348 protein-coding genes, 5 tRNA genes and 4 pseudogenes (2 of these 357 running past the window's edge) are annotated in these 461373 nt (G+C 70.2%); 208 read left to right on the forward strand and 149 right to left on the reverse strand.

Annotation, left to right across the window (positions count from 1 at the left end; translation table 11 throughout):
* The 8 genes from OV427_RS39750 to OV427_RS39785 all read right to left on the reverse strand — a co-directional run.
* On the reverse strand, positions 1–1547 hold the 5' portion of the coding sequence (locus OV427_RS39750) for a hypothetical protein (protein WP_267861443.1). 448 nt of this gene lie to the left of the window's left edge; only the first 1547 of its 1995 coding nucleotides appear in the window; its start codon is at positions 1545–1547; the stop codon falls past the left edge of the window.
* A 3-nt stretch (positions 1548–1550) separates the two neighbouring features.
* On the reverse strand, positions 1551–3167 hold the full coding sequence (locus OV427_RS39755) for a hypothetical protein (RefSeq protein WP_267861444.1): 1617 nt from the start codon (positions 3165–3167) through the stop codon (positions 1551–1553).
* A 30-nt stretch (positions 3168–3197) separates the two neighbouring features.
* Positions 3198–3758 carry a DUF4123 domain-containing protein gene (locus OV427_RS39760; protein WP_267861445.1) on the reverse strand — a complete coding sequence of 187 codons (561 nt, stop codon included), beginning with the start codon at positions 3756–3758 and terminating at the stop codon, positions 3198–3200.
* Complete coding sequence (locus OV427_RS39765) at positions 3755–4231, reverse strand: hypothetical protein (RefSeq protein WP_267861446.1); 477 nt, start codon at positions 4229–4231, stop codon at positions 3755–3757. The genes OV427_RS39760 and OV427_RS39765 overlap by 4 nt, the downstream gene beginning before the upstream one ends.
* A 296-nt stretch (positions 4232–4527) precedes the next feature.
* Positions 4528–7293: an SNF2-related protein gene (locus OV427_RS39770; protein WP_267861447.1), complete on the reverse strand. Its 2766-nt coding sequence runs from the start codon at positions 7291–7293 to the stop codon at positions 4528–4530.
* Positions 7294–7494: 201 nt separating this feature from the next.
* A complete protein-coding gene (locus OV427_RS39775; protein WP_267861448.1) occupies positions 7495–8841 on the reverse strand; it encodes a DUF58 domain-containing protein in 1347 nt (448 codons plus the stop codon).
* Positions 8838–9773 carry an AAA family ATPase gene (locus OV427_RS39780; RefSeq protein ID WP_267861449.1) on the reverse strand — a complete coding sequence of 312 codons (936 nt, stop codon included), beginning with the start codon at positions 9771–9773 and terminating at the stop codon, positions 8838–8840. Before OV427_RS39780 ends, OV427_RS39775 begins: the two co-directional genes overlap by 4 nt.
* A 67-nt stretch (positions 9774–9840) precedes the next feature.
* Positions 9841–10779 carry a hypothetical protein gene (locus OV427_RS39785; protein WP_267861450.1) on the reverse strand — a complete coding sequence of 313 codons (939 nt, stop codon included), beginning with the start codon at positions 10777–10779 and terminating at the stop codon, positions 9841–9843.
* Positions 10780–10835: 56 nt separating this feature from the next.
* Between OV427_RS39785 and OV427_RS39790 the strand changes: the two genes are divergently transcribed.
* On the forward strand, positions 10836–12986 hold the full coding sequence (locus tag OV427_RS39790) for a peptidylprolyl isomerase (RefSeq protein ID WP_267861451.1): 2151 nt from the start codon (positions 10836–10838) through the stop codon (positions 12984–12986).
* Between the two features lie 10 nt (positions 12987–12996).
* Here OV427_RS39790 and OV427_RS39795 read toward each other — a convergent pair whose 3' ends face one another.
* Positions 12997–14109 (reverse strand): HD domain-containing phosphohydrolase, encoded by a 1113-nt coding sequence (locus OV427_RS39795; protein ID WP_267861452.1) that lies wholly within the window; start codon positions 14107–14109, stop codon positions 12997–12999.
* A gap of 237 nt (positions 14110–14346) precedes the next feature.
* On the opposite strand from OV427_RS39795, the gene OV427_RS39800 reads away from it, so the two are divergent.
* The 4 genes from OV427_RS39800 to OV427_RS39815 all read left to right on the forward strand — a co-directional run bounded on the left by OV427_RS39800 (position 14347) and on the right by OV427_RS39815 (position 18491).
* The gene (locus OV427_RS39800; protein ID WP_163998344.1) at positions 14347–15348 is read left to right on the forward strand and encodes a dihydrodipicolinate reductase; all 1002 of its coding nucleotides are present in this window, start codon (positions 14347–14349) and stop codon (positions 15346–15348) included.
* A gap of 15 nt (positions 15349–15363) precedes the next feature.
* Positions 15364–15813: a MaoC family dehydratase N-terminal domain-containing protein gene (locus OV427_RS39805; RefSeq protein WP_163998343.1), complete on the forward strand. Its 450-nt coding sequence runs from the start codon at positions 15364–15366 to the stop codon at positions 15811–15813.
* Positions 15813–16478 (forward strand): MaoC family dehydratase, encoded by a 666-nt coding sequence (locus OV427_RS39810; protein ID WP_267861453.1) that lies wholly within the window; start codon positions 15813–15815, stop codon positions 16476–16478. The genes OV427_RS39805 and OV427_RS39810 overlap by 1 nt, the downstream gene beginning before the upstream one ends.
* A gap of 168 nt (positions 16479–16646) precedes the next feature.
* Complete coding sequence (locus OV427_RS39815; protein WP_267861454.1) at positions 16647–18491, forward strand: acyl-CoA dehydrogenase; 1845 nt, start codon at positions 16647–16649, stop codon at positions 18489–18491.
* 105 nt (positions 18492–18596) lie between these two features.
* Here the strand turns inward: OV427_RS39815 and OV427_RS39820 are convergent, their stop codons facing one another.
* Entirely contained in the window at positions 18597–19046 is a 450-nt protein-coding gene (locus tag OV427_RS39820; protein WP_267861455.1) for an ExbD/TolR family protein, read from the reverse strand.
* Positions 19047–19064: 18 nt separating this feature from the next.
* Entirely contained in the window at positions 19065–19793 is a 729-nt protein-coding gene (locus OV427_RS39825; protein ID WP_267861456.1) for a MotA/TolQ/ExbB proton channel family protein, read from the reverse strand.
* A gap of 43 nt (positions 19794–19836) precedes the next feature.
* Here OV427_RS39825 and OV427_RS39830 point away from each other — a divergent pair, with 43 nt between their 5' ends.
* The 27 genes from OV427_RS39830 to OV427_RS39960 all read left to right on the forward strand — a co-directional run bounded on the left by OV427_RS39830 (position 19837) and on the right by OV427_RS39960 (position 46955).
* On the forward strand, positions 19837–20685 hold the full coding sequence (locus OV427_RS39830; protein WP_267861457.1) for a DUF4292 domain-containing protein: 849 nt from the start codon (positions 19837–19839) through the stop codon (positions 20683–20685).
* Positions 20686–20746: 61 nt separating this feature from the next.
* On the forward strand, positions 20747–21523 hold the full coding sequence (locus tag OV427_RS39835; protein ID WP_267861458.1) for a general secretion pathway protein GspE: 777 nt from the start codon (positions 20747–20749) through the stop codon (positions 21521–21523).
* Positions 21524–21532: 9 nt separating this feature from the next.
* Positions 21533–22549 carry a general secretion pathway protein GspE gene (locus tag OV427_RS39840; RefSeq protein ID WP_267861459.1) on the forward strand — a complete coding sequence of 339 codons (1017 nt, stop codon included), beginning with the start codon at positions 21533–21535 and terminating at the stop codon, positions 22547–22549.
* Positions 22546–23574: an ABC transporter ATP-binding protein gene (locus OV427_RS39845; RefSeq protein ID WP_267861460.1), complete on the forward strand. Its 1029-nt coding sequence runs from the start codon at positions 22546–22548 to the stop codon at positions 23572–23574. Before OV427_RS39840 ends, OV427_RS39845 begins: the two co-directional genes overlap by 4 nt.
* Positions 23571–24623, forward strand: coding sequence for an ABC transporter ATP-binding protein (locus OV427_RS39850; protein WP_267861461.1), 1053 nt, complete (start codon positions 23571–23573; stop codon positions 24621–24623). The genes OV427_RS39845 and OV427_RS39850 overlap by 4 nt, the downstream gene beginning before the upstream one ends.
* Positions 24592–24999, forward strand: a complete 408-nt coding sequence (locus tag OV427_RS39855) for a DUF2085 domain-containing protein (RefSeq protein ID WP_267863546.1) — start codon at positions 24592–24594, stop codon at positions 24997–24999. The genes OV427_RS39850 and OV427_RS39855 overlap by 32 nt, the downstream gene beginning before the upstream one ends.
* Positions 25000–25080: 81 nt before the next feature.
* Positions 25081–25713 carry an RNA polymerase sigma factor gene (locus tag OV427_RS39860; RefSeq protein WP_163998332.1) on the forward strand — a complete coding sequence of 211 codons (633 nt, stop codon included), beginning with the start codon at positions 25081–25083 and terminating at the stop codon, positions 25711–25713.
* Entirely contained in the window at positions 25710–27167 is a 1458-nt protein-coding gene (locus OV427_RS39865; RefSeq protein ID WP_267861462.1) for an anti-sigma factor family protein, read from the forward strand. The genes OV427_RS39860 and OV427_RS39865 overlap by 4 nt, the downstream gene beginning before the upstream one ends.
* Before the next feature lie 104 nt (positions 27168–27271).
* Positions 27272–28264 carry a TadE/TadG family type IV pilus assembly protein gene (locus tag OV427_RS39870; protein WP_267861463.1) on the forward strand — a complete coding sequence of 331 codons (993 nt, stop codon included), beginning with the start codon at positions 27272–27274 and terminating at the stop codon, positions 28262–28264.
* Between the two features lie 14 nt (positions 28265–28278).
* Entirely contained in the window at positions 28279–30363 is a 2085-nt protein-coding gene (locus OV427_RS39875; protein WP_267861464.1) for a TadE/TadG family type IV pilus assembly protein, read from the forward strand.
* A gap of 15 nt (positions 30364–30378) precedes the next feature.
* On the forward strand, positions 30379–31545 hold the full coding sequence (locus tag OV427_RS39880) for a TadE/TadG family type IV pilus assembly protein (protein WP_267861465.1): 1167 nt from the start codon (positions 30379–30381) through the stop codon (positions 31543–31545).
* Complete coding sequence (locus tag OV427_RS39885) at positions 31538–32317, forward strand: hypothetical protein (protein WP_267861466.1); 780 nt, start codon at positions 31538–31540, stop codon at positions 32315–32317. The genes OV427_RS39880 and OV427_RS39885 overlap by 8 nt, the downstream gene beginning before the upstream one ends.
* A complete protein-coding gene (locus OV427_RS39890) occupies positions 32314–33123 on the forward strand; it encodes a hypothetical protein (protein ID WP_267861467.1) in 810 nt (269 codons plus the stop codon). Before OV427_RS39885 ends, OV427_RS39890 begins: the two co-directional genes overlap by 4 nt.
* On the forward strand, positions 33120–33350 hold the full coding sequence (locus tag OV427_RS39895; RefSeq protein WP_267861468.1) for a hypothetical protein: 231 nt from the start codon (positions 33120–33122) through the stop codon (positions 33348–33350). Before OV427_RS39890 ends, OV427_RS39895 begins: the two co-directional genes overlap by 4 nt.
* Positions 33347–34090, forward strand: a complete 744-nt coding sequence (locus OV427_RS39900; protein ID WP_267861469.1) for a hypothetical protein — start codon at positions 33347–33349, stop codon at positions 34088–34090. Before OV427_RS39895 ends, OV427_RS39900 begins: the two co-directional genes overlap by 4 nt.
* Positions 34091–34205: 115 nt before the next feature.
* Positions 34206–34904 carry a hypothetical protein gene (locus OV427_RS39905; RefSeq protein ID WP_267861470.1) on the forward strand — a complete coding sequence of 233 codons (699 nt, stop codon included), beginning with the start codon at positions 34206–34208 and terminating at the stop codon, positions 34902–34904.
* Positions 34905–35166: 262 nt separating this feature from the next.
* Positions 35167–35982, forward strand: coding sequence for a Flp pilus assembly protein CpaB (cpaB, locus tag OV427_RS39910; RefSeq protein WP_163998321.1), 816 nt, complete (start codon positions 35167–35169; stop codon positions 35980–35982).
* Positions 35983–36018: 36 nt separating this feature from the next.
* Entirely contained in the window at positions 36019–36864 is an 846-nt protein-coding gene (locus tag OV427_RS39915) for a type II secretion system F family protein (RefSeq protein WP_267861471.1), read from the forward strand.
* A gap of 10 nt (positions 36865–36874) precedes the next feature.
* Positions 36875–37759, forward strand: a complete 885-nt coding sequence (locus OV427_RS39920; protein ID WP_267861472.1) for a type II secretion system F family protein — start codon at positions 36875–36877, stop codon at positions 37757–37759.
* A complete protein-coding gene (locus tag OV427_RS39925; RefSeq protein ID WP_267861473.1) occupies positions 37746–39215 on the forward strand; it encodes an FHA domain-containing protein in 1470 nt (489 codons plus the stop codon). The genes OV427_RS39920 and OV427_RS39925 overlap by 14 nt, the downstream gene beginning before the upstream one ends.
* Positions 39216–39252: 37 nt before the next feature.
* Entirely contained in the window at positions 39253–41019 is a 1767-nt protein-coding gene (locus tag OV427_RS39930) for an FHA domain-containing protein (protein ID WP_267861474.1), read from the forward strand.
* Complete coding sequence (gene xseA / locus OV427_RS39935; RefSeq protein WP_267861475.1) at positions 41016–42761, forward strand: exodeoxyribonuclease VII large subunit; 1746 nt, start codon at positions 41016–41018, stop codon at positions 42759–42761. Before OV427_RS39930 ends, xseA begins: the two co-directional genes overlap by 4 nt.
* Positions 42762–42809: 48 nt before the next feature.
* Entirely contained in the window at positions 42810–43154 is a 345-nt protein-coding gene (xseB, locus tag OV427_RS39940) for an exodeoxyribonuclease VII small subunit (protein WP_267861476.1), read from the forward strand.
* Positions 43155–43178: 24 nt separating this feature from the next.
* Positions 43179–43559: a response regulator gene (locus tag OV427_RS39945; RefSeq protein ID WP_267861477.1), complete on the forward strand. Its 381-nt coding sequence runs from the start codon at positions 43179–43181 to the stop codon at positions 43557–43559.
* A gap of 14 nt (positions 43560–43573) precedes the next feature.
* Positions 43574–44467: a polyprenyl synthetase family protein gene (locus tag OV427_RS39950; protein ID WP_267861478.1), complete on the forward strand. Its 894-nt coding sequence runs from the start codon at positions 43574–43576 to the stop codon at positions 44465–44467.
* Positions 44467–46218, forward strand: coding sequence for a 1-deoxy-D-xylulose-5-phosphate synthase (locus tag OV427_RS39955; RefSeq protein ID WP_267861479.1), 1752 nt, complete (start codon positions 44467–44469; stop codon positions 46216–46218). The genes OV427_RS39950 and OV427_RS39955 overlap by 1 nt, the downstream gene beginning before the upstream one ends.
* Entirely contained in the window at positions 46215–46955 is a 741-nt protein-coding gene (locus OV427_RS39960; RefSeq protein ID WP_267861480.1) for a TlyA family RNA methyltransferase, read from the forward strand. The genes OV427_RS39955 and OV427_RS39960 overlap by 4 nt, the downstream gene beginning before the upstream one ends.
* A gap of 16 nt (positions 46956–46971) precedes the next feature.
* Here OV427_RS39960 and OV427_RS39965 read toward each other — a convergent pair whose 3' ends face one another.
* Complete coding sequence (locus OV427_RS39965; RefSeq protein ID WP_267861481.1) at positions 46972–48570, reverse strand: hypothetical protein; 1599 nt, start codon at positions 48568–48570, stop codon at positions 46972–46974.
* A 503-nt stretch (positions 48571–49073) separates the two neighbouring features.
* Between OV427_RS39965 and OV427_RS39970 the strand changes: the two genes are divergently transcribed.
* The 9 genes from OV427_RS39970 (at position 49074) to OV427_RS40010 (ending at position 58188) form a co-directional block, all read left to right on the forward strand.
* Positions 49074–51581, forward strand: a complete 2508-nt coding sequence (locus OV427_RS39970) for an ATP-binding protein (RefSeq protein ID WP_267863547.1) — start codon at positions 49074–49076, stop codon at positions 51579–51581.
* A 46-nt stretch (positions 51582–51627) separates the two neighbouring features.
* Entirely contained in the window at positions 51628–53502 is a 1875-nt protein-coding gene (locus OV427_RS39975; protein ID WP_267861482.1) for a tetratricopeptide repeat protein, read from the forward strand.
* 12 nt (positions 53503–53514) lie between these two features.
* Positions 53515–54354 (forward strand): alpha/beta hydrolase, encoded by an 840-nt coding sequence (locus tag OV427_RS39980; protein WP_267861483.1) that lies wholly within the window; start codon positions 53515–53517, stop codon positions 54352–54354.
* Positions 54355–54409: 55 nt separating this feature from the next.
* Positions 54410–54751, forward strand: coding sequence for a bactofilin BacN (gene bacN, locus OV427_RS39985; protein WP_163998308.1), 342 nt, complete (start codon positions 54410–54412; stop codon positions 54749–54751).
* A 56-nt stretch (positions 54752–54807) separates the two neighbouring features.
* Positions 54808–55131, forward strand: coding sequence for a bactofilin family protein (locus tag OV427_RS39990; protein WP_002636698.1), 324 nt, complete (start codon positions 54808–54810; stop codon positions 55129–55131).
* A gap of 3 nt (positions 55132–55134) precedes the next feature.
* Positions 55135–55836: a bactofilin BacP gene (bacP, locus tag OV427_RS39995; RefSeq protein WP_267861484.1), complete on the forward strand. Its 702-nt coding sequence runs from the start codon at positions 55135–55137 to the stop codon at positions 55834–55836.
* Between the two features lie 61 nt (positions 55837–55897).
* The gene (locus OV427_RS40000; RefSeq protein ID WP_267861485.1) at positions 55898–56992 is read left to right on the forward strand and encodes a ParB/RepB/Spo0J family partition protein; all 1095 of its coding nucleotides are present in this window, start codon (positions 55898–55900) and stop codon (positions 56990–56992) included.
* Between the two features lie 3 nt (positions 56993–56995).
* Positions 56996–57562 carry an orotate phosphoribosyltransferase gene (gene pyrE, locus OV427_RS40005; protein ID WP_267861486.1) on the forward strand — a complete coding sequence of 189 codons (567 nt, stop codon included), beginning with the start codon at positions 56996–56998 and terminating at the stop codon, positions 57560–57562.
* Positions 57559–58188 (forward strand): hypothetical protein, encoded by a 630-nt coding sequence (locus tag OV427_RS40010; RefSeq protein WP_267861487.1) that lies wholly within the window; start codon positions 57559–57561, stop codon positions 58186–58188. The genes pyrE and OV427_RS40010 overlap by 4 nt, the downstream gene beginning before the upstream one ends.
* A gap of 21 nt (positions 58189–58209) precedes the next feature.
* Here OV427_RS40010 and OV427_RS40015 read toward each other — a convergent pair whose 3' ends face one another.
* The 3 genes from OV427_RS40015 to nadB are packed head-to-tail and all read right to left on the reverse strand — an operon-like array spanning position 58210 to position 61162.
* On the reverse strand, positions 58210–58803 hold the full coding sequence (locus OV427_RS40015) for a TIGR00730 family Rossman fold protein (RefSeq protein ID WP_267861488.1): 594 nt from the start codon (positions 58801–58803) through the stop codon (positions 58210–58212).
* Between the two features lies 1 nt (position 58804).
* Positions 58805–59566 (reverse strand): rhomboid family intramembrane serine protease, encoded by a 762-nt coding sequence (locus OV427_RS40020; protein WP_267861489.1) that lies wholly within the window; start codon positions 59564–59566, stop codon positions 58805–58807.
* A 6-nt stretch (positions 59567–59572) separates the two neighbouring features.
* Positions 59573–61162, reverse strand: coding sequence for an L-aspartate oxidase (gene nadB, locus OV427_RS40025; protein ID WP_267861490.1), 1590 nt, complete (start codon positions 61160–61162; stop codon positions 59573–59575).
* An 89-nt stretch (positions 61163–61251) separates the two neighbouring features.
* On the opposite strand from nadB, the gene OV427_RS40030 reads away from it, so the two are divergent.
* From OV427_RS40030 to OV427_RS40080, 11 genes are all read left to right on the forward strand, one after another.
* Complete coding sequence (locus OV427_RS40030; protein ID WP_267861491.1) at positions 61252–61941, forward strand: lytic transglycosylase domain-containing protein; 690 nt, start codon at positions 61252–61254, stop codon at positions 61939–61941.
* Entirely contained in the window at positions 61898–63745 is a 1848-nt protein-coding gene (locus tag OV427_RS40035) for a tetratricopeptide repeat protein (RefSeq protein WP_267861492.1), read from the forward strand. Before OV427_RS40030 ends, OV427_RS40035 begins: the two co-directional genes overlap by 44 nt.
* 12 nt (positions 63746–63757) lie before the next feature.
* On the forward strand, positions 63758–64447 hold the full coding sequence (pgsA, locus tag OV427_RS40040; protein WP_163998298.1) for a CDP-diacylglycerol--glycerol-3-phosphate 3-phosphatidyltransferase: 690 nt from the start codon (positions 63758–63760) through the stop codon (positions 64445–64447).
* An 88-nt stretch (positions 64448–64535) separates the two neighbouring features.
* Positions 64536–64610: transfer RNA gene (locus OV427_RS40045), tRNA-Gly, on the forward strand.
* A gap of 15 nt (positions 64611–64625) precedes the next feature.
* Positions 64626–64700 (forward strand) — tRNA-Gly (locus OV427_RS40050).
* Between the two features lie 194 nt (positions 64701–64894).
* Positions 64895–65674 (forward strand): ABC transporter permease, encoded by a 780-nt coding sequence (locus tag OV427_RS40055; protein WP_267861493.1) that lies wholly within the window; start codon positions 64895–64897, stop codon positions 65672–65674.
* Positions 65671–66990, forward strand: coding sequence for an ABC transporter ATP-binding protein (locus OV427_RS40060; protein WP_267861494.1), 1320 nt, complete (start codon positions 65671–65673; stop codon positions 66988–66990). Before OV427_RS40055 ends, OV427_RS40060 begins: the two co-directional genes overlap by 4 nt.
* Before the next feature lie 26 nt (positions 66991–67016).
* Positions 67017–67826 carry a glycosyltransferase family 2 protein gene (locus OV427_RS40065; protein ID WP_267861495.1) on the forward strand — a complete coding sequence of 270 codons (810 nt, stop codon included), beginning with the start codon at positions 67017–67019 and terminating at the stop codon, positions 67824–67826.
* Positions 67823–69316: a glycosyltransferase family 2 protein gene (locus OV427_RS40070; RefSeq protein WP_267861496.1), complete on the forward strand. Its 1494-nt coding sequence runs from the start codon at positions 67823–67825 to the stop codon at positions 69314–69316. Before OV427_RS40065 ends, OV427_RS40070 begins: the two co-directional genes overlap by 4 nt.
* Positions 69313–71490, forward strand: a complete 2178-nt coding sequence (locus OV427_RS40075) for a glycosyltransferase family 2 protein (RefSeq protein WP_267861497.1) — start codon at positions 69313–69315, stop codon at positions 71488–71490. Before OV427_RS40070 ends, OV427_RS40075 begins: the two co-directional genes overlap by 4 nt.
* Before the next feature lie 175 nt (positions 71491–71665).
* Positions 71666–73156, forward strand: coding sequence for a class I SAM-dependent methyltransferase (locus OV427_RS40080; protein WP_267861498.1), 1491 nt, complete (start codon positions 71666–71668; stop codon positions 73154–73156).
* Positions 73157–73226: 70 nt separating this feature from the next.
* On the opposite strand, the gene OV427_RS40085 is transcribed toward OV427_RS40080, so the two are convergent.
* Positions 73227–75107: a glycosyltransferase family protein gene (locus tag OV427_RS40085; RefSeq protein WP_267861499.1), complete on the reverse strand. Its 1881-nt coding sequence runs from the start codon at positions 75105–75107 to the stop codon at positions 73227–73229.
* A gap of 460 nt (positions 75108–75567) precedes the next feature.
* On the opposite strand from OV427_RS40085, the gene OV427_RS40090 reads away from it, so the two are divergent.
* From OV427_RS40090 to OV427_RS40110, 5 genes are all read left to right on the forward strand, one after another.
* Entirely contained in the window at positions 75568–75915 is a 348-nt protein-coding gene (locus OV427_RS40090) for a hypothetical protein (RefSeq protein ID WP_267861500.1), read from the forward strand.
* Positions 75905–77989, forward strand: coding sequence for a glycosyltransferase (locus OV427_RS40095; RefSeq protein ID WP_267861501.1), 2085 nt, complete (start codon positions 75905–75907; stop codon positions 77987–77989). Before OV427_RS40090 ends, OV427_RS40095 begins: the two co-directional genes overlap by 11 nt.
* 118 nt (positions 77990–78107) lie before the next feature.
* Positions 78108–78821 carry a glycosyltransferase family 2 protein gene (locus OV427_RS40100; protein ID WP_267861502.1) on the forward strand — a complete coding sequence of 238 codons (714 nt, stop codon included), beginning with the start codon at positions 78108–78110 and terminating at the stop codon, positions 78819–78821.
* A gap of 34 nt (positions 78822–78855) precedes the next feature.
* Complete coding sequence (gene wecB, locus OV427_RS40105; protein ID WP_267861503.1) at positions 78856–79965, forward strand: non-hydrolyzing UDP-N-acetylglucosamine 2-epimerase; 1110 nt, start codon at positions 78856–78858, stop codon at positions 79963–79965.
* 45 nt (positions 79966–80010) lie between these two features.
* Positions 80011–81402, forward strand: a complete 1392-nt coding sequence (locus tag OV427_RS40110; RefSeq protein ID WP_267861504.1) for a hypothetical protein — start codon at positions 80011–80013, stop codon at positions 81400–81402.
* Between the two features lie 5 nt (positions 81403–81407).
* Here the strand turns inward: OV427_RS40110 and OV427_RS40115 are convergent, their stop codons facing one another.
* From OV427_RS40115 to OV427_RS40135, 5 genes are all read right to left on the reverse strand, one after another.
* Positions 81408–82757 carry an MYXO-CTERM sorting domain-containing protein gene (locus tag OV427_RS40115; protein ID WP_267861505.1) on the reverse strand — a complete coding sequence of 450 codons (1350 nt, stop codon included), beginning with the start codon at positions 82755–82757 and terminating at the stop codon, positions 81408–81410.
* A 210-nt stretch (positions 82758–82967) separates the two neighbouring features.
* The gene (locus tag OV427_RS40120) at positions 82968–83357 is read right to left on the reverse strand and encodes a DUF2304 domain-containing protein (RefSeq protein ID WP_267861506.1); all 390 of its coding nucleotides are present in this window, start codon (positions 83355–83357) and stop codon (positions 82968–82970) included.
* Between the two features lie 5 nt (positions 83358–83362).
* A complete protein-coding gene (locus OV427_RS40125) occupies positions 83363–84061 on the reverse strand; it encodes a glycosyltransferase family 2 protein (protein WP_267861507.1) in 699 nt (232 codons plus the stop codon).
* Positions 84062–84158: 97 nt separating this feature from the next.
* Positions 84159–84683, reverse strand: coding sequence for a hypothetical protein (locus OV427_RS40130; protein WP_267861508.1), 525 nt, complete (start codon positions 84681–84683; stop codon positions 84159–84161).
* The gene (locus OV427_RS40135) at positions 84673–86307 is read right to left on the reverse strand and encodes a glycosyltransferase family 4 protein (RefSeq protein ID WP_267861509.1); all 1635 of its coding nucleotides are present in this window, start codon (positions 86305–86307) and stop codon (positions 84673–84675) included. The genes OV427_RS40130 and OV427_RS40135 overlap by 11 nt, the downstream gene beginning before the upstream one ends.
* A gap of 138 nt (positions 86308–86445) precedes the next feature.
* On the opposite strand from OV427_RS40135, the gene rfbB reads away from it, so the two are divergent.
* From rfbB to rfbC, 4 genes are all read left to right on the forward strand, one after another.
* Positions 86446–87474, forward strand: coding sequence for a dTDP-glucose 4,6-dehydratase (gene rfbB, locus OV427_RS40140; RefSeq protein ID WP_267861510.1), 1029 nt, complete (start codon positions 86446–86448; stop codon positions 87472–87474).
* A 7-nt stretch (positions 87475–87481) separates the two neighbouring features.
* Positions 87482–88381, forward strand: a complete 900-nt coding sequence (locus tag OV427_RS40145) for an SDR family oxidoreductase (protein WP_267861511.1) — start codon at positions 87482–87484, stop codon at positions 88379–88381.
* 95 nt (positions 88382–88476) lie between these two features.
* Positions 88477–89358: a glucose-1-phosphate thymidylyltransferase RfbA gene (gene rfbA, locus OV427_RS40150; protein WP_267861512.1), complete on the forward strand. Its 882-nt coding sequence runs from the start codon at positions 88477–88479 to the stop codon at positions 89356–89358.
* Complete coding sequence (gene rfbC, locus OV427_RS40155) at positions 89355–89906, forward strand: dTDP-4-dehydrorhamnose 3,5-epimerase (protein ID WP_267861513.1); 552 nt, start codon at positions 89355–89357, stop codon at positions 89904–89906. The genes rfbA and rfbC overlap by 4 nt, the downstream gene beginning before the upstream one ends.
* A gap of 24 nt (positions 89907–89930) precedes the next feature.
* On the opposite strand, the gene OV427_RS40160 is transcribed toward rfbC, so the two are convergent.
* From OV427_RS40160 to OV427_RS40180, 5 genes are all read right to left on the reverse strand, one after another.
* Positions 89931–90269, reverse strand: a complete 339-nt coding sequence (locus OV427_RS40160; protein WP_267861514.1) for a hypothetical protein — start codon at positions 90267–90269, stop codon at positions 89931–89933.
* Positions 90270–90358: 89 nt separating this feature from the next.
* Complete coding sequence (locus tag OV427_RS40165; protein WP_267861515.1) at positions 90359–90949, reverse strand: DUF4291 domain-containing protein; 591 nt, start codon at positions 90947–90949, stop codon at positions 90359–90361.
* 25 nt (positions 90950–90974) lie between these two features.
* Positions 90975–92777: a serine/threonine protein kinase gene (locus OV427_RS40170; RefSeq protein ID WP_267861516.1), complete on the reverse strand. Its 1803-nt coding sequence runs from the start codon at positions 92775–92777 to the stop codon at positions 90975–90977.
* A 4-nt stretch (positions 92778–92781) separates the two neighbouring features.
* Positions 92782–93774 (reverse strand): tetratricopeptide repeat protein, encoded by a 993-nt coding sequence (locus OV427_RS40175; protein WP_267861517.1) that lies wholly within the window; start codon positions 93772–93774, stop codon positions 92782–92784.
* The gene (locus tag OV427_RS40180) at positions 93764–95380 is read right to left on the reverse strand and encodes a PEGA domain-containing protein (RefSeq protein ID WP_267861518.1); all 1617 of its coding nucleotides are present in this window, start codon (positions 95378–95380) and stop codon (positions 93764–93766) included. Before OV427_RS40180 ends, OV427_RS40175 begins: the two co-directional genes overlap by 11 nt.
* Positions 95381–95578: 198 nt before the next feature.
* On the opposite strand from OV427_RS40180, the gene OV427_RS40185 reads away from it, so the two are divergent.
* Together OV427_RS40185 and OV427_RS40190 are read left to right on the forward strand one after the other, a co-directional pair.
* Positions 95579–96643: a YihY/virulence factor BrkB family protein gene (locus OV427_RS40185; protein WP_267861519.1), complete on the forward strand. Its 1065-nt coding sequence runs from the start codon at positions 95579–95581 to the stop codon at positions 96641–96643.
* A gap of 315 nt (positions 96644–96958) precedes the next feature.
* Entirely contained in the window at positions 96959–101794 is a 4836-nt protein-coding gene (locus tag OV427_RS40190; RefSeq protein WP_267861520.1) for a chitobiase/beta-hexosaminidase C-terminal domain-containing protein, read from the forward strand.
* A gap of 129 nt (positions 101795–101923) precedes the next feature.
* Here OV427_RS40190 and OV427_RS40195 read toward each other — a convergent pair whose 3' ends face one another.
* A complete protein-coding gene (locus tag OV427_RS40195; RefSeq protein ID WP_267861521.1) occupies positions 101924–103522 on the reverse strand; it encodes an ABC-F family ATP-binding cassette domain-containing protein in 1599 nt (532 codons plus the stop codon).
* Positions 103523–103801: 279 nt separating this feature from the next.
* Here OV427_RS40195 and tgt point away from each other — a divergent pair, with 279 nt between their 5' ends.
* The 4 genes from tgt (at position 103802) to OV427_RS40215 (ending at position 107153) form a co-directional block, all read left to right on the forward strand.
* Entirely contained in the window at positions 103802–104971 is a 1170-nt protein-coding gene (tgt, locus tag OV427_RS40200; protein WP_163998274.1) for a tRNA guanosine(34) transglycosylase Tgt, read from the forward strand.
* On the forward strand, positions 104968–105822 hold the full coding sequence (locus OV427_RS40205) for a tRNA (5-methylaminomethyl-2-thiouridine)(34)-methyltransferase MnmD (RefSeq protein WP_267861522.1): 855 nt from the start codon (positions 104968–104970) through the stop codon (positions 105820–105822). The genes tgt and OV427_RS40205 overlap by 4 nt, the downstream gene beginning before the upstream one ends.
* Before the next feature lie 63 nt (positions 105823–105885).
* Positions 105886–106203, forward strand: a complete 318-nt coding sequence (locus OV427_RS40210; RefSeq protein WP_267861523.1) for a hypothetical protein — start codon at positions 105886–105888, stop codon at positions 106201–106203.
* A gap of 101 nt (positions 106204–106304) precedes the next feature.
* Entirely contained in the window at positions 106305–107153 is an 849-nt protein-coding gene (locus OV427_RS40215; protein ID WP_267861524.1) for an alpha/beta fold hydrolase, read from the forward strand.
* A gap of 120 nt (positions 107154–107273) precedes the next feature.
* Here OV427_RS40215 and OV427_RS40220 read toward each other — a convergent pair whose 3' ends face one another.
* Together OV427_RS40220 and OV427_RS40225 are read right to left on the reverse strand one after the other, a co-directional pair.
* Entirely contained in the window at positions 107274–107888 is a 615-nt protein-coding gene (locus OV427_RS40220; RefSeq protein ID WP_267861525.1) for a DUF2378 family protein, read from the reverse strand.
* An 81-nt stretch (positions 107889–107969) separates the two neighbouring features.
* The gene (locus OV427_RS40225) at positions 107970–108995 is read right to left on the reverse strand and encodes a LysR family transcriptional regulator (protein WP_267861526.1); all 1026 of its coding nucleotides are present in this window, start codon (positions 108993–108995) and stop codon (positions 107970–107972) included.
* A gap of 82 nt (positions 108996–109077) precedes the next feature.
* Here OV427_RS40225 and OV427_RS40230 point away from each other — a divergent pair, with 82 nt between their 5' ends.
* Positions 109078–109977 (forward strand): NmrA family NAD(P)-binding protein, encoded by a 900-nt coding sequence (locus OV427_RS40230; protein WP_267861527.1) that lies wholly within the window; start codon positions 109078–109080, stop codon positions 109975–109977.
* Between the two features lie 124 nt (positions 109978–110101).
* Positions 110102–110821, forward strand: a complete 720-nt coding sequence (locus OV427_RS40235; protein ID WP_267861528.1) for a siderophore-interacting protein — start codon at positions 110102–110104, stop codon at positions 110819–110821.
* 23 nt (positions 110822–110844) lie between these two features.
* Here OV427_RS40235 and OV427_RS40240 read toward each other — a convergent pair whose 3' ends face one another.
* Positions 110845–111882 carry a hypothetical protein gene (locus OV427_RS40240; protein ID WP_267861529.1) on the reverse strand — a complete coding sequence of 346 codons (1038 nt, stop codon included), beginning with the start codon at positions 111880–111882 and terminating at the stop codon, positions 110845–110847.
* Between the two features lie 131 nt (positions 111883–112013).
* On the opposite strand from OV427_RS40240, the gene OV427_RS40245 reads away from it, so the two are divergent.
* Both OV427_RS40245 and OV427_RS50905 read left to right on the forward strand, forming a co-directional pair.
* The gene (locus OV427_RS40245) at positions 112014–112787 is read left to right on the forward strand and encodes a serine aminopeptidase domain-containing protein (RefSeq protein WP_267861530.1); all 774 of its coding nucleotides are present in this window, start codon (positions 112014–112016) and stop codon (positions 112785–112787) included.
* Between the two features lie 586 nt (positions 112788–113373).
* Positions 113374–113445: pseudogene (locus OV427_RS50905) on the forward strand (hypothetical protein); the annotation flags it as partial.
* 32 nt (positions 113446–113477) lie between these two features.
* Here the strand turns inward: OV427_RS50905 and OV427_RS40250 are convergent.
* Entirely contained in the window at positions 113478–113729 is a 252-nt protein-coding gene (locus OV427_RS40250; RefSeq protein ID WP_267859278.1) for a hypothetical protein, read from the reverse strand.
* 548 nt (positions 113730–114277) lie between these two features.
* Between OV427_RS40250 and OV427_RS40255 the strand changes: the two genes are divergently transcribed.
* Positions 114278–117007 carry a bifunctional acetate--CoA ligase family protein/GNAT family N-acetyltransferase gene (locus OV427_RS40255; protein WP_267861531.1) on the forward strand — a complete coding sequence of 910 codons (2730 nt, stop codon included), beginning with the start codon at positions 114278–114280 and terminating at the stop codon, positions 117005–117007.
* A 362-nt stretch (positions 117008–117369) separates the two neighbouring features.
* Entirely contained in the window at positions 117370–119922 is a 2553-nt protein-coding gene (locus tag OV427_RS40260) for a DEAD/DEAH box helicase (protein WP_267861532.1), read from the forward strand.
* 4 nt (positions 119923–119926) lie between these two features.
* Here OV427_RS40260 and OV427_RS40265 read toward each other — a convergent pair whose 3' ends face one another.
* On the reverse strand, positions 119927–120424 hold the full coding sequence (locus tag OV427_RS40265; RefSeq protein ID WP_267861533.1) for a hypothetical protein: 498 nt from the start codon (positions 120422–120424) through the stop codon (positions 119927–119929).
* A 269-nt stretch (positions 120425–120693) separates the two neighbouring features.
* On the opposite strand from OV427_RS40265, the gene OV427_RS40270 reads away from it, so the two are divergent.
* Together OV427_RS40270 and OV427_RS40275 are read left to right on the forward strand one after the other, a co-directional pair.
* The gene (locus OV427_RS40270) at positions 120694–123363 is read left to right on the forward strand and encodes a phosphoenolpyruvate carboxylase (RefSeq protein ID WP_267861534.1); all 2670 of its coding nucleotides are present in this window, start codon (positions 120694–120696) and stop codon (positions 123361–123363) included.
* Positions 123364–123380: 17 nt separating this feature from the next.
* Complete coding sequence (locus OV427_RS40275; protein ID WP_267861535.1) at positions 123381–124094, forward strand: hypothetical protein; 714 nt, start codon at positions 123381–123383, stop codon at positions 124092–124094.
* A gap of 25 nt (positions 124095–124119) precedes the next feature.
* On the opposite strand, the gene OV427_RS40280 is transcribed toward OV427_RS40275, so the two are convergent.
* The 3 genes from OV427_RS40280 to OV427_RS40290 form a co-directional block, all read right to left on the reverse strand.
* The gene (locus OV427_RS40280; protein WP_267861536.1) at positions 124120–125400 is read right to left on the reverse strand and encodes an SGNH/GDSL hydrolase family protein; all 1281 of its coding nucleotides are present in this window, start codon (positions 125398–125400) and stop codon (positions 124120–124122) included.
* A gap of 176 nt (positions 125401–125576) precedes the next feature.
* The gene (locus OV427_RS40285; protein WP_267861537.1) at positions 125577–127880 is read right to left on the reverse strand and encodes a hypothetical protein; all 2304 of its coding nucleotides are present in this window, start codon (positions 127878–127880) and stop codon (positions 125577–125579) included.
* 96 nt (positions 127881–127976) lie between these two features.
* Complete coding sequence (locus OV427_RS40290) at positions 127977–128855, reverse strand: hypothetical protein (RefSeq protein WP_267861538.1); 879 nt, start codon at positions 128853–128855, stop codon at positions 127977–127979.
* Between the two features lie 202 nt (positions 128856–129057).
* Here OV427_RS40290 and OV427_RS40295 point away from each other — a divergent pair, with 202 nt between their 5' ends.
* Positions 129058–129423, forward strand: coding sequence for a TIGR02266 family protein (locus OV427_RS40295; protein WP_267861539.1), 366 nt, complete (start codon positions 129058–129060; stop codon positions 129421–129423).
* 57 nt (positions 129424–129480) lie between these two features.
* On the opposite strand, the gene OV427_RS40300 is transcribed toward OV427_RS40295, so the two are convergent.
* The 4 genes from OV427_RS40300 to OV427_RS40315 form a co-directional block, all read right to left on the reverse strand.
* A complete protein-coding gene (locus tag OV427_RS40300; RefSeq protein WP_163998248.1) occupies positions 129481–129978 on the reverse strand; it encodes a GNAT family N-acetyltransferase in 498 nt (165 codons plus the stop codon).
* A gap of 92 nt (positions 129979–130070) precedes the next feature.
* A complete protein-coding gene (locus OV427_RS40305; RefSeq protein ID WP_267861540.1) occupies positions 130071–131126 on the reverse strand; it encodes an alpha-ketoacid dehydrogenase subunit beta in 1056 nt (351 codons plus the stop codon).
* Positions 131127–131129: 3 nt separating this feature from the next.
* Positions 131130–132137, reverse strand: coding sequence for a thiamine pyrophosphate-dependent dehydrogenase E1 component subunit alpha (locus OV427_RS40310; RefSeq protein ID WP_267861541.1), 1008 nt, complete (start codon positions 132135–132137; stop codon positions 131130–131132).
* Between the two features lie 144 nt (positions 132138–132281).
* Positions 132282–133415 (reverse strand): M50 family metallopeptidase, encoded by a 1134-nt coding sequence (locus OV427_RS40315; protein ID WP_267861542.1) that lies wholly within the window; start codon positions 133413–133415, stop codon positions 132282–132284.
* Between the two features lie 245 nt (positions 133416–133660).
* On the opposite strand from OV427_RS40315, the gene OV427_RS40320 reads away from it, so the two are divergent.
* From OV427_RS40320 to OV427_RS40380, 13 genes are all read left to right on the forward strand, one after another.
* Positions 133661–135451, forward strand: a complete 1791-nt coding sequence (locus OV427_RS40320; RefSeq protein ID WP_267861543.1) for a PP2C family protein-serine/threonine phosphatase — start codon at positions 133661–133663, stop codon at positions 135449–135451.
* A 21-nt stretch (positions 135452–135472) separates the two neighbouring features.
* Positions 135473–137992, forward strand: coding sequence for a tetratricopeptide repeat protein (locus OV427_RS40325; protein WP_267861544.1), 2520 nt, complete (start codon positions 135473–135475; stop codon positions 137990–137992).
* On the forward strand, positions 137989–138909 hold the full coding sequence (locus tag OV427_RS40330) for a PhnD/SsuA/transferrin family substrate-binding protein (RefSeq protein ID WP_267861545.1): 921 nt from the start codon (positions 137989–137991) through the stop codon (positions 138907–138909). The genes OV427_RS40325 and OV427_RS40330 overlap by 4 nt, the downstream gene beginning before the upstream one ends.
* 227 nt (positions 138910–139136) lie before the next feature.
* Complete coding sequence (locus tag OV427_RS40335; protein WP_420718322.1) at positions 139137–141743, forward strand: TonB-dependent receptor domain-containing protein; 2607 nt, start codon at positions 139137–139139, stop codon at positions 141741–141743.
* A gap of 3 nt (positions 141744–141746) precedes the next feature.
* On the forward strand, positions 141747–142595 hold the full coding sequence (locus OV427_RS40340; RefSeq protein WP_267861547.1) for a hypothetical protein: 849 nt from the start codon (positions 141747–141749) through the stop codon (positions 142593–142595).
* Positions 142596–142606: 11 nt separating this feature from the next.
* A complete protein-coding gene (locus OV427_RS40345; RefSeq protein WP_267861548.1) occupies positions 142607–145861 on the forward strand; it encodes a serine/threonine-protein kinase in 3255 nt (1084 codons plus the stop codon).
* A 76-nt stretch (positions 145862–145937) separates the two neighbouring features.
* Positions 145938–148268 (forward strand): lantibiotic dehydratase, encoded by a 2331-nt coding sequence (locus OV427_RS40350; RefSeq protein ID WP_267861549.1) that lies wholly within the window; start codon positions 145938–145940, stop codon positions 148266–148268.
* Positions 148265–149932, forward strand: coding sequence for a hypothetical protein (locus OV427_RS40355; RefSeq protein ID WP_267861550.1), 1668 nt, complete (start codon positions 148265–148267; stop codon positions 149930–149932). The genes OV427_RS40350 and OV427_RS40355 overlap by 4 nt, the downstream gene beginning before the upstream one ends.
* Positions 149929–152226 carry a lantibiotic dehydratase gene (locus OV427_RS40360; protein ID WP_267861551.1) on the forward strand — a complete coding sequence of 766 codons (2298 nt, stop codon included), beginning with the start codon at positions 149929–149931 and terminating at the stop codon, positions 152224–152226. Before OV427_RS40355 ends, OV427_RS40360 begins: the two co-directional genes overlap by 4 nt.
* Before the next feature lie 133 nt (positions 152227–152359).
* On the forward strand, positions 152360–152818 hold the full coding sequence (locus tag OV427_RS40365) for a hypothetical protein (RefSeq protein WP_267861552.1): 459 nt from the start codon (positions 152360–152362) through the stop codon (positions 152816–152818).
* Positions 152819–153013: 195 nt separating this feature from the next.
* Complete coding sequence (locus OV427_RS40370; RefSeq protein ID WP_267861553.1) at positions 153014–153421, forward strand: hypothetical protein; 408 nt, start codon at positions 153014–153016, stop codon at positions 153419–153421.
* Positions 153422–153424: 3 nt separating this feature from the next.
* Positions 153425–153826 carry a hypothetical protein gene (locus OV427_RS40375; protein ID WP_267861554.1) on the forward strand — a complete coding sequence of 134 codons (402 nt, stop codon included), beginning with the start codon at positions 153425–153427 and terminating at the stop codon, positions 153824–153826.
* The gene (locus OV427_RS40380) at positions 153823–154932 is read left to right on the forward strand and encodes an NAD(P)/FAD-dependent oxidoreductase (RefSeq protein ID WP_267861555.1); all 1110 of its coding nucleotides are present in this window, start codon (positions 153823–153825) and stop codon (positions 154930–154932) included. The genes OV427_RS40375 and OV427_RS40380 overlap by 4 nt, the downstream gene beginning before the upstream one ends.
* 18 nt (positions 154933–154950) lie before the next feature.
* On the opposite strand, the gene OV427_RS40385 is transcribed toward OV427_RS40380, so the two are convergent.
* From OV427_RS40385 to OV427_RS40505, 25 genes are all read right to left on the reverse strand, one after another.
* The gene (locus OV427_RS40385) at positions 154951–156774 is read right to left on the reverse strand and encodes a tetratricopeptide repeat protein (protein ID WP_267861556.1); all 1824 of its coding nucleotides are present in this window, start codon (positions 156772–156774) and stop codon (positions 154951–154953) included.
* A gap of 189 nt (positions 156775–156963) precedes the next feature.
* Positions 156964–157728 (reverse strand): hypothetical protein, encoded by a 765-nt coding sequence (locus tag OV427_RS40390; RefSeq protein ID WP_267861557.1) that lies wholly within the window; start codon positions 157726–157728, stop codon positions 156964–156966.
* Positions 157729–157736: 8 nt separating this feature from the next.
* Entirely contained in the window at positions 157737–160319 is a 2583-nt protein-coding gene (locus OV427_RS40395; protein WP_267861558.1) for a glycosyltransferase, read from the reverse strand.
* 20 nt (positions 160320–160339) lie between these two features.
* The gene (locus OV427_RS40400) at positions 160340–160909 is read right to left on the reverse strand and encodes a hypothetical protein (RefSeq protein ID WP_267861559.1); all 570 of its coding nucleotides are present in this window, start codon (positions 160907–160909) and stop codon (positions 160340–160342) included.
* A 60-nt stretch (positions 160910–160969) separates the two neighbouring features.
* Positions 160970–164185 (reverse strand): phage tail protein, encoded by a 3216-nt coding sequence (locus tag OV427_RS40405; RefSeq protein ID WP_267861560.1) that lies wholly within the window; start codon positions 164183–164185, stop codon positions 160970–160972.
* Positions 164186–164197: 12 nt separating this feature from the next.
* Complete coding sequence (locus tag OV427_RS40410) at positions 164198–166252, reverse strand: ATP-binding protein (protein ID WP_267861561.1); 2055 nt, start codon at positions 166250–166252, stop codon at positions 164198–164200.
* Between the two features lie 14 nt (positions 166253–166266).
* Complete coding sequence (locus OV427_RS40415; protein ID WP_267861562.1) at positions 166267–168384, reverse strand: hypothetical protein; 2118 nt, start codon at positions 168382–168384, stop codon at positions 166267–166269.
* 22 nt (positions 168385–168406) lie between these two features.
* On the reverse strand, positions 168407–170929 hold the full coding sequence (locus OV427_RS40420; protein ID WP_267861563.1) for a vWA domain-containing protein: 2523 nt from the start codon (positions 170927–170929) through the stop codon (positions 168407–168409).
* A 5-nt stretch (positions 170930–170934) separates the two neighbouring features.
* Positions 170935–171906, reverse strand: a complete 972-nt coding sequence (locus OV427_RS40425; protein WP_267861564.1) for a PASTA domain-containing protein — start codon at positions 171904–171906, stop codon at positions 170935–170937.
* A 46-nt stretch (positions 171907–171952) separates the two neighbouring features.
* Positions 171953–173248, reverse strand: coding sequence for a hypothetical protein (locus OV427_RS40430; RefSeq protein WP_267861565.1), 1296 nt, complete (start codon positions 173246–173248; stop codon positions 171953–171955).
* 6 nt (positions 173249–173254) lie between these two features.
* On the reverse strand, positions 173255–174970 hold the full coding sequence (locus OV427_RS40435) for a hypothetical protein (protein WP_267861566.1): 1716 nt from the start codon (positions 174968–174970) through the stop codon (positions 173255–173257).
* Positions 174967–177738 (reverse strand): phage tail protein, encoded by a 2772-nt coding sequence (locus OV427_RS40440; protein ID WP_267861567.1) that lies wholly within the window; start codon positions 177736–177738, stop codon positions 174967–174969. The genes OV427_RS40435 and OV427_RS40440 overlap by 4 nt, the downstream gene beginning before the upstream one ends.
* Complete coding sequence (locus OV427_RS40445; protein WP_267861568.1) at positions 177739–180048, reverse strand: hypothetical protein; 2310 nt, start codon at positions 180046–180048, stop codon at positions 177739–177741.
* Between the two features lie 7 nt (positions 180049–180055).
* Positions 180056–180382: a GPW/gp25 family protein gene (locus OV427_RS40450; RefSeq protein ID WP_267861569.1), complete on the reverse strand. Its 327-nt coding sequence runs from the start codon at positions 180380–180382 to the stop codon at positions 180056–180058.
* Positions 180383–180452: 70 nt separating this feature from the next.
* Entirely contained in the window at positions 180453–182006 is a 1554-nt protein-coding gene (locus tag OV427_RS40455; protein ID WP_267861570.1) for a hypothetical protein, read from the reverse strand.
* A complete protein-coding gene (locus tag OV427_RS40460) occupies positions 182006–182725 on the reverse strand; it encodes a phage baseplate assembly protein V (protein ID WP_267861571.1) in 720 nt (239 codons plus the stop codon). The genes OV427_RS40455 and OV427_RS40460 overlap by 1 nt, the downstream gene beginning before the upstream one ends.
* Positions 182722–183807 carry a phage late control D family protein gene (locus OV427_RS40465; protein ID WP_267861572.1) on the reverse strand — a complete coding sequence of 362 codons (1086 nt, stop codon included), beginning with the start codon at positions 183805–183807 and terminating at the stop codon, positions 182722–182724. The genes OV427_RS40460 and OV427_RS40465 overlap by 4 nt, the downstream gene beginning before the upstream one ends.
* A gap of 13 nt (positions 183808–183820) precedes the next feature.
* Positions 183821–183994: a hypothetical protein gene (locus tag OV427_RS40470; RefSeq protein WP_163998216.1), complete on the reverse strand. Its 174-nt coding sequence runs from the start codon at positions 183992–183994 to the stop codon at positions 183821–183823.
* A 13-nt stretch (positions 183995–184007) separates the two neighbouring features.
* Positions 184008–184760, reverse strand: a complete 753-nt coding sequence (locus OV427_RS40475; protein ID WP_267861573.1) for a hypothetical protein — start codon at positions 184758–184760, stop codon at positions 184008–184010.
* A 2-nt stretch (positions 184761–184762) separates the two neighbouring features.
* Positions 184763–185251, reverse strand: coding sequence for a phage tail protein (locus OV427_RS40480; protein WP_267861574.1), 489 nt, complete (start codon positions 185249–185251; stop codon positions 184763–184765).
* Positions 185252–185254: 3 nt separating this feature from the next.
* Entirely contained in the window at positions 185255–188047 is a 2793-nt protein-coding gene (locus OV427_RS40485) for a phage tail sheath subtilisin-like domain-containing protein (protein ID WP_267861575.1), read from the reverse strand.
* Position 188048: 1 nt separating this feature from the next.
* Entirely contained in the window at positions 188049–188501 is a 453-nt protein-coding gene (locus tag OV427_RS40490) for a phage tail protein (protein ID WP_267861576.1), read from the reverse strand.
* A gap of 18 nt (positions 188502–188519) precedes the next feature.
* On the reverse strand, positions 188520–190490 hold the full coding sequence (locus OV427_RS40495) for a phage tail sheath family protein (RefSeq protein WP_267861577.1): 1971 nt from the start codon (positions 190488–190490) through the stop codon (positions 188520–188522).
* 9 nt (positions 190491–190499) lie between these two features.
* A complete protein-coding gene (locus OV427_RS40500; protein ID WP_267861578.1) occupies positions 190500–191408 on the reverse strand; it encodes a hypothetical protein in 909 nt (302 codons plus the stop codon).
* Positions 191405–191998: a Pvc16 family protein gene (locus OV427_RS40505; protein WP_267861579.1), complete on the reverse strand. Its 594-nt coding sequence runs from the start codon at positions 191996–191998 to the stop codon at positions 191405–191407. Before OV427_RS40505 ends, OV427_RS40500 begins: the two co-directional genes overlap by 4 nt.
* Before the next feature lie 560 nt (positions 191999–192558).
* Here OV427_RS40505 and OV427_RS40510 point away from each other — a divergent pair.
* On the forward strand, positions 192559–198276 hold the full coding sequence (locus OV427_RS40510; protein WP_267861580.1) for an ATP-binding sensor histidine kinase: 5718 nt from the start codon (positions 192559–192561) through the stop codon (positions 198274–198276).
* 157 nt (positions 198277–198433) lie between these two features.
* Here the strand turns inward: OV427_RS40510 and OV427_RS40515 are convergent, their stop codons facing one another.
* A complete protein-coding gene (locus OV427_RS40515) occupies positions 198434–200026 on the reverse strand; it encodes a DNA cytosine methyltransferase (RefSeq protein ID WP_267861581.1) in 1593 nt (530 codons plus the stop codon).
* Positions 200023–200571, reverse strand: a complete 549-nt coding sequence (locus OV427_RS40520; RefSeq protein ID WP_267861582.1) for a very short patch repair endonuclease — start codon at positions 200569–200571, stop codon at positions 200023–200025. Before OV427_RS40520 ends, OV427_RS40515 begins: the two co-directional genes overlap by 4 nt.
* 420 nt (positions 200572–200991) lie before the next feature.
* Between OV427_RS40520 and OV427_RS40525 the strand changes: the two genes are divergently transcribed.
* The 4 genes from OV427_RS40525 to OV427_RS40540 are packed head-to-tail and all read left to right on the forward strand — an operon-like array spanning position 200992 to position 208577.
* Positions 200992–202524 carry an ATP-binding protein gene (locus tag OV427_RS40525; protein ID WP_267861583.1) on the forward strand — a complete coding sequence of 511 codons (1533 nt, stop codon included), beginning with the start codon at positions 200992–200994 and terminating at the stop codon, positions 202522–202524.
* Between the two features lie 39 nt (positions 202525–202563).
* Positions 202564–205422 carry a Z1 domain-containing protein gene (locus tag OV427_RS40530; protein WP_267861584.1) on the forward strand — a complete coding sequence of 953 codons (2859 nt, stop codon included), beginning with the start codon at positions 202564–202566 and terminating at the stop codon, positions 205420–205422.
* Complete coding sequence (locus tag OV427_RS40535; RefSeq protein ID WP_267861585.1) at positions 205419–206423, forward strand: PD-(D/E)XK motif protein; 1005 nt, start codon at positions 205419–205421, stop codon at positions 206421–206423. The genes OV427_RS40530 and OV427_RS40535 overlap by 4 nt, the downstream gene beginning before the upstream one ends.
* 3 nt (positions 206424–206426) lie before the next feature.
* A complete protein-coding gene (locus OV427_RS40540) occupies positions 206427–208577 on the forward strand; it encodes an AIPR family protein (protein WP_267861586.1) in 2151 nt (716 codons plus the stop codon).
* Between the two features lie 299 nt (positions 208578–208876).
* Here OV427_RS40540 and OV427_RS40545 read toward each other — a convergent pair whose 3' ends face one another.
* Together OV427_RS40545 and OV427_RS40550 are read right to left on the reverse strand one after the other, a co-directional pair.
* Positions 208877–209848 carry a sigma 54-interacting transcriptional regulator gene (locus OV427_RS40545; RefSeq protein ID WP_267861587.1) on the reverse strand — a complete coding sequence of 324 codons (972 nt, stop codon included), beginning with the start codon at positions 209846–209848 and terminating at the stop codon, positions 208877–208879.
* Positions 209849–210048: 200 nt separating this feature from the next.
* The gene (locus OV427_RS40550) at positions 210049–210258 is read right to left on the reverse strand and encodes a hypothetical protein (RefSeq protein ID WP_267861588.1); all 210 of its coding nucleotides are present in this window, start codon (positions 210256–210258) and stop codon (positions 210049–210051) included.
* Between the two features lie 254 nt (positions 210259–210512).
* Here OV427_RS40550 and OV427_RS40555 point away from each other — a divergent pair, with 254 nt between their 5' ends.
* The 3 genes from OV427_RS40555 (at position 210513) to OV427_RS40565 (ending at position 215820) form a co-directional block, all read left to right on the forward strand.
* Positions 210513–211064, forward strand: a complete 552-nt coding sequence (locus tag OV427_RS40555) for a molybdenum cofactor carrier protein (protein ID WP_267861589.1) — start codon at positions 210513–210515, stop codon at positions 211062–211064.
* Between the two features lie 90 nt (positions 211065–211154).
* Entirely contained in the window at positions 211155–211556 is a 402-nt protein-coding gene (locus OV427_RS40560) for a hypothetical protein (protein ID WP_267861590.1), read from the forward strand.
* 10 nt (positions 211557–211566) lie between these two features.
* On the forward strand, positions 211567–215820 hold the full coding sequence (locus OV427_RS40565; protein WP_267861591.1) for an AAA family ATPase: 4254 nt from the start codon (positions 211567–211569) through the stop codon (positions 215818–215820).
* Positions 215821–215826: 6 nt separating this feature from the next.
* On the opposite strand, the gene OV427_RS40570 is transcribed toward OV427_RS40565, so the two are convergent.
* Complete coding sequence (locus OV427_RS40570; RefSeq protein ID WP_267861592.1) at positions 215827–217242, reverse strand: B12-binding domain-containing radical SAM protein; 1416 nt, start codon at positions 217240–217242, stop codon at positions 215827–215829.
* Positions 217243–217395: 153 nt separating this feature from the next.
* Between OV427_RS40570 and OV427_RS40575 the strand changes: the two genes are divergently transcribed.
* From OV427_RS40575 to OV427_RS40590, 4 genes are all read left to right on the forward strand, one after another.
* The gene (locus tag OV427_RS40575; protein WP_267861593.1) at positions 217396–217899 is read left to right on the forward strand and encodes a GNAT family N-acetyltransferase; all 504 of its coding nucleotides are present in this window, start codon (positions 217396–217398) and stop codon (positions 217897–217899) included.
* A 241-nt stretch (positions 217900–218140) separates the two neighbouring features.
* On the forward strand, positions 218141–218812 hold the full coding sequence (locus OV427_RS40580) for a methyltransferase family protein (RefSeq protein WP_267861594.1): 672 nt from the start codon (positions 218141–218143) through the stop codon (positions 218810–218812).
* 93 nt (positions 218813–218905) lie between these two features.
* The gene (locus tag OV427_RS40585) at positions 218906–219574 is read left to right on the forward strand and encodes a TetR/AcrR family transcriptional regulator (protein WP_267861595.1); all 669 of its coding nucleotides are present in this window, start codon (positions 218906–218908) and stop codon (positions 219572–219574) included.
* Positions 219571–220335 carry an SDR family NAD(P)-dependent oxidoreductase gene (locus OV427_RS40590; RefSeq protein WP_267861596.1) on the forward strand — a complete coding sequence of 255 codons (765 nt, stop codon included), beginning with the start codon at positions 219571–219573 and terminating at the stop codon, positions 220333–220335. The genes OV427_RS40585 and OV427_RS40590 overlap by 4 nt, the downstream gene beginning before the upstream one ends.
* Positions 220336–220353: 18 nt before the next feature.
* On the opposite strand, the gene OV427_RS40595 is transcribed toward OV427_RS40590, so the two are convergent.
* On the reverse strand, positions 220354–221178 hold the full coding sequence (locus tag OV427_RS40595; protein ID WP_267861597.1) for an ATP-grasp domain-containing protein: 825 nt from the start codon (positions 221176–221178) through the stop codon (positions 220354–220356).
* A gap of 415 nt (positions 221179–221593) precedes the next feature.
* Here OV427_RS40595 and OV427_RS40600 point away from each other — a divergent pair, with 415 nt between their 5' ends.
* Positions 221594–224659 carry an ATP-binding protein gene (locus OV427_RS40600; protein WP_267861598.1) on the forward strand — a complete coding sequence of 1022 codons (3066 nt, stop codon included), beginning with the start codon at positions 221594–221596 and terminating at the stop codon, positions 224657–224659.
* 153 nt (positions 224660–224812) lie between these two features.
* On the forward strand, positions 224813–225352 hold the full coding sequence (locus OV427_RS40605) for a YceI family protein (protein WP_267861599.1): 540 nt from the start codon (positions 224813–224815) through the stop codon (positions 225350–225352).
* A 19-nt stretch (positions 225353–225371) separates the two neighbouring features.
* Here OV427_RS40605 and OV427_RS40610 read toward each other — a convergent pair whose 3' ends face one another.
* On the reverse strand, positions 225372–226364 hold the full coding sequence (locus OV427_RS40610; protein WP_267861600.1) for an endonuclease/exonuclease/phosphatase family protein: 993 nt from the start codon (positions 226362–226364) through the stop codon (positions 225372–225374).
* A gap of 259 nt (positions 226365–226623) precedes the next feature.
* Here OV427_RS40610 and OV427_RS40615 point away from each other — a divergent pair, with 259 nt between their 5' ends.
* Both OV427_RS40615 and OV427_RS40620 read left to right on the forward strand, forming a co-directional pair.
* A complete protein-coding gene (locus OV427_RS40615; RefSeq protein WP_267861601.1) occupies positions 226624–226776 on the forward strand; it encodes a hypothetical protein in 153 nt (50 codons plus the stop codon).
* Between the two features lie 209 nt (positions 226777–226985).
* Positions 226986–228638, forward strand: coding sequence for a cyclic peptide export ABC transporter (locus OV427_RS40620; protein WP_267861602.1), 1653 nt, complete (start codon positions 226986–226988; stop codon positions 228636–228638).
* On the opposite strand, the gene OV427_RS40625 is transcribed toward OV427_RS40620, so the two are convergent.
* From OV427_RS40625 to OV427_RS40655, 7 genes are all read right to left on the reverse strand, one after another.
* Positions 228616–228999 (reverse strand): VOC family protein, encoded by a 384-nt coding sequence (locus OV427_RS40625; RefSeq protein ID WP_267861603.1) that lies wholly within the window; start codon positions 228997–228999, stop codon positions 228616–228618. The two genes, OV427_RS40620 and OV427_RS40625, sit on opposite strands and share 23 nt — an antisense overlap.
* A gap of 104 nt (positions 229000–229103) precedes the next feature.
* Positions 229104–231218 carry an ATP-binding protein gene (locus OV427_RS40630; RefSeq protein WP_420718323.1) on the reverse strand — a complete coding sequence of 705 codons (2115 nt, stop codon included), beginning with the start codon at positions 231216–231218 and terminating at the stop codon, positions 229104–229106.
* 16 nt (positions 231219–231234) lie between these two features.
* Positions 231235–232419: a hypothetical protein gene (locus OV427_RS40635; protein ID WP_267861604.1), complete on the reverse strand. Its 1185-nt coding sequence runs from the start codon at positions 232417–232419 to the stop codon at positions 231235–231237.
* A 2-nt stretch (positions 232420–232421) separates the two neighbouring features.
* Positions 232422–233150, reverse strand: coding sequence for an ImmA/IrrE family metallo-endopeptidase (locus tag OV427_RS40640; RefSeq protein WP_267861605.1), 729 nt, complete (start codon positions 233148–233150; stop codon positions 232422–232424).
* Complete coding sequence (locus OV427_RS40645) at positions 233147–233524, reverse strand: hypothetical protein (RefSeq protein WP_267861606.1); 378 nt, start codon at positions 233522–233524, stop codon at positions 233147–233149. The genes OV427_RS40640 and OV427_RS40645 overlap by 4 nt, the downstream gene beginning before the upstream one ends.
* Positions 233511–234116: an RNA polymerase sigma factor gene (locus OV427_RS40650; RefSeq protein WP_267861607.1), complete on the reverse strand. Its 606-nt coding sequence runs from the start codon at positions 234114–234116 to the stop codon at positions 233511–233513. Before OV427_RS40650 ends, OV427_RS40645 begins: the two co-directional genes overlap by 14 nt.
* 275 nt (positions 234117–234391) lie before the next feature.
* On the reverse strand, positions 234392–234757 hold the full coding sequence (locus OV427_RS40655; protein ID WP_267861608.1) for a hypothetical protein: 366 nt from the start codon (positions 234755–234757) through the stop codon (positions 234392–234394).
* A gap of 193 nt (positions 234758–234950) precedes the next feature.
* On the opposite strand from OV427_RS40655, the gene OV427_RS40660 reads away from it, so the two are divergent.
* From OV427_RS40660 to OV427_RS40670, 3 genes are all read left to right on the forward strand, one after another.
* On the forward strand, positions 234951–235757 hold the full coding sequence (locus OV427_RS40660) for a GNAT family N-acyltransferase (protein WP_267861609.1): 807 nt from the start codon (positions 234951–234953) through the stop codon (positions 235755–235757).
* 350 nt (positions 235758–236107) lie between these two features.
* Positions 236108–236830, forward strand: a complete 723-nt coding sequence (locus tag OV427_RS40665; RefSeq protein WP_267861610.1) for a DUF6602 domain-containing protein — start codon at positions 236108–236110, stop codon at positions 236828–236830.
* Between the two features lie 42 nt (positions 236831–236872).
* Positions 236873–237814: an SMODS domain-containing nucleotidyltransferase gene (locus tag OV427_RS40670; RefSeq protein ID WP_267861611.1), complete on the forward strand. Its 942-nt coding sequence runs from the start codon at positions 236873–236875 to the stop codon at positions 237812–237814.
* Here the strand turns inward: OV427_RS40670 and OV427_RS40675 are convergent.
* Positions 237804–238154, reverse strand: coding sequence for a hypothetical protein (locus OV427_RS40675; protein WP_267861612.1), 351 nt, complete (start codon positions 238152–238154; stop codon positions 237804–237806). The genes OV427_RS40670 and OV427_RS40675 overlap by 11 nt on opposite strands.
* An 8-nt stretch (positions 238155–238162) precedes the next feature.
* On the opposite strand from OV427_RS40675, the gene OV427_RS40680 reads away from it, so the two are divergent.
* The 3 genes from OV427_RS40680 to OV427_RS40690 all read left to right on the forward strand — a co-directional run bounded on the left by OV427_RS40680 (position 238163) and on the right by OV427_RS40690 (position 240125).
* Positions 238163–238555 carry a VOC family protein gene (locus OV427_RS40680; protein ID WP_267861613.1) on the forward strand — a complete coding sequence of 131 codons (393 nt, stop codon included), beginning with the start codon at positions 238163–238165 and terminating at the stop codon, positions 238553–238555.
* A 68-nt stretch (positions 238556–238623) separates the two neighbouring features.
* Positions 238624–239037 (forward strand): MAPEG family protein, encoded by a 414-nt coding sequence (locus OV427_RS40685; protein ID WP_267861614.1) that lies wholly within the window; start codon positions 238624–238626, stop codon positions 239035–239037.
* 365 nt (positions 239038–239402) lie between these two features.
* The gene (locus tag OV427_RS40690) at positions 239403–240125 is read left to right on the forward strand and encodes a peptidoglycan-binding domain-containing protein (RefSeq protein ID WP_267861615.1); all 723 of its coding nucleotides are present in this window, start codon (positions 239403–239405) and stop codon (positions 240123–240125) included.
* A gap of 6 nt (positions 240126–240131) precedes the next feature.
* On the opposite strand, the gene OV427_RS40695 is transcribed toward OV427_RS40690, so the two are convergent.
* Both OV427_RS40695 and OV427_RS40700 read right to left on the reverse strand, forming a co-directional pair.
* Positions 240132–240230, reverse strand: a tRNA-Sec gene (locus OV427_RS40695).
* Positions 240231–240283: 53 nt separating this feature from the next.
* Positions 240284–240922 (reverse strand): TetR/AcrR family transcriptional regulator, encoded by a 639-nt coding sequence (locus OV427_RS40700; protein ID WP_267861616.1) that lies wholly within the window; start codon positions 240920–240922, stop codon positions 240284–240286.
* 106 nt (positions 240923–241028) lie between these two features.
* On the opposite strand from OV427_RS40700, the gene OV427_RS40705 reads away from it, so the two are divergent.
* A complete protein-coding gene (locus OV427_RS40705; RefSeq protein ID WP_267861617.1) occupies positions 241029–242021 on the forward strand; it encodes an NAD-dependent epimerase/dehydratase family protein in 993 nt (330 codons plus the stop codon).
* Here the strand turns inward: OV427_RS40705 and OV427_RS40710 are convergent.
* Positions 241975–243048 (reverse strand): metallopeptidase family protein, encoded by a 1074-nt coding sequence (locus OV427_RS40710; RefSeq protein ID WP_267861618.1) that lies wholly within the window; start codon positions 243046–243048, stop codon positions 241975–241977. The genes OV427_RS40705 and OV427_RS40710 overlap by 47 nt on opposite strands.
* Before the next feature lie 91 nt (positions 243049–243139).
* Here OV427_RS40710 and OV427_RS40715 point away from each other — a divergent pair, with 91 nt between their 5' ends.
* Together OV427_RS40715 and groL are read left to right on the forward strand one after the other, a co-directional pair.
* Positions 243140–243496: a response regulator gene (locus OV427_RS40715; RefSeq protein WP_164000776.1), complete on the forward strand. Its 357-nt coding sequence runs from the start codon at positions 243140–243142 to the stop codon at positions 243494–243496.
* A gap of 179 nt (positions 243497–243675) precedes the next feature.
* A complete protein-coding gene (groL, locus tag OV427_RS40720) occupies positions 243676–245325 on the forward strand; it encodes a chaperonin GroEL (protein ID WP_267861619.1) in 1650 nt (549 codons plus the stop codon).
* Between the two features lie 145 nt (positions 245326–245470).
* Here the strand turns inward: groL and sinM are convergent, their stop codons facing one another.
* On the reverse strand, positions 245471–246685 hold the full coding sequence (gene sinM / locus OV427_RS40725) for a signal integration modulator SinM (RefSeq protein ID WP_267861620.1): 1215 nt from the start codon (positions 246683–246685) through the stop codon (positions 245471–245473).
* A complete protein-coding gene (gene sinK / locus OV427_RS40730; protein ID WP_267861621.1) occupies positions 246682–248199 on the reverse strand; it encodes a hybrid histidine protein kinase/response regulator SinK in 1518 nt (505 codons plus the stop codon). Before sinK ends, sinM begins: the two co-directional genes overlap by 4 nt.
* Before the next feature lie 122 nt (positions 248200–248321).
* Between sinK and OV427_RS40735 the strand changes: the two genes are divergently transcribed.
* Complete coding sequence (locus OV427_RS40735; RefSeq protein ID WP_267861622.1) at positions 248322–248717, forward strand: demethoxyubiquinone hydroxylase family protein; 396 nt, start codon at positions 248322–248324, stop codon at positions 248715–248717.
* On the opposite strand, the gene OV427_RS40740 is transcribed toward OV427_RS40735, so the two are convergent.
* On the reverse strand, positions 248714–250087 hold the full coding sequence (locus OV427_RS40740) for a sensor domain-containing diguanylate cyclase (protein ID WP_267861623.1): 1374 nt from the start codon (positions 250085–250087) through the stop codon (positions 248714–248716). The two genes, OV427_RS40735 and OV427_RS40740, sit on opposite strands and share 4 nt — an antisense overlap.
* A 48-nt stretch (positions 250088–250135) precedes the next feature.
* On the opposite strand from OV427_RS40740, the gene OV427_RS40745 reads away from it, so the two are divergent.
* The 4 genes from OV427_RS40745 to nadC all read left to right on the forward strand — a co-directional run bounded on the left by OV427_RS40745 (position 250136) and on the right by nadC (position 256983).
* A complete protein-coding gene (locus tag OV427_RS40745) occupies positions 250136–250951 on the forward strand; it encodes a chemotaxis protein CheW (protein WP_267861624.1) in 816 nt (271 codons plus the stop codon).
* A 119-nt stretch (positions 250952–251070) separates the two neighbouring features.
* A complete protein-coding gene (locus tag OV427_RS40750) occupies positions 251071–252384 on the forward strand; it encodes a response regulator (protein WP_267861625.1) in 1314 nt (437 codons plus the stop codon).
* Positions 252385–252448: 64 nt separating this feature from the next.
* The gene (locus OV427_RS40755) at positions 252449–256099 is read left to right on the forward strand and encodes a valine--tRNA ligase (protein ID WP_267861626.1); all 3651 of its coding nucleotides are present in this window, start codon (positions 252449–252451) and stop codon (positions 256097–256099) included.
* Positions 256100–256110: 11 nt separating this feature from the next.
* Positions 256111–256983 carry a carboxylating nicotinate-nucleotide diphosphorylase gene (gene nadC / locus OV427_RS40760; protein WP_267861627.1) on the forward strand — a complete coding sequence of 291 codons (873 nt, stop codon included), beginning with the start codon at positions 256111–256113 and terminating at the stop codon, positions 256981–256983.
* A 91-nt stretch (positions 256984–257074) separates the two neighbouring features.
* Here the strand turns inward: nadC and OV427_RS40765 are convergent, their stop codons facing one another.
* Together OV427_RS40765 and OV427_RS40770 are read right to left on the reverse strand one after the other, a co-directional pair.
* Positions 257075–259993 carry an SBBP repeat-containing protein gene (locus tag OV427_RS40765; protein WP_267861628.1) on the reverse strand — a complete coding sequence of 973 codons (2919 nt, stop codon included), beginning with the start codon at positions 259991–259993 and terminating at the stop codon, positions 257075–257077.
* 198 nt (positions 259994–260191) lie between these two features.
* The gene (locus OV427_RS40770; RefSeq protein WP_267861629.1) at positions 260192–261808 is read right to left on the reverse strand and encodes an alkaline phosphatase family protein; all 1617 of its coding nucleotides are present in this window, start codon (positions 261806–261808) and stop codon (positions 260192–260194) included.
* Between the two features lie 97 nt (positions 261809–261905).
* On the opposite strand from OV427_RS40770, the gene OV427_RS40775 reads away from it, so the two are divergent.
* The 4 genes from OV427_RS40775 (at position 261906) to OV427_RS40790 (ending at position 264348) form a co-directional block, all read left to right on the forward strand.
* Positions 261906–262334 (forward strand): acyl-CoA thioesterase, encoded by a 429-nt coding sequence (locus OV427_RS40775; protein WP_267861630.1) that lies wholly within the window; start codon positions 261906–261908, stop codon positions 262332–262334.
* 29 nt (positions 262335–262363) lie between these two features.
* Positions 262364–263329 (forward strand): class II fructose-bisphosphatase, encoded by a 966-nt coding sequence (glpX, locus tag OV427_RS40780; RefSeq protein WP_267861631.1) that lies wholly within the window; start codon positions 262364–262366, stop codon positions 263327–263329.
* A 39-nt stretch (positions 263330–263368) separates the two neighbouring features.
* The gene (locus tag OV427_RS40785; RefSeq protein ID WP_164000806.1) at positions 263369–263794 is read left to right on the forward strand and encodes a type II toxin-antitoxin system RatA family toxin; all 426 of its coding nucleotides are present in this window, start codon (positions 263369–263371) and stop codon (positions 263792–263794) included.
* A gap of 377 nt (positions 263795–264171) precedes the next feature.
* Positions 264172–264348 (forward strand): hypothetical protein, encoded by a 177-nt coding sequence (locus OV427_RS40790; RefSeq protein ID WP_205520329.1) that lies wholly within the window; start codon positions 264172–264174, stop codon positions 264346–264348.
* A 137-nt stretch (positions 264349–264485) separates the two neighbouring features.
* Here OV427_RS40790 and OV427_RS40795 read toward each other — a convergent pair whose 3' ends face one another.
* Positions 264486–265547 (reverse strand): ADP-ribosylglycohydrolase family protein, encoded by a 1062-nt coding sequence (locus OV427_RS40795; protein ID WP_267863549.1) that lies wholly within the window; start codon positions 265545–265547, stop codon positions 264486–264488.
* 79 nt (positions 265548–265626) lie between these two features.
* On the opposite strand from OV427_RS40795, the gene eno reads away from it, so the two are divergent.
* The 8 genes from eno (at position 265627) to OV427_RS40835 (ending at position 273256) form a co-directional block, all read left to right on the forward strand.
* Positions 265627–266925 (forward strand): phosphopyruvate hydratase, encoded by a 1299-nt coding sequence (gene eno, locus OV427_RS40800; RefSeq protein WP_267861632.1) that lies wholly within the window; start codon positions 265627–265629, stop codon positions 266923–266925.
* A gap of 4 nt (positions 266926–266929) precedes the next feature.
* On the forward strand, positions 266930–267718 hold the full coding sequence (surE, locus tag OV427_RS40805) for a 5'/3'-nucleotidase SurE (protein ID WP_267861633.1): 789 nt from the start codon (positions 266930–266932) through the stop codon (positions 267716–267718).
* 2 nt (positions 267719–267720) lie between these two features.
* Positions 267721–268674 (forward strand): M23 family metallopeptidase, encoded by a 954-nt coding sequence (locus OV427_RS40810; RefSeq protein WP_267861634.1) that lies wholly within the window; start codon positions 267721–267723, stop codon positions 268672–268674.
* 65 nt (positions 268675–268739) lie between these two features.
* A complete protein-coding gene (locus OV427_RS40815; protein WP_267861635.1) occupies positions 268740–269198 on the forward strand; it encodes a hypothetical protein in 459 nt (152 codons plus the stop codon).
* Positions 269199–269209: 11 nt separating this feature from the next.
* Positions 269210–269587, forward strand: coding sequence for a hypothetical protein (locus OV427_RS40820; protein ID WP_267861636.1), 378 nt, complete (start codon positions 269210–269212; stop codon positions 269585–269587).
* Positions 269588–269719: 132 nt separating this feature from the next.
* Positions 269720–270856, forward strand: coding sequence for a hypothetical protein (locus OV427_RS40825; RefSeq protein ID WP_267861637.1), 1137 nt, complete (start codon positions 269720–269722; stop codon positions 270854–270856).
* A gap of 14 nt (positions 270857–270870) precedes the next feature.
* Entirely contained in the window at positions 270871–272004 is a 1134-nt protein-coding gene (locus OV427_RS40830; RefSeq protein WP_267861638.1) for a tetratricopeptide repeat protein, read from the forward strand.
* Positions 272005–272086: 82 nt separating this feature from the next.
* Positions 272087–273256, forward strand: a complete 1170-nt coding sequence (locus OV427_RS40835) for an MBL fold metallo-hydrolase (protein WP_420718324.1) — start codon at positions 272087–272089, stop codon at positions 273254–273256.
* A 3-nt stretch (positions 273257–273259) separates the two neighbouring features.
* On the opposite strand, the gene lexA is transcribed toward OV427_RS40835, so the two are convergent.
* Positions 273260–273925: a transcriptional repressor LexA gene (lexA, locus tag OV427_RS40840; protein ID WP_267861639.1), complete on the reverse strand. Its 666-nt coding sequence runs from the start codon at positions 273923–273925 to the stop codon at positions 273260–273262.
* Between the two features lie 197 nt (positions 273926–274122).
* Between lexA and OV427_RS40845 the strand changes: the two genes are divergently transcribed.
* From OV427_RS40845 to OV427_RS40875, 7 genes are all read left to right on the forward strand, one after another.
* Positions 274123–277452 carry a response regulator gene (locus OV427_RS40845; RefSeq protein WP_267863551.1) on the forward strand — a complete coding sequence of 1110 codons (3330 nt, stop codon included), beginning with the start codon at positions 274123–274125 and terminating at the stop codon, positions 277450–277452.
* Complete coding sequence (locus OV427_RS40850; RefSeq protein WP_267861640.1) at positions 277449–279296, forward strand: sensor histidine kinase; 1848 nt, start codon at positions 277449–277451, stop codon at positions 279294–279296. The genes OV427_RS40845 and OV427_RS40850 overlap by 4 nt, the downstream gene beginning before the upstream one ends.
* Positions 279297–279333: 37 nt before the next feature.
* Positions 279334–280323, forward strand: a complete 990-nt coding sequence (locus tag OV427_RS40855; protein ID WP_267861641.1) for a FecR domain-containing protein — start codon at positions 279334–279336, stop codon at positions 280321–280323.
* A 239-nt stretch (positions 280324–280562) separates the two neighbouring features.
* Positions 280563–282266: a hypothetical protein gene (locus tag OV427_RS40860; protein ID WP_267861642.1), complete on the forward strand. Its 1704-nt coding sequence runs from the start codon at positions 280563–280565 to the stop codon at positions 282264–282266.
* Between the two features lie 36 nt (positions 282267–282302).
* Positions 282303–284207 carry a hypothetical protein gene (locus OV427_RS40865; protein ID WP_267863552.1) on the forward strand — a complete coding sequence of 635 codons (1905 nt, stop codon included), beginning with the start codon at positions 282303–282305 and terminating at the stop codon, positions 284205–284207.
* An 11-nt stretch (positions 284208–284218) separates the two neighbouring features.
* A complete protein-coding gene (locus OV427_RS40870) occupies positions 284219–287812 on the forward strand; it encodes a flagellar motor protein (protein ID WP_267861643.1) in 3594 nt (1197 codons plus the stop codon).
* A gap of 10 nt (positions 287813–287822) precedes the next feature.
* Entirely contained in the window at positions 287823–290927 is a 3105-nt protein-coding gene (locus tag OV427_RS40875) for an MYXO-CTERM sorting domain-containing protein (RefSeq protein WP_267861644.1), read from the forward strand.
* Here OV427_RS40875 and OV427_RS40880 read toward each other — a convergent pair.
* Positions 290924–292306, reverse strand: coding sequence for a response regulator (locus tag OV427_RS40880; protein ID WP_267863553.1), 1383 nt, complete (start codon positions 292304–292306; stop codon positions 290924–290926). The two genes, OV427_RS40875 and OV427_RS40880, sit on opposite strands and share 4 nt — an antisense overlap.
* Positions 292307–292318: 12 nt before the next feature.
* Between OV427_RS40880 and OV427_RS40885 the strand changes: the two genes are divergently transcribed.
* From OV427_RS40885 to OV427_RS40895, 3 genes and pseudogenes are all read left to right on the forward strand, one after another.
* Positions 292319–292705, forward strand: a complete 387-nt coding sequence (locus tag OV427_RS40885; RefSeq protein ID WP_164000834.1) for a VOC family protein — start codon at positions 292319–292321, stop codon at positions 292703–292705.
* 66 nt (positions 292706–292771) lie between these two features.
* Positions 292772–294106, forward strand: a complete 1335-nt coding sequence (locus tag OV427_RS40890) for a general secretion pathway protein GspE (protein ID WP_267861645.1) — start codon at positions 292772–292774, stop codon at positions 294104–294106.
* A 241-nt stretch (positions 294107–294347) separates the two neighbouring features.
* Positions 294348–295964, forward strand: a pseudogene (locus OV427_RS40895) (ATP-binding protein); the annotation flags it as partial.
* 42 nt (positions 295965–296006) lie between these two features.
* Here the strand turns inward: OV427_RS40895 and OV427_RS40900 are convergent.
* Together OV427_RS40900 and OV427_RS40905 are read right to left on the reverse strand one after the other, a co-directional pair.
* Entirely contained in the window at positions 296007–298193 is a 2187-nt protein-coding gene (locus tag OV427_RS40900; RefSeq protein WP_267861647.1) for a protein kinase domain-containing protein, read from the reverse strand.
* 69 nt (positions 298194–298262) lie between these two features.
* Positions 298263–299609 (reverse strand): trypsin-like peptidase domain-containing protein, encoded by a 1347-nt coding sequence (locus tag OV427_RS40905; protein WP_267861648.1) that lies wholly within the window; start codon positions 299607–299609, stop codon positions 298263–298265.
* A gap of 249 nt (positions 299610–299858) precedes the next feature.
* Between OV427_RS40905 and OV427_RS40910 the strand changes: the two genes are divergently transcribed.
* Positions 299859–300872 (forward strand): ATP-binding protein, encoded by a 1014-nt coding sequence (locus tag OV427_RS40910; RefSeq protein ID WP_267861649.1) that lies wholly within the window; start codon positions 299859–299861, stop codon positions 300870–300872.
* A 9-nt stretch (positions 300873–300881) separates the two neighbouring features.
* Here OV427_RS40910 and OV427_RS40915 read toward each other — a convergent pair whose 3' ends face one another.
* The 4 genes from OV427_RS40915 to OV427_RS40930 all read right to left on the reverse strand — a co-directional run bounded on the left by OV427_RS40915 (position 300882) and on the right by OV427_RS40930 (position 307072).
* The gene (locus tag OV427_RS40915; protein ID WP_267861650.1) at positions 300882–301919 is read right to left on the reverse strand and encodes an agmatinase family protein; all 1038 of its coding nucleotides are present in this window, start codon (positions 301917–301919) and stop codon (positions 300882–300884) included.
* Between the two features lie 47 nt (positions 301920–301966).
* Complete coding sequence (locus tag OV427_RS40920; protein ID WP_267861651.1) at positions 301967–303205, reverse strand: DUF4215 domain-containing protein; 1239 nt, start codon at positions 303203–303205, stop codon at positions 301967–301969.
* An 11-nt stretch (positions 303206–303216) separates the two neighbouring features.
* Positions 303217–304140 carry a hypothetical protein gene (locus tag OV427_RS40925; protein WP_267861652.1) on the reverse strand — a complete coding sequence of 308 codons (924 nt, stop codon included), beginning with the start codon at positions 304138–304140 and terminating at the stop codon, positions 303217–303219.
* A 100-nt stretch (positions 304141–304240) separates the two neighbouring features.
* Positions 304241–307072, reverse strand: a complete 2832-nt coding sequence (locus OV427_RS40930) for a serine/threonine-protein kinase (protein WP_267861653.1) — start codon at positions 307070–307072, stop codon at positions 304241–304243.
* Between the two features lie 334 nt (positions 307073–307406).
* On the opposite strand from OV427_RS40930, the gene OV427_RS40935 reads away from it, so the two are divergent.
* Positions 307407–307625 (forward strand): hypothetical protein, encoded by a 219-nt coding sequence (locus OV427_RS40935; RefSeq protein ID WP_267861654.1) that lies wholly within the window; start codon positions 307407–307409, stop codon positions 307623–307625.
* A gap of 6 nt (positions 307626–307631) precedes the next feature.
* On the opposite strand, the gene OV427_RS40940 is transcribed toward OV427_RS40935, so the two are convergent.
* Positions 307632–308621: an NAD(P)H-quinone oxidoreductase gene (locus OV427_RS40940; protein ID WP_267861655.1), complete on the reverse strand. Its 990-nt coding sequence runs from the start codon at positions 308619–308621 to the stop codon at positions 307632–307634.
* An 88-nt stretch (positions 308622–308709) separates the two neighbouring features.
* Between OV427_RS40940 and OV427_RS40945 the strand changes: the two genes are divergently transcribed.
* The 3 genes from OV427_RS40945 to OV427_RS40955 are packed head-to-tail and all read left to right on the forward strand — an operon-like array spanning position 308710 to position 310729.
* A complete protein-coding gene (locus OV427_RS40945) occupies positions 308710–308919 on the forward strand; it encodes a DNA gyrase inhibitor YacG (protein WP_267861656.1) in 210 nt (69 codons plus the stop codon).
* Positions 308916–309647, forward strand: a complete 732-nt coding sequence (locus OV427_RS40950; protein ID WP_267861657.1) for a tyrosine-protein phosphatase — start codon at positions 308916–308918, stop codon at positions 309645–309647. The genes OV427_RS40945 and OV427_RS40950 overlap by 4 nt, the downstream gene beginning before the upstream one ends.
* Positions 309648–309664: 17 nt before the next feature.
* Positions 309665–310729 (forward strand): lysylphosphatidylglycerol synthase transmembrane domain-containing protein, encoded by a 1065-nt coding sequence (locus tag OV427_RS40955; RefSeq protein ID WP_267861658.1) that lies wholly within the window; start codon positions 309665–309667, stop codon positions 310727–310729.
* A 75-nt stretch (positions 310730–310804) separates the two neighbouring features.
* On the opposite strand, the gene OV427_RS40960 is transcribed toward OV427_RS40955, so the two are convergent.
* From OV427_RS40960 to OV427_RS40970, 3 genes are all read right to left on the reverse strand, one after another.
* A complete protein-coding gene (locus OV427_RS40960; protein ID WP_267861659.1) occupies positions 310805–311272 on the reverse strand; it encodes a hypothetical protein in 468 nt (155 codons plus the stop codon).
* Between the two features lie 85 nt (positions 311273–311357).
* Entirely contained in the window at positions 311358–311528 is a 171-nt protein-coding gene (locus OV427_RS40965; protein WP_267861660.1) for a hypothetical protein, read from the reverse strand.
* Positions 311525–311782, reverse strand: a complete 258-nt coding sequence (locus OV427_RS40970; protein ID WP_267861661.1) for a ribbon-helix-helix domain-containing protein — start codon at positions 311780–311782, stop codon at positions 311525–311527. Before OV427_RS40970 ends, OV427_RS40965 begins: the two co-directional genes overlap by 4 nt.
* Before the next feature lie 180 nt (positions 311783–311962).
* On the opposite strand from OV427_RS40970, the gene OV427_RS40975 reads away from it, so the two are divergent.
* Positions 311963–314212 carry a TonB-dependent receptor plug domain-containing protein gene (locus OV427_RS40975; protein ID WP_267861662.1) on the forward strand — a complete coding sequence of 750 codons (2250 nt, stop codon included), beginning with the start codon at positions 311963–311965 and terminating at the stop codon, positions 314210–314212.
* Positions 314212–314592 (forward strand): hypothetical protein, encoded by a 381-nt coding sequence (locus OV427_RS40980; protein ID WP_267861663.1) that lies wholly within the window; start codon positions 314212–314214, stop codon positions 314590–314592. Before OV427_RS40975 ends, OV427_RS40980 begins: the two co-directional genes overlap by 1 nt.
* 96 nt (positions 314593–314688) lie before the next feature.
* Here the strand turns inward: OV427_RS40980 and OV427_RS40985 are convergent, their stop codons facing one another.
* On the reverse strand, positions 314689–317574 hold the full coding sequence (locus tag OV427_RS40985; protein ID WP_267861664.1) for a YncE family protein: 2886 nt from the start codon (positions 317572–317574) through the stop codon (positions 314689–314691).
* Positions 317575–317873: 299 nt separating this feature from the next.
* Between OV427_RS40985 and OV427_RS40990 the strand changes: the two genes are divergently transcribed.
* Complete coding sequence (locus OV427_RS40990) at positions 317874–320651, forward strand: LuxR C-terminal-related transcriptional regulator (RefSeq protein ID WP_267861665.1); 2778 nt, start codon at positions 317874–317876, stop codon at positions 320649–320651.
* A 56-nt stretch (positions 320652–320707) separates the two neighbouring features.
* Here the strand turns inward: OV427_RS40990 and OV427_RS40995 are convergent.
* Positions 320708–320781: transfer RNA gene (locus OV427_RS40995), tRNA-Ile, on the reverse strand.
* A 550-nt stretch (positions 320782–321331) separates the two neighbouring features.
* Here OV427_RS40995 and OV427_RS41000 point away from each other — a divergent pair.
* From OV427_RS41000 to OV427_RS41040, 9 genes are all read left to right on the forward strand, one after another.
* Entirely contained in the window at positions 321332–321724 is a 393-nt protein-coding gene (locus OV427_RS41000; protein ID WP_267861666.1) for a hypothetical protein, read from the forward strand.
* 122 nt (positions 321725–321846) lie between these two features.
* Entirely contained in the window at positions 321847–323217 is a 1371-nt protein-coding gene (locus tag OV427_RS41005) for a TolC family protein (RefSeq protein ID WP_267861667.1), read from the forward strand.
* Entirely contained in the window at positions 323214–324989 is a 1776-nt protein-coding gene (locus tag OV427_RS41010; protein ID WP_267861668.1) for an efflux RND transporter periplasmic adaptor subunit, read from the forward strand. The genes OV427_RS41005 and OV427_RS41010 overlap by 4 nt, the downstream gene beginning before the upstream one ends.
* Entirely contained in the window at positions 324976–328182 is a 3207-nt protein-coding gene (locus OV427_RS41015) for an efflux RND transporter permease subunit (protein WP_267861669.1), read from the forward strand. Before OV427_RS41010 ends, OV427_RS41015 begins: the two co-directional genes overlap by 14 nt.
* Positions 328160–328693, forward strand: a complete 534-nt coding sequence (locus OV427_RS41020; RefSeq protein ID WP_267861670.1) for a TlpA family protein disulfide reductase — start codon at positions 328160–328162, stop codon at positions 328691–328693. The genes OV427_RS41015 and OV427_RS41020 overlap by 23 nt, the downstream gene beginning before the upstream one ends.
* A 34-nt stretch (positions 328694–328727) precedes the next feature.
* Positions 328728–329030, forward strand: coding sequence for a hypothetical protein (locus OV427_RS41025; protein WP_267861671.1), 303 nt, complete (start codon positions 328728–328730; stop codon positions 329028–329030).
* Positions 329031–329190: 160 nt separating this feature from the next.
* A complete protein-coding gene (locus OV427_RS41030) occupies positions 329191–329469 on the forward strand; it encodes a hypothetical protein (RefSeq protein WP_267861672.1) in 279 nt (92 codons plus the stop codon).
* Positions 329470–331029, forward strand: coding sequence for an efflux RND transporter periplasmic adaptor subunit (locus tag OV427_RS41035; protein ID WP_267861673.1), 1560 nt, complete (start codon positions 329470–329472; stop codon positions 331027–331029). It abuts the gene before it with no gap.
* A gap of 4 nt (positions 331030–331033) precedes the next feature.
* Positions 331034–334201: an efflux RND transporter permease subunit gene (locus OV427_RS41040; RefSeq protein ID WP_267861674.1), complete on the forward strand. Its 3168-nt coding sequence runs from the start codon at positions 331034–331036 to the stop codon at positions 334199–334201.
* Between the two features lie 17 nt (positions 334202–334218).
* On the opposite strand, the gene OV427_RS41045 is transcribed toward OV427_RS41040, so the two are convergent.
* Together OV427_RS41045 and OV427_RS41050 are read right to left on the reverse strand one after the other, a co-directional pair.
* Positions 334219–334863: a DUF4349 domain-containing protein gene (locus OV427_RS41045; RefSeq protein ID WP_267861675.1), complete on the reverse strand. Its 645-nt coding sequence runs from the start codon at positions 334861–334863 to the stop codon at positions 334219–334221.
* A gap of 131 nt (positions 334864–334994) precedes the next feature.
* Complete coding sequence (locus OV427_RS41050; RefSeq protein ID WP_267861676.1) at positions 334995–335198, reverse strand: hypothetical protein; 204 nt, start codon at positions 335196–335198, stop codon at positions 334995–334997.
* A 141-nt stretch (positions 335199–335339) separates the two neighbouring features.
* Between OV427_RS41050 and OV427_RS41055 the strand changes: the two genes are divergently transcribed.
* From OV427_RS41055 to coaBC, 5 genes are all read left to right on the forward strand, one after another.
* Positions 335340–335942, forward strand: coding sequence for a hypothetical protein (locus OV427_RS41055; protein ID WP_267861677.1), 603 nt, complete (start codon positions 335340–335342; stop codon positions 335940–335942).
* Between the two features lie 42 nt (positions 335943–335984).
* The gene (locus tag OV427_RS41060; protein WP_267861678.1) at positions 335985–336497 is read left to right on the forward strand and encodes an FHA domain-containing protein; all 513 of its coding nucleotides are present in this window, start codon (positions 335985–335987) and stop codon (positions 336495–336497) included.
* A 61-nt stretch (positions 336498–336558) separates the two neighbouring features.
* Positions 336559–337842: a Stp1/IreP family PP2C-type Ser/Thr phosphatase gene (locus OV427_RS41065; protein WP_164000951.1), complete on the forward strand. Its 1284-nt coding sequence runs from the start codon at positions 336559–336561 to the stop codon at positions 337840–337842.
* 132 nt (positions 337843–337974) lie between these two features.
* Positions 337975–340950: a carboxypeptidase regulatory-like domain-containing protein gene (locus OV427_RS41070; RefSeq protein ID WP_267861679.1), complete on the forward strand. Its 2976-nt coding sequence runs from the start codon at positions 337975–337977 to the stop codon at positions 340948–340950.
* A 62-nt stretch (positions 340951–341012) separates the two neighbouring features.
* The gene (gene coaBC / locus OV427_RS41075; RefSeq protein ID WP_267861680.1) at positions 341013–342233 is read left to right on the forward strand and encodes a bifunctional phosphopantothenoylcysteine decarboxylase/phosphopantothenate--cysteine ligase CoaBC; all 1221 of its coding nucleotides are present in this window, start codon (positions 341013–341015) and stop codon (positions 342231–342233) included.
* Positions 342234–342241: 8 nt separating this feature from the next.
* On the opposite strand, the gene OV427_RS41080 is transcribed toward coaBC, so the two are convergent.
* On the reverse strand, positions 342242–342673 hold the full coding sequence (locus OV427_RS41080) for a PaaI family thioesterase (RefSeq protein WP_267861681.1): 432 nt from the start codon (positions 342671–342673) through the stop codon (positions 342242–342244).
* Positions 342674–342942: 269 nt separating this feature from the next.
* On the opposite strand from OV427_RS41080, the gene OV427_RS41085 reads away from it, so the two are divergent.
* Both OV427_RS41085 and OV427_RS41090 read left to right on the forward strand, forming a co-directional pair.
* Entirely contained in the window at positions 342943–344037 is a 1095-nt protein-coding gene (locus tag OV427_RS41085; protein WP_267861682.1) for a uracil-DNA glycosylase, read from the forward strand.
* A gap of 26 nt (positions 344038–344063) precedes the next feature.
* Complete coding sequence (locus tag OV427_RS41090; RefSeq protein ID WP_267861683.1) at positions 344064–345071, forward strand: alpha/beta hydrolase; 1008 nt, start codon at positions 344064–344066, stop codon at positions 345069–345071.
* A 30-nt stretch (positions 345072–345101) separates the two neighbouring features.
* Here OV427_RS41090 and OV427_RS41095 read toward each other — a convergent pair whose 3' ends face one another.
* The gene (locus OV427_RS41095; protein ID WP_267861684.1) at positions 345102–345845 is read right to left on the reverse strand and encodes a hypothetical protein; all 744 of its coding nucleotides are present in this window, start codon (positions 345843–345845) and stop codon (positions 345102–345104) included.
* A 261-nt stretch (positions 345846–346106) separates the two neighbouring features.
* On the opposite strand from OV427_RS41095, the gene OV427_RS41100 reads away from it, so the two are divergent.
* Positions 346107–347138: an L-erythro-3,5-diaminohexanoate dehydrogenase gene (locus tag OV427_RS41100; protein WP_267861685.1), complete on the forward strand. Its 1032-nt coding sequence runs from the start codon at positions 346107–346109 to the stop codon at positions 347136–347138.
* Positions 347139–347163: 25 nt separating this feature from the next.
* On the opposite strand, the gene OV427_RS41105 is transcribed toward OV427_RS41100, so the two are convergent.
* Both OV427_RS41105 and OV427_RS41110 read right to left on the reverse strand, forming a co-directional pair.
* Positions 347164–347775, reverse strand: coding sequence for an ankyrin repeat domain-containing protein (locus OV427_RS41105; protein WP_267861686.1), 612 nt, complete (start codon positions 347773–347775; stop codon positions 347164–347166).
* A 175-nt stretch (positions 347776–347950) separates the two neighbouring features.
* Positions 347951–349486: a catalase gene (locus tag OV427_RS41110; RefSeq protein ID WP_324290025.1), complete on the reverse strand. Its 1536-nt coding sequence runs from the start codon at positions 349484–349486 to the stop codon at positions 347951–347953.
* A 260-nt stretch (positions 349487–349746) separates the two neighbouring features.
* Here OV427_RS41110 and OV427_RS41115 point away from each other — a divergent pair, with 260 nt between their 5' ends.
* From OV427_RS41115 to OV427_RS41150, 8 genes are all read left to right on the forward strand, one after another.
* Positions 349747–351297 (forward strand): lysine 5,6-aminomutase subunit alpha, encoded by a 1551-nt coding sequence (locus tag OV427_RS41115; protein WP_267861687.1) that lies wholly within the window; start codon positions 349747–349749, stop codon positions 351295–351297.
* Positions 351294–351770: a hypothetical protein gene (locus OV427_RS41120; RefSeq protein ID WP_267861688.1), complete on the forward strand. Its 477-nt coding sequence runs from the start codon at positions 351294–351296 to the stop codon at positions 351768–351770. Before OV427_RS41115 ends, OV427_RS41120 begins: the two co-directional genes overlap by 4 nt.
* 4 nt (positions 351771–351774) lie before the next feature.
* Entirely contained in the window at positions 351775–352560 is a 786-nt protein-coding gene (locus OV427_RS41125; RefSeq protein ID WP_267861689.1) for an OAM dimerization domain-containing protein, read from the forward strand.
* A gap of 32 nt (positions 352561–352592) precedes the next feature.
* Positions 352593–352955: a hotdog fold domain-containing protein gene (locus OV427_RS41130; RefSeq protein WP_164000955.1), complete on the forward strand. Its 363-nt coding sequence runs from the start codon at positions 352593–352595 to the stop codon at positions 352953–352955.
* Entirely contained in the window at positions 352952–353779 is an 828-nt protein-coding gene (locus OV427_RS41135) for a 3-keto-5-aminohexanoate cleavage protein (RefSeq protein WP_267861690.1), read from the forward strand. Before OV427_RS41130 ends, OV427_RS41135 begins: the two co-directional genes overlap by 4 nt.
* A gap of 146 nt (positions 353780–353925) precedes the next feature.
* The gene (locus tag OV427_RS41140; protein ID WP_267861691.1) at positions 353926–354702 is read left to right on the forward strand and encodes an SDR family NAD(P)-dependent oxidoreductase; all 777 of its coding nucleotides are present in this window, start codon (positions 353926–353928) and stop codon (positions 354700–354702) included.
* Positions 354692–355477: a class I SAM-dependent methyltransferase gene (locus tag OV427_RS41145; protein WP_267861692.1), complete on the forward strand. Its 786-nt coding sequence runs from the start codon at positions 354692–354694 to the stop codon at positions 355475–355477. Before OV427_RS41140 ends, OV427_RS41145 begins: the two co-directional genes overlap by 11 nt.
* Positions 355478–355641: 164 nt before the next feature.
* Entirely contained in the window at positions 355642–356046 is a 405-nt protein-coding gene (locus OV427_RS41150; RefSeq protein WP_267861693.1) for a hypothetical protein, read from the forward strand.
* A 30-nt stretch (positions 356047–356076) separates the two neighbouring features.
* On the opposite strand, the gene OV427_RS41155 is transcribed toward OV427_RS41150, so the two are convergent.
* The 4 genes from OV427_RS41155 to OV427_RS41170 all read right to left on the reverse strand — a co-directional run bounded on the left by OV427_RS41155 (position 356077) and on the right by OV427_RS41170 (position 358908).
* The gene (locus OV427_RS41155; RefSeq protein ID WP_267861694.1) at positions 356077–356685 is read right to left on the reverse strand and encodes a DUF6940 family protein; all 609 of its coding nucleotides are present in this window, start codon (positions 356683–356685) and stop codon (positions 356077–356079) included.
* A 22-nt stretch (positions 356686–356707) separates the two neighbouring features.
* On the reverse strand, positions 356708–358264 hold the full coding sequence (locus tag OV427_RS41160; RefSeq protein WP_267861695.1) for a ChaN family lipoprotein: 1557 nt from the start codon (positions 358262–358264) through the stop codon (positions 356708–356710).
* Between the two features lie 151 nt (positions 358265–358415).
* Complete coding sequence (locus tag OV427_RS41165; protein WP_267861696.1) at positions 358416–358697, reverse strand: TIGR04563 family protein; 282 nt, start codon at positions 358695–358697, stop codon at positions 358416–358418.
* 7 nt (positions 358698–358704) lie between these two features.
* Positions 358705–358908 (reverse strand): TIGR04563 family protein, encoded by a 204-nt coding sequence (locus OV427_RS41170; protein ID WP_002638649.1) that lies wholly within the window; start codon positions 358906–358908, stop codon positions 358705–358707.
* 453 nt (positions 358909–359361) lie between these two features.
* Here OV427_RS41170 and tilS point away from each other — a divergent pair, with 453 nt between their 5' ends.
* Both tilS and ftsH (OV427_RS41180) read left to right on the forward strand, forming a co-directional pair.
* Entirely contained in the window at positions 359362–360717 is a 1356-nt protein-coding gene (tilS, locus tag OV427_RS41175) for a tRNA lysidine(34) synthetase TilS (RefSeq protein ID WP_267861697.1), read from the forward strand.
* Positions 360718–360898: 181 nt separating this feature from the next.
* Positions 360899–362815 carry an ATP-dependent zinc metalloprotease FtsH gene (gene ftsH, locus OV427_RS41180; RefSeq protein ID WP_267861698.1) on the forward strand — a complete coding sequence of 639 codons (1917 nt, stop codon included), beginning with the start codon at positions 360899–360901 and terminating at the stop codon, positions 362813–362815.
* A 93-nt stretch (positions 362816–362908) separates the two neighbouring features.
* Here ftsH (OV427_RS41180) and OV427_RS41185 read toward each other — a convergent pair whose 3' ends face one another.
* Both OV427_RS41185 and OV427_RS41190 read right to left on the reverse strand, forming a co-directional pair.
* Entirely contained in the window at positions 362909–363604 is a 696-nt protein-coding gene (locus tag OV427_RS41185; protein ID WP_267861699.1) for a pirin family protein, read from the reverse strand.
* A 141-nt stretch (positions 363605–363745) separates the two neighbouring features.
* Positions 363746–364633: a LysR family transcriptional regulator gene (locus tag OV427_RS41190; protein WP_267861700.1), complete on the reverse strand. Its 888-nt coding sequence runs from the start codon at positions 364631–364633 to the stop codon at positions 363746–363748.
* 107 nt (positions 364634–364740) lie between these two features.
* Between OV427_RS41190 and folP the strand changes: the two genes are divergently transcribed.
* The 6 genes from folP (at position 364741) to tsaE (ending at position 370923) form a co-directional block, all read left to right on the forward strand.
* Entirely contained in the window at positions 364741–365964 is a 1224-nt protein-coding gene (gene folP, locus OV427_RS41195) for a dihydropteroate synthase (protein WP_267861701.1), read from the forward strand.
* 297 nt (positions 365965–366261) lie between these two features.
* Positions 366262–367656, forward strand: coding sequence for a phosphoglucosamine mutase (glmM, locus tag OV427_RS41200; RefSeq protein ID WP_267861702.1), 1395 nt, complete (start codon positions 366262–366264; stop codon positions 367654–367656).
* Between the two features lie 139 nt (positions 367657–367795).
* Positions 367796–368521: a pyridoxine 5'-phosphate synthase gene (locus OV427_RS41205; RefSeq protein ID WP_267861703.1), complete on the forward strand. Its 726-nt coding sequence runs from the start codon at positions 367796–367798 to the stop codon at positions 368519–368521.
* A gap of 6 nt (positions 368522–368527) precedes the next feature.
* Positions 368528–368908 (forward strand): holo-ACP synthase, encoded by a 381-nt coding sequence (locus OV427_RS41210; RefSeq protein ID WP_267861704.1) that lies wholly within the window; start codon positions 368528–368530, stop codon positions 368906–368908.
* Between the two features lie 3 nt (positions 368909–368911).
* Entirely contained in the window at positions 368912–370447 is a 1536-nt protein-coding gene (locus tag OV427_RS41215) for an NAD(P)H-hydrate dehydratase (RefSeq protein ID WP_267861705.1), read from the forward strand.
* On the forward strand, positions 370444–370923 hold the full coding sequence (gene tsaE, locus OV427_RS41220) for a tRNA (adenosine(37)-N6)-threonylcarbamoyltransferase complex ATPase subunit type 1 TsaE (RefSeq protein ID WP_267861706.1): 480 nt from the start codon (positions 370444–370446) through the stop codon (positions 370921–370923). Before OV427_RS41215 ends, tsaE begins: the two co-directional genes overlap by 4 nt.
* Before the next feature lie 4 nt (positions 370924–370927).
* Here the strand turns inward: tsaE and OV427_RS41225 are convergent, their stop codons facing one another.
* Together OV427_RS41225 and OV427_RS41230 are read right to left on the reverse strand one after the other, a co-directional pair.
* Positions 370928–371524 (reverse strand): AraC family transcriptional regulator, encoded by a 597-nt coding sequence (locus OV427_RS41225; RefSeq protein ID WP_267861707.1) that lies wholly within the window; start codon positions 371522–371524, stop codon positions 370928–370930.
* Positions 371521–371850: a cupin domain-containing protein gene (locus OV427_RS41230; RefSeq protein WP_267861708.1), complete on the reverse strand. Its 330-nt coding sequence runs from the start codon at positions 371848–371850 to the stop codon at positions 371521–371523. Before OV427_RS41230 ends, OV427_RS41225 begins: the two co-directional genes overlap by 4 nt.
* A 111-nt stretch (positions 371851–371961) precedes the next feature.
* Between OV427_RS41230 and OV427_RS41235 the strand changes: the two genes are divergently transcribed.
* Complete coding sequence (locus OV427_RS41235) at positions 371962–372366, forward strand: DoxX family protein (protein WP_267863555.1); 405 nt, start codon at positions 371962–371964, stop codon at positions 372364–372366.
* On the opposite strand, the gene OV427_RS41240 is transcribed toward OV427_RS41235, so the two are convergent.
* The 6 genes from OV427_RS41240 to OV427_RS41265 form a co-directional block, all read right to left on the reverse strand.
* Positions 372342–373496: a pentapeptide repeat-containing protein gene (locus OV427_RS41240; protein WP_267861709.1), complete on the reverse strand. Its 1155-nt coding sequence runs from the start codon at positions 373494–373496 to the stop codon at positions 372342–372344. The two genes, OV427_RS41235 and OV427_RS41240, sit on opposite strands and share 25 nt — an antisense overlap.
* Positions 373497–373507: 11 nt before the next feature.
* Positions 373508–374374 (reverse strand): class II glutamine amidotransferase, encoded by an 867-nt coding sequence (locus tag OV427_RS41245; RefSeq protein WP_267861710.1) that lies wholly within the window; start codon positions 374372–374374, stop codon positions 373508–373510.
* An 88-nt stretch (positions 374375–374462) separates the two neighbouring features.
* The gene (gene hutI, locus OV427_RS41250) at positions 374463–375728 is read right to left on the reverse strand and encodes an imidazolonepropionase (protein WP_267861711.1); all 1266 of its coding nucleotides are present in this window, start codon (positions 375726–375728) and stop codon (positions 374463–374465) included.
* Between the two features lie 3 nt (positions 375729–375731).
* The gene (locus tag OV427_RS41255) at positions 375732–376460 is read right to left on the reverse strand and encodes a hypothetical protein (protein ID WP_324290026.1); all 729 of its coding nucleotides are present in this window, start codon (positions 376458–376460) and stop codon (positions 375732–375734) included.
* Positions 376461–376483: 23 nt separating this feature from the next.
* Positions 376484–378139, reverse strand: coding sequence for a urocanate hydratase (hutU, locus tag OV427_RS41260; protein ID WP_267861713.1), 1656 nt, complete (start codon positions 378137–378139; stop codon positions 376484–376486).
* Positions 378140–378284: 145 nt separating this feature from the next.
* Complete coding sequence (locus OV427_RS41265; RefSeq protein WP_267861714.1) at positions 378285–379520, reverse strand: BON domain-containing protein; 1236 nt, start codon at positions 379518–379520, stop codon at positions 378285–378287.
* A gap of 340 nt (positions 379521–379860) precedes the next feature.
* Between OV427_RS41265 and OV427_RS41270 the strand changes: the two genes are divergently transcribed.
* Positions 379861–382224, forward strand: a complete 2364-nt coding sequence (locus tag OV427_RS41270) for an FdhF/YdeP family oxidoreductase (RefSeq protein WP_267861715.1) — start codon at positions 379861–379863, stop codon at positions 382222–382224.
* Positions 382225–382230: 6 nt separating this feature from the next.
* On the forward strand, positions 382231–384561 hold the full coding sequence (locus tag OV427_RS41275) for a hypothetical protein (protein WP_420718326.1): 2331 nt from the start codon (positions 382231–382233) through the stop codon (positions 384559–384561).
* 39 nt (positions 384562–384600) lie between these two features.
* Here the strand turns inward: OV427_RS41275 and OV427_RS41280 are convergent, their stop codons facing one another.
* Positions 384601–385530, reverse strand: a complete 930-nt coding sequence (locus OV427_RS41280) for a LysR family transcriptional regulator (protein ID WP_267861716.1) — start codon at positions 385528–385530, stop codon at positions 384601–384603.
* A 236-nt stretch (positions 385531–385766) separates the two neighbouring features.
* Between OV427_RS41280 and OV427_RS41285 the strand changes: the two genes are divergently transcribed.
* The 4 genes from OV427_RS41285 to OV427_RS41300 all read left to right on the forward strand — a co-directional run bounded on the left by OV427_RS41285 (position 385767) and on the right by OV427_RS41300 (position 389876).
* Positions 385767–386657: an aldo/keto reductase gene (locus OV427_RS41285; protein WP_267861717.1), complete on the forward strand. Its 891-nt coding sequence runs from the start codon at positions 385767–385769 to the stop codon at positions 386655–386657.
* Between the two features lie 62 nt (positions 386658–386719).
* The gene (locus OV427_RS41290; RefSeq protein WP_267861718.1) at positions 386720–387880 is read left to right on the forward strand and encodes an aldo/keto reductase; all 1161 of its coding nucleotides are present in this window, start codon (positions 386720–386722) and stop codon (positions 387878–387880) included.
* Between the two features lie 117 nt (positions 387881–387997).
* The gene (locus tag OV427_RS41295) at positions 387998–388786 is read left to right on the forward strand and encodes a cupin domain-containing carboxymuconolactone decarboxylase family protein (protein ID WP_267861719.1); all 789 of its coding nucleotides are present in this window, start codon (positions 387998–388000) and stop codon (positions 388784–388786) included.
* A gap of 4 nt (positions 388787–388790) precedes the next feature.
* Positions 388791–389876 (forward strand): alpha/beta hydrolase, encoded by a 1086-nt coding sequence (locus tag OV427_RS41300; protein WP_267861720.1) that lies wholly within the window; start codon positions 388791–388793, stop codon positions 389874–389876.
* Positions 389877–389956: 80 nt separating this feature from the next.
* On the opposite strand, the gene OV427_RS41305 is transcribed toward OV427_RS41300, so the two are convergent.
* Together OV427_RS41305 and OV427_RS50650 are read right to left on the reverse strand one after the other, a co-directional pair.
* Entirely contained in the window at positions 389957–391648 is a 1692-nt protein-coding gene (locus OV427_RS41305; protein ID WP_267861721.1) for an SH3 domain-containing protein, read from the reverse strand.
* 125 nt (positions 391649–391773) lie between these two features.
* Positions 391774–392688: a peptidoglycan-binding protein gene (locus tag OV427_RS50650; RefSeq protein WP_324290027.1), complete on the reverse strand. Its 915-nt coding sequence runs from the start codon at positions 392686–392688 to the stop codon at positions 391774–391776.
* A 210-nt stretch (positions 392689–392898) separates the two neighbouring features.
* Between OV427_RS50650 and OV427_RS41325 the strand changes: the two genes are divergently transcribed.
* Both OV427_RS41325 and OV427_RS41330 read left to right on the forward strand, forming a co-directional pair.
* The gene (locus tag OV427_RS41325; RefSeq protein ID WP_267861722.1) at positions 392899–393627 is read left to right on the forward strand and encodes a BON domain-containing protein; all 729 of its coding nucleotides are present in this window, start codon (positions 392899–392901) and stop codon (positions 393625–393627) included.
* Between the two features lie 105 nt (positions 393628–393732).
* Complete coding sequence (locus tag OV427_RS41330; protein WP_267861723.1) at positions 393733–394887, forward strand: serine hydrolase domain-containing protein; 1155 nt, start codon at positions 393733–393735, stop codon at positions 394885–394887.
* 58 nt (positions 394888–394945) lie between these two features.
* On the opposite strand, the gene ileS is transcribed toward OV427_RS41330, so the two are convergent.
* Both ileS and OV427_RS41340 read right to left on the reverse strand, forming a co-directional pair.
* Positions 394946–398680, reverse strand: a complete 3735-nt coding sequence (ileS, locus tag OV427_RS41335; RefSeq protein WP_267861724.1) for an isoleucine--tRNA ligase — start codon at positions 398678–398680, stop codon at positions 394946–394948.
* 34 nt (positions 398681–398714) lie between these two features.
* Positions 398715–400106 (reverse strand): MBL fold metallo-hydrolase RNA specificity domain-containing protein, encoded by a 1392-nt coding sequence (locus OV427_RS41340; RefSeq protein ID WP_267861725.1) that lies wholly within the window; start codon positions 400104–400106, stop codon positions 398715–398717.
* Between the two features lie 33 nt (positions 400107–400139).
* Between OV427_RS41340 and OV427_RS41345 the strand changes: the two genes are divergently transcribed.
* Positions 400140–401519 (forward strand): sigma 54-interacting transcriptional regulator, encoded by a 1380-nt coding sequence (locus tag OV427_RS41345; RefSeq protein WP_267861726.1) that lies wholly within the window; start codon positions 400140–400142, stop codon positions 401517–401519.
* A gap of 18 nt (positions 401520–401537) precedes the next feature.
* Here the strand turns inward: OV427_RS41345 and OV427_RS41350 are convergent, their stop codons facing one another.
* Positions 401538–402551, reverse strand: coding sequence for a zinc-binding alcohol dehydrogenase family protein (locus OV427_RS41350; protein WP_267861727.1), 1014 nt, complete (start codon positions 402549–402551; stop codon positions 401538–401540).
* 116 nt (positions 402552–402667) lie between these two features.
* On the opposite strand from OV427_RS41350, the gene OV427_RS41355 reads away from it, so the two are divergent.
* Positions 402668–403552 carry a LysR substrate-binding domain-containing protein gene (locus OV427_RS41355; RefSeq protein ID WP_267861728.1) on the forward strand — a complete coding sequence of 295 codons (885 nt, stop codon included), beginning with the start codon at positions 402668–402670 and terminating at the stop codon, positions 403550–403552.
* 49 nt (positions 403553–403601) lie between these two features.
* On the opposite strand, the gene OV427_RS41360 is transcribed toward OV427_RS41355, so the two are convergent.
* The 4 genes from OV427_RS41360 to OV427_RS41375 form a co-directional block, all read right to left on the reverse strand.
* Positions 403602–404618 carry an alcohol dehydrogenase gene (locus tag OV427_RS41360; RefSeq protein ID WP_267861729.1) on the reverse strand — a complete coding sequence of 339 codons (1017 nt, stop codon included), beginning with the start codon at positions 404616–404618 and terminating at the stop codon, positions 403602–403604.
* 147 nt (positions 404619–404765) lie between these two features.
* Complete coding sequence (locus tag OV427_RS41365; protein ID WP_267861730.1) at positions 404766–406112, reverse strand: serine/threonine-protein kinase; 1347 nt, start codon at positions 406110–406112, stop codon at positions 404766–404768.
* 50 nt (positions 406113–406162) lie between these two features.
* Positions 406163–410008, reverse strand: coding sequence for a serine/threonine-protein kinase PknK (locus OV427_RS41370; RefSeq protein WP_267861731.1), 3846 nt, complete (start codon positions 410006–410008; stop codon positions 406163–406165).
* Between the two features lie 138 nt (positions 410009–410146).
* The gene (locus OV427_RS41375) at positions 410147–410419 is read right to left on the reverse strand and encodes a helix-turn-helix domain-containing protein (RefSeq protein WP_267861732.1); all 273 of its coding nucleotides are present in this window, start codon (positions 410417–410419) and stop codon (positions 410147–410149) included.
* A gap of 236 nt (positions 410420–410655) precedes the next feature.
* Between OV427_RS41375 and OV427_RS41380 the strand changes: the two genes are divergently transcribed.
* From OV427_RS41380 to OV427_RS41405, 6 genes are all read left to right on the forward strand, one after another.
* Complete coding sequence (locus OV427_RS41380; RefSeq protein WP_164000398.1) at positions 410656–411063, forward strand: (deoxy)nucleoside triphosphate pyrophosphohydrolase; 408 nt, start codon at positions 410656–410658, stop codon at positions 411061–411063.
* A 1-nt stretch (position 411064) separates the two neighbouring features.
* Complete coding sequence (locus tag OV427_RS41385) at positions 411065–412000, forward strand: hypothetical protein (RefSeq protein WP_267861733.1); 936 nt, start codon at positions 411065–411067, stop codon at positions 411998–412000.
* Positions 412001–412146: 146 nt separating this feature from the next.
* Positions 412147–414204, forward strand: coding sequence for an ATP-dependent zinc metalloprotease FtsH (gene ftsH / locus OV427_RS41390; protein WP_420718382.1), 2058 nt, complete (start codon positions 412147–412149; stop codon positions 414202–414204).
* A 109-nt stretch (positions 414205–414313) separates the two neighbouring features.
* Positions 414314–414559, forward strand: coding sequence for an RNA polymerase sigma factor region1.1 domain-containing protein (locus tag OV427_RS41395; protein WP_267861734.1), 246 nt, complete (start codon positions 414314–414316; stop codon positions 414557–414559).
* A gap of 99 nt (positions 414560–414658) precedes the next feature.
* A complete protein-coding gene (locus OV427_RS41400) occupies positions 414659–415279 on the forward strand; it encodes a nucleotide exchange factor GrpE (RefSeq protein WP_267861735.1) in 621 nt (206 codons plus the stop codon).
* A 61-nt stretch (positions 415280–415340) separates the two neighbouring features.
* Positions 415341–416792 carry a trypsin-like peptidase domain-containing protein gene (locus tag OV427_RS41405; protein WP_267861736.1) on the forward strand — a complete coding sequence of 484 codons (1452 nt, stop codon included), beginning with the start codon at positions 415341–415343 and terminating at the stop codon, positions 416790–416792.
* Between the two features lie 69 nt (positions 416793–416861).
* On the opposite strand, the pseudogene OV427_RS41410 reads toward OV427_RS41405, so the two are convergent.
* Positions 416862–417499, reverse strand: a pseudogene (locus tag OV427_RS41410) (DUF6066 family protein).
* A gap of 185 nt (positions 417500–417684) precedes the next feature.
* On the opposite strand from OV427_RS41410, the gene OV427_RS41415 reads away from it, so the two are divergent.
* The gene (locus tag OV427_RS41415; protein WP_164000386.1) at positions 417685–418044 is read left to right on the forward strand and encodes a PilZ domain-containing protein; all 360 of its coding nucleotides are present in this window, start codon (positions 417685–417687) and stop codon (positions 418042–418044) included.
* Positions 418045–418196: 152 nt separating this feature from the next.
* Here the strand turns inward: OV427_RS41415 and OV427_RS41420 are convergent, their stop codons facing one another.
* Positions 418197–419747, reverse strand: coding sequence for a Glu/Leu/Phe/Val family dehydrogenase (locus tag OV427_RS41420; protein WP_267861737.1), 1551 nt, complete (start codon positions 419745–419747; stop codon positions 418197–418199).
* 320 nt (positions 419748–420067) lie between these two features.
* Here OV427_RS41420 and OV427_RS41425 point away from each other — a divergent pair.
* Positions 420068–420142 (forward strand) — tRNA-Thr (locus OV427_RS41425).
* Positions 420143–420258: 116 nt separating this feature from the next.
* Here OV427_RS41425 and OV427_RS41430 read toward each other — a convergent pair.
* On the reverse strand, positions 420259–421464 hold the full coding sequence (locus tag OV427_RS41430) for a hypothetical protein (protein WP_267861738.1): 1206 nt from the start codon (positions 421462–421464) through the stop codon (positions 420259–420261).
* A 175-nt stretch (positions 421465–421639) separates the two neighbouring features.
* On the opposite strand from OV427_RS41430, the gene OV427_RS41435 reads away from it, so the two are divergent.
* Positions 421640–422224 (forward strand): superoxide dismutase, encoded by a 585-nt coding sequence (locus tag OV427_RS41435; protein WP_267861739.1) that lies wholly within the window; start codon positions 421640–421642, stop codon positions 422222–422224.
* A 62-nt stretch (positions 422225–422286) separates the two neighbouring features.
* Here the strand turns inward: OV427_RS41435 and OV427_RS41440 are convergent, their stop codons facing one another.
* From OV427_RS41440 to OV427_RS41465, 6 genes are read right to left on the reverse strand one after another with little or no spacing between them, the layout of a single operon-like run.
* The gene (locus OV427_RS41440) at positions 422287–424899 is read right to left on the reverse strand and encodes a MupA/Atu3671 family FMN-dependent luciferase-like monooxygenase (RefSeq protein ID WP_267861740.1); all 2613 of its coding nucleotides are present in this window, start codon (positions 424897–424899) and stop codon (positions 422287–422289) included.
* 7 nt (positions 424900–424906) lie between these two features.
* On the reverse strand, positions 424907–428896 hold the full coding sequence (locus tag OV427_RS41445; protein WP_267861741.1) for a non-ribosomal peptide synthetase: 3990 nt from the start codon (positions 428894–428896) through the stop codon (positions 424907–424909).
* 25 nt (positions 428897–428921) lie between these two features.
* A complete protein-coding gene (locus OV427_RS41450; RefSeq protein WP_267861742.1) occupies positions 428922–435716 on the reverse strand; it encodes a type I polyketide synthase in 6795 nt (2264 codons plus the stop codon).
* The gene (locus OV427_RS41455) at positions 435713–438910 is read right to left on the reverse strand and encodes a non-ribosomal peptide synthetase (RefSeq protein WP_267861743.1); all 3198 of its coding nucleotides are present in this window, start codon (positions 438908–438910) and stop codon (positions 435713–435715) included. The genes OV427_RS41450 and OV427_RS41455 overlap by 4 nt, the downstream gene beginning before the upstream one ends.
* A gap of 26 nt (positions 438911–438936) precedes the next feature.
* Positions 438937–439989 carry a TauD/TfdA family dioxygenase gene (locus OV427_RS41460; protein WP_267861744.1) on the reverse strand — a complete coding sequence of 351 codons (1053 nt, stop codon included), beginning with the start codon at positions 439987–439989 and terminating at the stop codon, positions 438937–438939.
* Between the two features lie 7 nt (positions 439990–439996).
* The gene (locus OV427_RS41465; protein ID WP_267861745.1) at positions 439997–443518 is read right to left on the reverse strand and encodes a condensation domain-containing protein; all 3522 of its coding nucleotides are present in this window, start codon (positions 443516–443518) and stop codon (positions 439997–439999) included.
* Between the two features lie 32 nt (positions 443519–443550).
* Between OV427_RS41465 and OV427_RS41470 the strand changes: the two genes are divergently transcribed.
* Both OV427_RS41470 and OV427_RS41475 read left to right on the forward strand, forming a co-directional pair.
* Positions 443551–444822: a glycosyltransferase gene (locus OV427_RS41470; RefSeq protein ID WP_267861746.1), complete on the forward strand. Its 1272-nt coding sequence runs from the start codon at positions 443551–443553 to the stop codon at positions 444820–444822.
* Positions 444819–446183: a cytochrome P450 gene (locus OV427_RS41475; protein WP_267861747.1), complete on the forward strand. Its 1365-nt coding sequence runs from the start codon at positions 444819–444821 to the stop codon at positions 446181–446183. The genes OV427_RS41470 and OV427_RS41475 overlap by 4 nt, the downstream gene beginning before the upstream one ends.
* A gap of 7 nt (positions 446184–446190) precedes the next feature.
* On the opposite strand, the gene OV427_RS41480 is transcribed toward OV427_RS41475, so the two are convergent.
* Positions 446191–447492 (reverse strand): phthiocerol/phthiodiolone dimycocerosyl transferase family protein, encoded by a 1302-nt coding sequence (locus tag OV427_RS41480; protein WP_267861748.1) that lies wholly within the window; start codon positions 447490–447492, stop codon positions 446191–446193.
* A gap of 220 nt (positions 447493–447712) precedes the next feature.
* Between OV427_RS41480 and OV427_RS41485 the strand changes: the two genes are divergently transcribed.
* Complete coding sequence (locus tag OV427_RS41485) at positions 447713–448768, forward strand: MBL fold metallo-hydrolase (protein ID WP_267861749.1); 1056 nt, start codon at positions 447713–447715, stop codon at positions 448766–448768.
* Here the strand turns inward: OV427_RS41485 and OV427_RS41490 are convergent.
* Positions 448760–449686, reverse strand: a complete 927-nt coding sequence (locus OV427_RS41490; RefSeq protein ID WP_267861750.1) for a LysR family transcriptional regulator — start codon at positions 449684–449686, stop codon at positions 448760–448762. The two genes, OV427_RS41485 and OV427_RS41490, sit on opposite strands and share 9 nt — an antisense overlap.
* A gap of 143 nt (positions 449687–449829) precedes the next feature.
* Between OV427_RS41490 and OV427_RS41495 the strand changes: the two genes are divergently transcribed.
* Complete coding sequence (locus OV427_RS41495; protein WP_267861752.1) at positions 449830–450666, forward strand: SDR family NAD(P)-dependent oxidoreductase; 837 nt, start codon at positions 449830–449832, stop codon at positions 450664–450666.
* 18 nt (positions 450667–450684) lie between these two features.
* Positions 450685–450795 (forward strand): annotated as a pseudogene (locus tag OV427_RS50910) (twin-arginine translocation signal domain-containing protein); the annotation flags it as partial.
* 341 nt (positions 450796–451136) lie between these two features.
* Here OV427_RS50910 and mnhG read toward each other — a convergent pair.
* Genes mnhG through OV427_RS41525 form a run of 6 tightly spaced genes read right to left on the reverse strand, consistent with a single transcriptional unit; the run spans position 451137 to position 457092 of the window.
* The gene (gene mnhG, locus OV427_RS41500; protein ID WP_267861753.1) at positions 451137–451493 is read right to left on the reverse strand and encodes a monovalent cation/H(+) antiporter subunit G; all 357 of its coding nucleotides are present in this window, start codon (positions 451491–451493) and stop codon (positions 451137–451139) included.
* Positions 451490–451768, reverse strand: a complete 279-nt coding sequence (locus OV427_RS41505; RefSeq protein WP_267861754.1) for a K+/H+ antiporter subunit F — start codon at positions 451766–451768, stop codon at positions 451490–451492. The genes mnhG and OV427_RS41505 overlap by 4 nt, the downstream gene beginning before the upstream one ends.
* Complete coding sequence (locus OV427_RS41510; protein ID WP_267861755.1) at positions 451765–452253, reverse strand: Na+/H+ antiporter subunit E; 489 nt, start codon at positions 452251–452253, stop codon at positions 451765–451767. The genes OV427_RS41505 and OV427_RS41510 overlap by 4 nt, the downstream gene beginning before the upstream one ends.
* On the reverse strand, positions 452250–453890 hold the full coding sequence (locus OV427_RS41515) for a monovalent cation/H+ antiporter subunit D (RefSeq protein WP_267861756.1): 1641 nt from the start codon (positions 453888–453890) through the stop codon (positions 452250–452252). The genes OV427_RS41510 and OV427_RS41515 overlap by 4 nt, the downstream gene beginning before the upstream one ends.
* Positions 453887–454225: a Na+/H+ antiporter subunit C gene (locus tag OV427_RS41520; RefSeq protein WP_267861757.1), complete on the reverse strand. Its 339-nt coding sequence runs from the start codon at positions 454223–454225 to the stop codon at positions 453887–453889. The genes OV427_RS41515 and OV427_RS41520 overlap by 4 nt, the downstream gene beginning before the upstream one ends.
* The gene (locus tag OV427_RS41525; protein ID WP_267861758.1) at positions 454225–457092 is read right to left on the reverse strand and encodes a monovalent cation/H+ antiporter subunit A; all 2868 of its coding nucleotides are present in this window, start codon (positions 457090–457092) and stop codon (positions 454225–454227) included. Before OV427_RS41525 ends, OV427_RS41520 begins: the two co-directional genes overlap by 1 nt.
* A gap of 183 nt (positions 457093–457275) precedes the next feature.
* Between OV427_RS41525 and OV427_RS41530 the strand changes: the two genes are divergently transcribed.
* Positions 457276–461373: the 5' portion of a non-ribosomal peptide synthetase gene (locus OV427_RS41530; RefSeq protein ID WP_267861759.1), read on the forward strand. 3234 nt of this gene lie beyond the right edge of the window; only the first 4098 of its 7332 coding nucleotides appear in the window; the start codon lies at positions 457276–457278; its stop codon lies beyond the right edge, outside the window.

Here is a 461373-nt window from a genome sequence, read left to right on the forward strand (position 1 = left end):
GTGGTGATTTCACGGATGGTCGCCAGCCGCGCCGTCCCATTCTGTGCATCGAGGTTGTTGGCGGAGCCCTTGCCGGACTGGGCCGCCTGCTTCACCGTCTGGTAGTTGGGCGCGGGGGAGTGGGCCGCGAGCAGCAGGAAGGTGTTGTTGGGGCCCGCCACCGTCACATCCCGGAAGCGCGCCAGGTAGGGCCGGCGCTGATAGGCCTGGGGAAAATGTATCTGCGCGCCCATGGCCGTCTGGAAGTTGCACTGGCCCACCCAGGCGCTGCCCGGATGGACGGCGAGGTGCCCGGGCGTTCCCGCCGCCACCACATTCACCGGGGCGCCGCCCTGCACGCGGCTGCGCACCCGGTTGCCGTTCGTGTCCACCCACCAGAGGGTGCTGCGGGCCGGGTCCATGGTGAGGTCCACCGGCACGTCACCGGCGACGACGGAGGCGGCGTTGTTGCCGTCCATGTCCGCCTGCCAGATGTTGTTGGTGGCCGCGTCGACGAAGTACATCGTCTTGCGCGCCATGTGCAGCGTGAGCTGCCGCGGCTGCACGCCGACCTGGGTGAAGCGGTTGCGGATGTTGGCGCCCTGGAGGTCCGACGACTGGATGGTGTTGGTACCGGTGTCCACCCAGTAGAGCTGCGCCCGGGCGAGGTCGACGGTGAGGCAGTCGGGGCGGTTGAGCCCCGCGGGCGGGAAGTCCGCGTTGCCGTTGCCGTCCAGGTCGCACCACTGCAGCCGGTTGGCACCGGCGGCGTTGGACCAGTAGAGGACGTTGAAGTCCATGTCCAACGCCAGGTCCACGGGCTGCCGCGCGGTACCCATGGGCAGGGCGGGGGTTATCACCGTGTGGTTCGCGCCGTTGTAGTCGACGCGGCGGATCTGGTTGCTGTTGGTGTCCACCCAGTAGACGCGCTGGTTGACGGTGTCCAGGCGCAGGCGTGAGGCGTAGACGTTGGCCGGGCCCAGGTTGGCCGCGCCGCCGCCCAGCAGGTTGGAGCTCCAGAGCTGGTGGGCCGCGCTGTCCACCCAGAAGATTCTGCTCGCCGCCGCGTCCAGGGTGACGGCCGTCGCGTTGGCGCCCGTGCCCTGCGTCGCCACGGCGGCGCCCGCCAGCCCGGCGCGGCGCAGGGTGGTGCCGTTGCCGTCGTACCAGTAGACCTGCCCGTCATCCGCGGCGGCGGAGTTCCAGGGCTGGGTGAGTCCCACGCGCCGCTCCGGCCCCTCGAAGGAGACGGTGGCCGAGTTGTAGTAGATGGCGAGCGTCTCCGCCTTGGCGCCGTTGCAGAGCGCGAGCGGCGGCGCCACCCGCCAGCCCGGGTGGCGGTGCTGGAGCTTGGAGAGCAGCTTGAAGACGCCCAGCACCCCGTCGCCCGCGGCGAGGTCTCCCGGGTTGAGGCTCTGGACGCAGCCGGGCTCGATGACGATGAGGATGTCGTAGTTGGGGCCCGCGGCGGGGTTGACCACCTTGAGGATGCGGTTCACCGCCGCGGCCCTCCGCACGAGGTTCGCGCGGAAGTTGTACATGTTCCAGGAGAGGATGCGGACGGCCATGGCTCACCTCAAGGTCCAGTTGGCTTCCACGAGCGTGTCGTCTTCCAGCACCGCGGTGGAGCGCAGCCGCAGCTGGTTCGTCCGCCAGCTGTAGTACAGGTGCAGCTCGTCGTACGCCTCGAGCGGGATGCCCGGGTTGTTGTCCAGCAGCACCAGGCGCTCACGGGCGGCCTCGGCCACGTTCAGCATGGGGACCATGGGCGGCCGCGTGGGGTGGCCCTCGGGCGGGTGGCCCTCGGCGTTCGCCTCCATCGCCTGGTCCAGGGAGATGTCCTGACCGGCGAGGCTGGCGAACACGGTGAGGTCCGGCGGGAGCAGATGCGCGTTGAACGTCAGGCCGCAGAACTCGAGCCGCGCGCGAATCTGGAACTGGCCCTCGCCGGACTGGTGGCTCCACTCCCACTCCAGCCGGACGTCCCGGAACCGAAGGGCTCCGTCGAGGAAGTTGAAGTCCGGGACGGAGAAGATGGCATGGGCATCCGTGCGCGCCCCGTCGAGGAGGTCCACGCCCAGCCCGGCCTCGAGCAGCCAGGTCCGCCCACCCACCGCGCCGAGCAGCGTCTGCAGGTGCTGCACGCGGGTGCGCCAGGCGCCGCCACCCATGAGCGGATCCAGCGCCGCCAGCGGCAGCTCCATGGGCTCGCGGAGCATGCTCTTCCAGCAGAGCACTCCTTCGTCCTCGGGCAGGTCCGTCCACACCGGCAGCAACAGGTTGCCCACCTTCAGCAGGCCGCGCAGGTCCGCGAAGTAGTCCATGCCGTTCGCGGGCCGGGGCCGGCTGTAGATTCGCAGCGAGGCGTTCACCACGTGCGAGTCCGCCATCGCCAGGGTGAAGGGGTAGGACGCCAGCTGGACGTCGGGGTGCCCGTCGTCGCGCGGGAGGAACTGCCCCACCAGCACCAGGGGGAACTGAGGCACCACGCCAGCCCACAGGCGGGGTCCGAAGCGCACGCCGATGGCGAAGTTGGTGCCGGCGCGATAGCCCACGTCCCCCTGGGAGGCGTACTCGTCATGTGAGCAGAGCAAGTAGCGGGGGGTGGAGAACGTGAGGTCCATGTTCTCCTCCCAGGCCATCGACTGGAGCTGCGGGAGCAGGATGTCCTGAGGCACCTCGATGGTGATGCGGTACTGCAGCTCCTCGCCTCTCAACAGGAAGCGCGACTTCACCCTCCAGCCGCGCGTGCGCTCCCTGCCGTCGAGGGTGACGGACTTCAGCGGGTCATGCAGCGACGTGCGGAACTGGCTGAGGCCCTTGCGGCTCTTGGAGACGAGCTTGACCTGGACCTCGAGCGGCGGGAGGGCGCGCGCGCCGTCATCCGGCTCGCGGTACATCCGCCGCAGGCGCAACGGCGTGCGCCCCTTCGTCTTCAGCTGCACCAGGTGCTGCTTCCCGATGCGTGAATCGAACTTCTTGGAGAGGTCGCGCCTGCGCAGCAGGGGGGCCACTTCCGGCGCGTGGAGCGTGGGTTCGACGAGGTCGAGGCGGCCCAGGTTCAGCAGCCGCAGCACGTCATCATGGGCATTGCCCACGTGGCTGCCGAGGGGGACCTGCTTCCTCTCGACCTCGCTCTTCAACGAATCCAGCAGGGCGCGAAGCTCGCGCCGGCGGTGCTTCGACATGGGCGGCCTCCTCGCGGTGACGGCGGGTGCTCAGCTCACGGCCAGGGGCTTTTCTTCCAGGCCCTCCTGCCCCACCGCGTACTCCACCAGGGCGCTGCCGTCGGGGCTCTCGGCGAGGTAGCGCTCCACGGGGCCGAAGAGCGTGTGCAGCTCCCGGCGGGTGCACGTGGGCAGGTATGCGCGGAGCACGCGCGGGTCGTAGTAGCGGAAGTAGAGGCGGCGGCCCTGCTCGTCCTCCACCTGGAGGAACTTGCGGAAGTGGCGGCGCAAGTCGCCGAGGCTCGCGGGCGTGGCGACGAAGATGCCCCAGGACTGGCCCCATGCCTTGGTGAGCAGCTCGCGGGTGGACTCCGCGTCGCGGCGCAGGAGGACCAGGTACGGCGCCACCGCCAGCAATTCACGCGGCACCGGCCCCTCGTAGAGGCACACGCAGCCGCGCGCCCACTGCATCAGCGTGCGGGTGACGGCGGGGGAGCGGGCGCCGTCGAGGACGGCGTAGACCTCGCAGGGCGGCTCTCCGAATTCGGGAGGACGCCAGAGCAAATCCAGGACGCGGTCCACGTCCAGCGCGGTGGCGGGGGCCGCCGTCATGCCGCCTTCTTCTTCTGGGCCGCCGCGGCCTTGGCGCACTCCTCACAGAAGGGAATGCCGTCCTTCGCGGCCTGCACGAGTGCGTGGACCTGCGCCGCCGTGTCGATGGGGGCGGGCGCGGGCTGGGGAGGCGGCGCCTCCGCCATGGGCGGCTCCGGCTCCACCTCCGCGACGGGCTCCGGGAAGGACAGGGGCGCATGGCGCGGGCGCTCGTAGGAGAGCACCACCAACTCGCCCAGGCGGAGGGCGCGCTCCAGCCGCCAGCGCAGCCGCTGCGCCTCCGCCGAGCGCCCCAGCCGAGAGAGTCCCATCGGCTCCACGCCGCCGAGGGCCTCGAACAGCGTCCACGCGCTGCCGGGGGCATTGGCCAGCCACCACTCGAGGTGCCAGAGGGCCACCGACTCCGGCACCCGCGCGGCGCCGTCTTCAGGGGCGACGTCGGTGCCCCGGACGAGGAGGTACTCCGCGCTCAACCCACGCAGGAGCCAGGACTTCCGAGGAGCATGACCAGAGGGGGCGGGCGTGGGGCTCATACGTAATAGGGTGATAGCAACCCCTGAGCCAGGAGCCCATACCCTGGTAAGTCCAGAGAATCACGCCCGTCTGGCCACCTCCCGCGTGCCCCGGGGACGCCGGGCGCGTTCCGGGGGGACGCAGGGCCCGTTCCAGGGAGACGCGTGGCCCGTTCCAAGAGGACGTGGATGCGTTCCACCCGGACGGACCAGGGGGACGCGGATGCGTTCCACCCGGACTGCCGCGGGCCTCAGGCTCAGGACAGCCAGAAGTAGGCGGAGGCGATGAGGGAGCGCTTCTCCGTCACCTTCGCCTTCTGCGCCAGGTCCGCGAGCTGCCGGTCCTTGGCGGCGTAGCGCTTCTCCTCCTCGTTGCGGAGGGAGGACAGCTTGCGCCGGTACTCGCGCTCCATCCGGTCCGAGTGGGCCCGCGCCTTCGCCTTGTCCGCCACGTCCTCGGCGGTCGTCACGGCCTTGCGCGCGTCGATCCAGGCCTGCCGTGCGGCCTCCACGGCCTCGCGCGACTCCATGAGGCAGTCCTCGACGTACCGGTCCGCGCGCTCCTTGGCCTTGTCCAGCTCCAGGGCGTTGCGGCGCTCGGCGGCCCGGACGATTTCCTCCTTGGCCGCCACCAGCGACTGCTCCTGCATGAGCTGCACGGACACCGGGGCGGGCTGGCGCCGCTTCTCCTCCTTGGCCGCCAGCTTCACGAAGTGCGCGCCGTCCTGCAGCGGCAGCGCCCGGAAGGCGCCGTCCCGCTCGCGCACGAGCACCAGATGGACCAGCTTCTCCTCCGGCTTGATGCCCGTCGTCTCGAACTTGTAGGCGAACCACCAGCCCTCGCAGCCGGCGAGCCGGGCCAGCCGCGACGGCAGTCCGGACGCGTCCAACTGCAGGTAGGCCACCGCGTCCTGCGTGCGCCCCTTCACCGCGTACGCGGCCTTGGCAATCTCCAGCCGCCCCGAGGTGCGGCTGCCCAGCACGGAGCTGGTGAGCGCGCGCGCCTCCTGCTGCCGCTTGGCGAGGGCTTCCTTCGTCTGGTCCTGCTGCCCGCGCAGCCGCCGCCGCACGTCGCCGTCGAAGCGCTCCAGCACCACCGAGCGCATCTCCGTCATGCGCTTGCTGATGCGGCCCTCCATCTCCTCGCGCAGCTTGTCGAAGGCGACGTTGATCTCCTCCGGCTTCCGGCAGGACTGGTAGATGTCGAGGATGCGCCGCTCGAAGTCGACGCCGCTCTCCAGCGCGCCGAGGATTTCGTCCGACGCGCCGAAGACACCGTCGAAGAGGTTGAGCTTCTTCTCCAGGAGCTCGAACAGGCGCGCGTCCGCCGCGTTCATCCGGTTGAGGAAGTTGATGACCAGCACGTCCCGCTGCTGGCCATACCGGTGGCACCGGCCGATGCGCTGCTCCACGCGCTGCGGGTTCCACGGCAAATCGTAGTTGACCACCAGGTTGCAGAACTGGAGGTTGAGTCCCTCGGCGCCGGCCTCGGTGCAGATGAGGATCTGCGACTTGTTGCGGAAGTCGTCCACCAGCGCGCGGCGCTCTTCCGGCGTGCTGGCCAGGTCACCCGCCAGAAGGGAGATCTTGCCCTTGTAACCGCTCTCCGAGAGGAGGTTGAAGAGGTACTGCTGCGTGCGCTTGGACTCGGTGAAGATGAGCGCCTTCTCCGGCCAGCTGTGCGCGCGCATCACCCCGAAGGTGCGGTCCAGGCCGCGCACGAGCGCCGCGCCCTTGGCGTTGACCTTGATGGAGTCCGCCAGGTCCGCGTACTGCCGCAGCTCCCAGACCTCCTGCTCCAGGACGCGCACGTTGGGCGCCTTGGCCGGGTCGTCGGACCACTCCTCGCCCTCCTCGACGAACTGCTTGGCCTCCTCGGGCTCGAACATCGCCAGCGCCTGCTGGCCCAGCTTCGCCGCCTGGAGGCGCTTCTCGAGGTTCTCCGACAGCCGGCGCAGGGTGGGGGCAATCGCGTACGTCGAGGACGCCAGCAGCTTGCGGTAGCAGAGCGTCAGCAGCGTCTTCTTGCCGGGCTCGATGGCCGCGGCCTCCGAGCGCTGGAGGTATTCGCTGACCTTCTCGTAGAGGTCGTGCTCCTCGGGGGAGGGAGTGAAGTCCTCCACGATGGAGCGGCGGTTGGTGTAGCGGACGTACTCGCGCACCTGCCGGCGCAGGGTGCGTTGCACCACGGGGGCCAGCCGCTCCTTCAATTCGGCGACGGCGGACTCGGACATGCCGCCGCCCTCGTCCACGCGGTAGCGGCTGCGGAAGGCGTGCTCGGGGCCGAGGATCTGCTCGTCCAGCAGGGACATCAGGCCGAACAGCTCCATGATGTCGTTCTGGAGCGGGGTGGCGGTGAGCAGCAGCTTGGGGCGCCCGGCCAGCGCGGCCTTGAGCGCCTGGCCCATCTTGTTGTTGGCGCGGTGCGCGTTGCGCAGCCGGTGGGCCTCGTCGATGACGACCACGTCCCACGGAATCTCCGCCACCAGGGCGCCCTTGTTGGCCGCGAAGGGGTGGGAGCAGATGACGGGGAAGGGCTGGTCGAAGCAGTTGCCGGTGGCCCGCACGGTGCGGCCGTCCACCAGCACGCTGTCCAGGTCGAACTTCTCCCGCAGCTCGCTGTTCCACTGCGCGCGCAGCGTGGCGGGGGAGAGGATGAGGATGCGGTTCTTCCCCTCCGCCATCAGCTGGGCGATGACGAGGCCCGCCTCAATCGTCTTCCCCAGCCCCACCTCGTCGCCCAGCATGCAGCCGCCGCGCGACAGCGAGTCGAGCGCGAACATGGCGCCCTCGACCTGGTGCGGGTTGAGGTCCACCTTCGCTTCCGCGAGCGCGCCGGCCAGCCGCTGCTGCGTGTCCCCACTCTTCGCCAGCAGCTCTTCCGCCAGCAGCCGTTCGTGGAACGGGGTCAACGTCCGTGTGGGCTCGGACTCCACCCGTGACGCCATCGCCGCCGCCGCCGCCGCGTCGACCTCCACCTCCACCCTCAAGCCCCTCGCGCCCTCCGCCAAGACCGTCTCCATCCGTGATGTTCGAGGTCGCCCGCCACAGAGGCGGGCGAGAGAGACGCGCCATTTTGTTGACGGAGACGTGTCTGTAAAGGGGGTCGTCTCCGGAGCCTAGAATTCGGCCTCGGCGCGATTGGCATGCTTCCGCGCGAGCGACGCGTGCACGCGGCTCATGCGCGCTTCATGCAATCTTTCCGCTGGACTTGACGGAAGGACTCAGAGCAGTCCACGCGACTTCACGTCCAGGTACGCGTTGAGTGCGGCCGCGCCGAAGCCGCGCGCGGGGGCCCGGACCACGAGCGCACCGGCGTCTCGCAGGGTGGTGGCGGTGCGCCGGTACTCGGCCTCCAGCCGCGCCGCGGCCTGCCGCGCGTAGGCGTCCTGAGCATCCCGGGGCACACCTGTCGCCGCGGCCTCCACATCCTCGTCCAGCAGCGAGGCGACGACGGGCAGGTGCCGGGGGCGCAGCGCGAGGGTGCGGGTGAGGAGGCTGGCGGAGGCGTCCGGGTCCACCAGGTCCGTGAAGAGCACCACCAGCGCGCGGCGCGTCTGCCGGGCGAAGGCGAAGTCGAAGGCGCGGCCGTAGTCGCTCTCCTCCAGCGCGGCCTCGGTGCGGTAGAGCGACTCGGTGATGAGGCGCAGGTGCTCGCGCCCCTTGCGAGGCGGGAGGAAGGCGCGCACGTCGCTGGCGAAGGCGAGCACCCCCACCAGGTCCCCGGCGTCCAGGCCGACGCGCGCCAGGCGCAGCGCCGCGTCCACCGCGTGGTCCAGCTTGCGGCGCCCCTGCACCTGGCCCGCCATGTGGCGCCCGCAGTCCAGGAGCAGCAGCACCGGTTGGTGCTTCTCCGGCTGCCACGTGCGCACCAGCGTGTCCCCGTGCCGCGCGGACGCCTTCCAGTCGATGTGGCGGTAGTCGTCCCCGGGGCGGTACTCGCGCAGCGACTCGAACTCGCGCCCCTCCGCCGCGCGGCGCCGCTGGGTGCGCGCGGAAGGGGACTCCGAGGCTCGCGCCAGCGCCAGCGCCTCGCGCGAGAGCGCCGTCAGGTCCGGGTACACCTTCACGGCCTGCGCGGCCGGCACGCGGACCTGGCGCGCGCACAGCCCCAGCGGCCCCAAAAGGCGCAGGTGGACATCCCCGAAGCGCGCGTCGCCTCGCGCCGGTGGGGTGACGAAGTAGGTGAGCCGAGGCGGCGGACCCGGAGGCGGCGCGCCACCGGGAAGGGTGAGGGTCTGCCGGTGGCCGGTGCTGGCCACGTCCTCCGGGGGCTCGTCACGTGCTTCCAGGCGCAGGGGGTGGGCGCCGCCGTCGGTCCGCTCGAACTCCAGGTGGACGGGGTTGCGCGTGCCGGAGGAGAGGATGGGCTCCACCTGCCGCCGCACCGTCACCGCGTCCGCGCGGGGGGCGCGCAGGAAGTCCACGGCGCAGAGCACCAGCACCGCGACGTTGACCGCCAGCGCCAGCCAGCCGAAGGCCGGGCCCGCCACCGCGAGCGCGGCCGGGACGAGCCCCGCCGCCAGCAGCGCCACGGCGAGGCCCGTGGGGACGGGACGGCCGGCACTCACCGGGGCACTCGCACCCGTTCGAGCGTCTGCCGGAGGACGTCGTCCACGGTGACGCCCTCCACCTCGGCCTCGGCCTTGAGGAGGAGGCGGTGGTTGAGGACGCTGAAGGCCACGCCCTTCACGTCGTCCGGGGTGACGAAGTCCGTGCCCTGCAGCGCCGCGCGCGCCTTGGCGGCGGCCAGCAACGCCTGCGCCGAGCGGGGGCTGGCTCCCAGGCGCACCCTCGGGTGGGCGCGCGTGTCGCGCACCACATTCACGACGTACTGGATGATGGAGTCGTCACACGACACGCGGGCGGCGCGCGCCTGCAACTCCAGCAGGGTGGGCGCATCCAGGACGCGCTCGGTGGAGGTCGGCCGGCCCTCGCGCTGGTGGAAGGCGCGCAGCATGGTGACCTCCGAGTCCCCGTCCGGATAGCCCACGCGCACGCGCATGAGGAAGCGGTCCAACTGCGCCTCGGGCAGCGGGTAGGTGCCCTCCAGCTCCAGCGGGTTCTGCGTGGCCACCACGAAGAAGTGTGGCGGCAGCGCGTGCGAGACGCCGTCGATGGTGACCTGCCGCTCCTCCATGGCCTCCAGCAGCGCGGCCTGCGTCTTGGGCGGGGTGCGGTTGATTTCGTCCGCGACGACGACTTCCGTGAAGATGGGGCCCTTCACCAGGCGGAAGGCGTTGTCCTGCGGCTGGAAGACGTTGGTGCCGAGGATGTCCGCCGGCATCAGGTCCGGGGTGAACTGGACGCGGGTGAAGAGCAGTCCCAGCGCGCCGGCCATGCTGCGCGCGGTGAGCGTCTTGGCCACGCCGGGCACGCCCTCCAGGAGCACATGTCCGCGCGCGAGGAAGGCCGTCACCAGGTCGGCCAGCACGCGCTGCTGCCCGAAGACGGCCGCGCCGAGCGCGGAGGTGAGGCGGGTGAGGGGAGTGGCGTCGGACATGGTGGCGGAAGACGCTAGCCCGCTGCCGCATGGCGCGGCAGCGGTTTCGTGAAGGGCCTCCCGCGCCTCAGGCGGGCTTGCTCTTCAGGCCCATCAGCGTCCCGCCCAGCGCCGCGAGCGAGCCCAGCACCGCGAGGAAGACGCCGAAGCTGGGCGACGAGTTCATCATCTCCGCGTTGCCGATGGGCGTGGGCACGCGCGTGGTGTCGGCCGACACCTTGATGAAGATGATGCACCAGACGAGGCACAGGAAGCAGAACAGCAGCTGGGCCATCCACGGCACCACCGGGCCCAGCTTCGCGAACGCGCCCTTCACGCGCATGCCCACGGCGATCATCGTGAGGATGGACAGCACGAAGACGCCGACGCCCGTGCTCATCAGCCCCAGCACGTCGCCGTCCGCCGCCGTCTCCTTCCACGGCAGGAAGCACGAGAACAGCACCACCGCCGCGCTCCAGAAGGCAATCTTGTCCCCGCCGGCGAGCAGGCCGAACAGCTCCTTCGCGTCGCGGATGAGCTCCTCCGGGTCCGCGACGGCGTTGTCCCCGCCCCCTCCCCGGGACGGGCGCTCCCATGGGTCTGGCCCCGCGTCGACGGGCTCTTGCGCGGGCGGAGGCGGCGCGCGGCGGGGCGCGGTGGCTGCGCGCGCGGGCCGGGCGGCGCGAGGGGGCGCGGCCCGGGCGATTTCATCCATGCTGCGGATGTTGGTGGACTCCGAGTCCAGGTCCGGCGGCGGCGCCGCGGGCCGGCTCCCCGACTTGCCCTTGGGACGCGCGGGCGCGGCGGGCTTCGCCGGCCGAGGGTCCTCCGCGGCGCCGGTGGACTCGTCGTCGTCGTCTGCGGGCGGCTCGGCGGACAGGAAGGAGCCGTCGATGATGTAGTCGCAGACGGAACAGATGGACGTGTTGGCGGCTACCTTCGAGCCGCAGCCAGGGCAGTTCAGGACCAGCGCTCCCGAGGAGAGAAACGAAGATGCATCTTCGGAGCCCCGGCCCGCGCATGTCAAACCCGCTGCGTCCTAACCCCTGGATTTTCGCGGAGAATTGACCTAGGCCCCAGCGAATGAGCCGCCTGCGCACCGCCCGTGCATTGACTGCCTGCCTCGCCGTCCTCGCGCTGTCCTCCGGTTGTGTCCGCGCCGTGCCCTCGCCGGAGACGGAGCCGGTGGACGCGGCGACCCTGGCCCGCATCCAGGACTGGGAGGACCGCCGCTCGCTGGGAGACGGGGCGCTCCTGGCGCTGGCCACGGACGCGCAGGACGCACGGGTGCGAGCGAGGGCGCAGCGAGCGCTGGCCCGCATCCAGGACCCGGCCACGCTGGACACGGTGGTGGCGGGACTGAAGGACACGGAGCCCGGCGTGCGCGACGAGGCCGCCTTCGCCGCCGGAGAGTTGGCCCTGTCGTGGGAGCCGCTGACGGAGGCGGAGCGCACGCGGCTGGCGGACGCGCTGCTGGAGGCGGAGGGCGCGGAGCGCGAGGCGCGGGTGCGCACGACGCTGCTGGACGCGCTGGGCCGCGCGGGCACGCCGGCGGCGGTGGCGCGGCTGGTGGAGCGGCTCCAGGGCGAGGACGTGGCGGTGGCGGGGCGGGCCGCGCTGTCGCTGGGCGTGGCCGCGCGGCGGGGTGGGGCGGCGGTGGTGGCGGGCGTGCCGCTGCCGCCCGCGGTGGCACTGCTGGCCGCGGAGCGGCCGGTGGAGGCGCGCTACGGGGGCGCGTATCTGCTGATGACGGCGAAGCGGGCGGAGGCGCTGCCCGCGCTGCGCGGCTGCCTCGGGGATGCGGACGCGGACGTGCGCGGCCTGTGCGCGAAGGCCTTCGGCGACCTGGGCGGGCCCGAAGATGCGCTGGTGCTGGGGCGACTGCTGGAGGACGCGGTGCCGCGCGTGGCGGCCGAGGCGGCGCGCTCGCTGGCGAAGCTGGCCGCGAAGTGCAGCGGCCCATGCACGGCGGTGGATGCGTTGGAGGCGCTGGTGCCCCGGGCGAAGCGCGTGGCGCGGGGGCTGGAGGCGCCGGCAGTCGACGGCGCGGATGCGAAGGTGGAGACCCTGGCCCGCTCCTCGGAGGGACACGCGATTCTGGCGCTCACGCAGCAGGGGCTGCCCGACTTCGCCGCGCCCCTCCTGGTCTCACTGCGGCTGGCGCTGGCGGACGCGGAGCGGGGCGCGGCCTCGGACCTGGCGCGCACGGACCTCGGGTGGCTGGACTGTCGGCTGGCGGCGGCGCTGGACCGGCAGCGCGGCGTGCCCGGGGACTCGGGCGCCTGCGGCTTCGGCCGGGTGCAGGACGAGCGGCGACTGGCCCTGGGCATCCGCGAGACGGCGCAGACGCAGGGAAAGGGCTCCGCGGACTTCGCGGTGGGCTACCTGAACCACCGGGATGCGCGCGTGCGCCTCGCGGCGCTGGAGGCCCTGGGCGCCCGGCCCGTGCTCCGGACGGCCACGGCGGTGCAGCCCCTCGCCAAGGGCGATGACCTGGTGGTGGCCGGTGCGGCCGCCGCCACGCTCGGGAAGATCGACGCCAGGGGATTCGTACCCGTGGTGGAGAGCCTCGCCGACCGCGTGCCGAAGGAGCCGGGAGACCTGGCCGAGCCGGTGGCCGGCGCGCTCGTCGCCCTCCAGGGAAGCGCCGCGGAGCCGCGCTTCCGCGAGTGGCTGAAGCACCCCAACGCCAACGTGCGCCGCGTGGCCGCCGAGGCCCTCACGCAGCTCACGGGCCAGCCCGTGCGCTCCGAGCGCGTGGAGCTCCCGGCCGACACCTTCCGTCCCGAGCCCGCGCCCGCCCGGGCCGGCCTCGTCTTCCGCACCGCCAAGGGCGACATCACCGTGCGCCTGGACGCGGAGGAGGCGCCGCTCACCTCCGGCAACCTGTACGCGCTGGCGAGCAAGGGCTACTTCAACGGCACCACCTTCCACCGCGTCGTCCCGAACTTCGTCGCGCAGGGCGGAGACCCGCGCGGGGACGGGGAGGGCGGCCCTGGCTACTCCATCCGCTGCGAGATGACGCGCCGGCCGTACCTCCGGGGAACCCTGGGCATGGCGCTCGCGGGCAAGGACACCGGCGGAAGCCAGTTCTTCTTCACGCACGCGCCGCAGCCCCACCTGGACGGCCGCTACACGGCCTTCGGCGAGGTGGTGTCCGGAATGGACGTGGTGGACGCGCTCCTCGAGGGGGACATCATCCGCGAGGTGCGCGCGGTGCAGCTGTCGCCGTAGGCCCCGACGCTCAGGCGCCGCTGGCCTTGGCCATCGACGGAGGGCCGAGCGGATGGCCATGCCACCGCCGGTTCTCCGCTTCCTCCATCCCCTCCACCTCCTGGCGGATGCGCTGCCACTCCGTCTCCGGGATGCGCAGGAAGGCCTCCGCCAGCGCCGGGTCGAACTGGGTGCCCGCGCAGCGGCGGATTTCATCCCGCGCCACGCTCATGGGCCGCCCCTTGCGGTAGGGCCGGTCCGACGTAATCGCGTCCACCGTGTCCGCGATGCAGAAGATGCGCGCCCCGAGGACGATGTCCTCACCCGCCAGGTTCTGCGGGTAGCCCTTGCCGTCCCAGCGCTCCTGGTGCTGCAGCACGATGAGCGCCGCCTCGTGCAGGTAGGGCATCTTCGCCAGCATCCGGTAGCCGAACTCCGGGTGCTTGCGCATCTCCACCCATTCATCCGGCGTCAGCGGGCCGGGCTTGAGCAGGATGGAGTCGCGCACGCCAATCTTGCCGATGTCGTGCAAGAGCGCGCCCTGCTCCACCACGTCCAGCGCCGCCCCCGTCATCCCCACTTCCTGGGCCAGCCGCCGCGAGTAGAGCGACACGCGCCGCGAGTGCCACTGCGTCTCCGTGTCGCGGTAGTCCAGCGCGCTGATGAGCCCGTCCAGCAGGCCCGCGGTGCGCTCCACCACCCGGCGCTCCAGGTCGCGGTTGATGGCCACCAATTCCGCGTTCTTCTCCGCCACCTCGCGCGTCAGCCGCTCGTTGGCGTCCACCAGGCGGTAGTGCTCGAAGGCCTGGCGCACGCTGCTGGTCAGCTCGCTCAGGGACCACGGCTTGCCCAGCAGGCGGAAGACCTCGCCGCGGTTGACGGCCTCGGACGCGGTGCGGAAGTCCGCCGCCGCCGTCAGCATCAGCCGCACCGCCTTCGGGTTTCGCTCCCGCAGTGCGCCCAGCAACTCGATGCCGTTGAGGTACGGCATCATGAAGTCCGTCAGCACGACGTGGAAGCCCACCTCGCGCGCCGCCAGCGCCGGGTCGCTGTGCGTGAGGACCTCGTAACCTTCCGCCTGCAGAATCCGGGAGAGCGCGGCGAGGATGAGCACGTCGTCATCCACCACGAGGATTCGGTCCATGTCTGCGGATTCTCCGGGGCGGCGAGCTTGCTCCCTTTATACACGCGTCCCTCGCCAGCAAAACAGGGGCCCCCCGGCGCTTGTGTGCTCGCAAGTCCCGGAAATCCTTGGATGTTCTCCCAGTCCGGAAGAGTCGCACATCCAAGTGACGCTTGCCTGCCCGCCAAGGTGTGTTTTATGGTGCCCACGCAGTCCGCGCCGTGTCGCTAACCCCTTGGAATCCTGGAGCAATCTCCGATGGCTAGAGCCCCTGAAGGGCCAGTGCCGGTGGTGGTGATGGGGCTGGGGTTCATCGGGCAGGAGATTGCCAGGGCCGCGATGTCGTCTCCCGAGGTGGAGCTCATCGGCGCCGTGGACACGCAGCCTTCGCTGGTGGGGAGTGCCCTGGGAGACGTGCTGGGCGGGCCCGCGCCTCGCGTGAAGGTGGTGGACTCGCTGGAGAAGGCGGTGGCGAAGCGCAAGGGCGTGGTGCTGTTGCACGCCACCGGCTCCAGGCTGCCGCAGGTGATGGAGCAGATTCTGGCGGCGCTGAAGCTGGGCCTGCCGGTGGCCAGCACCTGCGAGGAGCTGGCCTTCCCGTACCTCAAGTACCCGGAGCTGGCGGACAAGCTGGAGCAGGCCGCGCAGAAGGCGGGCGTGGCGGTGGTGGGCACCGGCGTCAATCCCGGCTTCGTGCTGGACAGGCTGGTGGCCATCGCCGGCCAGGTGTGCGGGCCGGTGCGCCGCGCCACCGCGACGCGCGTGGTGGACGCACGCCTGCGGCGCGAGGCCCTGCAGCGCAAGGTGGGCGCGGGCCTGACGGAGGACGAGTTCTTCGAGCTGGTGGACAGCGAGCAGCTCGGCCACGTCGGCCTGGTGGAGTCCGCGGCGCTGGCGGCCCTGGGACTCGGGCTGGATTGCGACGACTACGAAGAAGAAGTAGCCCCCGTGTTCGCCGAGGAGGACATCACCGGCGGCGCATTCCCGGTGAAGAAGGGGCGGGTGGCGGGCATGTTCCAGTCCGTGGTGGGTTTGGAGGAGGGGCAGGAGCGGGTACGGCTGGAGCTGACCATTGCCGTCGGGGCAGATGACCCGAAGGACCGCATCGAAATCGACGCGGACCCGAAGCTGGTGTTGGAAATCCCGGGGGGAGTGGCGGGCGACCGGGCCACCGCGAATGCGCTGGTGAATGCCGCGCCACGCTTGACGGCCGCCGAAGCAGGGCTCCTCACGGTGCTCGAGCTTCCGGCCGGACGTTAGAGTCAGGAGAGGGAAATGCTGGACAAGAACGCGATTGGCCGCGCCTCGCCGCCGACGCTCAACGAAGTCGAGAAGGGTGCCATCCGCCGCTTCGCGGAGGCCATCGGCGACTACAACCCCATCTACTACGACGAGGAGTACGCGCGGGCGTCCGGCTACCCCACCATCATCGCGCCCCCCACGTTCCCCGCGTCCTTCCACTCCGCGGCGGACCTGCGGGAGCTGCTGGGCGTGGGCATCAAGAGCCTGCTGCACGCCGAGCAGGGCTTCGACTACGAGCGGCCCATCTTCGCGGGTGACCGCATCTACGTCTCCACCCGCGTGTCGGATGTGTTCGAGCGCCCCGGCATCTCCGGGCGCATGGACATCGCCGTCATCGAGGACGAGGGCCGTGACGAGGAGGGCAATCTCGTGTTCCGCGCCCGCCGGACGCTGGTGGTCCGCGCCACCAAGGAGACCCCGTGATGCCCGCGCGCAAGCTGTACTTCGAGTCCATCCGCGTAGGCGACGAGCTGCCGGCCCTGGCCAAGGCCCCCGTCGACCGCGTGCAGCTGTCCCGCTATGCCGGCGCCTCCGGTGACTACAACCCCGTCCACGTGGACGAGGTCTACGCCAAGAGCGTGGGCATGCCGAGCGTCTACGCTCCCGGCATGCTCGTGATGGGCATGCTCGGCCAGCTCATCAGCGACTGGGCCCGCGGCGGCCAGATGCGGCGCTACAACGTGCGCTTCATCAAGATGGTGTGGCCGGGCGACACCGTCGTCTGCAAGGGCCGCGTCAGCGACAGGCACGGCACCGGCGGCCGCTACTTCGTCGAAATCGACCTCTGGGCGGAGAACCAGCGCGGCGAGCTGGTGATGAAGGGCACCTCGCAGATCCAGCTCTTCTTCTCCCTCGAGGACGAGAACCGGCAGCGCTCCGGCCAGGCCCCCATCGTCGTGGAAGTCCCCCGGGAGAGCCTGAGCACCGCCGCTCCGGCCGCCACCGCCGCCAGCGGCGAGGGCGCCCCCGAGGAGGGCGAGGAAGGGGACGAGCGCCGCACCGGCGCCTCCTCCAAGAAGACCGCCCCCCGGGAGAAGCCCGCCGCCAAGACGGCGTCCCTTCCCGCCGCCAAGAAGGCGAAGAAGTAGGCACTTTCCCGCGCGCTTGACGGGCGGTTCTGACCGCCCCTCAACGCGCAGTGTCATTCAGGGTTGACTCAAAAATCAGTCGCCGCCACACTTCCTGCGTCTTACCTGGGCCACTGACCCCTTTGCCCTCCTGGAGGGCAGGCAGTGAGCCGTCACGCAGGAGTGGCCATGTCCGCCGGCATCAACACCTACAAGACCGACCTCAGAGAAATCTTCTTCACGCTGTTCGAGCAGTTCGGCTTCGGCCAGGTGTCCGGCCAGGCCCCGTACGAGGCCTGGGGCCCGGACGAGGCCAAGGCGGTGCTCACGGAGACGTACCGCTTCGCGCGCGAGGTGCTCGGGCCCCTCAACTCGGTGGGCGACCGCGAGGGCTGCCGGGTGGAGAACGGCTCCGTCTTTACCCCCACCGGCTTCAAGGACGCGTGGAAGAAGCTCTATGAGCAGGGCTTCAAAACCGTCGCCGTGGACCCCGAGCACGGTGGCCAGGGCGCGCCGATGATGCTCCAGGTGACGGTGGAGGAGCTGCTGTCGGGCTCCAACACCGCGTTCAACATGTACCCCGGCCTGGCCTTCGGCGCCGCCGAGGTCATCGCCGAGTGCGGGACGCCCGCCCAGCAGAAGATGTACGTGGAGCGCATGCTCAACGGGACGTGGGGCGGCACCATGTGCCTCACCGAGCCGCACGCCGGCTCCGACGTGGGCGCGGCCAAGTCCACCGCCCGCCGCAACGCCGACGGCACCTACAACATCCGCGGCACCAAGATCTTCATCTCGGGCGGCGACCACGACATGGCGGACAACATCATCCACCTCGTGCTCGCGCGCATCGACGGTGCCTCGCCGGGCACCAAGGGCCTGTCGCTGTTCATCGTCCCCAAGCTGCGCATCAACGCGGACGGCAGCGCCGGCAAGGCGAACGACGTGGGCGTGGGCTCCATCGAGCACAAGATGGGCATCAACGGCTCCGCCACCTGTGTCATCAACTTCGGTGAGAGCGACGCGTGTATCGGTGAGCTCGTCGGTACCGTCGAGCACGTCGGCATGAGCCAGATGTTCAAGATGATGAACGGCGCGCGCATCGCCGTGGGCATCCAGGGCCTCGGGCTCGCGTCGGCCGCGTACTACAACGCGCTCGACTACGCGAAGGACCGCAAGCAGGGCTCGCACTTCACCAAGTGGAAGGACCCGACCGCGCCCCGCGCCGCCATCATCGAGCACCCGGACGTCCGGCGCATGCTGCTGGACATCAAGGCGCACGTGGAGGGCATCCGCTCGCTCATCATCAAGCTGGCCATGCACCTGGACAAGGCGCGCCAGCTGGCCGGCAAGGACGACGACGCGGCCACCTACCACAAGGGCCAGGTGGAGCTGCTAACCCCGCTGGTGAAGGCCTACGGCTCCGACCAGGCCTTCCGCCTGTGCGCCCAGGCCATCCAGGTCTACGGCGGCGCCGGCTACATCCAGGACTATCCGGTGGAGCAGTACACGCGCGACTCGAAGATCTTCTCCATCTACGAGGGCACCAACCACATCCAGGCCATGGACCTGGTGGGCCGCAAGCTGGGTCAGGCCGGCGGCACGCACTTCCAGCAGTTCATGGGTGACGTGGGCGCCTTCATCGAGGCCAACCGCGAGCACGCCGTGTACGGCGAGGCCGTGAAGACGCTGGCGTCCGCGCAGGAGGCCGTCATGTCCAGTGCGATGACGGTGTTCAGCTGGTCCCAGGACGGCGCGAAGTTCCCGCTGATTCCGCTCTCCGCCAACCGCTTCCTGCAGATGATGTCCGAGCTGGCGGTGGGCTGGCTGCTGCTGGACGCCGCCCTCATCGCCGACAAGGCCCAGGCCTCCGTGTCCGCGGAACACCCGGACCGCGCCTTCTACGAGGGCAAGAAGTTCAGCGCCCTCTACTACGCGCGCAACGTGCTGCCCGGCGTGGAGCAGGCCGCGCGGATGATTGCCACCGAGGACACCTCGCCGATGGACATCTCGGACGCGGCCTTCGGCTCCGTCTGAGTCACCGCCCCTTCACGAGGGGCGCCTGAAACACCTGAGGCCACCCGGGCTCCTTCGCCTGGGTGGCCTCTGTGTTTTCCAGGCGGGCCCGAGGGCTTCCGGGCGCTAGTCGCCCTCGCGCACGCCGATGGCGAGCTGGCCGAGGCCGGCCTTCTTCGCCAGCTCCATCACCTGCACCACGGTGCCGTGGGAGACGCCCTCGTCCGCCTGGACGATGACGACGGTGTCCGGGTCCTTGAGCTTCGCGTCGTCGAACGTCTTGCGCAGCTCCTCCTCGGAGACGACGTTGCCGGCGAGCACGTAGCGCCCGTCGGCGAGCACCGCCACGGACAAATCGGTGCTGCGCGCGGTGACGTCCGCGGCGCCGCCCTTGGGCAGGTTCACCTTCAGGCCGGCCTTGGCGCCGCCGCCGGGCCCCTGCTGGACGATGACGGAGCTGGTCACCATGAAGATGATGAGCAGCACCAGGAAGATGTCGGTGAGGGGGGTGATGTTGATTTCGGCGAAGACGCCCTCTTCGCCCTCGTTGTCCCCCGGAGTCTTTCCCATGGCCATGGTGGGTGTCCTCCGGGCCTACGCGAGCTTCGGGTCCGGGCGCGGCACGGCGGGCGGCTGGGACTCACGATTGGGGGCCGGCTCGGGGGGCAGGGGGGCGCCCGAGGCGCGCTCCTTGAGCAGCTCCACGAACTCGTCGCCCAGCAGGCGCAGCTCCACCAGCACGCGCGACAGGCGGGCCTGGAAGTAGTTGTAGAAGAACATGGCCTGCACCGCGACGAGGATGCCCACCGCGGTGGCGACGAGCGCCTCGGAGATGCCCGTCATCACGGCCGCGCTGCCGCCGGTGCCGCCGGCCTCCACGTCCAGGCCCAGGTCCTTGAAGGAACGCATGATGCCCGCCACGGTGCCGAACAGGCCGACGAAGGGGGTGATCGAGCCGATGGTGGCCAGCATCCACAGGTTGCGGCGCAGCTTCAGTCCCACCTGGGCGCGCTCGCGCTCCACGGCCGCCTCCACGCCGGCGCCCCCAGTGGTGCGGGAGCGCTCCATGCGGTCGAAGCCGGCGAGGAAGATGTCGGCGGCCACCGAGTCCGAGCGCTCGGCGGCGGTGCGGGCCGCGACCACGTCGCCGCGCAGCAGGTGCTTGTTCACCGCCTCGCCCAGGGTGCGGGAGCGCTCGCTCACCCCCCATAGGGCGATGAGCCGCTCCACGGCGACGACCAGCGCGATGACGGAGGCCAGCAGCAACAGGGCGAGGGTGACGCCGCCCAGGCGAAGGTAATGGAGGATGTCGTTCAGGCTCATTGGTGGGTGACCGGGCAGGGCGGCATGGCCCAGACTAGGAGATATGAACCGCGCAGCCGCCGCAATCTTCCTGGCAGTCCTCTGTTCCGCGTGCCCCAAGCGAATCGAGTTCGGTCCCGAGGGTGAACTCACCGACGCGAAGGTCGTCTACCAGCGCGTCCGCGAGAATCAGGACAACATCCTGTCCCTGGAGGGCGACTCCAAGATGCGCGTCGAGTCCCCGCAGGGCAGCGGCACCCTGAGCATGTTCGTCTCCGTCACCCGGCCGGCCATGCTGCACCTGGAGACGTTCGACTTCTTCAACCGCCCGCTCGCCTCCCTGGTGTCGGACGGGAATGGCTTTGGCCTGTATCAGACGGAGACCAACACCTACTTCCAGGGGCCCGCGAGCCCGGAGAACGTGTCGCGCTTCCTGCCGGTGGTGCTGCCCAACCAGGAACTGGTGGCCATCATGCTCGGCCAGGTGCCCCTCATCCCCCCGGAGCGGATGACGTTGGCGCTGGACCGCAAGGAAGGTGTCTACGTGTTGACGCTCCACAGCGGGCCCGCCACCCAGGTACTCCACGTGCACACCAAATACCTGCGCGTGATGAAGAGCCAGGTGCGGGGCGTCCCCGGGTACGACCTGGGCTTCGACGACTTCCAGGAGAAGGGCGCCCTCATCTTCCCCGGCAAGGTGGAGCTGGTGGCCGAGCAGGCGAAGACGCAGCTGCAGTTGCGCTACCAGCAGATCTCCCTCAACGGGCGGCCGGACCTCACGCTCTACGAGCTGCTCCCCCCGGAGGGGGCCAAGGTGGTGGAGGTGGACGAGCGCGGCCGGGAGCTGCCGGCCGGGGCACCCTCGCAGCCCCCCAGCTCGACCGAGCCCGCACCGGCGGTGCCGGGTTCCTGACCGGGCAGGCGCGGAAGAAGGGGCGCTGACCGCCGAGTCGATCTAGAGTGCTCCCCACGACATGGCACAGATCAAGCTCGGAGAACTGCTGATCAAGGCGAATGTGCTCCAGGAGAGCCAGCTCAAGGCCGCGCTCGCCGAACAGGCGAAGTGGGGCGGAAAGCTGGGCGAAATCCTGGTCAGGATGAGCCTCGTCTCCGAGGACATCCTGGTGCGCGCGCTGTCCAAGCAGCTCGGCATGCCGGCGGTGAACCTGGACGCGGTGCAGATGGTGCCGCCGCACGTCAAGGCGAAGATTTCCTCGCAGACGGCGCGCGACTTCTCGGTGCTGCCGCTCCAGCTTCGCGACGACGGCAAGACGCTGGTGGTGGCGATGTCCGACCCGCTCAACGTGCGGATGCTGGACGAGCTGCGCGCCGTCACCAAGTGCCGCATCGTCCCCAACGTGGCGGGCCGCAGCTCCATCGCCCGGGCCTTCCAGCGCATCTACGAGGAGAACGCGGAGCTGGAGGACGCGGACACCAACTTCAAGGTGGTGGACGCCCAGGGCCGCACGGTGGTGAAGAACCTGAAGGACCTGGACCCGGCAGCGGCCGCCGTGGCCGCTGCTCCCGCGGCCCGTCCGCCGCCTCCTCCACCCGCGCCCGCCGCCACGCGCCCGAGCACGGAGACGCCCGCGGTGCGCCCGGCCGCTCCCAGCGGCAGCCCCGCGGAGCTGCTGCGCAGCGTGGAGGACGTGCAGCGCAAGGAGGTCGCCGCCCTCAAGGCGATGGTGGAGTTGCTCATCGAGAAGGGCGTCTTCTCGCGCGAGGAGTACCTCGCCAAGGTCAAGCGGTAGCCCCTGCCCATGCGCAAGAAGATTGGTGAGCTGCTCATCGAGGCGGGTGTGGTGACGGAGGAGCAGGTCCGGGTTGCGCTCGGCCGCCGTGGTGCCCCGGGGCATCAGCGGCTGGGCGAGGTGCTCGTGGCCCAGGGGCTGTGCACGCCCGCGGACATCGCCCGTGCCCTGGCCGCACAGACCGGCCTGCCGTTCGTGGAGCTGCCGGAGGACATCCCCCAGGCCGTCACCGGGCTGGTGTCCGTGGACTTCCAGGCCGAGCACCGCGTGGTGCCCTTCCGCGTGGAGGTGGAGGGGCGCAGCGAGCGCATCCACATCGCCGTGGAGGACCCGGGTGACCTGACGCTGGTGGACGAGCTGCGCTTCCAGCTCCGCAAGCAGGTGCGCGTCTTCGTCGTCTCCTCGGACGACCTGGACACCGCGCTGGCCCGCGCCCGCGGCGAGCCGCTGGACATCGTGGAGGCCGAGCCGCTGGACGAGGAGCCGGGCACGCCTCCGCCTCCGCCGGTGGGTACGGGTGCCTCCCTGGAGTGGGACTTCCCGGAGCCCCCGAAGCCCCCGAAGCCCGCCCCCCCGCCCGCGCCGAAGCCGGCGGCGGCCGCCCCCGCCCGGCCCACGTTGCGCGGCTCGCCGCCGCCTCCACCCGTGGCGACGCCGCCGCCCCCGCCAGGCGCGGACATGCTGGATGACCTGCTGGGCGTGGAGCCCGCCGCCCCGGCGAAGCCTCCGCCGCCTCCGCCCGCTGACGAGGCCGGGGCCGGGGGCAAGCCCCGAGTGCCGGTGGTGCTGTTCGGCGGCGCGGCGCAGGGCGCGAAACCCTCCATGGCCCTCACGCCGACGCCGCAGTTCTCGGACGAGGACCTGGCCGTCCTCGACGACATCGAGCGCATCTCCCGGGGTGAGGAGGCTTCGCTGGACACGGAGAAGGTGAAGCCCGCCCGCATGGTGGCGAGCCTCATCCGCCTGCTCATCCGCAAGGGCCTCATCCAGGAAGGGGAGTTCCTGGAGGAGCTGGCGAGGAAGTGACGGCCGCCGCCCAGCGCCCCGACGCGGAGCGGCCCCTCCTGGACGTCCGCGGCCTCACCGCCGAGCTGTCCCTGGAGGAAGGCCCGGTGCGCGCGGTGGACGGCGTGTCCTTCTCCGTGCCCCCGGGCGGCACGCTCGGGGTGGTGGGGGAGAGTGGCTGCGGCAAGAGCCTCACCGCCCTGTCCGTGCTGGGGCTGGCGCCGAACCCGCCGGTGCGCGTGGTGGGGGGCGAGGTCCTCTTCCAGGGACGCGACTTGCTCAAGCTGCCCGAGGCCGAATTGCGCCGGGTGCGCGGCCACCACGCGGCCATGGTCTTCCAGGAGCCGATGACGTCGCTCAACCCCGTCTTTACCGTGGGGGAGCAGATTGCCGAGGGCGTCCGGCTGCACCTGGGCGCCTCGCGCGCGAAGGCGCGTGAGCGGGCGGTGGAGATGCTGCGGCAGGTGGGCATCCCCGCGCCGGAGGAGCGCGTGGACGCGTACCCGCACCAGCTCTCCGGCGGCATGCGGCAGCGGGTGATGATTGCGATGGCGCTGGCGTGCGACCCCGCGCTGCTCATCGCCGACGAGCCCACCACCGCGCTGGACGTCACCATCCAGGCCCAGATTCTGGACCTGCTCAAGCGCCTCCAGGCCGAGCGCGGCATGGCGGTGATGTTGATTACGCACGACCTGGGCGTGGTGGCGGAGAGCTGCGACACCGTCGTGGTGATGTACGCGGGCCGCGTGGTGGAGCGCGCCCCGGTGCGCGAGCTGTTCTCCCGGCCGGCGCACCCGTACACCGCGGGCCTGTTGCGCTCCATTCCCTCGCTCCAGGTGGCGACGGGGGAGGGGGGCGCCGCCTCGCAGCGGAGGCTGCGGGCCATTCCCGGCATGGTGCCTTCGTTGCGGAAGCTGCCCTCCGGCTGCGCGTTTCGCGACAGGTGCGAGCGCGCGCTCGAAGTCTGCGCGCGCGTGGTGCCGCCGCTGGAGCCCAAGCGCGACGGGCAGCTCGCCGCCTGCCACAACCCGGTGCCCGCGCCATGAGCTCCGGGCCGCTGCTCCAGGTGCGTGACTTGAAGGTCCACTTCCCCGTGCGAGGGGGCCTCCTGGGGCGCGTGCGCGGCGCGGTGAAGGCCGTGGACGGAGTGGGCTTCGACGTGGTGCGCGGGGAGACGCTCGGGCTGGTGGGGGAGAGCGGCTGCGGCAAGAGCACGCTGGGGCGCGCGCTGCTGCGGCTGGTGGAGCCCACCGCCGGCTCCATCCGCTTCGACGGGCAGGAGCTGACGGGCCAGTCCCAGCGGCGGCTGCGCCCGCTGCGCCGGCGCATGCAGCTCGTCTTCCAGGACCCGTACGCCTCGCTCAACCCGCGGATGACGGTGCGCGAGATTCTGGGCGAGCCCTTCGCCATCCACGGCCTCGCGCGCGAGCGCGGCGAGCGGGAGCGCGAGGTATCCGCCCTGGTGGACGCCATGGGCCTGCCGCGCGAGGCGCTGGAGCGCTACCCCCACGAGTTCTCCGGCGGTCAGCGTCAGCGCATCGGCATTGCACGTGCCATCGCATTGCGTCCGGACCTGGTGGTGGCCGACGAGCCCATCAGCGCGCTCGACGTGTCCATCCAGGCGCAGATCGTGAACCTCCTGGTGGACCTGCAGCGCGAGCGCGGCCTCACCTACGTCTTCATCGCGCACGACCTGAAAATCGTCGAGTACGTCTCCACCCGCGTCGCCGTCATGTACCTGGGCCGAATCGTGGAACTGGCGCCCGCCGCGGAGCTGTACCGCCGCCCGCGCCACCCGTACACGCAGGCGCTCCTGTCCTCCGTGCCGGTGCCGGACCCGGGCCACGCGCGCACCCGCCTGCTGGTGCCGGGCGAGCCGCCGTCGCCGCTCAACCCGCCGTCTGGCTGCGCCTTCCACCCGCGCTGCCCCCACGTCATGGAGCGCTGCCGGCGCGAGTCGCCGCCGCTGTACCCGCTCGGCGGAGGACACACGGCCGCTTGTTTTCTCGTGGAGGGCGACTCCCGCGAAGTCACTCCCGCCCCCGCCTCCGGAGGTGATGCCGGTGTTCTGGCTCAGCCACCATCACCCGGATGAGTACAACCGGACCTACGTGCTGGGCGGCGTGCGCGTCTGCGCGCGCTGTCTGGGCACGTACCCGGTGCTGCTGGTGACGCTCGTGGGCCTCTTCGCCCTGCGCGCGCCGCGCGAGTGGCGCTGGGACATACCCGCGGTGCTGGCCCTCACGCTGCCCGCGCTGGTGGACTGGGCGGTGGGGCGCTTCCGCCCGGCGTCCGGCTCCAACGCGGTGCGTACGTTGACCGGGGTGCTGCTCGGACTGGCGCTCGGACGCTCGCTCCAGGTGCATGTCCAGCGGCCCCTGCCGGCGGTGCTGCTGGCCCAGGCCGCCCTCGTGACAGCGGTGGCGCTCCCTGTCATTCTCGCCACTTACCGGAGACCACGCCCGGAGTAGACCTTCGTGGCCCGTCGCCCGTTATGAGGGCACGGGTTGAGGAGGGGTCGGGGTGTCGGGTGCTCCAGGAGAGATGGGGGAGTGTTGGGACCGGAGACCTCAGACGAGCGGCTGATGCTCGCCTTTCAGGCGGGGGACGCGCGCGCGTTCGAGGCGCTGGTGCGCAAGCACCGGACGCCGGTGTTCAACTTCGTCCTTCGATTCGTCGGGCACCGGGCACGGGCGGAGGACGTGCTGCAGGAGACGTGGCTGAAAGTGGTACGGAGCGCCGGCGAGTACACGCCCAAGGCGAAGTTCACGACCTGGCTCTACACGATTGCGAGGAACCTCTGCGTGGACAGCGCGCGCAAAGAGAGCTACCGCCAGGCGTCGTCCCTGGAAGCCCCCGCCGCGGGTGCGGATGGGGAAGAGGGACGTCCGCTGGGCGAGGGGCTGCCGGACACGGGGGCCAGCCCCGAGCGCGGCGCGTACAACGCCCGCCTGCGGCCCCTGCTGGAGCGCGCCCTGGCGGCACTCCCGGAGGAGCAGCGAGAAGTGTTCATCCTGCGTGAGTACAGCGGCATTCCCTTCAAGGACATCGCCGAGGTGACGGGCGTGTCCGAGAACACCGTGAAGAGCCGGATGCGATACGCGCTCGACGGGTTGCGACGACGCCTGTCGGACATGGGCGTGGACGGCGACCTCGCCGAGGACGGAAGGACGGTGACGGGATGAATCCGCAGAATGCCCACGCGCACGAGGACCGGCTCCTCGACTTCGCCTACGGCGAGCTGCCCACCCCCGAGGCCCGGGCCATGGAGGCGCACCTGTCGGGCTGCGCCCGCTGCACCCAGGCCCTGGACGACATCCGCGGCGTGCGCGCCACCATGTCCCAGCTCTCCACGGAGCCCGCGCCGGACGCCGGGCTCGAATCGCTCATGGCCTACGCGCAGCAGGCCGCGCGCCGCGCCGCCGCTGGCCCCGCGCCCAAGCCCTCGCGCTGGCGCCGCTGGCTGCTGCCGGTGCTGGGCGTGGCCTCGGTGAGCACCTTCGGCATCCTCATCCTCGAGGCGAATGAGCACGCCCCCGCGAGCCCCTCTCCGGCCCAGGTGGCGGCGAAGGTCGAGATGGCGAGAGCGAAGGACGCCGCGCCCGCGCGCGGTGTGGCCGAGCCCGTGGTCGCGAGCGCGGAGGCCCCCGCCCCACCGCCTCCGCCCACCGCGCAGGCCGCGCCCTCCCCGAAGGCGCTCCTGGACGAGGGCGCCGCGAAGGAAGTGGCGCGTGCCGAGGACTGGCGCAACGCGGGCAGTGGCGGCGGGCTCGACGCCCGCATCGTCCGCGAGGAGGAGATGAAGGCGAAGCCCGGGTACGGCAAGGGCGCCTCGGAGCGCGCGCGGGCCTCGACGAACCGGCAGCCGCTGGCGAAGACCGCCCCCTCGAAGGCCTCGAAGTTCGCCTTCGGCGAGAAGGACGCCCCGGACGAGGAGTCCCTGGCAGAGTCCGCGCCGCGCGATGACTCCGCCTCGCGGAAGCAGGAGGGGTTGAAGCTGGGCGGTGCGTCCGCGGCCCAGGCCCAGGCCGCCGACGAAGACGACGGCGCTTTCGACAAGGTCTTCGCGGGCGGGGATGCGCCCCAGGCCGTGGGCTCCGTGTCCGTCCCAGCGGGGCCTCCCGCGCCCGCGACGGCGGCGCCCGCGTCCCCGTCCCCGTCCCCGTCCGGCGGCCGCGCGGATGTGGCCACCGGTGCTCTCGCGCAGACGGAGTCCCTGGCCGAGCGCCGTGCGCCCGCCCCGGCCCAGGCGCCCACGAAGAAGGCGAAGCGAAGCGAATCCCCGAGCCCCGCCGCGGAGATGCCGGCGTCCCGCGCCCAGGCGGAGCCGGGGCCGTCCGTGGCGGAGCTGTCGAGCCAGGCCCGGGACGCGTACCTCGCCGGGGACCGGGCCCTGGAGGCGGGGCTGCTGCGCTCGGCGCTGGCCGCCGGGCCCTCCGGCTCGGAGCGCCTCGGACTCCTCAACCGCCTCTGCGACGCGGAGCTCGCCCTGGGCCGTCAGGCCGCGGGCGCCGCCGCCTGCAAGCAGGTCATCGCCGATGCGCCGGGCTCCAGCGCCGCCCAGGCCGCTCGCCGCAGGCTGTCCCGCGAGCCCGCCATCCTCGAGGCCGCCCCGAAATCCGCTGATCCCCAGAAATGATGGTCTGCGGTTTCTGAGCAAATAGAAAAATGGACGGAAACGTGGGTGTAGGTCTGTCCATTTGACCGATGCGAGTCCGGCGCGCCTCACCGGATAATGGCGTCATGGGACAGGAAGCACAGGATGGGCGGCGGGAGCGGGGGGCGTCTCGCGCGCAGTCGGGTCAGGCCGCCGTCGAAGCGGCGATGATCATGCCGCTGACCGTCTTCATGACGCTGGGCATCATCCAGCTCACGATGATGCAGCACGCGAAGCTGATGACCGAGTACGCCGCATACCAGGCGGCGCGGGCCGGCATCGTGTGGAACGGCAACAACGAGCGCATGCACGACGCGGCCATCGTCGCGCTGCTGCCCACGATGGGCGCCACCAACGACATCGCGAAGCTGGGGACGACGCTCGCGCTGCACCAGCTCTACGACACGGGCATGAGCGCGTTGAACTTCGGCGGCGGCGTGGTGCCCCGCACCGTCAACGGCTCCAACCTGCTGGGCATCGTCCGGGTGGACACCATCAACCCGGCGTATTTCACGCCCATCGACAGCATCTGGAAGCTGCGCAACGGCTTCAACTGGCAGGAGCTGGACTTCGACGGAGCGGACAGCTTCCCCGAGGTGCCCTCGCTGGAGAACCACATCCGCAAGTTCTTCAACCTGCCGGAGCCGGACGATTCGGAGCTCGTCTACCGCAAGGCCACGCGGCTCACCATCCGCCTGCGCTACTGGTACCAGCTGCGCGTGCCCTTCGCGAACTGGATCATCTTCACCTCGTGGTTCGCCTCCAACGCGGGCCTGGCGCTCCATGGCGCCATCGACCGGGCGACCGTCACTCCGGGCGCCAACATCATGGCCGACGGCAACATCGACGCCCTGGCCGCCGCGTCCATCAAGGGCATCCAGCACGAGAAGGGCTATGACTCCGTGTATCCGCTGGAGATGGCGGTGCTCTGGGGCCTGGCCACCGGCAGCATCCCCCTGGTCTCCAACTTCGCGGGCCGGCGCTACTTCATCCCGCTGACGGCCACGTACACCATGCGCATGCAGTCCAACTTCCACCGGAAGTGGATCATGCACCTCAACCCCGACTGGGGCCTGTAAGAGGACCGCCGACCATGTTCACCCGGACCCTCCGACAGAGCTTCCGCCGCCAGGAAGGCCAGGCGCTGGTGCTCGCCGCGCTGATGGTGCTCGTCATGTCCATCGCCGTGTTGACCACCGTCAACATCGGCCACACGGTGCACGAGCGCATCCGCCTGCAGAACACCGCGGACTCCGCCGCCTACTCCATGGCCGCCATGGAGGCGCGCGCCTTCAACTTCTACGCGTACGCCAACCGCACGCAGGCGTCGCACTACGTCTCGGCGATGCTGTGGCAGTCGCTGCTGTCACTCATCTACTTCGCCGAGGCGTTCCTCGCGGACACCTACGGGTTCATGAAGACCTTGAACCCCTGTGCGGGAAAAGCAAGCGGCCTCTTCTGGAAGATAGCCTGTCCCATATTGAAGGCGATTCCGGTGGTGGGGCAGGTGCTCAAGGTCATCGAAACGGCGATGAATGCCTGGAGGATGGTCGTGAGGGCCTTCCATCAACTGTTGGTCGCCACCAACCCGGACAAGCTCATCGGCAAGCTGGTCATCCCCACGCACTGGGTGCTCAACAGCGTGCTGTTCTTCGCGTCCCAGGCGGTGATGATGTCCGCGTCCACGCACGTGTTGCAGACCACGGACACCGTCATCGCGGACAACGACAAGAACATCGACTCGCTCATCAGTCAGGGGCTCACCGGCGTCATCAGCCAATGCCTCTTCGACCAGACGCACTTCGCGGAGGCAGGAGGCCGCCCGCTGGGCACACCCGCCAACCCGTTCAAGGCCATCGACCCGAAGGAGACAGCCCTGGCGTCGAAGGAGGCTCGCGCCAAGCGCTCCATGGGCGGCATCTCCAATGCCACGCGCTACCCGTGTGACTCGAAGGGCGGGCTGGGCGCCGGCGGGGTGGACATCCTCTCCTGCCAGCAGAAGTTCATCACCTCGCGCCGGCTGGGAGACCTCCTCCCCCTGCCGCCCTGGCTGGGCATCATCGGCGACTGGCTCAGCAACGACATCAACATCCCCGGGGTGATCAGCTTCGGCAAGCTGGGGCAGACCCGCATGCTGACCCACATCCGCGACTACCGGAACGTCCTCACCCAGACGCGCAAGACGCGCAACTACATCCGCGACTGGAACGACGGCATCGCCCCGACGCTCGGCATGATGGCCCAGGGCGACAACCTCGGCTCGGACGACCTGTACTGGCTCAAGTTCGGCCCCGACTTCCCCGGCGTGACGAACCCGCTGTCCTGCAAGACGGACGAGAAGAACATCGGGCGCTGCTGGGGGGATCCGCGCAAGGGGCTCGAGGACACGTCCCGCAAGAAGCTGCCCTACCAGTGGATGGCCAAGACGAGCATCTGGGCCCTGAACGACCAGGAGGGCTCGTACCGCGACGGCGGCGTGCACTGGCGGGTCCACCCCCAGCGCCTGCCCACGGGCGACAGCGGCTGGCGCAACCGCCAGCGCGCCAATGGCCCCGAGGGCGAGGTGGGCGTCACCAAGAACGAGGTGTGTGTCCTTCCCATTTGCTTGTTCGGCAAGGGAAAGATGGATGTCTACACGGCCAACGTGCACCCCGCGGAGGACGGCAACCATCCGTGGAAGGGCATCGTCCCGTTCATGCACTTCGAGCCCGGCCAGTTCCAGGGCGTGTGCGGCCGCACGGCCACCAACGACGCGGCCCCGCGCTACAAGTTCGACTTCAACCAGCCGTCCACGTGGGTCGCGCTCAACAAGTCGCCGGACGAAATCACCAACCGGGACCTCAAGGACAAGGAGGCGGGCACCAACGCGCCCGCGCTGCTGAACGCGGACGGGAAGATCCGCTTCAACTTCACCGCCGACACGGACGCGCTGGAGATGGAGAACAACCGGAAGAAGTTCCTCAGCTTCTCCGAGGGGCTCAACGTCATCACCCGCGGCCAGAGCTACTACCACCGGCCCGGCAACTGGACGGAGCAGCCCAACTTCTTCAATCCGTACTGGCGCCCGCGCCTGGCCTCCGTCTACCAGGGCCGCCACAACCTGCCCCTGGCTGGCAGCCTGAATGACGCCCTGCCAGGCCCGCTGAAGAGCATTGCCCCCAAGATCATCACCCACTAAGCCGGGACTTCGCTGATGAGACTCCCAAGACAGCGCAGGGCCCAGCACCGGGGCGCGGCCACCGTCGAGTTCGCGCTCTCCGTCCCGGTGTTGGTGATGATCCTCATGTTCAGCATGTACCTCACCGAATTGGTGAGGGCGAAGCTGAAGCTCCTGGAGCTGGCGCGCTACGCCACGTGGGAGATGACCAGCTACACCCTGTCCGACTTCGGCAACGCGGACCACGACGCCGCCTTCGCGGACGCGAAGCGGGAGGCGATGGAGGAGGTGGCGGAGCGCTACAAGGACATGGACTCGGTGGAGACCAATGCTCCGCCCGGCTCGTTCATCGCGCGCTACACCAACATCCAGGCGGACGTGGTCAACAAGGACGTGCCCTTCATCGAGGCGGGCCTGGTGCTGGGCAACAGCGGCGACGGCATGGCCAACTCCGTCCTCGGCGCCATCAATGGCGGCGCCAACGGCCTGCTGGGCTTCTGGAAGTTCAACACCAAGGGCTGGGTGGAGTCCCAGGTGTCGATGCAGTTCGACAACGTCATCCTTCCCCAGCGCTACCTGGAGCAGAGCACGGGTGACTTCTTCAAGGTGGACACCTTCGGCGGCCGGAACATCGGCAGCCTGCGGCTCAGCACCCGCCACTCCATGTACGCCACCGGGTGGAACCTGCCGGACGGCAGCGATGCCGTCATCAACGGCCGGCGCGCGGGCGGCCACACCGAGGGCAACGAGGTGCATGGCCTCTACGCCCAGGTCAACCGGATGACCTTCCTGGGCGTCAAGGAGCGCCTCGAGAGCTCACCGCTCGGCGGCGTGCTGTCGACCTTCTCGTCCTTCGCTCCGGCCTTCCTCGGCACCTTCGTCATCTCCAAGAACTACGGGTTGGCGGGCGGGGATGCGTCCCAGTGCGACGGCGTCAACAGCTACCCCGCGGCCGCGGCGCACGGCCTGCAGGATCAGATGTCGAACGACCTCGAGCTGCTCGACAGCGACCGGCCGCAGTGCTTCGACACGGCCCCGTTCCGCGACAACACGTACGAGGACTCGCAGTACAAGAAGATCTTCGAGGCCCGTGGCGAGCACTTCATGGGCTGCAAGAATCCGCAGGCCGAAGACCCCTCCGCCCCCACCAGCGCCGACTCGACCAAGGGCGACAAGAACGAGGACATCGTCAACTGTGAGTAGCTCCCTGGCACGGCTCTGCGCGCTGCTGCTGACGGTGGGGGCCCTGGCCGCCCACGCCCAGCAGGAGTTGCCCGTCTATCCGGGCACGGTGCATACGCGCATCGGCAATGACCTGGTCATCGCCGGTGAGTACTACCGCATGGCGTACTTCACCACGGACGACCCGCTGGAGAAGGTGGCGGACTACTTCACCCGCCACTGGCGCTCGCAGGGCTACCCCACCGCGGTGGACGGCGACCTGGAGAACGAGGCGGTGGTGTCCGCCCTGTACACGCGCGAGGGCCTGCAGCGCGGCGTCGTCCTCCGCCGGCACCTCGGCAAGACGGTGGGCTTCACCGTGCTGCGCGACTTGTGGGTGAGCGCGCCGCGCAACTCCGCCCCCGGCCTGGTGAAGGTGGAGGGGATGCTCTTCACCCAGGACCTCGCCACGCGAGACGCGCCGGGCGGCTCGCAGAACCGCTCCTCGCTCGTGGAGGGCAACCTGGAGGACGTGCGCCAGCGCGTCACCCAGGAGCTCGAGAAGCAGGGCTACCAGCCGGTGCGCCAGGGCGCGATGAAGCTAGGTGGGGAGACGCAGCTCACGATGGAGCATGCGCGCAAGGCCGAGCAGGTGGTGACCACCCTCCGCCCCGTGGAGGACGGGCTCACCGCCATGGTACAGATGTGGGTAGGCTCCGACCGGCCCGACGCCATGCCCAACGACGCCGCCGTGAAAGAGAGCCGTGAGGCCCATGAGCGCGGCAAGCGCGCGGCGAAGGAAGGCAAGAAGTGAAGGCCCTGGCGCTCCGCTTCGCACTGGCCGTGCTGCTCGTGGCCATGCCCGCGCAGGCCGCAGCGCCCGCGATGAAGGCCCTGATGGACCACATGTCCCGGGGGGCGCGGGCCTCGCGCGTGGGCGACTGGGTCACCTACCGGATGGATGGCGGCGGCGCTCGCGTGCACTACTGGCGCATGGCCGTCGTGGGCCAGGAGAAGGACCGGTACGGGCGGGACGCGGTGTGGATGGAGGTGGAGTTCGGCACGCACCCCGCGATGCGCGCGCCCCTGGGGCAGATGAAGATGCTGGTCGCCCTGGGTGAGTCGAACGACCCGCGCCGGCACGCCATCACCCGCCTCATCGCCTCCGCGGGCTACGGCAAGCCGCAGGAGTACTCGCAGGAGGCGCTGGAGGCCGAGCTGAAGAAGAATGAGCAGGCCCCGGCTCCGGACGAAGCCGCGCGCGCGAAGGCCGCTCCGGAGCCGGCGCTCACCGCCGCGTACCGTCCCGTGGTCCGCTCCGGCAAGGAGGCGCGCCTGATGACCCACGCGGGCACCGTCACCGCCGTCCCGGTGGAAGTGGTCATGCGCTCCACCGTCATCAAGCGCATGTGGATGAGCCGGGAGATTCCCGTCATCAACCTGGCGAAGATAGAGATTCCCGGCATCGGCCAGAGCATGGAGGTGGCGGAGTATGGTGTGGATGCGAAGTCCCGCATCCGCATGCCGCAGCCGAACGAGCCGCAGATCCACCTCGAGTACGCCGAAGAGAAGTTCGCCAACCTCCCCTGGTTGCAGGAAGACGAAGAGGAGAGCCCATGAGCTCCACGACGAAGACGCCGCGCTCCAGCCGCCGTGCGCGCCGAGGGCAGGCGATGTTGGAGTACTCCCTGCTCAACTGGGTCCTCGTGGTGGCGCTCGTCGTCGGAGCGTCCGTGAAGGTCAAGTGGACCGATGACCGGCAGTCCAACGTCATCGACCTCTTCCTCGAGGCCTACCAGGTCTATTACGACTCGTACTACTTCGTGCTCAACCTGCCGTTCCCATGACGGCGGTGGCCCGGAGGGGGGAAGGGGGCTCGTCACCCTGGGGCCTGCGGCTGGTGCACGCGGGCGTCTTCCTGGCCCTGGCGGCGGTGCCGCTGGGTGCGTCCCGTTCCGAGTGGCGGCACCTCGTGGATGCGCTCTCTCAGCCCTTCAATGTGGGGGCCCCTCCGCGGGTGCTGATGCTGGTGGGCTCGGTGGTGGCGGCCGTGGGCCTGGTGCGCCTGCTGGTGGCCCTGGCGAGGGGCCGCTCCGCTCCGCTGTGGGCCTCCCTGGCGGTGCTCGCCGGCGTCGCGGGGACGCTCGTCTACGGCCGGGAGCCGGTGGACGCGCGCTCGGAGCCGCGGGCCAACCTGGCCTTCCTCGCCTCCGCCCGGCGCGTCCATCTGGAGATGGTGGGCCAGCTCCAGTCCAAGGCGGAGGTGCCCGTCGAGACGGCGCCGTGGCAGGCCCTCCTCGAGCAGGCCTTCCGCGCCGACGCCCGCGTCCGGGACAGGTCCTTCCGGAGCGTGCCGGCGCGGGTGCTGCGCGTGGAGACGCCGGGAGCGGCCGCCGAGCGCACCGTCCCCGGGGATGTCTGGCTCTTCGTCTCCCCCGACGGCGTCACCTTCTCCCTGCGCGTCGTCGGCCTGGAGCAGGGGAGGCCGGCGCTGCTGCGGGACGACACCGGCGAGCCCGTGGTGCTCACCGGCCTCTTCAACCCTGACCTGCCTGCCGCGGAACCCCCCGCACCATTGCTTCCTTGACGGGGGGCTGCTTGCGGGGTTGCCTCGAAAAGCAGGTTCGGTGAGGCTCCGGGTAGACGTTGACCCGGCGGTCCCTCCAGATGGGGGGCCGCTGGTACTTCAGGGAGAGGCGCACATGGCAAAGGCGCGGTGGACGTGGTTGCTGGTGGCGGCCCTGGTGGGGCTTGGGGCATGCAAGGACCACGGGACGGACGAGGAGGGGACGGACGGGGGTGACGTGGATGCGGAGGCGCAGGCCGGCTTCGGCAAGGACCGGCGCCAGCCGAAGGGCACGCCGCTGTCGCTGCCCGCGGGCGTGCAGGTGTCGGGCACCATCGTCGGCGCGGATGATGACGGCAACTGCGGGCAGCCGCAGACGGCGGACGTGGGCAGCGGCCTCTATGTGCGCGCCTGCCTCAAGCTCACCAACATCAGCGGTGGCCCGGTCCAGGTGACCTTCCCTCCGGGCCTCGTCATCGTCTCCGCCTCGGAGGGCTACCAGAACGGCCTGCTGGTGGAGCGCGTCGTCATCACCGTGCCCCCCACGTCGGGCGGCCCGGGCGGGCTCGACGGCGGCAGCAACCCGGAGACGGTGAACGTGCCGCTGCACTTCTATTGCATCAACAAGGCGAGCGACCCCTCCGACCCGGCCGCGCGCTACGAGCTGGGGCCCATCACCGACCACCCGCAGATGCGGGAGCTCTACACGCTCCTGCAGGGCAAGGACGTCTACGAAGACGGCCTCAAGGTGGAGGTCGTCCAGGAGGCCGTCTACAGCATCTCCGACGGCTCGGGGCTGACGGCCGATGACCGCGCGGCCCTCCGGAATCTGTAGTCCGGCGGGGTACGGCACGCCCTCTCCCGCCTTACCCGGGGCAGGGGACTGGCGGCGGGGGGCGCGCCGACCTGTAGCACCCTGGTTTTTTGTTCCTGAATCGCGCGGGATGCCGAGTTATCGCGAGAGGTGGTTTTGACACCCGGCGTATCGCACGGCTAACATCCCGCGCCATTCGCGCTTGTTGCGCCTGATTGTACTCGCACACCCCCTCTGGACTTCGCCGCCGAACGGCACCCCCCGTTTTGGAGGTTCCTGAACCATGCTGAAGGGCAAGACTCCTCTTGTCGTCGCGCTCGTGCTGGGCCTGCTGGCCGGCGTCATCGCCTACTCCGCCATCAAGAAGAAGGAGGCGGACGTCCGCCGTGGCTGGAACCTGGTGCCCGTCGTCGTGGCGGCGCAGGACATCCCGGAGGGCACGGTCATCACCTTCGAGATGATCTCCCAGCGCTCGGTGCCGGAGCAGTTCGTCACCTCGTCGGTGGTGCGTCCGGACTCGGCGTCCTACGTGGTGAACCAGAAGGTGCTCGTGGCGCTGCAGTCGGGTGATCCGCTGCTGTGGAGCCAGTTCGAGACCACGAAGGCGGCCGAGCGCCTGTCCACGAAGGTGCAGCGCAAGGCCCGCGCCATCACCATCGAGGCGAAGAACACCACGTCCGTCGGTGGGTGGATCCGCCCCAACGACAAGGTGGACGTCATCGGCACCTTCCGGGACCCCCAGACGGACGAGAGCGTCGCGGTGACGCTGCTCCAGAACGTCATCGTGGTGGCTACGGGCAAGATTACGGGCACCACGAACGTGAACCTGATTCCGGAGAACCAGCGCGAGTACAGCAACATCTCGCTGATGGTGCTGCCGGAAGAGGCGGAAATCCTGGTGCTGGCGACGGAGCTGGGCGCGCTGACGCTCACCCTGCGCAACGAGGACGACGTGGACCTCATCGAGGAGCGTGGCCGCGCCACCATCAGCACGCTGCTGTCAGGCGAGCGCACCCGCGTGCTGGAGCAGAAGCGCCGGGAGATCATCCAGATCATCAAGGGCGGCGCGGAGAAGGCCGCGGGCGCGGCCGCGCCGTAACGGCGCTGCACGCGAGTCCTCCAGGGAACCACGCCCATGCTCGCCGGAATCGTCCTCCTCCTCGTCACCGGGTCTGTCTTCTTCTTCAGCCTGGTGATCTTCAGCGTCCTGTCGAAGGCGTACGAGCAGTACCAGGAGCGCTACGTCGCCAAGTCGATGAACGACTTGAGCGACATGTTCCTCTTCATCGACCCGCGCCAGATGTTGATCCTCAACATCGCGAGCATGTGCTTGTTGGGGATCCTCTCGTACATCATCTTCAACCCCATCCTCGCGGTGATAGCCACGGTGTTCGGCTTCTTCGTGCCGATGCTGCTGGTGAAGCACTACCGCAAGCGGCGCATCAAGAAGTTCAACGTCCAGCTGGTGGACGCGCTGCAGGCCATGGCCAACGCCTTCAAGGCGGGCCTCACCTTCCCGCAAGCGATTGAGCACGTGGCGCGCGAGGCGATGCCGCCGCTGTCCCAGGAGTTCGGCCTGTTCGTGAAGGAAGTGAAGCTGGGCGTGCCCCTGGAAGAGGCGCTCATCAACATGGGGCGCCGGGTGGGCAGCGACGACCTGGAGCTGGTGGTGGTGTCCACGAACATCGCCCGGCAGCTCGGCGGCAACATGGCGGAGATGTTCGAGACCATCTCCACGGTGATCCGCGAGCGCTTCCGCCTGGAAGGCAAGATCGACGCGCTCACCTCGCAGGGCAAGCTGCAGGGGTGGATTGTCGCGGCCATGCCCGGGGTGCTGGGCATGGTGCTCAACTACATGCGGCCGGACCTGATGGAGCCCATGATGAACCACCTCTTCGGGTGGATCCTGGTGGTCATCATCGCCATCATGGAAATCATGGGCATCTTCATCATCCGGCGCATCGTCAACATCGATATCTGAGGGGTGCACCGTGGATGTCCTGACGCAAGTGCTGGTCGGCAGCTCGGCGCTGCTCTTCGCGGGGGCCATCGGGTTCCTCGGCCTGGGCCTGTACCAGACGCTCCTCGAGCGCTTCCTCTCCGAGGTGCGCGACGAGTCAGCCGGTGGCGTGAAGGGCGCGGGTGGCGTGGCCATCCGCCGCCTGGGCTCCATGAACCGCCGCATCATGTGGCCGAGCTACGAGGCCAAGGCGCGCCGCAACCTCATCAAGGCCGGTGAGCCGCAGGGCTACAAGCCCGAGGACATCATGGCGCTGCAGGAGGTGAGCTCCGTGGTGGGCCTGCTGATGGGCCTGTTCATCCTCAACGGCACGGGGCAGAACCTGGGCTGGTCGCTCCTCTTCATGCTCTTCGGCGCGTACTACCCGCTGATGTGGCTGAACGACCAGGTGAAGAAGCGCCACCTGCAGATCAGCCGCGCGCTGCCCTACAACCTGGACCTGCTGACGCTGTCGGTGGAAGCGGGCCTGGACTTCACCGCGGCGCTGGCGAAGGTGGTGGAGAAGGGCAAGCAGGGCCCGCTGCGCGAGGAGCTGCAGCTGGTGCTCAAGCAGCTGAAGATGGGCAAGACGCGTGAAGAGGCGATGAAGAGCATGATCGTCCGCGTGGACCTGCCGTCGCTGACGACGTTCGTCACCGCGCTCATCCAGGCGGACAAGATGGGCACCAGCCTGGGCAAGGTGCTGCGCATCCAGTCCACGCAGATGCGCATCGACCGCACCCAGCGCGCGGAGAAGCTGGCCGGCGAGGCCCCGGTGAAGATGCTCTTCCCGCTCATCGCCTGCATCTTCCCGACGGTGTTCATGGTGCTGTTCGGGCCCATCGTGTTCCAGTTCTTCTTCGGTGAGCTGGCCTGAGGGTTGTGCCCTGCCTATCCGTCTGACCATCACCAAGGGGCTCCAGGAGGGACGGGAGCTCGTCTTCGAGCAGGCCGAGGTGAAGATCGGCCGCACCTCGGAGAACGACCTGGTGCTGCACGACCACGGCGTCTCCCGTCGGCACGCGCGCATCATCGAGCGCGCGGGGCTGTACTTCGCCGCGGACGTGGGCAGCTCCAACGGTACCTCCCTCAACGGCACGCTGCTCCCGGGTGAGCAGCAGCTGAGGGACGGGGACCGCATCACCGTGGGCCCCGTGGAGTTCACCTTCGTCTGGGTACCCCCCGACGGGGACGAGGACGCCACCCGCCCCATCCGCCGCACCGCGGCGCTGGGGGGCCCGCTGGACGGCCCGGCCGACGTCCTGCCCACGGCGAAGCTCCCCGCCGTCTCCGCGCAGCGTCCCGCGGACCCGCCGCCCCCGGTGGCCCTGGAGAAGGCGCAAGCCAGCTCCGTGCCCGCGCGCCCGGCGCCCGGCGCCGAGGGGATGACGGCCGCCGAGCGCGCCCGCCGCCGCCGCGAGCTGGCTGGCAGCGGCGGTGGGCAGCTGGCGGTGTGGTGGGGCGAGCTGTCGCGCGGGGCCCGGGGGGTGGTGGGCCTGGCCATGGCGCTGGTGCTGGCGAGCGGCCTGGGCGCACTGGGCTGGGTGTTCCTGCCCCACGGCGGAAAGGCCGGCAGGGGTGGGCCGGAGCCGGTGTTGCTCGGGGTGGACGTGGTGCCGGACTCGTTCGGCCTGGGGGAGGGCGTGCAGTGGGAGCGCCCGGACCAGAAGTCGTTCGACTTCCAGTTCGTCACGCCCACGCGGGCGGTGGCGCTGCTGCACTACCAGGCCAGCGGCATCTCCAAGGAGGAGGTGGCGCTGGTGCTCAACGGGGCCAACCTCGGGTGGGTGCCCCCGGACACGGCCAGCGCCATGGAGCGGGAGCTGGAGTTCATCCTCCCCATCATTTCGCTGAAGCGGAATGACCAGAACACCGTCGTCTTCGACAACGTGCGCAACCCGCCCGGCAACGAGTCGTGGCGGGTGTGGAACCTGCGCCTGGAAATCATCCCCGTGCCGGAGCTGTCCCCCGACGAGCTGGTGGCGAAGGCGCGCCAGTACGCGGTGGCCGGCTCCCGGTTCTACGAGACGAAGGCCATCGGCTCGGAGAACCTCTTCAAGGCCTGGCAGCAGTACCGCTTCGCGTGGCTCACCCTGGAGGCCCTGGACGAGAAGCCGGACCTGTACCAGGACGTACGCTTCCAGCTCGGTCAGGTGTCAGCCGAGCTCGACCACAAGTGCAGCCAGCTGATGCTCGATTTCCAACGCAGCGTACAGTTCCGGAACGCGAAGAAGGCCCGGGCGGCCCTGCAAGAAGTCGGCAGGCGCTTCCCTACAGCCGAGCATCGCTGCCACAATCGGGCGCTGGAGTTGGCTTACGAGCACGAGCTGTAACTCCCGTGCCCCCCTCGTAGGAAGTCGGTGAATTCCCATGTCGAACGGTTCCCCTCCGGCGCGTCGCAGGCCCACTTCCGGAACGCCTTCCGGCGGCGGGTCGCCCTCGGGAGGCACCGGGTCCCGCCCGGCCGCGCGCAGGCCGTCCACTGGCGCGGCCCGGCCCGCTCCCGCGTCCGCCAGCCCCCGGCTCGTGTGTGTCGCCGGCCCCAAGGCGGGTGAGGAGTTCCCCCTGGAGGACGGCGAGTACGTCATCGGCCGCGCCACCGACAACCCCATCTGCATCCCCGACACGTCCGTGTCCCGCAAGCACGTCATGGTGCGCAAGGTGGGCACGGGCTGGGCGGTGAGTGATCTGGGCTCCGGCAACGGAACGATGGTCAACGGCGACGTCATCGGCGACGAGACGCCCCTGGCCAACAGCGACGTCATCACCCTGGGGGACACGGAGCTGCGCTTCGAGGACGTGGCCAACTCCACGATGAACATTTCCGCGCCTCCCAGCGGCTCGCGGCCCCGGCCCTCCAGTTCCGGCTCCGGAGGCCGGCCCGGGGTGCCGCCCCGCCCGCCGCCGCGCACCGAGGGTGGGCGCGTGCGCAGCTCGCGAGCCACGGCCGCCACGCCGGCCAGTCCCGAAGAGCAGAAGAAGAAGATGCGCATCAAGCTGGCCGCGGCCGGCGTGGTGGTGGTGCTGTTCGCCGGCCTGGGGCTGGTGCGGATGAACGTCAACCGCCAGCAGGCCGTGGAGCTGGCGAAGGCCATGGAGGGCAAGGCCCGGCGGGATGCGCTCAGCGCGCTGTTCCAGGACGCGAAGAACCTGGTGCGCGAGGGCAAGTGGATTGAAGCGCAGGCGAAGCTGGAGGAGCTCCAGGCGCAGGCGCCGGACTACCCGGGCGTGACGGACTACCTCGGGCACGCGGAGCGGGAGATTCCCATCCAGCGCAGCCTGGAAGAGGCGCGGGCGGCGCTCGCGAAGAACGAGCTGGGCAAGGCCTCGGCCGCGCTGGCGAAGACGGGCAAGACGCAGTTCCTCGACGAGCCGGTGCGCCAGCTGAAGCGGGACCTGTCGGCCGCGGCCGGCAAGCGCACGGTGGCGGCGCGAGCGGCGCTGGACAGCAGCCAGTATGACGAGGCCAAGGCCATCACCGACGACGTGCTGGTGGCCGTGCCCGACTACCGCGACGCGAATCTCATCAACGAGGCGGCGGCGCAGGCCATCGCCCAGCGCGACGCGCCGCGGCCCGTCATCCAGGGCCCCGCGCCCAAGCCGTGGGAGCCGGCCGTGGACCGGTTCCGCGACGGTGACACGTCCGGCGCGGTGGCCATCCTCAACGCGTGCCTGGCCCGCACGCCCCAGTGCAAGAAGCTGCTCGGGCAGATCAACGAGTTCAGCAACCTCTACAAGAAGCTGGAGGACCTGGATGCCAAGTCGCTGACGAAGCTGCTGGCGCTGGACAAGGACATCACCGACGGCCGGCCCAGCAAGATGGCGCGCAACGCGGGCACGCGCGCGGCCACCATCTTCTACAAGGGCGCCAGCGCGGCGAAGGCGGCGGGCCAGTGGGGCCGCGCCATGGAGTACGCGCGCCGCGCGCTGCAGGCCGACCCGGGCCATGCCGGTGCCACCAACATCATCAGCGAGATGAAGACCAAGGCGAAGGACCTGTACCTCTCCGCCTACTCCATCAAGGACGCCTCCCCCGAGGAGGCGCTGCCCAAGTTCAAGGACGTGGTGGCCATGACGCCGCCCGACGACGAGTACCACCAGAAGGCGCAGACCTGGGTCGAGAAGCTCTCGCGATGAAGAAGTCCAGGGGCGGCCCGCCGCCGACAGTCGTTCCTCCCGGCCTGCAGGGGGATTTGTTCGGCGCGTCCGTCACGCCTCCGGCCCCCCCGGCGCCCTCCGAGGAGGCCCGGCCCCAGGCGCGCGTGGTGGCCATGCCCCGCAGGCCTCCGCCCCCGCCTCCGCCCGTGGACGCGGACGGCACGGCGCTGCTGGGGCCGCTGGAGGGTGCGCCTCCGCCGCCGCCGAAGCCGGAGCGCTCGGTGCTGACGGTGGGCGAGCTGACGCGGCAGTTGAAGCAGACGCTGGAGTCGCGCTTCGCGCGCGTCATCGTGCGCGGCGAGGTGACGGGCTTTCGTGGGCCCAACGCGCGCGGGCACTGGTACTTCTCGCTGAAGGACCCGTCCGCCGCCATCGACGCGAAGGTGTGGGCGTCCCTGGCGGGCCGGCTGCGCTTCATGCTCCGCGACGGCATGGAGGTGGTGGCCGAGGGCAGCGTCGACCTCTACGAGCCGCAGGGGCGCTACAGCCTCATCGTCCAGCGGATGGAGCCGGTGGGGGAGGGCGCGCTGGCGCTCGCCTTCGAGCAGCTCAAGGAGCGGCTCGCGGCGGAAGGGCTCATCGGCGACCGGCGCGTGCGCGCGCCGCGCCCGCTGCCCTTCTTGCCCCGGCGCATCGGCATCGTCACCAGCCGCACCGGCGCGGCGCTCCAGGACTTCCTGCGCGTGCTGCACTCGCGCAACCCGCGGCAGAGCGTGCTGCTGGCGGACGCGCGCGTGCAGGGCGAGGGCTCCGCGGTGGAGGTGGCCCGGGCCATTGAGCGGCTGTCGCGCACGGACGTGGACGTCATCGTGGTGACGCGCGGCGGAGGCTCCGTGGAGGACCTCTGGACGTTCAACGAGGAGCTGGTGGCGCGCGCCATCTTCGCCTCGCCGGTGCCGGTGGTGTCGGCCATCGGTCACGAAATCGACTTCACCATCTCCGACTTCGTGGCGGACTGGCGGGCGCCCACGCCCAGCGCGGCGGCGGAGCGGCTGGCGCCGGTGCTGGCGGACCTGGAGCTGACGCTGGCCACGCAGGCCGGGCGGCTGCGGCGCGCCATGGAGCGACGGGTGCTGGAGCTGCGCGAGGAGCTGGGCCAGCTCTCCGCGCAACTGGAAGACCCGCGGCGCGCCATCAACCACCAGCGGCTGCACCTGTCCGAGCAGGTGGAGGCGATGATGCGCGTGCTGCGGCCCGCGGTGCGTGAGCACCGGGACGGCCTGCGCGCGCTGTCCGAGCGCCTGCAGCGGGCGCGGCCCCAGGCGCGGCTGGGCGAGCAGCGGGCCCACCTCCTGAAGCTGGCGATGCGGCTGTCGGAGGCGGCGCGCTCGGGTGTGGCGTCCCGGCAGGCGGCGCTGGCGGCGGCACACCTGGGGCTGGAGCGGGCCTCACCGGCGGCGCGGGTGGCGAGGGAGCGTGCCCGGCTGGCCGCGCACCGGGCGCGGTTGCTGGCGCTCCAGCAGGCAGCCCTGGCGGATGCGCAGAGGCGTTTCCAGCGTCTGGAGGGACGGTTGGACGCGCTGAGTCCGCTGAAGGTCATGTCGCGCGGGTACTCGGTGGTCTTCCGCCAGCGGGACGGCGCGGTGGTGCGCACCAGCACCGACGTACAGGTGGGAGAGCGGCTGGGCATCAAACTCGCGGTGAACGGGGCGAAGACGCTGGGCGGGTGTGAGGAAGTCGAAGCCACCGTCACGGGCGTGAAAGGGCCGGTGGACTGCTAACGGGCCACCCTCTAGAGTCCCGCGCCCCACACGGGGAGGTGGAAGGCTGTGGCGAAGTCCAAGGCGGACAAGGTGGCGGCGGAGGCCGAGGTTCCCGAGCAGTACGGGGACGTGGTGACGCGACTCGAGGAGACGGTGGGCCGGCTGGAGAGCGGCAACCTGTCCCTGGAGGACTCGCTCAAGGCCTTCGAAGAGGGCATCAAGCTCGTGCGCCGCGGCGAGAAGCTCCTCACCGAGGCGGAGCAGCGAATCGAGCAGCTGCTCCTGGACGAGGACGGCAAGGACGTGGTGGCACCCCTGTCGGTGTCGGCGCGTCCGGCCGCACCCGCGGCCACCCGGGCGCCTGCTGCGCCTGCTCCCCGGCCTCCCCCGGAGGATGACGTCCCGTTCTAGGCGGTGCGGGCGCCCACTTCCGGCATGGCGAAGCCGAAGATCACCATCGTCGATGACGACCGCGACACGCGGGAGCTGCTGGCGGCGGCCCTGGAGGACGAGGGCTTCGACGTCACCATGGCCGCCAACGGTCTGCGGCTCATCGCCTCGCTCCAACTGCACCGGCCGCACGCCATCCTCCTGGACGTGAATATGTCCTGGATTGATGGTTTCGAGCTGTGCCGGGCGGTGAAGAAGAACGAACACTTCCGGGAAATCCCCGTCGTCTTCATCAGCGGACGCGGGGACCCCGAGGACAAGCGGCACGGCATGGAGGTCGGCGCCGCGGACTACTTCGTCAAGCCGCTGGACATGGACAAGCTCGTCAAGCGCATCCGCGAGCTCGTGGCCACGCAGGCCCCCTAGAGGAGCACGGACTCTTGCCATCTTTCGACTTGGACTCCTTCCTGGGCGCCCAGCAGGCGCGGGTGGAGGCACTGCTGCGCGAGCGCGCGGACCGCCTCGTGTCGTCCGGTGCCCCGCCGAAGCTGGCGGAGGCCATGCGCTACTCGCTGCTGGCCGGCGGCAAGCGCCTGCGCCCGGTGCTGTGCCTGGCCTTCGCGGACACGGTGGCCCGCGCCAGCAACGCCTCCGCCGTGTCGGGCGACGCGGCGTGCGCGCTGGAGTACGTGCACACGTACTCGCTGGTGCATGACGACCTGCCGGCCATGGACGACGACGACTATCGCCGGGGCCGGCTCACCAACCACAAGGTGTACGGCGAGGCGATGGCCATCCTCGCGGGTGACGCGCTGCTGACGGAGGCCTTCACGTTGGTGGCCTCGGGGCCGGAGCCGGTGCGCGCCGCGCTCTGCCGCGAGCTGGCGGTGGCGGCGGGCGCGGCGGGCATGGTGGGCGGGCAGGTGCTGGACATCGCCGAGGACCGGCCGTCCGCGCTGGACTACCTCGTCCGGTTGCACCGCCTGAAGACGGGCGCGCTCATCCGCGCCGCGTGCCGCATGGGCGTGCTGGCCGGAGGCGGGGACGCGGACGCGCTGGCCCGCGCGGACAGCTATGGCGACGCGGTGGGGCTGGCCTTCCAGATTGCCGACGACGTGCTGGACGTGACGGCCACGCCGGAGCAATTGGGCAAGCCGGCGGGCGCGGACGCGGCGGCGGGGCGCTTCACCTTCCCGGCGGTGGTGGGGCTGGAGGCGTCGAAGCGCATGGCGGAGGAGAAGGTGGCTCAGGCCATGGCGGCGGTGCGTCCCCTCGAAGGGGCGGACGGGCCGCTCGCGGCGCTGGCGCGGTACTCCGTGGAGCGGAAGTCCTGATGGCGGGGGTGCTGGCACGCATCGCCTCGCCCTCGGACGTGCGGGCGCTTCCGGAGGCGGAGCTGCCGGCGCTGTGCGAGGAGCTGCGTGAGGACATCATCTCCCTCTGCGGCCGCGTGGGTGGCCACCTGGGCGCGTCCCTGGGCGCGGTGGAGCTCATCGTCGCGTTGCACCGGGTGTTCCACTCGCCGACGGACGCGCTCCTCTTCGACGTGGGTCACCAGGCGTACGCGCACAAGCTGCTCACCGGGCGGCGCGAGCGCATGCACACGCTGCGGCAGGCCGGGGGGCTCGCGCCATTCCTGGACCCGCGTGAGAGTCCCCACGACGCGCTGCTGGCCGGCCACTCGTGCACGGCGGTGTCCGCGGCCCTGGGGATGCTGGAGGGGCGCCGTGTGCTGGGCAGGCGCGGGCACGTGGTGGCGGTGCTGGGCGACGGCGGGCTCACCGGCGGGCTCACCTTCGAGGGGCTCAACAACGCGGGGGGCAGCCACCTGCCGCTGGTGGTGGTGCTCAACGACAACCAGATGTCCATCAGCGCCAACGTGGGCGCGATTCCGGCGCTGCTGCGCACCCGCGGCGCGCGCGCCTTCTTCGAGGGGCTGGGCTTCACCTACGTGGGGCCGGTGGACGGGCATGAGCTGGGCGCGCTGGTGCACGCGCTGCGCGAGGCGAAGGCGTCCTCGCGCCCCGTCGTCGTGCACGCGCTGACGCTCAAGGGAAAGGGCTTCCCGCCGGCGGAGGCGGACGCGCAGACGCGCGGTCATGCCATGGGCCCGTACGAGTGGCGCGACGGCAAGCTGGTGCGCTCGCGCAAGGGACAGCAGACCTTCAGCGAGGCCTTCGCGGCGGTGCTGGAGGACGCCATGGCGAAGGACTCGCGCGTGGTGGCGGTGACGCCGGCGATGCTGGAGGGCTCGGCGCTCAACGAATTGAAGGCGCGCTTCCCGGACCGGGTGCACGACGTGGGCATCGCCGAGCAGCACGCCGTCACCTTCAGCGCGGGGCTGGCCGCCGCGGGCGCGCGTCCCGTGTGCGCCATCTATTCGACGTTCCTCCAGCGTGCGTACGACCAGATCATCCACGACGTGTGCCTGCCGGGCCTGCCCGTCGTCTTCGCGGTGGACCGCGCGGGGCTGGTGGGCGCGGACGGCGCCACGCACCAGGGCACCTACGACGTGGCGTCGCTGCGCCCGCTGCCCGGCCTGCAGCTGTGGTCGCCCATGGTGGGCGAGGACCTGGCGCCCATGCTGGACACCGCGCTGGCGGCGCCGCACCCCTCCGTCCTCCGCTTCCCGCGCGGCACGTTGCCGCCGCTGCCTTCGGACGTGCACCCCGGCGAGGCTCCGCTGGCGGGCGCGCGGTGGCTGCGCCGCGCCGCGCGCCCCCGGCTGACGCTGGTGACGCTGGGGCCGCTGGGAATCGCGGCGCTGGAGGCCGCGAGGAGCGAGCCGGGCTGGAGCGTGCTGGACGCGCGCTGCGCCTCGCCCCTGGACGAGGCCGCGCTGCTGGAGGCCGCCGCGTGCGGCCACGTGGTGGTGGTGGAGGAGGGCACCACGCGCGGTGGGCTGGGCGGCGCGGTGCTGGAGCTCTACGCGGCGCGCGGAGTCACGGCGAGGGTGCGCCTGGTGGGCCTGCCGGACGCCTTCGTTCCGCACGGCGACGCGCGCGTGCAGCGCACGGAGCTGGGCCTGGACGCGGCGGGCCTGCTCAGGGCGGGCCGTGAGCTGCTGGAAGGAGGCGGGCGGTGAAGCCTCGCAAGGAGCGGGTGGACGTGCTGGTGGTGGAGCGCGGGCTGGCGGAGTCGCGCACCAAGGCGCAGGCGCTCATCCTGGCCGGGCAGGTGGTGGTGGATGACCAGCGCGTGGACAAGCCCGGCTCGCTGGTGCCGGTGGAGGCGGAGCTGCGCCTCAAGGGCGAGGTGCTGCCGTACGTCTCGCGCGGCGGGCTGAAGCTGAAGGCGGCCATGGACCGCTTCGGGCTCGACGTGAGCGGCCGGGTGTGCGCGGACATCGGCGCCAGCACCGGCGGCTTCACGGACTGCCTGCTCCAGCACGGCGCCACGCGCGTGCACGCCATCGACGTGGGCTATGGCCAGCTCCACGAGAAGCTGCGCAAGGACCCGCGCGTGCGCTCGCGCGAGCGCGTCAACGCGCGCTACCTCACCGACGAGGACCTGCCGGAGAAGGTGGGCACCATCGTCATCGACGTGAGCTTCATCTCGCTCACCCAGGTGCTGCCCTCGGTGCTCACCTTCCTGGAGCCGGGCGGCCTGCTGGTGGCGCTGGTGAAGCCCCAGTTCGAGGTGGGCCCCGAGCGCGTGGGCAAGGGCGGCGTGGTGCGAGACGCCGCCGCCCGCCAGGACGCCATCGACACGGTGACGGCCTTCGTGCGCGAGCAGGGCCTCACCGTGCGTGGGGTGATGGACTCGCCGGTGCCCGGGCCCGCCGGCAACGTGGAGGCACTCCTCGTCGCCGACAGGCCCTGAGCGCTGGCCCGGCTGCCTACGGACGGAGGCGGCGGTACTCGCCCGTGCTCAACATCTGGACGAGGTCGGCGCTGTCTCGCATCCACACCCGGCCGTCGGAGTCCACCCCGGCGCCCAGGCTGCCCACCACCTGGTAGCGGAAGAGCTCCCGGGCATCGCCGCTGGGGGACTGGTCCACGCCGACGATTTCCGCGGGCAGCGTGCCCAGGCTGCCGGTCGGCTGGGGCGCGTTGAGCAGGAAGAGCTCCGAGGTCCGGCCCTTCAGGATGCGCTGCACGATCAACGCGCCGTTCGCGTCCAGGGAGCGCTTCTCCTTGGTGCGAAGCACGCCGCTGTTGACGTCGAGGAACCACACGCGCTGCGAGCCGATGGCCAGCACCCGCGAGGACTCCGGGTGGAAGTACACGCTGGCGAGCGAGGCGGGCAGGGCGTCGCTCGTCCAGGGGTTGTTGCCGCCCTCGCACGCCTCCACGCCCGACGGGTTCGCGACGCAGGCCACGACGTGCGACTGGTTGTTCGCCAGCTGGATGCCCAGGTACAGCATGGTGCCGTCGGAGTTGAGCACGCCCAGCGGAAGGGGCTCGCTCCGGGAGAACGTGCGCAGCGTGTACGTGCGCTTGGCGAAGATCTGGTTCTCCACGTTGGGCGTGTCGCTGGCGTTCAGGTCCGTCACGATGACGCTGGTCAGGAGCGCGGTGGGGCCCGGTCCCATGGCGGCAATCTTCACGACGCCGTCTTCACGGGCCAGCGGCGGGGTGAGCAGCCCCTCCACGGACTTGTAGAGCCACTTCACCGTGGCCGCGGTCTGCGTCGTGGCGGTGGGCATGTGCGACAGGCGCCGCACTTCGTGGATGCGGTTGACGACGAGGGCATCCCCGTCCGGCATCACCGACAGCATGGTGGGCTTGAGCTCGGACGGCGTATAGCCGGAGATGTTCAGGTTGGAGTCCACGGCCAGCGCGCCCACGCCCGGCGTCCACAGCCAGCGCTTGCCGCTGTTGCCGTTGCTGGCGGTGATGAGCGTCTCCGCGGTGCAGGCGAAGGGCATCCCCTGCGTCTTCACCTCCTTGCCGGTGGCATCCACCTTGTAGAGGGTGGAAATGCCCGTGCCCGTGACGCCGCAGCCGACGAAGGTGGCGCTGGTGCCGCTGCCGTCGACGACGAAGGCGTCGGTGACGACCTGCTCACCGTTGGGCGGGGCCAGGACGACGCGCGAGACGGGAAGGAAGGTGGCCGGCTGGGGCTGGGACTTGTTCTTCCGGCCGTCCTTGCACGTCGCTTCGGCGTTCAGCGACAGGTAGGCGGACATGCCCGCCGTCGGGTACGGGATGTCCGCGGGCAGCAATTCCAGGGTGACGTCCCCCGTGGTGTAGGAGAACGACTTGAGGGGCGTGTCCCGGTCGTTCAGGCTCAGGTTCGTCACGCTGTCGCAGCCGGACACGTTGACGATGACCTTGAGGCTGGTCCCCGCGACCACGGCCTTGGGCACCGTGAGGGCGACCTGGGGCGGATCCGGGGTGGAAGGGGGCTTGGGGTCGCCACAGGCGGCGGCCAGGCTGGCGGCGACGACAAGGGCGGCGCGCCACGCGTGCCGCGTCAGGGGTAGATGGGACATGGCGGAGCACTCTACCGCGTACCCACCGTCCGGGCATCACCGTGGCTGGTGGGGAAGGCCCCCCGGGCCGTAGCCCCTGGAGCCGTGACTCGGCCTGGCGGGGGCTCCGGGCAGGCGTTGGGGAGGGGTAAACGCCAGGTGATTGCAATTGCAGCCGTGCTAGCGCCCGATCGACGGCGGGAGGGGCTGCCGACCGGGCATCGCCCCCAAGGAGGCGCGAAGCACTCCTGTACTGACGCGGACCGTGATAGCCAGCCGGGGTGCATGAGGGAGGGGCCATTGGCGGGGACGGGGGCGCGAGCCGCACGGACGGTGCGGCCGGGGCGCGCAGCTTCCCTCACATGCCCACCCTCTCACCGATGTCCGCCGCTCTGGCCCAAGGGCGTGTTCAGCGGCATGATCCGGATCCGAACCATGTACCCTTTCGCACGCAGTGAGTTGACGCAGCCTCTCCACCCGTCCTTCCTGGGCCGGCGGGTCCGAGGTTCACCGTGAGAGTCGAGATGCAGCCGGATCAGCGGGGACGCGTGCTGGTGGTGGCCGCCAAGGAGGCGGGCGACGCGCTCATGGAGCGGCTCACGGCGAGCGGCTACCAGTGCGCGGCGGCGGAGAAGGAGAGCGGCCTGGCCCAGGTGGCCGAGGCCCTCCAACCCGAGGTGGTGCTGCTGGCGGTGACGGCGAAGCGGGCGGCGGAGATGCTGGACTCGCTGCGCAAGCTGGAGCGGCTGCAGCGACTGCCGGTGCTGGTGGACCTGGGGCGCACCCGCTCCGCGGAGGCCTTCAAACGTCTGGCAGTGGACGATTGGATTCGCAGCGCGGACGAGGTGGTGCCCAGGCTGGAGGCGGCGCTGCGCGCGGGCCGGCTGCGAGACAGGGAAGAGCGCATCCGGATGCGCATGGGGATGCTGCTGGAAATCACCCAGGCGGCCACCAGCTCGCTGGAGCTGGAGGAAATCCTCCGCATCGCCGTGGACAAGGTGGGCCGCGTCACCGGGACGGACCGCTGCTCGGTGGTGCTGGTGGAGGGCAGCCATGCCCGCACCGCCCGCGTGGTGGCCACGCAGGAGGACCCGAGCCTCGTCGAGCTGGACATCGAGGTGGCCCGTTACCCGGAGCTGCGCCGCGCGCTGGAGACGCGGCAGCCGGTGCTGATTGAAGAGGCCCAGAGAGACCCGCTGATGGCGGAGGTTCGCACCTCCATCGTCCCCCTGGGCGTGAAGTCCATCCTGGTGCAGCCGCTCATCTGCCAGGACGACCTGCTGGGCGCGCTGTTCCTGCGCGTGTCGCGGGTGGACGCATCCTTCGGCCGGGACGAGCAGGAGTTCGCCCAGGCGGTGGCGGGCGTGCTCGCCAACTCCATCCGCAACGCGCGCCTGCACACCGCGGTGAAGAAGAAGCGCGAGGACCTGGAGCTGGCGTACGTGCAGCGCTACCAGGAACTGAACGACGCCAACCGCCGCCTCAAGGAGCTCAACCGCCTCAAGGACGAGATCATCGCCGTCTGCAGCCACGACCTGCGCGCACCGCTCCAGGTGCTGCTGGGGCACGGCCGGCTGCTCCAGGAGGGCCCGCTGGAGCCCCAGCAGAAGCAGTCCTCCGAGGCGATGATCCGCCAGGGCAAGAAGATCCTCGGGCTCGTCGAGTCGCTGCTGGAGAAGGGCAAGGGCGAGGCGGCGCGGCTGTCGATCGAGCCTCGCGTGCTGGACGTGGCGCAGCTGTGCCGCGACGCCGTCAACGAGCTGGAAATCCTCGCGGCCGACCGCGGCGTTTCGCTGCGCGCCGAGTGCCCGGACAGCCTGATGCTCATCGGCGACGAGGTGAAGCTGCACGAGGTGCTGCAGAACCTCATCACCAACGCCATCCACCATGCCGCGCAGGACGGCGAGGTGGTGGTGAGCACGCAGCGGCTGGCGCGGCCGGACGGCGACGCGGCCAAGGTGTGCGTGCAGGACGACGGCGTGGGCATCCCCCCGGACGAGCTGCACCTGGTCTTCGACCGCTACCGCCACGGCGGCAAGGGCACGGGCCTGGGCCTCGCCATCTGCAAGGAATTCGTGGAGCTGCACGGCGGCGAAATCTGGGCGGAGAGCCCGAAGGACAAGGGCTGCATCTTCGTCTTCACGCTGCCCCTGGCGCAGGAGGCACCGCGCAACCCGAGGCCGCAGCAGCCCGTCGCCACCTCCCCGCACGAGCAGCCTCGCGTGCTCGTGGTGGAGGACGAGCCGGAAATCGCCGCGGTGCTGTCGGAGGTGCTGCGCTCGAAGTACCGGGTGGAGGTGGCGCGCGACGGCGCGGAGGGCCTGGCCAAGGCGCGCGCGCAGCGGCCGGACCTGGTGGTGATGGACGTGTTCCTGCCCAAGCTGGACGGGCTGGACGCGGCCATGGCGCTCAAGTCCTCGTCGGACACGGCCCACATCCCCGTCATCCTCTTGTCCGCCCACCAGGGCGTGGCGGAGAAGGTCCGCGCGCTCAACCTGGGCGCGGTGGACTACATGAGCAAGCCGTTCAACGCGGTGGAGCTGCTCAACCGCACCGATCGCGCCCTCAAGCTGCGCCAGGGCGAGCGCGAGCAGCAGGAGAAGGAGCGTGCCAGCTCCCTGCAGCGGCGCACCGGCAGCGACCCGGCCACGGGCCTGCATGACCGGCGCGGACTGCTGCTGCGGCTGGAGCAGGAGGTGGCGCGCAGCCGTCGCTTCCACCGCTCGCTCAGCCTCGCGGTGCTGCGGCCGGACCGCCCCGTGGAGACGCTCCCCGCCAGCATCGCGGACATCATGCGCAAGCGGGTGCGCCACCCGGATGCCATCTCCCACCTGGGCGGGGGCGTCTTCGCCGTCATCCTCCCCGAGTGCCAGGCGGAGCCCGCGCGCAACGTCATCAGCCGCATGCTGCCGGACGTGGAGAAGGCCACCGACACCGAGTACCGCTCGGCGGTGGCCGACGTGAGCCAGGACAGCGACCCGGTGGAGAAGCTGCTGGAGAAGCTGGGCGCGCCGCCGCCTGAGGAGACCTGACGGTACGCCTGCAAGCCGGACGGGGCCGCGCTAGACTTCCTCTCGCGTGAGCCCCTCCCGCCTCCTCGTCTCCGTCCTGCTGGGCGCCCTCATGGCGCGGGGGGCCCTCGCGGCCCCTCCGCCCAAGCGCCCGCATGTGGACCGCGAGGCCATGCGCGAGGCGATGGACGCGGCGGCCTCGGAGGAGGAGTCCTTCTCGTCCTCCGCCAGCTACGCGAACTACCTCCAGGCGCGGTTGCTGCACCATGCCGGGGACCACCGGGGCGCGGTGGATGCGCTGCGCCTGGCCCTGGCCACGGATGACGGGCACCCGCTGCTGCTCACCCGGCTGGCCGAGGAGTACGCGCGGCTGGGGGATTTGGACAAGGCCGAGCGCGAGCTGCGCCGGGCGGTGGAGCGCGCCCCGGCGTACTACCCGGCCCACGTGCTGCTGGGGCGCGTGCTGCTGGAGTCCGGCCGCTTCACCCGGGCGCGCATGCACCTGCGGCGCGCGGTGGCCCTCAAGTCGCGCGAGCCCGAGGCCTACCTGGTGCTGGCCCAGTTGAACCTGGAGGCGGGCGCGCCCGACGAGGCGGTGAAGGTGGTGGATGCCCTGGCCATGGCACTGCCCGGCGAGGCCTCCGGCTACCGGCGCCTGGGCCTGGCCCTGGCCGAGCGCGGCGATGCCCTCCGCGCCGAGCGTCTGCTGGGAGAGGCCAGCAAGAGAGACCCCGGCGACGTGGAGGTGCTGGCCGCGCTGGCGAAGCTGTACGAGGAGTCCGGCCGTCCCGCCGAGGCCGAGGATGCCCTTGCGCGCGCCCTGCGAAGAGACCCGGACAGCCAGGAGGTGCTGCTGTCCGCGGGCCGCGCCGCGCTCAAGGCGGGCTCCGTCGTGCGCGCCCGGGCGTATTTCGACCGGCTGCTGTCGCTGTCCACCGAGCCGGAGACGGTGGTGCGGGTGGCCTTCAGCTACCTCGCCGCGCGCGAGCCGGCCGCCGCCGCCGAGGTGCTGGAGACGGCCCGGAAGGCGGGCGCGGACGAGCCCCGGCTGGCCTACTACGCGGGCCTGGTGCAGGAGCGGATGCGCCGCTTCCCCGAGGCGGCGGAGGCCTTCGCCTCGGTGCCCGCTACTTCCGACGTCTTCGCCGAGGCCCGCCTGCGCCGCGCCCGCTGCCTCTCGCTGGCCGGTGCGCACCCTCGCGCCCTGGGATTGCTCAAGGCCGCCCTCCAGGACGCGCCGGAGGACGTGGAGGTGCGGACCCAATACGCCCGCGCGCTGGAGCGGGGCGGGGCGCCCGCGAAGGCGGAGGCCGTGCTGAAGGAAGGGCTGGCCGCGGCGCCTTCCGCCGCGCTGTACGACGCACTGGCCTCCACGCTCCAGCGGCAGGGGCGGGGGACGGAGGCGCTGTCCCTGCTCGGCGCCGTGGTGGCGAAGAGCCCCCGGGACGAGGAGTTGCTCTACGCGCTGGGCGCGGCCCACGAGCGGCAGGGGGACGTGGACGGCGCGCTGGCGCGGATGCGGGCGGTGCTGGAGGTGGACCCGGACCACGCCGCGGCGCTGAACTTCCTGGGCTACCTGCTGGCCCAGTCGGGGACGAACCTGGACGAGGCCGAGCGGCGGGTGCTGCGCGCGCTGGAGCTGCACCCGGACACCGGTGCCTTCCTGGACTCGCTGGGGTGGGTGTACTTCCGGCGCGGCGAGTACCAGCGCGCGGTGGAGGCGCTGGAGCGGGCCTCCCTCCTGTCCCCGGACGAGCCCGTCATCCTCGAGCACCTGGGGGACGCCTACCAGCGGGCCTCCCGGAGCGAGGAGGCCGCGGGTGCCTGGCGGCGGGCCCTGGACGTGCTGGCGTTGGACCCCGAGTCCGCGGAGCCCCCCGGACAGCGCGCGTTGCTGGAGCGCAAGCTCAAGGCGCTACCCACGCGTTCGTCGGGCCGCTAAGTTGGTGCGCCTATGGCGCGTCACGACGAGGGCTTCTTCAACGGCAGGGATGGCACCCGGCTCTTCTGGAAGTCGAGCCTCCCGGACGGCGAGCCGCGCGCCCATGTGGCGGTGGTCCACGGCTACGGAGACCACTTCGGCCGCTACGGGTATGTCGCGGACGCGCTGCTCGCGGACGGCTTCGCGGTGCACGGCTTCGACTACCGGGGCCACGGCCGCGCGGACGGGCGCCGGGGCTACAGCGAGGCCTGGCCGCGCTTCGTGGACGACCTGGAGACCTTCTGGGAGCGGGTGCGCAAGGACGCGGGCGGGAAGAAGGTCTTCATGCTCGCCCACAGCCACGGCGGGCTGATGGCCGTGAAGTGGCTGGGCGAGCGCAAGGTGGAGGGGCTGTCCGGGGTGGTGCTGTCGGCCCCCTACCTCAAGCTGGCGATTACGCCCCCGGCCATGAAGCTCCTGGCCGCGCGCGCGGTGGGGAGGCTGGTGCCGTGGCTGCCCCTGAAGACGGAGCTGACGGTGGAGGCCCTGACCAGGGACCCCGAGGTGCAGCGCGCCACCCGCGAGGACCCGCTCTACCTCACCGTCGTCACGCCCCGCTGGTTCCTGGAGTCCACCAAGGCCCAGGCCGAGGCGATGCTCCTGGCGCCGAAGATTCAAGCTCCGCTGTTCGTCCTGTGCGGCGCGGAGGACGGCGTGGCCGCTCCGGCGGCGGCGCGGGTCTTCTTCGAGGCGGCGGGGGCGGCGGACAAGAAGTTCAAGGAGTACCCCGGCATGCGCCACGAACCGCTCAACGAGGTGGGGCGTGCCGAGGTGTTCCGGGATATCTCCGGCTGGATCTCCGCGCATCTCTGACATAATCAGGTCGCCCGACTCCTACGGAGGAGTCGGCGCTGGGTGAGGTCACCGCATGGCAACGGGTGAGACGGGCATCATCGGCAAGGGCATTGTCATCAAGGGCAACCTCACGGGAGGTGGGGACCTCGTCATCGAGGGCCGGGTGGAGGGGCAGATTGCCCTGAAGAACCACCTCACCATCGAGAGCACCGGGAAGGTGCAGGCGGACATCCGGGCCGAGGAGTTGACCATCAACGGCGAGGCGAGCGGCAACATCGACGCCTCGACTCGCGTGGCCATCAACGCTTCGGCCAAGGTGGCTGGCGACATCAAGGCGCCGCGCGTCGTCATCGAAGATGGGGCCGTGTTCAACGGTTCCATCGAGATGGACGTGAAGCTGCCGGACGACATCTGACGACTCACGCCGCGCACCGCACGGCACACACCTTTCGAGAGGGGCGGACAACACTCATGGCGAATACGGTCATTGGCTCGAGCATCGTCATCGACGGGGAAATCTCCGGAGACGAGGACCTGGTCATCCAGGGCACCGTGAAGGGGAAGATCTCCCTCAAGGAAAGCCTCTACGTGGAGGGCAGCGGCGTCGTCGAGGCGGACATCGAGACGCAGAACGTGGAGATTGCCGGCCGGGTGACGGGCAACATCGTCGCCAGCGACAAGGTCGAGCTGAAGACGGACTGCCGCGTGGTGGGCGACATCAAGGCGCCGCGCATCCTCATCGCCGATGGTGCCTCCTTCAAGGGCAACGTCGACATGGACATGAAGGAGCGCTGATTCGTGGCCACCCCGAAGGAGCTCTCAGGCAGCAACAACGTCAACAACACCGTGGTGGGGCCATCCATCCTCATCAGCGGCCGGTTGACGGGCGACGAGGACCTCACCGTCCGTGGACGGGTCGAGGGTGAGCTGACGCTCAGCCGGACGCTCATCGTTGAGCCCTCCGGCGTGGTGAAGGCGAACGTGGCGGTGAGGAACGCCATCGTCAGCGGCGTGGTGGTGGGCAACATCAACGCCACGGAGAGTGTGGAGCTCACCCGCGAGGGCCGCATGGTGGGCGACATCCACGCCCCGCGCGTCATCATCGTGGACGGCGCCAGCTTCCGCGGCCGCGTGGACATGGGCGACGTGGAACCGGGCCGGCTGCCGGCGGAGCGCCCCACGGTGGCGCGTCCGACGACGACGGCGCGTCCCACCCTCGCCCCGGCGCGTCCGGCCCCTCCGGCCGCGCGTCCGACGCCGCCCCCTCCGCCCGCGCGCACGGCTCCGGCTCCCGCTCCGGCCGCCACGCGTCCGAGCGCGGCGCCGCCGGCGCCGGCCGCCCGTCCGGGGGCCAAGCCGATGCCCCCGCCTCCGCCGCCCACGCGCGTGGAAGCCCGTCCGGCGCCCGCGCCGGTTGAGCAGGCAACCAGTGCCGAGCCGCCGTCCGTGTTGGGTGCTGGTGCTAAGAAGAAGGTCGTGGTGAAGAAGAAGGCCCGCTAGAGCGCATCATCCGCGCCACCGACTCCGGTGGCGCGGGGGTGGGCAGACCAGGGGTGCCGCCATGGACGCCGAGCACAGGGTTGACGGACAGGAAGGGATGCCGGGGACTTCGCCCGCCGAGGGCCAGTCGCGCTCGGAGGAGGGCGGACACGCCGAAGGCGCGCCCGGTGAGCACCGCGCCGAAGGCATGCCGCACGGTGAGCACCGCGCCGAGGGGGGCCCGCCAGGTGAGCCTCCCCACGGAGAGCACCGTGCCGAGGCTGGCTCGTCAGGTGAGTCTCCCCCCGGTGAGCAGCGTGCCGAGGGCGACCAGCCCCAGGGTGGCGAGCAGCACGGAGGAGGGTCCTCCTCCGGTGAGCAGCGTGCCGAGGGAGGCGAGCCCTCCCAGGATGCTTCGCGCGAGGCCTCGCCGGGCGGCGAGCCCGGAGCCGAGGCGCAGGGTGGTTCCGAGCAGCGTGAGGAGTCCCAGGTGGCGATGGAGGACGAGTCCGAGCAGGAGACCGACGAGGGCGGGCTGCCGGAAGGGCTGGCCGCGCCGGAGGAGCGCCTGGCGGGGCGGGTGACGCTGGTGTTGATGCCCCTGGAGAAGCTCCAGGACGACAACATGTTCCGCCTGCGTCCGGAGGGTGACGTGTCCGGGCTGGCCACGGACATCGCGCGGCTGGGGCAGCTGTTCCCGGTGGACGTGCGTCCGTCCGGCGAGGATGGCTACCAGCTGGTCTGCGGCTTCCGGCGCGTGGCCGCGCTGCGCTTCCTCAAGCGGGACGCGGTGCAGGCGCGCGTGCACATGGGCCTGTCGGACGAGGACGCGCTCCTCATGTCCCTGGCGGACGCCATCCACGCCACGCCGGTGGAGCCGGAGGTGCTGGAGGCCAAGCGCGAGCAGCTGGAGTCGCAGGGCCGGCTGAGCGCGGCGGTGCGCGACATGCTGGAGAAGGCGCTCGCCACCGAGGACTCGCTGGCGCCCGAGGGCGTGGAAGAGGAAATCGACGCCGACGAGCTGGCGTCGGATGTCTCCGAGCGACTGGGGGCCATCAACCAGGACCTCTCGCTATTGGCGGACGTGTTCGCCGCGCTGGACGACTCGCGCAAGGCGGAGCTCCTGATGCAGCTGCGGTACTCGTCGCAGCTGGTGGCTTACCTGGAGGGTTTGTAGACCATGGCGGAACCGCTCGCGCGCGACCGTGCCCGGCTGCTGGAGCTGCTCACGGAGCGCTCCTTCGAGCGGCGGCGCGTGGTGCTCTCGTCCGGCAAGGAGTCGGACTTCTACATCGACTGCAAGCGCACGGCGCTGCTCGCCGAGGGGCACTTCCTCATCGGCCGGCTGCTGCTGGAGGCCATCCGCCGCGACGCGCCCCAGGCGATGGGCGTGGGCGGGCTGACGCTGGGCGCGGACCCGCTGGCGTCGGCGGTGAGCCTCACCGGCTACCTGTCCGGCCACCCGCTCCCCGCCTTCATCGTCCGCAAGGAGCCCAAGGGCCACGGCACCGGCCAGTGGATCGAGGGCCTCAGCGGCATGCCCGCGGGCGCGTCGGTGGCCATCGTCGAGGACGTCGTCACCACGGGCGCCTCCACGCTGAAGGCCATCGAGCGGGCCCAGGTGGAGGGGCTCAAGGTGCTTGGCGCCTTCGCGCTGGTGGACCGACTGGAGGGTGGACGCGAGGCCGTGGAAGCCGGCGGCCACCGGCTGTTCACCCTGTTCACCCGCAAGGACTTCATCCCGTGAAGAAGCCGTTCGTGATTGTGACACTGCTGGCCCTGCTGGCCGGCTGTGTCACCACTCCGCCCACCGTCGGGCCGGCGGCGCCGGCGCTCGAGGACGAGCAGGCCGAGGAGGCCTACCAGACGATTCTGGCGAAGTACTCGGGCCGGCAAGAAATCTACAACGGTTTCGAAACGCGCGTCTTCGTGGGAGCCACCCTGCAGACGCTGGCCTTCCGCGAGGCGCGGGTGCGCCGCCGGGCGGCCTTCCAGGTGCTGCCGGCCAACAAGGTGGAGCAGCTCCTCGCGGAGGAGCGCGCCCAGGCCGAGCAGGTCCACGAGTTCTTCCTCGGCGTGCACCTCAATGACTACCGCTACGGCGGCTTCGACCTGAAGACCTCCATCTGGCGCCTCGCGCTGGTGACGCCCGCGGGCGAGGTGACACCCACGAGCATCATCCGCGTGGGCCGGACGAACCTCGACACGCGCGCCTACTACCCGTACACGGACGTGTTCTGGGTGGGCTGGAAGCTGCAGTTCCCCACCACGCTGTCCAACGGCCAGCCCGTCATCCCTCCGGGGACGAAGCAGGTGACGCTGCGCATGGCCTCAGCGCTCGGGAAGGCCGAGATGACGGTGTCCGCGCAGTAGCGGCCGGGGCCCCGCGGGGCCTCACGTCTGGGTGTTGCGCCGCAGCCACTTCTCCACGGGTGGCAGGGTGGGGCCGGCGAGCAGCCGGTCCACCACCACCTCGGGCAAGGCGCTCACCGCGAAGGGCAGGGCCTGCGCTTCCGGGACGAAGCCCTCCTGCGCCATGTGCCGGGCCATGGCCACCAGCGGCTGGAAGTAGCCGCGCGTGTCCAGGAGTCCCATGGGCTTGCGGTGCAGGCCGAGCTGCGCCCAGGTGACGATTTCGAAGAGCTCGTCCAGCGTGCCGAAGCCGCCGGGCAGGGCGACGAAGGCGTCCGAGCGCTCCGCCATCAGCGCCTTGCGCTCGTGCATGGAGCCCACCATGTGCAGCTCCGTGAGGCCCGGGTGTGCCAGCTCCTTCGGGCCCATGAAGCCGGGCAGCACGCCCACCACCTTGCCACCGGCGGACATCGCGCCGTCGGCCACCGCGCCCATGAGGCCCACGCTGGCCCCGCCATAGACGAGCGTCAGGCCGCGCCGGGCGAGCTCGGCGCCCATCCGGGTGGCGGACTCGACGTACTCGGGGCGCGTGCCGGGGCGCGAGCCGCAGAACACACAGACGCTCTTCACTTCCATGTCACAGGCCCCCGCGCCGCTCGGGGTGCGCGGCGAAGAACGCCACCACGAGGCTGAGGAAGAGGAGGATGGGCAGGGCGCGCGCGTACACCCGGTGCCCCATCCGCAGGGCCAGTCCGCACGGCAGCCCGAAGAGGAAGCCGCCCAGGTGCCCGGCCCAGCTCACGAAGGGCAGCAGGCTCAAGACGGCCACCTGCGCCAGCCAGATGAACAGCTCCCGCCGGCCCTGTTGCGTGGAGATGGGGAGCATGGCGCCCGCCCACCCCAGAATCATCCCCGACGCGCCCACCGTGGGGGTGTTGAAGTTGAACAGGAGCGAGAAGGTGGACGCGCCCAGCGCGCTGACGAGGGAGAGCCCCAGGAAGCGCAGGCTGCCGATGGCGCGCTCCAGCGTGAAGCCGAGCGTCACCACCACGGACATGTTGAAGACCAGGTGCAGCAGGCCGCCGTGCTCGAACACCGCTCCCAGCAGCCGCCAGTACTCACCGGCCTGGACCGCGGGCCCGTACAACCCCAGCGGAGGGAGCACGCCCACCCGCGCCCCGTTCACCACGATGTACCGGGACAGGGGGAGGAACTGCTCCGCCCCGAACAGCGCCACCGCGCACACGAGGAGCACCTGGCTCACCCACGGCCGGGGCAGGGGACCGGTGGGAGGAGGGGGCGCGCCCGGGGGCCCACCCTCGGGAGGTGGAGCCCCATCCCCACCGCCAGGGCCAGGGGGGAGCGAGTCGAGCATGCTGCCGCGCTGGGGGGACGCCATGACGGCTCACAGCTCCCGGGAGAGCACGGTGTCGCGCAGCCAGTGGTGGTCGTCGGTGTGCGGGTAGTCGAGCGTGAAGTGCAGGCCGCGGCTCTCCTTGCGGCGGCTGGCGCAGTCGACGATGAGGTAGGCCACCTCGGCGATGTTGCGCAGCTCGATGACGTCGCGAGTCACCTTGAAGTGCCAGTAGTAGTCGCGAATCTCCTCGCGCAGCAATTCCAGCCGGCGCCGCGCGCGCATCAGCCGCTTGTCCGTGCGGACGATGCCCACGTAGTTCCACATCAGCCGGCGAATCTCGTCCCAGTTGTGGGTGACGACGACGCTCTCGTCCGACTCCACCGCGCTGCCTGCGTCCCAGGCCGGCGGGTCCTCGGTGCGGGCGGGCAGGTCGGCCATTTCCTCGAAGGCCACCCTCACCGCGCGGTGGCCGAACACCAGCCCCTCCAGCAGCGAGTTGGACGCGAGCCGGTTGGCGCCGTGCAGGCCGGTGCAGGCCACCTCGCCGATGGCGTAGAGCCCCGGCACGCTGGTGCGCCCGTCCAGATCCGTCACCACGCCGCCGCACTGGTAGTGGGCCGCGGGCACCACGGGGATGGGCTGCACGGCCATGTCGATGTTGAAGGCCTTGCAGGTGGCGTAGATGTTGGGGAAGCGCTCGGTGAGGAAGGCGCGGCCCAGGTGCGTCATGTCCAGGTAGACGCACTCGTCGCCGGTGCGCTTCATCTCCGCGTCGATGGCGCGCGCCACCACGTCGCGCGGGGCGAGCGCGCCCATGGTGTGGTAGCGCTCCATGAAGGTGGCGCCGCCCTTGAGGCGCAGCTTGCCGCCCTCGCCGCGCAGCGCCTCGCTGATGAGGAAGCTCTTGGCCTCAGGGTGGTACAGGCAGGTGGGGTGGAACTGGTAGAACTCCATGTTCGCCACCCGGGCGCCCGCCCGGTACGCCATGGCCACGCCGTCGCCCGTGGCCACGTCCGGGTTGGACGTGTACAGGTACACCTTGCCCGCGCCGCCGGTGGCCAGCACCGTCACCTTCGCCAGGAAGCGCTCGATGCTGCCGTTCTCCAGGAGCGCATACGCGCCCAGACACCGGTGGGCGCTGGGGTTGGGCATGCGCCGGTCCAGGATGAGGTCGATGGCGGCCGTGTGCGGGAAGAAGGCGATGTTGGGCGCCTCGTCACACGCGGCGAGCAGCGCGCGCTGCACCTCGCGGCCGGTGATGTCCCCCGAGTGGATGATGCGGCGGGCGGAGTGGCCACCCTCGCGCGTGAGGTCGAACTCGCCGGAGACGTGCTTGTTGAAGTCCGCGCCCAGCTGCACCAGCTCGCGCACGCGCTCGGGGCCTTCCTTCACCGTGACTTCCACCGCGTCCCGGTGGCACAGGCCCGCGCCGGCCACGAGGGTGTCCTCGATGTGGGCGTCGAAGCTGTCGGTGGGGGCCAGCACGCTGGCGATGCCCCCCTGGGCGTAGGCGGTGTTGCTCTCGCCGCGCTCCCGCTTCGTGATGACGGCCACCGTGCCATGCCGGGCCGCCTGGAGGGCGAACGAGAGGCCCGCCACGCCGCTCCCGAGGACGAGAAAGTCGAACCGATGGGGCATGGTGGACAGCCTTAACGACTGTAAGTGCTGGAAACAAGGCGTTTTCTTGAGGACTTTCCTGCGCTTGTCTAAGGTTGAGGGCTGCCGATATGCGTGCCCTTTCCGCGCTCCTCGCCACCGCCCTGCTTGCCCTGCCGCTGACGGCGGGGGCGTCCGAGTCCATCTACCGCTACGTCGAGAAGGACGGGACCATCGTCTATACGAATGTCCCGCCCGCTGGCGCCAAGAAGGCGAAGCAGCTCAAGGGCTCCTTCACGCCCGCGCCGACGAAGAGCGCGCCGGTGGTGGGGCGCAGGAAGACGCCGCCGGAGTTGGATCCGCACATCGTGGCGGCGGCGCTGCGCTACCGCATCCCCACGGCGCTGGTGCGCGCCATCATGCACACCGAGAGCAACTTCAATCCGAACGCGCTGAGCAACAAGGGCGCCAGCGGACTGATGCAGCTGATGCCGGCCACCGCGTCGGACATGTACGTGAAGGACATCTTCAACGAGCGCGACAACATCGAGGGCGGGGTGCGCTACCTGCGCGTGCTCGCCAACCAGTTCGACGGCGACATGGTGAAGATGATTGCGGCGTACAACGCCGGCCCCGAGGCGGTGAAGCGCTACGGTGGCAAGGTGCCTCCCTACGAAGAGACGCAGGGGTACGTGCGCAAGGTGCTCCAGCTCTACTTCCACTACAAGGAGCGCGAGCGGACCGACGAGAGCGGCCCCCGCGAGCCCACATCCCAGAATGACGACGCGCGCGAAGGGGCGGGGGGAGACGAGCCCCGCTGACGACGAGTTCCTCCAACAGCTCTACCGCGGTGGCGAGCTGCTGGCCGCCGGGAAGGTCATCGAGGCGAAGGAGTTCCTGGAGCGCGCCCACCAGCTCCAACCCCGCCAGGAGAAGGCGCAGAACCTGTTGGGCCTCTGCTACTTCAAGCTCGGCATGTTCGACCGGGCGGCGGAGCTGTACGAGATGCTCGTGCGCGACAACCCGGTGGACCCGACACTGCGGGTCAACCTGGGCCTCGTGTACCTGAAGACGAGCGCGCTCCAGCGCGCCGCGCGCGAGTTCGAGACAGCCACCGACCTGGCCCCCGAGCACCAGAAGGCGCAGAACTACCTGGGCCTGACGCTCGCGCAGATGGGCGAGTACGGCCGCGCGCGCGAGCACTTCCTCCTGGCGGGCAGCGACGCCATGGCGGAGAAGATGAGCCGCGCGATTGCCGGCGAGGGCTACTCCCGGCCCTCGCCCGCGCCCGTGCAGCCCGCGAGGGCCCGCGGCATCGCCGAGCTGGAAGGCGGCGAGCCGGTGGCCGCGCCCGCTCCGGCCCCCGCGGAGCCTCCCCGCGCGCAGCCCCGCTCCGGCGGGCTGACGGAAGGGGACTGGGGCTCGCAGCTCGACGCGGGCGCGAAGCCCGTGTCCAGCGCCGCCGCGCTGGCCGCCGCGGCAAGGCAGGAGCCGGAAGAGGAGGAGATCCGCCTCGCGGAGGATGAAGGGCCCAGCGCCCTGTCGCCGTCGGGTGGGGAGGAGCTGCCGGTCCTCACCGCCACGCCCGAGGACGCGGAGGAGCTGGCCATGGAGGCGCAGCACCAGCCTCCGCCCACGCAGTCCCCGGAATCGGAGTTCGAGGAGACCTCCGCCGCGCTCGCCGCCAGCGTGCCGCTCACCCCGGTGCCGCTGACGAAGCTGCAGCTCGCGCGCGCCGTGGCGAAGCCCGGCGGCATGGTTCCCAGGACGGCGGGCCCGGGCCCGGCCGCCCCCTCGGGCCGCACGGATGCGGCCCCAGACGCCGTGACTCCCACTGCGGCCACGCAGCGCGGCGGTGCCACTCCGGCCGCGCCGGCCACTGCCACCCCGAGCTTCGACGCCGCCACCTCTGCGCAGGCTGGCGCCCCCTCCACCGGAGCGCCCTCCACGCCGCACGGGGCCGAGGCGCTCTCAGGCGCCGCCGTGCCCCCGCTGGCCGAGCTGGCGCCCGCCGTGGCGCTGGCGGGCGCGGACGCGGCGCACCCGTTCATGCTGGGCGAGGGGAGCTTCTCGGTGGCGGTGGATGGGGAGCTGCTCACGCGGCTGGACGGGCTGGTGGCCTTCAGCGGTCAGCTCGCCTTCCAGCCGGAGATGAAGCGCTTCCGGGGCCGCGCCACGGACAAGTCCTTCGGCGAGGGCCCGGCGCGGATGGTGCGCGCCCGGGGCAAGGGCGTGCTCTACGTGGAGCCCTCCGAGAAGCGCACCTTCCTCGCGGTGGACCTGGGCGACGAGTCCGCCTACTTCCGCGACGAGTGCATCTTCGCCTTCGAGGAGCCGGTGATGTTCGAGAACGGACGTGTGCCGTCGGACATCGCCCCGGACCTGGACCTGGTGCACCTGCGCGGGCAGGGCCGGGTGCTCTTGAGCCTGCCCGGGCCGCTGCGCTCGGTGCCGGTGGCGCTGGACGGCGCGGTGACGGTGCCGCTGACGCACCTGGTGGGCTGGCAGGGCAACCTCACGCCCCGCGTCGTGCCCCTGCTCAAGTCCCCCACGGGTGAGGTGCTCCGGACAGCGGTGGAGTTGGGCGGTGAAGGTTTTGCCCTCATCGCCCTCGGTGTCCGCTAGAAGGTGCGTGCCATGGCCTCGGACCGAGCGACCCGGAAGAAGCTGAAGCGCGAGGAGCGGGCGCGCCGCCGCGCGGAGCGCCAGCCCAGCGTGCTGGTGCAGGAGTTCTGGAACCTCCCCAACATGCTCACGCTGGGGCGCATCCTCCTCATCCCGCTCTTCGTCTGGCTCACCTACGACGCGGACCCCCTCAACTCGCTGTGGGCGGGGCTCGTCTTCGCCGTGGCCTCCATCACCGACGTGATTGACGGCTACCTGGCGCGCAAGTGGAACCTCATCACCGTCGTCGGCAAGTTCATGGACCCGCTCGCCGACAAGCTCATCGCCATGGCCGCCCTGGTGATGATGGTGCGGCTGGGCCGCATCGCCGCGTGGGTCGTCATCGTCCTGCTCGCGCGCGAGCTCATCGTCAGTGGCCTGCGCACCATCGCCGCCAGCGAGGGCATGGTCATCGCCGCCGGCCAGGAGGGGAAGTGGAAGACGTCCCTCCAGCTCGTGGGCATCATTTCACTCTGCGTTCACTACGTTCACCCGCTGCGGATTGGCGCCACCGACGTCCCCGTGGACTACAACCTCGTGGGCAAGGTGCTCGTCTACCTCTCGGGTGCCTTCTCGGTGTGGAGCGCCGTCGTCTACTTCCGTGCGTTCCTCGCCATGCTCGCGAAGCGTGGAGGCGAGCCCACGGGTGCGAAAAGTGTTTGACGGGGCAGACCCGGCTTTGTATACCCCCCTTCGCTTTTGGCCTGCCGCACCCACCGGCCAGAAGTCAGCAGGAAGCAAGTTCAAAAACGCGGGAATAGCTCAGCGGTAGAGCATCGCCTTGCCAAGGCGAGGGTCGAGGGTTCAAATCCCTTTTCCCGCTCCAATTGAACTTCCTGATGCGGGAATAGCTCAGCGGTAGAGCATCGCCTTGCCAAGGCGAGGGTCGAGGGTTCAAATCCCTTTTCCCGCTCCAAAACGAAAAGGCCCTCTGGGAAACCAGGGGGCCTTTTTGTTTTCAGGCCCCAGCACTCCACCCTGGCGGGCCATGTTCCGACGTCCTTGCGCCTGCAACGGTGACAGCGTGCAGCCAGCCAGGCCAGCGGTGGGACGCGCCACCGGCCCGTATCCTCGCTTCATGCGGCCGGCTTGCTGTATGGATACGCCCGCATGCTTCGCAACCTGCGTGAGCTCTACCAGTATCGGGGGCTCCTGCTCAGCCTGACTCAGCGGGAGCTGAAGGCCCGGTACCGCAACTCGGTGCTCGGCTTCCTGTGGACGTTCCTCAACCCGACGCTGCAGATGGGGGTCTACTCGCTCCTCTTCTCCGTCTACATGCGGCAGAAGATCGAGAGCTACACGTACTTCGTCTTCGTCGGGCTCCTGCCGTGGCTGTGGTTCTCCACGTCGCTGGGCGGCGGCGCCAGCGCCATCAGTGACCGGAGGGATTTGCTCACCAAGGTGCGCTTCCCGGCCCAGGTGTTGCCGGCGACGGTGGTGGCCACCAACCTGGTCAACTACGTGCTGTCCCTGCCGCTGATGCTCGCCCTGGGCCTCATCCAGGGGCACTACCCCAGCTGGCACGTCGTCGTGTTCCCGCTGGTGATGCTGACGCAGCTGTGCGTGACGATGGCGCTCGTCTACCTCGTCTCCGCGCTCAACGTGACGTTCCGCGACCTGCAGCAGATCATCGCGAACCTCCTGACGATGTGGTTCTTCGTCACGCCGGTGTTCTACCGGGTGGACAGCCTGCCCGATTCAGTTCAGCACCTGCTGGTGGTGCTCAACCCCATGGCCGTCATGGTGACGTCGTACCAGGCCATCTTCTACGAGCACCGGCTGCCCGACCCCGGGCCGCTGGCGGCGTGGATGACCATCTCCCTGGCGCTGCTCTGGGTCGCCTCTGGCATCTTCGAGCGGAGGCGCGAGGAGTTCGCGGAGTTCGTATGAGCAGCGACCTCGCGTCGAAGGACGCCATCGTCATCCGCAATGTGGTGAAGCGCTTCAAGAAGAGCACCATCCGGCGCGAGTACACCACGCTGAAGTCCGAGCTGATCCGCCTGCTGCGGGGCAAGCGCGAGGTGGACAGCAAGTCCATGATCGAAGCGCTGCGCGGCGTGGACCTGGTGGTGCCCCGGGGCAAGACGGTGGGCATCATCGGCCGGAACGGCTCGGGCAAGAGCACGCTGCTCAAGCTCATCACCGGCATCTACGCGCCGACCACGGGCACCATCGACATCCACGGGCGCATCAGCGCGCTGCTGGACCTGGGCGCGGGGTTCCACCCGGACTTCTCCGGCCGGGAGAACATCTTCATCAACGGCATCATCCTGGGGATGACGCGCGCGGAGCTGCGCGACCGGATGGATGAAATCATCGCCTTCAGCGAGCTGGGCGACTTCATCGACGAGCCGGTGCGCACGTACTCCAGCGGCATGTACATGCGGCTGGCCTTCTCCGTGGCCACGCACGTGGACCCGGACATCCTCATCATCGACGAGATTCTCGCCGTGGGCGACGAGCACTTCGGCAAGAAGAGCCTCGCGAAGATGACGGAGTTCAAGCGGGCCGGGAAGACCATCGTCATCGTCACGCACGACCTGGGCACGCTGGAGCGCTGGTGCGACCTGGGCGCGTGGATCGACGCCGGGCGCATCCGCGAGTTCGGCCCGCCCGCGGATGTCATCCGTCACTACCGGCAGGCCCTCGAGCTGGCGGAGAGCCAGGGCCTGGCGATGCACTCGCCCGCGCTGTCTCCTGGCGGGGGCGCGCTGCCCGGGCTGGAGCCCGTGAAGGGCACCGAGTCCTCCAAGGTCTCACTGAAGGCGGTGCGGCTGACGAGCACCGCGGGCGCGCCTGTCGAGCAGGTGGACACCGAGAGCGGCGTCGTGCTCGAGATGGACTACGAGACCTCCGAGTGGGTGGAGGACGCGGTCTTCGCCGTGGAGCTCCAGCAGTCGGACGGAACGCTGATGTACGTCACCAGCACCGAGGTGGAGAAGGTCCAGTTGCCCTCACCGCTGCCGCCGACGGGCTCGCTCCGCTTCGTGGTGGAGCGGCTGGGGTTGATCTCCGGCGACTACTTCTTCAACGTCATCGTGCGCTCGGGAGACGGGCAGGTGCATGACACGCGGCGCGAGGTCTGCCGCTTCAGCGTGCGCACCGCCCTCAAGGACGGCGGCCGCATCCGTCCGGCCCACCATTGGTGGGTGAGCCCCGCCACGGCCCCCGCCTCCGAGGCGCCTCCGAGGCGCGTGGGTTTGTGAGCCGGGGACGACAGGAGGGCAGCACCGTGCTCTGGGTGGGTGTCGTCCTGTACGAGAATGCCCCGCGGGAGCTGGAGCGGTTGTGCGCCTCCTTTGCGCTCAACCGTGAGACGGCGGACTTCCATGTCGTGTGGCGGGACAACTCCCCCACCGACGCGCTGCGCACCGAGGTGGAGCGCCTGTGGCCCGGCGCGGACTACCGCTTCTCCGGTGCCAACCTGGGCTTCGGCGCCGCGCACAACCGGGGGATGGCGGAGGCCTTCGCCGCGCCGGCCCCCTGCGCGTACGTATGCGTGAATCCGGACGGGGTGCTGCATCCCCGCTGCTTGACGGAGCTGCTCGCGCAGGTGGCCGCGGTCGGCGCACGCGCGGGACTGGTGGAGGCGCGGCTCTTCCCGGATGAGCACCCGAAGCCCTATGCGCCGCGCACCCACGAGACGCCGTGGTGCTCGGGCTGTGTGCTGCTCGTGACGCGCGGGCTGTACGCGGCGGTGGGCGGCTTCGACGAGAACTTCTTCATGTACTGCGAGGACGTGGACCTGTCCTGGCGCGCACGGGCCGCGGGCTTCGGCGTGCACGTGGCGCCTCGCGCGCTCGTGCACCACTACACCGTGGACCGCGCCATCACCCCGCGACGCGAGCGCATGGTGCGCCGCAGCGCGGCCTACCTGGGCCACAAGTACGGCAACGCGGCCTTCGCGCGGGAGCGGCTGCGCGAGTACCACGCGCTTGGGGGCGAGCCCTTCGAGCTGCCCCAGGTGCAGCGTCCCTCTTCGGCCCTGCGCGACGCGTCCGACTTCGAGCACCTGCTCCAGTTCGCGGAGCCCCGGTGGTGAGGCGCCCCGAGGACATCGAGGGCGAAAGCGAGTCGCTGGCGGCACGCCTGCGTGCCTTCGTGCTTGCCCGAGTCACGGCGACGCGGGGCTGCCGCGTGGCGCTGGTGGGCTCGGATGCGTCGCTCTCGCGCGCGCTGAACGACGCGGGTTGTGAGGTGGTGGAGGGCGCGGAGGCTGGCCCGACGCACGTCGTCCTCATGGATGAGCCTTCCGCCTCCGCCCTGGAGTCGGTCCTCGGCGCGTGGGCCACGGCGGCCCCCGGTGCGGAGCTGCTCTTCGGGTTCCGCAATGCGGGGGCGGGCGCTTCGCTGCTGGCGACCTTCCTGGAGGGGGTGCCCGCGAGGCCGGGGCCCTCGGAGTCCGCGGTTCGCCACCGGTTCGCCGCGTGTGGTCTGCGGGTGCTGACGAGGGAAGCGTACCCAGCACCGAAAGGACGCGGCCCGCTACCCGCCGAGGCGGAGCGCTCCCTGCGCGACGTGTTCGCGCAGCTGCGCCCGGACGCCGAGGACGACGTCGTGCTCTACGCCCTCGCGCGCGAGGCGAATGCGGACGTGAGCACTGCGACCGCCTCTGGGGGCAGGTCGGCCACGTCGTCCGCGTCTGGAGGCACGTTGCCCCCGGCGTCGACGGGCCTGGTGCCGGACCTGCTCAGCGTCATCGTCTGGGCGGGTCCGGAGCATCGGGAGTCCCTCGACGAGGCGGTGTTCTCGCTCGCGTGTCAGGACCAACGCCCGCTCGAAGTGGTCGTGGTGGAGCACTCCGGGGCCGCGTCACCCCCAGGTTCCGGTTCCGCGGAGGCGTGCCTGGAGACGTACCGCCGCATCGAGGACTTCTCGTCCCAGGTGGTGCGCGTCGCGCCGGGCGAGGGATTCAGTGCGGCGTTGCGCGTCGCGCGCGGCCAGTACCTGGCCTTCCTCGATGCGTCGGGGCTCGTCTACCCGCGCCACTTCGTCAACCTCATCGCCGCGCTGAAGTCGGGTGACGCCGCGTGGGCGGTGTCGCGCGCGTACCGGGACGCGCTTCGCACGAGCGACGGGGAGGCCTACGTCGAGACGAAGGTTCCCTTTCCGCTCGGCGATGTCCTGGAATTGGAGCACCTGCGCCGGCACCCGTGGTTGATGAATGCGGTGGTCATCGACCGGGCGCGCCTGGCGGGCATTCCCCTCCACCTCGAGGACCCGGCGACGGAGAGTCCCGCGTCGCTCCTCCTGCGACTGGCGTCCGTCTTCGAGCCCCTGTTCATCAACGGCCTTCCGACGTGTGAGCAGCGGGGCCCGGAGCCCATCGCGCCCGGGCCCGCGCTGGCGGAGGTGCGCGTGCTTCGGCCGCTCGGGGCCTGGGAGGCCACGGTGGGTCGGGCCCGGGACGCGGGCCAGTCCGCGAAGGACCTGCGGCATCGTGTCCTCGACACCCTCAACTCGCGGCTGAAGCAGTGGGTGCCCGGCCTCCACGGGAACGTTCGCGCCTGGGTGTCGAAGTGGAGCCGGTGAAGACGCGGCCCTCCGAGCCCGCGTGGTGTGAAGTCCCTCGGCGGCTCGCGGACACGCGCGGCCTGGAGATTCCCGGCTCGCACCGCTCGGGTTGGAAGGGGCTTGCCGTCACTCGCGCGAAGCGACTCGTGCTGCGCGGGATGGAGCCGATGCAGCGGGCACTGCTGGAGACGCAGTGCCAGCTCAACGCCCTGCTGGTGGATGGGCTCGCGCAGCTGCCCCGGCGCTCCGAGTCCGGGCTTCACACCGTGTTGGCGTCCCTGCGTCAGGCCGTGGCCGGGCAGTGGGACGTCCCGCCCGGCGTGCCCGGCCGCACGTGGGTCGAGCGGCAGCGGGCCTGGAACCGGCTCGCGGTCTCCACGCTGGCGGAGGCCGCCGAGGTGTGGCCCCTGTGGACCCCCTCGCTGGTGGAACGGTGCGCCGAGCTCGCCGCTCGCGCGGATGTATCCGAGGGAGAAGCGAAGGGCAGGGCGGAGCAGTTGTTGCGACCGTCCTGGCGCGAGCTGTGGCGCCGGCAGGTGGCCTTCCACCACGCCTTCGCGGAGGCGCTGCGTTGGGCGGTGGGGATTGCCCGGCCCCGCATGCACTTCCCCGAGCCGGAGGTGTACGAGGCCTGGCGGCGCGCGAGCGAGCCCGTGGAGGTGAGTGCCGCCGCCGAAGCGCTCACGCAACTGAGAGACCGCCCACTCATCAGCCTGGTGGTGCCGGCATGGCGCACGCCCGAGCCGCTGCTGCGCGCGTGTCTCGACTCCGTGCTCGCGCAGGTGTACCCCGACTGGGAGCTGTGCCTCGTGGATGACGGGTCGCCTGATGACGGTGTGGCCCGGGTGGTGGGCGACTATTCGCGCCGCGACGCGCGCATCCACTTCGAGCGGCTGCCTCGCAACGGGGGCATCGCCCGCGCGACGAACGCCGCGATTGCCCGATGCAGTGGGGCGCTCATCGCCTTCCTCGACCACGATGACACCCTGGCCCCGCATGCCCTCGCCGAAGTGGCCCTCCACGCCCAGGCGTACCCGGACGCGGACGTCTTCTACTCGGACGAGGACAAGCTGGACGGGGAGGGCCGCAGGTACGCGCCCTCCCTGAAGCCGGCGCTGTCACCGGACCTGCTGCGCGCGCTCAACTACGTCTGCCACTTCGTGGCCGTGCGGGCTCCGCTGCTGCGTGAAGTGGGGGGCCTGCGCGAGGGCTTCGATGGTGCGCAGGACCACGAGCTGCTCCTCCGCCTCAGCGAGCGCACGTCCCGCTTCGTCCACATCCCCCGCGTGCTGTACCACTGGCGCTCGCATCCGGGCTCCACGTCGATGGACTCGGGGGCGAAGCCCGCCGCGAGCGAAGCGGGCCGCCGTGCCGTGGTGGAGCACCTCGCGCGACTGGGCACCGCCGCGGAGGTCTCCGTCATGCTCCCCGGCGTGTACCGCGTGCGCTATCCACTGGCCGGGCAGCCGAGCGTTTCCATCATCCTGCACGGCTCCGCTCCGGAGGCGTCCGAGGACCTCGCCGAGCGGGCACTCCTCGCCTCGCTGAAGGACACGGCCCTGGACGTGGAGGTGCTCGCTTCCCTGGACGCTTCCTCCAGCCAGGGCGCACAGTTGAACTCCGCCGCCCACGATGCGCGGGGGACGCTGCTGCTCTTCCTCGAGCGTGGCCAGCTGCCGGCGGAACCGGAATGGCTCCAGGAGCTGGTCTCCCAGGCGCTGCGGCCGGAGCTGGGTGCCGTGGGCGGACTGCTCCTGGGCCCGGATGGGACGGTGGATGCGGCCGGACTCATGCTGGGAGGAGCGGCGGGAATCGCACCGGCCCTGTCTGGCATTCCGGACCCATCGCTCACGGCCCTGGGCGGCTCACGGTGGCCACACAATCGCTCCGCGGTCTCCGCCACGTGCCTGATGGTCCGGCGGGAGCTGTTCGACAGGCTGGGCGGATTCGACGAAAGCCTTTCAGACGGAGCCGCGGCCGTGGACCTGTGCCTGCGGCTGGTCTCCGAGGGATTCCGAATCCTCGTCACACCCCACGCCCGCCTCGTTCGGCTCTCTCTCGGGTCCGCTGGCCGGTCCGCCCCGGAGGCCGTGTTCGAATTGCAGGAGCGGATTGGACAGGCACTCGGAGGGGTGGACCCATACACCCATCCCAGCTCCGCATTGACTGACATGGACGAGTCATTGCGGTGACCTGTCGAGCGTCGCGCAGTCAGACTCTACCCCGTGTGCGTCAGGTCGGCATGTGAGCTAGAGAGTGGCGGACACGCGTTCTCGAGAGGTCCGCATGCAGGCAGACGGCAATTGGGATGTGCTCTTGAGGGAAGCTCGTCGCCGGGCCGAGTCTCTGGGGCGGATGTTCCCGCGCGTGGATCGCGCGGTCAGGCCCGCGGTGCGCCTCGCCAGCCGGGCCCTGTCTGTTGCCGCCTCCAGGTCCCCGCAGGCGGTGACGAACACCGTGAGCGTGGATTCGGCGCGCGTGGCTCCCTTTCCCTCGGACTGGCCCCGCGTCCCGTGGGCGCGGTGCTGCATCGACCACATCAACGCGGTGGCGGTGAACGTCCCGTCCCTGCGTGCGCAGGTCTCCGCGCACCCGGACGGTCTGCTCGGCCTGCAGGGCTGGGCCTTCGACCCGGACGCCGAGGTGCAGGACGGCGAATTGAAGATCCTCGTGGATGGGGTGCCGTACCGCGCCTATCTCGGCGACGAGCGCCAGGACCTGGTGCGCGTCTTCAATGCCCCCTCCGCGGGCTATTGCGGCTTCCGCGCCGACGTCCCGGTGAGTGACTTGCGCGCGGGAGAGCACCACCTCGCCTTCGAGTGGGTCACCCCCGGGCGCCAGCAGGTGCTGCGCTGCGAGGGCCGGTTCGAGCTGACCCTGGACCCGAAGGGAGCCACCCGCGACGAGGAGCACTACAACCTCTGGGGACGCACCATCGTCGTGAAGCGCAGCGCGCTGGCCGGGGGCTCCAGCGGTGCGGACCGCCTGAGCCAGCAGTCGCTGCGACATACCTTCCGTGAGCTCAACTCGCTCTTCCTGCTGATGTCGAAGAGCCCATACCTGCACTCGTCGCCGCGCCATGTGGCCGACGATGAGGCGTACGCGCTCATCTACAAGGCCTTCCTCGCCTCCAACGTTCGCGTGGAGGAATACTCGTGCGACCCGGCGGGCTTCGATGCGTACCTCGCGCACGCCCGGCCGCTGTACGACGCCAGGAACTACGTGGCGCACTATGGCGGGGAGCGGGGCTACTACCTGGAGAAGGCCTTCGAGCACTACCTCTCCTGGGAGTACCTGCGGTGGAAGGAGACGGACCGGGTGATGGACCTGGCCTGTTGGATCTCCCCGGCCGCCCAGGTGCTGTCCTCCTGGCGTCGCGCGGACTTCTACGCGCATGACATCACGCTGAAGACGGACCTCGAGAAGCGCACGGTGTCTGGTTACGCCAACGCCATCGAGGCGCCGAATGACTACTTCGACGCGGTGATGGCCCACTGCTCCATCGACAACTTCGAGGGCCGTGCGGACATCGACGTGTTCCACGAGATGGCCCGCATCCTCAAGCCCGGAGGCCGCGCGCTCTTCGTCCCCCTGCACATGGCGGCGCGCGCGGAGAACCTCATCGCGCTGGGCTCGCCGGACATCGAGCTGGATGAAGGCGCACACCTCGTGATGGGTCCGCCGGGCGGGATGCGCTTCGCCCGGCACTACAGCGTGCAGTCCCTCCAGGACCGCATCCTGCGCAACGTGCCGGAGCTCGACTTCCACGTGGTGCACGTGCGCAACCCGCCCCGTGAGGCGTACCCGCCCACGACCACCGCGCGCTTCATGCTGGTGGCCACGAAGCGGGCGCGCTGAGCAGGGGACGTGTCACAACGCCGCGAGGGCGGCCCCGAACAGCGGGAGGCCGCCCCCGCGCGCCCGGGCCTCACGCCGCGACGGACGGGGCCACGGGGGTGAGCAGGGCGAGTGTGACCAGCTCGAACTCACCCGGCCGGTCGATGGGGTCGAACCGCAGGGCCGAGGGCTGCCTGGGCGGCCAGCGCCCGCGGGTCTGCTCCCCCAGGTCCACCGCGTAGTAGCGCAGCTTCCCATCCGCGAGGACGTCGAAGCACAGGCTGTTCTCCTCGGTGATGGGCTCCCAGAAGAGCTGCGCGCGCACGCTGCCGGCGTGGCTGCTCTGGGCCCTCAGCCCCACGACGAGGTGCCGCGCCCCGGTCATCAGCTCGGGCGAGGGCCGCAGCACGAACCACGGGTCTCCCTGGGGCGCCCGGAAGCGTCCGGGCTGCTCCTTGCCGTCTTCCGTCACGGGCACCAGGTCGCCACAGGCGGGAGAGCGCTCCGCGGGCCGGGAAGGCCCGACGAGCACTTCGCCCGAGAACGAGCTGCCCGGGTGGCCCGCCTCCAGCGACTCCAGCGCGTCGAGGCGCGCATCGCCCGGCAACACCTCCTCGGCCTCCACCGGCCAGGAGCGCTTCGTCTGCGTCTGCACCCAGGCGGGCTCCAGGTTGCCCAGCTCCATCGTGCTGGCGAACCGCAGGCTCTGCCGCGCGACGCGGCGCACGTGCCCGAGCCGCTTCCTCAACGTGGGCCAGGGAGCTTCCAGTGGCCGCGGGGCCGCGGCCGGCTTCGAGGAACGCCCCGCACGCTCCAGCAGCCGCCAGGCGAGGACATTCTCCCAGGCCTGGGGCGAGTACTCGTCCAGCGCCAGCCGCCGGGCCGCCCGGCCCATCCGGAGTGCCTCCAGGGGCGTGGTCATCCGCAGCAGGGCGTCCACCCATTCCCCGTGGGTCCGGGCCACCTGTCCGGTGACGCCCGGGATGATGGCCTGTTCGTACTCCGCCATGGGACTGGCGATGGCGGGCACGCCGAAGACCCCGGCCTCGAAGACCTTGAGCGCGCTCTTGGCGTGGGTGAAGTCGTTGAGCGTCTCGAGGGGCGCCACCTGCACGCGGCACCGGGCCAGCAGCCAGGGATAGACGAGGTGGTGCTGGTACGAGACGCGGTCGATGCGCGAGGCGAAGGGCCGCAGCGACTCCGGCACGTCCAGGTGTCCACACAGCAGCAGTCGCAACTCCTGCCGCCGCGCCAGCACGTCCGCGAGCGCGACGGAGATGGACGCGAGGTCCCCGTCATGCGTCTTCGAGCCGCTCATGTAGCCCACATACGGCGTGTGCTGGAGCAGCGGCCGCAGCGGGTAGATGGCGCGCGCCAGGCGCAGGAAGTCGTGGGACAGCAGGTTCGGATGCACGAGCCCGGGCACCCCCAGCTTCGTGGCATGCCGGGCAATCCTGGGCGTGGTGCCAAGGCAGAAGTCGGTGGCCCGGAGCGTCCGGTGGAGCGCCGCCATGTGCTTCCGGAAGGCCGTCTGCTCGGGGCGCGGGGCCTCCGTGAGGAAGGGAAGCAGGGGAGCGAGGCCCTCGTCGAAGATGAGGTCGTCGATGTCGAACCCCACCGTGGCCCCCGCCTCGCGGGCCCGCTGCACGACCTGCCCCACGCGCTCGTTCCACTCCAGCCGGAAGAGGATGACCAGTGAGTAGCGGGGGAGCTCGTCGAGCAGGTCCGCGCCGTCCACATGGGCGATGTTGGCGACCACGCCAGCGGCCCGGAGCTGCTCGCAGGCATGCACACATCGGTAGCGGAACGGGGCATCGTCCCGGGACGTCACATAGAGCACCCGCAGCCTGTCGCGTTCGGCCGCCGGGAGGGGGCCCGCCAACGCCGCCTGTTGCCGGGCCTGCTGCACGTCGCGCCGCAGGGAGTCGACCTCGGGGTCGGACCTCCGCGCGCTGTCATCCTGCTTCACCATATCCTCCTCGAGTTCCTTCATCCGGCCCCGCCCATGCTTCGTGTGTCCGCGCTTCCCTGCTTTCCAAGCAGGCGGATCACGGGAGCCCCGACGCACGAAGCCCTTGATTCCTTTACCAAAAAATATGGTGGACCGCGCCAAGGCCGCGCTTTGACACAGGTCGTCGGCGGCTTGACTTGCACCCGCGAACTCTCTATTCCAGCCCTCGCCAGCCCTGGTCGCGGACGGACGGGAACGGGAAGGAAGTTCGTGAGAGGGGGCCACGCTCCGTCCTCTCCCACCAAGGCATCCGCTCGGTGCTGCCAAGGCGCAGGAGCGGGGGAGTACTCGCGTGACGAAGCAACTGAGAGGCACGTCAGAGCAGGTTGGCACGGACACGGCCGAGGGAATGGCAACACAGGCCGACCTTCAGAGCTCGCTGACAGCCGTCGAAGGCGCGGGTCGACGCGGAAAGCCGGTGGTGAAGCTGGCGTCCCAGCTCCAGGCCGCCGCCGCGGCGGATGACTCCCGAGAGGCGCCGTGCGAGCGCTGCCGCGAGCTGGACCAGCAGGTGCGTGACCTGCGCGAGCTGAGAGACCGCACGCTGGAGGAGCTGGCCCGGGCCCGTGAGCAGCTGAACACGCTGCGCCTGAACCGCGAGTCCTTCGTGCAGCCTTCCGAGCCGCCTCCGCCCGCGCCTCCGCCCCTGCGTTACGTCATCGCCGACCGCATCAACGCCCAGCTCAAGCGCTACCTGGGGCCCGTGCACGTGAACACCCGGCGGGTGCTCGATTTCGCGGCGAAGCGCGGGGGACGGCGTGAAGGCTGACGTCGTGAAGGTGCGGCGGGCAGACGTCGTCATCCCCATCTATGCGGACGTCGAGGTCACCCGCGCCTGCATCGATTCGGTGCTGCGTCACTCCGGTGAGTCGCTGCGGTCGCTGATCCTCGTCAACGATTGTTCTCCCGACCCGGACATGTACCCCATGCTCCGGACGCTGCGCGCGACGGACCCGCGCGTGGTGCTGCTGGAGAACGACGTCAACCTGGGCTTCGTGGGGACGTGCAACCGGGGCCTCGCGATTCGCGGGGGCGACGTGGTGTTGCTCAACAGCGACACCCGCGTCACCGAGGGCTGGCTGGAGGAGCTGCTCGGTGTGGCGTACCTGAACGACCGCATCTGCGCCGTGGTGCCGCTCTCCAACAACGCCACCATCTGCTCGGTGCCGGCCTTCTGCAAGGAGACGAAGGCGCAGGAGCTGGAGGGCAGGCCGCTGGAGCTGGAGACCTTCTCTCCGCGCTACACCGAGGTGCCCACCGGCGTGGGCTTCTGCCTGCTGCTGCGCCACGTGGCGCTCAACATGCTGGGCGGTCTCGACCCGGCGTATGGCCGGGGCTACAACGAGGAGAACGACTGGTGCCTGCGCGCGCAGCGTCTCGGCCTCCAGATCGTGCGTGCCAACCGCGCCCTCGTCTACCACCTGGGCTCCATCTCCTTCGGTGAGGAGCGCAACGAGCTGGAGCGGCTGAACGCGCGGCGCCTGCATGCCCGCTACCCGCACTACCCGGAGCACGTCGGCAGCTTCGTGAGGACCACCGACGCCCATGTCGCCGCGCACTACGTGCGCAGGCGCCTGGGTGAGGTGGCCGCCTGCCTCGACGGCCGCCACATCGTGGGCCTGAAGGAGAACGGGACGGGCGTCCACGCGGCGGAGCTCGCCAAGGCGCTCGTCAAGCACACCGACGTGAAGCTGTCCGTGTGGGTGAGCAGCCCGGAGCAGCGCAAGTTCTTCGAGCGGCAGGGTGTGCGCACTGTCGAGGCGCTGGACACGCCGCCGCCGCAGGTATTGCACCGGTCGGCACAGGTGCTGCGTCCCGAGGAGCTGCGCAGCCTGCTGGATGCTCCCAGCCACGCCGTCATCTCGTACCAGGACCTCATCGCCTACCGGGCGCCGACCACCCATCCGAACTACGGGCTGTTCCGCCGCTACCGCGCGCTGTCCTTCGCCTCGCTGCACGCCGCGCAGGCCGTCATCGCCATCTCCGAGCACAACCGCCAGGAGATCATCTCCGAGTTCCAGGTCCCGCCCGAGCGCGTGCACACCGTCCACCTCGGCGTGGACGTGGACTCCTTCGCGGACCGCGACGAGACGGCCAACCAGAAGGTGCTGGAGAAGCACTCCCTGGTGGGGCCCTTCCTGCTGAGCGCGGGCAGCGACTTCGCGCACAAGAACCTGCGGCTGCTGGTGGAGGGCTACCAGTTGTTCCGCGCGGGCTGGAAGCACCGCTCGCCGGTGCCCAAGCTGATCTTCATCGGGCCGCGCACCAAGGGCCGCGGGGCGCTGTACGACGACGGCCAGTGGCCCGAGGGCGTGCGGTACCTGGGCACGGTGGCGCCGGACGAGGTCCGCGCGCTGTTCCAGGAGTCGTCCGCCTACTTCTTCCCCACCGCCTACGAGGGCTTCGGCCTGCCGGTGCTGGAGGCGATGGCCGCGGGCACGCCGGTGGTGTGCTCCAGCCTGACCTCGGTGCCCGAAGTCGCCGGAGACGCCGCGCTCTACCTGGAGTCGTTCTCTCCGGAGGAGATCGCCGCGCGCATGCTGTCCGTCACGACGGACGCGGGGCTGCGCAAGCACCTGGTGGCCGCGGGGCACGAACAGGTGAAGCGTTTCACCTGGAAGGAGACCGCCCGGCGCACGGAGGCGGTCTACCAGTCCGTCATCGACAGCCCTGCCCAGGTGACGCTGCACCAGAAGCGCGCGCTGGCGCTCATCTTCGAGCAGTGGGCCTCCGCCGAGGAGCGGGCCCACATCGCCGAGCACCACCTCCACCACGCGTCTCAGCCGGTGGCCTCCGGGCCGGGAATCCTGCGCACCCTCCGGGGGCGTTTCAGCCGGCGCTGACCCGGGTCAGCGCCGTTCCAGGCTCTTGCTTACACCTTGACGCCGGCCGGGCGCGTCATGGATGGTGCGCCCAACTTCGTGTCCGAAAGGACACGTCAACGGATTTTTTGTGACTGCCATGCTTTCCATCATCTTCCCCGCCTACAACGAGGCCGAGAGCCTCAAGCGCCTGCCCGGTGAGGCGCTGCCCGTCTTCGAGTCGCTGGGGCGGCCCTACGAGGTCGTCATCGTGGATGACGGCAGCAAGGACGACACGGCGGCGGTGGCCGAGTCGCTGGGCGGGAAGGTTCGGCTGGTGAAGCATGAGCGCAACAAGGGGCTGGGCGCCGCGCTGCGCACGGGCTTCGAGGCGGCGCGCGGCGAGTTCGTCATCACCATGGACTCGGACCTCACCTTCGCTCCCTCGCTGGTGCCGGCCCTGCTGGAGCGCTTCGAGCGCGGGGACTGCGACGCGGTGAGCGGCTCGCCGAAGCTGGCGGGCTTCGCGGCGGACATCCCCCAGTACCGCATCTTCATCAGCAAGGCCGCTTCGATGGTGTACTCGCAGCTGCTGGGCCAGTCGGTGACGTCGGTGAGCCCCATCTTCCGGCTCTACCGCCGCAAGGACCTCATGGCGCTGCCGCTGCAGGCCACCGGCTTCGACATCAACGCCGAAATCCTTTTCTTCCTCATCCAGCAGGGCAAGCACGTGGTGGAGATTCCCGCGCCGCTGACCCAGCGCCTGCATGGGGAGAGCAAGCTGGACTACAAGAAGGAGATGCGCCACCACCTGCGCCTCATGAAGCGCATGGCCCTGTGGCGTCTGGGCTCGCTGCGCAAGGCCATGGCGTGAGCCCCTCCTTCCTCCTGCTCGAGTCAGAACGCCCATGATTGCTGTCGTCCTGGGAACGCGTCCGGAGCTGATCAAGACGGCTCCCATCATCCACGAGCTCGCGCGGCGCGGGTCTCCGTTCGCCCTCATCCACACCGGGCAGCACTACACCCCGGCGCTCGACGAGATCTTCTTCCGCGACCTGGAGCTGCCGCCGCCAGCCGTCAACCTGCACGTGGGCTCGCTGCCCGCGGCGCATCAGGTGGCCCGCATCCTGACGGGTGTCTCCGACGCGCTCGAGCAGCTCAAGCCGCGCATCGTCCTCGTGCAGGGGGACACCAACAGCGTGCTGGGTGGGGCGCTGGCGGCCCACAAGCTGAGCATCCCCCTGGCGCACCTGGAGGCCGGGCTCCGCAGCGACGACTGGACGATGCCGGAGGAGGGCAACCGCGTGCTGGCCGGCCGCGTGGCCGCGCTGCACTTCTGCCCCACCGAGCTGCAGGCCGCGCGCCTGGCGGGCGAGGGCATCCTTCACGGCGTGCACGTGGTGGGCAACACCATCGTGGACGCCTCGCTGCGCTTCGCGGCGCGCTCGCTCGAGATTTCCACCATCTTCGAGCGGCTGGAGCTGGGCGGCAGGCCCTATGCCCTGGTGACGATGCACCGGCCCTCCAACGTGGATGACCCGCAGCGGCTGGCGGCCCTGCTGGACGCGCTGGCCACCATGGCGCGCGAGCGGGGACTGGAGCTCGTCTTCCCGGTGCATCCGCGCACCCGGGAAAAGATTCGCGCCTTCGGGCTGGAGTCGAAGCTGGCCGCACCCTTCCGGCCCATCGAGCCGCTGGGCTACATCGACCTGCTGCGGCTCTTGCGCGGCACGGAGGTGGCGCTGACCGACTCGGGCGGTGTGCAGGAGGAGGCGTGCACCCTGCACGTCCCCTGCGTGACGCTGCGGCCCAACACGGAGCGCCCGGAGACGGTGGGCGTGGGCGCCAACGCCCTGTGCGACGAGGCGGACGCGGGGCGGATTGGCGCCTTCGTGGACGACATGCGGGAAGCGCCGCGCGACTGGAAGAACCCGTTCGGTGACGGCCACACCAGCGAGCGCGTGGTCGACATCCTGCTGAACCCGCGCACCCGTCTGGCGCCCTCCGGGGCGCCGTGAGGCGAGGCCGGAACCCGGCCCGCCCCCTCTTCCCGAGGTAGAACCATGCGTTCGAGTTGGCTCTTCCGCCTGGCGGTCTGCGGGGTGGTTGGACTGGGTCTGGCCGCCTCCGGCCTGGCCGTCCACCGCGACCTCGACTTCATCCTGTGGGCGTCCCACTTCGTGGCCGATGGACACCTCAATGTCTATCAGGCCGTCTACGAGGGCCCGCATCAGGCCGCGCTCCAGGGGCTGACGTACCCGCCGCTGACCTATCTGTATTTCGGCACGCTCATCTGGGTGGGCAAGCTCCTGGGCCTCTTCGCGTATGCGGAGTGGAACACCCCCATGGTGCTCAAGGGCCGCGACTACTTCTTCATCCGGGTGAGCTACGTGCCGTACTGGCTGCTCATCGCCTGGACGTGCCGCCGGTTCGCGGAGCGCTTCATCTTCCCCGACTCGCCGGAGCGGGAGTCCATGGGGCGGCTGGTGTTCCTGGTGGGGCTCACCTCGCCCGTCCTGCTGTTCGTGGCCTTCGTGTTCGGACAGTTCGACCTGCTGCCCTCGAGCATGCTGTTCCTGGGCGTCTATCTCATTTCGACGCGCCGGCTCTTCCTGGGCGTGCTGGCGGTGTTCGTCGGCGTGTGGCTGAAGAACTTCCCCATCCTGTTCCTGGGCGTCGCCGCGCCGGTGCTGGTGGTGGAGTACGGCTGGAAGCGGACGGCGGCGGCGCTGGCCATGGGCGTGGGGCTGACGTCGCTCTGGATGCGGGCCTTCCGGAGCCCCGGCTTCTCCAACAGCTACCTCAAGTTCCAGCACCAGCAGTACGACGTGCTCGTGTGGGTGGGCCAGGACGGGCTTCGCGCCACGATGGGCGTCTACCTCCTGTTGGCAGTGGTGTTCCTCGCCGTGGGCCTGGTGCTGTTCCGCAACCGGCTGGTGACGTGGGAGCGGCTGGTGCTGCTCTACAGCTGGGCCTTCATCGTCCTGCTGGCGCCCCGGTTCTGGATGCCGCAGTACATGTCCTGGGTGGCGCCTGCCTTCGTGCTCTTCCTCGTGCTGTGGCTGCGGCTGGAGTCACCGGTGGTACCGGGCTTCTACCTGGCGCTGAATGGCCTGTACCTGCTCAGCACCGCGGTCATCTTCCCGCACAACGTGGACGTCAACATGTTCCACAAGCTCCACCGCGCGGGGATGCCAGGGCTGGCCGAGTTCCTCCGCCTCGATGGACTGCGGAACGAGGTGTGGACCTCCATGAGCATGTTGCTCTACCTCGTGGTCGCCCTCATCGCCGTGCGGATGTTCTTCTGGGAGCGGGTGAAGAAGGCCCTCGAGCCGACGGTGGTGTGGAGCCCGCTGCGGCAGCTCCAGTGGACGTCGGCCCTGTCCGTGGTGGCCTTCATGGCCTTCATCGGCCTGCACCTCGTGAATATCTGGGTGGCGCGCGGGAGGCTCTGACCCGGCTACCGCTGGCGCCTGCGCGCCAGGGCCAGCACCGCCAGCGCCCCGAGGACGAAGCTGCCGCCGCCGCCCGTCGCCGTGCAGCCGTCCTCATGAGGCTGGGGCTGGGGTTCCTCGGGAACGACTTCCGGCTCGCAGCTCTCGTCGCCTTGCAGGTCGTTCTCCAACACCCGCGCGTGGACGCGCGCCACGACCTCCTCGCCGGAGCCTGAGGGCTCATCCCCGATGAACACCATGAGTGAGTGTCGGGTGCCGTCCGAGGCCAGCCGGGGTTGCGTCTCCCGGGCACCGCTCATGGCCAGCTCGAGGATGTCGCATCCCGCCGGAGTTCCGTCGGGCTCGAGCAGCACACCCCGGATGTCTCCCGCGGCGCCTTCAGCCCAGGCGACGAGGAAATAGTTGCCATCGAAGGTGGCCGCGGTCGACTTCCACGGGGATTGCTCGGCTTCCGCCGCGAACCCCTCCTCACGGACCGTTCCGTCCGCCTTCAGAAGGGCTGTCTGGAGGTTCGCGCCCTGTCGATGCACCACCAGGAAGTCCTCACCGTGGGAGGCGACGCTCGCATTCTGGCTGGACGACCAGAAGTGATTGAGGAACTCATGCGTGCCATCCGGCTCGAGACGGGCCGCCTCCGTATAGTCACGCCCGTCGTTCCGCGAGCCCACGTAATTGGAATACACGACAAGGAATTCCGTCCCGTTGAAGGCCAGCTGCGGAAAGCGCTCGCTGTTGAAGCTGCTTTTGGAGAGGTACAGGTCCTTGGCGTCCACGACCTGGCCCTCGGGAGTCAGTCTCACCGCGAAGATGTCTCCCAACGGATCTGCGGCTGCATAGGTCACGACCCAGTAGCCGCCACCCGCGGCGACATCCAGGTCGTGCTGCTCGAGGTTGAGCACGAGCCCGTTGGTCAGGACCTCCCTTGCGTCCGATACCAGGAAGCCTTGCGGGTCCAGCACCGTCCCATCCGGGTCCACCCGGGCTCCATACACATCGTCGCAGCAGACGCGTGCGTCCTCCCAGACGACGAAGAACCGGGTGCCGTCAAAGGCAACCGCGGGATTCTTCTGCGCGTTGACGGCGGTCGTGAGGGCAATACCTCCCGGGTCCAGGACCGTGCCGTCCGGCGTCACCCGCGCCGCATAGATGTCTGTGTTTCCGTTGCGGTCGTCATCCCAGACGACCAGATACACTCCGCCGCCCCAGGCCACATCGGCTCCACCCTGCCGGACCAGCGGTGCTCCCGCGTCTGACGGACTGATGCGGATGACGTCCGACAGCCTGGCGGCACCTGCCTGCGATACCGCTCCCAGCGAGACGGCGAGCAGGATCCCCCTCCAGCTTCCAAGCCTCACGTTTGAATCTTTCTCCGGCCCCACCGAGCCCACGAGGGCTCATTACAGACATTCTACCCGCGGTGGCTGACGGAGGATGCACCCTGGCCCGCGAGGAAGTTCTCGACACAACCCTGGTCTGGAACCGAAGGCTCGGGTGCCTCGAAGGCGCGCGGCGTCAGGGCCCAACCCCGGCTCCCCGCGGCGCGGGGGACGCGGGGTGCATGGCCTTCACCGGGGCGGAGCAGGCATGTCGTGGCCCGGAACGGGCGCGGGGGCTTCCGCCCGGGGTGCTGGCGTCGCGGACAGCAGCGCCACCTCCTGCGCGAGGCGCTTGAGCTGCTGGCGCTGGTCCGCCACCTGGAGGCTCAGCCGGTACACCAGCCACATCAGCGCCGTGCACGCGATGACGAACAGCGCGGAGGGCGCGTAGTAGATGCCCATCGCTTCGGCGAGCGCGTCGATGCCGTGGCGCCAGAGCGACAGCGCGGCGATGAACGCGGCGACGAGGAGCCAGGCGAACGTGTGACGCTCGTGGGTGCGCCGCCGACGGGCGGCCAGTAGCACGGTGAGCGCGAAGGCGGCCGCGAAGGCCAGGCCGATGAGACTCGAGCGGGACATGAAAATCAGACCGGGCGCACCCGCTCCATGAGCAGGGCGAAGGAGACCTTCGCCATGTAGAAGGCGGACTTCCACGCGGTGAGCGAGCTGGTGCCCGTGAGGCGCGGCCGCATGCGCACGGGCAGCTCGGTAATCTTGAAGCCCTGCCGGGCGGCCATCAGCACGCTCTCGGGCTCCGGATAGTCGTGCGGGTGGGTGCGCGCGAAGAAGCGGATGGCCCGCGGGCCGAAGCCGCGGAAGCCGGAGGTCGGGTCGGTGATGCGCTGCTTGCACAGCGACGACAGCAGCCACGCCAGGAAGCGGTTGCCGAAGCGGCGCAGGAGCGTGGAGCGGAAGCTGGTGATGCCCGCGAAGCGGCTGCCGATGGCGAGCTCCGCCCCCGCGTCCAGCGCCTCCAGCAGCGAGGCCACGGAGCTCGGGTCATGCTGGCCATCGCCGTCCATCCGGATGACGCGCTCGTAGCCGAAGCGCGCCGCGTAGAGCAGCCCGCTGACCTCTCCCGCGGCGACTCCCAGGTTGAAGGGGTGGGAGAGCACCTGCGCGCCCGCGGAACGGGCCTGCGCCGCCGTCTGGTCCGCCGAGCCGTCATCCACGACGAGCACGTCCATCGCGGGCAGGACCTTGCGCAGCTCCGCCACCGTGGAGGCGATGCACTCCTCTTCGTTGTAGGCGAGCAGCACGATGAGGCCGCGCGGGATATCCATGCCTCCCCCTTCGAGGGTCAGGCGTTCTTCTATCCGGTTCTGGCGCCGGGGGAAAAGGTGGCCTCCGGCGGGCCGCCTCGTGCCTGCGCCCACTCCATCAGCCGCGCTTGTGGCCCCGGCCTGGAGCCCGGGCTCGGGGGGCCGTCTTCGCGGGCCCCTCGGCGCGAGTCGGAGGGGGCGGCTCCGAGGGGGACTGGGCGAGCTTCGCCAGACGCTCCTCCACCTCCTGCCGCCAGCGGGCCTGGGTGTGTGCCTGCACGCGCTGGTGCTCATGGATGAGTGCGAGTGCGTCCAGGATGGCTTCGTTGAACTCCACCTGCCGGCGCAGCGCCTCGTTGATGAAGGGCTGGAAGGCGAGCCGGAAGGCGCGCTTGGCCAGCACCAGCACGGGCCCCACCACCGGCCGGTGCGACGAGGGCGCGTCCGCGTAGCGCGTGTCCCGCTTGAGGCGCGCCGTCTGGAGGATGGCGGGCCACTCCACGCCGGGGGTGGGCGCCTGCACGGTGTCGAGCTTCTTGCGCAGCGCCTCCACGGCCTCGGGGGCCGGTGTGGGCAACCTGCGCAGGGCGTCCGCCACCGCCTCGGCGGTGGGGTGGGTGGTGATGAGGTCCTCAGCGCGCATGCGTTGCTCCTCCCGACTCCAGGGCCCTGACCAGCTCGCCTGCCAGCGGCGCCACGTCTGCCTCCGCACCCAACTCCCGCAGCCGGGGGCCCAGCAGTTGCCGCACCGCCGCGTCCGGCGCGCGGGGGGCCTCCCACACGCCCCAGGCCCGGCCCTGGACGTGCGGCACCGCCTCCCGCGCCACCGCCTCGGCGGCGCCCGCGAAGAGCACCGGCCCGCGCGTGCGGCGCACCCCCATCTCCAGCGAGGAGGAGGGTGGGGCGCCGGCGTCACCGCCGAAGGAGGGCTCGTCCGCGGTGAAGCGCCACAGCGTCGTGCCGCCGAGCCGCTCCTCGCGCGGCGCCGCCTGCACCGGCATGACGTCGCGCCGCACCGTCCACAGGCTCGCGCCGGGCAGCCGCTCGGCCACGGCTCGCGCGAGCCGGGACATGGGCGCGTCCGGGGAGGTGTCGAAGCCGGGGCACACCACGGTGGCGCTGTCCCCCAGCGGGGCGGACGCGCGGGGCGGCGCGCGGCCCTCCAGGAAGGGCGTGAGGGCCTCGCGCACCCGCGTGGCGACGGCCTCCTGCCCCAGGTCCGCGAGTCGCTCTCGCTGCGAGGCGACCACCTGGGCGCGCAGGGACTCGTCGCGCTCGAGCACCGCGAGCAGTCCGGCCACCTCGACGGGGTCATCCCTCAGCGTGGCGAGGCCGGCGCCGCCCATCGTCTCCGGCACCGCCGCCGCGCCGTAGGCCACCACCGGCACGCCCCGGTACATGGCCTCCAGCAGGGGCACGCCGAAGCCCTCGTGCCGGCTCATGGAGAGGTACGCCGTCGCCGAGCCGAAGCAGGCGGACAGCTGCGGCGCGCCCACCCGGCCGAGGAAGAGGACGCGCTCGGCGCCCAGCAGCTCGCGCAGCGCCATCACCGTGGCGCCATAGGTCGTGTCCCGGTTGAGGTAGCCCGCCACCAGCAGGCGGCTGCGCGGCTGGTACAGCCGCTGGTAGGCGGCGAAGACCTTCAGCACGTCCTCCACGCGCTTGCTGGGCACGGCCCGGCCCACGAAGAGGATGTTGGCGCAGCCGTCGTCCAGCTCGGCGCGCAGCGACGGGTCCGGGGGGACGTCGAAGCCGCGCCAGTCCACCGCGAAGGGCAGCACCGCCACGCCCGGGAAGCCCGCCGCGGACAGCTCCTCCGCGCTGAAGTGCGAGTACGCCCAGGCGTGCTCCACGAGGGGCCGCAGGGCCAGCAGCTCGTCACGCGCCGCGGCGCACGCGGCCGCCACCTTGCGGTCCAGCCCCGCGAAGAGCCTCGCCGGAGTGACGTTGTGGTACACGAGCGCCTTGCGCCCGGGTGAGCGGGCCACCAGCGGGACGAGCCGCGACTCGAAGCTGTGGTGGACGAGCAGCGCGCTGTCCGCGTCCGCCTCGTGGGGATAGTCGTCCGCGGGGCGCACGTCGTCGCGGCACTCGTCGTCCCACTGCGGCGCGTAGATTTCAGAGGCGTACCCCCACGCGCGCAGCAGCGAGCGCAGGTAGCGCACCTGGTTGCCCACGGCGTCGCCCCACGCCAGCCGTGACACGAGCTGGTGGACCGCTCGGGCGGGCGATGCCGTGGCCCCTCGCTTGCTCTTCCGGAAGTTCACGCTGGCGGTAGCCTCTAGACCCGGGCGGACCGGCACACAAGTGGGAGTGTCGCCAGACGACTGTTGCCTTACCTTGACGCCCCCTCCCAGGCTCCGATACGGAGGGCACTTCTCCTGATTCCCGTGGTGAGTACGTCAATGAATGTCCTGGTGACAGGTGGCTGCGGCTTCATCGGTTCCAACCTCGTGAAGTACCTGCGCCGCGAGCGACCGGACTGGAAGATCGTCAACCTCGACAAGCTCACGTACGCGGGCAACCTCGAGAACCTCTCCGACCTGGAGGGCGACCCGAAGCACGTCTTCGTGCGCGGCGACATCGGCAACCGCGAGCTCATCGAGCACCTGATGGTGCAGCACTCCATCGACGCGGTGATGCACCTGGCCGCCGAGAGCCACGTGGACCGCTCCATCCTCGGGCCCGAGGTCTTCGTCACCACCAACGTGCTGGGCACCCAGCAGCTCCTGGAGGCCTCCCGCGCCCGCGGCATCAAGCGCTTCCTGATGGTCTCCACCGACGAGGTGTACGGCTCGCTCGGCCCCACCGGCGCCTTCACGGAAGCCTCGCCGCTGCAGCCCTCCAGCCCGTACTCGGCCTCCAAGACGAGCTCCGACCTGGTCGCGCTGGCCTACCACCACACCTTCAAGCTGGACGTGGTGGTGACGCGCTGCTCGAACAACTACGGGCGCTACCAGTTCCCGGAGAAGCTCATCCCCCTGATGGTGGTCAACGCGCTGCACGACAAGCCGCTGCCCGTCTACGGCGACGGCGGCAACGTGCGCGACTGGCTCCACGTGGAGGACCACTGCCAGGGCCTGCTGCTCGCGCTGGAGAAGGGCAGGGCCGGCGAGGTCTACAACATCGGCGGTGGCGCGGAGCGGCGGAACATCGAAATCGTGAAGGGCATCCTCGGCCTGCTGGGCAAGCCGGACTCGCTCATCAAGTACGTGGCGGACCGGCCGGGGCATGACCGGCGCTACGCCATCGACCCGACGAAGATTCGCGCGGAGCTGGGCTGGAAGGCCGCCCACACCTTCGAGCAGGGCCTGGCGGAGACGGTGAAGTGGTACGTCGAGCACCCCTCGTGGTGGGAGCGGGTGATGAGCGGCGCCTACCGCCAGTACTTCGACACCCAGTACAAGACCCGCCTGCACGGCCGGGCGGCGTAGGCCGGCCATGCGCTTCCTCGTCACCGGTTCGAATGGGCTCGTCGGCAGCCGCGTCTGCGCGCTGCTGGAGCGGCAGGGGCACGAGGTGGTGGGCCTGGGCCGCGGCCCGCGCCGCACCGGCGGGACGTACCGCTACGTGGAGGTGGACCTGACGCGCGAGCCGGACGTGGCCGCCGCGCTGGCATCCGCCGCCCCCGAGGTGGTCATCCACCCCGCCTCCATGACGGAGGTGGACGCGTGCGAGAAGGACCCCGAGGCCGCCTTCGCCGCCAACGTCACCGCCACCGCGGCGGTGGCCAAGGGCGCGCGCAAGGCCGGGGCGCACCTTGTGCACGTGTCCACCGACTACGTCTTCGACGGCGACGCGGGCCCGTATGACGAGGATGCGCTGCCCAACCCGCGCGGCGTCTACGCCCTCACCAAGCACATGGGCGAGCAGGCCGCGCGCACCTTCGTCCCCGGTTGCGCCATTGCCCGCACGGCGGTGGTGTACGGCTTTCCCGCGGCGGGGCGGCCCAACTTCGGCATGTGGCTGGTGGGCTCGCTGGAGAAGGGCCAGCCGGTGAAGCTCTTCGAGGACCAGATTGTGTCCCCCAGCTTCGCGGACAGCGTGGCCGCCATGCTGGTGGAACTGGGCGAGCGCAAGCTGGGCGGCGTGTGGAACACCTGCGGCGGCACCGTCATCGACCGCGTGGGCTTCGGCCGGGCGCTGTGCGAGGTGTTCGGTTTCGACGCGAAGCTCATCACCCCCACGCGCATGGCCGACCTGAAGCTGGCCAGCCCCCGGCCGCTGCGCAGCGGCCTGAAGACGGACAAGGTGCGCACGCAACTGGCCGCGAAGCCGCTGGAGCTGGCCGAGTCCCTGGCGCGCTTCCACGCGGCCTGGAAGGCCGGGCAGGGCGGCTGACAACTTTCGCGCGGCCCACGGGCCGCGCATCCCCCGCTCGACTGACAGGGACCACGGCCGGGAGCCCGTCGGAACGCGGGACATGAGGTGAACGTATGAAGGGAATCGTCCTCGCCGGTGGCTCGGGCACGCGCCTGTACCCACTGACGCGCGTGGTCAGCAAGCAGCTGCTGCCCGTCTATGACAAGCCGATGATCTACTACCCGGTGACGACGCTGATGCTGGCGGGCATCCGGGAGCTGCTCATCATCTCCACGCCGCAGGATCTGCCGCGCTTCCGCGAGCTGCTGGGCACGGGCGAGCAGTGGGGTGTGCGCTTCCAGTACGCCGAGCAGCCCCGGCCGGAAGGGCTGGCGCAGGCGTTCGTCATCGGCCGCGAGTTCGTGGGCCAGGACGCGGTGTCGCTCATCCTCGGCGACAACATCTTCTACGGCCACGGCATGAGCGAGCTGGCCCAGCGGGCCGCCCGCCGCGAGCAGGGCGCCACCGTCTTCGGCTACTACGTGAAGGACCCGGAGCGCTATGGCGTGGTGGAGCTGGACGCCAACAAGCGCGCCATCTCCATCGAGGAGAAGCCGGCGAAGCCCAAGTCCCACTACGCCGTCACCGGGCTGTACTTCTACGACAACCAGGTGGTGGACATCGCCGCCAACCTCAAGCCCGGCCGGCGCGGTGAGTACGAAATCACCGACGTGAATGCGGAGTACCTGCGCCGCGGGCAGCTCAACGTGGAGCTGATGGGCCGCGGCTACGCGTGGCTGGACACCGGCACGCACGAGTCGCTGATGCAGGCGTCCAACTACATCGAGATCATCGAGCGCCGTCAGGGCCTCAAGGTGGCGTGCCCGGAGGAGATTGCGTTCCGCATGGGCTACATCGACGAGAAGCAACTCGCGACGCTCGCGGAGCCGATGCGCAAGAACGAGTACGGCCAGTACCTCCTGGACCTCATCGAGCACCGCGGGGCGGTGTCATGAAGGTGATTCCCACGGAGCTGCCGGGCGTCCTCATCGTGGAGCCGAAGGTGTTCGGCGACGACCGCGGCTTCTTCATGGAGACGTTCCATGAGAAGCGCTACGCGGACGCGGGCATCCCCGGGCCCTTCGTGCAGGACAACTACTCGCGCTCGGCGAAGGGAATCCTTCGGGGGCTGCACTTCCAGGAGCCCCACGCGCAGGGCAAGCTGGTGCAGGTGCTGGCCGGCGCCGTGTACGACGTGGCGGTGGACATCCGGAAGGGCTCGCCCACGTTCGGCAGGTGGGTGGCGGTGGAGCTGTCCACGGACAACCGGCGCCAGCTGTGGATTCCGCCCGGCTTCGCCCATGGCTTCTGCGTGCTGAGCGAGTCCGCCGACTTCCACTACAAGTGCACCACGCTGTACTCGCCGGACACCGAGCGCGGCGTGCTGTGGAATGACCCCGACCTGGGCATTCCGTGGCCCGTGTCCACGCCGCTGCTGTCCGGCAAGGACGCGAAGGCACCGCGGCTCAAGGACGCCCCGGTGCTTCCGGTGTACGCGGGCTGAAGGTGGTCCGCGGTTCGGCGGGGCTCAGGCCCCGGAATGTTGCGGGGCGGTGGCCAGCATCGACGACACCACTGCCTCCGTCACGTCCTTGCCGCCGCCCAGGTTGGTGACGAGGCACATCGGCGTGTAGATGAAGCCCCACGGAATGCCCCACCAGCCGAGGAAGAGCGACAGCAGCGTGTAGCCGATGCTCTTGCTCGTCGTGCTCTCGCCGGCGCGGATGAAATACACGTCCGACGAGCGCCTGAACGTCATCACCAGGATGGAGATGCAGTACTCGAACACGACGAACCGGCCGCCCCGGCCCAGCTCCTCCTGGAGCTGCGCCACCGTCATGTTCTCCACGCCTTGAATCTCTGCCATCGGGAATCCCCCCTCCAGCCACCGCCACGTGCGGTGCGGAGGGCGAAGAATAGCAGCGGCGCCGGAGCCCCCGAAAGCCGTGCCGTGCGCTACATCCCCAGCCGGTGCGCGAGGTCCGCGGGCACGGGATACACACGCTCCGGTGGGCACAGGCGGGTGGCCTGTTCCGCGCGCCCTTCGTCGAGCAGGCGGCGGATCTTCTGCACGCGCGGCGTGAGGTCCTCGATGGCCACGGTCCACGCCTCCACGTAGCGGGAAATCACCGTGCGCCCCAGGCCCACCTGGATGCTGTCATGCGGGAGGCCCGCGCCGCGCAGCGTGCGCTCCGGGTCCCACTGCACGTGAACGGGCGCGGACTCGAAGTCCCGGCGCCAGGCTTCGGGGGTGCCGTGGACCCGGGGCTCGAAGGCGGTGAGGACCGCGAGGCTCAGCGCCTCGTGCCAGCCTTCACGCCGGATTCGCACCGCGAGCGTCCGCTCCTGCCCGCTCTTGCGGCCCCAGTTGGAGCGGTGCATCAGCCACAGGAAGCTGGGTTTTATCCACGTCATCCGGCCTACGGAGAAGGGCGGGCCGAACTTCTGTTGCTTCACGGCCACGTCCGCGATGGCGTCCGGATAGGCCTGGTACATCACGATGGACGCGCGGTCGTGGTCGGCTCGAATCTCTCGGGGGCCGGGCATGGACGCGCGCGGGTGGGGCCTGGGACTACCGCATGGTCTCGTCTGGTAGATCGGCCTCGCAGCGAGAGATGCCCCGGGCGGCCTGTGGGAGTCGTGGGTAGTCCTTCTTCAGCTTTTTGTAGAGATCGATGGCCTTCTCGCAGTCGCCCTTTTTCTCTAGGGCTTGCGCGCTGGCCAGCCGCTTCGAGGCATCCTGGAGCTTGTCACCCAGTGCCGCCAGCTCGGGGTCCAGGTCGGCCAGCCCCCTTTCCCGTGCGACTTCGAACTTCTGGAGGGCCTTGTTCAGCGCTCCTTCCGCGAAGTCGTCGTTGATCTCGATGAACCTGTCCTTCGCACGCTCTATGTCCTCGCGCGTCGCCGCGGAGTCCGCGACGGCGGGCGGCGGCGGGGCGGTTTCGGCGGGCGGAGCGGGCGCCACCTCCGGAGGCTTCGGAGCCTCCGCGCGCGGAGGCGGGGGCGCGGGCGGCGTGTTCGCGGACGCGGCGGGAACCACCTGCACATCCCCACCGCCTGAACCCCGGATGGCCACCACGCCCACGCCGCCTGCCACCAGCACCGCGGCAACACCGAGGCCCATCATCAGGCCCGTGCGCGAGCGCTTCGGCGCCGCGTAGGGCGAAGTCGTGTGCGCCGTCTTGTCGAACCCGTCCGACACGGCGACGCCCGCGCGCGGGGCCTGCGTCGGCGCGGGCTGCGTCAGCTGAATCGGCGCCACGCGGCCGGTGTTGTACCGGCCCGAGTCCACCGGTGGGGTGACGGCGGCCCCGCGAACCAGCGTGGCCTCGGAGCCGTCGCCGAAGAGGAGGGTGTTCGACTTGTCCTCCTTGTCGGCGGCGCCCTTCACCGCGGGGTTGACGCCGCTGATGGGCGAGCGGCCCGTGAGCGTAGGCAGCGCGTTGCTCAGGTCCGAGGCGAACGCCTCCATGGTGGCGTAGCGCTCCACGCGCTTCTTCGCCGTCGCCTTCTGGATGACCGCGTCGATGGCCGGCAATTGCAGGTCCGCCACCACGTCCGTCAGGTGCGGCATGGGCTGGTGCACCTGCTTCTGCATGATTTCCGCGACGCTCGTCCCGTCGAAGGGCTGCTGGCCGGTGAGCAGCTCGAAGAGCACCACGCCCACCGCGTAGATGTCCGCGCGCGAGTCCACGTCCTGGCCCATGGCCTGCTCGGGCGACATGTACCGGGGCGTGCCGGCCACCGCACCCTGCATCGTGAGGCGCGGGGCGCCGTCGCTGATGCGGGCGATACCGAAGTCCAGCACCTTCACGTGCCAGCCCCGCATGCCCTGCCGGACCATCACGTTCTCCGGCTTGAGGTCGCGGTGCACCACCTGCCGCGCGTGCGCGTAGGCCAGCACGTCCGCCACCTGGAGGATGATGTCCGCGGCCTCGTGCACCGGGAGCCGCCCCGTGTTGGAGAGCAGGCGCTTGAGGTCATCGCCCTCCACGTACTCCATGCAGATGTAGAGCGTGCCCTCCTCGTCCTGCCCGAAGTCGTGCAGGTTCACCGCGTTGGGGTGCGCCACGCGCGCGTAGCTCTTGGCCTCGTTGAGGAAGCGCCTCGCCACGTCCGGGTCCATCGACAACCCGGTGTTGAGGAACTTCATCGCGACCTGCTGGCCGATGCCCACCTGCTCCGCCAGGTACACCGAGCCCATGCCGCCCTGACCCAGCCGGCGCAGGATGCTGTACTTGCCGGCGATGGTGCGGCCCAACATCTTGTCCACCTGCGGCGCCAGCTTCAGCAGCTCGGTGCCGCCACAAGCGGGGCACGCGCCGCCCCAGGTCTCGTACTGCGCCTCGCACCGCTGGCAGATGAACAGGGACATGGGGTCAGCGCGCCGCCGTGGGGTAGCGCTGGAAGAGGATGCGCTCCAGCTCGCGCGCCCCGTCCCTGGGCGACTTCTTCCGAGCCACCTCCGCGCGCAGCACGTCCGTGCGCACGTCGTCCGGTAGGTCCGCCTCCATCACCGCCAGCGCGCCATTCAGGTCTCCCGCGCGCTGCAGCGACGCCGCGCGCCAGACGCGGTACTCGGTGCGGCCCGGATCCGCCGCGGCCGCCTGCGCGAACAGGGGCTGCGCCTTGGCGAAATTCCCCTCCTGGAACACCGCCAGCCCCTCCAGGAACGGCGCCTGCGCCGCCGCGTTGGGGGAGGCCTCTCCCGTGTTCGCCGCCAGCTCGAAGAGCTTGCGCGACTCGCGCAGTTGCTCGGGCGGGAGCGTCTCACCGGCCAGGGCGCGGCGGTGCAGCTCCTCGGCGGCGTTGCGGCTGGCGGCGCTCAGCTTCGCGCCCATCTGCCCCAGGTCCGTGCCCAGGTAGCCCTCCGACACCAGCGTGGTCAGCATCTCCGCCGCCGAGTCGGGGCCCACGAGCTTGCCGTCCCCGAGCGCGGCGAAGAAGCCCGCCTTCAGCTCCACGTGGCGCGCCGTCAGGTCCGCGGGCGCCAAGCCCTTCTGCTTCTTGCGCGCGGCCTTGAGCTGGCGCTCGCACAGGTCCAGCTCGCGCTGCGCCTTGGCGCGGTCCTGGATGTCCGGCGCGCTGTGCACGTAGGCGCGGTACGCCGTGCACGCACCGGGAATCTCCTTGGCGCTCAGGCGCGACCGGGCCAGACCCAGGTACGCCGGCAGCAGCGTGGGGTTGGCGCGGGTGGCCTTGAGGAACAGGTCGGACGCGTCCGCGAAGCGCTTCTTGTTGTAGAGCCGGGTGCCCTCGGCCACCAGCGCCTCGGCGTTGCCCACCGCGGGGCCCACCAGCGGCTCAGCCGCGGCCAGCCCGCTCACCAGCAGCGCGCACATCACCACCCAGCGACGCGGTTCAGAACGCATAGCCCACCCCTCCGCGCAGGTTGCTCGTCCCCGCGATGTTCTTCAGCAGCGAGATTCCATACTGGTACGCCACGGAGGCGTAGAGCCCCTCGTAGACGAAGACGCGCGCGGTGGCCTGCGCGGAGCCGTGCAGGTCCACCGCGAAGAGCCCGTCCTCGAAGGGGGCGCTCTCCGGGCGGTCCTTCTCCTTGAGGAGCAGCCCGCGCACGTCCACGCCCGCCTGGATGGCGAAGGAGAAGGGGCCCACCACGTAGCGCAGCTGCGGCTGGAGCGCGCGCAGCGACATCATCTGCACCTGCGTGTCCAGCGCGCTGTCGTTGCCCCGCACCCGGTCCACCCAGTCGCCCGTCGCGCCGTCGGGGATGCTGACGCCCATCGTCCACGTGTCCGCGGTGCGGTAGTACGTGGCGCCCACCAGCATGACGCCGAAGTACTGGCCATAGCGGCCGTACTCCACGCCCAGGCCCATCATCTTCCTCGAGCCCGGCGCGCGGACGTCGTTGGTGTGGAAGTCCCCCAGGCCCGGGTTCGTGCCCACCGGGTTCGTCGCCACGGAGGTGCCGGTGAGGCTCAGCATCTCGTAGGAGCCCTCCAGGTAGCTCTGCCGCGCCATGGTGGCGGCCTGGCGGCGGCGCATGGCCAGCTTGAAGGCCTGCATGGACGTGGGCTTCAGCTCGCGCTCCAGCGTGTACGTCGCGCCGGGGGCAATCTCCGCCTTCACCTCCTGCGGCTCGTAGCCGTCCAGCACCAGCGACAGGGTGCGCGAGCCGGGCTGGATGCCCTGGTCCACCGCGTCCGTCCCCACCTGCTTGCCATCCACCAGGATGCGCGCGCCCTCCGGCAGCACCTTCGCCACCAGCCGCGCGGGCACCTTCTCCAGCGCCGCGCGCAGCTTCACCGCTTCGCGCGAGGCCACCACCCGCGTCTCCTCCTTCGGCAGGTGCGAGGCCAGCTCGAAGCGGAAGGTGTGCTCACCCGGCAGCACCTCCGTGGCGTAGGGCGTGGTGCCCACCTTCACCCCGTCCACGTAGACGGTGGCGCCCGCGGGCTCCGTCACCGCCTCCACCGTCGCGTTGAGCGTGAGGAACTTCACCAGCACGCCGGCCAGCGCCTTCTCGAAGGCGGGGTTGGCCGTCTCCGCCTGTGCGCGCGCGCCGCTGTCCGGACGCACGCTGACGGCGCGGAAGCGGTAGCCCGCGTCGTCCTGGCCCGCCTGCACCAGCACCACCCGCTCCAGCCCCAGCGAGGCGAGGTACGACTCCAGCGGCTCGCGGCAGCGCGTGGCGCCCGTCACGCAGCCCACGTCGCCCTCGCGACCCTGGAGGTAGCCCTCCAGCGCCTCGCGGCCGATGACCTGCTGCGCCTTCAAGTCTTGAGGCAGCAACGCGACGATGCCGTCCTCGGTGCGCTTCACCAGCGCGTCCTGTCCCGGATACATCGGCTGGACGAGCCACAACGTTTGCGTGGGCGCCCCGGCCTGGGTTCCAGGCGGCATTCCAGGAGCGGCGCTGGCGGTCAGGGCCAGGCTGACGGTCAGCAGACAGGTGACGAACATGAAGTCCTCGGGGATGGACCACCCGCACCCCATGCGAGTCGCCCGACACATGGTGTACGCCAATGAACGCGGCCCTGCCTAGGGGGGGCAGGGTGGCCCCATGGGGGTTTTCCGCGAATTGGGTCTTTTTCGAGGTTCTGAACCCGCCTGCCCTGGAGGCGCCCGGGCGTCGGCTCGGCGAGGGGAGGCGTCGCGAGGTATGGGGAATGCGCATCGTTCCCCAGGTCACAACACCCCTGAGGAGGCGGAATGGTACTCCCTGGCAAGGGAATGGGCTGGATGGAGTTCTTCAAGGCCCTGAAGTCGGAATGGAAGCGCGACGACGTGGGCGACGTCGCGGGGGCGCTGACGTTCCGGGCCATCCTGGCGCTCTTCCCGTTCCTGCTGTTCCTGGTGTCGCTGGCGGGCGTCATCATCGACCCCGCGCAGGCGCAGACGCTCATCGCGGAGCTGGCGAAGGTAGCGCCCCAGGAGGTGGTGAAGATCCTCGGCGACCGCATCAACGCGCTGGCGGAGAGCAACCCGGTGGGGCTGCTGACGGTGGGCGGCGTGGGCGCCGTCTGGGCGGCGTCCAGCGGCATCGTCGCGCTGATGGACGCGCTGAACGCCATGTACGGGGTGAAGGAGTCGCGGCCCTTCTGGAAGCTGCGCGCCATTGCCCTGGGCGTGACGCTCGGGGGCGCGGTGGTGGCCATCGCCGCGGCGATGGCCATCCTCGTCACGCCGGTCATCGCGGACAAGCTCGGGCCCGCGGGCATCGTGCTCACGTGGATTCGCCTGCCCGTCGCGGGCCTGGTGGTGATGTTCCTGTGGGCGGTGCTGTACTACGTGCTGCCGGACGTGAAGCAGACGTTCCGGTTCATCACCCCGGGCTCCGTGGTGGGCGTCATCATCTGGGTGGTGGCCTCGTGGGGCTTCTCCAAGTACGTGGCCAACTTCGGCAAGTACGACGTGAACTACGGCGCCATCGGCGGCGTCATCGTCATGCTGCTGTGGATGTGGATCTCGGCGCAGACCATCCTGCTGGGCGCGGAAATCAACGCCATCCTCGAGCACCGCTCCCCGGACGGGAAGGCGCCCGGTGACAGGGTCCCCGAGCAGGGCAAGGTGGTGACGGCCACCAAGACGGAGCTGGAGGAGGGCGGGGCGCAGCTCCCCGGCTCCCACGAGTTCCGGCCCGTGGTGGACCCGCGCACGGGCCAGCCGACCGCGCCCCCGCCGAAGCTGAGGCAGACGCCGCTGGCGGCCGCCGCCCGCTGGGCCGCGGGACTCGGCCTGGGCCTGTTCCTCGTGCGCCGGAACACCGCCCGGTAGCCGCGCGGGCACCACCTCCTGAAGGGCCCCGGGGCCCCGGCCTCCTCGCGAGAGGGGCCGGGGCCTCGTCGCGTTCGGCGCGCAGGCCAGGGCAGGGGAGCGCCGGGTAGGAACAGACCCAGCAGGAGGCGGGAGACCTGTGCGAGCGACTTCGCCTGGAGTGCATCCGCTTGCGGAGGCCCCGCCCCCGGTGCCACCCTGCGCGGTCTGTCAGACGGGCAACATTCAATCCGTTGCCCGGCTACCCCCCCGCGACATGCCTTCCCGACACGCAATCCCTGGCAAGGGGTGGGTGCCTTGCATCCTGGAGCTACGATGTCCCTGAAGACTTCCTGGCCGCTCCGCTTCGCCGTGGCGCTGCTTACCGCGCAGCTGGTGAGCGCCTGTGGCGGCGGTGGTAGCAACCCGAATCCCAACCCGACGCCGGACACGACGGCGCCCGCGACGCGCGCCACGCCGGCCGGCGGCAGCTTCACCAGTCTGGTGGCCGTGGCACTGGCGTGTGACGACGGCGCCGGCAGCGGCTGCGCGGCCACGTACTACACGCTGGACGGCTCCACGCCGGGCACCGGCTCCACGCAGTACCGCGAGCCCTTCACGCTCTCCGCCACCGCGACGCTGCGCTTCTTCTCCGTGGACAAGGAGGGCAACACGGAGGCCGCGAAGAGCGAGCAGTACACCTTCACCAACACGTCCGGGGACACGCAGGCGCCCACGACGACGGCCACCCCGGCGGGCGGTGCGTACAACAGCCCGCGCAGCGTGGCGCTGACCTGCAATGACGGCACGGGCTCGGGCTGCGCGGCCACGTACTACACGGTGGACGGGAGCCTGCCCACGGAGTCGTCGTCGCGCTACGCGACGCCGGTGGCCATCTCCGCCAGCACGACGCTGCGCTTCTTCTCCGTCGACAAGGCGGGCAACAGCGAGGGCACGCGCACGGAGCGCTACGTGCTCGACACGGACGCGCCGGGGGTGTCCGCCTCGCCGCGCACCGGCACGTACGGCAGCGCCGTCGACGTCGCGCTGGCGTGCGATGACGGCAATGGCTCCGGCTGCGCTTCCATCCACTACACGCTGGACGGCTCCATCCCCTCGGAGGGCTCGCCCGCGTACACCGCGCCCATCCACCTGACGGCCACCACGCGGGTGCGCTTCCTCGCGGTGGACCGGGCGGGCAACGCGTCCAACGGGGGCTCGGAGCTGTACACGCTCGACACCTCCGGCCCCGTCTCCACCGCGACGCCCCGGGGCGGCACCTTCCGCACCGCCTTCACCGTGTCCCTGACCTGCGACGACGGCGCGGGAAGCGGCTGCGCGGCCACGTATTACACCACCAGCGGGGCCGCGCCGACGCGCGCGTCCGAGCGCTTCACGGGCCCCATCGCCATCACCGGCAACACCACGCTGCGCTTCTTCTCCGTGGACACCGCGGGCAATGACGGGCCGGTGGTGACCGAGTCGTACGTGGTGGACCAGGCCGTGCCCGTCACCCGGGCCAACCCGCCGGGCCGCTCGTATGGCGGCGAGCAGTTCGTGGCGCTGGAGTGCGAGGACACCGCCGGCAGCGGCTGCGCGGCCACGTACTACACGGTGGACGGCTCCGCCCCCACCACCGCGTCCCCGCTGTACGTGATGCCGGTGCGCGTCGCCTCCAGCCTCACGCTGCGCTTCTTCTCCGTGGACAAGGCGGGCAACACCGAGGCCACGAAGACGGAGCCGTACCTCATCGACCGGGTGCCGCCCACGGCGTCCGCGAGCCTGGCCTCCGGCACGTACAACACCGCGAAGCAGGTGACGCTCTCCTGTGACGACGGCACCGGCAGCGGCTGCGCCGCCATCCACTTCACCCTGGACGGCTCGCTGCCGACGACGGGCTCGGCCGTCTACACGGCGCCGTTGCAGTTGTCCGCCAATGCCACGCTGCGCTTCTTCGCGGTGGATGCGGTGGGCAACCGCGGCGACGAGCAGTCGCGCACGTACACCATCGACACCTCCGCGCCGCTCACCACGGCCACTCCGTCCGGCGGCGTCTTCGGGACGGACACGCAGGTGACGCTCACCTGTGCCGACGAGCAGGGCGGCGCCGGCTGCGCGGTGACGCGCTACACGCTCGACGGCACGGTGCCCAATGATGCGTCGCCGCGGTACGACGCGCCGCTCACCGTGACGTCCTCCGTCACGCTGCGCTTCTTCTCCGTGGACTCCGCGGGCAACCGCGAGTCGGTGCGGGTGGTGAGCTTCACCATCGACAAGGTGGCCCCCACCACCACCGTGAGCCTCCACGGTGGAAACTTCCCCGGCGCGCAGTCGGTGTCGCTGTCGTGCCAGGACACGGGGGGCAGCACCGGCCCCTGCGTGACGTACTACACGCTGGACGGCACCCTGCCCACGCAGTCCTCGCAGCGGTACACGACGGCCTTCCGCTTCGAGTCCACCACCACGCTGCGCTTCTTCTCCGTGGACTCGCTGGGCAACGCCGAGTCGGTGAAGACGGAGACGTACGTCATCGACACCACGCCGCCCACCACCACGGCCTCGCCCCCGGGCGGCGCCTATCGCGATGCGCGCAGCGTGACGCTCACGTGCAATGACGCGGGCGGCGTGGGCTGCGCGGGCGCCATCCGCTACACCACCGACCCGGCCGCGCCGACGGGCAGCTTCCTGACCTACAGCGGGCCCATCAGCATCGGCGCGAGCGCCACGCTGCGCTTCTACTCGCAGGACGGCGTGGGCAACACCGAGCCCGTGAAGACGGCGTCGTACGTCATCGACCCGCTGGCGCCCACCGTCTCCGCCAGCCCGCGCGGCGGGGCGTACTTCACGCCGCAGACGGTGACGTTGACGTGCTCCGACACGGGCGGCAGCGGGTGCGCCGCCATCCACTACACGACGAGCGGCGGCATCCCCGACACCAACTCCCCCCGCTACACGGGCGCGCTGCTGCTCTCCAGCAACACGTCCCTGCGTTTCTTCGCCGTGGACGCGGCGGGCAACAGCAGCGGCGTGGTGCTGGAGACGTACACCTTCTCCTCGGACACCACGGCACCGCTGACCGCGGCCAGCCCGCCGGGCGGCGTCTTCGCCAGCGCCATCGACGTGACGCTGGCGTGCTCGGACACGGGCGGCGTCGGCTGCGCCGGGACGTTCTACACGCTGGATGGCAGCGAGCCGTCCACCAGCAGCACCCGCTACACCGCGCCCCTCCACCTCTCCGCCAGCGCGCAGGTGCGCTTCCTCTCGGTGGACGCGGTGGGCAATATCGAGGCGCCCCGGCGCGAGCTCTACACCATCGATACCCGGCCGCCCGTGACGCAGGCGCAGCCCGGCGGCGGGAGCTTCTCGGACCCCGTCCTGGTGCAGCTGTCCTGCACGGACACGGAGTCGTCCTGCACGGAGACGCGCTACACGCTGGACGGCTCCGCGCCCAACGGTGCCTCGCCGCTGTTCACGTCTCCCTTCACCCTCAGCCGGACCACCACCGTGCGGTTCTACTCGACGGACGCGGCGGGCAACCGGGAGGCCACGAAGTCGGAGACGTATGACATCGAGATCAGCCCCAGCACGGCCTCGGCGCAGATTGCCGAGGTGCGCGCCGCAGCGAATGGCCCGGTGAACCTGTCCATCGACGGCGCCCTCATCACCTACGTCAAGCCGCACATCGGCAGCGCCGTCAACGACCCGGCGGGCTTCTTCCTCCAGGCGGAGCGCAACGGGCCCGCCATCTTCGTGGAGGTGGAGCCGAGCACGCTCTTCCCCGTGCCCGTGAGCGGCGAGCGTGTGAGTGTCATCGTCTCCGAGCGCCTCACGGTGAACGGACAGGCCCGGGCGAGGATCTCCGGCTACGGCGCGCTGAGCTTTGGCAACCCGCTGGATGGGCTCGTGCAGGACGTCAGCAACCTGGACCTGCCCACCAACGTGGACGCCTACGAGTCCGAGTACATCTCCATCTCCGGCACCATTGGCTCCACCGGCTTCGTGCCTGGCGGCTCCGGCCACGTGCAGGCGCCCCTGGCGACGGCCGGCGTGCCCGAGGGCTCGGCCAGCGCCGCCAACCTGCGGCTGCGCGTGGAGGAGACGTTGAAGGACACACTCGATCTGGCGGGGCAGTGCACGGTGACTGTCGTCTCGCCCCTGTGGCGCTTCACGACGGTGACCACGAACTCCACCCAGCCCTCGCTGTGGTCGGCGTCGCAGCTCACCTCCGTCGTGTGCCCCGCCCCCAGGGTGATGAGCGCGCAGGCGGGCGACGCGAGAAGCGTCGTCGTCCGTTTCGACCGGCGCATCGACCCGGCGTCCGTCCTGGGCAACGGCAGCCAGTTCTCCATCCCCGGCCTGACGGTGACGGGCGCCAGCGTGAGCGACCGCAACGTCTGGCTGACCACCGTGAACCAGACGCCCCGGCAGACGTACACGGTGACGGTGGCGACCACGGTGAAGGACACGCAGGGGCGGCGGCTGGACTCGGCGGCGACCACCGCCACCTTCACGGGCTTCGTGCAGCCCGCCCGGCTGCGCATCTCGGAGGTTGCCCCCAGCGTCCCGCTCGGTAGGGACCTGGTGGAGCTCTACGTCGTCACGGGCGGCAGCGTGGCCGGCGCCACGCTGGTGGACGGAAACAGCCCCAACAGCCCGCTGGCCACGCTCCCCGACGTGCAGGTGGCCACGGGTGACACCATCGTCGTGCACCTCAACCCGGACCGTGCGTCCGGCGCGGATGCCCCCTCCTCCGAGACGCTCAGCAAGAGCGAGTTCCCGCAATTCAATTACGTCAACAACTACGATACGGCCTGGGACTTCCAGGGTGGGACCACCGGCATCGGCTCGGGCAACCGCACGCTGCGCATCCGGGATGGCTTCGGCGTGGCGCAGGATGCGATTGCCCTGGTCAGCCCCGGCAACAACTTCGCGGGCTACCCGGCGCAGCTCCAGGCGCTCCAGGCCGAGGGACAGTGGCTGCCCGTCGACTGCAACGGCGCGCTCTGCACGTACACCACCTTCCCGACCGCCTGGGACGTCTCCGTGGACTGGTCCAGCGCGTTCGTCACCTCCGGGAAGTCGCCCACCTTGAGCCGCGTCCTCTTCGGGGACTCCAACAGCAGGGACGACTGGTTCGTGGTGTCGGGAACGCTCGGCTTTCCAAACCCGTAGCGCTCCGTGAGTTGGGGCCCACGCCTCCGCGCGTGGGCGACTGTAAACGCGAATCGCCGCCTCGTGCCGGGAGTGCATCCCCGGTGACGGGCGGCGATTCGTGCTTCAGCGCCTGGGCGCTTCGTGCGGCTAGCGGCGCTGCGTCGCGGCGGCGGCGTGCTTCTCCACGAACTCCGAGTAGGGGCCGTTGAAGTCCAGCACCTCCTGGCCCTGCTGGAGCGACCAGATGCGGGTGGCCACCTCGGAGATGAGCTCCTGGTCGTGCGTGACGACGATGACCGTGCCCTCGTACTTCTGGAGGCCTTCGGCGAGCGCGGCGATGGACTCGAGGTCCAGGTGGTTCGTCGGCTCGTCCAGCACCAGCACGTTGTCCTGCATGATCATCAGCTTGGACAGGAGCAGACGCACCGTCTCGCCACCGGAGAGGGTGTCGGTGTTCTTCATCCGCTCGTCGCCGGAGAAGAGCATCCGGCCCAGCACGCCGGAGATCTCCTCGTTGGTGAGCTTGTCGTGCAAATCACGCAGCCAGCCGAAGCAGGTGGTGCCCTTGCGGACGACGCCGTGGTGGTCCTGCGGCAGGTAGCCCACCGAGGCCTGGTGGCCCCAGCCAATCTTCCCGCCGTCCGGCTCGAGCTGGCCGGCAATCATCCTCACCAGCGTGGACTTGCCCACGCCGTTGCGGCCGATGACACAGACCTTCTCGCCCTTGCACACCAGGGCGTTGAACGGCTTGATGACCTTCTGGCCGTCGAAGGACTTGTGGATGCCTTCAATCATCAGCGTCTGCCTGCCGCTGGCGACCTTCTGGTCGAAGCGGATGAACGGGCGCGCGATGTTGGAGCGCTTGAGGTCTTCCGACTTCAGCTTGTCGATCTGCTTGATGCGGCTCTGCACCTGCGAGGCGCGCGTGCCGGCGCTGAAGCGGGCGACGAAGTCCTGGAGCTGGGCAATCTTCTTCTTCTTCTCCGCCGTCTCCGACTCCACGCGGCTGCGCAGCTGCGCCTTCTGGCGCACCATGTCGTCGTAGCCACCCGTGTACTGGATGATGGCCTCGTAATCGATGTCCGCGATGTGCGTGCAGATGGAGTTGAGGAAGTGCCGGTCGTGGCTGATGGTGATGAGCACGCCCTCGAACGCGTGGAGGAAGGTCTCCAGCCAGCGGATGGAGTCGATGTCGAGGTTGTTCGTGGGCTCGTCGAGCAGCAACCCGTCCGGCTTGCCGAACAGCGCCTGCGCGAGCAGCACGCGCAGCTTGAGGCCGCCGGTGAGCTGGCGCATCGGGCCCTCGTGGAAGGCCTCCTCGATGCCGAGGCCCGCGAGCAGCGTGGCCGCGTCACTCTCCGCGGAGTAGCCGTCCTCCTCGGCGATGACGCCCTCCAGCTCGCCCAGCCGGTTGCCGTCCTCGTCGGTGATGTCCGACTTGGCCAGCAGCGCGTTCTTCTCCGACATGGCGGCCCACAGGGCCTTGTTGCCCATGACGACCACGTCGAGGACGCGGTCTTCCTCGTAGCGGAAGTGGTCCTGGCGGAGGATGCCCAGCTTGCGCGGGCGGATGATCTCGCCCATGTCCGCTTCCTCGTCCCCGGCGAGGATCTTCATGAACGTGGACTTCCCGGCCCCGTTGGGCCCGGTCAGGCCGTAGCGGCGGCCCGGCGAGAAGGTGACATTGACCTCCTCGAACAGCTTCTTGGGCCCGTAGGCCTTGGAGACGTTGATGACGTTGAACATGGCGGCGGCGTTGTAGCGGAAATGGCGCGGTGGGCCAAAGAAGCAAGGTGATTCCAGTCCCGGCCCGTTCGCGGTGACCCAATGTAACCGCTGGGAGGGTCCGGAAAATGCCGCCGTCCGGGCGGGCGGGGTGCCGGGGCTCTCCCACATGAGTCGCCCCTGGTCGCCTGCCCTGGGGGCGGGGAGGGGGCCACTGGGGACCAGGGTCTGGGGGTGGGGGAGCGGGCCGGGCAGATGGATGCGGTGCCGGCCGGGAGTGGCGGGTATAAGGGCCGTTCAATGGCCGTCCGCTTCGAGCTCGTCACCACCGACCCCACCGGCGCCCGTGCGGGCATCCTGCACACCCGCCGGGGTTCCTTCCTCACTCCGATGTTCATGCCGGTGGCCACCCATGCCGCCTTCCGGCACCTGGGCAGCGAGGAGGTGAAGGAGACGGGGGCCAGCATCCTGCTGGCGAACACCTACCACCTGATGCTCCGGCCGGGCCCGGAGGTGTTCAAGCGCTTCGGGGGCATCCACCCGTTCATGCAGTGGGATGGTGGCATCCTCACCGACTCGGGTGGGTTTCAAATCTTCTCCCTGCCGGAGGACCGGCTGATTACGGAGAAGGGCGCCCACTTCCGCAGCTTCCACGACAACAGCCGGCAGCTGTTGAGCCCCGAGTCCAGCATCGCCATGCAGCAGGCGATCAACTCGGACATCATGATGGTGCTGGACGTGTGCATCGACTCGCGCACGGACGAGGCGGGCACTCGCGAGGCCATGGAGCGCACCCACCGCTGGGCGGTGCGCAGCCTTGCGGCGAAGGCGAAGCACGACACGGGGCAGGCGCTGTTCGGCATCGTCCAGGGCGGCGTGTACCCGAACCTGCGCGACGAGAGCTCGGACTTCCTGACGAAGCTGCCCTTCGACGGCTTCGCCATCGGCGGGCTGGCGGTGGGCGAGACGAAGGCGGAGCGCGAGACGATGACGGCGCGCGCCACCGCGTCGCTGCCCGCGGACAAGCCGCGCTACCTCATGGGCGTGGGGACTCCCACCGACTTGATTGAAGCGGTGCTGCGCGGCGTGGACATGTTCGACTGCATCATCCCCACGAAGATGGCGCAGCAGGGCTATGCGTACACGTTCCAGGGGCTGGTGAGGATTACGCGCACCGCGTTCCGGCTGGACGACGCGCCGCTGGATGCCGAGTGCGACTGCTACGTGTGCAAGCGCTACACGCGCGGGTACCTCCAGCACCTGATGCGCGGCAAGCACCACCTGGGCTCGCGGATGCTGTCGGTGCACAACGTGCGGCACTACCAGAAGCTCATGGGGCGCATCCGCGCGGGCATCCTCGGTGGCACCTACGACCAGGTGGCCCGGGAGCTGAAGGCCGCCATCGCCACGCCGAAGGACTTGAAGGAAGAGGCGGGGGCGCGTGAGGTGACGCTGAAGGAGGTCGGGTGAGCGGCGAGGCGACGGTCGCCAATCCGCGCGACGGGGACTTCGAGGTCGTCACCCTGCGCAACGGAGCGCGCGCCGTGCGGCACCTGGGCCATGGCGAGGTGATGCACCCCTCGGTGGGCCCGTGGCAGGAGGCGCTGCGGCTCTACGTGGAGCAGCCGCGCCTGGCCGAGCGCCTGCGCCAGCCGGGCCCGCCGCTGGTCATCCACGACGTGGGCCTGGGGGCCGCCACCAACGCGGTGGCCGCGCTCACCTGCGCGCGCTCGCTGGGCGCGGAGCAGCGGCGCACGCTGGAGGTGGTGAGCTTCGAGGTGGACCTGGCGCCGCTGCGGCTGGCGCTGGCGGACGCGGCGGGCTTTCCGTTCCTCCAGCCCTTCCGCGAGGCGGCCGAGGCGCTGATGCGCGACGGCGTGTGGGAAGGGGAGGGCGTGCGCTGGCGGCTGCTGCTCGGGGACGCGGTGCCGCACCTGGACGGCGCGCTGCCGGTGGCGGACCTCGTGTACTTCGACCCGTTCTCCCCGGCGTCCAACCCGGACATGTGGACCGAAGGCGTGCTGGCGCGAGTGCGCAGGCATTGCCGCGAGGATGGCGAGGGGACGCTGCTGTTGACGTACAGCGCGGCCACGCCGACGCGGGTGACGTTGCTGCTGGCTGGCTTCTTCGTGGGGGCCGGTGTGTCTACGGGCACCAAGGGTGAAACGACGGTGGGCGCTACCCGGCGTGAGTCATTGGAGTTGCTTTTGGGCGAGCGGTGGCTGGAGCGGTGGAAGCGCTCGTCGTCGAGGGCGCCCCACGGCGCGGCGCTTACGCCCGAGGTCGAGACGCGCGTGCTGTCACATCCGCAGTGGCGGTGAGTGCGGCTCCGCTGGATGTCTGGGGGCTGCATTCCAGGCGGTCAATGCAGTACAAGGCCGCCCATGAATTCCTGCCTTCGTACCCTCATCCTCGTTCCCCTCCTCGCGGTTGCTTCCGGCTGCGTGACTGTCAGCAAGCAGCAGTATGCGAACCTCTCCGCGGGAGCCATTGGCTGCCCTGCTGAAGAGTTGCAGATCTCCGGAGAGAAGGACTCGTTTGGCATTGGCGAGCAGGTGACACCCTGGACTGCTGAATGCCGTGGGCACCGCTTCATCTGCAGCGCCGCGGGACAGATCGTGAGCTGCAAGGAGGAACTGAAGGCGGCCGAGGCGCCGGCGGCGGCACCGGCGGATGCGCAGGCCACGGACGCGGTGAAGTAGCACCGCTCCTCGCTGTGCGACTTCCCCCCGTGTCCGGGCTGGATGCGCTCCCTGCCTACCTGCTGAAGACACCGGGGACCGTCCGGAGTATGCGGAAGGGGATGCGCGACGCTCTGGAACTGGATGAGTGGGGCGGCACCGGCCCGGTGCTGCACCTGGCCCACGCCAACGGCTTCCCACCGGGCACCTACCGCAAGCTCATCGAGTCGCTGAAGACGCGCTACCGCGTCTTCACGCTGCGCAGCCGCTGCCTCGTACCGGGCGAGGACCCGCTGACGCTAGGGAGCTGGACGGACCTGGCGGACGAATTGGCCCACACACTGCGGGCGCGCGGTCTGGAGAACGTGGTGGGCGTGGGGCACAGCGTGGGCGGTGTGGCCACGCTGCTCGCCTCGGTGAAGTCGCCGGGCCTGTTCCGGGCCGTGGTGGCGCTGGACCCGGTGCTCGTCACCGGCAAGCGCCTGTGGATGCTCCGTGCGGCGGCACTGCTGGGCATGCGGAAGCGGATTCCCCTGGCCAGTGGCGCGCGGCGCCGCCGTGAGGCGTGGGGCTCTCGTGAGGAGGTGGCCGCCAGCTACGGCAAGAAGTCCCTCTTCCAGCGCTTCGACCCCGAGTCCTTCCAGGACTACCTCGCCCACGGCCTCGTCGACGCTCCCGGTGGCGGCGTCCGGCTGACCATCCCCGCGGCATGGGAGGCACGCATCTTCGAGACGATTCCCGTCAACGTGTGGTCCTCCCTGCGCAAGGTGACGGTGCCCACGCTGGTGATGCGGGGCGGTGACACGGACACGCTCACCCCGGAGGCCCTGGAGCGCGTGCGGCGCACCGTGCCCGGCGTCTGTACCGAGGAGCTTCCGGGCACCACGCACCTGTTCCCCCTGGAGCAGCCGGAGGCCTGCGGTCAGCGCATCCTCGCGTTCCTCGACGCGGTGGACGCGCGGCCTCGGTGATTCCGGGTAACGCGGGGCGGGCCGACTCGACGGAGGCCTTCCGGAGTCATGAGCCCGTCCCGGGGCCCGGTGGCTGGAGCGCTGTCCGCGCCCGCCCTGCCGGGCCCCGAAGGGGGACTGCTACGCCCGGGGCCGCGACACGCCGCCGTCACCGGTGGCGCTGAGGGCGGCCTCGACGGGCACTTCCGACCAGCGGATGTGGAACGTGGCCGACGTGCCGTCGAACTCCTCGGGCACCGCCACCACGCGCCACCCGCCGCACAATTCCACCGCCCGGGCCAGCAGCCCCGAGGCGAAGGTGGGCAGGTCCGCCAGCACGTCATTCATCCGGAATTCCAGGGACGTGGGGCTTCGCTCGACGATGTCCACGTCGCTGAAGTTGTTGCCCGCACGGAAGCCCATGGCCGCGCGCAACAGCATGCGCCGGGGGCCCGCCAGCCGGACGACGCCCAGCAGGGCCCGGCCAAAGAAGGTCCCGAAGTAGGCGTCCATGAAGCGCTCGCCCAGCGAGTAATACGCCGCCTCGGCGGGGACGCCTCCGTAGACGTGGCCCGCGGCGATGCGGAGGAACTCCTTCCACTGCTCCAAGGTGTAGGTCCGCTCCAGCTTCTGCTCCAGGTCCAGCCCCGCCCGACGCAGGTGCTCGCGGCACGCCGGCGTCAGTCGATTCTCCAGAGCGCGCACGAAGAGCGCTTCGACCGTTTGAGTGAAAACCAGCTTCTCGGAAGAAGTCATAGAGGACCACGTATACAACGGCAGGGCCGTGGGATGCTCGCCCACCCTTGAATCTGCGTTCAGTGTCCCTGTCCGGGAGTGTCAGGAAGGTTGCGTCCTGCGCACCCGCCGTGAAGACCTGGAGGGTAGGTCGCCAGTGACTCCGGCGGCGCGTGAGACTGCACTTCGCAGCCAGCGGTGGGCCGGGTCTGTGTCGAACCGCTCGTGCCAGATTTGAAGGACGTCAAAGGACCTGAGCGCGAGGGGCGGGGGGAGGACTCGGAGGGGCCAGGCGCCGTTGCCGGTGAAGGTCTCCACCAGACGACGCGGTGCGGTAAGCACATGGTCCGAGTGGACCACCGCCAGGGGCGCGGTGAGGAAGTAGGGCAGGCGCAGGGCGATGCGCCGCGAGCGCCCCATCGCCGCCAGCGCGGTGTCCACCGCCCCGGCCCCCTCGCCCCGGGGGCTGATGAGGACGTGGGGCAGGCGCAGGTACGTCTCCAAATCCAGCCCCTTGCGGACGGCGGGGTGGCCCTCGCGCACCACGCAGACGAAGTCCTCCGTGTAGAGCTTCTGCTGCCGCAGGGAGAGCGAGGAGTCGGGGAAGGCGGCCACACACAGGTCCACATCGCCGCTCTCCATGAGGGAGATGGCCTGGTCCGGGATGAGGTGGCGGACGACGAGGTCCACGTGCGGGGCCTCGGTGTTGAGCACCACGAGCAACTCCGGCAGCAGCGTGGCGGCGAAGTAGTCCCCCGTGGCCAGGATGAAGCGGCGCCTGGCGGTGCGGGGCTCGAAGACGGGCTCGTTGCGAAGGGCCCGCTGCAATTCCAGCAGCCCGCGGTGGAGGGGCGCGGCGAGCTGCTCCGCGCGCGGCGTGCGCACCATGCCGCCCCGTCCGCGGATGAGCAGCGCGTCTCCCAGGAGCTCGCGGAGCTGCCGCAGTGAGTGGCTCATTGCGGACTGGGTGACGCCCACCCGCGCGGCGGCCTTGGTGACGTTGGCCTCCGTCAGCAGCGCGTCCAGCGCCACCACGAGGTTGAGGTTGATGCCGGACAGGTCCGTGGAGGCCGGCGTGGGCTCGGGCGTCGCGGAGGCCGGAGGACGGCGAACATGAGGGGCGCTCATGTCCACATGAGTAACATGCAGTGGCCTCATGCCGGGAGCGCGAGCACTTTACGCCCATCTCGACGTTCCCCGGAGACACCCCATGAGCATCGTCATCAATACCCCCAACGGAAACATCGGCCGTCCCCTGGCGCTGAGCCTGCTGGCGGCGGGCCGCTCGCTCACCGTCATCAGCCGGAGCGCGGACAAGGTGGCGGACCTGGTGAAGCGCGGCGCGAAGCTGGTGGAGGGCTCCACCGACGACGCCGCGGTACTGGACCGCGCGCTGGCCGGGGCGGAGGCGCTGTTCTGGCTGACGCCGCCGGCCATCCGACCGGATTTCGTTTCCTGGGCGGGGGACGCGGCGCGCACCGCGGCGCAGGCGGTGAAGAAGCACGGCGTGAAGCGCGTGGTGGTGCTGTCCAGTGTGGGTGCGCAGAACGGCCCGGGTACGGGCCCCGTGGGCGCGCTGCTGGCCGTGGAGGAGGCGTTCAAGGCCGTCTGCCCGGACGTCACCATCCTCCGGCCGGGCTTCTTCATGGAGAACTTCCTGCGCGACCTGCCGACGCTGGCGAAGACGAGCTCGCTGTTCATGCCCATGCCCCGCACGAAGGCCGTGCCCATGGTGGCGGTGGCGGACATCGCCGTGAAGTCGGCCGAGGTGCTGCTCGACGCCGGCTGGAAGGGGCACCGCTACGTGGGCATCCACGGCCCGGCGCACGTCACCTACGCGGAGCTGGAGCCCATCTTCTCGGAGGCGCTCGGCCGGCCCGTGCGCTACGTCCAGGTGGCGCTGGACGACGCGCGCAAGGGAATGGCCGGCGCGGGCATGCCGGCGTGGATGGTGGACCTCTACGCGGAGCTGTACGGCGCCATCATCGACGGCCGCATGGACCCCGCCGAGACGCGTTCCCCTCAGACCACCACGCCCACCACCCTGGCGAAGTGGGCGCGCGAGGTGCTCAAGCCCGCGGTGGACCAGGCGGCCACGGCCGCGGCCTGAGACTCCACCGAGGGACTTCACGCTTCTTCATGCTTCCGTCACACGGGTTCATTCCCGCGCCGGTGCGCCGGTGCGAGGATGGCCCGCGTGAATGGGGGCAGCTCGGCCCCCGGGAGTGACACGGATGGCGTCAGGGAAGGCGATTCTCGGAGGCATGCTGGGGCGGTTCCTGTTCCGCGACGCGACGGTGGAGCAGGTGCGAGACCTCACTCCTCACTTCCGCTGGCTGGAGCTGGCGGGAGCAGGGCTGCGCGACATCTCGTGGAGCGCGGGCGACAAGGTGCAGGTGTACTTCCCGCGCGTGGGGATGCGGACGTACACGCCCCTGGCGTGGGACGCGGTGCGAGGAACGACGCAGTTGCTGGTGTATCTCCATGGCGACAGCCCCGGCGCGGAGTGGGGCCGCAACGTGCGCGTGGGGGACCGCTGCCAGTTCATGGGGCCGCGCGGCTCGCTGTCGCTCACGGCGCTCCAGGGACCCGTGGTGCTCTTCGGCGACGAGACGTCCTTCGCCGTGGCCCACGCGCTGCGCAACCTGCGGGCCGGTGTGGGAGGCGTCGAGCAGGTGTTCGAGGTCTCCTCCCGCGAGGAGTCCGAGGCGGTGCTGCGCGAGTTCCACCTGTCGGGCAGCGCCGTGATTGAGCGGACACCCGATGAGGCGCACCTGCCCGCGGTGGCGGAGCGCCTGCGCACGGCGCTGGAGCAGCGGCCGGGCGCGAGTCTCGTCATGACGGGCCGGGCGCAGGCCATCCAGGCGCTGCGCTCGCGGCTTCGGGCGGACGGGGTGGGCGCGGCGCAGAAGGTGAAGGCGTACTGGTCCGAGGGGAAGCGCGGACTCGACTGACGCGGCCTCCCCGGGGCCGGCTCTCAGCGCACCGGATGCGTCGTCCAGGCCATGCCGTCGACGCTCGACGCGAGCACGTGGCTGCCCGCCAGCCAGAGGCGTCCGCCTCCCGTGGACAACCTGCCCACGGTGGGGATCCGTCCGACGGAGTCCATCAGGGGAATGGCGCAACGCTCGAAGCCGGACGTGCCCAGGCGGTAGACCCGCTCCGAGTCCGCGACATAGAAACAGTCACCCCACCGCTCGGCGGAATGGATGGGGCCCACTCGTGCGATGACGCGGCAGTCCGCTCCATTCCCAGCGATGACGTCGCCTCGCGTCGTGCCAGCGACGACGTCGCCCGAGGGGAAGCAGCGGAGGTAGGCCACTTCGCCGTTCAGGTAGGAATGCACCTCGCTCCAGCGGCCCTCCGTGTGCATCCAGAGTCCCTTGCCGCCGGCATAGAGGATTCTCGTCCCGTCTGCGCCAGGACAACTGTCCAGCGCGAGCACCCGCCCCGGGACTTGCCCCAGTGAGTGCGTCCACGTCATGCCCCCGTCGCCGCGCACGAGCAGGCCCACCTCGGACGGAGCGTCGAGCGCGTACGACAGACTCCCGGCAAGCACGATGTCGGCACCGCTGAAGCACGCGCGCGTCTCGACGAGCCCCGCCGGCAGGCCCTTGTACTCGAGGACCTCCCAGCCGCCTCCTTCGCGTTCGCGAATGGCGGCATGGAAGGCCGAACCGCCGTACGAGAGCAGCGCGCCCAGGCTGTTGGCGCCCTGGCGGCACAGCGCTTCGATGGTTCCAGCGCCCGGGAGTTCCTCCAGCGTCCAGCGGCCCTCCGTGCACACCGCCACGTTCCGGAACCCGTCCACTTCGAAGCAGACGTCGTCGGGGTCGAAGTCGGAGTCGATGAGACTCTGGAACGCTTCCGGGTCATAGGGCTCGTTCCAGTCCTTGACGGGGCCCGGCCCGCCTCCGTGGTCATTGTCGGGATGCGGGTGGCTGACGACCAGCGCCAGGTTGCGCTCGTCGATGAAGCAGCCACTGTGCACGACGCCGCGGAATGCATTCTTCAAGTCGTGGGTCCTCACCGTCATTCGAAGCCGCTGAAGGCCATGCCGTTCGTCTCGTGAGCGTATATCCGAAGGGTGGCGTGGCCTCGATGGAGACATGGGGATGCCCAGCGGAATCATGAGACACTCGCTCGATGCGAGTCCCTCTTGCACTTGCGCTGGGCGTGCTCGAGCTGGCTGCCGGCTGCGCTCCAGCCAGCCGCAGCGTCACGGCCCAGGTTGCGACATCGCCCGAAGCGGACCTTCGAACCGAGCAGCTCGCACTGTTCGACCCGGCCCGGAGCCGCTCTGTTCCCCTTGTCCTGTACTTCCGGGACACGGCGGGGCCGCGCCCCAGGCTCAAGCTCGCGCTGCTCAGCCACGGCCACGGCGGCCAGTACACCGACTACTCCTTCATCGCCCGCAACCTGGTGGCCCATGGCTACTTCGTGGCCAGCATCCAGTACGAGCTGCCCGGCGACCCGCCCCTGGCCACCAGCGGCAAGCTTCGTGAAGCCCGCCGCCCGAACTGGGAGCAGGGCGTGCAGGACCTGCTCTTCGTGCGTCGGGCGCTGGCGCGGATGCACCCGGAGCTGGATGTGGAGCACCTGCTGCTGGTGGGCCATAGCAACGGTGGCGACATCGCCATGCTGTTCGCTCACGAGCATGCGGCGCGGGTCGAGAAGGTCATCTCGCTCGACAACCGGCGCATGCCGCTGCCGCGCGCGCGGTCGCCACGAGTCCTCTCCATCCGCTCCAGCGACCAGGTGGCGGACGAGGGCGTGCTGCCTGACGTGGAAGAGCAACGCGCCTTGGGCATGAAGGTCATCCCGCTTTCCGGCACCCGCCACGACGACATGTGGGACGGGGCGACCGAAGCGCAGAAGCGGGAGATCAACGGAATCATCTCCGCCTTCCTGGAGGGCTGATTCAAGTCGCGGGTAGCTGCTGCGATTGTCGGGGACGCGCCTGCGCAGGGGCCGTGGACCGGGCCTTCCTCGCCACGCTCGGCGACAGACGCTCCCTCTGACGCCGCCGCCGGCTCGATTGCTGGCGGCACGTTCGTGGTCTCAGCCTCGGGGCGGCTCCGCCAGGTACTGCGCGGGCCGAGAAGTCCCTGCAATCGCGCGCACTCCTGGGAACCAGGGATGTAATGGCCGCTTCATGCGCGGACTGCATCGGGTTTGACTTCGCCGCCGCCCGTCGCGAGGGAATCGAGAACCCGCGACCCCGAGCGGCCTCGCGACGCCAGTGAGACGCAGGTGTCTCGTGGCAACACCAGAGAGTTGCGTGCTCCACGCGTCAGGCAACCTCGCCGGAGCGGCGAAGCGGCGAGGACGGGCTCGGCCATGAGGGCCTACCCGCCGGGGATGGCAGGCGCTCCCTACCAGCCATGTCAGCCCTCTCCGGTAGAAGGGAATGGTGGAAGGAACATTACTTCCACGGGACGGCCGCCCCGGAAGGGGGCAGGAGGGGTAGGGGATGGGGTTCGCGGAGCATTACCTCTCGGGGATGATGCAGAGCTCGGCGGAGGTGCTGGGCCGGCATGGCTACGAGCACGTGAAGGCCGAGGAGCTGGCCCGGTCCGTGGGGATGTCGGTGGGCAGCTTGTACCGGCGCTACGGCAGCAAGCAGCACTTCGCCCAGACGGTGCGGAGCTTCCACGAGGACACCTTCTGCCGGGAGGTGGACTGGGCCTTCTTCTGCAAGCACGGGGCGGACGGCGTCAGCTTCCGCGAGGCCTTCTTCACCTTCTGGAATGCGCTGACGCACTGGGCGCTGGGGCTGCCCGGCCCTTTCGCCTTCGCCTTCCTGCACCGGCACCCGGAAGTCGAAGGGCAGCCGGCGCCCGGCAGTGCGGCGCGGGCCATGGTGCGAGAGGTGCTCCTGAAGGGAGAGCAGGAGGGGGCGCTGGTGCCCGGCTGCGCCCGGGTGGGCGAAGCGCTGGTGTGGGGCACGCTGGCGGAGTGGGTGCGCGTGCTGACGGAGAGAAACAAGGAGGTGTACCGGGAGGACGTCCTCGAATCGGCGGCGGCCCTCTGGCGCGCGCTGGCGAAGGCGGACGACTCTAGCGGCTCGCGTCGAGGCGGCACTCCTCCTGGTGCCGCTCAGCCCGAGTCACAGAGGGTTGTGGAAGACTCCGGCGGTTCCCGCGAGAGCGGCACGCCTCATGTTGCCGCTCAGTCCGAGCCAAAGACGGCGGTGGGCGGCTCTCGCGGCTCCCATGGGGGCGGCACTCCTCCTGGTTCCGCTCAGCCCGAGTCACAGACGGCAGTGGACGACCCAAGAGGGCCTCGTGAGGGTGGCCTTCTTCCTGGCGTTTCCTTGCGCGTCCTGCATGGAGCCATTGACGGCTGCCACACGGACGGCACGACGAAGCCATTGCGCGCGCGGGGGCGCCGCTTCAAAGACGGTGTCCATGGACCCGCGCCCTTCGAAGACGGACCCGTCCCACAACGTGCTCCACCAGCAGCACACGCGGCTGCCTCTGGACGTCATCTTCTCGCCGCGCAGTGTGGCGGTGGTAGGGGCCAGCGAGCGTCCGGGGAGCGTGGGGCGCACCGTCCTCTGGAACCTCATCAGCAATCCGTTCGGCGGCACCGTCTATCCCATCAACCCGCAGCGGCCCAACGTGCTGGGCATCAAGGCGTGGCCGTCGCTGCGCTCGCTGCCGGAGCCGGTGGACCTGGCTGTCATCGTCACGCCCGCTGCGGTGGTGCCCGGCATCATCCGCGAGTGCGCGGAGCTGGGCGTTCGTGGCGCCATCATCATCTCCGCGGGCTTCAAGGAGACGGGCGCGGAGGGAGCGCGGCTGGAACGCGAAATCCTCGAGGTGGCGCAGGCGGCGCGCATTCGCATCATCGGTCCCAACTGCCTGGGCGTGATACGGCCAACGAGCGGCTTCAACGCGACGTTCGCCGGAGCCATGGCCCGGCCGGGCAACGTGGCCTTCATCAGCCAGAGCGGCGCGCTGCTCACCGCCATCCTCGACTGGAGCCTGCGCGAGGCGGTGGGCTTCAGCGCCTTCGTCTCGGTGGGTTCCATGCTGGACGTGGGCTGGGGAGACCTCATCGACTATCTGGCTGATGACCCGATGACTCGCTCCATCCTCCTCTACATGGAGTCCATCGGTGACGCGCGAGCGTTCCTCTCCGCAGCGCGCGAGGTGGCGCTCACCAAGCCCATCATCGTCATCAAGGCGGGGCGCACCGCGCAGGCCGCGCAGGCCGCCGCGTCACATACGGGCACGTTGACGGGCAGCGACGAGGTGCTCAGCGCCGCCTTCCGTCGCACCGGCGTGCTGCGCGTGGACTCGATTGCCGACCTCTTCTACATGGCGGAGACGCTGGCCCGGCAGCCCCGTCCCGCCGGACGCCGGCTCACCATCCTCACCAACGCGGGGGGCCCTGGCGTGCTCGCGACTGACGCGCTGGTGGCCGGGGGCGGCGAGGTGGCGGCGCTGACGGAGGACACGCGCAGGGCGCTCGACGGATTCCTGCCGCCGCAGTGGAGCCATGGCAACCCGGTGGACATCCTGGGTGACGCGGACCCGGAGCGCTACGCGAAGGCGCTGGAGGTGACGGGGAAGGACGCGAACAGCGACGGCCTGCTGGTCATCCTCACGCCGCAGGACATGACCGAGCCCACGCAGACGGCGGATCGGCTCAAACCCTACGCGAAGCTGCACGGCAAACCGGTGCTGGCGAGCTGGATGGGGGGCTCGGAGGTGGCGGCGGGGGAGCGCATCCTCAACGACGCGGGCATCCCCACCTTCGGCTATCCGGACACGGCGGCGCGCATCTTCAATTACATGTGGCGGTATACGTACAACCTGGCCGGCCTGTACGAAACGCCCACCCTGGCGGAGGAGCACGCGGAGGCCCGTGACGAAGCGCGCCGGCAGATTGACGAGGTCCGCGCGGCCGGACGCTCGCTGCTGACGGAGTACGAGTCGAAGAAGCTGTTGGCCGCTTACGGCATCCCCACGGTGGAGACGCGCCTGGCCCACACGGAGGACGAGGCGGTGACGGAGGCCGCGTCCCTGGGCTACCCGGTGGTGGTGAAGCTGCACTCGCGCACGGTGACGCACAAGACGGACGTGGGGGGCGTGCGGCTGAATCTTCCGGACGCGGACGCGGTGCGCGCGGCGTTCCGGGGCATCCGCGAGCGGCTGGCGGAGTTGGGGCAGGCGGAGGCGTTCGAGGGCGTGACGGTGCAGCCGATGGTGAAGCTGGACGGGTACGAGCTCATCGTCGGCAGCGGGCTGGACGCGCAATTCGGCCCGGTGCTGCTGTTCGGCGCGGGCGGCATCCTGGTGGAGGTGTTCAAGGACCGGGCGCTGGGGCTGCCGCCGCTCAACACGACGCTGGCGCGGCGGATGATGGAGCAGACGCGCATCCATCAGGCGCTGCGTGGAGTGCGCGGGCGGCCACCGGTGGACCTGGCGGCGCTGGAGCGGTTGATGGTGCGCTTCAGCCGGTTGGTGGTGGAGCAGCGCTTCGTGAAGGAGATCGACATCAACCCGCTGCTGGCTTCTCCGGAGCGGCTGCTCGCGCTGGATGCGCGTGTGGTGCTGCACCCGCCGACGGTGGCGGAGGCGGACCTGCCGAGGCTGGCGATTGAGCCGTATCCGCAGCAGTACGTGGCGCCCTACCGGATGACGAGCGGCGAGGAGGTGCTGCTGCGGCCCATCCGCCCGGAGGATGAGCCGCGGATGGGGGAGTTCCACCGGACGCTGTCCGAGCACACGGTGTTCCTGCGTTACGCGGGACTGCTGCACGTCAACACGCGGGTGGCGCACGAGCGGCTGGCTCGCATCTGCTTCAACGACTACGCGCGGGAGCTGGCGCTGGTGGCGGAGCGGAAGGACGGGTCGCTGCTCGGCGTGGGGCGGCTGACGCGGCTGCGGGGGACGCAGGATGCGGAGTTCGCCATCCTCATCAGCGACATCGCGCAGAAGCAGGGACTGGGCACGGAGCTGCTGCGCCGGCTGGTGGACGTGGGGCGGGACTGGGGGATGCAGCGAATCGTCGCGGACATCCTCGCGGGGAACCGGGCCATGCAGACCATCAGCCGGAAGCTGGGCTTCTCCATCCTCCCGCACGAGGAGCTGGCTCCGGACATGGTGAAGGCGGTGAAGGTGCTCTGAAGCTGGCGGAAGTGGCTCCTCGCGACGGGCGCCCCGAATCAAAAGGCCGGCCGCGCGGCTGCTCGCCGAGGAAGCGGGGGCCACTGAAAAAAAGGCCGGGAAGGGTGAGGGAAAGGGGAGCACCCATCCCGGCCAGGGGACACTTCACCGGCTCCGGCACGTGGCGACATGCGCTTCCGCGTCGGGGCTGAGACCAAGACTGGGCCTTCTTCCAGCAAGTGCCCACTGGCCGCGGGTGCAACGGCCACGGGGCCATGGGTGGCCCCCTGTCGGGCAGGACACCGTTCTCCTTCACGCACCGTGCGCCAGCAGGCGATTTTTCACGGTGAGGGGGGCGCCCGCCGCCTAGAGTCCAGGGGGTGATGGCTACCTCAGAAGAGACGCAAGCCCCGCTCGCCGCCCTGCTGCCCAAGCCGGGAGAGCCACCCCTGGACGCGGATGAAATCCTCAACCGCTTCGTCGGCTACGTGTCGACGAACGGGCTGAGCCTCTACCCGGCCCAGGAAGAGGCCATCCTCGAGCTGCTGGCGGGCAAGCACCTGTTCCTCAAGACGCCCACCGGCTCCGGCAAGTCGCTGGTCGCCACCGCGCTCCACTTCAAGGCCATGGCCGAGGGCAAGGTCTCCTTCTACACCTGCCCCATCAAGGCCCTGGTCAACGAGAAGTTCTTCGCCCTCTGCGACGCCTTCGGCGCCGAGAACGTGGGCATGCTCACCGGCGACGCGAGCATCAACCGCAACGCGAAGATTCTCTGCTGCACCGCCGAAATCCTCGCCAACCTCGCCCTGCGCGACGCGGGCGCCCGCGTGGACTACGTCGTCATGGACGAGTTCCACTACTACTCCGACAAGGAGCGCGGCGTGGCGTGGCAGTTGCCCCTCATCGCCCTGCCGGACACCACCTTCCTCCTCATGTCCGCCACGCTGGGTCCCACCCACGTCATCGAGGAGAGCATCCAGAAGCTCACCGGCCGCGAGGTGGCCACCGTGCGCAGCGACCAGCGCCCGGTGCCGCTGGACTTCGACTACCGCGAATCCGCCCTGCACGAGACGATTGAGGACCTCATCGCGCGCGGCAAGTACCCCATCTACCTGGTCAACTTCACCCAGCGCGCCGCCGCCGAGCAGGCGCAGAACCTCATGAGCGTGGACTTCTCCACCAAGGAGGAGAAGGAGGCCATCCGACAGGCGCTGATGGACGCCCCCTTCGACACGCCCTACGGCAAGGAGTTCCAGCGCTTCCTCCGTCACGGCATCGGCATGCACCACGCGGGCCTGCTGCCCAAGTACCGGCTGCTGGTGGAGAAACTGGCCCAGGGCGGCCACCTCAAGGTCATCAGCGGCACGGACACGCTGGGCGTGGGCGTCAACATCCCCATCCGCACCGTGCTCTTCACGCAGCTCTTCAAGTTCAACGGCGAGAAGCTGGCCACGCTGAGCGTGCGCGACTTCAAGCAGATTGCCGGCCGCGCGGGCCGCAAGGGCTTCGACACCCAGGGCAGCGTGGTGGCGCAGGCCCCCGAGTACGTCGTCGAGAACGTCAAGCAGGCCGCGAAGGAAGCCGCCGGCAAGAAGAAGGCCCCCAAGGCCAAGCCTCCGCAGAAGAACTTCGTCCAGTACGACCGCAACACCTTCGAGCGGCTCCAGAGCGGCATGCCCGAGCCGCTGGAGTCGCGCTTCTCCGTGTCGCACGGGATGATCCTCAACCTCCTGCAGAGCGACCACGAGACGGAGGGGCGCGGCGGCTACCGGCGGCTGGTGACGCTCATCCAGCGCTGCCATGACTCGGAGTACCTGAAGCGACGGCATCTGAAGGAATCCGCCCGGGACTTCCGCACGCTGCGCGCCGCCGGCATCGTCGAGGTGGAGCGAGGGCAGAACGGCTCTGGCGCCCGGGTGAAGGTGGCGGGCGAGCTGCAGCACGACTTCAGCCTCAACCACACCCTGTCGCTGTACCTGCTGGAGACGCTGGAGCTCCTGGACCCCACCACGGAGACCTACGCGCTGGACGTGGTGTCGCTGGTGGAGTCCATCCTGGAGAATCCGGACGTGGTGCTCTACGCGCAGCTCAACCAGCTCAAGGGCGAGAAGGTCAACGAGCTGAAGGCGCAGGGCGTGGAGTACGACGACCGGATGGAGGAGCTGGACAAGCTGGAGTGGCCCAAGCCCAACCGCGAGTTCATCTACGGCACCTTCAACAAGTTCGCGGCGAAGCACCCGTGGGTGGGCGAGGAGAACATCCGCCCCAAGTCGGTGGTGCGGGACATGTTCGAGCGCTTCATGTCCTTCCACGACTACGTGCGCGAGTACGGCCTGCAGCGCAGCGAGGGTGTGCTGCTGCGCTACGTGAATGACGTCTACAAGACGCTGGTGCAGACGGTGCCCGAGCGCTTCCGCAACGAGGAGGTGGAGGACTTCGCCGACCACCTGCGCGCCACGCTGCGGCAGGTGGACTCCAGCCTCCTGGACGAGTGGGAGCGGATGAAGAACCCGGAGGCCGCCATCGCCGCGAAGCCGGTGGTGGAGCTCAAGCCGAAGGAGCTCACCGACGACCCGAAGGCCTTCGCCGCCCGCGTGCGCGAGGAGCTGCACCGGCTGCTCAGGGCGCTGGGGCAGAAGCGCTACATGGACGCGCTGGCCCTGCTGGACAACCCGCTGGGCGAGTGGACCGCGCCCAAGCTGGAGCAGGCCATGGTGCCGTACTTCGAGGAGCACAAGATGGTGGTGCTCACGCCCCAGGCCCGCAGGCCGGCCAACAGCTTCATCAAGGAGTCCGGCACGCGGCTGTGGGAGGCCCAGCAGCGCATCATGGACCCCGAGGGACATGGGGACTGGATGCTCGACTGTGAGATTGACCTGAGGGACCGCCGTATCGACGACGGCCCCATCCTCATGCTGCGGCGCATCGGCCCGTAGGCGCTCAGGTCTCCGAGCCCGGGGCCCTGGGCGCATCCGTCGTCATCCCCGCGGCGGGAGCGGTGTCCGGCCCGGCCGGCGCCGCGTCCGCCACGTCCAGCTTCCCCGTGGCGTCGGGCGAGAGGACGAGCTGCCAGTCATGCGTGGCGAGGACGACGCGGTCCGTCTCGCAGCGGACCTCCATCTCCGCGTCCTCGACAGTCCAATCACCAATCCAGACCGTCGTCTTGCGGATGCACTCCTCGTCGCCGCACTCCTCCGTGTCCGCCACCCAGACGCGGCCTCCGGGGACGGCGGGGCAGGAGAGGGGCTCGGCGTAGCGGAGCAGCGGCGCGTCGGTGGCCTCGGGGTCCTCCATGAAGAACTGGGACTCGTCCACGGCGCCGGCCATCTCGTCGGGAGCGGCCTCCGTGTAGGGGGCCTCCTCCGTCTCGGCCAGGGCCACCGGCGCGGCCAGCCAGCCACACAGCAGCGTCACCTTCCAAACCCTCGTCGTCCACATGCCTCATGCTCCCTGCCGCGGGATGCGTCCCGTGGCTTACGGGAGGGGTGTTGTGCAAGGGGTGGACCGGGCTTCCGTGTGGCCGTGGGGACACGGTGCCGAGGTCTCTCCCGGCGGCCGGCCAGACTGGAAGGAACGCTCATTCCGCGAGGCCTGCGCTTCGGGGTGGGAGGGCGTGGTGGCGGTCCGCACGCGCTTCGTCGGTTGCAGGGCGATTGCCGGTGAATACCCGGGCCGAAGACGCGGTGCGGCGTTACGGTTCCGGCCGTATGGCCCGACTGCGTGCGTTGGATCCGCCCCTCCGTCGAGACGTCCGCCTGCTCGGCAGGCTCCTGGGGGACGTGCTCGTCGAACAGGAGGGCCAGGCGCTCTTCGATTTGGAGGAAGAGGTGCGGCGCCTGGCGATTCAGCGCCGGCGCGGCCCCGTGGCGGGCCGGAGGGCCGCGGCGGCGGAGCTGGCGCAGGTGCTGGAGCGCCTGCCGCTGGAGCGCGCCGAGCCCGTGCTGCGGGCCTTCTCCGTCTACTTCCAGCTCGTCAACCTCGCGGAGCAGCACCACCGCATCCGCCGCTCGCGCGCCCACGCGAGCGCGGCGGACTCGCGGCCCCAGCGCGGCTCGCTGGAGGCCACGCTGCTGACGCTCAAGGCCTCCGGCGTGCCCGCCGAGCGCGTGCGCGACGCCATCCGCGCCATGCGCGTGACGCTCACGCTCACCGCGCACCCCACCCAGGCCGTGCGCCGCACGCTGCTGGAGAAGCTGTACCGGATGGCCGGCCTCCTGGAGGAGCGCGACAGGTGCGAGCTGACGCCGCGCGAGTCCGCCGAAAACCTGGAGTCCCTGCGCGAGGAAATCACCGGCCTGTGGCAGACGGATGAATTGCGCCGCGAGCGACCCACCGTGGGCGACGAGGTGAAGAACATCCTCTGGTACGTGGAGGAGGTGCTCGCCGAGCAGCTCGCCCTCGTCCCCGAGCTGATGGACTGGGCCTTCGAGCGCGCCTACGGAGAGCCGCTCGGCCCCGCGGGCACGCCCGTGCGCGTGCACTCGTGGGTGGGCGGGGACATGGACGGCAACCCGCTGGTGACGCCGGAGGTGTTCGCCGACACGCTGCGCGCCCACCGCGCTCGAGGCCTGCGGCTGCTCCTGCGCGACTTGGAGGAGCTGGGCGGCCGGCTGTCCCAGTCCTCGCGACACGCGACGCCGTCCCCGGAGCTGGAGGCCTCGCTGGCGCGCGACGCGGCGGAGCTGCCGGAGGCGGAGCGCCGCCAGGGTCCTCGCACCACCGGCGAGCCGTGGCGTCACAAGCTGCGCTTCATGGAGGAGCGGCTGCAGCGCGCGCTGCGCCACGTGACGGCACAGCGGGCCGGAGAGGCCACGGCCATGCCCGAGGGAGCCTACCGCACCCCCGAGGCGCTGCTGGCGGACCTGGACCTGGTGGCGCGCTCGCTCACGGAGGCGAAGGGTGGGCACGCGGGGCTGCGGCAGGTGCGGCGGGTGCGCGAGCGGGTGTGCGCGCTGGGCCTGTCCCTGGCCGAGCTGGAGGCCCGCGTGCCGGCCGAGGACGCGGTGAGCGCGGCGGCCTCGCTGGACGGTGGCCCGCAGCCGACGGAGGGCGGCGCGCGGCTGCTCGCGGTGCTGGCGCGCCTGCGCGAGGCCCAGGTCGAGTCGGGCGAGCCGGCCTGCCGCACGCTCATCCTCAGCATGGCCAGCACCGCGGACGACGTGCTCGCGGCCTTCCGCTGCGTGAAGCACGCGGGGCTGTGGGACGAGAAGCGCGGCTGCGCCACGGTGGACGTGGTGCCTCTGTTCGAGCAGCTCGGCGCGCTGGACGCGGGGCCGGACGTGCTGCGAGCCCTCTTCGCCCATGCCGAGTACCGGCGGCATCTGGACGCGCGGGGCGTGCAGGAGGTCATGGTGGGCTACAGCGACTCCGGCAAGGAGGTGGGGTTGCTGGCGGCGAGCGCGGCGCTCCAGCGCGCGCAGGTGGCCCTCACGGAAACGGCGCGTGCGGCAGGCGTGCCGCTGCGCCTGTTCCACGGTCGCGGTGAGTCGGTGGCGCGCGGCGGCGGCCCTGCGCAGGAGGCCATCCTCGCGCTGCCCCCGGGCGCGGTGGCGGGCGGCTACAAGGCGACGGAGCAGGGCGAGGCGCTGGACCACAAGTACGCGCGTCCGGAATTGGCGCGGCGCACGCTGGAGCTCGTCCTGGGCGGCGTGCTGCTGCACACGCTGGATGCGCAGCCGCGCCCGTCGCCGGAGGACGAGGGCACCTTCCGCGCCGTGTTCGACACGCTGGCGGAGACGGGCCGGCGCGAGTACCGCGCGCTCGTCTGGGAGGCCCCGGCCTTCCTGGAGCTCTTCACGGCGGCCACGCCGGTGGAGGAGATTGCGTCGCTGCCCATCGGCTCGCGCCCGAGCAAGCGCAAGGCGGGGGGCCTGGAGACGCTGCGCGCGATTCCGTGGGTCTTCGCCTGGACGCAGAACCGCGCCATCCTTCCCGGCTGGTACGGGGTGGGCTCGGCGCTGGAGGCGTACGCGAAGGAGGAGGGCGGGGCGGCGATGCTCAAGCGCATGTACCGCGAGTGGCCCTTCTTCCGCGCCGTCATCGACAACGTCACCATGGTGCTGGCCAAGTCGGACATGGCGATTGCCGGGCGCTACGCGAAGCTGGCGCCCGCGTCCACGAAGGCGCTGTGGCGGCGCATCCAGTTGGAGCACCGGCGCACGCGCAAGCAGGTGAAGCGGCTGACGGGAGAGCTGAAGCTGCTGGACAACAACCCGCCGCTCCAGCGCAGCATCTCCCTGCGCAACCCCTACGTGGACCCCATGTCCTTCCTCCAGGTGGAGCTGCTCAAACGCAAGCGCCAGGGCGAGGCGGAGTGTGACAGGCCCCTGCTGCTCACGCTCAACGGCATCGCCGCCGGCATGAGGAACACGGGGTAGGCAGAGAGGACGACGGGATGCCGAAGGACACGTTCAGCGTGGTGGAAGTCAATCGCAAGCACGGCTTTGCCCGGCTGCGCCCGGAAAAGGGTGAGGGGCTCCTCAATGCGCCGCTCTATCCGGACGAGGACTCCCCGGCGCCCAAGATGCAGTTGCGCGAGGGCGACCGGGTGTCCGGCCTCAGGCGAGGCCAGTCCGTGGCCGCGGTGGAGTGGGTGACGCGCGCCGAGCCGCCCTACGAGTTGGTGGAGCGGATGGGCGAGCTGCTCGCGAAGCTGGAGCGCTGGGAGGTGCGCATTCCCTCCACCGCCTTCGACCTGGCCGAGCACCACTGGCGCGAGAGCAAGGAAGACCCGCTGCACCTGGAGCTGCTCGCGCAGTTGCCCACCTTCTTCGACCTGGAGCTCGTCCACCCGTACGAGGACGCCTCGCTGCTCGAAAGGCTGGAGGCGGCGATGCAGCCGTACCTCCCGGGCTTCCAGGTACAGCCGCTCCAGGGACGCGCCGCCTTCCGCCTGCAGCCCGGCGGCCTCGAGGTGGCGGCAGGGGAGGGAAGCCGCGAGGCCCCCGGCACCACCTTCGCGCCCCTGTTGATGCGGGTGAATGCGCTGCTGGAGGACGCGGGAGCGCCGGTGCGCTGGGTGCCCACGGAGGAGGACTGGCTGCTCTCGCCTCCGGGGCTCGCCGAGCTGCTGGTGCTGCACGGCGTGATTGGCCCGCGTCCCGCGTAGGCGCCTGAAGGCGTGAGGGCGGGGGTTACAGCTCGCCCTGCTCGCGCAGGGCGCGCGCCACCTCGGCGGCCATGACCTTGTGGCCCGCGGCGTTGGGGTGGATGCCGTCGGCGACGAGCCCTTCGAGGAAGAGGTGCACGTTGTCCGGCCGGCGCATCACCGCCTCCAGGTCGATGAGGTCCGTGCCGGTGGAGCCCTTGCGCAGCCAGTCGTTGAAGCCCACGCGCTGCACCTTCACCGCCGCGTAGGAGCTGTAGTTCGACTTCTCCTTGGGCAGCAGCGTGCACACCCACACCCGGCAGAAGGGCTGGAGCCGCTGCACCATCAGCAGCATCCGGGACTCGGCCTGGGCCAGGGCGCCGTCGCCGCCCAGGTCGTTGGTGCCCAGCAGCACGATGCAGTCGGTGATGCCTTCCAGGGCGAGCACCTCTTCGTCCAGCAGTGCCAGTGCGTCATAGAAGCCCTGGCCGCTCACGCCCGCGTTCACCACCGGCACGCCCAGCTCCGCCTCCACCAGCGCGGGCCACGCGTTGCGGGTGTCGTTCTTCATGTCCATGTAGCCCTCGGTGATGCTGTCACCGATGGCCACGAAGGCCCGGCTCGTGGGGCCCTCCACGTCCACCGTCGCCACGCCCACGGAGCGTTCGAAGGGTTGACCTCCCATCGCCCCGGGCACCGTCGACCAGGCCCCGGAACGCGCGAAGCTGCCCGGGAAGGAGTCGATGGCGCTCACACCCAGCGCTCCCCGCACCTCGAAGCTGATGGCCAGGTCGTCGCGGAACGCCACCGGGAAGTCCACCGGGTCCGACGTCACCAGCGTGCGCGCGGCCGTGGTGAAGCCCGCCGTCCCTCCGAAGGTGAGCGACACCGGCGTGGACGCCAGCGAGCCGTCGGGCCCCGCCTTCGCCACCGTGGCCCGCTGCAGCGTGAGGTTTCCGTCGCCGGAGCGGAACGTCACACGGATGCGTCCGCCCTCGCGCCCCACGGGCACGCGCAGGCGGAACGTCATCAGACCGCCCACGCTCTCGGACCAGCGCAGCGCCTGGTGGAAGCCGGGCTGGAAGGAACTGGCCGGCACGGGCGGAGGCGCCGGAGGCGGCGTCTCGCTCACGCGGCGTTCATCGTTCAACACCAGCACCGGGGCCACCTCCAGTGGCTCCTGCGGTACGGATTCCACCGCCGAGGGCGTGCTGACGTCTCCCGGGGGGGCCTCCCATGAGGGCTCCCCGCCGGTGCTGTCCGCGCACGCCAGCAGCGCACTCCCCGCGCACACCAGGACCCCGAGCCACGCCCGCCACACTCGCATCCCCGCTCCCTCCCGGCGCTTGAGGATGCGCACACACGGGCGCCATGACGAGCGGGTTGACTTTGACGTGACACCCGCCGGCGACGCCTGCTCACTCGCTTGCCGGTCAGGGGAAGGACACGCGGCGTTCACCGGACGACAGCGCGGACGGTGCGAGGACGAGGCTCGGGAGTCGCTCAGAGGTTGAAGCCCACGTTTCCGACGGAGATGCTCGGCCCGAAGATGAAGGACCACTTGCTGGAGGGGACGACGGTGTCCGTGTTCGGGTCTCCGCTCATCCGCCGCTTGATGTCGCCCCGGAACTCGCGCGCCACCCACGCCTGGGCGCCGACGGCCGCACCCGGGCCGATGGGAACGCGCAGCCCCACGCCCCCGACGACGGCCAGCGTGGGAGGGAACTGGATGTCCCCCGACTGGGGGATGAGCCCCAGCCCCATCAGCCCCAATTCGAAGCCGAGCAGCCGCTCCTTGCCCTCGTCGTTCAGCAGCACGAGGCGGGACACCACGCCGAAGTTGAGGGTGAGCTGGCCGCTGGGCTCGGTGGCGCGGTAGAGGCCCGCGGGGATGGTCGCCGTCGTGTAGAGCCGGAAGAGGCCACCGCTGACGATGGCCGTCCACTGCGCGGAGGGCAGGCCCGTGCGGTCCGTCGCGCTCAGCGCGTAGCGGGACTCGTCCGCCACGTGGGCCACCTGGACGAGGATGCGGTCGTACTGCCCCAGGTTGCCCGGCACGGGGATGACGCGCTCGTCTCCGCCAGGGCGGAGGAAACTGCGCTGCTCGACGTGACTCTCCGCGCGCGCGGAGCCGTCCGGCCGGGTGACGTCGATGCGGAGGACGACCTCCTGGTTGCCCTCCTGGGGCTTCAGCCGCTCGCGGTGGATGATGACGCGGCAGGTGTTGCGCATGTCGTAGGCAATGCGATGGGGCCGGCTCGGCTCCAGCGACTGGTCCTTCCCGTGCTCGTCCGCGCAGACGAAGTCGAAGAGGCTCTCGATGCGGGCGGGCACGCTGGCCTCGCGCACCAGCCGCTGGACGCGCTCGCTGACGAGGGCCAGGTCCGTGGTGGCGAGCTCCGCCGGAAGCGTCGGCACCTGGTAGCCGAAGCGCAGCGCCACGAAGCCGCCCGCGCTCGCCTCGCCCTGGACGCGCGTGGCGCCGTCGCCCGCGGTGACGGCGTAGGCGCCCGAGAGCGGGTGCAGCGCGAAGCGTCCCTGCTCCGTCGCGGCCGCCACGTGCACCTGGGCGGGGCGGTTGGTGGGGATGAAGTCGATGGGGCCGTGGCCGGGCAGCTCGAGGGTGGTGCGCGGGGTGGGCAGGGGTACCGTCTTCACCGTCTCCGACGCGACCACCGTGCCGTCCTGCCGGGACGTCAGCGCGGTGATGACGGCCTGCTGGTCCGAGGTTCCGCCCGTGCGCAGCAGCACGTACGTGCCGTCCGCCGCCTTCACCACGCGCTCCACGCGGGCGCGCTGGTTGTTCACCGTCCACACCAGCGTGCGCGGGTCGTGCGCGCAGGACGCATCGAGCCGCGCCACCAGGGCCGAGTCCTCCGCGTCCCGCAGCACCGTGCCCTCCACGGCCGTGAGCGGGCAGGCCAGGACGGGCAGCGTCGCCGACAGCACCTGCTCGAGCGCCTCGCCGCGAGCGACGAACACCCGGGGAGACAGGCGCAGGCGCAGCGTCACGGTGGCGTCCACGCCGGGCACGTTGCGGACGGAGATGGCGCCTTCGCCCACCTCGCAGCGCACCAGCCCGCAGTCGACGGTGGCAATCGCCTCGGAGTGACTGACCCCCACGAAGCCGGGGCCCTTCGACACGTCGATGCCGCTGGAGAGGACGAGCGGCTGGGTGAGGATGACGCGGCCGGGGCGCAGCCGCATGGACTCGGGGTCCACCACGCGCCCCTGGGCGTCGTAGGTCGTCACCTCCGGCCCACGCCGGCCATGGGGCGGAACCCAGTACAGCGCCGCGTCCGTGGGCAGGCCCTGCGCCACCGGCACCGTGCAGTCGGTCGGTCCCCGGCCCGTGGAGGGCGTGAGGCAGACGTCCTGTCCCTCGCGAGGCGTGCCCCGCGCGTCGCCGCGGGGCGTCCCGCTCCAGGCGATGGCCATGTTGAAGAGCCCCGTGCCCCGGAGCTCGAGCCGGCCGTCATCCGGGTAGAAGGTGATGGCCGAGGCATCGATGCGGGGCAGGGGGCCGGTGGCAATCACCTTGACGGTGGCCTGGCTCGTGGCGCACTGGCCCGCGCTCTCGGCGACCTTCAGTTCCTGCGTCCGCTCATCCTCCTCCGCCTTCGAGGGAGGTTGGACCGAGCGCCCATCCGACTCCAGCGACCAGCCTCCGCGCAGCGGGCCGCACACGACGCCCTTCTCCACGACGACCACCGGCCGGCCTCCCTCGGGTACCTGGATGACGGGGGCGGCGGCGGAGAGCCCCGCGACCAGCAGCGACGCGAGGAGGAGTGCTCGGGCGGGATGCATGCACCCGTTCAAAAAGCGGAGGCGCTCCCGACGGTCAAGCGACATGTGCCCCGAGCCACGCGGACCTCCCCAGGAATCCGGGGAGGTCGGTGCGGCTCACGGCGCGCAGGCACCCACGCCGGGGTTGCCATCCAGCTCGCGGCACGTCCCGGTGGTGCATGCGGGCGTCCCGCCGGGCCGGCACAGCGGACGGCAGGCGAGGCCGCTGCCCGCATTCACACAGGTGCTCCCGGGGGCGCACTGATTGCTGAAGCTGCACGACTCGCCCTCGAGGCGCGTGCCGCTGCCCGCGCACACCGGGCCGGACGTGGACGGGTAGCAACCGAGCGGCGAGGTGCAGTCCTGCCCGAAGGGGTCGCACTTCGCCGACGGCGGCCCGCACACCAGCGGCAGCTCCGTCGTGCCCTCCAGCCGCAGCACCGTGTTGCACTCGCCGGACTGTCCGCACTGAGGCGTGGCGTGGCACAGCCGCCGGCAGTTGAAGATGGTGCCGCCGTCCTCCAGCCGCGCGTCCTTGCAGAACAGGCCCTGCTCACACGTGTCATAGGCGAGCCCGCCGTCCGTGGGCGCGAGCGTGCAGGGCGAGCCTTCCGGCGTCGCGCCCGGCTCCACGCACCGGCGCCGCGTGGCCCCGGCCTCGGTGACGTACGTGCACCGCTGCCCCTGCGCGCAGTCCTGGGCCACGACATCGCACTCGGCCGCGAAGCACCGGCTCCCCGTGCCTCCGTCCGCCAGGTCCGCGAAGTGGCAGCTCTCTCCCGTCCCGCAGCCCTCCTGCCGCGCCACGTTGCAGGCGAATTCCGAGGCCGTCCCTCCGCCGTCCACTCCCGCGTCGGTGCTCTCCCCGCCATCCGGGTCCAGATGCACCCCCGAGTCATCCGCGGCGTCGGGCCCGGAGCCCTTGTCGTCACGACACCCCGCCGCCCAGAGCGTCAGGGCCAGGGTTCCAGTCAACATCACGAGGTGCGCACGCATCCCAAGCTCCCGAATCGAAGTACACAGGGACTTAGCCGACAGAATCCGATAGAGGGGCCCCCCTTGAATCGGGCCTGGGAAGCAGCGGACACTTGGCGGAAGCCCGACTCCCGGGGGTTGGCCCGGCGCGTCACCCTCAAGGGATTGGGTGGTCATACGTTGTTATCGCCAGTCGCGTCGAACTTGGGGGTCGCGGGTGCGCATGACTAGCAAGGTGGCGGATGACATGGCAGGCGGGGACTTGAGCGCATTCGCGAACCGGCGCTCGGACGAGCGCGTCGCCGCGCGGTTCGAGGTCCGGTTCGAGCAGGTGCAGGATGCCGCGCGCGCGCTGCGTGCCTATTCGCTCAACATCTCCGCCGGGGGCCTGTGTCTGCGCACGCGCAAGGCCTACGACGTGGGCGCGCAGGTGCGCCTGTCCATGGTGATTGAAGGGGAGGAGTTCCACCTCACCGGCATCATCGCCTGGGTGCGCGACGAGGCGGAGGCCATCGGCGTGCGCTTCACGGACATGCCCGACGATGACCGCGTCCGCCTCCAGCGCGTGGTGGACAGCTTCAAGCGGTAGCGCCGACGAAGCCGGCGCGAGTGAGGCCCGGCGCTCCTGGCGCCCGGGCCCCTGCCGTCAGCGGCCGCCTTCAGTCTCCAGGTGGCGGAACACGCCCGAGTCGATTTCCGAGAAGCCACAGGCGGCGTAGAAGCTGCGCGTCTCGGGCGTGCTGGCCATGGGCGAGACGAGCTGGAGCTGTCGGACGCTGAGCACCTTGCAGCGCTCCAGAATCTGCTTGATGAGCGCCCGGCCCACGCCGCGCCGGCGCCACGTCTCCGTCACCACCAGCTCGTCCACGGTGGCCACGCGGCCACGCAGGCGCAGCTGCGGCCGGTGCGAGAAGGAAATCATCCCCACGGGCCGGTCCTGCGGGTCCCCGGCGACGAAGATTTCAATCTCCGGATGGCTGACGACCCAGTGGACCGTCTGCTGGTCCGTTCCCTGGGGATAGCCCAGCTCGCGCAGGAGCAGGGCCATGGCCTCGGCGTCGCCCCGGCGGGCTCGGCGGATGCGGAAGGCGGGCGCTTCTGCGCCAGCGGCGGGGCTGACGGTGCGGACGATTGGTTGGGACAAGGCGTTCGCAGTCTAACGAAAGGGCCGCCGTACCTTCAAAGAGGAACGGCGGCCCGGGTGCCCATGGGGCGGGGTGGTTGTGGGTGCGGCGCTTACGGCTGCTCGGCGGCGAGCGAGCGGATGGCGGCGGTGATGTCGCCCTGCTGGGGCACCGACGCCATCTCCAGGACGTCCGCCAGTCCGATGCCGGGGAGGAACTTGCCTGCCAGCAGCCGTGGCGGCGCCAGCAGCGAGTAGAACAGCTCCTCCACCGTGCGGCGCACCAGGTGCTCGCCGAAGTTCGTCACCTCGGTGTCCTCGTTGACGAAGAGGACGCGGCCCGTCTTCTGGACGGACTCCTTGATGAGCTCCCAGTCGTAGGGCCACAGCGAGCGCAGGTCGATGACCTCGGCGCTGATGCCCTCGTCCGCGAGCGCCACGGCGGCCTTCGCGCACAGGGGCAGGGTGCGGCCGTAGCTGACGACCGTCACCTGCGAGCCCTCGCGCACCTTCTTGCCCTTGCCGAAGGGCACCGCGTAGGCCTCCAGCGAGGGCCACTGCGGCTTCCACTGGGTGCGGTCACCCAGCGGCGCGTCAATCATCTTCGACAGCTGGCGGTCATCGTCCGGCTCGCCGGGGATGCGCTCCTCGCCCTTCACGCGCAGCAGCGCCTTGGGCTCGAGGAACATGACCGGGTTCTGCTCCTTGCACGCGGTGATGAGCAGCCCGTACGCGTCCAGCGGCGTGGAGGGCATGACCACCTTCCAGCCGGGAATGTGGGTCATCGTCGCGTCGAAGGAATGCGAGTGGTAGATGGACCCGCGGATGCCGCTGCCCACCGGCGTGCGCACCACCATGGGCATGTTCCAGTCGCCGTTGGTGGACCAGCAGGTGTTGCCCGCCAGCTTGAGCAGGTCGATGGTGTTGTAGACGTAGTCGCAGAACTGGATCTCCGCGACGGGCCGGCCGCCGCCCATGGCGATGCCCATGGCCGCGCCGATGATGCCGCGCTCGTCGAGGGGGGAGTTCCACGTCGTCTTCAGGCCCTGGGTGCAGGTGAAGACGCCGCCGAGCGGCGCGCCCACGTCCTCGCCGAAGATGTCCGTCACGCCGAGGTTCTCCTCGGCGTAGTGGAGGGCCATCCGGATGGCCTGTGCCATGTTGGCCATGGGTTACTTGTCCTCCGCGTAGATGTGCTTCCAGATGGAGTCGGGGTCCGGCTGCGGCTCGTCGCGCACCTGGCGGGCGGCGGCGGCCAGTTCCTCGGTGTAGCGGTTGCGCAGGTCGTCCATCTGCTGGCGGGTCATGAAACCCTCCTGCTCCAGCCGTGCCTCGAACTGCTTGAGGCAGTCCACCTCGTCGCCCACGTAGTTGGCGCCGGAAGCGGAGGAGTGCCCGTACAGGCGCGACACCAGGGCCTCGATGAAGTACGGCTTGCGCTCCTTGCGCACGTACTCCATGGCCTCCTTCAGCTCGTTGTAGGCCTCGACGGGGTCATTGCCGTTGATGGTCTTCGCCTGGATGCCGAAGGCCTTGGCGCGGTCGCTGATGCGCGCCTCACCGTGCTGGCCGTCACCCGAGGTGGAGATGCCCCACTTGTTGTTGGTGACGATGATGAGGATGGGCAGCGGGTTGGCGGGGCGGCTGCTCCACACGAGGCACGACGCGAAATCGCCCTCGGCCGTGCCGGCGTCGCCGCCGGTGACGATGGTGATGCCGTCACCACCGACGCGCTTCTGCACCATGGCCGTGCCCGGAGCGACGGCGTACTGCACCTCGATGGGCGAGGACACCGGCGCCACGTTGTACTTCTTGAGCGAGAAGTGGCCCGCGAAGTTGCGGCCGCCCGAGTAGGGGTCCGTGGCCGTGTTCTTCATCTGCCGCAGCGCGCCGATGGGCTCCTCGCCGAGCGCGAGGATGGTGCCCGACTGGCGGTAGTGCGCGTGCAGGTAGTCGTACGCGGGGCCCTGGCCCTTCTTCATCAGCATGCCCAGGGGGACGTTGAACGCCTCCTCGCCGGGGCCGCCAATCCAGAAGTACCCATGGCCCTGCTTGTACATCTGGATGAGGCGCTCCTCGAGGGCGCGCGTTTTGACCATCAGGTCGTGGATGCGAAGCAGCAGCTCCTTGTCGAGCTGGAGCGGCGCGGACGCTTCTTTGATGAGACGGGGACGGGACACGCGCGGCCTTCCTCTGGCTGGAGGGGACGCCCCTATAACCCGGATGCGCCCCCTCCGCTCAAGGCTGCTGATGAGCCTCCTGTCCACTCGTCAGGCGAAAGACGCCCTCTGATGCGACGCGGCAATCAGCGGCGCTCATTCCAGTTAGAAATTGTGCCGGCGCAGCTCGCCCGCACGCTGCATGAGCGTGCCCTGGCCCGCGGCACCCGCGCGCTCGGAGATGAGGGCCAGCGTGTCGTCCGACAGGTGCGAGGCGCGTGGGCCGCCCAGCAGCGCCTCCAGCTCCGCGAAGCGCTTCGTGTCCAGCAGGGCCACGACGAGCGCATGGCCGGTGCGGGGCGAGGGTGACGCGGCGAAGGCGGTCTGGAGCGGGCGCACCGCCATCGCGGGGAGGCCGCTCTCCAGCAGCATCTCCCCCACGAGCGCCGGGTCATGCGGCTCCTCGGGCTCCTCCGCCTCCGGCGCCTGAAGGGACGCGGGCGCGCGGCGGACCTCGGGCATTTCCCCTGGAGGCGCGGCGCGTGGGGTGCTTCGCAGCTCCTTCATCAGATTTTCCACGGAGACGGCGCCGGCCTTCGCCTCGCGCCGCGTGGCTTTGCGGCGGAGGGGCAGGGCGGCGGCGCGCTCGAAGCGGACCTCCGTCGGCAGCCGGAGGAACTGCTCGACGTTCATCACCCCGAACATCAGCGCCAGCAGTCCCATCCACGGCTGGCGCCACCAGACCGCCAGCGCAATCACCCCCACCGCCGTGGCGATGCCGAGGCCGAGCAGCGCCCGCTCGTACCGGTAGCCGCTCCGGGCCCGCACCGCGGACGCGAGCAGGTGTCCCCCGTCCAGGGGCTGCAGGGGCAGCAGGTTGAACAGGCCCCAGCCGACGTTGACCCACAGCAAGTCATGCACCGCCTCGCCCGCGAGCCCGCCCTGTTGTCCCAGCGGCGTGAAGCGCGACAGCGCCCAGACGAGCCCTCCGAGGAGGAAGCCCATCCCGGGCCCGGCGAAGCTCACCCACGCGGACTGACGATGCGTGAGCTGCTCCGTGTCATGGCCCGTGGTGGTTCCGCCCATGCCGTGCAGTTCGATGGACGCGGGGCTGCCGTAGCGGCGGTAGGCCAGCGCGTGCCCCATTTCATGGAGCAGCACGGAGACGAAGACGACGCCCATCCACAGGGCCAGCCGCGCGGGCGACTCGAGCAGGTCCCAGCCCGAGGCGAACGTGATGACGAAGAAGAGCAGGTGGACGCGGACCGGGACGCCGGCCACGTGGAAGTGGGGCCGCATGGCGGCGTCAATGCTAACCGGTGCCTCCAGGAGACGCCCGGTGAAGGCCCGGGCCGTTTTCTATATACCGTGCGTGAAGTGACGCCGCGGTGCCCGCTCCGGCCTTCTTCCCACGTCACATCGCCTGCCTGCCGGCCCAGCCACCCGGGTGGGGGGCCAGGGTCTCGCGAAGTAGGAGAAGTGCGATAGAGTCGGCACTCCCCCGCTCCCTCCTCGCGCCCTGGCGCGACCCTCTGGGTGTGCCCTTGTCCAGTACGAACACGCGTCTGAAACCCGCGCCTCCGTCCGACGGCGCCCCGGACTCCGCAGCGCCGCCCGCCGAGCGGACGGGAACCCATGAAGTCACCGCCACCGGCACTGGCACCCGCGAGGCCACCGCCACGCGGCTGACGGGGCCCGTGGGACACGTGGAGGCCACCAGCACCCTCATCGCCCCGCTGGAGGCGGGCGAGCTGCCCAACGTCGCCGCCATCAAGGGGCTCCGGCTGGACCAGGTCCTGCTGCTCACCACCGGCGTGCTGGTGGTGCTCATCGTCGGTCTGCTGGCGGCGCTGTCCGTCGCCTCCACACAGTCCCAGTTCGAGGAGACGGCGCTGCGCTCCAAGGAGCGCATCCAGGACCAGGCCCGCGAGCTGGGCCAGACGGTGGGGCAGACCATCGCCCTCACGTCGACCACCAACCTGCGCGACAACAACTACGCCTTCCTGGAGGAGGTGGCGGGCTCCATCACCAAGACCAACCCCAACATCCTCCGCGTCCAGATCTTCGACCCGGACGGCGTGCGGATGGCCGACAGCGAGAAGGGCACGGAGCGGGAGGAGGCCGCCGGAAACAGCAACAGCGGGCGCACCGCGGAGCGGCGGCTGGTGAGCGCCTTCTACCGGGGGCAGCCCATCTCCGAAATCCAGGAGCCCATCGACTACGGCTCCAGCAGCGGCAAGGGACTGGTCGTCATCAGCTACTCGCTGGGCGGCCTGCAGAAGCAGCTCGAGACGCTGGAGCACGACAAACGCGCCACGGTGCGCGCCAACACGGTGCGCATGCTCGGCCTGGGGCTGGGCTTCGTCGTCCTCGCGGGTGTGCTCGTCGCGTTCCAGAGCCGCCGCATCACCCGGCCGCTGGGCATGCTCACCGGCAAGGTGATGCAGCTGGCCGCTGGAGACCTGGGCGCGCGCGCTGGCACCGCCCGCGGCGCGGGCCGCGAGGTGGTGGCGCTGGGCGTGGTGTTCAACCACATGGCCGAGCGCATCAAGATCCTCCTCGACGACGTGCGCGCCAAGGCCCAGTTGGAGCGCGACGTGTCGCTTGCGCGCACCGTGCAGGAGACGCTCCTGCCCGGCCGTGACGCCGTGCAGGTGGGCCCGGTGCGCATCGCCGGCCTCGTCGTCACCGCGGACGCGTGCGGTGGTGACTGGTGGTTCCGCGCGGGACTCGATGAGCGGCGGGTGGTCATCGGCGTCGGCGACGTGACGGGCCACGGCCTGTCGACCTCGCTCGTGGCCACCAGCGCCACCAGCGGCTTCGCCTCCGCGATGACGCTGCGCGAGCCCTCGCAGATCAACGCGCAGATGCTGATTACCGCCCTCAACGTGACGCTGGCCAACGTGGGGCGCGGCGAACACCAGATGTCCAGCGCGCTTTGCGTCATCGACGTCTCCAACGGCGCCATCGACTACGCGGCCGGCGCGCACCCCAGCCCCCTGGTGTTCAACCGGAACAGCGGGCAGGTGGCGTCGCTGCCGGCACGCGGGCCGCTGCTGGGCGCGTCCGTGACGTCGCAGTTCACCTCACGGCAGGCGCAGCTGCGCCCCGGCGACATCGTGGTCTGGTACACGGACGGCCTTACCGAGGCGCGCGACGCCATGGGCAAGCTCTACGGCAACCAGCGCCTCGCCGCCGCCGTGCAGGCCAACGCCCACCTGTCCGCGGAGCAGCTGCGTGATGCACTGCTCGCGGACGCACGCGCCTACAGCGCCGGCCAGCCGCAGCGCGACGACATCACCGTCGTCGTGGCCGAGTACAGCCCCGTCGCCTGATTGCCCCCGGAAACCACCCGCATGCGCCGCACACCCCGCACCCCACCGCCGCGCCGACTCGCCTCGGCGCTCGCGCTGCTGGCCACCCTGGCCGGCCCTCCCGCGCTCGCGCAGTACCGCCCTCCGCCCATGTCCGAGTCGCAGCGGCTGGTGAAGGAAGGCGAGACGGCCCAGGTGGCCGCCAGCGCGGCCAGCGCCTCCGGTGACAAGAAGGAGGCCGAGGAGAAGTACCGCAAGGCCCTGGCCCTCTATGAGCAGGCGCTCGCCGCGGAGCCGGGCTCCGTCGCCGCCGCCGCGGGCGTGGGCGCCACCGCCAACGGCCTCCAGGACTGGCAGCGCACGGTGGACCGGGTGCAGCCCGTCGTGGCGGCCCACCCGGGCGAGCTGTCGCTGGCGTACCCGCTGGGCGTGGCCCTCTACAAGCTGCGCCGCTTCCCGGAGGCGGTGCCGCTGATGGAGCAGGCGGCGGCCTCGGACTCGGCGGACTACCTCATCGTCCACTACTACCTCGCCAGCTACTACCTCTACGCCCAGCAGGGCGACGCGGCGGTGACGCGCCTGCAGCGCTACCTCGCGCTGCGCCCCGCGAAGCTGGCCACCAACGACTTCCAGATTCACGAGCTGCTGGGCCGCGCCCACGTGCTGCGCCGGGACGTGGCCTTGGCGCGCGCGTCCTTCCAGCAGGCGCAGGCGGGGCGGCCGGAGTCGCCCTCCGTGCAGCTGGGCCTCGCCAGCGTGCTGGAGCTGGAGGGCCGGGTGCCCGAGGCGCGCACGCTGCTGGAGGGCGTCACCACGCGCTTCCCGCAGGCCGCCGAGCCGAAGGAGAAGCTGGCGCGGATGTACCTGACCGCCGGCGAGGTGCCGCGCGCGGAAGCGCAGGCGCTGGCGCTGGTGAAGCTGGGCGCCACGCCCGCCGCGCACCTGCTCCTGGGTGACGTGCGGCTGGCGCAGAAGAACGCGGCCGCCGCGGAAGGGGAGTACCGCAAGGTGCTCCAGCTCCAGCCGGGCCTCGTGGTGGGGCAGATGGCGGTGGGCAAGGCGCTCCAGGCGCAGGGCCGGCACGAGGAGGCCATCCAGTTCCTGGAGGGCGCGGTGCGCTCGGGCGGCAACAGCCTGGAGCTGTGGGCCAACCTCGGCTCCGTCAACCGGCGCGCGGGCCGCTTCCAGCGCGCCGTGGAGGTCCACCGGCGCGTGCAGGAGATGGCGCCCCGGATTGCCCTGGGCTGGATGCTGCTCGGCGCGGACCACTTCGCCACCGGCCAGTGGGACCAGGCCATCGAGGACTACGCCAACGCGCTGCTGGTGGAGCCGGACCACGCCGGCGCGAAGCAGTGGCTGGCGCGTGCGCTGGCGCACCGTGCCCGCGACAGGGCCGGGGCGGGGCGCATGGATGACTCCGTGAGAGACCTCCGCCGCGCCTACGATTTGGACCACACCGCGCTCATGGCGCGCCGGCTGGGTGCCGCGCTGCTGGAGACGCGCGCCTTCCCCGAGGCGCGCAAGGTGATGGAGCAGGGCGCCACGTTGCCCGGCGCCACGTGGCGCGAGGCGCTGCTGCTGGGCTACGCGCGGCTGGCCTCGGGTGACGCGCAGGCGGCGCTGGAGTCCTTCACCCGCGCGGGCAAGCAGACGGAGGAGCCGGACGCGCAGGCCGAGGCCTCCGTGGGCGCCGCCCTGGCCGAGGTGGAACTGGGGCAGGTGGACGCCGCCGTGCAGCGACTCACCGAGGTGGGCCCCTCCAAGGCCGCCGAGGGCGTGGCCTCGGCCAACCTGCCGCGCGTGCTGGTGCGCCGCGCGCTGGCCCGGCTGGAGTCCGGCGACGCCGACGCCGCGGAGAAGGACCTGGAGGCGGTGGACCGGCTGGGCGTGGGCAAGCGTCCGGACCTGGCGAAGCTGGCCCTCTTCACCCGGGGGCTGACGCGCGCGGAGGCCGGCCGTCACGCGGAGGCGAGCGCCGCCCTCAAGAAGGCCCTCACGCCCGCGCAGAAGTGGGCCTGGCCCAACACGCGCGCCCTGGCGGACGCCTTCGTCCTCTACAAGAAGGGGCAGGTGGCAGCGGCGCGCAAGCAGCTCGCCGCCGCCTCGAAGAAGCCCATGCCCGGGCAGCCGAAGTGGCTGTCCGCGATGACGGGCGCCCTCCACCGCCGCGAGGCCTCGCTGGCGTACGCCTCCGGCAACATGAAGCTGGCGGAGAAGGCCCTCAAGGCCGCGCTCGCCCTGGACGCGGAGGACGCGCAGGTGCAGCACAACCTGGCCTGCGTCGACTGGCGCAAGGGGAAGACGGCGGACGCGCTGGCCACCTGGCGCCGGCTGGAGCCCGCCGTGCCCGTGGCCGCCCTCAACCTGGGCATCGACGCGCAGGAGCGCCGCCACGAGCCCGCCGAGGCCGTGGACGCCTGGCGCCGCTACCTCGCCGTCGGCTCCGGCCCGCGCCTGGCCCAGGTGCGGGAGTGGAAGGAGCGCCTGCAGAGCCTGAACGGCCTCGCCGAGCCCGCGGGCTCCGCCACGCCGGCCGCCGCCACGGCGGAGGAGACTCCATGATGAAGGCACACCGCTTCCTCCTGGCCGGCCTCGTGCTGGCCTGTACCCTGGCCGCCGCCCCCGCGGGCGCGGCCGCGAAGAAGGCCACCGTGGGCGTCTTCCTCGCCACCACCCTCACGGACGGCCAGGAGCGCTTCCAGTACGCGGAGGCGCTGGCCGTGAAGCTGGGCGAGTCGCTGGACCGGCCCGTGGCCGCCAAGAGCTTCGGCCGCTACGAGGACTTCTCCCGCGCCGTGTCCGACGGGCTGGTGGACTTCGCGGTGGTGGATGCCTGGGCCGCCGTGCAGCTCGGCTCCCGAGCCACGCCCGTGGCCTGGGCGTCCCGCTCCGGCGAGACGCAGCAGCGCTGGGCCATCGTCTCCACCCAGAAGGGCGCCGTGAAGGACCTCGCCGGCAAGCGCCTGGCCCTGGTGAAGGGCGCCGGCCCCGCCGACCCCAAGTTCGTCACCCACGTGGTGCTGGGGGGAGACCTGGACGCGCAGCGACACTTCAAGGTGACGCCGGTGCCCAACGTGGAGTCCGCCCTGAAGATGCTGGAGGCGAAGGGCGCGGAGGCCGCGCTCGTTCCCCTGGCGCACGTCCCCAAGGACAAGGATGTGCGCGTCCTCTTCCGCAGCGGCCGCGTGCCGGGCGCGGTGCTCGTGGACCTGCGCGGCAACGCGGACGCCCTCGCCGGGGCCCTCGGCACCGTGGGCGCCGTGGCTCCCTTCGACACCTTCGCCCGCGTCCAGGGCCGTGACTTCGAGGACTTCCGCAGGCTCGTCACCCAGGGCCCGCCCCGCCGCCAGCCCGTCCTCGCGGAGGCCGCCGAGCTCCATGTGGACACCGCCGTCCTGGTCCGCTCCGAGGAGCTCGGGCCCGCGCTGCCCTCCTTCGCCGGGGACCTCGACGTTTCCGCCGAGCAGCCCGATGACTGAGGACGCAACCGGGTAGGGCGGGTCCTCGAAATCTTCTTGAGTTTCAGGGAATGAGAGCCGCTCACTTGGCCCGGCGGTGGCTCTGAGGTAGTTTCCCAGCCGACGGTTCGCGCGAGCAGGGGGAAAAGTGGTCCGTGAGGACGACGAGGCCCCTTCCGCCGGACTGCCAACCGAGGCGTACGTACAGGACCGTGGGTGTTTCCCCCTCATCCACGGATGTGAGAACGATGCACACAACTGTGTACGGTGGGCCGCGGCAAGGCGCGGTGAAGTCTCTTTCCAGGCGCAGCGGTCTTCGCGCCCTGTGGCTGTCCGTCATGCTGTGCGCGCTGGCCGCCGCCGGCCTCGGGAGTACCGAGGCCCAGGCCCAGGCCGCCGCAGCCGAGACGGCGCCCCGGGTGAAGAAGAAGAAGCGCACGACTCCGAAGAGTGCCACGACGCCTCGCGCCACCCGGACGAAGGCCAAGTCCCGCAAGGCCACGAAGCCCGTCACCCCGCCCGCCGACGAAGAAATTCCGGTGCTGGGCAGCGGCGGGCCGGCCACGGATGATCCAATGGCCGAGCCCGTGGCGGCCGAGCCCGTGGCGGCCGAGCCGCCCACGCCCCTGAGCCCGACTCCGCATGTGACGGCGCCCCTGCCGGTCGCCTCGCCGGGCTCGCCGGCCTCGGGAACGTCGGACGCCCCCCTGGGCGCCACGGCGGCGCCCGCCAGCGACACGCAGCCCGCGCCGTCCCCGGTGGCGGCCCCGGCCCCGTCGCCTGCGCGGCCCACCGACAACGTGCCCATCAGCGCGCCCTTCGCCGAGCCCACCATGGACCGGCCGCTGCCGCCTCCGTCCGGGCTGGCCGGGCTGCCCGGGGGAGACCCGCTGGCCGGCGGTGACCCGCTCGAGGAGTCCGTCAACCGCGTGCTGAGCGAGGCCGTCGTGACGACGGCGTCCAAGCGCAAGCAGCGCATCGCGGACGTGCCCCTCACGGTGTCCTGGATTCCGGCCGAGGAGCTGGAGGGCACCGGCCAGTTCTCGCTGTGCGAGGCGATTCAGTACTTCCCCGGCATGGAGTGCCGCCGCGGTTCCATGCGCAAGGCGGCGGTGAGCGCGCGTGGCCTGGGCTCCAACTACCTGTCCAACCGCCTGCTGCTCCTCAAGGACGGACGGCCGTTGACGGACCCGTGGACGGGCCAGTTCTACGCGGACGAGACGACGCCGCTCGTGAATCTCAAGCAGGTGGAGGTCATCCGGGGCCCGGGCTCCTCGCTGTACGGCTCCAACGCCTTCAGCGGCGTCATCAACATCATCGAGCGCCAGCCCGGGGACCTCATCGAGAAGGGCAAGAACGTGGGCGCGGAGGCGCGCGTGCTGGCGGGCCAGGACCAGACCTGGCGCCTGCACGGCACGGTGGCCGGACGCGGAGGCCCGGTGGAGGCGCTGCTGGGCTACTACGGCTACGGCTCGGACGGGCCGCAGCTCTTCAACGACCCGAGCGTGGGCCGCGTGGACACCAACGAGGACTCGCTGGTGCACCAGGTGAGCGGCAAGGTGCGCGTGGGCCCCCTGGCGCTGGACGCGGACTACACGGACGCGGAGATTGGCCGCCCGGGCGGCACGCACATCTCCACCGTGGGCAACTGCGGCCGCTGCCACTACACGCCCAACGACAAGGAGCAGGTGCAGAACCTCAACGCCTCCGCCCAGGTGGACCAGCAGGTGACGGAGAACCTGCGCCTCTTCGGCCAGGCGTACGGCCTCTTCAAGCGTCGCGACGTGCTGCTGGAGAACGCCTTCGGCGGCGACCCGGTGCGCGCGCTGGGCAAGCGCCGCCGGCTGGGCGGTGAGGCGCGCGCGCTCCTGTCGGCCGGCGACCTGAACGTCACCTTCGGCGGCGACGTGAAGCTGGACACCGTCAACGTGCCCAACGTCCTGCCCGAGCTGACGGTTGACGACACGAAGCAGACCATCCTCGGCGGCTTCGTGGACGCGGAGTACCGCCTCTCCAACCGGCTGGTGTTCGGCGCGGGCGCCCGCTACGACCGCTACCAGATTCCCGAGCGCGTCTGGAGCCAGCGCACCGACCAGATTTCTCCGCGCGCCAGCGTGGTGTTCCACGCCGTGCCGGAATTGCTCACGCTGCGTACCAACTACGGCCGCGCCTTCCGCGCGCCCACGCTGGCGGAGCTGGGCATCAACCAGCAGATGTACGCGTCCACGCTGATCGGCAACCCGAACCTGGCCGCCGAGACGCTGGACACCTTCGAGGCCTCGGTGGACTTCTGGCCCTTCGAGCGGCGGGTGCGCCTGACGGGCACGGGCTTCTACAACCTGGCGAAGAACTTCATCAACCAGGAGCTGGTGTTCGGCTCCGTCTCCCAGTTCAAGAACCTGGGCGACGCGCGCGTGGCGGGCTTCGAGCTGGAGGCGGCCGCGCAGATTCCGACCATCAACTCGTCCTTCGACGTGGCCTACCAGTTCCTGGACGCCAAGTCGGTGCCGTACGGCGACGGTCCGGAGACGCCGCTGGACTACGCGCCCAGCCACCGCATCTACGCGCGCGGGCGCACCAACATCGGCAAGGTGGCCTTCGCGGAGCTGTACGCGCTCTACGTGGGTCAGCGCTTCGACCCGGGCTTCCTGGTGGACGAGGCGACGGGCCTGGCCACCACCCGCGTGCAGCTGCCCAGCTACCTCACCGCCGGCGCGCGCGTGGGCTTCAACGTCTACGACGGCATCTCCGTGTCCTTCCTCGGCTCCAACCTCTTCAATGCGCAGTACGAGGAGTCTCACGGCTTCCCGGCACCGCCCCAGTCCTTCTTCAGTGAAGTCAAGGTTCGCTACTAGGCCTTGAGTACCGCATCCCATCTGGAGGCCGGCGGCCTCCTGCTGATCGCAGACGAGTCGCTCTCCGCCACGCAGCTGGAGCAGGCGGCGCCCGCCCTCGCACAGGGGGGAGTGGCCCTCCACCAGGGACCGGTGCCCACCGCCGGCCCGCGCCGGCTGGTGCTGTTCGACGGCCGGCTCGCTCCGTCCCATGCGGAGCTGCTGCGCCGCGAGCCGCCCGCGCTGCTGCTGGCCACGCGAGGTGAGGACGGCCGCCCCTCGGAATGGGACGTGCGTCTGCTGGGCGCGCTGCTTCGCGGCGGGCCGTTGCTGCCGAAAGGCGCGGCGGTGACGCGGCACCGGCTGCAACGGGTGGTGGATATCAACACCGTGGCGGACGCGGCGGCGGCGGCGGTGGGGCAGGCGCGAGGCTCCCGTACGGCGGCGAGCCTGGTGGCGGACGTGGTGCACGAACTGGCCGTCAACGCGTTGCTGGACGCTCCGGTGGACGCGCAGGGCCAGCAGCGCTACGCGCACCGGCGCACCGAGGTGACGGAAGTCGCGGCGGAGGATGCCTGCGAGCTGTCCCACGCGGTGCAGGACGGCCGCATGTGGCTGGAGGTGGTGGACCGCTTCGGCGGGCTGCGTCCAGGGCCGTTCGCCCGGGCGCTGGAGGGGTGGGGCGGGCGGGTCCGGGTGGACGCCTCCGGCGGAGGCGCGGGACTGGGGCTGCGGCGCATCCTGGAGCACTGCGCCACGGTGGCGGTCCGTGTGTCCGTGGGACGTGAGTCACGCGTCCTGTGCGTGGTGGACCTGGGAGAGGCGCGCCGCCGTGCCACCCAGCCGAAGTCTTTGCTGTTTTGTCTGCAATGAGGTCAGGGCCGGTGGATAGCCAGGGTTCCAACGCCATCATCAGCCGGCTCCGCGTGGGTACGATTACCCACGTCCGGGTCTCCGGCGTCATCGACGAAACCTTTCCGCTGACGGCCAGCAGCCCCGAGCTCAACGGGTTGCTGGTGGTCGACCTGGGACGGGTGGAGCGCATCAGCTCCTTCGGCGTGCGCCGGTGGATTGAGTTCGCCGGCAAGCTGCCGGCCGGAGCGCTGGGGCTGTACGTCGTCCACGCGCCGCCCGTCATGGTGGACCAGCTCAACATGGTGGAGGGCTTCGCGGGCGTCGCGCGGGTGCTCTCCGTGCTGGCGCCCTATACCTGCCGCACCTGCAACGAGGACCGGCTGCGGGTCGTGAATCTGCAGGACGAGGCGAAGGTGCTCGAAGAAGAGCGCGCGCCCGAGCACAACTGCCCGGTGTGCTCCAACCCGCTGGAGTTCGCGGACCTGCCCGGCGAGTTCTTCGACTACGCCCGCCGCCAGCAGTTCGGCACCGTGGACCCGGTGGTGATGCGCTACCTGCGGGCGAGCATGCCCTCGGAGCAGCCGGACCTGGCGCAGCACCTGAAAATCGTCCAGGACGACATCACGTACATCACCCTGGCGAGCGCGCTGAAGGGCGACCTCAACGTGCGCCGGCTGGCGTCCGGCCTGGAGGGGCGCGTCGCCTTCGACTTCAGCCACGTCAGCAAGGTGGAGCCGGAGGCGCTGTCGAAGCTGGAGCAGGTGCTGGAGACGGCGGCCCAGGGCGCGCAGGTGGTGCTGTGCCGGCTGCCACCTCCGGCGCTGGCCGTGCTGGCGCGCTCGCAGCGGCAGCCTCCCGCGCGCATCGCCTCGCTGTGGCTGCCGTGCGAGTGCCGCAACTGCGGGCAGGTGAGCCACCAGCGCATCCTGGCCGCGGACTACCTGGCGCAGCTGCGGGCGCAGCAGGCCAACGTGGAGAGCACGTGCCCCATCTGCGGCGGCAGCGCCAAGGTGCCGCACATGCCGCAGCTGCAGGGGCTGCTGGCGCGCGTGCAGCTCACGGACCGGCCGCTGGAGGACATGGAGGCGCTGGAGCCGCGCGCCCTCAGTCAGTACCTCTTCGGCTCCACGAACGTGGACCCCCAGGCGAAGACGGGGAACTCCACCGACATCTCCAACTCGCTGGGCAGCACCAAGCTGAACATCATCCGGCGGCTGGGGCAGGGCGGTATGGCCGAAGTCTTCCTCGCCAAGCAGGTGGGCGTGAAGGGCTTCGAGAAGTTCGTGGTGATGAAGAAGATTCTCCCGCAGTTCGCGGAGAACCCCGAGTTCGTCGACATGCTCTTCGCGGAGGCCCGCGCCAACGCGCGGCTGACGCATCCGAACGTGGTGCAGACGTTCGACGTGGGCGTGTCCGACGGCGTGGCGTACATCCTGATGGAGTACGTGCGCGGCCCGGACCTCAAGAAGCTGGTCAACGAGCTGCGGCGCAAGGGGCTGGCGCTCCCGATGGAGCACGCGCTGCGCATCGTGGCGGAGGTGGCCGCGGGCCTGCACTACGCGCACGCGTACGTGGACCCGGCGGGTGTACCGCACCCGGTGGTGCACCGGGACGTGAGCCCCCACAACGTCCTCATCTCGCTGGACGGCGCCGTCAAGCTGAGCGACTTCGGCATCGCCAAGGTGGCGGGTGAGGAGCACACGCAGGCGGGCGTGCTGAAGGGGAAGATTTCGTACATCTCCCCGGAGGCAGCGTCCGGACGCGCGCTGGACGCGCGCAACGACGTGTTCGCGCTGGGCGTGGTGCTCTTCGAAATCCTCACGGGCCAGCTCCCGTTCAAGAGAGACCACGACGCGGCCACGCTCAACGCCATCGTCCGCGAGCCCGCGCCGGTGCCGTCGCAGCTCAAGCCGAACATCCCGCAGGACGTCTCCGACCTCATCCTCCGCGCGCTGGTGAAGGACCCGGCGCGGCGCACGCCGTCGGCCGCGGCGATGCGCGAGGAAATCGAGGCGGTGATGGCGCACCACCGGCTCAACTCGTCGCCGGCGGCGGTGGCTCAGTTCTTCAAGGACACGCTGGGAGACCGGCTGACGGAGTTCGCGCCGTCGACCACCGCCGGCACCGGCAGCCACCCGCGGCCCATGCCTACCGGCACGGGTAGCGGCAACGTGAATACGGGGGACATGGTCGCCCCGACGGACGGGCGCGCGGCGAACCGGGGGAGCGGCTCCCACCCGGCGAGCAGCGGCAGCGGCAGCGGCAGTGCGCCCCGGCCCACGGGAAGCGGCAGCGGCAGCGGCCCCCGGCCCGTGACTCCGCCTCCTGTTGCCCCGCCCACGCGTCCCACGGGGAGCGCGCCGCGCGTGGTGCCGCCGCCGCCTCCTCCTCCTCCCGTGACGCCTCCGCAGCCCCCGCTGCCCGAGCTTCCCGAGCTGGAGATGGAAGAGCGCACCGAGGTCGTCCCCCTGGCGAAGGGCCAGCCGCCGCCGAACATGGCCGCGATGGCGGCTCGTCCCGCCTCGCCGGTGCGGCCGTCGCAGCCGCAGCCGGCCATGCCTCTTCCGCAGCGTCCCTCCGCGTCCATGCAGGCCGTGGCCCCCGCGGCCCATGGTCCGCACGCGACAGGTGGGACCCAGACGCGGCAGCCCGCGCATCCGACGGGACAACACGCCCGGCCTCCCGCTGGCGCGCAGGGGGCTCCGACGGCTCCGGCCCGGCCGGCGCCGCACGGTGCGGCTCCGGCTCCGCGTCCCCCTCCGGAAGCCGCTGCACCCGAGGCCCCGAAGGGCGCACCCTGGAAGTGGATGGCGCTGGGCGTGGGCGGACTGATGGTGGTGGGCGCGGTGGCGCTGGTGATGATGCGGGGCTCGGGCTCCGGGTTCATCAACGTGGAGGAGGGCGAGCACGTCTACGTGGGCGGCCTTCGCCTGGAGCAGGACGCGACCCCGCTCGCGTCGCAGGGCCCGTTGCTCGTCTCCACCGCAGTGGGCGGGAAGCTGCGCCGCTTCGGGACGACGCTGCAGCACGAGGGCATCGACGTACGCACGCTGGCGGACGCCCAGCCCCAGCCCGGCACGCAGGGCCTGCTGAGCGTGACGGGTGCCTCCCAGGGCTGCCAGGTCCAGGTGGGCGGGTCGATGCTGCCGGGCATGACGCCGATGGTGAAGTCTCCGATTGAAGCGGGCCGCGAGCTGGAGGTGCTGGTGAGCTGCCCGGGCGGCGTGAGCAAGCTGTGGGTGATGGCCGTGCCGGGGCAGGAAATCGAAGTGAAGGCGCGGTAGGCGCACCAGTCAGCGGCGCGTCATACCTCCGGGCGCCGCACGCGCCCCTTGCTCCAAGACGAAGGGTGCGTAACGCATGAAGGGTTGGAGCCTCTTCCCCCACCTCGTGGTGCGCACCACGGGCTTCCCCTTCGATTGGCTGGAGCGCCTGGGGTGCCCGGAGTCCGCCGCGGGGGCTCGACGCCTGGCCGCTGCGCAGCGGGCGCTGGAGGCCCTGCGCGCCGAAGGCCCGCGCGTGAAGCGCCCACCGCGCGCGGTGCTCGCGGCGCTGAAGGCCGGGCGGCCCGTGGACACCGAGGGGCTGGAGTCGCCGGAAGTCTTCGCCGCGTGGAACGCGCGTGCCCTGGCGGCACGGGAGGCGGAGGACGCCTTCACCGAGGCGCTGGAGCGTGAGAGCGCGAGCGTGGAAGCGGCGATGGCCGCGCTGCGCCGCGAGCCGCGCTTCCTGGAGGCGGTGGCCAGCTCCAGTCCGCCCGTGGCGGGGGACCTGCTGAATGGCCGCGACGGTGCGCGGCTGCGGCGACAGGTGGCCAGCTACCTGCAGCGGCTGTGCGCGAAGAACGAGACGATGGGCTTCTTCGGCCCCATCAACTACGGCGGGGCGGACGCGGCGGCCCCCACGGGGGTGACGCTGCGCTGGTCCGGGCCGGAGGTCCTGGTGGGCCGCAACACCTTCGCGGCCTCGTGGCTGGTGCAGGGGCTGGTGCGGGCCATTGCCTTCGACCCGGAGGTCTCCGCGTGGCTGGTGCTGCGCCGCAAGGCCTTCGCGGAGGTGCCCGCGCGCAAGACGGTGCCCACGCCGGAGAGCGTGGAGGAACTGCTGCCCCGGCTGGTGGAGCTGGCGGACGGGACGCGCACGCTGGCGGGCCTGGCCTCGTCGCTGGGCGTGGCGCCGGGGCTGGCGCGCGAGGCGGCGCGGCTCGGCTGTGACAAGGGACTGCTCACGCACCAGCTCGAGGTCCCCGCCGCCGTGCACCACCCGGTGGACGACCTGGCCGAGCGTGTGGCGGGCCTGCCCTGTCCCGCGGCCCGGCGCCATGTGGCGTCGCTGAGCGAGCTGCTGGAGCTGATGGGCCGGTACGGCGCGGCGGACGCGGCGGGGAAGATGGCGCTGCAAGCGTCCTTCGCGGAGCGGGCCCGGGTGACCTGGGGCGTGGTGCCGCCGTCCGAGCGGGGCCCCGCGTCCGAGTCGCACAACTTCTACCAGGACCGGCTGCCGCTCCGGGAGGAGTGCGGCGGGGACCTGCGTGTGGAGGTCGGCGGCGAGCGTGCCCGCGAGCTGGCGACGCGGCTGGAGCCCGCGCTGGCGTGGATGGGTGAGGCGGCCCGGCGCACGCGCGAGGCGGCACGCGGCGCGGTGGCGGGGCTGGTGGGCGCGCGCACGGTGCCCTTCTGGAAGGTCGTGGCCGCGTACGCGGACCGGCCCGTGCCTTCGGACACGTCGATGGCGGACCTGCTCGCGGGAGCCATCTCCGACGCGTCCGTGCGGCACGTGGAGCTGGGAGGCGTGGCGGCGCCGTCGACGCCGGAGGATGCGCGGACGCTGCCGCTCGTCACGTCGGTGGATCTACTGGTCGGCGCACGAGACGTGGAGGCGTGGGGCCGGGGCGAGTACGAGCTGGTGATGGGCGACATCCACGACACCGCGCTGGTGTGGGGCTGGGCGCTCCAGTTCCACGAGGCCCGGGGGAAGGTGGAGAGCGGCATGGTGCGGGCACTGGGCGCACTGCGCCGGCCGATGCCGCTGCTGACGGTGCTGGCGTCGCGACGCACGGGGCTCTTGCCCTCGGAGTTTCCGGGCCCGGTGGTGGAATTGGGCGGCGTGAGCGCGCGGGCCTCGGCGTGGCGGATGCCGCTGGATGACCTGTTTGTGGAGAGCGACGGGAAGAGCGCGCGACTGGTGTCGAAGCGGCTGGGCTCAGAGGTCTGCCTCTACAACGGCGAGCTGGAGAGCCTGGTGCACACCGCCTTCGCCCTGCCGCGCATCCGCCCGCTGCGGGTGTCGCTGGGGGCGCATACGCCCCGGCTGACGCTCGGCGGGGTGGTGGTGCAGCGCGAGCAGTGGCGGCTGGGCGCGGAGGAGCGGGAGGCCCTGCTCGCGTGCAGGGACGACCGCGCGAGGCTGCGGGCGGCGGTGGGCGTATGGGAAGCGCGGGGGATGCCGGACTGCGTCTTCGCGAAGTTCAAGGACGAGCGGAAGCCCGTCCTGGTGGACGTGCGCAGCCCGCCGCTGCTGCGCGTCTTCCTCAACCTGCTGGAGCAGAAGGAAGAGGTCATCCTGTCGGAGATGCGGCCCGCGCCAGACCAGCTCTGGCTGCGAGGCCCCCAAGGCCGCCACACCGTGGAGCTGCGCTGCACGCTGCTGTGGGGCGCGCAGCCGCCGTCCGACGTGGAGGGAGGCGCTTGAAGCTGCTGGTGCTGCCACCGCACCGCGACGTGACGCTCGCTCCGGAAACTCCCGAGGGATGGCACGTCATGGACGTGGCCCGGGACTTCTGCCGCCGTGTCGTCTCCGATGCGGCCATGGCGGACGCCATCCAGGCTCGTGTGACGGCACCCGCGACGCCGCGGTCCATGCGGGAGCTGCTCCTGCTGCGCGCGGGTCAGGTGCTGTCGTTGCGTGAGCAGCGCTACGGCCACACCCGACTCCGGGCCCTGGGCGCGGTGCTCACGGCCCTCTCGGGGCCTCCGAGCGGCGTGCGCCTGCGGCTCGATGACCTGGAACTGGAAGAGGGCACCACCGAGCGGAGCGCGGACGTGCTGCGCACCGTGGGACAGCCCGCGCCCTACGCGGAGGACCTGGCCCGGGCCGCCGAGCGCTTCCCGCAGGCGGAGCGCGTGCGCCTCTGGCTGGAGCGGGACCAGCAATTGCCGGCGGCGGCGTGGCTCGCGCGGGCCTGTCCGCCGCAGGTGCCTCTCGAGGTCGCGGGGCCCTTCGCGGTGGCGCACCGGAAGGTGCTGGCGCGGATGCCCATGTTCCAGCGGGCGGAGTTCGTCGATGCCGCCGCGCCCCTGCGCTGGCGCGTGGCCCCGCTGGACGGTGAGCCGGGGCCAGGGTCACTCGTCTGGATTCCCGAGGCGCTCGACCTGCTGGTGTGCACATTCGCGCCCCCGCTCAACGCGTCCGATGCGCTGCTCTTCGACGCACCCGCGCCCAGGGACCTGGGGACACTGACGACGAAGCAGGTGCTCGGGGCCTGCACGCCAGGGGAATTGAAGGGCTTCACCGGCGGCGCTCCCTGGGGCGGACATGTGCTGGTTGCCTCGCTCCCGCACGCGGAGGCCCTCATCGAGAGCGGCTGCCGCGTCGCGGTGGTGGGGTTCTGTGCCGTGCGCGAAGGCTTCATGGTGGACCCGCTGGGCACCCGGATGAACGTGCAGGACCTGGCACGCTGCGCACGGCGACTGAGGGATGCGGGCGTGCGGCTCGTCGCGGAGTGGTGGGTGGGGGCTCCGGGAGTGGACGAGGCGGCGCTGGAGGAGACGCTCGCGGCGCTCGATGCGGAGCCGCTCTTCGACCACGTGGCCGGAGCGCGTCCCTTCCATTGGCCCCTGGAACACCGGGGCCTCGACCGTCCGTTCCAACGTCTCTCCGTGGAGCCGCAACGTCCTCCACCGGACCGGGACCTCGCCCGAAGCCAGCCCTTCGAGGCTCCGAACACGATTCCGACTGCACGGCTCCCCGAGGTGCTCGCGGCCCTGAGCACCCGCCTGATGCAGCGAGCCCCCCTGAACCCGGGGCGCGTCGCGGCCGCCTGCCTCCGTGGGCCCACGGCTCCGTCTCCCGTGAGGGAAGACGCCTCCGAGCGCGCGCCCATCCGCCTGGACGATGACTGCGCGCTCGTCCAACTGCCGGCATCCCTCGACGGTGCGCCGAAGCCCACGTGGTACGCGGCGAACCTGCGCACGGGCACGGTGCTCGCGATGGACGCGCGCCTCGCGCCGAAGCTCGCGGGCCTGGACCACCCGGTGCCCGCGGCCGACGCACTGGGCGCCGTCCCCGAGGCACAGCGGCGGAAGCTGGTGGACACGTTGGTGGGAAAGACAGTCCTGACGAGGGTGTACGAATGAGCGAGACCTGGACGCTGGGCGAGGTCTTCGTGCTGCGGCACGCGGGCTTCCCGTTCGACTGGCTGGAGTCGCTCGGGCTGTCGGCGGAGCTGGTGGCACAGACCTCCCAGCTCCTCGCGGACGAGGACGCACTGCTCGCGGCGGCACGGGCCGACGGCGGTGACGCCGATGCGCGTTCCCTCCAGGAGGCGCTCACCCAGGGCCGCGAGCCCGCGCTCAAGCCCCGCCATGGCTCCGCGCTCCGGGACGCGCTGTCCCGCTACCTCGCGAGCCGTCAGGCGCTCCAGACCCGCTACGCCGGGGAGCGCGCGACGCTGCGACGGCAGTTGCGTGAGCGGGCCGCGGACCCCGCCATCCAGGAGGCGGTGTTCCTCTCCAGCCCGGCCATGTTCGACAACGTCTGGGCGCGCTACCTGAAGGGCGGCGAGCGGCCGGACACCTCCGACGCGCGCCGGGTGGAGCGGCAGGTCTACACGTACCTCCAGCGCTTCTGCGCGAAGAACGAGACGACGAGCTTCTTCGGCCCCATCTCCTACGGCGAGCGCACCGCCGACGACGGCTACGACGTGCGTACGGTGCCCAGCGACAACACGCGCCGCCGCACGTTCTTCTCCTTCTGGGCGGTGACGGAGCTGGCTCGCGCCGTGGGACGCGAGCGCACGCTTCGCCCGCACCTGCCGCTGCGCCTCAACCCGCTCTTCACCGTGACGCCCGGCCGGGCCGCGTGTGCCCCGCTGAAGCTGGACGTGCCCCTGTCCCCCCAGGCGGAGCAGCTCCTGTCCGTGCTGCGCGAGCACCCCACGCCGGTGGAGGCGGCCCGGGTGCTCGGCGTCGCGACGGAGGACGTGGAGCGGCAGGCCCTGCCGCTGGTGAAGGCCGCGCTGCTCCTGTGGGGCCTGCCCTTCCGGCCGAACGACTTCGGCACCTTCGAGAGCCTGCGCGACTCCGTGGCGGCGCTGCCCGAGTCCGACGCACGGGCCCGCTGGCTGGAGCGGCTGGACACGCTCGCGCGCATGCGCGCCGACTTCGAGACGGCGGACCTCGCCCGCCGCCGTGAGCTGCTCCCGCGCCTGGAGGCCGCCTTCACCGAGGCCACCACCAAGCCCGCCAGGCGCGGCGAGGGCCAGGTGTACGCGGACCGGCTCATCATCTACGAGGAGGCCAGCTCCCCGTTCCGCCTGCGCTTCGGCGCGCGCTTCACCGAGCAACTGGAGGCGGCGCTCACGGGCGCGCTGGAGCTGTCGGCCGCGTACGGCGAGAAGGTGCAGCGCGGCTTCAAGGAGCAGGTGCGCGACGCGCTCGGCCCGGACGAGACGCCGGTGGACCTCCTCGAGTACGCGGTGCGGCTGCGCCCGGACAACGTGTCGGGGAGCCGCTTCTCACCGGTGCCCCCGGTGCTGCTGGAGGAAGACGGCGCCCGCACGCGCGCGCTGCCCACGGACTTCCTCGGCACCTCCACGCCGGGCGGACGCTACGCGCTGCCGGACGTGTGTCTCGCGGCGAAGCCGGACGGCGGTGGCTTCGAGGTCATGCTCGCGCGCGTCCACCACCACCTGCTGCTGTGGAGCTGGCTGAGCGCCTTCCAGCCGGCGCGCGAGCGGTACGCGTCGGTGGCCTCGCGCTGGCTGGACGCGGACCCGGCCGCGCGCGGGCTGGTGGGGCTCTCCATCCGCCGCCGCAACAAGGGCTTCTACGTCTTCCCGGGGCGGCGGCTGGTGTACTCGGTGTCGGACGTGCTGGACGTGGAGGACGGCGCGCTGACGCCGGCCGACGTGAAGGTGCTCCCCACGCCCCAGGGCCCGGTGCTGGTGGACGGGAAGGGCGAGCGGCTGAGCCTGTACCTGCCGCTGGACGACTTCTCCTCGTACCCGCCCTTCGCGGCGCTCGCGCACACCCAGGTGCTGCATGCGCCACTGCGCACGAAGGGCAGCCACCTGCCCCGGCTGAGCGTGGGCGGCGCGGTGTATCAGCGCGAGCGGTGGGACCTGTCCGCGGAGCGGCTGGCGAAGCCCGTGGGCTTCGAGATGTTCCTCGCCGTGCAGCGCGAGCGCCGGGCGGGCGGGTGGCCCCGCTTCGTCTTCATGCGCAGCTCGAAGGAGCGCAAGCCGTACCTCATCGACACCGCGAGCCCCTTCGCCCTGGATCTGCTCTCCCACCTCGCCCGCGAGGCGGAGCGGCTGTCCGTGGAGGAGATGTACCCCGCGCCCGAGCAGCTCTGGCTGAAGGACGCGCGAGGCCGCTACACGTGTGAGCTGCGGATGCAGTTCACCCGGTGGACGGGCGGGCCGGGGTGACGAAGCGGCAAAACGCGCCGGGCTCCCTTTGACATCCGGGGTGTATCAGCGGCCAGAATGCCCCCATGCCCGGGCCTGGCGGGGCTTTCCGCCCCTGCTGGGATGACGGGCCCTTTTTCTGGAGAGAGAGCCCATGGCTGGAGAGAACCAGGTCGTCCCCCCACCGAAGAAGCTGAAGAAGCCAGTGGCGGAGCTGCGCGCGGAGCTGCTCGTCGACAAGGACGTCATCGAGCAGGCCCGCATGTTGAAGGTCGACCTGGCCGAGTACGTGGAGAAGATCCTCGACTACGCCCAGAACCCCGAGAAGCCGCCCCAGCTCGTCATCACCCCGGACGAGGAGCTGAAGGCCCAGGACCCCAGCGTCCCCACCGTCGAGGAGCTCCAGACGCACCTGGAGAAGATCATCAACGGCGAGGTGATGATCAGCCGCGCGCAGCAGCTGGACGGCTTCAACGACAAGGACGCGGACGCCCGCTACAAGACGGCGCTCGCCTCCGACGCCGCCCAGAAGGGTGCGCCCGAGGCTCGCAAGGGCGCGTCGCCCACGGCCCTCCAGGCTGATCCGAAGAAGCCGTCCACCCCGAAGAACTGAGTCACCCTCCGGGGCCGGGTAATTTCCCCGGAATTTCACGCCCAGTTGAACGCCAACCCCCTGGATTTTCAGGGGTTCCACTCGGGCAGACAGTTTTTTCGGGTAACACGGAAACAATCAGGCCGAGTTCCCGACAATCATTTCAACAGGAACACTTGATGGCCGCACGGCGGCCACTACCAAAAGGACTCGACCATGGGTGGAATTGGCAAGGCTCTCGGCAAGGTGATGGACATCGTCAAGCCGTTCGTGTCGATGGTCAACCCGCTCCTGGGCGCGGCCATGGGCTTCGCCAGCGGCCTGATGCAGGGCAAGAACCCCCTGCAGTCGCTGATCGGCGCGGCCACCGACCTCATCCCCGGCGGGATGGGCGGCGTCATGGGCAACGTCCTAGGGAAGTTTGGCGGGAAGGCGCTCATGGACGGCATGGGCGGCAACAGCCTGCTGAGCGGCGCGCTGAACCTGGCGACCGGCAAGAGCAAGGTCACCGACATCGTTGGCGACTTCCTCAAGAGCAGCGCCACGAAGGCCTTCACGGCCCAGGGCATGGGCAACACGGCCGAGCTGGCCGCCCAGCGCATGTCCCAGTTCCTGACCCAGTAATCGATGACCCCCATCCCCTACGTTCCGGAGCTGCACTTCGAGCAGATCAAGGGCTGGCTGCAGCTCTGGAACGAGTCGATGACACACGACGCCCTGCCGCAGACCGGGTACATCATCCCGGGCCGTGCGGCGGGGTTTCTGTATCGTACGGACAGCTCGGTGGCGCTCATCGAGAACCTCGTCGCCGCGCCGGGAATGTCGCGCGAGGAGCGCTCCACGTACGTCGATGCCATCGTCGCCGCCATCTGCGCGGAGGCCGGAAGGCTCGGCTTCAAGATCCTCCTCGGCTACACGCAGCTGGACGCGGTGGTGAAGCGCGCGGAGCGCTTCGGCTTCGCGCACATCGGTAGCAACTTCCACCTGGTGGCCCTGCCGCTCAACATGGCCAAGGACACCGGGACTTGAAGAGCGCTGTGCGACCGCGCGCCGACCTCGTGATTCTCGGAGCTGGCGTCGTCGGTCTTTCGGCCGCGCGCCGGCTCGTTTCGCTTGGAGCCTCCGTCACCGTGCTGGACGCCGTGGACCCTGGAGGCCGGGGCTCGCGTGCCGCCGCCGGTGTCGCCATCCCCTCGGTGCGGCTGTTCGACGACCTGGACCTGCTCACCTTCGCGCGCGCGGGCCGGGCCGCCCTGGCCAGGGACCTCGAGTCACTTCCCGGAGGTGACCGGCTCCGGCGCGGGCAGGGCATCCTGCGCGTCATGCCGGACGCGAAGGCTCGGGACTCGCTCGTGGAGAAGGCCGCGAAGGACGCGGAGGGGCCGGGCCTCTGGGTGGACGCGGCGAAGCTCGTGGAGCTGGAGCCCGCGCTGGAAGGCACGCCCCTCTTCGGCGCCTTCGACAGCACGCATGGCCACATGGTGGACACGGACGGCTACGTCAACGCGCTCCGGGACGCCGCCATCCGCGAGGGCGTGCGTGTGCGGACGGGCACCGCCGCGCGCTCCATCACCGAGACTTCCGACGGCGTCGAGGTCCACCTGGAGGGCGAGACGCTCCGCGCGGATCAGCTCCTCGTCAGCGCGGGGCCGTGGTCGGCGGGCGTGGCGGGACTGCCCGCCCTGCCGCTGAAGCCGGTGCGCGGGCAGATGCTGGTGGTGCACCAGCCGGGGCTCCAGCTCACGCGGGTGGTCTCCGGCCCCTCGTACCTGGCGCCCTGGCGCGAGGGAGAAATCGTCGTCGGCGCCACGGAGGAGGACGCGGGCTTCGTGGAGCAGGTGACGCCCGCGGGCCTGCTGCACCTGAGCGCCACGGTGGCGAAGCTCGCGCCACGCCTGCGGGACGCCCGCTTCGTCCGCGCCTGGGCGGGGCTGCGCGCGGTGACGCCGGACGGTCGCCCGTACATCGGCCGCTACCCCGGCACCCGGCACACCTACGTCGCCACCGGGCTGGGAGGGCAGGGCATCCTCACCGGCGCCTTCACCGGTGCGTCTATCGTGGAACTCATGGAGCACGGCCGCTGTGACGCGGTGGCCCCGTTCGACCCGGCTCGCGCCATCGCCGCGAGGCCTTGACTCCAGGGCCCGCGGGCCTCAGTACAGCTGCACCGCGTCGAACGGGCGGTTGAGCTTCGTCCTCGCTCGGGGCAGCGCGGCCTGCACCGCCTTCGCGTCCCCGCTCGTGAGCGCCTCCACGAGCACCGCCGTCTCCTTGGGCCAGGTGGTGCTCGCCTGGGCGCAGCGCAGGGCCTCCGTCCAGTCGGTGTGGCCGCCGGCCACCGCGAGGCCCGCGAGGCTCTGCGCCACCTTCAACGGGTCTCCCACGGCGCGAGCGTGCTCCTCCGCGCGGGCGAACCACTCCACGGCGACGGCGGGCTGCTGCTCGTCCAGGAACAGCCGCCCCAGCTCCGCGGCGATGACCTGCCGGTGGAAGGAGTCCCCCAGCTCGTCCGCGTTGGCGTACGCCTCGGTGAAGTGGGCCACGGCGGCGTCGCGCTCGCCCGCGCCCAGCTCCAGCCCGGCCAGACGGTAGCGGTGGTGCTTGGCGAAGTTGGCGCCCCAGCGCTCGCTGATCTTCTCGAAGCGCCGCCACGTGGCGATGGCGTCTCCCCACTGCCGCGCCGTCTCCTGCAGGTAGCTGGCGTTGGAGATGAGGTTGATTTTCAGGTGTGTGGCGCTGGCGTCGTGCAGGTCGCCCACGCAGCGCATGGCGAGCTTCTCCTCCGCCACCGCCTTGTCCAGCTTGCGCTCCTGGAACCAGGTGAGCGCGCACACGTTGCGCAGCCAGCCCTCCTGCAGCGCGCGGTCCGGCGCGGTGCTCCGCTCCAGCGCGGCCAGGCCCGCCTCCACCTCGGTGCGTGCATTCGGAAGCTGCCCGAAGCGCTTGGTGAGAGTGAGCGCGCGGAACATGTGCAGCCGCGCCACCAGCTCTTGCGGAATGCGGCACGTCAGCCCGCGGCCGAAGGCCTCCATCGCCGCGTCGTGCGAGCCGGTGAACACGTGCACCACGCCCATGCAGCGCAAGAGCAGCGCGCGCAATTCCTCCACGTCGCCCAGGCTGCTCCGGTCAATCTCGATGGCTGGCGTGGTGAAGCCCGTGTCCAGCGAGTCCCACGCGTCGGCGACGCGGGCGGGCAGCGTCGCGTCCGGGCCGTCGTCCAGCAGCGCCAGCCCCTGCTCCGCGGCCAGCATCGCGCCTTCGTAGTTGGTGGTGAAGAAGCAGGCGCGGATGGCGAGGATGGCCGCGGCCACGCGGACCTCGCGCGCCTGCGTGCCATCCACCGCGAGCTGGAGGTAGCGCCCCTCCAGGTCCACCGCGGGCTCCAGCGCACGCGAGGACACCAGCCCCGGCCCCGTGGCACGTGGGGCGCGCATGCGATCACACAGCGCATCCAGGTAGGCCTGGCGCCGGGACTCGAAGCCCACCGCGCCGTGCGGCCGGCGCACGCTCCACCCGGTGAGCAGCAGCGTCCCGTCCAGTCCCTCCAGGCGGCTCCACTCGGCGGCGCGCATCACCGCGCGCAGGCTGACCAGGTCGCACTCGCCCGCGCCGTGCAGCACCAGCGGGCGGCCGCTCGCGCGAAGCGTCTCGACGATGGCCTTCGCCGCCACGTTGAGCACCCAGAACATCTGCTCGGACTCGCGGTGCAGCCGGCGCTCGGAGGGCGTCAGCGCCAGGTCGCTCAAGTCGGGCACGCCGAGGATGGAGCCGGGGAAGAGTCGGTTCCACTCCGACGGGTGCGCCCGTGCGAGGGCGCCCACCACATCCGGCGCGGCGCCCTCACAGGCGCGCAACACCTTCCGCAGCCCACCGAAGGCGACGGGTAGGGCCACGCCCGCGTCGACCTCCAACGCCCGCGAGGGAAGGACGGAGGGAACACCGCCCGCGACGGAGACCGCCAGCGCGCTCGTCCTCATGGGCAATGCCCTACTTCAGCGGCGGGGTGGACAGCGGGAGCATTCGGTGTGGAAGCGACGGGGGGACAGCTCACGGTCGGCTCCTCGGAGGGGAACTCCATCCTCACATCGTCCGAGAAACCGAGCAATCCACCCCACAACAGAAATCCCACCCCCCTGTACGAGGGCGTCCAACGGTTGACGGCCGGCTCACGCGGGCTGCTTCGACGCCTCGGGCACGCCCTTGCTGTAGTGGAGGATGAGCCGGGGAATCCACCCGTCGAGGTTGCGGGCTCGACGCAGTGCGGTGAGGTCCATCTCCCGGTACGGAACGCCCCGAGCGCCGCGGCCGTAGTAGTGGATGACCCAGGCATGGTCGACGAGCCACTCCACCTGGTCCTCGGAGAGCTTGAGCTCGCCCTCGAAGCCCGTCTCTGACGCCCAGTTGAGGAGGCCGGTGAACAACTGGTCCACGCGGAAGCGGCGCGAGTCGATGACGCGGTTGGCGATGTTCTGGTCCGTCCAGTGGTCCCACTGCGCGTCGGGGACGGCTTTCATCGCGGTGAGCCAGGCCTCGGCGAACGGGTCTCCCGGCGGGCTGGCACAGACGCCGGCGCAGCGGCGGTGCGAGTCCCAGCACTCCTCACCGATGGTGAAGCGCTCCACCGCTGGCAGCGTGCGCAGGGTGAGCGTGTCGAAGGAGTCCAGGTACCAACCGCCATGCTGGTGCAGCGCGAGGGCGCGCATGCGGCGCGCGGCCACGTCCATCCGTGTCGTCTGCAGCGCGCCGAAGTACTGCGTCAGGTCCTCGAAGTGGACCTTGGGCAACAGCGGCTGGTAGCGGGGGATGCTCTCCGGGTTGCAGTAGACGCGGACGACGGCGCTCTTGTTGTGGGCAATGGCCGAGCGCACGGCGGCGACCAGGCTGGGACGGACGATGTGGTCGTGGAAGATGAAGGTGAGGGCGGGAGTCATGGCGGGCCTCAGGGCGCTCCCGCGGCGAGCGGGCGCGATTCAGCGGGGAGGGCGGCGTTACGGAGGGTGGAGAAGGCGTCGTCCCCCATGAGCGCGCGGATGGCGTCGGTGGGGTGCGCATGCCAGAAGCGGTGGTGGACGCGCTTCGGGTCGATGTTGGCGTCGTGCACGCAGGCGACGAAGAAGGACGGGTCGTCCAGCACGAGGAGCTTCCGGGACGGGTCGCTCCAGAGGAAGCGCGCGTCCTCGCCGACGTTGATGTCGGGGAACGGATTGCGGCGCCAGGAGTCCCGCGTGTAGCAGAGCGTGTTGCCGGACACCCAGGGGCGCTGACCGGCGGGGTACACGTACTGCCAGGAGCGGCCTGTCGTGGGCTGGTGGTAGTAGACGCGGGTGAGCCCGCAGGCGCTCGCGCTCGCCCGGAGCAGGGACGACACCTGGTAGGTGAGGCGCGTCGGCGCGGACCAGTCGTCGTCATCCCAGTGGACGATGACGTCGCCGCGCGCCGCCTGGCAGGCGAGGTTGCGCTTGGCGCCCAGCGAGTGGCGGCGGTCCAGTCGCACGTAGCGGATGCGCGAATCGTCGGGCAGCAGGTCGCCGACGGGCTCGGTGCCGTCGTCCACGACGATGAGCTCCCGGTGCTCCCAGTCCTGCGCGAGGAACCAGCGCACGGCGAGCGGCACGAAGCGGCGCCGGTTGAACGTGGGCATGATGCAGGAGACCTGCGTGCCCTCCTTCCCTGGCGGCGGTGTGACGCGAGCGCGGGCCGGGACGGTGGGCGTCGGGTCCGTCCTCGCGTCGGTGCGGACGCTCATGGTGGCCACGCTGGTGCCCGACGGTGGCGGAGTCGGTGGCTCCGCGACAGGCATTGCGGAGACTCCACTTGGAACCGTGTCGCCCTCCGAAGGTGGCTCAGCGACAGGTGTTGCGAAGCCTCTGCTCGCGACAGTCCCGTCACCCGACGGTGCCGCCACGGCTTCTCCGGTGGGCCGAGCGGCAACCGCATCCATCGCGGCTTCACCGTCCTGCGCGGCTCGAGGCGCAGCCCCCGCATCCGCTCGCACCGCCGTGGCCAGCTTCTCCAGCACGACGAGGGAGCCCGCCATGTGCACGCGCCGGAACCTGCCGCCGCGCAGCAACTCCTGCACGAAGCGCTTCACGCCCGGGAAGTAGTCCGCGCAGTCGTGGAAGGCGGCGAGCCCGCCGGTGACGAGCGACGGCTCCAGGTGGTGGAAGTCGGCGGAGACGCTGGAGTAGTCATGCAGCCCGTCCACGAGCAGGAAGCCGATGGGCCCGCTCCACGGCACGGAGGGCGCGCTCCCGAAGTGGACGCGGACGCGCGACGCGAGCCCGGACTGCTGCAGCGTCCGCTGGAGCTTGTCGCGCGTCGGGCCCACGTGCTGGAGCCCCCCGTCGAGAGAGCCCACCACGCCGTCCCCCGGGTCGATGGCGTGGATGGGGGCGGGCGAGTTCAGCACCTCGGCCACACGGCCCAGGACGACGGTGGCCTTCCCGCAGAAGCTGCCCACCTCCACCACCGCGTAGGGCTCCGGCTGCGACGACAACGCGCGGAACGACGCGGCGATGAGCAGGTCCGCCTCTTCGTCGGACAGCCAGCCCTCCACCTTGCGCATCTCCGCCAGGATGGGCCAGGTGAGCAGCAGCTTCGGCGCGTCTTCGTCACCATTCGCGGCGGTGTCGGCCAGCGAGGACTCCACCGCCTGCGACTCCAGGGGGGCCATGCTCCTCGCCACCGGCGATGTGCCCTCGTAGTCCAGGTACCGCGAGCGCACGTGGGCGCGCAGTGGGTCATCGAAGCGGCGGGGGATGGGGTGCGCCCAGAAGCCGCCCGGGTGGGCCATGGTCGCATCGAGCTGCGCGGGCGTGTACCGCACGCGGTAGCGCACGAGCTCGTAGTTGCACGGGCTGGTGAGCAGCTTGTAGCCCATGAGCGCGACGAGGGTGGGGAAGAGCACCTCCTCCGTGGCCCAGATGCGCGAGCGCCGGAGGATGTCATGCAACTGCGAGTCTCCGTCCCACAGCTTCACCAAATCTCTCGCGGCGTCCGCGGTGAAGACGGTGGAGGGCCAGAAGGTCCAGTGGACGAACTGGGACTCGCCCTGGGGGAACTTGCGCAGGAAGGGCCGCCACAGGTCCAGCTCGCGGCGGGCGTTGACGGCGGGGGCGGCGCGGTTGCTCGGGCTGCGGGGCGTCTGCACGTTGCCCAGCAGGCCCGCGCCGGGGTTCGCCTTGAGGAAGTCACCGAGGAACGCGGAGTAGCCCGGCCGCAGCCCGAGCTGGTCCGAGTCGACGATGGTCATCGCGTCGAAGGGCTCATTCGCCAGCGCGTAGCGGAAGCAGTCGAGCGCGAAGTCGTGCAGCCAGCCCCACTTCATCGGCTTCGGGGTGGGGTGGACGACGGCGTTGTACTTCTCGAACGCGAAGCCCTGGAGCAGGTCCGTGTCGCGGCCGCCGTTGTAGAGCAGGATGCGCGAGTCCGGGTCCAGGTGGTGCAGGTTGCGCACCAGGTCGATGACGCAATCCCGGTTCTCGTGGACGAGACAGGCGAAGGTATGGCGTAGAGAAGTCATGGCTGGATTCCGGGCCAGGTTCATCCGTCGAGCTGCCGCCAGTTCACGACTCCACCCAGGCCCTGGATCTTCGGCAGCAGACCCTCCAGGGCGCTCACGGAACGTTCGAAGTCGGGGACCTCGATGAGGAGTCGGGTCTGCTCCGACGTGGGAGGCCGCGGGCGCGTGCTCACCTGCTGGAGGTTCCCCAGCCCGGCGGCGCCCTGGACCTCGCGCGTCAGCGGGTCTACCACCGCCTTGCGTCGGACGAAGGCCGCGATGACCAGGGCCGTCCGGTCATGGGGTGCGTCATCGAAGTCGCCACTCCACGTCTCATCCAGTGCGTCCACGAAGACAGGCTCATCCCAGGAAGGACGGGCGGACGTTCCCGGATGTGAATCCAGGGTGACCTCGACGGACCAGGCGATGGGCCAGCGGTCCCTCCATTCCGGCTCGCCGGGGTAGTCCGAGTAGAAGTGGGTGCGCAGCGGCTGGACCTTCCATGTCCGGGGCGTCGCATCGCCCAGCCCGAGCGCGCGCAGGCTCTCGCGGATCCACTCCTCGGACGCATCCTGGAGCCGCGGCATGTTGGCTCGAGTGACGTCGAACATGAGCGTTCCACGAGGATCCAGATATGGACTCCATAGGTTGAACATGGCGTTCCTTCCTGCTCACTCGTCCGGGCCCCGGAACTTCTGTCCGACTTCGGGGGTGTAGGTCAGCCCCGCCTTGCGGGCCATTGCGCCATCACTGCTGTTGTTCTTGCGTGCGACGACCTGCATGGAGCCCGTCTCGTTGTAGAAGTCGGCGCGATCCCCCTGTTCGCAGTTGTTGCCGCCATGGCTCCTCCAGTGCTCGACCACACGGGTCTTGTGGTCGATGGTGGCCGTGCTCTTGGGCTCCCAGTTGTTCGTCATCTCGTCCTTGAACTGGGACTTATTCGCCGGGTTCTCCAGCGTCTTGAGCCTGTTCTGGAACCAGGTCTCCGTCGCCGTCCGGTAGCCGCTCGGATAGAAGGTATCGCGGACCTTCTTGTCATACGGCGGCTTGAGGCGGTTGCCCTCGACGTACTTCGAGGCGTGCCCCATGTTGATGAGGTCATCGATTCCGAACTCGCCGCCAATGCCCTTCAGGTTGTTGGCGACGTCCTCGATGCTCTTCAGCAGCTTGCCCTCGGCCTCGCTGTCCGAGTTGATAATCGACAGGTGCAGATCGCTCTCGATGTTGGAGAGCTTCGTGTAGACCTTGTCCAGGCGATTGATGAGCTTTGGCCGGTTGGCACCCTTCTTCTCCTTCTCGATGGCACCGGCAGCGAGTGACTTGAGCACTCCGAGCCGGCTGGACGCCATCTTGATGCTGAGCTTGTCGTCCTTGAACTCGGCGTAGATCGTGTGCCCTTCGTGGTGCATCGTGAGCGGGAGCTGGACCTTGAGGTGCCGCCCGCCCTTTTCGTCTTTCTTCTTCTTGCCGCCCCCTCCACCGAACAGCTTCTTCACCCACGCCCAGGCCTTCTTCAGCCAGCCGAGCACGGCGGCGCGGACCTTGGTCTGCACCTTGGTGATGAACTCCCGAATCTTCTTGGAGATGCCGCCCAGGCCGATGAGCCGCGCCAGGAAGGCGATGACGATGGGAATCAGGTTCGCCAGCGCGTTTTCAATCCACTTCGCCGCGCCACCGATGGCGCCCGTGGCGATGGCGTGCACCGAGTTCACCACCGCCTCGATGAGCGCGACGATGCGCGAGGCGTTCTCGATGACCCACATCACCACGTTGTAGATGGCGATGACGGCCTGGACGATGGCGCCGGCCGGGTTGAACATCGAGACGACCTTCATCACGGCCTGCTTGACGATGGTCTCGATGAGCCAGTTCTGGATGGCATCGATGACCATCTCCTTCAGGTTGGAGAGGTCCTCCTTCAGCTTCTCCCAGAGCGCCTGCGGGCCGCCCTTGATGGTGACGGTGATGTACTCGACGAGCTTCTCGAGGAGCGCAACGTTGCGCTCGCCCATCAGCTTCACGGCCTCGCCGCGCATCCAGTCGTAGGTCAGCCCGAGCACGTCGAGGACGAGCTTGAGGATGGACCAGACGTTGAGGTCGCTCGGCACCTGGATGCCGGCCTCGGCCAGCGAGCCGAACAGCCACTGCATGAAGCCCTTCTTCAGGTGCGTCCAGATGTTGCCGACGAACTGGTTGAAGCCCTGCTTGATGGCCGCGAGCAGGTTGCCCAGGAAGCCGATGGGGTCCGACAGGATGAGCTTGATGGTCTCCAGCCCCTTGCGGAGCACGGCCATCAGCTTGTCCTTGAACTCGGTGAGGATCTTGATGACCTCGCCGATGGCGTCCGCCAGCTTCTTCAGCGCGCCGGCGTTCTCCTCCTCCAGCTTCTTGAGCGCCGCGTCCGCCTTGTCGTGCGCCTCCTTGTATTTCTGCGCCAGCTTCTGGGCGAGGTCGTTCTTCTTCGAGTCGATGCCGCTGCGCAGCTCCTCGAAGCGGTCGTTCATCGCCTGCTGCGCTTCGCGCCCCACCGCCTGCAAATCCTTCGGCAGGCTGTCCACGTACGCCTTGATGGCGGCCTGGCCCTTGTCGACCTCCGCCTTCGCGTCCGCGAGGCGCGTGTCCACCATGGTGGAGATGCGCACGGCCAGCGCGTCCATCTTCGAGGCGAAGCGCGTGCGCGCCTGGCCGAGGATGACCTTGATGCCCTCGGGCACGGGGCGGAACAGGTCCGCAAGCCAGCGCCCCTTGCCGAGCACGCCGCTGTAGCGGTCGTCCTTGAACTTGTCGATCTCGCGGTTGGCGTACGACTTCATGTCCGCCAGGGCCGCCTCGGCGCCCAGGTCGAACAGCCGCATCACATCCGACTCGAGCGTGGACAGCTTCAAGTCCACCCGCTGCTTCGTCGTCTGGTACAGCTTCTCGATGTGGTCGCTGACCTCCTTGCGGCGCGCCTCGTCGCGCTGCTTGGCCAGCAATTGCCGCGCCTTGACCTTGGTATTGCCGGAGACCTTCACTCCGCCCATCTGCGCCACGCCGGACTTCGCGTCGCCGGACGCCTTGGCCTTGGCCTGCCCCAGCGTGGCCTTCTCGCTGGACACGTACTTCCCGGGCGCCGCGCTGGCGACCTTGTCCACGTTTGTCTTCTGCGAATTCACGGCGGAGAAGCGCGAGTCGTTCGCCTTCGTGAGCCGCTCCGGCGTCAGCTCGGCCTCCTTCATCTGCTGGTCGGCGTCCTGCTTGGGCTTGCCCAGCGCCTGCACCTCGGTGGAGGGCTTCGGCGCGGGCATGGCGTCCGCGCCGTTGACGGGCGGAGGCGCCACGGCGGGCTCCTCCGGCATCGGCGCGGACGCGCGAGCGGGGACGGAGCCCGTATCCGGGGGCGCGGCGGAGGCCTGCTCGGTGGGGCCCGCCGCCGTGTCCTTCTGTTCCTTCACACCTCCGGAGACGGCGCCCTTCACCTGGGCCGTCTCGTTGCCCTCCATGAACTTGTCGGCGTCATCCAGCGTCTTCGGCATCACCTTTTCGATTTCCGCGCGTAGCAACGCGAGGAAACCGTTGGGCTCTGCCTTGGGCGCATCCGCCGACTTCATGGCGTCCACCTGGTTGGCCTTGGCGCCGGCGGTCCGCTCGGAGGGCGGGGACACGGCGGCGGCCTGGGCCTCGGAGGCCTTCTGCGCGGCGGGCGGGTGCTGCTTCGTCTTCTTCGAGCTCTTCTCCAACTGCTCGATGACCTTGCGGAAGCGCGGGTCCTTCTCCGCGTCGCCGCCCACCTTCACGGCCGCGCCACCCGGTGCCGCGGCCGTGGTGGCGCCCCCGGAACGCGCGCCGGCCCCACCGCGCGCGGGAGCGCTGGAGGGACCTCGTGCTGCGGCTCGGGCGGGAGGCATGGGTGGCGGCTCTCAGCCCCGAAGGGAGGTGGCGCCGGGTCGGCGCAGGGGACAGACGTCGCCGGCCTTGCGGTACTCGCGCAGGACACCGGCCTCCAGGTGTGACGAGCCGAGCGGCCCTCCGTCCTCCATCGCCAGCAGCGAGGCGTGCAGTACCGCGTTGCGAATCTGTCCACCGCTGAGCTGGCAGCGCGCGGCCACCTCGCGCAAGAGGCCCGCGTCCACCCCGTGCGCGGCGGGCAGGTGGAGCTGCCACAGCGTCCAGCGCTCGGACGGGTCCGGCGCGCGGAAGTCCACCACCACGTCCATGCGCCGCTGGAAGGCGGTGTCGATGGCGTCCGCCGCATTGGTGGTGACGATGAGGAGGCCCTCGTAGGACTCGATGCGCTGGAGGAGGTAGTTCGTCTCCAGGTTCGCGTACCGGTCCGTGGACGAGCCCACGCCGGTGCGCTTGGCGAAGAGCGCGTCGCCCTCGTCGAAGAGCAGCACCACGTCCAGCTCCTCGGCGAGCGCGAAGATGCGGGCGAGGTTCTTCTCCGTCTCGCCGATGTACTTGTTCACCACCGAGGACAGCTCCACCCGGTACACGTCCAGCCCCAACGCCGCGGCGACGAGGCGCGCGGCCAGCGTCTTCCCGGTGCCGCTGGGGCCCTGGAAGAGGGCGCGCACGCCCGGGGTGAGCTGCTTCGCCAACGAGCCGCCCACGGCCTCGCCCATGCGCTCGCGGCCCCGGCAGCGCGTCTCCAGCAGGCGCAGCTCGCGCATCGTCTCGCTGGCCACGGAGAGCTGACCCCAGTCGCCCTGCGTGGTGAGCCGCACGGCCAGCGTGTCCAGGGCCTGCCGGTTGAGCGCGCGCGTGGCCTCGCGCACGTCGTTGGGTTCCACCTCCACGCGTCCGGCGAGCGCCGCGTGGGCCTGCGCCAGCCGCGCAGCGCGGCGGACGTGGCCCCGGGTGAGGCGGAAGGACGTACTCAGCTCGTCCACGCAGGCGCAGGGCCGGCCCGCCAGTCCCCGCTGCCAGTGCAGGGCCCGCTCCTCCGGGCCGGGCATGTCCACCGCGAGGGTGAGCGCACGGTCCACGCCGTCGCCGGAGACGCCGCCCAGCCGCCCGAGCACCACGCCCAGCGGCCCGTCCAGGCCCGTCAACTCCGGCACCTCGGCGGCCTCACCGGGGGCCGGCTCCAGCACCGCCACCGGCAGCGCGTGCAGCAGCGTGGCCAGCGGGCCCACCATGCGCCACCGCGCGTCGTCGCCCTTCTGCGGCCCCTCCACCTCCAACACGCCCCGGCCCAGGGCGCGAGCCACCGAGCGCAGCAGCGTGCGCCGCCCGTTGTGGCGGGGACCGCGGACCACCAGCGCGCGGACCTCCGTCGAGCCCAGCAATGCCGGCAGCCGCGTGAGCGCCTCGCGCAGTGGCTCCGGGATGATGAGCGGCTCGTCGCGCTCCAGCTTCGCCAGCGCGTGGTGCTTCATCCACGGGGTGGGGCGCTCGGGGGCCTCGCCGCGCAGCGCATCCCAGACGGCACCGGGGACGTGGAGGGCCCACTCGGAGCGGGGGGCCTCGCGGTCCGTCACCTCGACGAGGCCCAGGTCCATCAGCCGGCGCAGGTGCGCGCGCACCTCGCCCCGGTCGTCCTCGCCGCGCCAGGCCGCGTTGAGCAGGCCCAGGGTGGGGCGGTGCAGCGTGGGCGTGCCCTGGAGCGCCGCGAAGAAGGTGCCGAAGCGCGCGTCCTCCTCCACCATTCCCACTGCGAGCAGCAGCGTCAGCGCCTCATGGTCCAGCCCGGCCGCCTGGCGTAGCGCGCGCATGGGCAGGTGGCAGGGCACGTCCGACTCCCACTCGGCCAGCGCCCCGGGCCAGTGGCCGGGGCCGTCCTCGTTCTCCAGCGCGCCGATGCCCAGCCCGGTGAGCTCCTCGCGGTACGACTCCAGGAAGGGGAAGCGCGCCAGCAGGGCGCTCTCGCTTCCGAAGGTGCGCGCGCCGTGGGCCAGCACCCGCGTGGCCGCGGCGAAGAAGTAGAGCTTGAAGTGTTCGACGGGTTCGGAGCCGCTCGGGATGTCGGACATGGCGCGTGTCGGGCTCACTCGAAGTGGAAGGTGAGGTGGCGCCCGGCGGACGGGAGCCACCCGATGTCCCGGTCCAGCCCGGCGATTCGCACCGCCAGCGGGAGCTGGGACAGGGCAAGCACCACGTCCACATGACTCTCTGAGACGTGGAGCCGGGCATCGTGTGAAAACAGCGTTCCCTCCAGCTCGAGCGCATCGTTCGAAGTCAGACCCAGCGCGCGGACCAGCCGTGCGCGGCAGTAGGGCACCAGCCACGCGAGCCACCGCTCCAGTGGGGCGGCATCAGCTCCACCCGGCGGCGGTACCTCTCCGTGGGCCAGTGTGAAGCGCGGCTCGGCGGCGGTGTTTGCCTCCCCACCCGGTGCGTGCTCTCGCATGGAGGTCGCCGCCATGCGGCGGCTTCGTGGGTCAGGGGCACGCTGGAGGTAGGGCTCCACCTCTCGCTGGACCTGCGCCTCCACGTCGTCGTCCATGCGCGGCACATCCACCACGAGGAAGCCCGCCGGGTGCAGCACGCGCAGTCGGCCATCCTGGGCCGACCACGTCCACACCTGCGTCTCCTCGGTGCGGAATGCGTGCAGCCACTCCTCGGGCACGCGCCACGCATCCGGAGGCTCGAAGCCCTGTCCGGCAGCGTCCCCCGCCTTGCGACCGGCGAGCAGGGCCAGCACCTTCCACACCGGGTCGCCCGGGCGTGGGTCCGCGAGCAGCCTGCGCCCCAGCAGCGTGACGAAGTCCCAGAGGGACAGCGGCAGGTGCGGGTGCATCGGCCGCGAGAAGTCCCCGTATAGCTCCAGGAAGAGGGCCAGGTTGACGAGGTAGAACAGGCCCCCGAGTCCGGTGGGGATGGGCAGACCCCAGGCGCGCTCCGGTGTTTGTTCGCGCGACACCTGGGGAAGGAAGCCCTGGGTGGGCGAGGGCGGCTGCGACGAAATCGGAGTGAGTTCCACCGGCGGCCCGCTCACGCCTTCGCCGGGGAGGGCCGGAGGCTCGGAAGGGGCCATGACACCCGCGGTGGGCGCGTTTCGCACGGCAGGCGCATCGAGCGGAGGCGCTCCGTCTTCCGAAATCGCTCCCGTGTCCCGGAGAGCCAGCCCCTCATCCCTCGCGGGGGCGGGGCTCGCGCGAGACGCCTCGCCCGGAGCCTCGTGTAACGAAGCCGCTGCCACGGGCGGCACGTTGGCGAAGGCTGGCGGGCCTCCCGCGGAATCCAGTACGTACGGCGGAGGAGACCGGGGGGACGCTTCGACGAAGTGCCGCGCCTGCTCGCGGCGCCATGCATGCAGCGCCCGTGCGAAGTCCGGGCGTCGAAGCTCCATGGGCGCACGGTGCAGCATCAGCGACACGCCGAGCAGCGTCCGTCGCTCGAGCCCGCTCTCCACGGCCCGGACCTCCTGCACCCACGGTTCCCAGGGAGCACTGGCTCCGGTGAGCGCCAGCGCCCCGTCGTACCCCTCCGTTTCCATGGCGGAAGCCCCATGCTCCGCGCGCACAACCGTCGTTTCTGCCTCTGGGATACGGGAGGCTTCTGTTTCGCTCAGGAGCGCTCGTTGTCCGTAGCGGAGGGCCAGTGCGGTGAGCAGCCCACGCGCGTCCACCTCGTCGAGCACGGAGAGCGCCGGTGTGACGTTTCCTTGTCGCGCCACGAGGCCCAGCGAGGCCGGGAGGTACTCGGGATGGCGGTTCCACTCCCGGAGCAGCACCTGCCGCAGGTCCGTGCTGCCGTAGAGTCCGCTCCACCACCATTGGTGCGCGTGGAGCCCATGGCCCAGCGCGAGGGCCAGGCAGCCCAGCAACTCCGCCATGTCGGAGAAGAGGACCGCCTCGCTGTCGGCTGGAACCGCACCCTCGACGGGCCGGGCCGCGCGCGAGAGCAATTCTCGCAGCGCCGACCCGAGCGTCCTGTCCCACTCCACCGGGGAGTCGAACGCGCGGCGGCTCCGCGACGTGCCACCCGACTGGAGCGTCCCCAACCGGCGCACGCAGAGGATGGCGGACGGAGGCAGCCCCAGGGCGCCAGGATTCACGGCGCCCATGAGGCGCTCCATCCGGAGGCGGGTCGCGAGCGAATCTCCGCCCGCGCCCCGGACCCGCAGGCGAGCCACCTTGATCAACCCCTCGTGCATCCCCATGGCCCACCTCGCGGCGCGGCGGCTACGCGCGCCGCGACCGCCGGCGCACGAAGATGAGCAGCAGCGGCAGGGCGTAGAGGAGCATCATGTCCCCCGTGGCGCCGCAGTGCCCACAGGTCTTCCCCTTGCCCCCGCCGTTCCCGGTGCCCCCGTCTGGTGTGCCCGGCCCCGTGCCCGGCTTGACGGGCTCGAGCTTCGTCACCGTTCCCCGGGCGATGACGGCGTCCCCCATGGCGATCTCGATGGGCGTGTCCTTCTGCACGCCCGTCACGAGCACCTTGTACGTGCCGTCGACCTCCGGCGTCGTCACACTGACGACCTTGCCATTGCCGCCGAGCGTGACGCGGAGCTGGTCCTCGTAGCCGGGCCCCTTGACGTTATCCAGCGCGTCCTTGAGCACGAGCGTCAGCACGTACGAGTCGGGCGAGCCGTCGGGAGCCGGGGCGCTCTCCAGGGTGGAGCTGGGGCCGTCCGGGATGACCTCCACGGCCGTCTCCACGGTCTCGATGCGGCGCAGGGGGATTCCGTCCGCGGACTTCCCCTCCAGGAGGACGTGGAAGCGGTACGTGCCCGGAATCTTCGTGTCGGCGTAGGTCAGGGTGAAGCGCCCGTTCTCCAGGCGCTTCATCTGGACCGGATCCGCATTGAGGGACTCCAGCTTCTTGCGGAACTCCGGGTCCAGGGCGAGCGCCTCCAGCTTGCGCTGGTAGGGGCTGAGCACGTCCGGGCTCTGCTGCTGCGTCGTCGCCGTCGTTCCCGGGGTGGTGGGAGTCGTCCCCGCTCCCGGCTGCCGCGGAATCGGATTGGACGGCATCTTCGTCGTGTGCAGGAGCGTCCCCAGTGCGGCCATCGGTCGCTCCACCGCGACGGAGAGCACGAGGTCCTGCTCCTTGCTCAAGGGCTTGCCATCGAAGATGACCTCCGCGTTCAGCGTGAGGGGCTTGCCCGCAGGGTGCTTGTCCCCCTCGATGTGAAGGCCGAAGTCCAGGCTGCGCTCCTCGACGAGCACGGACAGCTCGTAGGGCTGATCCCCGGGGGCGTCGGGGTTCCGAAGGACGTCGAAGGCCCACGTCCCCGGCGGCCCCAGCTTGCCCATCTCGAAGCGCTGGACCAGGGTGCTGCGTCCGACGACCTGGGCCGAGGGCTGGGCCAACGCGCCTCCGGGCTTGCGGGCGCGCAACCCCAGCGGCATGAACCGGCCGGGGCGCGCGGAGAGCGCGACGTAGATGCTGCGGGCCGTGGCGTCGACCTCGACGCTGGTGGACTGCTGGCTGCTGCTCGCGGGCAGCACGGCCTGCTTCTGTGCGAGCGTGGCCAGGGTGTTGCCCTTCAGCGCCGCCACGAGCTCGGTGAGGAAGGAGCTCGCCAGGGTGCTCGACGTCGCCATCAGCGGATTGCCCGCGGTCTGTTGGGCAATCTCCGTCAGCAGCTCGCCATGCGGAGTCATGGCTCCCGGAACTCCGACGGAGACCGCCAGGATGGGGATGCAGAGGTCGCCCAGGCTCTGCTCGCCTTCCCCGTTCATCAGGTCGAGCGTCCGCCGACCATCCGAGGCGCGCTTGTTCACGTAGGGCGGCACGTTCTGCATGCCGTCCGTCATCAGGACGATGGCGAGGTCGAACTTCCCGTCCGCCGGCAGGCCGCGCCAGGTGTTGATGGCATCCTTGAGCCCCGAGCCGAGGGCCGTGCCGCCCAGGGGATTGTCGGCCTGGACCCGTGCATTGATGGCGTCCCACGGGTGGGTGCCGGCCCCGCTCCCGCGCTCGACGAAGTTGCCTCCCGGGAAGGGGACGACCTGGGATGCGCTCTCGAAGTAGACGAGCCCGAGCCGGTCCTTCGCGATCCCGATGCCGCCGGCCGTGCCAGCGCCGAGACCCTCGATCCGCCACACGCCGACGAACTGTTCGATGGACCGCTGGAGTGCGGACCACTTCGAGCCGGCCATGGGCCCCACATCACCCGGCGTGGCGTCCCACATGCTCCCGGAGCGGTCGAGCACCAGGGCGATGTCCAGCGGGAGCCGGCCTCGGTATTGCCCGGGCGGCTCACTGCCCGCCACCCAGGTCACCGTGTCCACCCGCCGGTTCGCGCACTTCCCACAGGTCGCCGGGGAGGCCCGGTACCCGGTGATGCGGTAGCCGTTGATGGCCGGCAGCCCCACCGGGCTGAAGGAATAGCTCTTCGCCGCGTCCACACCCGTCTTGACGGCACAGAAATCAACGCCCGAGCCCAGGGGCGCCAGGACGCTCTTCGCTGCCAGATCGATCACGAGGCTGTTGGTGCCCGGGACGAGAAACACCGCGACGGTATCGCCGGCATTGGCGCCGGTAAGGTTGGCGGCGTCGCCCACGAAGATGCTGGTGCCCGCGAACTCGATGGCGGCCCCCGGAGCGGGAGCCGCGTCCAGGTCCAGCATCACCCGGACCCTGCTGACGGGAGCCGCCGTCGGCGCGGGAAGTTGGAAGGTGTAGGGCTGGGCCAGTGCGGGGCCGGCCAGCAGCAACGCCACGAGGAACAGTGGAATGCGACAGGGGCGGGAGTGCATGACGCTCAGAGCCTCCAAATGAACAGCGGGAAAGGCGGCGAGGTCCGGCTGGTTTCGCCGGAGCCGACCTGGACGGTGATACCGAACTGGGCGTTGCTCCCCTGGGTGTCCAATCCAGGGAGGCTGCTCGGCACGGTGACGACCAGGGTGTTGGTGGACAGGTTGGAGTCGGCCGTGGGAGTGACCCCGGCAAGGGGCTGTCCGCCAAAGAAGACCCGGATGGCGCTGAGCTGGTCACCGAAGGCGCTGCCGACGATGCGGATGCCCGCGCCGAGCCTGACGGTGGACGTCCCCGCGGTGACGGGGGTGATGGTGCTGATCGCCGGGTTCGGCTGCGCCAGCGGCGGCAGGACGATGAGCTTCAGCGTGTCCGAGCCGTGAATCGTTTCCACGCGCACGCTGACTTCCTTCTGCTGGCCCGTGCTGGTGGGCGCGCCCGGGATGTTCGTGGGTACGATGACCGACAGCATCTGTGACGTGCTGTCCAGGGTGGGCGGAGCCAGCGCACCGTCGAACGTCACCGTGTTCTGCGAGATGGCGTCGAGGAAGTTGGTGCCGAAGATGTCCAACCGGTCCCCGATGTTGACGCTCGTCTTGCTGAACCCGGTGATCTTCGGCGCCAGCGGCGTGGGGGTGGTGCCCACCGTGGCGGAGACCAGCAGGAACACGGGCGTGTTGGGGACGACCCGCGCGCCCGGGGGCGGCACCTGACCAATGACTATCCGGTTGTTCTGGGTGGAGTCGTTGGCGTTCACAACGAGCCCCGCGGCATCCCTCACGGTGCTCAGCACGAGGCGCGAGCCCTGTGCACTCAGGAGGTTCTTCGTCGTCAGCAGGTTCTGCCCGAAGAAGGTCGGCACCTTGATCTCGCCGCCCAGGGCGGCTTCGAGGTCCTTCAGTTTCTTGATGATGAGGTTGATGAACTTGGCGGTTATCAAATCGCCCGGTTGGACATCAGTCAGTTGTTCGTCGGCCATCGCTTCCTCCTCGCGGCCTGTCAGGGTGGGAAACCGAAGGGTGGGTTCACCGCAGTGCGTAGTTGCCGAAGCTCCAGTGCGACGCGTCGTAGCGCGGCTCGCTCACGTCGGGCATGTGGCCGCTGGCGAAGATGAGGTACTCCTGCGTGGAGCCGCCCGAGAGCAGCGCCTGCTGGTTCTCACGGACCTTGAAGAGCCAGACGAACGGGTCCGTGCTGGAGGGCGTCGTCGGCAGGAAGGTGACGGGCGGGAAGGCGAAGGCCATCCGCAAGAGCGCCTGCATCCGCGCGCCCTCCACGTGCGTCACCACCTCGCGAATCGTCACCCCGTCGAAGAAGACGTTCTTGTCGAAGCCGGGGAAGGCCTCGTTGCCCAGCGGCACCACGCCCGTGGGAGGCAGGAACTCGAAGTGGTCTCGCGCCTTCAGCGCCTGCGGGTTGACGGCGCGCAGCGAGTCGAGCTGGTCCTGGAACTGGAGGAACATGGCCTCGCCCTCGGCGGCGCGGCGGTCTCCCACACCCAGCGCCCAGCGCCCGGGCTGCGTCGAGCGGGTGGGGCGGCGGCGCGCGGACCACACGTCCACGAAGCGGATGCCCTCGCCGTCGCGCCAGTGGATGACGGCCAGCGGCACGTCGCAGTCGGTGAGGAACTGCGGGCGCAGCTTGTCGATGGCGCCGTACCCCGTCGCGGGGACGGAGAAGGGGTAGTCGCGGAAGGGCACCGCCTGCGTGTCCGTCGTCCCGAAGCAGTGGTGCGCCACGCGGTTGCGCAGCCGCTGCCGCTTCGCCGTGGTGTTCTGCAGGTCCGCGTCCGGGACTTCCAGCCGCAGCAGGCGGAAGCGCACGCCCTCCACCAGCCGCTTCGCCTCGCAGCCGTTGGTGGGCTGGCCGCCCAGGCCGCTCGTCTCCGCGCGGCCCTCGCGCCCGTCCGCCTCGGAGATGACGAGCAGGTACACGCCCGTGCCGGACACGTACACGCTGCCCGGCGGCGAGCACGCGCCGAAGCCGGCCTGCGCGCCCGCGGCGGTGGTTTCATTGGAGGCGCCGCGCAACAGCGACACCTCCACCGGCTGCTTCAGTTCCAGCGCTCGGCCCTCGCGGTTGAGGGCCAGGCCCTGCTTCACCGTGACGACGGGCTCCGTCGTCGAGCTGCCGCCGATGATGGCCTCCACCTCCAGGCCATGCACCACGCCCTCGCCCAGCGCGGCGCCGAACTGCTTGAGCGCGTCCTTCCGGGCCTGCTGCTCCCGCGTCAGGTCCTCGGCGGACAGGAGCCGGCCATTGAAGAAGTTCGTCGAGCGGATGCCGTCGTCGAGGAATGCCGTATCCAGGTCGATGCGCATGGCGCGTCACCCCTCTCTGTTGAAGAAGTACTGGCTCACCTCGATGACGAACTCGAGCTGCTGGAGGATGTCCCCCTTGACGGGCCGCTGCTCGATCGGGTCGAAGACGTTCAGCCGGAAGTGGTCGGACTCGAACCCGACGAAGGTGACGATGCCCAGGTGCGGGAACTCGGGGTTGAGCTTCAGCATCGCCTTGACGATGTACTGGTACTTCTCCGACTCCAGCGAGTAGCCGTCGAAGGTGAAGCCCACCTGTCCCTCATCGAACCCGATGGAGAGCAGGTTGTTGTACGTGTTGCCGGGAGCGTTGCCCGGGTCCGCTGGGACGATTCCCGCCGCGACGATGTAGTACTCGGGCAGGTCCGGCGGCCGGCGCACGATGTCCGGGTCTCCGCCAGGGTCTCCCTGGGGGCCCTGCTGGCCCGGGGGCCCTTGAATGCCCTGCGGTCCTTGAATGCCCTGCGGCCCGGTCGCGCCGGCGGCCCCCGTCGCGCCGGCGGCCCCCGTCGCGCCGGTGGCCCCCGTCGCGCCAGCCGGGCCCGTGGCCCCCGTCGCGCCAGCCGGACCCGTGGCCCCCGTGGCCCCCATCTGGCCCGTCAAACCCTGCAGCCCCTGAGGCCCCGTCGGACCGGCTGGACCCGCTGGACCCGCCGGACCGGCAGGGCCCGCCGAGCCCGAGCCCCCGCCGAGCCCACCGCCCAGCAGCCACTCCTGGAGCATGCGCAGGTGGAGCAGGTAGGGCCGCTCCTCCTCGAGGATGCGGATGGCGCCCGCGGAGTCATCCACCTGCCAGTCGCCGGCCACGCCGGACTTCACCAGTGGGACTTCCACCTCGGCCAGCATCACGCAGTTGCCGTCGCCGGAGGCCTCGGGGGTGACGGGCGCGGAGCAGCCCTGCGCCTCGCCCAGCCAGTTGGGCCGCCACAGCGCGCGCAACTCCGTCACCCACAGCCGCATCGCGGCACGCAGGTACTGCTCCAGGTACTCCTGGTAGATGATGAGCGGCCCGGGCGGAGAGCCGTCGAGCATCACGTCCAGCGGGCTGTTCGGCGGCGATGGCGGCGACAGCGGCGAAGAGGGCAGGGCGCCCGTCACCGCCGCGTCGCGGATGGCCTGGAGGAAGTCCTCCAGGGACACGGAGGTGGACGGGTCGCTCCCGGGCTGGATGTGCTCGCGCAACCAGCGCACGAAGTCGCGGACGGCGTCCTCTTCCGGCTGGGAGGGGCGCGAAAGGCGCAGCTCCAGGCCGAAGTCGTCCGTGACGCGCGAGGGCGCCATGGAGTCGTCCTCGCTGCGGCACGGCTCGCCGGGGACGGGCACCATGTCCGTGAGGCACTCGCGGTAGCAGAGCACCACCCACAGCCGCAGCAGCTTCGTCACGGACACGTGGGTGTCCACGCCGCCCTTGTTGGCCTTCAGCCAGTCGTTGATGGACGCGCACTGCGCGGGCGTCACGCGCACCAGGTGCCCGCGCGGAGTGAGCGCCACCCCTGGGGACACGCGCACCTCCGGGCCGCGCGCGCCCAGGCCGGACGTCACCGCGAGGCCCCAGGCGGTGCCGTAGCCGAGGAGGTCTCTCGCCAGCCACCTGTCCCTCTCGGAGAGCCAGGCGAACTCCTGGTTGAAGTCGTCCACGCCCAGCACCATGCCCAGCACGTAGTTCACGTGCTTCGTGGGGTCGGCGGCCGCGCGCGGTACTGACGTGGAAGTGAAGGTGCTCATTGGATGTCGCTCCCGTGGGACTCACGGCGCCCGAGCGCGTCCCGCCCCAGGATTTGCCGGTCCTTGGCGTCCTGTGGGGGTCTCGGTGCCAGATGGCTTTCCGCCAGGTACTCGCGGCCGAGCTGCATGGCGGGCATCAGCTCGGGGGCACGGCTGCCCAGGTCAATCAGGGTGTCCACGCCCAGGCGGGCTTCGCCGACGCGGAACATGGCCCAGTAGAACTTCACGTCGAACACGGTGTGGGCCGGCTTCTCCACCGCCACCACACGCATCGCCTGCTCCAGCCTCGTGCGCTGCTCCTGCGCGGCGCTTCCCTGCGGCACCGGCAGCACCACCGTGAAGCGGTGCGCCGCGGCGCGCACCGGCAGCACCACCGTCTCGAAGTGATACCAGTCCGACTGCGCCGGACCGTCCGCCGGCAGCACCGTGGGCAGCGCGGCCTGCGTGAAGTCCGTCAGCGTCGTCACGTGCGCGGCATTGAGCGCGGTGATGTTCCGGTAGCGCCGCGCCAGGAAGTCGCGCCACACCGGCGCGTCCGCGGACGTGGCCGCCGGGATGAAGCCCAGCGCCTCCTGGGTGAAGGAACGCCAGACAGCGGAAACCGTCGCTCCCGCCGGCTCGGTGAGGGGGAAGTTCTCCGTCAGCGCCGTCACGCCCGCCGCCGTCAGGGCCGTCCGGTAGCGCTCCACCAATTGCGCGCGTCCCTGCGACGGCTCCCAGCGCTTGGACGTGGCGGTGGCCACGGTGTGGATGCCCTCGGTCTGGGTCGGCTCCGGCGGGACGAGGAACGGGGTGCGCGCGGAGCGGAAGCGCTCGACGATGCGGAAGCGCGAGCGGGTGGGGTCCTCCTCCTCGGTGAAGATGGAGTCGTCCGGGCACTCATCCAGGGCCACGCGCAGCGCCATGCGCAGCCCGCGCGGCGTGCCCCGCCACTGGAAGAAGTCCAGCGTGTGGCGCAGGAAGAGCCGCCGCCGGGGCTCGTCCCATGCCGGGTCCATGGCCACGCCGAACCAGGAGGACAGCCAGTCCAGCGCCTCGGGCGGAGCGCTGCGCGCGTCGAACAGCACCTGCGCCGCGGCGATGCGGTCCTCGATGGAGGTGAACAGCCCCTCCACGTTGGCGAGGAACCTGTCCAGGAAGCTCGAAGACTCGGCGTCCTGCCGGTACAGGCCGGGCAGGTACTGCGCCAGGTACGAGAAGCGCGGGTACCAGGCGCGCAGCGCGTGGATGCGCGGCGTGGTGGCGCCGCCGCCCACGAGCGTGAGCTCCACCTGTGCGTAGCGCCCCTTCGCCCGCTGGAAGAGCACCTCGAAGGTGCCGCGATGCGGGCCCTCGGCCTCGGTGACGAAGGGCTGCTCGGAGCCGCCGCCGCGCTTGTACGGCGTGGGCTCCTCCATGAAGGGCGTGGCTTCCAGGTCCGCGTGCTCGTTGGCCGCGCGGGTGCGGATGACGATGCGGGCGCCGGGAGGAATGGACGCGTCCAGCATCACCCGGTGCCACGCGCAGTCCGGCGAGCGGCCGTCGAGCACCGGCGTGCGCAGCGTGGCCTCGCGCACGTAGCGGGGCCGGCGCTGCGGCACCAGGGGCACGAAGGTGTCGGCGAAGTCGTAGAACGCGCCGCCGCCCGCGCCGATGAGCGCCTTGCCGCCGAACAGTCGCAGGGGCAGGTACTCCGGCTGGGGCACCGCGGAGAGCGTGCCGTCCTCGGCCACGTGCAAATCGAAGGCGAAGACCTGGTTGCCGTCGCGGCCCACCACGAGCACGCGGTGGGGCGTGGTCTCCGTGCCGGGCACCAGGGCCATGTCGTGCGCCACCAGCGCGTAGCTGAACGCGGGGCCGGAGCCCTGGAGGATGCCCTCCACCTCCAGCGGCAGTGGCGCACCCTCGGGCTGTCCGTCGCGGTACACGCCGAGGAAGCTGGCGGCCTCGCCCCGGTCCAGCACCAGCACGCGGCCGTCCGGCAGCACCTCCACGGAGATGGGGTCCTGGGCGGACAGCGGCAGCGACGCGTCCAGCGTCACCGGCTCCGGGAAGGTGACAGCGGGCACGCGCCGCTGCGGACCGCCCGTCGCGGGCTGGAAGGACTCCACGACCTCGGCGGACAGCACGGAGTCCCCGTCCAGGTGCACCACGCGCAACTCCGCGTCCAGGCGCCACAGGCGGCGGTTCTCCCGGTCCAGCACCACCGCGCCGCCGTCCGGTGTGGCCGCGATGTCCCACGGCGCGAAGGGCACGCCCGCGGGCCACACGTGCTTCACGGGCGGGCCGCCGGAGTGCAGGTCGAACACCAGCAGCCCGGGCGACGGCGCCAGCGTTCCCACGACGAGGTAGTGGTGCCCGGTGATGCCCAGCCCTCCGAGCGGCGCGGGCGCGGGAGTGGCCAGCGGCACCGCCGGGCCGAAGCCGCCGAACGCGGGCGCGGGCACCTGGGACGGGGCCACCGGCCAGAAGGTGCTGGTGGCCCGTGAGCCGCTGGACATCACCTTCACGGTGAGGCCGTCGCCGCCAATCCAGTAGAAGCTGCCGTAGCGATCTCTCGCGGCGCCGCGCCGGTCCTCCAGCTTCGGGGGCACGTCGCGCGGGGCGGCGAGGAAGCGGAACAGCTCCGCGCGCAGGGACACCTCCGCGCGGATGGCGTCCCAGGCCACGTCCGCGCCGGTGCCGGACGGGTCGGCCCATGCCTCGGACAGGGGCCGCCCCTCGGAGGAGCAGCGGCCCCAGTCGTCGCGGCCGAGCAGCAGGTGGAAGCGTGTCCCGTTGGCGTCCATCTACCGGCACTCCTCCGGGACGACGGGCACGGACACGAAGGGGCGCTGCGCTCCGGTGGCCACGGTGCCGGTGCCACGCAGTTCGTCCAGGGACGGCGGGTCCCCCACGGCCACGGAGATGCCGGCGAGCCGGGGCAGCTGCAAGCCCGTCAGCGGCACCTGGTCCTGCGCGGCGCCGGTGGCCAGACCCAGCCGCACGCCGCGCACCAGCGCCACGCCCGCCACGCGGCTGGCGACGGCGGCCAATTCCAGCGACACCACGGCCTTGCGCAGCGGCCAGCCGCGCTGGAGCACGGTGGCCTGCGGCGCGCCGGCCAGCGACACCGTGGGCTCCAGCAAGTCCGTGCCCTCGGGTGGCAGCGGCGAGAGGAAAGCGGTGAGCGCGGCCTTCACCGACTCGCGCACCGTGGCCTGCGACACGCCGGCCACCACCTCCAGGCCCACCGTCACCCAGACGGGCTTGTAGACGGCGCGGCGCACGAAGATTTCCGTCGTCACCAGCCGCCGGGGCGCCAGCCAGCAGGCGATGGCGTCCAGGAAGGCGTCCTGCCCTTGAGTCTCCGCCGGGTCCGGCTCGAAGCGCGGAATGGCCATCACCGTCACCGCTCCGGGCGCGTCCCCGGGCTCGTTGGGCGAGAGGGCGGGATGGAAGGCGGGCAGCACCTCCACGCGGCCCACGGCCACGCCGGGAGTGCGCAGGGTGAGGGCCTCGAAGTCCTGCGTCGTCACCAACCTGTCGCGGTGCTGGAGGAAGCGGGTGATGTGCCGCTCTCCCTCCGTCACGCCCTCCGCGTCCGCGCCGCCCCACGTGGGCAGCGGGTTCTCCACCTTGAGCCCCGGAGGCAGCGCCGGGCCGCTCGTCACCGTGCCCGGACCCACGTTGCCGGCGCGGCCCACGCCGTGGTCGTAGTCCACGCGCAGGGTGGCACCGGGAGGCGGCCGTGCGCCGTGCGCGCCGTCGCCGAAGCGCAGCTCGCCGGCCTCCGCGTCCAGGCGGAACACCTTCACCCGCGTGTTGGTGGACGCGGGCGTGCCGGGCGGCAGGCGCGGGTCGGCCACCGCCACCTCGGGCCCCGCGCTCATCAGGTCGTCAATCTCGTCCCAGGGGTCCGACTTGCCGTCGACGGTGACGGTCAGCTTCACCGTGCCCGGCAGCACCGGAGCGCGCGCCAGCTTCGCCACCTGGTCCGGTTCGCCGGTGCCCGCGGGCAGCAACTCGCTCGTCACGCGCTCGCGCTGCGTCACCGGCGCGGCGTTGATGCCCGCCCACAAGAGCTTCGTGGTGACGGGCGCGGACGAGGTGATGCGCAGCCACGTAATCACGCGCGCATCCAGCTCCTCGTCGTCCAGCGCGGGAGGGAAGTCGCGGGTGCCCGCCTCCAGCGGGTCCATGTTCGTCCACAGCTCCAGCTCGGCCACGGTGGAGGGCAGGGGTACGTCCACCACCACCGGCTCCGCGGGCACTTCGGCCGTGGCCAGGGTGCGCCAGCTCGCGTTGCGGTCGGCGGCGGTCTCCGGCAGCTTGCCCTCGGGCGGCAGCCGGGGGAGCTGGAACTGGAGCACCGCCGAGCCCTCCGGCCGCGCCTGTCCGTTGGGCACCAGGTTGCGCCCGCCCGTGTCGCCGGCCGGCGCAATGCCCACCGTCAGCACCTTGCCCTTCAACTCCTCACGGGCGCGCTTCAGTGCGTCCGGCAGCTTCCGGTCCGCGGGCCTGAGCAGCAGCGCCACCCACAACGCCCTGTCTAGCGCCTGGGTGTTGAGGTCCAGCGGCTCGGTGCCGCGCGGGGAGAAGGGCGTCGTCTCGTAGAACTGGAGATCGTTCGGTTGCGCGGGCGGCGGCTGGGTGGCGGTGAAGGAGGCGTAGAGCTCCTGGTAGTACTCCTTCACGCGCGCCTCGGGCGCCACGCTCCGCTTGTAGAAGAAGGCGGCCTCCACGGGCAGCACGTCCAGCCCGCGCTCGGTGCGGAAGGGCACGTTGCCGGCGCGCACCTCCACGCCATCCGTCAGCGTGAGGGCCTGCGGCGGGCCGCCGCGCGCGTTGCTGAAGGCCACCATGCCCTTCGCGGACGACGCCGGCTGCAGCGGCACGCCGAGGAGCTGGAGGAACTTGAGCCGGTTGCGATCCGGAATCTGGTTGGCGCGGTAGAGGAGGCTCTCCGTCAGGAAGGCGAAGAGCTCCAGCAGCGTGACGCCCGGGTCGGCCTTGTTGAAGTTGGTCCACTCGGGGTTGTGGACGGGGATGCGCGACAGCGCTTCATCCAGCAGTTGCTGGTACTTCCGGTCGTCGATGGTGGGCAGGGTGATTGGCACGGTGGTGTTACCCCGCGAGCGTGATGTTCAGGCTGAGCCGCTCGCGCGCCCCGGTGGCGACGAGCTTGTACGTAATGGTGGCGGTGGCGGCCCGGGCGTCCTGCGGGTCCGCGTCCACGCTCACCGACTCCACCGCGATGCGCGGCTCCCACTCCGCCAGCGAGCGGGAAATCTGCTCGGCAATCTGGTGCCGCGTCGTGACGGTGTTCGGCTCGAAGAGGTAGCGCGACAGCCCCGCGCCGAACTCCGGCAGGAGGATGCGCTCGCGCGGCTCCGTGGCCAGGATGACCTGGATGGCCTCGCGCACGTTGCGCTCACCTTCGGACCACTGCATGCGCCCGTCCGGGCCCACGCGTGGGGGGAAGCTGATGCCTCGGCCTATGAGCTTTCCGGCGTCCATGGACTCACCCCACCCTGGGCTTCGGGAGGCAGATCTTCAGGAAGGGCATCCACCAGAAGATGATGTTGAGCAGCGCGAGGAAGATCATCAGGACGATGAACGCGCAGAGCGTGATGATGGGAATGGAGAACATGCACAGCTCTCCCAGGTCGAAGCTCAACCCGTCGTCGAGCTCGCCCTTCATCGTCTTCTCCAGGCCGGCCACGCGGGACATCTGCTTGCGCAGTCCCTTGGACAGCGTGAAGCCGACGTTCTTCTTGAACCTGCGCAGCCCGCGGATGCTGGTGTCCACGGGCAGCTCGATGCGCACCGGGCGCGCGGGCGCGTCCGGGTCGAAGAACGGCGCCAGTGTGAAGGTCCGCGACGGCGCGCTCACCAGCGGCGGGCACAGCGCGCCGCACGCCGGCTTCAGGTACACGCAGCGCAGCACGTAGCGCGTGACGCCCGGCTCCTCCAGCTTGGACACCGGCTCCGGCTGGGAGGGCAGGGTGTACGTGCCCACCGCGGCCGCCGCCGTCACCGCGCCGCGCAGCGTCTCCGGCAGCACGCCGCCCCGGCGCAGGTTGTAGTCGAGCGTGTTGGTGCGCCCGTTGAGGACGGCCTCGCGCTGCTGCCACGCGCTGCGCAGCGCCTTCTGCCAGGTGTCGGCCGTGGCGCTCTCCAGCGCGTTACCGGTGAGCAGGTCATACAGCGCCTGGGTGGCGTCCGTCGGCCGGGGCCCGGGCGTCTGCTTGTTGAGCACGGTCCACAGCGCGGGGAGGCGCTCCTCCAGCAGGGTGGCGAAGTCCACCAGCAGGAAGCGCGTGGTCTCCTTCTGCACCTCCACCGCTTCGGTGGTGGTCTTCGTCCAGGCGCGGAGCTGCTCGTACGGGACGATGACCTGTCCCTCGGCCTCGTCCGCGATCATCTCCTTCGGGTTCAGGCCCGTGCTCGGGTCGCTGTCCTCGAAGGCGTTGGCGGACTCGAAGGTGTCGCGGCTGGAGGTCGGCACCAGCCCCACCAGCATCCGCCGGCGCTTGCCGTCCGCGGTGAAGTTCACCGGGAACAGGGGCAGCAGTTCCTCGCCCTTCGCCAGCGTGCCCACCTGCGCGGTGGTGAGCTCCTTCCAGATTCGACGCTTGCCCCTCGGGTCCGTGGCGTCGGGCACCCACGCGCCCTCCTTGCCACTGCCCAGTTCCTTGCGCAGCACGAAGGCGGCCTTCTCGCCCTTGGGCAGGTCCACCACGTGGTCCGGCATGCCGGGCAGGCGGCACACGAGGCTCGAGGCCACCAGGTAGAAGCGCCCATGCGCCGGCTGGTACAGCTTGGGCGTGCGCGTCGAGTCGACCGGGCCCTCGCCGGGGAAGCGCTCACCGAAGCTCTCGAACTTCGTCACCAGCAGGTCCGTCAGGTCCGGCTTGGGCGCCTGCTGGAGCCGCTCGGCCAGTTCCTCCATGAAGCGGTCCGAGTCGAACTGGAGGATGCCCGGCGCCTGGATGCGCGCCAGCTTGTCCGTGCCCGCCCACAGCGGCGACGCCGACACCCACTGCACGGCGTGGGGGAGCGTGGTGGCCATCATCACCATACGTTCCCCGCGCCCGGCGTATAGGAAGAGCTGACGACGCTGTTGGTGATGACCGTGTCCGCCTGCACCACGCCGCTGAACTTGGACATGCCCGCGTTGACGGTGAGCATGCCGGCGGAAATCTCCGCGGTGCTGGCGTTGATGGTCACCTTCGCGGAGGCCGTCACGGTGATGCCGCTGGACTCCAGCTTCACCGAGTTGCCGTTGCTGTCCGCCACCTCGATGGAGCCGGGCCCGTCCTTGAGCGTCACCTTCTGGCCGCCGGGCGTCTCCAGGCTGAGCGTCTCCTGGCCGTCCGTGTCGTCGAGCGTAATCACCACGCCGTTGCGCGAGCGCAGCACCTTCTTCGCGTTCTTCCCCGCGCCGTCCATGCTCTCCGGCGGCGCGTCCTTGCCGTTCCACAGCGCGCCCACCACGTAGGGCCGGCGCGGGTCTCCGGCCTCGAAGCCCACCAGCACCTCGTCCTCCACGTCGGGGACGAACCACGAGCCGCGGTTGTTGCCGCCCATCAGCGTGGCCAGTCGGGCCCAGGCCTCATAGTGTCCGCCGCCCGCCGCGTCCGCCGCCCACGGCAGCGCCACCTTCACCCGGCCCTGGCTGTCCGGGTCCTTGATGTCGGTGACGCGCGCCGGGTACAGCCCATAGAAGCGGCCGCCCAGACCTCCGGGCACGCGCTCGTCCGCGACCATCTCCCACGCCGAGCCGTCCATCATGACGCCCTCCCCAGGCCCGCCCGCTCCGCGACGAACTCCGTGCGCAGGCCGCGCTCGGCGTCGAACAGGTGCTTCACCTCGGCCAGGTGGTACTTGCCGCTGAACATCGGCCCCAGGCCGGTCAGCTCCACGCGGGCGCCCACGCGCAGCTTCGCGTCCGTCTGCGCCGTGCCCCGTCCCACCACGAAGCGCCGCGCCATCTGCCGGAACAGCCCTTCCGCCCGCGCCTGGGCCTCCTGGCTGCCCATTGGCACGGCGTGGACCACGGCCTCCTTGCGCTCGGCCAGCTTGGAGGACAACAGGCTCGCGCCGCTCTCGTCGTTGCCCAGCTCGGCACCGAGCACGGACGGGCCCGCCTCGTGCGTCACCGCGTCCTTGTCCTGCACGCTCCAGCCGCTCACCGTCACGGCGGAGCGCTGGTTGGCCAGGTCCGCGAGCACGGTGAAGGCCAGCAACTCATTGCCGCGCCCCAGCTTCGGCGCCTCGCCGCTGGAGCGCGCGCCGCGCTTCTTCGCCTTCAGCGTCCGCCCCTCCACCCACAACTCCACGTCCACCGCGCGGCAGCGCTCGCGCAGGAAGGCCAGGTCGCTCTGGTTGAGCTGCGCCAGCACCTTGTGCTTCGGCCCCTGGACGTCCACCTCCGGCGTCAGCCCGTGCTTGCTGGCAATCTGCTTCAGCACGTCCGCGTCGGTGACGTCCGCGTACGTGGCCGTCCGCCGCGTCATGCGCAGGTCCTGGAGCCGGTCCTCCGCCAGCACCGTCAACGTGGGCGGCGAGGCCTCCGGGAAGCCGGCCTCCAGCCCGGTGATGCGCCCCTCGAAGAGGATGTCCGAGGTGCCCAGCCGCACCTCGAAGGGCTTGCCGAAGTCCAGCTCCGTCCGGTCGAAGTAGAGGAAGCCGCTGTCCCCGTCCTTGGGGCCCCAGTTGCCGAAGGTGGCCTCGCACCGGTACAGCCCGTGGGCCGTCTCCGCGATGCACAGCTCCAGCAGGGCCAGTCCGAGCGAGGCCTTCTCCTCTCCGCCCACACGCAGGGTGGGGCGGGAGGACTTCAGCTTGCTGTCGGTGCTGTTTCCGTCGGCCATGGGAGGTTCCGGCTCAGTGCGCGCGCACGCGCTCCATCCGCTCGCGGTGACGCTTCAGGCTGCGCTCCAGGTCGTGGTTCTTCTGCACCTCGGAGCCGGTGGACGACTCGCCCCCCTTCGCGCCGCCCGACGACGCGGACGGTGGTGGCTCGCTGACGACTTCCATCTCGTTGATGACCACGGCCATGTGCCTGCCCCCGCTACCGCTTCACACCGATGTTGAGCCCCGCCTGCAGGTCCACGAGCTGGCCGGGCGCCAGCATTCGCGGGTTCTCGATTCCGTTCGCGGAGGCAATGGACTGCCAGCTGCCCCCCTTGCCCTGGCTCGCCGCCATGCCCTGCATCGTCGAGCCCGACGGCGCGGACGTCATCGGCGCGGTGCCCGCGGGCTTGCCGCTGGGCGTCGTCTTCGCGCCCGCGGGCTTCTTGTCCGGGTCCTCGAAGCGCAGCGTCCCAATCTTCTGCTGCGTCAGCGTGAAGGAGACGCTGGCGCGCAGCGGCACGCCGTCCTCGGAGAACAGCTCCAAGGACTCCTCCATCCCCTCCATGATTCCGTCGAAGCGGAAGGTGCCCCACTGGAAGCGCACCGCGGGCGGGATGTACTGCGTCTCCGACTTCTTCTTCGGGGTGATGAAGAACGTCACCTTCTCGGTGAGCTTGCGGACGTCGTCCACGCCCGCGGGCTCGCCCGGGCCTTCCGGCTGGCCCGTCACGTCGAACCAGAGCTGCACGGCCAGCTTGGTGGAGCCGGTGCCGACGAATTGTTGCGCCGCCGTACCTCGCTGGTCGCCACCGCCCTGCGGCTGCTGCACCTGGTTGGCGTACGTGACTTTCAGCGTCTCCGGATTGAACTGCACCTCCACCGACGTCTCCTTCTCGTCGATGGGGTCCTTGAACTTGTCATCGAGCTGGATGAGCTTCGCCTTCGCCAGCTTCGGAGCGTCGTCGGCCATGGCTAGGTGCCTCCCTCGGACACGGCCTTGCGGGTGAGCGACTCGTAGGCGATTTGAAGTTCTTCAATCGCGACCATGCCGTCCTTGGCGTTGAGCGGCGGGGCCTTGAGCTTCACGGGCAGGCAGCGCGTGAGGATGAAGCGCGCGCGCTCCTTCTGCGCGGGGCCGGGGGCGAACACCACCACCTCCGCGCTGGCGCGCAGCCGGGGGCGCGTGCGCATGGCCTCGAACCACTTCCACAGCTCGTCATTGGCCGTCATGCCGCGCTTGAGCGTGAGCTGGCCGAAGCTGAACGCGCCCGTGAGGCGAATCTGCCGGCCGTTGTTGCCACCCTCGCGGATGGTCTTCACGTCCATGGTCATCTCCAGGCCGTCGCACTCGGAGAAGGCCGCGCTGCACGCCTTGGGGCTGACGCCGGGGATGTCGATTTCCACCGCGAAGGCGAACGCGGTGAACGGGGCAATGACCGTCTCGTCTGTCGGGGTGGCCATGCGCTAGCGCGCCTCCGTGACGGTGCCGCGCTCGCCGCTCTGCACGAGCCGCACGTTGAGGAAGGTGAGGGGCTGCGACGGCGCCACCTTCAGGTCCACGAAGAAGCGGCCCTGCTCCACCTGGGTGGGCGTATTCAGCGCGTCGCCTGTCACCACCTGGAAGGCGCTCTCGGGTGTCTTCCCCGCGAAGGCGCCTCGCGTGAAGAGGCTTCCCAGCAGCGCCTCGAAGCCGCGCTGCACGCGGCGGCGGAAGCTGGCGTCGTTGGGCTCGAAGACATAGGTGGCGCCCAGCTGCAGCGCCGCCCGCCGCAGCAGCGACAAGAGCCGCCGTACGTGGATGGGCCGCAGGTCGGGGTCCGTGGCCAGCGTGTCCGCGCACAGCGTGAGGAAGGCGCGAGGCTCCTGTCGCACCACGTTCACCTGCGCCTCCTGGAGGTCCAGCCACCGCTCGCGGCTCAGGGCCGGATCCAACGCCACCACGCCCTCCCACCGCTCGTTGGCCGGAGCCACCCACACTCCGCGCTCCACTGCTCGCCGCGCCAGCACGCCGCACGCGGTGCCGTCCGGAGGCATGCGCCGCGTCACCCCGGGACGGCCTTCCTCGGAGACGAAGGTCCACGGGTGGTAGAGCGCGCCGTACGAGAGGGCGTTCTCCTCGGCGAAGCCGATGGGCGGCACGCCGTCCTCCTCCGCGCCCAGCGGGGACTGGAGGGTGGCCGCGTGCCCCATGGTCTCCTCTTCCCGGTAGTGCTCGGGCAGGGAGAGCACGGCCAGGAAGTCACCGCGGGCGCACGACATCCGCATCAGCGCGCGCTGCACGGCCAGCAGGGGTCCCACGTCGTACTGGGACACGGGCACCAGGTGCCACTTCGACTGGGGCGCCACGGTGACGGCCACGCCCGTCGCCCAGGGCCCGGTGATACCGCCACGCTCCGCGCGCACCCGGTAGTAGCGCGTGCCGGACGTGCGCCCGTACAGCGTGCGCGCGGACAGCGGCCCCCGGTACAGCTCCGCGGCGTCGCTGAAGTCGGGGAGGGTGGCCTCCACCAGCACGTAGACGACGTCCGCACCGGGCACCTCTGCCCAGTCCAGGGTGAAGGACTGCCCGGAGTCCGGCTCGTCTGGCTGCGCCACCAGCGGCTCGGGCGCGGGAGGGGGCTGGAAGGCGCAGTCCAGGAACGAGCCCCACGCCGGCTCCGGCAGCGGCTCGCCCGGCTCGGGCGGGGGCGCGTCAGGGCGGCCCGCGAGCACCCACGGCCGGTGCCCCGCGTCCGGTACGGAGATCAGCGAGGCATCCAGCCGGTCCAGCACCGCGTGGATGCCCTTGAGCGTCCGGGGCTGGCTGCTCTGGTAGCGGAGGAAGTCCGCCTGTGCGAGCAGCGCCTCCGTGCCCAGCGTCTTCACGTCCGCGTCCAGGAAGAGGTCCGCGCCGAACGTCGCCAGCCCGTCGCGCTCCAGCGAGTCCACGGCTGGGGGCGTGCACCCCACGTAGGCGGTGGGCTGGTCCGTCAGGCCCAGGGGAAGGGAGAAGGCCTCGCCCGTGGGGCCGGGGCCCGCCAGCGGGAAGCGCTCGGTGGGCACGCCCTGGCGCCAGTCCTGCGGCAGCCGCTCCTCGGGGAGGCGCGAGGGCAGCGTGTCGGCGTCCGCGTTCCGGGCCCGCTCCACGTCGGTGGGCAGCGCGGCCCAGTGGCGCGGGTGCGCGGGGCAGAAGCCGAGCCGCTCCAGTTGCGCGGGCTGCTCCTCGCCCCGTCGCGTCCACAGGCTCAGCGTCAGCCGCTCGCACCAGGCGGGCGCGGACGTCACATCCACCGGCACGGACGTCACCACCCGCGTCGCCACGCCGGACACCTGCACCCCGCCGCCCGCCACCTGTCCCAACTGCACGGAGTCCACCGGCAGCCAGTGCTCGCCGGTGGCGGCATCGACGATGCGCAGCACCGTGCCCGGAGGCGGCGCCTGCGCCGGGTCCAGGTCCAACGTCAGCGTGAGCACGCGCGGCGACACCGTGGGCCCCGGGTCCTCCATGGCGGTGACGTCCAGCGAGACCTCGTCGCCCTCGCCGCGCATCCACGACACGAAGGGCGTGGTGTCCACGGGGGCCACGTCCGTCTGCTGCCACACCGCGCGAGGCGCGCGCACCCGTGCCGTCACGCGCCGGGACACCGGCCCGGACCACGTCAGCGCCGTCTCCTGTGCCACGGGCTCCACCGACTCCACCGGCACCATCAGCGTGCAGCCGGTACCGTCGAAGCTCACCCGCAGCAAATCGCCCACGGCCACGCCGCCGGGCGCCGTCACCGTCAGCTCGGCGCCCGCGCCGGCCACGCTGTCCCAGTCCAGCAATTCCACCGGCTCGCGGTGGAGGGACGTCGCCACCGTCGCCGCGTCGGACCAGCTCCCCTCGGAGCGGGCGCGCGCGAGCGCCGGTGTTGCCGCGCCGCCTTCCGTGCACCGCAAGAGGCCCGGCACGGGGAAGGTGTTGGCGCGCGCCTGCGGTCCCGCCACGCGCACCACCCAGCAGCGCTGGCCGCCGTTGCGGAAGAAGGCCCGCACCGCGGACTCGAGCTGCGCGTACACGGGCTCGCCCCGCTCGGTGTCCCAGGCCAGCAGGGGCGCCGCGCCAAACACCGCCGCGAAGTCCGCCACGTCCTCCACCGCCACCGGCGCATGCAGCGGGCCGGAGGCCGCGAAGCCGACGAAGGCGGCCACGTCCATCCGAGGCAGCGCGTCCGCCACGGGCGGAGCCTGTATCTCGAAGCGGAGCCCGGGAAGGCGTCTGGCGGCGGGGCGGCTCACGTCACTCCATCTCCAGCCGCTCGTAGGCGATGGTGAGCTCTTCAATCGCCACGTCCGTGCCCTTCGCGTTGAAGGGGCCGGACACGTGCTTGATGATGCGGGCGCGGAGCAGCTTCCACGTCTGCACCACCGCGGTGTGGTCCTCGTTCTGGAGCTGGATGGTGACGGTGCGCAGCGCGCTGGCGTCGCCGTTGCGCAGCTGGTCCAGCCACTTGTAGAGGCTGAGCGAGCCAATCACCCCGCGCTTCATGGTGACGTCCGTCGCCTTGTTCAGGCCCGTAATCTTGCGGACGCTGTTCTCCTTCTCGTTGCCGTTGCGGTACTCCGCGACGGTGACCTCCATGCCCACGTTGGAGATTTCCTGGAAGCCCGCGTCCGGCCCATCGGTGGTGCCGGTGCCCAGGTCGACCAGGAAGTTGAACTGCACATAGGGGCGATCACGAAAGACGGCCATGGTTGGTCTCCAGGAGGGTTACTTCCGGTCGCCGGTCCACTGGCCGATGCGGAAGATGACGAACTCGGCCGGGCGCAGCGGCGCCACGCCGATGAGGCAGACCAGACGGCCGTTATCCAGGTCGTTCTGGCTCATGGTGCTGCGGTCGCACTTCACGAAGTACGCCTTGTCCGGCTTGTCTCCGAGCAGCGCGCCCGACTGCCACTCGTTGAGCATGAAGTCTTCAATCGTCCGCCGGACGTTCGCCCACAGCTGCTCGCCGTTCGGCTCGAACACCGCCCACTGGGTGCCCTTGTCGATGGAGCGCTCCAGGTAGGCGAAGTAGCGGCGCAGGTTGACGTACTTCCACTCGGGGTCCGACGACGTGGTGCGCGCGCCCCACAGCCGGTTGCCGCGGCCCTCGAAGAAGCGGAAGGCGTTGATGCCCTCGGGATTGAGCACCTCCTGCTGCGCCTTGCTCAGGTTGGCCTCGAAGCCGAGCGCCAGGTTGACGACTTCGTTGGCGGGAGCCTTGTAGACGGCGCGGTTGACGTCGTTGCGCGCGTAGATGCCGGCCACGAAGCCGCTGGGCGGCAGGAAGATGGGCTGGCGCGTGACGGGGTCCAGCACCTTCACCCACGGGTAGTAGAGCGCCGCGTAGCTGGAGTCGATCTTCGCGCGCAGCGCACGCACCTGCGACAGCGTCTGCCCGTTGCCGCTGTCCAGCACGGCGATGCGGTACTTCATCCGCTGCGCGTGGGAGATGAGCAGGTTGACGATGCTGGCCGCGTCGTTCGCGTAGCCGTTCTCGTACCCGAAGGTGGAGCCCGGCGCGGCGACGATGGAGATGTCCTCCAGGTCCTCGAACTGCACCAGGCCCGTCTTCCGGGTGGTGTTGACGATCTGCTGGCCCTTGTAGTCGTCCGAGTTGGGACGCTCGCCGTCGCTGCCGCCCTTGAGCAGCGCCTCCAGCGAGCGCTGGGACTCGGGCGAGTCCGTGTTCTCCAGCGCGTCGTCCAGCGGCGGGCTCATGACCGGGCTGGCGAGGCTTGCGTCCATGAAGGCCTGCGCCACGCCGAGGCCGTCGGTGATTTCCTGTACGGAGATGATGATGGGCAGGTCGCGGTTCTTCGCCGTGTCCGTCGCGTCGTAGCCGAAGCGCGAGGACAGCGAGTCCTCCGCCCCGGCGCGCGAGTGCTTCGGGTCCAGCGCGAGCCCGTCCCAGGTCTGCGCGGACGCCGGGTCGTCCGTGGGAATCACCGTCACCGCTACGGTGACGACGCGGATGTCGTAGCCGTCGCTCTCGTGGATGGTGTTGAGGAAGATGGAGGTTGCGCCCTGGGTGAACTTCCAGTCCTGCGCGTCCTGGTCCCACTCGGCCAGGTACAGCGAGCCGGTGCCCGCGGGCGCGACGATGGGCGAGCGGATGTCGCGAATCATCACCACGTCGCGCTCCAGCAGCGCCCCCACGCGCGGGATGCCCGCGTCGAAGGAGAGGACGTTCTGTCCCACTCGCAGCGTGAAGCGCACGCGCAGGTTGCCGGCCGAGCCCGGGTAGCGGGCCGTCAGCGCGAGCGTCTTCTGCTTGTCGGTGGCGGTGAGGTCCAGCAGCGTGCGGGCGTGGCCGTCCTTGTACTCGGTGGCCACCGCGGTGCCGCCGCCCAGGTCGATGCTGGGGTCGATGCCCGTGTAGGCCGAGCCTCCGCTGCCATCCGGCTTGCGGTACACGCGGCTCACGTAGAGTCGCTTGCCGCCCTCCTCGAAGAAGGCGCGCACGGCATGCCAGGTGTAGTTGTGGAGCGAGCCGATCGTCTTGAAGGCGAGCTGCCGGCGGTTGCCGTAGATGCGCTCGAACTCCACCACGCTGGTGATGAGCTCCGGCTCCAGGTCCACCGGCCCGTAGCGTGTCGGTCCGATGAAGCCCGTGGTGGTGGTGCTCACGCCCTCGATGGACTTGGCGCGGAAGCTGGTCTCTTCGATGAATACGCCAGGGGCAAGATATTCGGGCATCGGTCTTTCCTAGGGAGTTGGACCCGTGGGGGTGATCCACAGTCGAGAGCCCGGTGCGTCCTGGGTCCGCAGGACGAGCTCCTGGCCGTAGCGCAGCGTTGACTCGAGCAGCTCCAGCGGGCTGCCCGTGTCGGCCCACACCCCCACCGGGGGCTGGGACAGCGTGAGGCACACGTCCGGCAGCTCGGGCACGGGCGTGTGGCGGGCGTAGTGGACGCGCACCTGCAGCGCCCACTCCTGCTCCAGCAGTGGCGGGCCCGCGGGGAGGCTGGACGCGTCCATCGCCGAGCCCGGCGCGAAGTCCACGGGCTCCGGGTACTGGAAGAAGAGGGCGAGCCGGCCGCCTTCGTCCGCGATGCCGCGCACGGTGGCGCCCCCGGTGACGGTGGCCTCCACGTACGCCCACGCCGCGGGGATGCGCGCCTGGATGTCCCACAGCTCGGCGCGCAGCACGGCCAGCGGCACGGCGGCCTGGCGCGCGGGCGCGGAGAACAGCGGCACGGAGGGTCCGTCCCCCGGGGACAGCGGCGACAGCGGCGACAGGGGCGAGGTGATGCAGTCCGGCGCGAAGAGGCCGCGGTGGGGCAATTGCGCGCGGAAGGCGCAGGGCAGGAAGCGCCCCAGCGTGTCCACGACTTCGACGATGTAGGGCCTGCGGGCGGGGAGGGCGGCCCACCAGGCGTCGGTGCCCGCGTCGCCGTCGCCGTACTCCAGGTGCCTCAGACCGGGCAGGTCCATGAGGACGTGGACGCCGGAGCGGTTGACGACGGAGGCCTTGCGCGCGGCGGGCAGCGTCTCCGGGTAGGCGGAGACTTGCAGGCCATCACCGACGAGGGCGCCGGTGGCCTCGTCGTGGAAGCGCACGCCCAGCGGGGTGATGCGCGACAGCCGCTCCATGACGTGGATGGGCGGCCTCATCGCTCGGTCAACCTCCCCGGCGCGAGGACGCGCGTCTGCACGGGGCCGGCCTCTTCGTCGGCGATGGCGGATTCGATTCCCACCATGCGTGCGATGTACGTGGCGGAGACCTGGATGTTGGGCTCGCCCGGCTTCCAGATGTTGAGCATGTCCTGGATGGATAGCGGGTCGTAGACGAGCGTCACCGTCTCCTCGGGGAGGAAGGTGTCCGTCTCGGGCGTGCCGTAGTGGTTGAGGAAGCTGGCGGTGAGGGTGGGCGTGTCCTCGAGCTGGCGCATGGCCCAGCCGAGGAGCCGGTGCTGCTTCACGGCCGTCTTCGCCCACGGCGTGAGGAGGTAATAGAGGTCCAGCGGCAGGGGCCTGCGGGTGCGGCGGCCCTGCGAGTCCACGCGGCCGGGGAGGTTGCGGCGCACGGTGCTGGGCATGACGCGGTAGAGGAAGAGGGAGACGCCCTCGTCCATGGGGGCCTTGAAGTCAGACGCCTGGTAGAGGCGGAACTTGGCGCCCTCGAACTCCGGCTTGGGGCAGGACTGCTCCAGCAGGGCAAGCACCCCCTGTCCCACCGCCGAAATCGCCGCGTACGTCGCCAACAGCCGCTCCCCCGGGCCAGGCCGAGCCCCCTGTCCGCCCACACCCCCGTGGTGCGGCGAAATCGTCGGAGGGCGGACAGCAACGCGCGTGCCCGCGCGCTTGGGCGTGCGGATCGGAGTGATCCCGCACACTTGAAGAGAGCGGCCGGGAGCGCGCGGCGGGGGGAGTGGGAGGGAAACGTCCACCCTCGCGAGCAACCCCAGGAGATCACAGCGGAAGAAGGGTGGACGAAAACCTCCACCCCATCGAGAGAACAGCCGAGGGGCAGGAACGCTGGAAACTTCCAGCGAACAAGCCTTGCTGGCTGGGGTGAATCCCGTTCTGGTAGTGACGGCGCTGCAAAGACAGACAGCGGCGCGTCTGTCTTTGGATTCGGGTCCGCGCTACGGGCGCCTGAGCAGGCGTTCTCTCCATCCCGCCGTCCCGCCCAGGCCACCCACCGAGCGCCCGCTCCCGCCTCCGTTGAACCCCTGCGCCACGAGCGCCCGCCAAGCCTCCTCGGGTCCCCGAGCGCGCGCCCGGTGCCCAGATTCCCAGGGGGTCCGCCCTCGGGGGAGAGATGCTGGAGCTTCCGGGCTACCAGGAGGTCCAATCGGTCTACAGCGGGCCCCGTTACGAGGTCTTCCGCGTGCGGACGGACAAGGGTGCGTCCCATGTCGTGAAGACCGTGCGTCCCGGTCCCCTCGCGGACAGCAGCGCCGACATGCTTCGCCATGAGCACGCGATGCTCGTGGAGCTGCGCGACGTCCCGGGCGTCTCGCGGACCCTCGGGCTCGTGGACCTGGCGGGGCTCCCGGCGCTCGTCCTCGAGGACGCGGGGCCGTACTCCCTCCAGGAATGGCTGCGCCGGGGCCCGCCGCCCGTGGAGGCCTTCCTGGAGCTGGCCATCGGGCTCTCGGATGTGCTGGGCGCGCTGCACCGCAAGCACGTCATCCACCGCGACCTCAACCCCGCCAACCTCGTCGTGGCACCGGACGCTCGGCGCCTCGTCCTCATCGACTTCGACCTGTCCACGCGCGTCCCGGGCCTCGTCCAGGCGATGGGCATTCCCGGGGGCTTCGAGGGGACGCTCCAGTACATCGCCCCCGAGCAGACCGGACGGATGAACCGCCTGGTGGACCACCGCGCCGACCTCTACGCCATGGGGGCGACGTTCTACGAGATGCTCACCGGCGAGGCGCCCTTCCTCTCGGCGGACCCCGCGGAGCTCGTCCACGCGCTCCTCGCGAAGCCGCCCGTGCCTCCCTCCGAAAGGGACCCCCAGCTCCCGGCAGTGCTCTCGGAGATGGTGATGAAGCTGCTCGCGAAGGTGCCCGAAGAGCGCTACCAGAGCGCCCGGGCGCTGGCGGCGGACCTCCGCGAGGCCGAGCGGCGATGGCACGAGTCGGGCAGCATCGCCCCCTTCGAGCTGGGGCGACACGACCGGGCGCGGGAGCTCGTGATTCCCGACACACTCTTCGGGCGGGAGCGCGAGCTGGCGGCCCTGGACGCCGCGCTGGCCCGCGTCCGCGAGGGAGCAGGCGCGTGCGTGCTGGTGAAGGGGCTCGCGGGAAGCGGCAAGTCCTCGCTCGCGCGGGCGGTCCACGGACGGGTGTCGGGGTGGGGGAGGTTCCTCTGCGGCGGCTGCGCTCCGCTCCGGGGCCACGTGCCCTTTGCGCCCTGGGTGGAGGCCTTCCGGTGCCTCGTTGGGGGGCTCCAGGAGGAAGCGCCAGAGGCCGTGGCCGCATTGCGCAGCCGCGTCCAGGAGGCGCTCGGCACGCGGGGGCGCGTCCTCACCTCGCTGCTCCCCGGCCTGGAGGCACTCATCGGCGAGCAGCCCCCGGTCGTGGTGCTCGGGCCGAAGGAGGCGGAGAGCCGCTTCCACCTCGCCTTCCAGTCCTTCCTCCACGCCCTCGCCACGCGAGAGCACCCGCTCGTGCTGTGGCTGGATGACCTCCAGTGGGCGGACGCGGCCTCGCTCGCCCTGCTCGAGCGCGTCGTGCTGGACCCGGACCTGCACCACCTGCTGCTGCTGGGCGCGTACCGCCCCGAGGAGGCGGGCCCCACCCATCCCCTCGCGCGCACGCTGGAGTCCCTCCGAGGGGCGGGCGTGGACTTCCAGTCACTGGAACTGGCGCCGCTGGACCTGACCGCGTTGGAGTCACTCTGCGGCGACACGCTCCGCTGCGGCCCCGAGCGCGCGAGCCCCCTGGCGAGGTGCGTGCTGGAGAAGACCGCGGGCAACCCCTTCTTCGTCCATTCCTTCCTCAGGCACCTGCACCGCACGGGGCTGCTGACCTTCGACGTGGAGCGGGGCACGTGGGAGTGGGACCTGGACCGCATCGAGAAGGCGGAAGTCACGGAGAACGTGATCGAGCTGATGCTGGCAACCATCCACCACCTCCCGGAGCGCACCCAGCGCCTCCTGAAGGTGGCGGCCTGCATGCGGGGCCCGGTGGACCTGTGGCTGCTTGCCGCGGTGGTGGGCGCGCCCGTCGAGGACACGGCCGCGGACCTCTGGAGCGCCATCCGCGAGGGCCTCCTCGTCCCGGTGGGGGACGTCCCCCGCTTCCACCCCACGCATGAAGACACTTCCGTCCCGGTGGCGGCCCGGCACGCGAACTACCGCTTCGTGCATGGCCGCGTGCAGCAGGCCGCATACTCGCTGCTGGCGGAGGACGAGCGCAGGCGGCTGCACCGGGACCTCGGACTGCAGCTCTGGGCGGAAGCCTCCGAGTCCGAAGTGGAGCAGCGGTTGTTCGAGGTGGTGGACCACCTCAACCAGGGCGCGGAGCGCGGGGCTTCCGAGGCGGAGCGGCACTGGCTCGCCGACCTCAACCTGCGCGCGGGCCGCAAGTCCCGGGATGCGTCGGCCTTCGACGCCGCGCTCGCCTGGTTCCTGCGCGCGCTGGAGCTGCTGACGCCGGAGGCGTGGCACTCCCATCGCGAGCGGATGTTCCGCCTGCACCGGGACGCGGCGGAGTGCGCGCAGCTCACGGGGGACGGCCCCCTGGCCGAGTCCCTCCTCGAGGCGGCGATGGCGCACGCGGCGACCCCCGTGGAGAAGGCGGACCTCTTCGGGCTGCGGATGAGCGCGTGCACCCTGCGGCGCGCGCACAGGGAGGCCCTCCACTGGGGAAGGCAGGGCCTGCGGCTGCTCGGCCTGGAGCTGCCGGAGGGTGACGCCACGGAGGCCTTCCAGGCGGAGTTCGCGAAGGTGGCGGAGTACCGGCGGGGCCGCTCGGACGGAGAGCTGCTCGCGGCGCCGCCCATGACGGACCCGGCGCTGCTGGCGTGCATGCAGTTGTTGATGAACGCGGGGGTGGCGGCGTGGTTCTCCGACCCGCCGCTGTTCTCCTTCATCTACACGCGCATGCTCAACCTCACGCTTGAGCACGGCAACTCGGTGTACTCGGCCTATGCCTACGTGTGCTTCGGCATCATCTTCGGAGAGGTGCGGGGCGACTTCGCGTCGGGCCACCCGTTCAGCCGTCTGGGCGTGGAGCTGAGCCGGCGCACGGCGAATCCTCGCGAGGAGTGCCGGGTCCTGTCCGCGTTCCTGTTCTACGTGCACCACTGGCGCGAGCCACTGCGCTCCGCCCTGCCGCTGTTGCGCCGGGGCGTCACCGCCGGACTGGAGAGCGGGGAGCCGCAGTTCGTCGCCTACCTGCTGGCGAGCACGGCCTTCACGCGGCTGCGCATGGGCACGGAGCTGGGCCGCGTGCGAGCGGAGGTGGAGTCCGGCCTGGCCTTCGACCGGAAGAGCGGGCAGCACGCCATGGCCGACGTGCACCTCGCGGTGCGCCAGGCGGTGCGGTGCCTCCAGGGGCGGACGCGCGAGCGCGCGGGCTTCGACGACGACGGCTTCGACGCGCGGGCCTTCGAGGACTCCGCGCGGAGAGACCCCACCATCCTCTGCCAGTACGAGGTCCTGCGCCTCCAGACGTCGTACCTGCTGGGAGACCTGGTGGGGGCGCGGAAGTGGGCGCGGGCGGCGGAGGCGCACCTGCCCTTCGTGCGCTGGCTCTTCACCGCCACCGAGCACGCCTTCTACGCGGCGCTGACGCTGGCGGCGAGCGAGGAGGACGCCCCCGCCGGGGAGCGCGAGTCGCTCGTGGCGCGGCTGGAGCAGGACCACCGGCGGCTCGGCGCGTGGGCGGAGTCCAGCCCGGGCAACTTCCGCCATCGCCACCTTCTGGTGTCCGCGGAGCTGGCGCGGGTGAAGGTGCGCCACAACGAGGCGATGACGCTCTACGACGAGGCCATCGACCTGGCGCGTGAAGAAGGCTTCCCACAGGACGAGGCGCTCGCCAACGCGCTGGCCGGCCGGCTCTACCACGCGCTGGGCCGCCGCAAGGTGGCCACGCTCTACCTGCGGGCCGCGCGGGAGGGCTTCGCCCGCTGGGGCGCGAAGGACGTGGTGGCCATGCTCCAGGAGGAGTTCCCGGACGTCCAGGCTCCGGAGATGGGCTCCTGGGATCGGCCGGTGACGCCGCCGGGCGAGGAGCCTCGCGGGGCGGCGCTGGATTTGCTGAGCATCCTGAAGGCGGCGCAGACGCTGTCGGGAGAGATGGCGCTGGAGCGGCTCCTGGAGAAGCTGATGGCGGTGTGCCTGGAGGCGGCGGGCGCGCAGCGGGGCGCGCTGGTGCTGGAGTCCCAGGGGGCGCTGGTGCTGCACGCGGTGGGGACGGTGTCGGAGCCGGTGGACCTGGTCCGCCAGCCGCTCGCGGAGGCGCGGCAGGTGCCGGACTCGCTCATCGGCCACGCGTACCGCACGGGGGACCTGGTCGTCCTCGGCGACGCCGCGCACCAGGGGCGCTTCGTGTCGGATGCCTACGTGGCGCGCGAGCGGGTGAAGTCGGCGCTGGCGGTGCCCATCCGCCGGCACGCGAGGACGGTGGGGGTGCTGTACCTGGAGAACAACCTGGCCACGCAGGCCTTCAAGCCGGACCGCGTGCAGGTGCTCCAGTTGCTGTCCTCGCAGATGGCCATCTCCCTGGAGAACAGCCTGCTCTTCGAGGAGCGGAAGCAGGCGGAGGAGTCGGTCCGCTTCCTGGCGGAGTGCAGCATGGTGCTCGCCGAATCGCTGGACTTCGAGGCGACGCTGATGCGTGTGGCCCGCCTGGCGTCGCCCGTCCTGGGGGACGGCTGTACCATCGACGTGGTGGACGAGGACGGCGGCTTGCGCCGCGTCGTCACGATGCACGCGGACCCGGCGCTGGAGGCGGTCGCCCGGGAACTGCATCGGGACTACCCGCCCGACTGGAATTCACCTCATCCGTCCACGTGGGCGATGAAGACGAAGCAGCCGCTGCTGCTCCCGGAGGTGTCCGAAAGCATCCTGACGTCGATGTGCCGGGACGCGCGGCACGCCAGCCTCATCCGCTCCCTCCGCGCCCGGACGTTGATGGCGGTGCCGCTCCTCGCCCGGGGACGGACGTTGGGGGCCATCACCTTCATCTGCGCCAGTCCGGGGCGGCGCTACAACGCCTCGGACCTGGCGCTGGCGCAGGACCTGGCGCGCCGGGCCGCCATCTCCCTGGACAACGCGCGGCTGTATCGCGAGTCCCAGCAGGCCATCCACCTGCGCGACGAGTTCCTCTCCATCGCCGCCCACGAGCTGTACACGCCCATCACCGCGCTCCAGCTCTCCGTGCAGGGGCTGTCGCGGGGCGGGGCGGCGGCGTCACCGGAGACGGTGCTGCGCACCGCCAGGACGACGCAGGCGCAGACGCGCCGGCTGGCCCACCTCGTCGACGAGCTGCTGGACGTGTCGCGCATCCAGACGGGCCGCCTCCACCTGCACCTGGAGTCGGTGGACCTCGTCGCCGTCGTGCGGGACGTGGTGGAGGGAATGAAAGACGCCTTCACGCGGGCCCAGAGTCCGCTGAGCCTCCATCTGGACAGCACGTGCGCGGGAAGGTGGGACCGCGTCCGGCTGGAGCAGGTGGTGACGAACCTCCTGTCCAATGCGCTCAAGTTCGGCGCCGGGCGGCCCATCGAGGTTCGGCTGGAGGAGGAGGACGGCCGCGCCTGGCTGGAGGTGGTGGACCAGGGCATCGGCATTCCTCCGGCGCGGCTGCCCTTCATCTTCGGGCGCTTCGAGCGGGCCGTCTCGTCGCGGGAGTACGGGGGCCTGGGCCTGGGCCTCTTCATCGTGAGGGAGATTGTCTCCGCGCTGGGTGGCCGGGTGTCGGTGGAGAGCACGCAGGGCCAGGGCTCCCGCTTCACCGTGGAGCTGCCCAGGACGGGGCCGCCCGACGCGCGCGAGGCCCCGGAGCCGGTGGCCCAGGCCTGAAGCCCGGCCGCTGCTAGCGCGAGCGCGCGGCAGAGGGCATCATCTCCAAGAGCATCGGCAGGTGTTCCTCCTCCAGTCGCCTCCCCGGCCGGGTGCACAGCAGGAAGAGCGCGCAGTTCTCCACCTCGCGCACGTTGCCCGGCCGAAGCGTTTCTGCCTACGCCACCCTGTTCCGGACCTGCGTCTTCCCGGGCGCATCGAAGAGATTCGGTAGGGCCTTGGGGGTTATTCCGAGGCTACGGAGCAGTTCGTCAGCGATGTACCAAGCCAGGAGTGGAGGCACGCTGTTTCCGATCTGGCGGAAGGCTGGATTCATCGTGCCGGCGAAGCGGAATCCATCGGGGAACGACTGGAGGCGCGCGGCTTCCCGCACCGAGATCACCCGCTGCTGAGCCGAGTCGTAGTGGATGTGGCTGTATGTGTCTTTGCCGAGATGGGCCATCAGAGTTCGCGCGGGCTCATTGGCAGCCAACTTGCGCCATTTGTTGGGGAACTTTCCCGGATCGTACGGAGGAACGTAGTCAGCCTTGAGGCTCAAGTAGTCGGCTGCGCCCTCCAGCAGGGTGGTGCCAGCCCTCCGGCGTTTCCCCAGCTCCTTCTGGAACAGATCCATGGCTCGCGCATGGGCCTTCGGGTAGTCCTCACCCGGCTCCATGGCCTTGAAGAGCCGATAGTCCCGCTGGGTCAGGCAGCGGGTCACGTGATCCCTGAGGCGCCCATCGGACTTGAATTCAGGCCATTCCCTCATGAACCGTGCGTAGGCGCTGTGTGGGAGCTTCGTATGCGGAACTTGTCCATCCAGGTAACGTGCGCCGCGCCGATCCCGATTGTGCAGGTGATCCGTCAGTTCGGGCAGATCTGCCAGTGCTTCGTAGGCCGTCACGGCAGGGGGCGCGTCGACGTCGGCCACAGGGGGCGGCACGTACCAGGACCCCTTGCCCGAGGTCTTTGCCAGGACGTTCTTCAGGGCCACCATCCGGCTGCTGGAGTACCCCCGCGGGAAATCAACCTTCCGTGTCGGCACGGGGAAGCTGGGGTCGCCGCCGGTCTCCTTATGGACGGCGACGAGGAAGAACCTTTCGCGCATTTGCGGAACGCCGTAACTCGCGGCGTTCAGGAGGGTATAGGCACAGCGGTAGCCCATGGCCGCAAGCGACTCGCAGATTTCATCCCCCAGATTGTGCCCGCCCCAGTTGAGGATGTCGGGGACGTTCTCCATGACGAGAGCCAGCGGCTTGAGCGCTCGGACATACTGGAGGTAGGGCACATAGAGCGTGGCCCGGGGGTCCTGCTTGAAGGCTTCGGGATGTTGGAACACCTCGCGGAGCTTCGCCCTGCCAACCCGCGTGAAGGCCGGACACGGCGGACCGCCGACGATCAGATCGACACCCTTGTCGGGGGAGTGCTTCTGCAAGAACTCAAGAAGTTCTTTGGGCTTGTGCCGCAGGATGTCCTTGGCCATGGCGTGCCGGGCGTCCGGCGAGGCGCCACCTGACGAATGAAAGTTCAGCGCGTGCGACTCGGCTGCATGGCCGTCGACTTCCACCCCACCGACGCTGACACATCCCGCGCTGACGAAGCCGAGTGTGAGCCCACCACACCCGGAGAACAGGTCCAGCAGTCGAGGTGGCTCCCCCTTGCCTATCCTCGCGAGTTTCGCCTCGATGCCTGGAACCATGCCATCCGGGCTTATACCGCAGGGCCTCCGTGCGTCACGTTTCCCGGCGTGCTGTTCCAGCCTGGAAATCACGGGCGCTTCCACTTCTTCGTGCTTCGACGCACGACCGTAGAGTGCTTCGCATCCGCGTTTCGGAGGTCTTCCATCCAGCGTTCCTCCATGTCCCCCTCGCCCGCCAGCGGGGTGACCTGGACGACCCGCCACGACGAGAGCGCTGACCAAGCCTCGTCCCGGAGTGCATGGCGGACATACTCCACGAGAACCTGAAGGGACTCGAAGACTTGGTGTTCCCAGAAGCGGCAGACTCGCCAGCCCTCTTCTTCGAGCAGAAGCGTCTGTCGGCGATCTCGCCTCACGTTCTCCTGCAACTTGGACGACCAGAACTCGTCGCGCGTTCGGGGGCGCACATAGTGCTCGGGGCACCCATGCCAGAAGCAGCCATCGATGAAGACGGCGACCTTCAGTTTGGGGAACACCACATCGGGCCTTCCATGGGGAGTCCGGGCATGTAGTCGGAAGCGCAGTCCAGCGCGCCAGAGCGCTGAGCGAAGCAGCCGCTCCGGGGAGGTGTCACGACCGCGGATCCGCGACATCTGTTCGGAACGAGAGAGGGCCATATGTGAATCCTACCCATGGGATTGCATCAACCCTTGTAACACTGCTGGGTAGGGCAGCGCCAGGCGCATCGATGTCCCGGCATCCGATGATTGTTTCGCGCGTGCCTGGGCAGGTGGCCTGTTGGCTGTAGCGCTGCAGGCTCGCAGGTAGCGAGGCATTTCGTTCCCGTGGATGTCGCCCTCGACCCATCGATCATGTCGCCCTCGACCCATCTATCTGGAGGCTTCAGCAGATTGGCGCCGCACGAGAGGGACTTGTGAGCCCTCGCCTGATTGGCTGCCCACCTCATCGCTGAGCGGCTTCTTGGCAACAGGGGAAACCAGGTAAGATGGAATAGACTCGCCGTTGGGGGAGCTGCTTGTCCTACTCGGGGAGTGGGTGCTGTCTCCTTTGTGTGATCCGGGGAAGGCGAGGAAGCGTTGCGCAAGGTTGGCCAGGTCGTGTTGGGGGACGACTACGAAATTGCCGAGCCGAGGGCATCGTCCATGCTTGAGGCGCTGCGAGCGGTCGGCTACAGCGTGCAGACTGCGCTGGCGGACCTGATCGACAACAGCATCACGGCGGGCGCACGCAATGTCTGGCTCACCTTCCATTGGAATGGCGAGGACTCGTACATCACCTTGAGGGACGACGGCCGGGGGATGTCTGAGGCCGAACTGGCGGATGCCATGCGCCCAGGCAATCGCAGCCCGCTGGATGAGCGGGAGCCGCATGACCTCGGGCGTTTCGGTCTGGGCCTGAAGACGTCCTCATTCTCGCAGGCACGTCGGCTCTCGGTTGCCACGCTCAAGGCTCGTGGCAGGCGTGCCATACGGCGTTGGGATCTCGATTATGTAAGGGAAAGCAGCGAGTGGCGTCTGCTCAAGACAGAGGCTCCAGGCTCCGCGGCTCGACTATCCGCGTTGGATGGACATCAGCAGGGAACGCTTGTCCTATGGGAGCAGATGGATCGCATCGTCGGGAAGGTACGAAAGGACGATGCTCAGGCTCAGAGCAGGTTCCTGGCTCTGGCCCGTACCGTGGGGAGGCACCTCGCCATGGTCTTCCACAGGTACCTTGAAGCAGGAGAGGGACGTCCGTCCCTTCGAATCTACCTCAACGGTCACGATACCGGCTCCCTGATCCGTCCGTGGGACCCCTTCCTCTCCTCGCATGTGACCACATACCAGTTTCCTGAGGAGGTACTGACACTCCGAGGCGAGCAGGTTCATGTGACGGGCTACGTCCTGCCGCACAAGGATCGCATGACGGAGGACGGGTATGAGGCGGCTGCGGGTCCGGGAGGATGGAACACCCAACAGGGATTCTACGTATACCGGGAGCGTCGCCTGCTGGTGGCGGGAGGATGGCTCAGTCTGGGGTATGCCAACGAGGAGCACTACAGGCTGGCCAGGCTGAAGGTGGATATCCCCAACTCGACGGATGCCGAGTGGGAGATCGATGTCAAGAAGTCGCGCGCCAAGCCCCCTGCGGAGCTGGAGGAACGGCTGAGAGAGTTGGCAGATACGATTCGCAAGAGAGCCCGGGAGGTGTTCGTCCACCGGGGCGCGCGCGGACGCACAGCCGGGGTTCAAGAAATCGATGATGCCTGGGAGTCGGTGACCCGGCGCGGCAGGCTTGGCTACCGCATTGACAGGGAACATCCACTCGTGAAGTTCGTCATCGACCGGCAGGGGAGTGACCAGAAACCGCTCAAAGCACTTCTCCGCCTGCTCGAGGAAACCGTGCCAGTGCAGCGCATCTGGCTGGATGCGGCCGAGAAGCCCGAGGCTCATGCGGCCGCGTTTGAGGACGAACCGCCAGCGAAGGTTGCAGAGGTGATTGAGGAACTCTTCAAGTCACTGCGCGCCGTTGGGGAATCGGTGGAGTCCGCTCGGGAGCGACTCCGTACCATGCGCCCGTTCGAGCAGTACGCGAAGACCATCAACGAACTGGGCTCGAAGAAGCCTTGATGCGGTCATCCACGAATAGCCCTTGAAGGGATTGAATCAATGAATACCGCCTACGACAGTGCGTGGACTATCGCACAGGTGCTGATCAAGGGGCATGTGCAGCAGGGACAGGCACTGACCCGCGAGATGATTGCAGCGAAGGTCGACATCGCGCTCCAGATGGACGCAGCGCTCAAGAACGAGGTTGATCGAGAACGCCTCGTTGCTGACCTCGAGTCCTCATTCACCGTGTGGATGGGTAGTTCGGTGACCTTGGAGAACAACGAGGATCACGTCGCCTGGTTAACCAGCCTCAAGACAAGCATCGAGTGGAAGTTCTGGAAGAGATACCAACGCCTCCTCCAGCAGAAGCGCTGGGCTGCTGCAAGCATCGACAAGCTTGGTGAGTTGACCGACGAAACGCTCGGTAGGCTTGAAAATCCGGAGCGCAAGGGCATGTGGAGCCGGCGGGGGCTGGTCGTCGGGCATGTGCAATCGGGAAAGACTGCTAACTACACAGGACTTATCTGCAAGGCGGCGGATGCGGGCTACAAGGTCATCATCGTGCTTGCAGGCATCCACAAGAGTCTGCGTAGTCAGACGCAGATCCGATTGGATGAGGGCTTCCTCGGGTACGAGAGCAAAGACGAGTCAGTTGAAGGTTCGACTCCCAAACCCATCGGAGTCGGTCAGATCGACCCCAGCATTCGTGCGAACACCATCACGACGCGGGCTGACGACGGCGATTTCAAGATGAGTGTCCGGCGCAATTTCCACATCGGGCCCGGAGGTATTCCGCTTCTGTTCGTCGTCAAGAAGAACGCGCGCGTGCTGGCGAACCTGAACTCATGGGTTGAGCGATTTGCCCAGAAGACACTCACGGTTGGCGGTGTGGAAAGGCGTGTCGTTCCGGATGTGCCTCTTCTGGTCATTGACGACGAGGCTGACCACGCGTCAATCGATACCCGGGCCCAGGAGTTCGATGATGAGGGGCGTCCCGACCCCGACCACGACCCGACCGCCATCAACAAGCAGATTCGAAAGTTGCTCCACCTTTTTGAGCGGAATGCTTACGTCGGCTACACGGCCACTCCGTTTGCCAACATCTTCATCCACGATGCTGGCCAGACCGAAGAGTACGGTGAGGATCTGTTCCCGAGGAGTTTCATTACGAATCTGCCCGCTCCGTCTGACTATGTCGGTCCGGTTCGTGTCTTCGGTCTGGACCCCGACCCCTCGCTGAATGTCGAGGAGCAGGAACCGCTCGGACTCATCCGAGACATCTCCGATCATGCCGATTCGATCGCCGCTGGCGAGCGGAATGGTTGGATGCCTCCCGTTCACAAGAAGGAGCACAAACCCCGGTATAAAGAAAAGAACGAGTTGCCGCCGTCCCTGCGTGCGGCGCTTTACTCCTTCGTGCTCGCGTGTGCGGCACGCCGAGCGCGTGGGCAACTCAAAGAGCATAATTCGATGCTCGTGCATGTGACCCGCTTCACCGATGTGCAGAAGGAGGTCTTCGGGCAAGTCAAGCAGGTGCTCAAGACCTTGCAGGACCATCTGGAACTGGGTGGGGCTGCTGGTATCACCGGTATGCTCACGGAGTTGCGGCGCCTCTGGGAAGAGGACTTCGTTCCTACTACCCGCTCCATCAACGACCCTGCACTAACAGTTCTCTCATGGTCCCAGGTCGCTCCGCACCTCAAGGCGGCAGTGGCTGGCATCAAGGTCAAGCAGATCAACGGCACGGCAGGGGACGTACTCGATTACGAAGAGTACCGGGCGACGGGCCTAAGCGTCATTGCGGTGGGAGGGGACAAGCTCGCGCGAGGTCTGACGTTGGAGGGGCTTACCGTGAGCTACTTCCTGCGGGCCTCCCGGATGTACGACACTCTCATGCAAATGGGCCGCTGGTTTGGCTACAGGCCCGGCTACCTGGACCTCTGTCGCCTTTACATGACACAGGAACTTGATGAGTGGTTCCAGCACATAACAAACGCGAGCGAGGAACTGCGGCAGGAGTTCGACCAGATGGCGGCTGTCAATGGGTCTCCATCTGACTATGGACTCAAAGTTCGTTCGCACTCAACTCTGCTAATTACGTCTCCAGTCAAGATGAGAAATGGAGTTGATCTTCAAATCTCGTTCGCTGGGAGTATTGTCGAGACAACCAACTTCGTCCCCCGACCTGAGGCGCTGGAGTACAATCGGGCCGCTACTGTTAGGTTTCTTGAGAAGCTAGGTGTGCGTGACCCGGGATGGACTCAATCACGTCCGAGTGGCATCGAAGAGTGGAAGAACTCATTTGTATGGCAGGATGTGTCGGCTGTGAGTGTTGCTGCATTCCTGGCTACCCTTCATGTGCCGGCAAGCTCTACCAAGGCAGTAGGGGCATTGATTGCCGAGTTTATTAATCAGCAAATTCAGCAAGGTGAGCTGACACGTTGGACGGTTGTGCTTTTTGGTGGTGGCGAGGGACCGGAAAATACACTTGCGGGACTGCCGGTCAAGCTGACGCAACGGCGGGCCAAGAGTAAAGACCCTCAGAATGGCCTGTATACAATTCGCCGCCTGGTCAGCCCCAAGGATGAAGCTATCGACATTGATGCGGTTGCTTATGAGCAGGCGCTCCTGCTGACCAAAGAGAATTTTCGCCGTCACCGTGACGCCGGCCGTACAAGGCAAGTCAAGGAGCCGGAAATTCCCAGCGGCCCCTTCATTCGGAACGTGCGTCGCAAGGACCGGGGCCTCCTGATCATTTATCCACTGGATCCAGCTGCCGATACGAGCAATATGCTCCAAGCCAAAGTGACGCCTATCGGTTGGGCAGTTAGCTTCCCTTCGTCCGAAACCGCAGCGATGGTGCCATACCGAGTCAATAATGTTTACTGGGAACAGCAATATGGGAGTTTGAAGTGAAATCCGTCGAAGCGGCTTGGGCACTTATTGCTGATGAACCTAAGCGCCAAGTCGGGCTTGTTGCGCGACGCATTCATCCCGAGGCCTCGCTGGAAATCTATGCGGGCCTAGACAGACCATCAGACGTCCCGGTCGTCTGCATCCATGTACGGCCCGCTGCGCTTCGCGTGGTCGGAGAATTCCCATCGTCTGCGGGTTTCGTGCTGCAGCGGGAGAGCAATCCGCATCCCGGTCCTGACTCGGTCCGGCTGAGTCTCTGGCTCGCGGCTCCGTTATATCGTGATGTCTTCGGAGTTCTTGCGCAGGATGTCGTCGACAGCATTGCGCAAGCCTCGGATCAGCGAGCGGCCGTCGCGACATTCGTTGAAAGGCTCCGGCGGTGGCAAGAGTTCCTCGAGCGGCACGGTCCGGAGGGGTTGGGCGCCCATGCCCAGCGCGGTCTGTATGGCGAACTCTGGTTCCTGCGTCAGCAAGCCATTCCCCTAAAGGGGGCCGACATTGCCATCTCTGCATGGACGGGGCCTGAGCGTAGCAATCAGGATTTCCAGTTCGCCGGATGCGCCGTGGAGGTCAAGACAACTGCAAGTAATCCGCACCACCAAGTGGTGATCTCCAACATCCGACAATTGGATGAGACGCATGTTCCAGCCCTACTGCTGCTGCATGTGGCACTTGAAGTACGTCACGATGCAGGAGAGACGCTCGTGGGCATCGTTGAGTCGATACGAGCCTTGCTGCGGCCACACTCCCAACCCCTGTCGCTGTTCGAGGAGAAACTCCGGAGTTGGGGGTACCTCGATGTCCACGCGGTTCACTACGCAGATGCTGCTTACGTCGTGCGCGGGCATTGCTTTTATCACGTGACGGGCAGCTTCCCCCGGCTCATCGAATCGGACATCCCCGATGGGGTCGGAGACGTCCGTTACTCCGTCGTGCTAGCGGCTTGCGCCCACTACCAACTGGCTTCGGAAGAAGCCGCTGCACTCCTGGCTGGGAAGTGACAAATGTCCTTGAGTCCAGAGATTCTTGGCTTTGCCCGCGAGTTCCACGCTGAAGTTGTCTCCGCCGCTAGAGGAGAAATGGCAAGCCAGAGCAGTGCATCTCAAGAGGTCGAGTTCAAGGAAAACGCCTTCACTGAGCGAGTGATGGAAATCATCGCGGAAGCCGGCGCCGTCAGTGGCGGCCATGCCTGCTACTTCCGAAAGGAACTCGGGAACCGCCAACTGAAGGTGAATGGCTACAACGTGAGTGACGACGAAGAGCAACTCGACGTCATCACCAGCATCTACAAGGATTCCCCTGCGCCTGCGGTACTCCGAATGACGGAGGTGTACCAGACCATCCAGCGCGCTTTGCACTTCGTCAACGCGGCGGCGGGTGGGCTTTCGAGCAAGATGGAGCAGGCTCATCCCGCGCATGACATGGCTGATCGGGTCAATGCTCTGTTCTCGACGGGCAGTGTGCGGCGTGTCAACGTCATCGTGCTTACTGATTGCGTCGTGCGCGAGCACCAGCCGCAAAAGGCGCTGAAGATCAGCAAGCATGACCGGATCGAAGTACGTGCGGACATATGGGACATCGAGCGTCTGTGTCGAAGCATGAGCTCGGGGCGTGTCCGAGAGACCATCGAAATCGATTTCGTAGAGGAATTCGGGCACGCCATTCCCTGCCTGCCGGTTCCAATCTCCGATGGAGAGTACGGAGCCTATCTGGCAGTGGTGCCGGGCGAAGTTCTCTACAAGTTGTACGACGAGTATGGGGAACGACTCCTAGAACTCAACGTGCGCTCCTTCCTCCAGGCTCGTGGCAAGATCAATCGCGGGATTCGTGACACCTTGCTGAAGGAACCCCAACTCTTTTTTGCCTACAACAATGGCATCACTGCGGTCGCGGAGGACGTGAAGACGACACTGCAGCCCGATGGCTCTACAGCCCTTGCATGGGTGCGGGGGCTGCAAATCGTCAACGGCGGCCAGACGACGGCCTCCATCCACCGGGCTGGCAAGAAAGACCAGGCGGAACTCTCGGGAGTATTCGTGCAGATGAAGCTCTCCCAGGTACGTGAAGAGCTCCTGGACACGCTTGTTCCGCGCATTTCCCTGTACGCAAACAGCCAGAACAAGGTGAATGATGCCGACTTCTCGGCAAACGACCTGTTTCATCAGAAGTTGGAGAGTCTCTCGCGCACGATCTGGGCGCCGGGTGAGCAGAGCCGTTGGTTTTATGAACGAGCCCGTGGCCAGTACCAGGTCGCTCGAGGAAAAGCGGCGACACCTGCTCAACAACGACAATTCGACAGCATCCACCCTACGTCGCAAATGTTCACGAAGACAGATCTCGCTGCTTTCGAGCACAGCTGGGGTCAATGTCCCCACCTCGTCAGCAGGGGGGCGCAGAAGAACTTCGTGGAGTTCATGTTGCTTCTCAAGGAGCAACACCCCGACTTTGTCCCGGACGAACATTACTTCACCCAGCTTGTGGCCAAGGCCATCATCTTCCGCGAGGCACAGGCGCTTGCACGCGAAGCTCGTATTGCCGCGTATAAAGCGAACGTCGTCACCTATGCTGTTGCGTATCTCGGTGCGCGGCTGGGCGCACGACTGGACCTCGATGAGCTCTGGCGAGCCCAGAGTCTAACTCCTCAGTTGCAAGAGGCCCTTCGTGGGCTCCTCACCCCTGTTGAAGGCGCCATCAAGCGCACGGCAGGTGAGAGAAACGTCACGGAGTGGTGCAAGAAGGAGGAGTGCTGGAAGGCCATCAAGGCCATGGACCTGCCACTTCCTTCAAGCTTGTTGGGGCTGGCGAATGTTGCGCGCGCGAGCAAGAAGGGTGGGGTGAAAGAAGCCCAGGAGAACCTCCGTAGGTTGCCGGTACCCAAGCTTGCGCAAGCCGTGAATACCGTCTTGAGCGGCCTTGTCCAAACAGGGCAGGGGCGCGATACATCTTTGATTGCGGTCGCGCTTGCAAAGGCCCTGACGCCGGCAGGGCTTGAGGTTATCAACAACGTATCGTCCGGGGGGACTCTCTGGGTAGTTGGTGGGGCAGAGCTCGCTCCGGTGATGAGAGAAGTACGCGAACACGGTCTCCGCGCCGTGTTTCGCGAAGGCGGAGGGCGCGCAACCGAGCACCGCCCTGCGTGGTATATTGACGGCTGAAGGGCGTTGATGGTGCAGGCGAATGGGCGGCGCTGAGGGACGGACGCTTCCTGGGTTGATCGCTGCCGCCGAGCTGACCGGATGACTCTCACAGAGGTTATGAGGAATCAGCCGGCGGGCTTGCACCGGACCACAGGCGGATGATTGCGCGCCTCGCACGCAACCGTCTGGGCGCGCGTCCGATACTGAAGGCAACTCCGCTGAAGCGCTGGGTTCCCGCAGACCCCCGTCGCGTGAGCCGTCGCGCCGCCACAGACCGGACTCCAAGTGGAAATCGGAGCGGCGCGGTGCGCGAAGCCTCAGCGCGAGCGCGCCTTCAGCCCATGCCGCCGCATCAGCTCGAAGAACGCGCGCCGGTGCTTGCCGCTGGCCCGCGCCGCCGCGGCGATGTTGCCCTCGTGCTCCGTGAGGGACTCCTCCACCCACGCCTTCTCGAAGGCCTCCACCACCCGCCGCTTCGCCGACTGGAACGACTCGCGCGACTGGCGCTGCGCCTCCAGTCGCGCGGCCGACGGCATCACCTCCGAGAGCAGTGGCAGGTGCTCCACCTCCACCCGCCTCCCCGGCCGGGTGCACAGCAGGAAGCGCGCGCAGTTCTCCACCTCGCGCACGTTGCCCGGCCACGAATACGCGAGCAGCCGCTCCAGTGCCTCCGCCGTGAAGGACACCGGCGCCTGGCCATACTCCGCCGCGTAGTGCTCCAGGAAGTGCTCCAGCAGGGGAGGGATGTCCTCCGGCCGCTCCCGCAGCGGCGGCACCTCGATGGGCAGCACCCGCAGCCGGAAGAACAAGTCGAACCGGAAGTTCCCCGCCTGCGTCTCCGTGAGCAGGTCCGCGTTGGTGGCGGCGACGATGCGCACGTTCGAGCGGTGCAGCTTCGAGTCCCCCAGCGGTCGGTACTCCTTCTGCTGGATGAGCCGCAAGAGCTTCACCTGGTTCGCCAGCGGCAGCGCGTCCACCTCGTCCAGGAACAGTGTCCCGCCCTCCGCCTCCGCCACCAGCCCCCGGTTGCGGGAGCGCGCCCCGGTGAAGGCTCCACCCACGTGTCCGAACAGCTCGTTCTCGAAGAGGTCCGCGGGCAGCGCGCCGCAGTTGACGGGGATGAAGGGGTGGGGCGCGCGCTGGCTCTGCTCGTGGATGCGCCGCGCGTACAACTCCTTGCCGACGCCGCTCGGCCCCTGGATGAGGACTTCCGCGTCATTCAGCGCCGCCGCGGCGACCAGCGCCAGCAGACGCTCATGGACCGGACTGAGTCCAAGGATGGTGATCATGTGCGAGCCCCCCCGCGACACCCGAACGCTAGCGACCTTCCAGACTCCTTCAAGAAAACAACATGTCTCGAAATGTCGGAGAAAGTCGCGACGTTCATCATCCTATCCGTGGGATGGGGACCCGCCTGACAACCCGATCGAGCACACACGGATTGAACGGGCTTCGCGGATTTTCTTCCCTCACGACAGGCCCGCGGGCCTCAGTCGTGGGTGCCGATGTGCTGGTCGCCGTGGGCGTCACAGACCCAGTGGAAGGCGCAGGAGCACGCCACGGCGCGGGCGCGCGTACAGCAGCGGCCGCCAAAGTGCTCCGGCAGCGCAATGGCGTCATCGTCCGGAGGAGGCTCGGGCAGCAGCAGCGGCTCCACGAAGTCCTCGATGCGCTCACAGCCCCCAAACTCGTCGAACATGGCCGACCTCCAGGCTCACGAGCGTCAAGGTAGAGAGGGGGTCTGACAGGTGGGGCCGCGGCGGCGGCGGGCGGGGCCGTCCGGCCTGCCGTCCTGCAAGCATCAAAGTGGCCTCTGTCCGGGGGTGGATCCTTCCATGGGTGAACGCCTGCCGGGCGGACTGTGGGGAAGTGAACCCGTTGCGGCGGGTGCAAGTGGGCGGCATGGAAGAAGCTGGGGTCCAGGCCGGTCAAAGAGGCGGAGGTGTGGCGGCCATGCGCAGGGAACGGCGGATCATCGGCGTCTTCGGATCAGGCAAGGAGGACCACGAGGAACGGGTCGTCCCGCTCGTCCGGTGGATCGCCGAGGCGGGGTTCGACCTGCTCACCGGAGCAGGGAGCGGCGTCATGCGCGTGGCGGCGGATGCCTTCGTCCAGGTGGAGGGCCGGCGGGGCATCTCCATCGGCATCGTCCCGGGCACGGTGGACGGGGGGGAGTACCGGCCCCGCTCCGGCTACCCCAACCCCGGCGTGGAGCTGGCCATCTACACCCACCTGCCGCTCAGCGGCGAGCAGGGCACGGATCCGCTGAGCCGCAACCACATCAACGTCCTCACCCCCCACGCCCTGGTGGCGCTGCCGGGCGGGGCGGGCACCGCCGCCGAGGCCGCCCTGGCCCTGCGCTATGGCAAGCCCGTCATCCTCTACGGCCCCCCGGAGGCCTTCCGCCGCTTCCACTCGGAGCTGGAGCGCACGGACTCCCTGGAGCGGGTAGCCGAGTTCATCCGGGACGCCGTCCGGGAGCCAGTTCGCCTGTCTGCCCACTAGCGGTTACAAACCGTCTAGAATGGTACACAGGGGGGAGACGGGTAGAACCGCCGAAGAAACGGGCGGTCACACCGTTTCTCGTGCGCCCACATGATCAGTGCCCAACATCCGCTCGCCAGCTGGTTCCTCGTGGTCTCGGTGACCTTCTTCCTGCTGGTCTACGCGCTGCCGCTGCTGCTGATGCCGCTGACGTGGGCGCGCTGGTTCGGGTGGAAGGCGCAGGAGGGCAATACCGACCTCACGGTGTACTTCGGGCGCTGCCTGGGCGCGGTGGCGCTGGCCATCATCGGCACGGTGGTGCGCTACATCCCGGACCCGGGGAGCCAGCCGGCGCTGTTCGAACTCATCGGCCTGGTGTGCGTGGGCATGGTGGTGGTGCACGTCTGGGGCTTCCTGAGGAAGGCCCAGCCGTTGTCGGAGACGGTGGAGATCTTCTTCTACGCGGTGGTGGGCGTGGTGGCGGTGTATATCCGCTTCGGGATGCTGGCCTGAGGGAGCGCCCATGCTGCCGGTGGACACCGACCCCATCCTCACCTCGCTGGCGCCGTACATCCCCGGCGCCGTGCTCCGCAAGCTCGAGCACACGGAGGCGCACGCGCTGCCGCCGGTGGAGTCGGTGCGCGGCGCCATCCTCCTGCTGGACATCGCCGGCTTCACGCCCATCGTCGTCAGCCTGAGCGGCGCGGGGCCGCGCGGCATCGACGCGCTCCAGCGCCTGCTGACGAGCTACTACACGGAGATGATCGACGTCGTGAAGGACCACGGCGGAGACATCTACCAGTTCGCCGGAGACTCCATCCTCGCCTGCTTCGAGCCCGCGCCGGGCGAGGGCGACGCGGGCGTGGTGCAGCGCGCGGCCCGGTGCGCGCTGGGCGTGCAGCGGCGGCTGATGCGCTTCGCGCAGCTGGAGCTGCTGGGCCAGCGCTTCTCCGTGTCCTCGCGCATCGGCATCGGCTTCGGCGAGTCGCACCGCATCGTGCTGGGCGCCACGGGCATGTGGATGCACCCGGCGCTCATCGGCCAGCCGCTGGAGCAGGCGGTGAAGGCGGAGAAGCGCGCCACGGTGGGCGAGGTGCTGCTCAGCCCCGAGGCGTGGGCGCTCCTGCCGGAGTCCGCGCGCAAGGGCGACCCACGCGATGGGGCCTGGCGCCTGGAGCCTTCCGCGCCTTTGCAGTCCCAGCCGCCGCCGTCCTTCACGCTGGGGCGTGGCGACGACCTGGTGGGGCGGTGCGCGCTGCTGCTGCACCCGGTGCTGTTCACGAAAATCACCACGGCGCACCAGGAGTTCAGCGGCGACTTCCGCGACGTCACCTGCTTCTTCCTGCGCTTCACCAACACCAGCAAGCCCGGGCAGGCGGAGGACTTCACCCGCGAGCTGAACGCCTTCTACGAGTACGTCCAGCGGGAGAGCGCGCACCACGGCGGCGTGCTGCTGATGACGGACTTCACGGACAAGGGCAACGTCCTCTACGTCATCTTCGGCGCGCCCACCGCGCTGCAGAGCAAGGAGGTGCTGGCCAGCCGGCTGGCCTGCAAGATCCTCCGCGAGCGGGACAACTTCCCCTTCGTGCAGGAGCTGCAGATTGGCGTCGCCACGGGGCACGCGTACTTCGGCGACATGGGCTCGCCGTGGCGCAAGGGCTACTCGGCGCTGGGCGAGGTGGTGAACATGGCCGCCCGGCTGATGACGCACGGGCGGGGCACGGGCATCCACGTCGACGCGAACACGGAGCGCAAGCTCCAGCAGAACGGCTTCGCCACCGAGTTCGTGGAGAACGCGAAGCTCAAGGGCGTGGCGCGCGAAGTCCCGGTGTACCGGCTGCAGGCCGAAGTGCGTCGCAGCCTGTTCATCAAGGGCAAGGGCGACATCGTCGGCCGGCACAGCGAGCTGGACGCGCTGCGCACGGCGGTGGGCGAGTCCATCGAGGGCACCGGCCGCGTCTGCGTGGTGTCCGGCGAGGCGGGCATCGGCAAGTCGCGGCTGGGCGCGAAGGTGGTGGAGGAGGCGGAGGAGCGCGGCGCGCGGAGCCTCTACGGCATCTGCTACTCGTACGAGATGTTCACCCCCTTCTTCCCGTGGAAGGAGGTGCTGGTCCAGGTCTTCGGGCTGCACGACGGGGATGATTTGGACACGCAGCTGGGACAGCTGCGCCTGGGCTTCGAGGGACTGGAGGACACGGGCCCGGAGTGGATACCGGTGCTCGCGGCCATCCTCGGCATCCCGATGGAGGAGGAGCCCGTCACGCGCGAGCTGGACGCGCGGCGCAAGAACCAGAAGCTCTTTCAAATCATCCTCCAGCTGCTGGAGAAGCAGGCGCGGCAGACGCCGGTGCTGCTGTTCTTCGAGGACCTGCACTGGGCGGACAACATCTCCGTCGACCTCATCGAATACGTGGCGGCGCGGGTGGCCTCGCTGCGCGTGACGCTGCTGGTGACGATGCGGCCGGGCGAGCAGCTGAAGAACCTCAAGGGGCTGCCCGGGCTGTACCGGCTGGACCTGGCCAATCTGGACGACGAGGACACGCGGGCGCTGTTGCGGCTGCACCTGCGCATGGAGCCGCCGGACACGGCGCTGGAGGACATGCTGCTGGCGAAGGTGCAGGGCAACCCGTTCTTCACCGAGTCCATCGTCCAGGGACTGGTGGAAGGCGGCTACCTGGGGCCGGTGTCGCAGGGCGCGGAGCGGATGGAGCGCAAGCGGAGCCTCCAGGCGCTGGAGCTGCCGGACAGCATCCAGGACGTGGTGCTGGCGCGCATCGACCTGTTGAGCGAGACGGAGAAGCTGGTGGTGAAGGTGGCCTCGGTGGTGGGGCGCATCTTCACGCTGGAGGCAGTGGCGGAGCTGGCGCCGGGCTCGGTGCCGAGGCGGCGCATCCGCGAGGCCATCGACACGCTGACGAAGCTGGGGCTCATCCTGCTGGAGGTGGAGGAGCCCTTCACCTGCATCTTCAAGCACATCGTCATCCGCGACGTGGCGTACAACACGCTGCTGGTGTCCGCGCGCGAAGATCTGCACCGGAGGATGGCGCGCTTCATCGAGACGCGCGCGGGGGACAACCCCGTGAAGTCCGCGGGCATCCTGGCCTACCACGCGCTCGCCGGGAACGACGAGCTGAAGGGGCTGGAGTACACGCTGATGGCGGCGCGCAGCGCGCGCGAGCAGTACGCCAACGACGACGCCATCCACCACTACAACCGCGCGATGGAGATTCTGGGCGGCACGCAGGCGCTGGACCCGGACGAAGTCCTCCTCAAGACGCGCACGGTGATGCAGGAGCTGGCGGAGACGCTCCTGCAGGCGGGCAACTACGCGGGCGCCATCCACATGTTCGAGCAGTGCCTGGCGGACGAGGAGCAGGAGTCGCGCCGGGCGGAAATCCACCTGGGCCTGGGGCGGGCGCACCAGGAGAAGGGCGAGTCGAAGCGGGCCATCCAGGAGCTGGAGACGGCGCTGGTGCTGATGGGCCGCACCATGCCGCGCAACCTGGTGGCGCTCGGAGTGCGCACGGTGCTCGCGCTGGGACTGCACCTGCTCTACGGCGTCTTCCCCTGGCTGGTGCGGCCCCTGGGCTCCCGGCTGCCGCTGTACCTGAAGCAGCTGTCGACGCTCATCTCGCTCATCAAGATCTACTACTTCGCGGACATCGGGAAGCTGACGTGGGCGACGATGGTGGCCGCGACGATGGCCGAGCGCTCGCGCAGCGAATACGGGCTGAGCCTGGCGAGCAGCTACTACGGCTCGCTGCTGTTCGGCTCGGGGCTTCTCAAGCGCTCCGGGACGTGGTGCCACCGGGCGCTGGAGCACGCGAGGCGCTCGCGGGACTCGGTGGCGGAGGGCATTGCCCTGAGCCGGCTGGCGACGCTGAACATCTTCACCAACGAGCAGGTGCGGGCCACGCAGTACGGCGAGGAGGCGGTGGCGCTGCTGCGGCAGGTCGGTGACATGTGGGAGGTGCAGACGGGGCTGATGATGCTGGCGACGAGCCAGTTCCTCTCCGCGCGCTTCGACAGCGCGGAGCGCACCTACCGGGAGATGGGGCGGGTGGGCGTGGAGCTGAACGCGCTGATGCACCAGGGCTGGGCGCACGCGTGGGTGCCCATGTGCCGCTACCTGCGAGGGGACGGGGACGTGGGGGAGCTGTGCGCGGAGCTGGAGGAGGGGCTGCGCATCAGCATCGAGGTGCAAGATTTGGCCAACCAGTGCGCGAGCCTGAACCACCTGGTGAATGTGGCGGTGCGTGAGCAGCAGGTGGAGGAGGCGGCGCTGATGGCGGTGCGCGCGGACGAGGCGCTCTGGCGCTACCACGTGCTGGTGCCCTTCCTCCAGATTGGCCTGGTGGACGCGGCGGAGGGGGCGCTCTTCGCGCTGGAGCAGGGCGCTGTCTCGGTGCCGAAGGCGCAGCTCTGGGCCATTGTGCGCCGCTGTGCCTTCAAGGCGCGGGCGCTGGGGAAGCTCTATCCGTACCTGCGGGGCCCGGCGATGCGGGTGACGGCGCGGGCGAAGGCGCTGAAGCGCGGCGGGAAGGCGGCGGAGCCGCTGTTCGACCGCGCGCTGAAGGTGCTGGAAGCCACGCCCAACCGCTGGGAGACGGGCGTGGCGTACCTGGACGCGGCGGCGGCGCTGCCGCACCGGCGCGGGGAGCTGCTCTCCCGCGCTCGGGAGGTGTTCACCACCATCGACGCGAAGGCGGAACTGCGGCGCGTGGACCGGCTGGAAGCGGACGCCACCGTCGCCGCGCCGGCGATGGCGTCGTAGGAGGCGTCAGGTCAGCCGCTGCGGCTGCAGGCCGAGCGTCTGCATCTGCCCCACGTCCCACGCCTCCAGCGCATCCTGCCCGGCGATGTAGCGCCGGGTCTTGTTCTTCACCGGGTTGCGGATGCTGAGGATTTCCGGCCCGGAGAAGAGAATCGTCTGCTTGTACCGGGGCATGTCGCTCATGGTGAGCTTGGACCAGTAGTGCTTCGCGATGTTGGGCAGGCTGCCCAATTCCATGCACAGCCGGTGGAAGTGCTCCACCACCTCGGACGGGTGCAGATTCTTGGGCTGGTGGCACAACGTGTAGCCGTCGTAGTCGCGGCTGACGGTGCCGGGCAGCAGTCTCCCTTCCGACTGGAGCTCACGGAAGAACGGCGTCTCCGGGTATGGGCAGACGATGCCGAGGAACGTCACGGAGAAGTACTTCAGGTCCGCCAGGTACGTGGGCAGCTTCTCCAGGTACTCGTTGGTGTCCCCGTCCGAGCCGACGATGAGCCCGAAGGACAGGAGGATGCCGGCGGAGAACACGCGGCGGATGACGGCGTCCACCTCGCTCAGCTTGTTCTGGCCCTTGTTCATGGCCTTGATGGAGTCGGGGTTGAGCGACTCCAGACCGGTGTACACGTAGCGGCACCCGGCCTTCGCCATCAGCTTCACCAGCGCCTCGTCCTTGAGCACGTTGAAGGTGAGGGCGCAGCCCCAGGTCTTCTTCAGGGGGATGAGCGCCTCGCACAGCTCGCGCAGGTACTTGGGTGAGCCGCCCAGGTTGTTGTCGAGGAAGACGAACGCATCATCCATGAGCCCCAGGTAGTTGGGGTTCCACCGCATGCGCGTCTGGATTTCGTCGATGACGTGGGCGACGGGGCGGTAGCGGTAGCGCTCGTTGCCGGTGAGGACGCAGAAGTTGCAGGTGAAGGGGCAGCCGCGCGACGCCTCGATGCCGGGCAGGCGCAGCTTGTTGTGGGTGAAGTCGATGAGCTCGTAGCGGTAGGGCTGGATGGCGGTGGGGCCGAGCGAGGGGCGGTTGTAGAGCGGCTGGAGCTGGCCCTTCTCGAAGTCCTCGATGAGTGCGGGGACGTTGGCCTCGGGCTCGCCGGTGATGACGGCGTCGAAGTGGGCCTTCGCGTCGTCGGGGAAATAGCTGGCGTGCCGGCCGCCCGCGACGGTCTTCATTCCCCGCTGGCGGAACAGGGTGGAGAGCACCTTGGTGTGCTCGTAATACGAGTGCAGGTACGAGAAGAAGACGAGGTCCCAGTGGCGGTCCATCGGGATGTCCGTCTCCTTCTCGTTGAAGATCTCCACCTCCGCGTGCGCGGGGCACAGGCCGGCGATGAGCTCCGGCACCGAGGACTGCATGATGGAGGGTTCCTTGATGCGCAGCCGGGTAGGGTGGGTGTACGTGGCGATGACGGCGATGCGCATGCGGGTCGTGGCTCCGGGAAGAGACGGCGCTGCGGCGGCGCGGACGAGGAGCGCACGACACGGTACGGTGCCCCCTCCGGCCTGACCGTGACGGACAGAATCACCCGCACGCAGCGACTTGGCAAAATGACAGCCGCGTAGGATGCGAGGAACATGCCCTCCGAGAAGATGACCCAACCCACCACGTACCGGGTCCGCGTCGCCACCGGGGCCGACGCACCGGTGCTCCTGGCGCTGCTGCGGGAGTTCGCGGCGCACGAGGACAGCGCGCCGCAGTCCATGCTCGCGACGGAGTCCCGGCTGCGGGAGGCACTGGGGGCCACGCCGCCGCTGCTTCGGGCGGCGCTGGTGGAGGGACCTGAGGGCGCGGTGGGCTTCGCGACGTACACGGTGGACTTCATGACCTGGGCGAACTCGCGGGTGCTCCGGCTGGACGACCTGTACGTCCGCGCGAGCGTGCGCGGGGCGGGACTGGGGCGGGCGCTGATGCGGCACCTGGCGGAGGTCGGCGCCGCGGAGGGGATGCCCGTGCGCTGGGAGATGCGGCCGGAGAACGCGTCCGCGCGCGCCTTCTACGGGCGCATTGGCGCCATCTCCCGGGAGAAGACGGTGTTCCGCTGGATGCCGGATGCGATGCGGCGGTTCCTCGACGAGTAGCGCGGGCCCACCCCTGCCAGGGGCGCGTCAACGCGCGCCTGTCATGGGTTTCGTTGGAGGACAGAATGATTGCGGGGCACGCACCTGCTCGGCAGCCACGGTGCCGTGCTGACGCGACTCCTGGCGTCGGGCCGTGTCTTGATTTCGAACTGTGGGTTCCTGGATAATTCCGCGCGGGGCTGGATGTCCGACGCGAATCTTTCGCTGGCTGCGGTCATCGCCTCTCTTCGGGAGCAACTCCATGGAGTCAGAGCAGCTGGTGGTCGAGGCTCGGCGCGGGCTGGGCATTCGCGCCAGCGAGATCTTGACCCATCCCGTGACGAACCTCGCGATGGGCGCGCTCGTCGTGCTCATGCACACCAGCAAGCTGGCGCAGCTGTTCGCCGACAGCAGGATTGGCATCCAGCACACGGGGATCTTCCTCAACTTCTGCATCATCTCGTTCTACGCCCTGGTGCGTGACGTGCCGCGGCGGGTGACGCTCAATCCCTTCAACTGGGCACTGGGGGCGCTCTCCTCCTTCTGGGGGATGGTCATCACCCTCTACTCTTCCGGCGGCGTTGCCGTCGCGCCGTCCTGGGTCATCAGCACGGTGTCGATTGGCTCGCTGCTCGTGATCAGCTTCGCCCGGCTGAGCCTGGGACGGAGCTTCGGCGTGGTTCCCGCGGAGCGGAAGCTGGTCAACCGTGGCGCGTACCGGCTCGTGCGCCATCCCATCTACACGGCATCCGCCCTGACGATGGTTCCAGTCCTGCTGAGCTCCTGGGGACTCATGCAGCTCCTGCTGGTGGTCACCGGAGTCGCCCTGATGGTGTGGCGCGCCATCGAGGAAGAGCGCTTTCTCAAGCAGAGCCCCGAGTACTGCGCCTACGCGGCGGAAGTCCGGTATCGCTTCATCCCGGGCCTCGTCTAGGGCCTCGCGGAGCGCGTCCAGGGGAAGCCCGCCGCGGAGTCCATGGACTTCTCTTGCCAATGCGACCGGTCAGTCATATGACCGACCGGTCACATGCCAACGAGCACCTTCTTCAACCTCCCCGACGAGCGCAGGGACCGCCTCGTGAACGAGGCCATCGTCGAGTTCTCCGACCGGAGCTACGCCGAGGCCTCGCTCTCGCAGATTGCGCGCCGCGCGAGCATCCCCAAGGGCAGCGTCTACCAGTACTTCGAGGACAAGCTCGACCTGTACCGCTGGCTCCTCACCGACGAGGCCCCGCGCCGCAAGCGCGAGTTCATCGGCGCGGCGCCGCCTGGGGGCGACTTCTGGGCCCGCCTGGAGACGTTCATCGAGCGAGGCATGGCCTTCCTCGTCGAGCACCCGCGCCTCGCCCGGCTCTCCGCGGCTGCGGCCACGCCGACGGCGGTGGCGGAGGTCCGCGGCCTCTACAAGGCCATCTGCGAGGCCGGCATCGTGGAGCTGCGCGGCGTCCTGGAAGAGGGGGCCCGTGACGGCGCCCTCCAGGCCTCCGATCTCGACATCGCCACCCGCTTCGTCGCCACCGTCATCGGCCCCGGAATGACGGACGTGATTCTCCAGGAACTCGGCGCCGAGCTCCATGAGGTGCTCGCCTCGGACTCCCTGCGCAAGCGACTCAACCTCAAGCGCCGGCGGGCCCTCTCCCGTCAGGCGGTGCTCTTCATTCGCAACGGGCTGGGCTCGGAAAGGAAATCACGATGATTCGCCACGACTTCACCGGACGCGTCGCACTCATCATCGGAGGCACCTCGGGCCTCGGCCTCGCCTCGGCGCGAGCCTTTGCCCGGGCGGGCGCCAGCGTCGCGCTCGCCGCCCGGGGCGAAGAGAAGGGACGCGAAGCCCGCGCGGCCCTGGAAGCCGAGGGCGCACGCGTCATCTTCCTCCCCACCGACGTGCGCGAAGGAGCCTCCGTGGCGCGGGCCGTGGAGGGCACCGTGATGCACTTCGGCCGGCTCGACTTCGCGGTCAACAGCGCGGGGCAGGGCGGTGACATGGCCCCGCTGGAGAGCACGAACCAGGACGTCTGGGACGACGTCATGGCCTGCAACGCCCGGGGAGTGTGGCTGGCCATGCGCCACGAAATCCCGGCGATGCTTGCCACCGGCGGAGGCGCCATCGTCAACATCAGCTCCATCTACGGCCTCGCCGGACGGGCCGCGCACCACGCCTACGTCGCCTCGAAGCATGCGGTGGTCGGCATGACGAAGTCCGTGGCGCTCGAATACGCGACGCGTGGCATCCGCGTGAATGCCCTCTGCGCCGGGGCCACCCGGACGCCCGCCATGCGCCAGGCGGAGACGTACGTGCCCGACCTCGTCCGGGCGCTCGTCGACGAGCACCCGATGGGGCGGATGGCCACCGAAGACGAGATGGCCAGCGCCGTGCTCTGGCTGTGCTCGGACGGCGCGGGCTTCGTCACCGGCGTGCCGCTGCCCGTCGACGGCGGCTTCCTCGCCGCATAGCCGGCCTGGCCAACCGGCTCAGCGGCGCATCCGCTCGCGCAGGCACTCCGCCAGCTCTTCCCGGAGCGCTTCCGGGAAGCCGGACAGGCCCGGCGTGTCGTTGCACTCGAGCAGGACGAAGTCGCCCCCCTGGGTCTCCAGGAAGTCGAGCGCCACGATGTCCGCGCCCAGGTGCTCCCGGGCGCGCCGCGTGTACGCCACCAGCGCCTCCGGCGGGTCGATGACCTGGTGCTTGCGCGTCTGTACGTTGGCCTTCCACCCCGCGCCCGCGCGCGCCATGGCCCAGAAGCGGTCCCGAATCGCCAGGCAGCGCACGTCGCGCCGGTAGTCGATGTACGGCTCGACGGCGGCATAGTCGTTGGCTGCGAAGAGCAGGTCGGCCACCTCGAACCACTCGTCCTCGGTGCGGACCAGCGCCTTGCCGTAACCGCCGTGGTGGTTGCCCACCTTGACGACGAAGGGCGCGGGGCGTGCGATGCGGCGGACCATGTCGTCGCCCAGCGCCACGTCGAAGTGGATGACGGGCAGCCCCGCTTCGCGCAGCTCGGCGAGCATGGACAGGCGGTCCTGGCAGCGGGCCAGCGTCGACGCCGGGTTGACGCAGGGCACGCCGCTGAGGCGCAGCACGTCCAGCACCGTCCGGTGGCGAGGGTCCGGGCGAATCGCCCCCACGCGCCAGAAGACGCCGTCGATCCGCGTGCCCGCCTCGCGGCTGATGCACCACAGCTCGCCGTCGCGCAGCACCCACGACGCGTCCTGAAGCCGTTGCGAGACGACCTCACAGTCCGGGAAGTAGCTCTGCCAGTACTGCTCGCCATTGATGACCGCGATGGTGGGGCGCATATGAAGTGGAAGCTTGAAGCAGGGGAGCGCCCGGAGCCACGACGGCCCCGGGGATGAGGCGAGTGAGCGACGAAGTCAGCCCGTGATTCCTGAGCCGGTGTCCGAAGGTGGAGACCTTCCGCAGCTTCGCGGGGAATCCCGGGCATTCCCAGCGCCGTGGACCGGAGGGCGCGGGCGGACGCCTGAGGCCCTGCCTGCACTGCCGACACTTCCGTGTGGACAGCCCGTGGCGTCGGGCACATGACATCTCTTTTCATTCCGCTCCGAGGAGTACGCGGCCTGACGCCCACCTGAGGGGCAGCTCTGGCCGGGAGTGGTTACCGATATGCCCTCGAGTGGGTGAGCGCGTGTAGGCCCGGTCCCCTCCGGGTCAGGGCACCGGAGTCAGCGCAGTCACAGGAGGAGTCCGAGAGCGATGGCCGAGCAATCCAGGCGCGACAATCTCCAGTCCAAGGACGTGGCGACCCGCCCCGCTCGGGAGGCGTGGCTGGATGCCCTGGGCGGCCCCAGCGAGCTGCGCGAGCTCATCCGCGCTCGGGACTGGGGGGCGACGCCGGTGGGGCCTCCGGAGACGTGGCCGCACGGCCTCAAGGTGCTCGTCAAGACGATGCTGGCCTCGCGCTTCCCCATGATTCTCACGTGGGGCTCACAGCTCACCCAGTTCTACAACGACGGCTACTCGCGGCTCATCGGCGACAAGCACCCGGCGGCGCTCGGCATCGACATCCGCGTCACGCTGGCGGAGTCCTGGCACATCCTGGGTCCCGTCATCCGGCAGGTGATGGAGACGGGCGTCGCCAGCTGGCTGCCGGCGCTGCTGCTCCTGCTGGAGCGCTCGGGCTACCGCGAGGAGTCCTACTTCGACGTGTCGCATGCCCCCGCGGAGGACGACTCGGGCGCGGTGGTGGGCATGCTCGCGGTGTGCACGGAAGTCACGCAGCAGGTCATCGCCGAGCGGCGCCTGCGGCTGCTCAGGGACCTTGCCGCGCGGACGGGTGAGATTCGCGGCCTCGAGCGGACGTGCGCGGACGTGGCGACGGCCATCGCCGGACATCCGCTGGAGGTGCCCTTCGCGCTGCTCTACCTGCGCTCGGCGGACGGCTCGCGGCTCCACCTCCACGGCGCCTTCGGGCTTCCGGAAGGTGGTGACGCCAGTCCCGCCACCGTGGACCTCTCGGCGGAAGGCCGTGCGCCCTGGCCGCTCGCCAGGGCCGCCGCGGGCGAGACGGTACGGGTGGAGGACGTGGAGCGCCGGGTCACTGTCACGGGTGGCCCCTGGGGGGACGCGGTGCGCTCGGCGCTGGTGCTTCCGCTGGCCTCGGAAGGGCAGGGGGCGCCGTTGGGTGTCCTCGTGGCGGGGGCGAGCCCCAACCGCGCGCTCGACGAGGACTACCGCGCGTATTTCGAGCTGGTGGCGGGGCAGGTCTCGGTGGCGCTGCGCAACGCGCGGGCCTACGAGGAGGAGCGCAAGCGCGCCGAGGCGCTGGCGGAGCTGGACCGGGTGAAGACGGCGTTCTTCAGCAACGTCTCGCACGAGTTCCGCACGCCGCTCACGCTGATGCTCGGGCCCGTGGAGGAGCTGCTCGCGTCGCGGCGCCTGGGCGAGACGGAGCGCCGGGAGCTGGAGCTGGTGCACCGCAATGCCCTGCGGCTGCTCCGGCTGGTCAACACGCTGCTGGACTTCTCGCGCCTGGAGGCGGGCCGCCTGGAGGCGAGCTTCGAGCCCGTGGACCTGGCGACGCTCACCGCGGACCTGGCGAGCGGCTTCCGCTCCGCGGTGGAGCGCGCGGGGCTGGTGCTGACGGTGGACTGCCCGCCCCTGGCAGGCCCCGTCCATGTGGACCGGGAGCTCTGGGAGAAGGTCGTCCTCAACCTGCTGTCCAACGCGCTGAAGTTCACCTTCGAGGGCGGCATCACCGTGCGCCTGCGCGAGGAGGGCGGGCAGGTGCTGCTGACGGTGGAGGACACGGGCACCGGCATTCCCGCCGCGGACCTGCCGCGCCTGTTCGAGCGCTTCTTCCGCGTGAAGGGCGCGCGCAGCCGCTCCCACGAGGGCAGCGGAATCGGCCTGTCGTTGGTGCGTGAGCTGGCCCGGCTGCACGGAGGCGACGTCCGCGTGGACAGCCGCGAGGGGCAGGGCACCACCTTCACGGTGGCGCTGCCGCTGGGGCGCGCCCACCTCCCCGCCGAGCGCGTCCACGGCGCACGCGCCCAGGCGTCGACGGCCACTGGCGCGGGGGCCTACGTGGAGGAGGCCCTGCGCTGGCTCCCGGACCGGGGCGAAGGCGGGGCCTCGCGCGCGGAGCCACGCACCGAGGACACTTCCGGCGAAGGGCGGCGCGGGCGCGTGCTGGCGGTGGACGACAACGCGGACATGCGCGTGTACCTCGCGCGCGTGCTCGGCACGGTGTTCGACGTCGTCACCGCGGAGGACGGCGAGGCGGCGCTGAAGGCCATGGCCCGGCAGGGGCCCTTCGACCTGGTGCTGACGGACGTGATGATGCCCCGGCTGGGCGGCTTCGGACTGCTCAAGGCGCTGCGCGAGGAGCCGCGCACGCGCTCGCTCCCGGTCATCATGTTGTCCGCGCGCGCCGGCGAGGAGGCGAGCGTGGAGGGGCTGGAGGCGGGCGCGGACGACTACCTCGTCAAGCCCTTCTCCGCACGCGAGCTGGTGGCGCGCACACGCTCGGCGCTGGAGTTGGCGCGGATGCGTGGCGAAGTCACCCGGCGCGAGGTGACGGAGTCTCACCTGCGCGAGGCCGTCCGGGCGCGCGATGACTTCCTCTCGGTGGCCAGCCACGAGCTGAAGACGCCGCTCACCGCCTTCCGGCTGCAACTGGAGCTCATCGAGCGCAACCTGAGCCCGGAGGCGCGCACGCACGTGGGGGACCGCATCCTCTCCGCGGGGCGGCAGGTGAGCCGGCTGTCGGCGCTGGTGGAGAACCTGCTGGACGTGTCGCAAATCACGTCGGGACGGCTGTCGCTCTCCCATGATGATGGAGACTTGAGCGCGCTGGTGGCGGACGCGGTGGCGCGGCTGCGCGACGAGGTGGAGGCCGCGGGCTCCGCGCTCACGCTTCACCTGGAGGCGCCGCTGACGGGCCGCTTCGACCGGCTGCGCATGGACCAGGTGGTGACGAACCTCCTGCAGAACGCCATCAAGTACGGCGCGGGTACGCCCATCGAGGTGCGCGTGGAGCGCGACGGCGCACTGGCGCGCATCACCGTGAAGGACGGCGGCATCGGTATCGCCATGGAGGACACGGAGCGCATCTTCGGGCGCTTCGAGCGGGCGGTGTCCGCGCGCAAGTATGGCGGCTTCGGCCTGGGACTGTGGATTGCCCGGCAGGTGGTGGTGGCCCACGGCGGCACCGTCTCGGTGGTGAGCGCGCCGGGCCGGGGCGCCACCTTCATCGTGGAGCTGCCACTGCTCGCGGACCGCGGGCCGCGCACCTCCGAGGAGGAGCGAGACGCCTCGTGAGCACCGGATGTCCGTGAAGGCCGGCGTCACGCGGTGTGAAGCGCCATCGGGTCGTCAATCACCATCGTGCTATCAAGTGGCGGGGTGTTGGATTCTTCCTAGGATGAGGCCACCCGCAACGGCCTCAAACCCCTCTTCTTCGAGTCTTCATCCATGCCCGCTGTAACCACCTGGAACATCGACCCCGCGCACTCCTCCCTCCTGTTCGTGGCCCGCCACATGGTGGTGGCGCGGGTGCATGGCCGCTTCGAGCGCATCACCGGCACGCTGAAGGTGGACCCCGAGCAGCCCGTGCAGGGTGAGGTGGAGGTGAGCGCGGACACGGCCAGCATCTACACGGGCTCGGTGGACCGGGACACGCACCTGCGCTCGGCGGACTTCCTGGACGCGGAGAACGCGCCGAAGCTCACCTTCCGGAGCACGAAGGTGGAGCCGACCGGCGGCTCCGGCTTCCGGCTGTTGGGGGATTTGACCATCCGCAACGTGAGCCATCCCGTGGTGTTCGAGGCGCGCCACACCGCCACGTCCAAGGACCCGTGGGGCAACACGCGGCTCATCTACACCGCGCGCGCCACCATCAACCGCGCGGACTACGGCATCCGCTGGAACAAGACGCTCGACAACGGCGGCTGGCTCGTGGGCGAGAAGGTGGACATCGAGCTGGACATCCAGGCCGTGCCCGCCACGGCCTGAGCGCCGTGGCCCCCGAGCGTCAGGGGCCCGTCAGGAAGTCCGCGTACACCGCGGCATGGTCCGAGCCGCCGTAGCCGCCCCGGGCCTCGCGCGCGGCCTTGAACGAGCCGGCCACGTACGCGCCCCCGCCGCGGGCGAGGTAGAGGTGGTCGATGGCCTGGTGGTCTCCGGAGTACACGTACGTCCACGTCTCGCTGTCCGGGCGGTCGCTGGAGACGCGGAGCAACTCCCCGTCCTCCTCCAGCGCGTCGAGCGGCGGCGAGCCGGGCACGTCATTGAGGTCGCCGCCCAGCACCACGAGTGCGTCGGGGAACTCGCGCGCCGTGTCGACGATGATGTCGTGAGCAGCCTCCGCCTCGGCGAGCCGGCGCACGGGGTCGTCGCTCACCTTCGAGCGGAAGTGCGCGGCGAAGACAATCGTCCGCCCGCCCGGCGTGTCCAGGTGCACCTCCAGCAACTCGCGCGCGAAGCGCGTCGTCCCGCCGCCCGGAAGGGGGAGGTCCTGCTCCCGGTGTCCGCGCGTCAGGAGGATGGGCCAGGCGGAGAGGACGGCCACGTCCACGGAGGCCGGGGTGTAGATCTCACCCAGCACCGCATGACTGAATCTGGGGAGCCGCGTCTTGAGCGCGTCCAGCGAGGCCTGCGTCTCCACTTCGCCGAGCAGCACCACGTCCGCGTCGAGCCGGGAGATGCCCTGCGCGAGCCGGTCGGCCTGGGAGCCGAAGGCGTCGGGAGTGGGGAGGGCCTCGTAGTCGCCGGCGTTGCACGCGCCCGAGTCGCACACCGTGTCGAAGAGGCGGTGCACGTTGAAGGCGGCGATGCGCAGGTGGTCCTCCTCGACCACGGGCGCCCCGCAGTCCGAGGTGGGGCAGACGTCGTCCGTCCGGGGAGGCTCCCGTCCCTGGCAGCCCGTCAGGGAGAGGACGAGTCCCAGCAGCGTGGCCGCGCGGTGGAGGGTGGGGCGGAGGGGGCGGCCCGGCGCGAGCGGCTCGCCAGCAAGGAGGAGGGACATGGGGGCGGGAAGCCTAGCATCGCGGCCGCGTGGCGCCCGACACCGCCATGCCCGGCACTTCGCGGAGACGTTAGGTTCAATGGAGGGCGTCCACCCGGGGGCGCGTTGCGCTCGGGGGAGCGTTGCGGCATGACGGATGGCCGGCCGTCCGGAGGCTGCCTGCAAGGTGGGCTTCCAGGCATCAGGTAAGGGGCGCGGGGCCGGGGAGTCCTTCGCGAGGCGCGACGCGGGTCATCGCCACAAGGGAGTGTGTGTGGACATGCTGGTGGAAATCCTCATCGGTGCGGCGGTGATGACCCTCGTCACGGTGCTCTTCACGGGGCCGGGCATGTGGAGCTCCTCGTGGGGCTTCAAGAAGCGCGAGGGCCAGAACCCTCCGCCGCCGGGTTCATCCGACGACGCGAAGCCGTGATGACGCAGCCAGCCGGGTGACTCCGGGAGGCGGGCGGGAAGCCGGGCCTCCGCTGCCCAGGCGACCTGTTGTCGGGCCCGGGGCCGTTGTCGCCGGTGACGGGAGCCGGGGATTCGTCCAGGGCTTGAGGGGCGGCGTGGTCGCTCGTATGGTGGCGGCCCCTCGATCTCCACCTGGACCTGGCTCCGGGTCCTCTCGGTGCCTCTGGAATGAAGGTCATCTCCCTGCTGATGCGGGCCTCGCGCGGGCTCTTCCTGCTCGCGATTGTGCTCGGTGTCACCTCTGGCGCGAGCAGCGCGCGCCTCATCGCCCTCATCAATCAGGTGCTCACCGGGGAGGGCCCGCTGCAGCGGAGCACGGTGTTCACCTTCGTGGGCGTGGGGCTCCTGGCGATGGCGTCCCGGACCGCCACGCAGATGCTGCTCGTCCGGCTCAACAGCGGCACGCTGTACCAGCTGCGCATGCGGCTCAGCCGCCGCATCCTCTCCGCCCCGCTGCGCAACCTGGAGGTGGTAGGCAACCCCCGGCTGCTGTCCGCGCTCCAGGAGGACGCCATCACCGTCAGCCAGGGGCTGGTGCAACTGCCCACCCTGGTCATCGACGCGGCCACCATCATCGGCTGCCTCGTCTACCTGGCGTACCTGTCCGGGTTCGTCTTCATGGGGATGGTGGCGGTGCTGGTGCTCGGGCTGACGATGTACATGCTGCTCCAGCGCCGTGCGCGCGCGCTGCTGTTCCGCGCGAGGCAGAAGGTGAACACGCTCTTCGCGCACTTCGGCGCCCTCACGGGCGGCATCAAGGAGCTGAAGCTCCACCGCCGCCGGCGCGTGGCCTTCCTGGATGAGGCGCTGGAGCCCACCGCGGCGGACATCCGCAAGCTGTTCACCCGCAGCGCGGACTTCGGGGCGTACGGACAGGCCTGGGGCTTCCTGCTGCTCTTCACGCTCATCGGCCTGTTGCTGTTCGCCTACCCTGCCTTTGCCGGCGTCGACCATAAGACGCTCGTCGGCTACACGCTGGTGGTGCTGTACCTCCAGCAGCCGCTGGACAGCACGATGAACCTCGTCCACATGCTGCTGCGCGTGGGCGTGGCGGCGGGGAACATCGAGGAGCTGGGGCTGTCCATCACCCAGCAGGGGGCGGAGGAGGCCATCGCCGAAGTCGAGGAGCCGCGCACCTTCCAGCGCCTGGAGCTGGTGGGCGTCACGCACGCCTACCACCGGGAGAACGAGGACACGCGCTTCACGCTGGGCCCGATTTCGCTGTCGCTGGTGCCCGGCGAGTGCGTCTTCCTGGTGGGCGGCAACGGCAGCGGGAAGACGACGCTGGCCAAGCTGCTCACCGGCCTGTACCGCCCGGAGTCTGGCGAAATCCGCCTGGACGGGCAGGTCGTCGTCACCGACGCGGAGCGCAACCGGTACCGGCAGCACTTCACGACGGTGTTCTCGGACTTCCACCTCTTCGGGCAGTTTCTCGGGCTCGGCTCGCCGGAGCTGATCGCGAGGGCGGGGGAGTTGCTGCGCCGGCTGCACCTGGACCGCAAGGTGAAGATCGAGAACGGCAAGCTCTCCACCACGGAGCTGTCCCAGGGGCAGCGCAAGCGACTGGCGCTGCTGACGGCCTACCTGGAGGACCGGCCCATCTACGTCTTCGACGAGTGGGCGGCGGACCAGGACCCGACGTTCAAGGACGTGTTCTACAAGGAGCTGCTGCCCGAGCTGAAGGCGGCGGGCAAGTCGCTGGTGGTCATCTCGCATGACGACCGGTACTTCGCGTTGGCGGACCGGGTGATCCGCCTGGAGTCCGGCCTCGTGGTGGACGCGCCTGTCGCCGCAGCGCTCAGGTCTGGAACAGCTGGATGAGGTTGCCGCAGGTGTCCTCGAACACGGCGATGGTGACGGGGCCGGCCTGGGTGGGCTTGCTCCGGAACACCACGCCCCGCTGAGTCAGCTTCTCGTATTCCTTGTGGATGTCCGTGGACTGGAAGGCCGTCGCGGGGATGCCGTCGTCGAAGAGGGCCTTCTGGAAGACCTTCGCGGCGGGGTGGGCGTTGGGCTCGAGGACGAGCTGGAAGTCCGCCGAGCCCTCGGGGGAGACCACGGTCAGCCACCGGAACTCCCCGATGGGGATGTCCACGTGTTTCACGAAGCCGAGGACCTCCGTGTAGAACTTCTCGGCCTTGGCCTGGTCATCCACCAGCACACTGCTCAGCGCGACCTTCATCATCACCTCGACGTGACTGCTTGGGAGAATGCTCAACCGATTGGTTGAGGATAGGGCCGGGGCGCAGGAGGGTCAACCCTTCGGTCTCCATGCACGGCGCGGCGCTACTCCACGAGCAGGCGCTTCACGGGGGCGGGGTCCACCGCCACCATCAGCGGGCGGGTGAAGTTGCTGAACGAGACCAGCGCCTGTCCCGGGGCGAGCCGTGACACCCGGTTCCAGAGCCCCTCGTCGATGTTGCCCACGGTGCGCTGCATCCGGGAGATGACGGTGCTGTCGGTGATTTTGTGGATGATGAAGTTGTTGAGCAGGCCGAGCACCTCGTTGGGAAGGTGCTGCGGCAGCTGCGTCACGAAGACGAGTCCGAGCCACCGCTTGCGGCCGCGCTTGGCGATGCGGGCCACCTGCTCGAAGAGCACCGGCATCTGGGAGATGCGGCTGGCGGAGAGGAATTCGTGCGCCTCCTCGATGATGATGAGGACGGGGGTGACGGCCTGCTCGTTGTCATTCGCCTTCTGGTAGCGCGCCTCCTGCGTCTCCTGGAGCCCGCGGAGGATGTCGGCGATGACCAGGTTGTTGAGCTGGGGTGAATCCGTGTCGGACAGGTCGATGACGGAGACGCGCCCCGGCGTGAGCATGGAGCCGTAGGCCACGCCGGGCACCCGGCCCACGTCGAAGATGTTGAGCCGGCGCAGCCGGTGGAGCTTGCTGGCCAGCCCCTTCCAGCTCACCGCCAGCCGGCTGCTCTGCTGCATCACCCGTTTCATCACCAGGCCAGGGTCGCTCCGGAACTCGCTGTAGAGCGCAAGGATTCTCGGAGGCACTTCGGGCGCCTGTGGCTCGTCGGGGTCGAGCCCTTCGAGGATGGAGCTCTGCTTGCTCTTCGAACGCGAGCGGCCCTTCGTCTCCCCCTTGCCCTCGTCACTGAGGCTGTAGATGTAGGCATTCACCACATCCAGCACGTGCTGGATGGTCATCCGGGGATAGCCGGTGGTGTGCTCATCCACGTCGAGCGCCTGCTGCTCCTCCTGTGCCGTTCTCGGGAAGATCTTGAAGTCTTCCAGCAGCAGCTTGGTGACGTCGTACGCCTTGAGGAACCGCTCCTGCTGCGCGTCCGATATCTCCAGGATTTCGGCCAGTGCGTAGGGCGAGAGGCTGGAGAAGTTCAGCGCGAAGGGGTGCAGGTTCCGGTGGTGCGGGTTGCGGCTGTCGCGGCCCGTGAGGTGGTGGATGTGCAAATCCCGCACGCCCTGCGGCTTCTGCCCGCGGCGCTTGAGCGCTTCGAGCATGGCCGCATGGTCCGTGGGCTGGTCCACGTGCGAGTACTCGCCCTCCACGTCGAAGACGATGGTGGCGATGCCCGCCGCCTGGGCGCGGTGGATGAGGGTGGCGACGGTGGTGGACTTGCCTCCACCCGTCGTTCCGATGATGCCGGTGTGGCGTGGGAGAATCGCCTTGTCTCGCGCATGGAGGCGGGCCTCCATGTTTTCGTAGCCCACCACGACGCCGAGACACAGGTCTCCGCCCACGCCGAGCACGCGCTCGCTCTCCTGTTCATCCAGGACGAAGACGGGGCTCTGCGGCTGCGGCCGGAAGCGGGGTGGCTTCAACGTGCCTTCGACTTCCTCGCCGAGCAATTCCACCTCCGCGCGGCCGTGGTAGTCGAACGTGTACGAGAGCTTCTTGCCCTGTGTCACCACGCCAATGGCCATGGTGGAGTTGGCGGGGACGGCGTTGGGCTCCGCGAATGGGCCGCGCACGACGACGCCGAGGTATGCGCGGCCGTCCTCGCGGGACTTCACCCGTACCAGCGTCTGCGACGCGAGCAGGTGCAAATCGTCTCGCGTCATCAGGACGGTGATGAGGTTGTCCTGGCTGGACGGGGTGTCGAAGTGCGTGAAGCCCACGGCCTGCTCCAGCTCTGGAGTGAGCCGGGCAGCCGCCTTCACCTCGTTCCGCAGCGCGTCCATCCTGGCCTGCGCCTCGGGAGGGGTGGGACGGACGACGTCCTCGCGGGTGCTGGGCGCCACCAGCGGCGCGGGCGTCTTGGCGCCGTTGGACTGGGGCGCACCGGCGGGGCGGAAGCCATTGCCCGCGGGAGGCGTCTCCGAGCGCTGCGCGTCCCTTCGCGAGCCATTCACCACGTGAAACGGAGACGTCCTGCTGCCATTCAGCCCCTCCATCCCTGGAGGCCGCGGTCCCTTGCCATCATCGACCATGATTCACCTTCCCCGGCTAGCGGCGCAGCCCGCGCTCGCTGAAGTACTGGAGGTTCGCGCCCGCGTGGGCGTAGGCGTCCTGGACGAGGCCCTGGAAGCCGTCCTCGCCGAAGGCAGCGCGGCAGGACATCTCCGCGACGTCGAGGAGCATGGGGAAGCCCCGCTCCTGCCGGAGGACGCTGTCGGCCATGGCCACCCGGACCGCCTCGTGGACGAGCTCCCGGTGCGCGTAGAAGAGACGGGGAGGGGAGTGGTCCGACACGCGGAACAGCCCCTTCACGACGTGGGGACAGGACTGATGCACGAAGTTCCACGCCAGGCGCTTGCTGCGGTCCCCGTACTGCCAGCCGTCGACGAGGTGCATCCCGTCGCTCTCCAGCGTCTCCAGCAGGGCGAACTCGCCCGCGTCGAGCGCGAACCCCATCGTCAGGAAGCCCCGGTCCTGCAACGCTCCGGAGACGAAGACGAACTTCTTGTGCTCGTGGATGAGCCGCTCGAGCAGGCGAACGGACAGTTGCAGCAGGCTCATGTACCCGGAGCCGGTGAGCAGGTCATGGGCGCAGGGGTTGTTCATGCCCATGCGCCATTCCGCCGAGGACTTGTTCAGCAGCGCGGCCCGCTCCGCGTAGGCGCGGATGCCGCGGCGGGCCAGCCGGGACTGGGAGTCATGCCGGTCCCTGAAGCGGTTCTGCCGCATGTCGATGTAGTCCATCGCCTCCCGCAGCCCATCCCCGCCGCGCTGGGCCACCTCCTTGCGGAAGAGACGCTGCGAAAAGGCGCCAGAAGTGCCGCCGTAGCCGACGACGGCCACGCCAATCTGGGAGATGCCGATGGGGATGCTGTCGTGCGAAGCCGACGAGCCGGCCACGGCGTCCACGCGGCCCTGGAAGAGCAGCCGCTCGTGGACGAGGCTCAGCTCCTCGGGCGTGACGCGGTAGACGCCGGCCTCGGGGAAGGCGCGGTTGCGCCCGGGCAGCCGCGGAAACACCTCGCTGCGGACGAGCCCTCGCAGCCGGTCCTCCTTCTTCACCGCGCCGGCAATCTCCCGCCGGAAGCGCTCCATCACGCGGTCCAGGTCGAGCCCCGTGGACCACTGGTCGAGGTCGAGCGTGGAGACCAGTTCCTCGCCGAAGGCCTCGCGGTAGTCCTCGTCTCCGAACAGCTCCTCTTCGCCTTCGTCTGGCGGAACCCCTCCCGACATGTTCACCCTCCGTCCAATCCAAGGAAGCTCTGGCTGGAGAAACGCGGCATGCGCAGGTGGCGGCGCAGCGACGCGACGTACGTCCGGGCCACCTTTCCAGGAAGGCCGAAGCGGAACTGCGCGCGCTCGGCGGCCTCCGTCTCGGACGCGCCCTCCAGCAGGGGACGCACGAGCGCCGCCGGAGCCAGCAACTCCAGCGCGAGCTGGTCTGCGCGCCGCTCCGAAGTCGCGACCTCGCCATTGGGGTAGTAGCCGGAGGCACTGCGGCGGATGAGATTCGAACGGGGCTTCAAGGACACCCGCTCGAACAGTGCCGTCACCACCTCTTCGTGAGTCGGCTCGCGCTCCCCGTCGAGCACCGCGAGGATGGTCTCTCCAAGGACATGCACGGCGCGCCGGCGCGGGAGCAGGTGCTCGAGCACGAAGTGCGACGCTTCATGGGCCAGGGTGAATCGCTGCTCGGCGGAGTCCTTCTTGCTGTCGTGGAAGAGGATGCCCTTGTCCACGTCCCAAACCATGCAGCCATGGACGTCACGGGGGAACTCCTCCGGCCGGCGAGGCCTGCCCCGCTGTTGCATCCATTGACTCATGCTCTCGGGCGTCGGGCGCTCCATCGGCACCACGGTGATGGGGAGTCGCAGCTGAATCTCCAACGCCATGTTCCGGGGGAAGCTGGGAGGCGCCCTCGTGCCGAACACCGCGGCGGCTTCCTCCATCCAGCGTGCCGTCATGAGCCCGTCTCTTCGTCCTCGGAGTCGTCCCTCGCCGCCACTCGCATCGCGGGCCGCTCCCCCTCTGGCACATCCCTCGCCCGCTGGGCGATGGCACCCATCACCTCGACCCGCCGGATCACCTGGACGAGCGGCAGCAATTCCACGGAGAAGCGCGTGGCGATGGCGGTGGCCTGCTCTTCGAAGCGTGATTCCTCGGGACGGCGGCACAGGGCCATCCAGTGCAACACGTCCTGCGAGCAGCCCAGCTCCCTCGCGAGCGCCTCCTCGGAGTGGCCTTCGAGCTGCCGGTACTGCTCGAAGACATGGCCCATCATTCCGGGCTCGGCCTGGCTCCGCTGGGCCGCCCGCGCCAGCCATTCAGGGGTCGACATCGGCCCACTCCTCCCCGGTCCGCGCCAGGGTCTTCTTGAAGCGGTCCCAGTGTCGCTTCACCGCCTGGCGAAGCTCCGCCTCCGGCATCGGGGGCAGCCCCAGGGCCTCGCCCACGGCACGCGTGGAGCCCTCACCCTCCAGATAGAGCCGGAGCAGGGTGAGGTCCCTCTGCGAGAGCGATTTCTTCTCGAGCCGTTCCATGGTTTCGCGAGCCTCCACGGATGTCTCCATGACTTCCTTCGGAGACCTCGCCCCGAGTTCGACAGCGACCCCGAATTTCTGCTCCCGGCGCTCGCGCGACTCGCGGGAGCGGCGCCGGTCCGCCAGCCTCTTCCTGGCGGCCTCGGTGAGGTAGCTGCGCAGGCGTCCCTTTCCAGGAATGAACCGCTTCGGGTCCTCCGTATAGGCGAAGAGGACGTCGATGATGGAGTCATAGACCTCGTCGCGCTGGAGCCCCGTCAGCCGGCTGCCGCCGAGCATCGCGAGGATGGGGTCCATGAAGGCTTTCATGACGTCACTGGAGGCCACCGGGTCGCCGCTCAGGAGGCGCTCGTGCAGCGCTTCCTCCTCCGACTGTGATGGAAAGCTCATCCCCACACCTCGCCGGGACTCTCCCGCCCGCATCGGTTTCGTCGCATCTCGTCTGCTCCTTCGGTACCGACCAGTGGAGTTCGACGCGGGGGCCCCCGCATGATCATGCAAGAGGTTGATCTTCGCAGTCCAGCCTGTCCTTACCTCTCAGGGGGTATGTCAATTCCGCCTCACTCTGGGTTGTAAGCGATCCCCCACCGTCTGGAATGACAGGGCGGCCTACCTCCCGGGAGACGAGACATCCTGTTCGGCAGGACACAGTCTCGCAGGTTGTGTCAGTGAATCTCGTCGTCTCCAGTGCTGTCCCTGGCTGCCATCTGCATGCCGCTGATCGCAGCGGAGTCATGCCGTGCCGACAGCGCATCCAGGACTTCCACGCGCCGGAGCACCTGGACGAGGGGCAGCAACTCCACCGAGAAGCGCTCGGCGATGGCGGAGGCCTGTTCGGTGAAGGACTTCCCCTCTGGACGGCGGCACAGTGACAACCATTGAAGCCCTTCCAGGGTGCAGTGGAGCTCGGCCGCGAGCGTCTCTTCAGAGCAGCCCTCGAGCTGGAGGTATCGCGCGAAGGCGTACCCGAGCATCCAGGCCTCTCCATGGCTGCGTCGCACCGCGGCTCCGAGCCAGGCGGGAGTCGACATCGGAATCCTCCTTTGTGCGTATTTCCATGGATTGCCCATGGCCTCTTTCGGAGACACCGGGCGGAGTTCGACAAACGCTCCGACGTCGCGGTTGACGTGGAATGGAAAGATGCGTGGCTCGCACTTCGGGTTTCCGCGACGAAGGAATGGGTCAAGACGGCGCAACGCCGGACTGCTTCCGAGAGGGGACCCCATGACATCCATGCACTGCCGTGTCGCCACCACCCAGCGCGAGCTCGATGACGCGCTGCGCGTCCGCTGGGCCGTCTTTGGCGGAGAGCTGCGTTTGATTTCCGGGAAGGTGCCGCCGTCCCGGCGCGAGGTGGGCTGTTTCGACACGTTGGACACGACGATGCACCTGGTCGTCTACGCGGACCGCGAGCCGGTGGCGACGGCGCGGCTGCTGCTGCCGAACCCGGAGGTGGCGCACGACACCGGGGGACGGCTGGGCCTCGAGCTGGAGCAGCGACTGGACCTGTCGGGTGTCGTGGGGCCGAGCCGGCTGTTCGCGGAGACGGCGCGCTTCTGCGTGCTCGAACGGTGGCGGCACTCGGAGGCGGTGGCGCGGCTGCACGCGGGCATCTACGAGGAGAGCCGGAGGCGCGGGGTGACGCACTGGATTGCGGCGGCGAACCTGGACACGGACTCGGAGGAGGACGCGCGCCTCGTGTACCAGGTGGCGGCGCACCGGGGCTGGCTGAGCCCGCGCTGGAAGGTGAAGGTGTCCGTGCCAGGGGAGCCACCCGCCATTCCAAGTGACCCGCTGTACACACCCCAGGAGCGGGCGCGCGCGAGGCAGGGGCAGTTGGACGGGCTGCGAATGCCTCGGGCGCCCTCGCTGTTCGCGAGGAAGATGGGGGCGAGGTTCGTCTCCGAGGCCATCTACGAGGCGGGCTTCCGCCGCTTCACCCTGCCGCTGATTGCCGCGCTGGATGAGATTCCGGCGAGCACCCTGGCGCGGTTCGAGGCGCTGGACTCCCGCGCCTCCCACGCCGCCTGAAGCCAGCCGCGCTTCGACACCCGGCGGCGTGAGGACGCCTGGGAGTAGGGGGAGACCATACCTCCAGGGAGGTAGAGACAACTCGGTACCCGGAGTCCATCCTCCCGTTCGAACAGTTGCACCGGCTGTGGAGGACGCGCCGCGCGGTTCATCACCCAGGTCCAGCTCGAGGGAGGGCGCCGTCACGGGCCCGAGCACCTGGGTGGCGTAGCGCCGGTACAGACGAGGGGTGCGACTGCTGGGCGCCGCGAGTGGGTCTGGAACTACGAAGGGGCCAGACCCGCTCGTGGCCGCTCAGGTGGGCTTGAGGAAGCGGGCGTCCTGGTAGGCCCATGGAGCAACATCGTCAAGTGAGCACCTGGTCCCTCAAGCAGATTCTTGCGAGCCTTCATGACGACATCCAGCAGCGGCTGTCGATTGCTCGCCGGTCGTTCCATCACCCTGGAACCAAGGGTGACGCCAGCGAGCGTGTCTGGCTGGAGCTGCTGCAAACCTACTTGTCCCAGCGATACCAGGCCACTACCGCACACGTGGTGGACAGCGATGGCCGCTTCAGCGACCAGATCGACGTTGTTGTCTTTGATCGGCAGTACTCGCCGTTCATCTTCAACTTTGAGGGCCAGACAATCCTTCCGGCGGAGAGCGTATACGCCGTCTTCGAGGCGAAGCAGTCCATCAACGCCACGCAGGTTGCATATGCGAGGCAGAAGGTCGCGAGCGTTCGGCAACTGAAGCGGACGAGCCTCCCCATCCCCCATGCGGGTGGAACGTATCCTCCGAAGTCCTTGCAGCCCATCTTGGGCGGCTTACTGACGCTGGAGAGCGAGTGGACCCCACCCCTCGGCGATGCTCTCCTTGAGGCTCTTGCCACAGGAGACGCGGCCGGCCATCTCGATATCGGCTGTGTCGCCGCTCATGGGCTCTACTTCCTTGGCCAGAATGGTTCGTATGTCGTCACGGAGAAGGGTAAGCCTGCGACAGCGTTTCTGCTGGAGCTGATTGCTCGTCTTCAAACGATGGCGACCGTCCCGATGATTGATGTTCGGGCCTACGCGCGCTGGCTCGCGGACTGAGTTGGCGCAGGCCGTGCCGACGTAGATGATACGGAGCAGAGTGTGAATCTGGATTTCCTAGATGAGCAGATGGCTGAACTTTCCAGGCAACTTGAACCCAGTGAGGCCCAGCGAAGTGCCGCCAGGAAGAGTCAGCGCGCAATCCGTGAGGCGCTCGACTCTGGCAACATGGCCAGCCGCATCATCACAGACTACCTGAGTGGCAGCTACGCGAGACACACCGCTATCGCGCCAATCGACGATGTAGACATCATCTTTGTGATCGATCCATCCAAGTGGAGGAATCCGGGCTCTGGCGGACGTCCGGCTCCCGAGAAGGTTCTGGAGACCTTCGCCGGCGCCATTCGCCTAAGACGCGACAGCAGCACGGTCATGATGCAGCGTCGTTCCGTCGGCCTGAAGATGCATCATCTGCATATCGATGCGGTCCCAGCAATCGAGACGGAGCGCGACGGGTTGATCTTGATTCCAGACCGCCGCAAGGAGGAGTGGATCCTGACGGGCCCCAAGATTCATGCGGAGCGAGCGACAGCCTTGAATCAGAAGCGTGGGAATATGTTCAAACCCCTCGTGAAGATATTGAAGGGCTGGAACTCGCAACTCGATGAAGACACCGCCTTCAAGTCCTTCAGCCTCGAAACCATGGCCCTGCGCATCTTCGAGGCCCGGAACTTCGACTCGATGTTCGAGGGGGTCTTGCTGTTCTTTGATTTCCTCTGTGGCCGGTTCGCCGAGGACACGCACTTCGAGTGGCCCGATAGCCTGGGCGTCGGTCTGTCCAGACCGTGTTTTGAGTATCAGCTCCTCGATATTGCCGGCACCGGGTCGAACCTCTTCGCGAACCTGTCAGACGATCGGCGCGGAGCCTTTCTCGAGGCGGCTCTCAGGACGAGAGACCTTCTGTGGAAGGCGAAGTGCTCGCGGTCGAGGGATCAGTGCCTGAACTACCTGGAGGAAGCTTTCCCGGACGACGTCAACCCTTGAAGGCCACCTTCATCCCGCTTTGGAGCAATAGGAACAACGGAACCCCCATCAGCCCGAGCAGCCCGAAGCAGAGCGAGGCGAGAGCCCACACGACGGCCGGCCCGAGGGCCAGTGCTCCCTGCCTGCGTGCCTTCACGATCTGGATGAAGCCACGGAAGCCCGCGATCAGCTGGATGGTCGCGAGGATCGCGAGTGGACGGAACGTCCCTGCATCTCCCAGGTCGGTGCTCACCGCGACGAAGACCCACACCCAGCCGAGCACGAACATCCCCATGGCGACGCCACCGGAGATGAGGGCCTTGCGCACGAGCGGGTCCGAGCTGGTGGCGAGAGCAGTCATGGTTCCAGATGCTACCGCGACAGGAGTGGCTCTATGTTCCGGGCGCCATGACCATCACCGCGCTCAAGCCATTCATCCCTTCCGGAAAGGACTTCGCGGCGGCCCGGAGCTTCTTCCTGGAGCTGGGCTTCACGGTGAACTGGGAGGGGCAGGGGCTCGCGGAGCTGCAGCTCGGTGCGGCGGTCTTCCTCCTCCAGGACTTCCACAACCCGGTCGTGCAGGAGAACCTGATGATGTTCGTCCGGGTGGATGACCTGGATGCGTGGTGGAAGCACCTCCAGGAGTGCGGCGTGCTGGAGCGCTACCCTGGCGTCCGCGCCAAGGCGCCGACCGTGTATCCGTGGGGCCTGCGCGAGGTGCACCTGATCGACCCCGCCGGGGTGTGCTGGCACTTCGCCTAGAAAACCGTGGGCGGGCTGCGGTCTGGCGGATACGGTCCCGAGCCTCTCGCAGCTGGAGGACCACACCCTTGACCAACACCTTGCTCGGGACGACGTTGCTCGCGGTCCCCGTGACGGCGCTCTACGGCGCGCTCAACGCCTTCCTCACGGTGGGCCTCTCCATCAACGTCAGCCGCGTGCGCGGCAAGCACAACGTGTGGCGCGGTGATGGTGGACACGCCGACCTGATCGCCGCCATCCGCGCGCACGGGAACAACGTGGAGCACGTTCCCCTCGCGCTCATCCTGCTGCTGGTGGCCGAGCTGTGCGGCGGAAACTCGATGGCGCTCCATGCCTTCGGTGGCGCACTGCTCGTGGCGCGGCTGGCACACGCGTTCGGCCTGATCAAGGCCAGCCGCGTGCAGGTGGTGGGCGCACTGCTGACCCTGGTCGTGCAGGTGGGGCTCGCCGGGTACCTGCTCTGGCTGCGGCCCTGGAGCTGAGCCTTCCCCTCGGCTTTCTCACCGGTTTTGAGGCGAGCCGCGAGGGTTCCAACAGTTTGGACGCAACTCTGTTACCGCTCGTTCGAGAATCCACGTAGGACCGGGCCTCTATACCCCCGGACGCTCCTCTCCCCCTCAAGGAGGACATCATGGCCGTCGGTGGCGCAGGCTCGGCAAGCAGCGGTAGTAGAAGCGGAAGCGCGGGCGCCGGTCGGTCGGCTGGGAGTTCGAGCGCGGGTAAGAGTTCGAGTGCGAGCAGCGCCTCGAAGTCCACTGGCTCGATGGCTGCCGCGCGGGCGGCGGACCGGGCCAGCGTGAGTGGGTACTCCGCCGATAGCAAGGCCTCGACGAAGACTTCCGGGTCGATGGCCGCAGCACGGGCGGCGGACCGGGCGAGCGTGAAGGGCTACTCCGCCGAGACCAAGGCCTCGACGAAGACTTCTGGCTCGATGGCCGCCGCGCGAGCGGCGGACCGGGCGAGCGTGAAGGGCTACTCCGCCGAGAGCAGCTTCTCCTCGAAGAACTCGATGGCGGCGGCCCGTGCCGCGGATCGGGCGAGCGTGCTCGGCTATACGAGCGGCTCGCTCCGCAAGGGGACGACGAACGACACCGTCCGGGGCTTGCAGGACCGGTTGCGCTCAGCGGGATTCAATCCTGGAAAGACTGACGGGAAGTTCGGCCCCGCCACGGAGAGGGCCGTTCGAGACTTCCAGCGCGCGATGGGACTCAAGGCGGATGGCGTGGTGGGGCGGCGGACCTTCGAGGCCCTCAACAAGTCCTCGAGCTTCACGAAGGCCAATACTGTGAACACCCCGTCGACGACGACCGGCAAGCCGTTCGAAGCGATGGCCCGGCTCGCGGAACAGCACGGCCTCACCGTTACCTCGACCAACAAGGGAAAGCACAACGTCGGCTCGAAGCACTACCTGGGGCGGGCCATCGACGTGCGCACTCGCGGCGTGTCGCAGGAGCGCCTCGACGCCTTCATGGCCGATGCCCGGGCGCGTGGCTACACCGTGCTCGACGAGCGGACACGCCCGGCGGGACAGGCGGTCTGGGGCGGTCCCCACATCCACGTCCAGAATTGAGTGAAGTGGCGGTAGGGCACGGGAATCGAACTCGCCAGGGACGCCTCTCAGCGCCCCTCACCGGTTTTGAAGACCGGGCCGGCCACCAGGTCCGGAGGCCCTACCGCCGTCGATTACTGCCGCACGCCCCGGGCCCCGTCAACCCACGCGCCGTGCCCTCACCGCGTCTTCTTCGCGGCCTTGCCCGGCTTCAGCCCGGGCAACCCATTCACCAGGGTGCTCACCAGCAACTGCGCCAGTTCCTCCGCGGGTGAGCCCTTGAAGCCCGTGCACGTGAGCCGCAGGCTCACAATCCCGTGCAGCCCCGCCCAGAGCACCTCGGCCAGCTTCGAGGGCTCGGCGTCCTCCGCAATCCGTCCCGCGGCCTTCAAGTCCTCGAACACACGGACCAGCACGGCGAAGGATCTCGGCCCCGCGCCGTCCGCGTCGCTGAACAGCGCCGTCGACAGCTTCGGGTCCTCCATGAAGATGAGCCGGTAGGGCTCCGGCTGCGCCAGGCCGAACTTCACGTACGCCTCGGCCATCTTCGCCAGCCGCTCCAGGGGTTCCTCCACCTTCGCCGCCGGCTCCAGCGCGGCCAGCAGGTCCTGGAACCCGCGGACACACAGCTCGCGCGCAATCGCGTCCCGGTTCTCGAAGTGCAGGTACAGCGTCGCCGGTGCGTACTCCACCGCGTCCGCCAGCTTGCGCATCGAGAGGGCCGCGAAGCCCTCGCGCATCACCATGTCCCGCGCCACCCGGACGATCTGCTCGCGCAGCTCCGCCTTCTGCCGCTCCTTTCGCTCCGAAATCCCCATGTTCTTGACTGTAGGCCTTGACGTTCAGAACGGCCACCAGTAAATGAACACCGTTCACAGAACGGTGTTCATGAATCATCCGTCGTTCGGAACAAGGGAGCACGACATGGACAAGGTGGCGTTGTTCGGCGCATCGGGCGTCATCGGGCAGAGCGTGGCGCGGTCCCTCAAGGCGCAGGGGCGGGCCTACCGGGTGGTGGGTCGCTCGAAGGCCGGGCTCCAGCGTGAGTTCGGCGCGGACCCGCTGGCGGAGGTCGCCACCTGGAACCCCGAGGACATGGACTCCATCCGAGCCGCGGCCCGGGGCATCCACACGCTCATCTACATGGTGGGGGTGAACTACTGGCAGTTCCACCTCCACCCGCAGCTCATGCGCCGCACGCTCGACGCCGCCATCGCCGAGGGCGTGCAGCAGGTGCTCCTCATCGGCACCGTGTACCCGTACGGCCGCCCCCGCACCACGCCCGTCACCGAGGACCACCCCCGCGAGCCGCACACCTTCAAGGGGCGCATGCGCAAGGAGCAGGAGGACCTCCTTCTCGCCGAGCACGCCGCCGGCCGCATCCGCGGCACCATCCTCCGCCTCCCCGACTTCTACGGCCCCGGCGTGGACAAGAGCTTCCTCTACCGCCCCTTCCTCGCCGCGACGCAGGGCACGCGCGCCCAGCTCATCGGCCCCATCGACTCGCCGCACGAGTTCGTCTACGTGCCCGACGTGGGCCCCGTCGTCACCGCGCTCATGGACGAGCCCCGCGCGTACGGCCGCTGGTGGAACCTCGCCGGCGCGGGCGTCACCACCCAGCGCGCGCTCGTGAATGAAATCTTCGCCCAGGCCGGCCGGCCGCCGAAGCTCATGGCGTCAGGGAAGGGGATGCTCCGGCTGATGGGCCTCTTCGACCCGTTCATGAAGGAGCTGGTGGAGATGCACTACCTGCTCACCGAGCCCGTCCTCATGGACGACTCGGCGCTGCGGGGGCTGCTGGGCACCGTGCACAAGACGCCCTACAGCGAGGGCATCCGCCAGACGCTCGCTGCCACTCGCGCCGCGTCCGTCAGTCCAGCCCCCGCTGCCACAGGTCGTCCTCATCCAGTCCCATGAGGTGACCGACCTCGTGCATCACCGTGATTCCAATCTGCTCGATGAGCTCCTCGCGCGTCCTCGCGAAGCGCTCCAGGTTCTTCTGGTACAGCACGATGGACGCGGGGAAGTGGTCATACGCGTTCGTCACGCTGCGCTCGCCCACGGGCGTGCCCCGGAACACCCCGAGGATGCTCGGGGATAGCGGCGGGTCCTGGCCCAGCAGGTCCTCGTCCGAGGGCAGGTCCTCCACGGCAATCGTCACGTTGTCCAGGTACTGCTTCGCGTGGTGGGGCAGGGCCTTCACCGCGTCCTCCACCGCGCGGTCGAACTCCTCCTCCGCCAGCTGCACCGGGGGAGGGAACTCCTCGGGCACCAGCGCCTCCGCCTTCCCGAAGCGCTTCTTCGCCTCCTTTTCGTCCCCGCGCCGCTCCGCCATCAGCCCCAGGTAGTGGTGCGCCCACGCCTCGTCCGGCATGTCCTTCAGCACCTTGTCGAAGGCGGCCCGGGCCTCCTCGAAGCGGCACAGCTCGAACAGGGCGATGCCTCGCTCCAGCTGCGCGTCCACCGAGCGCGGCAGGTGCCGGAGCGCCTCGTCCAGGCTCGCCAGCGCCGTGGCGCACTCGCCCATCTGGTTCAGCCCCATGCCCTCCAGGAGGAGGAATTCGTAGAGCAGCTCCACATCATCGGCCTTCTGGGCCAGGCGCCGGCCTCGCGCACACAGGGCGAGCCCCTCCGCCACCGCCTCCCGGTCCTCCCCGGTGCGGCACACCAGGCAGTCCGCGGCGCCCAGGAGCACCTCCGGGTCCTCGGGCGCCAGCTTCAGGGCCTGTCCGTAGGCCCGGCCGGCCTCCTCCAGCCGGCCCAGTTCCACCAGGGCCGCCGCCCGGAAGTGGAGGGCCTCGGGCAGCTCGGGTGCGTCCGCCAGCAACCCCTCCGCTCCGGACAGGGCCGCCTCGAAGTCACCCGTCTCGAAGGCGTCCGCCACCGCGTCCAGTCGAGCCTCCATCCCCGCCACCCCCTCTCGCTTCGCGGTCCGCTTCCCCATGGGCCGGCACATATGAAGGCACAGCGAGCGTTGTCAACGACGGCCACGGCTGTTACGTTCCGCCCCCCGTCCAAGCGCGACGGAACGTCCCGTGAACATCCTTGTCGTCGACGACGATCTCGAGCTGTGCACCATGCTCTCTCGCTTCCTGGAGATGCATGGGTACACCGTGTACTCGGCGGCGGACGCCTTGCAGGCGCTCGACATCCTGGAGCGCAACCAGGTGGGCATGGTCATCACCGACTACCTCATGCCCCACCTGGACGGCATCCACTTCACGGAGATGCTCAAGGCGGACCCCCGCTTCCAGGCCGTTCCCGTCCTCCTGATGACGGGCAGCACGGAAGAGGGCATCACCGACCGCGGCCTGAGAAAGGGCGTCGCCCTGACGCTCCGCAAGCCGCTGGACATGGGGCAGTTGCTCACCCTCGTGCGCTTCGCCGAGTAACCCGGCAGGGAGCCCCGTGGTGGCCTGCACCCAGGGCCTCTGGTCGCGTCCGCTCGCCCACAGGTCCGCCCTTCCTGGTTGACATCGTTGGGCTGGCCCTTATGTTGGCGCTCGCCATGGCCGAGTGCTAACGGCCTGTGTCGTATCAATAAAATCCCCAGGAAATTCAGGAGGTTGCGATGGCAGCGAAGGAGATTTTCTTCCACCAGTCCGCGCGTGAGGCCATCCTGCGCGGTGTCCGGACTCTGTCGGACGCTGTCGCGGTGACCCTCGGCCCCAAGGGCCGCAATGTCGTCATCGAGAAGAGCTTCGGCTCGCCCACCATCACCAAGGACGGCGTCACCGTCGCCAAGGAGATCGATCTCGAGAACAAGTTCGAGAACATGGGCGCGCAGATGGTGAAGGAGGTCGCGTCCAAGACCTCCGACAAGGCTGGTGACGGCACCACCACCGCGACGGTGCTGGCGCGCTCCATCTACGAGGAGGGCCTGAAGCTGGTGGCCGCCGGCCACAGCCCGATGGACCTCAAGCGCGGCATCGACAAGGCCGTCGAGGTGGTGGTGGAGGAGCTGAAGAAGCTCTCCAAGCCCACCGCCGACAAGAAGGCCATCACGCAGGTGGGCACCATCTCCGCCAACGGCGATGAGACCATCGGCGGCATCATCGCGGACGCGATGGAGAAGGTGGGCAAGGAGGGCGTCATCACCGTCGAGGAGGCCAAGGGCCTGGAGACCAACCTCGACGTGGTGGAAGGCATGCAGTTCGACCGCGGCTACGTCTCTCCGTACTTCGTGACGAACCGCGAGCGCATGGAGGTCGTCGTCGACGACCCCTACATCCTCATCAGCGAGAAGAAGATCTCCTCGATGCAGGACATGATTCCCATCCTCGAGCAGGTGGCCCGCTCCGGCAAGCCGCTGCTCATCATCGCCGACGACATCGAGGGCGAGGCGCTGGCCACCCTGGTGGTGAACAAGATCCGCGGCGTGCTGAACGTGGCCGCGGTGAAGGCCCCGGGCTTCGGTGACCGCCGCAAGGAGATGCTGAAGGACATCGCCACCCTGACGGGCGGCACGGTCGTCAGCGAGGAACTCGGCCACAAGTACGAGAACCTGACGCTGAACGACCTGGGCCGCGCCAAGCGCATCACGGTGGACAAGGACAACACCACCATCGTCGACGGCGCCGGTGCCAAGGGCGAGATTGAGGGCCGCATCAAGCTCATCCGCTCGCAGATCGACACCGTCACCAGCGACTACGACCGCGAGAAGCTCCAGGAGCGGCTGGCCAAGCTGGTGGGCGGCGTGGCCGTCATCAACGTGGGCGCCGCCACCGAGACGGAGATGAAGGAGAAGAAGGCCCGCGTGGAGGACGCGCTGCACGCGACTCGCGCGGCCGTCGAGGAGGGCATCGTCCCTGGCGGCGGCGTGGCCTACCTGCGCACGCTGACCGCGCTGGAGAAGCTGAAGCTGGGCGGTGAGCAGGACTTCGGCGTGGACATCATCCGCCGCGCGCTCCAGGAGCCGCTGCGCAAGATTGCCAGCAACGCAGGCGTCGAGGGCGCCGTGGTCATCAACAAGGTCCGCGAGGGCAAGGGCGCGTTCGGCTACAACGCCCGTACCGATGTGTACGAGGACCTGGAGAAGGCCGGCGTCATCGACCCGACGAAGGTCGAGCGCACCGCGCTGCAGAACGCCGCGTCCGTGGCCTCGCTGCTGCTGACCACGGAGGCGATGATCGCCGACCGCCCCGCGAAGAAGAAGGGCAAGAACGGCGGCGGCGGCGGCGGTGGGATGCCGGACTACGGCGGCGACGACATGGAGTACTGAGCCGCCTCCAGCAGCCCGGGGCAGTCGCCTCGGGCCCGCCGGGTCGGTGATGGATTCTTGATGTTGGGACGCGGCCCTGGATGCCTCCTCGAGAGGCGCCGGGGCCGTGGCTTTTTCCGGGGCAGGGGAGGGGCTGCGCCGTGCTTCAGGGCACCCGGCCCACCGCGCCCCCGGTGCCGCTCTCCTGCGACGTGTAGAGGAGCGTCTCGCCGTCCACCAGCAGGCCGCCCGGGCCCGTGCCCGAGGGGCCCACCGGGTCCGAGGTGCCGGGCGCGCAGGGTCGCACGCGGCGCAGGAAGTCCGCGCTGTCGGCGCGCGATTCCTTGAAGTAGACCACCCCGTTCAGCTCCACCGGGAACATGGGTCCTTGGAGTCCTTCGGCGAGGACCCCAGCCGTGCCTCCTCCTCGTGGCAACTCGAGGAGCCGGCCGGTGCCGCCGCTCCCTTCGGTGATGAGGAAGTGTGTGGGCGTCACCTCCAGCGAACTGCCCTGCGTCACCGTTGCATCCCGGTGTTCAGCGGACGCGCTGCCATCCAATGGGACGCGGTAGAGGCCCGGAGTGGTGCCTCCGGTAACGAGGAACCACACGTCCGTGCCTACCACCCGCGCGCCTCGCACCCGGGCCGCGCTCGGGCCGGCGTACAGCTCCTGGCGGTTGTTCCCGTCGGTGTCCACCCGGAGCAGCCACCGGTTGCCCGTGGCCACCACCAGCACGTCGCGGCCGGAGAGGGTGGCGCGCAGCACTTCCGTGCCACCGACGGTGACGTTGTTGAGCGTCGCGTCGATGGGCAGGTCACCCCGCTTCCCCGTCGCCTTGTCCACGCGCCAGAGCCCGTCCAGGTCCAGCACGTAGACGCTCGTCGCATCCACCGCGATGGCGTCCGGTGCGCGAAAGCCCGAGGCAAAGGGCGCGGCAGTGCCGCCCGAGCGAGAGAGCTTGAGCACCTGGCCCGCGCCCGGAGTCGGCTGCTGGGGATTCAGCGAATGCGACTCGGAGATGTAGAGGTCCGTCGCGTCCAGGGCGAGCCGGCGCGGCGTGTTCAACCGCGTGGCCAGCTCCGTTCCGGTTTGCCCGGCGGGGGCCTCGCAGACTCCACCGTCGGCCGTGCCCGCATCCGTGCTTCCACCGTCCACGCCCGTGCCCGCGTCGTCTTCCGTGCCCGCGTCGGAAGGCTCCGTGCCTCCGTCGGGTTCGGTGCCTCCGTCTGGCTCCGTGCCACCGTCCTCCGTGACGCCCGCGTCGTCGCCGCCCGTCCCGGAGTCCTCCGTCCCGCCCGCGTCCGGCCGTCCCGGCTGCGGTGACGACCCCGAGGAGCAGGCCACCGCGAGCAGCAGGACGGACAGGAGCGTGCGTTTCATGGGACTTCTCTCTTGAAGGCACGGCTCAGCTCGCGGCTGAGGGCCGTGGTGTCGGACAGCAGCTTGGGCAGACACGCGGCGGCACCGGCGCGCAGGGACTCCAGCGCCGTCTCCATCGTGAGGTGCTCGGCCAGCACGACGAAGGGCGCGCCCTGCGCCAGCGCCTTGCCCAGCTCCAGCGCCTTGCGCCCGTAGGCCGGCGCGAAGTCCCAGCTCACCACCACGCCCGCCGGCTTCGCCATCGCCATCAGCTCGGCCGAGGGGAGGATGCGCGCCTCCAGCCCCACCATCGTCAGCGCCTCGGTGATGAGCCGCGCCGTCGTCGGGTTGTCCTCCAGCACGTCCACCCGCCGCACCTCCGTCGCCGTCCTCAACGCGAGCGGGGCCGACTGCGCCGACAGCGCCGTGCGCAAGAGCGTGCGCACCTCCCGGATGTCGTCGAAGGGCTTGAGCATGTAGTCCACCACGCCCAGCTCCAGCGCCTGCTGCGTCGTCACCAGCGACGGGTAGCCCGTCATCAGGATGACGCGCGAGTTGGAGTAGAGCCGCCGCGCCTGTTGCGCCAGCTCCAGTCCGGACAGGCCCGGCAGGTTCTTGTCCGTGACGATGAGGTCCACCGGCGCCTGGCGAAGCAGGTCGAGTGCCTCCTCGCCGCTGGCCGCCTCGATGACCTCGCACTCCTTGCCCATCAGGTCGCGGAAGACCATGCGGATGATGGTCTCGTCGTCCACCACCAGCAGCCGCTGGCGCCGCGCGGTCGGCGTGTCCGACGTCGGGAAGAGCACCCGGAACACGGTGGCTGGCGGCGGCACGTCGCGGACGACGCCCGGGGCCGCCAGGCCCACCTGCGCGCGGTGCTCCTGGGCAATGCGCCGGCACACCGCGAGCCCCAGCCCCGTGCCCCGCTTGTTGGCGGTGACGTAGGGCTCGAAGATGCGCTCGCGCAGCTCCTCGGGAATGCCCGGGCCCCAGTCCGCCACGTACAGCACCGGCGACGAGCCCTCGCGCGTGAGCACCACCTTCACGCGGCCGCGCCCGGCCATGGCGTCGCGCGCGTTGTTCAGGAGGTTGAGCGTGAGCTGCTCGATGAGCCGCGCGTTGCCCTGGATGGTGATGTCCTCGGGCGCCTCCACCTCCAGGGAGATGCGCGCGGAGTCCGGGTTGATGCTGAAGAGCTTCGCCGCCGCCCAGATGGGGGCCGCCAGGGACAGGCTCTGCTGGGGTGCGGGGCGCTCGCTGGCCAGGCGGATGTAGTCGGAGACGATCTGCTCCATCCGCTCCACCTGCGCCAGCAGGAGCCTCAGCGGGCCGGAGGGGCCGCCGTCCTCCGCCAGGAGTTGTGCGTAGGCCTTCACGCCCAGCAGCGGCTGCCGCAGCTCGTGCAGCACCTCCGCGGCGAGCTGGGTCGACTGGGCGCCCGCACGTTGCAGTGCCGCCGCCGCCGCGCGCGCGGCTGGCAGGTCCCCCGCCTCCAGGGCCTGGAGCAGTTGGGAGAGCGGCGCGGGTGTTTCCATTTCCTGAGCATGACGGAGGCAGCGGCTTCTACGCAACGCGGGCGAAGGGATTCCGTTGACCCGGGCCCGGGGGGCGCGGATGCTCGCCCGCGTTCCTCGCGCCCGGCCTCGGGAGGGCCTTCATGCCGCAGACCAACCCGTTCCACTCGCTCGTGCCCCGGAAGATGACGGACACCGAGCTGGCTCGCTCCATCCGGCTGAACATCGAAGCGGAGCTGGACGCCATCAATCTGTACGCCGCGCACATCGACGCCACCGACAACGAGGACGCCAAGGCCATCCTCCGTCACGTCATGGACGAGGAGCGCGAGCACGCCGCCCTCTTCTGGCAGCTCATCGCCCGGTTGGACCCGGAGCAGGCCCAGCACGACCGCGAGGCGTCCGAGAAGTACACGCTCATCACCACGGGCGCGCCGCACGAGGCGGTGGAGGCCGTGGGCAAGGAAGGCGGGGAAGCGCGCACCGTCGCGGAGACCAACCCCGCGAAGCATCTCACCGTGGGCAGCCTGCGCCGCTAGCTCCGGTCCGGCACCGACTGCCGGCGCTCCGCCGGCGGGGCTTCCAGGTCCATGGCCGCCATGTAGACGACGTTCCGGGTGCCGCGCTTGCCCCGGTACATGGCCCGGTCGGACAGGTCCAACAGCGTGGCCTTGTCCCGGGCGTGCTCGGGGAAGCTGGCCACGCCGATGCAGGTGGTGACGCCCAGCGACAGCCCCTCGCGCGAGAGGAAGCGGTGCGTCTCCATGGTGCGGCGGATGCGCTCCGCCACCTTGAGCGCCCCGCCCGAGTCGGTGTTCCGCAGCAGCACCACGTACTCGTCGCCGCCGTAGCGGGCCACCACGTCCGGGTCTCTCACGCAGCCCTTCACCACGCGTGCCGTCTCCACCAGCAGCTTGGAGCCCACGAGGTGGCCGTGCGTGTCGTTGATGGACTTGAAGTGGTCCAGGTCCAGGAACAGCAGGCTGAAGGGGCGCTGCGTCTGGACCGAGTCCTGGACTTCGCGGTCCAGCACCATGTGCAGGTAGCGCGTGTTGAAGAGGCGGGTGAGGTCGTCGACGTACGCCAGGTCCTCCACCGCCGCGAAGCGCCCGAGGTTGCGCAGCGCCAGCGCCCAGTTGCGCACGAGGTAGCCGGCCGTCTCGCCCGTCCACTCCGCGCCGGCGCCGCGGAAGAAGAGCACCGCGTGCCCCAGCACCGACTCGCCCTCCACGGCGGGGATGGAGAGGGCACGCGGGAAGGACGCGTCCAGCCCCTCGAGCTCACGAGGGGCGCGCGCGTCCGCCAGGTGGGAGATGAGCGTGGCGACCAGTGACTCCTCCACCGCGGAGGGCAACCCGCGCGTGCCCTGGAGGCGCAGTCCGGAGGCGTCCCGCTCCAACAGCACCACCGCGGTGGCGGCGGCCATGGCCTGCAGCGCGCCCGCGGTGGCGGTGGCCAGCTTCTCCCGGTCCAGCGTGGTGGCGATGCGCTGCCCGGCCTCCAGCATGGCGACGTGCCGGCGCAGGGACGCGTTCTCCTGCATCAAGTCCCGGGTGGTGAGGGCGCGGCGGACGGCGTGCTGGAGGGCCTCCGGGGCCACGGGCTTGACGAGGTACTCGGCCGCGCCGCTCTTGATGGCGCGCACGGCGGGGTCCACCTTCTCCAGGCCGGTGATGACCACCACCTCCACGCCGGGATGGCGGTCGCGCACGTAGCGCAGCACCTCCATGCCGTCGCCGCCGGGGAGGATGAGGTCCGTCACCACCGCATCGAAGCGGTCCGCCGCGAGGACCTCCCGGGCGTCCTGCAGCGTGCCCACGGCCGTGACGGCGTGGCCCACGGCCGTGAGGTAGTCGCCGTAGAGGGTGCGGGCGATCTTTTCGTCGTCGACGAGGAGGATTCGCGCCATCTGAGAAGGGCTTAGCACCAAGGGGTGGAAGGCTGCTAGGGTAGGGCCGTGTCACCCTTCGAAAGCGGACGCCGGCTCTGCCTGCTCGTCGAGGCAGGAGAGACGCGCTACGCGGTGGAGGCGACCTCCGTCATGGAGGTGGCCATCCCCGGCGCCAACGGCGGGAGCCTCCGCGGCGTGCTGGAGGTGAAGGACCTGTCCGCCCTGCTCGGCGGCCCTCCGGAGGAGGGAGCGGGCATGGTGGTGGTGCTCGACGTCAGCCCGACGCTGGCCGTGCGCGTACGCTCCGTCGTGGAGGTGGCCGACGTCGCCCGCGCGCCCTTCTTCCTGCTGCCGCCCGGACTGGCGGACTCGCTGGCGCCCCTGAGTCGCGGCGCGGTGCTGCACAAGGAGCGGCTCTACCTGGAGCTCATCGCGGAGGCGCTGCCCCACCGGGTGGGCCCCCACCTGTCGCCCGCCCCCCTGCGCCCCGTGCACTGGGCCGAGGCCGCGCCCGAGCGCGCGCTCATCTTCGAGTCCCAGGGGCGCCTGTTCGGCGTCCCGCTGGTCCTGGTGTCACAGGTGGTGGAGCGGGGGGGCGCCTTCAGCGTCCTACCCGTGCAGAGCGGACCGGTGGCCGGTATCTTTCCACATGCACAGGTGCTCTGGCCCATCTGCTCCGTCCCCGCGCTGCTGGGCGCGGCCCCGGTCGCCGAGTCCTTCTTCATCCTCACCGAGCTCGCCGGCCGGAACGTGGGGCTGACGGCCACCCGGGTGCTTGGCGTGCTGCACCGCTTCGAGCCGGACGAGACCGCGGGCTCCTTTCGCGCACCCGGTCTGCCCGGCCCCGTGTTGTTCCTGGACCTGCAGCGCATGTTTTCTTGATCGTCCTGGAGCGCGACCCGTAAGCTGCCCCGCTTGATAGAGTGCCGCGACCTGGCTTTTTAGCGGCAGGAATCCCCAACGAATTCAGAGGGGTAGACGCCCCCCCGAGGCCCGAACCGATGCCCAAGAATCTGCTGGTCGCCGATGACTCGCTCACCATCCGCAAGGTGATCGGGATGATCTTCGCGACCGAGGACTTTCAGGTGACCGCGGTGGACAACGGGCTCGACGCCATCTCCCGCGTCCGCGAGCTGCGCCCTGACGTCGTGCTCGCCGACGTGATGATGCCGGGCAAGAGTGGCTACGAGGTCTGCGAGGCGCTGAAGAGCGACCCGGCGACCCAGGGCATCCCGGTGGTGCTGCTGGCGGGCACCTTCGAGGCGTTCGACGAGAACCGCGCCCGCGCCGCCCGCGCGGATGACCACATCGCCAAGCCCTTCGAGAGCCAGGTGCTGCTCGACAAGGTGAAGGCGCTGGTGGGCCAGAAGTCCAACACCATGCCGGCCTCCATGGCCACGCGGGTGATGCCGCCGTCGGCCCAGCCCGCTGCCCCCACGCCTGCGGCCCCGGCGCCCCAGCCTGCGCCCACTGCGGCCGCCCGTCCGGCGGGGATTCCGCAGGGCACCCAGTCGGGCTTCCCGCGTCCTCCAGGGCCGGGCATGCCGCCGGGCGCTCCGGGCGCGCCGCGTCCTCCGGGCCCCGGCGCACCGCCTCCGGGCATGGCCCGTCCTCCGGGGCCGGGCATGCCGCCGGGTGCTCCAGGCGCGCCGCGTCCTCCGGGGCCGGGCATGCCTCCGGGCCCCATGGCCCGTCCTCCCGGGCCGGGCATGCCTCCGGGCGCGCCGCGTCCTCCCGGGCCGGGCATGCCGCCTCCGGGCGCCGCCGCGCGTCCGGGCGTGCCGCCTCCGCCGGGGGCTCCCGCGCCGGGCATGCCGCCGCGTCCGGGCGTGCCGCCGGGTGCGCAGCCTCCGGGCATGGCCCGTCCGGGCATTCCGCAGGGCACCCAGTCGGGCTTCCCGCGGCCTCCTCCGGGGGGCGCGCCGCTGCCTCCCGCTCCGGCCCCCGCGCCGCAGCCGGCCGCCCGTGCGAGGGATCCGTTCGGGCTGGGCGCTCCCGCCGCGCCGCAGGCCGCTGCCCAGCCGTCCATCAGCATCGAGGACTCGCTGCCGGACACCCAGGGCGCGGAGGAGATCTCCCTCGACATGGGGGGCCCGCCGGCACCCGCTCCGGTCGCCGCCCGTCCCGCCGCCGCTCCGGCCGCGGCCCGTCCCGCGGCTGCCGACGGTGGCGAGGCACAGCTGCGCGAGGCGCTGTCGAAGGCCTCCCGCGAGGTCATCGAGAAGATTGCCTGGGAGGTCGTACCGCAGCTCGCGGAGACCATCATCCGTGAGGAGCTCGAGCGGCTCATCAAGGACCGAGAGACGCAGCACTGAGGCGTTCTACGCCGTACCCTCCTGACCCTCCCGCCGGCCCCGTCCCCGGGGCCGGCCGTCTGCAATGACCGACACCACTGAACTGTCCAAGGCCTACGAGCCGACCGAGGTCGAGGCCCGCAACTACGCCTTCTGGCTGGAGAAGAACTACTTCCGCGCCGAGGCGACCTCCGACAAGCCGGCCTTCTCCATCGTCCTGCCGCCGCCCAACGTGACGGGCAGCCTGCACATCGGCCACGCCCTCACCGCCACCATCCAGGACATCCTCACCCGCTGGAAGCGGATGAGCGGCTTCAATGCCCTGTGGCTCCCCGGTACGGACCACGCCGGCATCGCCACGCAGATGGTGGTGGAGAAGGAGCTGAAGAAGACCGAGGGCAAGAGCCGCCACGACCTGGGCCGCGCGAAGTTCCTCGAGCGCGTCTGGGAGTGGAAGGCCAGATACGGCGCCCGTATCGGCGAGCAGCACCGCTTCCTGGGCGCGTCCCTGGACTGGAGCCGCGAGCGCTTCACCATGGACGAGCAGTCCTCGGCCGCGGTGCGCGAGGTCTTCGTCCGCCTGTACGAAGAGGGCCTGATGTACCGGGCCCAGAAGCTCATCAACTGGTGCCCCTCGTGCCGCACCGCCCTCAGTGACCTGGAGGTGGAGCACGAGGAGAAGAACGGCTCCATCTGGCACATCCGCTACCCCGTGAAGGACAGCGACCGCACGCTCACCGTGGCCACCACGCGCCCGGAGACGATGCTGGGCGACACCGCGGTGGCCATCCACCCGGACGACGAGCGCTACACGGGCCTGGCCGGGCAGACGGTGAAGCTGCCGCTGACGGACCGCGAGATTCCCATCATCGCGGACGCGGAGTTGGTGGATCCGAAGTTCGGCACCGGCGTGGTGAAGGTGACGCCCGCGCACGACTTCAACGACTACCAGACGGGCCTGCGGCACAAGCTGCCCATGCTCACCATCCTGGACGACGCGGCCCGGATGACGAAGGACACCGGCAAGTACGCCGGCCTGGACCGCTTCGAGGCGCGCAAGCAGGTGCTCGCGGACCTCACGGAGCAGGGGCTGCTGGACAAGGAGGAGCCGCACAAGCTCTCCGTCGGCACGTGCCAGCGCTGCGCCACCGTGGTGGAGCCGCGCCTGTCGCCGCAGTGGTTCGTGAAGATCGAGCCGCTCGCGAAGCCGGCGATTGAAGCGGTGGGGCAGGGGCGCACGAAGTTCGTCCCCGAGGCGTGGACGAACACGTACTTCCACTGGATGCGCAACATCCACGACTGGTGCGTCAGCCGCCAGCTGTGGTGGGGCCACCAGATTCCCGCGTACTACTGCACCTCGTGCAGCCCCCGGCAGGGCGATGACACGGACCTGCCGCTGGACGCGCCCACGGTGAAGGTGGGCGGGGTGGACTTCGCGCGCGCGGAGCCCATCGTCGCTCGCGAGCAGCCGAAGTCCTGCCCGAAGTGCGGCGGCGCGTCCTTCATCCAGGACTCGGACGTGCTGGACACGTGGTTCTCGTCCGCGCTGTGGCCGTTCTCCACGCTGGGCTGGCCGCGCGAGACGCCCGAGCTGAAGACTTTCTACCCGACGTCCGTCATGGAGACGGGCAGCGACATCATCTTCTTCTGGGTCGCCCGGATGATGATGATGGGCCTGCACTTCATGGGGGATGTGCCCTTCCGCACCGTCTACCTGCACGCGATGGTGCGCGACGAGAAGGGCGAGAAGATGTCCAAGGTGAAGGGGAACGTCATCGATCCCCTGGACATCGTCCTCGGCGCTCCGGCGGACAAGCTCCAGCCGACGCTGAAGAACAAGTTCCCGCAGGGCATGCCGGCGTTCGGCGCGGACGCGCTGCGCTTCACGCTCGCGACGCTCACCCAGCAGGGCCGGGACATCAAGCTGTCCATGGACCGGCTGGCTGGCTACAAGGCCTTCTGCAACAAGCTGTGGAACGCCAGCCGCTTCGCCCTGATGAACATGGGCGACTTCCAGCTCGACGCGCGCCCGCTGACCGAGCGCAAGCTGACGCTGGCGGACCGGTGGATTCTCTCCCGGCTGCAGCGCGCCACCACCGAGACGCACAAGGCGCTGGAGGAGTTCGGCTTCGCCGAGGCCGCCTCCACGCTGTACCAGTTCCTCTGGGCCGAGTTCTGCGACTGGTACATCGAGCTGGCCAAGGGCTCGCTGTACGGCGAGGACGCGGAGGCCAAGGACTCCACCCGCGCGGTGCTGGTGTTCAGCCTGGACCGCATCCTGCGGCTGCTGCATCCGTTCATGCCGTTCATCACCGAGGAGATCTGGCAGAAGCTGCCGATGTCCCGGCCGACGGCCAGCATCATGATTGCCCCGTTCCCCACGCCGGAGGCGGCGCTGGTGGACGAGGCGGCCGAAGCGGAGATGGCGCCCGTCATCGCCGCGATTGAAGGCCTGCGCACCATCCGCGGCGAGAGCAACCTGCCGCCCGCCACGAAGGTGAAGGCGGTGGTGCAGAGCCCGGACGCGCGCACGCGCGAATTGCTGGAGCGGTGGCGTGGCTACCTCATGCCGCTGGCCGGCCTCTCCGAGGTGCAGGTGGGCGCGCCGGGCGCGAAGCCGCCGCAGGCCGCCGCCTTCGTGGGCTCGAATCTGGAGATCTACGTCCCGCTGGCGGGCCTCGTCGATTTGGACGCGGAGCGCGAGCGGTTGAAGAAGGAGATTGCCCGCGCCGAGCAGGAAGTGGCCGGCGTGCTGCGCAAGCTGGAGAACCCCAACTTCGTGGCCAAGGCGCCGCCGGACGTGGTGGTGAAGGACCGTGCCCGCGTCGAGGAGCTGAACGAGCGCAAGGCCAAGCTTCAGGACCACCTGCAGCGGATTGCCCCGGAGCCCGCCATGCCCGAGAACACGCCGTCTGAGAGCAGCACGTCGTCGTCCCAGGAGGCCGTCTCCCCCTCCGCCCAGGCCCAGGTGAAGGCCGCCCCGACGCAGGAAGAGAAGGGCGGTGTGGACCTGGGCCGGGAGTTGAAGGGTGAGATGGGTGACTCGGGCGGCGCGCCCGAGGCCGAGGACTCGCAGGTCCAGGACGCGCTCGCGAAGCTGCGGGAGCGCACCAAGGAGGGCCTGTCCGCGGCCGACCACCAGGACCTCGGCGTCGCGTACATGAGCATGGGGCTCGTGGACGACGCGATGCGCGAGTTCAACCGGGCCAAGGAGGGCGACGCCGAGGCGCCGGCCACCGGCACGGACGAGGACTCCGCTTCGGCGAAGGCGCAGGGCGACAAGCTGGCGAAGCAGGTGCCGGCGGCGAAGCCCAAGCGCCCGGCCCCGGCGAAGAAGACGCCGTCCGCTCCGGCGAAGGTGCAGGGCGACAAGCTGGCGAAGCAGGCTGCCCCCCCGGCGGCGCCCGCGAAGAAGGCGGCTGCTCCCGCGAAGAAGGCCGCGGCTCCCGCGAAGAAGGCCGTGGCGAAGAAGGCCCCCGTGAAGGCGGCAGCGGCGAAGAAGGCCCCCGCCAAGAAGGCCGCGGGCAAGGCTCCGGCGAAGAAGGCCGCGGCGAAGAAGGCCCCCGCCAAGAAGGCCGCGGGCAAGGCTCCGGCGAAGAAGGCCCCCGCGAAGAAGGCGGCGGCGAAGAAGGCGGCGGGTCGGAAGGCTCCCGCGAAGAAGGCCTCCGCGAAGAAGGCGGCGGCGAAGAAGGCCACCCGGGCGAAGCCCACGGCACGGGCGAAGGCCCGGCGGTAACTGGAGGCGACGTGCAGCAGGATTACCTCGACCGTCTCATCGCGCTCGCCCTCGATGAGGACCTGGGGGCGGCGGGAGACGTCACCTCGCAGGCCCTCATTCCTCCGGATGCGGAGGGCAGCGCGGAGCTGGTCGCGAAGGAGCAACTGGTGCTCGCGGGGATGGAGGCCTTCATCCGCGTGTTCCACAAGGTGGACCCCGACGTCGAGGTGGAGCTGATCCGCCGTGACGGCGAGGAGATCAAACCCAAGGTGGTCGCCGCGCGCTGCCACGGGCGGCTGCGCTCGCTGCTGGTGGCGGAGCGCACCGCGCTCAACCTCGTCCAGCGAGCCGCGGGCATCGCCACCCTGGCGCAGCAGGCGATGACGTCCGTGCGGGGGTCCAAGCTGAAGGTGCTGGATACCCGCAAGACGCCTCCGGGCATGCGCACGCTGGCCAAGGACGCCGTCCGCATGGGCGGCGCCTCCAACCACCGTTTCGGCCTCTTCGATGGCGTCCTCATCAAGGACAATCACATCGCGGCGGTGGGGGGTTCCATCTCCGAGGCCCTCCGCCTCGCGAAGCTGCACGGGCCCCGACTGGCCAAGATTGAAATCGAGGTCACCAACCTCAAGCAGCTCGCCGAGGCGATTGAGCACGGCGCCGACGTGGTGATGCTCGACAACATGGACGACGCGCAGATTCGCGAGGCGGTGAAGCTCACGAATGGCCGCGTTCCGCTCGAGGTCTCCGGCGGCGTCACCCTGGACCGGCTGCCCCGCCTGGCGAAGATGGGCGTGGACTTCGTGTCCATGGGCGCGCTGACGCACTCCGCGCGGGCCATGGACCTGTCGTTGGAAATCACCGGCACGGCGAAGAAGCCGCGCAAGGCGAAGCCGGCGTAGAGCGCATGCGAGGGCCGGGGCTGACGCGGCCATGGCCCTTCGCTGCTTCTCCCGGAGAGGGGCCCGAACTGGCGCCCCCCTCCGGCACGGCTCACGGCGAGTAGCGGCCCAGGAAGAGGTCCTTGCCACCCGCGCTCGTCTGGCCGGGCAGGGTGCCCATGGTGCCGCCCACGAGGTACACGCCGTTGCCGGTCAGTGTCGCCGCACCCAGCGCCACCTCGTCCGTGGCGGAGCCCAGGTGCTGTGTCCAGCCCCGGGTGCCATCACCGGCATATTGGGCGAGGTACGCGTCGAAGCCGCCCGCGTAACCCGGAGCCAGTGTGCCGGTGCTGGAGCCGGCCAGGTACACGGTGCCGCTGGAGTCGGTGGCCACGCCGTAGCCGAACTCATCCGCGGCGGTGCCGAGCTGGCGGGCCCACTGGCGGTCCCCCGAGCTCGTCCAGCGCGACACGAAGGCATCCGAGCCACCCTGGTTGTCGAACGCCAGCGCGCCCGTGGTGGACCCGCCCACGACGATGGCGCCCGTGCCATCCACCTCCACGTCCTGCGCGACGTCGTTGCCAGCGCTGCCCCACTGGCGCACCCACGACAGCGTGCCCGTGGCGCTGTACTTCGCGAGGAAGACGTCCTGGCCGCCGCTGCTCGCGGCCCCCTGCATGGAGCCGCTGGTGACGCCCGTCACGTAGACGTTGCCGCCGGAGTCCGCCGCCACGCCGTAGGCGAGGTCGTCCGAGGACGTGCCCAGCATGCGCACCCAGAGGAGGCCGCCCGTCGCGCTGTACTTCGCCACGAAGGCGTCCTTCAGCCCGGCGTTGGTGCCCTGGAGCGAGCCCGAGGTGTAGCCCGCGACGAAGAAGTTCGTTCCGTCCGTGGCCACCGCCCGCACCGAGTCCTCGGCGGCCGTGCCCAGCATGCGCACCCACTCGCGTGTCCCCAGCGTGTTGTACTTCGCGACGAAGCCGTCGGAGGTGCCTCCGAGATACGCCTCATCCGCGAGGCCGCTGCTCGCGTTGCCGCCCATGACGACGGCCGTGGAGGTGGCCGCCACGCCGTAGGCGTGCTCGTCACCCGCGGCGCCCAATTGCCGGCCCCAGTCCCGGCTGCCCGAGGCGCTGTAGTGCCGCAGCACCGCGTCGCGGCCGCCCTGGTTGTCGTAGTCGAACGCGCCCAGCGAGTAGCCCGCCACGTAGGCGCCCCCGTTCGGGTCCGCCGCCACCGCATAGCCGTACTCGTCCGAGGACGTGCCGGTCTGCTGCTGCCACAGCAGGTCCCCGCCCGTGGGGGGCGGAGTCGTCGTCGTGCAGCGCTCCAGCGCGCCCTTGTCCGGCGCGCTCCCGCAGAAGGTGGCGCCCGTGTTGTTCAGCGCGCTGTCCACCGCGGGCGACGTCGACTGGAGCGTCAAATCGCCCGCGGACTCCTGCGTGAAGGCCGGCGCCGCCACCGCGCTGGTCGGGTCTCTCAGCGTCAGTCCGCCGATGGCGCAGGCGCTGCTGCGCCAGCCGCTCAGGTCCTTGTCGCCCTGGGCGAAGTCGCAGGCGAGGTGCGCGGCGGAGCCGTCCGCATGGGAGTAGAGATTCCCATCGGACTCGAAGTCCACGAGGTAGTGGCCGTCCGTCACCAGCCACCGCGAGCCGGCCGCGGACAGCGAGATGACGTTGTTCCAGAAGTCCATGTTGCGCACCGTCCACCCCGCGCCGGAGATGACGACGCCCATGCGGCCCGCCTGGGAGATGGTGTTGTGGAAGAAGTCGCCACCATCGAGCTTCTGGACGTACAGGGCGGTGCCCGAGGTGCTGTTGTTGCCGCAGCCCTTCTCGCCCCAGTACAGGTGGTGGAAGCGGGTGCGGGCCACGACGATGTTTGCCACCGGGTCGGTGGCGCTGTTGCCGACGCCCACGCCCATGCAGGCGTCGGAGATTTCGGAGTCCTCCACGCGGATGCCCTGGGCGCTGAAGTGGAAGATGGTGGTGCCTCCGCCCCGGAGCGTGCCGCTGGAGTCCTTCGCGGCGCGGAAGCCGTGGTAGCGCTCGCGGCGCAGCGTGATGAAGTCGCAGTCCTTGATGTCCGCGGCCTCCTCCACCACGCCCTGGTTGGCCGGGCTGGTGAACATGTCGTTGTCCTCCAGCGTGATGTCCGCGGGCCGCGCTCCGGGCGTGTAGCCATAGAGCGGGCCGGCGCACTGGAGCCCGTCACCGGTGTTGTCGTGGATGGTGTTGCCCTTCACCAGCACGGAGTGCGAGTCGGACAGGACGACGATGGCGTGGCCGTCATCGCGCTCACGGCAGTAGCGGCGCAGGACGTTGGACGCGTCGTACTCGGGCTTGCAGAAGCTGCCGGCGGAGCAGTCCGCGTGCGTGGTGCAGGCCACGCCCCGGGCGCTGCCCGCGGTGTGCTCGAAGGTGTTGCGAAGCTCGTTGCCCTGGATGAGGACGTACTGGGCCTGCACGTTGAGCGCGTCCAGCGAGGCGTCGCGCACCAGGCTGTTGCGCAGCGTCAGGTGGTCCGAGCGGAAGAGCACCACGTGCGTCCGCGCATAGCGGCCGTCCAGCTCCAGCCCGTCGAGAATCCAGTACCGCCGGTTGAGGCGGAAGATGGGCGCGCTGCCGTTGCTCTTGAGCACCGGCTTCGCTTCGCCGGGCGCACCGCGCACGGTGATGGGCGCAGCGGCCGTGCCGTCGAGGGCCGAAGCGGAGGCCAGGTCCACCTGCACCGCGTCGTAGGTGCCTGCGTGGACGTAGACGGTGAAGCCGGCGGGCAGGCCGCGCACCGCTCGCACCACCGAACGCCACGGTCTGGCCGCGCTGCCGTCACCCGTGGAGTCGCTGCCGGTGAGGCTGACGTGAACCACCTTGTCGGCGGGTGACACGTAGCTGGCATAGGCGTTCTGTGACTGCACCGTCGCTGCACTGCGACGGTCCCCGGCCACGATGTCCTTGCTCACGGCCGCGGAGGCCTGGCAGGCAAGGGTCAGCACCGCGAGCGCGTAACTCCGCGCCACATTCCCACGCATTCGGAACTCCCGTTCGTTCTGTTAACTGGAGGATGAAGCGCGGCCAGGGTGGCACTGACCCACCCGGAAATTCCATGTAGGGACCGGCGAGGCGGGGAAGCGCTCGGTGGCCTGTGCGGAGAGGAAGCAGCACGCGCACGAGTGGCGTGATCCGCGATCGCGGACCCGCACGCGCACGAGCCAACTACTGCGTGAAGCTCACTTGCCGGTGAGCACTTCGGCGCGCGGCTTGCCTTCCGCCGACGCGGGCATGCCCATCTCCATCAGCGCCGCCAGCGTGGGCGCCACGTCGATGGGGTCCATCTCTTCCATGTACACGCCCGGCTTGATGCCCTTGCCCGCGAACACCACGGGCACCTGCGAGTCGTACGCGTACGGCGTGCCGTGGCTCGTCCCCTCCGGGTCCGCATAGAGCAGGGTGAAGGGCTTGAGCATGTACAGCACGTCCCCGCCGCGCTCCGGGTAGTAGCCCTTGCGCAGCGGCGCGAGATGGCCCCCCACGTCCGGCGCGGTGAACAGGTCGTCCCGTGCCACCGCCGCCACCACCGCCGGCTGCTTCGCCAGCCACGTCGCCGCCGCGCGCCGCACCGCCGCGCCGTCCGTCTTGCCTCCCTCCAGCGACTTGCCGGAGAGGTACACGTCCAGTTCCTCGATCGTGGCCGTCACGTCGCCGCCGAACTGCTTGCGCAGCTCCTGCGTCAGCGCCTGGGCCAGCGTCGTCGGGTTGATTCGCTGCGCCGGCAGCCCCTGCGCCGCCCACTGCTCCGGCGGCGCCGCGCCGCCATGGTCCGCCGCCAGCGCGATGACCAGGTTGGCCCGGCCTCCCGCCGCGCGCTCGGCCGCGGCGATGAGGTCTCCCAGCGCCTTGTCCAGCCGCAGCACCGAGTCCTGCATCTCCCACGAGTACGGACCGAACTCGTGGAACACCAGGTCCGTCCCGCTGACGCTCACCGCGAGCAGGTCCGGCACTTCGTCCTTGCCCAGCCCCTCGCCGACAATCGCCGCCTTCGCCGCCTCCACCAGCACGTCATGGGCGTCGGGAGACACGCCGAACGCCCGGTAGAACGTCAACCCCGGCGACGGGAGCCCCCCGTCGAGCGGGTGCGGGAAGGTGCGGCCCAGGCCGTACGCATTCACCTCGTAGGGGCGGTCGTCCTCGCCCACGTACTCCGTGCGCGGACGCGACAGCTCCCACTTCTTCCCGAAGAAGGACTCCGGCAGCTTCCGCGCGTTCAGCTCCTTCACCCACGCGGGGAACTCCTTCGTGTACCAGGTGCCCGTGACGAACTTTCCCACGCCGTCGTCGAACCACCACGCCTGGCCCAGGCGCCCGGCCAGGGCGATGGCCGCGCGGGACTTGAGCGACACCGCCACCGCCTTGCCGCGCTCCTGCGTCGCCACCCGGAGCCTGTCCGCCAGCGTCTCCACCATGAGGTTCGCCGGGCTGGCGTCCTGCTCCGGCGCCAGCGGCACCTCCAGCACCGGGTGCGCCGGGTCCACGAAGGAGTTCACCGGCTTGCCCGTGGCGCGATCCACCCAGCGGTTGTCGACGATGCCGTGACGCCATGGGTTGGCGCCCGTGGAGAGGGTGGTGTGGCCCGGCGCGGTGCGGCACTCCGCGTAGCCGTAGCGCGCGTACGGGTAGAAGGCACCCGCGTTGAGCAGCTGTCCCAGGCCTCCCTGGAGCCGGGGCCGGTTGCGCAGCAGCACGTCGCTACCGAGCGCATCCACGGTGATGAACAGCGTGAGCCGCGGCGCACGGGCCGAGGCGGGCAGGGCGGCCAGGGCCGTCATCAACAGGAGTGCTCGAATCATACGTATTAGAAGCTGCCCTGGTGCGGTGGTGGGAAGCAACCAACATCCCGCGCGACTGCTTGGACGCCGAACACCGCCCTGTTACGGTCGCCGCTTCATGGTCGAGGCCCGGCTTCGCGTCATCTACGGCGACACCGATCAAATGGGTGTCGTCTACTACGCGAACTATTTCCGCTACTTCGAGTTCGCCCGAAGCGAGTACTTCCGTGCGAAGGGCGGCAGCTATTCCGAGCTGGAGCGCTCCGGCACGCAGCTGCCCGTCGCGGAGGCGAGCTGTCAGTACCGCGCCCCCGCCCGTTACGAGGACCTGATTGTCATCCGCGTCACGGTGAGCGAGTTGCGCCGCGCGTCCATCGTGTTCACCTACGAGCTTTTCCGCGAGGGCGAGCCACGCACGCTGCTGTGCACTGGCCGTACCCTGCATGCCTGCGTGGGGCGCGACGGCAAGCCCGTCCGGATGCCGGACGCCATCGTCCGACTGCTGAAACCCTCGGAGCCCGAGCCGGGCTCCTCCACTTCCACCTGAACCTTCAGGGACACTCAAGGAGCACACACATGGATCGCAACCTGGCAATGGAGGTCGTGCGCGTCACCGAGATGGCGGCCATCGCCTCCGCGCGACTGATGGGCCGCGGCAACAAGAACGAGTCCGACCAGGCCGCCGTGGACGCCATGCGCAAGGCCTTCGACGCGCTGCAGATCGACGGCACCGTCGTCATCGGCGAGGGCGAGCGCGACGAGGCACCCATGCTCTACATCGGCGAGAAGGTGGGCAAGCGGGGCGAGGGCGCTCCCGAGGTGGACATCGCCCTGGACCCGCTCGAGGGCACCAACCTGTGCGCCTACGGCCGCCCGGGCTCCATCTCCGTGGTGGCCATGGCCGGCAAGGGTGGCCTGCTCAACGCGCCCGACACGTACATGGAGAAGATTGCCGTGGGCCCCCGCGCCCGCGGCTCCATCGACCTGCGCAAGTCCCCCACGGAGAACCTCCGCAACATCGCGGAGAGGATGAAGGTCTACGTCGAGGACCTCACCGTGGTGGTGCTGGACCGCGAGCGGCACGCCGACCTCATCAAGGAGGTCCGCAGCGCGGGCGCCCGCATCCGCCTCATCGAGGACGGTGACGTGGCCGGCGCCATCGCCACCTGCTTCGACAACACCGGCGTGGAGGTGCTGATGGGCATCGGCGGCGCCCCCGAGGGCGTCATCGCCGCGGCCGCCATCCGCGCCACCGGCGGCGACATGCAGGGCCGGCTCGTCCCCCGCAACCAGGACGAAATCGAGCGCGCGAAGAAGATGGGCATCAGCGACATGTCCAAGATCTACACGGCCGAGGAGCTGGCCAAAGGCGAGGTGATGTTCGCCGCCTCCGGTGTCACCACCGGCGACTTCCTCAAGGGCGTGCGCTTCTTCGGCGGCGGCTGCGAGACGCACTCGGTGGTCATGCGCAGCAAGACGGGCACCGTTCGCTTCATCCAGTCCGTGCACAAGTTCGACAAGAAGCCGGGGTACGCTTTCTAGGCCGTTCCCTCACGCCGCTTCCCGGAGACGGAGTCACCCATGCCTGGCGCCACGCGGACCATCGTCATCAACGCTCCTGTCGAGAAGGTCTTCGACGTCATCACCCAGTACGACCGCTACCCGGAGTTCCTGCCGGAGGTGAAGGAGGTCCGCGCCGCCAACCGGCAGGGCAACACGCTGGAGCTCCACTACAAGGTCGACGTGGTGAAGACGATTCGCTACTCCATCCGCGTCACCGAGGAGCGCCCCCGCCGCATGGCATGGTCCTTCATCGAAGGTGAGATGATGAAGGACAACAAGGGCAGCTGGGTGCTGGAGCCCGAGGGCGAGGGCAAGACGCGCGCCACCTACAACGTGGAGATGGCCCTGGGCCTGCTGGTGCCCAAGGCCGTCGTCAATGCCCTGGTGGATACCTCGCTCCCCAAGATGCTGGAGGCATTCAAGCGCCGCGCCGAGGGTGCCTGAAGACACCCCAAGGTCCCCAAAGACGTCTGACGCAGGCCGTCATGCCCGTTGGGAGCAGGCGGGCAGACGGCCCCGGCGGGAAGGGGCCTTGCCGCCCCGAATGCCCCGGGTCTGCCCATGAGTTGGACCGCTTGCGGGCCAGTTCGAGGGCATTAGAATGAACATCGTCCGGGCGGTATTTCGCCATCCCTGACATTTGCGCCAGGGTCGCCCTGGCCTGGATGTCGGGTGGCGGACGAGCAACCGTGCGAGATGGCTGCGATGTACCCGTTGAGGAACCGGGGTTCTTAATTTGCATCTGAGACTGGTGGAAATGGTATTGGGGCGGGACGGCGGGCGTACATCGGGGTACGTAGGCTGAGGGAGACGGAAGACCCATGCTCGACGCCTTCATCATCGAAGAAATCAAGCGACGTGAGCGCCGCCGGGAGGACCATGAGAGGCCGGTGGTGGAGCTGCCGCTGCCCGCTCCTGATGACCGCCCCCGGCGCCGCACCGAGACCGAGGACGAGAAGCCGCAGCGGGGCGTGGTGGTCATCGACCTGCTGTCCTGATTCCAACGCGCGGCCCGGCGGCCGCGACGTGTGTCACCGAGCCCGCGGTGGGAGTCCTCCCCAGAGGACAGCCCCCCGCGGGCTTCGCGCATCCAGGGGCTGGGGAACTGGCGCCCGGCCCTTACGGGCCCGACCCCTCACACCGCGGCGAGCGCCAGCAGGTGTCTCGGGTGGTACACGTCCCAGAGGGGGCCCTTCACCGTGGACAGCGCCTCCAGCACGCCCTTGCGCCAGTCGGCTGGGAGCGCCTCCTCGCCGTGGAAGGCCCCCACCAGCGCCCCCGTAATCGCGGCGTGGGCCTCCGTGTCGCCCCCGCGGTGGACGACGTCGAGCAGCGCGGCCTCGGCGCTCGGGGCGTGGAGCAGCTCCCAGAAGGCCAGCCGGAAGGCGACGCGCACGGCGTGCAGCGGCCGGTGCAGGTGCAGTTCCGGACCGTAGAGGCACGGGTCCTCCTGGCGGGCCAGCACCAGGTCCTCTCGGAGGAGGGCGGAGGCATGCGTCACCTCCTGGACGTAGTCGCTGGCGGAGCGCCCGAGCGCCGCTCCCGCCACGAGCAGGCCGGACTCCGCGGCGACGAGGAGGTCCTCGGGCTTGAGCTCCGCGCCGCTGGTGACGGCGCGCGCCAGGGCCGCGTTGAAGGCGGCGCAGGCGAGCTGGCAGCGCGGGTCGAAGTGGGTGAGGGCGGAGTCCTCCAGCGAGGCCTGGGTGCGCGCGGCGGTGTCGCCCGCCAGGTACACGCCCAGGGGCGCGGTGCGTGCCAGGCTCCCCACCCCCGAGGGCTGACGGTAGGCGCGCAGCCACACGCGGCGGCCGGCGCCCAGCGGCAGGCCCTGCTGGCATTCCTCCAGCACTTCCTTCATCGGCTCGCTGACGTCGAAGGCGTGGGGCTGCCAGGCGCGGTAGCGGCGGAGCGCGTCCGCGGCGTCATAGCGCCTCAAGTCCCTGAGGCTGTGTCCGAGGCAGGCCGCCAGCTGCACCTCCTCTGTCACCTGGCCCTTGCGCAGCTCGTGTGGCCCCCCGCCCATCAGCTTGAGGTAGGGGCCCTCGGCGGGCGTGGGGAAGGACACCGCCATGAGGGGGCGGTGCGCGGTGGGCACGGAGAGGGCGTTGCCCACGGCCAGGCCCAGCAGCGCTCCCCGGCGTCGCTGGGCAAGGAGGGGGTCAGGCCCCTTGGGGGCATTGCGGCGGTTGGGCGGCATTCGACGGGTGGACACTGTAGCAGTGCCGGATGCGAGCATGCTTGCCCGCTCCGGGGCCCTCTTCTAGAAACGCTCGCCTATGACCGAGATTGCTCAGATTCTTGCGCGTGAAGTGCTCGACTCCCGTGGCAACCCCACCGTGGAGGCCGAGGTCCACCTGACGGGCGGCTCGCGCGGCCGCGCGGCGGTGCCCTCCGGGGCGTCCACCGGCGAGCACGAAGCCATTGAACTGCGTGACGGCGACAAGGGCCGCTACCTGGGCAAGGGCGTGCGCAAGGCCGTGAAGAACGTCATGGACGTGCTGGCCCCGGCCCTGGTGGGCATGGACGCGGCGGACCAGTTCGCCGTGGACCAGAAGATGCTGGAGCTGGACGGCACGCCCACCAAGGGCAAGCTGGGCGCCAACGCCATCCTCGCGGTGTCCATGGCCTGCGCCCGCGCCGCGGCGGATGCGCACGGTCTGCCGCTGTACCGGTACGTGGGCGGCGCGCAGGCGCGCACCCTGCCGGTGCCGCTGATGAACATCCTCAACGGCGGCGCGCACGCGGACACCCGCGTGGACGTGCAGGAGTTCATGGTGGTGCCCGCCGGTGCGAGCACCTTCGCGGAAGGGCTGCGCTGGGGCGCGGAGGTGTTCCACGCGCTGAAGAAGATCCTGAAGGGCCGCAAGCTGGCCACCGGCGTGGGCGACGAGGGCGGCTATGCCCCGGACCTGCCGGCCAACGAGGAGGCCCTCAAGCTCATCATGGAGGCCATCGACGCCGCGGGCTTCAAGGCCGGCGAGCAGCTGTTCCTCGCGCTGGACGTGGCGGCCAGCGAGTTCTTCGACAAGGGCTCGAAGAAGTACAAGCTCAAGGGCGAGGGCAAGGAGTTCGATTCGTCCGGGATGCTCGACTACTACCGCGGCCTGTCCGAGCGCTACCCCATCATCTCCATCGAAGACGGCATGGCGGAGGATGACTGGGACGGCTGGAAGAAGCTCACCGACACGCTGGGCAACAAGCTGCAGCTGGTGGGCGACGACCTCTTCGTCACCAACGTGGAGCGGCTGGGGCGTGGCATCGAGACCGGCGTGGCCAACTCCATCCTGGTGAAGGTGAACCAGATTGGCTCGCTGACGGAGACGTTCGACGCCGTGCGCATGGCGCACAAGGCGGGCTACACGTCGGTGATGAGCCACCGCTCCGGCGAGACGGAGGACACCACCATCGCCGACCTGGCCGTGGCACTGGACTGCGGGCAGATCAAGACGGGCTCGGCGTCGCGCTCGGACCGCGTCGCCAAGTACAACCAGCTCCTGCGCATCGAGCAGGAGCTGGGCGCGTCCGCGCGCTACGCCGGCCGCTCGGTCTTCCGCTCCCTGGCGCAGAAGAAGTGAGCCCGTGAGCGACAAGCAACCGCGCATCCTCGTCTCCAACGACGACGGCTACTTCTCCGAGGGCCTCAAGGCACTCGTGGACGCCGTGACACCGCTGGGCGAGGTGTGGGTGGTGGCGCCAGACCGCGAGCAGAGCGCCGCCTCGCACGCCATCTCCCTGCACCGGCCGCTGCGCATCAAGGAGGTGCGCGAGCGGTGGTTCGCCATCGACGGCACCCCGGCGGACAGCGCTTATCTGGCGATCAACCACCTCCTGAAGGATGATCGCCCGGCTCTCATGGTTTCCGGCATCAATCACGGCGCGAATCTGGCCGAAGACGTCATGTACTCCGGCACGGTGGCGGCGGCGATGGAAGGGGCCATCCTCGGGGTGCCCGCCATCGCCTTCAGCCTCGTGGCCCGGGGGCAGTTCGACTTCGGTCCGGCGGCCCGCTTCGCCCGCTCGCTGGTGGCGAGCGCGCTGGCGCGTCCGCTGCCGCCGAGGATGCTCCTCAACGTGAACATCCCCGGTGGGGTGGAGCCGGACGGCTACGTGGTGACGCGCCAGGGCCGGCACACCTACGGGTACGAGGTGGTGGAGAAGGTGGACCCGCGGGGCCGCAAGTACTACTGGATTGGCGGCAGCGAGTACCAGCACGAGGACATCCCGGGCAGCGACTGCAATGCGGTGCACCTGGACCGGCGCATCTCCGTGACGCCGCTGCACTTCGAGCTGACGGACCACGGGCGCATGGGTGACCTGGCGGGGTGGCGGCTCGAGGGCTTCGACCGGCACGAACCGGACGGTGCCTAGCGTTGAAGTCCTCCGTGTCCAGCCGAGCGGGTGGGGCGCTCCGGGTGTTCCTCGTGGCCGTGCTGTTCGCCGGCTGCGCGGGAACCCGGGCGGCCGCACCCGGTCCGGACACGGCGTGGGCCCCGGCGGATGACGTGAAGGGCGCGGCGCCCGCCGGGACGTCCTCGGGGACGGTGTCCACGGGGAAGGGGAGCCCGTTCCCATTCGCCCTGAGGTCCGCGCACGCGGAGCCGGAGTTGGTGTCCGTGCGCCACCGCGTGGCGGCGGGCGAGACGATGTATCGCATCGCGAAGACGTACGGCCTCACGGTGGAGGAGCTGGGGGCGGCCAACGGCATCAAGGCGCCGTGGACGCTCGCGGTGGGACAGGAGCTGACCGTCCCCGGGGTGGAGCGGAGTGCTCCCTCGGAGGCGCATGAGGTGCTGGCCGAGGCGGACTCGGAGCCGGTGCGGACGTCCCCGGAAGGCGGGCCCCGGCGCAGTGTGCCGGTGGTGGCGCGCCGCGAGGAGCCGCCGTCGCGCTCGCGTCCGGCGTCGCGTCCGGGTGTGGGCTCGCGGCCGCGAGTGGCCACGCAGGGCATGTTGGACTGGCCGCTGAAGGGCGTGTTGTACGGGCGGTTCGGGAAGAAGGGCAGGGAGCCGCACGACGGCATCGACCTGGCCGCGCCCGCGGGGAGCCCGGTGAAGACCGCGCAGGAGGGCACGGTGCTCTACGCGGGCGAGCAGCGTGGCTACGGCAACATCGTCATCGTCGAGCACTCGAGCCAGTTGATTACGTTGTACGCGCACAACCGCGATTTGCGCGTGCGCACGGGGCAGCGGGTGCTGGCGGGGCAGGTGATTGCCACGGTGGGCGAGTCCGGGAAGACGTCCGGCCCGCACCTGCACTTCGAGGTCCGCCTGGACGGCAAGCCGATGGACCCGCTGGACTACCTCGGCCCCATGCCGTCTTCCTGAGTCCGCGGCGGGCGCCTGTCTGGAGCACTTCTCCCGCTCACCCGATGCCTTGTGATGGAGTTCACATGAGGGGATGCGCGCTGCTGGTCGCCCTGGCGCTCTGCACGGGTTGTGGCCACGCGCAGCGTCCGGTGCATGCGCGGACCTATGTCATCTCCGAGGATGCACAGGGAGTCGGCGGCTCTGGCACTCGGGACTGCCATCAAGAGCAGATCCAGTGCTTTGACAAGTGCTGGAACTCGACCCCGCCATATCCCCATCGCAAGGGAGATGGTTGGCACCATGCCTACTGCACCCGGACCTGCCTGGCGGACTACGTGAAGTGCGTCCAGGAGCAGGAGGAAGAGGAGCGGAACAGGCCTCGTCACACCCTGGAGTTCCCGGATGTAGACAGGGCGCTCTCGTGGTTGGGGGAGCACAAGGCCGAAGTCGCAGTCGGCACTGTCGTCATCGTTGCGGGTGTCGCCTTCATCGTGGCTACAGGAGGCAGCGGTGCGCTGCTCCTGGTGCCGCTTGTGCTGTGACAGGTGGGAAGATGACTTACGACCCAGACTTCGATGTGGATGCCATCATTCGCATCATCGGCACCATCAACGAGAAGTACCCGGACGGCTCCTTGGAGGACGAAGCCCTCCACATCGCCGCGGGGGCGCTGGTCTATCTTCGGGAGAGCCAGAAGCTGGGTGAGTACCGGGCGTACTTTCGTAAGTACTTCGCTCCCGCTACCAGCGCGGCACTCGTCGCTCAGTCCTTCACGTCCCGGACAGAGGCCGATGCCTGGCTTGCGAGCGGCGCGGCTCCGGACGGCGCGCTCGTGAGCATCGCGGGTGAGGGCTTCACCGTCGTGAGACTGCCTGACCGGTGGGAGTTTCTTAGAACGCCGCTTCCCGAAGAGCTGCGCCCACCTGAATAGCTCGGAGTGGGCCCACGTAGGTTGCGTGGGCGTGCGGACGGCCGCCAGCCTGCCCAGCGATTTTCGGGTACCGGCTGTCGCCCGCTACCTCCCTCTCCGTGGGAGGCCCGGGTAGGGGTAGAGTCTCGCGCCGTGCCGCGCTCCCTCCCGTTGCTTGTCTCCCTCGCCATCCTCCTGACCACGGTCGCTCGTGCGCAGGCTCCGTCCGCCGAGGGCAGTGCCCCGCCCGCTCCCGCCGCCGAGGCGCCGGCTCCCGCGCCGGCCCCGGTGACGCCGCCCGCCGTGGAGACACCGGCCGCCACTCCCGCGCCGAAGCCCGAGCAGGAAGCCCTCGTCGTCGCGGTGCTGACGCTCGAGTCCAACGAGTCCGCTCGCGACTCCGCGCCCGGAGTCACGTCCCTCATCGCCTCGCGCCTCGCCGAGTCCTCGCGCCTGCGTGTCCTCTCCCAGCGCGACATCGAGACCGTGCTCGACGCGGAGCGCCAGCGGCAGCTCCTCGGCATCAAGTCCTGTGACCGTGGCGCGTGCCTCCAGGAGCTGTCCTCCATCACCGGCGCCCGCTACATCATCACCGGCCGCCTGGACCGCTTCGGCGACCAGTACCTCCTCACCGCCAGCCTCGTCGACACCATCGGAGGCCGCAGCCTGGCCAAGCCTCGAGCCGAAGCCCCCGAGGCCGACACCCTCCTGCGCACCGCCGAGGCCGTCGCCGATGAGCTTCTCGCCGCGCTCGTCACTCCCGGGGAGACGGGCTCGGGTCGTCCCCTCCTGGGCGGCCCCAGGACGGGCGGCGGTGGCTTCGTGCTCGGCCTGCGCATCAACAACAACTTCATCGACAACCTCGCCACCCTCAACCCGGGCGGCGATCTGGAAATCGGCTACTGGTTCCACCCCGAGTGGGTTGGCTTCGCGCAGATTGGCTTCAACTACGTGCGCTCCAACACCGAGGGCGCCAAGGGCGGACTCAACGTCCTGCCCAGCCTCGTGGGCCTTCGCCACTACCACAACCTGGCGAAGCCCCTTCGTCCCTACTGGGGCTTCGGCCTGGGCGTGCAGCTGTCCTTCGGCGACTTCGGCATCTTCCAGTCCACCGGCCCGCTGCCCACCGTCGTCGGCTTCGGCGGCCTCGAGTACCTCATCGCCGGCCACGTGGGCCTCCAGCTCGAGGTCGGCACCAACGTCGCGCAGGCGGTGATGGGCCTCGCCGAGTCCAAGCTCGGTGACGGCCTCAACCTGGACCTCAACGCGGGCATCGCCTACCACTTCTGAGAGTCGGAGCCTCCATGTCCCCGCGCCTCCTGCCCCTGCTCCTATTGCTCGCCGCCGCCGCATGTGACGAAGGCCCCCCGCGCGTCAACCCCAAGGACCACGCCGAGGGGCTCTACCTCAAGGGCACCGCCGAGTACCTCCAGGGACAGTTCGAGGCCTCCCTCGCCTCCTTCGAGGCGATGAGGCAGATCCTCCCCAACGACCCGCGCCTGCCCGCCGCCCGGGGCGAGGTCTACCTGTCCATGGGCCGCATCAACGAGGCCTCCGCCGAGTTCGAAGCGGCCATCAAGCTCGACCCCAAGCGCTCCACCAACTGGAGCCGCCTGGGCTTCATCCAGGCCCAGCTCGGCAAGGTGCCCGAGGCCCAGAGCTCCCTGCGCAAGGCCGTCGCCCTCTATCCGAACGACTACAACGCGCTCGAGTCCCTCGGCGAGCTGCACCTCAAGCAGGGCGAGAAGGACGAGGCCGTCCGCCACTTCATGCTCGCCGCCACCGCCGCGTTCGGCGAGACGAAGTCCCTGCTGACGATGCGCGCGCTGGACGTGCTCACGCAGCAGGGGAAGAACGACGAGGTGCTGGCGCTCGCCAACCGCGCGGTGGGCGAAGGCGTGCGCACGACCGAGGTGCTGTCCACGCTGGGGGATGCCCTCGTGCGCGCGGGCAAGCTCCCCGAGGCCGCCATGGCCTACAAGGACGCCGCGAGCCGCTCGCGCATGGACCCGACGCTCTGGGAGCTCGTGGGGGAAATCCACATGCGACTGGACAAGCCCGGTGACGCCATCGCCGCGTACAAGGAGTCGCTCAAAATCAAGAACCGGGCCGTCGTGCATGTCGCGCTCGCGCGCATCCACCTCGCCATGCAGGACCGCGAGGGCGCGCTGGACGAGCTCAACGCGGCCCTGGAGTCCGTCTCCGGCAAGGACACCCGCGAGCTGCGCGAGCTGGCCGACCTGCTCGCGGACCTGGACCGCAAGCCGGACGCGCTGCGCATCCTCGCCAGCCTCAGCGCGGAGCAGGAGCACGTGAAGGACGCCGAGCTCCAGCTCACCACCGCCCGCCTGGCGCGTGAGCTGAAGGACGCCGCCGTGCTCCAGTCCGCATGCGCTCGCGCCACCGCGGCCGATGCCGGTGTGAAGAAGTGTCCGTGAGCCGCGCGACACGCGGCGCCTGGCCCGGCTCGTCGTTATTGGGACGCCGGCACGTGAAGTCCGTGCCCCAGGAGAACCACTCGTGAAGCCCTCGAATCTTCGTCGCGGCCTTGCCCGCGCGGCCCGCTGGCTGGGGGGGCTGGTGGCCCTCGCGCTCGTGGGCACCCTCGCCAGCGCCTGGACGGCCTTCGGTGGCCGTGCGGCAGGCGCACGCCGCGAGCGGATGGAGCACTCCCCGCAGTGGCAGGACGGCCACTTCGAGAACCCGCAGCCGCTCTACAACGACTTCGGGCGCTCCATCTCGGCCATGTTCAACGCGAGCCCCGTCGCGAGCCCCACCCAGCTTCCGCTCGCCACCGCCTCCGTCGACCCGCGCCTCTGGGAGATTCCCCCGGCCACGGGCCTGCGCGTCACCTGGTTCGGACACTCCTCGACGCTCATCGAGGTGGACGGCGCTCGCGTGCTCACGGACCCCATCTGGAGCGACCGGGCCTCGCCGCTGACGTGGGCCGGGCCCACGCGGTGGTACGCGCCGCCCGTCGCGCTGGACGCGCTGCCGAAAATCGACGCCGTGGTCATCTCCCATGACCACTATGACCACCTGGACCACCGCACCGTCGTGGCCATGAAGGACTGGGACACCACCTTCATCGTCCCGCTTGGCGTCGGCGCGCACCTCGAGTCCTGGGGCGTGCCGCCCGCGCGCATCGTCGAGCTGGACTGGTGGGAGCGCACGCAGGTGCGTGGGCTCGACATCGTCTGCACGCCGTCACGGCATGCCTCGGGACGCACGGGCATCGACAAGGACGCCACGCTGTGGGCCGGCTTCGCGCTGCTCGGCCCGAAGCACCGTGCGTACTACTCGGGGGACACGGGGCTGTTCCCCGCGATGAAGGACATCGGCGCCCGCCTGGGGCCCTTCGACGTCACGCTCATCGAGGTGGGCCAGTACCACAGCGCCTGGCCGGACTGGCACATCGGTCCCGAGCAGGCGGTGCTCGCCCACCAGCAACTGCGGGGAAAGGTGCTCCTGCCCGTGCACTGGGGGCTGTTCAGCCTCGCGCCCCACGGCTGGACGGAGCCGATGGAGCGCGTGCTCGCGGCCGCCGGGAAGGCCGGTCAGCGCGTGCTCGTCCCGAAGCCGGGGGAGAGCGTCGAGCCGGAAGCTCCTCCGGCCCTGGCGCCCTGGTGGCCCGCCCTGCCGTGGAACACGGGAGAGCAGGACCCCATCGTCTCCACCAAGCTGGACTGACGCCTAGACGCGCCCGCCCTGCAGCTTGCGGTACACGCCCACCACCTGGCCCAGAATCATCGTGGAGCGGAAGTCCGCGCGACTCACGTAGATGGGCTGCATGGTGGCGTTCGCCGGCTGGAAGCGGATGCGATCCCCTTCCGGGTAGTAGCGCTTCACCGTGGCCTCGTCCTCGATGAGGGCCACGACGATTTCGCCCGGCTGCGCCGACGGCGTCTTCTTCACGAAGAGGTAGTCGCCGTCGTGGATGCCGTCGTCGATCATCGACTGGCCCTTCACGCGCAGGGCGAAGACCTCGCGGCCATTCACGCCCCCGAGCAGGAAGCTGTCGATCTTGACCGAGTCCTCCATGTGCTCCTGCGCGAGCAGGGGCGCGCCGGCGGCGACCTTGCCCAGCAGGGGCACCTCCACCATGCCGGCTTCCTTCTTCGCACCCAGGCCGAGCGCCAGCCGCGCCCGCTTGGTGGGCACCAGGGAGCGGCTCTGCTGCTCGCCCCGGTTCAGGTAGCCCTTGCGCTCCAGCGCCTTGAGGTGGTCGTTCACGCCGTTGGTCGAGCGGATGTCCATCTGCTCGCCGATTTCGCGGATGGTCGGCGGGAAGCCCCGCGTCTCCGTCTCCTTGACGATGAAGCTGAGAATCTCGCGCTGGCGTTCCGTGAGCTCTTCCATGCGCTCCCTCCCTCTGCTGGCGTCCTGCCAGGGGCACGGACGTCCAGGCAACAGGCTTTCAGTATCCACTCTCCCTGAACATACGTGTAGAGTCAATTCGTTCAGTGTCCCCCTGCGCACCCTCCGTGCGTGCTGAGCAGTCGCCTTTCTCACAACTTGAGGCAGGACGACGATCTTTGCGTACAATTCCGCCCGCTTTGTCCGAGCCCCGCCACACGTTGCTGTTCGTCGATGACGAGGCCGACGTCCTGGACATCCTCACGCGGATGTTCCAGCGCCGGTATCGCGTCCTGACCGCGCCCAATGGCGCAGCGGCGCTCGACATCCTGCGTCGTGAAACGGTGGACGTGCTCATCACGGACCAGCGGATGCCGGAGATGTCGGGCATCGAGCTGGTGGCGACGGTGCGCGCGGAGGGCTTCGACGTCACCGCGCTGCTGCTCACCGGGTACACGGACCCGGAGGACATCATCGCGGCCATCAACCGCGGCCAGGTGTACCGGTACATCACCAAGCCGTGGGACGTGAACGACCTGGTCATCACCGTGAAGAACGCGGTGGAGTTCACGCAGTTGCGGCGCGACAAGGAGCGGCTCATCCGCCAGCTCCACCAGCGCGTGGAGGCCCTCTTCGTCCTCTACGAGGTGAGCCGCGCCTCCGCGAACGACCCGGCCAGCTACGACAACATCATCGACCGCGTGCTCATCGCCGTGGCGCGGGTGCTGCCGTACGACTGCGGCGCGGCGCTCATCGCCCCGGACTCGTCGGGCAGCGTCACGCTGCGGCTGCGCTGCCACGGCACGGTGGGGGAGCAGGCGCTGCTGGGCGTGAAGGAGTCCATGCTCGGCGCGTACCGCAAGAGCAGCGGCCTGCTGCTGCCGGAGGACCGCGTCATCACCCGCGTGGCCGGCACCACCACGAAGGACGCCGAGGCCACCACCGTCTACCCCAGCCAGCTCACCGTGAATCTGGTGGCCGGCGGGCGTCCGGTGGGCATGCTGTCGCTGTTCAGCCAGAAGCCGGACGCCTTCACCGAGGACGACGGCGTGCTGCTGGACGTGCTCGCCAACCAGACGGCGGACGCCATCCAGTCCCTGCGCTCGGCGGAGGAGGAAGCCCGCCACCGCATGGAGCGGATGGTGGAGTCCATGGCGGACGGCGTGGTCCTCACCGACGAGAAGAACGACATCGTGGTGATGAACCCCGCCGCGCGCCGCCTGCTCCAGGCGGAGGACGACACGGAGGCCCACACCACGCGGATGATGGAGGAGCGGCTGGGCTTCCAGCCCTTCCACCTGGTGCGCGGCTGGGAGTACAGCGGCAACCAGGTGCTGCGCGAGGAGGTGAAGCTCTTCGACCGCCACGTGCAGGTGACTGTCACGCCGGTGAGCGACGCGCGCGGCACGCTGCGCGGGGTGTGCGTGGTGCTGCGCGACATCACCGAGCAGAAGAGCCTGGAGGAGCGCAAGGACGAGTTCGTCTCCATGGTGAGCCACGAGCTGCGCACGCCGCTCACGTCCATGTCCGGCGCGCTGGACCTGGTGCTCAACTTCATGGCCGGCGACATCAACGAGCGGCAGCGCCGCTACCTGTCGCTGGCGAAGGACTCCACCGAAAAGCTCAACTCCATCGTCGACGACCTGCTCGACCTGTCGAAGTTCGCCAAGGGTCGGCTGCAGATGAACTTCGAGGTGGCGTACCTCGACGAGGTGATTCAGCGGGTGGTGGAGAAGTACCAGCCGGCCTTCGGCGAGAAGCGCATCCTGGTGAAGTCCATTCTTCCGCGGCACCCCCTGCGGGCGATGGCGGACCCCAACCGGTTGAACCAGGTCCTCAACAACCTGCTCAACAACGCGGTGAAGTTCACCCCGGAGGGCGGCGACGTGCGGGTGGAGCTGCACGCCACCTCCAGCCTGCCGGGCTACGTGGTGATTTCCTGCTGGAACAGCGGAGACCCCATCGCCGAGGAGAGCCTGGAGCGCATCTTCGACCGCTTCGAGCAGGCGCGCACCAAGGCCAACCGCACCGTGCGCGGCACCGGTCTGGGCCTGGCCATCTGCCGCAACATCGTGGAGGCCCACGGCGGCCGCGTCTGGTGCGAGCCCTGCGCGGACGGCGTGCGCTTCATGGCGGTGCTGCCCACCGAGCCGCCCCCCGAGCTGCGAGGCGATGACGGCGCGGAGAGCGTGGCGGTGCAGCCGCGCCGCAAGGAGAGCCGGGGCCGGGTGCTGGTCATCGAGGGCGAGCCCGAGGTGGGCTACATCGCCAAGGCCCTGATGATGGGGCGCGGCTACGACGTGCGGCTGGCCTTCAATGCCGAGGAGGGCCTGGCCTCCGCGCGCGCCTACCACCCGGACATGCTGATCGTCTCCGTGCGGTTGCCGGACGTGGACGGGCTGCGGCTGGCGGAAATCCTCCGGCACGACCCGGAGACGCGCCGCGCGCCGCTGCTGGTGACGTCCGCCTTCGACGAGCGGCAGCGCGCCTTCCGCGCCGGGGCGGACGCCTTCCTGGTGCGCCCGCTGGCGTCGGACAAGCTGCTGGCCACGGTGGACTCGCTGGTGCGCGGCCGCTCGGGCCCCGCGCACGGGCGCGTGCTGGTGGTGGACGACGACGCGAAGATTGCCGCCATCTGCCGCGAGGTGCTGGAGAACATCGGCTTCGACGTGGCCACCGCGGGCTCCATCGAAGAGGGACGCCGCTCCCTGCGCGAGCGCCGGCCGGACGTTGTCCTGCTGGACGTGACGCTGCCGGACGGTGACGGCTTCGTCTTCCTGGAGGAGATCAAGGCCGAGCGCGCCAGCGGCCACATCTCCGTCATCTTCATCTCCGCCCGCGCGGAGACGTCCTCCAAGGTGCGCGCCCTCAAGCTGGGCGGCGACGACTACCTCACCAAGCCCTTCGACGCGCTGGAGCTGGGTGCGCGCGTGGAGAGCGTGATGCGGCGCAAGGAGCAGGAGCTGTCCGCGTCGCCCACCACGCAGCTGCCGGGCTCCACCGCGATTGAGCGCGAGGTCCAGCGGCGGCTGGTGGCGCGGCGGCCGTTCGCCTTCTGCTACCTCGACCTGGACAACCTCAAGGCCTACAACGACTACTACGGCTTCGCGAAGGCGGACGGTGTCGTGCGCCAGACGGGCGACCTGATGCGCGAAATCTTCGCGCAGGACGGCGCGCCCGGGGACTTCCTGGGCCACGTGGCCGGTGACGACTTCGTGTTCATCACCTCCACGGAGTCGGTGGACCGCATCTGCCAGAAGGCGATCGAGACCTTCGACCGCATCATCCCGCTCTACTACGACCGGCAGGACCGGGAGCGCGGGCACATCGAGGCGGAGGACCGCTTCGGGGAGAAGCGTCACTTCCCCATCATGAGCGTGTCCGTGGTGGCGGTGATGACGGACGGCTCGCAGGACCACGCGGAGCTGGCGCGGCGCGCGGCGGACATGAAGAAGCGGGCGAAGGCGATTGCCGGCTCCGTCTTCCTGCGCAGCGACAGGGAGCGGGTGGTACGCTCCGTGGCCGGATGAGGCTCTACCAACAGCTCGTCCTCTTCATGCTGGCCGCGACGGTGCTTCCCCTCGCCGCGGTGGGCTTCCTGTTGCTTTCGCGCGCCGAGGCCGAGCTCGCCGCCCGCATCGACGCCGAGCAGCGCTCCCAGGCCAGCGCCACCGCGGAGGCGGTGGGCACCTCGCTGATGGAGGTGGTGGACGCGCTGGCCCGCTCGGCGGAGCTGTTCGACTGGCAGGCCGCCACCGACGCGGAGACGGCGGGCGGGCTGCGCCTCCTGTACGGGCAGTCCCCGACGGTCAGCGCCGTGCTGAAGCTGGACGCCGAGGGCCGGCCGGTGGGCACGCCCGTCTTCCGGGCGCAGGCGGCGGACGGGCACCCCGCGTTCCAGGCCGACCGGCTGGAGCGGCTGGTGCGCTCGGTGCCGGTGCAGCCGCTGCGTGGCGGCGGCAAGGGTCAGGCGGCGCTGGGCACCGCGTACGTCCATGGCGACGACGGACGCGCGGCGGTGGCCGTGGTGGTGAAGCTGGCCGAAGGGGAGGGCGCTCCGTACGCGCTGGCGGAGGTGGTCTTCACTCAGCTGGAGACGGTGCTGAAGCGCCGCGCGGCCGGAGGACTGGGGCGCATCGACCTGGTGGACGAGGACCGGCGCGTGCTGGCCAGCTCCGACCCCGAGCGGCGGATGAAGGTGCTGGCGCCGGAGCTGACCGCATACCTCGTCACGCCCACCGCGCCGCTGCCGGACGCCGTGCGCAGCTTCCGGGTGGAGTCCCCCGCGCGCCGGGTGAGCGTGGCGCGCGTGCCGCAGGGCCTGCGTTTCGACGTGGTGGTGGAGGTGGACGAGGCCACCGCGCTGGCGCCGGTGAGCGCCATGCGGCGCACGGTGCTGCTCTCCATCGGCGCGACGTTCTTCGTGTTGCTCGGGCTGGGGGCCCTCTTCACCCGTGGCCTCAACCGCCGGCTCGCGGACGTGGTGGAGGGTGCCGAGGCCTACGGGCGCGGCGAGCTGGACAAGCGCGTGACGGTGCGCGGCCAGGACGAGCTGAGCGAGCTGGCCACGACGTTCAACCGCATGGGCGCCGAGCTGGAGCAGGCCCGCGCCCGGCTGATGCGGTGGAACGATGACCTGCGCACCCGCGTGGACGAGGCCACCTCCGACTTGAAGGCCGCCCAGGCCCAGCTGCTGGAAGCGCAGAAGCTGGCCGCGGTGGGGCAGCTCGGCGCGGGGGTGGCGCATGAAATCAACAACCCGCTGGCGGGCATCCTCGGCAACGTGCAGCTGTTGATGCTGGACCGCGGCGCGTCCGACCCGGACCTGGGCACGCTCCAGAAAATCGAGCAGAGCGCCAAGCGCTGCAAGGAAATCACCCAGAACCTGCTGCGCTTCTCCCAGCAGCGTGAGCGCGCGGAGCTGCGGCCGGTGGACCTGAACGCGGTGGTGCGCGACGCGCTCAGCCTCACGGAGCACCAGACGCGCAGCGAGGGAATCACCCTTGTCACGGAGCTGACGCAGGGGCTGGGCCGCGTGCGCGCGGACCCCGGGCACCTGTCCCAGGTGGTCCTGGCGCTCCTGTCCAACGCGCGCACGGCGATGCTGAAGACGCCCGTCAAGCGCCTCACCCTGCGCACCGGGGAGCGCGACGGCCGCGCCTTCTTCGAGGTGGAGGACACGGGCAGGGGCATCTCCCCGGACATCCGCCCGCGCATCTTCGAGCCCTTCTTCACCACCAAGGACGTGTGGTCCAACGTGGGGTTGGGGCTGAGCGTGGTGTGGCGCGTGGTGACGGAGGCGCAGGGCACCATCGATGTGCGCTCGGAAGCAGGGCAGGGAGCCTGTTTCACGGTGACGCTGCCGAAGGCGTGAGGCCCCGCATGGGCTGTGATAGCTAGAGAGGCTGCCCATGGCCCAACCCCGCCGCCAGACGCCCTTCCTCGTCGGCCTCGTGCTGATTCTCGCGGCATTGCCGGTGGGGTGGTTCGTCTTCCTGCGCCAGCCGCCGCCTCCTCCTCCGCGGCCCGCGCCTCCGCCCGTCGCGGTGCCGGCTCCGACCGAGAAGAAGCCCCTGGAGCTGGAGTTCACCGAGGTGTCCGGCACCGTGGAGGTGCAGCACCCGGACGGCACCTGGCGCCCGGCGACGGTGGGCGCGGCCCTGCGCCGCAACGAGAAGGTGCGCACCCAGGACGGCTCGTACGCCATGCTCATCGGCGGCGAGGCCGTGGAAGTGCGCATGGACCCCGGCACGGAAATCTCCGTGGAGGCGCTGACGGAGTCCGTGTCCCGCATCCTCCTCGGCAAGGGTATGGCGACGGCCGTCGTGCGTCCCGGCCAGCGCCACACCTTCGAGGTGAAGGCGGCCAACGCGGACGCGGTGGCCACCCTCGAGCAGAGCGGTGCCTTCACCATGAGCAACAACGGCCAGGGCACCGTGGCGGTGGGCACGCGCGAGGGTGAGGTGACGCTGCTCGGGCAGGGCAAGGTCGTCATCGTCCGCGCGGGTCAGCAGGCCGTCATCCGCCCCGGCCAGGCGCCGTCCGAGCCCGCGACGGTGCCCAGCAGCCTCCTGCTCAAGGTGGATTGGCCGGTGGAGCGCACGCGCCGCGAGCGCGAACTGCTCGTGCGTGGACAGACGGTCCCCGGCAGCCGCGTGGAGGTGGACGGTGTCACGGTGGCGCCGGACGCCCAGGGCCACTTCGAGCGCAAGGTGGTGCTGCGCGAGGGCCGCAACACCGTGGACGTCCGCGCCGTCGGAGTGGGGGCTGTCGGAGGGGTGGACGGCGGAGTGAAGCGTATTGAACAAAGGGACAAGCAGGACGTGGTCGTCGACACCACGCCGCCCCCTTTGAAGACGGATCCGGACATCTGGAATCAAGCAAACAACGATTCCCGGTAGAAGACCGTGCGGGCAGACGGCCGATCGCCTTGACCCCTGGTCCAAGGGCTCCCTAGACTCCTCCGCAGTCGTTCCTGTTCAAGGGCAATCCTGGACGAAAGTCCTGGTGCGCAAAGCCGCGGGGCCTGAAGTCCGGCCGGCCGTGACCGCCGTGGGAAGCCAGTACCGGATATGCCGGGTCCCGTGTGCCTTGTGCAGGCTTGGGTCGTCGTCTCGGTCTCTCCGGGAGGTCGTTTCCGATGCTGCGGACACTGGCCCTGGTTTCCTCGCTGCTCCCCGCGCTGTCTCCCGCCTTCGCGCAGATGCAGGCGCGCCCCATCACCGGCACGGCGAAGGTCGTCAACGGTGGACCGGGAGACCAGACGGACCCCCACGTCAGCGGCCCGCTGGTCGCCTATACGAACGAGGTCCGCGGCACGAGCGAGATTCGCTACCACGACCTGGTGACGGAGCACGACGCGGCCATCCCCAATGGGGGCGCCTTCGACTTCGTGTCGGACGTGAGCGGCGACACGGTGGTGTTCACCCGCGTCGGCGCCTCCAGCTCCATCTACACCTTCGACGTGGTGGCCCCGGGCTCCACGCCGGTGGAGCTGGCGCCCGAGCAGGGCAGCAGCCGGCGCGCGGCGGTGATTGGCGGCCGCACGGTGGCGTGGCAGGACTTCGGCTTCACTGGCAACACGCTGCAGCCGGAGATTGCCGCGTTCGACCTGGACACCGGCACACTCACCCGGCTCACCGAGGATGCGCTGCAGGACCGCACGCCGGCGGTGGCGCCCGATGGAAAGACGGTGGTCTGGGCCAAGTGCAACACGCAGAGCCAGGCGTGCGACATCTGGGAGGCGCGGTGGAACGGCGCGGGCTTCACCACGCAGGCACTCACCGGCACCGAGGGTGAGGAGTCGCAGCCGGACACCAACGGCGAGGTGGTGGTCTACGCCAGCACGCGCATGGTGGACGGTGTCTCGGACCGGGACATCTACTGGAAGCCGGTGGGCGGCGGCGTCGAGCAACGGCTGGCACTGCCAGGGCTGGACGCCAATCCGAGCATCAGCGGCTCGCTGGTGGCCTTCGAGCGCAGGGCGCCGGAGAAGAACGACTTCGACATCGCGCTCTACGACTTGAAGTCGCAGACCCTCTACGTGCTGACGAGCGGGCCGGAGAACGAGAACCTCAACGACTTGAGCATGAGCGGGGACGGCACGGTGCGCGTGGTGTGGACGGCGCCGGCCAACGGCGACTTCAACGTGCACTCCTTCACCTTCCAGCTTCCGTCGGAGCGCCCGTGCCGGCCTTTCGAGGAGGTGGACCGGCTCCCCATCGACGTCTGCTACACGCCGGACGACTGGCCGCTGCTGACCACGCTGGAGGTGACGCGAACCACCGGTGCCCCCAACGGCGCCGAGCTTGATTTCGCCGGAAAGGGCGTGGGCGTCATCTGTGTGGACAACGGCTTCAGCGGCCTGCCGGCCACCTCCGGCTGGGTGTGGCTCAATGGCCACGTGAAGGTGTCACCCGACCAGTTCCAGAAAGACGTGTCCCTCATCGCCAAGGGCATGGTGATGGCCACGGACGGCCACAACACGCTGACCGCTCAGATCTCCGGAAAGCCCGGAACTACGTTCCGCGTCCGCGTCCATGGAATGCCTCCGGTCTGCGAGGACGAGGACGAGGCGTCCGAGCCCCTGGCGCCCGACGCGCAGGTCATCCCCGGGCAGCTTGTTTCGCCCATGTCGCTCGAGGCCAAGGCGGTGTCACCCCTGACCTTTGTGCCCGACGGTGCGGTGCGTGGCGCGGGGCCGATTCCCGGTGGCTGCAGCACGGGTGGCGGCTCGCTGGCGCTGATGGGGATGATGCTCACGGCGGTGTGGCTGCTGGGCCCCCGGCGCGCGTTCGTGGCGATGCGACGGAAGGAACTTCGGCGCGGAGGCCGTGCCCTGTAGACTTGGAGCCGCCTGAACCGGTTCCTCCACGTCGCCCTGCTACTGCTGTGCGCCCCGGCCTGGGCGGACACGCTCGAGCTCCTCGGGCCTTTGTCCGCCGTGGCGCCGGATGGATTCCCCGTGGCGCTGGTACGGAGGGACGCGTCGGGCGCGCCGGTTCCGTTGGTCGCGCCGTCGGTGGTGGCGGAGGGCGCGGAGTTGCGCGACGGCCCCGAGCAACCGCCGCTGCGCACCTTCGTGGTGGTGCCGCAGCCGGGCGCGCGCGAGGTGGTGGTGCGCGCCCGCGTGGACGGACTGGAGGCGCAGGCGCGCTACGGGGTGGGCCCGCCGGCCACCGAGGTGCGGCTGGCGCTGGAGCCCGCCGCGCCGGTGAAGGGCAAGGACAAGGAAGCGGTGCTCACCGTGCGCATGCAGCGCCCGGACGGCACCGCGGATGACAGCGGCGCGCCGCCGGTGGTGCGCGCGAGCATCGGCCGCGTGGAGGGACTGGAGCGGACGGGGCCGGGCACCTACCGCGCCCGCTACGTGCTGCCGGACACGCGCTACCCGGAGGTGGCCATCCTGGTGGCGTTCTCCGCGTGGCCCCACCCGCAGTCCATCCAGGGCGCCTACGGCCGCGTGCTGGTGCCGCTCGCCGCGGCGGTGACGCTGCCGGGCACCACGGAGCCGGACGCGCAGATTTCCATCGACATCGCGGGCACGTCCTTCGGCCCGGTGGCGGCGGGGTCGGATGGTCGCTTCCGCCTGCCCATCATCGTCCCGCCGGGGCACCGCATGGGCGAGGGCCGCGTCGTGGACCGGGTGGGCAACGTGCGGCGGATGCCCATCGACCTGATGCTGCCGCCCACCGACGGGCTGGCGTGCGTGCTGCAACCGCAGCGGCTGCCGGCGGACGGTGCGTCGCAGGCGCGGCTGGTGTGCGCGACGAGCGACCCGCTCGGCCAGCCGGTGGCGGACGCGCGGGTGACGGCCCAGGCGCGGCACGGAACCTTGAGCGGCCCGGTGCGCGCGGAAGGTGGCCTGCTGGAGTGGCGCTACACCTCGCCCCGCGCGCTGGCCGAGGACGAGCGCATCACCGCCGCGTGGCCCCAGCGCGGCGCCGGCTCGCGCGAGGAGCTGGCGCTGCAACTGGTGCAGGGTCCGGTGGCGGAGGTGGGGCTGTCCGTGTCGGAGGCGCTGGTGCACCACGGTGCGAGCGCGGAAGTGCGGGTGACGGCGCGCGATGCGTTTGGCCGCCCGCGGCCTGGAGCGGTGGTGGAGCCGCGGGCTCCGGTGGGCCGCTTCTCGCCGCCAGTGGAGTCGCCGCCGGGCACCTTCTCCAGCACGTGGACGCCGCCTCTGTCGGGCGACGCGGCGGAGGTGGCCGTGGGCGCACGCGCCTGGGGGCCCGCGGGGAGCGAGCCCGCGCGCATCTCCGTGTGGAGGGACGGCGGCGCGCTCTACGCGGGCGTATCGGACCTGGCGGGACTGCCCGTGCCGGCGCAACCGCTGCGCGTGGACGGCCAGCTGGTGGTGACGGGCGCGGACGGCACGGTGCGCCTGGGGCCGCCGCGGACCGGGACGTTGCAGGTGTCGCACGGGGTGTGGCCGGGACTGGCGCGCACCGTCTACGTGCTCGGCGCGGAGGGGCCGGTGTATCCGCTGGAATCCCCGCTCGTGCCGCCCGCCGTGTCGCAGACCGTGCGGCTGGCGCCCGAGGTCCCCGTCAATGTGCGGCTGAAGGTGGAGGGCACCCGTGTGACGTACTGGGTGGAGGATTCGCGCGGGCAGGTCCTGGAGGGCCGTCAGGTGCACGTGGCGCTGTCCGGCGGTGAGCGCGTGGCGGAAGAGGTCCACGACGGGCGCACCTCCTTCACCGTGCGGGGGGCCCCGGGCCCCATCGGTGTCTCCGTGGCGGATGTGAGCACGGGCGTGACGGCACTGGCCGAGGTGCGGCCATGAGGCATGGGCTGATGCTGCTTGCGGCCGCGCTGCTCCTGCCCCTCGTGTCGGCGGCGCAGGGACTGTCGTCGGACACGGCGTCGCTGGCGTCCACCATCGCCGGCCGGGTGTGCCAGGACGTGAACGGCGACGGGCGCTGTGGCACCGACGAGCCGGGCCTGCCGGACGTGCGGCTGGTGCTCACCACCGGCCGCGAGGTGCGCACGGATGCGCATGGGCGCTACCACGTCAACGGCGTGGACTCGCGGATGCCGGATGCGACGGGTGGGCTGCACCTGCGTCCGGGCCGCCAGCGGCTGAAGGTGGACCCGCGCTCGCTGCCGGCCGCCAGCCGGGTGCGTCCGGAGGCCGCCACGGTGGAGGTGCCGTGGGGTGCCGCCCTCCTCCAGGACTTCGCCGTGCGCAACGTGGCCACGCAGGCGCCGCCGCTGGTGCTCTCCTACGCGGCCGCGCCGCCAGTGGCCGAATTGGTGGCGGGCGAGGGCGCCGTCCGCTTCCGCGTGGCCGGCAAGGCGGCGCCGGGCGACCGCGTCACCGTGGCGGGCGTGGCGGCGGAGGTGGACGCGCAGGGCGCGTGGAGCGCGCTCGTCCCTCTGGTGGTGGGGGCGAACACGCTGGCGATTACCGCCACCGCTCCCGACGGCGCGGTGCGCCTCTTCCGCCAGCGCGTGGACGTGGTGCGCCGCGATGACGGATGGCTGGTGGCGCCACGTGCCGTGGAGCCCGCGGGCTCGCTCCAGCTTCCGGCCGGACGCGATGAGCAGGTGGCCAGCGGCACCACCCGGCTGCGCCTGGAGGCCCCGGAAGGCACCCGCGTGCGCACGCCGAAGGGCGAACAGGTCGTGGGGCCGGACGGCAGCGTGGAGGTGCTGGTGACGCTGGAGCCGGGCCACAACGCGGTGCCGCTCCACCTGGAGGTGCCGGGCGAGCCGCCACGCGACGAGACGCTGGAGATTGCCGCCGCCGCGAGGCCCTTCGCGGTGGGCCTCCTGGACGTGGAGGCCACCTGGGCCCCCGCGGACGGAGACGTGCAGCTGCGTGGCCGCGGCTCCGCCCACGCCGAGTTGCGGCTGGCCGACGTGGAGCTCGTGGGCGAGCTGGACCTGCGCGACACCGACGGCCGCACGCTGAACGGTGCCAGCCTGCCGGACTGGCTGCGCCCGCGCCTGCCCGAGCGCTTCGAGCGCGTGCCGGACATCGACCTCACGCCCGTCGAGTGGGGCGACGACTCGGTGGCGCTGACGCCGAATGCTCCAGAGGGACGCCTGCGGCTGGAGGCCCGGCATGAGGACTACGGCCGCGCCGGCCTGGGCACGTACCGGGCACTGCTGCAGGACGGTGAGGTGGGTCGCTACCACCGGCCGCTCTTCGGCCCGTACGCGGAGCTGAAGACGAAGTTGCTCCAGGACTCGACGGCGCGCGCGGGCGTGGACGTGTTCGGCGGGAGCCTCTCGGACCCGAGCCGCCTGCTGACGGCGGTGCCCGCGCACGAGGAGCTGCGCGCCACCGGCGGCAGCCTCTACTACCTGGGCGCGGTGTCGATATCGGAGGGCTCCGAGCTGGTGCGCCTGGAGGTGCGCGACGGCGTCACCGGCCTGCCGCTGGCGGAGCGCCACCTGGTGCGCGGGCGCGACTACGACATCGACTACTTCTCCGGCCGCATCCTACTGGCGCGGCCGCTGTCCTTCATCGCGGGCGAGTCCTGGCTGCGCACGGACTCGCCCACCGAGTCACCCGAGCCGGTGCTGGTGGTGGACTACGCGGCGCTGCGGCCGGCGGACGCGCAGGACACGGCTGGCGGCGAGCTGTGGGGCGAGTGGCGCGGCGCGCGCCTGGGGCTCGCGGCGGTGCGCGAGGGACGCGAGGGCAAGCCCTACACGCTGTACACCGGCCGGGCGCGGGCGACGGTCGGCGCGTACACGCTGACGGCGGAGGTGGCCTCCAGCCGGGGCACGGCGGTGGAGTCCGGCCGCTTCGGCGTGTCGGACGACGGCGGCCTCAGCTTCCTCCGGCCCTCAGCGGGAGTCGGCACGGAGGGTGGGGCGCTGGGCCTGCGGGTGCGCGGGCCGGGGCCGCTGGGCGGCGGAGGCTCGGTGGACGCGGCCTTCCGCCTGCGCGCGAAGGGCTACTCGGACGGTGCGCACACGGAAGCGGCCCTGTTCCGGCAGACCTCGCTGCGCCTGCGCCAGCCCGTGGCCCGTCACCTGGAGCTGACGCTGCTGGCGGATGAGCGGCGCTCGGCCGACCCTCGCGAGCCCTTCGCGGACACGCCCTTCACCGCGCGGACGGTGGGCGCGGCCGTGGGCTGGGAGGAGGTGCTCTGGAGCGCGCGGCTGGAGGTGCGTGACTCGCGGCTGGGCGCGGCGGAGGTGGCGGGCGTGGGGCCGGCCCTCTTCGGAGGCCGGACCTCCGCGGGCATCGCGGGCTCCCTGCGCCTCTTCGGGCGCATGGAGCTGAGCGCGGCGCACCGGCAGATGCTCGCGCTGCACGGCGAGGGGCCGGGGCGGATGGACGACACCTTCACCTCGGCGGGCGTGGACGTGGATGTGGCGAAGGACACCCGCGTGGGCGTGCACGGCGGCTGGGGCCCCGAACTGGGCCCGCGCGCGTGGGCCAACGTGGAGTCCCGGAGCGGGCAGGAGGTGTACTACGGCGGCTACTCGGTGGATGTGGACGGGCCGGACTTCGGCGCGGGCCGCACGCTGACGGGCGCGCGCACCGAGCTGCCGGACAGCGGCACCGCGCTCTTCGTCGAGGACGTGGGCGCGCATGACGCCACCTCCGTGCGGCTGGCTCGCGCGGTGGGACTCCAGCAGCAGGTGACGGGCGGCTTCAGCGTGGGCGCGCGGTACGAGCGCGGCGTGCGCAGCCTGCTCGACGTGGACACCGCGCTGAAGCGCGACGCGGCCGGTGTTTTCGGCCAGCTCGTGCTGGAGCGCCTCCGCGTGGAGGGCCGGGTGGAGCTGCGCCGGGAGGAGGGCACGCCGGAGCGCGGGGACCCGACGCCGGTGGACCGGTTGCAGACGGTGGTTGCGCTGGCCGCACAGGCGGAGCTGCGCGAGGACGTGACGGCCTCGGGCCGCGTGGATTTTGCCCGCACCGTGGATGTGGAGGCGCTGGAGGCGAGGTTCGTCGAGGGCTACGCGGCGGTTGCCTGGCGGCCCGGGCCGTGGCTGGTGGTGGCGCGCTACGGCCTCACCCGCGAGCTGCTGCCCGGCGCACGCGCCGCATTTGGCGAGCGGGCGTTGCAGCTCTTCTCACTGTTGCCGGCCGTCAAGCTGGGAGACCGGCTCTCCGTGGCGGCGGGCCTGCACGCGGGCCGCTCCAGCCTCGAGGACTCCGTGCGCTGGGTGTGGACCGGCACGGTGCGCCCCGCGGTGCGGGTGGTGGGAGGACTGGAAGTAGGCGCGGAGCTCGCACGCAGGACGGCATCCCCGGAAGGTGAGCGATTGACGGCGGTGAGGGCGGAAGTGGCATACCGGGTCGATGAGCGGCTGCGATTGGCTGCCGGGTACACACTCCTGGGCTTCAGCGGCTTGGGGCTGACGGCCGACTCGACGGAGAATCAGGATCGGCTCTACCTGCGAGCCGAAGTGGCCTACTAGGAGCCAACCCGTGCGCGCCGCCATCGTCTTCATCTTCTGCATGGGTATGGCCACGGCGGCATCCGCCGGGGTGGAGATCGCCGACGTCGCGGGCTTCCCCCGGTACGTGGATGTCTGGCGGCCCGGCGTCTACTCGGTGTCCTCGACCCAGAAGGTGGAACTCTGGAACAACGGCGCCGTGGACGCGGAGTTCTTCGAAGCGGACGTGTTCGGCACCTTCCTGTCCCCCTCCGGCTGCTTCGCCGCCGTGAAGCTCGAAGGCACGCTGGTCAGCAACGGCAACTGCCTGCCGTCCGGGACCATCATCCCTCCAGGCGAGAGCATTGCACCCCAGGTACGGCGAGTGCGCTTCACGCCCTCCGGGACTGGCTATGCCACGGTGAAGCCCAACACCACCGACCTCCAGTTGCTGACCACGCTCCCGGCGAACACGGGCGGGCCGGAATGGAACACGCTGACCATCCCCGGCGGGTCATTCAGCCCCACGAGCGTGATGGGGGTGACAGATACGGATGGCGGTGTCCCCCACGTTCTCTTCTACGTCGTCACGACGACGACGGATTTCCTCTGGTATCGGGGGCGTGACTTCGTGGCCGAGGTCGACCTCCCCGCCAACCTGCTGCAGGAGAAGCCCACGACGGTGGACCTCATTGCCACGGAAGGGCCCGACCCCGTCGCCATCTTCGGGAGCGACGCGGGCCTCTTCCGGGGACAGCTCACGCCGCCAACAGGGCCCGGACACCTCGCCCCGTTCCTCCCCGTGACGATTCTCGACGGCGGGACCGCGGTGCGCATCGTCTCGGTGGACGTGAACACCGGCCAGGGCAGCGCACGCGGCGAGGGCTACGGCGTCGCGGTGGGCCTGGGAGACAGCGACGAGTTCGTGCTGCTGGGCGCCGTGCCCACCGACAGCGCGGCCGATGCGGGCACGCTCTGGCGCGTCAACCCCAAGGTGGACACTTCGTCGCTGCCGAAACCGCTGGAAGTGGCCTGCGCGGGCTCCGCCTTCTGTGTCATCAGCCTGGACAGTCCGGGCGAGGGCTCGGGCAACCTCCGCCTCTACACCAACGAGGCGGCGCCCGGCTTCGTGTCGGGGACGCAGTCGTTGGAAATCTACGAGGCGGGGGGCGCCGTGCAGAGGCGGATCACCGCGACGGATGATGACGGAGACGCGGTGCGTGTCTCGGTGGATTCAGCGGCGGCGGCGGGCCTGTTCAACGTGCGCGCTGGGTTGCAGCCGGACACGCTGGACCTGGAAGTCACGCCGCTAGGAGACGTCTGCAAGACGGAGACGCGGGAGCTGGATGTCTTCGCCTCGGATGGCCTCGCGTCCCACGACCAGTCCGTGAAGGTGCGCGTCACCCTCAACAACGTGCGAGGCCCCGAGGTGCCCGGCGTGACGCCCACGAATGCCGCGGTCGTCGCGGGCGGAGCGCCGCGAGTCTTCACGGCCACGCCGCCCGGAAGCGGGCCGTGCGCCACGGTGGGCTACCGCTGGACGTCGACGTCGACGACGCAGCCGGAGCTCGCCGTGTCGCCGGACGGGACGGCCACCTTCACGCCGCCGGACACCCTGTGCGTCCAACAGGGCGAGCGGTACACGTACACCGTGCAGGGCCTGGACGAGGGCGGACTGGCGTCCCCTCTCACGAGCTTCTCGGTGGACGTGGCGCCCTGGGGACCTCCGCTGGCGCCCTTCGGGCCGGGCGCGGTGCGGGCGCTGGCCTCGGGACCGGGCTCGGGAACCGACGTGACGGCCGAGGCTCCCCTGCATACGTGTACCGGCACGCCGGGCCTGCCTGGAGTGCAGACGGTGTGGCGGCTGAGCGACTCCAGTGCGGGAGTGCCCCCGGCCTTCACGGTGAGAGCCGCCGACGGCGGCACCGTCTCGCTGGAGTCCCCGGTGGAGAGCCCGCGGCTCCGGGTGGAGGCCGTCGCGTGCACGCGCGCGAGCCTGTCGTTCACCGCCTTCAACCGCATCCAGACCGACGCCGGTGGCGTGCAGGACGGCCCCGAGGCGACGGTGCGGGTGGACGCGGTGCCGGCGGTAGAGGACATCACCGCCGCCCAGCTCCAGCTGACGGCGGTGCCCGCGGAGCAGGGACAGGTGGACATCCAGCTGGGCACGTCCGTGCTGTGCCCGGCCGAGTACGCGCTGAAGGCACAGATGTCCCTACGAAACCTGGACGGCGGGACGCTGGCCGGCGCGGTGGTGGACGTCCCGGGAAGCTGGAGGCCGCCGCTGCCGGACGACTGCTCGGCTCGGGACTACATCGTCCATGGTCAGCTCTTCGACGAAAGCACCGGCACCCGGCTCAATGGCGGCACGGCGCAGACGCTGGTGTCCGCGCAGGCGCTTCCGGCCGCGCTGGGCGCGCTGGAGGGCGAGGCGCTGGTGGCCCACTGTGGTGAGCGCGCGACGGCCACGCTGACGCAGACGATTCCCTCCAACGCATGCCAGGCGGTGGACATCACCTGGACGCAGGTGGGCGGGCCCGCGCTCGCGGAGGCGGAGCTGGGCGGCGCGCAGGTCACCGTGGCCACGCGCGACACGGGCCTGGAGGGACTGGTGGGCGAGTCCGTCGTGCTGAGCGTCACCGCGGACGCGGGCGGCGGCAACAGCACGACGACGCAGCACGTGGTGCCCATCACCACGGCGCCCTTCGTGGACGTGACGCACGAGACGGAGTCGCAGATTGGCGCGGAGAAGTCCCTGGTGGGCGTGGTGGTGCAGCTGCGCAACGACTCCGGGTGCCAGGTGGGAAGCCTGCGCCACGTCGAGCACGTGGACGGCGTGGACTGGGTGCCCGGCAGCGTGAAGGTGGACGGAAGGACGGTGGCGGAGCAGGCGGTGGAGGGCGGCTTCGTGGTGGACGGCGTGACGCTGCCCGCTGGTGGCACCAGCGCGCTCACCTACGTGGCGCGTCCCCGGCTGCTGGCCTCGCCGCGTTTCGGTGGAGAGGTGTTCCTCAATGGCGTGCAGGTCTCCGGCCCGCTTCCGCCCGTGCCGTCTTCCGGGTGCGGGTGCTCGAGCGGAGACGCGGGCTCGGCCCTGCTCGGACTGCTGGCGCTGGCGCGGCTGCTGCGCCGCCGTCGCGACGGCGCGGCGGGCTAGAGGCCGAAGGTGATGCGGTGGCGGCGGCTCGGTGCCTCGGGCCGCTCCTCCAGCACGCCGAGCAATTCCAGCCCGCGCAGCGTGGCAAGGGCCTGGCGCTCGGACAAATCGGTGAGGGCCAGCAGGTCCTCCACCGTCTTGCTGCCATCCGCGTACGCGAGCAGCAGCGCCTGTGGCCCCTGAAGCTTCAATTCGTGCAGGCCGTACGGCGGGTCCGCGGTGGGGAACAGCCGGCGCGAGGGCGGCATGCGCTGGCGCAGGGCCACCAGCGTCTCCGTCTTCTCCACGCCCTCCAGCACCAGGTCGCCGGGGAAGACGGACAGCTTCACCAGGTCCGCGCGCTGGGGCCGCATGGCGCTGAAGCCATACTGGCCCTCCGTCCACGTGAAGGTGGACCAGAGGATTTCCTTCACCTGCTCCTCCAGCAACTGCCGGCGCCGCGCGGCGTCCATGAGGCCCAGGCGGAGCATGGCCTCGCCGGTGCGCAGGCCGTGCTCCTTCGCGTACGCGGCCACCTCCACCAGGCGGGACTCGGGCAGCACGCCCCGGCGGACGCAGAAGCGGCCGAAGCGCTCCTGCGCCAGGTTGGAGGCGGCGTACACGATGCGGCCGGACTCGAAGTAGACGACCTTGAGGACGGAGCCCTGCTTGAGCTTCAGCTCCCCGTGGTGGCGCGCCTCGTAGTACGCGTTGAGCAGCCGCGCGACGGAGGTGTCCTTGAGCTCTCCCGCGAGCGTCCACTCGGGCAGCGAGCCGCGCGGGGCGGCGGACGGGGACGCGGCGTTGCTCCACACCTTCTCGCGCCGCTGGAAGGGCAGGGGGAGGGCATGGTGCCCGTCGTCGGGCACGGGCAGCGCCTCCGTCTCCTCCACGGAATGCAGGGGGGCGGAGGTGTCGCCGGAGTCGGGTACGACCTCCTCCAGCACGATGAGGTCCTCGTCGTCGAGCAATTCGTCCGGGGGCGCGGCCTCCGGCACGGGCGGAGGGGCACGGGGGGCGGGGGCGATGCCGCCCGCCTCCTCCAGCGAGTCCATGACGGCGTTCAGCTCGAAGGGCTTGGCGAAGAAGGCGCGCGCGCCGTGGACCTGGACGGCCTCCTGGGCGAAGCGGTCCCCCTTGTAGACGCCGCTGACGGCGATGGCGGGGATGCCGTGGGCGCGCAGGGCGCTCAGCACCTCGCTGCCGCGGATGTCGGGCAGGAGCAGGTCCACGAGGGCGACGTCCCATTTCGAGCCGGGGCCGAGCGCCTCCAGGGCCGCCTCGCCGGTGTACGCCGCCCGCGCCTCGTGACCGCGGCTCTGGGCCGCGGCGACGATGAGGGAGGCCAACTCGTGGTTGTCTTCGACGATGAGCAGTCGCGCCATGGGCGCGCAGACCATAGCATCCGCGCCATGGACGTTCAGGGCTTCCACCATGTTGCAATCCAGGCGAAGGACCTCGAGCGGGTGACGGCCTTCTACCGGGACCTGCTCGGCTTCCCGGAACTGACCCGGCACCTGAGGCCGGACGGCTCCCTGAGGAGCATCTGGGTGGGCGTGCCAGGAGGCGGCTTCCTGGCCATCGAGGCGGCGGGCTCGGACCCGGAGTCCCTCCCGTTCCGCCACGAGCGGCCGGGCCTGCTGCTGTTGGCCTTCCGGATTCCGAAGGCGGCCCGGGCTGGGGTGGTGGAGACCTTCGCCCGGGCGGGGGTGCCGCTGGAGCACGAGACGCGCTGGTCCGTGTACGTAAGGGACCCGGAGGGCAACCGGGTGGCGCTCAGCCACCACCCGGAGGACTAGCGACGCCCGCACCCGGCGGCGTGCGTGCTTGCGGAGCGGGACGGGGCACGGCTACAAGCGAAGGCCATGCGCCTGGGTGAACTGCTCGTGAAGGAAGGCCTCGTCACGCCCGAGGGAATCGAGGAGGCACTCGAGGCGCAGGTCGTGCACGGCGGGCGGCTCGGGACGAACCTGCTGGAGCTGGGACTGCTGTCCGAGCAGGACCTGGCGAAGTCGCTCGGTCAGCTGCACAACACTGCCTTTGCCTCCGGGGAGCTGGTGCCGGACCCGAAGGCGCTGGCGATGGTGTCGGCGAACCACGCGGACGACAAGGAATACCTGCCCATGCGGGTGGACGCGACGCGCCTGAGCGTCGCCGTGCTCAACCCGCACGACTTCGAGACGCTCGACAAGATTGCCTTCAAGACGGGCAAGCGCGTGGTGCCGGTGGTCATCCCCGAGTTCCGGATGAACCAGATGCTGCGGCGCTACTGCAAGGCGTTCCGCTCTCTGCGCGCCATCGACATGAATGCCATCCGCGCGAGGCCCGCGCCGGGCGCGCAGGCGGAACTGGCGAAGGCGGCCGAGAAGGCGCCGGATTTGATGAGCGAGGAGGAGTTCCAGTCCGTCTACGCGCAGGCGCTGCGCGGTGGGGCGGACTACGAGGGCGACATGGGCGGGGCGGAGGAGGTCATCACCGGTGTGGAGGTGATGGAGCCCTTGCCTGTACCGGAGCTGCCCGTGGCGCCCCAGGCACCCGTGACGCAGCGGCCCGTGGCGCCCCAGGTGCCGGCGCAGCCGCAGCGGCCGGTGGTGCCCGCGCAGCCGTTCCCGATGACGCCGCCTCCGGTGACGGTGGTGCCGCAGCGGCCGGCCGCGCCGGTGGCGGTGGCGCCGCCGCAAGCGGTGCAGCGGCCTCCGGAGCCGCCGCCGACGCCGCTCACGTTCGCCGAGGCTCAGGCGGAGCTGGCGCGCAGCTCGGACCGCGAGGACGTGGCGCGCACGGTGCTGCGCTTCGCGCTGGGCAAGTGGAAGCGGAACCTGTTGCTGTCGGTGCAGGGCAGCCTGGTGACGGGCTGGCACGGCATGGGGGCCGGTGTGCGCGAGGCGGCGGTGCACCGCATCGGCGTTGCGCTGAGGGAGCAGAGCACCTTCCGGCTCGTGAGGGACACGCGCTCGCACTACATCGGCCCGGTGAAGCGGGACGCGGCGATGGGCGTGTTCTACAAGCTGCTGGGCGGGGGCTTCCCGACGACGGCCGTCATCCTGCCGCTGCTGGTGCGCGGCAAGGTGGTGCACCTCTTGTACGTGGACAACGGGCCGGACCAGCTCACCCCGCCGGACGTGGGCGAGCTGCTCATCCTCTCGCAGAGCGTGGGTCGCTCGTACGAGGCGATGATGCGGCGCCGCAAGAGCGCGTAGGCCCCCGTGACATAGGCCTGCGCCCATCGCAGTCGCACGAGGAGCCTCCATGGACGAGAAGAACAACCGTGAGGCTCCGAGCGAGGAAGCGCAGCTCCGCGCACTGCTCGCCGCGATGGAAGCAGCCAACCGGGGAGACTTCTCGCAGGGCCTCCCGCTGTATGGCGCAAGTCCGCTGATGGACCGGCTGGCGGAGGCCTTCAACACAGGCGCCGCCCTTCAAGCCGAGCGCGCCACCCAGCTCTCCGCCTTCGTCGCGGACGTCACACGAGTCGCCCGGGAGGTGGGCATCGAGGGGCGGCTCGGCGGACAGGTGGGGCTGAGGGAGCTGCCCGGCGCCTGGAGGGAGATTGCGGAGAGCGTGAATGTCCTCGCCGCCAGCCTCACCGCGCAGGTGCGCTGCCTCGCGAAGGTGAGCGTAGCCGTGGCGCGAGGAGACCTCTCGGAGAAGATCACCGTGGAGGTTCGCGGCGAGAGCCTCGCGCTCAAAAACACCATCAACACCATGGTGGACCAGCTCCAGACTTTCGCGGACGAAGTCACGCGCGTCGCGAAGGAGGTGGGCCCGGAAGGCAAGGGCGCGGAGCTGCCCACGGTGCCGGGCGTGTCCGGCGTGTGGAAGGACCTGACCGACAACCTGAGCTTCACGGAGCAGCTCGCGCTCGCGTCCCGGTACAAGAGCGAGTTCCTCGCGAACATGAGCCACGAGCTGCGCACGCCGCTCAACAGCCTGCTCATCCTCGCGAAGGTGCTCTCGGAGAACAAGGAACGCCACCTGAGCCTCAAGGAGGTGGAGTACGCGAAGACCATCCACGCCTCGGGCGCGGACCTGCTGGCGCTCATCAACGACATCCTCGACCTGTCGAAGGTGGAGGCCGGCAAGCTGCGCGTGGAGCCGTGCGACGTCCCGCTCTCCGAGCTGAAGTCCTTCGTCGAGCGGAACTTCACGCACGTGGCCGAGCACAAGGGGCTGGGCTTCCGCGTGACACTGTCTGCCTCGCTGCCCTACGGACTGCGCACGGACCCGCAGCGCTTGCAGCAGGTGCTCAAGAACCTGCTCTCCAATGCCTTCAAGTTCACCGACACCGGCCGCGTGGAGCTGCACGTCAAGCCGGTGGAGGACAGGGGCCGGCGCTTCGACAGCGAGCTGCTCGACCGTGCCGACCGTGTGCTGGCGTTCAGCGTGGTGGACAGCGGCATCGGCATTCCGAAGGACAAGCAGCACCTCATCTTCGAGGCGTTCCAGCAGGCGGACGGAGGCACCAGCCGCAAGTACGGAGGCACCGGCCTGGGACTGTCCATCAGCCGCGAGCTGGCGAGGCTGCTCGGCGGTGAGCTCCACGTGGAGAGCGAGCCGGGGAAGGGGAGCACCTTCACGCTGTTCCTGCCCAGGGTCTACGTCGGCCCGGAAGAGGCACAGCGCGAGGTCGCTCCGGTCGACGCGCGCCCGGAGCCGCTTGCACTCCCACTGCCGTCAGCCGCGCCTGCGCCGGAGCTCATGGGACGCAAGGTGCTCGTCGTGGACGACGACATCCGCAACATCTTCGCCCTGACCAGCATCCTCGAAGCACGCGGGCTGCAGGTGCTGCATGCGGAGAACGGAAGGGAGGGCATCAACACCCTGCATGCCCACCCGGACGTGAATGCCGTCCTCCTGGACGTGATGATGCCGGAGCTGGATGGCTACGAAACGATGCGCGCCATCCGCGAGGACCCGCGCTTCGCCACCCTGCGCATCATCGCCATCACCGCCAGGGCGCTGAAGGACGAGCGCGAGAAGTGCCTCGCCGCCGGGGCGAGCGACTACCTGACGAAGCCCGTGGACACCGAGCAGCTCCTCGCGCTGCTGAAGAGCTGACCCCGCGCCATATGTCACGGCGCGGGGCCTAGTGGACGCGCACTACTCCTCGGCGGGCGCCTCGAAGTCCACGTCGAAGGCGACGCGCTGACCGGCCTCCACCTTGAACGTCCGCTGCCAGCGCGAGTTGTTCACGACGACGAGGAGCTGGTGCGTGCCCTCGTAGAGGTCCAGCTCTTCCACGGGAGCGGCGCCCACGAGGCGGCCGTCGACGGTGACGATGGCTCCCTTCGGTGCGCGCACGGTGGCGAAGCCCTTGTTGAGGAAGTACTGCAGCGCGGTGCGGCCACCCGCCGGCACGGTGATGGTGCGCGTCACCTGGATGCCGAGCACCGGGTTGCTGAACGTCAGCACGTGCCGGCCCGCGGGCACGGACGCGGAGAGCGGCGTACGTCCCAGGTACTGCCCGGGGATGGACGCTTCCACGCGCGGCTCGACGGTGAGGTCCAGCATGCCCATCGGGATGCCCGCGTCCACGACGGCCACCTTGGTCACCGCTCCCGCGTCAGCGACGGCCTCCATCGGCGTCACGGACGCGGCACCCGCGTCGACCTCCGCCTCGATGTTGGAGGGCAGCCGCTGGAGCACGACCGCCGCCGCGCCGAGCGTCAGCACCAGGCCGGCGACCACCAGGCCCACCCAGGCGCGAGACGGCTTCGCCGAAGCAGCCGCGGCCGCGGGGGGAACGGGAGTCGCGGACGGGCCGCCCACCGGCAGTCCGCCAGCAGCAGGCGTCGAGCCCGAGCTGGCCGGAGCCACCGTTGCATTCGCACCCGTCGAGCCAGTTGAAGACGCAGCACCCCCAGAGACCTGGGCATGCGACCCACTGACCGGGCCCTGTGCGGAGGTACTCGCGGGCTGCGCGGTCGCGGCGCTCCCCGACAGCTGAGCATGAGACCCACTGGCCGGACCCTGCGCGGACGTCGCGGCAGGCACCACCTGGGCATGAGACCCACTGGCCGGACCCTGCGCGGACGTCGCGGCAGGCACCACCTGGGCATGAGACCCACTGGCCGGACCCTGCGCGGCCTCTGCACCACTCGGAACCTGCGCATGAGAGCCACTGGCGGGGCCCTGCGCGGACGTCGCGGCAGGAGCCACCTGTGCCTGCGAGCCCGTCGACGGACCCGAAGCCGTGGCCTCCGTGGAAGCACCAGGCTCGGAGCCCGCGCCCAGATTCACCGGCCCCGAAACAGAGAGCTGCCCCGGCAGCGCCGGCCACTTCGCGGGCAACACCCCTGGAGCCAGCGTCCCGCGAGCGAGGAACTCCGCCACCGCCGGAGGCGATACGCCCGCCTTCTGCATCACGTCCGCGATGCCGGCCTCAATCACCCTGCGCCGGGCCGCCCGCGCCTCGTGCTCGGGCGGGAAGTACTTCGACATGAACTCCGCGAACTGCGCATGCGTGGGCAGCGTGCCCACCGCCTCCACCAGCGCCTCGCGGAACGCGAGCGCCGACGGATACCGGTCATACGCGCGCTTCGTCGTGGCCTTGCGCACCACCGCGTCAATCTTCAGCGGCACGTCCTGCGGCAGCGGCGGCAGCGAGCGGTTCAGCACGGCCTTGTCCGGGTCCGCCGTCTCCTTGAACGGCATCTTCCCCGACAGGCTCTCGTGCAGCACGAGCCCCAGCAGGAACACGTCCGACTGCACGTTGACGGCCTCGCGGCCACCGAGCAGCTGCTCCGGAGCGCTGTACTTGCGCCGGTTCTTCACGCGCTTGCCGTCGCGCTCGCGCGGGGCCACACCGAGGGCGCCGTAGCCCGTCACCTTCGTCACGCCGCCGAAGGAGATCATCAGCGTCTCCGGGCGGATGTCGCCGTGCACCAGCGGCGTGCCGTCGTCATTGCCGGCGACGTGCGCGTAGTGCAGGCCCATGGCCGCGTCCGCGACGACGAGCGCGGCGAACTGCGGCGGCAGGCGGGGGTGGGCCTCCAGCAGGCGGCGCAGGGGCTCGCCGTCGGCGAACTCGGTGACGCGCGCCACGCCGCCGTCCTGCACGGCGAGGCCGTGGACGCGGAGGATGTTGGGGTGCTCGAAGACGAGCGCGCGCGACGTCTCACGCGTCAGCCGCGCCGTCATCTCCGGGTTCTGGGCAATCTCCTGCGGCGCCCAGATGAGCACCACGGAGCGGGGGGGCGCGCCGTCCTCCAGGGCAAGCCCGAGGAAGGCACGCGAGCCTTCCCCGGCCAGCAGGGGACCGAGGGACTGGTAACGGACGGAACTCATACGCCCCATCGTAGTGCGAGACGCGCTGGTCCAGAAATCCCGGACGACCCACCCCGGTTCCGAAACGCCCTAGAGGCCCTGTCCCTGCTGCTCGAAGGGCAGCGTGATGTGATAGCCGTACCGGCCCCGGCGCACGAGCAGCAACACGCTCCGTCCGCGTCGCGCCGTCAGCAGCGCCTCCCGGAACGCATCCGCCGTGGGCACCGGCTGGTTGTTCACCCGCAGGATGATGTCCCCTGGCTCCAGCCCCACCTCGGCCGCGCCCGAGTCCTGCCGCACGCCGGACACCGCCAGCACGCCCTTCACCTCCTTCACTCGCAGTCCCAGCCGCTCCCATGCCAGCCCCTCGACCATGCGAGCGGGGAACTCCAACGGCGTCACCTGGAGCGTGCGCGTGCCGCCGTCCCGGAAGAGGATCATGGGGAAGGGCGAGCGGGCAGGGTAGCCACGCACGCGGGTGTCGAAGTCCTCGGCGTCCTGGATGCGCGAGCCGCCCAACTCCGCCACCACGTCCCCGCGCTTCACGCCGGCCTGGGCCGCGGGGCTGCCGGGCTCCACGGTCGTCACCAGCGCCCCGTAGGCGCGGTCCCACCCGAGCTGCCGGGCCACGCGAGGCGGCAGGTCCACCGCGTCGATGCCCACCCACGCCGGGCGCACCTTCCCGAAGCGCGTCAGCTCATCGACGATGCGCCGCACCTTGTCCGCGGGAATCGCGAAGCCGATGCCCTGCGCACCGCCGCCGAAGATGGCGGTGTTGATTCCGATGATTTCCCCGTCCACGTTGAGCAGCGGGCCGCCCGAGTTGCCGGGGTTGATGGCCGCGTCCGTCTGGATGAAGTCGTTGTAGACGCGGTCGTCCGCGCGGAACGTGCGCCCCACCGCGGACACCACGCCGGCCGTCACCGTCTTGCTCAGGCCGAAGGGGCTGCCGATGGCCACCACCGTCTCGCCAATCATAAGGTCCGAGCTGGTGCCCAGCTTCGCGGTGGGCAGCGGCTCGCGCGCATTCACCTTCAGCACGGCGAGGTCATTGGCCGCGTCGCTGCCAATGACTTCCGCGTCGAACGAGCGCCCATCCGCCAGCACCACGTGGATGGCCGAGGCGCCGCGGATGACGTGGTCATTGGTGACGATGGTGCCGGACGCGTCGATGATGGCGCCGCTGCCCAGGCCCTCGATTTTCTGCCGCTCCTGCTCGCCGCCGCCCATGCCGCCGAAGAACTCCTCCAGCGGGGAGCGCCGGCCGCGGAAGCGCGACTCCACCTCCTGCTCGGTGCCGATGTAGACGACGGCCGGGGAGACCTTCTGCACCACCTCGACGATGGCGTCCCGGCGCCGGGCCAGGTCCGCGCTCGCGCTTCCCGAGACCAGCAGGACCACCCACAGCAGGCTCCACCTCATGACTCCAGGCTTCATTCCAACCCTCCGTGCGCCACCAGGGAGTGTCCGGGGCAGGACAACCCGACTGTCGGGAAGGCCGCAGCCCATCCCAGCGTCTCTGGTGGCGGTGCTCCGCTCTTCATAGATCAGTCCGCTCATCCGTGAACGATTGCATCTCCAGGATGCACGCGCTGGCCCCGGTGTCGCTGCGCCGTCGGGGGAGGCCGTTATCCTGGCAGCGCGCCGTCGAGTCGAGGCGCGCTGTAGCCGAGGGAGTGGAAGAGCATGAGTCTCGTCCTGGTCGCGGACGATGAGCCGGCGGTGTTGGAGGTCCTCAGCCAGGTGGTGGAGGACCTGGGCCACGACGTGCTGAGGGCCCGGGATGGCGAGGAGGCGCTCGGACTCGCGAGGGCCCGCCGGCCGCAGCTCGTGGTGACGGACCACATGATGCCGCGCCTGAGCGGTGTGGAATTGTGCCGCCGCCTCAAGCAGGAGGAGCAGCTCAAGGACGTGCCCATCATCCTCCTGAGCGCGGTGTTGCCGCAGGGTGCGCCGGAGGCCTCGGCCTTCCTCCACAAGCCCTTCGAAATCACCGACTTCGAGTCGCTCATCCGCCAGTCGCTCGCCAGCGCGCCGCGCCCGGAGCCCGTGGACGTGGGCTCGCCGGTGGAGGTGTTGGGGCAGTGGGTGGCGCAGACGCTCCAGGGCCCGCTGGACGCGGCACGCGCACAGCTCGAGCAACTGGAGGCAGTGCCCGCGGTGGACCGCGCGACACTGGCGTCCCTGGGCGCGCAGCTCCAGTCCCTGGAGGCGCTGGGGCGCGACCTGAGGGACGTGGCGCGGCTGGCGGCGGGCGGCCTGGCGCTCCAGCCCGTGGAGGCCGACCTGGCGCAGCACCTGCGCGGCGCGGTGGCCACGTGGCGGGCTCGCGCGCCGGTGACGTTGGTGGCGCCGTCGGAGCCGGTGTCCGTGCGGTTCGACCCGGAACGCATCCACCAGGTGTTCGACGTGCTGCTGGCGAACGCGTTGAAGCAGGACGGTGGCAGGGGCGAGGTGATGGTGGAGATGCAGGCCTCGCGCTCGCTGGTGACGGTGCTGGTGAGGGACACGGGGCCCGGCTTCCCGGAGGAGGAGGTGCCCCGGCTCTTCGCACCCTTCCAGACGGGGCCCGCGGGCGCAGCGGGCCTGGGGTTCTACGTGGCGTCGGAGCTGGCGCGGCTGCACGGCGGCGCGCTGTCCGCCGTGTCGCGCCCCGGGCATGGCTCCACGTTCAGCCTGCTGCTGCCGCGGGGCGGGTGACGCGGGCCCTCAGGCCTTCTGCGACTTCAGCATCCAGCCAATCATCTTGTAGAGCAGGCGGGCGCCGACGTTGCCGTCCCACTCGCCGCCCTCGGGGTCCGGAGACACCTCGGTCAGGTCGAAGCCGACGATGGTGCGGCCGGAGCGGACGACGCCGGAGATGAGCGCCACCGCCTCGGGGAAGGACAGGCCGCCCGGCACCGGGGTGCCCGTGTGCGGGCAGAGCGTGGGGTCCAACCCGTCGATGTCGAAGGACAGGTAGACCTGCTGGGGGAGCAGGGCGACCATTTCATCCACCTGGCGGTTCCAGGGGATGCCGTCGAAGCGCTTGTTCTGGAGGGTGGCGTCGAAGAAGCCGTGGACGCGGCCCTTGGAGTCCTCGATGTAGCGGTGCTCCTCCTGGCTCATGTCGCGCAGGCCCACCTGGACGAGCGTCTTCACGCCGGGGATGCGCTCGGCGACGTTGTACATGATGGACGCGTGGGACCAGGTGAAGCCCTCGTAGGCCACGCGCAGGTCGGCGTGCGCGTCCAGGTGGAGCACGCCCAGGCCGGGATACTTCTCCGCATGGGCGCGGATGATGCCGAAGGAGATGGAGTGGTCCCCGCCCACGGCGGCCACGCGCTTGCCCTGCTCCAACCAGTGCTTCGCGGTGCGGTAGACGTGCTCGTTCATCTGGTCGCAGAGCGCGTTGACGTCGTTGGCGGCCTTGAGCAGCTCGGCCTCGCCGGAGTGGATGCCGCCGGCCTCGATGACGACCTGGGCGCGCTCCTTGGCGCGGGTGTTCCAGTCGCGCAGCTCCGGGGACTCGTCGAGCATGGCGATGCCGCGCTCGTAGGGGCGGCCGGTTTCGACGTCGAAGAGGTCCACCTGGCGGCTGGCGTCGAGCACGGCGGCGGGGCCCTCGGAGGTGCCGCCGCCGTAGCTGGTGGTGGCCTCGAAGGGCACGGGGATGAGGACGACGTGGGCCTCGTCGGGCGAGTGCGGGAGGCCGAAGACGCCGGAGCCCGGCTGGGCGGCGGCGCTGGGGTCGAAGTGGGTAGCCATGGCCGCGCAGGATAAGGGGACCGGGCGGAGGCGCAACGGTCTTCAGTTCACCATGGCTTGGGCCTGCACATCTGCCTCTCGGTTTCTGGCACCTCCGGACACCACAGCCCATCCGCGCAGTCATCGTCGATCTTGCACCCTGTTCCCGCCGGGCAGTCTCTGGCGACACCTCCGCTCATGCCGTCCACCCTCAGGGATCTTTCATCAGAGGACTTGATGATGGGCTGATTCGCGAAGGAGCCATTCCGAGCAGCCTTGAGTTTAATTACATTCCATTCGCGCGTGACGATTAAATTAAAATCAGTTTCATCATCAATGGCTTTGGCGATGGCTATGGGGACCGCAAAATCCTTATCGATCTTCGGAATCGCGAGTCTCACATGGGCGGAGGCGACACCGCCTTCCGTGTTGAACTCAAAGATTTTTTGAATCGGGCCATCACTGATGACGAGGATCTCTCCATCGTGGATTTCGCCACCGGGCACCACGGTAATGATTCCGGTCGCAGGGCTGCTTCCCTGGACGTGTGAGCAGGAGGCATCACACGTTCCACAGGACAGGGAGTTGCCGTCATCGCATTCCTCTTTGCGCAGTCCCTGGGTGTTCAAGTCCCCATCACCACAGAATGCGATTTCACACGTGCGCCGACAGTCATCGCCGTCAAGCAGATTGCCGTCGTCACATTGCTCGCCGGGATCCAGGTAGCCATTTCCGCACTGGCGACCCGAGCTGCAGTCCCACCGGCAGTCATCCCCATCCAGATTGTTGCCGTCATCGCACCGCTCGTTGAAGTCGATGTATCCGTTTCCGCAGTACTCAGTGGACTTGCAGTCGGCGCTACACCCATCTCCATACTCGGTGTTGCCGTCGTCGCAGACCTCGTCGAGCACCTCGTCGACAATGGAGTTTCCGCAGTACTCAGTGGACTTGCAGTCGGCGCTACACCCATCTCCACCCTCGGTGTCGCCGTCATCGCAGAGCTCGTTCGCGGCGACGTCCATGATGCCGTTGCCGCAGGCCTCGGCGGACTCGCAGTTCCGACTGCAGCCATCGCCATCGATGATGTTTCCGTCGTCACACGACTCGCCTGTCTGGATGATGCCGTCACCACAGTCATCCTTGATGCACACGGCTTGCTGGGCGGCGCACTTCTGTCCGAAGGGACAGACCAGCCCCTCGGGACAGAGCGTGCTCTCGGGCTCTATGCAAGCCAGGAGTGTCAGACAGCAGAGTGCGAGCGTGAGGATGCTTCCCGCCCGCGCAGGGAACAGGGACTTTCGGCTCATGGGTGACCTCCTCAGAAACGGAACGCGCCCAGCACACCGCCAGCACCGGTGCCGACGAGCGGCGTGACAACCACTTCCTGCCCAACGTCTCGCGGCGAGCGGAGGTGTGGCTGGGCCCGGTTGAAATAGAGCATCAACACGCCGGTGGTCAGCGCCGCCCCGCCAACGGCATACGCGGCCACAGCGGCCTTCTGCAGGCCGGCGCCCTGGCTGTGCAGCCGCATGAGCTCGGCCTTGGCGATGCAGCCGCCGCACTGGTTGACGCCCTCGTCGAAGGTGTTGAACCGCGCCCGTGCCTGCTGATGGAGCAGCCCGCCTCCCGCGGCCACGGCCAGGCCCGACCCCATCACCGTCCAGGGAATCCAGGCCGCCCAGCGCCGCCGGTACTCGGTGAGCTCGGACGCGGTGTACACCTTGAGGGCGAACTGCTCCCGCTTGCCCGGCATCAGCGTCGGCGTCTTCTCAGTGGTCATGTACCCCTTCTTGAGCGCGACGAGGCTGTGCATGCCGGGGCGCATCAGCCCCTGGAAGCGGCCGGGCGCGATGAACAGCAACTGGCCATCCATTGTCACCGTGGTGTCTGCCTGGTCGCAGGAGACATCCACCCAGGTGAGCTGCTGTTCCAGGAGCTTCCTGTAGTCGAGCGCGTGCTCGAACCTGTTCACGTCCAGGGGCTCCGGCCCGTGCCGCATCGCCGCCACCAGGTGCTCGTGGACTTCGACGGGCTGGTCCAGGTTCATCAGCGCGAGCGCCAGATTGTAGTGGATGGCCGGGTGGTTCCAGTGCTGGAGCGCCTGCCGGTAATGCCGGCTGGCCTCGACGAAGAAGGACTCCTTCAGTCGCTCGTTGCCTTCCTGGAACAAGGCCTGCGCTGTCTGCTGATCCCCCGGAGCGACTCCCAGTGCCCAGGGCCGGTTCTTCCCGACGTCGAGCACGTTCGGCGCATTCTGTGCGAGAGCGGAGGGGGCCCACAGCGCCATCCACGCCATCGCCACGAAAGACAGGACAGGATTCTTCGTTCCTTTCACGGGAGCCTCACTTCAAGAGTTCGATGAACCGACTGCCGAGCGCGGCTTCGATTCGCCGGGCCCGCTCCTGCTCACGGCGCAACAGGAGCTCGGCTTCTTCCCGGGCCTCTCGTGCCGCGGCGGCGCTGTTCTCGGCGCGCACCTTCGCGAATCGGGCCCGCAGCTGTGCGCGCTGAGCCCTCTTCAATGCGGAACGCAGCGCATCGTTCTTTTGAAACAGCTCGAGGTTCGTGAGCTCGACCTGGGCATTGGCTGTCTCGGCCTGGTGCTGGGCCTGCCTGCGTTCCAGCTCCTTGGCCTGTACCTCCGCCAGGTGCTGTTTCGCTTCCGCTTCGGCGCCTCGAGCCATGGACTCGGCGGTGCGCGCCGCGGCTTCGGCGTGCAGGGCCAGGCGGGCCTGTCGTTCGGCCTCGCGCCGCGCGTTGCCGATGACGACCAGTGCCACCGCCGCCGCGACGACCAACAGCAGGAGGAGGGCCGTCGTCCCCACGAGCACCGCCCGTCTGAGCCTCGCCGCCCGCGCCGAGCCCGCGAAGACCGCGTCGAGGAAGGCCTGCTGAAGCTGTGGCAGCTCTCCCCGGTAGCGACGCTGGAAGCGCCGAGCTTCATCCACCATCTCCCCGCGCCAGAGCAGACCGCTGTCGCGGCTCTTGGCCTCCCATTGGCGTGCGGCATTGCGGAGCTGGTCCAGGAAGGCCGCGTGCTCCTGCCCCTCCTCGAGCCAGCGGAGGAGGGTGGGCCAGCCGAGGATGAGGGACTCGTGCACCAGCTCCACCGAAGCGCCACTGGAACCCGCTCCCGTCTGGATGACCAGCAGTCGCGCCTGGACGAGTTGGTCGACCAGTCGCTGCACGTCCTCGCCCTCTCGGGACAGCTCGCGCAGTTCCTCCAGCGAAACGATGGCGCGCGTGCGCTCCGGTGTGACGAGGCGGAGGAACACGGCCCGTGCCAGCAGGTGCTCCTGGGAAGACAGCCCGGAGAGGACGCCATCGGCATGGGTGGCGAGCGCGCCGGTGATGCCTCCGAGCTTCTGATAGGCGCTCTCGGTGAGCAGCCGGTGGGGCGTGTCCCGGGCTTCCCAGAGCCGGGTGGCGGCGAACTGCAGCAGGGGCAGCGCTCCGGGCGCGGCCTCCAGGTGCCCGAGCATCTGGTCGACCATGGCCGGAGTCTCGAAGCGGTACCCGGCCAGCTCCGCCGGCTGCACGAGCGCGTCACGAAGCCCCTCGCGCTGGGGGCTGCCGAGGAAGAAGAGGCCCTGGCCCAACTCGGCCATGAAGCGCTCGTCCTCGGAGATGCGGTCGAGGAAGTCGGAGCGGAGCGAGAGGACGACACGGATGGGGGAGGTGGCATCGTCCGCGATGCCGGAGAGGCAGGCGGTGAAGGCCCGGCGCTCGCTGGCGTCGGGCACCAGGGTGTACAGCTCCTCGAACTGGTCGACGAAGAGGAGGATGCGCCGGCGCTCGCGGCGGGCCCGGCTGCGCAGCACCGCGCCCACGTAGCCGGGCTGGGAGCGCAGATGGTCGGTGAGCTGCTGTTGTTTGCGGATGTCCTCCTCCACCGAGGGAGAGGAGGTGACGAAGGGCGCCACCAGGCTGGCCAGGGCCGCCAGGGGATGGCGACCCGGGCGGATGATGAAGGACTCCCAGGGCTCGCCCGAGCGCTTGAGGACGGGCATCAGGCCGGCGCGGATGAACGAGGACTTGCCCGCGCCCGAGGGGCCGACGACGGCCAGCAGCGGCCGGTCCTGGATGCGGTGGACCAGCGCGGCGGTCTCCTTGGCGCGGCCGAAGAAGCGGTTCGCGTCCGCCTCCTGGAAGGAGCTGAGGCCCGCGTAGGGGTTCTCGTCGAGGCGGAGCTCCCGGGTGTACCGCCCGGGCAGGAAGGGCTCCAGGGCGCGCAGCAGCGAGAGGGCATCCGGGAAGCGCTCCTCCTTGTGTTTGAGCAGGCAGCGGTCCACCACGGCGGCCAGCGCCACGGGCGTGTCCGGCGCCACGTCACGCAAGCGCGGCATGGGCTCGTCGAGCACGCCGGTAATCATGAGCTGCGGTCCGGAGAGCGGCTCCAGCGGATGCCTGCCCGCGAGCATGCGGAAAAGCATGATGCCCACCGCCCAGATGTCCGTCCGGTGGTCGATGGCGACGCCATTGCCCCACTGCTCCGGAGACATGTACGGCAGCGTGCCGAGCAGGGCGCCCTGGCGTGTGAGATTGCCGGCGTCCTCGCGTGAGCCGGTGACGGAGCGCGGGTAGAGCTCCGCGAGGATCGCCCTGGGCGAGGTCTCCCCGTGGGACTCGTCGGTCTGGAGCACCTTGGCGATGCCGAAATCCAGCACCTTGATGGTGCCCGAGTCGGTGACGAGGATGTTCTCGGGCTTGAGGTCCCGGTGGACGATCTTCTGCGCGTGGGCGCAGGCAAGGGCTCGCACCACGGGGACCATCAATTCCACGGCCCGCGCTGGCGGCAGGCGTGGGCTGCCCTTGAGGAGCCTGTTGAGGGGCTGGCCCTGGAGGAACTCCAGGACCATGTATGGGCTTGCGCCGACCTCGCCGACCTCATGGATGATGACGATGTTCTCGTGGCTGCACCGCGCGGTGGCGCGCGCCTCGATGAGGAATCGGCGGGTGAATTGCGAATCCTGCGTGTGCAGGAGCTTGATGGCCACGCGGCGGCCGAGCCTCGTGTCGCGCGCGAGGAAGACGGTGCCCATTCCGCCACTGCCGAGCTGGCGGATGAGCTCGTAGTGATGGATGCGCGTGCCGGGCCCGGGCTGACCGGGGGCCGGCGGGGGCTTGCTGGGCGCGGGAGTGCCGCGAGGAGCGATGGCCTCGTTCGTGTTCATATCGGGTGGGTCCCCTTCGGAGCGCACGACGGCTGCAAGGGATTGAGGGTTGTCGGCGCCTCGGCGAGGGGTGCCAAGGCCAGAGGTCATGGGGCTGCGGGGATGACCTGGGAGCTTCGACGCCCATGATGGCAACGCCTGCTTCCCTGCCTAACTGAACGCAAGGGTGGAGCAGTGTCGCCTGCGTGGCGTCACGGGCGCCGAGGCCCTACCGGCAATGACAGACATGGGCGCGCGCCCGTAGGCCGACACTTCGTTGCCCTGGAGGGGGCGTGGCCCCTCGCGCGGCGCATGCGCACTCCTGTGCCTTCTCAACACTCACTGAGGGGGACACATGAATGCTGTCGATGGTGCCGTGCGGAAGGCCCTGAGCACCCTGAACTCGAATACCAGCGCCGAGACCCACTTCCTCAACTCACTGAAGCCGGAGGATCGTCCGAAAGCCGAGGCGCAGTTGATGTTGCAGAAGCAGCAGGAGGTGACCGCGTTCATCAGCAACATGCTCAAGAAACTGCATGAGATATCGATGTCCGTCATCAACAACATCAAGTAGGCCGGCTCACTCCCACTGCACCACGAGCTTGCCCACGGAGTCGTTGCGCTCCATGCGTTCCAAGGCCTGACGCAGTTCGGCCATGGGCAGCACCGCGTCCACCACCGGCTTCAGCGCGCCGGTGCGGAACAAGGGCAACAGGTGCCGCTCCGCGCTCTGCGTCAGCGCCATCTTCTCCTCCAGCGGGCGACTGCGGAGCACGGTGCCGGTGACGCGCAGGCGCTTCATCAAGAACATCCCCAGGTTCACCTCCGTGTGGACTCCCGCCACCAGGCCGACGAGCATCATCCGCCCGCGCGGCGCGAGCGCATTCATCGACTCGGACAGGTAGTCGCCGCCCACCAGGTCCAGGCACAGGTCCGCGCCCCGGCCGCCCGTCTCCGCGCGCACCGCGTCCGCGAAGCTCGGCGGTGAGGACTGACACAGCACCGTGCGCGTCACGCCCCACTCGGAGGCCCGCGCCAGCTTGGCCTCGCTGCGCCCCGTGCCCACCACGCGCGCGCCCGCGGCCCGGCACAGCAGCGCCGCCGCCGAGCCCACGCCGCTGGCCACCGCGTGAATCAGCACCGTCTCCCCGGGCTTCAATTCCCCCTGGAGCACCAGCGCGTCGTACGCCGTCAGGTACGCCTCCGGCAGCGCCGCCGCATCCGCGAAGTCCATGCCCTCCGGCATCGGCAGCGCCTCGCGCTCGTGCGTGACGAGCGACTCCGCCCACGCGCCGCCGCCCACCAGCCCCATCACCCGGTCGCCGACCTTGAAGCGCCGCGTGCGCGGGCCCACGGCCGTCACCTCGCCCGCGTACTCCAGGCCCGGCACGTCCGGTGGCACGTCCGGCGTGGCGGCGTAGAGGCCTCGAATCTGCAGCAGGTCCGCCCGGTTCAGCGCGGAGGCGCGCACGCGCACGCGCAGCTCGCCGGGGCCGGGCTCGGGCTCGGGGCGCTCCTCCAGGGCAAGCACTTCGGGACCACCGGGCTCGGTGATGCGCTGGACCTTCATGGCGGAGACCTCCTCTGGCGCTGGAGGCCGGGCACGAAACATCCTGGCCCGCGCGAGCGTCAACGCTTATCTAGTGAGCACGCCCATCATGCCCGCCACGAAGTGTTCCATCTGCCAGAAGCCCGTTGCTCCCCGCGCGGAGAACGCCTCCTTCCCCTTCTGCTCCCGCCGCTGCCGCGCCGTGGACCTCGGCCGCTGGCTGGGCGAGGAGTACCGCGTGCCCGACCGCCAGGCGGATGAGCAGGAGGACGAGCTGCCCTCCGCCCATCACCCTGACCGGCAGGGCGGAGACGCGTGAGCGGCTTCGTCGACCTGCACTGCCACCTGCTGCCCGGGGTGGATGACGGCGCCCGCTCCCTCGAGGATGCACTGGAGATGGCGCGCGCCCTGGTCGACCTCGGCTTCTCCACCGTCGCCCCCAGCCCCCACGCCCGTCCCGAGTACGCCCCCGTCGACGTGGTGGACGCGAAGCGCGCGGAGCTGGCCGCCGCCCTGGAGCGAGAGCGCATCCCCCTGACGCTGGGGCGCAACGCGGAGAACGTGCTCGACGATGCCTTCCTGCGCGGCCTGGGCACCCCGTCCGCGCGCACGCTGGGCCCCGGGCGCTACGCGCTGGTGGAGCTGCCCTACACCGCCCCCGTGCCGGCCCTTCCGGACATCCTCTTCCGCATCCGGACCAAGGGCGTGGTGCCGCTGCTGGCGCACCCCGAGCGCTGCCTGGAGTTCGAGCGCAAGGGCCGCGCGGCGGAGGCCGTCCGGGCGGGGGCGCTGCTCCAGCTCGACGTGGGGGCGCTCACCGGCCGCTATGGCCCCATGCCGAAGAAGCTCGCCCGCGCCTTCCTGGACGACGGCCTGTACGCTGTGGCCGCCACGGACCTGCACGCCCCGGTGGGAGCCCGGGATTGGGTGGGTCGCTCGCTGGCGGAGCTGCGGAGCAGGGCAGGGGAGCAGGCCTTCGTCCGGCTCATGCGGGAGCACCCCTCCCGGCTGCTCGCGGGAGAGTCGCTGGAGTCTGACCCGGACTGACGGTATACCCGGCCGCCGTGAAACGCGCCGTCAAGCTGCTGGCCAGTCTGCTGGTCACCTTCCTCTTCATGTGGTGGGCCTTCCGTGACACGGACTGGGCCACCCAGGTTGCCAGCCTCAAGGCGGCCAACTACGCGTGGCTGGTGCCGTACTTCGGCTGCCTCCTCGCCATCCACCTGTTCCGCACGCTGCGGTGGGGGTGCCTGCTGTCGGGCCTGGAGAAGGTGCCCTTCCGCAAGCTCAACGAGGCCTCCGGCATCGGCTTCATGATGTTGCTGGTACTGCCCTTCCGTCTGGGCGAGTTCGCACGGCCCTTCCTCATCGCCCAGCGCAGCTCCATCCGCCGCAGCGCCGCCATGACGTCCGTGGTGCTGGAGCGAATCGTCGACGGCCTCTTCGTCGCGGCGATGATGCGCGGACTGCTCTTCTTCGTCCCCACCGAGACGCCCGAGGTCCGCTACGTCAAGTGGGGCTCCTGGGTGCTGTTCGGCGTGTTCGGCGGCGGGCTCGCGTTCCTCCTCTTCGGCCTCTGGCAGCAGGAGCGCACGGTGCGGCTGGTGCGCGCCACGGTGGGCCGCTTCGCCCCGGGCGTGGCCCACAAGGTGGCGGACATCGTCGATACCTTCGTCGGCGCCATGCGGCAGCTCCCCGACGGCAAGCACATCGCGCTCTTCTTCCTCTACACGGCGCTGTACTGGGGGGTGAACGGGTTCGGCATGGCCCTGCTCGCCAACGCCTTTGACTGTTCGGGCGCGGCGGTGGGCACGGCCTGCCAGCCGATGACCCTGTCCTTCTTCCAGGCCTACGTCGTGCTCGGCGTGCTGGTGGTGGGGCTGATGATTCCCGCGGCGCCGGGGATGATGGGCACCTTCCAGGCCGCCACCAAGGTGGGCCTCGGCCTCTTCCTCCCGGCGGCGGTGGTGAACGCCAGCGGGCTCGCCTACGCCAACGTCATGTGGCTGTGCCAGACGGTGCAGCAGGTGGGGCTGGGCCTCATCCTGCTCTCCGTCGGCCACCTGTCCTTCAAGGACATCGCCGGCAAGCTGGACAAGGAAGGCGAGGCCGCGGCGCCCTCCGCCTGACGGGGCCCGTGAAACGCCACGGGGCCGCGGCGAACCTTCGCGCGCGGCCCCGGGACTGTCGGAACGGCGGGTGACTCAAGGCGCCGGCGTGGTGGCCTGCTCGGACTTCTCGGGCGCCGCTTCCTTGCCCGTCACCATGCCCTTCACCTTCTTCACGGCGGAGGACGGGTCGATGTTGCCCTTGTAGGTGCCGAAGGGCGTGTCGATTTCCTGCTCGCGCTTCTCCTTGGACGCGTAGCCCTCGGGCGTGCAGAGCGCCCTCGAGGTGTCGCGCACGGAGACGATGGGCGTGTCCACCGAGGTGGTGTCCTCGGAGGTGGCCTTGGAGACCACCTTGTCCTCGCGCATGAGCACGCAGCGGTCCTCGCCGTAGTACCAGGCGGTGGACTTGTCGGGGAACTCCTGCGCGCGCGAGGGGCCGTTCCCCATCGCCTCCACGACCTGCTGGGACGACATGCCGGGGTAGAGCTTGTCGAAGCCACCCGAGGTCGCACAGCCGGCGGCGGCGAAGGCCAGGGTGGCCGTCAGGAAGGGAAGACGCATGGGGTGTGGGGACTCCTGTGAGAGGGGAGCCCCCAGCGTACCGCGTCCCGTGGACCGGCCTCCAGGGAGGGGCCGGCCTCGGGGCTCACAGCTCCTGGTCGAGCCAGCGGACGATGGCGTCGCGGATGGAGGCCGGCCGCTCGGAGGCCAGGCGGGTGCGCGGCGTGCGCACGGCGTCCGAGTCGCGCACGAGCGCGGCGGGAGCGGGCTCGCGGGTGCGCGGGGACGAGCGCGGCGAGAGGGCGACGGCGCTCATGACTGGCCTTCCTCCTTGGCGGCGCCGCGGCCGTACTTGCCGAGCAGGTCATCCACGGCTTCGCGGAGGTACTCGCTCTGGTGGATGCGGGTGCGCCGGGCCAGCTCGCGGAGCTTCTGGACCTGCTCCTCCGGCACCAGGACGTGGGTGGAGACGATGTCGGCCTCGGGGCCGCGCGCGTCGACTTGCGCCTCGGCGGCCGCCGGCGACGATGGAGCCTCGGGGCTCAGGGGGCTGGCGCTTCCATCCTGCATCGGACTTCCTCCGGGCGTGGCTGCTACAGGCCGCTACCGACCTGTCCGCGGCATTAGGCGGGCGGTCCGGACTTCCGTCAAAAAAAGCGTCGGAAGGCGGACAGGGTGCGGGTGGGACCGCGGCGTGACGGCGGCGTCTTTCCTTGAGTGGAACCGCTGTAGGAGACTCCCACCCCCTCTATGCACCTTCGTCCCTTCGTCCTGATGGCGTGCTGTGCCCTGTCCGGCGCGCCCCTTGCCACGGCCCGCGCGCAACAGCCCCCCGCGGTGGAGCCTCCCACCGCGCCGGCTGACACGCAGTCCCCTGGCACATCGGAGGCCCCCGCGCGGGACGCCGCCACCGAGCCGGAGACGGACGTGGAGCCGGTCATTCCCCAGACGGTGGTGACGGCCACGCGGAGTCCCCAGTCGACAGCCAGTCAGCCTCGCGCCATGTCGGTCGTGACGCGCGAGGACCTGTCGCACCGGCCCGCCCGCACCACGCCCGAGGCGCTCTTCGAGTCAGAGGGCGTCTTCCTCCAGAAGACGAACCACGGCGGCGGCGCGCCCATCATCCGCGGCCTGTACGGACAGCACGTGCTGCTGCTGGTGGACGGCGTGCGGCTGAACAACGGCACGGTGCGCTCGGGGCCCAACCAGTACCTCAACACGGTGGACCCGTTCCTCGTGGAGCAGTTGGAGGTGGTTCGCGGACCGGGCTCGGTGCTGTACGGCTCGGACGCGCTGGGCGGCGTCGTCAACGTGCGCACCTTCTGGCCACGCTTCGCGTCGGAGGCCGAGCCCATCGGCGCCGTGCGCGCGATGGCGGGCAGCGCGGACACGAGCCTCCAGGGACACCTGCGCGCGGGCGTGTCGCTCCAGGACACGGCGGTGGCCGGCGCCCTCTCGCTGCGCGACTTCAACGACTTGCGCGGCGGAGACCTCGTGGGCGTGCAGCGGTACACGGGCTACCAGGAAGGGGACGCGGCGCTGAAGGTGCGCCAGCGCCTGCGACCGGGGCTCCAGCTGTACCTCCAGTACCAGGGCGTACGGCAGTCGGACGCGCCGAGGTTGGACCGCTCGGTACCGGGCGACTTCCGGCGCTTCAGCGACCAGGTGCGCGACTTCGGGCACGCGCGGCTGGAGCAGACGGGCGCGGGCTGGCTGCGGCGCGGCGCGGTGGAGTTCAGCGTGACGCGGCAGGGCGAGCAGGTGGACCGCTTCCGCGTGTCGCGCGACAGGCTGGAGCGGGACGACGTGGACGTGTGGACGGTGGGCGTGCGCGCGGAGGGCGAGGCGCCTCCGGTGTCCGCGCTGCCCGGCGCGCCGGTGCCCCTCTTCGGGGCGGAGGTCTTCCACGACAAGGCGTCGAGCTCCTTCGGGCGCAGCGCGCTGTCCGGGGCCGAGCTGGACTTCTCGCCCCGGCCGGAGGACGCGCGCTACCCGGGGGAGCCCACGGCGCTGGCGGCCGGAGTCTTCGGTCTGCTGTCGAGCGACGTGGCGCGTCCGTTCTCGTACCACGCGGGCCTGCGGGCGCAGTTGCACCGCGTGTCGCTGCCCGAGGACGGGCGGCTCGCGGCGCTGTTCCCCGACGCGAGCGTCCCGCTGCCGGTGCTGCCCGCAATCACGCAGAACGCGGTGGGCCTGGCCGGTGAACTGGGCGTGCGGCAGCGGGTGGCGGAGGGCGTCTCGGTGTTGCTCAACCTGGGCTCGGGGTTCCGGGCGCCGAACATCGACGACTACCTGCGGCTGGGCGCGGAGGGCCCGGGCTACCTCGTGCCCGGGCGGGATTTGCACCCCGAGCAGTCCTATACGGCCGAGGTGGGCACGCGCGTGGACCGGGGCCGGGTGGGCGCGCAGGTCTTCTATGCCTTCACGGTGGTGGACGGGCTGGTGGGCAATGTCCCGACGCTGCTGGACGGGCAGGAGCTCAATCCGGACGGGTTGCCGTACCTCACGCGGCAGAACCGCGAGCGGGCGGTCATCCACGCGCTGGAGGCCGCGGTGTCCGTGAAGGTGCTGCCTTCGGTGACGCTGGCGACGCACGCCACGTATACGCACACGCAGCAGAAGCGCAGGGACCTCACGGCGGAGGGCGAGCCGCTCATCCTCGAGCCGCTGTCCCGCACGCCACCGCTCAACGGGTTGGTGCGCGCGACATGGGAGCCGGGAGAGGTGCTCTTCCTGGAGGGGTCCGCGCGCTGGGCGCTGGCGCAGGATGACTTCTCCGCGGCGGACCTGCTGGACATCCGCACCTGCGCGGAGGTGCCGGACTGCGCGCGCACGCCGGGCTTCATCGTCTTCAGCGCGAGGGCGGGGGCGAAGCTGGGCAAGCGCCTGTCGGCGGCGCTCACGCTGCAGAACCTGTTCGATGCGACGTACCGCACCCATGGCTCCGGCGTGGATGAGCCGGGCCGTTCCGCGGTGCTCGCCCTGGAGGCCTCGCTGTGATGCGCCGGATGATGATGTCGTGGCTGTGCGTGGGGGTGCTGAACCTGGGCTGCGCGGAGGGGCTGGGAGATTCGTGCGACGCGCAGACGGCGTGCCCGGATGACCTGGTGTGCAGCTTCCCCAGCGGGGACGACGGCCCGGCGCCCCGAGGCATCTGTGACTACCCACTGCGCGCCGAAGGCGAGGCGTGCACGGTGGCCGCCGAGTGCGAAGAGGCACTGACGTGCTCCAGCCACTTCACCCCGGGGGACCGATACGGGACGTGCGTGAAGCAGCGCGCGGACGGTGAGGTGTGCTTCGAGGACAGGGACTGCGAGGGCGGCACCTGTGCCGGAGCTTCGGGCACCGCGCTGGACGGCGTCTGCGCGGCGGAGGACTGAGCGGCCGGGAAGAAGAAACCCCGCCCCCGACCAGCAGCCGGGGACGGGGAAGGGTGCTCGGGAGCGCCGCGAGTGAGGGCCCGCGGCGCGTGCCGGCTACTGGCCGTCGAGCCTGCCGTCCAGGTTCCGGTCGATGGCGACGCGCGTACCGGAGCCCGGCGGGACGGCGGTGAACGTCACCTCCTGGCCCGCTGTGTTCGCCAGCGCGCGGAGTGCCGTGGTGGTGATGTTCACGGCGCCGTCGTCCGGCTTCCACGTCCCCGCTGCACGGTCGTACAGGTAGCCCTTCACCCGGCCCGCCAGCGCCACCTTCGCCACCAGGTCGGCCTCGTACGTCGAGCCGCCGAGGATCTTCGACACGAACGGGGCCCGGGCACGCGCAATCAGCAGGTCGATGCGCGCGCCGACGGCGGAGGCGTTGGTATTCGTGAGCGTGATCTGCTGGCCGACGATGGGCGCCAGGTCGGTATCGGACGCCAGCATGAAGTCCTCCACGTTGCGGCGCTGGGTGTCGTTCTGGAAGCCCACCAGCGGTCCACCGATGCTGGTGTTGGTGAACACGACGGCGCTGAAGAAGCGGAACAGCGTGTCCACCGCGCCGTCGTTCGTGAAGCCGAAGCCGCGAATCTGGTCTCCCATCTGTCCCGACTCGGGGTGCGTGAAGAAGCTGTTGTCCGGGAAGCCGAACATGCCGACCTTCGTGTACATGTTCCGCGTGTGGGGGATCTTCACGATCTGGGTGATGCCCTCGAAGCTCGACTTTCCGTCCGTGCCGAAGAAGCCCTGCGCCCCGTCGATGACATGGCAGCCGTTGCAGTTGAAGCCGTTGTCGGCGCCAATCGCGATGCCATCCACGCGGCGGCTGCCGAAGTAGAAGTCCTTGCCGGCCTGCTGCGCGGAGGTGAGCGAGTTGTCCAGCTTGCGGATGGGGCTCGGCGGCAGCTGCACCTGGAGCTGGAAGCTGGTGAACTTGTTCATCTCCGCCTCGGTTGGCATGGACGCGCGGCCCAGCAGCCCCTCGAAGGCCACGATGAAGTTCTTGAACGACAGCTCCTCGTCGTACGCGTCGGCGCCGAAGAAGCCGTTCGCGCGGTCACCGCGCCAGTGCATGGCGCCCTGGTGCGTCATGCCGCGAAGGGTCTGCGTCGTCATGGGGCCCTTCATCGGGTGGAAGGTGTTCTGGTCGCCAGTGCCGTTGACATCCGAGCCCGGGTGACCGGTGAACGTGCGGAACAGGCCAATCTCGAGGCTGCTCGCGAGACGCTTGTCGATGGGGTTGGCCGTCACGGCGTCATCCGGGTTGCCCAGGTCCCAGGCCAGCTCGTCCTTGTCGCCGAAGATGTGGCAGCTGGCGCAGGACGACTCGCCGTTGGCCGACGAGAAGGTGGCGTCGTAGAGGAACGGGCGGCCCTGCACGACGGAGGCGGGCTCCGGGTTGTACAGCGGCGCCGAGGCCACCTGGCCCTTGGTGGCGAGGTCGATGACCTTCACCGCGTTGTCGAAGCGGGTCATCACGTAGAGGCGGTTGCGCGCCTCGTCCAGCACGAGGCCGCTGGGGCCGCCGCCGCTGACGGGGATGTAGTTGGCGCTCGCGGTGCGCGGGTCGAAGGCGTTGCTCTCCAGCGCGCCCGTGTCGAAGACGCCGACCTTGCTGGAGCTGAACGCGGCCACGTACAGCTTCGTGCCGTCACTGGAGACGACCATCTCCGTCGGCGTGGAGAGGCTGTGGTTCTTCGCCGTGGGGTCGAAGCCGGGCTTCCCGGCCAGCTTCGAGTAGTCGATGTGCTTGTTGAGGTGGCGCGGGGAGACGGCGCCACCGGAGATGACGGTGATGCGCATCTTCGCGAGGTTGCCCTGCACCGTGCTGCCGCCGAACACACCCGGGCCCTCGAAGCGGATCGGGTTGTTGGCGTCGCTGTTGGACGCGTAGAGGGCGCCCGACTTCGGGTTGGTGGCGAGGTTGAAGATGGTGGTGCCCACGCCCGTGTAGAAGGCCTTCTCCGTCAGGCTGTCCGCGTCGATGGCGAAGACGTCCTTGTCCGGCAGCCGCAGGCGCACGCTGTTGTTGAAGTTGCGGCCGAGCGTGTCCTGCCACTGCCCGGCGGAGGCGTTCCACTTGACGATGAGGCCGGTCTCCGGCGCCTTCTTGCCCTCGAAGTTCGTGGACGGTCCGGGCAGACCGCCCGGGATGAGGTTGTTCCCCCAGGGAAGGGTGTCGGGGAAGACGAGACACATGCCCGACTCATTGAAGCCGTTGCATACGCCTTCCAGGTTGACGGTGGTCGTCTGGTTGCCGGACTGGGCGATGGCCGCATAGACAGTCTTCTTGTCCGGGCTGACGGCCAGGCCGCGCGGCGTGTCGCCGAAGAGCGTGACGATGCGCAGGGGCGTGCCGCCGAGCGTCGTCCCCAGGGAGGCCGGGTTGAAGACCCAGACGTCCGCGCGACCCACGCTCGGCGTGGTGAGCTTCGGGTCTCCCGCGCCGGGGACGCTGGAGATGGACGCGTCGGTGCGGTGCTGGCCGCGGTGCGCGGTGGTGATGAACGCGTAGCCGTTGGTGCCGGCGAAGACGATGTCGCGCGGCTCATCGCCGACGAGCAGCGTGCGCACCACGCGCGGCGTGCCGCTCAGGCTCACCACGCTGACGCTGTCCGAGAGGTGGTTGACCACCCAGACTTCCGTGTTGCTGCGCGCGACGACCGAGACGGGCTCCAGGCCCACCGGAACTTCCGCGAGGAGCGTGAGTCCGGCGCTGGTGACGGAGAAGACCTCCAGGCGGTTGTCCGGCGTGTTGACGGCGAACAGCTTCGTCCCGTCCGGAGAGAGGGCCAGCGGGCGGACGTGCGCGCTGTCGAACTCGATGAACGAGGGCGACTGGGCGGCGGCGGTGAATGCGGCCAACAACGACACCGCGGCGCACAACGAAACAGCGCGAGCGCGCCAGCGGCTCCTGCTCGCGCCCACTTGCTGGGTACCCACCATATGGACCTCCTCGGGACGGGGAAGCGTTGCAGTCCCGGAATTACCAGGGGGTTCCGCGACATCGCCCCCACCGAAGGGAGGGGAAACGCCCCCCTCCATGCTCAGGGGCCGCTGACACGGCGCGTCGCCCGCCGTTGGGACGAGACGGTTACCGTCAGGGCGGGGGATTCCGGGTGGTGACGCGTCGCGGTGTGGACTTCGCGACACTGGCGGTGTGCTCTCCCCATTCTGGCCGCGGTCGATTTACGCGTCTTCCGTGATCTACTTGCTGACGCAACCGGCCGAAGGGGAGCGTGCGAATGCCGAGCCTTCGAAACGCAGCGGGGAGCCGTCGTGCGTCAGCGTCAGCCCCGGCGGGCGCGGCGGAGGACCTGGCGCCCTCGGGTGAGCCGCACTCGCATCTGCTGCCGACGAAGCTCTCCCCGCCGCAGACGGCGTCCGTGTTGGTGACGCGGGGCGCCGCGCTGCGGAAGATCGACCAGGGCGTCAGCGGCAAGCTGGTGCTGGTGACGGCGCCGCTCGGCTCGGGCAAGACGACGCTGCTGACGCAGTGGTGCCGGGAAGCGCGCGCGACGCACCTGCTCGCGTGGCTGTCGCTCGACGAGCAGGACAACGCGCCCGAGCGGTTCTTCTCGTACCTGGTCGGGGCGATTCGCCGGGCCGCTCCGGACTTCGACGCGTACAGCGCGAGCGAGCCGGACCACGCGACCTCCGTCCTCTTGCGGAGCCTGTGGAACCTGGGGCGCGAGCTCGTCGTGGTGCTGGACGACTTCCACGTGCTGCGTGAGCGCTCGCTGGTGCGGGCCTTCTCGTACCTGCTCGACCACTCGCCGCCGCACGTGCACTGGGTCGTCTCTTCGCGCCACCTGCCCGAGCTGGACCTGGCGAAGCTGAAGCTCACCGAGCAGCTCGTGACGCTCGACGGGCGCGACTTGAGCCTGGACGGCGAGGCCATCCGCGAGCTGGGCCAGCGCATGTGCGGTGCCGCGCTCACGCCCGAGGACGTCGACTACCTGCGCTCGCGCACGGAAGGGTGGGTCGCCGGCGTGAAGCTGGCGCTGCTGTCGGCGGGTGAGCACGCGAGCGTGAGCGATGCGCTGCGCAAGGCCATCGGCTCCAACCACGATGTGGCGAGGTACCTCGCGGACGCGGTGCTGCGCGAGCAGGCCGACGAGGTGCGCGAGTTCCTGGTGCTCAGCTCGGTGGTGGAGCACGTCAACGGCGATCTGTGCAACGCGCTGATGGGCATCACCCACGGCCCGGCGCTGCTGGCGAACCTGGAGCGGGCGCAGTTGTTCATCCAGCCGCTCGACACCGAGCACCAGTGGTACCGCTATCATCCGCTGTTCCTCGACGTGCTGCGGGCCCAGCTCGCGTGCGAATTCGGAGAGTGTGTGCCCCGGCTGCACCGCGCGGCGAGCGCGTGGTTCGCCGAGCACCAGTTGCCGGACGAGGCGCTGACGCACGCGTTCGCCTCGGGAGACAGGAGCTGGTGTCTCGAGCTCACCGCGCGCTGCGTGGAGGCGTGGATGCGCGAGGGCGAGATTGCCTCCGTGCTCCACTGGACGGCGAAGCTGACGGCGGAGGAGGTCATCCGCTCGCCGGCCCTCTGCGTGGGGCACATCGCGTGTCTCATCCTGTCCCGTCGCTTCGCGCATGCGACGTCGGCGCTGCAGGACGCGCAGCACCGCCTCGAGACGGCCCACGCGGCGGCGGACCCGGAGCGCGAGCGACTGTCGAAGCGGCTCACCCACCTCACGCTGCTCCACGCCATCCTGTCCGACTCGGCCCCGGGCGCTGGCCTCGAGCTGGATGCGTCGCCGGGCTCCGAGGAACCGGACGTCTTCATGGCGGGCGCGGTGCTGGCGGCGAAGGCCTACCAGGCGCTCCGGATGAACCGGTTCGATGCGATGCGCCGGCTCGCGCTGAGCGCGCGGGAGACGCTGCAGGGGCTCAACAATCCCTTCCTGGTCGGCTACACGGACTCCCTCGTCGCGCTGGCGGACCGGGCGCAGGGGAAGATGAAGGACGCTGCGGAGCGGTGCGAGGAGTCCTTCGCGCGCGCGAGCCGCGGGCGGCGCAACCCGGTGTGGGTGAACGCGGCGACGGCGCTGGCCAACGCCCGCTACGAGCAGAACCGGCTCGACGAGGCCGAGGCGCTCTGCGTCGAGGTGCTCCCGCTGCTGTCGCAGGCGCCCGTGTTCGAGACGTTCTCGCTCGCCTACTTCATGCTGGCCCGCATCAAGACGATTCGCGGGAAGTACGCGGAGGCCTACCGGCTCCTGGACTACCTCCACAGCGTCCTCGAGGTCAGTCACCAGACGCGCTTCCTCGCCCATGTCTGCGGCGAGAAGATCCGCCTCTTCCTGGTGGAGCAGTCGCCCGCGCGGATGCGGGTCGTCGCACAGGAGTTCGAGCTGGGCGAGCGGATGCGGCGGGGGGAGTGGAGCGAGAAGCGCTTCTACGACGAGACGTGGGAGCGGCTCGGGCTGGCGCAGGCCTGGGTGCTGATGGCGCGCGGGCGGCACGGCAAGGCGCACGCGATTCTGGAGACGCTGCGCGCCAGCGCGCATGACGTGGGCTACGTGTCCCGCGAGACGGCGCTGCTGGCGGCGATTGCGGTGTGCCACTGGCGGGCGGGAGACGCACCGGCGGCCTTCGCCGCGTTGAACCGCGGCTTCGCGCTGGTGCAGCGGTTCGGCTTCGGGCGCAGCGTGTTCGATGAGACGCCGGGCCTGCAGGAGGTCATCGTCGCGGCCGCCACCCAGCGGAAGCTGAGCTACGCGATGCCGGCCCGGTACACCGAGCGATTCCAGGACCTGCTGTCGGCGGGGGACAGCGTGCCGGCCGAGTTCGCGGCTCCCCCCAGCGCGCCCCTGGAGCCGCTCACGGAGCGCGAGCTGCAGATGCTCAAGCTGCTCGCGCAGGGGCTGAGCAACCAGGAGATCAGCGAGCGCTCCAACGTGGCGCTCTCCACGACCAAGTGGCACCTGCGGAACGTGTTCGCCAAGCTGGAGGTGACGACGCGCACCGCGGCCATCGTGAAGGCCCAGGAGCGGCTGCAGCGGAACCTGTGAGGGAGGCCCTGAAACAACAAACCCCCGATTCTCCAAGGAGAACCGGGGGTTACCTGTGGCCAGGGTCGGACTTGAACCGACTACCTGCGGATTATGAGACCGCCGCTCTAACCAGGTGAGCTACCTGGCCGCAAAGTGACGCCCGTATAGCGGGACAGGGACGCCGCTGCAAGGGGCTTCGAAGGGGGATGACCGGCATTTGAGCGCACCTTGTTCCTCCCGAAGGGCTCCCCTTGAGACCTCCACCGATAAGCATTTCTGCTCGTAGGGCGATCTGCCGACGACGTGGCGCGGGCCGAGGCTGCTGAGCCGGCCGCCGAGGGGCAGGACGGAGCCTCGCCGGTCTACATGAGCCCCAAGAGGGTGGGGCGGAGGCGCTCTTCGAGAAGGACCTGCCGGTCCGCCGACTCCAGGACGATAAGCAGCTCCTGAACGGTGGGTACGACGACGCGAAGGCAGCGCGTCGCCAGGCGGCACCGCATCGCGGCCATCGAGTCGTACTCCACGGGTGAAGCGGAGGCTGGTGCAGAGACGAGGTCAGGCCATGGTCAGTGTTCGCCTGGGACGCCTTCAGGTGCTGACCCTTCTGACCCCCTCGGGGCCTGCGAGCGGCATTTCGTCTTGTGCTGGCTGTAAGACTCCGCTAGCTCGTCCGTAGGCAATCGACGATGACGTTGCGCGTGCTCGCAGTCCTGGCGGTCCTGGTGCTGCCTTCCTGGGCGGGGGCGGTCGAGGGACTGTTCCATCTATGCCATGGCAGCGTGAGGCTCGACCTCACGTGCTGCTGCGACCACGACGAAGCGAAGGTCCGCCAGTCGCACCCGGATGCTTTTCTCCAGGGCGAGCATGATGCCTGCTGCGGCGAACTGAAGGCGCGGCACGTCCCGACGCCGGCTTCCAAGGTGCCCTCCGGGCACGCCTGGACTCCCGTCCCGGTGGCGATGGTGCCCGAGTCGGTCCCCAGCATCCCCCCGGCGCCTGAGGCCCTGCCTTCGGCGTGGGTACGCATCCGTGGCGTCCACGACTCCACCGCGCCGCCCCTCTACATCCAGCACTGCTCCTACCTGAAATGAGACCGGCAGACGTGCGCTGAAGCATGGTCGGCGGGCGTGTGTCCGCTGGCCGGGTTCCGCCCGCCGCCGGTGACTCCCGTGCTCCGGCGACAGGCACGTCCCGTTTTCCTGGAGCAGGAGTCATGTCGACTTTCAAGAGAAGTGGGGGCCCCGTTCCGCGGGGTGCCCTGGCCGCCGGTGCTGCCGTGTGGCTCTGGGGGAATGTCGCTGCCGCCGATGAGCGCCCACGTGAAGCGCAGGCGGAAGCGCTCGCGCGGCAAGCCCACCAGCCCTCCGAAGGCGAGCCCTTCGCCCAGGCACCGGTGTTGGAGCGCGCCGAGGTCGTCCGGCAGGTGCTCGCCCGGAATCCCTCGCTGGAGGCAGCACGGGCGGCCTGGCAATCGGCCCTCGCCCGCGAGCCTCAGGAGACCGCGCTGGAGGACCCGATGCTCTCCTACAGCATCGCGCCTCTGAGCATCGTGGGCAGGGAGCAATTCGGACAGACGCTGGAGCTGAGCCAGCAGCTTCCCTTTCCCGGCAAGCGGGGACTGCGAGGCGAGATGGCGCTGGCCGAGGCCAACGCCATGAAGGAAGACCTGGACGAGCTGCGGCTGCGTCTGGCCCTCACGGCCTCCAACCTCTTCGATGATTTCTTCGTCGCGCATCGGGCAATGGCCATCACCGACGAGCACGTTCGGCTGCTCGAACAGCTCAAGAAGAGCGCCGAGGCCCAGTACGTGTCGGGCCGCGCCTCGCAACAGGATGCGCTTCAGGCCGAGGTGGAGCTGAGTGACGTGCTCCGCGAGAAGGTGGCGCTCGAATCGGAACGTGAGCGTCTGCGGGCGCAGCTCAACGGCCTGCTGCACCGCCCACCCCAGGCGCCGCTACCGCCACCACCGGATGACCTCGCCGTGCCTGCCGAGGAGCCAGGTCCGAGCGAAACGCTCCAGGAACTCGCGCTAGGCCAGCGACCGGAGCTGGACGGCCTTCGAGCCCGCCTCGGTGGACGCGAGGCGGCTGTTCGTCTCGCCCAGCGCGACTACTACCCGGACCTGCGGGTGATGGGCTCATACAACTCCATGTGGATGGACACGTCCCACCAGTTCATGGCGGGCGTCTCCATCAACGTCCCGCTCAACTTGAGTAGGCGAAGGGCAGCCGTGCGGGAGGCGGAGGCGAACCTCCAGCGCCTGCGCGTCGAGGAACGGCACCTCATCAACGACATCCGCGTCGAAGTGGAACAGGCGCGTACGCGCCTCGTGGAAGCTCTCAGGATTGTGGCCCTCTTCCGCGAGCGCCTCGTCCCAGCAGCCCGTGACCAGGTGGCTGCCGCCCGCGCCAGCTTCGAGAGCGGGAGGGGCGGCTTCCCATCCCTCATCGATGCCGAACGCAAGCTGCGAAGTGTGGAGCTGCGCTCCCAGATGGCCCTGGCGGACGTGCAGCGCCGACAGGCGGAACTCGACCGGGCCACGGGTCAGGTCCCCGGACTCCCCACAGAAGGAGCTTCACGATGAGCCCCCGAAACGTCCCGCGCCGTCAGCGTCTCGTCCTGGCCCTCGGGCTGGTGGGACTCGTCCTCCTCGCCGTGCTCCTGGGGAAGCCCCTCCTGGCCTGGTTCACCGGCAGGCCCATGGGCAGCGGTGCCGGGCAGGGTGTATCCACCGATGCACACGAGGCCCGGCTGTCCGCGGGCTCGCAGCTTTCCCCCGCGGCACTTGAGTACGTCCGCGCGGCCTTCCAAGCCTATGAGTCCGTGCGCGAGCTGCTCGCCAGGGACTCCGTGGACGGCATCGCGCCGAGGGCAGGGGAGATGGCCGCTGCACTCCGGGCAGCGGCGGATGCGGCCGGAAGTCAGCACGCGGACCTGACGGCCCACCTCCGCCAGGGCGCGGAGCAAGCCGGGCGACTGGGAGCGGCGAAGGACGTTCAGCAGGCCCGCCAGATTTTCGCACAGGTGAGCCAGTCCCTCATCACCCTGGCCTCGGCGGACGTCCGGCTCCAGGAGGGCTGGCATGTCTTCGAGTGCCCCATGGTGGAGGGCATCAACAAGTGGTTCCAGCGCGAGCCCCGGCTGGAGAATCCCTACATGGGCCAGCGGATGCTGGCCTGTGGCGCCGGAAGCGAGTGGGGCGTCCCCGTCCCGTCCTCGTCCCCCCAGGGACAGGTCCACGGAAGTGGCGAGGTGGCCCACTACACCTGCCCGATGCACCCGGCGGTGAAACAGGCGGGGCCGGGCCAGTGCCCCATCTGCGGCATGGACCTCACGCCCGTCAGCCGCGCGGATGTGGAGAGCGGCGTCATTGTCGTGGACGACGTGCGCCGCCAGCGCATCGGTGTGAAGACGGCCCGGGTGGAGATGCTGCCGATGGACCTCTCCATCCGCGCGCTCGGCCGTGTCACCTATGACGAGAAGGCGCTGGTGGACGTCACGCTCAAGCTGGACGGCTACATCCACGAGCTGCGCGTCAACGCCATGGGGGAGCCGGTGAAGAGGGGTGACGTCCTCTTCACCCTCTACAGCCCGGAACTCTACGCCGCCCAGCAGGAGTATCTGCTCGCGCGCCAGAGCCAGAGCGCCGCCAATTCCTCCCTGGTGGGGGCGTCGCGCAAGCGGCTGGAGCTGTGGGGGCTGACACCGGCGCAGATTGACCGTGTTGCCCAGCGCGGAGAGCCCATCGAGAACATGCCCTTCCTCTCCCCGGCGAGCGGCTATGTCCTCGAGAAGGACGTGGTCGAGGGCGCAGCGGTGAAGGCGGGCGAGCGGCTCTTCCGCATCGCCTCGTTGGAGAAGGTGTGGGTGGAGGCGGACGTCTACGAGCAGGACCTGCCCCAGGTGAAGGTGGGCCAGCCCGTGGAAGTCACGCTGCCCTACCTTCCGGGGAAGCAGTACGCGGGCCGCGTCGGGTACATCTACCCCGCGCTCCAGGGCAACACGCGCACCGGGCGCATCCGCATCGAGTTGCCCAACCCCGGGCTCGAGCTCAAGCCGGACATGTACGCGGACGTCCGCTTCGTGATGCAGGGCGGGCAGCGCCTCCAGGTGCCCGAGGCGGCCGTCCTCTACACGGGCCCGCGCCGGCTCGTCTTCGTGGATCTGGGCGAGGGGCGCCTCAAGCCACAGGAGGTGAAGCTCGGCCTCCGGGGCGAGGACACCTACGAGGTGGTCGAGGGACTGAAGGCCGGCGACGTGGTGGTGACGAGCGGCAACTTCCTCATCGCCGCCGAGAGCCGCCTGCGCTCGGCCGCGGACACCTTTGGTGGCGGAGGCGCTCATGCAGCCCACTGAGCCCGGCAAGCAGCACGGCCTCGTCAGCCGGCTCATCGCCGCCAGCGCGCGCAACCCCTTCCTCACCCTGCTGCTGGTGGGGGCCATGGCGGCCTGGGCCGTCTTCGCGCTGCGCAACACGAAGCTGGACGCCATCCCCGACCTGTCCGACACGCAGGTCATCGTCTTCACCGAGTGGATGGGTCGCTCGCCGGACCTGGTCGAGGACCAGATTACCTATCCCATCTCCTCGTCCCTGCTGGCGGCGCCGAAGGTCAAGGCGGTGCGAGGCCAGTCCATGTTCGGCATGTCCTTCGTGTACGTCATCTTCGAGGACGGCACGGACATGTACTGGGCGCGCAGCCGCGTGCTCGAATACATGGAGACGACCCGGGGCAAGCTGCCCGAGGGCGTGACGCCGACGCTGGGCCCTGACGCCACGGGTGTGGGCTGGGTCTTCGAGTACGCCTTGCTGGACGAGACCGGGAAGCACTCGCTGGCGGACCTGCGCGGCCTCCAGGACTGGAACGTGCGCTATGCGCTCTCCAGCGTGCCCGGCGTGGCCGAGGTGGCCAGCGTGGGCGGCATGGTGAAGCAGTACCAGGTGCAGGTGGACCCGAACCAACTCCGCGCCTACGGCGTGACGCTGGGCGAGGTGGCACGCGCCATCCGCGAGTCCAACGAGGACGTGGGCGGCCAGGTGATGGAAATTGCCGGCCACGAGCACGCCATCCGCGGGCGCGGGTACATCCGCTCCACCAGGGACATCGAGAACATCCCCCTGAAGGTGGACGCGGCCGGCACGCCGGTGCTGGTGAAGAACGTGGCCGTGGTGGGCCTGGGGCCGGAAATCCGCCGAGGTGTGGCGGAGCTGGACGGCAAGGGCGAGGTGGCCGGCGGCATCGTGGTGATGCGCTACGGAGAAAATGCCCTCTCCGTCATCGAGGCGGTGAAGGAGCGCCTGGAAGAAGTGCGGCAGGGGCTTCCCGAGGGCGTGAAGCTCGTCGTCACCTACGACCGCTCGGGGCTCATCGAGGAGTCCGTCGACACGCTCACCCGCGCGCTGATGGAGGAGATGTTGGTGGTGAGCTTCATCATCTTCCTCTTCCTGATGCACGTGCGCAGCGCGCTGGTGCCCATCCTCACGCTGCCCATTGCCGTACTGCTCGCCTTCATCCCCATGTACTACCAGGGGCTCACCGCGAACATCATGAGCCTGGGCGGCATCATCGTCGCCGTGGGCGCCATGGTGGACGCCTCCATCATCCTCATCGAGAACGTCCACAAGAAGCTGGAGGCGTGGGAGGAGGCGGGACGGCCCGGCGAGAGGCGGGAGGTCATCATCTCCGCGATGCAGGAGGTGGGCCCGGCCATCTTCGGCTCGCTGCTCGTGCTCACCGTGGCCTTCCTCCCCGTCTTCACGCTGGAGGCCACCGAGGGACGGCTCTTCAAGCCGCTGGCCTACACCAAGACGTACTCCATGGGCTTCGCGGCGGTGCTGGCGGTGACGCTCACCCCGGCGTTGGCGGTCCTCTTCATCCGCGGCCGTATCCGCAAGGAGGAGGAGAACCCCCTCAACCGGTGGCTGGTGGCCGCCTACACGCCGGTGGTGCGCTTCGTCGTGCGGCACAGCAAGGTGGTGATTGCGCTCTCGGTGGTGGCCATGGCCTTCACCGTGCCGGCCTTCCTGCGCCTGGGCAACGAGTTCATGCCGCCCCTCAACGAGGGTGTCGTGCTCTACATGCCCACGGCCCCCCCGGGCATGTCCATCTCGGAGGCCACGCGCATCCTCCAGTCCATGGACCGGGAGCTGAAGGAACTGCCCGAGGTGGTGAGCGTCTTCGGCAAGGCGGGCCGCGCCGAGAGCCCCACGGACCCGGCGCCCCTGTCCATGTTCGAGACGACGGTGGTGCTCAAGCCGAAGTCCGAGTGGCGCGAGGGGCTCACCTGGGAGGCGCTCATCCATGAGATGGACGAGAAGCTCCAGTACCCCGGCATGCCGAACATCTTCTGGATGCCGATTCAAACGCGCACGGAGATGCTGGCCACGGGCATCCGCAGCCCGCTGGGCATCCAGGTGTACGGCAATGACCTCGACACCATCGAGAAGGCCGCGGTGGCCATCGAGAAGGCCGTCGCGCAGGTGCCAGGCACCCGCAGCGCCTTCGCGGACCGCTCCACGGGCGGCTTCTACGTCGACTTCGAGGTGAGGCGGGAGGCGGCGGCACGCCTGGGCCTCGGGGTGAAGGACGTCAACGAGGTGGTGATGGGCGCCATCGGCGGGACGAACATCTCCCAGACGGTGGAGGGGCGAGAGCGCTACCCCATCAACGTGCGCTACGCACGCGAGTACCGCGACGACCCCGCGGAGCTCGGGAAGGTGCTGGTGGCCACTCCTGGCGGCGCTCAGGTGCCGCTGTCCCAGGTGGCGGACATCCGCTTCGTCCAGGGGCCGCCAATGCTGCGCAGCGAGGGCGGCAAGCTCCTCACCTACGTCTTCGTCGATACCGACCGCCCCATCGCCGACTACGTGGCGGAGGCGAAGACGGCGGTGGCGCGCGAGGTGAGGCTGCCCCCCGGCATCCGCGTGGAGTGGAGCGGGCAGTTCAAGTACTTCGAGCGTGCCCAGGAGAAGCTGATGGTGGTGGTGCCCGTCACGCTGCTGCTCGTGTGCCTGTTGCTGTACTTCAGCACGAAGTCGCTGGCGGAGACGGCGATTGTCCTGCTGGCGGTGCCCTTCAGCCTGATTGGCGCGGTGTGGCTGCTGTACCTGCTCGGCTACAACATGAGCGTGGCGGTGTGGGTGGGTCTCATCGCGCTCGCGGGCCTGGACGCCGAGACAGGAGTGGTGATGCTGCTCTACCTCACCCTGGCTCACCGCAAAGCGAAGGAAGAGGGCCGGCTGCGCTCCATGGGGGAGCTGACTGAGGCCATTGTCGAGGGAGCCGCCAGGCGCATCCGTCCCAAGCTGATGACCGTGGCAGCGGACATGATTGGCCTGCTGCCGGTGCTGTGGGCCACGGGAACGGGCTCGGACGTGATGAAGCGCATCGCGGCGCCGCTGGTGGGCGGCCTCGTGACATCCTTCCTGCTAGAGCTGACCGTCTACCCGGCCATCTTTGCGCTCTGGAAGGGGCGCGGTCTTCCGCAGCAGCTCGTGAAGAGGGAAGAGCTCGCCCTGGAGGCTCACGATGAAGTCCCTCGCTCTGCATGAGGTCGCGCGCAGCATCGGACCGGGCATGGCCGTCCTGGCCCTCCTGGGCATGGTGCCGGGCTGCCGGACCGAGGCGCCGCCGAGCTACGTTCGGATTGAGGGTACAGCCCCCGCCCTCGAGGACGTACCCGCGTCGAAGGCCGTGCTGGTGGTCTTCTGGGCTTCGTGGTGTCCCCCCTGCCGGACGGAGACGCCTGGGCTGCTGGAGCTGGCGGAGGCTCCCCCCGACGACCTGCACGTTGTCGTCTTCAGCCACGACACCGACATGCGGGCGGTGAGGGCGTTTCTGGGGGACCCTCCACCGCCCGGGCTCCACCTGCGTCTGGATGAGGAGCACGCGGTCGCCCGCTCGTTCGGCGTGGACACCCTGCCCACGAGCATCCTGGTGGTGGACGGACGCCTGGCTGCCCGTTTCTCAGGGCCACGTGACTGGAATTCCCGGGCCATGCGTCGCCTTCTGGAGAAGTTGATGCGGGAGCCTGTGTCCCGCGCACCGACGCCTGCGCGTTGACTCTCCGCTGGGCCCCCGGTAAGCCTTCACGCCGATGCAGCTCCTCCTGCGCATCCTTGCGGTCCTCCTCGTCCTGACGACGGGTGGCGTCTTCCAGACGCTGGCCTTCGCGTCGGACGTGCACGCGGACTGCGAGGACGAGAAGGCGGGGGATTGCACGGACTGCTCCACGGGCTGCGCCCTGTGCCTTTGTTGCCCGCTGAGAGCTGCGCCCGTGCCGGCTGCCATCGTGAATGAGCCCGTGGCCCCCCCAGTGCTACCGCCCGTGTTCTTCCGCGTGGACGCGCCGCTCCTCTCCGGAGTGGGCGCCGACATCTTCCAGCCACCTAGAGCCTGACGCCTCCCTTCACGGGAGACGTGTGCCCTGCGCTGGCCCTCCAGGGCCTTTCCGCGGGCGCACGCACGTCCTCTTCGGCTCGAAGTCTCCATCCAACCTTCCCGTGCATCTCGCACGGGCATTCACCGCCGTGGCCGTTGCCCCGGCTGGAGCCGTCCCCATGCGTTCCCTGCGTACCCTGTCCGTCGTCGTGTCCCTGCTGGCCGCCCCCGTCCTCCCGGCCATGGCCGAGGAGCCCAGGCCCGCCGAGAAGTCCCAGGCGGCCGAGGCCGAGAAGCCCAGGTGTGAGCACGGCGTGCAGAAGACCCTGTGCACGCGCTGCAACCCGAAGCTGGCGGCCGTCTTCAAGGCCAAGGGCGACTGGTGCGGCGAGCACGAGCGGCCCGAGTCCCAGTGCTCCATCTGCCATCCGGACCTCGCCAGGAAGGGAGTGAAGTAGATGGGCCCCCGCATCGGTCTCGTAGCGCTGGCGGTCCTGCTCCTCTCGGGGTCCTCCTGCACGAAGGGAACCCAGCCCGCTGTGGCGGAGAAGTCCTCGGCGACCGATGCGGGTCATCCGCCTGCGCCAACGGAAGAGGCGCAGGCGGTGAAGCTGTGCGAGCACGGCGTGCCCGCGGAGCTGTGTACGAAGTGCAACCCCGACCTCATCGACGTCTTCAAGGCGCAGGACGACTGGTGCGAGGAGCATGGGCTGCCCGAGTCGCACTGCCGTCAGTGCAACCCGGGCCTCACCTTCACCGCCCAGGCGGCCACGCCCAGGGACTGGTGCAAGGAGCACGCGGTCCCCGAGTCCAAGTGCACCAAATGCAACCCGAAGCTGGTGGCCCGGTTCATCGCGGCCGGCGACTACTGTCGCGAGCACGGCTTCCCGGAGTCCGTCTGTCCCTTCTGTCACCCGGAACTGGTGAAGGCCGCGGGCGCCGAGCCTCCCACGTTCCCCACTCCGGGCACTCGCGTGCGCCTGGCCTCCGCGGACACCGCCCGCGAGGCGGGCATCCAGACCCGGCGCGTGGAGCGGCGGCACTTCGCTCGCGCGCTGGAGGTGGTGGGCCAGCTCGACTTCAACCAGAACCGGCTGGCGCAGCTCTCCGCACGCACCGATGCGCTCGTGATGGAGGTGCGCGTGGACGTGGGGGACGAGGTCAAGGCCGGCCAGCCGCTCCTGGCCCTCACCTCGCCTTCGGTGGGCCAGGACAAGGGGCGGCTGTCGGCGGTCCAGGCCCGGCTGGAAACGGCCCGTGCCGCCCTCGCACGGCAGCAGGCGCTCGTGGAGCACGGCATCAGCCCGCGAAAGAACCTGGAGCAGGCCCAGGCCGAAGTCGCGGCCGCGGAGGGAGAGCGGGAAGCCGCCCGTGCCGCCCTGTCAGCGGCGGGAGCCTCCCAGGGAAGCCATGAGGGGCTCTACAACCTCTCCGCGCCCTTCAGCGGCACGGTGGTGGCCCGTGACGCGGTGCCGGGTCGGCATGTCTCCGCCGGACAGACGCTCCTCCAGGTCGCCGACCTGTCCACCCTCTGGGCACAGCTCGAGGTGCCGGAAGCGGACGCGGGAGTGGTGCGTGCGGGCCAGAACGTCACCCTCACCTTCGAGGGTGTTCCCGGAGAGGTGCGCGAGGCCACGCTCACCCGCGTGGGAGCCTCGGTGGACCCGGCCACCCGTACGGTGCGTGCCCGCGTGGAGCTGCCCAACCCCGACCGCTCCCTCAAGGCGGGCCTCTTCCTTCGCGCCCGGGTTCAGGTGGCCGCGGAGCACCAGGCGCTGCTCGTCCCACGTGAGGCCATCCAGCGCGCCGAGGGGCGCACGCTGGTGTTCGTGAAGAAGGGCGAGGGCCTCTACGAGCCGGTGCCGGTGGAGCTGGGCGCGGGGACGCGGGACGAGGTGGAGGTGGTGAAGGGCCTGACGCCCGGCGTGGAGGTCGTCACGACGGGAGCCTTCCTGCTGAAGACGGAAATCCTCAAGGAGTCCATCGGCGCGGGCTGCTGCGAAGAAGGGGGCGAGTAGCCCCATGCTCACCCGCACCATCGACTGGTCGCTCAAGCACCGGGGCGCGGTGCTGCTGGGCACCCTGGCCCTCGTCATCTCCGGCGTCCTGGCCTTCCAGTCCCTGCCCCTCGACGCCTTCCCGGACACCACGCCCACGCAGGTCCAGGTGAACACCGCGGCCCCGGCCCTCACGCCCGTGGAGGTGGAGCGGCAGCTCACCATCCCCATCGAGCAGCAGCTCGCGGGGCTGCCACGCCTGGAGGAGATGCGCTCCATCTCCAAGTTCGGCCTGTCGCAGGTGACGCTCCAGTTCCGCGACGGCACGGACGTGTGGTTCGCGCGGCAGCAGGTGGCCGAGCGGGTGGGCCGGGTGGAGGTGCCGCACGGTATCGAGCAGCCCACCCTCGGGCCGGTGGCGACCGGGCTGGGCGAGGTCTTCCACTACCTCGTCAAGAGCAGGACGAAGAGCCTGGAGGAACTGCGCACGCTGCATGACTGGAGCATCGCGCCCCAGCTTCGCAGTGTGCCGGGCGTGGCCGAGGTGAACGCCTGGGGCGGCCGGGAGAAGCAGTGGCACGTGGTGGTGGAGCCCCGGCGCCTTCGGCAGTTCGACCTGTCCCTGGGTGATGTGTACCGCGCCCTGGAGGCCAACAACGCCAACGTGGGCGGCGGCATGGTGGAGCGCGGTGGCGGTGCCAGCCTCGTGCTCGGGGTGGGTGTGCTGGAGGATGGCCAGGCGGTGGGGGAGGTGGTGGTGGCCGCACGCAACGGGGTGCCGGTGCGCGTGCGAGACGTGGCCCGGGTGGAGGTGGGCAGTGAGATTCGCCGCGGAGCGACCACCGCGGACGGGGAGGGCGAGGCCGTGCTGGGGCTGGGCTTCATGCTCATGGGAGAGAACTCCCACGTGGTGACGCAGGCGCTCGCTCAGCGGCTGGACGAGGTGAAGAAGAGCCTGCCCGGGGACGTCCAGGTGGACGTCGTCTACGAGCGCACAGAGCTGGTGGACGTGGTGCTGCGCACGGTGCGCACCAACCTCCTGGAGGGGGCGCTGCTCGTCATCGCCATCCTCTTCCTCTTCCTGGGCAACTGGCGAGCGGGGCTCATCGTCGCTGCCGCCATCCCCTTGTCGCTGCTGTTCGCCTTCAACGGCATGCTGCGCTTCGGCATCGCCGGCACCCTCATGTCGCTGGGGGCCATCGACTTCGGCCTCGTGGTGGACTCCTCCGTCATCCTCGTGGAGAACGCGGAGCGGCGCCTGGCCGAGGCCCGGGACGGGCGGAGCCTGCTGGAGGTGGTGCGGGATGCGGCCGTGGAGGTGCGCAAGCCCACGCTCTTCGGCGAGCTCATCATCATGGTGGTGTACCTGCCCGTGCTCGCCCTGGAGGGTGTGGAGGGCCGGCTGTTCCGCCCCATGGCGCTCACGGTCATCTTCGCCCTGCTGGGCAGTGCCCTGCTGTCCATGACGCTGATGCCGGTGCTGGCGTCCTTCGCGCTCGAGAAGGGCAGGGCGGTGCATCGGGAGCCGCGGCTCGTGCGGCTCCTCCAGCGGGGCTACCGGCCGCTCCTGGAGTGGGCTCTCTCCCATGCCCGGGCGGTCCTCGTGGCGGCGGGCCTGCTGGTGGTGGGAGCGGGGGTGGCGGCCACGCAGCTCGGCAGCGAGTTCGTCCCGCGCCTCTCCGAGGGCACCATCGTCATCAACACCGTGCGCCTGGCCGAGGTCTCCCTCTCCGAGTCCGTGCGCTACGGGGGGCAAATCGAGAAGGTGCTCCTGTCCAGATTCCCCGATGAGGTGGGGCGCGTGTGGACACGCACGGGCACGGCGGAAGTGGCCACCGACCCCATGGGCATCGAGCTGTCCGACGTGTTCGTCACCCTCAAGCCCCGGGAGCAGTGGAAGCGCGCCCGCACGCAGGAGGAGCTGGTGGCGGAGATGAAGGCGGAGCTGGCGGACCTGCCCGGCATGCGCATGGCGTTCCTCCAGCCCATCGAGATGCGCGTCAACGAGATGATTGCCGGCGTGCGCAGCGACGTGGGCATCAAGCTGTTCGGGGATGACCTGGACGTGCTCAAGGCCAAGGCGCGGGAGATGGAGGCGCTGGTGCGTGCCGTCCCCGGTGCCGCGGATGTCACCCTGGAGCAGGTGACGGGACAGCCCGTGCTGGAGGTGACGGTGGACCGGGCCGCCATCGCGCGTCACGGCATCGCCGCCCGCGAGGTGCTCGACGTGGTGGAGGCGGTGGGGACTCGCGTGGTGGGCGAAGTGCGCGAGGGCGAGCGCCGCTTCGACCTGGCCGTGAGGCTGTCCGAGGAGTACCGGAACGATCCGGCCCTGCTGGCGACGGTGCCCGTGACGGCCCCTGGAGGCGAGCACGTGCCCCTGGGCAGACTGGCCTCCATCCGAGAGGTGTCCGGTCCCACCACCATCCAGCGCGAGTGGGGCAGGCGGCGCATCGTCATCCAGGCCAACGTGCGAGGCCGGGACCTGGGCGGCTTCGTGGCCGAGGTGCGCAGCACGCTGGCGAAGGTGGAGATGCCGGTGGGCTACTACGTGCGCTACGGCGGCCAGTTCGAGAACCTGGAGCGGGCCCGGGCGCGGCTGTCCATCGTCGTGCCCGTCGCGCTGGGCCTCATCTTCCTGCTGCTGTACGTCACCTACCGGCGGGTCCTGGACGCGTTGCGCATCTTCGCGGGCGTGCCGTTCGCCCTGGTGGGAGGAGTGCTGGCGCTGGTGGTGCGCGGGCTGCCCTTCTCCATCTCGGCCGCGGTGGGCTTCATTGCGCTCTCCGGGGTGTCGGTGCTGGGGGACATGGTGCTGGTGTCCCGCGTGCGGCAGCTTCTGGGCCAGGGGCGTGCCCTGCCGGATGCAATCCGCGAGGCAGCGCTGTCCCGCTTGCGGCCCGTGCTGATGACCGCCGCGGTGGCCGCCTTCGGCTTCCTGCCCATGGCGCTCAACACGGGGATTGGCGCGGAGGTGCAGAGGCCACTGGCCACCGTGGTGGTGGGCGGCATCCTGTCCTCGACCCTGCTGACCCTGCTGGTGCTGCCCGTGCTGTATCGGGTCTTCGGTGCCGCCCGGGGCAAGGGTGGGTCGCATGTGGATGGGACCGCTGGCCGGCCAGGCACTCCAGGCCGCCGAGGAGCGCTACCGGGCTGGAGATGCCTCGCTCATCGAGGTGAACCACCCCAGTGAGCGCGCAGCGCCCCTCGTCAGTCCCAGACGAACAGCCACTTCACGGCCTTCCCCAGGCCGTAGAACACCCAGCCCACGGGCCCGGGGCGCACGGGCCGGCGGAACTCCAGGCTCACCGTGGCCAGCGTCACCTGGTTGTCCATCGACTCCAGCCGCGCCTTGAGAGACTCGTACTCCGCGGTGACGCGCTCCAGCTCCTTCTCCACCCGGAGCGTGTCCTCCACCGTGACGGCCCGCTGCAAGAGCTCCAGGTACCGCTCGCGGACGCGCTCCAGGTTGGCCAGCCGGACCTTCAGGTCCTGATGGGCCTCCGTCACGTCGTCGGCCGTCACCGACTGCTCCGCCACGTGGCCCAGCCCGGGGACCTCCCCGAGGAACACGTCCAGGCGCTCCGCCGGTACCCGCACCGTGGCCGACTCGGAGGTGACGCGCTGGGCGTAGCCTCCGTGCGTCTTCGCCAGGGACACCGCCTGCGCAGGGCCCTGCTCGGGGTCCGCGCGCTCCACCTCCAGCATCGCCGTGCGGATGATGGAGCGGTTCGCCTCGACTGACCCCGGAGCCTCCTCCGAGACGGACATCATCCCGTCCCGGGTGCGAACCGACGGCGCCCCGGAGGAACAGGCGGCGAGGACGAAGAACGAGGCGAGGAGGAGGGGACGCACGGCTTTCCTTTCAGGTGAGGGCACAGGCGGCAGGTGCCCTCCAGGACGCGCGTGCCGGGCTCACGGTTCCCTACTTTCCGAACGAGCCCGGGTGACTTCACTTCGGTTCAGCGAGACGGCGGGACTCCCTATCAGGAGGCCCGGACCGAGGGGACGACCGCGGGAGTCGCGACGTCACCCTCGTAGTAGATGCTGGCGCTGCCCTTCTCATAGACGACGAGCACCCGATCACTCTGCTCCAGCAGATCGGAAGCCTTCTCCGTGGCCTTGCGAACCAGGGCGTCGAACTCTCCCGAGCGTTGCTTGCTACCCGCCCGGACTGTCACGACTGGCATGCGGTGTCCCGCTCCTTGTGTCCCGCGGCGGGTGGCGCCAGGAGGACCTGGCCCCGCGCCCATCCGCGAGTAACGGACGTGTCATAGCCAACGGAACACTTCGTTGACAAGCGCCCCGCAGCATGACGGGAAGGGACTCCCATGAACCGCAAGCTCCCCGTTTTGCTGGTTTTTTCGCTTGGTCTTGCTTCCATCGCCCACGCGCAGTCGCCACGGCCTCCCGAGCACGTGTCGCCGACGCCTGCATGGCTGCCCCGGGGCCTCTTCCTGGGGACCACGGTCCGTCAGGGCGCCGTCACCCCCCGGGTGAAGGTGCAGTGGCAGCTCACCTTCTTCCAGGACCGCAACGACGCCTTCGCGCTGCTGCTGGAGGGCGGGCTGGGGTGGGCCGCCGCCTTCCCGGATCCGGAGGCGGGCGCGCCCCAGACGCTGCTCGGCTCCTACTACGAGCACACCGCCCAGGTGGGCATCGGCTACCGCAACCAGCGGACGGGCGGCGCGCACTGGGGCTTCCAGGTGACGGGCGGCCCCGTCTTCTACGGCGCCCACTTCGATGGGGGCACCCCGGCGGACCACCGTACGACGGGCATCATCGAGGGCCGCATCCACCTGGGCTACCAGTGGGGCGCGACGGGGGTGGGGGTCGCGGTGGGCTACTCCGAGCCCTTTGGTCTCAAGAAGCGCAGCCTCGCGCGTTCCTTCGTGGGTGGCCCGATGTTCGGGTTGTTCATGGATTGGCGCTAGACTCCGAGTAAGGTTCGCGAGCGGACCACCCGCACCCCCCGTATGTCCGAGCTGCTCACCGCCCATGTCTCGCGGTACCTGCGCAACCGCGGCGAGTTCGAACGCGGCCTGCCTCCCGCGCTGCTCGTCTTCACCCCCTCCGCCCTGGCGCCGGGGATGCTGGGGGACGAGGAGTACCGGATGAAGACGGTGACGAACGCGGGGGCGCCCACCCTGGGGGCGAGCGAGGCGCTGGCCTTTCCGGTCGTGAAGTCGCGGACGAATGCCTTCGGCCGGGGAATCACGGTGGGGCGCACGGGCAACAACGACGTGGTGCTGGACGACGGCAGTGTGTCCCGGTTTCACGCGTGGTTCTCCCGCGAGGAGGGGCAGGAGGGGTTCCTCCTGACGGATGCGGGCTCGAAAAATGGCTCCTGGGTGGGCGGGGTGCGGCTCACCCCCCGCCGGGCGGTGTCCGTGGAGGACGGGGCCCGGTTGCGTTTCGGTCAGGTGGAGGTGGCGTTCTACACGGCCAGCGGCTTTGTCCGGATGCTGGCCATGAGGATGGCTCCCTGAGCCTTGCCACGTCTTCGGCGGCCTGCGTAACGTGCGGCGTCGCCTTCTGTCACACACGGGAGTGTTCGCGGTGGCCTTGACCACAGAAGCCTTCGGACTGACCGACGTCGGCCGCAAGCGGCAGCACAACGAAGACGCGATGCTGGTGGACTCACCGCTCGGCCTCTACGTCGTCGCCGACGGCATGGGCGGCCACGCGGCCGGTGAGGTTGCCAGCGCCCGGGCCACGGAAGTGGTCAAACAGCACATCACCGCCAACCGGCACCTGCTGAAGGATTTGGGGAACAACCCCACGGCGGACAGCCGCTCGGCGGCCGCGGCGCTGGTGGAGGTGGCCGTGCAGCGCGCCTGCGCGGACATCTACCGCATGGCCATGCAGGACGCGTCCAAGCGCGGCATGGGGACGACCTTCGTGTGCCTCGCGGTGGGCGGCAACAAGGGCGTCATCGGCCACGTGGGCGACAGCCGCGTGTACCTGGTGCGCCACGGCCAGTGCCACCGGCTCACCGAGGACCACACCCTGGTGGCCGCGCAGCTCAAGGCGGGCACGATTACGAAGGAGCAGGCCGCCGCGTCGCAGTACCGCAACGTGATTACGCGCGCGGTGGGCATCCAGGAGTCGGTCCAGGTGGACACGCTCATCGTGGACCTGGTGCCCGGCGACGTGTTCATCCTCTGCTCGGACGGCCTGCACGGCTACGTCGAGGACGAGGAAATCCTCCCGCTGGTGTCCGGCATGGCGCCGGCGGACCTGCCCAAGCGGCTCATCGACATCGCCAACGAGCGCGGCGGCAAGGACAACATCACCGCGGTGGTGGTGAAGGTGGCCGGCGAGGGCGCCGCGGTCAGCGAGGAGACGAGCGAGGCGCAGTCGCGCATGGAGGCGCTGCGCAAGATTCCGCTCTTCCGTCACCTCACCTACAAGGAGCAGACGGCGGTGCTGTCCATCGCCACGACGCGCACGTACCCGGCGGGCCGGGAAATCGTCGTGGAGGGGCAGCCGGGCGAGGAGCTCTTCGTCGTCATCCGCGGCCGGGTGGCGATCGAGAAGAACGGCGTGGAGATTGCCGAGTTGCGCGCTGGTGGCCACTTCGGGGAGATGGGGCTCATCGACAACGCGCCGCGCTCGGCGACGGTGCGGGCGACGGAGCCCACGCGCACCATGGTCATCTCCCGGCCGGACCTGATGGGGCTGATGAAGCGCGAGTCCATCCTCGCGGTGAAGATGCTCTGGAGCTTCGTCCAGGTGCTCAGCGACCGGCTGCGCGCCACCAACTCCGAGCTGAGCGAGGCCCGCCAGGAGCTCGCCGTGGCCCAGGCCATCCAGCCGTTCGCCGAGGAGTAGGACGCGCTCGAGGGCAAGCACGCGCGCGCGTCGGAGGCCCGGGGAGCGTCCGAGAAAGGACGCGTCCGGAATTTCCACCGGGAATTGCCCGTTCCGGGCCCGACCGCGGGCTATGGTCTTCGCGGCGTGCGCATGCGCAACTGGACTCTCATAGGGTTGACGGCGGCCCTGCTGGTGGCGGGAGCCGCCTGGTTCGCCTCGGGCCCGCCCTCCAGCGCCCGGACGTCCGACACCTCCTCCGAGACGCCGAAGTCGGCGGCGCTGCCCACCTTCTCCGCGGTGGACGTGTCGTCCGGTACCAACGAGGGCCTCGCCCTGACGGGACGGGTGCTGGACTCCTCGGGACGTCCGGTGGAGGGTGCCGAGGTGTCCCTGTCCGCCAGCGCGGAGAAGACACTCGCCGACGTGCGCTGTGACGAGTGCGGGCAGGCCCTGCTGTCGTGCCAGGCGCGCGAGACTTCGCTGCAGACGCTGGCCTTCTTCGAGCACCAGCACGGTTTCCTCACCCCGCGCGCCACCGCGACGACGGACGCGCAGGGACGCTTCCGCTTCGAGCACCTGGCGGGCGTGTCCTTCTCCGTCTGGGCGAAGGCGCCCGGGCTGGGCGTGGCGCTCCGCGAGCGGGCCGCCCCCGGAGACCCGGTGGAGCTCTTCCTGCCACCGCTGCGGAGCATCGGCGGGCAGGTGGTGGATGACGCGGGCCAGCCCGTGCGCGGCGCGCACGTCCACGCGGTGTCCCGCCGCGTCCCGCTTCCCTTCGAGGCGACGGCCGGCGCGGACGGCGTCTTTTCCCTGGACGGACTCGGAGAAGGGCCCTTCTACGTGCTGGCCACGGCGGAGGGGTTCCTGCCCGCGGTGGAGTCGCAGGTGGAGGCAGGCCCACAGCCGGTCCGCCTGAAGCTGACGCCCGCGCGCACGCTGGAGGTGCGCGTCACCCGGAACGGCGCGCCCGCCGCGGCCACGGTGCGCCTGCGCGCGGACCACCTGTCCCGCGAGCTGAGCACGAAGGGTGAGCCGCTGCGCTTCACCGGTCTGTACCCGGACGCGGTGGTGGTGACGGCGGACGCGCCCGGGCTGGGGGCCGCGCCGCGCACGCTGACGCTGGATGCGCGCGTCACCCAGGTGACGCTGGAGTTGGAGGTCGCCGGCAAGCTGCTCGTCACGGTGGTGGACGAGCAGGGCGAGCCGGTGCCCCAGCCGGAGTTGCTGCTGCGCACGGCCCGGGGGGAGCTCATCCGCAAGGAGCGCGGCAGCACCGGCGCGCTGGTGGAACTGGGCCCCCTGGCCGCGGGCGACTACGTGCTGGAAGGCCACGCGGAGGGCTTCCGCGACGCGCAGCTCCCCGCGAAGGTGGTGGAGGGCGAGACGTCGCTCGAGCTGGAGATGGAGCGCGCCACGCTCATCAGCGGGCAGGTGCTGGACCAGTACGGCCGGCCCGCGCCGAGTGTCTCCGTCCTGGTGCAGCCCACCGGCGAGTCGGTGCTGGCGGACGCGGACGGGCGCTTCGTGGCGCAGGTGCCCACGGCGGGCCTGTACGAGCTGCACGCGCATCACTCGGAGTGGGGCGGTGGGCAGCTCAAGGTGACGGCGCCCGCCAGCGGGGTGCAACTGGCGCTGGAGCCTCGCGCGGCGCTGGAGGTGACGGTGTCCTCCTCCGGCCGCCGCGTGGAGGGCGCGGACGTGGTGCTGTGGGTGGAGCAGGAGGGCATCTTCCGGAGCGACCGCTCCTCGGGCTCGGACGGCATGGTGCCCATGCGTGGCATGCCGGCGGGGACGTACTGGATGGTGGCCTCGCACCCGGACTACCTGCCCTCGGACCGCAAGCAGGTGACGTTGGAGGACGGGCAGACACTGAAGCTCGAGGTGGAGCTGAAGCCCGGCGCGCCGCTGTCGGGTGACGTGGTGGACGGGCAGGGCGCCCCGGTGGAGGGGGCCACGCTGGTGGTGGTGCCCCGCGGCTCCGAGCCGGTGCAGAGCGACGCGCGCGGCCACTTCGAGTTCCGCTCGCTGCGTCCGGACCGGGGCTACCGCCTGGAGGCGAGGCACCCGGGCTACGACCAGGTGGAGCGCGCCGAGGGCAAGGCCGGCGGCCCGCCCGTGCGCGTCGTCCTCAAGCGCCGCGATGTCTTCCGTGGGCGCGTCGTCGGGAGCGACGGCGCGCCGGTGCGCCGCTACCGCGTGGACGAGCACGAGGTGAACAGCCCGGACGGCCGCTTCGAGCTGCCACTGGCCACGGCGGGCGAGCGCATCATCGCCGCGGTGGACGCGCCGGGTTACGAGCCGACGATGGTGGACCGCCCGGTGGCGCCGGACCTGGGAGACCTGGTGCTGGAGAAGCTGCCCAGCATCTCCGGCGTCGTGCGCGAAGTGGGTGGCGGGCTGGTGGCGGACGCGGTGGTGACGTGCGACGTGTGCGACGAGTCCGTGATGTCGGGCCCGGACGGCAGCTTCACGCTGGCCAGTCCGCCGTACGTGCCGCGCTTCACCGTGTCCGCGCGCAAGGGCCGGCTCAGCGGGACGCAGTCGCTGGAGCGCGGTGGGCGCGGCCCGGTGGAGCTGACGCTGCGGCAGGCGACGCGGCTGAGCGGCCGGGTGTTCCTGGCGAACGGGAGCCCCGCGGCGGGAATCGAAGTGGAGGCGGTGAACGCGGACCGCAGCGAGCCGCTCACCATCGTCACCGGTCCGGATGGTAGCTACAGCGTGGAGGTGTCTCCGGGCAGCTACCGCTTCGCGCTCGGCGCCAACCGCGAGTTCTCCGGCGAGCCGACGCTGGTGCTCCAGGTGGCCGGCGCGGAGATGCACCTGGACCTGGGGCCCGCGCCGGGCACCGCGTCCCTCACCGTGCAGCTCAAGCCCGAGCGCGGCAAGGCGCTCTGGGTGGTGGCGGGGGAGGTGTCGGACGTGGGCGACCCGCCGGCCACGGCGCTGATGCGCTCGCGCTGGGCGCAGCTCGTGTACCAGCCGCGCAGTGAGACGGTGGTGCTCAACGGGCTGCCCCCGGGGCGGTACACGCTGGTGTGGGGCCACTTCCACGTGGAGACGCCCGGCGGGCCGGAGGTGCGCGTGGTGGACGTGCCCTCGCGTGGTGAGGTGGCACTGGGGCGTTGAGGCGGCGGCACCGCCGTGCGGCGCGGGTTGCGAGCCAGCGGGCGTGCGCATTAGGAAGCCGCATGGACGTGACGGCACTGAAGGGCCGCCGGGTGGTCGTCGGCGTGGGCGGCGGTATCGCGGCGTACAAGGCGTGCGACCTGGTGCGCGAGCTGGGGCGGGCCGGGGCGGAAGTGCGCGTGGCCATGACGGAGTCCGCGCGGCAGTTCGTCACCCCGCTCACCTTCCAGGCCCTCAGCGGCCACCCCGTCCTCACGGACTACTTCGACCCGGCCCAGGAGGGGAACTTCGGGCACCTGGACCTGGCCCGCTGGGCGGAGGCCTTCGTCGTGGCTCCGGCCACGGCGGACCTGCTGGCGCGCATCCGCGCGGGCATGGCGAACGACGCGGTGACGACGTCGCTGCTGGCCTTTCGCGGCCCGGTGGTGCTGGCCCCCGCGATGAACGTGGCCATGTGGGACAACGCGATGACGCAGGAGAACGTGGCGGCGCTGCTCGCGCACCCCCGCTTCAGCCAGGTGGGGCCGGGCGCGGGGCTGCTGGCCTGCGGTGACGTGGGCGAGGGGCGCCTCGCGGACGTACCGAGGATTGCCGAGGCGGTGGCGGCGCGCTTCGGCGCCGGGCCGCTGGCGGGGAAGAAGGTGCTGCTGACGGCGGGCCCCACGCGCGAGTTCCTGGACCCGGTGCGGTTCATCTCGAATCCGTCCACGGGGAAGATGGGGCTGGCGCTCGCGCACGCGGCGCGGAGCCTGGGCGCCGAGGTGACGGTGGTGCTGGGCCCGGTGGGGCCGGTGGAGCGCGGCGGGCTGACGGTGGTGGACGTGGTGAGCGCGGACGACATGGCGCGCGAGGTGCTCTCGCGCGTGGAGGCGGTGGACGTGTTCATCGCCACCGCGGCGGTGAGCGACTGGCGTCCGGAGACGCGCGCGCCGCAGAAGGTGAAGAAGGGCCAGGCCACCACGCCGGAGTCGCTGCGGCTGGTGCGCACGCCAGACGTGCTGGCGGAGGCGTCACGGAAGGTGGCGGGGAGCGCGAAACGGCCACTCCTGGTGGGCTTCGCGGCGGAGACGGAGCGGGTGCTGGAGCACGCGCGGGAGAAGCTGGAGCGCAAGGGGCTGGACGCCATCGTCGCCAACGACGTCACGGCGCCCGGCGCGGGCTTCGGTACGGACACCAACCGCGTGACGCTGCTCACGCGCGCGGGCCTCCAGCAGGAGATGCAGGGCAGCAAGCACGAGGTGGCCCGCGCCATCGTCGAGCTGCTCCTGGTGCCTCGCCGATAGGCCGCGGGCTACCGGGGTTCCATCACCGCGAGCGTGATGGTGGCCTTCGACACGAGCTTCGTCTGGCCACCGGAGACGGCATGCACCTCGGACTCGGCGACGATGAGCCGCCGCCCCGCGCGCAGCACGCGTCCCTTGCAGCGCAGCTCCTCCCCCATGGCCGCCTGGAGCAGGTGGACGGTGAAGGTGGTGGTCAGCACGCGCTGCCCCTTCTTCACGGCGGTGAAGCCCGCCGCGCCCGCCGTGTGGTCCGCCAGCGTCGCCTGCACGCCCGCGTGGATGACACCGTCCTGCTGGAGGTGGCGGGGTCGCACCACCAGGCGCGTGTCGACTTCACCCGGGAGGATGGAGGTGGGCTCGATGCCCAGGTCCACGACGAACGCGGCCGAGCGGAAGAGCTCTTCGGTGTCCTGTCGGTAGTCCGGATTGAGAGGCTCCATGGGTGCGGCTCCTTCCGTGCGCGGCCTCGAAGCGGACGCCAGGGTAGCGCGGCGAGGCACGGGGGCTCATCGAGCACGCCGCGGCGCGTCCGTCCACTCCGCGATGAAGGACCCGGGACGTTCCGCCCACACTGTGAGCCCCCTTGAAGCGACAGAGGGCAGGTGACTCCGAGAGTGACGCCGGGCTCGGCCCCGAGGTAAGCGTACTGACGAGGCCACCGGCCGCTTCCTTGCGCTGGACTCCTTCCTCCGCTACCGATCCAGTCAACGTGAACGACGACTTGCCCGACTCCTCGCAGGAACTGAGCGCCGTGCTGGACGAGGTGCGACGCCACCTGCTCTGGCAGGAGGAGGCCGCTGGCCGCGTCCTGATGATTGACGCGAAGGCGGCGTCCGAGCTCCAGCGCTCCGCGCCCTCGCTGCGCTCGCTCCTGTCCCGGGGCAACGGCACGTCGGAAGCCGCCGCCGCTCCCGCGCGTCCGATGCCTGCCGCCCGGCCCCCGAGCGCGGCTCCGATGGCGAGGCCCCCCCTTGCTCCCGAGGGCACGGGCGCGCCGGTGGCTGCTCCGGCCGCGGGTCTGACGGGCCGTGGCGGGCCTGCCCCGTCGCCGATGGCTGCTCAGGGCCCCACGGGCGCGCCGATGCGCCCGGCGGTGACGGACCCCACCGTGGCGCCGCCGTCCGCCCGGGCTCCGGCCTCGCGTCCCGCCCCGGTGGGCGGAGCGGGCCTGCTCCTGGACGTGCCGCAGCAGGTGCCCCGTTCTCCAGGACAACTTCCGGGGATGGCGAACGGCGAGCGCCCGACGCTGGACGAAATCCGCCGCGAGCTGGGCGACTGCAAGCGCTGCAAGCTGTGCAGCACGCGCAAGAACATCGTGTTCGGCTCGGGCAACCCGCGCGCGGAGCTGGTCTTCGTGGGCGAGGGCCCGGGCGAGAACGAGGACCTCCAAGGCGTCCCCTTCGTCGGCGCGGCGGGTGAGCTGCTGACGAAGATGATTGAGGCGATGGGCTTCCGGCGCGACGACGTCTACATCTGCAACGTCGTGAAGTGCCGGCCGCCCGGCAACCGCAACCCGGAGCCGGATGAAATCGCGGCGTGCGAGCCCTTCCTGCGCGCGCAGCTCGCGGCCATCCAGCCGAAGGTGGTGGTGGCGCTGGGCAAGTTCGCGGCGCAGACGCTGCTGCGCGACAGCACGCCGATTACGCGCATGCGCGGCAACTGGCGCACGTACGAGGGCATCCAGCTCATGCCCACCTTCCACCCCGCGTACCTGCTGCGCAGCCCGGCGGAGAAGCGCAAGGCGTGGGAGGACCTGCAGGCGGTGATGAAGGTCCTCGGCAAGCAACCCGGCTCGCGCGCCTAGCGGCGGGCCCTCGGAGGGGGAAACTCATGAAGGGACAGCTGGAGACGCGCGAGCTGCAATCGCCCGCGCTGGAGGCCAACCCGTTGGGCGACCCGGCCAGGCGCCGGCTCACGGTGTACCTGCCGCCGGGCTACGGCGAGGGAGACCGGCGCTACCCCGTCGTCTACTTCCTGCACGCCTTCGGCAACAGCGGCGGCACGTGGACGAACGCCGCGGGCTTCGGCCCCACCGTGCCCGAGCGGATGGACGCGCTCATCGAGTCCGGTGCGCTGCCCCCCGCCATCGGCGTGTTCCCCGACGGGTGGACCTCACTCGGCGGCAGCCAGTGGGTGAACAGCGAGGCCATCGGCCGCTATCGCGACTATCTGGCCAAGGACGTGTTGGGCTTCGTGGACCGCACGTATCGCACGCTGCCCAAGGCGGCCTCGCGCGCGGTGGTGGGCCACAGCTCCGGCGGCTACGGCGCGCTCGTCATGGGCCGCTACCACCCGGAGCTCTTCTCGCACCTGGGCGCGCACGCGGCGGACTCGTATTTCGAGTACTGCTACCTGCCGGACCTGCCCAAGGCAGCGGCCTCGCTGCTGAAGTCGGGCAGCGTGGACGCGTGGCACGGCGAGTTCCGCAAGCGCGTGCGCGAGACGAAGATGCGCGGCGACGACTTCCCGGTGGTGAACACGCTGGCGATGGCGGCCGCGTACTCGCCGAAGAAGGGCGAGCCGCTGAACCTGGAGCTGCCCTTCGACGCGCAGACGGGCCGCATCAAGCTGGACGTGTGGAACCGCTGGCTGGTGCACGACCCGGTGCGCTTCGTGCCCAAGTTCCTGGACTCGTTCCGCAAGCTCAAGACGGTGTTCCTCGACTGCGGCACCCGCGACGAGTTCAACATCCGCTGGGGCACGCGCATGCTCGCGGAGGACCTCAAGGGCGCCGGCGTCGAGCTGGTGCACGAGGAGTTCGAGGACGGGCACTCCGGCGTGTCCTACCGCTTCGAGCGCTCGCTGGCGGTGCTGGTGCCGAAGCTGGCGCGTGACTGAGTCATCCGCGCGAAGGCGCGTCGCACGGGCTCAGCACCCGTGCGACGGGTAGTTGGCGGGCCAGAGGAGCAGCAGTCCTTCCGTGTCCACCAGTCGCACCCAGGCGCGATGCCGGTACTGCTCACCGGCCTCGTCGAACACGAGCACCTCCGCGAAGTCGCCTACGCGCCGGCCCAGGATGAGCTGCTCGTCGTGCAGGGAGACGTACAGCGGGTTCGCGTCGTCCCGGGGCTCCTCGCGGAAGACGAGGAGCGGCTGGCTCTCGCGGCGGAGCTTGAAGAACTCGATGCCCTTGTCCTCGAAGGCCGCCAGGGGGCGCAGGCTCTCGATGGTGACCCACACCGACTTCGCGTCGTCCGCTCCGCCGTCGCGGAGCCAGGCCTTCCGCCCGCTCCGGATGTCGAGGATGACGTGGGCGTACTGGACGGGCACGCCGTGCTCGTGGGCACGCTCGTGCTCGAAGGCGGGGTAACAGTCCTCCTGCCAACCTCCGGGGTCGGCCCAGCGGCTCAGCGGCTCGGTCTGCGCGCGCCGGATGGAGCCGGCGGGCTGGAAGCCGGTGCTCCGGCGCTCGTACAGCGGCACCTCGGACACGGCGTCCTGTGGAAACGTGGCACAGACGATGTGGGTGACGCCGCGCAGGTGGGCGTCGGGGATGTCCGTGCGGCGCGCGAAGGACTCCTGGGCGGAGGCGCGGCCGGGCAGCGCGAGCAGCGTCAGGGCAAGAGCGCTCGTGAGGAGGCACCAGGCGCGAAGGGGAGGGTGTGAGTCCATGCCCCCTCCTGATTGCATCCCACGGGCCAGTCCTGGCGGACGGGGATTCCCCTGGAACCTCGCGGACTTGGCGGAAGAGGTGGGGGGCGGCCCGTGGCAGCGGTGCCACGGGGGTGTGGCAGCGGCGCCGAACGGCCACTCCGGGACGGAAGCGGGCGGAGTGGGGTGACGTGGTGCTGGCCTTTGCCCGGGGGGAGCGGATAGACGCAGCACCGTGCGCGCCTCGTGGCATGGCGCTCGGACCTTCAGGGAGACGGGAACATGGGCATCGACCTCTACGGGCTGTCCCGCGTCGTCGGAGAGACTGGCGTGCTGCCGCAGCGCGCGCGGAAGCTGGACCCCTCGCTGCCGTGCCGCGAGGCGGAGCTGCTCATCGACGTGGAGAGCCTCAACATCGACGCGGCCTCCTTCAAGCAGATCAAGGGCGAGGTGGGCGGAGACCCGGCGCGCATCGGCGCGCGCATCCAGGAAATCGTCCGCGAGCGGGGGAAGATGCAGAACCCCGTGACGGGCTCGGGCGGCATGTTGATTGGCCGCGTGAAGGAGATGGGCCCCCAGCACCCCGCGCGCCAGCTGCTCAAGGTGGGCGACCGCATCGCCACGCTGGTGAGCCTCACGCTGACGCCGCTGGTGATTGAAGAGGTGAAGGCGGTGCACGCGGACATCGACCGCGTGGACATCCGCGGGCATGCGCTGCTGTTCGCCAGCGGCATCTACGCGAAGCTGCCGTCGGACATGCCGGACACGCTGGCGCTGGCGGCGCTCGACGTGTGCGGAGCGCCCGCGTTGGTGGCCCGCCACGTACGGCCGGGGATGACGGTGGCGGTGCTGGGCGCGGGCAAGAGCGGCGCGCTGTGCCTGGCGCAGGCCCGGCGCAACCTGGAGAGCCGCGGCAAGCTGATTGCCCTGGACGTGTCGCAGGGCGCGCTCGACTTGCTGTCGTCCATCGGCCTGTGTGACGTGGCGCTGAAGGTGGACGCGACGCAGGGCGTGGATGTGATGGAGGCGGTGAGCCGGGCGACGGGCGGCCAGCTCTGCGACCTGGTGGTCAACTGCGCCAGCGTGGGCAACACGGAGATGGCCACCATCCTGTCCGTGAAGGACGGGGGCACGGCCATCTTCTTCTCCATGGCCACCAGCTTCACCGCCGCGGCGCTGGGCGCGGAGGGCGTGGGCAAGGACGTCACCATGGTGGTGGGCAACGGCTACGTGCCCAACCACGCCGCGCTGACGCTCGATTTGCTGCGCACCGAGCCGGCGCTCCTCCAGCTCTTCGCCACGCGGTACGTCTGACGCACCCTGCTTCCGCTTCGTCGCCTCACCGCGCCGAAGCGGAAGTCTGCGGATGTGCGGGAGCAACAGGTGCCGCGGGCTCCTGCGTCGCCGCCCAGTCCTGGGCGGACCGGCCGCTCGCATCGCGCACCTCGGGCGAGGCGCCCTGCTTGCGCAGTTGCTCCACCACCTCCTTGCGGCCGAAGAGGGAGGCGAACATCAGCGCCGTCTGGCCGAAGCGGTTGGTCTGGTCCACCGCGCACTGCTGCTGGTTGAGCAGTCCGACGATGTCCGCGTAGCCCTTGAAGGCCGCACCCATCAGCGCGGTGTTGCCGCGGTTGTCGCCCGCGCAGGCATCCGCGCCCGCGGCGAGCAGCGCGCGCACCGTGTCCGTATGGCCGTGGTACGCGGCGAGGATGAGCGGCGAGAAGCCTCGCGCGTCGCGGGCCTCCACGGGTGTGCCGGCCTTGATGAGCCCGGTGACGACCTCGACGTCCCCGGCGCGAGCGGCCTCGAGCAGATAGCGCTCCGCCTCACTCGTCGCCAGCAGCCGTCCCTCGGGTGCGGGGGCTGCGCGAAGGGACAGCCACGACGCGGTGAGCACCGCGCACACCAGCACCACCAGACCGAGCGCTCCGAGCAGCAGCTTGCGAACCATGGAGTCCTCCAGAGGGAACCACTCCAGCCGAGAGAGAGCCGGGATGAGGGCTGCCGGGCGTGGGGGACGGGGGACGGGGCCACCGGGCCTCGCTCACCCCGGCCCTCTCTCAGTCAGAGCGGTGGGAAACCCCGGGCCCCGGCCGGCATGCCGGGGCCCGGTACGGCAGTGACGTTCAGCGAGACGCCAGCGGAGCCACGGCCGCCTTCGCGTCATCCACCTTCACGCCCACCAGCTTCGCCAGGCGCGTGCCGTAGTCGGCGTTGGCCATGAGGAAGTGCCCCACGATGCGGGCCTTCACGCGGGCATCCTTCACCTGGCCCAGGTCTGCGGCGATGTTCTTCACCAGCCGCTCCTTCGCCGCAGCGTCGAGCGCGGAGTAGAAGGCGCCCGCCTGCGAGAAGTTGTCCGTCTTCTCGATGCCGCGCTGCTGCGTCGTCCCGTTCAGCGGGGCGCCCGACAGGAGGTAGGCCGGTGCGTCCTGCGTCTCACGGGTGACGCTCGGCTCGTAGTTCACGTCCGACTTCGTGTTGGCGAAGTTCATCGAGCCGGCCTGGCTGTTGCTGTTCACCGGCGCCTTGGCGCGGTTGACGGGCAGCGACTGGTAGTTGGCGCCGATGCGGTAGCGCTGCGTGTCCGCGTAGGAGAACAGGCGGCCCTGCAGCAGCCGGTCCTCGGAGGGCTCGATGCCCGGGGGCATGACGCCGGGGGAGAACGCCGCCTGCTCGGTCTCCTCGAAGAAGTTGTCCGGCATCTTGTTCAGAGTGAACCTGCCCAGCTTGATGGCGGGCACCTTGTCCTCGGGCCACACCTTCGTCGCGTCGAGCGGGTCGAAGCTGAACTTCTCCAGGTCCTTCGGGTCCAGCACCTGCACCGACAGCTCCCACGAGGGGAACTTCCCGGCGCCGATGGAGGCGTACAGGTCCGTGGTCGAGTGCTGGAAGTCCTGCGCGACGGTGCGGGCAACCTCCTCGGGCGTGTTGAGGCCCTTCACGCCCTGCTGCGAGGCCCAGTTGAACTTGACGTACTTGTACTCGCCCTTCGCGTTGACGAACTTGAACGAGTGCACGCCGTGCCCGTCCATCTGCCGGTAGCTCGCCGGAATGCCCAGGTCCGAGTAGACCTGCGTGAGCATGTGGGTCGACTCGGGCTGGTGCGAGAAGAAGTCGAAGAAGCGGTTCGGGTCCTGCTTGTTCGTAATCGGCGACGGCTTGAGCGAGTGCACCATGTCCGGGAACTTGATGGCGTCCCGGATGAAGAAGATGGGCAGGTTGTTGCCGACCAGGTCCCAGTTGCCCTCGTCCGTGTAGAACTTCAGCGCGAAGCCGCGCGGATCGCGCAGCGTCTCCGGCGAGCCCGACGGGTGGATGACCGTGGAGAAGCGCACGAACATCGGCGTCTTCTTGCCCTTGGCGGAGAAGATGGACGCGCGGGTGAGGCTGGAGAAATTGTCGTAGCTCTCGAAGGTGCCGTAGGCGCCGGTGCCACGCGCGTGGACGACGCGCTCGGGGATGCGCTCACGGTCGAACCGGGCCAGCTTCTCGATGAGGTGGAAGTCCTCCAGCAACACGCCGCCACGGGGGCCGGCCGTCTTGGAACTCTGGTTGGTCCCCACCGGGGAGCCGGAGTCGGTGGTGAGGGGCGGCGGAGTCTCGGCCAGGGCCGGACCGCCAAGGAGCATCGCCGTCATCAGCAAGGAGCGGAATTGCACGGGGTCTTCCTCGTTGTCGGGGGTGAGACGCCGCGCTCCACAGCACGGCCCGTGCCGACTTCGAACCTCCAGTATTATCAAAGGGTTGGAATCAATTTTGAGCCAATACCACCCAAATATCGGTGTTTCACCGGCCCCTCGGTGGTGTCTGGCACCGCTCAGCCGGTGCACGCGCTCAAGAACCGATAATGCGGTGCGCCAGGGCGCTGCGGGTACGCTTCGCCGCTTCCGGTAGGCGCTTGGGCGGGTAATGTGCGCGCATGCCAGGCCCGTTCATTGAAGACGCGCAGATCGACCACGCGCGCAAGCTGGCGGAGGAGATCGTCAACCCGATCTTCGACCTCATCCGCCGCAACACCACCGTATCCACCGAGCGCACCGTATTGCGCTTCTTCGGCATCTCCGGAGCAGGCGCGCGAGGCGTGCCGCTCGCCAACCTGATGGTCGACAAGCTCAAGGCCGCCGGGGTGCTCAACAAGGGCGCCGCCTACTGGTACGGCCGCGCGCTGCACCTGGGCGCCAAGAGCCCGCTGGAGGCCGTGGAGAAGCTGACCGCGCTGCCCACGGACAAGCTGGGCGCGCTGCCTCCCGAGCAGGAGCAGAACCTGCGCGAGGAGGTCCGCGCCGAGGCCCGCGCCGCGATGGAGGACATGAAGTCCCGCATCGCCCAGCGCGAGGAGCTCCGGAAGCAGTTCCCCATGTCGCCCGCGCCGCACAAGTACGTCATCGTCGCCACGGGCAACATCTATGACGACGTGGACCAGGCCCGGGCCGCCGCCCAGGCCGGCGCGGACGTCATCGCCGTCATCCGGTCCACCGCGCAGTCGCTGCTGGACTACGTGCCCCACGGTGCCACCACCGAGGGCTACGGCGGCACGTACGCCACCCAGGAGAACTTCCGCATCATGCGCGAGGCCCTGGACGAGGAGAGCCGCAAGCTCAAGCGCTACATCCAGCTCACCAACTACTCGTCCGGCCTGTGCATGTCGGAGATCGCCTTCTGCGCGGCCTACGAGAAGCTGGACATGCTCCTCAACGACGCGATGTACGGAATCCTCTTCCGCGACATCAACATGCGGCGCACGTTCATCGACCAGTATTTCAGCCGCCGCATCTGCGCCATGGCCGGCATCATCATCAACACCGGCGAGGACAACTACATCACCACCGCGGACGCGTACGACGCGGCCCACACCGTCATCGCCAGTCAGTTCATCAACGAGTGCTTCGCCAAGCGCGCGGGCCTCAAGGACTGGCAGCTGGGCATCGGCCACTCGTACGAAATCGACCCGTACCGCGACGACACGCTGCTGCTGGAGCTGTCGCAGGCCATGCTGGTGCGCCGCTGCTTCCCGGACGCGCCGCTGAAGTACATGCCGCCCACCAAGCACAAGGAGACGGACATCTTCTTCAGCCACGCGTACGACGTGATGGCGGACCTGGTGGCCATCTGGACGAAGCAGGGCATCCAGCTGCTGGGCATGATGACGGAGGCCATGCACACGCCGCTGCTCGCGGACCGTTACGTGGCGCTCAAGTCGGCTTCGTATATCCACCGCGCCGCGCGCGGCATCGACGAGGAGTTCACCGTCCGCGAGGACGGGAAGATCGCCAACCGGGCCCGCGAGGTGTTCGGCCAGGCGATGAAGCTCCTCCAGGAGTGCCGTGACGAGGGCATGGTGGCGGCCATCGGCAAGGGCCACTTCGGCGACGTGAAGCGCGAAGAGACTGGCGGCAAGGGCCTGGATGGCGTGCTGGAGAAGGCCCCGGATTACTTCAACCCGTTCCTGGAACTCCTGGAGGCAGCGTGATGCTCGGTACGATTCTCGCCGTGGTGGTGGCGGCTGGTGGCTCCGCGGATGCACTGGCGCAGTTCCAGGTGAAGAACGTGTCCCTCCAGGTGCCGGCGGCCTGGACCCGCTCGACGGAGGACGGCACGAACAAGTTCTCCGCGCCCAGCGGTGACGCCTACTTCCTGGTGGACGTGGGCGCGGTGCAGAGCGCGGGCATGAAGGGCGACACGTGCGTGGACAAGATCGTCAAGTCCATTGGCGGCGCCAACTGGGAGCGCATGAGGGTGGGCGGGCAGGCGGCGGCGAAGCGGCTGGACTCGGACACCGCGCCCAACGGCGGCACCGTGGACACGGTGACGTACGTGGGCTGTGACGGCCGTACCACCTGGTCCGTCGTCTTCTACCTGGAGCAGGGGAAGAAGGAGCGGTTCGGTCCGCTGGCGGACAAGGTGGGCACCAGCGTGAAGCTGCAGCGGTTCGGGGGGAAATGATCCGATGGTGAAGCCGAGCAAGCAGATCATCCGTCCCTACGGCGACCGGCGCGACGACGGCGTGGTGCAGCTGTCGTTCACCCTGCCGGTGCCGTTGTCGGAGAAGGCCAAGGAGGCCGCCGCCGTCTTCGCCAAGAAGATGGGGTTCTCCGACGTGAAGGTGGCCGCCGCCGAGCGCGCGGCCGACAACTACACGTTCTTCGTCGTCTACGCCCGCTCGGGCATGTACCTGGACTACGCCGAAATCGACGTGCCCGAGGTCATCGTCAAGAAGATGTCCTTCGACGACCTCAACGCCTTCATCAAGGAGAAGGTGGGCCGGCGCATCGTCGTGTTCGGCGCGTGCACCGGTACGGACACGCACACGGTGGGCATCGACGCCATCCTGAACATGAAGGGCTACGCGGGCGACTACGGCCTGGAGCGCTACCCCGGCTTCGAGGCGTACAACCTGGGCAGCCAGGTTCCCAACGAGGACCTCATCAAGAAGGCGATGGCGAAGAACGCCGACGCCATTCTCGTGAGCCAGGTCGTCACGCAGCGCGACGTGCACAAGGACAACTCGCGTCAGTTCATCGACGTGGCGAAGGCGGCGGGCATCCACGGCAAGGTCCAGTTGCTGCTGGGCGGGCCGCGCGTGGACCACAAGCTGGCACTGGAGCTGGGCTTCGACGCCGGCTTCGGTCCGGGCACCAAGGCGTCGGACGTGGCCAACTACATCGTTCATGCGCTCCTGAAGAAGGAAGGCAAGGAGCCGCACGGCATGCACTACCAGGGAGAGCCCACGTGAGCACGGGGACCAAGGCCATCATCCGCCTGCGCATGAGCAGCCACGACGCGCACTATGGCGGCAACCTGGTGGACGGCGCGCGCATGCTGGGCCTCTTCGGCGACGTGGCCACGGAGCTGTGCATCCGCAGCGACGGCGACGAGGGGCTGTTCCGCGCCTACGACTCGGTGGAGTTCCTCGCGCCCGTTTACGCCGGGGACTTCATCGAGGCGGAAGGGGAGATTGTCAGCGCGGGCAACACGTCGCGGAAGATGCGCTTCGAGGCGCGCAAGGTCATCCGGCCGCGCACGGACGTGAACGATTCGGCGGCGGACCTGTTGCAGGAGCCGGTGGTGGTGTGCCGTGCTTCGGGCACCTGCGTGGTTCCGAAGGACAAGCAGCGAGGTCAGCGATGAGCACTCCCATGGTCATCACCGCGGCGATGGTGGGCGCGGAGACGACGCGCGAGCAGAATCCGAATCTGCCCATTACCGCCGAGGAGATTGCCGAGGACGCGGCGCGCTGCCGCGAGGCCGGCGCCGCCATGGTGCACCTGCACGTGCGCACGGCGGACGGCAAGCCGTCGCAGGACGCGGAGCTGTTCCGGGCCGCCATCCGCGCCATCCGCAAGCGCACGGACGTGCTCATCCAGACGTCCACCGGCGGCGCGGTGGGCATGACGGTGGACCAGCGCTGCGGCCCGCTGACGCTCACCGGGCCGGACAGGCCGGACATGGCCACGCTGACCACCGGCACGGTGAACTTCGGCGAGGACGTGTTCTGGAACCCGCGCCCGCTGGTGCGGGACATCGCGAAGCGCATCCGCGCGCTCGGCCTGCGGCCGGAGCTGGAGTGCTTCGACGTGGGCATGATTGACGAGGCCCGCTACCTGGCGAAGGAGGGGCTGGTGGACCTGCCGGCGCACTTCGACTTCGTGCTGGGCGTGCCGGGCACGCTGCAGCCTCGGCCCGAGGTGCTGGATTTCATGATTGCCGCGCTGCCGGAGGGCTCCACCTGGACGGTGGCGGGCGTGGGCCGGCACCAGCTGCCCTACGTGGACGAGGCAGCGAAGCGCGGAGGCAACGCGCGCGTGGGCCTGGAGGACAACATCTACGTGTCCAAGGGCGTGCTCGCGAAGGGCAACTGGGAGCTGGTCGCCGAGGCCGCCAAGCGCGCCCGGGCGAACGGCCGCGAGCCGGCGACGCCCGAGCAGGCCCGCAAGCTGCTGCGCCTCGCCTGAGCGGCGCACGGACCCGGGCCACGGCCGGCCCGGGTCCACCCCCGAATCATCGTCAGGAACCACGGTCCTGCTCGCCCTGGAGCTCCCGGACACGCCACGGGTATGCCCGGCTTCCAGCGCATGCAGGGCCCAGGAAGGATGACCGAATGGACACGGAGCTGAAGGGCAGGGGCGTTCTCGTCACGGGCGGCGCGGGGGGAATCGGCACGGCGTTGACTCGTGCCTTCACCGAGGAGGGCGCGAAGGTGGCGGTGCACTACCACTCCAACGCGAAAGGGGCGGAGGCGCTGGCTCGCGAGGTGGGCGGCACGGCGGTGCACGCGGACCTGACGGTGGAGGCGGACGTGGACGCGCTGGTGCCCGCGGCGGTGTCCGCGCTGGGGCGGCTGGACGTGCTGGTGTGCAACGCGGGCGTGTGGCCGAAGCCCGACGAGGCGGTGTGGCAGATGTCGCTTGCGCGCTGGCGCCGCACGCTGGCGGAGAACCTGGACAGCGTCTTCCTGAGCTGCCGCGCCTTCCTGCGGCACGTGGCCACCACGGGCACGGGCAACATCGTCATCATCAGCTCCACGGCGGGGCTGTTCGGCGAGGCGGGGCACTCGGACTACGCGGCCGCGAAGGGCGCGCTGGCGGGCGGCTTCGTCAAGAGCCTGAAGAACGAACTGGGCCGCATTGCCCCGCTGGGCCGCGTCAACGTGGTGTGCCCGGGGTGGACGGCGGTGGAGCGGCACGGCGACAAGATGAACGACCCGGGCTTCGTGAAACGCGTGACGCGCACGATGCCGCTGCGCAAGGTCGGTCAGCCGGAGGACGTGGCGCGCGTCGTGGTGTCGCTCGCCTCTGACCGCGTCTCCGGCCACGTCACGGGCGAGGTCATCACCGTGGCTGGAGGCATGGAAGGACGGGTGCTTCATGACACTTGACGTCGACGTGAGGCAATACAACCGCGAGGCGTGGAACCGGCAGGTGGCGAAGGGCGACCGGTGGACGGTACCGGTGGGCCCGGAAGTCATCGCCGCGGCGAGGCGCGGGGAGTGGAGTGTGGTGCTCACCCCCAACAAGCCCGTGCCGCGCGCGTGGTTCGGGGATCTGAAGGGCCGGGACGTGCTGTGCCTGGCGGGCGCGGGCGGGCAGCAGGCGCCGGTATTCGCCGCGGCCGGGGCGCGGGTGGCGGTGCTGGACAACTCGCCGGCGCAGCTCGGGCAGGACCGCCTGGTGGCCGAGCGCGATGGCCTGGAAGTGCGGCTGGTGGAGGGGGACATGCGAGACCTGTCCTCCTTCGCGGAGGGGAGCTTCGACCTCGTCTTCCACCCGTGCTCCAACTGCTTCGTGGACGCCATCCGCCCCGTGTGGCGCGAGGCGTACCGCGTGCTGCGCCCCGGAGGCGTGTTGCTGTCCGGCATCTGCAATCCGGTCATCTACCTGATGGACCCGGCGCTGGAGCAGCAGGGCGTCATGCAACTCAAGTACAAGATGCCGTACTCGGACTTCACCAGCCTCACCGACGAGGAGCGTGCCCGGTACAAGGACGAGCCGCTCGTCTTCGCGCACTCGTTGGAGGACCAGCTCGGTGGTCAGACGGACGCGGGCTTCGCCATCACCGGCCTCTACGAGGACACCCACGTTGCCGGGGACAAGCTCTCCGAGTACCTCGCCGGCTTCATCGCCACGCGCGCGGTGAAGCTCGCGACGCGGTAGGACGTGGAGCAGGAGGGCGGGCTCCGGCGTCAATCGCGGAGCCTGCCTTTCCGGACCGGTTCAGAGGGGGATTTAACCTTTTGCCGGGCGCGGGGTTCTTACAGGCAGGAGACGACGGGAGGCCGGAGTCCCGGCGTCGTCGTGAACCCGAGGAGAATCCCATCATGAGCCTGACGTCTGCCCTGCGGTCCGCTGTCGTTGCGTCGCTGCTGTTCGCCGTTCCGGTGCTGGCCGCCGAGTCCACGCCCACGCAGGCCCCCTCGGAGCAGGGGACCCACGAGGGCAGGGGCCATCGGCACCACAAGCACGGGGGGCGGTTCTTCCACCTGGAGAAGCGGTTGGACCGGGCGGTGGCCGAGGGTCGACTCACCCAGGCCCAGGCCGACCAGTTCAAGACCGAGGGCAAGCAGCTGCGCGAGGAGATGAAGGCCCAGCGCGAGGCGGCGGGTGGTCAGCTCACCGACGAGCAGCGCACTCAGATGAAGGACAAGATGAAGGCCTTCAAGGAGAAGGTGAAGAGCGTCGTCAAGCCGAAGGATGGCCAGCCCGCGCCCACGCAGAAGCTGTAGCCACCCTGCACTCCGGGCCCGACTGGAGCGTCACCGGGGCTCGGAGCGGTAGGGCGCGTGTGAGTAGTACTTGGGCCGCGCGTCGAGGCGTACGTGCAGCCAGGACACCCCGAGTCCGGATGTGCTCACCCACACGGGCGCGGCGCGGCTCGCCCACCAGACTTCGACCTCGCTTCCGACAGCGCTCCACAGTGCCCGCGTCTGCGCCTCTGGAGCCTCGCGCACGAAGCGTGCGAGGTGGGCGTAGGCGTGGCGCGGGCCGAGCTCGCAGGGCACGACCAGCCGCGCATCTCCGCCCAGGTTGCCAAAACTTCGTACCGGTGCTGGCCCCGGCGTCAGGTGCGCGGCGAAGGGCTCGGGGCCTGCACCCACCGTGCGCAGCGCGGGCGCGTCGACCAGGACCATCTCGAAGGGCTGCTCGCGAGTCGCCGCGGAGACCGCGGGCGTCTCCCAGAAGAACGCCTCGAGAGGGCTCTCCGCGAGCGTCCGGGTGAGGAGATCGCGTGCCTCGGTGGACTCACGGACCAGCGCCGCGAACCGGCCCCAGGACACCGGCGCCCCGTCTTCCACGAGCCGATAGCGCGTGGTGCGCGGGTCCAGCGTCTCACTTCGGAACGAGAGGGGCCGCGGTGTCGCCATGTCCGTGGCCCTCGGTGGCAACTCAGGCGCCCAGGCGCCCGGTCCACGTGAAGTAGGCGCCGCGCGGGTCTTCGAACGGGTCTCGGAAGAACGCCTGCACCTCGGCCTTCGCCACGCTGCCCGCGTCGAAGGCCTGGTAGAGCCGGTCGCCCAGCAGGTAGCCCAGCGCGTGACTGACGCCGTGGAAGAGCCGGTCCTTGCGCAGGGGGAGGAGCTTCACGGCCTCCTCCGGCCCTTCCGTCTCCGCGGCCTTGTGCGCGAGCACGAAGGCGGCAATCTGCCGCTCCACGCCCCGGCCCTCGCCGAAGCGCTTCGCCCACTCGGCCAGCCCCGGACACGTGCGCCGCGGATTGACGAGCTTGGAGCCGAAGAAGCCCAGCGCCTCTTCCAGACACCGCGCGTAGAAGGCCTCTGACGCGCGGCGCGGCGCCTCCATGGCGTCTCCCACCGCGCAGTGCCGGACGAAGTGCGCCGCCTCCTCCGCCGCGTGGTTCAGCGACATGGACGCGAGGTACGCCGTGCGCGCCCGGGGAATGTAGCCGCTCTCCCGCGACAGGATGTGCCGCCGCAACTGCGCCAGCTCCGAGTGCGTGAAGCGCCCACGCCGCTGGATTCGCGCCAGCACGTCGCCGTCCGCCGCCGTCGCCACGTCCACCGAGTCCAGCGCCCGCACCACCGGCACGCCGGCCAGCCGGCCAATCAGCGCCGACATCTCGCGAAACCGCTCCGCCGCGCTCCGGTCCACCAGCGGCGCGTCTCCGGCCTCCGCCTCCAGGTAGTCCAGGAAGCTCTGCTGGCACACGACGGGGGAGGCGTTCAGCAGGCAGAGCGCGCCGTCCGCCAACTCCACAGCCTCGGCCGCGCCCACGCGCCCCTCGCGCGCCAGCCGCCACCAGACGCCTTCCGCGTTCTGGTACACGACGAGGCCCCGCCGCGAATCCGCGCCGAGCGCGCGCTCCACCTGCGCGGGCAGGTGGCAGGGCGCCACGTGGTACTGGCCCACCAGCACCATGACCAGCGGACGGTCCTCGGCACGGGCCGCGCGAGCGATGCGCTCGGCCGCGTAGGCATCCCGCAGCGCCAGCGAGCGCTCGCCCTGCGCGCGCCGGTCGATGCCCACCACCTCCAGCCGGAGCCGCCGCGCGAAGGCGAGCACCGCGCGCGTGCCCATGGCGGAGCCGAAGCCATTGCCGCCCGCGGTGAGCCCCAGCCGCTCCAGCAGCGCGCGCTCCGGCAGCCGACCCGCGCGCCACGCGTCCAGCGCGGCCTGGTGGCGGCCCTCCACGCACTCGAGCGCGAGGACGACGCGGCGGCCCGAGGCGAGCGCGCGCTCCACCAGCGTCAGGTACGTCTGCTGCGCGAGCGGGAGCGTGTGGTAGTCGCCGACGTACACCACGTCCGCGGCCTGCACCTGCTGGTGCACGGACGGCAGCGTGACGACGCGCCGGTAGCCGGCGGTGCGCCGCCGGTAGCGCGCCTCGTAGGCGCGGAAGGCTTCGGTCTGACCGTCCACCACCCGGGCGAGCTGCGCCCTCTGGCGGCGGAACAGTGCGAGGTGCAAGGCCAGCGAGTCGCGCATGGAGTGCGCAGATCCCTCGCACGGCACAGGAGGCCCGGCAAAAAAACGGCCCTCATGAAGCAGCCGGAAAGCGCGTGGACACAGCTGTCCACCCGCGCGGCCCGCCGGCTTCGGGAAGCCGGAGGGCCGGGCGCGGGCCCGGTTGCTGCGACTACTTGGACTCGTCCGAGGACGAGGCCGCAGCCGCGGCCACCACGGGCACGGGGGCCGGGGTGGCCACCGAGGGAGCCATGGGGACCACAGCGGGACGCAGAGGCGGGCTCAGCACGTCATTCACGGAAGGCATCTTCCGGATGTCGCCGCGCGCCACCTTCCACGCCTGCTGCACAATCCACGACAGCGAGCGGTCCTGCCGCGTCGCCTCACGCTGGATCTCTTCCAGCATGTCCTCGGGGAAGTAGAGACTCTGCTTGCGATGGTCGGTCGTGGCCATGCCGTCGCTACTCCTCCCGCGGGTCCTGGCGCTCGTCGCCAGTCACGTCGTTGACGGCCGGGAACGACTTGATGCGCTCACGGGCGATCTTCCACGCCTGCTGAACGACCCACGACAGGGAGCGGTCCTGGCGGGTCGCTTCCTCCTGGATCTCCTTCAGCATCTCCTCGGGGAAGTACAGCGACTGCTTGCGCTTGTCAGTGCCTGCCATACCTGGGTCTCCGGGGCGGATTCGAGGTGACGACCTGAACACACCGGGGTCGTTATCCGACAGACTCCCAAGAGGGTCAACGGTTTCGGAGGACTCATTCCGCGACCGCACGGTCAACACCCGGGCGCGTGCAGTCGCACGTGACGTGTGCAGCGTGGCGCGAAAAAGGAAACGCCCCGGACCTCAAAGAGGAAGTCCGGGGCGCTTCGGAAAGAGGGACCGCCGGGAGTGGATCTCCTGGCGGACCCGTGGGCCCAGAGGGGGAGGGGGGGGACCCCTAGGCCCAACACCTTGAAATTCGACCGTCCTCTCAACATCCCCTGCGGCAGCGCCTATTTCCGCTACCGCGACCACGCCCATCCGGTGTGACGATCATAAGAACCGCCCCCCCTACCTTCAACCGCACGCGCCTCTGTAACCCAGCCATTCGACAATCCATTCCGGCCCTGTCAGATGCCCCGCACTCACTCCCACCCCCCGCCGCTGACGAAGACGCTGGAGGCGGCGTACCAGCGCCTCGGCCTCGAGGGCCGCTCGGTGCTGCTCGCCGTCTCGGGAGGCGCGGACTCCACCGCCCTGCTGGTGGGCACCGCGCGCGTCGCGCCCGCGCTCCGGCTGCGCGTGGAGGTCGCGACACTGAACCATGGCCTCCGACTGGAGTCCGAGGCGGAGGTACAGGCGGTCGCCCGCCTGGCCGCCGGGCTGGACGTGCCCTGCCACGTTCGTGATTTGCACCTGCGCGCGGGCCCCGGGCTGGAGGCGAGGGCGCGAGAGGCTCGCTACGCGGCGTTGGAGGCCTTGCGGCGCGAGCGCGGGCTGGACGCGGTGGCCACCGCGCACACGGCGAGCGACCAGGCGGAGACGCTGCTGATGCGGCTGGCGCGCGGCACGGCGCTGCGGGGCGCGGGCGGCATCCAGGCCTCACGTGCGGGGCTCGTCCGCCCGCTTCTGGAGCGGACCCGCGAGGAGGTGCTCGCCTTCCTCGCCGCCGAAGATGTCTCTTTCTGGACAGACCCGATGAATTCCGACCCGGCCTTCTTCCGCACGCGCATCCGGAAGGACGCGCTGCCGGCCCTGTCGCGCGCGGCTGGCTACGCGGTGGAGGCGCGGCTGGCGTCCTTCGCGCGGCACGCGGCGGAGGACGACGCGCTCCTGTCGCGCATGGCGGACGACGCGTGGCCGCGGCTCGTGCTGGAGGACGGCAGCCTGGATGCCCCGGGCGTGCGCGCGCTGGAGTCACCGCTGCGGCGCAGGGTGCTCGCCCGGCTGCTGGACGTGGCGGGCGTGCCGGCGGATGACGCCACGCTGGCGCGCGTGCTCGTCGCGGTGGAGCGCGGAGGCACCGCCACGCTGGGGCGGGGGCTCGTGCTGCGCGCCGCGAGCGGGCGGGTGCGCTGCGTGAGTCCCCGGCGGCCTGACGTCGCCACCCGGTTGCAATTGGAGGGTGTGGGGGCGAAGGGGCCGCTGGAGGGCACGGGCTGGCGCTTCTCCGTGGAGCCGGGGCCGCCGCCCGCGGGCGTGTGGAGCCTGGCGCTCGCGGAAGGGACGCGCTGGCCGCTCACCGTACGGACGCGCCAGGCGGGCGACCGCGTCCGCACCGAGGCGGGACAACGCAAGCTCCAGGACCTGTTGGTGGATCTTCGGGTGCCGGCGGAGGCGCGAGGCGCGTGGCCGGTGGTGGTGGACGCCGGGGGAGGGGTGTTGTGGCTCCCCGGGCTCTGGGCACCCGCGTTCACAGGAGTGCCTTCCGGACACTCCTTGTGGGCGGCACCACCCAGTCCGAGCATTCAGCGGACCCCTCCGTTATAGAGTGGAAGCAGTGCAGGGAGCGGGGATGGCCGCGCCCCCCTAAATAGTTGAGGGCTTTTTGCTGTTGCTGATACGGTCCGACGTTGGGTTGCTCGCCTGGTGTCGGCCAAATGATGGAAATAGCTGGGGTTCTTCCCAGCGCGGCCCTCATCCCGCCGAGTACCGAAAGGGCAGCTGACACGTGCGTTCGACCTACAAGACCATCGGGCTCTGGGTCATCCTGATCGTCCTCTTCGTCGCCTTCTACAACTTCTTCTCCCAGGGCAATGACCAGGTCCAGGAGCCATCCTTCACGCAGTTGCTGTCGAAGGTGGAGGAGAAGAAGGTCAAGGAAGTCGCCGTCAAGGGCAACACCTATTCCGGCAAGTTCGTCGATACGAGCGAGAAGTTCCGTACGACGGGCCCCGCGCCGGATGCGGCCATGCTCAACCAGCTCCGCGCCAACGGCGTGGACGTGAAGTACGAGCGCGAGGAGCAGAACAGCCTCTGGCTGACCATCCTCGGCCAGTGGATGCCCGTCGTCTTCCTGTTCCTCTTCTTCATCTTCTTCATGCGCCAGCTGCAGGGTGGTAGCGGCAAGGCCATGACCTTCGGCAAGTCGAAGGCGAAGCTCCTCAGCGAGAGCCACAACAAGGTCACCTTCGCGGACGTGGCCGGTGTGGACGAGTGCAAGGAGGAGCTGGAGGAGATCGTCGCCTTCCTCAAGGACCCGAAGAAGTTCACCAAGCTCGGCGGCCGCATCCCCAAGGGCGTGCTGATGATGGGCCCCCCGGGTACGGGCAAGACGCTGCTCGCTCGCGCCGTGGCGGGTGAGGCCGGCGTGCCGTTCTTCTCCATCTCCGGCTCGGACTTCGTGGAGATGTTCGTGGGCGTCGGCGCCAGCCGCGTGCGCGACCTCTTCGAGCAGGGCAAGAAGAATGCCCCCTGCATCATCTTCATCGACGAAATCGACGCCGTGGGCCGCCACCGTGGCGCGGGCCTGGGCGGTGGGCACGACGAGCGCGAGCAGACGCTCAACCAGCTCCTCGTGGAGATGGACGGCTTCGAGTCCAACGACGGCGTCATCCTGATTGCCGCCACCAACCGTCCGGACGTGCTGGACCCGGCGCTCCAGCGTCCCGGCCGCTTCGACCGGCGCATCGTGGTGCCGCGTCCCGACCTGAAGGGCCGCTTGGGCGTGCTGAAGGTGCACACGCGCCGCGTGCCGCTGGCTCCGGAAGTGGAGCTCGAGGTCATCGCCCGCGGTACGCCGGGCATGACGGGCGCGGACCTGGAGAACCTCGTCAACGAGTCGGCCCTCATGGCCGCGCGCCAGAACAAGGAGCGCGTGGACCTGAGCGACTTCGAGGCCGCCAAGGACAAGGTGTTCATGGGCCCGGAGCGCCGGTCCATGATCATGACCGAGAAGGAGAAGCGGAACACCGCCGTCCACGAGGCGGGCCACGCGCTGCTGGCCAAGCTCCTCCCGGGGTGCGATCCGCTCCACAAGGTCACCATCATCCCGCGCGGCCAGGCCCTGGGCGTCACCTGGAGCCTGCCCACCGAGGACAAGGTCAACGGCTACAAGAAGCAGATGCTCGACCAGATCTCCATGGCCATGGGCGGCCGCATCGCCGAAGAGCTCATGTTCAACGAGATGAGCAGCGGCGCGGCGAACGACATCGAGCGCGCCACCGAGACGGCGCGCGCCATGGTGTGCCGCTGGGGCATGAGCGAGAAGATGGGCCCGCTGGCGTTCGGCAAGAGCGACGGTGAGGTGTTCCTGGGCCGCGACTTCAACTCGTCCAAGGACTACTCCGAGGACACCGCCCGGCAGATCGACTCCGAGGTCCGCGCCATCGTCGTGGGCTGCTACGACAACGGCAAGCGCCTGCTGACGGAGAACCTCGAGGCCCTCAAGCGCGTCTCCGAGGCGCTGGTGGAGTACGAGACGCTGGACGCCGAGGACGTGAACATCCTCCTCCAGGGCGGCCAGCTGACCCGTGAGCGTCCGCCCCCGCGCGTCAACGCTCCGCCGAAGGCGACCGAGAAGAAGGACAAGCGGAAGATCCTCGACGCGCTCGAGGCGATTCCGACGATGGAGCCGAAGAAGGCGTAGTCGCTTCTTCCGAAGTCCTGAAATGACGAAGGCCCTTCCCAGTGTACCGGGAAGGGCCTTCTGCTTTGCGGGCCTCCATTCGAGCCCGGCCGCTCAGGCGAGGTCGAAGAGCAGCGCCTCGACGGGCTCGGTGGCCGTGAGGACCAGCCGCGACTCGTCGGACACGGCCACGCCGTCACCGGCCTTCAACTCCACGCCGTTGAGCGTGGCCCTGCCGCGCGCCATCTGCACCCAGGCATGGCGGCCGGGGGCGAGCGTGTACTCGGCCGACTCGCCCGCGCCCAGCAGCGTGCCGTGCAGCGACACGTCCTGGTGCACGGTGAGGCTGCCCTCGCGCGCGTCGGGGCTGACCACCACGCGCCAGCGGCCCCGGCGCTCGGCCTCGGTGAACATCTTCTGCTCGTAGCCGGGCTTCAGGCCCCGCTTCTCGGGGATGATCCAGATCTGCAGGAAGTGCAGTTCCTCGTCCGAGCCGTTCATCTCGCTGTGCTGCACGCCGGTGCCGGCCGTCATCCGCTGCACCTCACCCGCGCGCAAGAGCCCGGTGCCGCCCGTGCTGTCTCGGTGGGCAATGGCCCCGCTGAGGGGGTACGTGATGATTTCCATGTCGCGGTGGGGGTGCGTGTCGAAGCCCTCGCCGGAGATGACACGGTCCTCGTTGATGACGCGCAGGGCGCGGAAGCCCATGTTGTCGGGGTCGTAGTAGCCGCCGAACGAGAAGGTGTGGTGGGAGTCCAGCCAACCGTGGTTCGCATGGCCGCGGGCTTCAGAAGGTCGAATGGTCATCATGGTGTGCTCCTTGTCTTCGGAAGGCGTTGGCCACCAGGGCCCGTCCGTCTTCGAGAAGGAAGATGCGACAGCGCCCCCCTCCCCACCAGACGAGGAACTGGGAACCATCGTTCCACCCATTGGACGATCGGCGGGTTCGTCTCAGGCCACCGGGCGGACGGGCCAGCGCTCCCGCAGGAACTCCACGAAGGCCGTCACCTTGGGCGAGTCGTGGCGGCTGCTCGGGTAGACGGCGTGCACCGGCACCGTGGCCGAGCTCCAGTCGGGGAGGATGCGCTTCAGGCGCCCGCTGGCAAGGTCCTCTGCGTAGTTGAGGTTGGGCAGGAGCGCGATGCCGCCGCCCGCCAGCGTCACCGCGCGCAGCATGTCGGGCTCATTCACGGCGAGCCGCGCCCGCACGGGAACTTCCACCGTCTTGCCGCCCGAGGACAGCGTCCAGGAGTTCCGCTCCAGCGCCGTGCCGAAGAGGATGCAGTCGTGCTTCTCCAGCTCCTTCGGGGCCTTGGGCGTGCCGCGCTGCTTCAGGTAGCCGGGGGCGGCGACGACGATGTTCTCGATGTTGCCGAGCCTGCGCGCGATGAGTGACGAGTCCGCGAGGCGTCCCGCGCGCACGGCGAGGTCGAAGCCTTCCTCCATCAGGTCCACCGCGCGCTCCGTGCACACCAGCTCGAGGTGCACCTGGGGGTGGCGCTGGAGGAACTCCGAGACGAGCGGCCCGAGGCAGCCGAAGGTGAGCGGCGTGGTGACGCGGAGCAGGCCGTGGGGCGCGGTCTGCAGGCGCGTGACGGCCAGCTCCGCCTGTTCGACTTCGGCGACGATGCGGGCGGCGTGCTCGTAGTAGGCCTGCCCCGCGTCGGTGAGGCGCAGCTTGCGCGACGTGCGGTGCAGCAGCTGCGCGCCGATGCGCTCCTCCAAATCCGACACCTTCCGGCTGACGGTGGACTTGGGCATCCGCAGCAGGCGCGCCGCCGAGGTGAAGCTGCCGGCCTGCACCACCCGCGCGAAGACGAGGAGCTCGTTGAGGTCCATGGCTCCGCATCTAATGCCCGGCAGCCGTCGCTTCGGCGAGAAGTTCGGCGCCCGGTTGCGGCGTGGGGGATAGGGTGGGGGCCCGTGCGTTCAGGAGCCCGCTCTCGATGATTCGTGCCCGTCCGATTGCCGCCGACCGCCCCGAGGACCTGATGCTGGCCTTCCGGCGGATGGGGCTGCCCGCGGCCGCCCACGAGGAGCTGCTGGCGAAGCTGCCCCACCTGCAACTGCTGCTCACCGGCCTGACGGAGGACGCGGCCCGCTTCCTCCAGTCGCGCTCCGAGGCCACCACGAACTACCCCGCGTGGATTCCGGGCGACCCGAAGGCGCGTCCGGGGACGGGGCTGCTCTCGGGGCGCAGGGAGCAGGTGGAGCGGCTGGTGGCGGCGGCGCGCGCGAGGGCCGCGGCCCTGCCGGAGCTGGCCTCCGCGCTGGAGCGCGCCCTGGCGGCGGACAGGGCCCCGGCGGCGCTGGAGCTGGGCGGACGCACCTTCGCGTGGGGCTCGCGCACCTACGTCATGGGCGTCGTGAATGTCACGCCGGACAGCTTCTCCGACGGCGGCCGCTTCTTCGACGCGGAGGCCGCCATCGCCCACGGCGTGGCGCTGGCGGAGGCGGGCGCGGACCTGCTCGATGTAGGTGGGGAGTCCACCCGTCCGGGCGCCCAGGCGGTGGGCGTGGAGGAGGAAGTGGCGCGGGTGCTGCCCGTCATCCAGGGCCTGCGCGCGCGGACGTCGGTGCCCCTGTCGGTGGACACCACCAAGGCCGCAGTGGCGCGCGAGGCGCTGAAGGCGGGCGCGCACCTCATCAACGACATCACCGGCTTCCGCTCGGACCCGGACCTGCCCCGCGTGGTGGCCGAGGCGGGGGCGGCCTGCTGCCTCATGCACATCCAGGGCACTCCGGCGACCATGCAGCAGGCGCCGCGCTACGACGACCTGGTGGAAGAGGTGGCGGCCTTCCTGGAGGACGCCGTGGCGAGGGCGGTGGCGGCGGGGGTGCCGCGCGGGCGCATCCTCCTGGACCCGGGCATCGGCTTCGGGAAGACGTTCGACCACAACCTCTTCCTCCTGCGCCGCCTGGGGGAGTTGCGCGTGCTGGGGCTGCCGCTGCTGGTGGGCACCAGCCGGAAGGGTTTCCTGGGGAAGCTCACGGGGGGCAAGCCGGCCTCCGAGCGGCTGGCGGCGACGCTGGGCTCCGTGGCCACGGTGGCCACCCTGGGCGGCGCGGACGTGGTGCGGGTGCACGACGTGACGGAGGCCCGGGACGCGCTGACCGTGGCGGACGCCATCCGGCAAGGATTGGAGGGTGGCCTGCTGTACAGCCGGTAATTTGGTGTGGCTTTCAGTCCTCGGGGTGTGGACTTCCGGGCACCACCGGGGAGCAGTCAGGGAGGCACTGTATGGGGCTCAGCGCTCTCATGGGACTCGCGGCGCGAGGCATCCGAAACCCCACGGCGGCGTTGGTACTGATTTCGCAACCTCGTTGAGGCTGATAAGCCTGCATGCCTGGGTGGTTGCCCAGGGAGCACCGGGTCCGTAGCTTCGGGCCCTCATAGAGGGCGGGGTATAAGCCCCGACGTCGAGAGGCCGGCGCAGGCCCGGCGTGGGAAAGGTGGAGCGGCACACATGGCGTACAGGATGAATATGCCTCCCAAGGAGGAGCGGGCGTCGCAGAAGCTGTTCGGTACGGACGGCGTGCGCGGCAAGGCGAACGTCTACCCGATGACGGCCGAGGTCGCGATGCAGCTCGGGCGTGCGCTCGCGTACCTCATCCGCAACGGGCCGCACCGGCACCGCGTCATCATCGGCAAGGACACGCGGCTGTCGGGCTACATGCTCGAGCAGGCGCTCGCCGCCGGCCTCACCTCCATGGGCGTGGACGTGGAGCTCGTGGGCCCGCTGCCGACGCCGGGCATCTCCAACCTCACCACCTCCATGCGGGCGGACGCGGGCGCGGTCATCTCCGCTTCCCACAACCCCTACGAGGACAACGGCATCAAGTTCTTCTGGCGCGACGGCTTCAAGCTGCCGGACGAGACGGAAGGCAAGATTGAAGACCTGGTGTCCAGCGGCTCCATCGACTCCATCCGCCCCACGGCCACGAAGATTGGCCGGGCGTTCCGCATGGAGGACGCGCGCGGCCGCTACATCGTCTACCTGAAGGCCACCTTCCCGCGTGAGCTCACCCTGGAGGGGATGACCATCGTCGTCGACTGTGCCAACGGCGCGGCCTACAAGACGGCGCCCGCGGTGCTCGAGGAGCTGGGCGCCAAGGTGATTACGCTCGGCGTGTCGCCGGACGGAAAGAACATCAACCACAAGTGCGGCGCGCTCCACCCGGAGAACATGGCGCGCGCGGTGGTGAGGCACGGCGCCCACCTGGGCGTCGCCCTGGACGGTGATGCCGACCGCCTCATCGTCGTGGACGAGAAGGGCAAGGTGGTGGACGGCGACGCCATCATGGCCATCTGCACGGGCGAGCTGGTGGCGCGCAAGCAGCTCAAGAAGAAGACGCTCGTGTCCACGGTGATGAGCAACATCGGCCTGGAGCGCGCGGTGGCGCGCTGGGGCGTGAAGGTGGCCCGCACCCGCGTGGGCGACCGCTACGTCGTCGATGAGATGCGTCGCAACGGCTACAACCTGGGCGGCGAGCAGAGCGGCCACCTCATCTTCCTGGACCACACCACCACCGGCGACGGCACCCTCGCGGCGCTGCAGCTCTTGGCCGTCATGTGCCGCCAGGGCAAGCCGCTGAGCGAGCTGGCCTCCATCTTCGAGCCCGTTCCCCAGACACTGGTGAACCTGGTGGTGAAGCAGAAGAAGGAGCTGGGCGAGCTGCCGGAGGTGATGAAGGTCATCAAGAGCGTGGAGCAGCGGCTGGGCAACGCCGGCCGCGTGCTGGTGCGCTTCTCCGGCACGGAGCCCAAGGTGCGCGTGCTCATCGAGGGCGAGGACGCCGTCCGCAACGAGGCGTACGCCAAGGAGATCGCCCAGGCGCTCTCCAAGTCACTCAACGGCTGAAGCCGCGACTCCGAGCCATTCCGGCTGAGCCGGAACGCTGAGCGGTTGACTTCGGGACGCCGGCCGCGAAATGAAGGGCCGGCGCGCGTACCGGGGCCATCGACAATCCCGTGCCCGCGCGCCAAGCGAGGTGCGGTCGATGGGACAGCGACTGGGTGTCAACGTGGACCACGTGGCGACGCTGCGTCAGGCGCGGCGGACCACGTACCCGGATCCGGTGACGGCGGCGGCCATGGCCGAGCTGGCCGGCGCGCAGCAGATCACCATCCACCTGCGTGAGGACCGGCGTCACATCCAGGACCGGGATTTGCGCATCCTCCGCGAGACGGTGCAGACGCTGCTGAATCTCGAGATGGCGGCCACCGCGGAGATGGTGAAGATCGCCTACGAGCACAAGCCGGACGTGGTGACGCTGGTGCCCGAGCGGCGCGAGGAGCTCACCACCGAAGGCGGCCTGGAAGTCGCGGGCCAGCGCGAGCACGTCGCGAAGATCATCAAGAACCTCAAGGACGGGGAGATTGCCGTCTCGCTGTTCATCGACCCGGACCTGGACCAGGTGCGCGCGTCGCACAAGGTGAACGCGGACCGCATCGAGCTGCACACCGGCCGCTACTGCGAGGCCCGCAACGAGAAGGAGCGCGCGCGGGAGTTGGCGCGAATCGTCGACGCGGCCAAGGCGGGCACGAAGCTGGGCATGGGCGTGGCCGCGGGCCACGGGCTCAACTACGACAACGTGCAGGCCATTGCCCGCATCGCCGAGATTGACGAGCTGAACATCGGCCACGCGATTGTCGCGCGCGCGGTGCTGGTGGGCTTCGAGCGGGCGGTGCGGGAGATGTTGGAACTGATGCGCAACCCGGGGTAGCGCGGCATGGGAATCGTCGGCCTCGGCCTCGACATCTGCTCCATCTCCCGCATCCAGCGCATCATGGAGGGCCCGCGCGCCGAGGCCTTCCTGAACCGCGTGTACACGCAAGCCGAGCGGGAGCTGTGCGGCGGGCGGCATGACGCGGCCAGCGCGTACGCGGCGCGGTGGGCCGCGAAGGAAGCGCTGGTGAAGGCGCTGGGCGCGCCTCCGGGCATCCGGTGGAAGGACATGGAGGTGCGAAGGGACGGCGGGCCGCCGTACTTCGCTCTTTCCGGCGTGGCGCTCGAGGTGATGGAGGCGCGGGGACTGGAGGCCTTCCTCGCGCTGTCGCATGACGCCGGCGTGGCCGCGGCCACGGTGGTGCTCCAGAAGAAAGGGGAGTGAGCCATGTTGCGCGTCCTCACCGCAGCCCAGATGCGTGAAGCCGAGCAGGAGGCCGAAGCGCGCCACGGGATGCCCTCCGCGTTGCTGATGGAGAACGCGGGGCGGGGACTCGCGGAGGTGGCCCGGAGCGTGGCCGGTCCGGACGGGCGCTTCACGGTGCTGTGTGGCCCCGGGAACAACGGCGGGGATGGGCTGGTGGCGGCGCGCTTCCTCCAGGAGGGCGGGGCCCGCGTCGCGGTGGCACTGGTGGGTGATGCGGCGAAGCTGACGCCCGAAGCGAAGCGGAACCTGGAGGCGCTGAAGGGCTTCGGGGTGGTGCCTCGCGCGCTGACGTCGCTGGCGGAGTCGGGGCACGGCGACGTGGTGGTGGACGCGCTGTTCGGCACGGGGCTGAGCCGCGCGCCGGCGGGGGAGTTCGCGGAGGCGATTGGCGCGATGGCGCGCTGGCGGCACGCGGGGGCGAAGGTGGTGGCGGCGGACGTGCCCTCGGGGCTGCAGAGCGACACGGGCGAGCCCTTCTCGCCGTGCGTGGAGGCGGATGTCACGGTGGCCTTCGGCTTTCTCAAGCCGGGGCAGGTGCTGGAGCCCGGGGCCTCGCTGTGCGGACGGGTGCGGCGGGTGGACATCGGCATGGGCGGCGAGGCCGCGAAGGACCTGTCCGGCCCGAGGCTCTTCGTGGTGGAGGAGGCGGACGCGCGCGGCACGCTGCCGGTGCGCCGCGCGGACTCGCACAAGGGCACCTACGGGCACGTGCTGGTGGTGGCGGGGAGCCGGGGCAAGTCGGGCGCGGCGGCGCTGGTGGCGAAGGCGGCACTGCGCTCGGGGGCGGGGCTGGTCACGGTGGCGGCGCGCGGGGATGCGCTGGACACGATTCAGTCGCACTCGGCGGAAATCATGGGCACGCCCCTGGACGGGTCGGGGCCGCTGGGAATGGGCGACCTGGACGCGCTGCTGGCTGCTGCGGATGGCAAGGATGCGCTCGTCATCGGGCCCGGCATTCCTCGCGGCCCGGAGACGGGCGCGCTGATTGGCGAGCTGCTGTCGCGGTTGGAGTTGCCCGCGGTGCTGGACGCGGATGCACTCAACGCGGTGGCCACGGACTTGTCCGTGCTGCGGCGGGCGAAGGCGCCGGTGGTGCTCACGCCGCATCCGGGCGAGATGGCACGGCTGACGGGGAAGTCGACGAAGGCGGTCCAGGCGCACCGGCTGGACGTGGTGAAGCAGTTGGCCACGGCGCTCGGAGTGACGGTGGTGCTGAAGGGCGACCGGACGCTGACGGCCCATCCCGATGGACGCGTGTTCATCAACACCACGGGGAACCCGGGCATGGCCACGGGCGGCTCGGGGGACGTGCTGTCGGGCATCACGGGGGCGCTGCTGGCGCAGGGTTTCCCGGTGCCGGATGTGGTGTGGACGGCGGTGTACGCGCACGGGCTCGCGGGCGACCTGGTGGCGGCGCGGCGGGGGCAGCTCGGGTTGATTGCTGGAGACCTGGTGGAGCAGGGGCTCTGTGATTTGTGGGTCCGGTGGGAACGATGAGCACCGCAACGCGTGTCACGACTGTTCGGCTGGCGTCGCCCGAGGAGACGCATGCGCTTGGCGTGCGGCTGGGCGGGCTGCTGCGGCCGGGTGACTTCGTGGGGTTGATTGGCGACCTGGGCGCGGGGAAGACGCACCTGGTGCGCGGCGTGGCCGAGGGCGCTGAGGTGCCTCGCTCGGAGGTGGCCAGCCCCACTTTCGCGATTGTGTATCCGTACTCGGGAAGGATTCCGCTGTACCACGCGGACCTGTACCGGCTGACGAGCTACGACGACCTGTACTCCACTGGCTTCCTGGACATGGTGGAGACCGGGGACGGCGCCTCGCTGGTGGAGTGGCTGGACCGGATTCCGGCCGCTGCACCTCGTGAGCACCTGCGCGTGACGCTGCGACACGGGGGCGGGGATGTGCGCGAACTCACGGCCGAGGCGTTCGGTGAGCGGGCGGCGGAGCTGCTCGGCACGTGGCTGCCCTGACGGGCTACTCCGCCTTCTTGCGGAACGCGCCGGGCCCCACGCCCACCACGCGCTTGAAGGCCTTGGCGAACGCGGCTTCGGCCGTGTAGCCCACGCGCGAAGCGACCTCACTCACGGAGGCTCCCGGTGCCGCGAGCCACTCTCGCGCCTTCACCATTCGCCACCGCGTCAGGTATGCGAGCACCGGCTCTCCCACCAACTCCGTGAAGCGCGCGGCGAAGGCCGAGCGCGACATGGCGGCCTCTCGTGCGAGCGACTCCACCGTCCACGGTGCATCCGGCTGTTCGTGGATGCGCTGGAGCACGAGGGCAATCTGCGGGTCCGCCAGTGCTCGGAGCCACGGGCCGCTGTGCTCACCCGCCTCGGCCACGTGCGCGCGGATGATCTGCACGAAGAGGATGTCCGCGAGCCTCGACAGCACTGTCGTCACCCCCGGCGACCGCGAGGCCGCCTCGCTCGCGATGAACTGCAGCGTCGCGTCCAGTCCTCCCGCGGACTGACGGCGGTCCGCACGCAGGTGGATGACGTCCGGCAGCGAGGACAGCAGCGGGTGACGTGGACCCTCGTCCAGGCTGAAGCAACCGGCGACGAACGCCGTCACCGACCATTCCCATCTCCAGGGGAGCCCGGTCGGCCGTCACGGCTCGCGCAGGACATGACCTTCTCGTAGGGCTGTGGCCGGGTGCGCCGGGCGTCGCGGATGACGTGCGCGGTGCCTCGGGGCAGGAAGAACAGGTCTCCTCCCGCGAGCGAATGCGTGCCCTCCACGCCTTCCACCTCGACGACGCAGTTGCCGCGAGCGACGGCGTAGAACGACGGATGCTCCCGCTTCGGCACGCGCATGCCCCACGGCGCGGCGAGCTCCAGCCCTCCAGAGATGAGCCCCTTCAGGCGGATGGCCTGGGTGACGTCCGATAGCACATCCACGGTAAGGCCCTCCTGCTGGACGTCCTGACATAAATCACGGCGATTCGGGCATGGAGCGTCCAGCGCCATGCCCGTATCTCTTGCGCGGGTTCGTAACCAGGAGGAACCGTGATGCGCAAGTACGTGCAGTGGGGGCTGATGGGCCTGCTCGTGGTGTGGATGCTGTACGTGGGTGGCGGCAAGGCGCTGTGGATGGCGCCGTTCAGCGAGCGGATGCCCGCGATGCATTACGGCGAGGCGCCCACGCGCCTCATCGGTCTGCTGGAGGTAGCAGGCGCGCTGGCGCTCCTCTTCCCGCGCCTCCGGGCTCCGGCGCTGCTCGGACTGATGCTCTTGATGGCCGGCGCTATCGGCTCGCATTGGGCCGCGGGCCATCCCTTCGCGGGCGGGGCGGCGGCGACGATTTCCTTCATCGTGCTCGCCATCGCGTTGTTCGTGGACCGGCCGGAATTGCTTCGCGTGCTGTTCACCGCGCCCGCGCGCAGCCTGTCTCAATCGGAGGCAGGGGGCGTGTAGCTCCATTGCGCCTGGATGCTTGGGTCCACCTGCTCGCGCAGGCCCAACAGCCAGCGCTGGGCGTACGCCACCGGCCCCCGTGGGACTGGCGTCGGCAAGCTGGTGGCGCCCGCCCGCAATTGCAGGCCCCACTCGAGGCAGGCTCGCACGTCGCTCAGGTGGGGGGTGACGGTCTCCAGTCGGGTCGGGATTGGAGACCTCATCCGCTCTCGCGCGCGGATCTCGAAGTCCGCGTCCCGCAGGAGCAGCGCCACCGTGAGCTGCGGATGGGTCATCCTCGAATGGTCCAGGCGCTCCCACAGGGCTGTCAGAATGCGCGCGCTCGCTCCACCCAGCACCACGGCCGCTGTCGCGACCAGATGCAGGCGCCAGTCCGACGCCTTCAAGAGAGCCTCCAGCTCCGCGTCCAGGTTGGAGCTGGCCTCCACTCCCGCCTCGATGTGAAGCAGGGCTCGGCGGTTCGTGAGGTTGAGAAGGCCCGGAAACCCGCCGAGCATCAGGATTGGCTCGACAAAGGACGGGTATCCCGCACGCCGTGCCTCCCTCACGAAGTTCCGATTCGGATGCGGGTACACCCGCTCAGGGGCCCACCGGGCGCACGTGAGGAGCGCGTCCTCCAAGTCGCAGAGGAACAGACTCGTGTCCCGCAGGTCCGCGTTGCGCAGGTCCGCGAGCTGCAACGTGGCCCTGTCGAACCGCGCATCACGCAGGCGTGCGCGGCGGAAGGAGCTTCGCGTCAGGTTGGAGGCTGTGAGCACCGCGCCCTCCATGCTGGCGTCGTCCCAGCACGTCTCCAGGGCCACGCAGGCCGTCAGGTTCGCTCGCTCCAGCCGAGCCTGGCGCAGCGATGCCCCCGACAGTGTCGCCAGCTCCAGCCGTGCGTCCTGGAGCCCGCAGTCCTCCAGTTGAGCACCGTCCAACCGCGCCCTCACGAGGTCCGCTCCCGGCAACTCCTCTTGCGTCAGGTCGATGCCGCGGAGGTCGCCCAGGTTGTCCCCCAGTGCCTCCGTGCCAGGGAACCCGGCCAGCACCTCGCGCCATGGGCCTCGCAGGCCCGACGCGATGAGCTGCTCGCGCCGACGCTGACCGTCAGGAGTCGTCCAGCGCGCGGCAAGTGCCTCCGCGCGCATGGATGCGGGGCTCACGCCGCGTTGAGCGGAGCGCCCGGATTCACGGGCGGGAACAGATTGCCCCCGGCCAGCTCCTGCACGCGCCAGCGGTGGAAGACGAGGCGCGCGTCCACGGCGATGACGTCATCCTCCTCGACCTGCGCCCAGTACGGCCCGCCGCACAGCGACTCACTGGCGACGATGAACTGCGGCACCTGCGTGCCTGGCTGCGGCAGCGCCGCCGTCCCCCCGCACGTCGGCCCCGTGGACACGAGGAGCGTGCGGTTGCGGCGCGAGGCCACCATCACCTCGCCATTGGTGACGAGGAAGTTCATCGCCGAGGGACCACCCTCCACTCCAGGCCTGTCCGTGAGCGCCGCCACCAGCGACATCGTCTCCGCCACCGCGCGGGCCACACCCTCCACGGGGACCGAGTGCTCGGGCGAGTGCCTGGCCGCCAGTCGGGTGAGGAAGAGGTAGAAGCAGCGCTCGCTGTCCGTGGTGCCCTTGATGTGGCCGCGCAGGCTCGGGCTGATGAGCGCTTCCACGGCCGACCGGTGCTTCGCGAACTCGCGCAGCGTCCCGTTGTGACCGAAGGACCAGCGGCCATGGTGGAAGGGGTGTGAGTTGCGCAATTCCACCGCGCCCACCGACGCGAGGCGGATGTGCGCCACCACCGTGTGAGACGACACACGGCTGCTCACCCGCTCGAAGTCAGGGTCGCTGTGCGCGGGCCCCACACCGTGGGCCACCAGCGGCAGCGGCTCCGCACCGTAGGCGGCGATGCCCCACCCGTCCTTGTGCTCGCGCGACTGGATGAGGAGCGAGTTCTTCTCCGTCACCAGGGCGGGGTGGACTGCGGCGGGCGTCGATGAACGAAATCCAAAGAGTCGGCACATGGCTAGCGGCAGGTATTTATACAGCCCGGCCCCGACGAGAAGTTCTCGTGTCTCACCGGAATACGTCGCCTGTCATAGCGACGCCAATTCACGCGCAGGAATTCATCTCCTGCCGGACGACGACGCGCCCGGTTTTCACCACCACACGCGCGTGCCCTACCCCTAGATGGTAGGGCAGATGACGGTACGAGGCACAGTTGAAGACCACCAGGTCGCCTGGATCTCCCACTGCCAACCGTCCATGTGATTGGAGGCCCAAGGATTGCGCGGCCCCGCGGGTGGCCGCCCAGTACGCCTCCGCGGCGCTCAGCCCGTTTTCGAGACACGCCAATCCCAGCACCAAGGCCACGTTTTCACTCATGGCCGAGCCAGGATTTACGTTTGAACCCAAAGCAACGTTGATACCTGCATCACGCAACCTGCGCCCGGGGGCGTAGGGGCGCATGCGCAGGAACAGCGTGGAGGTGGGGACGAGTACGGCGCTGACGTTGGCCTCCGCGAGCGCGCGCAGGCCCGAGTCCGTCACCTGCTCCAGGTGGTCGGCCGTGGCGGCGCCCAGCTCCGCCGCGAGCTCCGAGGCGCCACAGGCGGTGAGCTGGTCCGCATGCAGGCGGGGCACCATGCCCAGCGCGCGGGCGGCGGTGAGGATGCGGCGGGCCTCGTCCACGGTGAAGGCGCTCTCCTCCGCGAAGACGTCGCAGAAGCGCGCCAGTCCCTCGTGCGCCACGGCGGGGATGATTTCTTCGATGCAGAGCCGGACGTAGTCCTCGCGCCGGCCGCGGTACTCCTCCGGAATCGCGTGCGCGCACAGCAGCGTGGGCACCAGCTCCACCGGCGTCAGCCCCGCCAGCCGGCGCACCACGCGCAGCATCTTCAGCTCGTTCTCCAGGTCGAGCCCGTAGCCGCTCTTCACCTCCGCCACCGTCACGCCGTGCGCCATCAGCCGGTGGAGGCGGGGCAGGGCGAGCTTCACCAATTCGTCCTCGCTGGCGGCGCGCGTGGCGCGCACCGTGCTGACGATGCCGCCTCCGGCCTTGGCGATTTCCAGGTACGTGGCGCCCTGGTTGCGCAGGTCGAACTCCGCGGAGCGCTCGCCGGCGAAGACCAGGTGCGTGTGCGGGTCCACGAAGCCGGGGCCTACGAAGCCGCCGCGTGCGTCCACGACCTCGGTGCCACCATCCACCGCGCCCTCGGGCAGCCCGGACTCCGGCCCCACGTAGGCGACGCGGCCCGCGCGCAGGCCCACGCAGGCGCCGGGGCGCGGGGTGAGGGCCGTCTCGGCCTTCTCGCGGTGGGTGCCCTCCAGCGTGAGCACCTCGGAGGTGTTGCGGACCAGCAGCTCCAACGGACCCATGTGTCAGCGACCTCCGCGCACGCCCATGATGGGGACGTTCCAGCTCGCCCCCTTGCGAATCTTCGCCCGGCCGAAGCCGCCGGACAGCTCCACGTTGTCCAGCCAGCCCCAGGTGAAGCGCGCCGCCACCACGCCGCCGTAGTAGACGGCCGTCTCGGTGTCGCCGTGCGAGGACAGTGCGTGCCACGAGAAGAAGGGCACCAGGCCCAGCGACACGCCCTTCTCCGGCTGCATCGTGAAGGCGCACGACGCCTCCGCGCCGAACATGCTCCCGGGCCCGCCTCGCGTGTTGAGCCCGAAGTCCGAGGCCCCGCGCAGCGCCACCGCGGGGCCCAGGCCCAGCTGCTCCGAGCCCACGTAGTACGAGGCCCCCGCGTACAGCCCGTAGCCCGGAATGGGCAGCGGCAGGAAGAACTCGCCCTGGAGGCCGGTGTGCAGCTGCAGCCGCTCCGACAGGGGCCAGGTAATCGCCGCATCCAGCGCCATGCCCCACTGCTGCGTGGAGAAGCTGGCGTCGTCCCCGCGGAAGCGGTCCGCTTCGTTGATGAACTGCTGCGAGCCGGCGGTGGGCGCGCTCAGCCGGGGGCCGGAGCGTATCCCCAGTTGGGCGAGGTTCTTGTCCGGCGACCCGGGCCCCAGGCGCATCACCATGGGGCCCATCGCCGTGGGGGCACAACCCGCCAGCGCACCGAGCGCGGTGGCCAGCAGCAGGAGGAGGGACCTCGAGCGCATCGGGTGCATGGCGGGCTCCTGGCTCAGGTGGTGATACCGGGAATCTTCACGCCGCGCTCTTTCGCCACCTCGATGGCCTCCGGGTAGCCCGCGTCCGCGTGGCGCAGCACGCCCATGCCGGGGTCGCTCGTCAGCACGCGCTCGATGCGGCGCGCGGCCTCGGGCGTGCCGTCCGCGACGATGACCTGGCCGGCGTGCAGCGAGTAGCCCATGCCCACGCCGCCGCCGTGGTGGAAGGACACCCACGAAGCGCCATTCACGGCGTTCACCAGCGCGTTGAGGATGGGCCAGTCCGCCACCGCGTCCGTGCCGTCCTTCATCGCCTCCGTCTCGCGGTTGGGCGACGCCACCGAGCCGCAGTCCAGGTGGTCCCGGCCGATGACGATGGGGGCCTTCACCTCGCCCTTGCGCACCATCTCGTTGAAGGCGAGGCCCGCCTTCGCGCGCTCGCCATAGCCCAGCCAGCAGATGCGCGCCGGCAGGCCCTGGAAGGCGATGCGCTCTCCCGCCATGTCCAGCCAGCGCTGGAGCGAGGCCTTCTGGGGGAACAGCTCGCGCACCACGCGGTCCGTGCGGCGGATGTCCTCCGGGTCTCCGGAGAGCGCCACCCAGCGGAACGGGCCCATGCCCTCGCAGAAGAGCGGGCGGATGTACGCGGGGACGAAGCCGGGGAACTCGAAGGCGTTCTCCATGCCGCCCAGCTGCGCCTGGCCGCGCAGATTGTTGCCGTAGTCGAACACGTGGCTGCCGGCGCGCTGGAAGTCGTTCATCGCCTCCACGTGCATGATCATCGACTCGCGAGCGCGGCGGACGTAGCCCTCCGGGTCCCTCTTGCGCAGCTCGGCGGCGGCCTCCAGCGACAGGTCCGTGGGGATGTAGCCGTTGAGCGGGTCATGCGCGCTCGTCTGGTCGGTGACGAGGTCGGGCTTGATGCCGCGGCGGTACAGCTCGCGGAACACGGAGGCCGCGTTGCCGATGACGGCGATGGAGCGGCCGATGCGCTTCTGCTGCGCGTCCTTCGCCAGCGCGAGCGCCTCGTCCAGGTCCTTGGCGACGACGTCCAGGTAGCGCGTCTCCACGCGGCGCTGGGCGCGGGTGGGGTCGATTTCCACGCCGAGGAACACGGCGTTGTTCATGGTGGCGGCCAGCGGCTGCGCGCCGCCCATGCCACCCAGGCCTCCAGAGAGCACGAGGCGCCCGGCCAGGTCCTCGCTGCCGAAGTGGAAGCGGCCGGCGGCGGCGAACGTCTCGTAGGTGCCCTGGAGGATGCCCTGCGTGCCGATGTAGATCCACGAGCCCGCGGTCATCTGGCCGTACATCATCAGGCCCTTCTTCTCCAGCTCGTGGAAGTGCTCCCAGTTGGCCCAGCGGCCCACGAGGTTGGAGTTGGCGATGAGCACGCGGGGCGCGTCCGGGTGCGTCCGGAAGATGCCCACCGGCTTGCCGGACTGGACGAGCAGCGTCTCCTCGTCACCGAGGCTCTGGAGGCTGGAGACGATGCGGTCGAAGGACGGCCAGTCGCGAGCGGCCTTGCCGGTGCCGCCGTAGACGACGAGGTCCTGGGGATTCTCGGCGACGTCCGGGTCGAGGTTGTTCATCAACATCCGGAGTGCCGCCTCCTGGACCCAGCCCTTGCACGAGAGGGTGGAACCACGGGCGGCACGGATGACGCGGGACATGTACGAACTCCTGGGGTGTGGCTGACGGAAAGGCCCGGCACACTAGCCGAACCCGCGCGGTGGGGGCACAGCGCGGTGAGCCCTCGACGACGCAAGGTGTCGACCATCCCGGGAGGTGCGTCCCGGGGTGGGGTGCCGCCTCACATCAGGAGTGCAGCGCGTCGTCGTCGGCCGCGTCGACACCGGGGGGCTGCACCGGCTCCCTCGAGGGAGACTGACGCATGACGCCCTCGGCCCGGTAGAGGCGGATGGTGTTGATGACCTCCTTCACGCCGAGCACCTGCTCGGCGCTGTCCTCGATGGCGCGCTTCTCGTCACGGCTGCGTACCGCGCCCGCCAACGTCACCACGCCGTCCTCCACCTTCACTTCCACGTCCGAGGCGTCGAGCCAGCTCTCCATCATCAACCGGTCGCAGAGGTCCGCGCGGATGCGGTCGTCCGCGCGCTGGTAGTTGCGCGGGGCGGGGCCCGTCCGCGGGGGCATGGCGGGGCGGTATCCACCTCCGATGAAGCCGCCGTGGCCCAGGTCGTGGTCCTCCCGGCGCGAGCGGCTGGTGGAGAAGCCCACGAGCGGTGGCGCCATGTTCTCCACCCCCGGGCCGTGGCCCGCGGGCTGGGTGCCGCCGTAGCGGATGTCGGACTCGACGATGCGCTCCGTGGGGTCGAAGCCGAGGTCTCGCGCGCGGCCACGCCGCGTGTCCTCCCCGCGCCGGTCGTACGCGTCCCGCGCGTAGATGTCAGCGCGGCCACGAACCTGTCCGCCCCGGTCCGGGGGGCCGCCACGTCGCTGGGCCTCCCTGCCACCGCCCAGGTCGTACCGGCGCAGGCGCTCACGCTCCTCGTCGCCTTCCTCGGGTACCGCGCGGAAGGTGCCGCTCGGGCTGTACCCGGGCCGGCGCGCGATTCGCTCCGGGTCGAACCCCCGGGCACGGCGATCCATCTCGCGGTCGCGGTTGAAGTCCCGGCCATACTCGCGCGCACGGTCCAATTCGCGGGCCGCGCGGCCGAAGTCGCGGTCCATCTCGTAGTCGCGCCGCTCCCGGTCACCCTCCATGGTGCGGAAGTCCCGGTCCCATTCGAAATCGCGGGAGGGGTGCACGGAGTCGGTCTCCTCCTCCGGGTCCGCGCGTCGGAGGTCCCGGTCCTGCTCGGGAACTTCGCGGCGGAAGCTCCGGCGCACGTTCTCCGCCATGCTCCGCACCTCGCGGTCGCTCACGCCCATCCGCTCGGGGCCGCGCTCGTAGCCGTGCTCGTCCCAGTCCCGCTGGCGGTCCCGCTCGTATTCCCCGCGCCGGCCCGCCTGGTACTCCTCCGCCTGCCCCCTGCGCAGCTCTCTTTCCCCGAATCGACGTCCCCGGTCGTCGTCACGCCTGCTGCTCATCGCGTCGCCTCCTCACGTGTCTCGTGCGTCTTGGCTCCGACTCCAGACGTTTTTGACCGTGAGTGGTCCCGGCAATGCGCCCCTGCCATGCCCGCAGCCCCGGCAGGCATGCACCTCGCCGCACCGCGCCGGGTCCGTCTGGGAATGGTGGGAGGGCCACCCCTGGAGACCGGGCTCCCTGGCACCGCCCATGGGTTGCCTACGGGCGGGCCGTACCCGGGGTATGGGCTCGGAGCCCAGGGGAAGGTGATGCCTCGTGCATTCGCCCGCGCCCCGGGAGGGGTAGACTCGCGCGCGCCACGGCCGGGCAGCCGGCCGTCGGGCGCCTGGAGGGCGTGTCATGGCGGATGGACATCGGAACGAGCAGGAGCCGCGAGAGGCCACGGGAGCGACGCTCGCCCCCGTGCCGCCGAGCGCCCAGCCGCCCGAGGAGCCGCGTCCTCCCCGCGTGGGTCCGGTGTCCGAGGTGGCCGGCGGCATTCCCGCCGTCGTGTCCACGATGAAGCACGCCTGGAGCGAGATGGGCCCGGTGCGGGGCACGAAGCTGCTGCTCAAGGTGAACCAGCAGCACGGCTTCGACTGTCCGGGCTGCGCATGGCCGGACCCGGGGCACCGCTCCGTGGCCGAGTTCTGTGAGAACGGTGCGAAGGCCGTGGCGGAAGAGGGGACGACGGCGCGCGTGACGCCGGACTTCTTCCAGCAGTGGAGCCTGGCCGCGCTGTCCCAGCAGACGGACCATTGGCTGGGCAAGCAGGGCCGCCTCACGCACCCCATGGTGCTGCGCGAGGGCGCCACGCACTACGCGCCTATTTCCTGGGACGACGCCTTCGCGCTGGTGGCCGAGGAACTGAACGCGCTCGGCACTCCGGATGCGGCGTGCTTCTACACGTCGGGGCGCACGAGCAACGAGGCCGCGTTCCTCTACCAGCTCTTCGTGCGGCAGTTCGGCACCAACAACCTGCCGGACTGCTCCAACATGTGCCACGAGTCCAGCGGCACCGCGCTCTCCGAGACGGTGGGCATTGGCAAGGGCACCGTCACGCTGGAGGACTTCGACAAGGCCGACGCCATCTTCGTCATCGGTCAGAACCCGGGCACCAACCACCCGCGCATGCTGTCGTCGCTCCAGGCCGCGGCGCGCCGGGGCTGTGAAATCGTCAGCATCAATCCGCTGCCGGAGACGGGGCTCAACCGCTTCAAGCATCCGCAGGAGGTGCTGCACCTCTTCGGTCCCGGCACGGCGCTCAACACCCAGTTCCTCCAGGTGCGCATCAACGGCGACGTGGCCCTGTTGCAGGGCCTGGGCAAGGCGCTGCTGGAAATGGAGGACGCGCGGCCCGGCACGGTGGTGGCGCGGGCGTTCATCGAGGAGAAGACGCTCGGGTTCGACGCGTGGGCGGCCGGGCTTCGCGCGGTGAAGTGGGAGGACGTGGTGGAGGGGAGCGGGGTGCCGCGCGAGCAGATTGTCGCTGCGGCGGAGCTCCTCGCGCGCTCGGAGCGCACCATCTACTGCTGGGCCATGGGGCTCACGCAGCACAAGAACGCGGTGGCCAACATCCAGGAGGTCGTCAACCTGGCGCTGCTGCGCGGGAGCATCGGCAAGCCCGGCGCGGGCCTGTGCCCGGTGCGAGGCCACAGCAACGTGCAGGGCGACCGCACCATGGGCATCTGGGAGCGGCCGAAGGACGCGTTCCTCGACGCACTGTCGCGGGAGTTCGGCTTCGAGCCCCCGCGTCACCACGGCATGGACACCGTGGACACCCTTCGCGCCATGCACGACGGGCGGGTGAAGGTGTTCTTCGCGCTGGGCGGCAACTTCCTCTCCGCGACGCCGGATACGGAATTCACCGCCGAGGCCCTTCGCCGCACGCGGCTCACCGTGCACGTGTCCACGAAGCTCAACCGAGCGCACCTGGTCCACGGGCGGCGGGCGCTCATCCTCCCGTGCCTGGGCCGCACCGAGCACGACGTGCAGGCGGGCGGCGCGCAGTTCGTCACGGTGGAGAACTCGATGGGCGTCGTCACCGCGTCGCGCGGCGCGGTGGCCCCCGCGTCGGAGCACCTGCTCAGCGAGCCCGCCATCGTCGCGAGGCTGGCGGCGGCGGTACTCGGGGGACGCTCGACGGTGCGGTGGTCCTGGCTGGCGGAGGACTACGACCGCGTGCGCGAGCTCATCTCCCGCGTCATCCCCGGCTTCGAGGACTTCAACCGGCGCGTGCGCGAGCCCGCGGGCTTCTCCCTGCCCAACGGCCCGCGCGAGGGACGCTTCACCACGGCGAGCGGCAAGGCGCACTTCACGGTGCATGAGTTGCCCCGACTGGAGCTGTCGCCCGGGCAGTTGCTGATGATGACGATTCGCACCCACGACCAGTTCAACACCACGGTGTACGGACTGGATGACCGCTACCGGGGCATCCGCAACGGGCGGCGCGTGGTGCTGCTGCACCCGGCGGACATCAAGGAGCAGGGCCTGAAGGAAGGGCAGGTGGTGGACCTGACCAGTCACTTCCAGGGCGAGACGCGCGTGGCGCTGCGGTTCCGCGTGGTGCCGTACAACATCCCCCGCCGGTGCGCGGCCACGTACTTCCCGGAGGCCAACGTGCTGGTCCCCGTGGACAGCTTCGCGGACAAGAGCCGCACGCCCACGTCGAAGTCGGTGGTCATCACCCTGTCCCCGTCCTCGGACGCGGGGCCGGCATCGTGAGGGGCCATGCTGCTTCCGTCCGCTGAGACAGGCTGGCCGGAGTCGCTCCGGCCGCTCTACGAAGGGGTGACGGGGACGCCGGCCTCGGAGGCCCTGTCCGCGTCCGCGCAGTGGCGTGAGTCCTTCGCGCAGTGGGTGCGTGGCGCCTCGCTGGAGGAGCGCACCCTGGCCGGCTCCGCGGCGTGGGCACGGTTGGACGCCGGTGAGCGGACTCCGGCGGAGTTGTTGTTCCTGCTGTCTTCGTGCGGTGAGCTGCTGTGGCCGTACGAGGCTCCACCGTCCGGGTTGCTGCAGCGGCTGCGGTGGCGGCAGGAGTCGGTGCTCGGAGCGTTGCAGGAGGCAGGGGATTCGGAAGGCGCCTCGCGGGTGCGGAAGGAGACGGATGCCGTCGTCTCCACCGTGCTCACGCGCTACCTGAAGCGGCATCCGGAGTCGCTGCTGTCGCTGGTCGGCGATACGTCGTGCACGTTCGACGGGCGCGCGCTGCGCTTCGAGCACTCGGTGGAGGTGGACCTCAAGCAGGTGCTCGGGGCGGGGGCGAAGTCGATTGGCCTGCTGGAGCAACTGCGGGCACTGCTGCCGACGACACCCGAAGAGGGACGGACGCGACTGGCGGAGTTCATCCGCACGCGGGCCGCGCGCATTCCGTGGCGTGAGGCCTCGGAGGTATTGGCCGAGCGCCTCTTCACCCTGGCCACGTCACCCGAGGGCCGCAGCGGGATGAGCGGCTTCCTGGCGTGCTACCCGAGCGGGCGCAAGGAGCCGGACTGGTGCGCGCGCGCGGGGCTGCTGCTGACTCGGACGCTGGAGGTCGGCGGCCCGCCAGAGGTGGTGGAGAACCTCTGCGAGTTGCTGGCGCGCTTCGATGCGCCGCCGGTGGACGGGCTGCGCGGAGCCCTCGGCGCGCTGGTGGGCGGGGACTTCGAGTCCACGGCGAACCTGGAGCCCGTGCGCTTCGTGCTCGACCACTGCCACGCCACGCTGCGCAAGGGTGAGCCCGGCCTGGTGCTGGCACTGCTGTGGTTGGAAGAACGGTTGTTCCGCGCGGCGGTGCGCCGGGGACTCCCGGATGCCTTCGAGCGGCGGAGCCGGGTGCGCGTGAAGCTGAAGCCGTGGTCCCCGGAGTTCGAGCACCTGTGCTGGCTCGCGGAGGAGTGCGCGGAGCTGTGGCCCCGGTTCGTCGCGGGCGGTGTGCGGCCCGGCATGGACGAGCTGGCGGCGTGGCGGCAGGAGGTGTCCGCGCGCATGGGACGCAAGCCCGTGCTGCGCAAGGCGGCCATCGAGTTCTTCCTGTGGTGCGCGCCGGATGCGGCGTCGTCCGAGGCGGAGCTCACGGTGCTGGCGCTGGTGCGGACGGCGACGGACCAGCGACTGGTGCGGAAGCTGAAGGAGCATCCGTCGGCCCGCGTGCGGTTCCGCGTGCGCACGCTGCAGGCCTGGTTGCAGGGAAGCGGGAAGGGTGGGGCGGCGCCTTCCGTGGAGCCCTCGGGAGTCGCTGGGCCGACGACGCTGACGGAGGCGCTGCGGCATCTGCATGTGACGCGCGCCGTGCCGCTGGGCGGGCGGACGTGGCTGCGCGACAGGGATTTGGAGGAGCTGTTGTTCGGGGCCGTGGCGCGGGTGGAGGCGGAGTTCGCCGCGCGCTACCCGGAGCGGTTCCGTGAGGACACGGCGGACCTGGTCGCGGACCTGCTGGAGGGACTGCGCGGCACGTTGGAACGCGTGAAGGCCGACCTGTCCGCGATGCTGGCGCAAGGCCAACCGGCTCCGATGGAGCTGGGATTTACGGTGCGGCGGATGCGGACGGCACCGGATGAGGAAGTGGTAGCGCCGGAGTTGGAGGTCGTAGGGGCCCGAGTTGCGCGGGAGGCGACGCCGTCATCCGTGCCGCGCCCTCCAGGCGTGGAAGTGGCCTTCATTCTCAAGGTGAACGTGGACGGCTTCATCCGCACGGAGCGGGTGGCCTTCGTGCAGGTGGTGAAGCTGGAGCAGCGAGGGGAAGGGCAGTGGCTGCCGGCGTTCCGGCTCGGGCGCGAACACCTGGACGCGCTGTTGCTGCGAACCGATGCGGCGTTCTGCCTGTTCCTGACGCCTCCGTTTCCCCGGGCGGAATGCTGGGTGGTGCCGGCACGGCTGGCGCGTGGCTTGACGGAGTCACACCGCTCACTGTCCGGCGTCCCACGTGACGGTGTGCAGCGGGCGGCCCGTTCGCTGTCACAGTGGTTGGTGGGCGAGTTGCTGGGATTGTGGTCAGGCGATGAGCGTCCCGAAGTCCTGGCCTGGGCCAGGGCAGAGCAGGGTGGCCCGGACTTCGTCGTGGAATGGATCCTCGGCTGAGACGCCGGACAAGACAGGACTGCCCCATGGACGCCCACATCAGGTCCGCGTCAGGGCACGGGCGCTACCCGCCCTGACTGCAAGCTCCTTGGCCACATCGATGAAGAGGCGCAAGGGTCCCGAGCGCTGCGCGCGGCTGGGGAAGTAGAGAAAGAAGCCGGGAACGCTGGGGGCGTACTCCTCGAGCACCCGCACGAGCCGCCCGTCGCGCAGCGCCCCCTCCACGGCCGGCTCGAAGGCATACGCAAGCCCCTGGCCCTGCTCCACCAGGGTCTGCATCAGCTGGCGGTTGTTGGTGACGATGCCGCCGCGCACCGGCACCCGCCAGTTGCGCTTCCCGCGCTCGAACTCCCAGGCGTAGAGCGTCCCGCTCGAGGGGATGCGGATGGTGAAGCACTCGTGGCGCAGCAGGTCCTCGGGCTTCCGGGGCGTGCCGTGCTTCTCGAGGTAGGCGGGGGCGGCCACCACCACGAAGCGGAACGCCTCCGTGAGGCGCACCTGCACCATGTCGCGCTCGATGGCCTCGTGCAGGCGCACGCCTGCGTCGTAGCCCTCCGCGACGATGTCCACGAAGCGGTTCTCCGCGACGACCTCCACTTCCACCCGCGGGTGACGCGCGCGGAAGGCGGGCAGCACCGGCGCGATGACAAAGGGGACCGCAATCTCGGGCACGGTCAGCTTCAGCCGGCCCACCACCTCACCCGGACCCGCCGACACCTCCTGCAGGGAGGTGAGCGCTTGCCCGAGGCCAGGGCCCGCGCCCTCGAGCAGCCGACGTCCCGCCTCCGTGAGCGCCATACTCCGGGTCGTGCGGGTGAAGAGCGTCACGCGCAGCTGCTCCTCGAGGTGCCGCACGGACTGGCTCACCGCTGCCGGCGAGATGCCCAGCTCGCGTGCCGCGGCGCTGAAGCTCTGCCGTCGGGCCACGACGAGGAACGTCTGCAGGTGCGGCAGGAGGTGGGTCTTCACCGAGAGCGTCCTCTCAAGCGCACGAACGAAGGCTTCACCGGAGCATGGCGCCTCAGGCGCCGCCATTCCGCGGTCTTAGCAGGGACCATCTTAAACCGCAGCTTCAAGGCCCTTCGCCTATTGGCCGTCTAGTGGCGCGCACCAGGCGGCGCTACTTCTCTTCGCGTCGGGTGCGGGGCCCGCGGAGTGGCGCCCGCCAAGCGCCGCGCGCACGGACGCGCTGAGAAGGCTGGACCATGAGCACCAAGAACCCCTCCCTTACCCTCAACAACGGCGTGCAGATGCCGGCCCTCGGCCTGGGCGTCTTCCAGAGCCCGCCGGCCGAGACCGCGGCGGCCGTTGAGGCGGCCATCCAGACTGGCTACCGCCTCATCGACACCGCCGCCGCGTACGGCAACGAGCGCGAGGTGGGCGAGGGCCTCCGCCGCTCCGGCCTCGCCCGCGACGACGTCTTCATCGAGACCAAAGTCTGGATTAGCGACTACGGCTACGACGCCACCCTGCACGCCTTCGACAAGAGCGCCCGCAAGCTCGGCGTCGAACGGCTCGACCTGCTCCTCCTGCACCAGCCGCTGTCGTCGGATTTCCAGCTCACCCTCGACGCGTACCGCGCGCTCGAGACGCTGCTCGCACACGGCCGGGTGCGTGCCATCGGTGTGAGCAACTTCATGCCCGGGCACCTCGAGCGCCTGCTGGGCGTGGCGAAGGTCGTTCCCGCCGTGAACCAGATTGAGGTGCACCCCTACTTCCAGCAGGCGGAGCTGCAGCGCCTGCACGCGAAGCACGGGATTCTCACCCAGGCGTGGTCACCCATCGGGGGCATCACCGCCTACTTCGGGGGCAAGGAGCGGACCTCCTTCAACGACCCGACGCTGCTCGCCATCGGGCGCGAGCACGGCAAGTCGGCCGCCCAGGTGATGCTGCGCTGGCACCTGCAGCAGGGCCGCTCGGCGATTCCCAAGTCCGTCAAGCCCGCTCGCATCGCCGAGAACTTCGACGTCTTCGGCTTCGCGCTCACGCGCGAGCAGCTGGCCGCCATCGACGCGCTCGAGACCGGCGCCCGCGGGGGCCCGGACCCGGACAGCATCACCCTCGCCAACTACGGCCGTGCCATCCCCGAGGCCTGAGGACCGAGTCATGGACCCGAACGCCAATATGACTTCCCCCCGCGGTGAGGAGGCCGTTGCTCATGGCACAGGACCGTAAGAACAAGCTGGGCCGTCGTTCCTTCCTGCTGTCGGCAGGCGCGTTGGGGGCGGTGCCCCTGCTGGGTTGCGCGGCCTCCCAAGCCTCTGGGGCGGCGGCGGTAACGTCGCGCGGGCCCGCTGCGCCCTCGGCGCTCGGCCGGCGCCGGCTCGGCACGCTGGAGGTCTCCAGCGTCGGCCTGGGCGTGCAGAACATGAGCCGCACGTACCAGACGACGCTCCCGCACCGGCCCGAGATGCACAACATCATCCGGACGGCCTTCGACCGGGGCGTCACCTTCTTCGACGCGGCCGAGGCCTACGGCCCGCACGAGGTCGAGCGCATCCTGGGCGAGGGCGTCGCACCCTTCAGGGACAAGGTCGTCATTGCCACCAAGTTCGGCTGGAACATCGACCCGGAGACGGGCGCGCGGCGCCCTGGCCTCAACAGCCGCCCCGAGCACATCCAGTTGGTGGTGGAGGGCATGCTCAGGCGCCTGCGCACCGACCGCATCGACCTGCTCTACCAGCACCGGGTCGACCCGTCCGTCCCCATCGAGGACGTCGCCGGGGCAATCCAGGAGCTGATGGCCCAGGGGAAGGTCCTGCACTGGGGCCTGTCAGAGATGGGGCCAGGCACGCTTCGGCGCGCGCACGCCGCGCTACCCGTGAGCGCCGTGCAGAACGAGTACTCGATGCTGTGGCGCGGCCCCGAGGCGGAGGTGCTCCCGCTCTGCGAGGAACTGGGCATCGGCTTCGTGCCGTGGAGCCCACTGGGCGTGGGGTTCCTCACGGGGGCCATCGACGCGAACACGCGCTTCGCGCCCGGGGACATCCGCGGCGTCGAGTCCCGCTTCTCTCCGGAGAACCTGCCGCACAACCTGGCCCTCGTCGACGTGGTGAAGCGCCAGGCCGAGCGCAAGCGCGCCACGCCCGCCCAGGTCGCCCTGGCCTGGCTCATGGCGCAGAAGCCCTGGATTGTCCCCATCCCCGGGACGACGCAGATGGCGCACATGCTCGACAACATTGGCGCGGCGGACGTGCGCTTCACGTCGGCGGAGCTCAGCGAGCTGAACCGTGACGTCTCCGCCGTGGTTGTCCGCGGCGCCCGGCTCCCAGCGCAGGTGCAGGTCTTCTCGGGCGTCGAGGCGCCCCCGAGAAGGTAGCGCCCATGGCACATCCCGAGGACGACCCATGAATCGACCGACCTTCACCGCAGCGCTTCTCCCGCTCCTCCTGACCGCGGCCTGTGCCCACACGAACAAGGCGAGTGCTGCCCGGTTGTGCAGGCGCCTCCGGGCGACGGTGCACAGTCGCTCCAGATTGCCCGTGCCGGCTCGCAGCCCTCGCGCGAGGGGCCCGCAGAGAACTTCACCGGGGCCGTGCGCGTGGACCCGCTCTTCCAGGCGAAGGCCCCGGCGCGCGCCTCGGGCGCTGCCGTCACCTTCGAGCCGGGGGCCCGGTCCGCCTGGCACACCCATCCGCTGGGACAGATCCTCTACGTGACCGAGGGCGTGGGCCGGGTGCAGCGCTGGGGCGACCCTGTCGAAGAGATTCGCCAGGGAGATGTCGTCTGGATTCCTCCCGGGCAGAAGCACTGGCACGGCGCCGCGCCCGACAGCCGGATGACCCACGTCGCCGTGTCGGAGCACCTCGAGGGCAGGTCCGTCGACTGGATGGAGAAGGTGACCGATGCCGAGTACGGCGCGCCGGGCACGGCCGCCGCCACCCCGGCCCCGGCCGGCGCCGCCAGCCAACCCTCCCGGGCGCAGCAGTTGTTTGGCGACATCTCTCCGAAGATGGTGGAGCTCACGGACGGCGTGCTCTTCGGCGACATCTGGAAGCGGCCGGGGCTCGCCAGGCGGGACCGCAGTCTGGTGACGGTCAGCGCCCTCATCGCGATGAACCGCCCGGACCAGCTCCGGAGCCATTTCGCCCTCGCGCGCACGAACGGCGTCACGCGCGAGGAGCTCATCGAGACCATCACCCACCTGGCTTTCTACGCGGGCTGGCCGAGCGCGGTGACGGCGCTCGGCGTCGCGAAGGAAGTCTTCGACGGCAAGAAGGGCTGAAGCCATGAACCTCAAGAAGCGCATCCCCCTCGTCCTCGCCCTGAGTGCGCTCGCGACATCGTGCGCCTCGACCCCTTCGGCCGGCGCGTCGGCGTCGTCGTCAGGGCTCACCCTGAAGGAACAAGGAAGCTTCGCCGTGGGCGGCACCGTCGTGACGGCCCCGGGGACCTTCGACCCGCGTCGGCCCTCGGCCGAGGGCGCGACGCTGCACGGAGACCACGCGTACGTCTTCTACCAGGTGCCGGCCGATGCCCGCCCGCTGCCGCTCGTGTTCTGGCACGGCGCCGGTCAGTCCTCGAAGACGTGGGAGACGACGGCGGACGGCCGAGAGGGCTTCCAGACGCTCTTCCTGCGGCGCCGCTTTCCGGTCTACCTGGTGGACCAGCCACGGCGCGGCAAGGCGGGTCGTAGCACCGCGCCGACGACAGTCCCGGCCACGCCGGACGACCAGACCTGGTTCGGCATGTTCCGCATCGGCGTATGGCCGGACTACTTCCCCGGTGTGCAGTTCCCGCGGGAGCCGGCGGCGCTCGAGCAGTACTTTCGCGCGATGACGCCCAACACCGGGCCCTTCGATGCGGAGGTGAACGCAAGCGCCGTTTCCGCGCTCTTCGACCGCATCGGCCCCGGCGTCCTCGTCACGCACTCGCAGGGTGGCGGCCCCGGCTGGCTTGTTGCGATGCGCAACCCGAAGGTGCGGGCGGTCGTCTCGTACGAGCCGGGCAGCGGCTTCGTCTTCCCGGAGGGCGAGGTGCCAGCGCCCATGCCCAGCCTCACCGGCTCGCTCGAGGCCACGGGCGTCCCGATGGAGCGCTTCCTCGCGCTGACCCGGATTCCCATCGCCCTCTACTTCGGGGACAACATCCCGGAGGAGCCGTCGCCCATCCCCGGCCAGGACAACTGGCGCGTGCGGCTCGCGATGGCGCGCCTGTGGCGCGACGCGGTGAACCGGCACGGCGGCAGTGTCACCCTCGTCCACCTGCCCGAGCTCGGCATCCGGGGGAACACCCACTTCCCGTTCTCCGACACCAACAACGTGCAGATTGCCGACCTCCTCTCGAAGTTCCTCGCCGACAAGGCACTGGACTGAAGATGAGCGAGGTCGTTCTTCGCCAAGACGCTCTGAACAGCTACCAACGCTTTCGTTGAAGAGATGCGGCGCGGTGCCCGTCACTCCGCCGGCGGCGTGGCGACGAGCAGGCCGTAGGGCCGGTTGTACAGGGTATTGCCCTCGTCGTCGTAGCCCCCGAAGGTCTTGCTCCACGACTCCTGGAACTCGGCATAGGAGTAGACCTCTTCGCTGTTCTCGAAGGGGTTGTAGACGCGCACCATCCACTCGCCGTTGCCGGCCTGCTCCACCGCGCGCACGTTCACCCAGTGCGACACCTGCTTCGTGCTGTCATCGAAGTCACGCAGCATGCCGCCAGCGCCCCTGGTGTCGATGTTCACCAGCGCGATGAGCTGCTTGCCGTCGCTGAGGAGCTTCGCCATGTCCCAGGGCTTCAGGATGTCGTTCGTCTTGTACTCCGACGTCCAGCCCGCGGCCCCGTACATCTTCTCCAACTGGTCGTTCGCCGTCGTCGTGCCGCTCTTGAGCGCCCCCTCGCTGTTGGCGCCATCGGAGTCCTTGAAGAGTCGCAGCGCCTGCTGCGGCGTCAGGCCCAGCGAGGCCCCCACCGCGAGCGGACCGCACAGGTTGTAGTGCGTCGTGGGCCAGCCCTTGCCGAAGACCTCCTGCAGGTTGAGGTACTGCGCGGCGGCGCCCTCCTGCACGGCGTACCGGCTCCACTGGCCTGCCTGTCCCCGGCCGAGCTCGCTGTCCACGCCAAGGAAGGGATGCTCCACGCGCACGCCGCCCTCGGGGACGCCGTTGAAGACCAGATTCGTCTGCTCGCGGACGGCCGCCTGCCACTGTTCCTGGAAGATGGCCTGTCGGTCCTCGGGCGGTATGTGGTGCCACGTCTGGGCATCGATGGAGGGTGGCGGTGGGCCGTTGACGTCGAAGTCCGGCGGCGGCAAGGCCGCGGCCATCGCCTTCTCCCGCTCCGCCTGGATGAGCTGCGCCCGATTCTCCGGAGGCAGCGCGTTCCAGATGGGAATGTCCATGTCGGGCGGCCGGGTGCCCTTCACGAGCCAGTCGGGGAAGCGCGGCGGAGGAGGGGGCTCGGGAGCGGTGGTGTCCCTGACGTAGGCCGCGGACACCCAGCCCACGGTGCCGTCCTGGAGCTCCACATTCAGCCAGGTGCCGTCCTCGTTCTGGCCGAGCACCTTCATCTTGTCCGTCGCGGTCTGCCCCCCGATTCGCGCGGTGTCCGTGCCCGGCCCGCTGCGAATCTTGACGCCTTCCGTCGGGGAGACCCAGCGCTCCTCATCCGCCACCTGCCGGTTCGCCACGCCGGACAGGCCCAGCTGCTGGATGAGCGCCTCCCGCTTCTCCCCTGGAGGCATGGAGAGCACCTGCTTCATCTGGCCGGCCGGCACCGACACGGGCTGGCCGTAGCGCGGATGCAGCGCCTGCCACTGGCCCAGCGTCTCGTACCGCACCTCCGGGTGGTTGGGGTCCACCACGGAGCCGTCCGGCTTGCGCACGAGCGCGTGGCCGACGCCATCCTTCGAATCGTTCATGAGGATGATGGAGTCCCAGGGTTGGGCCAGGCCCACCGCCTTCTCCAGGCAGTTGGCGCGGCCGTCTCCCAGTGTCTCCGTGTGCAGGTTGCTGGGCGCGGGCTTCGCGCCTTCGAACGTGCTCACGTTCTTCCGAGGCACCTCCACCGGCTTCGGGGGCGGCGGCGGGGCCGGGGCCGGCGTGGGCTCCTGGCGGAGGGGCTGGAGCGACGGCTGGAAGCGGGGAAGGTGGATCATCTCGTGCGACCTCTAGGATGGAAACTTCCTATCCATGTGTCGCACCGGCCCCGGCTCCGGTTGAATTAAACCGAGTTAAATCCGCGTCGGCGGGGGCAGGCCCGCCCCTGACGGGATGCGTCGCTTCAGCGGCGGAACTCCCAGTGCCACGGCTCGGAAGGCACGGTGCGCGCGAAGCCGTACTTGCTCGCGTTCGCCGCCAGCCAGCGGTACGTGGAGGTGCCGGTGCCGCCCACGTTGATGTCCACCGCGATGCCACCCTGGTGGTTGGAGTAGCCAGGCTTCGCCGCGAGGTTGCCCGTGCCGTTCTGGTACGCGCGGTAGAGCGCCTGTTGCTCCGCCATGGTGCGGAAGCCGCTGTTCACCTTCAGGGTGATGCCCGCTGCCCTCGCATCCGCATACATGCGGTTGTACGCGGCCGCCGCATCCGAGCGCATCACCTTCCCGTTGGGAACGGAGGCGACGGTGATGTTCCGGGGCGTGCCATTCACATAGCCCGTGACGACCTTGCCGCCACCGCCAGGGCCCTGCGTCACGGGGCCCGACACCTTGATGCCCAGCTTGTCCCACGTCTTCGGGCCCACGACGCCGTCGGCCGTCAGGCCCTTGGCTCGCTGGAAGGCCTTCACCGCGGCCTCCGTCTTGGGACCGAAGGAGCCGTCGGCCGTACCCGCATTGAAGCCCAGCGTATTGAGGCGCTTCTGCAGCGCGCGCACCGGCTCGCCCTTCGCGCCCTCGCGCAGCGTGGGGCCGGAGCCCCCGGAGGACGCGGGCGGCTTGTTGAGCGCCGCCCACGTCTTCGGGCCCACGACGCCGTCGGCCGTCAGGCCCTTGGCCCGCTGGAAGGCCTTCACCGCGGCCTCCGTCTTCGGACCGAACGCGCCGTCCGCTGCGCCGGGATTGAAGCCCGCGGCCTTCAGCTTGTTCTGCAGCGTCACCACGGAGGCGCCCTTCGAGCCCTCACGGAGCGTGGGCGGAGCGGCGAGGGCCGCCGTCTGGCGGAGCGCGGTGGCGGAGGAGGCTCGGGCAATGGCGACCATGGGGGGCTGGTCCTTTCCCTGGAAAATGAGAGAGCGCCCCTATTCTCTGAGGCTCCAAAGAAAAGTTTCTCGCGATGCGTCAGAAAAGTTCGGAATTCAGGGCGCGGCCCCTGCTCGCCCGTCGGCGCGTCATCCTCCTCCGGAGGTCATCGCTAACTTTGGCGCGAGGGCCCGCGGACGGTGGGCCCGCCGACACCCAGGAGGTGGAGAGTGGCCACGCCCGAAGAGCTCACCCGAACGGTTCACGATGCGCTGAGCGGCGAGCCGCGCATCGACTTGCGGCGTCACCCCATCCGTCTCGGAATCGAGTGGGGAGACCTCCTCATGGAGGGCGAGGTCGAGGACGTGGCCGCGAAGAAGCTGGCCCTCGAGCGGGCGGCCGCCGTGCCGGGCGTGGACCGCATCATCGACAAGCTCCGCGTGCGACCGGCCCGGCCGATGACGGATGGGGAGGTGCTCCAGCATGCCTGTGATGCACTGCTCGGGGAGTCAGCGCTCCGGCACATTGGCCTGCGCAGTCGGGACGGCTCGCAGGTGCGCGAGCTGCGCGCCGCGCCGCCGGGCTCTCGGGGTGGCTCCATCGAGGTTCGGGTCGAGGACGGGGTGGTGACGCTCGACGGTGATGTGGGCGGACTGGGGGCCAAGCGGCTGGCGGAGGTGCTCGTGTGGTGGATTCCCGGTGCGCGGGACGTGGTGAACGGCCTCGGCGTGGAGCCACGCGAGGAGGACAATGACGGTGAGGTGGCCGAGGCGGTGCGAATCGCCCTGGAGAAGGACCCCTGCGTGAACGCGGGGAACATCCAGGTGGCCACGCGGTACAGCATCGTCACGTTGACCGGCGCGGTGCCCAGTCCGGAGCAGCGGCACATGGCCGAGATGGACGCCTGGTACGTCTGGGGTGTGGACCGCGTGGTCAACCAGCTCCGGGTGATTCACTGATGCAATCCGGTTGTACCGCACCGGCCGCCGGCTTCTGCAGCCGCTCTCGTCAGGGCCTTCGGGTGCACTAGGCTCGCCGCTCCTTTCTCACCGGAGCCCTGCCTCGTGCGCGTCCCCGCCCTGCTGGTGGCCTCGCTGGTCTTCGTCCCGCTGCACCCGCACGCCGCCCCGGCGCCCGCCCGGAGGGACGCCGCCAGTGCGCCCGGGCGCGCCGCACTGCGCGCTGAGCCCACCGTGGCGATTGACCGCGCGCTCGAGCGGCGCGTGGACGCCATCCTCGCCGAGGAGATGCAGTTGCAGGAACTGCCCGGGGCCATCGTCGCGGTGGTGCGTGGCGGGAGCGTCGTCGTGAAGAAGGGGTACGGCGAGAAGCGCCGGGGCGGCGGCGAGCGGCCGGACTCCGCCACCGTCTTCCACATCGGCTCACTCTCAAAGGCGCTGGCCGCGGTGGGCGCGCTGACGCTCGTGCAGCGCGGACAGCTCGCCCTGGACGTGCCGGCCGCGCGCTACCTGCCCGAGCTTCCCAAAGCCTGGCGCGCCATCACGGTGCGCCAGTTCCTGGCGCACGCGAGCGGCATCGGAGACAAGGTCGGCCAGCCGGCCACCTGGGAGGAGGCGCTCGCGGGCTACGCAGGCACGCCGCTCGACTTCGCCCCGGGCACGCGCACCGCCTACACCAACTTCAACTATGCGGTGGTCGGCAGGCTGGTCGAGTCGGTCAGCGGCCGGCCCTTCGTCGCCTTCATGCGCGAGGACGTCTGGCGCCCCGTGGGCATGGTCGACACGGGCTACCCGGCCACCTCTCGCAACCTCGCCACCGGCCACGAGCGGAAGAAGGGCCCCTGGCGGGAGATGCTCCCCGTGCCCCAGGGCCCCTACGGCGTGCCCTCCGGGTTCCTCTCCACGACACTGGATGACCTGGTGCGGCTGCACGCGGCCCTCGAGCGCAACGTCGCGCTCGACGCGGCCACGCGCGAAGAGCTGCTCACGCCCTACCCGGGGGGGAAGAAGAATGGCACCGGCATGGTGCTCGGCTGGAAATCGAGTCGCACGGGTGGGCGCAACGGCGCGCTCGTCGTCAGCAAGAACGGCGCGGCGGACGGATTCTCCAGCCTCTTCACGTGGCTGCCCGGCCGCGGCGACGCGGTCATCGTGGTGGTCAACCGCAAGGGCGAGGGCGTGGAGACGGCGCGCATCGTGGCCCGGCTGGCCGAGGCTGCCTTCGGGCTCGAGCTGCGCGCGCTGGGGGATGAGGGCTGAGAGGGATTGTCTCGCCGTCGGCGCCGCGAGCACGTGGCTCGCGGCGCGACGACTTCGTTCAGCCCCGCTCGACGCGGATGCGCGCGGGCAGGCCGTTGAGGCTGACTTCCTCCTCCTTGCCCGTGAGGCCCTCGGGGCCGACGTGGATTTCAGAGGCCAGCGTCTCGCGGGAGATGAGCTCGCGGGCCTCGTCCGTCACCCGCTTCACCCGGGCGTCGCCGTCCACCCACAGCCGGATGCGGTCCGAGTAGCCGAGCTCCATGTCCTTGCGAGCCCCCTGCACCCTCGCCAGCAGCTCGCGCACGAGTCCCTCGTCCACCAGGGTCTCCGTCAGCTCGGTGGCCAGCACCACCACGCCCACGCCCGCACCCGCCGCCGCGTAACCCGGCGTGGCCTCCACCAGCGTCTCCAGCTCCTCCGCCGGGAAGACCATGTCCTCGCCGGCCACGTTCATCGCCACCCGGCCCGTGCGCAGCAGTTCGCCGTGCAGCGCGCTCCCATCCCCCGTGTCGAATGCCTTGCGCACCGGCGCCAGCTTGGGCCCGAGCCGGCCGCCCACCGCGCGCAGATTGGGGCGCACGCGGAAGCGCACCACGTCCGCCTCCTTGCTGCCCGGCTCCAGGAAGCGCACCTCGTGCACGTTCAGCTCGTCCGCGATGAGCTCCCGGTACACCGCCACGCGCTCCGTCAATTCCTTGCGCGCGAGGATGACGTCCGCGCGCGACAGCGGCTGGCGCACCTTCAGCTTGTTGTCCGTGCGCACCTTCAGGCCCAGCGACACCAACTCGCGCACCGCGCCCATCTCCGCCGCCAGCCCCTCGTCCATCAGGCTCGCGTCCACCTCCGGGAAGCGCGCGAGGTGCACGCTCTCCGGCTGTGACTTCGGCCACGGCTTGCGCACCAGGTTGCCCCACAGCTCGTCCGCGAAGAAGGGGATGAAGGGCGCGGACAGCGCGGCGATGGTGGTGAGCGCCTCGTACAGCGTGAAGTACGCGTCCTGCTTGTCCTGCTCGAAGCCGGGCGCCCAATAGCGCGGGCGGCCGCGGCGCACGTACCAGTTGGAGAGCGCGTCCACCAGCGCCACCAGCCGCTGGGCGGCGTCGTAGACCTGGTAGGTGTCCAGGGCCTTGGAGACCTCGCGGAGGGTGAACTGCACCTCCGAGAGAATCCACCGGTCCAGCACCGAGCGCTCCTTCACCTCGCGCCAGCCCTGGCTCTTGCGCACGGCCAGCCACGGCGCCTCGGTGGCGTCCGTGTTGCCCGCCGCCGGGTTGAAGCCGTCGATGTTCGCGTAGATGGTGAAGAACGAGTAGACGTTGCGCAGCTTGACCTGGAAGTCCTTCTGCAGGAGCCGCACGTTGGCCAGCGAGTGGCGCGTGTTGGACCACGACGGGCTCGCCGCGAAGAAGAACCAGCGGAACGCGTCCGCGCCGGGTGCGCGGGTGGTCGGGTCTCTCAGCACCACGCGCTCGGACGGCGCCAGCCGGGGGACCTCCACCGGCATGACGTCCGCTCCGCGCTTGGAAGGCGCCACGCCGAGCGCCTGCAATTCAGCGGGGGCGAGCAGCGCCACCCGGCGCTTGAGCTTCTTGTGCACCTTCAGCGTGACGGTGACGACGGTGTCCGCCCGGTCCGGACGGAAGAGCTGCACCTTCGCGCCCTCCAGCAGGTCCAGCCCCTCCAGGTCCTCGCGGGCGATGAGCGCCACGCCAGCCTCGCCGGGCATGCCGGCCTCCGCGGCGGTCAGCACCGCGAAGTCCATGCGCACCTCGTCGAGGATGATCTCCGGCGGGGTGTAGTTGCCCTTGGACTTGGACTCCTTCTTGCCGTCCTTGTCCGAGACATGGCCGAGCACGATGCAGTTCTTGTACGGGTGCGGCCAGCCGCGCGGGGGCGTGAGGCCCATGCGCTGCTGCGTCTCCTCGTCGAAGACGAGCGTGCTCACCATCAGCAGCGAGTAGAACCAGCCGCGCGTCTGGTCGATGGCCTCGGAGATGAAGTCCGCGGGGAAGGTGCGGTTGAAGACCTCGCGCGAGCCCGGCGCATGCGGGAAACCCCACTGCGCGAAGGGCATGCAGCCCGAGTCGAACCACACGTCGACGACCTCGGGCACGCGTGCGAAGCGCCCCGAGCTACCGGGCTTCTGGTACGTCACCTTGTCGATCCACGGCTTGTGGACGATGAGGTGCTCGGCGTTGGATTCGTGTGGCTTGCCGGCGAGGAAGGCGCGCAGCTCCGCCTCCACCTCGGCCAGGTTGCTGCCCGGCTTCTCGCGCAGGGCCTGGAGCGAGGGGATGGCCTCCACCTCGCCCGTCACCGAGTGCACCCACAGGGGCAGCGCCGTGCCCCAGTAGCGCTCGCGCGAGAGGGCCCAGTCCACGTTGTTGGCGAGGAAGTCGCCGAAGCGGCCTTCCTTGATGTGCTCGGGCACCCAGTTGACGGCGCGGTTGTTGGCGATGGCCTGGTCCTTCACCGAGGTGGTGCGGATGTACCAGGCGGGCCGTGCGTACTGGATGAGCGGGTCGTTGTCCGCGCGCCAGCAGAAGGGGTACTCGTGCTTGTACTGGTCGGCGAGCAGCAGCAGCCCGCGCTCCTTGAGGTTGCGCTGGATGTCCTTGTCCGCGTCCTTCACGAAGCGGCCGGCGACCAGGGGGAGCTCGTCGATGAAGGTGCCGTCCGGCTTCACCGCGCAGAAGATCTCCAGCGCGTCCGGGTTGGCGAAGCGCGGCCTGTCCTTGCGGAACGTCTCGTAGTCGTCTTCACCGAAGGCCGGCGCGGTGTGGACGATGCCCGTGCCGCTGTCGAGCGTGACGTAGTCCGCGCCCACCACGCGCCATGCTTGAGCGTCCTTGCCGCCGTCCTTGAGCGGCAGCTCCACGTCCCCGGCGCGCTTGAAGTAGAGGTCGAAGGGTGGGGTGTAGCGCCGGCCCACCAGTGCGCTGCCTTTCTGCGTGGCCAGCACGGGCAGGTCCTTCTTGAGCTTCTTCGCCAATTCCTCGCGCAGCGCGGCGGCGAGGATGAGCTTGCGGTCTCCCGCGTCCACGGTGACGTAGTCCACGGACGGGTTGACGGCCGCGTACATGTTGGACGGCAGCGTCCAGGGGGTGGTGGTCCAGATGAGGAGCGCGGTGTCCGGTGCGTCGCGCAGCGGGAAGGCGACGTAGACGCTGGGGTCGTCCACCGTCTTGTAGCCGAGGCCCACCTCGGCGGCGCTCAGCGCGGTGCCGCCCTGCGGCCACCACCACACCACCTTGTGGCCCTGATAGAGCAGGCCCTTGCGGAACAGCTCGGCGAGCGCCCACCACACGCTCTCCACGAAGCTGCGGTGGTAGGTGACGTAGGCCGTCTTCAGGTCGACCCAGAAGCCGATGCGCTCGGTGAGGCGCTCCCACTCGGTGGTGTAGCGGAAGACGGACTCGATGCAGCGCTCGGTGAAGGGCTCTACGCCGTAGCGCTCGATTTCCGCCTTGCCGTGGATGCGGAGTTCCTTTTCGACTTCCACCTCCACGGGCAGGCCGTGGGTGTCCCAGCCGGCCTTGCGGGGGACGTAGTGGCCGCGCATCGTCTGGTAGCGGGGGAACAGGTCCTTGATGACGCGGGTGAGGACATGTCCGTTGTGGGGCAGGCCGTTGGCCGTGGGCGGCCCCTCGTAGAAGACGAAGCTGGGGGCGCTCTCGCGACCCTCGAGCGTGCGCTCGAAGATGCGGCGCTCCTTCCAGAAGGAAAGGATGCGGCGCTCGTCGGCGGGGAAGTCGAGTTCGGTGGAGACCGTGGAGAAGAGGGGCTGAGCCATGGCGCGCGGAAGATAGCACCGGGCTCACGGCGCACTACGCAACCAATTCCAGTTCGACTTTCTCCATGTACCCCGGCACGTACGCCTTCCAACCCTTCGCTCGTACCTTCTGGCGGAGTCCCTCCAGCGCCTCGGGCTCTCCGTGCACGAGCAGCGTCTGCCGGGGAGGCGACTCGAAGCCCTCCATCCAGCGCATCGTCTCCGTCCAGTCCGCGTGCGCGGAGAAGCCGCTCACCGTCTGTATCTCCGCCGCCACTGGCACCATCTGCCCGTGGATGCGGACCTCCTTCTCGCCGTCCAGCATCCGCCGCCCGCGCGAGCCCACCGACTGGTAGCCCACGAACAGCACCGTGTTGCGCGGGTCCGGCAGGCGGTGCTTCAGGTGGTGCAGCACCCGCCCGCCCGTGGCCATGCCCGACGCGGAGATGATGATCGCCGGCCCCTCGTGCATGTTCAGCCGCTTGCTCTCATTCGGCGACGTCACGAACTTCGTGCGCCGCGTGGCCAGCGGGGACGCGCCACGCTCCACCAGCGACTTCATCACCAGGTCGTGCTCCTCCGGGTGCGCCAGGTAGATGGGCGTCGCGTCACACGCCATCGGCGAGTCCACGAACACGTCCACCACGGGGATGCGCTTCTCGTCCTCCAGCTGGCGCAGGTGGTAGAGCAACTCCTGCGTCCGTCCAATCGCGAAGGCCGGAATCACCACCACGCCACCGCGGTCGAACGCGCCCTTCACCGCGTCACACAGCGCCTCCATCGGCTTCGTCTCGCGGTGCTGCCGGTCGCCGTAGGTGCTCTCCACCACCAGCGTCGTCGCCGAGGCCACACTCTGCGGGTCCCTCAAGATGGGCGCCTGATAGCGCCCCAGGTCACCGCTGAAGACCACCCGCTGCCGCGTGCTCTTCAGGTCGAACACGCACACCGCCGAGCCGAGGATGTGGCCCGCCCGGTAGAAGGTGAGGGTGATGCCGGGGAGGATTTCCTTCGGCCGCTCGTAGCCGAACGTCTCCATCAGCCCCACCGCCCGCTCCGCGTCCGGCACCGTGTACAGCGGCAGCGCGGGCCGGTGCTTGGAGAAGCCCTCCTTGTTCGCGTAGCGCGCCTCCTCCTCGTGCAGGTGTGCCGAGTCCGGCAGCAGCAGCGCCGCCAGGTCTCTCGTCCCAGGGGTGGAATACACGGGGCCGTCGTAGCCCTCGCGCACCACCCTGGGCAGGCCGCCCGTGTGGTCGATGTGAGCGTGCGTCAGGACGATGGCGTCCAGGCTGGAGGGCGGGAGGGGGAGCGGCTGCCAGTTCCGCTGACGGAGGTCCTTCTGTCCCTGGAACAGGCCGCAGTCCACGAGCACCTTCCGGCCGTCGTGCTCGAGGAGGAACTTGGAGCCGGTCACAGTGCCGGCGGCACCGAGGAAGTGGAGAGAGGCCATGCACTCATTCTAGCGTGATAACGTGCAGCGCCCATGAGCATCTCCGAGCGACCGCCGGGCGCGAGCCGTCCCCCCGAGGGCCCCGAAGACGTCCAGCAGACACGGCCTGTCGGCGAGGGCCGGCCGGGCTTCTCCGGCGCCGTCCGCCGCTTCCGCTTCACCGTCCTCGAGGGGCCCCAGCCGGGCCTCGTCAAGGACTCCAACGCGGACACCTTCTCCATCGGCTCGCACGCGCTCAACGACCTCGTCCTCGAAGAGCCCACCGTGTCGCGCTTCCACTGCGAGGTGAAGATCGACCGCGACGGCGCCCGCGTGCGCGACCTCGACAGTCGCAATGGCACGGTGCTCGACGGCGTCCACGTGCGCGAGGCCTACCTGCGCGGCGGCAGCGTGCTGCGCCTGGGCCGTGTCAGCGTGCGCTTCGACTTCAGCTCCGAGAGCAACCGGCTCCTCATCTCCGAGCGCACCACCTTCGGTGAATTGGTGGGGCACTCCGCGGTGACGCGCGCCAGCTTCGCCCTCATGGAGCGCGCCGCGGCCAGCGACGCCACCGTGCTGCTGGAGGGCGAGACGGGCACCGGCAAGAGCCGCGCGGCCCTCGCCATCCACCGCGCGAGCGCCCGCGCGTCCGGGCCGTTCCTCACCGTGGACTGCGGCGCCATCCCCGGCAACCTCCTGGAGAGCGAGCTGTTCGGCCACGAGAAGGGCTCATTCACCGGCGCGCTCCAGCGCCGCGTGGGCGCCTTCGAGGAGGCGGACGGTGGCACCATCTTCCTGGACGAGATTGGCGAGCTGCCCGCCGAATTGCAGCCCAAGCTCCTGCGCGTGCTGGAGGACCGGGAGATTCGCCGGCTCGGCTCCAACACGTACCAGCCCGTCAATGTGCGCGTCATCGCCGCCACGCACCGGGACTTGCGCGCCGAGGTGAATGCGGGCCGCTTCCGGCCGGACCTCTTCTTCCGGCTCGCCGTGGTGCGCATCCTCATCCCCGCGCTGCGCGAGCGCCCCGAGGACATCCCCTTCATCGCCCAGCGCATCCTCGCGACCTTCGGCGCGGACGCCGCCCAGGTGGAGTCGCTGAGCACGCCCGAGTTCATCGCCCTGCTCCAGCACGCGGCGTGGCCCGGCAACGTGCGCGAGCTGCGCAACCACCTGGAGCGCTGCCTCGTGTTCCAGGACGCCATGTCGCCCGCCACCGAGGACGTGAGTCCCCAGGGCGTGCTGCGCAGCATGGTGGACCCGAAGCAGCCCTACGCCGAGGCCCGCCGCCGCGCCCTGGAGGCGTTCGAGCGCGAGTACCTCGACGCGCTCCTCAAGCTTCACGGTGGCAAGGTGTCCCAGGCCGCCACCGCCGCGGACATGGACCGCGTGTACCTGTACCGGCTCTTGCGCCGGCACGGGTTGCGGACCTGAGCCGCGGGCCGAGCGCGGTCAGAAGCCGCTGAGAACGACCTTGCCCAGCGTGCGGCTGCTCTCCACCTGCGCATGCGCGCGCTTGAGGTTGGCGGCGTTGATGGGCCCCAGGTCGGCCTTCATCGTGGTGCGGAGGACTCCGGCGTCCACCAGGTCCGAGACCTCGTTGAGCAGGTGGTGCTGGGCAATCATGTCCGGCGTCTCATAGCGCGCGCGGGTGAACATCAGCTCCCAGTGCAGCGAGGCGCTCTTGGACTTCAGCTTCGTAATCGGCAACGGCTTCGCCGGGTCGTCGATGAGCCCGAGTGCTCCCTGCGGCGCGAGCACGTCGACGATGGCATCGAAGTGCTGCTCCGTGTGGGTGAGCCCGAGCACGTACTCCACGCCTCGCGGTGCCACGGCCTTCACCTGCTCCACCCAGGGCTTCGAGTGGTCGATGACGTGGTGCGCGCCCTGCTCGCGGACCCAGGCCTGCGACTCGGGGCGGGACGCGCTGGCAATCACCGTCAGTCCCGTGAGGCGCCGCGCGAGCTGGATGGCGATGGAGCCCACTCCGCCCGCGCCACCGAGGATGAGCACGGAGCCGGCGTCCGCGGGCTTGCCGATGCGGACGCGCAGGCGGTCGAACAGGAGCTCCCAGGCGGTGATGCTGGTGAGCGGGAGCGCGGCGGCCTGGGCGAAGCTCAGCGACTTCGGCTTGCGGCCGACGATGCGCTCGTCCACCAGGTGCTGCTGTGCGTTGGCGCCGGGCTTGTCCAGCGAGCCAGCGTAGAACACCTCATCGCCCGGCTTGAACAGCGTGGCATCCGGGCCCACCGCGAGCACCGTCCCCGCGGCGTCCCAGCCGAGGACCTTGTCCTTGCCCTTCGGGTCCACCCCGGCCCGCACCTTCACGTCCACCGGATTCACCGAGATGGCCTCCACGTGCACCAGGAGCTCTCGGCCCGTGGGCTTCGGGGTGGGGAGCTCGATGTCGATGAGGCTCTCGGCGTGCTCGATGGGCAGCGGCTGGCGGTAGGCAATGGCTCTCATGGGGTTCTCCTCGGGGCAGCGGGGCGTGGCTCCGTTCGAGGGGAAGAATGCGGCCTCCATGTGATATCGACCATTGATAGTTGACATCATCGAAATAAGCACCGCATATCAATTTCATGCGCTACACCGACCTGGACATGGAGCTGCTGCGGGCCTTCGTGACGGTGGTCGACGCGGGCGGGTTCACCGCGGCGGGGGCGCGGCTCGGGCGCACGCAGGCGGCCGTGAGCATTCGCATCAAGCGGCTGGAGGACCTGCTGGAGCGGCAGGTCTTCGACCGGAGCAGTCGTGCGCCGTTGCTCACCCGGGATGGGGAGCTGCTGCTGAGCTACGCGCGGCAGATTCTCAAGCTGAACGACGAGACGGTGCAGCGCTTCATCGAGCCGGACAGCGAAGGTGAGCTGCGGCTCGGGGTGGTGGAGTACTTCGTGCCGCAGCACCTGCCCATCGTCCTGTCCCGCTTCACGCAGGCGTATCCCCGGGTCCACATCGAGGTGAAGGTCGGGTTGAACGTGAACCTGTCCGAGCTGCTCCAGCAGGGACAGCTCGACATGGTCATCTGCCGGCGCGACCACCCGCGACAGGGGGGCAGGGTGGTGCGCCGGGAGCGACTGCGGTGGGCGGCCACGCAAGACTTCTGTGCCGACGCGGCTTCGGCGCTTCCCGTCTGCTCGCTGCCGGCGCCCTGCATCTTCCGCTCTCGGGGGCTCGCGGCCCTGGACTCCATTGGACGCGCCTGGCGCGTCATCTACACGAGCGAGAGCGTGACGGGGGTCATCGCCGCGGCGCAGGCGGGGCTGGGCGCCGCCATCCTGCCGGAGAGCGCCATGACGGGAGGACTGAGGCCCCTCACCGTCGAGGAGGGCTTCCCGGAGCTCGGGGAGATTGAGCTGGCCATCTTTGGAGAGGAGCGCGCGGAGCGGAAGCGGCTCATCTCCACGCTCGTGCGCTTCATCGAGGAGAGCCTGCGGCCACTCGATGCGCCCCGCCTCATCGGGTAGCAAGGCGGCGAGGGAAGGGGCGAGCCCCGTTCCCTCACGCGGGTGCGGCTCAGCGAACCTTGAGCACCACCCGGAAGCGGGCGTGGTTGCTCATCATGCGCTCGTAGGCCTCGGAGGCGCGCTCGAAGGGGAACACCTCGTTGCGTGAGCGCACGTCGGCGAGCTTGCTGAAGGCCAGGGTGTCCTGCGAGTCCTGGGGGATGCCGCTCGGCCAGCCCTGAACGCGCAAGCGCTTCAGGAGCATCTGCAGGCCGTTGACCTGGATGGGCTCGCTACCCGCGCCCAGAATCAGCAGCGTGCCATTGCGGCCCAGTCCCCCGACCAGTTCGCTCGCGAGACGGCTGCTCGAGGCCGTCACCATGATGACGCGCGCGCCGCCGAGCTTCTGGAGTGCCTCGCCCGCCGGGCCTTTCTCCGTGTCGATGTACTCATGTGCTCCGAGCTCGAGGGCGAGCTGCCGCTTGTCCCCTCCACGCGAGATGGCGACGGTGCGGTAGCCGAGCTTGCGGGCGTACTGGATGCCCAGGTGGCCGAGCCCGCCAATGCCCTGCACCGCGACCAGTTCTCCCGGCCGCACGTCCATGTGGCGCAGGGAGTTGAACGTGGTGACGCCCGCGCAGAGCAGGGGCGCGGCGTCCACCGAGTTCATTCCCTCGGGCACCCGGGCGAGGGCGTCCTGGGGAGCCACCATGTACTCGGCGTAGCCGCCGTCGTAGCTGATGCCGCACACCTGCTGCACTACACAGGTGACGAAGTCGCCGACGCGGCAGGCGTCACACTGGCCGCAGTGGCCGCCGTGCCAGCCCACGCCCACCTGCTGGCCCTCCTTCCAGGCGGTCACCCCGGGGCCCGCCCGGTCGATGCGCCCCACCACCTCGTGGCCCGGCACCCGCGGATATTGGATGGGCATCCAGCCTTCCTTGGTGATGGCATCACTGTGGCAGACGCCACACGCTTCCACCGCGAGGCGGACCTGCCCGGGGCCGGGCTCGGGCACGTCCCGCTCTACGATTTCAAATGGGCCCCGGGCCTCCCGCACCTGAACCGCCTTCATCTTCCTGGCCATCGCGCCTCCTCTGCGTGTGTGGGACGCGAGTGAATATGGGCAGGGCCCTGGCGCGCGGATGGGTCCGCTGGGGAGGGGGACGGACAGGAGGGCGGATGCCGCCCTGGGCATGGCGTTCGGCGGCACGAGTGCCTGGCCGCGAAGTGCTCAGCGAGGAAGGGCGGCGTCGGCCCACGTCACTGTTCCGGGCGCGCCTCCCGTGGTCCAGAGGTCCAGCCGCAGCAGGTCACCGCTGGCGAGCCTGGGCCGTCCCTGCGCGTCTCGCGTGACTTCGCCCGGCGCCGTGTGCGCATAGACGCGGACGTGGGCCCTGGAGCCGGCCAGCTCGCACGCCCGGGTGAGGACCTCCTCCGCGAGCACCCGTGCCGAGTCCAGGGCCTGGGTCCGGGCCTGTGCCTCCTCGGGGAGCGCGTGCCAGGCGAGCAGGACGTTGCCGCCGTCCACCGCGAACATCCAACCCGCTGCTTCCAGCGCATCGCGGGCCGCATCCAGCGCCGCTTCCTTCGCGTCCAGGTCCTCGTCCGTGAGCTCCTCGTGGGACTCGGGGAAGCGCACGTCCACATAGAGGCCCGCGGCCCACGGCGGTGACGAGAAAGGAGCCAGCGCCGCGCGCAGGGCTTCGAGGAACGCGGGCACATCCGGCCACCGGTCCTCGGGGCGCTTCGCGAGACAGCGCTGCACCACGGCCTCCAGCACGGGAGGCGCCTGCACCCGCTCGCCCAGGCGCGGGGGCGGGGCGTGCAGATGCTGCTCCTCCACCTCCACCGCGCTCGTGCCCTCGAAGGGGAGCCGTCCCGTGAGCAACTGGTAGAGCAGGACTCCGAGCGCATACAGGTCCGTGCGCGCATCCACGGTCTGCCCGCGAATCTGCTCCGGTGCCATCGCCACCGGGGTGCCCAGCACGGCGCCCGCGCTCGTCAGGCCGGAGAGTCCCTCGGGCGCCTGGACTCGCGCGATGCCAAAGTCCACAAGCTTCACGGTGAAGCCCTCCGCGCGCGGGAGGACCATCACGTTCTGCGCCTTGAGGTCTCGGTGCAGCACGCCCCGGCCGTGCGCGAAGTGCAGCGCTCCGCCCAGTTCCTCCATCACCGTGAGCGCCTCGGCGGCGGAGAAGGGGCCCCGGTGCGCGAGCCACTGGTCCACGCTCTCTCCCTCCAGCCACTCCATGGCGAGCCACGGCCGGCCGTCGCGCAGCTCGCCGTACTCCAGCACCTCCACGATGTGCGGATGGCGGAGCGCCTGCAGCGTGTCTGCTTCCTGCTTGAAGCGGCGGAGCACCTCGCTCACATGGTTGAACTGCTCGCGCACCACCTTCAGCGCGGCGGGCGCGCGGGTGGACAGGTGGCTCGCGCGGTAGAGCCACGCGGTGACGCCGGGATGGACGCGGGCCTCCACCACCCAGGGGCCCACCAGCGCTCCAGGCTCCAGCTCGTCGCCGTAGAGGGAGAGTTCCGCTTCGGGCGCTGCGTCGTCACGTGGGGGTGCTCCGGCCATGGACCCTCCGGCTGCGGGTTGTCTCCCCCTGCTAGCACGGGCCGGGCTGCTCAGGAGGGTCCGCGTGCTTCCCTCACCAGCGCTCGCACCCGCTCCGTCCAGAGGGGCGCTTCGTGCGCCGTGGCTTCGACTTCCTGCACGCGGGCCAGGACTGTCGCGTCGTCACCCGCGGCCCGCGCCGCTCTCGCCGCCCAGACGAGAATCTCCAGGCGCTCGTCTGGTGTGGCCTGCTGCCGCGCCGCTTCCACCAGCGCGGCCCATTCCGGCGCGGCGTAGGGATGCGTGCCCTGTGCTTCGTGCACCACGCGGCGGACCACCGACAACATCAGCCGGTCCCCAGGCAGCAGCCGCATTTGCGTGGAGGGCTCGTCCAACCACGTGAGCTGGCGCGCGGCTTCCGGCAGGTCTCCCAGCTCGCAGCACAGGCGCGCCACGAGCAGTGCGTCCTGCGCCATGGAACTCGGGAAGAAGCGCTGGCTGAGCACTCCCGCGCGGCGGGCCAGGGGGAGCGCTTCCGCGGCCCGCCCCTGGTAGCCGAGCAGCAGCGACAGGTTGAAGGCCGAGGTCCGCTCTATCTGCACGTTGCCCAGCTCGCGCCCCAGCAACACGGCGCGCTCCAGGTCCGTCCGGGCTCCCTCCACGTCACGGCGTTGCACGTGCAACACCATCCGGTTGTTGAGCGCCACGCCCAGGTGCAGCGTGTCTCCCGTCGACTCGCAGAGCGCGATGGCCTCCTCGAAGCGCCTCGCCGAGTCTTCCAGGTTCCCCGTCCACGCCAGCATCGCGCCGAGCATGGCCAGCGCAATCGCCTCCGTCTCCGCGTCGCCTCCGGCCCGTGCGGCCTCCACGGCCCGCTCCAGTGGAGGCACCGCGCCCGTGATGTCCTCCCGCCTCACCACGACGCGCGCCTGGGCCAGCGCATGGCGCGCGGCCAGCTCCGGTGGCACGGCATCCCCCAGGCAGCGCAGGGCCTGCTCCAAGAGGGCCGTGGAGCCGTCCGGGTCGTCCTGCCAGTCGAGCGCAGTGGCCTCCTCCAGCAACAGGTCCGCCTCGTGCACCACGTCCCCGCGGGCCTCCGCCAGCGCCCGCGCGGCGCGCAGGTCCGCCAGGGCATCGTCGATGCGCTGCAGCCGGTAGCGCACGCGCCCGCGTCCGGACAGCAGCTCCAGCCGGACGGCGTCGTCCCCGCGCGGCAGCAGGTCCAGTGCGGCGGAGTAGTGGCGCTCCGCCTCCAGCAACCGGTGCGCGCGGCGCCCGGCCTCGGCCAGCATGCGGTGGAGCGCGAGCGCCTGGGGCACGTCTCCCGCGGCCTCGGCCAGCCGGGCCCTGCGAGTGGCGGGGGCGTCCGGCAGGGCCCGCAGCGCCGCCGCGCAGATGCGCCGCCGCAGGGCGGTGGGCAGCAGCGCGCCGAAGGCGTCGCGCAGGGTGGCGTGCTCGAAGCGCCAGCGCCGGGGCCCGCGTGGCTCCAGCATGCCCGCGCGCGCCAGCCGCTCCAGGGCGACACCCGGGTCCAGGGACAGGTCCAGCGCGTCGTCCGCCTCCAGGTGCGCGAGCGTCGCGGACAGCTCCTCCAGCCGCACCTCGTCGCCCAGCAGCGCCGCCACCTGGAGCAGGGAGCGCAGTCCGGAGGGCAGGGCCGCGAGGCTCCGCTCCGCGAGTCGCTCGTCCGGGCGTGGGCTGTCCGAGGCCAGGCCGTGCAGCGCGTCCGCCGCCAGGTAGTTGCCGCCCCCCGCCTGGGCGCGAATGGCTCCGGCCGCGCGCAGCGCCCGCACCGTCTCCAGCATGCGCAGTGGTGAGCCGCCACACCGCTTCACCAGCTCCCGCAGGACGCCCTCGGCCAGCAGGTCCACGGGCCGCAGGAGCTGGCGCAGCAGCTCGCGGGCCGCGTCGTCCCGGAGCGGAGGCAGTTCCCGCTGCGCCGAGTCCCGCGCGCGCTCACCGAGGTACGGACGCAGGCCCAGGAGCCGGTGCCGCCCGGCGAGCACCACGCAGAGCGAAGCGTGGATTCCGGCCAGCGTGGCCAGCTCCAGCGCATCGAGCGCGGTCGGGTCCAGCGTGTGGGCGTCATCCACGAGCACCACGAGCGGCCGTGCCGCGGCGAGCTGCCACAGCCGTGAGGCCAGGGCGCGGGCGATGAGCTGCCGCCGCGCGGCGGGATGCGAGGTGGGCTCCGAGCTCGCGAGGAGGTGGCGCACCGCCTCGTCGGGAGGCGTGGACGCCGGCAGTCCGAGCACGGTGGTGATGAGGTTGCGCAGGCCGCTCTCGCTGGCGCTGCCCTCGTCCGGCTGGGCTTCCACGAAGAGGACGGACACGCTCGGGGTCCCGCGCAGCTCGCGGTGCCACTCCGTGAGCAGGCGCGTCTTGCCCAGCCCCTCCTCGCCCAGCAGCGTGCGCAGGGCCGGAGCGCCGCTGGCGCGGACTTGCGCGAGGCCCTCTCGCAACCAGGCCAGCTCCGCCTCCCGGCCCAGCGTGACGTCGATGGAGGGCAGCACCACCTCGGGCGCCAGCGTGCGGCCTGGCTCGGCATCGCCCAGGTGGGCGCGGGCCTCCTCGGTGAGCGTGGGCTGCGCGACAGTGCCGGGCGCCGGGGGAGCAGGCCACCAGCGCTCGGGACGCTCCAGCGCGGCGCCGCCCACCGTCATCCTCCCGGCACGCTCGCGGATGCGCAGGGGCGCGCAGTGGATGATGCGCTCCGCGCCGGACGGGAGCATCGGGGCCAGGGCCTCGGCGGACTTGAGCGCCGCGCGCAGTCCCACCTCCACCGTGCCCGCATGGGGGAACGCGAAGACGGCGAGCCCTGCCTCCACCCGCGCCAGCTCCGCGCCGAACGCCGCGAGCTGCGAGAGCATTGCCGGCACGTCCATCGACGTCTTCACCCCGAGCAGGGCCACCTCCCGCGGGCCCTGGGGCGCACGGGTCGCCTCCGTGTCGTCTTTCGAAGACGAAGGCGCGGAAGCGGAGGGCTCCCCGTGCCGCCCCGTCGTGTCCGCCAGCACGCGCCGCAGGTCCGCCGCCAGCGCCGCCGCGCTCGGGAACCGCTCCTCCGGGTCCTTCGCCAGCAGCCGCTGCACCAGGACTTCGACTGGCGCGGGCACCGGCCAGGGCGCCAGCTCCCTCAGTGAGGGAGGCCGGCGCGACACGTGCGCCTGCAACACGGCCGCAGAGTCACCGACGAACGGTGGCCGTCCGCACAGCAGCTCGAAGTAGACGACTCCCAGGCTGTACAGGTCCGCCCGCGCGTCGATGCTCCGGGCGTCGCGGCATTGCTCGGGCGCCATGTACTCGTGGGTGCCCAGGCGCTGGCCCGTGCGCGTCAGGGTGACGGCGGGCGCCGTGGCGTCCTCCGTCGCGCCCAGGCGCGCCAGGCCGAAGTCCAGGAGCACGGCCCGGGCTCCGGCGAGCATCACGTTCTCCGGCTTGACGTCCCGGTGCACGACGGCCGCGGCGTGCACGTGCCCCATGGCCTCCGCCAGCGCCACCATGAGGGGTGCGGCCTCGGCCCACGGCAGCGCACCCGGACCGGGCAGCTCCGCCAGCCTGCGCGCGAGCGTGAGCCCGTCGATGCGCTCCATCACCACCAGCGGCTCACCGGCGCGCGTCGTCCCCTGGCCCAGCAGCCGGGGCGCGGCGGGTGGACCGATGCGGCGCAGCGCCTCCACCTCGCGCTCCAGCCGCTCGCTCGCCAGGGGCTCCAGCACCTTGAGGGCCACCTCGCGCCCGTCCTCGGCCCGGAGCGCGGAGAAGACGCGACCGAAGCCGCCACGCCCCAGGGGGCCTCCCACGGTGTAGCCCGTCACCTCCGGGGGCACGGCCGGGGCCACCGGCGGGCGCGGCTCGGCCGAGGGGTGGAGGGGGCAGCGCTCCGCCACGCGGCGGTGACAGGTGGGACAGCGCATTCGAAGGGAGAACGCCTGACCCGGGGAATCATCGCCGGTCAGCCGCGAGGACGGAAGGAGACCCTGCGTCTAGCCCTCGCGGCCACCGGGGAGGGGCGAGGAAGGCTCGGAGACGGCCCGGAGGCCCTCCCGGGACACTCAGTCCGACATCTCCGGCAGGTCGGGCAGCGTGTCCGGGTCCAGCTTGAGGATGACGCACAGCCGCGTCAGCGTGGAAATGGTGGGCACCATGACCCCCCGCTCCACCCGGGCGAGGACCTCCACGGGAATCTCCAGACGCTCGGCGACCTCTTCCATGCCGAGCCCCGCCTGCTGGCGGGAGGCCTTCAGTGCCGCGCCGAGCACCTCGGCCTTTTCCCTCCGACTCGTGTTCATGGCCCCGAGCATGACGCCATCCGGTCCGTCCGTCATCCAATTCACCACATGGACTGTACCCGACGCATGGCCTCGAACATTGGCGCCGGGCCCGGGGGCCCCCGTGCAAGCCACCCTCCCGTCCCCGGTAGGTGTGCGGCCCGGCGGGGAGGGACTGGCCACCCCGTCAGGTCGTGCGCACGGTGGCGGTAGGGGGCTGTGGCATTGGCGCCAGGGGCTGTGTTAGGTCGCCCCTCCCCGGTATCCCCCTGGGCAGGAGACAGGAGAAGCGAATGGCCCGTCGCCACGTCCGCGTCGTCGGTGCAATGCTCCAGAACGACGGGGGGCGCTACCTCATCACCCAGCGCCCTCCCAAAGCTTCGCTGCCCCTGCTGTGGGAGTTCCCCGGCGGCCGCGTGGAGGAGGGCGAGGACGACGCCACCGCGCTCGCCCGGGAGATTCAGGAGGAGATGGGCGTGGCCGTGCACGTGCTCGAGCAGGCCATGCACACCCGCCACGAGTACCCGACCTACGACATCGACTTCCGCGTCTTCCACTGCCGGATGGCCGAGCCCGAGGGCAACATCCGCCACCTGCGCGTGCACGACCACCGCTGGGTGACGCTGGAGGAGATGTCCGGCTACCGCTTCCCGGACGCGGACGCCAAGACGCTGGCGAAGCTGCTCGACCTGGACTCCTGACGTGTCGGCCCGACTGGCCCTCGTCCTGGCCCTGCTGGGGGGCCTGTTCGCCGGCTGCTCGCGCTCCAAGCCCGTCCCGCCCGGAGCCACCCCTCCGGATGCCGGCTCCCAGGTGCCCGCCGTAGGGGTGCCCGGCTGTACCCTCTACGGCGAGCCCCGCCAGACGGGCACCGTGCCGGACGTGCTGCCCGAGTTGTCCGGCCTGGCCGCCAGCCAGCGCCACCCCGGCGCCTTCTGGGCGCACAACGACTCCGGCAACGCCTTCGAGGCGTTCGCCATCGACGAGAAGGGCGCCGTCCGCGCGAAGCTGACGCTCACCGGCGCCGACCCCCGCGACGTCGAGGACGTGGCGGTGGGCCCCTGCGTCCCCGGGGACTCGCGCTCGTGCGTCTTCCTGGCGGACATCGGCGACAACTTCGAGCGCCGTGACGTGCTGCGCATCTACCGCTTCGCGGAGCCCGAGGCGCTCGCCGACGCCACCGTGCCCGTGGAGGTGCTCTCCTTCTCGTACCCCGACGGCTCGCACGACGCGGAGTCGCTCATCCTGGACGCGCGCTCCGGGCGGCTGGCCGTCATCACCAAGACACGCAGCTCGCTGGGCGACGTCTTCGCCCTGGACGGGGCCCGGCCGGGCGCGACGGTGACGGCGACGAAGCTGGGTTCGCTGGAGGTGCCGGAGGGACTGGATGTGGCCACCACCGCCGCGTCGCTCCACCCGTCCGGCCAGCGGCTGCTGCTGCGCACGTACAGCCGGGTGTGGGAAGTGCGACAGCCGGACGCCGCCCGCCTGGAAGACCTCCTGAAAGGGCAGGTGGTCGAAGTGCCGGGTGCAAGCCAGGCTCAGGCGGAGGCCATCACGTTCCTACAGGACGGTAACGGCTACCTGCTGGGCACGGAGTTCACCAATCAACCCTTGTGGCTCACGGGATGTCGCTGATCTGGCGCAAGGGTCGGCACTGCCCGTGAAGCCCGCTTGCCGGGTTGACGGTATGGCGACGGTGAACATCTTTGGCCACAGCCAGGGTGCCCCCACATGGGCAAGGTGTCCCTGTGAGTGGGAGGGGGAGGGCGAGCGTGCCGACGATGAAGCCACAGGATTTGCCGCCGGGTATGGGCCCGCGCGGGAAGAAGACGGACAAGCCAACACCGACACCGGGGAAGGGCTTCAGGTTCGGCTCGCCTCTGGGCTACATCTTGTTGCTGGTCCTGGGCTTCCTGCTGTTCCGCAACGTCTTCCAGGACGCGGGCGTGCGGCGAGTGAGCTACAGCCAGTTCCGGGATGCGGTGGAGGCCGGCAACTTCAGCCGGGTCCAGATTTCCAACGAATGGGTGAAGGGCTTCCTCAAGGACACGGCGCAGCCGCCTCCGTCCTCGACGGGAGACCGCGCGCTGCGCAGCGAGCCCAGCGCGTTGCCGTGGATGGCGTACCGCGTCCCCGGTGACGAGGGCCTCGTCCCGCTGCTGGAGCAGAAGGGCATCCAGTTCGAGGCGGTGCCGCAGTCCGGGCTCGGCGAGGCGCTGTGGATATGGCTGCTGCCGCTGGGCCTCTTCGTCTTCTTCTGGAGCTTCATGATGCGCAGGATGTCCGGCGGCATCGGCCAGGGCCCGCAGAGCGTCATGAGCTTCGGGAAGACGCGCGCCAAGGTGCAGGCCGAGGCCGACACCGGCGTGGGCTTCAAGGACGTGGCCGGCGTCGACGAGGCGGTGGACGAGCTGCGCGAAATCGTCGAGTTCCTCAAGACGCCGGAGAAGTTCCGCCGCCTGGGCGGACGCATCCCCAAGGGCGTGCTGCTCGTGGGCCCTCCGGGCACGGGCAAGACGCTGCTGGCGCGCGCGGTGGCGGGTGAGGCGGGCGTACCCTTCTTCAGCCTCTCCGGCTCCGAGTTCGTGGAGATGTTCGTCGGCGTGGGCGCCGCCCGCGTCAGAGACCTCTTCGCGCAGGCCACGGCGAAGGCGCCGTGCATCATCTTCATCGACGAGCTGGACGCCATCGGCAAGAGCCGCAACGCGGGCGTCGCCGGTGGCCACGACGAGCGTGAGCAGACGCTCAACCAGCTGCTGGCGGAGATGGACGGCTTCGACAGCCGCGCGGGCCTCATCATCCTCGCGGCCACCAACCGGCCTGAAATCCTGGACAGCGCGCTGATGCGCCCGGGCCGCTTCGACCGGCAGGTGCTGGTGGACCGGCCGGACAAGCGGGGCCGCGAGCGGGTGCTGGAGATCCACTCGAAGGGCGTGAAGCTGGGACACGACGTGGACCTCAAGTCCATCGCCTCGCGCACGCCGGGCTTCGCCGGCGCGGACCTGGCCAACGTGGTCAACGAGGCCGCGCTGCTCGCCGCGCGCCGCAACCGCGACGCGGTGATGCGGGCGGACTTCGAGGAGGCGATTGAACGCGTGGTGGCGGGCCTGGAGAAGAAGAACCGCCGCATGAACGAGCGCGAGAAGGAGATTGTCGCGCACCACGAGGCGGGCCACGCGGTGGTGGGCTGGATGATGCCGTACGCCGAGCGGGTGACGAAGGTGTCCATCATCCCCCGCGGCCTCGCGGCGCTGGGCTACACCATGTCGCTGCCGCTGGAGGACCGCTACCTCATGTCGCTGGAGGAATTGCGCGACAAGATGGCGGGCATGATGGGCGGCCGCGCCGCGGAGGAGATCTTCGTCGGAGAGATTTCCACCGGTGCCTCCAACGACATCCGCCAGGCCACGGAGATGGCCCGGATGATGGTCCGCGACTACGGCATGAGCTCCCTGGGCCCCGTCGCGCTGAGCGCCGACCACGGGCCGGGCTTCCTGCGCTCCGCCGGTGTGCCCGAGGTGCGCAGCTACTCGGAGCAGACAGCGCGGATGATTGACGAGGAGGTCCGCAAGCTCGTCAGCGAGGCGCTGGACAGGGCCCGCGAGGTCCTTACCATCCACAAGGACAAGGTCCAGGCCGTGGCGGCCCGACTGCTGGCCACGGAGGTCATCGAGGAGGACGCGATGGCCGCCATCCTCGGTCCCAAGGTGGTGGCCCAGCGCGGCCTGCTGCACCCGGAGGCGCGTCAGGTCATCTCCGCGCACCCCGTGGGAGTGGGGGAGCACGACGAGCAGACGCCGCCCACGCAGCACGCCACCAAGACGCCCCTGGACTCATAACGGGACGCCTGGGCGCCTGCCCTGCTGCCGTCCATTCGCCCACCGACGCCGCGGCTGCCTGCGGCGTCCGGTGGGCGAAATTATCTTGAGCGCTAAAGGAGGCGTCGCCGTGGAGAACAGGATCGGCAAGAGCTACGTGGCCCGGAAGACCCTTTTCGCGAAGGGGCTGAAGGATGGACGGCTCACGGTTCAGGAGATCGAGGAGGCGCTGCCTCCGGGGACCCTGACGGCGGCGGAGCGGTGGCTCCTCTACTACTCGCTGCGCGCGGCGCAGGTGGAGATCATCGACGAAGTCACGGGACAGGTGGACCACGGCTTCATGGCCGAGACTCCCGCCGCCCCGCAGGAGCATTAGGCTCCTCGCGCGTTGACAGGTGCGCGCTCGCGGTTACGTTCCGGGCAATCCAACCCACACGCGCACGCGCGCACCTCCCATCGCCTCAGGTTCCTCGACATGGCCGGCAATCCCCACAGCGACGCAACCCCTGAAGCCCCGCAGGCCCAGACCGCCAACGGCGGGGCGCCCGGCCCGGCCTCCGAGGAGGCCACCGCGCAGCAGCCGACGGAGCCCTCTGCGCCGAAGGCCGACCCGGAGAAGGAGCGACTGCTGGCGGAGCTGGACGGCACCCGGAAGAAGTACGACCAGCTCGCCCGCGCCTACCAGGACGTGAACCGGGACCGGGAGGAGTTCAAGCAGCGGCTCACCCGCGAGCGCGACCGGATGATGGACGTGGAGCGCGGCAACGTCGCCACCACGCTCCTGGAGGCCATCGACGAGCTGGACCGGTGCCTGGCGGTGAGCGGCCAGGACGCGTCCCCCCTGGCCCAGGGCGTGCGGATGATCCGCGACGCACTGTTGACCAAGGTGCAGGGCACCGGAATCGAGCGCATCCAGGTGGTGGGGCAGCGGTTCGACCCCAACGTGGCTGAGGCCTCGGACATGGAGATCACCACCACCCCGGACGAGGACCAGCGCGTCATCTCCGAGGTGCGCGCGGGCTACCGGCTGAAGGACCGCATCATCCGCCCCGCCCGGGTCAAGGTGGCCAAGTACGTGGCCCCGGCCCAGGCCTGAGGGCAAAAGGCGTCACAGCCCGGGAAGGGAGCGACCGGGGCCGCTGTTGGCCCCGATCGCCATGGCCCGCCGTATAAGCTGCCCCTCCGTGCTCTCCCGACTGCTTCCCGTCCTCCTCGTGCTGGCGCTCGCCCCCGTGGCGCGTGCCGACGAGGGTCCGCTCGACTCATGGCTCCAGGCGCGGGTGCGCGAGCACACCGCTTGGTTCGCCGCCCAGGCCGCGGGAGAGGGCCGCTCCAGCACCCTGGGGCTGTGGCGGGAGCGCGCCCCGGGCGACAAGGTCCTCCCCGACTTCGTGCCTCCCACGTCGCTGGGCCCGCTGATCCGCGCGGTGGAGGCGGGCGTGGTCAACATCACCACGGTGGCCCTGCGTGAGAGCGGGCTCGGGGGGATGAAGAAGGCCACCGGCTCCGGCTTCGTGCTGACGCCGGACGGCCTGGTCGTCACCAACAACCACGTGGTGGCCGGGGCGCGGCAGATTGCCGTCCGCCTGTCGGACGGCCGCGAGTTCTCCGCCGAGGTGGTGGGCCGCGACGCCTCCACGGACGTGGCGCTGCTGCGGCTGAGCGGCGTCGGCCTGGGCAACCTGCCGGCCGTCTACCTCGGTGACTCGGACAGGCTGGAGGTGGGGGACTGGGTGGTGGCCATCGGCAACCCGTTCGGCCTGGACCACTCGGTGGCGCACGGGATGATTTCCGCCAAGGAGCGCGTGCTGGGCGTGGGCCAGTTCGACGACTTCATCCAGACGGACGCCCTCATCAACCCCGGCAACTCCGGCGGCCCGCTCTTCAACATGAAGGGCGAGGTGGTGGGGGTGACGACGGCCATCATCAGCCAGGGGCAGGGCATCGGCTTCGCGGTGCCCATCAACCTGGTGAAGGACCTGCTGCCCAACCTCCGGGAGAACGGGAAGCTGGAGCGCGGCTGGCTGGGCGTGGTCATCAACGACGATGGCGGCAACGGCGAGCGGCGCGCCCCGGTGGTGAAGGACGTCTACAAGGACAGCCCGGCCGCGTCCGCCGGCATCCGCCCTGGGGACCGGCTGGTGGCGGTGAATGGGCGCGCGATTGCGTCCTACCTGCAGCTCTTGCGCAAGGTGGCGCTGCTGGCGCCCGGCACCGAGGCGCGGCTGACGCTGCAGCGCGAGGGCGTGACGCGGGAGGTGTCCGTGCGGCTCATCGTCCGGCCGGCGCAGGAGGCCACCGAGGGGCTCATCCAGCGGACCTCCAGTGAGCAGGACGTGGGGCTGGCGCTGCGAGACCTCACGCCAGAGGTGGCGGCGCCGCTGGGCGAGGAGGCCTGGTCCGGGGCGCTGGTGTCCACCGTCACGCCGCGCAGCCCGGCGGACGATGCGGGCCTGCGCCCGGGGGACGTGGTGACGGAGGTGAATCGCCGCCGGGTGAAGGACGCGGCCGGGGTGCGCGCGGCGCTCGCGAAGGGGAGCGCCGGGGCCAGCATCCTGCTGCGGGTGAAGCGGGGCGACGCGCTCCAGTACGTGGCCATCGCCCGGTGAAGCGGGGCGAAGTGCTTCAGTCCGTCGCCATCGCCCGGTGAGGCGGGGGCGGCGTGCCGCCACCTCAGGCTACTTCCCGGCGTTGGCGTCCTTGCCGTTGAGCCACAGGCCCATCTGCCCGCCGGTGCGGCCCTCGGTGACGAGGAGGCCCTCGATGCGGGCGGTGACGCCGTGTTCTTCCCGCCGCCCTTCTTGGGCAGGCTCCACACGCCCTGCGGGGTGAAGACCACCTGCGCGCGCACGCCGCGCATGGAGAACATGCGGGCGAACATCTGTCCGTTCCACCCTTCCGGCAGGGTGCCGGTGACGGTGAGGTAGGGCAGCAGGGGGTTGCCGTTGGCGTCCGTCTTCTTCGGCGTGCCGTGGGTGAGGGCGTAGCGGCCGGCCGGGAAGAACGGGGTGATGTTGATGGTGTACTCCCCCGTGGCCGGCGAGTAGGGGCCCGCAGACAGCATGGTGGCGTCGTCCTCGGTGACGATGAGGTACAGCCGCTTGCCCTGGTACTTCTTGCGGAAGGCCTCCGCCTGCGACTTGCACTGCGGGTCCACGAAGGTCCCCTCGCACGCGCCGACGTACTTCTCCAGGAAGGCCCCCAGCCCGCCCAGCGGCTCGGACTCGTCGCGCAGCTTCGCGAAGCGCGGGTCCACGTCGGCCAGGGCCAGCGCGGGCAGGAGGAGGGACACGGCGGCGGCAAGGAAGCGGCTCACGGGAGGGGACTCCAGGGAAAACGAGGGGTTCAGTCTTCCATGCTGCCACCGAGCCGCCCCCCGGGCACTCCTCTTTCAGTGGGTGGGGAGGGGTAGAGGAAGGTGGATGAAGGTGAAGAACTTGCCTACATGTGGCTACCATGTAGTTTGCGCCTGTCACCACCTGTTCCGGGAGGTAGCCCCCAGTGTTCGAGCGTCCCCAAGAGCGCCGCACCCACCTGCGTTTCGACAAGGTCTTCACCGTGTACCTCACCACGCAGGACGGGATGATGCGGGGCGTGGGCCGCAACATCAGCGCGCGGGGCATGTTCGTGGAGGTGCGCGACTCGGTGGGCCTGGGCGAGAAGCTCAAGGTCACCTTCGCCGGCGAGGACGGCACGGAGATGACGTGCCTGTGCGAGGTCCGCTACCAGGTGGCCCTGGCCTTCGGGCGCAAGGACGGGCGCGAGGGCAGCAGCCGCGGGGTGGGGCTGCGAATCGTGGCCTACGAAACGCAGGACGACGCGCCGCTGCTCCTGGTGGACCGCGAGCGCGTGATGCACTGACGCCGCACCCGGGGCCCGTGAAGGGCTTGACGGCCCGTCGCTCCCGGAACCGCGGGGGCCGTGGAGCCAGTCTTTACAGGCCTGAAAGTGACAAGGGCACGTCCTCCGCAGGGGTGGACGTGCCCTTCGTCTTTGCTACGGCAGCGGGACGACTACTGCGAGAAGCCCTCGAGGAGGTAGTGGGCCTCGATGCGCTTGAGCGCGAGGATCATCGCGGCGCAGCGGGTGTCCACGGCCTCGCCGATGCAGTACTGGCGGCTGTCGTGCATCTCCGTCTTGCGCGGCTGGTTGCGCGAGATGTCGCGGATGATGCGGTAGTTGCGCTTCATGGCGCGCTCGAGGCGCTGATCGACCTCGGCCTCGCTCCAGCGCTCCATGCGCTTGTTCTGGATCCACTCGTAGTAGCTCACCGTCACGCCGCCGGCGTTGGCGATGATGTCGGGGATCATCTCGATGCCGCGCTTCTGGAGGACGCGGTCGGCCTCGGGGGTGGTGGGGCCGTTGGCGCCCTCGGCGATGAGCTTCACCTTGAGGCGCTCGGCGACGTCCGCGGTGATTTCGCCACCCAGCGCGGCGGGGATGCAGATGTCGGCCTGGACGTCCCAGAGGTCCTTCTTCTCGATCTTCTGGGCGCCGGGGAAGCCGAGCACGCTGCGCTTGAGATTCTTGGGGTCGGCCACGTAGGCGGCCAGCGCGTTCACGTCGATGCCGTCGCCGTTGTAGATGGTGCCGTCGGCGTCGTTCACCGCCAGGAGGCGGGCGCCCGCGTTGGCGAGGATGAGGGCGGCGTGGCTGCCCACGTTGCCGAAGCCCTGGAGGGTGAACGTCTTGCCCTTCACGGACTCGCCGCGGTCGGCGTAGTAGTCCTCGATGCAGAAGGCGACGCCCTGGCCGGTGGCCTTGCCGCGGCCCTCGGAGCCACCGATGCGCACGTCCTTGCCGGTGACGATGCCGCGCAGGTTGTGGCGCTCGCGCTCACCGTCGGAGAACTGGCGGTACAGCAGCGCCATGATGTCCGGGTTGGTGCCCACGTCCGGCGCCGGGATGTCGATGTTCGGCCCGATGAGGCTCTTGAGCCGGTACATGAAGCGCAGGGTGATGGCCTCGATCTCCTCCCGGCCGTACTCGCGCGGGTCGATCTGGATGCCGCCCTTGCCGCCGCCGAACGGAACCTCGCTGATGGCCGTCTTCCAGGTCATCTCCGCGGCGAGGGCCTTGAACAGGTCCAGGGAGACTTCGCGGTGGTAGCGGAGGCCGCCCTTGTAGGGGCCGCGGGCCTGGTTGTGCTGGACGCGGTAGGCCTTGAAGCGCTGCGACTCACCGGGGACCAGCTGGTACACCTTGCCGTCCGGCAGGCGCAGGTGGCCCTGGCGGATGGCCACGTCGGAGCCCAGGAGGGCGCGGCCGTTGAGGATGATGTTGCCGTTGGCCAGCAGCTCCAGGCCTTCCTTGTTGCGCACCTGCGTCTCGGGCAGGTCGGAGAAGGACTTCGCGCGGTCGGCGGCGAGCGGGACGAGGCGGTCCTTCAGCTTGGCCGTGACGTAGAAGATGTGCTCGTAGTCGGGCTCCTCGAGCTCGAGACGGACGCGCTTGTCCAGCTTGATGAGGTCCGCAGCCCGATGGAAGATCTCCATCGCCTCCGTGTAGACGGTGCGCTTGGGCGAGGGGGCCGGGGCGCGCATGAAGTTCTCTTCGCTGGCCATGACGGGAAACGCTCCTTGTGGGCCCCACCGGGTAAGGTGGCGAGGCACGCGGGGATGGCGGCCCTTATGTGCACAGCCGCCATGAGCTTTCAACCGCGCGGAGCGGCCATGCTTCCCCAGGAATGTGGAGGGATGACGGGCACTTATGGCAACGCGCTGTGTCACCAGGGTCGGACGCGGTGTGTCATGCCTGTCACGGTGGCCTGGCGGCGGATCCAGGGGGCGCCGGGCGGGTAGGGGAGCAAAAGAGCAGGGCTGATCATTTGCGCTTGCCGGCCCAGAAACCACATGGTACTTCGCGCCCCGCTTTCGTTCGTTTCGCCGACATAGCTCAGTGGTAGAGCAACTGATTCGTAATCAGTAGGTCCCCAGTTCAAGCCTGGGTGTCGGCTCCAGAACAGAAAAAGGCCGGTTGCCCCTGTGGCAGCCGGCCTTTTTCGTTTTCTGACCCATGCGCCTGCCGCGACGGACTGCTACGGCACGAAGCGGCGCACGCGCCGCATGGCGCGCGTCACTTCGTTCGCAGGAACCAGAGGTTCGTCTTCGACGACGGCAGCAACACGAAGCCCTTCAAGGACGGCACGTAGCGAAGGCGGCCCTGCACCCCGGCCTGGGCCGCCACGGCGGGAACGCCGGTCACCTCCTTGATTCGGATGGTCCATGGCCCTGAATCGGTTGGCGTCACCGCATAGACACGCGCTGGAATCGGTTCGAGCTGAGCCCCTGCCCAGCTCCCGCCCGCGTAGAACAAGAACTCGTCGTTGAGCGGGTCGTAGTCCATCGCGGCATACATCGGTTGGTCGGCCTTCAGCTGCGCCAGGGCCGCATTGCTGGTGAAGGTCACACTCAGCTGCGATTTGCCATCGACTGGGACGCGCGAGGCCGAGAGTCCAGTGTCGTAGCCTTGGCCGTCACCCCATTGCAGGGTGAAGAGCTGTCGGCGCTTCGAGTCGTACGCGCCTGGGAACCGGACCAGGTCGGCCGTGCGGGTGGTGATGGGTTTGGACCACTTCTTCGCCACTGGCTCGTACCGTTCGAATGCGGTGGTCCACACGTTGCCGTCGCCGTCACGCACGAACCCATACCCATCCGTCGCCAGCGGATGAACCCCCTCGCCGTCCCAGGTGTTGGTGTCGAGGTCGAAGCCATCGTTCGTGTTGACGTCCCAGGCCGAGGGATACGTGAACCGCGGTCGCACTCGCAGGACGCGATCGGCCGTCGGCGAATAGAGCGTCGACTGGTAGGTGTGCATCGAGGCGGGTTGGCCATCAGCGTTGTAACCGACGTTGTTTCCGGCCACCGGTGATGCGGCCTTTCGCACCACCCACACGGGCGCATCGACGTCGATGCGAATGGAGACGGTGCGATTGTCGGCACTGTCGCCATGTCCGCCAGCGGCAGCGATGATGAGCTCGCTCGTGCTGTCCTTGATGGCCATGCCGCTGTAGGCATCCACCGGTGCACCGCCAGCCCCGAGGGTGCCGGGAATTTCAACCCATTGATTGACTGCGGCGCTCGTCAACCAGGCTGGGATGCCTCCATCGCCGAGGGGGCCTGCATCCGAGGTCCCCGAGTCGCTACTCGCACCGGCGTCTCCTGGGTCACCGCCTCCGGCCTCGTCGGAGCAACCGCACAGCACAAGCGCCAGGACCGCGGAGGATTTCACAAGGTTGCGAAACAGGAGACCTGGTTTGTTCATCGGCATGCCGATGAGCATAGGTGAGGTTCCATTCTTGTTTCGCCGTCGGTGCCGGGCCGCACGTTCCGCGAGCCTCGCCAACGCATTGGCGCGCAGCCAAGGCATTGGCCGGGCGGGTGACAGCCACGCCGTGGACCTCGTACGAACCCGTCCGTCACACATCACAGAACCCACGCCACGAAAGGACCCACCCGTGCCATTCACGCTCCCCGAACTCCCCTATTCGAAGGACGCCCTCGCTCCCCACCTCAGCGCGGAGACGCTGGAGTTCCACCACGGCAAGCACCACGCCGCGTACGTGACGAACCTGAACAAGCTCCTGGAGGGCAATGCGGAGGCGAACAGGACGCTGGAGGAGGTCATCCTCGGCAGCGACGGTGGCGTCTTCAACAACGCCGCCCAGGTGTGGAACCACACCTTCTACTGGCACTGCATGAAGCCCAACGGGGGAGGGCGCCCCACCGGTGAGCTCGCCGAGGCGATTCAGCGCGACTTCGGCTCCTTCGAGAAGTTCCGCGAGGAGTTCGCCAACGCGGCCGCGACACAGTTCGGCTCGGGCTGGGCGTGGCTCGTGATCGAGGGCGGAAAGCTGAAGGTGACGAAGACGGGCAACGCGGACCTGCCGATGAAGCACGGCCAGAAGGCGCTGCTTACCATCGACGTCTGGGAGCACGCGTACTACGTGGACTTCCGCAACGCCCGTCCCAGGTACATCGACACGTTCCTCGACAAGCTCGTGAACTGGGAGTTCGTCGCCCGGAACTTCTCGGGCCGCTGACCCGCCGGCGCTTCATTGGCCCCTGGGGGATTCGGCGTCGGCGGTCGGCTCCGCCCCTCCTCTCAGGGGAGCTCGAAAGCTACCGGTGGCCTGCCGGGGAGCCGTTCGTCCAGGTGCTCGGATAGCACCCGGTGCAGGCGCAGCGAGTCGTCCTCGGCGAGCTGCTTCAACTCGGACAAGGCCGTCAGGCCCTCGAGCACCCGGTCACCGTCGACGCCGAAGTCGATGAAGCATGCCAGCTCGTCGGCCCCCGCCTCCACCAGCCGGTCCACCATGGATAGACAGGAGGTGGGCGTGCCGATGAGCGCGCTCATCCGGTAGTGCTGCTCGAAGGCGAAGGTGGCCAGGGAGTCGAGCCACTTCGGGTCATCGATGTCCACCTGGAGATTCAGGCTGTGGACGCGCGCCTGTTGCAGCCGCAGGTGCGTGCGCAGGTACTGCGTGAGCGGCCCGCGCACCCGGTCGAGCACTTCGTCAGGATCCCTCCCCACGAAGGTGTGCAGCATCACTGTCACCGTGCCCGCCGCCGGATCGTGCCCCGCGCGCGCCCGGGCCGCCCGGTAGAGGGCGATCTTCTCCCGCACCTCTTCCACTGGCTGCGAGGCGAGCGAGGTGAGGACGTTGACGCCCAGTGCTCCCGCCTTCTCGAAGAGCTCGGGGTTGCCGGGGCAGGTAAGCCACACCGGCAGCTCGGGCTGTACCGGCCGGGGAAAGGTGCGCAGCCGGACCTCGTTGCCGGCCCCATCCCGGGTGGAGACGGCTCCGCCGCGCCACAGCTCGCGCACCTGCTCGAGCGAGTGGAACAGCACCTCGCGCTTGTGCTCGAAGTTGTCCGGCGCCAGGGCGAAGTCGTTGGGCATCCAGCCCGACGTCACCGACAGGCCCACCCGGCCCCCGGAGAGGTTGTCGATGATGGACCACTCCTCCGCCACCCGGAAGGGCGAGTGCAGGGGGAGCACCACGCTGCCGGAGCGCAGGCCGATGCGCTCGGTGACGGTCGACAGCGCGGCGCTCAGCACTGAAGGGTTCGGATAGAGACCGCCGTGCTCGTCGAAGTGGCGCTCGGGCGTCCAGATGGCCGTGAAGCCGTTGCGGTCCGCGAGCTTCGCTGCCTCCAGATAGAGGCGGTATCTGTCACGCGTGCTGGCGTCCTCGTTGGCGAAGAAGAACAGGCCGAAGCCAGGCTTCTTCCGGGCTCCGGCCGCCGGGCGCTCCGGCACCACCCGGGCCACGAGCGCGCCAGGACCGGGAGCCTCCGGGGCCGGCCTCACGGACACCTGGGCCACCGCCGGGTGCCGGGCGAGGACGGCTTCCACCTCCGCCGCTCCGAAGTGGGCACCCACCGTGACGGTGCGCGCTCCGGTGCTGGCCCGAGCCTCCGGGCTTCCCGTCGCTCTCGCGGGAGGCGTGAGCGCGGAGGGCTCCTGTTCCGCCCGCAGCGCCAGTTCCTCCAGGAGCGCGCCGAGGTGCTCCGCGGCCCGGGCCACCGCCGTGGAGTCGAGCTGCCCGGGGTCGTAGAGGAACCGCAGTACCAGCCGGGGGCCCTGCGCGGCCCGCACGACGAGCGGCGCGGGGAGGACCGCCGTGGCATGGGTGATGGCGTGGAAGCCCAGGCTCCGGGCGAGCAGCCCCAGGGCCTCGTCCTCGAGCTCGGCGGTGACGATGCTCTCGAAGAGCGGAGTGTCCTCCGGCACCTCCAGCCAACTTCGGAGCTGGGAGGGCGCGGCATGATCAGAGGCGCGTGCCTCGGCGTGTTCGGCCTGGAGACCTCGGAGCCAGCGCAGCAGCGTGCCTCGCGAGGGCACCTGGAGGCGTCGCGGCACGAGGGGCGAGAGGCGGCTCACCAGCGTGCCGCCACCGGACAGCGCGGCGGGGAGGGGGGTGGTGAAGGTGCCGAAGAGCAGGTCCTCCCCCTGGCCCTCCTGGTGGAGGAGCACCGCCCACGCGGCCTGGAGCAGTGTCGCGAGCTCCAGCGTGTGTTGCCGCAGGAAGGCCTGGACGCGCGCCGTGGCCGCGGGGGACAGGAAGAAACGTTGCAGCGCGCCCTCTCCCTCGGGAAGAGGGCCCGCGGGAGCGCCTTCCCGAGGCCCCACGCGCCATCCGGCGGGAAGCCGCGAGCGGGGTGCACCTCGGAGCAGCTCTCGCATCCGTCGTTCCGCCTCGCGTGCGTCCTGCTGCTCGAGCCAGGCCATGAAGTCCCGGTGGGGACGGCTCTTCCCGAGCCCCGCTTCGCTCCCGTCACGAGCGGCCCGGTAGAGCAGGAACAGCTCCCGGAGGCAGACCCGCGCCGAGGCCTCGTCGAGGACGAGCGGGTGGTAGGCAAGCACGACCGTTCCCGACTCCGGCGAGTCCCGCACCACCGTGGCGCGCAGCAGGGGTGCGTTCGACGGATTCAGGCTGAATGCCTCGGGGTGCTCCGCCCGCTGCTCCAGGCGTGGCTCGGCCTTCTCGCGCACCACCTGCACGGGCTCGCTCATGCCCTGGGCGAAGAAGGCGGTGCGCAGGGCGTCGTGGCGGGCGATGAGCTGGCGCAGGGCGGACTCGAGGGCCGCTTCGTCCAGCCCCTGGCGGAAGCTCCACCGCACGTGGGCGGGCCGTGCCTCCGGAGCCGAGGGGCGCGCGAGGAACTCCCTCTGCGCGGGCGAGAGCTTGTACACATCCTGGACGTTCTTCATCGGCTCCTCAGGGCGCGGAGGTTCCGCCTTCGAGGAAGGCGCGGAGCGGGTGGGCGAGCCGCGCGACGTGGGGCTCGGCCATCACGGTGTAGTGGTCGCCCGGCAGGTCGATGAGCCGGGGGGATTGCTGCGTCACGGTGTCCCATCCCCCCAGTGCTCCCGAGGCGGCCTGGAGCGCGCCCGCCTCCGGACGGAAAAGGACGATTCGCGCGGGGTGGCTCCGTCCGGGGGCGTATTCCTGGAAGGCGCGGGCGTGTGCGCGGTAGACGCCGAAGCGGGCGCGCAGCATCTCGGGGCCCACGCCAGGAGGCAGGGCTCCCACGCTCCGGGCCCGCTCCCCCAGCAGGGCGAGCCGGGCCTCGTCCGGCAGGGGCGCGAGCTCCTCGGCCGAGAGCGAGAGGTCGTGTCCGGCGATGCGCCCCAGCTCCGTCGCGAAGCCCAGGAGCAGCGTCGTGTCGTCGAGCCGCGCGCTTCCGCCTCCCGGTTGGAGGGTGGGCACCCAGCTGTCGATGAGCGCGACGGTCTCCACCGCCTGCCCGCGCCGCAGCAGCTCCCTCGCCATCTCGAAGACGACGAGGCCTCCCATGGACCAGCCCGCGAGGAAGTAGGGGCCCTCGGGTTGGACCTTCCGCAGGACTTCGAGGTACGCCGCAGCCATGGCCTCGAGGCTCGTGAAGGGCTCGCGCTGGCCATCGAGCCCCGGGGCCTCGAGCCCGTAGAGCGGCTGCTCCGGCCCCAGGTGACGCGCGAGCGGCACGTAGCAGAGCGCGCTGCCGCCAATGGGGTGCACGCAGAAGAGCGGCCGGCGCTTGCCCCGGGTCTGGATGGGAACCAGGGGCGTCCATTCGGTGGTGGCGGGCTCCTGACGCAGCAGCTCGGCGAGCCGCTCGATGGTGGGGTGCGTGAAGAGCACCGACAGGGGCAGGGTGCGGCCCAGCCGCTTGGAGATCTGCGACAGCAGGCTCATCGCGAGCAGCGAGTGCCCGCCCAGCGCGAAGAAGCTCTGGTCGATGCCCACCGGCCGCACATTCAGCAACCCCTCCCACAGCTCGACGAGCCGCAGCTCCACGGCGTCGCGAGGAGCCGCCGGCGCCGTCTGGGGGACGCGGGCGTCCGTGGGAGCGGGCAGGGCCTTGCGGTCCACCTTGCCATTGGGCGACAGGGGCAGGGCGTCCAGCACCACCACGGCCGAGGGCACCATGTGCACGGGCAGCCGCTCCGAGAGGAAACCTCGCAGTGCCTCCGTCTCCGGAGCCGCGCCCGCGGCCGGGACGACGTAGGCCACCAGCCGCCTGTCGCCCGGCACGTCCTCGCGCGCCACTACCACCGCCTCCTTCACGGTGGAATGCTCCAGGAGCCTTGCTTCGATCTCCCCCGTCTCGATGCGGAAGCCCCGGATCTTCACCTGATGATCGGCGCGGCCGAGGAACTCGATGCGGCCATCGGGCAGGTACCGGGCGATGTCTCCCGTCCGGTACATGCGCGCTCCCGGCTCAAGGGCGAAGGGGTTGGGGAGGAATCGCTCCGAGGTGAGCTCCGGCCGGTGCAGGTAGCCCACCGCGAGCCCGTCACCGCCGATGTAGAGCTCTCCGGGCACGCCCACGGGCACGGGCTGGAGCTCCCCATCCAGCAGGTACACCTGGGTGTTGGCGATGGGTCGGCCGATGGAGACCGTGCGCTCCACCTGGGCCGGCTCCTTCAGCACGTAGCAGGTGGTGAAGGTGGCGCTCTCCGTCGGGCCGTAGCCGTTGATGACGTGGCCCCCTCGCGCGAGCCGCTCCTTCACCCGGCCCGGAGGCAGCACGTCGCCCCCGGAGAGTACCTGGCGCACGGAGTCCAGCGCCTCGGGGTGGTACGCCACCATCTGATCGAAGAGGGGGGTCGTCAGCCAGAGCGTCGTCACCCCGTGGCGCTCGAACACCCGCCCCAGCTCCTCGAGCGAGGGCATGTGCGGAGGGCACACCGCCAGCTTCGCCCCATGGAGCAGGCTCCCGAACAGCTCGAAGGCCGAGGTGTCGAAGGAGATGGGCGACAGCAGCAGGAAGGTCTTTCCCGGCCCCGTTTCGAAGTAGCCGGTGTCCATCGCCATCCGCATCACGCCGCGGTGGGGCACGCACACGCCCTTGGGCCGTCCCGTCGAGCCCGAGGTGTACATGACATACGCCAGGTCCATGGGGCCGGTGCCCGCGGACGGCGGCGGCTCCTCGCGCAGCGCGGCGAGCCGCTCACGGTCCTCGTCCATGAGCACCCGCCGCTCGCCACCGGCCGGCAGCAGGTCCGCCAGCGAGCGCTGGGTGACGAGCACCGGGACGCGGGCCTGGTCCAGCATGAAGGCCAGGCGATCGCGTGGGTAGGCCGGGTCCAGGGGGAGGTAGGCGCCCCCCGCCTTGAGGATGCCGAGCACGCCGACCACCGTCTCCGGCGAGCGCTCCAGGCACAGGCCCACGATGGAGCCACGCCCCACTCCGAGCGAGCGCAGGTGCCAGGCAAGCTGGTTGGCGCGCCTGTCCAGCTCCGCGTACGTCAGCCGCGCGCCCTCGGCCTCCACGGCCACGGCGTCCGGCGTCCGGGCCACCTGCGCCTCGAAGACCTCGTGGAGGCAGGCGTCCCGGGAGAAGGACTTCGTGGTGGCGTTCCAGTCCACCAGGAGCTGGCGCCGCTCCTCCTCGGTGACGAGCGGCAGCTCGCGCAGCCGCCGCTCCGGGTTGGCGGCAATGCCCTCCAGGAGGACGCGCACGTGCCCGAGCATCCGGTCGATGGTGGCGGTGTCGAAGCGGTCCGTGTCGTAGACGAGCTGGAGTCTCAACGTCTCGCCCAGGTCCGCCACGAAGGTGAGGGGATGGCCCGTCCGCGGGTCCGCGTAGTCGATGTCCTCCAGGGACACCTTCCCCCCGGCGATGGGCCCGAGCCTCGGCTTCGAAGCATTGTGGAACGCGACGACGCTGTGGAACAGCGGCTGCCCGCGAGGCACCTGACTCATGCCCTGCACGTCCACCAGCGAGAGCTGATCATGCCGCCGTACAACGAGCTGATCCGACTGGAGCTGCTTCAGCCATCGCAGCAGCGGGGCCTCTGGGGGCACCTCCGTGCGGTGTACCAACGTGTTGATGAGGAGCCCCAACATCATCTCGGAGCCGGGGAGTGCGGCGGAGCGGCTGGAGGTCACATTGCCGAAGGCCACGTCGCGCTCGCCGCTGTATCGGCCGAGCAGCAACGCCCAGGCCCCCTGCACGAGCGTGCCCGGCGTGAGCTGATGTTTCCGGGCGAGCGCCATGAGCTGCTCCGTCGTGGTAGCGGGCACGGTGAGCCAGCGCGAGGCGTACGTCGCATCCGCCTGGGGCGGGAGCTCGGTGCCACGGTCCACCCAGAGCGGCGTGGGCGCGGCGAAACCCTGGAGCGACTGCTTCCAGTACTGCTCCGCCTCGGCGCGCTCTCTCCGCGAGAGCCAGGCGATGAAGTCCCGGTAGGGACGGGTCGGCTCCAGCTCCGGCTCGCGTCCCTGGGAGAGGGCGTCGTAGTGGAGGGCGACTTCCCTCAGGCACAGGGGCAGCGACCATCCATCGAGCAGCAGGTGGTGGTAGCTCCACAGGCACCGGTACAGCTCCGGTCCGAGCCGCACGAGGGTGAGGCGCATGAGGGGCGCCGCCGAGAGGGTGAAGCCCCGCCGCCGATCGGACTCCAGCACGGCCTTCCAGCGCGCCTCCTGCTCGCGCTCCGTCAGCCCCTGGAGGTCGTGCTGCTCCCAGGGCACCTCGACCTTGTTGCGCACGGCCTGGACGGGCTCGGCGAGGCCCTCCCAGAAGAAGGCCGTGCGCAGGACGGCATTGCGCTCCACCACCCGCTGGAAGGCCCGCTGCAACAGCGGCAGCTCGAGCGGGCCGCGCCATCGCCAGTACACCTGCTCCACGTACGTGCCTCCCCGGGGAGAGAAGAGGCTGTGGAACAGCATGCCCTGCTGCATCGGCGAGAGCTTGTAGACATCATCGACGTTCTTCATCGCGTCCTCGGGGAGGCCTGCGGAGTCATTCGTCGGACTGGTCGGCCTGCTCGAGCAGGAGGGCGAGCGTGTCCATCTGCGCTTCGTCCAACCCGGCGAGCGGGAAGTCCGACGGGGAGAGGGCGGCGCGGGTGTCCGGATCCTCGGCGCACAGCGCGCGCAGCGCTCCGAGGAGGTCCGCGACGAGCCGCTCCGCCACGGGCTCGCGGCAGGCGCCCGCGTCGTAGGTACAGCGCACGTGGAGCTGGCCAGCGGACAGGGAGCCCTCGAGCTCCAGCAGGTGCCCGCCCGACAGACTCCGGCCGGAGAGCCTTTCCGGGAGCTCCTCGCCCGCGCCGAGCAGCCGCAGCCCCACCTCGGCCCGGGATAGCTGGGACGTGCTGGGGGCCGCCCCCGCCGGGAGCTGGCGGACCTGCTCCTTGAGGCTCTTGAGGAGCGCCACTTCGCCGGAGCTCTCGGGGACCTCGAGACGCAACGGCCAGCTCACGTCGAAGCAGCCCACCGTGCGCGAGCAGTCGAGGCCCTCGAACGCGCCGCGTGCCTCCCGGGTGAAGTCGACGAGGTGCGCGCGCCCGCCCGTCCAGGCCGAGAGCGCCCGGGCCAGCCCCATGAGCAGCGCCTCGCCCAGGTCGGCGCGCCAGGCGCTCGTGAGCTTCTCCTGGAGGGCCCGCGTCTCCTCCACCGGGAGCGACCCGGTGTGCTCTCGCACGGAGCCCCTCGTGGCGTGCTCCAGGGGAAGACGCGAGAGGTTTCCCGAGAGCCAGGACGTCGCGGTGCTCCGGGTCGCGGCGTTCTCCGCCAGGCGCTCCGCCCAGGTCTTGAACGGTGCTGTCTTCGGGCGCGGGCCCTCGCCGTCCTTCCGCCGCAGGGCGTCCTTCAGGTCCCCGGCCAGGAGGTTCCACGAGGCCCCGTCGATGACGAGGGCATGGCCGGCCAGCAGGAGGGAATCCTCCCGTCCCGGGCCGTGGCGGAAGCGGGCTGCCGCCAGCAGCACTCCGTGGCTCGGGTCGAGCATCGCCAGGAGCCGCTCCTGCGCGGCGCGGATCGTGGCCGGGTGCTCTCCCCGGGGTAGCGGAGCGAGGTCGACCTGCACAAGCGCTACCTCGCCGCCCGGAGGCATGCCCTCCTGCTTCCAGCCCGCGCTCTCACGGGTGAAGCGGTGGCGGAGCGCATCGTGCAGGGAGAGCAACTCGCCGAGCGCCTTCGTCAGCCGGGAGTCCTCGAGGGCGCCGGGCAGGTCGAGCCACAGCACCCGGCTCGTCCGCGCGAGCGCCTCTGGATCGCCTTCCAGGAGGCGGTGCTGCTCCGGCGTGAGCGGTACGGGGCCCACCACCGGGCCCTGATGGGTCAGCAGTCCCTCCAGCACCCGCGCGAGCTGCGCGATGGTCGAGCTCTGGAAGAACTGCTCCGGATTGAGCTGGAGTCCCAGCCGGCTTCCCCTGGCCATGATTTGGATGGCCTGCACGGAGTCACCTCCGAGCTCGAAGAAGTCGTCGTGGATGCCGATGCCCTCGATGCCGAGCACCTCCTGCCACGAGCCGGCGAGCTTCCGCTCGAGCTCGTTGCGCGGTGCCACGTAGGCCGTCTTCAGCTCCGGCCTGGGCTGCAGTCCACCCTCGGTGCGCTGTGCTCCCGCTGCCTCCGCGATGCGCTCGCGCACGACCTCGTCGGTGTGCTGGAGCGTGGCCCGCAGGTCCCTCACCGAGACCACCACCTGCGGCATCACCCGGGCCGCCAGCAGCCGCTCGAGCGCGGCCACACCCTCGTGGGGGAGGATCTCCTGACGCTCGCTTCCGGGCTCCCCGGAGCGGCTCCCGGCCTCCGGCTCTGGAGCGGCCAGGGCGCGGAGCTCGGCGGCGGGGTCGTTCACCCGCTTCTGCGTCAGCCGCTCCACCTCGACGAGCACGCGGCCCTGCTCATCCGTCAACACGACCTCGAAGGCGAGCGTCTCTCCATCCGAGGCCGTCTGCTCCAGGAAGCGCGCATGGGCGTGGATGCGCCGAGGCACGGGGCCGTGGAAGCACAGCCGCCCGTAGCCGAACGGCAGGTAATAGCCGTGCGCGGCGAGGAAGCTCTTCGCCATGCCGGACGTCCGGTCCATCAGCGGCGGATGGAAGAGCATGTGCTCGAAGTCGGAGGCGAACTCCGCCTGCATCTCCAGCGTGAGCAGCAGCTCGCCCTGCCCGACGTGGAGCTGGCGGACGCTGCGCCAGCGCGGCCCCAGGTCCTCCTCGTACTCGGCCTCGAACGAGGACGGAGTGTGCCCGCACCTGCGGCGGATGGCGTCGAGGTCGAGGAACCGGGACTCGCGGGATGCGATGAACCGGGCGCGGCCGGTGGCGTGAGCCGTGGCCTTCCCGGAGCCATCCCGGGGCTGCGTGCGCACGACCCAGCGGTAGCCGTCGCCTTCCACCTCGATGATGAGCCGCGCTTCACGGGTCTCTCCGTCCGGCACGCGCAGCGGGAAGAGGAAGAAGGTGTCGACCAGCTCGAGCGTCCGCCCCCGCGCGCGCCCGGCGAGCGCGGCCCGAACCAGCTCGAACCAGGCCACGCCAGGGACGGTGGGGACGCCGAGGATGCGGTGCTCGTCCACGACCCAGCGGGAGCGAGGGTCTCCGATGTCGCTGGCGAAGACGAGGCGCTCCGGGGTGTCGACGAGACAGCGGTGGAGGAGCGGATGGTCGAGCAGTCGGACCGGCTCCTCCTCCCGGGCGCCCTTGCGCGCCGCCATGCCGACCTCGTCCCACGCGCCCCAGTTCACCGCCACCGCGTGGATGCCGGTGCGGGACTGCCAGGCGCGCAGGAAGGCGTCCAGGAAGGTGTTGGCCGCCGTGTAGTCCACCTGGCCGAGCCGGCCGACGACGGAGGACAGCGAGGAGCAGGCCACGAGGAAGTCGAGCTGCGTCCCCTCGAGCGCGGCCGCCAGCACCTGCGTCCCCTTCACCTTGGGAGCCAGGACGGTGGCGGCCGTCTCGGGAGCCTTGAGCTGGATGAGCCCGCCGCCCGCGACGCCCGCCGCGTGGATGACGCCATGGAGCGCCCCGAAGCGTGCCCGGGCCTCTGCGATGACTTCCCGCATCGCCCCGAGGTCGGTCACATCCGCGCGCCGCACCCAGACCTCCGCGCCCCGCTCCTCGAGCCGCTGGACGGCGAGGATCCTCCGGCGCGTGTCCTCCTGGCCCGAAGCCTCCAGCAGCCGAGGCCACTCCTCACGCGGGGGAAGCGCCGTGCGGCTGGTGAGCACGAGCCGGGCCTGGACCCGGGACGCGAGGGCCTCGGCGAGCGCGAGCCCCATGCCCCCGAAGCCGCCCGTGATGAGGTAGACGCCGCGCTCGCGCAGCGGGGGCGCGGCGCCGTCCTCGAGGCGCAGCGAGTCGAACTCCTGCACCCAGCGCCGGTGGCCCCGGTACGCGACCACGGGCGCCTCGGACGTGGAAGCCACCTCCGCGGCGAGCAGCTCGACGAGCCTCTCGGAAACAGGGCCGCCCGCGGGAGGCAGTGCGACATCCACGCTCCGGCAGCGCACGCTGGGGTACTCGCGAGGGATGACCCGGACCGGCCCCAACGCCGCCGCCTGCTCGGGCCACACCAGGTCTCCTCCGGTGACTTCCTGCATGCCGTTGGACACGGCCACCAGGTGCACGGGCTTCTCGAAGCCCTGGCTCCCCAGTGCCTGCGCCAGGAAGAGCAGGCTGTAGAACGAGCGCGAGAGGACGTCCTCGGACGAGGCGCCGGTGGCCTCGGGGCCGGAGGACTCGGAGCCGGAGGCCTTGGGGCCGGAGGCCTCGGGAGTCAGGCCGAAGAGGTGCACGAGCCTCTCCGGGGCACGTCCCTCGGTGCGCAATTCCGAGAGCAGCGCGGCGTAGCCCTCGCGCGTGGGAGCCAGCTCGAAGGTGTCCGCGCCCGTGCGCCGGAAGGTCCGTCCCAGCCGGGCCTCGACCACCTCTCCCCCCTGCTGCCGCAGCCGCTCGGCGAGGCGCGCTCCGAGCCCGGTCTCATCGCGGAGCACCAGCCAGGTCGTGCGCTTCGCTCCGGCCTCCGAGGGCCTCGGGACGGCCAGGGGGACGGACTCCTTCCACACCGGCACGTAGAACCAGCTCGCGAGGTCCGTCCGCTTCTCCAGGCTGCCCGGCCGGGCTTCCGGACCGAGGGGAGAGGCGCGCAGCTCGACCCAGTGGCGCTGGCGCTCGAAGGGGTAGGTGGGCAGTGGTTGCCGGTGACGTTGCTCCCCGGCGAAGAGGCCCGGGGCCTCCACCCCGTGCAACCAGAGCTGTCCCACGGTGCGCAGCAGATGCTCCACGTCCGAGGTGCGCGCCTCGTCGGGAGCTGGCAGACAGGACACCACGGCCTGGCCCGGCTTCTTGCGCGGGTGCCACCGCGCCAGCGTGCGCAGCGCCCGTCCCGGGCCCACCTCGAGCAGGACGCTCTCTGCCTCCTTCAGCAGCTCCTCCAGACCCTCGGCGAAGCGCACGGGTCGGCGCAGGTGCTCGGCCCAGTAGCCCGGGTCCATGGCCTGCTCCGGGGTGATCCATGTCCCCGTCAGGCCGGAGAGGAAGCGCAGCCGGGGCGCATGGCGCTTCACCCGTGCCACCGCCTCACGGAAGGGCGCCACCGCGGAGTCCATCCGCGCGCAGTGGAAGGCATGGGAGGTGCGCAGCCGACGGCACGTCACCGACCGCTCCGCGAGCCGCCGCTCCAGCGCCTCGATGGCCTCGGTGGAGCCCGCGGCCACGCACGAGGACGGGCCATTCACCGCGGCGATCTCCAGCTTCGCATCGAGCAGCGGCAGGAGCTCGTGCTCGGGGAGCTGCACGGAGAGCATCGCCCCCGGCGGGCAGGCCTGGAGCAGCCGGCCCCGGAGCGCGACGAGGTCGAGCGCGTCCTCCAGCGAGAACACCCCGGCGATGCACGCGGCGACGAGCTCGCCCACGCTGTGGCCGATCATCGCGGCCGGCTGCAGGCCCCAGGACTGGAGCAGCCGTGCCAGCGCGTACTCGACGACGAAGAGGGCCGGCTGCGTGAGGGCCGTCTGCTCCAGCCTCCTGGCCGCATGGGCATCCTCCCGGTCGGCCGGGAAGAGCAATGGCCGCAGGTCCAGGTCGTGGCGCGATTCCAGGTGCTCGAGGCACCGGTCCAGCTCCTCGCGGAAGACGGCCTCGGAGGCGTGGAGGTCCGCCGCCATCGCCGGGTGCTGGGAGCCCTGGCCGGGGAACATGAACACCAGGGGTCGGCGCACGGACTCCTGCACGCGCGAGAGGACCCGCAGCGGATGCAGGCTCGCGAGCACCTCCGCTGCGTCCGCGGTGTCGCGGCACACCACGAACCGGTGGTGGTCGAAGGTCCGCCGGCCCACGCTCAGCGTGTACGCCACGTCCGCCAGGGGGAGGGTGGGGTGCTGCTTCAGGTGCTCGGCGAGCAGGGCCGTCATCGCCTCCAGGGCGGCGTCCGAGCGGGCCGACAGGCGCAGGAGCTGGAAGGGCCGGGAGGAGCCCGAGGGGCCCCGGACCGGAGCCTCCTCGAGCACCACGTGCGCGTTGGTTCCACCGAGGCCGAAGGCGCTCACTCCCGCGCGCCTCGGAGCGGGCCCTTCCCAGTCGCGCGAGCGCGCGTTGACGAAGAAGGGGCTGTTGGCGAGGTCGAGCTCGGGGTTGGGCGTCTCGAAGTGCAGGCTCGGCGGGAGGTGCAGGTGCTCGAGCGCCAGGGTGGTCTTGATGAGTCCGGCGATGCCGGCCGCGGTGTCCAGGTGCCCGAGGTTGCTCTTCACCGAGCCGAGCGCGCAGAAGCCCCGGCGTGTCGTGTGGCGGCGGAAGGCCTGGGTCAGCGCCTGGAGCTCGATGGGGTCGCCGATGGGCGTGCCCGTGCCGTGGGCCTCGACGTAGGAGATCGTCTCCGGGGACACCCCGGCCAGGGCCTGGGCCATGGAGATGACCTCCGCCTGTCCCTCGACGCTCGGCGCGGTGTAGCCGACCTTCGAGGCCCCATCGTTGTTGAGGGCCCCGCCACGGATGACGGCGTGGATGGTGTCGCCGTCGGCCAGCGCGTCCGAGAGCCGCTTGAGCAGCACCACGCCCGCCCCGCTACCGGGGACGGTGCCCTGGGCCTTCGCGTCGAAGGCGCGGCAGTGCCCATCCGGCGAGCCGATGCCCCGCTCGTTGTAGAGGTACCCGGTCCGCTGGGGAACGGAGAGGGTGACGCCGCCGGCCAGCGCCATGTCGCACTGGTGGCTCAGCAGCGCCTGGCTGGCGAGCACCACCGCGACGAGCGACGTGGAGCACGCGGTCTGCACGCTGACGCTCGGCCCCTTCAGGTCCAGCTTGTAGGCGACGCGCGTGGCCAGGTGGTCGTTCTTGTTGTGGAGGATGGTCTGGAACGCGTTGGCCGTCCCCACCAGGCGCCCGGCCGGAGCCAGATGGTGGAGCAGGTAGCCGTTGGCACCCGCACCCGCGAAGACGCCGACGGGACCGGGGACGGCGGACGGCTCGTACCCGGCCCGCTCGAAGGCCTCCCAGGCGCACTCCAGGAACACGCGCTGCTGCGGGTCCGTCAGCTCGGCCTCCCGCGGCGAGAAGCCGAAGAACCGCGCGTCGAACGACTCGATGCCCTCGACGAGGCCCCGGGCCCGGACGTACCGCGCGTCCTGGAGCTCCGCCGGATCGATGGTCGCGTGCTCCAGCTCCGCGTCGGAGAAGAAGGTGATGGACTCGACGCCCTCCTGGAGGTTGCGCCAGAACTGCTCCACCGTCCGGGCACCGGGGAACCGGCAGGCCATGCCGATGATGGCGATTGCTTCGACGTCCGGGGACTGCTGCTCGCTGCTCATGACTTCTTCCCTCGTCCCGCCTTCATGAGTTGGGCCTGCTGCTGCATGGCCTGCCGTTGCCGCCGGGCACGCTCGTCGAGTTCCTCGGAGCGCGGAGCCGCCTCACTCGCACCGTCCTGGGCAAGGTGGCGCGCGAGCGCGGCGACGGTCGGGTGCTGGAAGAGCTCCACCATGGAGACGCGTCGCCCGAGGGCCGCCGAGAGCTTCTCGTGCACCCGCACCATGAGCAGCGAGTAGCCTCCGAGATCGAAGAAGTTGCCGTGGAGGCCCACCTTCTCCACTCCGAGGGCTTCCTGCCAGATGGCCGCGATGGTCCGCTCCAGCGGGCTCTCCGGCGCGACGTAGGGATCGGCCTCGGGACGCGAGGGGTGCGGCTCCGGCAGGGCGCCGCGGTCGAGCTTGCCGTTGCGGTTGAGCGGCATCCGCGCCAGTGGCACCAGCACCGAGGGCACCATGTATTCGGGCAACAGCTCCCGGAGGAAGGCGCGCAGCTTGGCGGCGAGCTCCTCCATGCGCAGCCCGTCCTCCACGGCGGCCCCACGGGGCACGAAGTACGCCACGAGGTGGGGCTCACCCGAGGCCGGCTGGCGCAGCACCACGGCCGTCTCCCCGATGCCGGGGTGCCGCTGGAGGAGCTCCTCGATCTCTCCGAGCTCGATGCGGAAGCCGCGGAGCTTGACCTGATGGTCCGCGCGGCCGAGGAACTCGATGCGGCCGTCCTCGCGGTAGCGGCCGAGATCTCCCGTGCGATACAGCCGCGAGCCCGGTGGGCCGAAGGGGTCCGGGAGGAAGCGCTCGGCGGTGAGCGTGGGCTGTCCCACGTAGCCACGGGCCACGCCGACACCGCCGATGAAGAGCTCTCCGGGCATGCCCAGGGGCACCGGGCGCAGACTCCGGTCGAGCAGGTACACGCGCATGTTGTGCAGCGGCCGGCCGATGCTCGGCCCGGAGGCGCCGTCCACCGTGCAGGCGGTGGCATCCACGGTGCACTCGGTGGGGCCGTAGAGGTTGATGAAGCGCGTGCTCTCGCTCCGGGAGAGCTCGGCCCAGGTGCGTGCCTCGATGGCCTCGCCGCCCACCAGCACACGCGCGGGCGACAGGTCCGGCTCGCGGCCGAGTCCCCGGGCCAGCAGCGGGCCGAGCTGGGAGGGAGTGCAGTCGAGCACGTCCAGGGCGTGGCGCCGCAGCCAGTCGCTCAGGCGGGCCGCGTCCGGCCGTACCTCCTCCGGGACGATGTGGAGCTCGTGTCCCTGGAGGAGCTGGAGCCACTGCTTGACCGAGGCATCGAACGCGAGCGGAGCCCCGACGCTGACGCGCAGCCCGGAAGGCAGTCCCGCGTAGACGGCCCGTTCGAGCGCACGGGCGAGGTTGAGGACCGAGCGGTGCGGAATCATCACGCCCTTGGGCCGTCCCGTGGAGCCGGAGGTGAAGAGCACGTACGCGAGGTTGTCCGGGCGCGCGGAGCGGGCGGGCGGAGCGGCGGGGGCACGCGCGATGGCCTCGGCTTCGGAATCCAGGCAGACGAGGCGAGTCGTCCCCGGGGGCAGCACCGGACGGAGCGAGGAGCGGGTCACCACCACCTGGACCTCGGCCTTCTCGAGGATGAACGTCAGCCGCTCCCGGGGGTTCATGGGATCCAGCGGGACATAGGCGCCACCCGCGCCGAGGATGCCGAGGACTCCCACCATCATCTCCACGGAGCGCTCCAGGCAGAGCCCCACCCGCGTCTCGGGCCCCACGCCGAGGGCGCGCAGGTATGAGGCGAGCCGCCTGGCCCTCTCGGCGAGCTCGGCGTAGGACAGTCGTTCCTCCTCGAAGACGACGGCGGTGCGCTCGGGCGTGCGGCGGGCCTGCTCTTCGAAGAGCTCATGGAGGCACCGGTCCCCGGTGTCCTCGTGCTCCGGCGGGTTGAAGCCGGCGAGCACCCGGAGCTCCTCCTCGCCCACGAGCGGCAGTGCCTCCGGCGCCTGCTCCGGGTGGGCGGCGGCTCCCGACAGCAGCGTGTCGAACCGCACGAGGAGTCGGCGGATGTCCTCCGCGCGGTAGCGGCTGGCGTCATGGTGCAGCGACAGCGTGAGCGTGCCTTCTCCGCGGAGACAGGTGAGCTCAAGCTCGAACCGGCTGATGCGGGTCTCCATCCTCGTCGTGGAGAGGACGAGGCCCCCGGCGTGTACCGGCTCGGGCCGGGCGAGCTCCACGAAGGCGAAGGGGAACCCGCGGGGGCTGCGGGCGAGGTCGAAGTAGTCCTGCCACTCGGCGGCCTCCCGCCGGGCCCGGTCCACGTCCCGGAGGAAGTCCAGGAACGAGGCGTGCTCGCGCGGCTCGCCGCCCAGGGGCAGGCAGCGCTCGAAGAGGCCGGGGACCTCGTCGAGTCCCTCGTAGGTGCGGCCGTCGTGGTGGACCGCGACCGTCCATCCGGGTTGTCCGGAGAGGCGGGAGAGGAGGAGCTGCCAGCAGGCCAGGAGGAACGTCCCGGGAGTCACTCCCGCGCTCGCGGCGGCGGCTTCCACGGCGGACACCCGCTCGGGGGCGAGTGGCAGGAGCGTCCGCTGGGGCTCGAACCCGCGCCCGGAAGCTGCGGGGCGCTCGACGGGGAGGGCGGCGGCGCTCGGGCGTGAGAAGTCCTGCTCGAGCCAGTGCTTGCGCCCGGCCTCGGTGTCCTCGGCTTCGAGGAGCTGGTTGAAGACCTCGGCCACGTCCGCGTACTGCGCGTCCGGCGAGGGAAGGGCACTGCCCTGGAGCCGCGCGGCGTACGCCTGGCCGAGCTCGCGCGCGAGGCTCCCCAGCGTCCGGTGATCCACCGAGAGCGCGGGCAGGTGGATGGCGAGCAGGTGCCGGTGCGGCGCGACCCGGGCGAGCCGGAACACGGGCCCCTCGTGGGGCCGTGCATCGAGCTTTGCCTCGAGCTCCTCCTCGGAGGTGCTGCTCCCGTCGAGCAGCTCGAGCACGGTGGCGGAGACCTCGCGAGGCACCTGGACGGCAGTGCCCGTCCCGGGCAGGAGGAGGTACTCCGTCCGTAGCACCTCGTGGCGCGCGAGGACGTCCGTCGCGGCCTGGGTGAGGCGCGGCACGTCCAGCGCTCCTTCGAGCAGGAGGACGCATCGGGGGCGCCAGGCCTCACCCGGCTCCGCTTGTTGGAGGGTCCAGAGGTGCCGTTGCTGGGGGGAGAGCCGGAATCCGGAGGGGGTCGGCATGGCGTGCAGCTCCTCGGGGTTGTCGTTCACCCCGGATCCGTTCGAGGGAAGTCGTCCCAGGAGAAGGGATGGGCGAGGGCGGCCAGTACCCGGCGCGGGCCGACGAAAGGCGCGCGGCCGTGCGCGGCCAGCAGGTTGTCGACGAGGAGCACGTCGCCTTCCCGCCAGGGGAAGCTCACCGTCTCCTCGTGGTACGCGGCGCGCAGTTGCTCGAGCACGTGGGGCTCGATGGGCGAGCCATCACCGTAATAGGTGTTGTTGGGAAGCGCCTCCTCCCCGAGCTCCGCGCGCAGCGCCGCGCCGACCTCGGGAGGGAGTGTCGAGACGTGGAAGAACGTGGCGTGGTTGAACCACACGGGCTCGCCGGTGACGGGGTGCTGGCCCGCGGCGCGGCGGCGCTGCCGGGTCTTCAAGTGCTGGCCGTCCTTCCACTCGAACTCGATGCCATTGCGGCGGCAGTAGTCCTCCACGGCTGCCCTGTCCTCCGTCTGGAAGGCGGTGCGCCAGGAGAGGCCGAACCGGTCGTCGAAGTTGCGGACGTACAGGTAGCCCTGCTCCAGGAAGCGGGCGCGCACGGAAGCCGGGAGGCGCTGATAGATGCGGCGTGTGTCGGCGAGGGGCGTCTGTCCGCCCTCGCGCGCGGCCGTGACGCAGCAGAAGACGAGCCGCAGCGGGAAGGTCAGATTGTAGGACTGCTCGTTGTGCAAAAAGATGGGCTCGCTCGGAGGGTGGTCCGTCGAGGTGTAGATGTGGCCTCGCACCACGGAGCGCGGTGACGAGCGCTCTTCGTAGGCGAGTGGCTCTCCGGCGATGGCGCGAGTGACGGGCTCCAGGGCCTCGGCGGAGCGGATGTCGAAGCCGCGGAAGAGCAGGGCACCGTGGGCGTGGAGGCGAGCCTCGATGAGCTCCCGGTGGCTTCGGGCCCACTCGGTCAGGACGAGCTCCCGGAGCGAGGGTCTGACCACCAGCGGCAGACGCGAGCCGGGTTGAAGCTCCTCGAAGTGGACCGAGTCCGCTCCGGATGCGCCGAGCTCCCTCCTGCGGAGGGAAGGCAGTGGCTTCCTGCTCTTGGGCTCCATGTGCGTGCTATCCCTCGCTCTTGCGCCGGATGTTCCGGAACTTCTCGGCCCGTGCTCCGCGGAGCGCCTCGGCCTGGGTGAGCTTCCGCTGCCGGTGGAGCTCGGCGAGCGTGTCCCGGAGCTCCTCCAGTGTTGCGTCCGGCCGTCCGGTGGCGGCGGTGAGCAGGGCTTCGAAATCGCCAGCCAGCCGGGAGATGGCCGCGGCGTCGAAGAGCGCCGTGCTGTAGCGGAGGGAGCCCCCCAGGCGGCCCGAGGACTCGGAGAGGATCACCGACAGGTCGAAGGGTGAGCCCCCATCATCCACCGGGAGCTGGCGCGAGGTGAGCCCGGGCAGGGCGAGCTCAGGCAGGGGCGCGTTCTCCAGGACGAACATCACCTGGAAGAGCGGGTTGTAGCGCGCGTCTCTCGGGGGCCGCAGGGCCTCGACCAGCGTGTCGAAGGGCAGCTCGGAGTGCGCGTAGGCCCCGAGCGCCACCTCCTTCACGCGCGCGAGCAGCTGCCGGAACGTCGGGTTGCCCGACATCCCGACGCGGAGCACGAGCTGGTTGACGAACAGGCCGATGAGCCCCTGCGTCCTGGGGTGGTGCCGGTTGGCGATGTCCGTGCCCACCACGAGGTCCGTGCGTCCCGTGCGGGCGTGGAGCACCGCCAGGAAGGCGGAGAGCAGCGTCATGAAGGGCGTGGCGCCCTCGGCCCGGCCGAGCGCCGCGAGCGCCTCGGTGGACTCCGGGGAGAACGAGAGCGGATGCCACGCCCCTCGCAGCGAGGGCATCGCGGGCCGGGGATGGGCCTCCGGCAGCTCGAGTACGGGCGGGGCGCCGGCGAGCTGGGACTTCCACCAGGCCGCCTCGGACTCCCGCAGCCCCTCCTCCAGGCGGCGCCGCTGCCACGCGGCGAAGTCCGCGTATTGGAGGGGGAGCTCGGGCAGCGCGAAGGGCCTGCCCTCGCGCAGGGCCGTGTACAGGGCACCCAGCTCGCGGACGAGCACCCCCATGGACCAGCCGTCCGTGACGAGGTGATGCAGGGTGAGCACCAGCAGGTGCCGGTCTCCGGCGAGCTTCAGCAGCCGGGCGCGGACGAGCGGTCCGTGCTCGAGGTCGAAGGGGCGCCGCACCTCCTCGGTGAGGAGCCGCCGGGAGACCGGTTCGCGCTCCACCTCGGGGAGGGCGGACAGGTCGGTGAGGGCGCCGTCCCTGGAGAAGAGCGAGTCCGGCACGTCTCGCGCGGGAGTGATGCGCTGCACGCGCGAGCCGGCCACGGTGGGGAAGGATGCCCGCAGGGCCTCGTGCCGGCGGAGGACGGTGGCGAGGCTTCGCCCGAGCAGCGCCACGTCGAGCTCGCCCTCGAGCAACACCGCCGCGGGGATGTTGTACGCGGAGCTCGCCGGGGCGAGCTGCTCCAGGAAGAGGATCCGCTCCTGCGCATGCGAGAGGGGGACGGTGTCGCCGTGGGGGACGGACTCGAGCGGCGGCAGCGCTGGGGAGGGGGAGTGGAGCGCAGCGAGCACCCGGGCCGTGAGCTCGCGCAGGCTGACGCCATCGAGCAGGTGCGCGATGGGGAGGCTGACGCCCAGGTCCTCCTCGAGCACGGCCTTGAGCTCCACGGAATGGATGGAGTCGAGCCCGAACGCGGTGAGAGGGCGGGCCTCGTCGAGCGCCGCTTCCGGGACGGAGAGCCGCCTCGCGAGGTGGGCGCGGAAGGACGCTTCCAGCACGCGCGGGCGCTCCGACTCCGGGTGCGACAGGAGTGCCTCCCGGGTCAGGCGCGGAAGCTCGGGGGCGGGCTGCCGCGCGAGTTCCCCGCTCGCGAGGGTGCTTCGGGCGATGAGCTCGAGCCCACCCGAGAGGTACAGCTCCCGGCAGGCGCGGCGCTGGATCTTCCCGCTCGACGTCTTCGGGATGCTGCCCTGGGAGATGAGCACCACCTCGTATGGGGAGACCTGGTGCTGTGCGGCCACGGCCTCGCGGATCGAATCGAGGAGCGCTTGGGGCTCGAAGGGTTGCGAGCGCGAGGCCTCCAGGACGAGCACGAGCCGCTCCTCACCGGCCACGTCCACGGAGAAGGCGGCGGAGCAGCCGGGGCGCAGGGCGGGGTGGAGGGGCTCGGCGGTCTGTTCGAGGTCCTGCGGGTAGAGGTTGCGCCCGCGCAGGATGATGAGGTCCTTGAGGCGACCGGAGACGAAGAGCTCGCCACCGACGAGGAAGCCGAGGTCGCCGGTGCGCAGCCAGGGGCCCTCGCCGGTGTCGCTCCGGTGGGCCTGGAAGGTCCGGGTGGTCTCCTCGGGCTTGTCCCAGTAGCCCTGGGCGACGCTCGGGCCCCGGACCCAGATTTCACCCGTGCGGCCCTCGGACAGGGGCGTGGCCGATGCGGGGTCGACGATGAGGAGCTCATGGCCCGGCACCGCGGAGCCGCACCCCACGAGGGTGCGCGAATCGCCGGGGCCCCGGTCGGAGACACGCGACTCGAGCGCCTCGCCGCGCTCCAGCGCCTCGCGCTGGAAGTGGCGCACGGTGGGAGCGGTGGCCTTCCGCCCGGTGGTGACGCACAGGGTGCCTTCGGCCAGCCCGTAGCAACCGAAGAAGGACTCCGGGCGGAAGCCGCTCGGAGCGAAGGCCTGGGCGAAGCGCTCGAGAGTCTCGGCGCGGATGGGCTCGGCACCCGTGAAGGCGAGCTCCCACGTACTCAGGTCGAGCGTGGCGCGTTGCTCGGGCGGGGTCTTCCGGACGCACAGGTCGTAGGCGAAGTTGGGCCCGCCGGAGAACCGGGCGCGGTAGCGGGAGATGGCCTCGAGCCAGCGCGCGGGGCGCTGCAGGAAGTCGAGCGGCGACAGGAGGACGATGGACAGCTCCGCGTAGAGGGGCTGGAGGATGCCGCCGATGAGCCCCATGTCGTGGTAGGGGGGCAGCCAGCTCACGGCGCGGCTCCGGGGCGGGCTCCCGAAGGTCTGCTGGATGGCGGTGGAGTTGCGCAGCAGATTGCCGTGGGTGAGGACGACCCCGCGAGGCGAGCCCGTGGAGCCGGAGGTGTACTGGAGGAAGGCGAGCGACTGGGAGGTGAGGCCCGGATCCATCCAGGCTGAGGCGGTGTCCTGGGGCACCTCGTCGCTGGCGAGCCAGGTGAGGGAGGCGAGCCGGGGTGCCTGCTCGGCCATCCAGCCGGCCATGGCGTGGATGGCGGAGGTGGTGAGCACGAAGCGCGCGCGGGCGTCGGCGATGAGGGCCTCGAGCCGTGGCAGGGTGCGCTGGAGGCGGGACGGATCGGGCGGGTAGGCGGGGACGGCGACGGCGCCCGCGTAGAGGCACCCGAAGAAGGCGGTGATGTACTCGAGGCCGGGCGGGTGGAGGAGCAGCACCCGCTCGCCGCGAGCCCCCTGCTCCTGGAGGAGGGCGCCGATGGCCCGCGCCTGCCGGTCGAGCCCCGCACAGGTGAGCCGGGCCTCCTGCGTCTCACCATCCAGCAGGAAGGTGTAGATGACCTCATCCGGTGCGCTGGCGGCGCGCTGACGGGCCAGGTCGATGAGGGTGTCCATGCGCCGTGGACGGTAGTCCGAAGTTGAAGGTGATGTCATATTCACGCGCCATGCGCATCACGCTCATCACGTTCGGCACGGAGGGAGACGTCCGGCCCCTGGTGGCGTTGGCCGAGGGCCTCGCCCGGGCGGGACACACCCCGGTGCTGGTGGCCGACCCGACGTTCGCGCCGCTCACCGAGGGGCGCGGCATCGTCTTCAAGCCCCTCTCCGGTGACATCCGCACCACCACGGCCAGCTCGGAGATGGAGGCGCTCTTCACCCGGGGCCTCAACCCGGCGGAGCTCTCGCGCATGATGGCGCGCCTCGCCATCGACCACTCGGAGTCGTGGGCCGAGCAGTTCCTCGCCGCGGCCCGGGGCAGCGACGCCATCATCGCGATGGGCCTGGGGTACTTCATCGGACTGGCCATCGCGGAGAAGCTGGGCATTCCCGCCATCGGCGCGGGCCTGCAGCCCGTGTCTCCCACCGGCCGGTTCCCGCCTCCGCTCATTCCTCCACCCCGGCGCCAGCTGCCAGGGGTGGTCAACCACGCGCTGCACGTGGCGGTGCGGCAGCTCGTCTGGCTCGGCTTCCGCCGCATGGTCAACCAGGCGCGCCGCAACGTGCTGGGACTGGAGCCCTGGTCGCTCGTCCATCCCGGCCACGTCATGTTGAAGCGCCGCTGGCCGGTCATCTACGGCTACTCGCCCGTGGTCGTCCCGCAGCCGTCCGACTGGCCCGACATCATCAAGGTCACCGGCTACTGGTTCCTGGATGGAGCCGGTACCTGGAAGCCGCCGGCGGCGCTGCTCGACTTCCTCGATGCCGGGCCAGCGCCCGTGTATGTCGGCTTCGGCAGCATGGGCGGCTTCGACCCGGCGGAGACGAGCCGGCTCGTCGTCCGCGCGCTGAACGGCCGGCGTGCGGTGCTGGCGGCGGGCTGGGGTGCGCTGGACCGGAGTGCCCTCCCCGACACCGTGCACTTCCTGGACTCGGCGCCGCACGACTGGCTCTTCCCCCGGATGTCCGCCGTCGTGCACCACGGCGGCGCGGGGACCACGGCCGCGGCGCTCCGCGCGGGCGTGCCCATGGTCATCGTGCCGTTCCTGGGTGATCAGCCCTTCTGGGGCTGGCGCATGGAGCTGCTCGGCGTGGCGCCAGGCCCGATTCCGCGCAAGCAGCTCACGGCGGAGAACCTCGCCTCGGCGATTGCCGCCACGGACCGACCCGGGCTGCGCGAGCGGGCCCAACAGCTTGGCGGACTCATTCGCGCCGAGGACGGCGTGGCCCGGGCGGTGCGCATCATCGAGGGAGTGCGATGAGCGCCGTGCGAGAGGCACCGGGCACGAGGGGCCACTGGTTCTGGGGCAGCCTGCGCGAGCGGCGGAGGGAGTCGCTCCACTTCTTCCTCCGGATGCACCGCGAGCACGGCCGCGTGGCGCAGTGGCGGATGGGGCCCTTCAACCGGGTGCTCTCCCTGGTGGACCCGGAGCACGTGCGGCACGTCCTGGTGGAGCACGTGGGCCGGTACACGAAGGGCTTTGGGGGGCAGCGGCTGAGCGCCATGCTCGGCAACGGGCTGCTGACCAGCGAGGGAGACTTCTGGAAGCGGCAGCGGCGGCTGGCCCAGCCCGCGTTCCACCGCGAGCGGCTGGTGCCGATGGTGCGGGTGATGGAGGAGGAAGGTCGGCGCATGCTGGAGCGCTGGCGGGAGCGTCCGGACCCTTCCGCGCCGCTGAACCTGGCGGAGGAGATGGCGAGGACGACGCTCTCCATCGCCAGCCGGGCGCTCTTCTCCACGCAGGTGATTGGCGAGGCGGGCCGTGTCCTGCCGGCGCTCACGGTGGCGCAGCAGGAGGTGAACGGGCGCGTCCTCGCCCTGTTTCCGCTGCCGCTCGCCCTTCCCACTCCGGGCAACCGCGCCTTCCTGCGGGCGCGCCGGACGCTCGACGCCGTCGTCTTCGACATCATCGCCCGTCGCCGCCGGGGGGAGACGACCGGGCAGGACCTGCTGGCGATGCTGATGGAGGCCCGCGACGCGGACACGGGCGAGGGCATGACGGACGCCCAGCTCCGCGACGAGCTGATGACGCTCTTCATCGCCGGGTATGAGACCACCGCCAACGCGCTGGCCTGGACCTGGTCCCTGCTGTCCCAGCACCCGGAGGTGGAAGCGCGGGCGCGCGCGGAGGTGGCCCGGGTGCTCGGCGAGCGGGTGCCCGAAGCCGAGGACATCCCCCGGCTGCGCTACCTCTCGCAGGTCATCGAGGAGAGCATGCGCCTCCACCCTCCCGCCTGGGTGCTGGTGCGGCAGGCGCTGGAGGAGGACGCGCTGGACGGCATTCGCATCCCCGCGGACCCACGCCTCATCGTGGCCATCTCACCGTGGACCATCCACCGCCAGCCGGACCTCTGGCCGGAGCCGGAGCGGTTCGATCCGGACCGCTTCTCACCGGAGCGCGCGGCGGGGCGGCCCCGCCTGGCCTACCTGCCCTTCGGCGCGGGACAGCGTCTGTGCATCGGCACCCACTTCGCCATGATGGAGATGGTGCTCCTGCTCGCGCAGGTGCTCCGGCGCTACCGACTCAGGCGCGTGCCGGGCACGAAGGAGGAGCAGGAACCCCTGGTGGCGCTCCGCCCCAAGGGAGGAGTGCCCATGTACCTGGAGCCCCTCGACTCCTGAACGGCCATCATCCGATGGCCGCCCGCAGCCGCTGCTCGAAGCGGCCCAGGAGCGACTCGGCGCGGCCCGGCCCGAGGTTCCGCCGGTCATAGACGGTGTGGGCGCGCAGCCCGCCACACGTGCTGACCGACATCACCACGGCCTGGCTCGGCAGCGCTCCGCCCAGGAAGCCCATGCCCTGGAGCGTCAGCGTCCGTCCGGGTTCCGGCGTGGGCAGGCGTCCGACGTTGGTGATGACGCTGTTCCAAGGGAAGCGCATCATCCCCTGGATGAGCGCGATGCCCCCCTCCCGCGAAAAGTTCGGCGGGGCCTGCGCGTAGGTGAGCTCGTGCAGGAGGTGGGCATTGCCCAGCTCGGCCTGCTGCCGGACGTCCTGCGTGACGGTGCGCGCCAGCTCCCAGAACGGCTCCTGGTTGCTCACCCGGATGCGGCTGACCACGCCCGACAGGCGCACCCCGATGTCCTCGGAGCCCGTGGGGCTGTGACGCACGGTACGCAGGTCCACGGGTGAGCCGAGCGACAGCACCACCGAATGCCTGGGTGGCAGGAACTCCGCGTGCAGGGCCCCCAGCCACGCCGCCCCCAGGGCTCCGTGGACCGTCGCACCGTTTCGCCGGCAGGTCCGGACCAGCGCCTCCGTCTGCTCGGGCGACAGCTCCAGCAGGTGGTGGCCATTCTCCCGGGTCAGGCGCAGCTCCTCGCACAGCCCCGGGACGACATTGCCGGGAGCCAGCGTCTGGGCCCGTGCCCGGATGTCCGCGACCACCTTCGCGAAGTGGCGGGCCTTGTCCGGCGCGCCGAAGGCCTCGGGGCGATAGAACGACTCCTGGGCTGGCGGTGGCGCGCTGGGAGGCGGGGCCACGCCCTCATCCAGGAAGCGAACCAGCTCCGTCAGCAGCCTCGCGCTCGAACGGCCGTCGGCGATGGCGTGATGGAACGTCAGCCCCACCCGCGACCGCGCCGCGTCACCGGCCACGTGAGCCCGGAACAGGGGCGCACTGCCGTCCGCGAAGGGCCGGTCCAGCTCGCGCAGCCAGTGGGCGAGCAGCTCCTCCGGCGCGAGGCGCACCAGCTCCGGCGGGACCACGTCCACGGACTCGAAGCAGGGGCGGCCCACAGTGGCGTCCTCGACGATGCGCGCCCGCAGGAGGGGGTGGGCCTCGGCGAGTGCCACGAGCCCTCGCGCGAGCGCCTCGTCCGAGACGGGGCCGGTGAGCTCCGCGTAGGCCACGAAGTTGCCGCAGATGACCCGGTCGATCTGCCAGAAGAGGCACTCCGCCAGCCCCAGCGGGCGGCGCCAGGCAGTCATCGATTCCGAGCTCACTGAAGGCAGGGGTACGGCACTCATGGGTTGACCTCCGCGCGAGGGCTTCGTGCCGCCCCGCGTCATCCGAGCCGATGTGAAGACTGATTCAGCCTTCAGCATACCTGTCCCAGGGATTGCGTGAATGGCGTCACCGCCATCGCGCGCCGCTACCACGGCCGCCAACCCCTGGAATGGACGCGTCCGGACCGCCTATACCGGGGCCATGCGGACTCGGACGCGGAACTGGCTGCTCGGGAGTGGTGCGTTCCTTCTGCTCCTCCTCGCGGGGCTGTTCGTGATGGGGCGCGCCTCGCGCGCCCAGCGTCCGAAGCTCTCGCCCGCGGTGCTCAACCGAGCGGAGGAGCCGCCGTGCCCGGACGCTCCCGCGGCGCAGGGGGAGGGCCGCGCGAGTCCGCGGGCGAGCTGGACGGGCATCGCTGGCGTGCGCCTGGAGGTGTGCGGCCTGGCGGGGTCGCCTCCGGCCACGCTGCTCGTGGACCCCTACGTCACGCGGCACAGCTACCCGGAGTTGGCCCTCTTCCCGGTGGACGCGGACGCCGCCACGCTGGCACGGGCGTTTCCCCGCGCGGACATCATCCTCGTGGGGCACTCGCACCACGACCATCTCGGGGACGTTCCGGAAGTGGCGCGCCGCACCGGGGCTACCGTGGTGGGGACCGAGACGACGTGCGCACTCGCCGTGCAGATGGGGCTCCCCCCGGCGCAGTGCCGCGTCCTCCGGGATGGCCAGCTCCTGCGCATGGGCCCCTTCGAAGTGGAAGCCGTGGCGCATCCGCACGGGCGGACCGTACTCGGCGTTCCGTTCCCCGGAGAGGTCGCTCCGTCGGGGGAGCCGGGGACGGTGCGGCTGCCCCGGGGGTGGGAGATGAAGATGGGCGGGGCGCTCGCCTTCATCGTGCGGGTGGAGGGCCGGACGCTCTACCACCAGGGCAGCGCGGGGCTCTCGGACGCGCAGCTGGAGCGGGTGCGGGGCCTGAAGCCGGACGTCGCCTTCCTGGGGCTCGGGCTGCGGCAGAACACGCCGGACTACGAGGCGCGGCTGCTCGGCGCACTGCAGCCAAAGCACGTGTGGGCTGTGCACCACGACGACTTCTTCGGCCCCGTGCTCGGGGACGAGGTGCCGCTGCTCTCGGGTGTGGACCTTCCCGCCTTCGAGCGGGAGGTGGCGGCGCGCGTGTCGCCGACGGCGCTCGTCACCCGGAGGCCGTTCGAGCGCTGGACGCTGCCCCCTCCATCCGTGCCTCCGCCTCTACCGTGAGACGGCAGGCTCGCCTCTTGTGGCCCGGGGTGTGTAGCGAAGCGCCCCAATGAGCGCCGCCAGTGCGGGAGGCGTCTGCCTTCGACTGGGGTGATAGAGGTAGTAGCCGGGGAAGGTCGGGCACCACTTCTCCAGAATCCGCTTGAGCCGCCCGGCCTCGATATCCGCCGCCACCAGGTCCTCGTAGATGTACGCGAGGCCCTGTCCCGCCAGGGCCGCCTCCCGGATCAGGTCGGTGTTGTTGAACACGAGGGGCCCCTCGACACGAACCTCGAAGGGGCGCCCCTTCTGCTCGAAGTCCCAGGCGTAGAGCCCGCCTGACTTGACGTGCCGGTAGTTGATGCAGCGATGGCCCGAGAGCTCGCGGGGCGTCCGGGGCACCGGATGGTCCGCGAAATACGAGGGTGTGCCGACGATGGCCATCCGGATGTCCGGCCCGATGCGGACCGCGATCATGTCCTTCTCGACGATGTCGCCGAAGCGGATGCCGGCGTCGAGGCGGTCCGCGACGATGTCGGTCAGGTTGTCATCGACAATCATCTCCACCCGGATATCGGGATGGGACGCAAGGAAGCCCGGCAGGGCAGGCATCACGACGGAGGAGACCGCATGCCTGGTCGCGGTGATGCGGACGGTGCCGGCCGCCTTCCCGCGCAGGGCCCCGGCCGCGTCCACCCCGGAGGAGATCTCCTCCAATGCGGGTCGCAGGGAGCGCAGCAGCGTCTCTCCTGCTTCGGTCGTCGACACCGAGCGCGTGGTCCGCGACAGGAGCCGCATCCCGAGCCGCTCCTCGAGGGCCTTCATGGCGTGACTCAACGCCGACTGGGACATGCCGAGCTCGGCCGCCGCGCGGGTGAAGCTGCCCTGCTCAGCGACGACAGCGAAGGCGGCGAGGTCGTACAGGTCGTCTCGTTTCATTCATGCACCACATGCATAAGCCCAAGCGAATTATAGCGGCTGGTCGCAATCAGGACCCAGGGCTATCTGATTGCCACTGGCCCGGAGCGGACCGCACACCGGCGGCCGCCGAGGCCTCCTCCATCTCCGAAAAAGGAGCTGTCATGAGCAACAAGAAGGTCTGGTTCATCACGGGAGCCAGCCGTGGCATGGGCGTCGATTTCGCCAGGGCCGCCCTGGCGGCCGGGCACGCGGTTGTGGCCTCGGGCCGGGACAGCGACCGCGTGACCAAGGCCCTGGGTCGGTCGAACGACCTGCTGGCCGTCAAGCTGGACGTCACCCGCCGCGCCGATGCCGAGGCGGCGGTGCGGGCCGCTGTCGACCGGTTCGGCCGCATCGACGTGCTGGTCAACAATGCCGCCAGCTTCTACGCGGGCTACTTCGAGGAGCTGACACCGGAGCAGATGGAGCGGCAGCTGGCGACGAGCCTCATCGGCCCGATGAACGTCACCCGCGCTGTCCTGCCGATGATGCGCAAGCAGCGCTCGGGGCACATCATCTCGATCTCCTCGACAGCGGGCCTCTCGGGCTTCGAGTTCGGTACCGCCTACGCCGCGTCGAAGTTCGGCCTGGAGGGCTGGATGGAGTCGCTGCACGCCGAGGTCGCGCCGTTCGGCATTACGACCACCATCGTCAACCCGGGGTTCTTCCGCACGGAGCTCCTCACGGAGCAATCGACGAACTACGCCGAGCCGTCCGTCAAGGACTACGACGAGCGCAGAGCGCCGCTGCTCGAGTTCTGGAAGGCCCAGAACGGCAAGCAATCCGGCGACCCGGCGAAGCTCGCGCGAGCGCTCATCACCATCGCGAGCCAGGAGCCACCGCCGCGCCGCTTCATCGCCGGCGCCGATGCCATTGCCACGGCGGAGCAGAGGGTCGCCGAGCTGAAAGCGCAGCTCGAAGCGTTCCGCGCCCTGTCGACTTCACTGGCGTTCGATTGAGAAGGCGAGGAGCGATTGATGAAGAAGAACAAGCAAGCAACTGGATCGACTACCCAGGATCGCCCAGCCCTCGGTCGCCGCGACTTCCTGGCTCATACCGCCCTTATCGGGGCAGGGTTGGCCCTCGGGCCCTTGGCGTGCGCCACGTCATCGGAGCAGTCCAAGGGAATCAGCAGCGGGAGCGACAAGGGGCTGCGTAGCGGAGAAAGCAAGATGAAGACACGAAAGCTCGGAGGCTTGGAAGTCTCGGAGCTGGGAGCCGGGTGCATGAGCATCAGCGCCAACGACGGCCCCGCTGCGGATAGAGACCAGGGCATCCAGGTCATTCGTGCGGCCCATGAAAAGGGCGTCACGTTCTTTGATACAGCCGAAGTCTACGGCCCCTATACGACCAGCTGGAGTGACCGGCTGTTTGGGGTTGCAACGACGACGCGCGCGATGCGCACGGCCTCCTCGGGGCCCAGTCTTCGCTACCCACCCGGAGTCTCGTCCGCCCCTGGCACTGGAATCTCCGTGCCACGCCTGCGTTCCCTGAACACCGCGGCGCGCATCAGGAAGATGGTCGTGACGGGTGTGGTGATGGCAATGAACACCGGAATGAGCAGCGCGTGGACGTAGAGCTGCCCCTGCTCGAAGGAGCCCTGCACCGCCGTCGCGAGCGTGAAGCACCAGACGCCCAGCGTCGCGCCCAGGGTGGGCGCGTGGACGCGCTGGAAGAAGCTCCTCAGCCGCAGCACCCCGAACGAGCCAATCAGTGCCGCCAGCGCGCCAGCCACCGCCAGGAACCCGGTCAACGCATCCACCCACAGCGGCGTCGGCGCATTCATTCGATGATCTCCCCGCGCAGGAGGAACTTGGACATCGCCGTGGAGCCCACGAAGCCGAAGAGGGCAATCAGGAGCGCCGCCTCGAAGTAGGAGCTGCTGCGGTAGATGAGCCCCAGCGAGAGGATGACCAGCATGGCGTTCACATACAGGCAGTCGAACGCCAGCACGCGGTCCTCCGCCCTGGGCCCGGCAATCATCCGCGCCAGTGCCAACATCATCGCCACGGTGAGACAGCCGAGGGCGCAGGCCAGCGCCCACCAGAGAAGGGGGCTCATTCGAAGATCTCCTTCAGTGCACGCTCGTAGCGCTGCTTGATGAGCGCCACCAGGCCCGCCTCGCTCTTGACCGCGAGCACGTGCAACAACAGGACGCGATTGTCTGCCGAGAGCTGCGCCCAGGCCGTGCCCGGGGTGAACGTGACAATCATTGCCAGCACGGCCAGTCCGTTCGGGTCTCTCAGGTCGAGTGGAATGGCGACGAAGCCGGAGCGGAGGTCGCGCGTGCGCTGCGTGAGGATGGCCCATGCGACTTCAGCGTTCGAGCGCAGCATCTCGAAGACGACCCGGCCGCCCAGGCGCACCATGACCAGGGGCCTGCGCAGCCGCACCGGGGCCGGCCTGAGCCTGGACGTCACCGCCGGCCAGAACAGCGCCAGCGCGACACCGAGCAGCAACGTCCCAGCGCTCACCGACTGCATGAGCAGTATCCAGAGCAGGAGCAGGGCCAGCGAGAGCACGGGGTAGGGGAGGAGCCGTCTCATGGCGTCCCTCCCGGCGCCGTGGGCGGCGGCCGGACCCTGGCCCCGAGCACTGCGTCGGTGTACCCGCGCCGGTCATGGAGGGAGCGCGCCGTCGCAAGCGCGAACTCCATGGCGGGCGCGGCCGCGAGCGTCAGCGCTGCGCATGCGGCCAGGAGCGCCACCACGGGAACGCCCTCCGCCGCGCGTACACGGGGTGGCTCGCGCAGCGTCCTCGACCAGAAGATCCGGATTCCCGTCCGTGTGAGTGCGATGAGCGTGAGCAGGCCGGAGCCCAGCAGCACGCCCGCGAACACCCACGAGCGGGTGGGAACCGCCCCCGTCCCCTCCCGCAGCCCGAGTGCCGCCGACAACATGCCGAGCTTGCCAACGAAGGTCGAAAGGGGCGGCAGGCCGGAGACGAGCAGCGCGCAGGCGACGAACGCGAGCCCCAGCAACGCGGTGGATGCCGGGATGGGCCGCGCGACGAGGGGCTCCTCCTCGTCGTCGAGGTTGACGTCCTGGGCCTCGAGCGTCGCGCTCAGGAAGGGGGCTTCGTCCACGACGGTGGCGCCCGTCTGCCAGCGCTCGACGAGGTCGACGAGCAGGAAGAACGCGCTGGACGCCAGCGCGGAGCCCACCAGGTAGAACACCGCGCCGCCGAGGACGGCTTCCTCGCCCATGCCCAGCGCCGCCAGCAGCGTCCCGGCGGAGACCACCACCCCCGCCGCGGCCTGGTTGGCGAGCCGGTGCGAGGCCACCATGCCGAGGGACGCGAGCACCGAGGTGACCACGCCGAACACGAGCAGGCCGTCCGCGCCGAACCCCGCTAGCGGCCCCCCGGCGAACATCAGCGTCCAGAGCCGCACCAGCGCGTAGATGCCGACCTTCGTGAGCACGGCGAACAGCCCCGCCACGGGAGGCGTCGCCGCCGAATAGGCGGGGACGAGCCAGAAGTTGAGGGGCCACGCCGCCGCCTTGGCCAGGAATGCCACCGCGAGGATGGCCGCCCCCGCGTCGACGAGGTGCCGGTTGGCCACGGGCCCCTCAGCCAGGCGCGCGGAGAGCTCCGCCATGTTGAGCGTCCCCGTGACGCCGTAGATCATCGACACGCCGATGAGGAAGAGCGACGAGGCGGCGAGGTTCACCGCCACGTAGTGCACGGCGGCCCGGACTCGTGGCCTTCCGGACCCATGCAGCAACAGGCCGTACGAGGCGGCGAGCAGGATTTCGAAGAAGACGAAGAGGTTGAAGACGTCCGCCGTCAGGAACGCGCCGGACAGTCCCATCAGCTGGAGCTGGAACAGCGGGTGGAAGTGGACGCCCGCGCGGTGCCAGCGCGCCGCGGCGAAGCAGAGCGCGCAGGTGCCCAGGGTCCAGGTCAGCACCAGCATCCCGGCCGACAGCCGGTCTACCGCCAGGGCAATCCCAAACGGCGCGGGCCAGTTGCCGGGGAGGTAGGCCACGACGCCGTGGTCCTCCACCCACGCCAGGAGCGCCACCGAGATGGCGAGCCCCAGCAGCGCCGAGCCCATCCCGAGCACGAACTTGGCAGGCCGCTTCCCCTCGCCCAGCAGGAGCATTGCCCCCGCGGTCAGCATGGGCAGGAGGATGGGCGCCACCATCAGGTGCGGCATCATGGAGGAAAAGAGCGCGCTCATGGTTCGGTGCCATCCACATGGTCGGTGCCGGTCATCCCGCGCGAGGCGAGGATGATGACCAGCAGGAGCGCCGTCATCGCGAAGCTGATGACGATGGCCGTCAGCACCAGCGCCTGGGGGACCGGGTCGGTGTAGTGCTGGAGGTCCCGTGGGACGCCGTCGACGAGGATGGGCTCCTGGTCGATGGCCAGACCGCCGATGCTGAAGATGAAGAGGTTGACCGCGTAGGCGACGAGCGACAGGCCCACGACGAGCTGGAACGTACGCGGCCGCAGCAGCAGCCAGACGCCGGAGCCGGTCAGCACGCCGATGGCAACCGCCAGCACCACCTCCATCACTCACCTCCCGTGATGCGGTGCGCGCGGATGGACTGGTGCGCGAGCGCCACGAGGATGAGCAGCGTGGACCCCAGCACCAGGCAGTACACGCCCACGTCGAAGAACAGCGCGCTCCCCAGGTGCAGCTCGCCCAGGACGGGGACCTTCAGATGGAAGGTGTGCGAGGTGAGCAGCGGATAGCCGACCACGAAGGCGCCCGCCCCCGTGCCGAGAACGAACAGCAGCCCGGCGCCCATCAGCGTGCGCGGCGCAAGGCGCAGCCGCTCCTCGACCCACTCAGTCCCCGACACGAGGTACTGAAGCAGGAAGCCCACCGACATCACCAGCCCCGCCACGAACCCGCCGCCTGGCGCGTTGTGCCCACGCAGGAAGAAGAACGCCGACACCACGCCCGAGATGGGCAGCAGCAGCCGGACCAGCACCGCGGGAACCATCAGGTAACCCACCGCCGTGTCCCGCGCCTGCCGTGGGTTCACCAGGTCCGTCTGCAAGTCTTTGGCGAGTGACTGCTGCTGCGGCGGAAGCGCCATGACCTCGGCCGCCGGCCGGAAGCGCCGCAGGAGTGCGTAGACCGTGAGCGCGACGAGCGTCAGCACGACGCCTTCCCCGAAGGTGTCGAACCCACGGAAATCCACCAGCATCACGTTCACCACGTTCCGCCCGCCGCCGCCGCTCAGGGAGTGCTCGAGGAAGAACGAGGTGCGCTCGGGGAAGTCCCGGGTCATCACCGCGTAGGCGAGGAGCGCCATGCCGCCTCCGGCGCTCAGCGCGATGACGAAGTCGCGGGCTCGCCGGCCCCTGGCCACCCTCCGGGTGTGCGCGTCGTACACGCCGCGGGCCGGCTCTCTCGGAGGCAGCCACCTGAGCCCGAGCAGGATGAGGAGCGTCGTCACCACTTCGACGGTGAGCTGGGTGAGCGCGAGGTCCGGCGCGGAGAACCAGATGAACGTGACACAGCTCGCCACCCCCGCGGTCCCCGAGAGCATGAGCGCGGCGAGCCGGTGGAACTTCGCCTGCCAGGCGGCTCCCAGCGCCGCCACGCCGCCCACGGCCCACAACGCGACGAATATCGGCGAGAGGGGCACCCTCGGGCGCTCCCCCTCGCCAAGGCCCCCCCACAGCGACAACACGCCCACGAGCAGGGTGACGCCCACCATCGCCATCAGCTGCCGCTGGAGTCCCGCGGTGAGCAGCCAGCGGCGGGTCCACCGGCTCAGCCAGGTCAGACGCGCCAGCAGCGCGGTGAAGACCCGCGTCCCCTCCAGGCGCACCCGCCCTGCCTCCTGGCGTCGGACCCAGAGGTACAGCAGGGCGCCACCGCCGAGCGCCAGCGCGCTCATCAGCAGCGGCGGGGTGAACCCATGCCATATCTTGAGGCTGTATTCCGGGAGCGGTCCTCCCACGACCTGCAGGGACGCGGCCTCGAGGAACGGGCCGATGGACACCGCTGGTGCGACGCCCACCACCAGGCAGGCGAGGACCAGCACCTCGACGGGGACACGCATCCACTTGGGCGGCTCCTCCGGCACGCGCGGCGTGTCCCGCGCGCTCGCGGGCCCGAAGAACACCTTCGCGGCGAACCGGAGCGAGTAGGCGACGCTCCCCATGCCAGCCAGGGTCGCCGCAATCGGCAGGCCCCACTCCACGGTGGGGTGGGCGTCGACGAAGACGGTCTCCGCGAAGAACATCTCCTTCGAGAGAAAGCCATTGAGCAGGGGGACGCCCGCCATGGCCGCCGTGGCCACGACGGCGAGCGTCCCGGTGATGGGCATCAGGCGGAAGAGCCCCGACAGCCGCCGGATGTCCCGCGTCCCCGTCTCATGGTCGATGATTCCCGCCGCCATGAAGAGCGAGGCCTTGAACGTCGCATGGTTGATGATGTGGAAGACGGCCGCCACCGCCGCCAGCGCGCTGTTGAGCCCCAGCAGCAGCACCACCAACCCGAGATGCGAGATGGTGGAATAGGCGAGCAACCCCTTCAGGTCACGCTGGAACAGCGCCGCCCACGCGCCGAGCAGCAGCGTGGCGAGCCCCGCGGACCCGACGAGCCAGAACCAGAGCTCCGTTCCCGACAGCACCGGCCACAGCCGCGCCAGCAGGAACACGCCCAGCTTCACCATGGTCGCCGAGTGCAGATACGCCGACACCGGCGTCGGCGCCGCCATCGCGTTGGGGAGCCAGAAATGGAAGGGGAACTGGGCGCTCTTGGTGAACGCGCCGACCAGGATGAGACAGAGCGCCACCGGGTAGAGCGAGTGGGCCCTCACGCGCTGCGCGCTCCCGAGGACGGCGTCCAGCTCGTAGCTGCCCGCCGCCTGGCCGAGCACCAGCAGCCCCGCGAGGAGGCACAGGCCGCCCATCCCCGTGACGGTGAGCGCCATCCGCGCCCCGCGCTGTGCGTCCTTGCGCTGGTGCCAGTAGCCGATGAGCAGGAACGAGAAGAGGGACGTCAGCTCCCAGAAGAAGGCCAGCTGCAGCAGGTTCCCCGAGAGGACCACGCCCAGCATCGCGCCCATGAAGGCCAGCAGGAAGGCGAAGAACCTCGGCACGGGGTCCGACGGCGAGAGGTAGTACCGCGCATACAGCATCACCAGCGCGCCAATGCCGAGCACGAGCACGCAGAAGGTCCACGAGAAGCCGTCGAGCCGCAACACGAGGTCCAGCCCCAGCGAGGGCACCCAGGGGATGCGCTCGACCAGTTGGCCTCCGCCCCGCACCTTCGGGAAGTGGAGCGCCACGCCCACCAGGCCCAGCAGCGCGGTGAGGCCCGCGAGGCCCGCTGCCCGGTTCCGGGCGCGCGTGGGCAGCAGCGCGGCGATGGCTCCAGAGACCGCGGGCATGACCAGGAGCGCGAGGAGCGGCATCACTCGAAGATACCGGAGGGGGTCGAGCCCCCGGCCCCTCCCTCCCGGTCATCGTCCAACTATTGACCAACGGAACTCCATGGGCGAGCCTCTGCGCGCCGCGGCGGAAGCTCATCCATGCGTGCTCGCGACTGTGACGGCCGCGGCGGTGAGGACACGCGATTGACGGGCAGAGGGTCACCTGTGCCGGAGCACCCCGCTGGACTCTTCCTCCACACGCTCTTCGAGGCCCACGCGGCTCGAGACCCGGAGGCCCTCGCCGTGTGGCATGAGGGCCGGGGGCTCACATATGGGGCCCTGGACCGCCAGGCCAACCGGCTCGCGTGGCGCCTCCAGGCCGCGGGCGTGGGCCCCGAGGTCCGCGTCGGGCTCTTCCTGGACCGCTCGCCAGAGGCACTGGTGGGCCTGCTCGCCATCTGGAAGGCCGGAGGCGCGTATGTCCCGCTGGAGCCCACGCTTCCGCGCCAGCGACTGGACTTCCTGCTCGAGGAACTCCGTCCCCACGTCATCCTGACCCGGGAGCCCCTGCGCTCCTCGCTGCCTCCACACCCCGCGGCACTCCTCTGCGTGGATGAAGGTGGAGAGGAGGAGGGGACTGCGCCTCCCCGGTGCCGGAGCGCGGCGGACTCGCTTGCCTACATCCTCCACACCTCGGGTTCGACGGGGCTGCCCAAGGGCGTGCTCCTCGAGCATCGGGGGCTCATCAACCTCGTCAGGACGCTCGTCGACACGCTCGACGTCCGGCCGCGTGATCGGGTGTTGCAGTTCGCGTCGCTCGCCTTCGACGCGTCCCTCTTCGAAGTGGGCATGGCGTTGGCGGCCGGTGCCACGCTCCACCTGGCGACGGGGGAGGCGCGGACGTCGGGAGTGGAGCTCGGCGAGCTGTTCTTCCAGCACGCCATCACCCACGTGGCGCTGCTGCCCTCGGTGCTCGCCACCGTGCCCACCCGGGCGCTCCCGGCACTCCGGGTGGTGGTCTGTGGCGGCGAGCGGTGCCCGGAGGAGCTGGTCGCGCGCTGGCGTGAAGGCCGCCGGTTCTTCAACACCTACGGTCCGACCGAAGCCACCGTCTCGGCCACCCTGTTCGAGTGTGATGGAACCGGAGCGCCGCCGCTCGGGCGTCCGCTTCCAGGAGTCGTGGTGCACGTGCTCGACACGGCAGGCACCGAAGCGGCGGATGGCTCGGAGGGAGAGCTCGCGATTGGCGGCGTGGGATTGGCCCGTGGCTATCTCGACCGCCCGGACCTGGAGGCCTCGCGGTTCGTCCCCGACCCCTTCGGCCGGGACGGGCGGCTCTACAGGACGGGAGATCGGGGCCGGCGCCGCGCTGATGGCCATCTGGAGTTTCTCGGGCGCATCGACGACCAGGTGAAGGTGCGGGGCTTCCGGGTGGAGCCCGGTGAAATCGAGGCGGTGCTCACGGAGCATCCGGAGGTCCGTGAAGCGGCCGTGGTCCCGCGCGACGACGCCTCCGGTGGTACGCGGCTCACGGCCTACGTTCTTCCCGCCGGAGCGCACCCGCCCTCCGTCACTTCGCTCCGCCGCTTTCTGGAAGCACGGTTGCCGGAGTACATGATTCCCGCCGCCTTCGTCGCGCTGGCGGCGCTGCCCCGGCTTCCCAGCGGAAAGCTGGATCGCCGCGCGTTGCCGTCTCCCGGGGAAGTGCGTCCCGCGCTCGACACGCCGTTTGTCGAGCCACGCACGCCCGTGGAGCAGACCCTGGCCCGGGTCTGGTCCGAGGTCCTCCGGGTCTCGGAGGTCGGGGTTGCCGACGAGTTCCTCGCACTGGGCGGTGATTCGCTCTCGGCGGCGCGAGTGAGCACCCGGCTGCGGGCAGTGGGCATTCCGCTGTCGGGACGCGACATCCTCGAGCGCCGCACGATTGCCGCACTCGTCGAGCACGTGGCGGGCGGAGCGACTTCCGCGGGACAGGACGGAGAGATTCCGCAGCGTGCGGGAGACGAACCGGCCCCGCTGTCATTCGTGCAGCAGCAGCTATGGCTGCTCCACCAGCTTGCACCTCACGGCGCCGCCTACAACCTGCCGGCCGTGCTCCGCCTGCGCGGCGCGCTGGACGTCGCGGTGCTCCAGCGAAGTCTCGAAGCGCTCGTGCAACGTCATGAGGTGCTGCGGACCACGTTCCCAGGAGGGGAGGGCACCTCACCGTTGCAGCAGGTCCGAGCCGACGTCGCCGTGCCGCTGCCCGTCGTCGACCTGTCAGCACTCCCGGAGGCGGAGCGCACGTCGCGCCTCGAGGCGCTCTCAGCAGAACAGGCGTTGCGCCCCTTTCAGCTCGTGGAGGGCCCACTGGTCCGCGCGGTGCTGGTCCACCTGGGGGCGCGCGAGCATGCGCTGGTCATCGTCTTCCACCACCTCGTATGTGATGGCGGCTCGATGGAGGTCTTCCTGCGGGAGCTCGCGGTGCTCTACACCGCGTTGCTCGAAGGGAGCCCGGCGCCCCTGTCGCCACTGCCCATCCGGTATGGCGACTTCGCGGTCTGGCAGCGCCAGTGGATGCGTGGAGAGGCGCTCGATGCGGAGCTCGCCTTCTGGAAGAGGGAGCTCGAGGGCGCGCCCACGCGGATGATGCTGCCGCTGGACCGGCCCCGTCCCGCCCTCCAGCGCTTCCGAGGCGCACAGCTCCCCTGGTCGCTTCCGGCGGACACGACGCGTGCCCTCCAGGAACTGGGCCAGGCTCGGGGGAGCACGCTCTTCATGACCCTGCTCGCCGGCTTCTCGGTCCTGCTCCATGCCGAAGGCGCGGAAGAGGACCTGTTGATCGGCACCACGGTCGCCGGTCGTGAGCGAAGTGAAACCCGTGGGTTGATCGGTCACTTCGCGAACACGCTGGTCCTGCGGGTGCGGCTCGGTGAGGCGCCGCGCTTCGGCGATGTGCTGGACCGCGTGAGGGAGCGGGCGCTCGCGGCGTATGCGCACGCGGCGCTTCCCTTCGAGAAGTTGGTGGAGGCGCTGCGGCCAGAGCGTGACGCCAGCCACAACCCCTTGTTCCAGGTCGCCTTCGGCCTCCACCCCGGCTTGCCGCCCGTCACTTCCGGCCCGCTCGAAATCGACCTCGCGCAATTGCACGCGGATGCCGCGCCGTTCGACCTCTCGCTGCAGCTCTGGACGCGTCCCGGTGGCGAGGGCCTCGAGGGAGTGCTGCTCTATTCCACGGACCTTTTCGACACGGCCTCGATTGCACGTCTCGGGCGCAGGCTGCGCGCTCTCGTCGAGAGGGTTTCCGTGGAGCCAGAGGTGTCCATCGCGGAGCTTCTGAGGCTCGACGCTCCGGCCGACCGGCGCGGCTGCGAGGCGCTCGAAACCGCGCTGGCCGAAGAGCCCGCGGTGTTGGATTGCGCCGTGCGGATGCGACCGACCGAGTCCTCCGGACAGCAGCGGGTGGCCTACGTCGTCTCCTCGGAACCGCTCACTCCGACGTGGCTCGCTCGTCGGCTCAACGAGAAGGCTCCAGCGGAGCTTCATCCGAGGGCCGTCGTGCCGCTGGCCTCGCTTCCACGAAGACCCGACGGGCGCGTGGACGAGGAGGCCCTCTCGCGCATCCCGATCCCTGACAGTGGGCTTGCCCAGAGGACCGAGGCGATGCTGCGCGCGACGCCGGGCGCGGGCGAGGTCGCGGTGCTCGTCCACGCACCGACCGAGCCCGCGCCGCGCCTTCACCTGTGGCGGGTCCTGCCGGGAGGCATGCGGGGCGCCGCGCCCGAGCTCGACGCACCCGCGAGGTCGGCGAGCGCGCCCACCACGCCCTCCAGACCGCCGGCCTTGAGCGACGGTGGCCCCCTGGTCCTTCCACATGGCGCACCGGAGACGCTCGTGGACGCGCTGGTCCGCGCGGCCTCGGGAACGAAGGGCGTCCGCTACGTGCAGCCCGGCGGTGCCGTCGTCTTCCAGAGCTACGCGTCGCTGCTGAACGACGCACGCGCGCTGCTCGCGGGGCTGACACGCGCCGGTCTGGAGCCCGGTGCCCGGGTCATCCTGCACATCGAGGCCACGAAGGATCTGCTGACGACCTTCTGGGCCTGCGTCCTCGGCGGCATCCAGCCGGTCACCGTGGCGCTCGCGCCGTCGTACGACGCGCCGAACGGCGTGCTGACCAAGCTCCAGGGAACGTGGGAACTCCTCGGCCGTCCCCACGTCATCGCGAGCCGTGCGCTCGTCGAGCCACTCCAGGGACTGCGCGCCTTCCTTCCCATGGACGGGCTGCGCGTGCTCGCGGTGGAAGACCTGTGGGGAGACCCCTCGCGGGCTTCACCTGCCGCGCTC

It is taken from the genome of Pyxidicoccus sp. MSG2 (genome assembly GCF_026626705.1).
Lineage (GTDB): Bacteria > Myxococcota > Myxococcia > Myxococcales > Myxococcaceae > Myxococcus.

What these genes read in the sequence shown, in the direction of transcription:
- OV427_RS39755 (WP_267861444.1), bottom strand. Translation starts at nt 3,167, where the DNA reads ATGTCGAAGCACCGCCGGCGCGAGCTTCGCGCCCTGCTGGATTCGTTG.
- OV427_RS39760 (WP_267861445.1), bottom strand. Translation starts at nt 3,758, where the DNA reads ATGACGGCGGCCCCCGCCACCGCGCTGGACGTGGACCGCGTCCTGGAT.
- OV427_RS39770 (WP_267861447.1), bottom strand. Translation starts at nt 7,293, where the DNA reads ATGGAGACGGTCTTGGCGGAGGGCGCGAGGGGCTTGAGGGTGGAGGTG.
- OV427_RS39780 (WP_267861449.1), bottom strand. Translation starts at nt 9,773, where the DNA reads ATGTCCGACGCCACTCCCCTCACCCGCCTCACCTCCGCGCTCGGCGCG.
- OV427_RS39790 (WP_267861451.1), top strand. Translation starts at nt 10,836, where the DNA reads ATGAGCCGCCTGCGCACCGCCCGTGCATTGACTGCCTGCCTCGCCGTC.
- OV427_RS39795 (WP_267861452.1), bottom strand. Translation starts at nt 14,109, where the DNA reads ATGGACCGAATCCTCGTGGTGGATGACGACGTGCTCATCCTCGCCGCG.
- OV427_RS39800 (WP_163998344.1), top strand. Translation starts at nt 14,347, where the DNA reads ATGGCTAGAGCCCCTGAAGGGCCAGTGCCGGTGGTGGTGATGGGGCTG.
- OV427_RS39805 (WP_163998343.1), top strand. Translation starts at nt 15,364, where the DNA reads ATGCTGGACAAGAACGCGATTGGCCGCGCCTCGCCGCCGACGCTCAAC.
- OV427_RS39810 (WP_267861453.1), top strand. Translation starts at nt 15,813, where the DNA reads ATGCCCGCGCGCAAGCTGTACTTCGAGTCCATCCGCGTAGGCGACGAG.
- OV427_RS39815 (WP_267861454.1), top strand. Translation starts at nt 16,647, where the DNA reads ATGTCCGCCGGCATCAACACCTACAAGACCGACCTCAGAGAAATCTTC.
- OV427_RS39820 (WP_267861455.1), bottom strand. Translation starts at nt 19,046, where the DNA reads ATGGCCATGGGAAAGACTCCGGGGGACAACGAGGGCGAAGAGGGCGTC.
- OV427_RS39825 (WP_267861456.1), bottom strand. Translation starts at nt 19,793, where the DNA reads ATGAGCCTGAACGACATCCTCCATTACCTTCGCCTGGGCGGCGTCACC.
- OV427_RS39830 (WP_267861457.1), top strand. Translation starts at nt 19,837, where the DNA reads ATGAACCGCGCAGCCGCCGCAATCTTCCTGGCAGTCCTCTGTTCCGCG.
- OV427_RS39835 (WP_267861458.1), top strand. Translation starts at nt 20,747, where the DNA reads ATGGCACAGATCAAGCTCGGAGAACTGCTGATCAAGGCGAATGTGCTC.
- OV427_RS39840 (WP_267861459.1), top strand. Translation starts at nt 21,533, where the DNA reads ATGCGCAAGAAGATTGGTGAGCTGCTCATCGAGGCGGGTGTGGTGACG.
- OV427_RS39850 (WP_267861461.1), top strand. Translation starts at nt 23,571, where the DNA reads ATGAGCTCCGGGCCGCTGCTCCAGGTGCGTGACTTGAAGGTCCACTTC.
- OV427_RS39865 (WP_267861462.1), top strand. Translation starts at nt 25,710, where the DNA reads ATGAATCCGCAGAATGCCCACGCGCACGAGGACCGGCTCCTCGACTTC.
- OV427_RS39870 (WP_267861463.1), top strand. Translation starts at nt 27,272, where the DNA reads ATGGGACAGGAAGCACAGGATGGGCGGCGGGAGCGGGGGGCGTCTCGC.
- OV427_RS39875 (WP_267861464.1), top strand. Translation starts at nt 28,279, where the DNA reads ATGTTCACCCGGACCCTCCGACAGAGCTTCCGCCGCCAGGAAGGCCAG.
- OV427_RS39880 (WP_267861465.1), top strand. Translation starts at nt 30,379, where the DNA reads ATGAGACTCCCAAGACAGCGCAGGGCCCAGCACCGGGGCGCGGCCACC.
- OV427_RS39895 (WP_267861468.1), top strand. Translation starts at nt 33,120, where the DNA reads ATGAGCTCCACGACGAAGACGCCGCGCTCCAGCCGCCGTGCGCGCCGA.
- OV427_RS39900 (WP_267861469.1), top strand. Translation starts at nt 33,347, where the DNA reads ATGACGGCGGTGGCCCGGAGGGGGGAAGGGGGCTCGTCACCCTGGGGC.
- OV427_RS39905 (WP_267861470.1), top strand. Translation starts at nt 34,206, where the DNA reads ATGGCAAAGGCGCGGTGGACGTGGTTGCTGGTGGCGGCCCTGGTGGGG.
- cpaB (WP_163998321.1), top strand. Translation starts at nt 35,167, where the DNA reads ATGCTGAAGGGCAAGACTCCTCTTGTCGTCGCGCTCGTGCTGGGCCTG.
- OV427_RS39915 (WP_267861471.1), top strand. Translation starts at nt 36,019, where the DNA reads ATGCTCGCCGGAATCGTCCTCCTCCTCGTCACCGGGTCTGTCTTCTTC.
- OV427_RS39930 (WP_267861474.1), top strand. Translation starts at nt 39,253, where the DNA reads ATGTCGAACGGTTCCCCTCCGGCGCGTCGCAGGCCCACTTCCGGAACG.
- xseA (WP_267861475.1), top strand. Translation starts at nt 41,016, where the DNA reads ATGAAGAAGTCCAGGGGCGGCCCGCCGCCGACAGTCGTTCCTCCCGGC.
- OV427_RS39945 (WP_267861477.1), top strand. Translation starts at nt 43,179, where the DNA reads ATGGCGAAGCCGAAGATCACCATCGTCGATGACGACCGCGACACGCGG.
- OV427_RS39955 (WP_267861479.1), top strand. Translation starts at nt 44,467, where the DNA reads ATGGCGGGGGTGCTGGCACGCATCGCCTCGCCCTCGGACGTGCGGGCG.
- OV427_RS39965 (WP_267861481.1), bottom strand. Translation starts at nt 48,570, where the DNA reads ATGTCCCATCTACCCCTGACGCGGCACGCGTGGCGCGCCGCCCTTGTC.
- OV427_RS39970 (WP_267863547.1), top strand. Translation starts at nt 49,074, where the DNA reads ATGCAGCCGGATCAGCGGGGACGCGTGCTGGTGGTGGCCGCCAAGGAG.
- OV427_RS39980 (WP_267861483.1), top strand. Translation starts at nt 53,515, where the DNA reads ATGGCGCGTCACGACGAGGGCTTCTTCAACGGCAGGGATGGCACCCGG.
- bacN (WP_163998308.1), top strand. Translation starts at nt 54,410, where the DNA reads ATGGCAACGGGTGAGACGGGCATCATCGGCAAGGGCATTGTCATCAAG.
- OV427_RS39990 (WP_002636698.1), top strand. Translation starts at nt 54,808, where the DNA reads ATGGCGAATACGGTCATTGGCTCGAGCATCGTCATCGACGGGGAAATC.
- OV427_RS40000 (WP_267861485.1), top strand. Translation starts at nt 55,898, where the DNA reads ATGGACGCCGAGCACAGGGTTGACGGACAGGAAGGGATGCCGGGGACT.
- pyrE (WP_267861486.1), top strand. Translation starts at nt 56,996, where the DNA reads ATGGCGGAACCGCTCGCGCGCGACCGTGCCCGGCTGCTGGAGCTGCTC.
- OV427_RS40015 (WP_267861488.1), bottom strand. Translation starts at nt 58,803, where the DNA reads ATGGAAGTGAAGAGCGTCTGTGTGTTCTGCGGCTCGCGCCCCGGCACG.
- OV427_RS40020 (WP_267861489.1), bottom strand. Translation starts at nt 59,566, where the DNA reads ATGGCGTCCCCCCAGCGCGGCAGCATGCTCGACTCGCTCCCCCCTGGC.
- nadB (WP_267861490.1), bottom strand. Translation starts at nt 61,162, where the DNA reads ATGCCCCATCGGTTCGACTTTCTCGTCCTCGGGAGCGGCGTGGCGGGC.
- OV427_RS40030 (WP_267861491.1), top strand. Translation starts at nt 61,252, where the DNA reads ATGCGTGCCCTTTCCGCGCTCCTCGCCACCGCCCTGCTTGCCCTGCCG.
- OV427_RS40035 (WP_267861492.1), top strand. Translation starts at nt 61,898, where the DNA reads ATGACGACGCGCGCGAAGGGGCGGGGGGAGACGAGCCCCGCTGACGAC.
- pgsA (WP_163998298.1), top strand. Translation starts at nt 63,758, where the DNA reads ATGGCCTCGGACCGAGCGACCCGGAAGAAGCTGAAGCGCGAGGAGCGG.
- OV427_RS40055 (WP_267861493.1), top strand. Translation starts at nt 64,895, where the DNA reads ATGCTTCGCAACCTGCGTGAGCTCTACCAGTATCGGGGGCTCCTGCTC.
- OV427_RS40060 (WP_267861494.1), top strand. Translation starts at nt 65,671, where the DNA reads ATGAGCAGCGACCTCGCGTCGAAGGACGCCATCGTCATCCGCAATGTG.
- OV427_RS40085 (WP_267861499.1), bottom strand. Translation starts at nt 75,107, where the DNA reads ATGGTGAAGCAGGATGACAGCGCGCGGAGGTCCGACCCCGAGGTCGAC.
- OV427_RS40100 (WP_267861502.1), top strand. Translation starts at nt 78,108, where the DNA reads ATGCTTTCCATCATCTTCCCCGCCTACAACGAGGCCGAGAGCCTCAAG.
- wecB (WP_267861503.1), top strand. Translation starts at nt 78,856, where the DNA reads ATGATTGCTGTCGTCCTGGGAACGCGTCCGGAGCTGATCAAGACGGCT.
- OV427_RS40110 (WP_267861504.1), top strand. Translation starts at nt 80,011, where the DNA reads ATGCGTTCGAGTTGGCTCTTCCGCCTGGCGGTCTGCGGGGTGGTTGGA.
- OV427_RS40120 (WP_267861506.1), bottom strand. Translation starts at nt 83,357, where the DNA reads ATGTCCCGCTCGAGTCTCATCGGCCTGGCCTTCGCGGCCGCCTTCGCG.
- OV427_RS40125 (WP_267861507.1), bottom strand. Translation starts at nt 84,061, where the DNA reads ATGGATATCCCGCGCGGCCTCATCGTGCTGCTCGCCTACAACGAAGAG.
- OV427_RS40130 (WP_267861508.1), bottom strand. Translation starts at nt 84,683, where the DNA reads ATGCGCGCTGAGGACCTCATCACCACCCACCCCACCGCCGAGGCGGTG.
- rfbB (WP_267861510.1), top strand. Translation starts at nt 86,446, where the DNA reads ATGAATGTCCTGGTGACAGGTGGCTGCGGCTTCATCGGTTCCAACCTC.
- OV427_RS40145 (WP_267861511.1), top strand. Translation starts at nt 87,482, where the DNA reads ATGCGCTTCCTCGTCACCGGTTCGAATGGGCTCGTCGGCAGCCGCGTC.
- rfbA (WP_267861512.1), top strand. Translation starts at nt 88,477, where the DNA reads ATGAAGGGAATCGTCCTCGCCGGTGGCTCGGGCACGCGCCTGTACCCA.
- rfbC (WP_267861513.1), top strand. Translation starts at nt 89,355, where the DNA reads ATGAAGGTGATTCCCACGGAGCTGCCGGGCGTCCTCATCGTGGAGCCG.
- OV427_RS40160 (WP_267861514.1), bottom strand. Translation starts at nt 90,269, where the DNA reads ATGGCAGAGATTCAAGGCGTGGAGAACATGACGGTGGCGCAGCTCCAG.
- OV427_RS40165 (WP_267861515.1), bottom strand. Translation starts at nt 90,949, where the DNA reads ATGCCCGGCCCCCGAGAGATTCGAGCCGACCACGACCGCGCGTCCATC.
- OV427_RS40170 (WP_267861516.1), bottom strand. Translation starts at nt 92,777, where the DNA reads ATGTCCCTGTTCATCTGCCAGCGGTGCGAGGCGCAGTACGAGACCTGG.
- OV427_RS40175 (WP_267861517.1), bottom strand. Translation starts at nt 93,774, where the DNA reads ATGCGTTCTGAACCGCGTCGCTGGGTGGTGATGTGCGCGCTGCTGGTG.
- OV427_RS40180 (WP_267861518.1), bottom strand. Translation starts at nt 95,380, where the DNA reads ATGTGTCGGGCGACTCGCATGGGGTGCGGGTGGTCCATCCCCGAGGAC.
- OV427_RS40185 (WP_267861519.1), top strand. Translation starts at nt 95,579, where the DNA reads ATGGTACTCCCTGGCAAGGGAATGGGCTGGATGGAGTTCTTCAAGGCC.
- OV427_RS40190 (WP_267861520.1), top strand. Translation starts at nt 96,959, where the DNA reads ATGTCCCTGAAGACTTCCTGGCCGCTCCGCTTCGCCGTGGCGCTGCTT.
- OV427_RS40195 (WP_267861521.1), bottom strand. Translation starts at nt 103,522, where the DNA reads ATGTTCAACGTCATCAACGTCTCCAAGGCCTACGGGCCCAAGAAGCTG.
- tgt (WP_163998274.1), top strand. Translation starts at nt 103,802, where the DNA reads ATGGCCGTCCGCTTCGAGCTCGTCACCACCGACCCCACCGGCGCCCGT.
- OV427_RS40210 (WP_267861523.1), top strand. Translation starts at nt 105,886, where the DNA reads ATGAATTCCTGCCTTCGTACCCTCATCCTCGTTCCCCTCCTCGCGGTT.
- OV427_RS40215 (WP_267861524.1), top strand. Translation starts at nt 106,305, where the DNA reads ATGCGCGACGCTCTGGAACTGGATGAGTGGGGCGGCACCGGCCCGGTG.
- OV427_RS40220 (WP_267861525.1), bottom strand. Translation starts at nt 107,888, where the DNA reads ATGACTTCTTCCGAGAAGCTGGTTTTCACTCAAACGGTCGAAGCGCTC.
- OV427_RS40225 (WP_267861526.1), bottom strand. Translation starts at nt 108,995, where the DNA reads ATGAGCGCCCCTCATGTTCGCCGTCCTCCGGCCTCCGCGACGCCCGAG.
- OV427_RS40230 (WP_267861527.1), top strand. Translation starts at nt 109,078, where the DNA reads ATGAGCATCGTCATCAATACCCCCAACGGAAACATCGGCCGTCCCCTG.
- OV427_RS40235 (WP_267861528.1), top strand. Translation starts at nt 110,102, where the DNA reads ATGGCGTCAGGGAAGGCGATTCTCGGAGGCATGCTGGGGCGGTTCCTG.
- OV427_RS40245 (WP_267861530.1), top strand. Translation starts at nt 112,014, where the DNA reads ATGCGAGTCCCTCTTGCACTTGCGCTGGGCGTGCTCGAGCTGGCTGCC.
- OV427_RS40250 (WP_267859278.1), bottom strand. Translation starts at nt 113,729, where the DNA reads ATGGCCCGCGCCGCACTGCCGGGCGCCGGCTGCCCTTCGACTTCCGGG.
- OV427_RS40255 (WP_267861531.1), top strand. Translation starts at nt 114,278, where the DNA reads ATGGACCCGCGCCCTTCGAAGACGGACCCGTCCCACAACGTGCTCCAC.
- OV427_RS40260 (WP_267861532.1), top strand. Translation starts at nt 117,370, where the DNA reads ATGGCTACCTCAGAAGAGACGCAAGCCCCGCTCGCCGCCCTGCTGCCC.
- OV427_RS40265 (WP_267861533.1), bottom strand. Translation starts at nt 120,424, where the DNA reads ATGTGGACGACGAGGGTTTGGAAGGTGACGCTGCTGTGTGGCTGGCTG.
- OV427_RS40270 (WP_267861534.1), top strand. Translation starts at nt 120,694, where the DNA reads ATGGCCCGACTGCGTGCGTTGGATCCGCCCCTCCGTCGAGACGTCCGC.
- OV427_RS40275 (WP_267861535.1), top strand. Translation starts at nt 123,381, where the DNA reads ATGCCGAAGGACACGTTCAGCGTGGTGGAAGTCAATCGCAAGCACGGC.
- OV427_RS40280 (WP_267861536.1), bottom strand. Translation starts at nt 125,400, where the DNA reads ATGCGAGTGTGGCGGGCGTGGCTCGGGGTCCTGGTGTGCGCGGGGAGT.
- OV427_RS40285 (WP_267861537.1), bottom strand. Translation starts at nt 127,880, where the DNA reads ATGCATCCCGCCCGAGCACTCCTCCTCGCGTCGCTGCTGGTCGCGGGG.
- OV427_RS40290 (WP_267861538.1), bottom strand. Translation starts at nt 128,855, where the DNA reads ATGCGTGCGCACCTCGTGATGTTGACTGGAACCCTGGCCCTGACGCTC.
- OV427_RS40295 (WP_267861539.1), top strand. Translation starts at nt 129,058, where the DNA reads ATGACTAGCAAGGTGGCGGATGACATGGCAGGCGGGGACTTGAGCGCA.
- OV427_RS40305 (WP_267861540.1), bottom strand. Translation starts at nt 131,126, where the DNA reads ATGGCCAACATGGCACAGGCCATCCGGATGGCCCTCCACTACGCCGAG.
- OV427_RS40315 (WP_267861542.1), bottom strand. Translation starts at nt 133,415, where the DNA reads ATGCGGCCCCACTTCCACGTGGCCGGCGTCCCGGTCCGCGTCCACCTG.
- OV427_RS40325 (WP_267861544.1), top strand. Translation starts at nt 135,473, where the DNA reads ATGCGCCGCACACCCCGCACCCCACCGCCGCGCCGACTCGCCTCGGCG.
- OV427_RS40330 (WP_267861545.1), top strand. Translation starts at nt 137,989, where the DNA reads ATGATGAAGGCACACCGCTTCCTCCTGGCCGGCCTCGTGCTGGCCTGT.
- OV427_RS40335 (WP_420718322.1), top strand. Translation starts at nt 139,137, where the DNA reads ATGCACACAACTGTGTACGGTGGGCCGCGGCAAGGCGCGGTGAAGTCT.
- OV427_RS40350 (WP_267861549.1), top strand. Translation starts at nt 145,938, where the DNA reads ATGAAGGGTTGGAGCCTCTTCCCCCACCTCGTGGTGCGCACCACGGGC.
- OV427_RS40360 (WP_267861551.1), top strand. Translation starts at nt 149,929, where the DNA reads ATGAGCGAGACCTGGACGCTGGGCGAGGTCTTCGTGCTGCGGCACGCG.
- OV427_RS40365 (WP_267861552.1), top strand. Translation starts at nt 152,360, where the DNA reads ATGGCTGGAGAGAACCAGGTCGTCCCCCCACCGAAGAAGCTGAAGAAG.
- OV427_RS40370 (WP_267861553.1), top strand. Translation starts at nt 153,014, where the DNA reads ATGGGTGGAATTGGCAAGGCTCTCGGCAAGGTGATGGACATCGTCAAG.
- OV427_RS40375 (WP_267861554.1), top strand. Translation starts at nt 153,425, where the DNA reads ATGACCCCCATCCCCTACGTTCCGGAGCTGCACTTCGAGCAGATCAAG.
- OV427_RS40385 (WP_267861556.1), bottom strand. Translation starts at nt 156,774, where the DNA reads ATGAGGACGAGCGCGCTGGCGGTCTCCGTCGCGGGCGGTGTTCCCTCC.
- OV427_RS40390 (WP_267861557.1), bottom strand. Translation starts at nt 157,728, where the DNA reads ATGACTCCCGCCCTCACCTTCATCTTCCACGACCACATCGTCCGTCCC.
- OV427_RS40395 (WP_267861558.1), bottom strand. Translation starts at nt 160,319, where the DNA reads ATGACTTCTCTACGCCATACCTTCGCCTGTCTCGTCCACGAGAACCGG.
- OV427_RS40400 (WP_267861559.1), bottom strand. Translation starts at nt 160,909, where the DNA reads ATGTTCGACGTCACTCGAGCCAACATGCCGCGGCTCCAGGATGCGTCC.
- OV427_RS40405 (WP_267861560.1), bottom strand. Translation starts at nt 164,185, where the DNA reads ATGCCTCCCGCCCGAGCCGCAGCACGAGGTCCCTCCAGCGCTCCCGCG.
- OV427_RS40410 (WP_267861561.1), bottom strand. Translation starts at nt 166,252, where the DNA reads ATGTCCGACATCCCGAGCGGCTCCGAACCCGTCGAACACTTCAAGCTC.
- OV427_RS40415 (WP_267861562.1), bottom strand. Translation starts at nt 168,384, where the DNA reads ATGGGGATGCACGAGGGGTTGATCAAGGTGGCTCGCCTGCGGGTCCGG.
- OV427_RS40420 (WP_267861563.1), bottom strand. Translation starts at nt 170,929, where the DNA reads ATGCACTCCCGCCCCTGTCGCATTCCACTGTTCCTCGTGGCGTTGCTG.
- OV427_RS40425 (WP_267861564.1), bottom strand. Translation starts at nt 171,906, where the DNA reads ATGGCCGACGAACAACTGACTGATGTCCAACCGGGCGATTTGATAACC.
- OV427_RS40430 (WP_267861565.1), bottom strand. Translation starts at nt 173,248, where the DNA reads ATGCGCATCGACCTGGATACGGCATTCCTCGACGACGGCATCCGCTCG.
- OV427_RS40435 (WP_267861566.1), bottom strand. Translation starts at nt 174,970, where the DNA reads ATGAGCACCTTCACTTCCACGTCAGTACCGCGCGCGGCCGCCGACCCC.
- OV427_RS40440 (WP_267861567.1), bottom strand. Translation starts at nt 177,738, where the DNA reads ATGGACGCCAACGGGACACGCTTCCACCTGCTGCTCGGCCGCGACGAC.
- OV427_RS40450 (WP_267861569.1), bottom strand. Translation starts at nt 180,382, where the DNA reads ATGCAGTGGTCCGAAGGTGAGCGCAACGTGCGCGAGGCCATCCAGGTC.
- OV427_RS40455 (WP_267861570.1), bottom strand. Translation starts at nt 182,006, where the DNA reads ATGATGGCCACCACGCTCCCCCACGCCGTGCAGTGGGTGTCGGCGTCG.
- OV427_RS40460 (WP_267861571.1), bottom strand. Translation starts at nt 182,725, where the DNA reads ATGATGGACGGCTCGGCGTGGGAGATGGTCGCGGACGAGCGCGTGCCC.
- OV427_RS40465 (WP_267861572.1), bottom strand. Translation starts at nt 183,807, where the DNA reads ATGGCCGACGGAAACAGCACCGACAGCAAGCTGAAGTCCTCCCGCCCC.
- OV427_RS40470 (WP_163998216.1), bottom strand. Translation starts at nt 183,994, where the DNA reads ATGGCCGTGGTCATCAACGAGATGGAAGTCGTCAGCGAGCCACCACCG.
- OV427_RS40475 (WP_267861573.1), bottom strand. Translation starts at nt 184,760, where the DNA reads ATGGCCGACGACGCTCCGAAGCTGGCGAAGGCGAAGCTCATCCAGCTC.
- OV427_RS40480 (WP_267861574.1), bottom strand. Translation starts at nt 185,251, where the DNA reads ATGGCCACCCCGACAGACGAGACGGTCATTGCCCCGTTCACCGCGTTC.
- OV427_RS40490 (WP_267861576.1), bottom strand. Translation starts at nt 188,501, where the DNA reads ATGGCCGTCTTTCGTGATCGCCCCTATGTGCAGTTCAACTTCCTGGTC.
- OV427_RS40495 (WP_267861577.1), bottom strand. Translation starts at nt 190,490, where the DNA reads ATGCCCGAATATCTTGCCCCTGGCGTATTCATCGAAGAGACCAGCTTC.
- OV427_RS40500 (WP_267861578.1), bottom strand. Translation starts at nt 191,408, where the DNA reads ATGAGGCCGCCCATCCACGTCATGGAGCGGCTGTCGCGCATCACCCCG.
- OV427_RS40510 (WP_267861580.1), top strand. Translation starts at nt 192,559, where the DNA reads ATGCTGGAGCTTCCGGGCTACCAGGAGGTCCAATCGGTCTACAGCGGG.
- OV427_RS40520 (WP_267861582.1), bottom strand. Translation starts at nt 200,571, where the DNA reads ATGGCCCTCTCTCGTTCCGAACAGATGTCGCGGATCCGCGGTCGTGAC.
- OV427_RS40530 (WP_267861584.1), top strand. Translation starts at nt 202,564, where the DNA reads ATGAATACCGCCTACGACAGTGCGTGGACTATCGCACAGGTGCTGATC.
- OV427_RS40540 (WP_267861586.1), top strand. Translation starts at nt 206,427, where the DNA reads ATGTCCTTGAGTCCAGAGATTCTTGGCTTTGCCCGCGAGTTCCACGCT.
- OV427_RS40545 (WP_267861587.1), bottom strand. Translation starts at nt 209,848, where the DNA reads ATGATCACCATCCTTGGACTCAGTCCGGTCCATGAGCGTCTGCTGGCG.
- OV427_RS40550 (WP_267861588.1), bottom strand. Translation starts at nt 210,258, where the DNA reads ATGTTCGACGAGTTTGGGGGCTGTGAGCGCATCGAGGACTTCGTGGAG.
- OV427_RS40555 (WP_267861589.1), top strand. Translation starts at nt 210,513, where the DNA reads ATGCGCAGGGAACGGCGGATCATCGGCGTCTTCGGATCAGGCAAGGAG.
- OV427_RS40560 (WP_267861590.1), top strand. Translation starts at nt 211,155, where the DNA reads ATGATCAGTGCCCAACATCCGCTCGCCAGCTGGTTCCTCGTGGTCTCG.
- OV427_RS40565 (WP_267861591.1), top strand. Translation starts at nt 211,567, where the DNA reads ATGCTGCCGGTGGACACCGACCCCATCCTCACCTCGCTGGCGCCGTAC.
- OV427_RS40570 (WP_267861592.1), bottom strand. Translation starts at nt 217,242, where the DNA reads ATGCGCATCGCCGTCATCGCCACGTACACCCACCCTACCCGGCTGCGC.
- OV427_RS40575 (WP_267861593.1), top strand. Translation starts at nt 217,396, where the DNA reads ATGCCCTCCGAGAAGATGACCCAACCCACCACGTACCGGGTCCGCGTC.
- OV427_RS40580 (WP_267861594.1), top strand. Translation starts at nt 218,141, where the DNA reads ATGGAGTCAGAGCAGCTGGTGGTCGAGGCTCGGCGCGGGCTGGGCATT.
- OV427_RS40585 (WP_267861595.1), top strand. Translation starts at nt 218,906, where the DNA reads ATGCCAACGAGCACCTTCTTCAACCTCCCCGACGAGCGCAGGGACCGC.
- OV427_RS40590 (WP_267861596.1), top strand. Translation starts at nt 219,571, where the DNA reads ATGATTCGCCACGACTTCACCGGACGCGTCGCACTCATCATCGGAGGC.
- OV427_RS40595 (WP_267861597.1), bottom strand. Translation starts at nt 221,178, where the DNA reads ATGCGCCCCACCATCGCGGTCATCAATGGCGAGCAGTACTGGCAGAGC.
- OV427_RS40600 (WP_267861598.1), top strand. Translation starts at nt 221,594, where the DNA reads ATGGCCGAGCAATCCAGGCGCGACAATCTCCAGTCCAAGGACGTGGCG.
- OV427_RS40605 (WP_267861599.1), top strand. Translation starts at nt 224,813, where the DNA reads ATGCCCGCTGTAACCACCTGGAACATCGACCCCGCGCACTCCTCCCTC.
- OV427_RS40610 (WP_267861600.1), bottom strand. Translation starts at nt 226,364, where the DNA reads ATGTCCCTCCTCCTTGCTGGCGAGCCGCTCGCGCCGGGCCGCCCCCTC.
- OV427_RS40615 (WP_267861601.1), top strand. Translation starts at nt 226,624, where the DNA reads ATGCTGGTGGAAATCCTCATCGGTGCGGCGGTGATGACCCTCGTCACG.
- OV427_RS40620 (WP_267861602.1), top strand. Translation starts at nt 226,986, where the DNA reads ATGAAGGTCATCTCCCTGCTGATGCGGGCCTCGCGCGGGCTCTTCCTG.
- OV427_RS40625 (WP_267861603.1), bottom strand. Translation starts at nt 228,999, where the DNA reads ATGAAGGTCGCGCTGAGCAGTGTGCTGGTGGATGACCAGGCCAAGGCC.
- OV427_RS40630 (WP_420718323.1), bottom strand. Translation starts at nt 231,218, where the DNA reads ATGGTCGATGATGGCAAGGGACCGCGGCCTCCAGGGATGGAGGGGCTG.
- OV427_RS40635 (WP_267861604.1), bottom strand. Translation starts at nt 232,419, where the DNA reads ATGTCGGGAGGGGTTCCGCCAGACGAAGGCGAAGAGGAGCTGTTCGGA.
- OV427_RS40640 (WP_267861605.1), bottom strand. Translation starts at nt 233,150, where the DNA reads ATGACGGCACGCTGGATGGAGGAAGCCGCCGCGGTGTTCGGCACGAGG.
- OV427_RS40645 (WP_267861606.1), bottom strand. Translation starts at nt 233,524, where the DNA reads ATGTCGACCCCTGAATGGCTGGCGCGGGCGGCCCAGCGGAGCCAGGCC.
- OV427_RS40650 (WP_267861607.1), bottom strand. Translation starts at nt 234,116, where the DNA reads ATGAGCTTTCCATCACAGTCGGAGGAGGAAGCGCTGCACGAGCGCCTC.
- OV427_RS40655 (WP_267861608.1), bottom strand. Translation starts at nt 234,757, where the DNA reads ATGTCGACTCCCGCCTGGCTCGGAGCCGCGGTGCGACGCAGCCATGGA.
- OV427_RS40660 (WP_267861609.1), top strand. Translation starts at nt 234,951, where the DNA reads ATGACATCCATGCACTGCCGTGTCGCCACCACCCAGCGCGAGCTCGAT.
- OV427_RS40675 (WP_267861612.1), bottom strand. Translation starts at nt 238,154, where the DNA reads ATGACTGCTCTCGCCACCAGCTCGGACCCGCTCGTGCGCAAGGCCCTC.
- OV427_RS40680 (WP_267861613.1), top strand. Translation starts at nt 238,163, where the DNA reads ATGCTACCGCGACAGGAGTGGCTCTATGTTCCGGGCGCCATGACCATC.
- OV427_RS40690 (WP_267861615.1), top strand. Translation starts at nt 239,403, where the DNA reads ATGGCCGCAGCACGGGCGGCGGACCGGGCGAGCGTGAAGGGCTACTCC.
- OV427_RS40700 (WP_267861616.1), bottom strand. Translation starts at nt 240,922, where the DNA reads ATGGGGATTTCGGAGCGAAAGGAGCGGCAGAAGGCGGAGCTGCGCGAG.
- OV427_RS40705 (WP_267861617.1), top strand. Translation starts at nt 241,029, where the DNA reads ATGGACAAGGTGGCGTTGTTCGGCGCATCGGGCGTCATCGGGCAGAGC.
- OV427_RS40710 (WP_267861618.1), bottom strand. Translation starts at nt 243,048, where the DNA reads ATGGGGAAGCGGACCGCGAAGCGAGAGGGGGTGGCGGGGATGGAGGCT.
- groL (WP_267861619.1), top strand. Translation starts at nt 243,676, where the DNA reads ATGGCAGCGAAGGAGATTTTCTTCCACCAGTCCGCGCGTGAGGCCATC.
- sinM (WP_267861620.1), bottom strand. Translation starts at nt 246,685, where the DNA reads ATGAAACGCACGCTCCTGTCCGTCCTGCTGCTCGCGGTGGCCTGCTCC.
- sinK (WP_267861621.1), bottom strand. Translation starts at nt 248,199, where the DNA reads ATGGAAACACCCGCGCCGCTCTCCCAACTGCTCCAGGCCCTGGAGGCG.
- OV427_RS40735 (WP_267861622.1), top strand. Translation starts at nt 248,322, where the DNA reads ATGCCGCAGACCAACCCGTTCCACTCGCTCGTGCCCCGGAAGATGACG.
- OV427_RS40740 (WP_267861623.1), bottom strand. Translation starts at nt 250,087, where the DNA reads ATGGCGCGAATCCTCCTCGTCGACGACGAAAAGATCGCCCGCACCCTC.
- OV427_RS40750 (WP_267861625.1), top strand. Translation starts at nt 251,071, where the DNA reads ATGCCCAAGAATCTGCTGGTCGCCGATGACTCGCTCACCATCCGCAAG.
- OV427_RS40755 (WP_267861626.1), top strand. Translation starts at nt 252,449, where the DNA reads ATGACCGACACCACTGAACTGTCCAAGGCCTACGAGCCGACCGAGGTC.
- OV427_RS40765 (WP_267861628.1), bottom strand. Translation starts at nt 259,993, where the DNA reads ATGCGTGGGAATGTGGCGCGGAGTTACGCGCTCGCGGTGCTGACCCTT.
- OV427_RS40770 (WP_267861629.1), bottom strand. Translation starts at nt 261,808, where the DNA reads ATGATTCGAGCACTCCTGTTGATGACGGCCCTGGCCGCCCTGCCCGCC.
- OV427_RS40775 (WP_267861630.1), top strand. Translation starts at nt 261,906, where the DNA reads ATGGTCGAGGCCCGGCTTCGCGTCATCTACGGCGACACCGATCAAATG.
- glpX (WP_267861631.1), top strand. Translation starts at nt 262,364, where the DNA reads ATGGATCGCAACCTGGCAATGGAGGTCGTGCGCGTCACCGAGATGGCG.
- OV427_RS40785 (WP_164000806.1), top strand. Translation starts at nt 263,369, where the DNA reads ATGCCTGGCGCCACGCGGACCATCGTCATCAACGCTCCTGTCGAGAAG.
- OV427_RS40790 (WP_205520329.1), top strand. Translation starts at nt 264,172, where the DNA reads ATGCTCGACGCCTTCATCATCGAAGAAATCAAGCGACGTGAGCGCCGC.
- OV427_RS40795 (WP_267863549.1), bottom strand. Translation starts at nt 265,547, where the DNA reads ATGCCGCCCAACCGCCGCAATGCCCCCAAGGGGCCTGACCCCCTCCTT.
- eno (WP_267861632.1), top strand. Translation starts at nt 265,627, where the DNA reads ATGACCGAGATTGCTCAGATTCTTGCGCGTGAAGTGCTCGACTCCCGT.
- OV427_RS40815 (WP_267861635.1), top strand. Translation starts at nt 268,740, where the DNA reads ATGAGGGGATGCGCGCTGCTGGTCGCCCTGGCGCTCTGCACGGGTTGT.
- OV427_RS40820 (WP_267861636.1), top strand. Translation starts at nt 269,210, where the DNA reads ATGACTTACGACCCAGACTTCGATGTGGATGCCATCATTCGCATCATC.
- OV427_RS40830 (WP_267861638.1), top strand. Translation starts at nt 270,871, where the DNA reads ATGTCCCCGCGCCTCCTGCCCCTGCTCCTATTGCTCGCCGCCGCCGCA.
- lexA (WP_267861639.1), bottom strand. Translation starts at nt 273,925, where the DNA reads ATGGAAGAGCTCACGGAACGCCAGCGCGAGATTCTCAGCTTCATCGTC.
- OV427_RS40850 (WP_267861640.1), top strand. Translation starts at nt 277,449, where the DNA reads ATGAGGCTCTACCAACAGCTCGTCCTCTTCATGCTGGCCGCGACGGTG.
- OV427_RS40855 (WP_267861641.1), top strand. Translation starts at nt 279,334, where the DNA reads ATGGCCCAACCCCGCCGCCAGACGCCCTTCCTCGTCGGCCTCGTGCTG.
- OV427_RS40860 (WP_267861642.1), top strand. Translation starts at nt 280,563, where the DNA reads ATGCTGCGGACACTGGCCCTGGTTTCCTCGCTGCTCCCCGCGCTGTCT.
- OV427_RS40870 (WP_267861643.1), top strand. Translation starts at nt 284,219, where the DNA reads ATGCTGCTTGCGGCCGCGCTGCTCCTGCCCCTCGTGTCGGCGGCGCAG.
- OV427_RS40880 (WP_267863553.1), bottom strand. Translation starts at nt 292,306, where the DNA reads ATGGTCTGCGCGCCCATGGCGCGACTGCTCATCGTCGAAGACAACCAC.
- OV427_RS40885 (WP_164000834.1), top strand. Translation starts at nt 292,319, where the DNA reads ATGGACGTTCAGGGCTTCCACCATGTTGCAATCCAGGCGAAGGACCTC.
- OV427_RS40890 (WP_267861645.1), top strand. Translation starts at nt 292,772, where the DNA reads ATGCGCCTGGGTGAACTGCTCGTGAAGGAAGGCCTCGTCACGCCCGAG.
- OV427_RS40900 (WP_267861647.1), bottom strand. Translation starts at nt 298,193, where the DNA reads ATGAGTTCCGTCCGTTACCAGTCCCTCGGTCCCCTGCTGGCCGGGGAA.
- OV427_RS40905 (WP_267861648.1), bottom strand. Translation starts at nt 299,609, where the DNA reads ATGAAGCCTGGAGTCATGAGGTGGAGCCTGCTGTGGGTGGTCCTGCTG.
- OV427_RS40910 (WP_267861649.1), top strand. Translation starts at nt 299,859, where the DNA reads ATGAGTCTCGTCCTGGTCGCGGACGATGAGCCGGCGGTGTTGGAGGTC.
- OV427_RS40915 (WP_267861650.1), bottom strand. Translation starts at nt 301,919, where the DNA reads ATGGCTACCCACTTCGACCCCAGCGCCGCCGCCCAGCCGGGCTCCGGC.
- OV427_RS40920 (WP_267861651.1), bottom strand. Translation starts at nt 303,205, where the DNA reads ATGAGCCGAAAGTCCCTGTTCCCTGCGCGGGCGGGAAGCATCCTCACG.
- OV427_RS40930 (WP_267861653.1), bottom strand. Translation starts at nt 307,072, where the DNA reads ATGAACACGAACGAGGCCATCGCTCCTCGCGGCACTCCCGCGCCCAGC.
- OV427_RS40935 (WP_267861654.1), top strand. Translation starts at nt 307,407, where the DNA reads ATGAATGCTGTCGATGGTGCCGTGCGGAAGGCCCTGAGCACCCTGAAC.
- OV427_RS40940 (WP_267861655.1), bottom strand. Translation starts at nt 308,621, where the DNA reads ATGAAGGTCCAGCGCATCACCGAGCCCGGTGGTCCCGAAGTGCTTGCC.
- OV427_RS40945 (WP_267861656.1), top strand. Translation starts at nt 308,710, where the DNA reads ATGCCCGCCACGAAGTGTTCCATCTGCCAGAAGCCCGTTGCTCCCCGC.
- OV427_RS40960 (WP_267861659.1), bottom strand. Translation starts at nt 311,272, where the DNA reads ATGCGTCTTCCCTTCCTGACGGCCACCCTGGCCTTCGCCGCCGCCGGC.
- OV427_RS40965 (WP_267861660.1), bottom strand. Translation starts at nt 311,528, where the DNA reads ATGAGCGCCGTCGCCCTCTCGCCGCGCTCGTCCCCGCGCACCCGCGAG.
- OV427_RS40970 (WP_267861661.1), bottom strand. Translation starts at nt 311,782, where the DNA reads ATGCAGGATGGAAGCGCCAGCCCCCTGAGCCCCGAGGCTCCATCGTCG.
- OV427_RS40975 (WP_267861662.1), top strand. Translation starts at nt 311,963, where the DNA reads ATGCACCTTCGTCCCTTCGTCCTGATGGCGTGCTGTGCCCTGTCCGGC.
- OV427_RS40980 (WP_267861663.1), top strand. Translation starts at nt 314,212, where the DNA reads ATGCGCCGGATGATGATGTCGTGGCTGTGCGTGGGGGTGCTGAACCTG.
- OV427_RS40985 (WP_267861664.1), bottom strand. Translation starts at nt 317,574, where the DNA reads ATGGTGGGTACCCAGCAAGTGGGCGCGAGCAGGAGCCGCTGGCGCGCT.
- OV427_RS40990 (WP_267861665.1), top strand. Translation starts at nt 317,874, where the DNA reads ATGCCGAGCCTTCGAAACGCAGCGGGGAGCCGTCGTGCGTCAGCGTCA.
- OV427_RS41005 (WP_267861667.1), top strand. Translation starts at nt 321,847, where the DNA reads ATGTCGACTTTCAAGAGAAGTGGGGGCCCCGTTCCGCGGGGTGCCCTG.
- OV427_RS41010 (WP_267861668.1), top strand. Translation starts at nt 323,214, where the DNA reads ATGAGCCCCCGAAACGTCCCGCGCCGTCAGCGTCTCGTCCTGGCCCTC.
- OV427_RS41015 (WP_267861669.1), top strand. Translation starts at nt 324,976, where the DNA reads ATGCAGCCCACTGAGCCCGGCAAGCAGCACGGCCTCGTCAGCCGGCTC.
- OV427_RS41020 (WP_267861670.1), top strand. Translation starts at nt 328,160, where the DNA reads ATGAAGTCCCTCGCTCTGCATGAGGTCGCGCGCAGCATCGGACCGGGC.
- OV427_RS41025 (WP_267861671.1), top strand. Translation starts at nt 328,728, where the DNA reads ATGCAGCTCCTCCTGCGCATCCTTGCGGTCCTCCTCGTCCTGACGACG.
- OV427_RS41030 (WP_267861672.1), top strand. Translation starts at nt 329,191, where the DNA reads ATGCGTTCCCTGCGTACCCTGTCCGTCGTCGTGTCCCTGCTGGCCGCC.
- OV427_RS41035 (WP_267861673.1), top strand. Translation starts at nt 329,470, where the DNA reads ATGGGCCCCCGCATCGGTCTCGTAGCGCTGGCGGTCCTGCTCCTCTCG.
- OV427_RS41040 (WP_267861674.1), top strand. Translation starts at nt 331,034, where the DNA reads ATGCTCACCCGCACCATCGACTGGTCGCTCAAGCACCGGGGCGCGGTG.
- OV427_RS41050 (WP_267861676.1), bottom strand. Translation starts at nt 335,198, where the DNA reads ATGCCAGTCGTGACAGTCCGGGCGGGTAGCAAGCAACGCTCGGGAGAG.
- OV427_RS41055 (WP_267861677.1), top strand. Translation starts at nt 335,340, where the DNA reads ATGAACCGCAAGCTCCCCGTTTTGCTGGTTTTTTCGCTTGGTCTTGCT.
- OV427_RS41060 (WP_267861678.1), top strand. Translation starts at nt 335,985, where the DNA reads ATGTCCGAGCTGCTCACCGCCCATGTCTCGCGGTACCTGCGCAACCGC.
- OV427_RS41070 (WP_267861679.1), top strand. Translation starts at nt 337,975, where the DNA reads ATGCGCAACTGGACTCTCATAGGGTTGACGGCGGCCCTGCTGGTGGCG.
- coaBC (WP_267861680.1), top strand. Translation starts at nt 341,013, where the DNA reads ATGGACGTGACGGCACTGAAGGGCCGCCGGGTGGTCGTCGGCGTGGGC.
- OV427_RS41080 (WP_267861681.1), bottom strand. Translation starts at nt 342,673, where the DNA reads ATGGAGCCTCTCAATCCGGACTACCGACAGGACACCGAAGAGCTCTTC.
- OV427_RS41090 (WP_267861683.1), top strand. Translation starts at nt 344,064, where the DNA reads ATGAAGGGACAGCTGGAGACGCGCGAGCTGCAATCGCCCGCGCTGGAG.
- OV427_RS41095 (WP_267861684.1), bottom strand. Translation starts at nt 345,845, where the DNA reads ATGGACTCACACCCTCCCCTTCGCGCCTGGTGCCTCCTCACGAGCGCT.
- OV427_RS41100 (WP_267861685.1), top strand. Translation starts at nt 346,107, where the DNA reads ATGGGCATCGACCTCTACGGGCTGTCCCGCGTCGTCGGAGAGACTGGC.
- OV427_RS41105 (WP_267861686.1), bottom strand. Translation starts at nt 347,775, where the DNA reads ATGGTTCGCAAGCTGCTGCTCGGAGCGCTCGGTCTGGTGGTGCTGGTG.
- OV427_RS41115 (WP_267861687.1), top strand. Translation starts at nt 349,747, where the DNA reads ATGCCAGGCCCGTTCATTGAAGACGCGCAGATCGACCACGCGCGCAAG.
- OV427_RS41125 (WP_267861689.1), top strand. Translation starts at nt 351,775, where the DNA reads ATGGTGAAGCCGAGCAAGCAGATCATCCGTCCCTACGGCGACCGGCGC.
- OV427_RS41130 (WP_164000955.1), top strand. Translation starts at nt 352,593, where the DNA reads ATGAGCAGCCACGACGCGCACTATGGCGGCAACCTGGTGGACGGCGCG.
- OV427_RS41135 (WP_267861690.1), top strand. Translation starts at nt 352,952, where the DNA reads ATGAGCACTCCCATGGTCATCACCGCGGCGATGGTGGGCGCGGAGACG.
- OV427_RS41140 (WP_267861691.1), top strand. Translation starts at nt 353,926, where the DNA reads ATGGACACGGAGCTGAAGGGCAGGGGCGTTCTCGTCACGGGCGGCGCG.
- OV427_RS41145 (WP_267861692.1), top strand. Translation starts at nt 354,692, where the DNA reads ATGACACTTGACGTCGACGTGAGGCAATACAACCGCGAGGCGTGGAAC.
- OV427_RS41150 (WP_267861693.1), top strand. Translation starts at nt 355,642, where the DNA reads ATGAGCCTGACGTCTGCCCTGCGGTCCGCTGTCGTTGCGTCGCTGCTG.
- OV427_RS41155 (WP_267861694.1), bottom strand. Translation starts at nt 356,685, where the DNA reads ATGGCGACACCGCGGCCCCTCTCGTTCCGAAGTGAGACGCTGGACCCG.
- OV427_RS41160 (WP_267861695.1), bottom strand. Translation starts at nt 358,264, where the DNA reads ATGCGCGACTCGCTGGCCTTGCACCTCGCACTGTTCCGCCGCCAGAGG.
- OV427_RS41165 (WP_267861696.1), bottom strand. Translation starts at nt 358,697, where the DNA reads ATGGCCACGACCGACCATCGCAAGCAGAGTCTCTACTTCCCCGAGGAC.
- OV427_RS41170 (WP_002638649.1), bottom strand. Translation starts at nt 358,908, where the DNA reads ATGGCAGGCACTGACAAGCGCAAGCAGTCGCTGTACTTCCCCGAGGAG.
- tilS (WP_267861697.1), top strand. Translation starts at nt 359,362, where the DNA reads ATGCCCCGCACTCACTCCCACCCCCCGCCGCTGACGAAGACGCTGGAG.
- OV427_RS41185 (WP_267861699.1), bottom strand. Translation starts at nt 363,604, where the DNA reads ATGATGACCATTCGACCTTCTGAAGCCCGCGGCCATGCGAACCACGGT.
- OV427_RS41190 (WP_267861700.1), bottom strand. Translation starts at nt 364,633, where the DNA reads ATGGACCTCAACGAGCTCCTCGTCTTCGCGCGGGTGGTGCAGGCCGGC.
- folP (WP_267861701.1), top strand. Translation starts at nt 364,741, where the DNA reads ATGATTCGTGCCCGTCCGATTGCCGCCGACCGCCCCGAGGACCTGATG.
- glmM (WP_267861702.1), top strand. Translation starts at nt 366,262, where the DNA reads ATGGCGTACAGGATGAATATGCCTCCCAAGGAGGAGCGGGCGTCGCAG.
- OV427_RS41205 (WP_267861703.1), top strand. Translation starts at nt 367,796, where the DNA reads ATGGGACAGCGACTGGGTGTCAACGTGGACCACGTGGCGACGCTGCGT.
- OV427_RS41210 (WP_267861704.1), top strand. Translation starts at nt 368,528, where the DNA reads ATGGGAATCGTCGGCCTCGGCCTCGACATCTGCTCCATCTCCCGCATC.
- OV427_RS41215 (WP_267861705.1), top strand. Translation starts at nt 368,912, where the DNA reads ATGTTGCGCGTCCTCACCGCAGCCCAGATGCGTGAAGCCGAGCAGGAG.
- tsaE (WP_267861706.1), top strand. Translation starts at nt 370,444, where the DNA reads ATGAGCACCGCAACGCGTGTCACGACTGTTCGGCTGGCGTCGCCCGAG.
- OV427_RS41235 (WP_267863555.1), top strand. Translation starts at nt 371,962, where the DNA reads ATGCGCAAGTACGTGCAGTGGGGGCTGATGGGCCTGCTCGTGGTGTGG.
- OV427_RS41240 (WP_267861709.1), bottom strand. Translation starts at nt 373,496, where the DNA reads ATGCGCGCGGAGGCACTTGCCGCGCGCTGGACGACTCCTGACGGTCAG.
- OV427_RS41245 (WP_267861710.1), bottom strand. Translation starts at nt 374,374, where the DNA reads ATGTGCCGACTCTTTGGATTTCGTTCATCGACGCCCGCCGCAGTCCAC.
- hutI (WP_267861711.1), bottom strand. Translation starts at nt 375,728, where the DNA reads ATGGGTCCGTTGGAGCTGCTGGTCCGCAACACCTCCGAGGTGCTCACG.
- OV427_RS41255 (WP_324290026.1), bottom strand. Translation starts at nt 376,460, where the DNA reads ATGCGCTCGAGGTCCCTCCTCCTGCTGCTGGCCACCGCGCTCGGTGCG.
- hutU (WP_267861713.1), bottom strand. Translation starts at nt 378,139, where the DNA reads ATGTCCCGCGTCATCCGTGCCGCCCGTGGTTCCACCCTCTCGTGCAAG.
- OV427_RS41265 (WP_267861714.1), bottom strand. Translation starts at nt 379,520, where the DNA reads ATGAGCAGCAGGCGTGACGACGACCGGGGACGTCGATTCGGGGAAAGA.
- OV427_RS41270 (WP_267861715.1), top strand. Translation starts at nt 379,861, where the DNA reads ATGGCGGATGGACATCGGAACGAGCAGGAGCCGCGAGAGGCCACGGGA.
- OV427_RS41275 (WP_420718326.1), top strand. Translation starts at nt 382,231, where the DNA reads ATGCTGCTTCCGTCCGCTGAGACAGGCTGGCCGGAGTCGCTCCGGCCG.
- OV427_RS41285 (WP_267861717.1), top strand. Translation starts at nt 385,767, where the DNA reads ATGAGCACCAAGAACCCCTCCCTTACCCTCAACAACGGCGTGCAGATG.
- OV427_RS41290 (WP_267861718.1), top strand. Translation starts at nt 386,720, where the DNA reads ATGGCACAGGACCGTAAGAACAAGCTGGGCCGTCGTTCCTTCCTGCTG.
- OV427_RS41300 (WP_267861720.1), top strand. Translation starts at nt 388,791, where the DNA reads ATGAACCTCAAGAAGCGCATCCCCCTCGTCCTCGCCCTGAGTGCGCTC.
- OV427_RS41305 (WP_267861721.1), bottom strand. Translation starts at nt 391,648, where the DNA reads ATGATCCACCTTCCCCGCTTCCAGCCGTCGCTCCAGCCCCTCCGCCAG.
- OV427_RS50650 (WP_324290027.1), bottom strand. Translation starts at nt 392,688, where the DNA reads ATGGTCGCCATTGCCCGAGCCTCCTCCGCCACCGCGCTCCGCCAGACG.
- ileS (WP_267861724.1), bottom strand. Translation starts at nt 398,680, where the DNA reads ATGGCTCAGCCCCTCTTCTCCACGGTCTCCACCGAACTCGACTTCCCC.
- OV427_RS41340 (WP_267861725.1), bottom strand. Translation starts at nt 400,106, where the DNA reads ATGGCCTCTCTCCACTTCCTCGGTGCCGCCGGCACTGTGACCGGCTCC.
- OV427_RS41345 (WP_267861726.1), top strand. Translation starts at nt 400,140, where the DNA reads ATGAGCATCTCCGAGCGACCGCCGGGCGCGAGCCGTCCCCCCGAGGGC.
- OV427_RS41350 (WP_267861727.1), bottom strand. Translation starts at nt 402,551, where the DNA reads ATGAGAGCCATTGCCTACCGCCAGCCGCTGCCCATCGAGCACGCCGAG.
- OV427_RS41355 (WP_267861728.1), top strand. Translation starts at nt 402,668, where the DNA reads ATGCGCTACACCGACCTGGACATGGAGCTGCTGCGGGCCTTCGTGACG.
- OV427_RS41360 (WP_267861729.1), bottom strand. Translation starts at nt 404,618, where the DNA reads ATGGCCAGGAAGATGAAGGCGGTTCAGGTGCGGGAGGCCCGGGGCCCA.
- OV427_RS41365 (WP_267861730.1), bottom strand. Translation starts at nt 406,112, where the DNA reads ATGGCCGGAGCACCCCCACGTGACGACGCAGCGCCCGAAGCGGAACTC.
- OV427_RS41370 (WP_267861731.1), bottom strand. Translation starts at nt 410,008, where the DNA reads ATGCGCTGTCCCACCTGTCACCGCCGCGTGGCGGAGCGCTGCCCCCTC.
- OV427_RS41375 (WP_267861732.1), bottom strand. Translation starts at nt 410,419, where the DNA reads ATGACGGACGGACCGGATGGCGTCATGCTCGGGGCCATGAACACGAGT.
- OV427_RS41380 (WP_164000398.1), top strand. Translation starts at nt 410,656, where the DNA reads ATGGCCCGTCGCCACGTCCGCGTCGTCGGTGCAATGCTCCAGAACGAC.
- ftsH (WP_420718382.1), top strand. Translation starts at nt 412,147, where the DNA reads ATGAAGCCACAGGATTTGCCGCCGGGTATGGGCCCGCGCGGGAAGAAG.
- OV427_RS41400 (WP_267861735.1), top strand. Translation starts at nt 414,659, where the DNA reads ATGGCCGGCAATCCCCACAGCGACGCAACCCCTGAAGCCCCGCAGGCC.
- OV427_RS41405 (WP_267861736.1), top strand. Translation starts at nt 415,341, where the DNA reads ATGGCCCGCCGTATAAGCTGCCCCTCCGTGCTCTCCCGACTGCTTCCC.
- OV427_RS41420 (WP_267861737.1), bottom strand. Translation starts at nt 419,747, where the DNA reads ATGGCCAGCGAAGAGAACTTCATGCGCGCCCCGGCCCCCTCGCCCAAG.
- OV427_RS41430 (WP_267861738.1), bottom strand. Translation starts at nt 421,464, where the DNA reads ATGCTCATCGGCATGCCGATGAACAAACCAGGTCTCCTGTTTCGCAAC.
- OV427_RS41440 (WP_267861740.1), bottom strand. Translation starts at nt 424,899, where the DNA reads ATGAAGAACGTCCAGGATGTGTACAAGCTCTCGCCCGCGCAGAGGGAG.
- OV427_RS41445 (WP_267861741.1), bottom strand. Translation starts at nt 428,896, where the DNA reads ATGAAGAACGTCGATGATGTCTACAAGCTCTCGCCGATGCAGCAGGGC.
- OV427_RS41450 (WP_267861742.1), bottom strand. Translation starts at nt 435,716, where the DNA reads ATGAGCAGCGAGCAGCAGTCCCCGGACGTCGAAGCAATCGCCATCATC.
- OV427_RS41455 (WP_267861743.1), bottom strand. Translation starts at nt 438,910, where the DNA reads ATGCCGACCCCCTCCGGATTCCGGCTCTCCCCCCAGCAACGGCACCTC.
- OV427_RS41460 (WP_267861744.1), bottom strand. Translation starts at nt 439,989, where the DNA reads ATGGAGCCCAAGAGCAGGAAGCCACTGCCTTCCCTCCGCAGGAGGGAG.
- OV427_RS41465 (WP_267861745.1), bottom strand. Translation starts at nt 443,518, where the DNA reads ATGGACACCCTCATCGACCTGGCCCGTCAGCGCGCCGCCAGCGCACCG.
- OV427_RS41470 (WP_267861746.1), top strand. Translation starts at nt 443,551, where the DNA reads ATGTCATATTCACGCGCCATGCGCATCACGCTCATCACGTTCGGCACG.
- OV427_RS41475 (WP_267861747.1), top strand. Translation starts at nt 444,819, where the DNA reads ATGAGCGCCGTGCGAGAGGCACCGGGCACGAGGGGCCACTGGTTCTGG.
- OV427_RS41480 (WP_267861748.1), bottom strand. Translation starts at nt 447,492, where the DNA reads ATGACTGCCTGGCGCCGCCCGCTGGGGCTGGCGGAGTGCCTCTTCTGG.
- OV427_RS41485 (WP_267861749.1), top strand. Translation starts at nt 447,713, where the DNA reads ATGCGGACTCGGACGCGGAACTGGCTGCTCGGGAGTGGTGCGTTCCTT.
- OV427_RS41490 (WP_267861750.1), bottom strand. Translation starts at nt 449,686, where the DNA reads ATGAAACGAGACGACCTGTACGACCTCGCCGCCTTCGCTGTCGTCGCT.
- OV427_RS41495 (WP_267861752.1), top strand. Translation starts at nt 449,830, where the DNA reads ATGAGCAACAAGAAGGTCTGGTTCATCACGGGAGCCAGCCGTGGCATG.
- mnhG (WP_267861753.1), bottom strand. Translation starts at nt 451,493, where the DNA reads ATGAATGCGCCGACGCCGCTGTGGGTGGATGCGTTGACCGGGTTCCTG.
- OV427_RS41505 (WP_267861754.1), bottom strand. Translation starts at nt 451,768, where the DNA reads ATGAGCCCCCTTCTCTGGTGGGCGCTGGCCTGCGCCCTCGGCTGTCTC.
- OV427_RS41510 (WP_267861755.1), bottom strand. Translation starts at nt 452,253, where the DNA reads ATGAGACGGCTCCTCCCCTACCCCGTGCTCTCGCTGGCCCTGCTCCTG.
- OV427_RS41515 (WP_267861756.1), bottom strand. Translation starts at nt 453,890, where the DNA reads ATGAGCGCGCTCTTTTCCTCCATGATGCCGCACCTGATGGTGGCGCCC.
- OV427_RS41520 (WP_267861757.1), bottom strand. Translation starts at nt 454,225, where the DNA reads ATGGAGGTGGTGCTGGCGGTTGCCATCGGCGTGCTGACCGGCTCCGGC.
- OV427_RS41525 (WP_267861758.1), bottom strand. Translation starts at nt 457,092, where the DNA reads ATGCCGCTCCTCGCGCTCCTGGTCATGCCCGCGGTCTCTGGAGCCATC.